General features: G+C 66.2%; 236 protein-coding genes, 1 tRNA gene and 1 pseudogene. 118 read left to right on the top strand and 120 right to left on the bottom strand.

The features are described from left to right. From ACODTW_RS08180 to ACODTW_RS08165, 4 genes are all read right to left on the bottom strand, one after another. Positions 1–9,925: MBG domain-containing protein (locus tag ACODTW_RS08180; protein WP_488945476.1), on the bottom strand; the 9,925-nt coding region annotated here is incomplete at its 3' end. 16 nt (positions 9,926–9,941) lie between these two features. Then, the gene (locus ACODTW_RS08175) at positions 9,942–11,585 is read right to left on the bottom strand and encodes a ShlB/FhaC/HecB family hemolysin secretion/activation protein (RefSeq protein ID WP_488945475.1); all 1,644 of its coding nucleotides are present in this window, start codon (positions 11,583–11,585) and stop codon (positions 9,942–9,944) included. Positions 11,586–12,225: 640 nt separating this feature from the next. Continuing rightward, positions 12,226–12,723 carry an arsenate reductase ArsC gene (locus ACODTW_RS08170; RefSeq protein WP_488945474.1) on the bottom strand — a complete coding sequence of 166 codons (498 nt, stop codon included), beginning with the start codon at positions 12,721–12,723 and terminating at the stop codon, positions 12,226–12,228. 204 nt (positions 12,724–12,927) lie between these two features. Then, positions 12,928–15,189, bottom strand: coding sequence for a helicase-related protein (locus ACODTW_RS08165; protein WP_488945473.1), 2,262 nt, complete (start codon positions 15,187–15,189; stop codon positions 12,928–12,930). Between the two features lie 244 nt (positions 15,190–15,433). Between ACODTW_RS08165 and ACODTW_RS08160 the strand changes: the two genes are divergently transcribed. Genes ACODTW_RS08160 through ACODTW_RS08150 form a run of 3 tightly spaced genes read left to right on the top strand, consistent with a single transcriptional unit; the run spans position 15,434 to position 16,682 of the window. Next, a complete protein-coding gene (locus tag ACODTW_RS08160; protein ID WP_488945472.1) occupies positions 15,434–15,688 on the top strand; it encodes a DUF2442 domain-containing protein in 255 nt (84 codons plus the stop codon). 46 nt (positions 15,689–15,734) lie between these two features. Next, positions 15,735–16,058: an addiction module antidote protein gene (locus ACODTW_RS08155; protein WP_488945471.1), complete on the top strand. Its 324-nt coding sequence runs from the start codon at positions 15,735–15,737 to the stop codon at positions 16,056–16,058. Next, positions 16,059–16,682: a hydrolase gene (locus ACODTW_RS08150; RefSeq protein ID WP_488945470.1), complete on the top strand. Its 624-nt coding sequence runs from the start codon at positions 16,059–16,061 to the stop codon at positions 16,680–16,682. A gap of 383 nt (positions 16,683–17,065) precedes the next feature. On the opposite strand, the gene ACODTW_RS08145 is transcribed toward ACODTW_RS08150, so the two are convergent. After that, a complete protein-coding gene (locus ACODTW_RS08145) occupies positions 17,066–19,285 on the bottom strand; it encodes a TonB-dependent receptor (RefSeq protein ID WP_488945469.1) in 2,220 nt (739 codons plus the stop codon). Positions 19,286–19,785: 500 nt separating this feature from the next. Between ACODTW_RS08145 and ACODTW_RS08140 the strand changes: the two genes are divergently transcribed. After that, on the top strand, positions 19,786–21,084 hold the full coding sequence (locus tag ACODTW_RS08140; protein ID WP_488945468.1) for a cation:proton antiporter: 1,299 nt from the start codon (positions 19,786–19,788) through the stop codon (positions 21,082–21,084). Positions 21,085–21,160: 76 nt separating this feature from the next. Here ACODTW_RS08140 and ACODTW_RS08135 read toward each other — a convergent pair whose 3' ends face one another. From ACODTW_RS08135 to puuE, 4 genes are all read right to left on the bottom strand, one after another. After that, the gene (locus ACODTW_RS08135) at positions 21,161–21,583 is read right to left on the bottom strand and encodes a hypothetical protein (RefSeq protein ID WP_488945467.1); all 423 of its coding nucleotides are present in this window, start codon (positions 21,581–21,583) and stop codon (positions 21,161–21,163) included. Continuing rightward, a complete protein-coding gene (vapB, locus tag ACODTW_RS08130) occupies positions 21,574–21,783 on the bottom strand; it encodes a type II toxin-antitoxin system VapB family antitoxin (RefSeq protein WP_488945466.1) in 210 nt (69 codons plus the stop codon). Before vapB ends, ACODTW_RS08135 begins: the two co-directional genes overlap by 10 nt. A 34-nt stretch (positions 21,784–21,817) precedes the next feature. Continuing rightward, entirely contained in the window at positions 21,818–22,330 is a 513-nt protein-coding gene (locus ACODTW_RS08125; RefSeq protein ID WP_488945465.1) for a CcdC protein domain-containing protein, read from the bottom strand. An 86-nt stretch (positions 22,331–22,416) separates the two neighbouring features. Beyond that, positions 22,417–23,343, bottom strand: coding sequence for an allantoinase PuuE (gene puuE, locus ACODTW_RS08120; protein ID WP_488945464.1), 927 nt, complete (start codon positions 23,341–23,343; stop codon positions 22,417–22,419). Between the two features lie 107 nt (positions 23,344–23,450). Here puuE and uraD point away from each other — a divergent pair, with 107 nt between their 5' ends. The 6 genes from uraD to galE all read left to right on the top strand — a co-directional run bounded on the left by uraD (position 23,451) and on the right by galE (position 27,796). Further along, on the top strand, positions 23,451–23,990 hold the full coding sequence (uraD, locus tag ACODTW_RS08115) for a 2-oxo-4-hydroxy-4-carboxy-5-ureidoimidazoline decarboxylase (protein WP_488945463.1): 540 nt from the start codon (positions 23,451–23,453) through the stop codon (positions 23,988–23,990). Then, positions 23,987–25,411, top strand: coding sequence for an NAD(P)-binding domain-containing protein (locus tag ACODTW_RS08110; protein WP_488945462.1), 1,425 nt, complete (start codon positions 23,987–23,989; stop codon positions 25,409–25,411). Before uraD ends, ACODTW_RS08110 begins: the two co-directional genes overlap by 4 nt. Continuing rightward, a complete protein-coding gene (uraH, locus tag ACODTW_RS08105; RefSeq protein WP_488945461.1) occupies positions 25,399–25,752 on the top strand; it encodes a hydroxyisourate hydrolase in 354 nt (117 codons plus the stop codon). Before ACODTW_RS08110 ends, uraH begins: the two co-directional genes overlap by 13 nt. A 57-nt stretch (positions 25,753–25,809) precedes the next feature. Continuing rightward, positions 25,810–26,217 carry a type II toxin-antitoxin system Phd/YefM family antitoxin gene (locus ACODTW_RS08100; protein ID WP_488945460.1) on the top strand — a complete coding sequence of 136 codons (408 nt, stop codon included), beginning with the start codon at positions 25,810–25,812 and terminating at the stop codon, positions 26,215–26,217. After that, positions 26,214–26,663, top strand: a complete 450-nt coding sequence (locus ACODTW_RS08095; protein WP_488945459.1) for a type II toxin-antitoxin system VapC family toxin — start codon at positions 26,214–26,216, stop codon at positions 26,661–26,663. Before ACODTW_RS08100 ends, ACODTW_RS08095 begins: the two co-directional genes overlap by 4 nt. Before the next feature lie 137 nt (positions 26,664–26,800). Beyond that, positions 26,801–27,796, top strand: coding sequence for a UDP-glucose 4-epimerase GalE (galE, locus tag ACODTW_RS08090; RefSeq protein ID WP_488945458.1), 996 nt, complete (start codon positions 26,801–26,803; stop codon positions 27,794–27,796). Positions 27,797–27,805: 9 nt separating this feature from the next. Here galE and ACODTW_RS08085 read toward each other — a convergent pair whose 3' ends face one another. Continuing rightward, positions 27,806–29,839, bottom strand: a complete 2,034-nt coding sequence (locus tag ACODTW_RS08085; RefSeq protein ID WP_488945457.1) for a methyl-accepting chemotaxis protein — start codon at positions 29,837–29,839, stop codon at positions 27,806–27,808. Positions 29,840–30,227: 388 nt separating this feature from the next. On the opposite strand from ACODTW_RS08085, the gene ACODTW_RS08080 reads away from it, so the two are divergent. Both ACODTW_RS08080 and ACODTW_RS08075 read left to right on the top strand, forming a co-directional pair. Beyond that, positions 30,228–31,580 carry an MFS transporter gene (locus tag ACODTW_RS08080; protein ID WP_488945456.1) on the top strand — a complete coding sequence of 451 codons (1,353 nt, stop codon included), beginning with the start codon at positions 30,228–30,230 and terminating at the stop codon, positions 31,578–31,580. Between the two features lie 131 nt (positions 31,581–31,711). Further along, positions 31,712–33,388, top strand: coding sequence for a methyl-accepting chemotaxis protein (locus tag ACODTW_RS08075; protein ID WP_488945455.1), 1,677 nt, complete (start codon positions 31,712–31,714; stop codon positions 33,386–33,388). A gap of 134 nt (positions 33,389–33,522) precedes the next feature. Here the strand turns inward: ACODTW_RS08075 and ACODTW_RS08070 are convergent, their stop codons facing one another. Then, a complete protein-coding gene (locus ACODTW_RS08070) occupies positions 33,523–35,745 on the bottom strand; it encodes a S9 family peptidase (RefSeq protein WP_488945454.1) in 2,223 nt (740 codons plus the stop codon). 181 nt (positions 35,746–35,926) lie between these two features. On the opposite strand from ACODTW_RS08070, the gene ACODTW_RS08065 reads away from it, so the two are divergent. The 6 genes from ACODTW_RS08065 to cheB all read left to right on the top strand — a co-directional run bounded on the left by ACODTW_RS08065 (position 35,927) and on the right by cheB (position 43,629). Continuing rightward, entirely contained in the window at positions 35,927–36,430 is a 504-nt protein-coding gene (locus ACODTW_RS08065; protein WP_488945453.1) for a chemotaxis protein CheW, read from the top strand. Beyond that, positions 36,427–37,887 carry a CheR family methyltransferase gene (locus tag ACODTW_RS08060; protein WP_488945452.1) on the top strand — a complete coding sequence of 487 codons (1,461 nt, stop codon included), beginning with the start codon at positions 36,427–36,429 and terminating at the stop codon, positions 37,885–37,887. The genes ACODTW_RS08065 and ACODTW_RS08060 overlap by 4 nt, the downstream gene beginning before the upstream one ends. Next, entirely contained in the window at positions 37,884–38,528 is a 645-nt protein-coding gene (locus ACODTW_RS08055) for a chemotaxis protein CheW (RefSeq protein ID WP_488945451.1), read from the top strand. The genes ACODTW_RS08060 and ACODTW_RS08055 overlap by 4 nt, the downstream gene beginning before the upstream one ends. 2 nt (positions 38,529–38,530) lie before the next feature. Further along, on the top strand, positions 38,531–40,141 hold the full coding sequence (locus ACODTW_RS08050; RefSeq protein ID WP_488945450.1) for a methyl-accepting chemotaxis protein: 1,611 nt from the start codon (positions 38,531–38,533) through the stop codon (positions 40,139–40,141). Positions 40,142–40,313: 172 nt separating this feature from the next. Next, positions 40,314–42,572 carry a hybrid sensor histidine kinase/response regulator gene (locus ACODTW_RS08045; RefSeq protein WP_488945449.1) on the top strand — a complete coding sequence of 753 codons (2,259 nt, stop codon included), beginning with the start codon at positions 40,314–40,316 and terminating at the stop codon, positions 42,570–42,572. Positions 42,573–42,585: 13 nt separating this feature from the next. After that, complete coding sequence (gene cheB / locus ACODTW_RS08040) at positions 42,586–43,629, top strand: chemotaxis-specific protein-glutamate methyltransferase CheB (RefSeq protein ID WP_488945448.1); 1,044 nt, start codon at positions 42,586–42,588, stop codon at positions 43,627–43,629. On the opposite strand, the gene ACODTW_RS08035 is transcribed toward cheB, so the two are convergent. Together ACODTW_RS08035 and ACODTW_RS08030 are read right to left on the bottom strand one after the other, a co-directional pair. Further along, positions 43,626–46,529, bottom strand: coding sequence for a response regulator (locus tag ACODTW_RS08035; protein WP_488945447.1), 2,904 nt, complete (start codon positions 46,527–46,529; stop codon positions 43,626–43,628). The genes cheB and ACODTW_RS08035 overlap by 4 nt on opposite strands. Positions 46,530–46,922: 393 nt before the next feature. Then, a complete protein-coding gene (locus ACODTW_RS08030) occupies positions 46,923–48,551 on the bottom strand; it encodes a carboxylesterase/lipase family protein (protein ID WP_488945446.1) in 1,629 nt (542 codons plus the stop codon). A 135-nt stretch (positions 48,552–48,686) separates the two neighbouring features. Between ACODTW_RS08030 and ACODTW_RS08025 the strand changes: the two genes are divergently transcribed. From ACODTW_RS08025 to ACODTW_RS08015, 3 genes are all read left to right on the top strand, one after another. Beyond that, positions 48,687–49,337, top strand: coding sequence for a TMEM175 family protein (locus ACODTW_RS08025; RefSeq protein ID WP_488945445.1), 651 nt, complete (start codon positions 48,687–48,689; stop codon positions 49,335–49,337). Positions 49,338–49,483: 146 nt separating this feature from the next. After that, positions 49,484–50,521 carry a LacI family DNA-binding transcriptional regulator gene (locus tag ACODTW_RS08020; protein WP_488945444.1) on the top strand — a complete coding sequence of 346 codons (1,038 nt, stop codon included), beginning with the start codon at positions 49,484–49,486 and terminating at the stop codon, positions 50,519–50,521. A 712-nt stretch (positions 50,522–51,233) separates the two neighbouring features. Next, positions 51,234–52,574 (top strand): replication initiation protein, encoded by a 1,341-nt coding sequence (locus tag ACODTW_RS08015; RefSeq protein ID WP_488945443.1) that lies wholly within the window; start codon positions 51,234–51,236, stop codon positions 52,572–52,574. Positions 52,575–52,639: 65 nt separating this feature from the next. Here ACODTW_RS08015 and ACODTW_RS08010 read toward each other — a convergent pair whose 3' ends face one another. The 4 genes from ACODTW_RS08010 to ACODTW_RS07995 all read right to left on the bottom strand — a co-directional run bounded on the left by ACODTW_RS08010 (position 52,640) and on the right by ACODTW_RS07995 (position 55,359). Beyond that, entirely contained in the window at positions 52,640–52,894 is a 255-nt protein-coding gene (locus ACODTW_RS08010; RefSeq protein WP_488945442.1) for a hypothetical protein, read from the bottom strand. Positions 52,895–53,064: 170 nt separating this feature from the next. After that, the gene (locus ACODTW_RS08005) at positions 53,065–53,457 is read right to left on the bottom strand and encodes a VOC family protein (protein ID WP_488945441.1); all 393 of its coding nucleotides are present in this window, start codon (positions 53,455–53,457) and stop codon (positions 53,065–53,067) included. Between the two features lie 17 nt (positions 53,458–53,474). Further along, a complete protein-coding gene (locus ACODTW_RS08000; protein WP_488945440.1) occupies positions 53,475–54,416 on the bottom strand; it encodes a ParB/RepB/Spo0J family partition protein in 942 nt (313 codons plus the stop codon). After that, positions 54,409–55,359, bottom strand: a complete 951-nt coding sequence (locus ACODTW_RS07995) for an AAA family ATPase (RefSeq protein WP_488945439.1) — start codon at positions 55,357–55,359, stop codon at positions 54,409–54,411. The genes ACODTW_RS08000 and ACODTW_RS07995 overlap by 8 nt, the downstream gene beginning before the upstream one ends. 407 nt (positions 55,360–55,766) lie before the next feature. Here ACODTW_RS07995 and rocD point away from each other — a divergent pair, with 407 nt between their 5' ends. From rocD to ACODTW_RS07975, 4 genes are all read left to right on the top strand, one after another. Then, positions 55,767–56,990, top strand: coding sequence for an ornithine--oxo-acid transaminase (gene rocD, locus ACODTW_RS07990; protein WP_488945438.1), 1,224 nt, complete (start codon positions 55,767–55,769; stop codon positions 56,988–56,990). A 39-nt stretch (positions 56,991–57,029) separates the two neighbouring features. Then, positions 57,030–57,944, top strand: a complete 915-nt coding sequence (locus ACODTW_RS07985; RefSeq protein WP_488945437.1) for an arginase — start codon at positions 57,030–57,032, stop codon at positions 57,942–57,944. Positions 57,945–58,103: 159 nt separating this feature from the next. Continuing rightward, positions 58,104–58,583, top strand: a complete 480-nt coding sequence (locus tag ACODTW_RS07980) for an Lrp/AsnC family transcriptional regulator (protein ID WP_488945436.1) — start codon at positions 58,104–58,106, stop codon at positions 58,581–58,583. A gap of 251 nt (positions 58,584–58,834) precedes the next feature. Then, on the top strand, positions 58,835–59,521 hold the full coding sequence (locus ACODTW_RS07975; RefSeq protein WP_488945435.1) for a TorF family putative porin: 687 nt from the start codon (positions 58,835–58,837) through the stop codon (positions 59,519–59,521). Positions 59,522–59,636: 115 nt separating this feature from the next. Here the strand turns inward: ACODTW_RS07975 and ACODTW_RS07970 are convergent, their stop codons facing one another. Further along, on the bottom strand, positions 59,637–60,968 hold the full coding sequence (locus ACODTW_RS07970; protein ID WP_488945434.1) for an META domain-containing protein: 1,332 nt from the start codon (positions 60,966–60,968) through the stop codon (positions 59,637–59,639). Positions 60,969–61,649: 681 nt separating this feature from the next. Here ACODTW_RS07970 and ACODTW_RS07965 point away from each other — a divergent pair. The 4 genes from ACODTW_RS07965 (at position 61,650) to rfaE1 (ending at position 70,447) form a co-directional block, all read left to right on the top strand. After that, positions 61,650–64,442, top strand: a complete 2,793-nt coding sequence (locus ACODTW_RS07965; RefSeq protein ID WP_488945433.1) for a TonB-dependent receptor — start codon at positions 61,650–61,652, stop codon at positions 64,440–64,442. Positions 64,443–64,855: 413 nt separating this feature from the next. Continuing rightward, positions 64,856–66,361, top strand: coding sequence for a tryptophan halogenase family protein (locus ACODTW_RS07960; protein ID WP_488945432.1), 1,506 nt, complete (start codon positions 64,856–64,858; stop codon positions 66,359–66,361). Between the two features lie 368 nt (positions 66,362–66,729). Continuing rightward, positions 66,730–68,550, top strand: coding sequence for an alpha-amylase family glycosyl hydrolase (locus tag ACODTW_RS07955; protein ID WP_488945431.1), 1,821 nt, complete (start codon positions 66,730–66,732; stop codon positions 68,548–68,550). A 442-nt stretch (positions 68,551–68,992) separates the two neighbouring features. Beyond that, entirely contained in the window at positions 68,993–70,447 is a 1,455-nt protein-coding gene (rfaE1, locus tag ACODTW_RS07950; protein WP_488945430.1) for a D-glycero-beta-D-manno-heptose-7-phosphate kinase, read from the top strand. A 6-nt stretch (positions 70,448–70,453) separates the two neighbouring features. On the opposite strand, the gene ACODTW_RS07945 is transcribed toward rfaE1, so the two are convergent. The 3 genes from ACODTW_RS07945 to ACODTW_RS07935 all read right to left on the bottom strand — a co-directional run bounded on the left by ACODTW_RS07945 (position 70,454) and on the right by ACODTW_RS07935 (position 73,212). Next, positions 70,454–71,830: an aminotransferase-like domain-containing protein gene (locus ACODTW_RS07945; protein WP_488945429.1), complete on the bottom strand. Its 1,377-nt coding sequence runs from the start codon at positions 71,828–71,830 to the stop codon at positions 70,454–70,456. Beyond that, positions 71,827–72,228, bottom strand: coding sequence for a DUF983 domain-containing protein (locus ACODTW_RS07940; RefSeq protein ID WP_488945428.1), 402 nt, complete (start codon positions 72,226–72,228; stop codon positions 71,827–71,829). The genes ACODTW_RS07945 and ACODTW_RS07940 overlap by 4 nt, the downstream gene beginning before the upstream one ends. A gap of 102 nt (positions 72,229–72,330) precedes the next feature. Next, positions 72,331–73,212, bottom strand: a complete 882-nt coding sequence (locus ACODTW_RS07935; protein ID WP_488945427.1) for a LysR family transcriptional regulator — start codon at positions 73,210–73,212, stop codon at positions 72,331–72,333. A gap of 116 nt (positions 73,213–73,328) precedes the next feature. Between ACODTW_RS07935 and ACODTW_RS07930 the strand changes: the two genes are divergently transcribed. Continuing rightward, positions 73,329–74,477, top strand: a complete 1,149-nt coding sequence (locus ACODTW_RS07930) for a TDT family transporter (protein ID WP_488945426.1) — start codon at positions 73,329–73,331, stop codon at positions 74,475–74,477. A 376-nt stretch (positions 74,478–74,853) separates the two neighbouring features. Continuing rightward, positions 74,854–76,905, top strand: coding sequence for a methyl-accepting chemotaxis protein (locus ACODTW_RS07925; RefSeq protein ID WP_488945425.1), 2,052 nt, complete (start codon positions 74,854–74,856; stop codon positions 76,903–76,905). A 63-nt stretch (positions 76,906–76,968) separates the two neighbouring features. Here the strand turns inward: ACODTW_RS07925 and ACODTW_RS07920 are convergent, their stop codons facing one another. The 3 genes from ACODTW_RS07920 to ACODTW_RS07910 are packed head-to-tail and all read right to left on the bottom strand — an operon-like array spanning position 76,969 to position 79,576. Further along, a complete protein-coding gene (locus ACODTW_RS07920) occupies positions 76,969–77,499 on the bottom strand; it encodes a HutD/Ves family protein (RefSeq protein WP_488945424.1) in 531 nt (176 codons plus the stop codon). Then, the gene (hutC, locus tag ACODTW_RS07915; RefSeq protein WP_488945423.1) at positions 77,499–78,224 is read right to left on the bottom strand and encodes a histidine utilization transcriptional repressor HutC; all 726 of its coding nucleotides are present in this window, start codon (positions 78,222–78,224) and stop codon (positions 77,499–77,501) included. Before hutC ends, ACODTW_RS07920 begins: the two co-directional genes overlap by 1 nt. Next, positions 78,221–79,576 (bottom strand): formimidoylglutamate deiminase, encoded by a 1,356-nt coding sequence (locus ACODTW_RS07910; protein ID WP_488945422.1) that lies wholly within the window; start codon positions 79,574–79,576, stop codon positions 78,221–78,223. Before ACODTW_RS07910 ends, hutC begins: the two co-directional genes overlap by 4 nt. A 316-nt stretch (positions 79,577–79,892) precedes the next feature. Here ACODTW_RS07910 and hutI point away from each other — a divergent pair, with 316 nt between their 5' ends. From hutI to hutU, 4 genes are all read left to right on the top strand, one after another. Then, positions 79,893–81,110 carry an imidazolonepropionase gene (hutI, locus tag ACODTW_RS07905; protein ID WP_488945421.1) on the top strand — a complete coding sequence of 406 codons (1,218 nt, stop codon included), beginning with the start codon at positions 79,893–79,895 and terminating at the stop codon, positions 81,108–81,110. Then, positions 81,098–82,642: a histidine ammonia-lyase gene (gene hutH, locus ACODTW_RS07900; protein ID WP_488945420.1), complete on the top strand. Its 1,545-nt coding sequence runs from the start codon at positions 81,098–81,100 to the stop codon at positions 82,640–82,642. The genes hutI and hutH overlap by 13 nt, the downstream gene beginning before the upstream one ends. Before the next feature lie 63 nt (positions 82,643–82,705). Then, positions 82,706–83,545 carry an N-formylglutamate deformylase gene (gene hutG, locus ACODTW_RS07895; protein WP_488945419.1) on the top strand — a complete coding sequence of 280 codons (840 nt, stop codon included), beginning with the start codon at positions 82,706–82,708 and terminating at the stop codon, positions 83,543–83,545. Next, positions 83,542–85,206: a urocanate hydratase gene (gene hutU / locus ACODTW_RS07890; RefSeq protein ID WP_488945418.1), complete on the top strand. Its 1,665-nt coding sequence runs from the start codon at positions 83,542–83,544 to the stop codon at positions 85,204–85,206. Before hutG ends, hutU begins: the two co-directional genes overlap by 4 nt. A 50-nt stretch (positions 85,207–85,256) precedes the next feature. On the opposite strand, the gene ACODTW_RS07885 is transcribed toward hutU, so the two are convergent. The 4 genes from ACODTW_RS07885 to pgmB form a co-directional block, all read right to left on the bottom strand. After that, on the bottom strand, positions 85,257–86,474 hold the full coding sequence (locus ACODTW_RS07885) for an MFS transporter (RefSeq protein ID WP_488945417.1): 1,218 nt from the start codon (positions 86,472–86,474) through the stop codon (positions 85,257–85,259). 267 nt (positions 86,475–86,741) lie between these two features. Beyond that, a complete protein-coding gene (locus ACODTW_RS07880; protein ID WP_488945416.1) occupies positions 86,742–88,748 on the bottom strand; it encodes a hypothetical protein in 2,007 nt (668 codons plus the stop codon). Positions 88,749–88,947: 199 nt separating this feature from the next. Next, entirely contained in the window at positions 88,948–91,401 is a 2,454-nt protein-coding gene (locus tag ACODTW_RS07875; protein ID WP_488945415.1) for a TonB-dependent receptor, read from the bottom strand. Between the two features lie 95 nt (positions 91,402–91,496). Continuing rightward, positions 91,497–94,502: a beta-phosphoglucomutase gene (gene pgmB, locus ACODTW_RS07870; protein WP_488945414.1), complete on the bottom strand. Its 3,006-nt coding sequence runs from the start codon at positions 94,500–94,502 to the stop codon at positions 91,497–91,499. A 224-nt stretch (positions 94,503–94,726) separates the two neighbouring features. On the opposite strand from pgmB, the gene ACODTW_RS07865 reads away from it, so the two are divergent. The 3 genes from ACODTW_RS07865 (at position 94,727) to ACODTW_RS07855 (ending at position 99,676) form a co-directional block, all read left to right on the top strand. After that, positions 94,727–95,764: a substrate-binding domain-containing protein gene (locus ACODTW_RS07865; RefSeq protein ID WP_488945413.1), complete on the top strand. Its 1,038-nt coding sequence runs from the start codon at positions 94,727–94,729 to the stop codon at positions 95,762–95,764. Positions 95,765–95,926: 162 nt separating this feature from the next. Continuing rightward, positions 95,927–96,736 carry a response regulator gene (locus ACODTW_RS07860; protein WP_488945412.1) on the top strand — a complete coding sequence of 270 codons (810 nt, stop codon included), beginning with the start codon at positions 95,927–95,929 and terminating at the stop codon, positions 96,734–96,736. Positions 96,737–96,763: 27 nt separating this feature from the next. Further along, positions 96,764–99,676, top strand: coding sequence for a beta strand repeat-containing protein (locus ACODTW_RS07855; RefSeq protein WP_488945411.1), 2,913 nt, complete (start codon positions 96,764–96,766; stop codon positions 99,674–99,676). A 68-nt stretch (positions 99,677–99,744) separates the two neighbouring features. Here the strand turns inward: ACODTW_RS07855 and ACODTW_RS07850 are convergent, their stop codons facing one another. After that, positions 99,745–100,941 (bottom strand): GGDEF domain-containing protein, encoded by a 1,197-nt coding sequence (locus ACODTW_RS07850; RefSeq protein ID WP_488945410.1) that lies wholly within the window; start codon positions 100,939–100,941, stop codon positions 99,745–99,747. Positions 100,942–101,062: 121 nt separating this feature from the next. Next, on the bottom strand, positions 101,063–101,803 hold the full coding sequence (locus ACODTW_RS07845) for a cyclic nucleotide-binding domain-containing protein (RefSeq protein ID WP_488945409.1): 741 nt from the start codon (positions 101,801–101,803) through the stop codon (positions 101,063–101,065). Between the two features lie 252 nt (positions 101,804–102,055). Here ACODTW_RS07845 and ACODTW_RS07840 point away from each other — a divergent pair, with 252 nt between their 5' ends. From ACODTW_RS07840 to ACODTW_RS07810, 7 genes are all read left to right on the top strand, one after another. After that, positions 102,056–102,913 (top strand): MBL fold metallo-hydrolase, encoded by an 858-nt coding sequence (locus tag ACODTW_RS07840; RefSeq protein WP_488945408.1) that lies wholly within the window; start codon positions 102,056–102,058, stop codon positions 102,911–102,913. A 186-nt stretch (positions 102,914–103,099) separates the two neighbouring features. Further along, positions 103,100–104,785, top strand: coding sequence for a ShlB/FhaC/HecB family hemolysin secretion/activation protein (locus ACODTW_RS07835; RefSeq protein WP_488945407.1), 1,686 nt, complete (start codon positions 103,100–103,102; stop codon positions 104,783–104,785). 7 nt (positions 104,786–104,792) lie between these two features. Continuing rightward, on the top strand, positions 104,793–114,317 hold the full coding sequence (locus tag ACODTW_RS07830) for an MBG domain-containing protein (protein WP_488945406.1): 9,525 nt from the start codon (positions 104,793–104,795) through the stop codon (positions 114,315–114,317). Then, the gene (locus tag ACODTW_RS07825) at positions 114,317–117,328 is read left to right on the top strand and encodes a CHAT domain-containing tetratricopeptide repeat protein (RefSeq protein ID WP_488945405.1); all 3,012 of its coding nucleotides are present in this window, start codon (positions 114,317–114,319) and stop codon (positions 117,326–117,328) included. Before ACODTW_RS07830 ends, ACODTW_RS07825 begins: the two co-directional genes overlap by 1 nt. Positions 117,329–117,332: 4 nt before the next feature. After that, the gene (locus ACODTW_RS07820; protein WP_488945404.1) at positions 117,333–118,019 is read left to right on the top strand and encodes a hypothetical protein; all 687 of its coding nucleotides are present in this window, start codon (positions 117,333–117,335) and stop codon (positions 118,017–118,019) included. 10 nt (positions 118,020–118,029) lie between these two features. Then, entirely contained in the window at positions 118,030–119,973 is a 1,944-nt protein-coding gene (locus ACODTW_RS07815; RefSeq protein WP_488945403.1) for a CHASE2 domain-containing protein, read from the top strand. A gap of 159 nt (positions 119,974–120,132) precedes the next feature. Beyond that, entirely contained in the window at positions 120,133–120,594 is a 462-nt protein-coding gene (locus ACODTW_RS07810) for a Crp/Fnr family transcriptional regulator (RefSeq protein ID WP_488945402.1), read from the top strand. A gap of 11 nt (positions 120,595–120,605) precedes the next feature. Here ACODTW_RS07810 and ACODTW_RS07805 read toward each other — a convergent pair whose 3' ends face one another. The 3 genes from ACODTW_RS07805 to ACODTW_RS07795 form a co-directional block, all read right to left on the bottom strand. Further along, positions 120,606–121,634: a LacI family DNA-binding transcriptional regulator gene (locus ACODTW_RS07805; protein WP_488945401.1), complete on the bottom strand. Its 1,029-nt coding sequence runs from the start codon at positions 121,632–121,634 to the stop codon at positions 120,606–120,608. 136 nt (positions 121,635–121,770) lie between these two features. Then, on the bottom strand, positions 121,771–125,664 hold the full coding sequence (locus tag ACODTW_RS07800) for a S8 family serine peptidase (protein ID WP_488945400.1): 3,894 nt from the start codon (positions 125,662–125,664) through the stop codon (positions 121,771–121,773). A gap of 92 nt (positions 125,665–125,756) precedes the next feature. Next, complete coding sequence (locus tag ACODTW_RS07795; protein ID WP_488945399.1) at positions 125,757–128,909, bottom strand: S8 family peptidase; 3,153 nt, start codon at positions 128,907–128,909, stop codon at positions 125,757–125,759. 148 nt (positions 128,910–129,057) lie between these two features. On the opposite strand from ACODTW_RS07795, the gene ACODTW_RS07790 reads away from it, so the two are divergent. Then, the gene (locus tag ACODTW_RS07790) at positions 129,058–129,930 is read left to right on the top strand and encodes an alpha/beta hydrolase family protein (RefSeq protein WP_488945398.1); all 873 of its coding nucleotides are present in this window, start codon (positions 129,058–129,060) and stop codon (positions 129,928–129,930) included. A 157-nt stretch (positions 129,931–130,087) separates the two neighbouring features. On the opposite strand, the gene ACODTW_RS07785 is transcribed toward ACODTW_RS07790, so the two are convergent. Next, on the bottom strand, positions 130,088–130,852 hold the full coding sequence (locus ACODTW_RS07785) for a 4'-phosphopantetheinyl transferase family protein (protein WP_488945397.1): 765 nt from the start codon (positions 130,850–130,852) through the stop codon (positions 130,088–130,090). A gap of 299 nt (positions 130,853–131,151) precedes the next feature. Here ACODTW_RS07785 and ACODTW_RS07780 point away from each other — a divergent pair, with 299 nt between their 5' ends. The 21 genes from ACODTW_RS07780 (at position 131,152) to ACODTW_RS07680 (ending at position 150,536) form a co-directional block, all read left to right on the top strand. Beyond that, positions 131,152–133,623 carry a M1 family metallopeptidase gene (locus tag ACODTW_RS07780; protein ID WP_488945396.1) on the top strand — a complete coding sequence of 824 codons (2,472 nt, stop codon included), beginning with the start codon at positions 131,152–131,154 and terminating at the stop codon, positions 133,621–133,623. Next, positions 133,620–134,150 (top strand): DUF6702 family protein, encoded by a 531-nt coding sequence (locus ACODTW_RS07775; RefSeq protein WP_488945395.1) that lies wholly within the window; start codon positions 133,620–133,622, stop codon positions 134,148–134,150. Before ACODTW_RS07780 ends, ACODTW_RS07775 begins: the two co-directional genes overlap by 4 nt. A gap of 24 nt (positions 134,151–134,174) precedes the next feature. After that, the gene (locus ACODTW_RS07770) at positions 134,175–134,774 is read left to right on the top strand and encodes a hypothetical protein (RefSeq protein ID WP_488945394.1); all 600 of its coding nucleotides are present in this window, start codon (positions 134,175–134,177) and stop codon (positions 134,772–134,774) included. Positions 134,775–134,887: 113 nt separating this feature from the next. Next, on the top strand, positions 134,888–135,625 hold the full coding sequence (locus ACODTW_RS07765) for a polysaccharide deacetylase family protein (RefSeq protein ID WP_488945393.1): 738 nt from the start codon (positions 134,888–134,890) through the stop codon (positions 135,623–135,625). Positions 135,626–135,985: 360 nt separating this feature from the next. Continuing rightward, positions 135,986–137,467: a cytochrome-c oxidase, cbb3-type subunit I gene (gene ccoN / locus ACODTW_RS07760; RefSeq protein WP_488945392.1), complete on the top strand. Its 1,482-nt coding sequence runs from the start codon at positions 135,986–135,988 to the stop codon at positions 137,465–137,467. 14 nt (positions 137,468–137,481) lie between these two features. Continuing rightward, positions 137,482–138,210 carry a cytochrome-c oxidase, cbb3-type subunit II gene (ccoO, locus tag ACODTW_RS07755; RefSeq protein ID WP_488945391.1) on the top strand — a complete coding sequence of 243 codons (729 nt, stop codon included), beginning with the start codon at positions 137,482–137,484 and terminating at the stop codon, positions 138,208–138,210. A gap of 12 nt (positions 138,211–138,222) precedes the next feature. Beyond that, the gene (locus tag ACODTW_RS07750) at positions 138,223–138,390 is read left to right on the top strand and encodes a cbb3-type cytochrome oxidase subunit 3 (RefSeq protein ID WP_488945390.1); all 168 of its coding nucleotides are present in this window, start codon (positions 138,223–138,225) and stop codon (positions 138,388–138,390) included. Positions 138,391–138,396: 6 nt separating this feature from the next. After that, entirely contained in the window at positions 138,397–139,266 is an 870-nt protein-coding gene (ccoP, locus tag ACODTW_RS07745; RefSeq protein ID WP_488945389.1) for a cytochrome-c oxidase, cbb3-type subunit III, read from the top strand. Beyond that, entirely contained in the window at positions 139,166–139,795 is a 630-nt protein-coding gene (locus tag ACODTW_RS07740) for a putative toxin-antitoxin system toxin component, PIN family (RefSeq protein ID WP_488945388.1), read from the top strand. Before ccoP ends, ACODTW_RS07740 begins: the two co-directional genes overlap by 101 nt. Next, positions 139,792–140,043 carry a toxin-antitoxin system HicB family antitoxin gene (locus tag ACODTW_RS07735; RefSeq protein WP_488945387.1) on the top strand — a complete coding sequence of 84 codons (252 nt, stop codon included), beginning with the start codon at positions 139,792–139,794 and terminating at the stop codon, positions 140,041–140,043. Before ACODTW_RS07740 ends, ACODTW_RS07735 begins: the two co-directional genes overlap by 4 nt. Next, entirely contained in the window at positions 140,040–140,315 is a 276-nt protein-coding gene (locus ACODTW_RS07730) for an Imm27 family immunity protein (RefSeq protein WP_488945386.1), read from the top strand. The genes ACODTW_RS07735 and ACODTW_RS07730 overlap by 4 nt, the downstream gene beginning before the upstream one ends. Positions 140,316–140,558: 243 nt before the next feature. Beyond that, on the top strand, positions 140,559–142,106 hold the full coding sequence (ccoG, locus tag ACODTW_RS07725; RefSeq protein WP_488945385.1) for a cytochrome c oxidase accessory protein CcoG: 1,548 nt from the start codon (positions 140,559–140,561) through the stop codon (positions 142,104–142,106). Continuing rightward, the gene (locus tag ACODTW_RS07720) at positions 142,107–142,586 is read left to right on the top strand and encodes a FixH family protein (RefSeq protein WP_488945384.1); all 480 of its coding nucleotides are present in this window, start codon (positions 142,107–142,109) and stop codon (positions 142,584–142,586) included. Beyond that, entirely contained in the window at positions 142,583–144,964 is a 2,382-nt protein-coding gene (locus ACODTW_RS07715; RefSeq protein ID WP_488945383.1) for a heavy metal translocating P-type ATPase, read from the top strand. The genes ACODTW_RS07720 and ACODTW_RS07715 overlap by 4 nt, the downstream gene beginning before the upstream one ends. After that, positions 144,961–145,152 carry a cbb3-type cytochrome oxidase assembly protein CcoS gene (ccoS, locus tag ACODTW_RS07710; protein WP_488945382.1) on the top strand — a complete coding sequence of 64 codons (192 nt, stop codon included), beginning with the start codon at positions 144,961–144,963 and terminating at the stop codon, positions 145,150–145,152. The genes ACODTW_RS07715 and ccoS overlap by 4 nt, the downstream gene beginning before the upstream one ends. After that, entirely contained in the window at positions 145,145–145,342 is a 198-nt protein-coding gene (locus ACODTW_RS07705) for a hypothetical protein (RefSeq protein WP_488945381.1), read from the top strand. The genes ccoS and ACODTW_RS07705 overlap by 8 nt, the downstream gene beginning before the upstream one ends. A gap of 175 nt (positions 145,343–145,517) precedes the next feature. Further along, positions 145,518–146,165, top strand: coding sequence for a helix-turn-helix domain-containing protein (locus ACODTW_RS07700; RefSeq protein ID WP_488945380.1), 648 nt, complete (start codon positions 145,518–145,520; stop codon positions 146,163–146,165). 124 nt (positions 146,166–146,289) lie between these two features. Next, the gene (locus ACODTW_RS07695; RefSeq protein WP_488945379.1) at positions 146,290–147,111 is read left to right on the top strand and encodes a ParB/RepB/Spo0J family partition protein; all 822 of its coding nucleotides are present in this window, start codon (positions 146,290–146,292) and stop codon (positions 147,109–147,111) included. A gap of 65 nt (positions 147,112–147,176) precedes the next feature. Continuing rightward, positions 147,177–147,725, top strand: a complete 549-nt coding sequence (locus tag ACODTW_RS07690; protein WP_488945378.1) for a GAF domain-containing protein — start codon at positions 147,177–147,179, stop codon at positions 147,723–147,725. Between the two features lie 217 nt (positions 147,726–147,942). Continuing rightward, positions 147,943–149,658, top strand: coding sequence for an MFS transporter (locus ACODTW_RS07685; RefSeq protein ID WP_488945377.1), 1,716 nt, complete (start codon positions 147,943–147,945; stop codon positions 149,656–149,658). A 212-nt stretch (positions 149,659–149,870) separates the two neighbouring features. Next, positions 149,871–150,536 (top strand): response regulator, encoded by a 666-nt coding sequence (locus ACODTW_RS07680; protein WP_488945376.1) that lies wholly within the window; start codon positions 149,871–149,873, stop codon positions 150,534–150,536. Positions 150,537–150,583: 47 nt separating this feature from the next. Here ACODTW_RS07680 and ACODTW_RS07675 read toward each other — a convergent pair whose 3' ends face one another. From ACODTW_RS07675 to ACODTW_RS07660, 4 genes are read right to left on the bottom strand one after another with little or no spacing between them, the layout of a single operon-like run. Next, positions 150,584–151,558 carry an ABC transporter permease gene (locus ACODTW_RS07675; RefSeq protein WP_488945375.1) on the bottom strand — a complete coding sequence of 325 codons (975 nt, stop codon included), beginning with the start codon at positions 151,556–151,558 and terminating at the stop codon, positions 150,584–150,586. Positions 151,559–151,562: 4 nt separating this feature from the next. Then, positions 151,563–152,693: an ABC transporter permease gene (locus ACODTW_RS07670; protein WP_488945374.1), complete on the bottom strand. Its 1,131-nt coding sequence runs from the start codon at positions 152,691–152,693 to the stop codon at positions 151,563–151,565. Beyond that, on the bottom strand, positions 152,690–154,267 hold the full coding sequence (locus ACODTW_RS07665; protein WP_488945373.1) for an ABC transporter ATP-binding protein: 1,578 nt from the start codon (positions 154,265–154,267) through the stop codon (positions 152,690–152,692). The genes ACODTW_RS07670 and ACODTW_RS07665 overlap by 4 nt, the downstream gene beginning before the upstream one ends. Positions 154,268–154,307: 40 nt before the next feature. After that, positions 154,308–155,324: a BMP family lipoprotein gene (locus ACODTW_RS07660; protein ID WP_488945372.1), complete on the bottom strand. Its 1,017-nt coding sequence runs from the start codon at positions 155,322–155,324 to the stop codon at positions 154,308–154,310. A 282-nt stretch (positions 155,325–155,606) separates the two neighbouring features. Between ACODTW_RS07660 and ACODTW_RS07655 the strand changes: the two genes are divergently transcribed. After that, on the top strand, positions 155,607–157,679 hold the full coding sequence (locus tag ACODTW_RS07655; protein WP_488945371.1) for a PhoX family protein: 2,073 nt from the start codon (positions 155,607–155,609) through the stop codon (positions 157,677–157,679). Between the two features lie 179 nt (positions 157,680–157,858). Further along, positions 157,859–159,463: an alkaline phosphatase D family protein gene (locus ACODTW_RS07650; RefSeq protein ID WP_488945370.1), complete on the top strand. Its 1,605-nt coding sequence runs from the start codon at positions 157,859–157,861 to the stop codon at positions 159,461–159,463. A gap of 38 nt (positions 159,464–159,501) precedes the next feature. On the opposite strand, the gene ACODTW_RS07645 is transcribed toward ACODTW_RS07650, so the two are convergent. Further along, positions 159,502–160,629 carry a cache domain-containing protein gene (locus tag ACODTW_RS07645; protein WP_488945478.1) on the bottom strand — a complete coding sequence of 376 codons (1,128 nt, stop codon included), beginning with the start codon at positions 160,627–160,629 and terminating at the stop codon, positions 159,502–159,504. A 384-nt stretch (positions 160,630–161,013) separates the two neighbouring features. On the opposite strand from ACODTW_RS07645, the gene ACODTW_RS07640 reads away from it, so the two are divergent. The 4 genes from ACODTW_RS07640 (at position 161,014) to ACODTW_RS07625 (ending at position 167,277) form a co-directional block, all read left to right on the top strand. Beyond that, positions 161,014–161,418 (top strand): hypothetical protein, encoded by a 405-nt coding sequence (locus ACODTW_RS07640; protein ID WP_488945369.1) that lies wholly within the window; start codon positions 161,014–161,016, stop codon positions 161,416–161,418. Positions 161,419–161,537: 119 nt separating this feature from the next. Beyond that, entirely contained in the window at positions 161,538–164,105 is a 2,568-nt protein-coding gene (locus ACODTW_RS07635) for a tetratricopeptide repeat protein (protein ID WP_488945368.1), read from the top strand. Between the two features lie 178 nt (positions 164,106–164,283). Continuing rightward, a complete protein-coding gene (locus ACODTW_RS07630; protein ID WP_488945367.1) occupies positions 164,284–166,308 on the top strand; it encodes a methyl-accepting chemotaxis protein in 2,025 nt (674 codons plus the stop codon). 24 nt (positions 166,309–166,332) lie between these two features. Then, the gene (locus tag ACODTW_RS07625; RefSeq protein ID WP_488945366.1) at positions 166,333–167,277 is read left to right on the top strand and encodes a LysR family transcriptional regulator; all 945 of its coding nucleotides are present in this window, start codon (positions 166,333–166,335) and stop codon (positions 167,275–167,277) included. Here the strand turns inward: ACODTW_RS07625 and ACODTW_RS07620 are convergent. From ACODTW_RS07620 to ACODTW_RS07580, 9 genes are all read right to left on the bottom strand, one after another. Beyond that, positions 167,240–167,728 (bottom strand): HPP family protein, encoded by a 489-nt coding sequence (locus tag ACODTW_RS07620; protein ID WP_488945365.1) that lies wholly within the window; start codon positions 167,726–167,728, stop codon positions 167,240–167,242. The genes ACODTW_RS07625 and ACODTW_RS07620 overlap by 38 nt on opposite strands. Before the next feature lie 164 nt (positions 167,729–167,892). Then, on the bottom strand, positions 167,893–168,531 hold the full coding sequence (locus ACODTW_RS07615) for a CIS tube protein (protein ID WP_488945364.1): 639 nt from the start codon (positions 168,529–168,531) through the stop codon (positions 167,893–167,895). Further along, entirely contained in the window at positions 168,528–169,769 is a 1,242-nt protein-coding gene (locus ACODTW_RS07610; protein ID WP_488945363.1) for an eCIS core domain-containing protein, read from the bottom strand. Before ACODTW_RS07610 ends, ACODTW_RS07615 begins: the two co-directional genes overlap by 4 nt. A gap of 257 nt (positions 169,770–170,026) precedes the next feature. Continuing rightward, positions 170,027–172,003 carry an ATP-binding protein gene (locus ACODTW_RS07605; protein ID WP_488945362.1) on the bottom strand — a complete coding sequence of 659 codons (1,977 nt, stop codon included), beginning with the start codon at positions 172,001–172,003 and terminating at the stop codon, positions 170,027–170,029. A gap of 9 nt (positions 172,004–172,012) precedes the next feature. Then, complete coding sequence (locus ACODTW_RS07600) at positions 172,013–172,981, bottom strand: Pvc16 family protein (protein WP_488945361.1); 969 nt, start codon at positions 172,979–172,981, stop codon at positions 172,013–172,015. Continuing rightward, positions 172,981–173,331: a hypothetical protein gene (locus tag ACODTW_RS07595; RefSeq protein WP_488945360.1), complete on the bottom strand. Its 351-nt coding sequence runs from the start codon at positions 173,329–173,331 to the stop codon at positions 172,981–172,983. The genes ACODTW_RS07600 and ACODTW_RS07595 overlap by 1 nt, the downstream gene beginning before the upstream one ends. Continuing rightward, positions 173,328–174,059 carry a hypothetical protein gene (locus ACODTW_RS07590; protein ID WP_488945359.1) on the bottom strand — a complete coding sequence of 244 codons (732 nt, stop codon included), beginning with the start codon at positions 174,057–174,059 and terminating at the stop codon, positions 173,328–173,330. Before ACODTW_RS07590 ends, ACODTW_RS07595 begins: the two co-directional genes overlap by 4 nt. Before the next feature lie 63 nt (positions 174,060–174,122). After that, a complete protein-coding gene (locus ACODTW_RS07585; RefSeq protein WP_488945358.1) occupies positions 174,123–174,671 on the bottom strand; it encodes a phage tail protein in 549 nt (182 codons plus the stop codon). A gap of 17 nt (positions 174,672–174,688) precedes the next feature. Then, positions 174,689–177,190, bottom strand: a complete 2,502-nt coding sequence (locus ACODTW_RS07580) for a phage tail sheath family protein (RefSeq protein WP_488945357.1) — start codon at positions 177,188–177,190, stop codon at positions 174,689–174,691. A 285-nt stretch (positions 177,191–177,475) separates the two neighbouring features. On the opposite strand from ACODTW_RS07580, the gene ACODTW_RS07575 reads away from it, so the two are divergent. Genes ACODTW_RS07575 through ACODTW_RS07535 form a run of 9 tightly spaced genes read left to right on the top strand, consistent with a single transcriptional unit; the run spans position 177,476 to position 193,453 of the window. Further along, positions 177,476–177,763: a hypothetical protein gene (locus tag ACODTW_RS07575; RefSeq protein WP_488945356.1), complete on the top strand. Its 288-nt coding sequence runs from the start codon at positions 177,476–177,478 to the stop codon at positions 177,761–177,763. A 15-nt stretch (positions 177,764–177,778) separates the two neighbouring features. After that, a complete protein-coding gene (locus ACODTW_RS07570; protein WP_488945355.1) occupies positions 177,779–179,041 on the top strand; it encodes a hypothetical protein in 1,263 nt (420 codons plus the stop codon). Then, positions 179,041–179,940, top strand: a complete 900-nt coding sequence (locus tag ACODTW_RS07565; protein ID WP_488945354.1) for a phage baseplate assembly protein V — start codon at positions 179,041–179,043, stop codon at positions 179,938–179,940. The genes ACODTW_RS07570 and ACODTW_RS07565 overlap by 1 nt, the downstream gene beginning before the upstream one ends. 19 nt (positions 179,941–179,959) lie before the next feature. After that, the gene (locus ACODTW_RS07560) at positions 179,960–180,307 is read left to right on the top strand and encodes a GPW/gp25 family protein (RefSeq protein WP_488945353.1); all 348 of its coding nucleotides are present in this window, start codon (positions 179,960–179,962) and stop codon (positions 180,305–180,307) included. 9 nt (positions 180,308–180,316) lie between these two features. Next, a complete protein-coding gene (locus ACODTW_RS07555) occupies positions 180,317–182,638 on the top strand; it encodes a baseplate J/gp47 family protein (protein WP_488945352.1) in 2,322 nt (773 codons plus the stop codon). Then, the gene (locus ACODTW_RS07550; protein ID WP_488945351.1) at positions 182,635–187,875 is read left to right on the top strand and encodes a hypothetical protein; all 5,241 of its coding nucleotides are present in this window, start codon (positions 182,635–182,637) and stop codon (positions 187,873–187,875) included. The genes ACODTW_RS07555 and ACODTW_RS07550 overlap by 4 nt, the downstream gene beginning before the upstream one ends. Further along, on the top strand, positions 187,868–189,736 hold the full coding sequence (locus ACODTW_RS07545) for a hypothetical protein (protein WP_488945350.1): 1,869 nt from the start codon (positions 187,868–187,870) through the stop codon (positions 189,734–189,736). Before ACODTW_RS07550 ends, ACODTW_RS07545 begins: the two co-directional genes overlap by 8 nt. A 31-nt stretch (positions 189,737–189,767) precedes the next feature. Next, the gene (locus ACODTW_RS07540; RefSeq protein ID WP_488945349.1) at positions 189,768–193,190 is read left to right on the top strand and encodes a DUF6519 domain-containing protein; all 3,423 of its coding nucleotides are present in this window, start codon (positions 189,768–189,770) and stop codon (positions 193,188–193,190) included. Then, positions 193,187–193,453: a hypothetical protein gene (locus ACODTW_RS07535; protein ID WP_488945348.1), complete on the top strand. Its 267-nt coding sequence runs from the start codon at positions 193,187–193,189 to the stop codon at positions 193,451–193,453. Before ACODTW_RS07540 ends, ACODTW_RS07535 begins: the two co-directional genes overlap by 4 nt. A 65-nt stretch (positions 193,454–193,518) precedes the next feature. Here ACODTW_RS07535 and pyk read toward each other — a convergent pair whose 3' ends face one another. The 4 genes from pyk to ACODTW_RS07515 form a co-directional block, all read right to left on the bottom strand. Continuing rightward, positions 193,519–194,931 (bottom strand): pyruvate kinase, encoded by a 1,413-nt coding sequence (gene pyk, locus ACODTW_RS07530; RefSeq protein ID WP_488945347.1) that lies wholly within the window; start codon positions 194,929–194,931, stop codon positions 193,519–193,521. Positions 194,932–195,344: 413 nt separating this feature from the next. After that, positions 195,345–196,961 (bottom strand): DEAD/DEAH box helicase, encoded by a 1,617-nt coding sequence (locus ACODTW_RS07525; protein ID WP_488945346.1) that lies wholly within the window; start codon positions 196,959–196,961, stop codon positions 195,345–195,347. A gap of 279 nt (positions 196,962–197,240) precedes the next feature. After that, positions 197,241–200,339, bottom strand: coding sequence for an efflux RND transporter permease subunit (locus ACODTW_RS07520; RefSeq protein ID WP_488945345.1), 3,099 nt, complete (start codon positions 200,337–200,339; stop codon positions 197,241–197,243). Continuing rightward, positions 200,336–201,424, bottom strand: a complete 1,089-nt coding sequence (locus ACODTW_RS07515) for an efflux RND transporter periplasmic adaptor subunit (protein ID WP_488945344.1) — start codon at positions 201,422–201,424, stop codon at positions 200,336–200,338. The genes ACODTW_RS07520 and ACODTW_RS07515 overlap by 4 nt, the downstream gene beginning before the upstream one ends. A gap of 202 nt (positions 201,425–201,626) precedes the next feature. On the opposite strand from ACODTW_RS07515, the gene ACODTW_RS07510 reads away from it, so the two are divergent. Continuing rightward, the gene (locus ACODTW_RS07510) at positions 201,627–202,202 is read left to right on the top strand and encodes a TetR/AcrR family transcriptional regulator (protein WP_488945343.1); all 576 of its coding nucleotides are present in this window, start codon (positions 201,627–201,629) and stop codon (positions 202,200–202,202) included. A 6-nt stretch (positions 202,203–202,208) separates the two neighbouring features. Here ACODTW_RS07510 and ACODTW_RS07505 read toward each other — a convergent pair whose 3' ends face one another. Both ACODTW_RS07505 and ACODTW_RS07500 read right to left on the bottom strand, forming a co-directional pair. Beyond that, positions 202,209–202,412, bottom strand: a complete 204-nt coding sequence (locus ACODTW_RS07505) for a hypothetical protein (protein WP_488945342.1) — start codon at positions 202,410–202,412, stop codon at positions 202,209–202,211. Between the two features lie 40 nt (positions 202,413–202,452). Beyond that, a complete protein-coding gene (locus ACODTW_RS07500) occupies positions 202,453–203,316 on the bottom strand; it encodes a metallophosphoesterase family protein (protein WP_488945341.1) in 864 nt (287 codons plus the stop codon). 130 nt (positions 203,317–203,446) lie between these two features. Here ACODTW_RS07500 and ACODTW_RS07495 point away from each other — a divergent pair, with 130 nt between their 5' ends. Continuing rightward, a complete protein-coding gene (locus ACODTW_RS07495) occupies positions 203,447–206,731 on the top strand; it encodes a ligand-binding sensor domain-containing diguanylate cyclase (RefSeq protein WP_488945340.1) in 3,285 nt (1,094 codons plus the stop codon). Between the two features lie 24 nt (positions 206,732–206,755). On the opposite strand, the gene ACODTW_RS07490 is transcribed toward ACODTW_RS07495, so the two are convergent. After that, the gene (locus ACODTW_RS07490) at positions 206,756–208,180 is read right to left on the bottom strand and encodes a class I SAM-dependent methyltransferase (protein WP_488945339.1); all 1,425 of its coding nucleotides are present in this window, start codon (positions 208,178–208,180) and stop codon (positions 206,756–206,758) included. A gap of 224 nt (positions 208,181–208,404) precedes the next feature. Between ACODTW_RS07490 and ACODTW_RS07485 the strand changes: the two genes are divergently transcribed. Beyond that, positions 208,405–209,787: a DUF2142 domain-containing protein gene (locus tag ACODTW_RS07485; RefSeq protein WP_488945338.1), complete on the top strand. Its 1,383-nt coding sequence runs from the start codon at positions 208,405–208,407 to the stop codon at positions 209,785–209,787. Positions 209,788–209,836: 49 nt separating this feature from the next. Here ACODTW_RS07485 and ACODTW_RS07480 read toward each other — a convergent pair whose 3' ends face one another. The 3 genes from ACODTW_RS07480 to ACODTW_RS07470 form a co-directional block, all read right to left on the bottom strand. After that, the gene (locus tag ACODTW_RS07480) at positions 209,837–212,239 is read right to left on the bottom strand and encodes a glycoside hydrolase family 3 N-terminal domain-containing protein (RefSeq protein ID WP_488945337.1); all 2,403 of its coding nucleotides are present in this window, start codon (positions 212,237–212,239) and stop codon (positions 209,837–209,839) included. 268 nt (positions 212,240–212,507) lie between these two features. After that, positions 212,508–214,457, bottom strand: coding sequence for a sialate O-acetylesterase (locus tag ACODTW_RS07475; RefSeq protein ID WP_488945336.1), 1,950 nt, complete (start codon positions 214,455–214,457; stop codon positions 212,508–212,510). Continuing rightward, positions 214,454–216,601, bottom strand: a complete 2,148-nt coding sequence (locus tag ACODTW_RS07470; protein WP_488945335.1) for an alpha-glucuronidase family glycosyl hydrolase — start codon at positions 216,599–216,601, stop codon at positions 214,454–214,456. Before ACODTW_RS07470 ends, ACODTW_RS07475 begins: the two co-directional genes overlap by 4 nt. Positions 216,602–216,841: 240 nt before the next feature. On the opposite strand from ACODTW_RS07470, the gene ACODTW_RS07465 reads away from it, so the two are divergent. From ACODTW_RS07465 to ACODTW_RS07445, 5 genes are all read left to right on the top strand, one after another. Next, on the top strand, positions 216,842–217,573 hold the full coding sequence (locus tag ACODTW_RS07465) for a GntR family transcriptional regulator (RefSeq protein ID WP_488945334.1): 732 nt from the start codon (positions 216,842–216,844) through the stop codon (positions 217,571–217,573). A 26-nt stretch (positions 217,574–217,599) separates the two neighbouring features. Continuing rightward, a complete protein-coding gene (gene manD / locus ACODTW_RS07460) occupies positions 217,600–218,808 on the top strand; it encodes a D-mannonate dehydratase ManD (RefSeq protein WP_488945333.1) in 1,209 nt (402 codons plus the stop codon). Between the two features lie 117 nt (positions 218,809–218,925). Beyond that, entirely contained in the window at positions 218,926–220,182 is a 1,257-nt protein-coding gene (locus ACODTW_RS07455) for an MFS transporter (RefSeq protein ID WP_488945332.1), read from the top strand. Positions 220,183–220,339: 157 nt separating this feature from the next. Beyond that, positions 220,340–223,441: a TonB-dependent receptor gene (locus tag ACODTW_RS07450; RefSeq protein WP_488945331.1), complete on the top strand. Its 3,102-nt coding sequence runs from the start codon at positions 220,340–220,342 to the stop codon at positions 223,439–223,441. Positions 223,442–223,639: 198 nt separating this feature from the next. Further along, on the top strand, positions 223,640–224,785 hold the full coding sequence (locus tag ACODTW_RS07445) for an endo-1,4-beta-xylanase (protein WP_488945330.1): 1,146 nt from the start codon (positions 223,640–223,642) through the stop codon (positions 224,783–224,785). A 48-nt stretch (positions 224,786–224,833) separates the two neighbouring features. On the opposite strand, the gene ACODTW_RS07440 is transcribed toward ACODTW_RS07445, so the two are convergent. Next, positions 224,834–225,412, bottom strand: a complete 579-nt coding sequence (locus tag ACODTW_RS07440) for a TetR/AcrR family transcriptional regulator (protein WP_488945329.1) — start codon at positions 225,410–225,412, stop codon at positions 224,834–224,836. Between the two features lie 129 nt (positions 225,413–225,541). On the opposite strand from ACODTW_RS07440, the gene ACODTW_RS07435 reads away from it, so the two are divergent. After that, positions 225,542–225,958, top strand: a complete 417-nt coding sequence (locus ACODTW_RS07435; RefSeq protein ID WP_488945328.1) for a hypothetical protein — start codon at positions 225,542–225,544, stop codon at positions 225,956–225,958. Positions 225,959–226,007: 49 nt separating this feature from the next. Here the strand turns inward: ACODTW_RS07435 and ACODTW_RS07430 are convergent, their stop codons facing one another. From ACODTW_RS07430 to ACODTW_RS07385, 10 genes are all read right to left on the bottom strand, one after another. Continuing rightward, the gene (locus ACODTW_RS07430; protein ID WP_488945327.1) at positions 226,008–227,843 is read right to left on the bottom strand and encodes a glycoside hydrolase family 9 protein; all 1,836 of its coding nucleotides are present in this window, start codon (positions 227,841–227,843) and stop codon (positions 226,008–226,010) included. Positions 227,844–227,847: 4 nt separating this feature from the next. Further along, positions 227,848–229,548: a glycoside hydrolase family 43 protein gene (locus ACODTW_RS07425; RefSeq protein WP_488945326.1), complete on the bottom strand. Its 1,701-nt coding sequence runs from the start codon at positions 229,546–229,548 to the stop codon at positions 227,848–227,850. Positions 229,549–229,591: 43 nt separating this feature from the next. After that, entirely contained in the window at positions 229,592–231,247 is a 1,656-nt protein-coding gene (locus ACODTW_RS07420) for a glycoside hydrolase family 43 protein (protein ID WP_488945325.1), read from the bottom strand. Positions 231,248–231,452: 205 nt separating this feature from the next. Beyond that, positions 231,453–233,099: a M28 family metallopeptidase gene (locus ACODTW_RS07415; RefSeq protein ID WP_488945324.1), complete on the bottom strand. Its 1,647-nt coding sequence runs from the start codon at positions 233,097–233,099 to the stop codon at positions 231,453–231,455. A gap of 91 nt (positions 233,100–233,190) precedes the next feature. Continuing rightward, a complete protein-coding gene (locus tag ACODTW_RS07410) occupies positions 233,191–233,613 on the bottom strand; it encodes a type II toxin-antitoxin system VapC family toxin (protein ID WP_488945323.1) in 423 nt (140 codons plus the stop codon). A 2-nt stretch (positions 233,614–233,615) separates the two neighbouring features. Then, positions 233,616–233,858: a type II toxin-antitoxin system Phd/YefM family antitoxin gene (locus ACODTW_RS07405; protein WP_488945322.1), complete on the bottom strand. Its 243-nt coding sequence runs from the start codon at positions 233,856–233,858 to the stop codon at positions 233,616–233,618. A 66-nt stretch (positions 233,859–233,924) separates the two neighbouring features. Further along, complete coding sequence (locus ACODTW_RS07400; RefSeq protein ID WP_488945321.1) at positions 233,925–235,430, bottom strand: tryptophan halogenase family protein; 1,506 nt, start codon at positions 235,428–235,430, stop codon at positions 233,925–233,927. After that, positions 235,427–236,944 (bottom strand): tryptophan halogenase family protein, encoded by a 1,518-nt coding sequence (locus ACODTW_RS07395; protein ID WP_488945320.1) that lies wholly within the window; start codon positions 236,942–236,944, stop codon positions 235,427–235,429. The genes ACODTW_RS07400 and ACODTW_RS07395 overlap by 4 nt, the downstream gene beginning before the upstream one ends. After that, positions 236,941–238,374, bottom strand: a complete 1,434-nt coding sequence (locus tag ACODTW_RS07390; RefSeq protein ID WP_488945319.1) for a tryptophan 7-halogenase — start codon at positions 238,372–238,374, stop codon at positions 236,941–236,943. The genes ACODTW_RS07395 and ACODTW_RS07390 overlap by 4 nt, the downstream gene beginning before the upstream one ends. Beyond that, positions 238,371–239,906, bottom strand: coding sequence for a tryptophan halogenase family protein (locus ACODTW_RS07385; protein ID WP_488945318.1), 1,536 nt, complete (start codon positions 239,904–239,906; stop codon positions 238,371–238,373). Before ACODTW_RS07385 ends, ACODTW_RS07390 begins: the two co-directional genes overlap by 4 nt. Before the next feature lie 219 nt (positions 239,907–240,125). On the opposite strand from ACODTW_RS07385, the gene ACODTW_RS07380 reads away from it, so the two are divergent. From ACODTW_RS07380 to ACODTW_RS07365, 4 genes are all read left to right on the top strand, one after another. Further along, positions 240,126–243,500, top strand: coding sequence for a TonB-dependent receptor (locus ACODTW_RS07380; protein WP_488945317.1), 3,375 nt, complete (start codon positions 240,126–240,128; stop codon positions 243,498–243,500). 179 nt (positions 243,501–243,679) lie between these two features. Next, positions 243,680–245,959, top strand: a complete 2,280-nt coding sequence (locus ACODTW_RS07375; protein ID WP_488945316.1) for a TonB-dependent receptor — start codon at positions 243,680–243,682, stop codon at positions 245,957–245,959. Next, positions 245,956–246,540 (top strand): hypothetical protein, encoded by a 585-nt coding sequence (locus ACODTW_RS07370; RefSeq protein WP_488945315.1) that lies wholly within the window; start codon positions 245,956–245,958, stop codon positions 246,538–246,540. Before ACODTW_RS07375 ends, ACODTW_RS07370 begins: the two co-directional genes overlap by 4 nt. Further along, on the top strand, positions 246,537–248,042 hold the full coding sequence (locus tag ACODTW_RS07365; RefSeq protein WP_488945314.1) for a PepSY-associated TM helix domain-containing protein: 1,506 nt from the start codon (positions 246,537–246,539) through the stop codon (positions 248,040–248,042). Before ACODTW_RS07370 ends, ACODTW_RS07365 begins: the two co-directional genes overlap by 4 nt. A gap of 3 nt (positions 248,043–248,045) precedes the next feature. Here ACODTW_RS07365 and ACODTW_RS07360 read toward each other — a convergent pair whose 3' ends face one another. The 7 genes from ACODTW_RS07360 to ACODTW_RS07330 all read right to left on the bottom strand — a co-directional run bounded on the left by ACODTW_RS07360 (position 248,046) and on the right by ACODTW_RS07330 (position 255,452). Then, positions 248,046–249,215, bottom strand: a complete 1,170-nt coding sequence (locus ACODTW_RS07360; RefSeq protein WP_488945313.1) for a M20 aminoacylase family protein — start codon at positions 249,213–249,215, stop codon at positions 248,046–248,048. A 223-nt stretch (positions 249,216–249,438) separates the two neighbouring features. Continuing rightward, positions 249,439–249,936 (bottom strand): Lrp/AsnC family transcriptional regulator, encoded by a 498-nt coding sequence (locus ACODTW_RS07355; RefSeq protein WP_488945312.1) that lies wholly within the window; start codon positions 249,934–249,936, stop codon positions 249,439–249,441. A gap of 61 nt (positions 249,937–249,997) precedes the next feature. Next, on the bottom strand, positions 249,998–251,386 hold the full coding sequence (locus ACODTW_RS07350; protein ID WP_488945311.1) for an aspartate aminotransferase family protein: 1,389 nt from the start codon (positions 251,384–251,386) through the stop codon (positions 249,998–250,000). A gap of 337 nt (positions 251,387–251,723) precedes the next feature. Then, complete coding sequence (locus tag ACODTW_RS07345; RefSeq protein WP_488945310.1) at positions 251,724–252,869, bottom strand: ABC transporter permease; 1,146 nt, start codon at positions 252,867–252,869, stop codon at positions 251,724–251,726. Further along, complete coding sequence (locus tag ACODTW_RS07340) at positions 252,866–253,825, bottom strand: ABC transporter ATP-binding protein (RefSeq protein WP_488945309.1); 960 nt, start codon at positions 253,823–253,825, stop codon at positions 252,866–252,868. Before ACODTW_RS07340 ends, ACODTW_RS07345 begins: the two co-directional genes overlap by 4 nt. Then, positions 253,822–254,781: an HlyD family secretion protein gene (locus ACODTW_RS07335; protein WP_488945308.1), complete on the bottom strand. Its 960-nt coding sequence runs from the start codon at positions 254,779–254,781 to the stop codon at positions 253,822–253,824. Before ACODTW_RS07335 ends, ACODTW_RS07340 begins: the two co-directional genes overlap by 4 nt. Continuing rightward, the gene (locus tag ACODTW_RS07330) at positions 254,778–255,452 is read right to left on the bottom strand and encodes a TetR/AcrR family transcriptional regulator (RefSeq protein ID WP_488945307.1); all 675 of its coding nucleotides are present in this window, start codon (positions 255,450–255,452) and stop codon (positions 254,778–254,780) included. The genes ACODTW_RS07335 and ACODTW_RS07330 overlap by 4 nt, the downstream gene beginning before the upstream one ends. Before the next feature lie 326 nt (positions 255,453–255,778). Between ACODTW_RS07330 and ACODTW_RS07325 the strand changes: the two genes are divergently transcribed. From ACODTW_RS07325 to ACODTW_RS07315, 3 genes are read left to right on the top strand one after another with little or no spacing between them, the layout of a single operon-like run. Beyond that, positions 255,779–257,140, top strand: coding sequence for a protoglobin domain-containing protein (locus ACODTW_RS07325; RefSeq protein ID WP_488945306.1), 1,362 nt, complete (start codon positions 255,779–255,781; stop codon positions 257,138–257,140). A 7-nt stretch (positions 257,141–257,147) separates the two neighbouring features. Beyond that, a complete protein-coding gene (locus ACODTW_RS07320) occupies positions 257,148–258,119 on the top strand; it encodes an ABC transporter substrate-binding protein (RefSeq protein ID WP_488945305.1) in 972 nt (323 codons plus the stop codon). A gap of 10 nt (positions 258,120–258,129) precedes the next feature. Next, positions 258,130–260,571, top strand: coding sequence for a putative bifunctional diguanylate cyclase/phosphodiesterase (locus tag ACODTW_RS07315; protein WP_488945304.1), 2,442 nt, complete (start codon positions 258,130–258,132; stop codon positions 260,569–260,571). A gap of 12 nt (positions 260,572–260,583) precedes the next feature. Here the strand turns inward: ACODTW_RS07315 and ACODTW_RS07310 are convergent, their stop codons facing one another. From ACODTW_RS07310 to cysG, 14 genes are all read right to left on the bottom strand, one after another. After that, a complete protein-coding gene (locus ACODTW_RS07310; protein WP_488945303.1) occupies positions 260,584–261,636 on the bottom strand; it encodes a LacI family DNA-binding transcriptional regulator in 1,053 nt (350 codons plus the stop codon). 91 nt (positions 261,637–261,727) lie between these two features. Beyond that, complete coding sequence (locus ACODTW_RS07305) at positions 261,728–263,137, bottom strand: sugar porter family MFS transporter (protein WP_488945302.1); 1,410 nt, start codon at positions 263,135–263,137, stop codon at positions 261,728–261,730. A gap of 208 nt (positions 263,138–263,345) precedes the next feature. Then, on the bottom strand, positions 263,346–265,130 hold the full coding sequence (locus ACODTW_RS07300) for an IlvD/Edd family dehydratase (protein ID WP_488945301.1): 1,785 nt from the start codon (positions 265,128–265,130) through the stop codon (positions 263,346–263,348). Beyond that, complete coding sequence (locus tag ACODTW_RS07295) at positions 265,127–266,008, bottom strand: SMP-30/gluconolactonase/LRE family protein (protein ID WP_488945300.1); 882 nt, start codon at positions 266,006–266,008, stop codon at positions 265,127–265,129. The genes ACODTW_RS07300 and ACODTW_RS07295 overlap by 4 nt, the downstream gene beginning before the upstream one ends. After that, positions 266,005–266,766, bottom strand: a complete 762-nt coding sequence (xylB, locus tag ACODTW_RS07290; protein ID WP_488945299.1) for a D-xylose 1-dehydrogenase — start codon at positions 266,764–266,766, stop codon at positions 266,005–266,007. Before xylB ends, ACODTW_RS07295 begins: the two co-directional genes overlap by 4 nt. A gap of 50 nt (positions 266,767–266,816) precedes the next feature. After that, the gene (locus ACODTW_RS07285; protein WP_488945298.1) at positions 266,817–267,992 is read right to left on the bottom strand and encodes a fumarylacetoacetate hydrolase family protein; all 1,176 of its coding nucleotides are present in this window, start codon (positions 267,990–267,992) and stop codon (positions 266,817–266,819) included. Positions 267,993–268,267: 275 nt separating this feature from the next. After that, positions 268,268–270,214, bottom strand: coding sequence for a sialate O-acetylesterase (locus tag ACODTW_RS07280; RefSeq protein WP_488945297.1), 1,947 nt, complete (start codon positions 270,212–270,214; stop codon positions 268,268–268,270). A gap of 224 nt (positions 270,215–270,438) precedes the next feature. Continuing rightward, positions 270,439–272,361 (bottom strand): adenylyl-sulfate kinase, encoded by a 1,923-nt coding sequence (gene cysC, locus ACODTW_RS07275; RefSeq protein WP_488945296.1) that lies wholly within the window; start codon positions 272,359–272,361, stop codon positions 270,439–270,441. Between the two features lie 20 nt (positions 272,362–272,381). Beyond that, on the bottom strand, positions 272,382–273,197 hold the full coding sequence (gene cysD, locus ACODTW_RS07270) for a sulfate adenylyltransferase subunit CysD (protein WP_488945295.1): 816 nt from the start codon (positions 273,195–273,197) through the stop codon (positions 272,382–272,384). Then, entirely contained in the window at positions 273,197–273,922 is a 726-nt protein-coding gene (locus ACODTW_RS07265) for a phosphoadenylyl-sulfate reductase (protein WP_488945294.1), read from the bottom strand. The genes cysD and ACODTW_RS07265 overlap by 1 nt, the downstream gene beginning before the upstream one ends. Beyond that, positions 273,919–274,428 (bottom strand): DUF934 domain-containing protein, encoded by a 510-nt coding sequence (locus ACODTW_RS07260; RefSeq protein WP_488945293.1) that lies wholly within the window; start codon positions 274,426–274,428, stop codon positions 273,919–273,921. The genes ACODTW_RS07265 and ACODTW_RS07260 overlap by 4 nt, the downstream gene beginning before the upstream one ends. Beyond that, positions 274,415–276,133 carry a nitrite/sulfite reductase gene (locus ACODTW_RS07255; protein ID WP_488945292.1) on the bottom strand — a complete coding sequence of 573 codons (1,719 nt, stop codon included), beginning with the start codon at positions 276,131–276,133 and terminating at the stop codon, positions 274,415–274,417. The genes ACODTW_RS07260 and ACODTW_RS07255 overlap by 14 nt, the downstream gene beginning before the upstream one ends. Positions 276,134–276,175: 42 nt before the next feature. Then, the gene (locus tag ACODTW_RS07250; RefSeq protein WP_488945291.1) at positions 276,176–276,499 is read right to left on the bottom strand and encodes a DUF2849 domain-containing protein; all 324 of its coding nucleotides are present in this window, start codon (positions 276,497–276,499) and stop codon (positions 276,176–276,178) included. 17 nt (positions 276,500–276,516) lie between these two features. Next, on the bottom strand, positions 276,517–277,923 hold the full coding sequence (cysG, locus tag ACODTW_RS07245) for a siroheme synthase CysG (protein ID WP_488945290.1): 1,407 nt from the start codon (positions 277,921–277,923) through the stop codon (positions 276,517–276,519). A 335-nt stretch (positions 277,924–278,258) separates the two neighbouring features. Here cysG and ACODTW_RS07240 point away from each other — a divergent pair, with 335 nt between their 5' ends. Further along, positions 278,259–279,032, top strand: coding sequence for a ferredoxin--NADP reductase (locus tag ACODTW_RS07240; protein WP_488945289.1), 774 nt, complete (start codon positions 278,259–278,261; stop codon positions 279,030–279,032). Positions 279,033–279,279: 247 nt separating this feature from the next. Here ACODTW_RS07240 and ACODTW_RS07235 read toward each other — a convergent pair whose 3' ends face one another. The 6 genes from ACODTW_RS07235 to ACODTW_RS07210 all read right to left on the bottom strand — a co-directional run bounded on the left by ACODTW_RS07235 (position 279,280) and on the right by ACODTW_RS07210 (position 286,102). Continuing rightward, a complete protein-coding gene (locus ACODTW_RS07235) occupies positions 279,280–280,218 on the bottom strand; it encodes a 2-hydroxyacid dehydrogenase (protein WP_488945288.1) in 939 nt (312 codons plus the stop codon). Positions 280,219–280,227: 9 nt separating this feature from the next. Continuing rightward, entirely contained in the window at positions 280,228–281,517 is a 1,290-nt protein-coding gene (locus ACODTW_RS07230) for a class I SAM-dependent methyltransferase (protein ID WP_488945287.1), read from the bottom strand. Positions 281,518–281,575: 58 nt separating this feature from the next. Beyond that, positions 281,576–282,631: an MBL fold metallo-hydrolase gene (locus ACODTW_RS07225; RefSeq protein ID WP_488945286.1), complete on the bottom strand. Its 1,056-nt coding sequence runs from the start codon at positions 282,629–282,631 to the stop codon at positions 281,576–281,578. A 29-nt stretch (positions 282,632–282,660) separates the two neighbouring features. Continuing rightward, a complete protein-coding gene (locus ACODTW_RS07220) occupies positions 282,661–283,476 on the bottom strand; it encodes a hypothetical protein (RefSeq protein ID WP_488945285.1) in 816 nt (271 codons plus the stop codon). Positions 283,477–283,578: 102 nt separating this feature from the next. After that, positions 283,579–284,622, bottom strand: a complete 1,044-nt coding sequence (locus ACODTW_RS07215) for an alpha/beta hydrolase (protein WP_488945284.1) — start codon at positions 284,620–284,622, stop codon at positions 283,579–283,581. A 223-nt stretch (positions 284,623–284,845) separates the two neighbouring features. Beyond that, positions 284,846–286,102, bottom strand: a complete 1,257-nt coding sequence (locus ACODTW_RS07210) for a porin family protein (protein ID WP_488945283.1) — start codon at positions 286,100–286,102, stop codon at positions 284,846–284,848. A 515-nt stretch (positions 286,103–286,617) separates the two neighbouring features. Between ACODTW_RS07210 and ACODTW_RS07205 the strand changes: the two genes are divergently transcribed. Next, positions 286,618–287,409 (top strand): class II aldolase/adducin family protein, encoded by a 792-nt coding sequence (locus tag ACODTW_RS07205; protein ID WP_488945282.1) that lies wholly within the window; start codon positions 286,618–286,620, stop codon positions 287,407–287,409. Positions 287,410–287,508: 99 nt separating this feature from the next. Here the strand turns inward: ACODTW_RS07205 and ACODTW_RS07200 are convergent, their stop codons facing one another. The 4 genes from ACODTW_RS07200 to ACODTW_RS07185 all read right to left on the bottom strand — a co-directional run bounded on the left by ACODTW_RS07200 (position 287,509) and on the right by ACODTW_RS07185 (position 290,678). Beyond that, positions 287,509–287,877, bottom strand: a complete 369-nt coding sequence (locus tag ACODTW_RS07200) for a hotdog family protein (RefSeq protein ID WP_488945281.1) — start codon at positions 287,875–287,877, stop codon at positions 287,509–287,511. Then, the gene (locus ACODTW_RS07195; RefSeq protein ID WP_488945280.1) at positions 287,874–288,266 is read right to left on the bottom strand and encodes a MaoC/PaaZ C-terminal domain-containing protein; all 393 of its coding nucleotides are present in this window, start codon (positions 288,264–288,266) and stop codon (positions 287,874–287,876) included. The genes ACODTW_RS07200 and ACODTW_RS07195 overlap by 4 nt, the downstream gene beginning before the upstream one ends. Before the next feature lie 313 nt (positions 288,267–288,579). After that, the gene (locus tag ACODTW_RS07190; RefSeq protein WP_488945279.1) at positions 288,580–290,064 is read right to left on the bottom strand and encodes an acyl-CoA synthetase; all 1,485 of its coding nucleotides are present in this window, start codon (positions 290,062–290,064) and stop codon (positions 288,580–288,582) included. Next, on the bottom strand, positions 290,061–290,678 hold the full coding sequence (locus tag ACODTW_RS07185) for a TetR/AcrR family transcriptional regulator (protein ID WP_488945278.1): 618 nt from the start codon (positions 290,676–290,678) through the stop codon (positions 290,061–290,063). Before ACODTW_RS07185 ends, ACODTW_RS07190 begins: the two co-directional genes overlap by 4 nt. 187 nt (positions 290,679–290,865) lie before the next feature. Here ACODTW_RS07185 and ACODTW_RS07180 point away from each other — a divergent pair, with 187 nt between their 5' ends. From ACODTW_RS07180 to ACODTW_RS07170, 3 genes are all read left to right on the top strand, one after another. Continuing rightward, the gene (locus ACODTW_RS07180; RefSeq protein WP_488945277.1) at positions 290,866–291,720 is read left to right on the top strand and encodes an alpha/beta fold hydrolase; all 855 of its coding nucleotides are present in this window, start codon (positions 290,866–290,868) and stop codon (positions 291,718–291,720) included. 44 nt (positions 291,721–291,764) lie between these two features. Next, a complete protein-coding gene (locus tag ACODTW_RS07175) occupies positions 291,765–293,984 on the top strand; it encodes a TonB-dependent receptor (RefSeq protein WP_488945276.1) in 2,220 nt (739 codons plus the stop codon). 147 nt (positions 293,985–294,131) lie between these two features. Beyond that, complete coding sequence (locus ACODTW_RS07170; protein ID WP_488945275.1) at positions 294,132–295,406, top strand: spinster family MFS transporter; 1,275 nt, start codon at positions 294,132–294,134, stop codon at positions 295,404–295,406. On the opposite strand, the gene ACODTW_RS07165 is transcribed toward ACODTW_RS07170, so the two are convergent. From ACODTW_RS07165 to ACODTW_RS07155, 3 genes are read right to left on the bottom strand one after another with little or no spacing between them, the layout of a single operon-like run. Next, positions 295,403–296,035: a glutathione S-transferase family protein gene (locus tag ACODTW_RS07165; protein ID WP_488945274.1), complete on the bottom strand. Its 633-nt coding sequence runs from the start codon at positions 296,033–296,035 to the stop codon at positions 295,403–295,405. The two genes, ACODTW_RS07170 and ACODTW_RS07165, sit on opposite strands and share 4 nt — an antisense overlap. A 20-nt stretch (positions 296,036–296,055) precedes the next feature. Further along, a complete protein-coding gene (locus ACODTW_RS07160; protein ID WP_488945273.1) occupies positions 296,056–296,949 on the bottom strand; it encodes a pirin family protein in 894 nt (297 codons plus the stop codon). Positions 296,950–296,952: 3 nt separating this feature from the next. Continuing rightward, positions 296,953–297,366 (bottom strand): acyl-CoA thioesterase, encoded by a 414-nt coding sequence (locus ACODTW_RS07155; protein ID WP_488945272.1) that lies wholly within the window; start codon positions 297,364–297,366, stop codon positions 296,953–296,955. A gap of 180 nt (positions 297,367–297,546) precedes the next feature. On the opposite strand from ACODTW_RS07155, the gene cysE reads away from it, so the two are divergent. Continuing rightward, entirely contained in the window at positions 297,547–298,386 is an 840-nt protein-coding gene (gene cysE / locus ACODTW_RS07150) for a serine O-acetyltransferase (protein ID WP_488945271.1), read from the top strand. 12 nt (positions 298,387–298,398) lie between these two features. Here cysE and ACODTW_RS07145 read toward each other — a convergent pair whose 3' ends face one another. The 4 genes from ACODTW_RS07145 to ACODTW_RS07130 all read right to left on the bottom strand — a co-directional run bounded on the left by ACODTW_RS07145 (position 298,399) and on the right by ACODTW_RS07130 (position 301,269). Beyond that, entirely contained in the window at positions 298,399–299,094 is a 696-nt protein-coding gene (locus tag ACODTW_RS07145) for an energy transducer TonB family protein (RefSeq protein WP_488945270.1), read from the bottom strand. Further along, the gene (gene exbD, locus ACODTW_RS07140; RefSeq protein ID WP_488945269.1) at positions 299,091–299,531 is read right to left on the bottom strand and encodes a TonB system transport protein ExbD; all 441 of its coding nucleotides are present in this window, start codon (positions 299,529–299,531) and stop codon (positions 299,091–299,093) included. Before exbD ends, ACODTW_RS07145 begins: the two co-directional genes overlap by 4 nt. A 6-nt stretch (positions 299,532–299,537) precedes the next feature. After that, entirely contained in the window at positions 299,538–300,311 is a 774-nt protein-coding gene (exbB, locus tag ACODTW_RS07135; RefSeq protein WP_488945268.1) for a tonB-system energizer ExbB, read from the bottom strand. Positions 300,312–300,453: 142 nt separating this feature from the next. Next, positions 300,454–301,269: an enoyl-CoA hydratase/isomerase family protein gene (locus ACODTW_RS07130; protein ID WP_488945267.1), complete on the bottom strand. Its 816-nt coding sequence runs from the start codon at positions 301,267–301,269 to the stop codon at positions 300,454–300,456. Positions 301,270–301,498: 229 nt separating this feature from the next. Here ACODTW_RS07130 and ACODTW_RS07125 point away from each other — a divergent pair, with 229 nt between their 5' ends. Then, positions 301,499–302,875: an L-serine ammonia-lyase gene (locus tag ACODTW_RS07125; RefSeq protein WP_488945266.1), complete on the top strand. Its 1,377-nt coding sequence runs from the start codon at positions 301,499–301,501 to the stop codon at positions 302,873–302,875. A gap of 9 nt (positions 302,876–302,884) precedes the next feature. On the opposite strand, the gene ACODTW_RS07120 is transcribed toward ACODTW_RS07125, so the two are convergent. After that, positions 302,885–304,072: an FAD-dependent oxidoreductase gene (locus ACODTW_RS07120; protein ID WP_488945265.1), complete on the bottom strand. Its 1,188-nt coding sequence runs from the start codon at positions 304,070–304,072 to the stop codon at positions 302,885–302,887. 145 nt (positions 304,073–304,217) lie between these two features. Between ACODTW_RS07120 and ACODTW_RS07115 the strand changes: the two genes are divergently transcribed. Both ACODTW_RS07115 and ACODTW_RS07110 read left to right on the top strand, forming a co-directional pair. Continuing rightward, positions 304,218–304,634 (top strand): hypothetical protein, encoded by a 417-nt coding sequence (locus ACODTW_RS07115; RefSeq protein ID WP_488945264.1) that lies wholly within the window; start codon positions 304,218–304,220, stop codon positions 304,632–304,634. Positions 304,635–304,770: 136 nt separating this feature from the next. Beyond that, entirely contained in the window at positions 304,771–306,270 is a 1,500-nt protein-coding gene (locus tag ACODTW_RS07110) for an MFS transporter (RefSeq protein WP_488945263.1), read from the top strand. Here ACODTW_RS07110 and radC read toward each other — a convergent pair whose 3' ends face one another. From radC to ACODTW_RS07095, 3 genes are all read right to left on the bottom strand, one after another. Further along, positions 306,271–307,116 (bottom strand): RadC family protein, encoded by an 846-nt coding sequence (gene radC / locus ACODTW_RS07105; protein ID WP_488945262.1) that lies wholly within the window; start codon positions 307,114–307,116, stop codon positions 306,271–306,273. A 99-nt stretch (positions 307,117–307,215) separates the two neighbouring features. Beyond that, entirely contained in the window at positions 307,216–308,034 is an 819-nt protein-coding gene (gene map, locus ACODTW_RS07100; RefSeq protein ID WP_488945261.1) for a type I methionyl aminopeptidase, read from the bottom strand. A 112-nt stretch (positions 308,035–308,146) separates the two neighbouring features. Beyond that, on the bottom strand, positions 308,147–308,668 hold the full coding sequence (locus ACODTW_RS07095) for a GNAT family N-acetyltransferase (RefSeq protein WP_488945260.1): 522 nt from the start codon (positions 308,666–308,668) through the stop codon (positions 308,147–308,149). 154 nt (positions 308,669–308,822) lie between these two features. Between ACODTW_RS07095 and ACODTW_RS07090 the strand changes: the two genes are divergently transcribed. Continuing rightward, positions 308,823–309,515: a tRNA-uridine aminocarboxypropyltransferase gene (locus ACODTW_RS07090; protein ID WP_488945259.1), complete on the top strand. Its 693-nt coding sequence runs from the start codon at positions 308,823–308,825 to the stop codon at positions 309,513–309,515. 67 nt (positions 309,516–309,582) lie between these two features. Here ACODTW_RS07090 and ACODTW_RS07085 read toward each other — a convergent pair whose 3' ends face one another. After that, positions 309,583–309,807 carry a hypothetical protein gene (locus tag ACODTW_RS07085; RefSeq protein WP_488945258.1) on the bottom strand — a complete coding sequence of 75 codons (225 nt, stop codon included), beginning with the start codon at positions 309,805–309,807 and terminating at the stop codon, positions 309,583–309,585. Positions 309,808–309,964: 157 nt separating this feature from the next. Between ACODTW_RS07085 and ACODTW_RS07080 the strand changes: the two genes are divergently transcribed. From ACODTW_RS07080 to ACODTW_RS07040, 9 genes are all read left to right on the top strand, one after another. Next, positions 309,965–310,795: a hypothetical protein gene (locus ACODTW_RS07080; protein ID WP_488945257.1), complete on the top strand. Its 831-nt coding sequence runs from the start codon at positions 309,965–309,967 to the stop codon at positions 310,793–310,795. Positions 310,796–310,895: 100 nt separating this feature from the next. Further along, positions 310,896–310,981, top strand: a tRNA-Leu gene (locus tag ACODTW_RS07075). A gap of 262 nt (positions 310,982–311,243) precedes the next feature. Beyond that, positions 311,244–312,176 (top strand): DUF4238 domain-containing protein, encoded by a 933-nt coding sequence (locus tag ACODTW_RS07070; protein WP_488945256.1) that lies wholly within the window; start codon positions 311,244–311,246, stop codon positions 312,174–312,176. A 274-nt stretch (positions 312,177–312,450) separates the two neighbouring features. Continuing rightward, a complete protein-coding gene (locus ACODTW_RS07065; RefSeq protein ID WP_488945255.1) occupies positions 312,451–312,567 on the top strand; it encodes a potassium-transporting ATPase subunit F in 117 nt (38 codons plus the stop codon). A gap of 46 nt (positions 312,568–312,613) precedes the next feature. Continuing rightward, complete coding sequence (gene kdpA / locus ACODTW_RS07060) at positions 312,614–314,305, top strand: potassium-transporting ATPase subunit KdpA (protein WP_488945477.1); 1,692 nt, start codon at positions 312,614–312,616, stop codon at positions 314,303–314,305. 17 nt (positions 314,306–314,322) lie between these two features. Then, positions 314,323–316,413 (top strand): potassium-transporting ATPase subunit KdpB, encoded by a 2,091-nt coding sequence (gene kdpB / locus ACODTW_RS07055; RefSeq protein ID WP_488945254.1) that lies wholly within the window; start codon positions 314,323–314,325, stop codon positions 316,411–316,413. 13 nt (positions 316,414–316,426) lie between these two features. After that, positions 316,427–316,993, top strand: a complete 567-nt coding sequence (gene kdpC / locus ACODTW_RS07050) for a potassium-transporting ATPase subunit KdpC (RefSeq protein WP_488945253.1) — start codon at positions 316,427–316,429, stop codon at positions 316,991–316,993. A 100-nt stretch (positions 316,994–317,093) separates the two neighbouring features. Next, the gene (locus ACODTW_RS07045) at positions 317,094–319,814 is read left to right on the top strand and encodes a DUF4118 domain-containing protein (protein ID WP_488945252.1); all 2,721 of its coding nucleotides are present in this window, start codon (positions 317,094–317,096) and stop codon (positions 319,812–319,814) included. Positions 319,815–319,819: 5 nt separating this feature from the next. Further along, entirely contained in the window at positions 319,820–320,521 is a 702-nt protein-coding gene (locus ACODTW_RS07040) for a response regulator (protein ID WP_488945251.1), read from the top strand. Between the two features lie 16 nt (positions 320,522–320,537). On the opposite strand, the gene ACODTW_RS07035 is transcribed toward ACODTW_RS07040, so the two are convergent. Genes ACODTW_RS07035 through ACODTW_RS07020 form a run of 4 tightly spaced genes read right to left on the bottom strand, consistent with a single transcriptional unit; the run spans position 320,538 to position 323,812 of the window. Next, entirely contained in the window at positions 320,538–321,899 is a 1,362-nt protein-coding gene (locus ACODTW_RS07035; protein WP_488945250.1) for a CAP domain-containing protein, read from the bottom strand. A 4-nt stretch (positions 321,900–321,903) separates the two neighbouring features. Then, positions 321,904–323,052, bottom strand: a complete 1,149-nt coding sequence (locus ACODTW_RS07030) for a hypothetical protein (RefSeq protein WP_488945249.1) — start codon at positions 323,050–323,052, stop codon at positions 321,904–321,906. Further along, on the bottom strand, positions 323,049–323,435 hold the full coding sequence (locus tag ACODTW_RS07025; protein WP_488945248.1) for a helix-turn-helix domain-containing protein: 387 nt from the start codon (positions 323,433–323,435) through the stop codon (positions 323,049–323,051). Before ACODTW_RS07025 ends, ACODTW_RS07030 begins: the two co-directional genes overlap by 4 nt. Positions 323,436–323,449: 14 nt before the next feature. Then, a complete protein-coding gene (locus ACODTW_RS07020) occupies positions 323,450–323,812 on the bottom strand; it encodes a helix-turn-helix domain-containing protein (RefSeq protein WP_488945247.1) in 363 nt (120 codons plus the stop codon). A gap of 283 nt (positions 323,813–324,095) precedes the next feature. Here ACODTW_RS07020 and ACODTW_RS07015 point away from each other — a divergent pair, with 283 nt between their 5' ends. Then, positions 324,096–325,412 (top strand): hypothetical protein, encoded by a 1,317-nt coding sequence (locus tag ACODTW_RS07015; protein WP_488945246.1) that lies wholly within the window; start codon positions 324,096–324,098, stop codon positions 325,410–325,412. Positions 325,413–325,436: 24 nt separating this feature from the next. Here ACODTW_RS07015 and ACODTW_RS07010 read toward each other — a convergent pair whose 3' ends face one another. The 4 genes and pseudogenes from ACODTW_RS07010 to ACODTW_RS06995 all read right to left on the bottom strand — a co-directional run. Further along, positions 325,437–326,315, bottom strand: coding sequence for a Wzz/FepE/Etk N-terminal domain-containing protein (locus ACODTW_RS07010; protein ID WP_488945245.1), 879 nt, complete (start codon positions 326,313–326,315; stop codon positions 325,437–325,439). A gap of 81 nt (positions 326,316–326,396) precedes the next feature. Next, positions 326,397–327,512 (bottom strand): glycosyltransferase family 4 protein, encoded by a 1,116-nt coding sequence (locus ACODTW_RS07005; RefSeq protein ID WP_488945244.1) that lies wholly within the window; start codon positions 327,510–327,512, stop codon positions 326,397–326,399. A 3-nt stretch (positions 327,513–327,515) separates the two neighbouring features. After that, a complete protein-coding gene (gene rfbD / locus ACODTW_RS07000; RefSeq protein ID WP_488945243.1) occupies positions 327,516–328,394 on the bottom strand; it encodes a dTDP-4-dehydrorhamnose reductase in 879 nt (292 codons plus the stop codon). 4 nt (positions 328,395–328,398) lie between these two features. Then, positions 328,399–328,649, bottom strand: a pseudogene (locus ACODTW_RS06995) (glucose-1-phosphate thymidylyltransferase RfbA); the annotation flags it as partial.

Raw genomic sequence — 328,649 nt, 5'->3', positions numbered from 1 at the left:
CGGCCGGGTTCACCGTCAGGGTGCCCTCGGCATAGGTGATCGAATAGTTCGACAGGCCCGTGCCCGAAGCACCCGACGCACTGATCGTGTAGCTGCCCACCGTTGCCGCCGTGCCGGTACCACCGCTGGGCGTCAGGGTCACACCGCTGATCACATCGCCATTGACCAGACCCGCACTGGTGTAGCCCGTCAGGCTGATGCTGGTGCCATAGGTCTTGGTCGCCCCCGCCGCACCGATGGTCAGGGCGGCCGGGTTCACCGTCAGCGTGCCATTGGCATAGGTGATGGAATAGTTCGACAGGCCGGTCCCTGTGGCCGCACTGCCGCTGATCGTGTAGCTGCCGACCGACGCCGCCGTACCGCCACCGCTGCTGGACAGGCTGACGGCGCTGATGCTGTCGCTGTTCAGCAGCCCGCTGCTGGTGAAGCCGGTCAGGCTGGCGCTGGTGCCATAGGTCTTGGTGGCGCCGCTGGCCGTGATGGTCAGGGCGGCCGGGTTCACCGTCAGCGTGCCGTCGGCATAGGTAATCGAATAGTTCGACAGGCCGCCGCCCGATGCGTCCGCCGCGGTGATGGTATAGCTGCCGGCCGCTGCTGCCGTGCCCGCGCCCGTGCTGGACAGCTGCACCGACACGATGGTGTCGCCCAGGATCAGTCCGTCACTGCTGTAGCTGGCCAGGGTGGCGACGTCGCCATAGGTCTTGGTGGCGCCCGACGCCGTGATGGTCAGCGCCTTGGGGTTCACCGTCAGGGTGCCGTCGGCATAGGTGATGGAATAGTTCGACAGGCCCGTACCCGAGGCGCCCGAGGCGCTGATCGTGTAGCTGCCGGCGAAGGAGGCGGTGCCCGTGCCGCTGCTGGCCAGCGTCACGCCGCTGATCACGTCGCCATTGACCAGACCCGCACTGGTATAGCCGGTCAGACTCAGGCTGTTACCATAGGTCTTGGTGGCACCACTGGCCGTGATGGTCAGGGCGGCAGGGTTCACCGTCAGGGTGCCATCGGCATAGGTGATGGAATAGTTCGACAGGCCCGTGCCCGAGGCGCCGGCGGCACTGATCGTGTAGCTGCCGACCGTCGCGGCCGTACCGCTGCCCGTGGAGGACAGGGTCACGCCGCTGATCACGTCGCCATTGACCAGACCCAGGCTGGTGAAGCCCGTCAGGCTGGCGCTGGTGCCATAGGTCTTGGTGGCACCGCTGGCCGTGATGGTCAGGGCGCGCGGGTTCACCGTCAGCGTGCCGTCGGCATAGGTGATGGAATAGTTCGACAGGCCCGTACCATCGGCGCCCGATGCGCTGACCGTATAGCTGCCGGCCGACGCCGCCGTGCCCGTGCCCGTGCTGGTCAGGGTCAGGCTGTCGATGCTGTCGCTGTTGACCAGCCCGCTGCTGGAGAAGGCGTAGAGGCTGACACTGTCGCCATAGGTCTTGGTGACGCCCGAGGCGGTGATGGTCAGGCCCGCCTGGCCCACCGTCATCGTGCCCTGGACATAGCTGATCGAATAGTTGGTCAGGCCCGTGCCTGCGGCATCGGTAGCGACAATGGCATAGGTGCCGGTCCCGGCCGTCACCGTTGACCCGCCGCTGGACAGGGTCACGCTGTCGATCGCGTCGCCATTGACCAGGCCGCTGCTGGTGAAGCCCGTCAGCGTCGGGCTGGTGCCATAGGTCTTGCTGACGCCGGACGCGGTGACGGTCAGCGCCTTGGGGTCCACCACCAGATTGCCGCTGACATAGTCGACCGAATAGTTGGACAGGCCCGTGCCCGTCGCGCCGGAGACGCTGATCGTATAGGTCCCGGCCGCCGCCGCCGTGCCCGTGCCACCTGTGGGCGTCAGGGTGACCCCGTCCAGGATGTCGCCATTGACCAGACCCGTGCTGGTATAGGCCGACACGGTGGTGGCATTGCCATAGGTCTTGGTGACGTTGGTCGCATTGATGGTCAGCGTCGCCGGGCTTACCACCAGCGTGCCGTCGACATAGCTGATCGAATAGTTCGACAGGGTGGAGCCGGTGGCCCCCGACGCGACGATCGTATAGCTGCCGACACTGTCGGCCGTCCCCGTCCCGCCGCTGGGCGTCAGCGTGACGCCGGTGAGGCTCTCACCGTTGACCAGACCGGAACTGGTATAGCCGGTGATGCTGATGCTGTTGCCATAGGTCTTGGTGACACCGCTGGCCGTGATGGTCAGCGCCGCCGGCGTCACCACCAGGCTGCCCATGACATAGGTGATGGAATAGTTGGACAGGCCCGTGCCCGAAGCGCCCGACGCCGAGATCGTATAGGTCCCGGCCGACGAGGTCAGCACCGTGCCCGTACTGAACAGCGTCAGGCTGTCGATGCTGTCCCCCGTCACCAGGCCCGAGGTCGTATAGCCGGTCAGCACCGCGCCGGCCCCGTACGATACCGTCGTGTTGCTGGCCGTGATGGTCAGGGCGGCGGGGACGATGGTAGCCCCGCCCGAATAGGCAAACTGGTATAGCGATCCGTCGCTGAAGGAAGCCCCGCTGCCATTCAGGCTATAGGCTGAACCACTGCTGGAAACTGACCAGACGATACCGGTCAGGTTGCCGGACTGGTCCCGGCCCAGATGGTCAGAGGCGGAAATCACGGTGCCGCTGACCGTGCCGCCATAGGTGCCGGTGCCCGTCCCCACCACATTGACATAGGGCAGGGCCTTCAGCATCGGATAGGGGCTGCCCGCCACCCAGGTGCTGGTGCTGAAAACGGACTGGGCCATGGGGCCATTGGTGGTCCATTCAGCGGTCGTAAGGCCCAGGACGGTGCCGGCCGTCGAACCGCCGGAGATGGCGACGGTCAAACCGGATTTCGTAGTGTCCCAGAAGCTGTCGATGACGGTCCCGGTGGCGGCACTGCCCACCAGCCCGTTCACATTCGACGCGCCGGACGCATCAATGCTGTTGGCCGCATAGGAGGCGGAAATCAAACCGCCATTATTCAAATAGCCGACAAGACCGCCAAACGTGTTGGAACTGGAGCCAACCGTCAGATTGAGGGTGCTGTAGGCGTTGGCAAGGCTGCCGCCGCTGAAAAAGCCCACCAGGCCGCCGCTGCGGATCGACGTGGCGCCGACACTGATCGTGCCCGTGCTGTAGACACCCGTCATGGTGCCGTCGACGTTCCAGCCGACGACCCCACCCCAATAGGCAGCCCTGTCAGCATCCGTCAGGCTCACGCTGGCGCCGCTATTGTAAATCGTGCCGGTATTGTACCCCACCAGACCGGCGACAGCGGTGGTGCTGGCGGCGGCATTGACGCTGCCGCTGGCAAAGACGCTGCTGACCAGCCCCTGGTTCGCGCCCGCGATCAGGCCCACCTGCGACAGGCCCGACGCGGTCGATATGCCAGCATTGCTGAGGGTCAGATTGAACACCGCCCCCCCGGAACCGATCAGGGAGATCAATCCCAGCGAATGGGAGGTGGCATTGCTGATGGTCATGCCGGAAATGACATGCCCCACCCCGTTCAGCGTTCCGCTGAACTCGGTCGGCGCCGTGTTGCTGCCAGCCGTGTTGAAGCCGATCGGCACCCAGCCCTTTGACGACCACAGACCACCCGTCTGGGTCAATTCACTCAGCGTGATGTCATTGACGATCCGGTAATCCGCCGTGGGGTCCAGGCCGATCAGTTGCAGTTGATGGTCATTGCTGATGGTCGTGGAATATTCCATCCGCAGGAATGGCCGCGTATAGCCATTCACCATGTACCAGCTATTGTTCAGGTCGAACCCGCTATAGGTGGCGCTGGCATAGGCGGCGGTGCCGCTGACATCGGTGGTGGTGGCGGCACCGCTGCCGATGGCGACGGTCTGGCCGCTACTGCTGCTGTCCCAATAGGCCGACAGGATGCTGCCGCTGGCATGCTGGCCCACCAGCCCGCCGACGGACGTTCCGCCCGTCCCGACCGTGACCGGACCGCTGGCATGGACCCCGGAAATCCCACCCGTATTATAGCCGACCAGCCCGCCGATGGCGTGGCTGGCGCTGTTGCCCACCGTGACGGCGACGGTGGAATAGGCGTTGGTGATGCTGCCGCTGTTGATGCCGATCAGGCCGCCGACACTTTCCCAGCCATCGCCGACGGTCAGGACGCCCGTCGCATAGACATTGCTGACGGTGCCGGCATTGATGCCGGCCAGGACACCGATGGCGGTGCCGCTGCTGCCCATGTTGGTGACGGTGGCGTTATGGACGCCGAGCTTCTGCACCAGGGCACCGCTGGCAATCTGCGCGAACAGACCGCCGCCGGAATTGCTCAGCGTGTCGATGCGCGAGAACAGGCCGTTGATGGCATAGCCCTGGCCATTGAACGTGCCGGTGAAGGCGCTGCTGACCGAAGCGGAGGTGACGCCGATGGGCACGAAGCCGCTGCTGGTCTTCCAGAGGCCGGACGCGCTGGACAGTTCCGCCATATTGATGTTGCCGCCCAGCACATAGGTGCCGGCAACATTCAGCGTCACCAGCTGCAACTGGTGGGCATTGGTGATGGTGGTGCTGAATTCGGAACGCAGGAAAGGACGGGTGAAGCCTTCCAGCAGGTACCAGTCATTGCTGAAATCAAAACCGCTATAGGTGGCGGTGCTGAAGGCATTCGCCGTGCTGAAACTGGCGACATTGGTGGTGTTGCCGGAGTCGCTGCCAACACCGACCGTCAGCCCTGTGGTCGTCTGGTCCCAGTAGACCGTGTCGATTCCCCCGCCATTGAGGCCCGCCAGCGCCCCGACATTGGTGGAGCCGGCACCGGTCACCACGCTGCCCGTGGCATAACCATTTTCCAGCGAAACGCCGTTGGAGCCGATCAGGGCCCCGACAGCACTGGCACTCACCCCCACCGATACAAGGCCCAGCGCATAGACCTTGCTGGCCCAGCCATCATTGTACCCGATCAGCCCGCCGACCTGCTGGGCATTGCCCCCGGCCAGGACCGAGGCATTGGCGTAGGAACTGCTGACCGTGCCCGCATTGGTGCCGACCAGGCCGCCCACACAGATGGCCGAAATGCCGACGCTGACCGTGCCGGTGGCATAGGAGCTGTCGACCGTCCCGGAATTGTTGTAACCGATCAGGCCGCCGATCAGCTGGGAATTGCTACCTATCAACAGGGAGGCACCGGCATTGCTGCCGCTGACATTGCCGACATTTTCGCCGATCAGGCCGCCGACATATTGTGAACTGACGCCACCCAGGATGCTGCCCGTGGCGCTGCTGCCGCGCACGATGCCGGCACTCAGATTCTGGCCCAGCAACAGGCCGGCCTTACTGAGCGCGCTGCTGCTGCTGATGGTGCCATCGGCCGATACGGCGCTGACCGTGCCCTGGTTCACCCCGGCCAGCAGGCCCAGATTGCTGCCGCTGCCGGTGACCGTGGCGCCGGTCAGGGTCAGGCTGGACACCGAACCGGTGCTGCCGATGGAACTGAACAGGCCGATATTGCTGCTGGTGCCGCCCAGGATGGTCAGCCCGTCGATCGTATAGCCCTGGCCGTTCAAGGTGCCGGTGAAGGCGGTGGGGCTGGTATTGGAACCGGCGGCGTTGAAACCGATGGGGACGAAGCCGATGGCCGGGTTCCACAGGCCCGACGCACTGGTCAATCCGGCCATGGTGATGTTGGCACCCAGCACATAGCTGCCGGACGGGTTGACGGCGATGGCCTGCAACTGGTGGGCATTGATGATGGTGGCGCTGTTTTCCGCCCGCAGGAACGGCCGCGTATAGCCTTCGATCTGATACCAGGTACTGGTGAAGTCGAGGCCGCTATAGCTGGCGGACGCATAGGCCGCCGTGCCGCTGATGCTGGCGGCGGAAATGCTGCCGCCCGTGCTGGTACCGTACCCCAGCGTCACGCCCGAAACGCTGCTGTCCCAATAGGTGGCGCTCACGGTGCCGGACAGCATCCGGCCGATGGCACCACCGGTTGAGACGGTCGACGGTGCGGTGATGGCGACGCTGGCCCAGGCCTGGACAAGGGTGGAGGGGAAGCTGCCGCTGACAGTGTGGTTTCCCACCAGCCCGCCGACACCGTTGGTGCTGGCGGTCCCCACGGTGGGAATGATGATGGCGCCAATGGCATAGACGCCGGAAACATAACCGCCATTGCTGCGCCCGACCAGACCGCCGATATCGGTGGAAACCGACCCCACGGAAATGGTGCCGGAGGCATAGCTGCCCAGGACCGACGACATGGTGAGGTTGAAGGCTTCTATCGACCCGACAAAACCACCGACATAGGTGGACGTCCGGCCCATCGTGATATTGCCGGTCGCATAGCTGTTGCTCATGACGCCGTTCTGCGCCAGCCCGACCAGACCGCCGATATAAATGCCGGCCGTGCCGACAGCCGTGCTGTTACCGATGGAGAGATTGCCGGTGGAATAGCTTTCAACGACGCGGGCCGACGTCGCCCCGCTGGTCGGCTGTGCCAGCAGCCCGACCAGGCCCCCGATATACTGGTTGTTGGTGTTAGCGGCGCTGACATTGCCGGTCGCGTAGCTTTTGGTAATCAGGCCCGTGCTATATCCTGCCAGCCCGCCGATACGCTGGTTGGCAGAGCCCAGCGAAATGTTTCCGGTGGCATAGGTGTTACTGATGGTACCCGAGTTATTGAGGCCGACCAGACCGCCGACATATTGCACACCGCTGCCTGAGCCATTGATATTGCCGGTGGCATAGGAACTCTCCAGGATCAACCCGATCGCATCACCGACCAGACCGCCGACACGCATGCTCTGGTTACCGACACTGATGGCGCCGGTGGCATAGCTGTTGGCGATGGAGGAGGTGCCCGTCACAAAACCCGCCAGACCGCCAAGCGCCGTCACCTGGGTTCCGGCCACAACGGAGATACCGGTGCCGCTGTTCAGGATGGTGCCGCCCACAAGGCCGCCGACCAGGCCGCCGATGGTGCTCACCCGCGTGCTGACGATCGTCCCGCTGGCATAGACATTGGAAATCAGGCCGGAGGATTTGCCCGCAATCAGGCCCCAGCTGTTGGTGACCGTGCCCGGAAAGCCGGTGAGGAGGCGGCCATTGCTCACTGTCACGTTGGCCACAGACCCGGCGGTGCCGATGCTGGCGAACAGGCCGACATTGTTATAACCGACGGGGTTCAGGCTCAGACTGCTGATCGTATAGCCCTGACCATCGAAGGAACCGGCGAAGACGGACGGGCTGTTATTGACGGAAACGGTGGTGAAGCCGATGGGCGTGAAGCCGGCGGTCGACCAGAGGCCCCCCTGCGCCGTCGAACCGCTCATGTCGATATTGGCCGACAGGAAATAGTTTCCCGTCAGGTCCAGGCCGATCAACTGCAACTGATGGCCATTGATGATGGTGCTGGATTTCTCGCTGCGCAGGATGGGCCGGGTGCGCCCGTCGATCAGATACCATTCGCCGCTGAAATCGAACCCGGCATAGGTGGCAGAGAGGGTGGTGTTGGCCCCGATCGCGGTCGATGTCTGGGCATTGGTGTCGCTGCCGAAGGCCACCGACAGGCCCGATGTCGCCGTATCGAAGAAGCTGGCCAGGACGCTGCCGTTATTGACCCCGATCAGACCGCCGATATTGGTGCTGGCCGCCCCCGTCACGATGGTGCCGGTGGAATAGACCTCGGTGATCGACCCGCTGTTGCGCCCGGCCAGACCGCCGATCATGTCGCTGCTGGTGCCGACCGTCACAGGGCTCAGACTATAGGCAGCGTCAACCGACCCGGACAGGAGACCGGCCAGACCGCCGATGCGCAGCGCACCGGCACCGACAGAGACGGTGCCGGCGGCATAGCTCTGGCTGATGGTGCCGGCGGCACTGCCGACCAGCCCGCCCACATTGGTGGCATTGTCGCCGACCCGGACATTGCCGTCAGCATAGGCGCCACTGATGGTGCCGCCGAACTGGACACCAACCAGCCCGCCGACCCCGCTGTTCGACGCGCCGGCCGACACGCTGACGCTGGCATAGGATGTGACGATGGTGCTCTGATTCTGCCCGATCAGGCCGCCGACATTGCTGCTGGAAACACCGGCGGTGACCGTGCCCGACGCGCCGACATTGCGGACAGTACCGGCATTCTGGCCCGCCAGCAGGCCCATGTTGCTGCCCGTGCCGCCGAACAGCAGGCCACCCGACAGCGTCAGGTTCTGCACCAGCCCGCCGCTGTCGATGCTGCTCAACAGGCCCAGGTTGGATGTGGTGGCCGTCCCCTGGCTGATGGACAGGCCGCTGATCTTGTGCCCCAGACCTTCCAACGTGCCGGCAAAGGCGGTGGGGGCGGTATTGTCGCCCGTGGCGTTGAAACCAAGCGGCGTCCAGGCACTGGTCAGGGTGATATTGCGGGCAACCGCGTAGGCACCGCTGCTGCTGATGCTGGCAAGCTGCGCGGCAGACGTCACCAGCGTATAGCCGGTGCCGTTGACGTTCAGGCCCGTGGTCAGATCGACCGCGGCATTGGCCCGGAACGTGCCCGTGGTGCCGCCATTGTTGGTGATGACCGACAGGCTGCTGCCCGACAGGGCAGTATTGATGGTGACGCCGCTATAGGCATCCAGCGTCAGGCTGTTGGCCGATGTCCAGGTGATGCCGGCATTGACGAAGATATCGCCATTGCCGCTGGCACTGGTGGTACCGCCGGCCGTGACGCCTGTGTAACCGACGCTGCCGCTGGTGGTCTGCAGCGTGACATTGCCCGACGCCAGCCCCGTCTGCACAGCCGTGGCCAGCGAGGAATTGACGGTCAGGTCATAGGGGTCCAGCAGCCAGTTGCCGCCCTTGCCCCTGGCGGCGCCGATATCGACATGCAGGGCGCCGATGGACAATTGCCCGCCCGACGTCTCGACAAAGCCGCCATCGCCCCAAAGGCTACCACCGCGTGACAGGATCACGCCATGATAGGTGCTTTCTTTGCTGTTGGCCGTGACCGATCCGCCCTTGTCACTGTCCTTGGCCGATACGTCGATGCGGCTGTCGGCATCCATGGTCAGCGACGTCGTGTCGGCATGGCCGATCACGACCGTGCCGCCGCCCGTGGCCCCCGTGGCGCTCAGCAGCGCGCCTTGCAGGGTGATGGGGCCGCTGCCATCCAGGACCAGCGTGCCGCCCTTGTCGGTCAGGCTGTCGGCCTCGATCACGCCGGTGGCCTTGATGACCCCGGCATTGACCTTGTTCAGGGCCTGGGCCGTCAGATAGACGGCACCGCCGCCCGTCTGGATGATGCCGCCCGCCGCGATTTCCGCGCGCAGCAGCGACGGATCCACTTTCAACGGTGCGCCCCCGTCGGGCGTCAGCGTCACCGCCTCCCCCGCCGCCAGCACAACGGAACCGACCTGGGCGCGGATCAGGCCCTGGTTGGTGATCTGGGAGGCCAGCAGCGCCACCGACCCGCTGCGGGCATTGATGCTGCCGGCATTGACGATGGCGGCATCCGACGTGCCGCGCGTGAAGGACAGATTGCCCTTCTCAAAATCCTCGTTGGCGATGTCCAGCGTGCTGGCCACCAGACCGCCTACATCCAGCGTGGCCCCGCCGCCGAACACCACCCCGTTGGGATTGACCAGGATGACGGTGCCATTGGCGCGCATCGCGCCATCAATCAGTGACCGGTCACTCCCAACGACGCGGTTCAGCGTCATGGACCCGGCATTGGGCTGTTCGAACGACACATAGGCGCCGGAACCGATATTGAACCGGTCCCAATTGATGATGGCCTTGTCCGTCGACTGGGTCACGGTCATGACCGTGCCGGCGGTGGCGATGCTGGCCGCACCCGCCTGCACCTGTCCGCCCGTGGGCAGGGTTCCCGGCGCCTGCTGTCCCCAGGCGGCCCCCGTCAGGGTCTGGACAACGGAAATGACCGCCGTGCAGCCCAGCAGGCGGGCGCGGAGGGTGGCTTTGCGGGTGCGGTGCGTCGACACTGGATTTCCGTTCCTGCTAAACCATCACAACCAACTGTGCCCAGGCACGCGTTTCCGCCCGCCGACCGGACACCATGTCCATGCCGGCATCCGGGCCAATACGCCGGGCGACGACCGTCTTCACCTGTACATTGTCGAACGGGCTCCAGGTGGCGCTGGCCCCCGCCCCCTGCTGGAAATAGGTGTTGTGCGGTGACCCCGCCCCTTCCCAGCCCGTCCATGGCTTCTTGTGCTGTTCGACCAGACCGCCATCCCAGAAGGCGGAGACGCGCAGCCTGTCCAGCACCTGATGCCCCAGTTCCAGGTTCAGCATGACGCCCTGGTCACCGCTGCCGGCATTGACCGGATATGCGCGCGTGCCCGTCAGGCCGCCCAGGGAGAACTGCTCGCCGCTGTTCAGGTTCTTGCTGGCCAACTGGCCCGACAGGGTGGCCGTCAGGTCGCCATTCTTCCACAGCGCCTGCCGGCGGGCCGCCGTCAGCGTGATCTTGCCGTACTTGCCCTGACTGCGGGCGCTGGCCTTGTCCAGCGCCTTGTTGCTGGCATTGCGCGACAGGTCGACATAGCCGACCTTCAGCGCAGCGCTGAACATGAAGGCGCCGCCGCCCTGCCAGCTGTCGCGCATGCTGCGATGGGCGGCGAAGGTGGCACCGGCCAGCCGGTTGGTGGCCGTGGTCAGGCCCGCCACCTTGTCATTGGTCCATTTATGCTCCAGCCCGAAGGACAGGCTGACCGGATCGGAAGAGGTGCGCAGCGCCAGCCAGCGCATGTTCAGCGCCGCCGTCTGGGCCGTGCCCGACGGTTCGCTGACATTGACCTTCTTGGGGATGTCATAGGTCAGCCCCGCCCCCATGCCCTCCAGCCACAGATCACCATCCAGCACGGGCATGCCGGCCGATACCTGGCCATAGCGCGATGATTTCGTGGCCTGACCCGTCAGCGATGCCTGCTCGCCGATCCCCGTGGCGTTGGTCATGGTCAGCATGGCCAGGCCACGCACGCGCCCGATCTCGGCCGCGGAATTATTGTCGACCATGGCCGTGGCGCTGACCAGCGGCGGCTCCCGCAGCTTCAGGATGACGTCGGTCGTCCCCTCCTCCTCGCCCGCATCCAGCACGCCCAGCGCCTGCACACCGGGGATGATGCCCAGGTTGGACACGCCTGTGGCGACCGCACTGGGATGCAGCGGCTCGCCGGGGCGGTTCTGGGCATGGATGAAATCGGCGGCGCGGTCGGGGTCCAGGCGCGTCTTGCTGGACGGGTCCAGCCGCACCTTGCCCATGCGGGCTTCCAGCACCTGGATGGTGACGATCCCGCCTTCCAGCGTCTGCCGGGGCAGCACGGCGCGGGCCAGCAGATCGCGCTTGGCATAATAGCGGGTGATGCGGGCCGCCGCTTCCTTCAGATCGCCCAGCGTGCAGTCGCGGCCGACATAATCCGCCAGCTGCGCCTTCAACTCCGCCTCCGGGATCAGGGTGGCCACAATGTGGAAACCCTGAACACGAACCGTATCCCCTTCCTTCAGAAACTCCCCTTCCGCCGATGGCGGCAACAGGTCCGGAACAGACGGGGTCGGCGGCGGCGGGCGCGGGATATTGCGCTCCACATCGCGCATGATCTGGCCCGCATCCTGGGCCAGCGCCAGGGCAGCGCTCCCCATAGAGAAAGCCGCGGCACAGGTCAGAGCAAGCCAGAAATTCCGCACCGCCATCACCCGCATTATCTATGGGTCCCTATCGGGAAAAAATAGAGGGCCCATGAATATGTCAAGCCCCCCAACTACAACTAAACGATACTAAACACAGGATTTCAGCGCAAGTGCATGCTTGTTTTATCACGCAACGAAAAGTTCTGGACTTTGCGGTGTGCGCATGGCGGCCGACAGCGGCCGCGCACGCCTACGGGCTACCGTTTGAGGAGTGCCCCCAATTGGCTAACAACCCGTTAACGGGCCTCCCGCAGACCGCCCCCTTTGCCCCGGCTCGGGCGGCCGATGCCGCTGCGGTCGGCCCCGGCTGATGGTCTCCCTGACGGTGCGGGTCGGCCTGATGTCGGGCAGCGGACCGGGCTGGGGCGCGGCGCGGCCGGCCCCTTTTCATTTCCTAATGGATAAATCACGGAAACTCCGCCCGTGAAGGCGACGGCCCCGCGGAGGATGCGGGGGGGGGGCGGGCGGCGTCGGTCGCGCAAGATGTCGGGAGCCATGCGCGAAGGCGCGCCTGTCCGGCCGGAACAGGGCCCGGCTGATCACCGCCGGCCTGATCGGCAAGCGGGCTGGCAGAACCGTGCGGAAGGGTGACCTATCCGGCCATGGCGATGTCGGAGACATCCGACGCCGACAGCCGGACCAGACGATGGTCGGGCAGGGCGCAGAGCAGCTTCACCCGCCGCTCCACCATGCCGAACACCAGGTTCAGCAGGGCGCGGCGTTCCGTCTCCGACCCTTCCAGGGCCAGCGGATCGGGGAAACGCCAGGTGAAGACCAGCGGATTGCCCGTCCAGGCCGGCTGCGGCTTGGCAGCCGATTCCTCGCAGACATGGATGACGAAATCCAGGTCCGGCGCATCGGGGCCCGTGAACAGGTCCCAATGTTTGGGGCGCAGATTTTCGGTATCGATGCTGACCTTCTTCAGAAGGTCGATGGTGATCGGGTCCGGCATCTCGCGCGGCTCAGGTCCGGCGGAGAAGGTGTCGAACCGCCCGGCCCCCCATTTGCGCAGCAGGCCTTCGGCCATCAGGCTGCGGGACGCGTTGCGACGGCAGATGAACAGCACGTTGAACGGACGATCCGGCGACATGGGTACGGCCCCGTAGCGGCGGTGGAAACCGCGCCGGACTATCCGCATGCATGGCGACTCTATCGTCTCAGTTTGATGTCAGCCATATGACAATGACATCGGTCGCAGCAATGGCCTTACGCCCCCTCAAATACCGGGCGCCGCCATCCGGCGGCTCGGGCTCACGCGCACATGGGTGCGCAGGCCGGCAGTCGCCGGCCTTAATCACCCCCGCCGCGGGCCATAGCGTTTCTTGGGCGCACCGCGGAAGCCCTGGGGCGGTTTGGGCTTGCCGCCACCGCCCCCACCCGGACGCCCGCCGCCGCCGGGCTTGCCCAGACGCTGGCGCCGCGCCGTGCTGGCCAGCAGTTCCGACAGCCGCCCCGCCACCTCGCCCCGCCGGACCTCCACGGCCTTGCGATCGGGGAACAGGCGGGCGAACTTGCGGCTGGCCCAATAGTAAAGGTCGCAAGACCGCGACAATTCCTCCAGCCCGTAATCATCCAGCCTTTCCATGCGCAGCGGCACGACCAGGCCCAGCGGCACCGGCTCGTCCTTCTCCACGGCGCGCAGCATCTGGTGGAAGAAGCGGGCATCCACCTCCTTCTCCAGATCGCACGGCATGAACAGCAGGCTCAGCTTGTCCTCGAACTTCACCGACCGTTCGTCCAGCGCCTGGGCCAGCCGGCGCAAGGATGACAGGTCGGACACGCGATAGGGGCTGCCCGTGGTCTTGGCGGCGGCAAAGCAATCGACCAGCAGCATCATGCTGTCCGTGCCGATGCGCGATGCCAGCCGCGCCACCATGGCCCGCGTGGGCCGCACCGTCAGGGCCGTACGCGGGCCGAAGGCGATGTCGGGCCGGGTCCACAGGGTGCGCAGCTGCTGCGGCGTGCCCTTGCCGACCACGCCGAATTCGCCCACCTCGTGATGGCCGAAGCGGCCGGCGCGGCCGGCAATCTGCTTCACCTCCGCCGGGGCCAGCTCGCGCTGTTCCACCCCGTCATATTTCTCCAGGGTGGTGAACAGCACGCGGCGGATGGGCAGGTTCAGGCCCATGCCGATGGCGTCGGTGGCCACCACCACGTCGGCCTCACCCGTGGTGAAGCGCTCCGCCTCCCTACGGCGCACCTCCGGCGCCAGCGCGCCATAGATGACGGCCGCCGTCAGGCCGCGCGCCTGCACGATGTCGCGCACCATATGCACATTGCGCCGGGAAAAGGCGATCAGCGCGTCGCCACGCTGCACATCCTCATATTCCAGGCGGGTTTCCAGCATGTGCAGCGGCGATTTGCGCTCCAGCCGCACCACCTCCAGCGGCTCATTCAGATGCGCCGCCACCCGCTCGATCAGCGGTAGCGCCTCGGGTGCCCCCAGCAGATAGACGGTGCGCGCCGGCACGCCCATCAGGGCCGCCGTCCAGGCCCAGCCGCGATCCTTGTCGGCCAGCATCTGCACCTCGTCGATGACGGCCACATCCACCACCAGTTCGGGGTCCAGCATTTCGATGGTCGATGCCGTGTGCCGGGCGCCGGGCACGCGGATCTCCTCCTCCCCCGTCAGCAGGGTGGTGGCCGTGCCCTCCCGGTTCAGCCGGTCCATGACCTCCAGCGCCAACAGGCGCAGCGGCGCCAGATAGATGCCCTGCTCGGCCTCATGCAGGGCCTTCATGGCGCGGTGGGTCTTGCCGGAATTGGTGGGGCCGACAATGGCCACCAGCTTGCGCCCCATGGATCGCGCCGTGGGGAACAGCCGTTCAAACTTGGCGAAGTCGAATTCGGTATTCACGAAGCTGCGGCCGCGCGCCACGGCGCGTTCGCGCAGCCAGGTGTCGGCCGTCTCTTCCCAGCGGCGCAGGATGTCGTTGGGCTGGTGGTTGTTGCGGCACAGGCGGAACAGGCGCTGGCCCAGATTCTCGAAGGTCCAGCTATCGTCGGCCTCGCCCACCATCTCCCGCAGCTGCCACAGCCGGCCGGCCACGTCCGACAGGGCCTGGTCCAGCATCTGGCGCAGCTGCGGGTCCTCGATCAGCTGCGCGCGCAGGGTCGCGTCATCCAGCCCCGTCAGCTCGTCAATATCATAGGACCGGCTGACCTCCAGCCGGATGGGGCCGGGCAGGTCGGGGAAGGTCAGTTCATCATGGGTGCGGGCGCGCACCCGGCTCTTGGCCTCAGCCGCCAGCAGCTCGACGGCCGTACCCTCCAGCGCGCGCCGGCCCTGCTGCAACAGCTCCATGCGCCGGACCATGCGGGCGACCAGCCCTTCGATCTCCAGCACCACGGCGTCGCGCCGTTCCTCCAGCACGACCAGATCGCGCTTGCCCTGCGGCAGCGGCAGGCCCAGTGGCACCATGCCATAGGCCGCCGCCTGTTCGATCCGGTCCAGGCCCAGACGGCCGATGCTGGTGATTTCCGGATGATGGCGGGCGACGGCGAAGACAAGATCCGGTTCCATCGGCGTGGACGGTTCCGGGGGCAGGGTATCCATGGGGATCGGTACTCGAACGGATGATGTTGCAGCCGCACAATATGCGCCGGAACCGGCCTTTTGCCCAGGGGGGTGCCGGGCATGGCTTGGTTGTGGGCGGGGAACGCGGGCGCGGTATCGTGACAAGGCATCAAAATTGATGGCATTGTTGTTCTCAGGATCGACGTTGGAGAGCGAGATGCCGGTCATCTTCCGGTGGGAGGGCGCGTCACCGAGAACAGGGCCTTGATCGAAAGGGCATGGCATGAGCATTTCCGCTGAAAGGGTCCGCTTCGACGAATTTACAATGTGGGTCGACCTGGCCGACGGGCGGACGATCGGCGTGCCTCTGGCTTGGTTCCCGCGCCTGCTGCACGCCACCCCCGATCAACGGGCGGCCGTGATGATCAGCCCCAGTGGCCGGGGCCTGCATTGGGATGAACTGGACGAGGATATTTCCGTCCCCGGCCTGCTGGCCGGTCGTGGCGACCTTACCACCACCCACAGCAGCGCCGCCTGAACGACCAAGCCAAGGAACTGGCCAAGCAGTTGAAGGAGGCACCGCTTTGACGCAGGAACTGACAACCATGCCCTGGGACCCGGCGGACCACCTGCAGGATGTCGGCGCCATTGCCGCCTACCTGAATGCAGCGCTGGAAGATGGTGACCCCGCCTTGGTGTCGGCAGCCCTGGGCGACGTCGCCCGCGCCAGCGGCATGAGCGAACTGGCGCGCGCCCTAGGCGTCTCCCGGGCCAGCCTGTACAAGACCCTGTCGGCCGACGGCCGTCCACAGTTCGGCACCATCGTCCGTCTGATGGAGGCCCTGGGCATGCGGCTCAGCGTGGTACCGGTCGAAAAGTCCCCCAACCCCCATTCCAGCGCCGCCTGAATGACCAAGCCGACCGCCGTTCCCAACCATCTGGATGCGCCCCGCACCAACCTGCTGATGCGCTCGGGCCGCTGGGTGAACCTGTATGACCCCGCGCCGGCCGATATCGTGCTGGAGGATTGGGTGACCGGCGCCTCGCGCGTGGCCCGCTGGGGCGGGCAGACGCAGGGGCCCATTGCCTATAACGTCTTGCAGCATTCGGTGCTGCTGGAACAGGTGCTGCTGGGCCTGCTGGCGCCCGATGCCGGGCCGACCCTGCGGCTGGCGGCCCTGATGCACGACCTGCATGAAGGCGGGGGCCTGGGCGATGTCGTCACGCCCTATGGCAAGCTGTTCGCCACGGCCGGGCTGAAAGAGGTGAAGGCGCGGCTGGACCGGGCCCTGTTCCTGGCTGTCGGCCTGCCCTGGCCGTTATCGGTCACGGATACCGACCTGATCAAAAAGGCCGACAAGATCACGGCCATTTCGGAGGCGATCCAGTTGATGGGCTGGCCGGAAAAACTGGCGCGGCGCGACATTGGCGGCGGTTACCGGGGCAAGCTGTGGACCGACCCCATCATCGTGCAGGACGAAGCGACGGCGCGGGCCGCCTGGTGGGAACGCTACCGGCTGGTGGCGCGGTAGAACGCCGAACCCGCAAGCGAGCGTCTGTGCGGGTTACACCGTCACCCATGACGCGGCCCATAGGCGCTAAGTTTGGCGGTTCGTCCCCCGGTTCAGCCCTCTCTTCCCGTCACCCCGGCGAAGGCCGGGGTCCAGCGTGAGGCGCGGTTAGCGCCGATATGAGTCTTATCGCGGCAGACGCCGCTCTGCCCTGGACCCCGGCCTTCGCCGGGGTGACGGTGGAGGGGACTGAACGGAGAACGGACCTCTTATCGTAGCGCCTGTGCGCATGTGCTGGGATGATGCCGGAGAGACCCAAACCGATTCCCTTTCACCCCCCAGATAAAAAAAGGCCCGCGCCGGTCGCACGGCGCGGGCCACATCATCCAGGTCCGAGGACCCGATCAGAACTTGGACGTGATCTCCACACCCCAATAGGGGGCGTCGGTCACGAAACCGGTCAGGTTGTTGAAGTCGATGGCGCCTTCCAGCTCCTTGGCGTTGGTGATGTTGCGGCCCACCAGTGCCACGCCCAGCTTTTCATCGTCCGAAACGTAGCCGACCTTCAGGCCGCCTTCGATCTTGCTGTCGGAATAGAATTCCTTGGACGTGTAGAGGAAGAAATTGACCTTGGAGCGGTAGTTCCAGTCGGTGAAGACATAGACCTCGCCCGACGACACCGGCACGCCATAGCGGGCCGAGGCGGAGAAGATCCACTTGGGCGCGTTGGGGAAGCTGTTGCCATCGATGCTGGCCAGACCGCCCGACATCGGGTCGGTGACGGTGCAGCCGCCGCCGCAGGGAGCGACCTTCAGCCCGGCATCATCGATTTCGGTGTGGTTGTAGGACAGGCCCGTGGTCAGGCGCAGGTTCTCCACCGGCAGCAGCTCCAGCTCGGCCTCGAAGCCGTAACCGATACCATGGTCGGCATTGATCAGGGTGTTGTTGTTGGACGCCCCGCCAACGGCCGTGAACTGCTGGTTGTCGATGTCGGTATAGAAGGCAGTGACGTTCAGACGGGCCTTGCGTTCCCACAGGTCCGACTTGATGCCGGCTTCATAGGACATCAGCGTTTCGGCCTTGGCGACCGACAGCGCGTCCTTGTTGATGTTGGTGCCGAAATAGAACAGCGGGCGCGACTGGATCGACGGTGCGCGATAGCCGCTGGCCACGCGGCCGAACAGGTTGATGTCGTCCGTGGCCTTGAAGGTCAGGCTGGCATCCCAGGTCACCTGGCCGTCGGACAGGTCGGCATTGCCCTTGGTGGAGCCCGGCACGCCCGGCATGGTGCGGGTGACGTGGAAATCCTTGTCCTCGTCATTGTAGCGCACGCCGGCGGTCAGCGTGAACCGGTCGGTCAGGTCATAGGCAGCCTGGCCGAAGACGGCCCAGGTCTTGGTGACCTGATTGCTGTCGGTGAAGATGCCGATGCCGCGCGGGTCGGCGGCATTGCCATAGGAATAGCCGTAGGCCGTCACATCTTCCTTGAAATAGAAGAAGCCCGTCTGCCAGCGCAGCTTTTCCCCGTCACCGTTCGACAGGCGCAGTTCCTGCGTATACTGGGAATGATCGGGCACCTCATCGGCCGTCTCGCTGTCGAACGGCACGAAGCCCGGGCCCTTGCCGGCCACGCCACCATCGATATCGCCGCGCGTATAGACCTCAACCGACTCATAGCCGCTGATGGAGGTCAGGGTGACGCCGTCGAAATCATATTCCATCTTCAGGCTGCCGCCCTTGGAATTGATGTCCAGGTCGTTGGCGCCGTTCTGATAGACGGAATTGCGGGAGAAGGTGGAGGACAGGTCGTTGCTGCCCTTGGTGATGGCATTGGCGACGAAGACGCGGGCGGTGCCGTTCAGGTCGCGGTAATGGGCGTTGGCCAGGGCCGTGAAGGGGCCACGCTCATACAGCAATTGCAGGCGGGCCGCCGCCTCGCTATGGCCGCCCAGCGCGTCCTTCTCACCCGTGTAGCTATTGTCGATATAGTCGTCCTTGCGGTCGTACTTCAGCGACAGGCGGGCGGACAGGATGTCCTCCACCAGGGCGCCACCAACCGCACCCTCGGCATCCAGCGTATTCTTGCTGCCATAGGCGGCAGAGAAATAGCCCTCGGTCTTCTGGGTCGGCTTCTTTGACACGAAGCTGATGGTGCCGGCCGGCGTGTTGCGGCCGAACAGCGTGCCCTGCGGCCCGCGCAGCACTTCAACCCGCTCCAGATCGAAGACGGGGAAGCCGCGCAGCATCGGGTTTTCCTGCACCACCTCGTCATAGACGACGCCCACGGGCTGGGTGGAGGTCAGGTCGAAATCGCTGTTGCCCAGACCGCGGATATAAAAGCGCGGGAAGGTGCGGGAGAAGGTGGATTCCGCATACAGGCTCGGCACCTGGCCGGACAGGGCCAGCAGGTCGACACCGCCGGTCATGACCGCATCCAGCTTATCGGCCGTGATGGTGCCGACCGACACGGGAACCTGCTGCAGGTTCTCCGCGCGCTTGGTCGCGGTGACGATGATCTCGTCCAGCACAGCCTGGGCGCCGGCGGCCGGGACCATGGCGGACAGGGCCAGAAGGCTGGCCGTGCCGGCCAGGAGACGGGTCAAGGATGGATTGCTGATGCGCATTATGGGATGCCCCTTCAGTGCCGATTGCGGCGGTTCGTGCCGCCGATGCCGATTCCTGGTCCGTAGCGCCGCCCCTTCTCTGCCTGCCCGGGGACGGTCACCCGCATTTTTCTGCATAAATGCCCGCCCGGATCACCCCGGACGGGCATGAATTCGTTTGCTGCGGCACAACATGAAATGGCCGGGCCCATGGATCAAGATGGGGGCGGGGTCCGGTATGACAATAACGTGACGGTGATGCACATTAACCACACCAGATAAGTAATAGTTGCAATATTTCAGTTTTGTGACAAACGGCCCCTTTCTGCCGCACTGCGATGAATTTGCTGTGCCCGACATGGCCTGATCTGTACCGCCGGGCAGAAAACCTGCGCCTGCGCTGGGATGTCATCGCTGTCAACTTTCCGCTTCGTTTCCCGAATTCGCGCTGATAAGAAACAAAGCTGCAAAGACGCGCTCAAGCGCCAATAGACAACGTTGTCCGACGGGAGGACACCCCCATGACGCCAGCCCAGCTCAGCGTCGTCTTCTTTCTGCAACTGGCCGTGATCATCGCCGCCTGCCGCGGCGTCGGCTGGCTGGCGAAGCGCTATTTGGGCCAGCCGCAGGTGGTGGGCGAAATGATCGCCGGCGTCATCCTGGGGCCGTCACTGCTGGGTCTGCTGGCACCGGACATCCAGGGGCTGCTGTTCCCGAAGGAATCGAAGGCTGTACTGTTCGTGGGCGCGCAGTTCGGCGTGGGGCTTTACATGTTCCTGGTCGGGCTGGGCTTCCGGACCGATCATTTCAGATCAAATGTCGGCAGCGCCGCCGCCGTCTCCCTGTCGGGCATGGCGGCCCCCTTCCTGCTGGCGGCGATCATCACCCCCTGGCTGATGGGGCATGGCCTGTTCAATGAAAGCCTGACCCTGCCGCAGACCACCTTGTTCATGGGGGCCTGCATCGCCATCACGGCCTTTCCCATGCTGGCCCGCATCATCCATGAACGCGGCCTGTCGGGCACGCCGCTGGGTACCCTGTCGCTGTCGGCGGGCGCCATTGACGATGCCGGGGCCTGGACTGTGCTGGCCATCGTGCTGGCCACTTTCGGCGACGGCCCCATGGTGGCGGTGAAGGCCATCGGCGGCGGGGCGGCCTTTGCCCTGTTCATGCTGACCCTGGGGCCCAAGCTGCTGGCGCCCCTGGGCCGGCGGGCCGAACGGATGGGCCGGGTCGATCATTCGACCCTGGGCATCGTCCTGATCCTGTTCCTGCTGTCGGCCTGGGCCATGGATGCGGCCGGCATCCATGCCGTGTTCGGTGGCTTCCTGCTGGGCTGCATCATCCCGCGCGGTGTGCTGGCCACCGACCTGCGCCGGCAGCTGGAACCGTTTGCCGTGGTGGTGCTGCTGCCCATGTTCTTCACCTATTCGGGCCTGCATACCCAGCTGACGCTCGTCGACAACTGGGGTCTGGTGCTGGTGACACTGGGCATCCTGGCCGCCTCCATCCTGGCCAAGGGCGGGGCCTGCTGGGCCGCCGCCCGCCTGACGGGGCAGGACAATGCCACCGCCATGGGCATCGGCGCCCTGATGAATGCGCGCGGCCTGATGGAGCTGATCATCATCAATATCGGCCTGCAGAAGGGCCTTATCGGCCCGGCCCTGTTCTCCATCCTGGTGCTGATGGCCATCATCACCACCCTGATGGCCTCACCCTTGTTCGAACTGGTCTATGGCCGCAAGGCCCGCGCACGCGGTGAGCTGGGGGAACTGCACGAACAGGACAGCGATTTCGCGGAGTTGCGCGAGGCGCGGTGAGGGAAACGCAAAGGGCGGCCCGCAACGGCCGCCCTTTCAGCCTGGAACATGTTCCAGCCATCCCCACCGACCCGGATCAGATTTTGTCGGCTGGCAACAGCAAGCGCCAGACAAGCGCCGTCGTGCCGCCGGCCGAGGCACCGGCCAGGCTGAGAACAGGAATGTTCTGGATCAGGGTCTGTGACGCCAAACCATAGAACACAGCATAACCCAGGGCCGCGCCAACGGCGGCGTGGATTGAAGGATGCCGTAGTCCGAACCGTCGCAACAACAGCATCACCGGCCCCCCGATCAGCAGGCTGGAAAGACCAACCCAGGCCATGATGACAACGAAAATGGCCGCGATCATAACCCCGATCTGCATCTGACCATCGTCACCGAGCCTATCCGGTTGCAAGGGAAGCAATTGATAGATCGGCTTAAAAGCACCTGTGACGGTGCCGGCGAGGACAGCAATGATGAAACGCTGTGTGGGGGTGAAGCGCCGCCCTATTCCCACGCCGGCTGCTCCCGATCGGGAAAATCGATCCCCGGCTGGTCGAAGAAGTCATCCCAGAGCCGATCCCGCGGCACGATCACCCGGCGATCACCCTCCTTCAGAATCACCACCTCCCGCACATGATCGGGAAAAGCAACATCCTTGGGCAAGTGGACGGCTTGGGTGCGATTGGAAAGGAATAGGGTGGTCATGACGGACATGGGGATTCCCTTCGCAGCAGTCTGGTCGCAATCATCAGGCTCGCAACCTATCGTCACCCCCCACCTGCAGCGCCCGCACCCGGCGCAGCATCAGGATCTGGCGGGCGAAGACCGTGCCCATGGCCAGGGCAAACAGCGCGTCGGAGACGATGCCGAAGCCATGGGCTTCCGGGTCTTCCAGGCCCAGATGCCGGGCCCCCTGCTTCACCAATATCAGGCCGACAATGAACAGCAACCCCGTCACGGTCAGGCGTGACATGGGGTGGCCCGTGTCCGGATCGCGGAACAGGTGGATATGGCGGGCGGCATAGACGCCGCAGGCGGCCCCTGCGGCCAGCGAGACGGCGATGATCAGCCAGCCCAGCCCATCCACATGGGGTCCCGCCATGACATGGCCGAAAATATAGAAGCCGATGGCCAGCACCAGCAGGCCCAGCAGCGCGATCACCACCGGGGTCCGCACCCGCCTGGGCTTCTGCGTACGCCGGGCCAGGATCAAAATGGCAAAGCCAATGGCCAGATAGGGAATGAGGGGCTTCAGATCCATGTCGCGCATCCCTTGTTGGATGACCTGACCTATCCCGCAACATCAGCCGGGCCAAGTGAAAACTGGTTAATCCGGGCTCATTGCCACTACCCACGCCACGGATGCACCGCGCGCCAGTGCCGGGCGATATCGACGCGTCTTGCCACCCAGACGCGGTCATGGGCCAGCACATGGTCCAGGAACCGTTCCAGCCCGCGCACGCGCCCCGGCCTTCCGATCAGCCGCGTGTGCAGGCCCACCGACATCATCTTGGGCGCCGTCTCCCCTTCGGCATAAAGCGCGTCGAAGGCGTCGCGTGCATAGGTGAAGAAATCATCGCCCTGGTTGAAGCCCTGGGCCGTACCGAACTTCATGTCATTCACGTCCAGCGTATAGGGGATGACCAGATGCGGGTCCGTCTGGCCCGCATAAGTCCCCGGCGGCAGCCAATAGGGCAGGTCGTCATTATAGGCGTCAGCGTCATAGAGGAACCCACCCTCCTCCACCACCAGCCGTCGGGTATTGGGGCCCAGGCGGCCCGTGTACCAGCCCAGCGGCCGCTCCCCCGTCAGCGCACGGATGGTGTCGATGGCCCGCTGCATGTGCTCGCGCTCCACCGCTTCGGGCACATTCTGGTAATCGATCCAGCGCCAGCCATGGGACGCGATCTCGTGCCCGGCTTCCACCATGGCGCGGGCGGCGTCGGGATGGCGGGCCAGCGCCATGGCCACGGCGTAACAGGTGACCTTCACCCCATACCGCTCGAACAGCCGCATCAGCCGCCAGAACCCGGCCCGGCTGCCATATTCATAGACGGATTCGACCGACAGGTTGCGCTGGCCCGGCAGGGGCTGCGTGCCCACCACCTCCTGCAGATAGGCCTCCGACGCCGCGTCGCCATGCAGCAGGCAGTTCTCGCCCCCCTCCTCGTAATTCATCACGATCTGCACGGCGATGCGGGCATCCCCCGGCCAGCGCGGATGCGGCGGATGGGCGCCATAACCGATCAGGTCGCGGGGATAGGGTTCAGCCATGCGACGGCTCCTCTCGTACCGGTCCGGCCATGCGATGCGCACAGCCCTGCCCCCGATCATACGCATCGTTTCGCTTGCGCACAAAAAAATCCGTGTCACCATGGGCCATGACCGACGCATCCGCCGCCGCCCCCGTCCGCCCCACCATCGAAACGCTGAACGCCTTGCCGCATGCCAGGTTCATGCACCTGCTGGCCGGGATCTGGGAGGACAGCCCGTGGGTGGCGGAAACGGTGTATGAGGCGCGTCCCTTCGCGGACCTTGTTGCACTGCACAGGGCCATGGTCGATGTGGTCACGGCCGCCGGACCCGACGCCCAATTGTCCTTGCTGCGCGCCCATCCCGATCTGGCGGGCCGGCTGGCGCGCGGCGGCGGGCTGACGGCCAACAGTACCGCCGAACAGGCGGGCCTGGGCCTGGACCGGCTGTCGGAAGCGGAGTTCGACTGGTTCGACCGGCACAACGCCGCCTACCGTGACCGGTTCGGCTTTCCCTTCATCATCGCGGTGAAGGCCCAGACCCGGGACAGCATCAAGGACGCCCTGGAAGCCCGGCTGACCAACGATGTCGGCACGGAAATCAGAACAGCATTGGGAGAAGTCGCCAAGATCGCCAAATTCCGCCTGGAGGGGCTGTTCGGGACATGAGTGAACAGGATTTGAAGGCCCTGGAAGCGCAGGTCGCCCGCGACCTGACCCTGCTGGATTACCCGGCCCGTTCCTGGGTGCCGGCCCGCACGCATGCCGACGGCCCCGTCTTTGACGTGGTCATTGTCGGCGGCGGACAGGCCGGGCTGGCGACCGCCTTCGGCCTGATGCGGGAAAAATTGGGCAATATCCTGGTCATCGACCGCAACAAGGCGGGTCGGGAAGGGCCGTGGGTGACCTTTGCCCGCATGATCACCCTGCGCACGCCCAAGCATCTGACCGGCCCCGACCTGGGCGTGCCCAGCCTGACCCCGCGCGCCTGGTTCGAGGCGAAATATGGCCCCGCCGCCTGGGCCGATCTGGGCAAGCTGCCCAAGGAGACCTGGCAGGATTACCTGAACTGGTATCGAAGCGTGCTGTCCATCCCCGTGCGCAATGAGCATGATCTGCTGGCGGTGGAGCCGGAGGAGGACACGGGCATCCTGCGCCTGACCGTCGACACACCCGACGGGCAGGACCTGATCCTGGCCCGCAAGCTGGTGCTGGCCACGGGCATTGACGGGGCCGGGCGCTGGCATGTGCCCGATTTCATCCGCCAGGTGGTGCCGGAGGATCGCTATGCCCACACCTCCGAATTCATTGATTTCGACGCGCTGAAGGGCAGGCGCATCGGCGTGCTGGGGGCAGGTGCGTCTGCCTTCGACAATGCCGGCACGGCGCTGGAGGCCGGGGTGGCCTCGGTCGATCTCTGCCTGCGCCGGCCCGACATTCCGCGCGTGAACCCCTATCGCTGGATGGAATTTTCCGGGTTCCTGGGTCATTTCGCGTCCATGGGCGATCTGGACCGCTGGCGCTACATGCGCCACATCTTCGACCTGAACCAGCCGCCGCCGCAGGACACGTTCCATCGCTGCGTCCTGCACCCGAACTTCGCCTTCCACACCTCCTGCCCCTGGGAATGGGTGCGGATGGAAGGCGACGAAATCCATGTCGGCACGCCCAAGGGCGTGATGATCTTCGATTTCCTGGTGGTGGGCACGGGCTTCATCGTAGAAGCCGCGTTCCGGCCGGAGGTGGCGCGCTTTGCCAAGGATATCGCCACCTGGGCCGATAGGTTTACCCCGCCTAAGGGGGAAGGCAACCCGCTGCTGATCCGCTATCCCTATCTGGGTGACGCGTTCCAGTTTACCGAACGCGTGCCCGGCTGCGCCCCGCATCTGGCCAACATCCACAATTTCACCTTCGGCGCCACGCTCTCCATGGGCCTGTCCGGCGCCTCGATCAGCGGTATGAAATACGGGGTGCAGCGGCTGGTGCAGGGTCTGATCCGCGACCTGTGGCTGGCCGACAAGGACCATTTCCTGGCCGATCTGCGGGCCTATGACCAACCCGAACTGGTGAGTACGTCATGGCCCGCCTGAGCACCCATGTGCTGGATACCGCCGCCGGCCGCCCGGCCGACGGCCTGTTCATCCAGCTTTTCCTGCTGGTGGGCGATCAGCGCACCCTGATCCGGGACGCCCGCACCAATGCCGATGGCCGCACAGACCGGGCGCTGCTGTCCGGCGACACGATCCCGACCGGCACCTATGAACTGCTGTTCCATGCTGGCGACTATTTCCGCAGCCACGGCACCCCGCTGGCCGACCCGCCCTTCCTGGACCAGATCCCCATCCGCTTCGCCCTGGCCGACACCGACGGCCATTACCACATCCCCCTGCTGCTCAGCCCCTGGAGCTATTCGACCTACCGGGGCAGTTGAGGGGGGATCGATAAAGGCCTATCATCTGGTCAGCTGACCAGATGATAGGGGACGGAAGTGCAGAAGAAGCAACCGCCCGTTTACATGAGTGAACGTCGCCGGGATCACAGCGAAGATCTTGTGCAGGAAACCTTACACCGCAAATACCGGTCGGGATTTGTTCGCCGCGACGCCCACACTGGTGAGGTTTGCCCACCTACCAGCGCCCCCACCGCATGGAAGCTGGAGGACGCCAAGGCGCATTTCAGCGAGGTGGTCCGTCGAGCCCGAACGGAGGGGCCGCAACTGGTCACCAGACGCGGCAAGGATGCCGTCATCGTGATGGCGGTGGAGGAACTTGAGCGGTTGCGAACGCCCATGCCAGCGCGCAAGCCCTTCCTCGATTTCATGGAGAGCCTGCACGAACCCGGCCTGGAACTGGATTTCCCACGCGAACGCGACATGGGGCGCGAGGTCGATCTGTGAGCGGTTGGCTGCTGGACACCAATGTCGTCGCTGCCTTGATCAACCCCAACGGCGCCCCCAGCGTCAAGCGCTGGGCAGCGACCCAGGATGAGGACAAGCTGTATCTCAGCATCCTGACCATCGGCGAGTATGAAAAGGGCATCGCCGCCCTTCCGCCCGATGACCCGCGAGGAAGAGCCTATGCCAACATCCGCGACGGGCTGCTGGACCGGTTCGGCGGGCGTATCCTGCCTGTGACAGATTCAGTGATCCGACGCTGGGGCATCGTAACGGGCACCGTTAAGCGTCAGACAGGCCACCCGCCACCCGTCATCGACACGATGCTGGCGGCAACAGCACTGGAGGGCAGCCTGTGTTTGGTCACCCGCAATCTCCGCGACGTGGCCCGTAGCGGCGCATTGCTGCTCAATCCATGGGACAATTCGAGTCTGTCAGATTTACGTTGAAGTATCCCTAGCCGTCACATGCACCGATCCAGGAGTAGCCACAGGAAAACAAGCGGGTGCGGTACGGCTTATATTGTTCGGCATGGCTCCCCGATGATATCGATGCGGGGAAAGGCTGTTGGACGGTATAGGCGCGGATGAACCCCAGAACGGTCCTGGTCACCGGCGGTGCCGGCTATGTCGGCAGCCATACGGTGGATGCGCTGCTGCGGGCCGGGCATCATGTCACCGTCATCGATGATCTCAGCCTGGGGCACCGCGCGGCTGTCCCCGCGGCGGCGGAGATGATCGTGGGCGATGCCGGCGATGCCGATCTGCTGGCCCGCACCTTTGCCGGCCGATCCTTTGACACGGTCATGCATTTCGCCGCCCGCTCCCTGGTGGGCGAATCCATCCTGCGACCGGACCTTTATCTGGGAAACAATGTCCGCATCGCCGACACCCTGATCCGGGCCACCTTGGCCGCCGGTATCCGGCGTTTCGTCCTGTCCTCCACCGCCAATATCTTCGCCTCGCCCGGCAATGGCGAGTTGCTGGCGGAGGATGCGCCCATCGGCCCCGGCAGCCCCTATGGCGAAGGCAAATATAAGGTGGAACAGTTGCTGGCGGCTGCCGACCGCGACCATGGTCTGCGGTCGGCCTGCCTGCGCTATTTCAACGCCGCCGGCGCCCATCCCGACGGGCATATGGGGGAGGATCACCAGCCCGAAACCCACCTGATCCCCATCGTGCTGGACGTGGCCCTGGGCCGGCGCAGCCATCTGGACATTTACGGCACCGACTATCCCACCCCGGATGGCACCTGCATCCGCGACTATGTGCATGTCAGCGACATTGCCTCGGCGCATCTGCTTGTGCTGGACCGGCTGGATCGGGGGTCGGTGCGCTACAATGTCGGGTCGGGCCGGGGGCATAGCGTGCAGCAGGTGGTCAGCACGGCCGAGAAAACGGTGGGCCGGCCCATCCCCGTGCGTCTGGCCCCGCGCCGCGCCGGCGACCCGCCCATCCTGGTCGCCGATGGCAGCCGGCTGCGCGCCGAAACGGGCTGGCAGCCCGCCCTGTCATCGCTGGAAGACATCATCGCCACGGCCTGGGCCTGGCGGTCGCGCCATCCTGACGGGTTCGACGGCTGAGGGGCGAAATCACGCCGCCGCGGCCCCGCCGAATCGGTCCACCAGCCGGCTGCCCAGATGCAGCTTCTGGCCTTCATCCAGCAGGAAGGCCAGGCCGTTCTGGCCGTGATCCAGCGTCTTGACACGGAAGGGCAGCGCACCGTCCAGCCCCGGCACCGTCAACGTGCCCTGGGTGCCTTCCGGCAGATCCGCCCCTTCCAGCAGGGCGCCGCCGGCGGAGATGTTCAGCAGCCGGCCACGCCCCTGCCCGCCGCCCGCCGTCTCGATCGTCACGTCCAGATCGACCTCCAGCCGCTGCCCGTGGCGGCGGTCCACATCCACGGTGGCCGTGCGCACGACGCGGACCAGGGTGTGGCGCAGGTCGCTGACCGAACCGACGATGCGCATGGCCACCTCGCGCATGGCCGCGGCCTTCTCGCCCGTGCTGTCGGCCTCGTCCGATACGGTGCCGATGCGGCTGGCCACTTCCTGGGCGGCTTCCGCCGTTTCCGTGACATTGCGGGAAATCTCCCGCGTGGCGGCGGCCTGTTCCTCCATGGCGCCGGCAATGCTGGCCGACACCTCGTCCATCGCACGGATGGCCTGGGCGATCTCCTCCACCGCGGTCACGGCCGTGGCCGTCACGGACTGGATCTGCTGGATGCGGGCACTGATCTCCTCCGTCGACCGGGTGGTCTGGGTGGCCAGCGTCTTCACCTCCGACGCCACCACAGCAAAGCCCTTGCCGGCATCGCCGGCGCGTGCCGCCTCGATGGTGGCGTTCAGGGCCAGCAGGTTGGTCTGTTCGGCGATATCGCGGATCAGGCTGGCCACGCCGCCGATCTGTTCCACCACGTCGGACAGGCTGTCGATGGTGGCGCGGGTCCGCTGGCTGCGCTCCACCGCCGCCCCGGACAGGCTGGTGGCATGGGCCACCTGGGCGCTGATCTCGGTGATCGACGCGGTCAGCTGTTCGGTGGCGCCGGCCACGGCCTGGGCATTGGCCAGGGCATGCATGGCCGCACTGGCGACATTGGCGGCACTGTCGCGCACCTGGGTGGCACTGTCGGCCATGGCGGCGGCGGCCCCGTCCATCTGGCGGGTCTCCACGGCAATGCCATCCACGCTGGACCGGCTTTCCACCTCCACCGTCTCGGCCATGGTCCGCAGCGCCTCGCGGCGGCGGCGCTCGGCCTCGGCCTCGCTCTCCTGCTGTTCCTCGCGCAGGCGGGCATTCTCGATGGCGCGGTCGCGCAGGCTGGACACAGCACCCGCCATGTCGGCCAGCTCGTCGCGCCGGCCCTGCATGGGCGGCACCGCCGCCTTCAGATCGCCCCGGCCGATGCGGGTCAGGGCCCCGGTCAGCGCCACCAGCGGCATCACCACATTCTGGCGCAGGGCCAGCAGCACGACCAGGGCGATGGCGACACCGACCCCGGCCAGACCGATGATCAGCCAGGCCAGACGGGCGGCGATGGCATCGGCGGCAGCCAGGTCGGCATCCATCTGCGCCTTGGCCGTGTCGGCCACCTTGCGCACATCGTCGGCCACGGCGTCCAGTTCGGCCGACATGCCGTCATTGACGCCGACAAAGGCGCCCATCAGCATGTTGCCGACCTCCGGCCCGCTATTGACATAGGCTTTCGCGGCAGCCACGCCCTTGCTGTAGAAGGCGGGGAAGAAGCCCTCCACCCGGCCCAGCGCCGCCTCCACCTCCGTCAGCCCCATCGCCTGCGCCAGCTTGCGGGCGGCCGCGGTGTCGCGCAGCAGGTCCGCATGGGCCTTCTCCGCCTCCTCGAACCCGGTATCCAGCCCGTCCAGCCCGCGCGTGGCGGCCATGTCGGTCAGCCACAATTGCACGCGGGTGGCGTCGGCGCGCACATCCTTGATGATGCTGACCAGCGACAGCGCCTGCCCGGCGGCGCGGTCGGCCGTGGCGCGGGCCACGTCGACCTGATGGCGCTGCTGGTTGGCGCCCACCACCATGATGGCGGCGGCCACCAGCAGCAGGGCCAGGATCGCCAGATTGGCCAGCAGGATTTTCATGCTGAGGCTGAGACGCATGGACGGACCTCCCCATCAGGTCGCTATATCGGTCGAGCAGGGTGCGTAACATATGTGCAACTTTCTGGGAAGGAAGTGATACCCATTCCCGATGAGTCCAGCTCATCGGGAATGGGTACGGCGGCGACTGCCACAGCACCGCGCGTGCGGCGTAGCCGAGCCGCCGGATGGCGGCGCTGGCGATTGAAGCCCGGTGATCGGTTGCGATCACCGGGACAGGGTATGACCCGTCACGGGGGCGCATGACACCCGCCCGGCAGGCTCCGGCCGCGCTTCCCGCTCGACCTTGCGGCCCTTGCAGCGTAGGGTCGGTGCCAAGCCCGGTGACAATCCAGGCAAGTGGGGGCCGGGCGAACGGAGCCAGGCAGGCGGGGGAAAAGCGTCGGCGATGCGTGATTTGGGACTCGGCCAGAAGCTCGGCTATGCCGTGGGCGATTTCGGCCTCAATCTCTACTGGCAGTCCATTCTGCTGTTCATCCTGTTCTTCCAGATGGATGTGCTGGGCCTGTCAGCCGTGGATGCGGGGCTCTGCTATCTGATCGCGTCCATCTGGGATGCGGGCATGGATCCGCTGATGGGCATCATCTCCGACCGCACGCGCACAAGGCTGGGGCGCTACCGGCCCTTCATCCTGTTCGGGACGGTGCCGCTGGCGCTGGCCTTCACGCTCTGCTTCACCCCGCCATCCTTCCTGGTGCCGGGATCGGCGGGGATGATGGTCTTTGCCACCCTGTCGCACATGGCGCTGCGCTCGGCCTATGCCGTGGTGGCCATCCCCTATTCCTCGCTGACGGCGGCCATGACGCCCAGCAGCGACGAACGGGCCAGCCTGACGGGCTGGCGCATGCTGCTGGCCTTTGCCGGGTCGACCTCCGTGGCGGCGCTACTGCCGCTGCTGGCCCGCTGGTTCGGGGATTACAGCCCGGCGGCGGCCTGTATCGGGGCGCTGGCCGTGCTGGCGCATCTGATCTGCGGCCTGACGGTGCGCGAACTGCCGGCCCCGGCGGCCCGGCAGACCCCGCATCAGCATCTGTCGGCGGACCTGGGCGGGTTCCTGCGCGGGGTGACGCGCAACGGGCCGCTGCTGCGCCTGATGGCGGCGACGGTGGCCCTGCATCTGTCGCTGGGCCTGTTGTTCCGCAACCTGCCCTATCTGCTGAAATATGACCTGGGCGGCGACACGGACCTGACGGCATCGGCCCTGACGGGCTTTTCCGCCGTGGGTGTGCTGGCCGTGCCCTTCTGGGTCTGGGTGGCGCGGCGCTGGTCCAAGCGCGCGGCCTGGCAGGGCGGCAGCCTGCTGGTCATGGCCGGCGGCGGGGCCGTGGCCCTGACCCCGCCGGGCAGTCTGGTCCCGACCCTGTTCTGGCTGGGGGCGATGTGCTTCGGCCATACGGCGCACGCCGTGGCCAGCTGGTCCATGGTGCCCGACACGGTCGATTACGGCCATTGGCGACAGCGCCGCCGGGACGAGGCCAAGGTCTATGGCCTGTCCTCGCTGATCTTGAAACTGGCGCTGGGCGGGGCGGCCTTCCTGGGCGGGCTGGCGCTGGACGGCGTCGGATTCGTAGCCGGGGAGGTGCAGACACCGGAAACCTTGCAGGGCTTCCGGCAGCTGGCGGGGCTGGCCTGCGTGGTGGGGCTGGGCCTGTCCATGCTGGCCGTGGCGGGCTATCCCCTGTCCGCCCACCGCCATGGCCGCATCCAGCAATTGCTGGGCCGGCGCGCGGCACGACAATAAAAATGTAATAAATCTTTCATAAAAATTGAAACTAAATATCCCTTAGGATAGGGCTTGCGGCCTTCAGAATCAGATAAATTATAATTAATAAAGAATAAACATCTCTGATCATCCCATATAGGGTCCGCCGCATGCCTGTGCTGTACCGTCTTCTGTTACCAGTCACGCTTCTGTCGATCATCTCCCTGTCCATCTTCGGCATCGGTTATGCGGGCCTGCACAAGGTGGAAACCGTGCAGCGGCAGCTGACCCGGCTGGAGATCCTGCTGCATGAAACGGGAGAGATCCGGTCCCTGAGCCGAGCGATCCAGCGCGATACGCTGAACACGCTTCTGGAACCGGCGGCCGACCGGAAGACCTTTGCCGACCGGGCCGGCAAGCGCATGGGCGAGATGAGCACGCGCCTTGACCGCGTGTCGGCCCTGCTGGGCGCGGAGGCGGCAGCCCTGAACATGGACCGCTATGTGGCGACGCAGGAAAAGGTTCTGGCGGCGTTGCGGCCGGTTCTGGACAAGGCGATGCAGAATGAGACGGAGACGGGCCATCGGCTGTTTGCCGACAGCGTGCGTCCGGTCGAACGCGACGCGTCGCGCATCAGCGACGGCTTTATCGAGGCCACGGAAAAGAAGCTGACGGCGGGACGGCAGAATCTGGAAGAGGTCGCGGCCCAGGTGGAGCATCTGCAGATGGCCACGGCCATCATCGGCTGCATCCTGGGGATCGGTCTGGCGATGGGCATCATTCTGCGGTCGGTGACGCGCCCGCTGAACGCCCTGGCCGCCGCCACCGGCGCCATCGCCGACGGCCGGCTGGATACCGCCATCCCCGCCCAGGATCGCCGCGATGAACTGGGTGCTGTCGCCAAGGCGCTGCTGGTCTTCCGGGACCAGGCCCGCGCCAACCGGGAAATGGAGGCGCAGGCGGCCCTGGCCCGTGCCGCTGCGGACGAACAGAAGCGCCTGGCGCTGCGGTCCATGGCCGATACAGTGACGTCGGAGACCAACCGCACCGTCGACAAGATCGCCAACGCCACGGCCGAGATGACGCAATCCATGCGCCAGTTGAGCGAACTGGCGGGGGCCGTGGCCGGCGACAGCACCGCCGTGGCCTCGGCCAGCGCCCAAAGCCTGTCCAATGCCCAGGCCGTGTCGGCCGCGGCGGAGCAATTGTCCACCTCCATCCAGGAAATCAGCGGGTCGGTGCAGCGCGCCGCCGCCACCATGGATCATGCCGTGGCCAGCAGCGGCCATGCGCGCCAGACCATCGAAAGCCTGTCCGACGCCGTGACCCGCATTTCCGCCGTGGCCGGCCTGATCGGGGAAATCGCGCAGCAGACCAATCTTCTGGCCCTGAATGCCACCATCGAGGCGGCGCGCGCCGGGGAGGCCGGCAAGGGCTTTGCCGTGGTCGCCGGCGAGGTGAAGAGCCTGGCCAACCAGACGGCCCGGTCCACGGAGGAGATCAATGCCCAGATCGCGGAAATCCAGGCCGTGACCCAGGCCGCCGTCGATGCCGTGGTCCAGATCGCCACCCATATCGACGAGGTGACGGGCATCACCACCATCATCGCCGCCGCTGTGGAGGAACAGGGTTCCGCCACCCAGGAAATCGCCCGCAACGTGGCGGAGACGACCCGTGCCACGTCCGAAGTGGCGCAGCGCATCGGCAGTGTCAGCGATGGCGCCGGTCAGGTGGATGGCCGCGCCGAGACGGTGCGCCAGGCCATCGACCGCATCTCCGACGATGTCGGCACCCTGCGCACCATCCTGATCCAGATCGTGCAGAACGCCAGCCGACAAACCGCCTGATCAACGGCATTTTCGAGGGTGTGATCACTCTCTGGAGTCTGTCAGGTTGGAACATCCACCACCGTCACCCCGGCGTGCAGGCCGGGGTGACGGTGGTGAGAGCTATCCCGATTCTGTTTAAACCTGACTGCCTCTCAAGGCCGCTTCAGTTCCCGGTCGAAAAACGCCTTGGCCTCCGTGTAATAGTGCCAGGCCAGATCCTGGTCATAGAAGCCGTGGCGTTCACCGGGATAGAACATCATCCCGAACGGCTTGCGCGCATGCTGCAGGGCCGCCGCCATGCGCACGGAATTGTCGACGAAGACATTGTCGTCGGCCATGCCATGGATGATCAGCAGCGGCTTGGACAGCCTGTCGGCCAGTTTCGTGGCATCGGCCCGGTCATAGACGCCTTTGGCGTCGGGCCTGCCGATGAAACGTTCGGTATAGAAGGTGTCATACAGCTTCCAGTCGCTGACGGGTGCTGCGGCCACGCCGGCGGCGAACAGGTCGCCATGGCGCAGCAGGCTCATCAGCGTGTTGTAGCCGCCATAGGAATGGCCATAGATGCCGATCCGGTCGCCTCTGACGAAGGGCAGGGTCTTCAGGTACGCCGCCCCCGCCGCCTGGTCATCCTGTTCCACGGTGCCGAAACCATTATGGATTTCATCCAGGAACTTCTTGCCCCGGCCCGGCGTGCCGCGATTATCCAGCATGAACACGACATAACCGTTCTGGGCCAGCACCTGCAGGAACATCTGCGTGCGGCTGCCCCAGGCCTTGGTCGCCACCTGGCTGGTCGGCCCGCCATAGGTGTAGATGATGGCCGGCGCCGGATGGGCATCATCCACGCCCGGCGGCTTCAGCATGGACCAGTGCAGCAGGGTGCCGTCCGGCCCCTTCAGGGTGCCGAAGCTGCGCGGCACATGGTTGGCCATGAAGGGGGCATAGGGATGGTCGCCCGCCACCTTGTTTTCCAGCAGCCAGGTGATCAGCTTGCCGTCGCGGTCACGCAAGGACAGCTGCGGCGGCTGCGTGGGGCTGGAGAACGTGTCCAGCCAGGTGCCGCCGCCGCTGCCCGCCACGGCCTGATGCCAGCCTTCGCCCTGGCTGATGCGGCGCGGGCGGGTGGCGTCGCGCCCATCCAGACGGGCCGTATAGACCTGCATCTCCGTGGGGCCTTCGCGCTGGGCCGTGAAGGTGACCATCCCGGTCTTCAGATCGACGGCCACCAGCCGGTCGACGGGCCAGTCGCCGCGCGTGATGGCATGCAGCCGCTTGCCGCTGCGCGCATGCAGATAGAGATGGCGATAGCCGCTCTGTTCGGATGACCAGAGGAAGCGGCCATCGGGCAGGAATTCCAGATCGTCATGCAGATCGACCCAGGTGGATTTCCGGTCCGACAGCGCCACGCTGGCCTTGCCCGTGACCGGATCGGCAAACAACAGGTCCAGCACCTTCTGGTCCCGGCTCATGCGCTGCACGGCCAGCCCGCCATCGGGCTTCCAGGTGACGCGCGCCAGATAGATGTCGGGATCGGTGCCCAGATCGATCTTCACGGGCGGCGTCGCCCCTTCGATATCGGTGACCAGCAGCTCGATCCCGACATTGGGCCCGCCGGCAAAGGGATAGCGCTGCGGCACCACCTTCACGCCGTTGCTGCCGTAATCATAGCGGTTGACCAGCGGCACGCCGCGTTCATCGACGCGGGCATAGGCGATGCGGCGCCCGTCGGGCGACCACCAATAGCCGGTATTGCGGTGCATCTCCTCCTGCGCCACGAATTCGGCCATGCCGTTCAGGATACCGTCGCCGCCATCGCTGGTGATGGCGCGTTCGGTGCCCGATGCCAGATCCATGACATACAGGTTGCCGCCGCGCACATAGGCGATGTGGCTGCCGTCGGGGCTGAATTTCGGGTCGGTCTCGGCCCCTTCGGTGCGGGTCAGGCGGCGGACGGGGCCGGCGATCGGCTTCAGCCAGATATCACCCGACTTGGGCACCAGCACGGCCTGCCCCTTGGCGTCCCAGACATATTCGGTGACGCCGGTTTCGGGGATGCGCTGACGTTCGCGCCGGGCGCGCTCCTCCTCGCTTTCCGGGGCGGCGGCGAATTCGGCGCTGTCCAGCAGCATCACGGCCCGGCGCTGGTCCAGATCATAGGCCCAGAGATCGCGCCGCGCACTGTCGGCGGCCGACTTCTCCAGATAGGTGACGCGGGCGCCGTCAGGGGAAAAGGCGATGGCCCGCGGCGCCGATCCGGCCAGCGGCGGGCTGGCGACGATGCGGTCGATGGTCAATTGCTCGGCGCCCGCGGCGGGGGCCAGGCAGAGGGGCAGGAGACAGGCCAGCAGGGCGGCCAGGGGACGGTGGCGCATGGAGTTTCGACCTTCTTGGGGCCCTTGGGCGGGCCGAGGCGTTGGCTATCGATCCTTGTCAGCCCTCAGACCGGCAAAGGCAATGGTCATGCACTATGCAGGTGGACATGATTAAGGGCTGGCTAACGGCCCGTTTTTGCGCGCATTAATAGCTCAGAAACTCACCAGGATCGGGTGTGGCATGGACGCGGGGCAGACCGCGGCGGTGGCATTGGACGGGGCGGCGGCAGACCTGCTGCTGTTCACCCTGGATGAAAAGTCCTTTGCGGTGCGGCTGGGGCTGGTGGAACGGGTGGTGGCCATCGTCGCCCTGTCCCCCCTGCCTGGCGCCCCTTCGGTGGTCGCCGGCATCGTCAATCTGGGCGGGCGGTTCCTGCCCGTGCTGGATGTGCGCGCCCGGCTGGGAATGCCCACCCGCGCGCCGCGGCTGACCGACGGGCTGGTCGTCGTGCATCTGGCCCGCTGCGACGTGGTCCTGTGGGTGGATCATGTCGACGGCACGCTGCGCGTGCCGACCGCGGCCCTGCAGCCGGTGGCCGCCATCGCGGGCACGGGCGGCTGGTTCGACGCCGTGACGGCCCTGCCGGACGGGCCGCTGTTCATCCATGATGCCGAGCGGTTCCTGTCGCTGGACGAAGCGCAGGCCCTGGCGGCAGCCCTGGCGCGGGGGCCGGCGGCATCATGATGCAGGTGATGTCCGATTATCAGCGGCTGGGTGATTTCAGCGCCTTCCTGGCCGATCGCACCGGCCTGTATTATCCGGCCGAACGCTGGCCCGATCTGGAACGCGCGGTGGCGCAGATGGCGGCGGAACTGGGCTTTGCCAGCGCCGATGCCTGCATGCGCCATTTCCTGTCGACCCCTGTCGACCAGCCGCAGATCGAAACGCTGGCCAGCCACCTGACCATCGGCGAAACCTATTTCTTCCGCGAACCCGCCAGTTACGACGCGCTGGCGACGCGCATTCTGCCGGATCTGATCGCCCAGCGCCGCGCCGCCGGCCACCGCATCCTGCGCATCTGGAGTGCGGCCTGCTCGACGGGGGAGGAGGCGTACAGCATGGCCATCCTGCTGGACCGGCTGCTGCCCGATCTGCCGGACTGGACCATCACCTTGCTGGCCACCGACATCAATCCCCGCTCCCTGCGCAAGGCGGTGGAGGGGCGCTATGGCGAATGGTCCTTCCGCGGCGTCGATCCGGAGATCCGGCGCACCTGTTTCATCCCGCGCGACGGGCGGACCTGGGAAGTGGTCCCGCATATCCGCCGCATGGTCAGCTTCGCCTATCACAATCTGGCCGAAGACCAGTATCCGTCGGTGCGCAACAACACCAATGCCATGGACATCATCTTCTGCCGCAATGTGCTGATGTATTTCAGCGCGGATCGGGCGCGGCGGGTGGTGACCGGCCTGCAGCATTGCCTGGTCGATGGCGGCTGGCTGGTGGCGGCCGCCGTGGAGGGGTCGGCGGAGCTGTTCACGCCGCTGGTCAATGCCGGCATGGCCGATGCCACGCTTTACCGCAAATGCCCCATGCCGGTGCCGGCGGTGATTGCCTGGGCCCCGCCGCCCGACGCACCCGCAGCGCCCCTTCCCGCCACCCTGGCCCCCGCAACGGCCCCCACCTTGGCCCCCCCGCCGGACGCGCCGACCGCCGTGGAACAGGCCCGGCGGCTCTATCAGGCGGGGGAGAACGGGCAGGCCATCGCCCTGCTGCGCGCCGATCCGGACACCCTGTCCAACGGGGCGGCGCTGACCCTGCTGGCACGGCTATACGCCAATGACGGGCATCTGGACCTGGCGGAGGAAAGCTGCCGCCAGGCGCTGGCCATCGACCGGCTGGCGCCGGAACGCCATTACCTGCTGGCCCTGATCCAGCAGGAACGCGGCGATGCGCGCGGGGCGGCCGAATCGCTGAAACGCGCGCTCTATGCCGATCCCGATTTCATCCTGGCGCATGTGGCGCTGGCCGGGCTGGCCATGACTGAAGGCCGGCGGGCAGAGGCCAGACGGTGCCACCGCAACGCGCTGGGCTTGCTCAACACCCTTGATCCGTCCGACAAGGTTCCGGAAGGTGACGGGCTGACAGCTGGCCGCCTGATCGAGATCATCCGTGTGGCCGATGCGGAGATGGGGGCATGAGCGGGACAGGGCCGGAGACAACGGCACAGCAGGGGGACGGCATCGACTGGGCCGTCCTGCATGCGCGCGTCCGCGCCGCCATGGAAGGGATGGAAGCCGGGTTCGAGCCGGACGCGGCGGAGGTGGAACGGCGCCTGCGTGAACGCGCCGCCCGGCTGGCGCGGCCCATCGGGGCCGTGGCCGACACCCATGACCTGTCCCTGCTGACCTTCACGCTGGACGGGCAGCCCCTGGCCCTGGACAGCGGCCTGGTGCGGGAGGTCTGCGCCGGTCTGGTGCCCACGCCCGTGCCCAATGTGCCGTCCTGGGTGGCGGGCGTCGTGCATCTGCGGGGCGAGATGCTGGCCGTCATCGATTTCCGCGCCCTGGCCGGCAGCACGCCCGGCGGCGATGCCGGTGACGGCCAGGTGATCGTGCTGCACCGGGACGATCGCGCCCTGGGTCTGGCCGTGGATGTGATCAACGGCCTGAAGCCCGCGGCCCGTGCCGGCCTGGGGGCCGTGCCGGGGACGGTGCATGCTGGCCGGCGCTATTATCTGGGCGTGACGGATGACGGCGCCCTGGTTCTGGATGGAACGGCGTTTTTCGATGAAGGTGGCCTGCCCGGCCTGCAGGTCCGGGCGGTGGGGGCGGAGGGTTGAACATGAAGCTGCGGGTGGGAACGAAGATCTGGGGCAGCCTGGGCCTGCTGCTGCTGGTGGTGCTGGGCGTGGGCTTTGTCTCCCTGTCCACCACAGCCCGCCTGACAGAGGCGGCCAAATGGTCCACACATACCCATCGCGTGCAGAACCGGCTGGCCGATCTGTCCAGCGCCATGCTGGAAGTGGTGGCCGGCCAGCGCGGCTTTGTCATCACGGGCGACGACCGGTTCCTGGAAAATTATGATCAGGCCATCCGGTCCCTGGACGGCATCGTGGCCGACATCCGGCAACTGACCGCCGACAATCCCGAACAGCAGCGCAATCTGGACCGGGTGGAAACGGCCCTGAAGGTCCGCCTGGACGAGGCGCGGCTGCGGGTGGAGACCCGCCGCAAGGAAGGGTTCGAGGCGGCCCAGCGCCAGGTCGTGGGCGACCGCGGCCAGCAGGCGATGGAAGATTTCCGCAATGCCGTGGCCCGCATGGACGAGGTGGAGACCCGCCTGCAGGAGGTGCGTGATCTGGCCATGGAGCAAAGCACCACGCTGGCCAACCTCACCGTTGTCGGCGGGGCGCTGCTGGCCGCTGTCATTGTCGTGCTGTCGGGCCTGTTCCTGTCGACCAATATCGCGGCCCCCCTGCGGGAGATCACGCGCATCGCCGAACGCATGGGCAGGGGCGACCTGACCACCGACATCGCCGCCAGCGACCGCCACGACGAGGTGGGCATCCTGACCAATACGTTCCGCGAAATGACGCGCGGCCTGCGCCAGCTGATCCAGGAACTGTCGGAAGGGGTGAATGTGCTGGGCACGGCCGGCAGCCAGATCGTCAGCACCACGGCCCAGGTGGCGGCATCGGCCGCCGAAACCGCCACGGCGCTGGCCGAAACCAGCTCCACTATGGAAGAGGTGCGCAAGACCTCGCAGCTTTCCACGGAAAAGGCCCGCCATGTCTCGGAAACGGCCCAGGCCACGGCCCAGATTTCCGCCACGGGCAAGCGTGCGGTCGAGCAATCCGTGGCCGGCATCACCCTGGTGCGCGAACAGATCGGCTCCATCGCCGAGGCGGTCATCAAGCTGTCCGAACAGAGCCAGGCCATCGGCACCATCGTGGCATCGGTCAATGATCTGGCCGAACAGTCCAACCTGCTGGCCGTGAATGCCGCCATCGAGGCGGCCAGGGCGGGTGAGCAGGGCAAGGGCTTCGTCGTGGTGGCAGCCGAGGTGAAAAGCCTGGCCGAACAGTCCAAGCAGGCCACATCCCAGGTGCGCGCCATCCTGGGCGATATCCAGAAGGCCACGGCCACGGCCGTGCTGGCTGCCGAACAGGGCAGCAAGGCCGTCGATGCCGGCGTGAAACAGGCACAGGAGGCGGGCCAGGCCATCGAACGGCTGGCGCAGAACATCTCGCTGGCCACCCAGGCCGCCACCCAGATCGTGGCATCCAACCAGCAGCAGCAGGTGGGCATCGATCAGGTGGCCCTGGCCATGGACAGCATCCGTCAGGCCAGCACCCAGAACACGGTCGCCACCAAGCAGGCGGAATCGGCGGCCCATAACCTGAACGCGCTGGGGCACCGTCTGAAGGGCCTGGTCGGCCAGTATCGGGCCTGAGGACCATGCCCTCCGAAGGCCACCGCCCGGCGCCTGAGGGAACAGGGGGCATGTCCAATGGCCCCTGCAGGCCGGCGACCGCCGGCCCGCGCACCCATGTGCGCGCAAGCCAAGGCGGCGGATGCCGCCGCCCGGCGCCTGAGGGAGCACTTATATTCCAAGGGCCCGCATCATGAACAGCAGCCGCCACGAACAGCTTCTGCAACGCCTGCTCGCCATGTTCGTGGTTGAGGCGGAGGAGCATGTCGGCTCGCTGGCCGGCAGCCTGCGGGAGATGGAGGCCGGCGTCACCGACCAGCGCGCCCGCGAGCTGGTGGAAAAGACCTTCCGTGAGGTTCACACGCTGAAGGGCGCCGCCCGCACTGTCAACATGACCCATCTGGTGGCGCTCTGCCACGCCATGGAAAGCCTGCTGGCGCAGGTGAAGCGCGGAGAGCTGGCCCTGGGGCGGTCCGTGGTGGAGGCCCTGTCACGCGGCTTCACGGCGCTCTGCCGCATGGTGCCCAATGCGCAGAACGGCGACAGCCCGCCGCCCGTGCCGGGTCTGGACGCGCTGATCGGTCTGCTGGAAGGGGTGGGGCGCGGCCTGCCCCTGCCCGACCTCTCGCCCCCGCCGGCACCCGAACCCCTCGCCCCTGTGCCGGTGGTGGCACCGCTCCCGCCCGTGCTGCCGGTGCGGGAGCACGCGCCCCCCGCGCCAGCGCCAGCCCCCGCGCCGGTGCGCGCAGCCCCGCGCCAGACGCTGCGCGTCGCCATCGACCGGCTGGATTTCCTGCTGCATCAGGCCGAAGACCTGATCACGGCCAAGCTGTCGGGGGCAGAAAGGGTGGCGGAGATCCGCGCCATCACCGCCGGACTGGCGGAGCGCACGCGCGGCCGCCAGCGGCTGGACGCCGATCAGCATACCGATCATGACGCCCAGACCCTGGCCTGGGTGGGGCAGCGCCTGTCGCGGCTGGCCCTGGCCGCCGATCAGGATGCCCGTGGTCTGGCCAAGGGCGTGGACAGCCTGCTGTCGGGCACCAAGCAGGTGCTGATGCTGCCCGCCGCCACGCTGCTGGAACCCGTGGCCCAGGATATCCGCGAACTGGCCCGCACCCAGGGCAAGGATGTGGCCCTGACCCTGTCGGGCCAGGATCTGGAACTGGACCGGCGGGTGCAGGAGGAATTGCGTCAGGCGCTGCTGCATCTGGCGCGCAACACCATCGATCATGGGGTGGAGCGCCCGTCGGAACGGCTTTCCGCCGGCAAGCCGCCGCGCGCCCAGGTGTCGCTGACCGTCACCCAGCGCGATGGCGGCCGGGCGGAAATCGCCATCGCCGATGACGGGCGCGGCATGGATCTGGCCCGGCTGGTGGAGCAGGCCGTGGACCAGGGCCTGCTGGGCGTGGAGGATGGCCAGCACCTGACGCCGGAGCAGATGATGGCGCTGGCCTTCCAGTCCGGCCTGTCCACCAGCCGCAGCGTGACCGACATTTCCGGCCGCGGCCTGGGACTCGCCATTGTGCAGGAGGTGGTGGAACGGCTGGGCGGCACGGTGTCGGTGGAATCCACGCCGGGACAGGGCACCTGTTTCCGGTTGCTGCTGCCGGTGACGCTGGCCTCCTTCCGGGTGGTGATGACCGATGTCGGCGGGCGCTGCTTTGCCATGCCCACCAACCGCATCGACCGCGTGGGCCGCGTGGCCAGCCGCGACGTGCAGTCTGTGGAAGGGCGGGAGATGCTGCGCCTGGACGGCAAGCCGCTGGCGCTGGTGCGGCTGTCGGACCTGCTGCGCCTGCCGGCCGCCACGCTGCCCGCCGGCGATCACCGCACCTATGTCGTACTGGCCGCCGCCGGCCAGCGTCTGGCCGTGGAGGTAGACCATGTGCAGGGCGAAAGCGAGATCCTGATGAAGCCGCTGGCCTGGCCGCTGACGCAGGTGCCGGGCGTGTCCGGGGCGGTCGCCCTGCCGTCGGGCCGGCTGGGCTTCGTGCTGAATGTGCATGATCTGCTGCGCACGGCCCTGCGACCCGACTTCCAGGCCCGCGCAGCGCGACCGGTCACGATTTCGGCCGGAAATGAGGGCCGGAAATCCATCCTGATCGCCGAAGACAGCATCACGGCCCGCACCTTGTTCAAGCATGTGCTGGAAGCGGCGGGCTTCCGTGTGCGCACCTGCGTGGACGGGCTGGAGGCGTGGAACGTGCTGGCCGGGGAAACCTTCGACCTGGTCGTGTCGGACGTGGAGATGCCGCGTATGAGCGGGTTCGATCTGACCGCCCGCATCCGCCAGGATGCGCGCACGGCCGATATCCCCGTCATCCTGATCACCTCGCTGGAAACGCGGGAGGACAAGGAGCGCGGCGCCGATGTCGGGGCCAGCGCCTATATCGTCAAGAAAAGCTTCGACCAGAGCGATCTTCTCGACATTATCGGCCGGCTGATCTGAGGGGGCTGCGTCTGTGATCAATGTGCTTGTCGCCGAGGACAGCCCCACCATCCGCGCCTTCCTGACCGCCATCCTGGAATGCGAACCCGATATCCGGGTCATCGGTGCCGTCGCCGACGGTTTGGCGGCGGTGGAGGCGGCGCGCCGCCTGCGGCCCGATGTGGTGACCATGGATATCCACATGCCGGGCCTGGACGGGTTCGCCGCCACGCGGGAGATCATGGAGACGGCTCCCGTCCCCATCGTCATCGTCAGCGGCGCCGTGCAGGACGAGATGGCGGCCACCTTCAAGGCGGTCGAAGCCGGCGCTCTGGCCTTTGTGCGCCGGCCCGCCGGCCTGGGCGATGACCGGCATGAAGCCGAGGCGGCGGCCCTGGTCACTTCCGTGCGGCTGATGTCAGAGGTGAAGGTGGTGCGGCGCTGGAAGCGGCCGCCGGCCATCACGGACCGCGTGGCCCCCCCGCCGCCGGCTCCGCCCGCCCTGCCGGGGCCAGGGCCGGCCCTGGTGGCCATCGGCGCCTCCACGGGCGGCCCGCTGGCCCTGCAGGCCATCCTGGCGGCCCTGCCGGCCGATTTTCCCCTGCCCATCCTGGTGGTGCAGCATATTGCCCAGGGCTTCGTGCAGGGCTATGCCGACTGGCTGGGCACCGGCAGCGCCCTGCCCGTGGCCGTGGCCGTGCATGGGCAGCAGCCGCTGCCGGGCCATGTCTATGTGGCGCCGGACGACCGGCACCTGCTGCTGGACGCCCAGGGACGCCTCCGGCTGGAGGCGGGCCCGCCCGAAGCCGGCCTGCGTCCGGCCGTGGGCGCCCTGTTCCGCAGCGTCGCGGACCATGTCGGCCGCCGCGCCGTGGGCGTGCTGCTGTCGGGCATGGGGTCGGACGGGTCGGACGAGCTGTGCCGCCTGCGCACGCTGGGGGCCGTCACCATCGCCCAGGACGCGGCCAGTTCCGTGGTCCATGGCATGCCCGGGGTGGCCATCGATCGCGGCGGTGCCTGCTTCGTCCTGCCCCCGGTGGAGATCGCGGCCAAGCTGACGGCCCTGGTGCGGGCCTAAACTTCCCCCTTCAGCGCCGCTTCCAGCCGGGCCCAGGTCTCCGGCGCCTCGCGCAGCAGCTGCACCGTCAGCAGGTCCAGGCCCGTGCGGTCATCGGCGCGGATGGCCTCTTCGATTGTGCGGCAAAGCGTGACCAGTCGGTGGCAGCCGAAGCCGCCCGACGTGCTGATCAGGTCATGCACCTCCCGACCCAGCATGGCCAGGTCGCCGGCTGCGTGGGCCTGGGCGACCTTCTCCAGCCGCTCATGCGAGCGGGCAAGGAACTGGTTCAGCAGGCCTTCGAACGCATCCACCCCCATCAGCTGCTGAAGCTGTCGACCGGGTTCCATATCCAGCGCCGGCGTCTCCCGTGTCGCCACGGCCATGTCGGCGGCCACAGTGCGTGACCGGTTCACCCAGGATTTGACCTTGACCAGGAATTCCTGATGGTCGACGGGCTTGGAGATGTAATCATCCATGCCGGCGGCACGGTAGGTCTCCTCCACCCCGGCCATGGCATTGGCGGTCATGGCGATGATGGGGATGGCGCCCTTGGCGCCGGGCAGGGCGCGGATGCGGCGGGTGGCTTCCAGCCCGTCCACCACGGGCATCTGCACATCCATCAGCACCAGATCGAAATCGGCATTCTCCAGCGCCTCCACGGCCTCCCCGCCATGGTTGGCGACGGTGACGCTGTGCCCGGCGGCCGTCAGCATGTGCAGGGCCACCTGCTGGTTCACGTAATTATCCTCGGCCAGCAGGATGCGGGCGCCGGCGGTGGGCACCGGGCCGTCGGCGGGCGGGCAGTCCGGCTGGCAGGGCGTGCCATCCTCCGGGGCCACGCCCAGGGCGGTCAGCAGTTCCCGGCGCAGCACGGGCTTTTCTAGGGTGGCATCGATGCCGGGCGGCGGGTTGTTCACCCCCGTCATGGCGCGCAGCATGATCAGCCGGGCCTGCGGCAGCCGGGCGCGCAGCCGCGCCGGCAGGTCCAGATCGGGATTGGCCGCCAGTTCCATGTCCAGCAGCACGAAATCCGGGTGCAGCCGGCCCTGATTCAACAGGGCCAGGGCCGCGTCCGCATCCTCCGCCGTCACGGCCAGGCCGATGCGGCTCAGCTCACGCGCCAGCGGCCCGCGCACCATGTCCTCCGGCGCCATGACCAGGGCCTGGCGACCGCGCAGTGCAGCGGGCGGTGCCACCCCCGTCCCCCCGGCCGCAGCCTTCATATGGGCCGTGAACCAGAAGGTCGATCCGGCCCCGATCGTGCTGTCCACGCCGATGCGCCCGCCCAGCAGGCCGATCGTTTCCCGGCAGATGGCCAGCCCCAGCCCCGTGCCGCCGAAACGGCGGCTGACGGAACTGTCGGCCTGCATGAACTTCTCGAACAGCCGGCCCACGGCATCGGGCGGGATGCCGATGCCGGTATCGATGACCTGCACATGCAGGGTCAGCGCCGCATCGGCCCCTTCATGCACGGCCACCGACACGGTGACGCCGCCCTTGTTGGTGAATTTGATGGCATTGCCGACAAGGTTCAGCACCACCTGGCGCAGGCGCAGCGGGTCGCTGAGGGCGTGGCGATGGGCGGACGGGTCCAGGTCCAGCACCAGCTCGATCCCATGCTCGGCCGCCTTGGGCGCCATCAGCAGCACCGTCTCCTCGAACAGGCCGGCAATGTCGAACTCGATCTCCTCCAGCGTGACCTGGTTGGCCTCCAGCTTGGAGATATCCAGAATGTCGTTCAGCAGGCTCAGCAGCAGCTTGGCCGACGATCCCACCAGTTCGGCCGAATGCCGCTGTTCGGGCGTCAGCGCCGTGGTCAGCAGCAACGCGTTCATGCCGATGATGCCGTTCATCGGCGTGCGCAGCTCATGGCTCATATTGGCCAGGAATTCCGACTTGGCGCGGCTGGCGGCCTCGGCCTGGTCCTTGGCGCGGGTCAGTTCCACCTGGGTCTGGGTCAGGCGCGCATTGGTCTCGGCCAGCTCGCGGTTGGACCGTTCCAGGGCTTCCACCAGCGAGGCGCGGGCGGCGGCGACCCGCATCTCCTCCCGCGCCCGCTCCAGCTCCTGCTCCTTGCGGCGGAACTCCATGGAAATGCGCAGATTTTCCTCATGCAGCAGCTTGCGCCGCAACAGGGCGCGGATGCGCGCCTTGATGATCTCTATGTCATTGGATTTGGTGACGTAATCGTCGGCCCCGGCCTCCAGCCCGCGCATCAGGTCGGCCTTGCTGTCGCTGGCCGTCAGCATGACGATCTGGAACAGCTCCTCCCGCCGCCGCCGCACGGCATCCAGCCGCGCGCACAGCTCGACCCCGTCGATCTCCGGCATGTGCAGGTCGACGATGACACAGTCGAAGCTTTCCCGTTCGGCCCGGTCCAGGGCGTCCAGGCCCGAATCCAGCGCCTCCACCTCATGCCCTTCCTCTTCCAGCAAGGCCCGCAGGAATTCCAGGAAGGTGGGGCTGTCATCGACGATCATCAGACGGCAGCGGCGCAGCGCCTGCGTCGTCACATGGATATCGCCGCGTTCGGGCGGGGCCGCACGGCGCAGCAGCGCGTTGATGCGGGTCAGCAGCACATCGCGGTCGGCCGATTTGGGCACATAGGCGTCGGCGCCGCTCTCGATGCCTTTGAACTCCGCCTCCTGCGTCACCTCGTCGGTCAGCATGATGGCGGGCAGATGGTGGGTGCGGGCGTTCAGCCGCACGCGGCGGATGAACTCATCCCCGCTCATCCGCGGCAGATGGTAATCGACCAGCAGCAGATCGGGCAGGATGCCGTTCAGATGGTCCAGCGCGGCTTCCGCGGTCGGGCAGACATCCGCCGTCCAGCCCTGCGCCGCCAGGATGATCTCCATCTGCAGCGCCTGGGTCGGCGAATCCTCCACGATCAACAGATGTGGCGCGTCAATGCTCATCTGGTCCCTCTGCCCCGCCCGTCGACCACCGGTAAAGCGGTGCCTGACGGGCATTTTTTGTTTTTTAAGGGCTTCCCGGACAGGTTCCTACCATTAATTGCCCATGGCCGCCATCAGCCGTCCTGCCGAGTGCGGATGGTCAGAGGACGTGGGGGCTCGAAGGAGAACCGCCATGGTCCTCTCCACCGTCACCCCGGCGCCGGCCGGAGCCCAGAATGCAGCGCGCCTTGCTTCCCGAACTTGGCGCCCGGTGCCGGCGCGTAGGCGCTACGTTAGGGATTCTCACCTACCCTGCCTTCCCCGCTTGCGCGGGGAAGGCAGGTTCGTGCAACGGCTAACTTAGCGCCCATGGGCGTGACGCCGGGGAGGATGCTTCAACGTAAACTCCCCCCCTCACGTTCCGAACTGCGTGAAGGGCACACGCGCGAAAAGGCGGCGTTCCGCCCCGCGCGGATCATCGGCCAGCCGGCATTGATCATCCAGCAGCAGCGTCTGCCGGCGGTCCAGGCCATAGGGCTCCCAGCGCGGCAGGCCGGCATGGTTGGGGTCGCCATGCCGGGCCAGCGCGATGAAGGCATCCGACAGCCGGTCGGCCAGTGCCTGCGCCGCCGGCCCATCGCCTGACAGGCTGCCGGGCTGGGCGATATTGTCGAAGGCCAGCGGGATGTCCAGCATGTGCGGGGCCCGCCATTTGCCGCCCTCCAGCGGCGAGCGCCAGTCCAGCTGATAGGCCCAGGTGGGGGCGGCCCCCGCCGGCTGCTTCGCCCGCGCCTCCAGCTCCTCCACCGCCCCGCGCCAGGACCGGCCGGCCGTGGTGGCGGCGAAAAACACGTCCGACGGGCTGTAATCGGGGTACAGGCGGCGATATTCGGCAATGACCGTTTCGGGGGCGATATCAACGCGCATGGCCGGGAACAGCTTGTCGGGCAGCGCCTCCCAGGTCAGGTCGAAGGCGGAGGCATCGCCGCCGCCGATCAGGTTGCGCGTCTCGTCATGGGTATTGCCGATGATCATGGGGATCTGGGCCGACTGCGCCGGCGCATCGGGGAAGAAGGGATGGCGCGGCAGGTTGCGGTCATCGACCACGGGCCCGGCATAGACCCCGCCCGATCCGGCAACGGGGTCGGTCGCCTTCAACCCGGCCAGCAATGCCGCCACGGGCAGGCGGGACGCCGCCTCCGCCCCCGCCCGGTCGGCCGTCAGCCCGATCTTCTCCAGCACCGCCCTGGCCCGCGCCGTGGCGTTGCGCGGGCCGCCCGCCGTCACCTGCTGCCCGCTCATGGTCGCGACCTTGTGGAACAGGCCCCGGGCGGCCGGCATGGCCATCAGCGTGGCGATCTTGGCCCCGCCGCCCGACTGGCCGAACAGCATGACATTGCCGGGATCGCCGCCAAAGGCCGCGATATTGTCGCGCACCCAGGTCAGCGCCAGGATCAGGTCCAGCTGGCCCGCATTGCCGCTGTCGGCAAAGCGCGGATCGTCCAGCCCGCCCAGGCGGGCCAGATAGAGATATCCGAACAGGTTCAGCCGGTGGTTCAGGGTCACCACCACCACATCGCCGCGCCGGGCCAGCCGCGCCCCGTCATAAAGCGGGGCGCTGCCCGACCCGCTGGCATAGGCTCCGCCATGGATATAGACCATGACCGGCCGCTTGCCCCCGTTTCCCGCCCCCTCGCCCAGGCCGGGTGTCCAGACATTCAGGAACAGGCAATCTTCGGCCTGGTCCGGCTCCTTGCCCCCTTGCGGGCTGGCAGCACCATAGGCAACGGCCTCGGCAATATCTTTCCAGGGCACGGGCGGCAGCGGCGCCATGAACCGGCGCGGGGCCGTGTCGGCGCCATAGCGGATGCCCTTGAAGGCATGGATGCCCGTCGCCAGCGTCTGCCCGCGCACGCGGCCCGCCAGGGTGCGCACCACCGGCCCCTTGCCCGGCCGCGGAGCCGCCAGCGCCGGCCCCGCCGCCAGCAGCAATCCCGATCCCGTCAACAGCAGCGACCGCCGCGACATCATCCCGGTGCGCATTTCCGTTCCCCGTCTGACCCTTGTTTCTTGCGACCGGAGAGTAATTGATACCGGTGTCAATGCCAAGGCGGATGCATCTTGCCGGTCCGCACCGGATGACGGACAATCCGTTAACCATCAGGCGGGAGGGGCGGGATGTCGGGTGTGAAGGAGGAGCCGGGATCGGGCCGGCTGGACAATTTTGTTGATGCGGCCTTCGCCTTTTCCCTGTCCCTGCTGGTCATTGCTGAGGCGCGCAGCGATTTCGGCTTTGCCGATCTGCTGGCGGCCCTGTGGCGGCTGCCCATCTTTGCCGGCGGCTTCGCGCTGATCGCCACCTTCTGGTGGGCACATGTCTCCTGGCGGCGGGCCGGCGGGCGCAATGATCGGCTGTCGACCCTGCTCAGCCTGGCGCTGGTCTTTGTCGTCATGGTCTATGTCTACCCCACCCGTGTCATGCTGATGACTTTCGCCGCCCTGCTGAAGGGTGAACAGGTCCTGCGGGCGGGGGATGCAGCCCAGCTATTCACCCTCTACGGTGTGGGTTTCTCCCTGATGGCGGGTTTGATCACGGGGCTGATCTGGCACGGGCTGCGCGTCGGCCATCTGGCGGCGGGCCAGGCCAGCCATGCCGTGGTCTGGTGCGTGATGACGGCCAGCGGGCTTCTATCCGTCATCCTGGCCCAGTTCGCGGCCACCCTGCCCTTTGCGCCCTGGACCTATACGGCGCTGCCCCTTGCTATCCCGCTGGCCCTGCGGCTGCAAAAATGGTGGGTTGCGGGGTCCGCCGACACGGCTACTGGCTGACACGGGGGACAGTCCGGACAGGACAGTTCCACCGTCCTTTCATCTGTCTGTTACAGACAACGTTGTCATAATCCGGACCCTGTGTTAAACCTGACAGGGAAGGATGGCCGGCAGAGCCATCGGGCCCAGCGCCAAGGGAGTGAAGCTTGTCCGAGACGCAGCTTTCCAGCGTCGTGCCGATGCCGCGTGCCGCCACGATCTTCGACGTGGCCCGCCGGGCGGGTGTGTCCACCAAGACCGTGTCGCGGGTGCTGAACAATGAAGGGCGGGTGGCGGATGATACGCTGGCGCGCGTGCAGGCGGCTGTGGCGGCGCTGGATTACCGGCCCAACCCCAACGCGCGCAGTCTGGCGGGCCGCCGCTCCTATCTGCTGGGCCTGTTCTATGACAACCCGTCCAGCAACTACATGGCCGATATCAAGGCCGGGGCCATCCGCCGCTGTCAGGAACGCGGATATCACCTGCTGACGGAACCGTGTGATGCTGCCGACCCGCATCTGCCGCGTCTGATGGTGGGTGTGGCGGCGCGCTTCCGGCTGGATGGGCTGATCCTGACCCCGCCGCTGGTGGATCGGGATGATGTGCTGGCCGCCCTGGCGGCCGCCCGCGTGCCCGTGGTGCGCATTGCGCCGCGTACGGCCCCCGACCGCACGGCCCAGGTGCGCATGGATGACGAGGCCGCGGCGCGGCTGGTGGCAGACCATCTGGTAGCCCTTGGCCATCGTCGCCTGGGCATGATCCTGGGCCATCCTGACCATGGTGCGGCCGAGCTGCGCCGTCAGGGCTTCCTGGATGCCGTGGCGGCCCATGGGCTGCATCTGGACCCGCGCCATATGGTTCCGGGCGATTTCAGCTTCCCTGGCGGCTTTGTGGCGGCAGAGGCGCTGCTGGCCCTGCCCGACCGGCCTACGGCGATTTTCGCGGGCAATGACGACATGGCGGTGGCCACGGTGGCGGCGGCCAATAAACATGGGCTGCAGGTGCCGCGCGACCTGTCGGTCATCGGCTTTGACGACAGCCCCATTGCACGGGTGATCTGGCCGCCTTTGACCACCATCCGCCAGCCCACCATGTCCATGGCGGCGGCGGCGGTCGATCTGCTGGTCGGTGACGGTGCGCAGACACGGCATCTGGGGTTTGAACTGGTGGTCCGGCAATCGACGGGGCCGGTGCCGCCGGTTTGATCCGGCGGTGAATGGCCCTTTCCTTCCCCTCTTGCCTCAAATTACCCTCAACCCCCTGTTCGATAGATTCAATCCTTTCAGGATTCACTGTTCAGGGCGTCTTTTTAGCCGTTGGATCAATGGGTTGACCCCCCTTGCTGTGCCATGGGACAAGGCTTTCTGTGCCATGGCTTACGAGTCCTTGTGCCGGATCGACCGGCTTTGTGTGCCGCAAGGCCCGGCTTCATGGGACGGATCGCACGGGGCTGGTCTCAACCCTGTGCCAGATTGCACGGGTGTCCCCAGGCGGTCATTCTATATCAAGCACTTGGCTGTACCAATCGGCGCTTTCTGTGCCGGATTGCACGGGTCCGCGCGGGCCGGCATAGGCCCTGAATCCGCCGTCCGGCATGCTGTGCCGGATTGCACGGGGCCGTTCTTCACGCTATGCCGGATCTCACGGGTGGGGGCAGTCGGCCCGATTCCGGGGTGATTCCAGGCGTTCCGCGGTGGATTCGTCATTCTGTGCCTTATCTCACGGTTGCGTGACCGCATGACACTTGTCACTGTGCCGGAACGCACGGGTGGGAATCGGAGATTTTGGTCCTTTCTGTGCCATCTCGCACGGCCCCGATGATTCCCGCTTGATCCTGTGCCCCCATGATGGTGCTCTGTCACAGTGACACGGCTCACAGGCTCTTTGGCACTTGAACGTGCCTTGTCGGGGGATGGTATGGCGGCCCAGGGAAATGCGGTGAAGGCGGACATGGTCCGGCCGCGGACCAGCGGCAATGTCCTGGACCTGTCGACCGACCCCACCCTGCCCAAGCCCCGCACCCAGATCGAGGTGATGGAGACAGGCAACGGCCTGACCCTGGCGGACCGCAAGCTTTTCAATGTCTTGCTGGCCTATAGCTGGGACAAGCTGGCCGATGCCGACGCGCCCCTGCCGCCGTTCCGTGCCTCCACGGCCGATCTGCGCCGGGCCATCGGCGATGATACGGAAAGCAACAATGTCCGCCTGCGCCAGTCCTTCGACCGGCTGATGCAGACCCTGGTGCGCTTCCCGTACTGGAGCGAGGCCGACCAGCAATTGAAGGAAGGCGGCTCGCCGCTGTTGGCCTTCCGGGCCCTGCCGCGTGGATCGGGCTTTGCGGAATGGGAATTTCCGCCAAAGCTGCGGCCGCTGCTGGCCAAGCCCGGCGCCTGGGCCCGCATCCATCTGGCCATCTGCGCGCAATTCTCCTCCAAATACTCCCTGGCGCTTTATGAGCTGTTGAGTCTTAGGGTCAATTTGCGGGAACCGCGCTGGGATGTGGCGCTGGACGATCTGCGCGACAGTCTGGGCTGTGCCGACAAGATGCCCAATTATGCGCATTTCCAGCGCCGCGTGCTGGACCCGGCGGTCAGCGAGATCAACGAGCTGTCGGGCCTGATGATCTCCTATCAGGAGATCCGGTCCAACGGGCGTGGGCGCAAGGTGGAAAAGCTGCTGTTCGATGTGAAGAAGAAGTCGAACAGCGATCTGGTCGCCACGGCCCGCATGACCGAATTTGCCAAGGCCCCTGTGGGCCGCGCCACCCCCGCCAACAGCAGCCGCGACCAGGACACCCCCGATCTTGAGGATGGCCGCACCGACCGTGAACGCGGTCCCGCCGGCACGCTGGGACTGATCCAGCGCGTGTCCCTGGCCGTGATTGAGGAGCTGGTGGCGCTCTACCCGGATGTGGACATGCAGGCCGCCATCTTCAGCTGGGCCGAATGGGCCATGCGCCAGAAGGAACCGTGCCGCAACCCCTCGGCCGCCTTCCGCGCCTGGCTGGAAAAGCTGCACCCCACCGCGTCGGGCCCGGTCCGCCTGACCCCCGAAGGGTCGGAACCCCCTGCCCTGTCGCCGACGGCCCTGCGCGCCCAGCAATGGCTGACGGGCGAACCCTATGCCGTGCGTGCCAAATGGTTCCGCAAGGCCCAGACCCTGGGCGCGCCGGAAATGCGGGCCGCCACCGCCCCGGAAAACATCGCCCGCTGGGTGTCCCTGGTCGCGGATGAGGTGGTAAAGGGTCTGCGGGGCTAAGGGCTTGTCAGGATTATGTTGGAGGTCCCTTGCAACGCAGGCCAAAAGAAGCTTCCGCGTTTATATCAAGTCTTTGTGACGTTCAGAAATCGGGCAAGATCTGGTCGACCGCTATATTCAGCCAGGCTTCTGGCCCTTTCTTCTACATTTTCACTTTCACGTCCATTTTTGATACCAAGAGGAACGTTGTGGAAAATATGTGCCACAATTCTACATTCATCCAGTGAATTGGATGCTCTTATGTGAACAAGAGCCAGATGTAAGGCTTCGAGAAGTGAAGAATATTTTTTGATATCAATCATATTTGGCTCGTTGTCCATTTTCGGATTCCTATCAATGTCAGTCCGGAAAGCTACAGTGCATTTCCAATGCCTTGTCCTTTTCCCGCCTGCGCGTGAATGATGGCTATATGGCTGGAAGAACGGACGACGCCACAGACGGACTCCCCTGCTGTCAGGGGGCAGCCCATGTCGTCCGATCACGCCCCCCTTCAATCCCCCTCATGACAGCAGACGCACAGCTTGTTGCCGTCGGGATCGCGGACATAGGCCCCGTAATATTTGGTATGGTATTGGGGGCGCAGGCCGGGCGGCCCCTCATCCGTGCCGCCATGGGCCAGCGCCGCTTCATAAAACAGGTCCACAGCCGCCCGTGACGGGGCCAGCAGCGCCGTCATCTGCCCATTGCCTGCCGCGTGCGGCTCTCCGTCAAACGGCGCCCCGATCAGGAACAGCGGCCTTTCCTGCCCGGCCGGCTGCCACCCCGCCCAGGGCCGGCTTTCATCGACAAAGCGTTGCCGCCAGCCCAGCAGCGGCAGCACGGCGCTGTAGAAGGTCAGGGCACGGCCGAAATCATGGGTGCCCATATGCACATGCGACAGCATCGCCCCCTCCCCTGCCCTTACCCGGCCAGCAGCGTCTCCAGCTGCTGGGCATAGCCCGCCAGCCGGGCTTTCAGCGCCTCCAGCTTGGCTCGCTCATCGGCGCGCAGCTTGGCGACACCCTTGTCGGCCACGGCCTCGATCCCGGCCGACAGCCCCTCTTCCAGCTTGGGCAGGCTGGCGATGAACTTCTTTGCTGTGACATTTCTCACGGGTGCCTTGGCTGGGGCCGGCTCGGCGGCGCGTTGCAGGCGGGCGCGGTAATCGCGGGCCTCCCGCGCCGTCAGCCCATCCTTCTTGACCTTGAGCCATAGGCTCAATTGGTCAACTTCCTCCATGCGCGCCAGTTCCAGCAGCACGGCCTTGGGCAGGTCATTGTGTGACGTCACACATTCGCCACGGATGGTCGGGTGCAGCTTCAACAGGGTCAGGGTGGTGTTGACCTCTGTGCGCGACCGGCCCAGCAGGTCGCCCACCGCTTCCTGATTATACTCATGCGTCTCGATCAGGCGGCGGATGCCCTCGGCCTCTTCCACCGGCGACAGGTCGACGCGCTGCAAATTCTCGATCAGGGCGATCTGATCGGTATTGGCATCGGTGGGCAGGATATGGGCCATGATCTTGGTCAGGCCGGCCATGCCCGCCGCCCGCCAGCGCCGCTCACCCGCCACCAGCAGGAAGCGCTTGGGCTCCGTCGGGTGGGCCTGCACCAGGATGGGCGACAGCTGCCCCACCTCGCGCAGGGAGAAGGCCAGCGCCTGCAGCTCCTCCGCGTCGAAATGCCGACGCGGCTGGTGCGGGTTGGGCTCCACATCGGTCAGGCGCAGCAGCACCGTATCGCGCAAACCTTCGGCCGTGCCGAAGATCAGGTCGGCACCCGGCCGTTCCAGGCTTTCGCCGATGGACTTGGCCACGGGCTGCTGGGCGCTGGTCCCGCCCGGCTTGCGCCAGTTCTTAACCATTGACGATCTCCTGCGCCAGGGTGCGGTACACGCCGATCGGGTGGTTCTTGGGCAGCATCTTCAGCGGCACGGCCCCGGCATAGGTCGCCTGGTCGATCTCCGTCGACCTTGCCACGGGCGGGAAGATGCGGGCCTTGTCGCCCAGGCTTTCCTGCAGGTCCGACAGCACCTGCTGCTCCACCGCGAAATTGCGGTTGAACATGGTGGGCAGCACGCCCAGCACCTTCAGGCTGGGATTCTGCCGCCGCTGGATCTTCGATACCGTGTCGAAGATCAGCGGGATGCCGCGCACGTCATAGCGGCTGGCCTTGGTCGGGATCAGCAGATAATCGGCCGCGATCAGGGCGGTGACGGTGATCAGCGCCAGTTCGGGCGGGCAGTCGATGACGATATAATCATATTCGCGCAGCACCTCCGACAGCTTCTCGCGCAGCACATAGCGCCCGTCATCGGGGTCCAGCAGGATCTTGATCTGCGCCTCGGCCAGGGCGATCGTGCAGGGCAGCAGATCATAGCCGTCGCATTTGACGATGGCGTCATGGATGTCGGTCTGCCCGAACAGCACATCCTCCAGCCCGCCCTTGCGGTCCTGCACCTCCAGCGGGTCGATACCGGACCCTTCGGTGGCCGTGGCCTGCTGGTCGGCATCGACGACCAGCACCTTCTTGCTCAGCTCGCCCAGGGCATAGCCCAGGTTCAGGGTCGTGGTGGTCTTGCCCACTCCGCCCTTCTGGTTGGCCACGGCGATGATGCAGGCCGTACGCTGGCTGGCGGCGGCCAGGAATTCCGCCACGCGCACGGGCAGGCGCTCCGCACCGGATTCCCAGCGGCTGATGGTGGCATTGTCATATTTGCGACCCAGCTTGGCATTGACCCAAGCGGCAAAGGCGGCCTGGCTTTCGCCACGGCGTTCACGGAATTGGCGCAGTTCATCGGGGGTCATGGCACCGGTCCATGGGAGGAATTTGAGGCATTGAGAATTGGCTCAAATCCCGGCCGGCGTCAATGGAAAGCTGCGATTTTGCCATGATGCGGGCAATTGCGCGCCGACCGGCATCCTCGCGCACATGCGCCCCCGCAATAAAGTGCCGGACTGCCGCCCATGCGGCCCTGTGTGACGTCACACAGTCGGCGTTACTGTGCCGGATCGCACGCCCCCAAATCCGTCTCGGCCGGCCGCCTGTGTGACGTCACACACCGGCTTCGGCTGCAGCGCTGGCACCCTGGGCCCCGGTCCTGTCGCCGGGCCACCCATGTTCAGCCGTTTCGGCTGTCCCGCCCTGGCATGCTGGTTCCAGCAGCGAACGATGCCGCCGGCACAGGACCGGCACCAAGCGGAGGGAAGCCACCATGGATATGCGAGCCACGATCGGCGCCGATGCCATCGCCGTGGAAAGGCAATGGTGCGCACGCAATTACAAGCCGCTGCCCGTCGTCATCGCCCGCGCCCAGGGCGTGTGGATGTGGGATGCCGATGGTCACCGCTATCTGGACATGATGAGCGCCTATTCCGCCGTCAATGTCGGTCATGCCCATCCGCGCATCCTGCGGGCGCTGAGCGCACAGGCGGCGCGCGTCGCTGTCATCTCGCGTGCCTTCCACAGCGACCAGCTGGGCCCGTTCCTGGCCCGTCTGTGCGCGCTGACCGGGCTGGATGGCGCCTGCCCCATGAATACCGGCGCCGAAGCGGTGGAGACGGCGATCAAGGCCGCCCGCCGCTGGGGCTACAAGGTCAAGGGCATCGAGGAGGGAAGGGCCGAGATTCTGGTGGCGGAGGGCAACTTCCACGGCCGCACCACCACCATTGTCGGCTTCTCGTCGGAGCCTGCCTATCGCGATGGCTTCGGCCCCTTCGCCCCCGGTTTCCGGCTGGTGCCCTATGGCGATGCCGATGCCATGGAAGCGGCCATCACCCCCGATACGGCCGCCATTCTGGTGGAACCGATCCAGGGGGAGGCCGGCATCGTGGTGCCGCCGGTGGGATATCTGCGGCGGCTGCGGCAGATCTGTGACCGCCACAATGTCCTGCTGATCCTGGACGAGATCCAGTCGGGCCTGGGCCGCACCGGCCGCTGGTTCGCGCATCAGCATGAAGGCATCCGCCCCGATGGTCTGTGCCTGGGCAAGGCCCTGGGCGGCGGGGTACTGCCCGTGTCGGCCTTTGTGGCGCGGCGCGATGTCATCGATATGTTCGTGCCGGGCAATCACGGCTCCACCTTCGGCGGCAATCCGCTGGCCGCTGCCGTCGGTCTGGCGGCGCTGGATGTGATCGCCGATGAAGGGCTGGTGGAACGCTCGGCCGAGCTGGGTGCCCACATGATGGCCCGCCTGCGCGGCCTGAACAGCCCGGCCATCACCGCCGTGCGCGGGCAGGGCCTGTGGGTGGGGGTGGAGATCGATCCCGCCATCGCCACGGCCCGGCATGTCTGTGAATTGCTGATGGGGCAGGGGGTCCTGTCGAAGGAGACGCATGACACGGTCATCCGCTTCGCCCCGCCGCTGGTCATCACGCGTGAAGAATTGGACTGGGCCATTGACCGTTTCGCGGCGGTTCTGGTCGGCCTGACCGCCTGATCCAACCCGATGAACGACATACAGAAGAAAGAGAATGCAATGAGCGGCTGGTACGGCTTCATCGGGGTGCCCACGGATGTCGGCAATGTCGCCTGTGGTGCGGCAGAGGGGCCGGCGGCCCTGCGCGCCCATGGCCTGCCGCGCCGCATGGGGCTGGTCGACCGGGGTGATGTGCAGGGCCCCGCCTATGATGGCACCCGCGACGCCACGGGCAGCCGCAGCGTGAAGGAAACGGCCTCCTGGTGTGCCGGCGTGCGCGATGCCGTGGCCGGAATCTTCGCCGATGGCGGCTTCCCCATCATGGCGGGGGGGGACCATGCCATGGCCCTGGGCTCCATCGCTGCGGCGGCGGCCCATGCCCGCGCCGCGCGCCAGCCGCTTTACGTGCTCTGGTTCGATGCGCATCCGGATTTCAACACGCCGGAAACCTCGCCGTCCGGCAACACCCATGGCTATCCGGCGGCGGCGGCCTGCGGCATCGGCCATCCCTCCCTGCTGAAGGTGGGGGCCTTCACGCCGCTGCTGCGGCCCGACCGGCTGGTGCAGTTCGGCATCCGCGACATTGATGCGGGCGAGCGGGCGAACCTGCAGCGCTCCGGCATCGAATTCCACGAAATGGATTATGTGCGCGAACGCGGCCTGGCCGCCCTGGTGGCGCATACGGTCAGCCGTATTCAGGCGGCGGGCGGCGGTCATATCCATGTCAGCTTCGATATCGATGCGCTGGACCCGTCCGTGGCGCCGGGCGTGGGCACGCCCGTTCCGGGTGGCCTGACCCTGCCGGAATGTGTGGCGGCCCTGCGCGTCCTGGGCCAGTCCGGCTTGGTGCAATCACTGGATGTGGTCGAATATGCCGCGACCCAGGATGAAGGTGCCGCCACGGCCGTGGTGGTGGAACAGCTGCTGGCCGGCTTCATGGCCGGACAGGCGCAGGAACGGGCGCTGGTGGCGTAACGCTTCACCCCGATAAGCGACGGTTCCGGTAATGTCGGGGTTCGGCTTTGCCGCACCCCGACCGATGCCGACGGGCCATCAATCACAATCTCATGCCCTTGGTATAAAGCGGCCGGGCCTGCTAGGGTTGAACAATCCCGCCACCATCCAGATCGCCCCATGCGCCGCCGCCTTGATCAGATCGACCTGCGTATCCTGGCCGAACTTCAGGCCGATGGCCGCATCACCAACCAGGCCCTGTCGGAACGGGTGGGGCTGTCGGCGCGGCCCTGCCTGGACCGGGTGCGCCGGCTGGAACGGGAAGGGCTGATCCTGCGCTATCAGGCGGTGCTGGATGTACGCAAGCTGCAAAGCTGTATCACCGTCCTGGCCCAGATCGCCCTGGAACATCACGGCCGCCACGGGCGGCAGCTGTTCGAACGAAGGCTGGCCAATACGCCGGAAGTCATCGAATGTTTCGAGGTCAGCGGTGAATTCGACTATATCGCCAAGCTGATCTGTCCCGACGTCGATGCCTATCAGGAACTGACCCAGGGCTGGATCGATGATACCGAACTGGGCGTCAGCCGGGTGACCAGCAATATCGTCCTGCGCCCTGTGCGCGACCAGGCGCCCGTGCCGCTGTTCGAGCGGGAGTAAGACCAATCTGCCGGATGGCGGCGCCGGCGATTGAGGGGCTGGAAATATTGACCATCGGTCAAGATCTCCAGCCGCTGGTATAATCGCGCCGCCGCCCTTGTATTGATAGTGATTATCAATTCGGTCTATTCTGCCGTTATATCCCAATGAACTGTGTATTCGTGCCAGCGACTTTGGTCATTTACGCCGGTCCTTCCACGGGACACCGCTAAAATGCGGTTCTGGCGTAATAAGAAAAAAGGTTGTGGCGGATGGCACGGTTGCGGGCATTTTCCCTGGCGCTGCTGGCGGCATTGTGGACGGCTCCGGCCTTGGCGGATGTCGAGGCGTCGGTCGGTCTGGTCAGCGATTATGTCAACAAGGGCATTTCCGACTCCGATGGCCACGCCGCCTTTCAGGGCTCCGTCACCTGGATGCATGGCACAGGCTTCTTCCTGGGCCTGGACGGCACCACGGTCGATTACAATGACGGCACCGATGCCGAACTGGCCTTCAGCGGCGGCTATCAGTGGCAATGGGACGACGTGACCCTGGCTGCGGGCATCACCCGCACCCATTATACCGGCGCGCCCAAGGGGGCGGGGCTGGATCTGTGGGAATTCGGCCTGACGGGTCACTGGGACATGGGTGAGACCCAAGGAGAGGCCGAATTCGTCTACAGCCCCGATGATGGCGGGGCAGGGGACGCGCTGTATCAGCGTCTGGCCCTGACGGTGCCGCTGGTCGACCGCGTCTCCATCACCCCGCATATTGCCCATCAATGGTATCAGAGGAAGGATGTGGGCGGCCCCGCCTACTGGCATTACGGTGCCGACCTTTCCTATGACTGGGACCCCGCCACCTTTGGCGTGGCCTTCACCGACACCAGCCTGGACCACGAGGCCGGCTGCCTGTGCGGTGCCCGTGTGTCGGCCTATGTGACGGTGACGTTCCAGTAAGCGGGGCAGAATTTTAGCGCTGGTCGGGTTTACGCTGGAACATCCACCACCATCACTTCGCGAAGTGGGGAGAGGGAGGGTGAGCGAAAGCCCGCTGATCCCACACCCCAGCTTCTCAATGCCCTTCCACCCGCCGCAGCCTGATTTCCGCGTCGCCCGTGCCCGTCAGGACCAGGGCGCCATCCTCCCCGATCGTGTGGCGCTGCACGCCACGCAGTGCCATCAGGAAGGTCTGCTCGGTCTGCATCAGCTCGCGTGGGCAGGCCATCATGGTGCTGGCCCCCGTGCGGCTGGCGATGGTCAGGCCGGTAATATCGGCGCGATAGCGGGCGATATAGCGGTTGCAGCCGGAACTGCCCACGACATCGCCATTGGGCATGAACCGCATGCTCAGTTCGGCTCCTGCCGGCGTTGGCGATCCCGACAGCGCCTCCACCCGCCAGCTTCCCTGCTGCAGAACGCTGGCCGGTGCGCCACCACAGCCTTGCAGAACCTGATCCCCGCGTTCCAGCGTCACCTTGTCGGGCAGCGGCACGGATGTGCGTTCATCCAGGCAGATACCGGGGTTGATGGTCACCCTCAAAGGGTCGTCGCCCAGGCGGGTGACATAGCGATAGCCATCGGCCAGCAATTGCCGCTCGGGCAAGGAAAACCGCGCCACTTCCGACGTTCCTGTGCCAAATCTCACGAGGTCGACATACCCCTCCTCCAGGCGCAGCGTCCAGGCGGGGCCATAGCCGCGCGCCTCATAGACGGGGCCGTCCGCGCCGTTGGTGTCGGTTTCAATGCATTCCGGATCCGCCCGTCCGTCGATGGTCAGGCGGGCGTTGCGGCCCTTGTTCCAGAATTCGATCGACTGCCCGCCGATTGTCCCGGTGAAGCGCGCACCGGAGGCGGCCAGGGCCTGCGGCAGGAAGCCGGTGCCGCCATCATAGTCCAGGTCGACGCCCTCATCGTGGAAGCGGGCGATGACCTGCCGCTCCCCGCACTGGAAGATGCTGCGGTCGGCCGGCACATCGGCAGCGGCGGCCGGCCCCGCCGCCGGGGCCCGCGTCAGCCACAGCGTGCCCAGATTGGCCAGGCTTTCGTCCGGATCGATGATATGGGCGCTCTGGATCGACCAGAGCGGCCGTCCCTGGCCGTCATGGATGATGGCACGCAGGGCATAGCGCACGCCTTGCTTCAGGCGGCCGGCGGCGGCTGTCAGCCGGAAGCGCAGGGGAACCTGCTGCCCGGCCAGATCGATGCGGCTGCGGGCCAGCGTGGGGGCGTCGGGGCCGGCGTCGGCCCCCTGTTCGCTCAAGGTGACCAGAAGGGTGGCGCCCACGGGCAGGGCCACGCGCTCACGGTAGGTCAGTTCGCCGATGATGGTGACCAGTGGCCGCGCGGCCGTCACGTTGTCGGTGCCGGCGCCGATGGCTGGATGGACCAGCAGCAGCCCCGTCATCAGGCAGCCCATAACCCGCCATGCCCGCATGCGTGCTCCTCTGCTCCCGGTACCACCGACGATGTTCCGCCGACGATGTCGCCTCGTCGGGCGGGCCCCGATCATGCCGTCACCCTGGCCCGTCTGCCAGCCGGAAATGCAGCTTCCGGGCGGCGATGTGCGCCCGCCGAAACATTCCGGACATGGCGCCGCTTGGGCTTTGTAACTGAATACGTATGCGTCGCAATGCAATAACCTTCTGCATACGTATTTTCGGCCTCTCTGTTTGGGGGGTTTGAAACTAAATTCGGGGAATGCAGCGAAGCCGACATGTTCCGTAACCGGGCGCCCATGAAGCAAATGGTGTGTTACCCGGAACGGTAAGGGTGCCGACACCTGATCGCGTCCTGTTCCCCGAATAATAAGGGGCGGACGATAAAGAAAAAGGTGCGGGGTTTGTCGCTGCGGGTGAGAGGAAGTCGTCGCGTCCGCTTGTTATGGTTGTTGCGTGTTCGGACAATTCGAAACGGAGCCGGTGCCTTGGATGGTGCCGGGCCATGGGAAACTGTTGCGTTTTGTCCGGGCGAAAGTCGCTCGCGGTTTGAAGTTTCAATCTGCGCCCCGGTCCGGGGTCAACAAAAAACAATGGCGTCGCTGACGCAACGTCGATGGGGAGTGAGAGGAATGTCCAAGGTTCATCCAATGCGTTTCGCGTTGCTGGCGACGGTCGCCGGTGCCGCCATGTTGCATGCCGGCGCCGCTGTCGCCGCTGACGCCGAGGGCAGCATCGTTGCCCAGCGTGGCGAGACCCAGGTGGCCCAGGCAGCCCCCGCCGCGGCAGCCCCTGCCGGTGGCGATGTGCTGGAGGAGATCGTCGTCTCCGGCTTCCGGCAGTCTTTGCAGGCGTCGATCGAGCAGAAGCGCAACGCCACCCAGATCGTGGAAGTGATTACGGCGGAGGATATCGGCAAGCTGCCCGATAACTCCATCGCGGAATCGATCGCCCGCCTGCCCGGTCTGGCCGCACAGCGCGTCGATGGCCGCGCCTCGGTCATCTCCTTGCGCGGTCTGGGCCCTGACTTCACCACCACGCTGCTGAATGGCCGCGAACAGGTGTCGACGGGCAATAACCGCGGCGTGGAATTCGACCAGTATCCGGCCGAAATTTCGTCGGGCGTCGCCGTCTACAAGACCTCGCAGGCCGACGTGATCGGTCAGGGCCTGGCCGGCACAGTCAATCTGAAGACCATCCGTCCGCTGGATTACAAGGACCGCGTGATCGCCGTTTCGGCCCGCACGGAATATGTCACCAACGGCAAGCTGAACAGCGACAGCAAGGAACTCGGCTACCGCTTCTCCGGCACCTATGTCGACAAGTTCGCCAACGATACGCTGGGCCTGTCGGTGGGCGTGTCGCACCTGAATCAGCCCACCCAGATCAAGTTCGCCCGCTACTGGGGTGACGGCAATTATCCGGGCAACGGCTCGGCGACCGAGCCCTACGTCGTCGGCGGTGCGGAAATCCGCGCCAATTCCGAGACGCTGAAGCGTACCGGCGTCGTCGCCACCTTGCAGTACGAGCCGACGGACAATTTCAAGTCCACGGCCGACTTCTACTATTCCAAGTTCAACGACGTGCAGTATCAGCGCGGCGTGGAAATCCCGCTGTTCTGGTCGTCGGCGGCGCTGGCCAGCCCGACCGTGCAGAACGGCCTGGTCACCGCCGGCACCTTCAACAATGTGAAGACCGTCGGCCGCAGCGACCTGCGTGAAACCCATGCCGAGCTGTATTCGGCGGGCTGGAACGGCGAATATACCAAGGATGAATGGACGGTCACGGCTGACTTTGGCTACAGCTCCGCCGACCGCAAGTCGTCGCGCTTCGAGGCCTATTACGGCACCGACCGCGCCGGCTCCGGCGCGCTGGACAGCATGGGCTTCACCTCCAATCCGGGGGATTTCGGCTGGCAGTTCACCCACAAGCTGAACTATGCCGATGCGTCGCTGATGAAGCTGACCGATCCGGGTGGGTGGTCGGGCGGTTCCATCCCCTATGACCAGAACGGCTATCTGAACACGCCGACGGTCAATGACGAGCTGTATTCGGCCCGCCTGGATGTGAAGCGCGAGATCGAGTCCAAGGCGATCAGTGCCTTGACCGTCGGCGGCAACTATTCCGACCGCAGCAAGGATTACAGCCAGCCCGAGTGGTACATCGTCACCACCGAGAACTTCAAGAACAAGGGCAATCAGCGCTCCATCGCCATCCCGTCCAGCTATATCCTGGACCCGACGGATCTCAGCTTTGTCGGCCTGGGCAACACCATGGCCTTCGACCCGCGTGATCTGCTGGCCGATGGCATCTACACGCTGGTCAAGTGCCCGCGCGCCAACTGCACCAACGATCTGGCCTACACGATCGACGAGAAGGTCTGGACCGGCTTTGTCCGTGCGGACCTGGATGCGGAACTGGGTTCGGTTCGCCTGACCGGTAATGTCGGTGCCCAGTATGTGCACACCGACCAGAGCTCGACCGCGCCTGCCATCGCTGGCACTTCGTTCAAGATCTATACGACCGGCATCAAGTACAACAACTTCCTGCCGAGCATGAACCTGATCTTCACGATGCCGAACGAGGATCACAAGATCCGCTTCGCGGCCGCCCGTCAGATGGCGCGCGCCCGTCCGGACCAGCTCTCGGGTCTGTCGACCTACAGCTTCGATCCGAAGCTGGCCCTGAACACCGACATTCAGTTCTCGCCCTGGCATGCCGGCGGTGAAAATAACGGTAACCCGACGCTGAAGCCCTGGCTGGCGAACTCGGTCGACCTGACCTACGAATGGTATTTCGCCAAGGCCGGCAACTTCGCCGTCAACACGTTCTACAAGGACCTGAAGACCTACATCTACAAGGACATCACGGTCATGGACTTCACCGGGTTCGATACCGGTGGCGTCACGCCGAAGCTGTGGCAGGGCTATTCCGAGCGTCCGGTCAATGGCGATGGCGGTTCGATCAAGGGCTTCGAAGTGGCCCTGTCCCTGCCGTTCGACCTGTTCAGCGAGAAGCTGGACGGTTTCGGCGCCACGGGTAATTTCGGCTACACCGACACCTCGATCCAGCCCGACCCGTCGCAGCCGGCCCAGCCGATCCCGGGCTATTCCAAGTACACGGCCCAGGGCACGGTCTATTACGACAAGGACGGTTTCCAGGCCCGTCTGTCGGCCACCTACCGCTCGAAGTTCCTGGCGGAAGTCACCGGTTTCGGCCAGGGCCGCGCGCTGCGCATGGCCAAGGGCGAGACGGTCATGGACGGCCAGATTTCCTACGAGTTCCAGGAAGGTTCCACGCTCCAGGGCATGACCATCATGCTCCAGGGCTACAACCTGACGAACGAGCCCTTCTCCACCTACGGCAAGGGCGACGAGCGTCTGGTCGAGCGCTTCGAGGATTACGGCTCCCGCTATCTGCTGGGCGTCTCCTACAAGTTCTGATGCCTCCTCCCTCTGCCCCCGCCGGTTCGCCGGCGGGGGTTTTTGTTGGGGGAGACCGTCACCGCCATGCCGGGGGCTGTCTTGAGGCGGAATGTGCCTCACGACCGTCATTCCGGCGAAGGCCATGGGCGCTAAGTTAAGCTGTGGGCACGTCGTTTTCCGCCCCCTCCACCGTCACCCCGGCGCAGGCCGGGGTCCAGCGTGAGGCGCGGTTAGCGCCGATATGAGTCTTATCGCGGCAGACGCCGCTCTACGCCTGGACCCCGGCTTTCGCCGGGGTGACGGGAAGAGAGGGCCGCAGCATGGGTGACGGTAGAGAATGCTTCAGCCTAAACCCGGCCGACGGCGAATTCGCCCCTGACCGGCGCAACAATACCCTATTCTTCTCCCCAAGGGCGTAACCGGGGGACCCCATGCAGAAACCCATTCGTACCATCGTGATCGTGGGCGGCGGCACGTCCGGCTGGATGAGTGCGGCAGCACTCGCCCGTGTGCTGGGCAAGACCCACAAGATCCAGCTGATCGAGTCCGAGGAGATCGGCACGGTCGGGGTGGGAGAGGCGACGATCCCGCCGATCGCCACCTTCAATCAGGTGCTGGGCATCGACGAGGATGATTTCCTGCGTCACACCCAGGGCACGATCAAGATGGGGATCGAGTTCCAGAACTGGCTGCGGCCGGGGCATCGCTACATGCATGCTTTCGGGTCCGTGGGCCGGCCACTGGGCCTGACCCATTTCCATCATTTCTGGCTGCGCGCCCATGCGCTGGGCCTGGATGATGACTGGGAACACTATGTGCTGAACACCCAGGCGGCCCGTGCCCTGCGCTTCACGCGGGCCGGCGGGCCCCGGCGCACGCCGCTGGACCCCATCACCCACGCCTTCCATTTCGATGCCAGCCTCTATGCCGCCTATCTGCGCCGCTATGCCACCGATCGCGGCGTCGTGCGTACGGAGGGCAAGATCGCCCGCACCGTGCTGAACGCGCTTAACGGCCATGTCGACGCGGTGGAGATGGAAAATGGCAGCCGCATCGCGGGCGACCTGTTCATCGATTGCTCCGGTTTTCGCGGCCTGTTGATTGAACAGGCGCTGGGCACGGGGTTTGAGGATTGGTCGCACTGGCTGCCCTGCGATCGCGCCTGGGCCGTGCCCTGTGCCAATGGCGGCGAATTCACCCCCTATACCCGCTCCACGGCCCATACGGCCGGCTGGCAATGGCGCATCCCGTTGCAGCACCGCATCGGCAACGGCCATGTCTATGCCAGCCGCTATATGGGCGATGATGAGGCGGCGTCGATCCTGCTGGCCAATCTGGATGGCGAAGCCCAGGCCGACCCGCGCCAGTTGCGTTTCACCGCCGGGCGGCGGAAAAAGATGTGGAACCGCAATGTCGTGGCCATCGGGCTTTCCAGCGGCTTCCTGGAACCGCTGGAAAGCACCTCCATCCATCTGGTGCAGTCGGCCATTTCGCGCCTGCTGATGATGCTGCCCAACGGGTCCATCGACGCGGTGGAGGTGGATGAATTCAACGCCCGCTCCCGCCTGGAATATGAGCGCATCCGCGACTTTATCATCCTGCATTACAAGGCGACGGAGCGCGAAGACAGCCCCTTCTGGCGCGACTGCAAGCATATGTCGATCCCCGACGAGTTGGCCCGCCGCATGGAGTATTTCCGCTCCCACGGCCGCGTGTCGCGCCTTTATGACGAGTTGTTCCTGGAGGTCAGCTGGGTTCAGGTGTTCTTAGGACAAGGCGTCATGCCCCGGTCCTTCCACCCGTCGGCCGAACAGCTGAGCGAGGCGGAACTGAAGGAATTCCTGGGCGAGATCAAGGCGATGATTGCGCATGAGATGGCGGTGCTGCCGACCCATGCCGATTTCATCGCCCGCAACTGCGCGGCCCGGCCGGTGTGACCCGCATGACACTGAGTTTGTCAGATGCAGATTGAGTCACCCTTTTCCCGTCATCCCGGCGCAAGCCGGGACCCAGGGGCCAAGCGCCCGACCTTCCGACAGCTTTGATCGACGCTGCGCTGAGGGTTGATCCTGTGGCTCCTGGGTCCCGGCTTGCGCCGGGATGACGGGAAAGAATGTTTCAACCTGAGCCTGACATCCCCCAAACCCGGCGGCTCCCATCCGCCGGGCTGGACCCGGCCGGAAGCCGGGTCTCTTGCTCCCTCAAGGGAACTGCCCGGCCGGCGGGGCGCCCCGCCGGCCGATTTTTTGGGGGAGGGGCCGCGACCTACGATTGTTCCCCCCCCACTCCCTCCGAAAGGCCCCCCATGCCGCTCCGTCGTTCCCTGACCGCCGCCGCCGCCCTGCTGGCCCTTTGCCTGCCTGCCGCGGCCGCCGATGCCCCCAACCCGGCCCGGCCCTTTGCCGATGATGTGGTCTATTTCGTCGTCACCGACCGCTTCGCCAATGGCGATGCGTCCAATGACAAGGGTGGGCTGAAGGGCGGGGCGGAGCAGACGGGCTTTGACCCTGCCGATATCGGCATGTTCCAGGGCGGGGATTTCCAGGGGCTGACGGCCAAGCTGGATTACATCCAGGGTCTGGGTGCCACCGCCATCTGGGTCACCCCGCCCGTGGTCAATAAGGTGGTCCACAAATATGACAGCGGCCTGTCGGCGGGCTATCACGGCTATTGGGGCCTGGATTTCCTGAATGTCGATGCGCATCTGGGCGGCAACGCCGCCTTCAAGGCATTTGTGGAGGCCGCCCACGCCCGCAAGATCAAGGTGATCCTGGATATCGTCGTCAACCATACGGGCGACGTCATCCAGTATCGCGAATGCGACGGCACCACCATGCGGCGCATGTGCGACTACCGCTCGCGCGGGGATTTCCCCGCCACAAGCCGCGCCGCCGACGGCGCCGCCATCAATGATGGCTTCGCCGGCGACGGTCCCGCCGGCCAGACGCGGCCCAATTACGCCCGTCTGACCGACATCACCTATGCCTATACCCCCTATATCCCCAAGGGGCAGGAAAAGGCCAAGAATCCGGCCTGGATGAACGATCCCCGCCATTACCATAATCGCGGCGACAGCACGTTCCGCGGTGAAAGCAGCACCCTGGGTGATTTCGCCAAGCTGGACGATCTTTATACCGAACAGCCGGCGGTTACCGACGGGCTGATCGAGATCTACAAGCACTGGATCCGCGAATACCGGGTGGACGGGTTCCGCCTGGACACGGCCAAACATGCGAACCCGGAATTCTGGCACCGGTTCGTGCCTGAAATCACCGCCTTCGCCAAGGCAGAGGGCATTCCCGATTTCTTCATCTTCGGGGAGGTGGCGGACGATGCCGTCTCCGACCTGGCCGCCTATACGCGCATCCTGGGCCTGCCCTCGGTGCTGGATTTCGGGCTGGCCAAGGCGGCATCCGACACGCTGGGCGGCGTGCGCGATCTGGACGAATGGGACCGGCTGTTCCGGGGCGACATGCTTTATCCCGGCGGGCCGGGGACGGCACAGACCCTGGCCACCTTCATCTCCAACCATGATCAGGGACGGCTGGCCTTCAAGATCCGCAAGACCAACCCCGCCATGCCGGCGGCAGAGCTGCAGGCCCGGGTGATGCTGGGCCACGCCCTGATGTTCTTCTCCCGCGGCGTGCCCGTCATCTATTACGGCGATGAACAGGGTTTCGTGGGCCTGGGCGATGACAAGGCCTCGCGCCAGCCCATGTTCCCCACCCCGGCCAAACAGTTCAACGAGGAAGAACGGCTGGGCACCGTCGGCCCGCGCACGGGCGACAGTTTCCGCCCCGACCATGCGCTCTACCGCGCCATCGCCGAAATGGCCGCCATCCGCACGGCCCATCCCGGCCTGCGCCAGGGCCGCACGGTGACGCGCGCCTGGCCGGAAAAGGGCCCGGGCCTGCTGGTCTTCTCCCGCATCGATGAGGCGCGGGGGGAAGAATATCTGGTGGCCGTCAATACCGGCACGGCGGTGCAGTCGCTGAAAGTGGCCACCGACGGGCCGGGCACTACCTGGACCGCCCTGCACGGGGCCTGCGCGGCGCAAGGCGGGGCGGGCGGCAGCTACGCCGTCACGGTCCCGGCCCTGGACTATGTGGTCTGCCGGAAGGGGTGACGGGGGGCGATCTGGAAGCACTCTCTACCGTCATTCCGGCAAAGGCCGGGGTCCGGCGTGTGGCACAGTCAGCGCCTGTCAGAATCAGGTCAAATCGCCAATTTTTTTCGTCATCCCGGCGAAAGCCGGGACCCAGGGGCCACAGGATCAACCCTGAACGCAGCGTCGATCAAAGCGGCGGAAAGGTCGGGCTTTTGGCCCCTGGGTCCCGGCTTTCGCCGGGATGACGGGAGATGATGCGTCAAGGTGGTCTAATACTGAGTTGCCTTGATCAGAACCCATGGGTTCTGATCAAGGCCCTCAATCGCCGGCGCCAACATGCCAACGGCTTGGCTTCACGCGGCATGGTCTAAGCGTTCGCAGACGCCCCCCCACGCCCCTTCCAACCGGCCGCGTCCCGCTCTATCCTGCCGGCCGTTCACACAACCTTACCGGCCGCTCCATGACCGACCTGTCCAGCCTGATCGACGCCCTGCCCGGTTCCCGCATCCTGGTGGTGGGGGATGTGATGCTGGATCGGTTCGTCCACGGTCGCGTCGACCGGGTATCGCCGGAAGCGCCCATCCCCGTGCTGCGTGTGCAGCGGGAAAGCGTGATGCCGGGTGGGGCCGGCAATGTCGCGGCCAGTCTGGCAGCATTGGGCGTGTCGGCCGATCTGGTCACCATCATCGGCGATGACGGGCCGGGCCGGGAATTGTCTTCCCTGGTGGCGGACCGGCTGGGCCATGCCGACGGGCTGATCCCCGTCGCCGGCCGGCCGACCACGACCAAGACCCGCTTCATCGCCGCCGCCCAGCAATTGCTGCGCGCCGATGCCGAAACGGACGCTGCCATCCCCGATCAGGCGGCCTCGCTGCTGCTGGCACAGGTGGCGCGGCGCCTGCCCGGTGCCGCCATGCTGATCCTGTCCGATTATGGCAAGGGCGTGCTGACGCCCGACCTGACCCAGGCGCTGATCGCGGCGGCAGGGGCTGCCGGCGTGCGCGTGCTGGTCGATCCCAAGGGCCGGGATTACCGGCGCTATCGCGGGGCGGCCATCATCACCCCCAATGCCCGTGAACTGGCCGAGGCCACGGGCATGGATGTGCGTGACGATGCCGCCGTGGTGTCCGCCGCCCGTGCGCTCTCCGCCGATTGCGGCATCGGGGCCGTGCTGGCCACCCGCAGCGAACAGGGGATGAGTGTGGTGCCCGCGGCCGGCCCCGTCACCCATCTGCGCGCCCAGGCGCGGGAAGTGTTTGACGTGTCGGGGGCCGGCGACACGGTGGTGGCCGTGCTGGCGGCAGCGCTCGCCGCCGGGGCCGATCTGGTCGATGCCGCACACCTGGCCAATATCGCGGCCGGCATCGTGGTGGCCAAGGTGGGCACGGCCATTGTGCGGGCCGATGAACTGCATGCGGCCCTGACCGAAAGCCATCTGGCCGGGGCCACGGGCAAGATCGCCAGTCTGGAACAGGCGGTGGAGCAGGTGGAACGCTGGCGCCGGCAGGGGCTGCGTGTCGGCTTCACCAATGGCTGCTTCGACCTGCTGCATCCCGGCCATATCAGCCTGGTGGCCCAGGCGCGGGCCGAATGCGACCGGCTGGTGCTGGGCCTGAACAATGATGCCAGCATCCGCCGCCTGAAGGGGCCCACCCGGCCTGTGCAGAATGAACAATCCCGCGCCCTGGTCCTGTCGGCGCTGGGCGATATCGATCTGGTCGTGCTGTTCGGGGAGGATACGCCGCTGCGCCTGATCCAGGCACTGCATCCCGACGTGCTGGTCAAGGGGGCCGACTATACGGTCGACAATGTGGTCGGCGCGCGCGAGGTGATCGGCTGGGGCGGCAAGCTCGTGCTGGCAAAGCTGGAAGCCGGCCAGAGCACCACAGGCATCATCGCCCGCATGGGGGCGTGAGGGGACCTACACAATCCCCCCATCGGCCGCCGGACCATAGCGTAGCAAACCCGCCAGCCGTTCCAGGCCCAGGGCCAGGGTGGCGCGGTCGGGGGCCGCCCCCAGGGCGACGCGGGCGTGATGGGCCTTGTCCGCGCCCACGGCGAAGGACAGGCCGGGCACCAGGGCGGCGCCGGCCCGGCGGGCGGCCGCCACGAAACTGAGGTCGGTCCAGGCAGCGGGCAGGGTCAGCCACAGATGATGGCCCTGCGGATGGCCCACCGCGCTGCCCGGCGGCAGGATATGGGCGGCCAGGCGCTGGCGCTCCGTCGCTTCCTCCCGGATGGCGGCCAGGACTTCCCGTGCCGTGCCATCCTGGATCCAGCGCGTGGCCACGGCTACGGACAGGGGCGGGGCCATCTGCGCCGTGGCGCGCAGGGCGCTCTGTACCGGTTCCGGGTTGCTATGGGGTGGCATCACCAGATAGGCCACGCGCAGGCCGGGCGTCAGCCCCTTGGACAGGGTGGCCACATGCCAGACCCGGTGCGGGGCCAGGGCCGCCAGCGGCGGCGGGGCGGGGTCGGCCAGCACGCCATAGGCATCATCCTCGATCACCGTCAGCCCATATTTCTCCACCACCGCCAGCAGCGCCTGCCGGCGCTCCAGCGGCAGGGTCAGGCCCAAGGGATTATGGATGGTGGGGGTCATGTAGAGCAGCTTTGCCCCCGTGGCCGTCACCGTCCGTTCCAGCTCGTCCGGCAGCATGCCGTCCCCGTCGCCGGCCACCCCCACCATGTCCAGTCCGCGGGCCTGCGCGGCCAGCTGGAAGCCGGGATAGACATAGCGGTCGGTCAGCACCGTCCCCCCCGGCATGGAGAGCGGGGACAGCAGCGCGGTCAGCGCCACCTGTGCTCCGCCCGTCACCAGCACGCGCGCCGCCGTCAGCCCCGGCAGCCGGTCGGCCAGCCACAGGGCCCCTGCCGCCCGGTCCGGCTCCCCGCCGCCCGACGGCTGGTAATTCAGCAGGCTGGACAGGTCGGGCCGGCGGGTCAGGGCCGCCATGGCGCGGGCCAGCCGCACGGCGATGCCGGCCTTGGCCGGCTGCGGTGGCAGGTTCATGGACAGATCCAGCTCTACCGGCGTGGGCGGCGGGCGGCCATTCGCATCGGCCACGAAGGTGCCGCGGCCCACCACCGTCTCCACCAGCCCGCGCAGGCGGACCTCCGCATAGGCGCGCGTCACCGTCGTCAGATCAACGCCCATCGCGTCGGCCAGCGCCCGGTGCGGGGGCAGGCGGGTGCCGGGGGGCAGGGCGCCGCAGGATATGTCGGCCTCCATGGCGTCGGCCAGCGCCTTGTAGATGGCCACACCTTGCGGCAGGTCGGGCGGAGTCCAGACGGTCATTGCGGCTCCTGCGGATCGTCGGTTTCCAGCCGCCCCTGTTCGGCCTTGTTCAGATATTGGGCGCAGACCAGCCAGCCCTTCAGCGGCCGCAGCAGCGCCAGGCAGGACAGCACCGACAAGGGCAGGGTGGTGAAGGCATGCACCCAGTAGGGTGCCTGGAAGGCCAGCTCCAGCCAGACCGCGAACCCGGTCAGCGGGAAGCTGACGATGGACATGGTGAAGAAGGCGGGCCCGTCGGCCGGGTCGGCAAAGGACAGGTCCAGCCCGCAATGCGGACAGCTTTTCGCCAGGCGCAGATAGCCGTCGAAGATCTTGCCCTGATGGCAGGACGGGCACAGGCCCCGGCTGCCCAGCCCGAACGGCGTCAGGGCAAGATCGGTTCTGGCATGGTCGGCCATGGTCATCCTCAAGTGTATGGACCATACAATTCAGATTGTATGGCATCGAACCGATCCATACACCCGATCCCGCCGCCTGTCCGTGTGCCGGCTTGTCGCAGGTCAGGCCGGCGGGCTCACCTGGGTGGCGAAGGCGTCGGCCGCCCTGGACCGGTAGCGCTCCCGGTGGCGCAGCAGGAAAAACGGCCGGGGCAGGGGCGGGACGGGCGCTTCCACCAGCCGCCCATGGGCCAGGGCCGCCGCCACCACGCTGCGCGACATCAGGGTTGCCCCCATCCCCTGCTCCACGGCCCCCACCACCGCCTCATTCTCCGGCAGTTCCAGGTCGGGCACCAGCCGGGCCGGGTCCAGCCCGTGGGCGGCGGCCAGGCTGTCAAAGGCCCGGCGCGTGCCCGATCCCGGTTCCCGCAGCACCCAGGCGCTTTCCGTCAGGTCGGTCACGGGCCGGGTCCGGCGGGCCCAGGGATGGTCGGGGGCGACCACCACCAGCATTTCGTCCATCGCCACCCGCTGGGCGCTGACGCCGGGCTGGTCGTCGGCCCATTCGATCAGGCCGATCTCCGCCTTGCCGTCGCGCACCGCCCGGCTGACTTCCGCCGTGTTGCCGACGCCGACGGACAGGCGGATGCCAGGGTATTGGCGGCGAAAGGCGGCCAGTTGCGCCGGCAGCCAATAGGATGCGACGGTCTGGCTGGCCATGATCGACAGATCGCCGCGCATCAGGCCCGACAGGTCGGCCAGCGCCGCCTCCGCCGCCCGTGCCGCCGTCAGAACCTTCTGCGCTTCGGCCAGGAACAGGCGGCCGGTGGGGTTCAGCACGATGGACCGTCCCACCCGGTCGAACAGGTTGACCCCGTGCCGGTTCTCCAGGCTGCTGATGGCAGCACTGACCGCCGATTGCGTCATATGCAGTGTTTCCGCCGCCCGCGTGATGTGTTCCACCGCCGCCACGGCCACGAAAATCCGCAATTGCTCCAGCGTCATGGCGGGTCACCTCTGTGCCAATCATTCGATCTAGTCGAATATTACGACAATAACATATCGTTGGAATCGATTAACGCAAAGTCCTATCCGTTGCCGCAGCCCAAGGAGCGAAGATCATGACGGCACGGATCGGCACCATCGTAGAGCCCCGTTCCCGGACAATTCCGGCATGGCGCGGCATCATCCTGCATTTCACGCCCAACTGGTTCGCGGCGACCATGGGGACGGGCATCCTGTCCGTGGCCCTGGCTCAGTTTCCCGACCGTCCTGGGATGCAGGCCACGGGTCTGCTGCTCTGGCTGGCGAACATGGTCCTGTTCGCGCTGTTCACGCTGCTCTATGCCTTGAAATGGCTGTCCCATCGTCCGCACGCGCGTCGTGTGGCCGATCATGCGGTTCTGTCCATGTTCCTGGGCTGCATCCCCATGGGGCTGGCGACCATCATCAATGGCTGGCTGCTTTATGGCCTGCCGCTGCTGGGCGCCGCCGCCATTGCCATCGCCACCGGCCTGTGGCTGCTGGACGCTGCGCTGGCGGTTCTGGTGGGGCTGGCCGTACCCTTCTGGATGTTCACCCGCCAGGATCACGCCATGCCGCAGATGAGCGCGGTCTGGCTACTGCCCGTCGTGGCGGCGGAGGTGGCGGCGGCCAGCGGGGCCCTGCTGCTGCCCCACCTGCCCGACCCGGGTCTGCGTTTCGCCCTGCTGCTGGCCGATTATGCGTTGTGGTCCCTGTCGGTGCCGCTGGCGCTGGGCATTCTGGTCATCCTGTTCCTGCGGCTGGTGCTGCACAAGCTGCCGCCGGCCGCCATGGCGGCGACCAGCTGGCTGGCCCTGGGCCCGATCGGTACGGGTGCGCTGGTCCTGGCGCTGCTGTCGGTCAATGGTGCGCCCGTCCTGGCCGGACACCGGGCGCTGGCTGCCCTGGCACCGGCCCTGTCCGGGGCCTGCCTGCTGGGGGCGCTTCTGCTGTGGGCCTATGGCCTGTGGTGGCTGGTCATGGCCGTCGCCATCGCGGCGCGATACCGGTGCCAGGGTGTGCCCTTCAACCTGGGCTGGTGGGGCTATATCTTCCCGCTGGGCGTCTATGCGGTGGCGACCCTGAAGCTTGGGCAGATCGTCGACGCAGCCTTTATGACCGATACCGGCTGCTTTCTGATTGCACTGCTGGCCATGCTGTGGGTGCTGGTGGCCGGTCGTACCCTGCGGGGAGCATTGTCCGGGGAGCTGTTCCACGACCCATGCGTGGCGACGCCGGCCCCGTGATAGCGATGCATCAACCCTGTGTGTGCAGCATTGTTCCAGGGAGAGGCCGCGTCGCGTCCGGCGTCCCGCAGGTCCGGCTGGCATAGTTGAAGATTTCAACGGTTCGGGCCAGCTTCAATCGATGACAGTTCTATCGATCCGATGGATTCTTCTGGTCTGGCAGCAGAAAGACCGATCGAGAACTTGCCTTTGCAGAATAATATTTAACTTATTTGCTTCGAATATAGGGCCGTATACTTTATAGTGAAAGCTAACGACCAAAGTAGAGGAAAGAGTTTGTCAAGTTTTGACATAGATCAGTATTTAATTTGTTAGGCTGGTGTTAACGATGACATCCTAGATTTCCCTGAAACAACGAACTTTTGGGGCGCCAGAGATGTCGATCAGCATTCAGAAAAAAGTCGTGGGGATTGTTAGTGTATTGGCCTGTGTTTCCCTGGCGCAGTCAGTGACCCAGGGATACCATGCCTGGGAAAGCATCATCACGGCCAACCACGCCGCGGACAGCAATCAAATCGCCTCCACCATCCTGAATGCGGCCGGCAAGCTGGCGGTGGAACGGGGCAGCACGAATGCGGCACTGGCCGCGGCTCAGACCAGCGCCGACCAGCGGGCCGCTGTGGAGCGTGCGCGCAAGGTTGTGGACGACGCCCTGGGACAGGCGCAGAAGGCAGCAGACCAGGCCGGGCTGGGCGGGGCGGAGGTTCGGACCGTGGCCGAGCGTCTGGCGAAGGCCCGATCCGGGGCGAGTGCCGGCATGGACGGCGCGGCTGGTCGGGACCCGGCCATCTGGTTCGCCAGTGCCACGCAGAATATCGACATGCTGCTGATCCAGGCCCGACAATCCAGTGCCGGGGTGGCCCTGTCGGACGAGTCCCGCCTTCTGGAGGGGCTGTCCGTTGCCACCGGACTGGGGGTGGTCGCCGAACATCTGGGCCGGCAGCGCGGCATGGTGGCCGGGGTGATCGCCAGCGGCAGGGCGCCGACGGCGGCGCAGCTGGCAGCCATCGGCAGTGCCAGCGGCAGCATCGGTGTCAGCCTGTCGGCAGCGGAGGCCCGCGCGCGGACCCTGGCCCCCGCCATGCGTCGGGCTGTTGCCCAGGCCCAGGAGGCGTCACGCACGCTGGCCGGCCAACTGCAATCCGTGCTGGATGCGGCGGCGGCCGGCCAACCCTATCCGCTGGACAGCCAGAGCTGGTTCAAGGCCGCCTCCGTCGCCATTGACGATGTCATCGCCCAGCGCCAGACGGCGGAAGCCGAAACGACCCTGATGGCCCAGACCCTGAAGACCGAGCGGGCCTGGAACCTGGGCGGGTCGCTGCTGGTCGTGCTGGCGGGGCTGTCCCTGCTGTCGCTGGCCGTGCTGGTCGTGTGCCGGCAGGTGCTGCGGCCCTTGAACCAGCTGGGATGGGCCATCGAACGCTTTGCCAGGGAAGATTACAGCGTCGAGGTCCCGCATTGCCGCCGCCAGGATGAACTGGGCACCATGGCGCGGTCGGTCGCGGTGCTGAAAAGTGCCGGTCAGGAGGCTGCAAGGCTGCGTTCGGTGGAGCAGGAGCGCCATCAGGCCCGTGAACGTCATGCCGATATGCTGGATGCCCTGATCCGGCGCTTCGACGAAGCAGCGTCGCTGACCATCCGCGACATGTCGTCGGCCGCCACCGAACTGGAGGCCACGGCAGCGCAGATGTCCGGCATTTCCACCGAAACGCTGCGCCAGTCCCGCGCCGCCACCGGGGCGGCCGACAATGCCAATGACAAGATTCAGTCCGTTGCCGCCGCGGCCGAGGAACTGTCCAGCTCCATCGCTGAAATCCAGCGTCAGGCGGACCGGTCCAGCCAGTCGGCCGGCACGACCATGGCTCAGGCGGCGGATGCCAACCACACTTTGGCGGAGCTTTCCAGTGCGGCGCAGCGCATCGGGGATGTGGTGGTGATGATCCATTCCATTGCGTCGCAGACCAACCTGCTGGCCCTGAACGCCACGATCGAGGCCGCCCGCGCAGGGGAAGCCGGCAAGGGCTTCGCCGTCGTGGCGTCGGAAGTGAAGATGCTGGCTAACCAGACGGCCAAGGCCACCGACGATATCACGCGGCAGATTGCGGAGATGCAGCAGGCCACCGATCGGTCGGTGATTGTCATCGGTCAGGTCGCGGACGCCATCGCCGACCAGAATGCCATTGCCCATGAAATCGCCAGTGCCGTGGATCAGCAATCCGCCGCCACGGCGGAAATCGCCGGCAGCGTCACGGAGGCGGCCGGCAGCTTCGACCATGTTGACAGCGCCATGACCCAGGTGACGGCGGCGGCCGGAGAGGCCGGCGACATGTCCCGGCAGGTGTCGCAGGCGGCGTCAAGCCTGGCCCGCAACGCCACGATGCTGCGTGACGAGATGCTGCGTTTCTTCGAGGATATCAGGGCGGCGTGAGCAGCCTCTCGTGCCGTCGGGACTGTCGCAGCGGACGGCCCCGACGGCACCGCGGCGGCCAGATCAACAGGGCCGGATCGTGATCAGCAGGGCCGGTCCCTGCCCGGTCAGATCGGCCCCGACACCCGCGCCCAGCATCAGGGCATCCCCGCGCGCCATGCCGTCGATCCCGTCACCCGTTGCCAGAAGCAGGCGCAGATCGCCGACAGGGTTCAGCGTCACCGGCGCCATCACCCGTTCAACCTGATGCGTGAACCGGCCCCGGCGTGTCATCACGTTCACGTCATGGATCGGCCCGCCCGTTACCACCGCCGTGACCGGCATCTCCCCATCGAAGGCAAAGGGCGCGCTGTCGGGCGTCAGCACAAGGCCGTTCAGCGCCATGGAGCCACCTGACAGCAGGGTCAGGGTGCGGTTGATACCGGGAAAGGCGGAGAAAGGCCCATCCCCATCCACCCGTGCGATGGACACCCGCCAGTCGAAATCCGACAGACCGGCCCCTTCCGGGAACAGGGCGACCGTTGCCGTTTCGCCACCGCCATTTTTCCACGGCATGGCGACACGGTCGGCTGCACGCAGCAGGCGCCCGCCCATCAGGCACCACCCGCGCCCGTGAACCGGGCCACCAGATCGAAACCGTCACCGGGGAAGACCTGACGCACATGGGTGATGGGCTGGTCCCCGCGCCAGGTGCGGCGTTCCAGCATCAGACAGGCCGTGCCTTCCTCCACGCCCAGCGCACCGGCCAGCCGGCCGGCCGGGGCCGCCGTGATGCGGTGTTCGGCCTCCGTCCAGGGGACATGGGCCAGCAGCCAGGAACCGGGCGCGATGCGGGTGAAATCGGCCTGGGCCGCGTCGGGCACGGATTTCAGGCTGATCAGCCGTTCCTCCACGGCAAAGGGGCGTCCGTCGGCCAGATGCCGGCAGGTCAGGGCCAGCACCTTGGCCCCACGCGGCGGCTGCATGCGGGCGGGATCGACGGATGCTGCCGGCAGCACGTCCCGCGCCAGCAGTTCCAGCCGGTAATCCTGCCCGCGTCCCGTCACTTCCGCCTGGATGTCGGGGATGGCCAATGCTGCCATATGGATCTGCGGCCGGGCGACAAAGGTGCCGGCGCGCTTGCGCCGTTCCAGCAATCCCGCCTCCACCAGCCCCGACAGCGCCTTGTTCACCGTCATGCGGGCGCAGCCATATTGCGCCATCAGCTCATGTTCGAACGGGATGCGGTCGCCGGGGCGCAGGGTTCCGGACAGGATGGCGCCTTCGATATCGGCGCGGATGCGGGCATGCAGGGAGGCGGGGCTGTCGGGCAGGCTCATGACAGGATGGTTCCCAGGGCCAGACGGTAACGCGCGGCGACGGCGTCGCGCACGACATGGCGGCCCCCGCTTACCACGCGGCGCCCCCGCCGCCAAACCCCGTCCACCATCCGTTGTCCGGCAAAGACGAACCCGTCCAGGATGGCGTCCCCGCGCTTGGTGGCCTGACTGGGGTGACCAGCATCCAGGGTGACGAAATCCGCCATTGCACCCGTGACCAGTCCGCCCGCCCGCTGCCCCAGCGCCAGCATCCCGCCTGACAGCGCCCCGTCGAACAGGGTCCGGCCGGTTGACGGTGTGTCCGCGCGGCCCAGCACATTGCGCGCCCGGTGGGCCAGACGCTGGGCATATTCCATGGAGCGCAGTTCTTCCGCCGCGTCGATCAGGACATTGCTGTCCGATCCGATACCGAAGGCGCCGCCGGCCGCCAGATAATCGCGGCCATTGAAAATGCCGTCACCCAGATTGGCTTCCGTGATCGGGCACAGGCCGGCCACGGCCCCGCTGGCCGCTAGCCGTGCCGTTTCCGATGCGTCCATATGGGTGGCATGGACCAGACACCATTGCGCATCCACGGGCGCATGGTCCAGCAGCCAGGCCACAGGCCGCTGCTCCGACCAGGCATGGCAATCGGCCACTTCCTTGATCTGTTCGGCGATATGGATATGAATGGGCCCCCCCTGGGCCAGACCGGGCACCAGGGCCAGACTGTCGGGTGTCACGGCGCGCAGGCTGTGTGGCGCCACGCCCACCACCCCGTCGGGCAGGCCGGCCATGGCCGCGCGGCTGGCTGCCAGCAAACGGGCAAAGCCATCGGGCCGGTTGATGAAGCGTTTCTGGCCGGGGTTTGGCGTCTGCCCGCCAAAGCCGCCGCAATGGTACAGCACCGGCAGCAGGGTCAGGGCGATACCCGTTTCCGCCGCTGCCGCCGCCAGCCGCACGCCCATTTCCGCCGGGTCGGCATAGGCCGCCCCGTCCACGTCATGGTGGATATAGTGGAACTCGCCGACGCGGGTGAAGCCACCTTCCAGCATCTCCACAAAGGCCATGGCGGCAATGGCCTGCATCTCGTCCGGGCCGATGCGGTGGGCGAAGCGGTACATCACCTCCCGCCAGGTCCAGAAGCTGTCCTCCCCCGGCCCCCGCACCTCCGCCAGCCCGGCCATCCCGCGCTGGAAGGCGTGGCTGTGCAGGTTGGGCAGGCCCGGCAGGGCGATGGTGTGGCGTTCATCCGTGGGTTCGGCAGACACGCCGACAGTCACGCCGGCGATGGTTCCATCCGTCACCACAACCCGCACGCCGTCGGCCCAACCGCCCGGCAACAGCGCCTGCTGGAACCAGAACCCCGCCATCCCCATTACCCTTCCAGCTTTCCATTCTGGTCACAGATTAATGTATAGACATAAATTATGTATAGACATAAAAGAGGAGCAGAAGCGCGACAGACGCTGGTTCAACGGTTCAGCGGGGAAGAAGGTTCGGACATGCGGCACAGCTTTTTCGATCAATCGCTTCTTGCCCGCCATCCGGGCGAAATCCGGGAACCGGGAAGTGTCGTGTCGGCATCCCGGCTGGAACCGCTCTACAGCGCTGCCGTCAGATCAGGAACCTGGCCCCTGGGGCCAGGCTTCCGACGCGATGGCATTGTCGACGCCGGAACCAGCCCCCATGCACGCTGACCATCTCTGGACCCATGCGCGGCTGGCCACCATGCGCCCCGACCTGCCGGGTCTGGGGATCATCGATGACGGCATCATCGCCGCCAAGGATGGCCGCATCCTTTATGCCGGCCCCGCCGCCGATGCCGCTGCCTTCACGGCCGCGCTGACCAGCGATCTGCAAGGTCGCTGGGTCACGCCGGGCCTGATCGATTGCCACACGCATCTGATCCATGCCGGCGACCGCGCGCATGAGTTCGAGCTGCGGCTGAAGGGGGCGACCTATGAGGAGATCGCGCGCGCCGGCGGTGGCATCGTCTCCACCATGCGCGCCACCCGCATGGCAACGGAAGAAGCGCTGATCTGCCAGGCCCTGCCGCGGCTGGACGCGCTGCTGGCCGAGGGCGTGACCACGGTGGAGGTCAAGTCCGGCTATGGCCTGACGCTGGCGGACGAGGTGAAGATGCTGCGCGCCGCCCGCGCGCTGTCCGATCAGCGCGCCGTGGGCATCGCCACCACCTTTCTGGGCGCCCACGCCGTACCGCCGGAATATGCCGAGGATCACGACGCCTATATCGATCTGGTCTGCCGGATCATGATCCCCGCCGTGGCACGCGAAGGTCTGGCCGATGCCGTGGACGGGTTCTGCGAAGGTATCGGCTTTTCCCTGGCCCAGGTGCGTCGCGTTTTCCATGCCGCCAAGGCCCACGGTCTGGCCCTGAAACTGCACGCCGAGCAGCTTTCCAACCTGAACGGGGCGGCCCTGGCTGCCCAGTGCGGAGCCCTGTCGGCCGACCATCTGGAACATGTGGACGAACCGGCCGTGCGCGCCATGGCCCAGGCCGGCACCGTCGCTGTCATGCTGCCGGGCGCCTATTACTTCACCCGGGACACGCATCTGCCGCCCATCGACCTGTTCCGCGCCCATGGCGTGCCCATGGCGGTGGCGACGGATTGCAATCCCGGCACGGCGCCGCTGACCTCTCTGCTTTTGTCCATGAACATGGCCGCCACGCTCTACCGGATGAGCGTGGAGGAATGCCTGATCGGCGTGACCCGCCATGCCGCCAGGGCGCTGGGCCGGCAGGCCGATATCGGCACGCTGGAAGCCGGCAAGGCCTGCGACCTGGCCATCTGGGACATCGAGCGGCCCGCCGAACTTGTCTACCGCATGGGGTTCAATCCCCTGCACGCCCGTATCCGCAGGGGGATTCCATGTCCGATTTGAAGAAGATCACGCTGCGTCCCGGTGCCGTCAGCCTTTCCGACTGGCGCGCCATCTATCACGGCGCCGATGTCCGGCTGGACCCTGCCTGCCGCCCGGCCGTGGAGCGCAGTGCCGCCACCATCGCCCGCATCATCGCCAAGGGCGACCCCGTCTATGGCGTGAATACCGGCTTCGGCAAGCTGGCCTCTGTCCGCATCGCCAATGACGATCTGGAAGCGCTTCAGCGCAATATCGTGCTGTCGCATGCGGCCGGCGTGGGCGAGCCCATGCCGCGCAAGGTGCTGCGCCTGATGATGGCGCTGAAGCTGACCAGCCTGGGGGTTGGCGCCTCGGGCGTGAAGCCGGCGACCCTGGACCTGCTGGAAGCGCTGCTGGTCCATGACATCCTGCCATTGGTCCCGGCCCAGGGCTCCGTTGGCGCCTCGGGCGATCTGGCGCCCCTGTCGCACATGGCCCTTGCCCTGATCGGGGAGGGGGAGGTGTTCGCCCGCGGTGTACGTATGCCGGCGGCAGAAGCGCTGGCCGCAGCGGGCCTGTCGCCCCTGATGCTGGGACCCAAGGAAGGGCTGGCCCTGCTGAACGGCACGCAATTTTCGACATCCTATGCCCTGGCGGGCCTGTTCGAGGCTGAACGCCTGCATGGCACGGCCCTGGCCACGGGGGCTCTGGCGACGGAGGCGGCCAAGGGTTCCGACACGCCCTTTGATCCGCGCATCCACATCCTGCGCGGTCACAAGGGCCAGATCGCCGTGGCCGACGCCCTGCGCCGGCTGATGGATGGATCCGCCATCCGCGCGTCGCACCGCGATGATGATATCCGCGTGCAGGACCCCTATTGCCTGCGTTGCCAGCCGCAGGTGATGGGGGCAGCGTTGGACCTGCTGCGGCAGGCGGGGCAGACGCTTTTGACGGAGGCCAACGCCGTCTCCGACAATCCGCTGGTCTTTGCCGAGGATGACAGCGTGCTGTCGGGCGGCAATTTCCACGCCGAACCCGTGGCCTTTGCCGCCGACATGATCGCCATGGCCGTGTGCGAGATCGGGTCCTTGTCCGAACGCCGCGTGGCCATGCTGGTCGATCCCGCCCTGTCCGGGCTGCCCGCCTTCCTGACGCCCAAGCCGGGCCTGAATTCCGGCTTCATGATCCCACAGGTGACGGCGGCAGCCCTGGTGTCGGAGAACAAGCAGCGGGCTTATCCGGCCAGTGTGGACAGCATCCCGACCTCGGCCAACCAGGAAGACCATGTCTCCATGGCCGCCCATGGGGCGCGGCGCCTCTTGTCCATGGTGGAAAATGCCGATGCGGTGCTGGCCATCGAATATCTGGCGGCGGCCCAGGGCTGCGACTTCCACAGCCCCCTGACCAGCAGCGCGGTGCTGGAGGCGCTGCGGGCCAGGTTGCGCGCCGCCGTGCCGACCCTGGCCGACGACCGCTATTTCCATGCGGACATCCAGGCCGCCTTGACGCTGGTCCGCGACGGTGCCCTGCTATCCACGGTGAAGGCATCCGGCATGGATCTGCCGGGTGTCTGAGGGGCTGGCCGCTGTGTCCCGCCGGAAAGGCGGCATCAGCGCCCGAAGCGGAAGGGACCGACCATGACCGACGATCTGGACTGGCTGATCATCCATCGCGGCGATGCGCCGCTGATCCTGTCCATCCCGCATGCTGGCACGGAGATCGATTGGGATGTGGAAGACACGCTGATCGACCCCTGGCTGGCGCGCAAGGATGCCGACTGGTGGGTGGATCAGCTCTATTTCTTCGCCCGCGAGCTGGGTGCGACGGTCGTGCAGACCACCCTGTCCCGCACCATGGTGGATTTGAATCGCCCGCCCGATGGCGCCTCGCTCTATCCCGGCCAGACCACGACGGACCTGTGCCCGATGAGCACGTTCGACGGGGAGCCGCTGTACAAGCCGGGGCAGGAACCCGACGGGATGGAGGTGCTGCGCCGGCGCGAGCGTTTTCACGCCCCCTACCACGCGGCCCTGACGGCGGAGATATTGCGCCTGCGCGGGCTGCACCCGCGGGTCGTGCTTTATGACTGCCATTCCATCCGCTCCTTCGTGCCGCGCCTGTTCGAAGGGGCCCTGCCGCATTTCAATATCGGCACGTTCGAGGGGCGGAGCTGCGCGCCCGACCTGACGAAACTGATCGAACAGGCGTGTGACGTCACACAATTCACCCGCGTCACCAACGGCCGGTTCAAGGGCGGGCACATCACCCGCCATTACGGCCAGCCCGCCAAGGGCGTGCATGCCGTGCAGATGGAACTGGCCTGCCGCGGCTACATCATGGAGCCGGAAGACGATCTGGCCCCCGACAATTGGCCCCCGGCCTTCGATGCCGCTTATGCGGCCCCGATGACCAAGGCCCTGACCCGCATCCTGACGGCCTGCATCGGCTGGGCCACATCCGGAGAGAAGAAGACATGACCCGCCTGGACAATAGCCGCCGCATCAAGGCCCCGCACGGCACCGACCGCACCGCCAAAAGCTGGCTGACAGAGGCGGCGCTGCGCATGCTGATGAACAACCTGGACCCGGACGTGGCCGAACGTCCGGAGGAACTGGTGGTCTATGGCGGCATTGGCCGGGCGGCGCGCGACTGGGCCAGCTTTGACAAGATCGTGGAGACGCTGCGGCGGCTGGAGGATGACCAGACCCTGCTGGTGCAGTCGGGCAAGCCGGTCGGCGTGTTCCGCACCCATGCCGACGCCCCGCGCGTGCTGATCGCCAATTCCAACCTGGTGCCGCACTGGGCCACCTGGGACAAGTTCCACGAGCTGGATGCCAAGGGCCTGATGATGTACGGCCAGATGACGGCCGGCAGCTGGATCTATATCGGCACCCAGGGCATCGTCCAGGGGACGTACGAGACCTTTGTGGAGGTCGGCCGCCGGCATTATGGCGGCAGCCTGGCCGGCCGCTGGATCCTGACCGGCGGTCTGGGCGGCATGGGCGGGGCGCAGCCCCTGGCCGCCGTGATGGCCGGCGCATCGTGCCTGGCCGTGGAATGCCAGCCGTCGCGCATCGATATGCGCCTGCGCACGGGTTATCTGGACCGCGCCACCGACAGCCTGGATGAAGCGCTCGCCATCATCGCGGAAAGCGGTGCTGCGAAGAAGCCCGTCTCCGTCGGCCTGCTGGGCAACGCGGCGGAAGTCTTCCCCGAACTGGTCCGCCGCGGCGTGCGGCCCGATGCCGTCACCGACCAGACATCGGCCCATGACCCGATCAACGGCTATCTGCCGGCCGGATGGACGCTGGACCAATGGTTCAAGGCGCGCGAGGAAGACCCCAAGCGCGTGGAAAAGGCCGCCCGCGCCGGCATGGCGGTACAGGTGCGTGCCATGCTGGATTTCTGGAATGCCGGCGTGCCCACGCTGGATTACGGCAACAATATCCGGCAGATGGCGCTGGAGGAGGGGGTGACCGACGCCTTCGCCTTCCCCGGTTTCGTGCCCGCCTATATCCGCCCGCTGTTCTGCCGCGGCATCGGTCCCTTCCGCTGGGCGGCCCTGTCGGGCGATCCCGACGATATCTACAAGACCGATGCCAAGGTGAAGGAACTGCTGCCCGACAATGTCCATCTGCATAACTGGCTGGACATGGCGCGGGAAAAGATCAAGTTCCAGGGCCTGCCCGCCCGCATCTGCTGGGTCGGCCTGGGCGACCGCCACCGGCTGGCGCTGGCCTTCAATGAGATGGTGGCCAAGGGCGAGCTGAAGGCCCCCGTGGTCATCGGCCGCGACCATCTGGATTCAGGTTCCGTCGCCTCGCCCAACCGGGAGACAGAGGCGATGCTGGATGGGTCGGACGCCGTGTCCGACTGGCCGCTGCTGAACGCGCTGCTGAACACGGCGTCGGGCGCGACCTGGGTGTCGCTGCACCATGGCGGCGGCGTGGGCATGGGCTTTTCCCAGCATAGCGGCGTCGTCATCGTCGCCGACGGCACGGAGGCGGCGGCCCGCCGCCTGGAACGCGTGCTGTGGAACGACCCCGCCACCGGCGTCATGCGCCATGCCGATGCCGGCTACGACATCGCGCGCGACTGCGCCCGGGAAAAGGGGTTGGACCTGCCAGGCATCCTGTGACCTGGAGGGCCCGGTGATCGGCAGCGGTCGCCGGGCCCCGGCCGTCGGCTCTACGCCCCCCGTGCCCGGCGGTTCAGCAGGGTCAGGGTGACGGTGATGGCGGCCATGGGCACCAGGGCCATGTAAAAGGCCGTCTGCCCGCCCAGCCGGTCGAACAAAAGCCCTGTCACGAACGACCCGAAGGTGCCGCCCAGGGCAGAGAAGACCACGATCAGTCCCGTCATGGAGGCGTGGTCATGCTTGGGCAGGGCCGACAGGATGACGGAATTGATGATGGGATAGATCGGCGCCATGAACAGGCCGATCAGGGGCAGCATGAAGGCAGCGGCCGGGGCGGCGAACCAGTCGGCCTCCGCCATGGGTTGCACGCCCGAGGCCAGCGGCAGGGTCAGCAGCACCAGGCCCGCCATGGCGCCCAGGCAGATCGCCAGGAACGGGAACCAGGCCATGCGCGCCAGCACCAGACCGGCCCCCAGCCGGCCCAGCGCGATGCAGGCGGCAAAGATGCTGGTGGCCTGGATCGACATGGCGGGCGGCAGGTGCAGCACTTCGGCATTGAAGGTGGGCAGCCAGGTGCCGATGGCCTGTTCGATCAGCACATAGAGAAAGGCCGAGGCCAGGAAGACCACGGCCAGCGGCGTCGCGGCCAGCCCCGCCATCTGGCGGATGCCGGGTTTGGCGTCGGGCGCCCGGGCCGCCGTCTCGTCCAGCGGGGTCACGGCCCAGAGTGCTGCGGCGGCCAGCGCGATGGCCGACAGGGCCCAATAGACATGCAGCCAGGCCGGATCGGCCGGGTTGTCCGGGGCGACGAACAGGCTGAACAGCCAGTAGCTGCCCAGCACGCCGATCATGAACACGCCTTCGATCAGGTTGGTCAGGCTGGCGTGGCCCTTGTTGTCGCGCGTCAGCAGCCCGATGGAGGAATATGCTGCCACCTTCACATGGGCAAAGCCCACGCCGATGCAGAAGAACATCAGCTTCATGGCCCAGAAGGCGGACAGGAACGGCATGGCAAAGGCCGCCCCCCCTTCCAGCAGCAGGGCCGCGATCATGGCCCGGCGATAGCCGATGCGGGGCAGGAAGCTGGCGACCAGAAAGCTGGTGACGGCGATGGGCAGGTCCTTGTAGGCCTCCAGCCGCCCCGCCTCCAGCTTGGTCACGCCAAAGCTCTGGATCGATTGCAGGATGACCGTGCCCACCGAATTCAGCAGCATGGCGAAGACCACATAGGTCAGCCCCACCGCGACAATCGCCCGTCCGTTCCGCATCGCTGGCCTTTCCTTCCTGTTGTTGTTGTTTGGGGGTGACGGCTGTCGGGTAGGCTAACTTAGTCAATTGCACCTTCCCTGCCTCCCCCGCGAAAGCGGGGGTCCAGGGACCAAGGGCACCGACATGTGGTTCTTGTTGGCCCCTGGATCCCCGCTTTCGCGGGGAAGGCACCTCATTCCAAGGGACTAACTTAGCGCCTGTGGGCCCCGCGTCATGGTTGATGATGGGGATTGTCATTGCCCATTTCCTCTACCCCGCAACCCCGCTCACGGCCCCGGCGGCGTCAGGCCCAGATAGACCGTGCTCCACAATTGCGCGGCGTTGGCTTCCACCTCCACCACGCCGCCCTGGCCCAGGGGGCGGAACTGGTACTGGCCGTCGGTGAAGCGCCAGGACCAGAGTTCGGAGCTGCGCGATTCCGGGCCCACGGCCTGGATCAGTTTCCACAGGTTGCGGCGCGCCCTTTCCAGCCGCGCCCGCGTGGCGGCGGGCAGGTCGCGGCGGGTCAACTGCCGGTCCAGCCCGGCCGCCAGCATCGCCTGCTGCCAGGACCAGATGACGGCGCCGTGATAGGCGCCCTTGCCGAACCGATCGCGGATGGGTTTGTCGGCAAAGGCGGCGTTCGCCACAACGATGCCGACATCCGTGACCAGGCCGGCGGGGAAACGCTTAAAACTGGCGTCCAGCATGCGGTTGAGATCCGCCGCCGGCGGGTCCAGGAACAGCAGGGCGAAGCCGATATCGCTGTGCATGACGGGGATGGGGTGGCCCTGACCATCCAGCGACAGGGCGTCGAAATGCAGCGGCCCGGCGGGCAGGGTGGGGCTGTCCACGCCCATCTCTCCGGCAAAGCGGCGGATGGCGGCGGCGGCCGGGGTGGCCGGGACGGTAACCCCGAACAGGGCCGGCGCCCGGTCTCGCCAGACCCGCGCCATGTCCGCCGCGCGGTCCAGCCCGCCCGTGCCATAGGGGGCCAGCAGGCCGGAGCGGTAGAGCCGGTCCGCGGCGGTGAGTGCGGCCGGCACCAGCACGGCATTGACCGAATAGGCATAGCGACCGTCGGCCAACCCATCCTCGCTGTCGCGCCAGTCGCCGACACGGAACCCGTCGCGCAAGGGCACCAGATGGGCCGGCACGGGATCGCGGGCGAAGGCGGCGGCGCGGTCCAGCACGAAGCCCAGGTTGCGGACCAGCAGCGCGCCATAGGCGGTGCCGTCCGGCGTGCGCCGCATCAGGAATTCCTGCGCCGCCGGCGCGCCCAGATCAGGCGACAGCAGGTACGCGGCCAGGACCGGCGCCAGCATGAAATCATCATCGACCATCTTATAGTCGAGGATGGGGGCGGCGCTGTCCGTCTTGTCTTCTGCCCGGTGGCGCAGGACGGCGAATTCGCCGATATCCTCCTCATGCGCCACCTCCCCGGCCTTGTTCAGCCGTTCCAGCACGGCGCCCAGCCCGGCCTCCAGCGCTGCCGGCTTCAGCACGGGCAGCAGCAGGCGCAGCGACATCAGCGTGTCGCGGCCGAAATAGGTGTTGAAGGTCCAGGACCCGGCCATCAGCTTTTCGCGATAGGACAAGAATTCCAGCACGTTGCGCGCGGTGGCATCGGGCTGGGCATTGTCCTTCAGCAGGTCGGTGGCGCGGATGGGTGTCAGCGGGGCCTCACCGCCCGCCGCATCAAGGCGCAGGCGCAGGGGGCCGCCATCCCGGCTGGCGAGCGTCACGGTGCCGTCGGGGTTGACGCTGGCCGTGCCGTTGAGCGGGGTCAGGGTCAGGGCGAAGCCGGGGGCGCCGTCCAGCCGGTCGCGTTGCCAGCGCAGGCCGGCGCCGTCCGGTACGGGCAGGGTATCGACCAGGGGCTCGCGCTTTCCCGTCAGGGCGAAATCGCGCAGGACGCGGATATTGGACAGGATGGTGGTGGTGATGGTGAAGCGGGGCGCGCCGATCTCCACCAATCCGGAGACACCGTAAAGCGGGCGGCCCCGGCCGTCGCGGATTTCCAGCGGGGCCAGGGGTTCGACCAGATGCAGGGGCACGGCCTTGCCCACTTCGTCCGACCACAGGCCGATGCCGCTGTTGCCGGCCGGCAGGGCGATGATGATGCGCCCGCCGCCCAGCACCAGATGCGCGGAAACCGGACCATCGCGGAAGAACTGGTTCTCCAGATGCCCAACGGGCAGGGCGAAGCGCAACGGGTCCTCCGCCCGCACGGGCCCGGCGGCGAGCAGGGCCAGCAGCGGCAGGGCAAGACCCAGGCGGGAAAGGCGGGGCATGGGGGCTCCTTTGGGGGCGTCAACCCCGTTGCCGTGTCGGGGCAAGGTCAATTTATTGCACTATCTTGCTTTCCCCGCGAAAGCGGGGATCCAGGGGCCCCAAGGAACAGCCGTTGGTGCCCTGGGCCCCTGGACCCCCGCTCATCAAGGGGGAGGCAGCAATAATGAGACGGGGGAAGGTCGCGCCTTCCCCCAGACCTCAGAACTTCGTCGACACCGACATCTTCACTTCGCGCCCGAAGATGGGGCGGCCCATGAAGACGCCGCTGTCGGTGGCGCCACCGATGATGCGGGCATTGCCCTCCGTCAGGCCCAGCTCGTCCGTCAGGTTGGTGCCCGACAGCATCACCGTCACGTCATCGCCGATATCGGCGGAGATGCCGGCATCGATGGTGTTGTAGCTGGGCAGGCGCTGGGCGTTCTCCACATCGGCCCACCGCTTGCCAACATAGTTGTAGCTGGCGAACACACGCAGCTTGCCCCAATCCAGCGGCACGTCATAGGCGGGGGAGAAGCTGAACTGGAATTTCGGCTGACGCTGCACCTGATTGCCGGTATTGGCGCCGAAATCCTTGAACTTGCCCTTCTGGTAATTGCCGCGGAGCGCCAGGGTCAGGTTTTCCACCGGGCTGGCCTGCAATTCGAATTCGATACCATAGGCCTTGGACCCGGCGATGCGGGTGATCTGGGTCTGGCTGCCGTCGGGATTGATGATGAATTGCTGGAAGGGCAGGCCGTCGAAGGTGTTGTGGAAGAAGGTGACATAGGCGGCATAGTCGCGGGTGCGTGTCTTCAGACCAATTTCCTGCTGGTCGATCTGCTGCACCTGATCCTGGCCGTCGCGCAGATTGTCGAATTGCGGGAACTTGAAGCCGCTGTTCAGGCGGCCGAACACCGACAGGTCGGTGGTCAGGTAATAGTTCACGCCCGCCGTCCAGGAGGTTTCCGTCTTGGCGTAATCCAGCGTGCGGAAGCTGCCATTCAGGACCGAGGTCGCGTTGTTGGACAAGGTCAGCGGATTGCCGTCCAGATCCACCGTGGAGACATTCTCCAAGGTGGCATCCACCTTCTGCTTTTCGACGCGGCCGCCAATATCGATGCGCAGATCATCGGTGATGGCCCATTCGTCGGCAATGAAGCCGGCGATGTTCTGGCCGTTATAGCTGGCGTTCACGTCGAAGAAGGAGGTGCCGACAAAGCCGTTGCGCGTCACCTTGGCCCCATTGTTCAGGACCAGATTGATCAGTTTGGCATTGGGCGTGGCCGTCATCAGCACATTGTTGCCCAGGTACCAGACATCCTTGGACGAATAATCGGCGAAATAGGCGCCGATGGTGATGGTGTTGCCGTCAAAGATTTCGCGCGAGAAGCGGACATCGTCGGTGAAGCTTTCCAGATCTTTGTCCACCGACCACAGGCCGGCCGTGATCACCTGCATGTTCATGTCGGTGATGGCGGCCCCGCCATTGGCGAAGCTGGCGGACCCGGCCGTGGCGGCCTTGCCGGCAGCGGCGACGACGGCGGCGTTGCTGTTGGCGGACGAGATGCTGCTGGAAATGAAGCTGCCGAGTGTCTGCGGGTTGGCGCCCGTGAACAGGCCGCGCGTGTCGGCCTGACCCTTCAGATAGTTCAGCTTGTTGGACAGGGTCCAGTCGCCGAAGGTCAGGTCCAGCGTATTGCCGACCACGGCCGTCTTCACGCCGCGCCCATCGGCGAAATCGCGCCGGATGGTGCCGGGCGTGGCGCCGGGGGTGACCTCCAGCACGACATTGCGCAGCTCGTTGCCCAGGAAGGTGCCCGTGCCGGCGTCAAAGCCGGGGAATTCCTTGATGGTCTTGCCGTTGTTGGACGAGAGCAGCGGGATGGCCGTGTAGAAGGCGTTCTTGTCGTTGGTATAGCGGCCGTAGAAAGTGACCTCGCCATTTTCCAGCACCTTGGTCACATTGCCGCTGACCTGCCCGCCGCGATCGGCCGGGAATTCGGTGTCACGGATGCCGTCGGAGGTGCGGTAGAAGCCGCCGACGGAGAACAGCAGATCCTTGTCCAGCTTGCCCTGGTAATAGGTGTCGACGCGGTACAGCCCCTCATCCCCCACGGTCAGCTTCATGCTGCCTTCGGGGTCTTCCTTGCCCTTGCGCTGGATGAAGTTGATGGTGGCGCCGGGCTGGCCGTTGGAGAAGATGGGCGAGGGGCCGCCGCGCAGCACCTCCACCCGCTCCACCGTGTCATCCAGGCGGAACAGGGTGCTGTTTTCCAGGAAGGAAAGGGTGGGCGGCGGGAACAGGGGGGACCCGTCCAGCTGTACCGTGATGAAGGGCGCATCGCCGCCGCCGGGGAACCCGCGCACATCGATATTGGCGCCCGACGTGCCGCTGGAGCTTTCCACCCAGACGCCGGGGACGATCTTCAGCAGGTCGGCGGTGCTGGCGGGCTGCTGTTCCTCGATCTGCTGGGCCGTGGCCGTGGTGATGGAGAAGCTGGCATCCAGCTTCTTCATGCCGTCGGACCGGGCCACACCCGTCACGATGATTTCCTCCAGCAGCTCTCCACCGCTGGCGCCGGCGCCGGTGTCCTGGGCCTGGGCAAGGGCGGGCAGCAGCAAGGCGGCAAGGGCCGCACCGGTCAGCAGCTTCATCTGGAACATGGCTTTCATAGGGACCTCCCGTATGAGCATCGCCTTGGATGCTTCTTGTTGATGGGGCACGGATGGGTTGCCGGCCACCGCTTTTTGGGCAGCGATGGTCCGGGTCAGGGGCGGCGGATGAAGTTTTCCAGCCGGAAATCGCGGATATGGCCGATCACGGCGTCCGCACGGGTCAGGATGGCGGGATCGCCGATGCCAAGGGCCGGCATGCCGGCATCCTTGATGGCGTCGATCCCCGCCATGCTGTCTTCCACTCCCAGGCAGGCCGCGGGGGGGACGCCAAGGGCGGCCGCCACCGACAGGAAGATGTCGGGGGCGGGCTTGGGATTGGGAATGGCACCGGCATCGGCGACATGGTCGAACAGGTCGGCAATGCCCAGCCGTTCCAGCAGGAAGGGCGCGTTGCGGCTGGCCGACGCCAGGCCCAGCTTCAGCCCGGCGGCGCGGGCCGTGACCAGCAGGTCGCGCACCCCATCGAACAGGTCGGCCGGCGTGAAGCGGGCGATCAGGTCCTGGTAATAGCCATTCTTGCGGGTCGCGGCCGCCAGCTTCTCCGCGTCGGTCAGGACCTTGCCGGAACCGGCCAGGATGCGCTCCAGGCTGCCCATGCGGTCGATGCCCTTCAGCGCTTCGTTACGGTGCCGGTCGAAGGGCACGCCCAGTTCATCGGCCAGACGCTGCCAGGCCTGGTAATGGCCTTCCGCCGTGTTGGTCAGCACCCCGTCCAGATCGAAGATCAGGGCCTGGGCGGCGACGGGAAAGGGGCTGTGCGCCAGGGTGACGGGCGTGCCGGCCGCGAGCGTGACAGGGCGGCCCTGGTGATGGATGGTCAGGTCGGGGCCGGACAGCAAATGATAGGTGGTGCCGGCCGCATCCACGGCCACCCGCAACCGCCGGCCCTGCCAGCGGATGCCGAAGCTGTAGCCGGTCCAGCCCGGCGGCAGGGTGGGGGCGAAGCGGGCCACCCCGCCCTGCCAGCGCAGGCCACCGAAGCCCCAGGCAATGCCCAGCCAGCTTCCGGCCATGGCGGCCATATGCACGCCATGGCTGGCATTGCCATGCAGGTCATCCAGGTCGATGCGGGCCGTTTCGGTAAAGTAACGAATGGCCTTTTCCGTATCGCCCAGCTCGGCGGCCAGGATGGCGTGGGTGCTGGGCGACAGGGTGCTGTCGTGGACTGTTACGGATTCGTAATAATCAAGATTGCGCTGTTTCAGGCCGCGGTCGAAGCGGTCGCCAGTCAGCAGCATGGCCAGCACCACATCCGCCTGCTTGCACACCTGATGGCGGTAGATGGCCAGCGGATGGTAATGCAGCAGCAACGGGTATTTGTCGGCCGGCGTGTCGGCGAAGGGCCAGACGGGCTTGGACAGGAAATCATCATCCTGCGGGCTGATGCCCAGATCGGGGTCGGTGGGCAGGTACATGGCATCCGCCGCGCGGCGCCACAAAGCCACCTCCGCGTCGGTCAACCCGATGCGGGTGGACAGCGCCGACAGGGTGTCAGGCGCGGCCACCTTCATGCGGTCGTACAGGCCGGCGGCATGGGCCAGATGGGCGGCCGCCATGCTGTTGGTATAGAAATTATTGTTCACCAGGGCCGTGTATTCGTCCGGCCCCGTCACCTCGTGAATGGTGAAGGCGCCGCCCTTGCGGGGGTTGAAATGCCCGACCTGCGGCCAGATCCGGGCCGTTTCGAACAGCATTTCGGCGGCATGGTCGTAAAGGAAGCCGCTGTCGCCCGTCGCTTCCTCGTAAAGGCGGGCGGCGAAGGCGATGTCGGCATTGATATGGTACTGGGCCGAACCGCTGGGATAATGGGCCGAACATTCATCGCCGGCGATGGTACGCCAGGGGAACAGGGCGCCGGCAGCATGGCCCATGCCGCGCGCATGGGCGCGCGCCCGGTCCAGCCGGCCGATGCGGTATTCCAGCATGCGCCGCGCCAGTTCCGGCGCGGTGAAGGCCAGCACGGGCAGGATGAAGGTTTCCGTGTCCCAGAAATAATGGCCTTCATAGCCTTCGCCGGTCAGGCCCTTGGCGGCGATGCTGGTCGCCCCGTCGCGGCCCGTGGATTGGTACAGGTGGAACAGGTTGAAGCGGATGGCTTGTTGCAGGCCCGCATCGCCATCGATGGTGACATCGGCATCGGCCCAGAACCGGGCCAGATCGGCCGCCTGCTCGGCGGTGATGGCATCCCAGCCGGCGGTGCTGGCGGCGGCCAGGGTGGCACCGGCTTCGGCCAGCAGGCGATCTTCCACCCCCTCGTCATCCCGGTCGGCCCAGGCATAGGCAGCGAACTTCACCAGGGTGACGCTGGCGCCCGGCACCAGATCGGCATGGAAGGGCTGAACCAGACTGTCCAGCGTCAGGAAGGGCGCGTCGCCCGTCAGGCCCGGTCCGGTCCGATGGTCCTGGCGCAGCAGCGCCGTGCGGCGGCTATGGCGTGCCGTCTGCAGCACGGCCAGGGGGGCGCCGTCGCGGCTGACCGGGTGGCTGTCCACCCCGCCGCTGCCCAGCGCCACGCCGATGCGCGGATCATCGCCCTGACCTTCCGCCCGCCGGCCCCAGCGCAGGTCGGACAGCAGCGTGGCGGGGCCCGTATAGTCGATGGAATGCAGGGTCAGGCGCAGGGCCAGCAGGCCCGGCCGCTTGAAGCTGACCAGCCGTTCCGTCCGCAGTTCCACCTGTCCGCCCTTGCCGGTGCGGAAAGGCAGGGAGGTGCGGAAAATGCCCGTCGCCAGGTCCAACTCGCGCCGGAGCGTGGCGGGGTCGCTTGTGATGTCCAGCGTTTCCCCGTCCAGCACCACGCGCACATGCTTGCCATCGGCGACGGGCAGGCGGGTGTCGGTCGACAGGGCGAAACCGGTGAATTTCTCGTGATAATGGATCGGCGCCTGTTCGAAGAAGCCGGCCAGGAAGGCGCCGTCGCTGCTGCTGTCCACGCCGTCGATGCCGCCGCGCACGCCCAGTGCCCCGTTGGCCAGCGCAAACAGGCTTTCGTCACGGGCCGCATTTGCCGGATCGAAACCCGCCACGCGGATGGTCCAGCCATCCCCGGCATCGGCACGTAGCTCCCCTGCGCGGACGTGAGATCCCCTCTCGGCCACGGTATCCCTCCCGGATAAACGCTTGATCCCCGCCATGCCGGCGGTGGTTGGTCCTTAAGCTAACAAAAATGATATCGATGTCAAGATATCGATATCATTTTTCTGGCGACGCCGCTGCCATGGCTGCCGTCAATGGGGGTTATCTGTTGCTAACCCCTTGGAAAGTCGCGGCCAGCGTGCGATTGTCTGGTGGGATATAATTTCGGTTCACGGTTCATTACGCGATGCACAAGCCCGTCAGTGATCAGTCCAGCGTGCCCGACGCGAAGTCCGCCGCCGCTGCGCCGGGCCGGCTGACCATGGCCGATCTGGCCGAACTGGCGCAGGTGTCGAAGATCACCGTTTCGCGTGCCTTGCGGGACAGTCCGACCGTAAAAGCCGATACGCGCGCCCGCATCCAGGCGCTGGCCAAGGAGCATGGCTATAAGCTGAATCTGTCGGCGCGCAGCCTGCGGCTGCAACGATCCAACACAGTGGCCGTGGTGGTGGAGATGAAGCCCAGCGCCGACCGCCCCCTGTCCGAACCGTTCCCCATGGCGCTGATGGGCGGCATCTGCCAGGAACTGACCAGCATCGGCTATGCCGTGGTGCTGACCACCCGCGACGGGGTGGAAGCACCGGCCGTGCAGACGGCTGACGGCATCATCCTGCTGGGCCAGGGCAGCCATGACGAGGCGGCGGCGCAACTGGCCGGCGGCGACGTTCCCCTGGTCGTCTGGGGGGCGGAGGAGGATGGGCACGATTACGTGACCGTCGGGTCCGACAACCGCCAGGGTGGCGTGCTGGCGGCCGAACGGCTCCTGTCCATCGGCCGGCGCCGGGCCCTGTTCCTGGGCGACACCAGCCACGCCGAAATCCAGCAGCGCCATGATGGGTTCCGCCAGACGCTGGAAGCAGGCGGCGGTACCCTGGTGGGCGCCGTGGCCTGCCCCTTCACCATCCAGGCCGGGGCGGCGGCCATTGCCGGCTGGCTGGATGGCGGCGGCGCCGCCTTCGACGCCCTGTTCGCGGCCAGCGACCTGCAGGCCATCGGCGCCCTGCAGGTCTTGCAGGAACGGGGCATGCCGGTGCCGGATGCCGTATCTGTGATCGGCTATGATGACACGCCGCTGGGCGCCTGTCTGACCCCGCCGCTGACATCGGTGCATCAGGATTGGCAGGCCGGCGGTGAATTGCTGGCTTCCAAGATCCTGGCCTTGATCAACGGGCAGGACGCCCAGTCGGTCAGCCTGCCCGCCCGTCTGGTCGTGCGCGGAACTTAGTTTTTGTTCCCACAGGCGCCGGGCTGCGGCCAAATGTCATCTGACCCTTCGTATAAACTAACCCTTCGCATAAATTGGATATGCCTTCCGTGACGGTTAGGTTGGTCGTGGCTGTCAGGCATGTCGCCGGACATGTCGCCGCCTCGCCAGAAGAAGCCGTTCATGCAGACAGTCCGCCGATTCGCCCCTGTCGCCCGCCCTTCCGCCACCCGCCGGGTGCTGGTGGTGGACGACAATGAGATCAACCGCGCCATCGCGCGGGTGTTCCTGGAGGCGGAGGGCTTCCAGGTCCTGGAAGCGGAGAGTGGCCTGTCGGGCGCCCATCTGCAGGCGCAGGACCCCTGCGACATCGTCCTGATGGACATTGTCATGCCCGAGGTGGACGGGATCGCGACCGCCGGCATGATCCGTGCGGCGGAGGCCGCGTCCGGTCGCCCCCGCGTGCCGATTCTGGCGCTGACGGCCAGTGCTGCGACGGGTCTGCTGGACCGTTATGCCGATGTGGGCATGGATGCCTATCTGCCGCGCCCGTTCCAGCGGTCGGACCTGTTGCGGCTGGTCACCTACTGGTCGGCACCGCCATCGGGCAAGGTGGCCGATATGCCGGTCCTGAATGAACATATCCTGGCCGAACTCTCGGCGGCGCTGCCGGCGGACACGTTCCGCGCCCTGGTCGGGGATTTTGTGCGGTTCGGGCTTGAACAGGCGGCCAATCTGGAGAAGGCGGCCGGCGAGGGCCGGTACGAGGAGAGCCTGACCATGATCCATGACCTGGTGGGGACGGCCGGCAATATCGGCCTGCAGGCCCTGTCGGCGCAGGCCCGGGCGCTGCTGCGCCGTCTGCGGGCCGGCGGTGACGAGGTGCAGGGCGCCCTGGCGGAGGCACAGGCGCTGGCCCGTGCCGCCCAACAGGGATGGCATCTGGTTTGCAAGCGCTTTATTGACCGCCCGGAGGTCCGGGCGGCATCATAAGTTCGTTGCCGCCCGGAGTCCGTCCCCATGCCATCGCTGATCAAAGCCATCGACGCCGCACTTACCCAGGCGACCCCCTATGCCGACGAGTTGGAGCTGTTCCGCGATGTGCTGAATGCCGCCGGCCTGATCTGGGCGGGGGAGCGGACCACGGGGGGCAAGACGGACGTCGCCATGATGATCGATGACGTCCGCGACAGCTGGTCGGATTACCGCACCGTGGTGCAGAAGGATCTGGGCACCATGTTCCGGACCTTGAAATCGGGCGACATCCTGAGCTTTGTCTGGAAGGTGGGGGAAGAGACGCAGTCCCATACCGTCATCGTCTATTCCGTCGACAAGGCTGCCGGCATCATCACGGCCCTGGACAATGGCGGTGAAAGCGGCGCGCCGCGGCTTTTCGAATTGCCGACGGTCGATATTATCGGTTCCGTCCAGGTCCAGTCCTTCAACAACAGCGCCTCCGAGCGGCTGTATGGCGATCTGAAGGGCCGGATGGAGAATTACATCGATGGCGGGGACGGCAACGACACGATTGATGGCGGCCTGAGCAACGATACGCTGCTGGGTGGATCGGGCAATGACAGCCTGATCGGCGGCTATGGCGACGACAGCCTGGTCGGCGGTTTCGGCAACGACACCCTGATCGCCACGGCCGGCAATGATGTGCTGGTCGGCGGAACGGGGCTGGACCGGCTGGTGGGCGGCAGCGGCAAGGACCGGTTCGTGTTCGAGAAGGTCGCCGACACACGGCTGTCCACCGCCCTGACCTTCAATAGCATGGACATACTGGTTTCTGCCAATTTCGGCGGCGACGGCACGGCCACGGCCGATACGATCGAACTGCCCTTCACCGTCAACAGCGTCGTCGCCAAGGGCGTGACCAAGGCGGAGGGCATTTCCTTCTATGCCGCCATGAACTTCCTGTTCTCCAAAGGCCAAGCCCTTTATGAGACGCAGAAAGCCGGCCTGTTCAGCTATCAGGGCGAGGTCTATCTGCTCGTTTCCGGCCCCGCGCGCAGCAACAATCTGGGCGCCGATGATTTCATCATCCGGCTGCAAGGAATGTCAGGCCTGCTGGACAGCGGGGATTTTGGCTATTCCTATGTCGAAACGGACCAGGTGACGGGCCGGCGGGTGGTCAAGACCACCACCACGGTCTTCGACATGCAGACCGGCCAGGACGATATGCAGTTCCTGGGCACCACCAATTTCCGCGGCACGGGCAACGCGCTGGACAATTCCATCACCGGCGGGGCCGGCAACGACACGCTGGATGGCGGCGTCGGCGATGACAGTCTGGTCGGCGGGCTTGGCAACGACACCTATGTCATCGACAGCGACAAGGACGTCATCACCGAAAATGCGGGCGAGGGGACCGACAGCGTCAAGACCAGCCTGACCACCTATGTCCTGGCCGATGATCTGGAAAACCTGGAATTCACCACCACCAGCGCGTCCAGCGGCACGGGCAACACCGCCAACAATTCCATCACCGGCGGCACGGGTGACGATACGCTGACGGGACTGGCGGGCAATGACACGCTGGATGGCGGCCTGGGTGCTGACAGTCTGGTGGGTGGGGTCGGCAACGACACCTATATCGTGGACAATGCCAGCGACACGATCGTGGAGGTGGCCGGGGAAGGGACCGATACGGTCAAATCCAAACTGGGCGCCTTCACGCTGGCCAACAACCTGGAAAACCTTACCTTTGTCGGTGTCGGCGATTTCGCGGGCACGGGCAACGCCGTCGATAACTCCATCACGGGCGGGTCAGGCAACGACACACTGGACGGTGCGGCCGGCAATGACACGCTGGATGGCGGGGTTGGTGTCGACAGCCTGATCGGCGGGGCCGGGAACGACACCTATATCATCGCGCAGGGCGCCGACATCATCGTCGAGGCGGCGGGAGAGGGCACCGACACCGTCACCACGACCCTGGCGGCCTATACCCTGTCCAGCAATGTGGAAAATTTGACCTACACGGGCACGGCAGTTTTTGCCGGGACAGGCAGTGCTGACGACAATGCCATCACCGGTGCGGCCGGGGCGGACACGCTGAGCGGTCTGGACGGCAATGACACGCTGGATGGCGGGGCCGGCATTGACAGCCTGGTCGGCGGGCTGGGCAACGATGTCTATATCGTGGACAGCGCGTCGGACAAGGTGGTGGAACTGACGGGGGAGGGGACCGATACGGTCCGCACAGAACTGGCCAGCCTGACCCTGTCTGCCAATGTGGAAAACCTGACCTATACGGGAACAGCCGCCATCGCCGGTACCGGCAATGCGCTGGCCAATTCCATCACCGGCGGAACCGGCGCCGACACGCTGGATGGCGGGGCCGGTGCGGATACCCTGGTGGGCGGAACCGGCGACGACACCTATGTCGTCGATGATGCCGGCGACACGGTGACGGAATTGACCGGCGAAGGCACCGACACCGTCAGTACCTCGTTGGCAACCTTCACGCTGGGCGCCAATGTGGAAAACCTGACCCTTACCGCGACGGCCGGGGCGGCCGGTACCGGCAATGCCGATGCCAATGTCCTGACGGGCGGGGCCGGGGCCGATACGCTGGACGGTGCCGCCGGGGCGGACACGCTGACGGGCGGGGCCGGGGCCGACAATTTCACCGTCGCGGCAACCACCGACAGTGCCCTGGCCGCCCCCGACCAGATCACGGATTTCAGTGCCGCGGAGGGTGACAAGGTCGTCCTGACCGGTATTGATGCCAACACGGCCACGGCCGCCGACGATGCCTTCACCTTTGTCGGCAATGCGGCCTTCACCAATGTCGCCGGCGAACTGCGCTGGGAAGTGGTGGGGACCGCCATCCGCGTCCTGGGCGATGTCGATGGTGATGGTTCGGCCGATTTCGCCGTGCTGCTGGCCGCCACTGCCAGCATCACGGCGGCCGATTTCGTGCTTTGACGGCCGGGTCTCATGCCATCGGTCATAATTCATGACCGATGGTATGGCGGCGACTGCCGGAGCACCGCTCAGTCGCCGGCCTGCCGGGCGTGGCTTTCATGCCCGGGCAGGTCGGCGAATTCCACCCGGTTGCGGCCATTGCGCTTGGCCCGGTAAAGGGCATTGTCGGCCGCCTTCAGCAGGGTTGGCCAGTCTTGCCCGTGCGGTCCGAACCAGGCGACGCCGAAGCTGGCGGCCACCTGCACCGACCCGTTGGGCCCGGGTATGTCCAGGTTGGCGACGGCATGGCGCAGGCGTTCCAGGATGGGCGCCGCGGCCCCGCCATCCAGGCCTGTCAGCACCAGACAGAATTCCTCGCCCCCCAGCCGCGCCACGGCATCGCCGGGACGCAGCATCTGCCCGGCCAGTTGCACCACCCCGATCAGCGTGGCATCGCCAATGGCATGACCGTGGGTGTCGTTCAGATGCTTGAAATGGTCCAGGTCGAAGGTGGCGACCACCAGCCCGTGCCCTTCCCGCGCGGCGCGTGACGTTTCCTGTTCCAGATGAGTCTGCAGGGCACGGCGGTTCATGGCGCCGGTCAACGGGTCCGTCGCGGCCTGGCGAATCAGGCTTTCCTGCAGGCGGCCCACGATCATCCAGGCCAGGCCCAGGGCGTGGCAGGTCAGTACCAGCGTGGCGATGGCGATGGCCGGTCCCATGGTCCAGCCGGTCGCGTCATCGTCGAAACCCGTCATCGCCACATAGATCAGGCGCAGGACGCAGATCAGCGCCCATAACAGGTAAAGGCTGGCCACCGTGCGATAGGCCGTGCGTGCCTGCCCCCGTCCATGGCGCAGAAGCAGCCAGGCCGAAACCGCCGCCGGCCCCAGCTGGGCCCCCAGCATCAGCACCCGGAAGAAGCCCATCTTCACCTGGGCCGTCAGCAGGATGCCCATGGCGAGACAGACCAGGGCAAAAAACAGCGCGGCCCAGCCACCGATCCGCCCTTCCAGTTCCAGGAAGCGGTGATGGCCCAGCATGCCCAGTATGCCGCCAGCGAAGACGCACAGAAAGCCGACAACGCCAAGATAGGGGTTCGGCAGCGATATGACGCCGTACAGCCACAGGAAACCGATGGAACTGGCCGCCTGGCCCAGCAGCCAGTAGCCCAGCCCCCGCAGGTCGCGGTTGGCATGCCGGATGAAGCCCAGCATGACGGCCGTCACGCCCGTGATGATGGCGTTGGACAGGAAGCTGGTGGTCAGGTCGAGAGCGGGCAACATCGTAAGCGGTTCGCCGGGCTGACTTCTGGTCGCCTTCCCTTTGAAGGCGCCTCACCATGATTACACGGGTATTCTTGGCGCGTTAAGCGCGTCCGCTTCATCCAAAAGGTAGGGGTGGGGGCTAAAGGGTGCGTTCGATGCGACTGACATAGGTGTGGATCAACTGCCGGATCAGGGTCGGGGCCGCACGCATCAGCTCCTCGAACCGCTGGCGGTGGATGACCTCGCACACGGTCAGTTCGACCGCTGTCACCCCCGCCGCGCGGTTGGCATCGCGCAGCAACGCCATTTCGCCGAAGACCGACCCCGGCCCGATGCGCCCCAGCGGCAGCATCTGGTCATCGGGCGTCTCCTTCCAGATTTCCACCAGTCCGGTCTGGATCAGATAGGCGCAATGCGCTTCGTCCCCGCGACGGAAGATGATGCGACCCGGTGCGAAAGTGTCGCGGCGCAGCAGCTTGTGGGTGCGTTCGGACACGATGGGTTCATCGGCAAAGATCGGATCGCCCTGTTCCGTGGGAATGCCGTTGACGGCCCGCAGCGTGCGCACCAGTGAATGCAGCACGTACCGCACCAAGGGCGGGCTTTGCCGCAGTTGCCGGATGAACATCTCGCGGGAGACGATGACGCAGCGCACCGGTTCCATGGTGGCGATGCAGGCGGAGCGGGGGGCGTTGTCGATAAGCCCCATCTCTCCCGCGATGTCGCCCGGCCCCAGGACCGCCAGCCGGTGTTTCGCACCGTTGACGGCGCGGAAAACCTCCACACGGCCTGCCGTGATCAGAAAGGCATCGCCGGAACGATCCCCTTCCTTGATCAGTAATCGTCCCGGCGCGACATTGATCTCGTCCAATTCAGCCATCCCTGGCGCTGTGTGCGGATCGGAAGTCTGACAAGTGTCGGCTTCCCATGGAATGCGACATGCTGCATCCCGTGCTATGTCCTGTCCCTTGATAAAGGGGTCGGATTGCCGGATGCAAGCAGTCGCCATGCTGTTGCATGAAATTTCCTGCACGGGTGCCGGTAGCATGCTGTTGCGGTTTTCCAATCATTGACTGAAAGTGCCTTGTCGGGTCAGGGGCTGATCCAGGATATAGGGGCGGGTCCTTGGGCCATGGTGGATGATACTTTCTTTGTGCGGTTCTGGGGCGTCCGGGGCAGCATCGCGACCACCGGGGCCGACACCTTGCGCTATGGCGGCAACACCACCTGCCTGGAAATGCGCTGCGGCCCGCACCTGCTGATCTTCGATGCCGGCACCGGCATCCGGCTGCTGGGCGATGCGCTGGAGGCCGGCGGGGACCCGGTCACGGCCGACCTGTTCTTCACCCACACCCATATCGACCATGTGGTGGGCTTCCCCTTCTTCGGGCCCTTCCATGACAAGCGCAGCCGCATCAGCCTGTGGGAAGGCCATCTGGGCCCGCAGATGACGCTGGGCGGCGTGCTGGGCACGCTGATGGCGGCCCCGCTGTTCCCCGTGCCGCTGCGCGGGCTGGAACGGTGCATGGATTATCGCAAGTTCACGGCCGGGCAGGTGCTGGAACCGCGTCCCGGCCTGACCGTGCGCACCTGCCCGTTGAACCATCCCAACGGGGCCACGGGATACCGCGTCGATTATGCCGGACGCAGCATCTGCTTCATCACCGATACCGAGCATCCGGCCGACGGACGGGACGAGACCATTGCCGATCTGGTGCGCGGGGCGGACGTCATGATCTATGACAGCAGCTACAGCGACGCCGAATATGTGGACCATGTCGGCTGGGGCCATTCCACCTGGGAAGAGGCGCTGCGCCTGGCCGACCATGCCGGGGTCCGTATCCCCGTCATCTTCCACCATTGTCCGGAACGGACCGACGCCGACCTGGATGCCATCGCCGCCGCCGCACACGCCCGCAATCCCCGCGTCCTGGTGGCTCGGGAAGGACAGGTGATTACGCCCGATGGAGAGGAAGGCGTAGTACTTTGAATACTTATTGGTGCAAATTCTGGCCCGTTATCAATGTTCGGGAATGAAGGTCCGAGAGGTTGGACAGCTTTTCCTACATGGCAACTTTATTCGATCCCGATGGCGCGGAATGTTAATGGATAAATTGCTGGCCTGCCTGCGGTCGGGGGCTTACACCGTTTCTGGGTGTGGCGGGAAGACCTGGGGATGGCACGGCTGAAATCGGCATTACTGGGGGCGACGGCGCTGCTGCTGGCGCCCATCGCAGGGGCGCAGGACGCGCCGGTGCGGCTGCCGGGGGCGGCAGAACCTGGGCGTTCCACGGTTCCCGCCCCGCTGGAGGAGATGCGCCGCGCGCCCAAGGCTCAGCTGCAATTTTCCATCCCCGCCCAGCGCAAGGGAACGGCGGCGGCCGGTGCCGCCGACCTGCGCTTCACCCTGACGCGGATCGCCGTTGAAGGGGCGACGGTTTTTCATCCGGAAAATGATTTTGCCGCCGACATCAAGGCGTTGATCGCCCGGCCGGTGACGCTGGCCGATGTCTCTGCCCTGGCCGACCGTATCCAGGCGCGTTATCTGGCGATGGGATTGGGACTGACCCGCGTTTTCGTGCCCGCGCAGGAGATCAAGGACCAGACCATCACCATCCGCGTCATCGAGGGGCATCTGGAAAAGGTGCGCGTCGAAGGCGGGGGCCCGCGCGAACGCGCGCGGGTGGAGGCGCGGCTGGAAGATGCCCTGGCCGCCCGCCCGGCGCGCGTGGACCTGATCGAACGCGGCCTGCTGCTGGTCGATGATCTGCCGGGGGTGACGGTGACGGGCCTGATCCGACCGGGGGACAGTTTTGGGGCGGCCGAACTGCTGGTCGGCTATAGCGAAACGCCCTATGCCCTGGTGGCGGGTGTGGGCAATCGCGGATCGGAATTTGCCGGGCCCTGGTCGGCCTTTGTCGATCTGGCGGCCAATTCGCCCTTTGGCCTGGGCGAGCAGGTGGGCGTGACCCTGTCGGCCACGCCGCAGATTTCCGAGCAAAGGTCGACCAATGGCCGCTGGTTGCAGCCGCTGGCCGGCAGCGGCCTGACCCTGACCACCAATGCCAATTACAGCCGGGGCAAGCCCGGCGCCTCGCTGAAGCCCTTTGCCGTGTCGACCGAATCCTATGGCGTGGGCCAGCGCCTGTCGCTGCCCCTGATCCGGTCGCGGGCGCGCAACCTGACAGTGGAGGCCGGGTGGAACGCGCAGCGCGCCACAGTGTCCCTGCTGGCCCTGCCCTTCAGCCGCGATGACTGGCGCAGTGTCGATGCGCGCGTGACCTACAGCCAGGGGCGGTTCCTGGGTGGTGACCTGATGGCGCAGGCGGGCGTTACCCAGGGGCTGGACATTGCCGGCGCCACGGGGCGGGAGGCGACGACGGCATCCCGCCTGAAGGTCGATCCCTGGTACACCAAGATCACCGGCGAGGTGGCCTATGGGCTGCACCTGCCGGCCGAGATCGGCGCCACCCTGAGCGTGGGCGGGCAGTACACGCCCGACACGCTGGTGGCGGGGGAGGAGTTCGCGCTGGGCGGCAGCCGCTTCGGCCGGGGCTATAATGGCGGCGATCTGGCGGGGCCCAGCGGAGTCGGCGCCGGGCTGGAGCTGCGGCGCGGGTTCAATCCCGGCATTCCGCACCTGGATGGTGTGACGCTTTATGGCTTTGTCGATACCGGCCGGGTCTGGGACAGTGCCGCCGTCAGCACGCATCTGCTGTCGGCCGGCGGCGGGCTGCGGCTGGGCCTGTTCGGCAAGGCCAGCCTGTCGGCCGAACTGGCCCGCACGCTGCGGTCCCTGCCCCTGCCGGGGGCGGAAGGACAGCGCACGCGGCTGTTCGTCGATCTGACAGTCCAGTTCTAGGGAAGGGATGATGGAGACGCAGCGGCGGCAGGCAGGGACGGGGCGACACTGGGCACGGGGCTTCCGTGCCCTGACGCTGGCCAGCGTCTTCACGCTTCCGGCCGCTGCCCAGACGGCGCCGCAGGGCGGCACCGTGGTGGTGGGTGGCGCCAGCATCAGCCAGCAGGCCGGCCAGACCCTGATCAACCAGAGCACGGACCGCGCCCTGATCGACTGGCGCAGCTTCGATATCGGGGCGGGGCAGGCCGTGACGGTGGCGCAGCCGGGGGCGGGGTCGCTGCTGGTCAACCGGGTCACGGGCGGCGGCACCGGCACGCGCATCGACGGGTCGCTGATCGCCAATGGACAGGTCATCGTCATCGACAAGGCCGGCATCGTCATCGGCCGCGGTGCCCGCATCGATGCCGGTGCCTTCCTGGCCACCACTTCCGACCTGGACAATGCTGATTTCGCGGCCGGGCGCCTGGTCTTCGGCACGGCCGGGGCGCCGGGGGCGGCCATCATCAATGAAGGTACCATCCGGGTCAGCGATGCCGGCTATGCCGCCCTGGCCGCCGCCATCGTGGAAAACCGGGGGCTGGTGGAGGCGAAGCTGGGCCGCGTCGTGCTGGCGGGGGCGGAGCGGTTCACGCTGGATCTGGCGGGCGACGGACTGCTGCGGTTTGAGCTGCCGGCAGAGGTGGCGGGACGCGTGGTGAATGCGGGCACGCTGTCAGGCGCGTCGGTGCTGCTGACGGCGCGGGCCGCGCGCGACGGCATGGCCAGCGTGGTCAATGCCGGCGGTCTGATCGAGGCCATTTCCGCACGTCAGGTGGATGGCCGCATCATCATCGGCGGCGATGGGACCGACACGCTGGTCACAGGCGCCGTGACGGCGCAGGGCGGTGACGTTGACATCCTGGGCGACCGGGTGGCGCTGGAAGGTGCCCAAGTTGATGTCAGTGCCGCCGACGGCGGGGGCACGGTGCGCATCGGCGGGGATTATCAGGGCGGGGGCGACCTGACCCGCTCGCAATCCACCCGCATCGATGCCGCCAGCCTCATCCAGGCCGACGCGACGGGGACCGGGGCGGGCGGGCGCATCATCGTCTGGTCCGACGGGCGCACCGATTATGCCGGGTCCATCAGCGCGCGCGGGGCCGGCGGGGGGGAGGGTGGCTTTGCCGAAGTGTCGGGCAAGGGCAGCCTGCGCTTTGCCGGCAAGGCCGACCTGTCGGCGGCGGCCGGGGCCCAGGGCGGCACCCTGCTGCTGGACCCGACCAGCATCACCATCGGCACAACGGCTGATGTGGACGGTGACAGCACCCAGGGCGATGATGTCACGGGGAATATCGGCCAGACCGACTATAGCGGGGCGGCCAGCCTGATCACGGCGTCGGCCATCGCCGACCTGCTGAATGCCGGCACCAGCGTCAGCCTGTCGGCCAGCCAGGACATCACGCTGAGCAGTTCCATCGCCAAGACCGGCGGCTTTGGCGCCAGCCTGACCCTGACCGCCGGGCGGGATATCATCATCGGGGCCGGTGCGGGCGTGACCAGCAGCAGCGGGGCCCTGAATATCACGCTGACCGCCGGCAGCGGCAGCAATGCCGGCCAGGTGGTCAGTGCCGCCACGGGCACGGAAAGCTTCACCAGCAATGGCGGGAATATCAGCTTCACCGGCTATGGCCGCAGCGGCGCCATCAGCGGGGTGGACCTGTCGGGCGCCAGCCTGTCCAGCGGGTCGGGGTCCATCAGCCTGACCGGCACCGGCTATGCCGGCGATGGCAGCAGCGGGGTGCATATCGCCGATGGCAGCATCCTGCAATCGGGTAGCGGGTCCATCACCCTGACCGGGACCAGCGGCGGCGGCAATGTGGGGCGGCATGCCGGCCTGGATTTTGACGGGACCGGGCATAACCAGATCCTGACCAGCTGGGGCAGCGTCAGCCTGACCGGTGCCACGGGCGGATCTTCGACATCCGACTATGCCATCGGCATCCGGGCCGTGAACCTGTCCATCACGGCCAGCAGCAATGGCAGCATCAGCCTGACCGGCACCTCCAGTACGGGCGGCGGCTCCTCCTATGGCATCGAACTGAATGGCGCGACCGGCACCCGGTCCATCAGCAGCAATGGCGGCAGCGTCACCCTTACCGGTACGGGTGGGGGCAGCAGCGGCAGCCTGAATTACGGCGTCATGCTGTATAGCGACCATGCCGTTTCGGCCGGGTCCGGATCGGTGACGGTGAACGCCACGGGCGGGTCGGGCAGCATTTCCATCGCCAATGAACGCGACAGCAACGCCAGCATCGGCGGGGTCAGCCAGTCCGGCACCGTCACCATCAATGCCGACGGCATGGCGCTGGGCGCGCTGACGGTCCGTTCATCGGGGACCGTCGTGCTGGCGCCCAAGACCAGCGGCAAACCCATCGATGTCGGATCGACCACCGACAGTGTCGGCGGCAATCTGGCCCTGTCGCAGACGGAATTGAACCGGGTGACGGCCGGCACGCTGATCATCGGCTCGTCCCTGGCCGGCACGATCAGCGCCAGCAGCGCCTTCAGCCCCACCAATGTGGGCACGCTGCAGCTTTCCAACGCTGCCCTGACGGTCAATGCCGGGCTGGCCGCCCTGGCGCAGGCGCATCTGAACGCCGGCAAGAATGTCACCCTGACCAGCCAGGGCGACATGGCCCTGTCCAGCAGCATCGCCAAGAGTGCCGGCGCCGATGCCACCCTGACCCTGCGGGCCGGGTCCGACCTGAGTTTCAACAGCGGCATCGGCGTGACGGCCAGCACGGGCAAGCTGTCCATGGATTTCACGGCCGGGTATGTCACGTCGGGCACGCTGACCACGACCGGGTCCGGCAGCTTCACCAGCAATGGCGGCGATATCGCACTGAAGGGCCTGTCGGGGGTCAGCCTGTCGGGCAGCAGCGTGACGGCGGGGGCGGGCACCATCATCCTGGCTGGCGCCGATCTTGCCCTGTCGGGCACCTCCATCACCAGCACGGGCCGGGTGCAGCTTCGCCCCTATGCCGCCGGCGGGCAGATGGATATCGGGGCCACGGGGGCGGGGTCGGGCAAGGCCCATGTCTCCCAGGCCGAACTGAACCAGATCAGCGCCGGGGTCCTGCGCCTGGGGTCGCTGGATGGCGGCAACATGGTGATCAGCAACGCGCTGAGCCATGCCAGCGACACCATCGAACTGGCCAGCGCCGGCACGGTGACGCAATCGGCCAATATCAATGTCGACAAGCTGGCCCTGCTGGGCAGTGGCGCCACCTATACCCTGACCCGCAGCGGCAATGCCGTTACCACCCTGGCGGCCGATACGGGCAGCATCGATTTTCATTCCGGATCGTCGCTGGCCGTCGGCACGGTGGCGGGCACCGCGGGTATCCGTTTCACCGGCGATGCCAGCCTTTACGCCCATGACGCCCTGATCACCCTGGGGGCCGCCGCCACCTATGCCGGAAACGGCACGGGCACGCTGACGCTTTCCAGCGATATCGACGTGGCCGTGACGGCCAATGCGGGCGTATCGGGGTCGGGCAAGCTGAACATCGTGCTGGCCGCCGACGGGAACGAGTCAGGGTCGGCCGGCCAGGTGGCGATCAGCGGGGCCAGCCTGTCCAGCAATGGCGGCGACATCACCATCGGCAGCGGCAGCACCCCCGCCACCCGCGCTGCCGTGGGCAAGACCGCCACGGGCATCGGCGTCAATATCACCGGCAGCACGCTGAATGCCGGCACGGGCGGCGACATCCTGGTCAATGGCGAAGGGGCGGACAGCGGCACCAACAGCGCCACCGGCATCGGCATCAATGTTTCCGCCAGCACCCTGCAGGCGGCCGGCAATGGCACCATCACCCTGAACGGCACGGGCGGGGCCGGCAATACACTGACGGCCGGTATCGCCATCGGGGGCGACAGTTCCATCCGCACGGCCAGCGGCGCCATCGCCCTGAATGGTGAACAGGCGACGACGGGAACTGGCCGCTATGGCGTGCTGTTCCGGGCCGACACGACCGGCAGCACCATCTATTCCAGCGGGGCCGCCGCCATCACCATCACTGCCACGGGCACGGCCGGGAAGATCGCCGCCAATAGTTCCATCACCGATTACAGCAAGGCGCTGATCGGCTGTTCGGTGGCCAATAGCTGCTATGGCGGGACCATCACCCTGCGGGCCGACCGGCTGGACCTGACCGATGCCGGGGCCGGGTCGGACAGTGCGCCCAGCATGCGGGTCGGCGGTACGGGTTCCCTGGTCATCCGGCCGAACAGCACGACATCCACCATCGCCGTGGGCGACGGCGCCACGGGCAGCGAACTGCGCCTGACCCAGGCCGATATCGACGCCCTGAATGACGGGCTGTCGTCCATCACCATCGGCCATACGGACGATACGGGCGATGTCAGCGTCGCCGGCGCCGCCTTCAAAAGCAATGTCACCATCCAGGGCGGTACGGGCGATGTCACCGTCAGCGGCGCCCTGACCACCGGCAGCGGGACGGCGGCCGGCACCATCGGGTTGATCAGCAAGGGGCTGCTGACCATCAGTGCCGCCCTGTCCACCCAGAACCAGGACATCACCCTGACCACGGACAAGCTGGCCCTGACCGGCAGCGTGGATGCGGGCACGGCCATTGCCACGGTGACGACGGCCACGGCGGCGCGCGGCATCGACCTGGGCTCCACGGGCGCATCCACCAGCAGCCTCGACATTTCCGATGCGGAGTTGAAGAAGCTGACGGCCGGCACCTTGCGCATCGGGTCGTCCAGTGCCGGCGCCATCAGCATCAGTGCCGCCATCGCGCCCACGGGTACCGATACCCTGCATCTGCGCAGCGGCGCCGGGATCAGCCAGACGGGGGCGATCACTATCGCCAATCTGGCCGTGACGGCGGCGGGGACGGTGGCGCTGGCCGAGGCCAGCAATGCCGTCACCAGCTTTGCCGCTACGGCGACCAACAGCAATGTCAGCTTCCGCGACGATACCGGCTTTGCCATCGGCAGCGTGGACAGTGTGGCGGGCGTGTCTATCGGTACGGGCGCTCTGACCCTGACCAGCACGGGGGCGGTGACGCAGACGGCATCCATCACGGCCGCAGGCCTGGCCCTGCTGGGCACGGGCGGGACCTATACGCTGGCGCATGCATCCAACGCCGTGTCGATCGTGGCCGCCAATACCGGGTCCATCGATGTCGGCCTGTCGGGGGCGGCGACCATCGGCACGGTCGGGTCGACCACGGGGATTGCCGCCACGGGTACGGTCAAACTGTCCACGGGCGGCAACCTGACCCTGGCGTCCGGTGCCGCGGTGTCGGCCAGCGGGGCCGGCGACGCCTTGGTGCTGGCCGCCAGCGGTACCTTTACCAATAATGGCGGGGACAGCGCCCTGTCGGTGGCCGGCGGCGGGCGGTTCCTGGTCTTTTCCACCTCGCCCTTGACCAGCAGCACCGGCGGGATCAGCGCATTGCCGCTGTATAATCGCAGCTTCGCCTTTGATACGCGCAGCTATACGGCCATCAGCAACAGCGGCAGCCGCTTCGTCTATAGCTATGCGCCCACGCTGACCGTGACGCCGGATACGGTGACGCGTACCTATAGCGGGGCGACGCAGACGGGTCTGGCCTATACAATCACCGGACTGGTCACGGGCGATACGCTGGCCAATGCCGTCAGCGGCACCGGCGCCATTACCGGGGCCGGGCGCAATGTCGGGACCTATACGCTGACGGCCGGTGCCGGCACGCTGGCGTCCGATCTGGGCTATGGGTTCAGCTATGGCACCGGCACGCTGACCATCGATGCCAAGGCGCTGACCTATGCCGTGGCCAACAGCAATTCCACCTATGGCACCTTGGCGACCAATGGTGCCGTCACCCTGACCGGGGTGGTGGATGGGGACAGTGTGGCGGGGACGGTCAGCACCTATCGCGGGGAAGACGCGGTGACGCTGGCCGCGCGCACGGGCGTGGGCAGCCTGACCCAGAAGGTCACGGCCCTGACCGGCACGGATGCCGGCAATTACAGTATCGCGGCCACGGGCAACAGCAACGGCACCCTGACCATTGCCACCAAGGCCCTGACCTATGCCGTGGCGGCCGCCAATTCCACCTATGGCACGCTGGCGACGCTGGGCGCCGTGACCCTGACGGGCGTGGTGGAGGGCGACATTGTCACGGCGGCCGCGCAATTGTCGGGCGCCACCTTGGCGGAAAGGCTGGCGGCCGGGACCTATACCCAGGTGGCGGGCAGCCTGAGCGGCACGGATGCCGCCAATTACAGCTTGGCCGGCAACGGCAACAGCACCAGCCTGCTGACCATCGCGCGCAAATCCGTCACCTATGCCCTGACCAACGCGAATTCCACCTATGGCACCCTGGCCGTGCTGCCCACGGCCACGCTGACCGGGGTGCTGAGCGATGATGTGGTGACGGGCACGGTGGTGGTGGATGGCCAGACCCTGAGCGACCGGCTGGCCGCCGGCAGCTATACAACCAAGGTCAGCGCGCTGGCCGGGGCGGCGTCGGCCAATTATGTCATCGCCGACAGCGGCAACCAGAATGCCGGCCTGAGTGTGGCGCGCAAGACCATCACGGGCAGCGTCAACAATGTCAGCAGCATCTATGGCCAGTCGGTCAGCGCCGGGGCGGCCGTGCTGTCCGGCGTGCTGTCGGGCGATCAGGTCACGGGTACCGTTGTGGTGGAAAAGGCCGGGTCGGCCGTGACCCCGGGCCCGACCCTGGATGCCGGCAGCTATGACCAGCGCATCACCGGCATTACCGGCACGGCATCGGCCAATTATGAACTGGGCAGCACCAGCCAGGGCACGCTGACCATCGACAAGGCGGCCCTGACTATTGTCGCCGCCAACCAGACAAGGATCTATGGTACCGCCGACCCGACCCTGACCTATACGACCACGGGGCTGGTCAATGGTGATCAGGTCAGCGGGGGGCTGAGCCGGGCCACGGGCAAGGATGTGGGCACCTATGCCATCAGCCAGGGCGACCTGAGCGCCAGCCAGAATTATACGATCAGCTTTACCGGCGCGACCCTGACCATTAATCCCGCCGCCCTGACCATCACGGCCCTGTCGCAGACCAAGATCTATGGCGATGCCGATCCGACCCTGAGCTATCAGAGCGTCGGGCTGGTGGCGGGCGACAGCCTGACGGGCGCGCTGTCGCGGGCGGGGGGCGAGAATGCCGGCACCTATGCGATCAGCCAGGGCAGCCTGACGGCCGGGGCCAATTACACGATCAGCCTGATCGGGGCCGACCTCACCATCACGCCCGCGCCGCTGACCGTGACGGCCAATGCCATCACCAAGACCTATGGCCAGCAGACACCCGCCCTGACCTATCAGGTGGCGGGGCTGAAGCGCGGCGATGGGGCGGGGTCCGTGCTGTCAGGCGCCCTGTCGGATGGCGGGGTCCGGGATGCAGGCACCTATGCCATCGCCCAGGGCAGCCTTGCCGCCAATGCCAATTACACCCTGACCTATCAGGGCGCGACCCTGACCATCAGCCCCGCCGCCCTGACCGTGACGGCCAGCAGCCTGACCAAGACCTATGGGCAGGACGACCCGGAACTGATCTATCAGGCCGTGGGGCTGGTGGCGGGCGACAGCCTGTCGGGTGCCCTGGTCCGGGCGGCGGGCAAGGATGCCGGCACCTATGCCATCGGCCAGGGCAGCCTGAATGCCGGTCCCAACTATACAATGTCCTTCACGGGCGGCACCCTGACCATCAAACCCGCCGCCCTGACCGTCACGGCCCTGTCGCAGACCAAGACCTATGGCGACAGCGACGCCCCGCTGGCCTATCAGGCGGTGGGGCTGGTGGCGGGTGACAGCCTGTCCGGCGCCCTGGTGCGGGCGGGCGGGGAGAATGTGGGCAGTTACGCCATCGGCCAGGGCAGCCTGACGGCCGGGTCCAATTATGTGCTGTCCTTCACCGGCGGGGCGCTGACCATCAAGCCGGCGGCCTTGTCGGTGACGGCGGCATCGGCCAGCGTCACCTATGGCGATGCGCTGCCGGCGCTGGGCTACAGCGTCAGCGGGTTGAAGCGCGGGGACAATGCGGCAGGCGTGCTGTCGGGCAGCCTGTCGGCCGCGACGGGCAGCAATGTCGGCACCTATGCCATCGGGCAGGGCAGCCTGTCGGCCAATGCCAATTACACCCTGTCCTTTACGGGCGGGACCCTGACCATCAATCCCGCCCTGCTGTCGGTGACGGCGTCGTCGGCCAGCGTCACCTATGGCGATGCGGTGCCGGTGCTGGGCTATAGTGTCAGCGGGTTGAAGCGCGGGGATAGCGAAGCGTCGGTGCTGTCGGGCAGCCTGTCGGCCGCCACGGGCAGCGATGTCGGTGCCTATGCCATTACCCAGGGCAGCCTGAGCGCCAATGCCAATTACACCCTGTCCTTCACCGGCGGCGCTCTGACCATCAACCCCGCCCTGCTGTCGGTCACGGCCGACAATCAGCGCCGCACCTATGGCGACGCGGATGGGGTGCTGACCTACAGCGTCAGCGGGTTGAAGGGGGCGGACAGTGCCACATCCGTGCTGTCGGGGGCGCTGGCCCGCGCGGCGGGCAATGATGCCGGCACCTATGCCATCAACCAGGGCAGCCTGAGCGCCAATGCCAATTACCGTATCCGCTTTACCGGCGGGCAATTGACCATCGATCCGGCCATCCTGTCGGTCATCGCCAATGCCGTCAGCCGCCCCTATGGCGCCGGCGATCCGGCCCTGACCTACAGCGTCAGCGGTTTGAAGGGTGCGGACAGCGCGGCCAGCGTGCTGTCGGGCGGCCTGACGCGGGCGGCGGGCGGCAATGCCGGGCGCTATGCCATCCAGCAGGGGACGCTGACGGCCGTCAGCAATTACAAGATCACCTATACCGGCGCCGATCTGACCATCACGCCCGTGGCTCTGACCGTGGCCGTGGACGGCGCCACGCGCATGGTGGGGGCCGCCAACCCGATCTTCACGGCGCAGTTCACGGGTCTGGTCAATGGCGATACGGCCGACAGCCTGACGGGCCTGCGCATCACCAGCCCGGCCGACGCCAACAGTGCCGCCGGCAGCTATGCCATTATTGCCGACGGGATCAGCAATCCCAATTATGTGGCAACCTATGTGAATGGGGTGCTGAGCGTGACCGGTGGCGGTGTCTTGCCGCCCGTTGTGGCCGAAGCCGCCCCCATCACCACCGTGACCCAGCCCGCCCGCGCGCCCACCGTGCCGACCGTCACCACGACCAGCGTCGCTGCGGCCCCCGCCGCCCCGGTCACAGCCTCGACAGCGCCCGTGACCAGCGCGCCGGCGCCTGCGCTGGATGCAGGGTCCGCAGCCCTGGCCGCCGCCAGCCAGAGCGTGCAGTCGGCCAGCGGGTCGAAGGCCGATGATGACAGTGCGGCGGAGGAGATGATCCCCGGCCTGCTGTCGCAGCAGCGCCGCCTGCCCGGCCAGACGCCAGAGGGCACGCCCGGTCTGGAACAGCAATTCCCCAATCTGGGACGGGTGTGGTGATGGCAAGGACAGGGCTGCCCCTTCTGCTGGTCCTGCTGCTGACCGCCTGTGCCGGCAAGGGGCCATCGGTGCCCGGCCCGTCGGCCGCCGCCGGCCCCATCCCGCTGGGCCGCAATGCCATCGGGGAGGAATGCCGCGCCCTGCCCACCGACAATGCCGATGGCGGCAAGGGCTATGCCGTCTATTGCGGCGCCTGGGAACAGCCCAGCGGCTTCATTGCCGTCACCGACCTTTATGATCCGCTGCCGGAGGGCGGTGAAGCGGCCGCCCGGCAATTGGCCGTGGAGGCGGCGCGCACGGGCTGGGCTGGGTCGCTGGCGCAGAAGGCCAATTGCCAGCCCGCGCAAAGCGTGACCGGGCCGGATGGCGGGAAGGGTCTTTTCACCTCCTGCCAGTTGCGGGAAGGCGGCTGGCCCTATGTTGGCGTCACCCTGGCCAAAGGAAGGCGCATGGTGCAGGGCGACGGCATTCCGGCCGTGGCCGACCTGTTGCTGAATGCGCCTGCCTTGCTGGAGGCGAAACCGGTCACGGGACAGGCGGCGCTTTCCGACATGGGCGCGCTGCTGCGCGCGGCGCTGGGCGATGATGCCCTGCGCTTCGGCCGGGGCGACCTGAACGAGTTCGAGCGGCTGTCGGAAGTGGGCCGCCTGTCCAACAGCGTGGAGGATTATGCCGGTGCCGAGGCCGCCTATCGCCGGGCGCTGGACATCCAGAGCCGGGCGCTGGGGCCCGACAGTCCGGGGGCTGGCGATACGCTGATGGCGCTGGCCCTGGAAGTGTCGAACCAGGGGCGCGGGCCGGAGGCGGACGCCCTGTTCCGCCGGGCCGATACGTTATTGCAGAAAAGCTTCGACAAGGCGGCGCGGGCGCGGCTGTCCTCCTACATGGCGTTCCATGCGGCCAATATCGGCGATGCCCGCCGGGCCCTGTCGCTGGGCCGTGAGGCCAGTGCCGTGCGCCGTGCCATCGTCGATGATCTGGAAGAAGCGGCCGGCGGCGGGGCCAACCGCGCCGTGCTGGGCAGTCTGGCCGCGGCGCGCGGCGACCTGATCCATTCGCTGCTGCTGGAAGCCACCGTGTCGCTGCGCCTGGAACAATATGGGCTGGCGGAAGCGGCCGCGCTGGAGGCCGAACGACTTTATGAGCGTACGCGCGGCCTGCCGCCCTGGTGGCTGGCCCGCATTGTCGGCATCGAAGGGCTGGCCAAGGCTGGCCGGGGCGATGCCGCCGGCGGGGCCGCCCTGATGTCCAAGGCGGTGGGGGCGAACCGGCAATTGTTCGGTGCCGGCTGGCCCGTGGCGTCCAGCATGCTGGAACTGGGCCGCGTCTATGCCCAGGCCGGCATGGATGATCAGGCCATCGCCATCTATCGCGAGGCGCTGGCCATGATCGAGGCGGCGGAAAACGGGCCCAGCCAATTGCCGCTGGACCGTATCGCGCCCTATCTGGACGTGCTGTATCGCCGGTCGCAGGCCGATGAGGGCCAGCGCGCAGCCTTGCAGGCAGAGATGTTCCAGGCGGTGCAGATGGTGCGCGAGGGGGTGGTGGGCCAGACCATCACCCGCGCCGCCACCCGTTTCGCCAGCAGCGACCCCGCCGTCGCCGACCTGATCCGCCGGCAGCAGGATGCCGTGCGCGATCGTGACCGGTTGCGCATTGAAGCGGCGGCTGAAACCGCCAAGGCCGACGCGCAGCGCGACCGGGAGCGGGAAGCGGCGCTGGCCAAACAACTGGCCGAGGCCACGGGACAGGCGCAGGCGCTGGAGCGGCAGCTGCAGGCAGCCTTCCCCAATTATGCCCGCCTGACCCGACCGCGCCCGGTCACGCCGGCCGACCTGTCGGCCCGGCTGGCGGAGGGCGACGCGCTGGTGCAGTTTGCCTTTGCCACGCGCGGGTCCTATGGCTTCATCCTGCGCAAATCGGGACTTGTGGCCTATCCGGTCACGGTCGGACGCGTCGCATTGGCCGAGCAGGTGGCGGAGCTGCGCCGGTCCATCACGCCGCGCGCGGGCGTGCTGCCGCCCTTTGATCTGGGCCTGTCTTATGATCTTTACCGGCGTCTGTTCGGCGGGGCGGGCGAGGCGCTGTCCGGCGTGAAGCATCTGGTGCTGGTGCCTTCAGCGGCGCTGTCCAGCCTGCCGCCGTCGCTACTGGTCACGGATGATCCCGGAACTTCGCGTGATTATGCCAAGGCGTCCTGGCTGGTGCGCGACCTGTCCATATCGGTGGTGCCGTCTGTTCCCGCCTTCCTGTCCCTGTCGGGCGGGGGAGAGCGACCGGCGGCGGCCAAGCCCTTCATCGGCTTTGCGGCCCCGCCCTTCACGGGCCAGGGCAATGCCGGCCTGACGGCACTGGCCGATGAATGCCGCACCGACGGCGTGCTGGACCCCGCGCTGCTGCGCGCCCTGGCGCCGCTGCCGGAAACGGCGGGCGAGATCCGGGAGGTGGGGCAGCGGCTGGGGGCCGCCCCGTCCGACCTGATCACGGGCGCAGGCGTGACGAAGGAGGCCGTGCGCCGGGCGGGGCTGGAACAGTATCGCGTCGTCTATTTCGCTACCCATGGGCTGCTGCCGGGCGAGCTGCGCTGCCAATCCCAGCCGGGCCTGGCCCTGGCCCCGCCCGTGACGAAGCCGGCCAGTGCTGCCGATGATGGCTTGCTGACCGCGTCCGACATCGCGCTGCTGCGCCTGAATGCCGATCTGGTGGTGCTGTCGGCCTGCAATACGGCGGGCGGCGATGCGAAGCTGGGCGGCGAGGCGCTGTCGGGTCTGGCGGAAAGCTTCTTCTTTGCCGGCGCCCGGTCGCTGCTGGTCAGCCATTGGCAGGTGCCGTCGGCCCCCACCGTGCGGCTGATGACGGGCCTGTTCGCCGAGAATGCCGGCGTCGGTGCCGCCGAGGCCCTGGCCCGCGCGCAGCGCCGCTTGTCCACCGACCCTGTTACCGCGCATCCTTTCAATTGGGCCGCCTTCACCCTGGTGGGCGTTTCCCCTTCTTCTGGTAATGGAGCCTGACACCATGACCCGCACCCGTTCCCTGATAGCTGCTGCCGCCCTGCTGTCGCTGAGCACGGCCGCCGCTGCCGCCCCGCTGATCGTGGTGGAGTCCAAGGGCAGCGATCTGGCGGCCGGGGCCAGCATCGATGACAAGGCCAGCATCACCCTGGCCGAGGGCGGCAAGCTGGTGCTGATCGGGGAGGACGGGGCCCAGATCACCCTGCGCGGGCCGTTCAAGGGCACGCCGGCCAGCGCCGGGACGGGGGCCACGCAGCAACTGGCGGGCCTGCTGTCGGCGCGCGGGGCGGATGCGACCAGCCTGGGTGCCGTGCGCGATGCCGGGCCGCTGGCGGCCCTGCCCGAGCCCTGGGTCGTCGACCCGTCCGTGTCGGGGTCGGCCTGCCTGAAGCCGGGCCAGGATGTGGTGCTGTGGCGGGCCGATGCCGCCAAGCCCGCCAGCCTGACCCTGATGCCGGCCGACCGGTCCTGGACCGCCAATACGCAATGGCCGGCCGGTGAAGCGCGGCTGGCCCTGCCGGAGGTGCCGCTGACCGATGGGGCCACGCTGCTGTTTGAAATCAACGGCAATGCCGCCGCCGTCACCTTCCATCTGCTGCCCGACGGCGTGACGGGGACGAAGATGCTGGCCGGGTGGCTGGCCGCCAAGCAGTGTGACCGGCAGGCGCGCGCCGCGCTGGCCAAGGGCTGATCGCGCCATCATGCGCGCCAACCGTCTGCTGATCGTCCTTGCCATCGTGCTTGCCGCCGGGCTGTTGCCCGTGGGGCTGGTGCGGCTTGCGCCGTTTTTGCAGGGGATCGAGAATTGGGTGGCCGATTACCGCATCGCCACCCGCACCCCGGCCCAGCCGCAGCAGCCCGATCTGGTCATCGCCGCGATCAATGAGGAGACGCTGGCGCGTTTCCCCTATCGCTCCCCCGTCGACCGGGCCTTCCTGGCCGGGCTGCTGCGCATGCTGGCGGCCAAGGGGGCCAAGGCCATCCTGCTGGACGTGCTGCTGGACCAGCCGACGGAGCCTGCCAAGGACCAGGAGCTGTATGGCGCCATCCGCGCCCTGAAAATCCCCCTGGTGATCAGCCATGGTGGGGCGGCGGAGGGGCTGACCGAGGGGCAGGTGGCCTTCATCAACGGCTTCGTGCCCGTGGAAAAGCGCGGTTATGCCAATCTGGTGAAGGATAATCTGGACGGTACGGTCCGCTGGATATTCCCCGGCAAGATGGCGCCCGACGGGCAATGGCAGCCGGGCGTGGTGCCGGCGCTGGCCGAACTGCTTGGCTTGATGCCGTCGCGTGAACTGCTGCCCATCGCCTGGCGCGGCCGGCCCGATGCGGATACGCCCCCCTTCCGCCAGTTCCCGGCCCATGCCGTGCCGCTGCTGCCGGCGGGATGGTTCAAGGACAAGATCGTGCTGGTGGGTGCCGACCTGTCGGACCGCGACCGGCACAGCACGCCGTTTCGCACAGCCTTTGCCGGCAATGCCGGGGTCATTCCCGGCATCACCATCCATGCCCATGCAATGTCGCAACTGCTGGAAGGCCGGCAGCCGCCGCGCCAGGGGCTGGACCTGGCCATCGCCGTGGGCCTGCTGGCGGCGGCGCTGGGGCTGATCCTGGGATCGGTGGAGATCGCGCTGGGCCTGCGCCTGGTTCTGGGCCTGGGCGTGATCAGCGGCATCTGGCTGCTGGCCGGGCCGGCCTTCACCGCGGCCAATATCCTGCTGCCGCAGATCGGGCCGTCGCTGTCGGTCATGCTGGGCCTGTGGCTGGCCGATATCTGGCGGGGGCGGCGGGAGCGGGACAAGCGCCGCTTCGTGCAGGCGGCCTTCACCAAATATCTGTCGCCCGTGCTGCTGGACGATCTGATGAAGGACCCGTCCAAGCTCTCCATCGACCCCAAGCGCCGGGAAATGTCCTATGTCTTCACCGATGTGGCGGGCTTCACCACCATTTCCGAAGGCATGGACGCGACGACGCTGGCCGATGTCATGAACCGCTATCTGGACGGGATGGTGAAGGTGGTCTTCGCCCATGGCGGCATGGTGGACAAGTTCATCGGCGATGCCGTCTTCGCCCTGTTCGGCGCGCCCCGCGACATGCCCGACCATGCCGCCCGTGCTGCGGCCTGCGCATTGGAGCTGGACCGGTTTGCGCAAACCTTCCTGGCAGGCGAGTTGGCGGCCGGCCGGCCCTTCGGCATGACCCGCATCGGCGTGCATTCAGGTCCCGCCAGCGTGGGCAATTTCGGGTCGGAGGCGCGGTTTGAATATACGGCCCTGGGCGACGCTGTGAACACGGCCGCCCGGCTGGAAGGTCTGAACAAATATTTCGGCACGCGCGTGGCGATGAGCGGGGCGACGGCCGCCCGCTGTCCCGACATTGCCCGCCGGCCCATCGGGCGTATCGTGCTGAAGGGCAAGACCGAACCGATCGAGGTGTTCCAGCCCCTGTCGGCGGAGGAGGCCGGCAGCAGCCTGATGCGGCGCTATGCGGAGGCCTATGCGATGATGGCAGCGGGCGACCCCGTGGCCCCGGCCCTGTTCGCAGCACTGGCGCAAAGCCATCCCCAGGACGGGCCGACCGCCCTGCACCATGCGCGGCTGTCAAAGGGAGAGGCGGACGATATGGTCGTGATGAGCGACAAGTGATCGCTAACTAAACCTTGCGTCGGGGGCGGGTGGCACGGGATAACATCCGTATGATGATTGGGGTCTGTCGGGTTTGAATCGAAGCGCAGTCGTCTTTCAGGGTTCGGCTTCGCCTCACAATGATTCCATTCGACCCCACAAACTGTAGGGAAACGGGCGATGGCCGAGGGTATCCTTAACCGCAAGTTCATTCCGGCGGGAAAACAGCTTTTCCTGACGGGGGAGCGGGGCGAGCACATGTTCCTGGTGCAGTCCGGCCGCATCCGCCTGTGGCGTGGCGAGTCGGATCATCCGGTTGTGCTGGCCGAGGTGGGGCCCAACTGCCTGTTCGGGGAAATGGCGCTGATTGATGACGGCACGCGGTCAGCCTGCGCGCACGCGGTGGAGGACACGACCCTGATCGTCATTTCCGGCGAGAAGGTGCGCCAGCGCCTGGCCGAGGCCGACCCGTTCGTGGCCAGCATCGTGCGCATCCTGGCCCGCAACCTGCGCGCCGCCAATGACCAGCTTGAGGGGCTGATGAGCCAGATGGTCGCTGTCAGCGCCATCAAGGCGCGCGAGATCGCCCCCAATGATGATGTGGTCGAACTGAGCGGCGACGAAGCCGCGCGAACCCCGTGACTTTTGCCGGGCTATCGCGGCCGGGTTGACTGGCGGACCACCAGACGCGCGGGGATGATGGTCTTTTCCAGCGGCCGGTCATTGATCAGGCGCAGCAGGTTTTCCACCAGCAATTCGCCCGCCGCCACCGTGTCCTGACGCACCGTGGTCAAGGGCGGGTTGGTGTAGCTGGCGGCCTGGATGTCATCGAAGCCCACCACCGATACGTCGCCCGGTACCGACACGCCGCGGTCGCGCAGCGCATGCATGGCGCCGATGGCGACCAGATCGCAGGCGGCGACGATGGCGTCAAACGGCCGGCCGCTGGCCAGCAGGCGCAGGGCGGCGGCATGGCCTTCCTCCTCCGCCGTCAGGCTGTCGAAACGCAGGTCGGGATCGACGGGCAGGCCCGCCGCTGTCAGGGCCTGCACATAACCGCGATGGCGGTCGCGATATTCCGGGCAATTTTCCGATACGTCGCCCAGGAAGGCGATGCGGCGATGGCCTGTGTCGATCAGGTGCGTCACCGCCTCTGCCGTGCCCTGCACATTGTCTGACCCGATGAAATGGCCAGGCTGGCCGGGCAGGACGGGCCCCCAGGTGATGTACTGGATGCCGGCTTCGTCCAGGCCGGCGATCTTGTCCAGATAGGAGGTGTAGTCGCCATAGCCCAGGAAGATGATACCGTCGGCCCGCTTGGACGCGGCATAGTCAGCGTGCCAGTCGTTGCTGGATTGCTGGAAGGAGATCAGCAGGTCATAGCCGCGCTTGGCCGAGGCGCGGGTGATGGAGCCCAGCATGGACAGGAAGAACGGGTTGATCAGCGATTCCGAGGTGCCCGGATCCTCATACAGCAGCAGGGCCAGCGTGTTGGTCCGCTGCGAACGCAGGTTGCGGGCATTCACGTCCACCTTGTAGTTCAGCTGGCGCGCAGCCTGTTCCACCTTCAGGCGCGTATCCTCGCTGACCATGCTGTCCCGGCGCAGGGCGCGGGAGACGGTGGATTGTGAGACACCCGCCAGTTCGGCGATATCAAAGGACGTCGGCCGTTTCGTCCGCATGTTTTTCCGGCTTCCGCCTGGTTGCTCCCCATGGCGGAGGATATAGGCGTGCCGGGTCATATGGCAATCGGCCGATGTTGGGGCTTCCTTAACTCCTGTCCAGGTGTGGCGATTTGGTAGCGGACCTGTCCGCCCGCTACCCGAAATAGTCCCAATCAACCGCCAGCAGCCGTCCCTGGGCCAGCCCCCGTGTCAGGTAATGCATCAAAGGGTCCAGTCCGGAGGCCAGGACATCGGCATTGGCGGCGACATAGGCGGCGGGGTTGAAGAAGGCTGAGGCCACCCGCCCCTCCCACCAGCCATAATTCAGGTAATGGTCGACGGCGGAGATGGCGCCGGCCTTTACCGGTGCCACCAGATCCGCGTTGTGGGAAAGATAGTAATCCACATCGAACAGCAGGTTGGGGGACCGCCCTTCCTGACGGCCATAAAGGTCCCAATGCAGGCGGGCGCTGATGCCGCCCGTGCGCACGGCGGCGGCCACGTCGGGATTGCGGGCCAGATACCCCGCCTCGTCGAACAGGTCCAGGCTGGCCTTGCGTCCTTCAAACCGGCCGAAAATGCGGTAATGCATCTCGCCCGTGACAAAGCCGCCGGCGGCTACCGCGGCGGCGACGTCGGGATTGTCGCGCAGATATGCCGCTTCGTCGAAGCCCTGGAACCCCTGGCCGTTGACCAGCCTGGCCCCCTTGTCCAGGAAGATGAATTCCACATTGGTCAGGCTGTCCGTGCCTTCCGACCTGCCATCGCCCTTGTAATAGGCGATGTCGATGCCGTCGCCGCCATCGATGACGTCATTGCCGGCCCCACCGATCAGGCTGTCATCGCCGATGCCGCCGATCAGCGTGTCATTGCCATTGCCCGACCACAGATAGGTGTCGGCCTTGCCGGCCTTCAGCGTGTCGGCCAGATGGCCCGTGAACAGCTTTTCATAGGCGTTGGGGGCGAAGGTGATGTCGCGTCCGGTGACAAAACCCGTGCCCGCCCCCAGGTCGAAGCGCGAGGCCTCCCCCAAGGCGCTGGCATTGATCGTGTCTGTACCGCCGGCCCCCGGTGCCGCCCAGGCATAGGTGCCGCTGGAGGGGTTGAAGGTCTTGTAGAAGCTGTTGGTCAGGATGATGGTGTCATCCTGGGTCCAGGCATCGCCAAAGACGCGCAGGCTCCAGCCCTTGATCTCTCCAGAAAAGCCGGATTCGTTGTCGGTCGCGATCAGCTGCCAGTTGCCCTTGGCATGTTCGCCCAGCATCGCCACGGTGCCGAAGGTGAAATGCAGATCCTGCTGGGAGGAGCCATAGGCGCCCAGCGGCCCCTTGCCGATCCCGTCCAGCAGGGCCACGCGCGTGCCGCTGGCCGATACCAGCTCCAGCTTCACATCGCCCAGCCATTGATGGCGGAGATCCACCTCCACCTCCACCCGGCCGACCATCAGATCCTGGTCCAGCGTCAGGGTCAGGTCCGGGTTGGCCGGGCCGTAGGTCTGGATGGGGACGCCCGTTTCCAGCGTGCGGCTGGCCGACAGCTGCTGTTCGTTGGCGGCCGTGTGCTGAGCCTGCCAGCTTTCCGCCAGACGGACGGCGCCGGTGGGATCGACGATGCCGAACCCGGTTTCCGGCAGATAGCGCATGCCGGCGCCATTCACGAGGGTGCTGCCGTTGAAGTAGCTCATATATCCCGACGGTTCGATCCGGTCGGCCGTATAGGCCAGGATGGCCTGCACGTCGCGGTAGCCCAGGGTCGGGTTCGCCTCCAGCATCAGGGCGACCACACCCGAGACGATGGGGGCGGCGAAGCTGGTGCCCGAGATGGTGGCTGTGTCCCCGGTCTCATAGCCAAGGCCGCCGGTGCGGTCGGTGGTCAGGACATCGACGCCGGGGGCAGAGACCAGAACCGAGGAGCCGGGGGTGGAGAAGCTGGCCGGATTGTCGAGCTTGTCCACCGCGCCGACGGTGATGATATAGCGGCTGTTCTGGAAATTATGGGCGTTGGTGTTGTCGCCCCACTCCTTGCTGTTGCCGGCGGACTGGACCACCACGGTGCCCAGCCCGTTGCGCCCTTCCGTGGCCAGCCTTTGCAGAGCCTTGCCGGCCGCCTCATAGGCGCCATTGAAATCATCATAGAAGCCGGCATCGGGGGTGGAGCTGAAGCCGCCCAGGCCCCAGCTGTTGTTCAGAACATCGACCCGGCCCAGTGCCAGTTCGAAGCCCCTGGCAATGGCGGAGGCCCCGCCCAACCTGCTGTAGAGCGAGACAAGATCGGCGTTGTAGGCGATGCCCACCATGCCGACATCGTTGCGTTCGGCGGCGATGATTCCGGCCACGGCCGTCCCATGGTCATCCCCGTCGCGCAGCGGGATGCCGCCGGCCTGACCCGTATCGACATTCACCGACAGGTCATAGCGCAGATTGCCGTCCAGGTCGGGATGGCCACGCTGGATGCCCTGGTCGAACACGCCGACCTTCACCCCCTTGCCGGTGAAATTGGTCCAGACCGGTGTCAGCCACAGGCCGTTGCTGGGGGCTACCTGCCACGCCTGCTGATATTGCGGGTCGGTGGGCAGATCGCTGCTGGTCACGCCATCGGCATGTGTGCCGCCGCCGGTCAAGGTGACGGCGGAAACGCGGTAGGTGCCGGTGGCTGCCCCCTGTCCACCCGCCGACAGGTAATAGCGGCCGGTCTGGGTGGCGGTGAAGGCGACATGGGCATTGCCATCGCTGACCGTGCCATCGGCCAGGGCCTGCCCCTGACCGTTCAGCAGCCGCAGCGCCGGCGCTGTCAGCTGGTCGCTGGTATCGGTGCGGGCGGCCAGGTCGAAGCCATAGGCCTGTCCGGCCACCAGATCCACGGCAAACCAGTCCGTGTCGCCATTGCTGTCGATCGTGCCGGTGGCCGAGGCATTGACGGCCAGTTTGCCGGTGGTGTCGGTGCCGGCGCCGAGATCGTCGTCCACGGCCTGATTGACGGTGATCCGGTAATAGCCCAGGTCCTGGAATGTGCCCCCCTCCGCCCGCAGGTAATAGGTGCCGCTGCTGGGCGCAGTGAATTGCAGCCAGGAATCGCCATGTTCCGCGCCGCCGCCGCTGTCATCATCATAGGCCAGTTGCTGACCGGTGGCGTCCAGCAGGCGCAGATAGGTATCCGACAGGGCAAATTGCTGGTCGTTATCCTTGATCCCGTAAAGGCGGAAACTGTAGCGCGCACCGGCCGTCAGATTGACGGCGAAAAGGTCGGCATCGTCCGGCCGGTCGATGGTGCCGGTCCAGCTGCCGCCCAGCGTCAGGGTGCGGGCCGTGGACGGGTTATCCCCGACATCATCGGCCGGGCCCGGTGTTTCCAGCGACGTGACACGGTAGAAGCCCGTATAGCCGTTGCTGGTCAGTTTCAGGAAAATCCGTTCCGCCTTGTCGGCATGGTAGAGCAGGACGGCGTCGCCACCCTGATAGAGGATGTCTCCGATCGGTTTGTCGTCCAGTGACAGGAACTGCACGTTGGGCAGGTGGCCCGGCTGCTCCCCCGTCAGGGTGATGCGATAATTGGTGCCGGGCTTGGTGTCGACGAAGACCCAGTCGATGTCGGTGTCGGAACTGATGGAGGCGGAGGCCCTGAAAAAGCTGTTCAGCGACAGGCCGTAATCCCGACCGAACTGGTCATCCATCTCGCCGGGATTCTGGTCGATGAGGTGCGCGCCCTTGCTGTCGCGCAACGCATACCAGTCGTTGCGCGTGACCCCCTTCAAGGTCACGCCGAAACCAGCTCCGCTCCAGGAGGAATCGGGCAGGGTCAGGACGGTGTTGCCATCACGGTCGGTGGCGAACTCAAGGTAATAATTGGTTCCCTGCGGTGGGGAGAAATCAAAGCGATCCTCTGTCGGGTCAAAGTCCAGGATGACATCATGGCCTTCACCCTTGGCAATGCGAAAGACATCCGCCCCGGCGCCGCCAGACAATGTATCGTTGCCGGCACCACCCTGGATCGTATCGTTGCCGTCGCCACCCGACAGCTTGTCATCGCCCGCCGTACCTTCAACGATCATATCGTTTCTTCTTGTTGCCGCCGCGGATACACTCTTTATGCAAAAACAGACGTGTGTCGGTCAAGTCGGATATCTACCGGTACGTGTGACCTTCAGCCGAAATAATCCCAGTCGACGGGGGCCGCCCGCCCTTCGCGCAGGCCGAAGGCAAGATAGTGCGCCAGGGCCGGCATGCCCGCCGCCGCCACGTCGGGATTGGCGGCCAGATAGGAAGCGGGGTCGAACAGGGCGCTGCCCGCCCGCCCCTCTGCCATGCCAAAGGACAGGAAATGGCTGTAGGCATCGGTGATGCCGGCCGCGACGGCCGCCGCGACATCCGGATTGCGGGCCAGATACCAGGTGCTGTCGAACAGCAGCGATGGCGACCGTCCCTCCGCCTCCCCATGGCTCAGCCAATGGTCGCGGCCGCTGGCATAGGTGCCGGCGGTCACGGCGTCGGCCACGTCGGGGTAGCGGGCCAGATACCACGCCTCGTCATAAAGGCTGGCGGATGCCGGGGCCAGGAACAGGGCGCGGTCGTGGAAGACCAGCACCTCCACCCCCGTCAGCCGGTCGCTGCCATCCGCACCGGTCACGGTGACGGCGTCGCCGGCCAGGGTCAGGGTCACGGCGGTCGACATCGTGTCGAACAGGGCCATGTCGGTGCCGCGTCCGCCCTGGATATGGTCGCTGCCCGGCCCGCCCGACAGGATGTCGTCGCCGGCCCCGCCGATCAGCGTGTCATCGCCGCGCGCGCCGGTCAGGGTGGCGGACGACGCACCCGCCACCAGCCGGTCCGCGGCATCCCCGCCGATGGCACGTTCAATGCCGCCGGGCGTGAAGCCGACGCGCACCCCGGCGATGGTGCCGCCACCCAGGCCCAAGTCCAGATCGACGGCCCCGGTCAGCGCCGCGGCGTTCAGCGTGTCCTGGCCGCCGTCGCGGTCGTCGATCAGGGTGCGGGCCGGGTCTGCGGCGGCAAGGGCCGCGAATTCATCGGTGAAGATGTAGCTGTCATCTTTCGTACCCTTTTCGCCATAGGCCCGCAGCGTCCAGCCGACCAGCGATCCCGTCAGGTTGCCGTCGCGGTCACTGATGGACAGGGTCCAGTCGCCGGCCGCCGCCTCTCCCAGCAATCCCGCCACGCCAAAGGTGAAGCGGACATTGTCCTGGGAGGAGCCGTAATCGGTCAGCCGGCCCAGACCCGGCCGGTCCACCAGCGTCGTCACCGTGCCGGCGGGTGAGGTGAGGGTGACCAGAAGATCGCCGATCCAGGGATGGTCGATGGCCAGGTCTACCTCCACCCGCTCCACCGAGAGATCACCGGACAGGTGCAGGGTACTGTGGATGCCGGCGGGGTCATTGTCGGGAATGGCGATGGGGGTGGCCAGGGTGGCGCTGCCGGTCACGATTGACAGATTGGCTTCCGTACGCTGCCCCTGCCAGCTTTCCGCCAGACGCACGGCGGCGCGGGCATCGACCAGCCCATAGCCCAAACCCTCGCTGTAATGCAGGCCGCCACCATTCCAGTGGTCGGCCCCCGTCCATTGCCAGGTACTGCTGCCGGCATCCGCCTGCCGGGCCGACAGGGCCAGGATCTGCTGCACATCGCGATAGCCCAGATGCGGGTTCGCCTCCAGCATCAGAGCCACCACGCCCGACACGGCGGGCGCGGCCAGGCTGGTGCCGCTGAGGCTGGCCGTTTCACCGTCGCCATAGCCGGCACCATCGCTGCGGTCGGTGGTCAGGATGCCAACGCCCGGGGCGGCCACCAGCACCGACGCGCCACGGGTGCTGAACCCCACCAGCCGGCCGGTGGCATCGGTGGCGGCGACCGTGATGACATGGCGGCTGTTCTGGAAATTATGCAGGTTGGTGTCGTCGCCATAGAAGGCGGTATTGCCCGCCGCCTGCACCACCACCGTGCCCAGCCCATCCCGTCCTTCGGCCGCCAGCCGCGAAAGGGCAGCGCCGGCCTGGGCGAAGGGGGCGCTGTTGAAATTGTCCAGAAAGGCGCGGCTGGGCGTGGACAGGAAGAAATTGCCAAGGCCCCAGCTGTTGTTCAGCACATCGACCGTGCCGATGGCATCCAGGAAGGCGCGCGCCGCCGTTGCCGCGAAATCGACCAGCGAGCCTTCCAACGGATCGTAGAAGGAGACCAGATGGGCGTTGTAGGCCACGCCGACCCCGTCCACGCCGTTGCGTTCCGCGGCGATGACACCAGCCACGGCCGTGCCGTGGTTGTCGGCGGCGGTGACGGGCGCGCCGCCCCTAGCACCCGTGGCGGCCACGCGTGACAGGCTGGTCACAAGATTGCCATCCAGATCGCGCAGATCACCATCCACGCCCTGGTCCAGCAGCCCGACCGTCACCCCCGCCCCCGTATAGTCGGCCCAGACCGGCAGCAGGTTCAGGCCCCAGGTGCCGGACAAATGCCATTGGCGGACGAACAGCGGGTCGGAGGGGATGCCATCCGTGGGACCGGGCGGGTCCACAGGGTTGGGGTCGATGCGCTGGGCGGACAGGCGATAGAGGCCTGTTTCGCTGTCGGTCGCCCCCTGTGCCGACAGATAAAAACGGCCGGTCCGCGTGGCCGTGATGGTCAGCAGGCTGTCCAGCCCCGTACCGCCATCATCATCGCCGCCCAGTGCCGCCCCGTCCGCATCCAGCAGCCGCAGCAGCGGATCGGACAGGGTGCCCCCGCCGCCATCCCGGCCCGACAGGAAGAAACGGTAGCGCATGCCTGCAACCAGATCGACGGCGTACCAGTCGGCATCGCCCGTGATCTCCAGCGTCCCCGACTGCGCCCCGCCGATATCCAGGCTGCCGGCTGTGGCCGGGGTTGCGCCATGGTCATCGTCGGCGGCCCGGACCATGGACAGGCTGTAACTGCCCGTGCGGCCGGCAGCGGCCTGGGCGCTGATATAAAGCCGTTCTGTCAGGGTGGCGGTGAAGGACAGGCGCGCATCCAGGCCGGCGCCGCCATCGTCATCGCTGCGCAGCGTTGTGCCGGCCCCGTCCAGCAGCCGCAGCAGCGGATCGGGCAGGGTACCGCCGCCACCGTCGCGCCCCGACAGGGTGATGACATAGGAACGACCGGCCACGACATCGACGGCATACCAGTCGGCGTCCCCAGTCGGATCGATGCTGCCGGTCAGGGTCTGATCGGCCACCAGCACGGCACCGGTTGTTGCATCGGCCGGTGGGTCGGCAGGGGCGGCAGCAGCCGCCTTTTCCTGTCCCTCACCTGTCGCTGCCCAAGCCATCGCCGACCATTCCCGTTTCATTCGGGGGCAGAGTAGGCGATCGGCCCTTAAGCCTCAATGAAAGTGCCGCCTGATGGGGTGGTACTTGTCAAAAGCACGATCGTTCGTTAAGTTCGATCCACCACTGGCCGATGCGAAGGAACAAGCCATGTCCGCGGGTGAAGCCTCCTCCGTCCACGATCAGAACCGCACCATCCGCTGTCCCGACGGACGCGAACTGGCGGGACGGCTGTTCGTGCCGGTGGACAAGCGGGCGGGTGTGGCCATCGTGCTGCATGGCGCCACGGGCGTGCCGCGCGATTATTATGCCCGCTTCGCGGCCTGGCTGGCCGACCACCGGGCCGCCATCGTGCTGATCTATGACTATCGTGATTGCGGGCATTCCGCGCGCGGCCATGCGCGCCACGCCCGCGCCAGCATGGGCGACTGGGCCGTCATCGATCAGGCGGCGGCCATGGATCTGCTGCTGACGGAATTTCCCGATCTGCCGCTGGAAGTGATCGGCCATTCTCTGGGCGGCATGGGCCTGCCCTTTCATGAGAAGGCCGACCGCGTGCGGCGTCTGACCACGGTCGGTACGGGTCCTGCGCACTGGCGCCGTCACGCCCCGCATTTCATCGGCAAGGCCCTGGCCTTCTGGTACCTGCTGGGCCCCCTGTCGATCTGGGCCCTGGGCTATCTGCCGGGCAAGGTGCTGGGCCAGTCGGAAAACCTGCCGGCCGCAGCCTTCTGGCAATGGCGGCGCTGGTGTACGCGGCCCGACTTCTATCGCGGCGAATGGGGCCGGCATCTGCCGCATCCCGACCTGTCGCGCATGAAGGGCGAGGTACGGCTGCTGGCGGTGGAGGATGACGAGATGATCCCGCCGCCCGTCGTGAAGGACCATGCGGCCTTCTTCCCCGCCGCCCGCGTCAGCCACGAGGTGATCCCCGTTGCCGCAGCGGGCGTGCGCGCCATCGGCCATCTGCGCATCTTCTCCGAACGCTGCAAGACGGCCTGGCCGATCCTGGCCGGGCGCTGATCCCCGCCAGTGCGCGCGGCGTCAGGTTAGAACCCGGCGCAGGTCAGGTCGAGCCGGAGGCGAGCCCTGACATTCAAGAGGCACTGTTGTCGGTCACGGCCCGGGCTTCGCCCTCGACCAGACCTGCAAGGAGCGCTGCCCCCGTCAGGATCTGCCGTCAGACCAGGATGGGCGCGCCATCGGCCAGGGCGGCCAAGCCATCGGCGGTGACGCGCAGATGGCGCAGCGTGCCCGGCGGACCGTTCAGGCTGGCGGCGGCCAGCACATGGCCTTCCACTTCCCACTGCGACAGACGCCAGTCGCCGGCCTGACGCAGCCAATCCTCATGCGCAACCAGGGACGGGGCCTGCTCGTCCGGCGTGACGGTGAAGCCCGTCAGTTCCTGGGACAGGCCGCGGCCCGTGGCCTTGATCACGGATTCTTTCAGGTTCCAGATGCGCAGGAACCGGGCGCGCTGCGCCTCCTCGTCCCCGCCGGCGCTGACATAGGCCACTTCATCGCGGGAGAACCAGCGGTCGGCAATGTCCAGTTCCACCGACCGTGCCGGATTGACCTGTTCGACATCGACCCCGACCTCCCCCTGCGCGGCAACAGCCACGGCCACCATGGACCGGGTGTGCGACAGGTTGAAGGAAGCGCCACCACGCACCAGGGCCGGCTTGCCATAGGGGCCGGCATTGAAGGCCAGGCTGCCGGCCTGACGGCCGGTCCAGGCACCCAGGAACAGCCGCGTCAGCCCGTGGGCGGCGATATAGGCATTACGGTCGGCCTCGAACTGGAAACGCGCAGCGCGCTCCCGCTCGGCCACGTCCAGCGTATGCGCCAGCGGCGCCAGATCCCGCGTGCCCAGCCCGTCCACGGCCAGTGTGACCACGATGACGTCATGGCGCCAATCGCCACGCACGGCAAAACCGTCCCGCATCCGTACCCCCAGCTGGTTGAAGGCCGGGATCATAGGCCGGAAATTACGGATAGGTAAGGAAAGAAGCCCCGACGAAGAAAGGGGGCGGCCCCGCGAATCACGAAGGGCGGGACCCTTGTCTATCGGATTACCCCGGACAGGCGTCACGGAGTGTCGCGCCGTTACGATCCGGTTACAATATTCCCGGTCCATTGCTGCTAAATTGCTTTGACCGTATACGATCCCCCCGCATTATCGGAGCCTTACGCAGCAACGGGCCGCAATGGACGGCGGTCCGGCTGGACCTGATGGGGGCTTTGATGGGTTTGCGGTGGGGACGTGTGGCGTGCCTGGTGGCAGCCGCCGGGATGATGCTGTGGCCGGCCTTGGCATCGGCCGATGCCATTGAACAGACCAAGGGCAATTGGCAGGACAAGTTCCGCCAGCTCGACGTGGACCTGCCCACCCCCAATACCTATCGCACCGCATCGGGCGCGCCCGGCCATCAATATTGGCAGCAGCGCGCCGACTACACTATCGACGTCAAGCTGGATGCGGCGGCCAAGCGCCTGACGGGCAAGCAGACGGTCCGCTATTACAACAACTCCCCCGACACGCTGCGCTATGTCTGGCTGCAACTGGACCAGAATATCTACAAGGACAAGTCGATCGCGGAGCTGACCCGCACCTCCAGTCCCGGCAAGGATGGCGGCGACCAGATCAGCTATGAACAGATCGCCCGCATCCAGGCGATGAAGGACACCAAGTACGGGGTGGAGATCGGGGCCGTCACCGACGAGGGTGGCCGACCGCTGCCCTATACCGTCGTCGATACGATGATGCGCATCGACCTGCCGCGTCCGCTGACCTCTGGCGCGTCCTTCACCTTCAAGGTGGATTGGGCGCACAACATCATCAATCAGGACATTGTCGGCGGTCGCAGCGGGTATGAGCATTTCCGTGACACCAACACCGACCTGTTCTTCATCGCCCAATGGTTCCCGCGCATGGCGGCCTATACCGACTATGCGGGTTGGCAGCACAAGGCTTTCCTGGGCCGCGGCGAATTCACCCTGGAATTCGGCGATTATGATGTCGCCATCACGGTGCCGGCCGACCATGTCGTCTCGGCGTCGGGCGAATTGCAGAATCCGGGTGATGTGCTGACCGGTGCGCAGCGCGACCGCCTGGCCAAGGCGGCCAAGGCCGACCAGCCCATGTTCATCGTGACGCCGGAAGAAGCCCTGGCGAACGAGAAGGAGACGGACAAGGCCACCAAGACCTGGCGCTTTGCCGCCAAGAATGTGCGCGATTTCGCCTTCGCCAGTTCCAACAAGTTCATCTGGGACGCCATGGGCGTCCAGCAGGATGACCCGGCCGGCAAGCCTGTGCTGGCCATGTCCTTCTATCCCAACGAAGCGGACCCGCTCTGGTCGAAATATTCGACCTGGTCGGTAGCCCATACAATCAAAACCTACAGCAAATATTCCTTCACCTACCCCTATCCCACCGCCCAGTCGGTCAACACCTGGGAAAGCGGCGGCATGGAATATCCGATGATCACCTTCAACGGATATCGTCCGGTCACCGACAAGAAGACGGGCAAGAAGACCTATTCGGCGGCGGCCAAATACGGTCTGATCGGCGTCGTCATCCACGAGGTCGGGCATTTCTATTTCCCGATGATCGTGAATTCCGACGAACGTCAATGGAGCTGGATGGATGAAGGGCTGAACACCTTCGTCCAGAACATCGCGCACCTGGAATGGGAGGAGAATTTCGGCGAGCATCGCCGCAATCCCAACCTGCCCGTGGACATCACCAGCTATATGGTGAGCCAGAACCAGGTGCCGATCATGACCCAGTCGGATTCGGTGCTGCAATTCGGGCCCAACGCCTATACCAAGCCGGCCACGGCCCTGACCATCCTGCGTGAAACGGTGATGGGGCGTGACCTGTTCGACCATGCCTTCCGGGAATATTCTCAGCGCTGGAAGTTCAAGCGGCCGACCCCGGCCGATTTCTTCCGCACCATGGAGGATGCGTCGGGCGTGGATCTGGACTGGTTCTGGCGCGGCTGGTTCTATACGACCGATCATGTGGATATCGATCTGGCCAGCGTGCGCGAATACCGCATCTCCACCAGCAATCCGGACATCGAAAAGCCGCTGTCGCGTGACCAGTACCATCGCGACAACCGCGAACCGCTGGCCCAGGTGCATAACCGCGAACAGGCGCTGAAGACCCTGCTGGAGCGGGAGCCGGGCCTGAAGGATTTCTACAACGAGAATGACAAGTTCACGCCCACCAACAAGGACCGCAACAAGTTCAATGAACTGGTTGAGGGGCTGGAACCCGGCGAGCGCGAAGCGCTGGCCCGGGCGGAGAAGGAAGGCGACTGGGTCTATTTCGTCGATTTCGCCAACAAGGGCGGTCTGGTCATGCCGCTGCCGCTTCAGATCACCTACGCTGACGGGACGGAAGAGTTCCTGCTGATCCCGGCGGAGATCTGGCGCTACAACAGCAAGGCCGTGACCAAGATGCTGATCCGGCCCAAACAGGTGGTGGGCATCGAACTGGACCCGCGCCAGGAAATCGCCGACGCCGACCCGTCCAACAATGCCTATCCGCGCAAGATCCGCTCGTCCCGCCTGGAACTGTACAAGTCCAAGGATGATGAGAAGAACCTGATGGCCGACATGCTGGTCGAACTGAAGGCCAAGAAGGATGCGGAAGGCAAGAACGAGCCGGGCAAGGAAGCCCCGCTGGTGCCGGCCGGGGGCAAGCAGTGACGCGCATTTCGCTGGGCCGGCGCCGGGTTCTGGCGCTGGCCGGGGCGGGGTTGGCGATCGGGCTGGCGCCGGCGGCGCTGGCCCACAGGGCCAAATCCATCATGACCCTGGTCAGTTGGAACCAGGCCAAGGGTCTGCTGGAGATCGACCACGCCCTGCATGCCCATGACGCGGAAGTGGCGCTGAACAAGATCGAAGGCGTGTCGATCCCCGACCTGACCCAGGTGCGTGACCAGGCGCAACTGGCGATCTATTGCGAGCCGCGTTTCACCCTGACCCCGCCGGGGGGCAAGCCATTGGCCCTGAAGCTGGTGGGGGCGGAACTGGTGCGGGACTATGTGCATGTCTATCAGGAAGTGCCGCTGACGGCGAAGCCGGCCCGGTTGACGGTGCATAACCAGTTGCTGCGCGATGTGTTCCCCACCCAGGTCAATCAGGTGAATTTCGACATGGCAGGCGGCGACCCCGACCATATCCGCACCGTCACCTTCATCGGCAATGACGGTGATAAGGATGTGGTGTTTTAGGGGGTGTGCAGGCGGTGGTCGGGGATGATGACGACATATTTTCTGCGCGCCGTCCTTTTGCTGACCGTCCTGATCGGGCCCGGGATCGCAGCCGGTCATGCTGCGGACTGCCCGGTTGACGCAGAGCGATTGCTGCACCTGTCGCCCGACGCATTTGATCAGGATATGAACGGGGGATGGCGCACGCTGGCCGACCGTGCTGGATGCGAGAAGGCCGCCGCAGACCTGATCAGGCGCTACATCGCACAGAATTGGGGCCGGATCCCACAAGGTAACCTGCATGAAATGTATTGGCATGCCGGGCAGCTGGAGGCGCTGGCCGGGGATTACCTGCGGGCGGTTCCGCTGCTGATGGCGGGGGTAAGCCCGGACCGGGGCCGGGATATCGGCTTCCATGAATATGCCCTGGGCACCATCGCCTTTCTGAACAGGGATCTGGCGGGCTTGAAGGCGGCGCGGCAGCGACTGTCAGCCTTGCCGCAACCGGCCGCGCTGAAAGCCGAGTTCGGCGATCATTGGCCGCCGAACCTCCGGGTGCTGGATGGGCTGATCCGATGCTTTGGGTCATCCTATGCCGTCGCCTATGGAAATGACTGTCCCCGTGAACAGGTGGCGCCTCCCTGAAACGAGGCAGCGCCACCAAACTCCCCGTCGACGCCGCCTGTGCCACCCGCTAGGATCAATACCGTTAACGCTAACAATTGCCACGCAATGGCGATCTGCGGGAGGGACGGGAAGTGCGTCATCTGACACTGGCGGCCGTGATGTCGGTCCTGTTGCTGGGCACCGTGCCCGCCATGGCCGCCGAATGCGGGCCGGACAAGCTGGGCACGTCGCGCACCATCACCCTGACGCGCCAATCCGGCGCCTATGGCACCATGCAGCATGCGCCGCTGCCGGGGCTGAAGCCGGGCGAAGTGGTGCTGACATTCGATGACGGGCCGGTGGCACAGACGACTCCTGTGGTGCTGAAGGCGCTGGCGGCTGAATGCGTGAAGGCCAGCTTCTTCATGGTCGGCAACAATATCGGGGGCAACCCGGCCCTGGCCCGGCAGGTCATGGATCAGGGCCATTCGGTTGGGCTGCATTCCCTGACCCACGCCCATCCGTCGGCGCAAAGCCCGGCGGAACAGCAGGCCGATCTGAACCAGACCCAGGAAATCTACACCAAGGTCATGGGTGGGTCTGCCGCCGCCTATCGCTTTCCGTTCCTGGAGGAAACGCCGACCCTGATGGCGGCTTTGGCGACGCAAGGCATGACGGTGATGTCGGTCGACCTGGGTATCAATGATTGGGAAGCCGATGACAGCACGGAGAAATTCGCCCGCCTGCTGACCGATGGGCTGGCCGCGAAGGGCGGCGGCATCATTCTGATGCATGACGCCAATCCGAAAACGGCCGACGCCCTGCCCACCCTGCTGCGCCTGCTGAAAGACAAGGGCTATCGCGTCGTGCATGTGGACTGGCGCGGCTGAGGGCACCCGCCTATTCCGGCGCTGTTAAGGGAGAAACATTTCTCCCGCCAAAAGATGCGGCGAAGATATCGAGTCGCCCACGCTTTTGGCGGCTGGTGCCCGAATCCATCTTGTCCAGCGGTCCCAGAATCCCCGTCTCTATCCTTTTGCTGCGATGCGACAATGGTCGAATATCGCCGGGGGAAGCGGGAATTCCTTTGGATTTCCGGTGCTTCCGGCGGCCCCCGTCACGTCGCGGCCCCTTCCGCCTTGATGCATGTCAATGCGCGTTCCCGTTGAACGGCCCATGAAGGCACAGTCGGGGATCGGGCATGGGCTCGGTCCTTTCAAGAAATGTTCCGCTGACACCGGGGGTTTGTCATGGGTGTAGCAATCGCCGACGGGGCGTATGGGGGCTCGGCTCAGACCGTACCCGTCGAGGCGTATCACGAAGACGTCGTGCGCGCCTTCGTCGTCGCCGCCATGTTCTGGGGCATCGCGGCGTTCGCCGCAGGTGTCTTCATCGCTTTCCAGCTGGCCTTTCCGGACCTGAATCTGGGTCTGGAATGGACGACGTTCGGGCGCCTGCGTCCGCTGCACACGTCCGCGGCCATCTTCGCCTTCGGCGGTAACGCGCTGATCGGCTCCTCGCTCTATGTTGTGCAGCGTACCTGCCGCGCCCCGCTGTTCGGCGGTCGCGAATGGGGCTGGTTCATCTTCCTGGGCTACAATCTGTTCATTGTCATGGCCGCCACCGGCTATCTGCTGGGCATCACCCAGGGCAAGGAATATGCAGAGCCCGAATGGTATGTGGACCTGTGGCTGACGATCGTCTGGGTGATCTATCTGATCGTCTATGGCGGTACGATCATCAAGCGCCGCGAGCCGCATATCTATGTGGCCAACTGGTTCTATCTGGCCTTCATCATCACCATTGCCATGCTGCATCTGGTGAACAACGCGGCCGTTCCCGTCAGCTTCACGGGCACCAAGTCCTATGTGGCCTGGGCGGGCGTGCAGGACGCGATGATCCAGTGGTGGTACGGCCACAATGCGGTCGGCTTCTTCCTGACCGCCGGCTTCCTGGGCATGATGTACTACTTCATCCCCAAGGCCGCTGAACGCCCGATCTACAGCTATCGTCTGTCGATCGTGCACTTCTGGGCGCTGATCTTCCTCTATATCTGGGCCGGGCCCCACCACCTGCATTACACGGCGCTGCCCGACTGGACGCAGACGCTGGGCATGGTGTTCTCGGTCGTGCTGTGGATGCCGTCGTGGGGCGGCATGATCAACGGCATCATGACCCTGTCGGGCGCCTGGGACAAGCTGCGCACCAACCCGTCGCTCCGCTTCTCGGTCACGGCTGTCGGCTTCTACGGCATGAGCACGTTTGAAGGCCCGGTCATGTCGGTGAAGGCGGTCAACGGTCTGTCGCACTACACGGACTGGACCATCGGCCATGTGCACTCCGGTGCCCTGGGCTGGGTGGCCTTCATCTGCTTCGGCATGATCTACTACCTGGTGCCGGTGCTGTGGAAGAAGCAGCGCCTCTATTCCACCAAGCTGGTCGAATGGCACTTCTGGACGGCCACCATCGGCATCGTGTTCTACATCACGGCCATGTGGGTCAGCGGCATCATGCAGGGTCTGATGTGGCGCGCCTATGACGAATACGGGTTCCTTCAGTACTCGTTCGTCGAGACGGTGCATGCCATGCATCCCTACTACGTCATCCGTGGCATCGGCGGTCTGCTGTTCCTGACGGGTGCCATCCTGATGGTCATCAACCTGATCCGCACCGTGCGTAGCGCCCCGGCCCTGGAGCCGGTGTCGCAGAGCGCGGCCGTGGCGGCCGAGTAAGGAGGGACGCCACCATGAAGTTCTCTCACGCGATCATCGAAAAGAACGTCCTGCTGATGGCGGTGCTCACCTTGATCACCGTTTCCATCGGTGGTCTGGTGCAGATCGTTCCGCTGTTCACGGTGGAAACGACGATCGAGCGGGTCGAGGGCGTGCGTCCCTACAGCCCGCTGGAGCTGGCCGGCCGCAACATCTATGTCCGCGAAGGCTGCTATCTCTGCCATAGCCAGCAGATCCGCACCTTCAAGGACGAGGTGGAACGTTACGGCCATTACAGCCTGGCGGCTGAGAGCATGTACGACCATCCGTTCCAGTGGGGCTCCAAGCGTACCGGTCCGGACCTGGCCCGCGTCGGCGGCAAGTACTCCAACGACTGGCATATCGCGCATCTGAACAATCCGCGCGCCCTGGTGCCGGAATCGATCATGCCGACCTACCAGTTCCTGAACCGTCCGCTGAAGTTCGACGACATTGCCGATCACCTGAAAACGTTGAAGATCGTCGGCGTTCCCTACACGGAAGACGACATCACCAACGCCGTGAAGGACGTGAAGGTGCAGGCCGGCGCCCTGCCGGACGAGGATACGGCCGCCGTTCTGGCCCGCTATCCGAAGGCCAAGCTGGGCGATTTCGACGGTAAGCCCGAGGAAGTGACGGAGATGGACGCGCTTGTCGCCTATCTCCAGATGCTGGGCACGCTGGTCGATTTCACGAAGATCAATCCCGAAGACCTGAAGCAGTAAGGGGAGGGCGTCATGCACGAACTTCTCCCCCTGCTGAAACAGCTCTGGCTGGTCTGGTTCCTGGTGCTGTTTCTGGGGATCGTCATCTGGGCCTTTCGTCCCGGCGCCCGCCGCCGGTTCGAATCCGATGCCATGATCCCGCTGAACGACGGCGCCGGTCCGGCCGGCAATGAAAGGTGACAGGCCATGCCCACCAAGATCGAAAAGGACGCCACCACGGGCCGGGACACGACGGGCCATGAGTGGGACGGCATCAAGGAACTGAATACACCGCTGCCGAAATGGTGGCTCTATACCTTCTATGCCTGCATCATCTGGGGCGTCATCTACACGGTGATGTTCCCGTCCTGGCCCACGCTCAGCAGCCATTTCGATGGTCTGTCGGGCTGGACCCGGCGCGGTGAGGTGACCGCGGCGCTGGATGCCCAGAAGGCCGGTCAGGCCGCAACCCGCGAGAAGATCGTGGCGATGGACATCGAGAGCATCCGCAAGGACCCGGCCCTGATGGGCTATGTCCAGGCGGCTGGCCGCGTGGCCTTCGCTGACAATTGCGCGGGTTGCCATGGTGCCGGCGGTGCCGGCGCCAAGGGCTTCCCGACGCTGGCCGATGATGACTGGATCTGGGGCGGCAAGCCGGACCAGATCCTGCAGACCATCACCTATGGTATCCGCAACACCAACGAGAACAGCCGTGTCTCCGACATGCCCCGGTTCGGCGCCGATGGTCTTCTGACCAAGGAGCAGATCAGCGACGTGGCGGATTACGTCCTGTCCCTGTCGGGTACGCAGGGCGACGCCGCCGCCACCGAACGTGGCGCCACGGTGTTTGCCGAGAACTGCGCCGCCTGCCATGGCGAAAAGGGCGAAGGCAACCAGGAGCTTGGCGCGCCCCGCCTGTCGGATGGCATCTGGCTCTATGGTGGCGACCGCAAGACGGTGGTCGACACCATCACCTATGCGCGTCGCGGCAACATGCCCGCCTGGATCGAACGTCTCGATCCGGCCACGGTCAAGGTGCTGGCGACGTATGTTCACGCGCTTGGTGGCGGGCAGTAACCCCCCGACTCCCACTGCCCCCACCTTTTCTCACCCGCCCGGAGCGATCCGGGCGGGTGTTTTGTTTTGGCGCGCGCGACATTGCAGGCGATGTTATGGTTTGGTCATGCGGTGTGTTCTGGACACGAATGTGGTGGTAGCAGCGATGCGGTCGCCCTTGGGGGCGTCGGCCCAACTGCTGCGTGCTGTACGGGATGGCCGGGTTCGCATGCTTTGCTCCGTCGCCTTGGCGCTGGAATATGAAGCCATATGCATGGCTTCCGCGCATGTCGAGGCGGCTGGCCTGACGACACGAGAGGCAGTCATCTTTGTTGATGCAGTCTTGGCGATGGCGGAGCCCGTCCAGACGTATTTTCATTGGCGCCCGCAATTGCGGGACCCCGGTGATGAAATGGTGCTGGAAATTGCCGTGAACGGGCGCGCCAGTATCATATCCACATTCAATGAACGGGACTTTGGCATGGTGCCGGCACGGTTCGGCGTAGAAGTGATGGGGCCAGCATCGGTTTTGAAGAGGATAAGGCAATGAAGACGAAACAGAGTACTTTCCCGCTTCGGCTGCCGACATCGATCAAGGCCGAGGTAGAACGTCGTGCCCGTGAGGACGGAATCAGTATCAACCAGTTCATCGCGACGGCCGCCGCCGAGAAACTGTCCGCCATGAACACGGCGGACTTCTTCGCTGAGCGTCGGGGACGGGCGGATTTCGACGCATTCGACCGGATCATGCGCCGGGATGGTGGGCCGCCCCCGGTGGAAGAGGACCGGCTTGAATGAACCCAGAGGATGTCGGTGATGACCAAAAAACAACAAGGGTGCCGTCGTCTTTTGCTGATCTCAGTGACAAGTGGGTCCTACGAGATGGGCGGATAAGCAACGAGGGTGATGCCAAGCTGATTGACACACTTCTGTCCCACGAACTGACGGAAGTGGTGGCCAGCGATAATGGATGGCGAAAGCTCTATCAGCATCGGAGCACTGGTCGCATCTGGGAATTATCCTATCCGCACAGCCAGTTACAAGGGGGGTGGCCCAAGGCGGTTGCGTGAACTTGTTTCCGTCGGCTCTCAGGAAGGCTGACAGTCGTCTTTGCGGTTCGTCTTGATGACACGCAGCCATTGGCCGTCGTCCCTGTCCCCATTGTCCGCACCCCCTGCGACCATTCGCGCTGCGGCGCAACATCCCGGTGCCATTTGATTTATCGCAACGCGCGGGCATAGGGACAGGCATAGGGTACGGTCCGGGTGGCTTGGCCCCCGAACTGTTGGTATTCGTTCCCAAGGGGGGTCCCGATGACCGGGCCGCAGTCGTTGCTGGAAAAGGCCGCCGCCGCCGATGCGGAGCAGGCGGCATTTGCGAAGTCGGAAAAGTCCGGCAAGGGTGGCAAGACGCCGCCGCCGGGCGATAACTCGTCTTCCCTTTACGCTGCGCGCGTCAAGGTTCAGCCCAAGTCTGTGAAGGGTAAGTACCGCACCATCAAATGGGCGGTGCTGATCTTCTGCCTGACCGCCTATTATCTGGCGCCCTGGATTCGCTGGGATCGCGGGCCGGACGCGCCGGGCCAGGCCCTGCTGATCGATATGGGTGCCGCGCGCGCCTATCTGTTCGGCATCGAGATCTGGCCGCAGGAGGTCTATTTCATCACGGGCCTGCTGATGCTGGGCGCCTTCGCTTTGTTCCTGGTCACATCCCTGTTCGGACGCCTGTGGTGCGGTTATGCCTGCCCGCAGACGGTCTGGACCGACCTGTTCATGCTGGTCGAACGCTGGATCGAAGGCGATCGCGGGGCCCGCATGCGCCTGGACAAGGCGCCGATGAGTGTCGAGAAATTCATGAAGCGTGGTGCCAAGCATGTTGTCTGGCTGCTGATCGCGCTGGCCACGGGCGGCGCCTGGGCGCTGTATTTCCAGGATGCGCCGACCTTCGTGGTCGACTTCTTCACGGGCCAGGCCTCCCTGGTCCAGTATTTCTTCGTCGGTCTGTTTACGACCACGACCTATGTCCTGGCCGGCTGGGCGCGCGAGCAGGTCTGCACCTATATGTGCCCGTGGCCGCGTTTCCAGGCGGCCATGCTGGACGACCAGTCCATGGTCGTCACCTATGAGCGCTGGCGCGGCGAAAAGCGTGGGCCGCACAAGGCCGGCACCAGCTGGGAAGGCCGCGGCGACTGCATTGATTGCGGCCAGTGCGTGACGGTCTGCCCCACGGGCATTGATATCCGCGACGGGCTGCAGCTGGAATGCATCGGCTGCGGCCTGTGCATCGACAGCTGCAACGAGATCATGGACAAGGTGGGCCGTCCCCGCAACCTGATCACCTTCGACACCGAGGCCCGCCAGCAGGCCCGTGCCAAGGGCGGCCGCGCCAAGTGGAAGATCGTGCGCCCGCGCACCGTGATCTATGCCGCGCTGCTGGTCATCATTTCCGCGGTCATGCTGACGGCCCTGCTGATGCGCACGACGGTTGAGGTGAATGTGCTGCGTGACCGCGCGCCGCTGTTCGTCACCCTGTCCGATGGCGGCGTGCGCAACGGCTATACGCTGAAGATCCTGAACAAGCGCCGGGAGGAGGTGGACTTCCTTCTGACGCTGAAGGGCCTGCCGGGGGCGCAGCTGCTGGTGCAGGATGTGGGTGCGGCAGAGGGCGGACAGTCCGTCATCCTGCATGCCCGTCCTGACAAGGTTGCCACCTACCGCGTCTTCGTCACGGCCCCGCCTGACAAGAAGCGCGACGAGCGGGTGGAGATCGAGTTTGTGCTGACCAATCCGGTGCGCGGCGAAGGCGACGAGTATGACGCCGTCTTCGTCGGCCCCCACGTCAACGGCCATGGGAGGGACTAAATGACGATGACGGTCGGACAACCGCGCAAAAGCGCCTGGATTCCCTGGGTGTTCGTCGGTGCCATGCTGGTGGTGATCGCCGTGAATGCGATCATGGTGACCTATGCCGTGGACAGCTATTCAGGGCTGGCGGTCGACAAGCCCTATGAGCGGGGTGTGCATTACAACGAGGTGCTGGCCGCGCAGAAGGGGCAGGACGCCCTGGGTTGGCGGGTTTCGCTGACGGCGGAACAGAAGTCGCTGATCCTGCGCCTGCAGGATCGCGATGGACAACCGCTGGACAATGTCGCCATCAATGGCCGGCTGGAACGCCCCATCAGCAACGACGCCCCGCTGCCGCTGGCCTTCATCGGGGCCGGCGACGGACGGTATGTCGCGCAGATTGCCGCCCCCCATCCCGGCCAATGGGATGTGAAGGCGGCGCTGCATCACGGGAGTGACCAGTATCTGCTGGTGCAGCGGGTGTTGGTGCCGAGATGAGCTTCGCCGCCGCCTCCGACATGTCCGGCGAGGCTGGAACGGCCTGTGTCCATTGCGGACAGCCGGTCACAGCCGGCCAGCGCTTCTGCTGCACCGGCTGTGCGGGGGCCTATGCCCTGATCCATGATCTGGGCCTGGATGCCTATTATGCCCGCCGGGATGCTGCGCTGCCGGCCCCCGCCGCGGAGGCGGAGACGCCGCTGGACCTGTCGACGGCGGTCGAGGATCAGGCCGATGGCGGCCATTGCCTGCGTCTGGTGGTCGATGGCGTCACCTGCGGCGCCTGTGTCTGGCTGATCGAAAGCGCGCTGCGCCGCGAACCCGGCGTGACGGCGGCCCGGGTCAACCTGACCACCCGGCGCCTGGTCGTGTCCTGGCAGGGCGAAACGGGCATGGCGGAAAAGCTGGCCGGCATCATCCGCCGCCTGGGTTATCGCCCGGCCGTGGCGGGGACCGTGTCCGCCGACGATCCGCAGAAAAAGTCGGAAAAAGAACTGGTCCGCGCCATGGCTGTGGCCGGGTTCGGCATGATGAACATCATGCTGCTGTCCGTGTCCGTCTGGTCCGGCCATGCAGGCAGCATGGGCGAGGCGACACGCACCATGATGCACTGGCTGTCGGCGCTGATCGCGCTGCCGGTCGTGGCCTATGCCGCACGCCCCTTCTACCGGTCGGCCCTGAACGCCCTGCGCGCCGGCCGCACCAACATGGACGTTCCCATCTCCCTGGGCGTGACGCTGGCGACCAGCGTCAGCCTGTGGGAGACGTACAAGCATGGTGAGCACGCCTATTTCGATGGCGCCGTCATGCTGCTGTTCTTTCTGCTGATCGGGCGGTTCCTGGATGCCCGCGCGCGTGGGCGCGCCCGGTCGGCGGCCGAACATCTGCTGGCCCTGGGCCGGGCCCCCGTCATGGTGCTGAACGCGGCCGGTGCGGCCGAACCCATGGCGCCTGCCGCTGTGCCTGTGGGCGCCACCGTCCTGGTCGCGGCCGGTGAACGCATCGGTATTGACGGCACCGTGGCCGACGGCGTGTCGGATATCGACACCTCCGTGGTGACCGGTGAAAGCCATCCACAGCCGGCCCGGCCCGGCGACAGGGTCTTTGCCGGCATGGTCAACCTGTCGGCCCCGCTGCGTCTGACCGTGACGGCGCGTGGTGAAGGGACCCTGCTGGCCGAGATCGTGCGCCTGATGGAGGCGGCCGAGCAGGGCCGCGCCAGGTTTGTGGCCCTGGCCGACCGTGTGGCCCGCGCCTATACGCCCGTCGTGCACAGCGCTGCCCTGGCCACCTTCCTGGTCTGGGTGCTGTGGGTGGGCATTGCCTGGCAGTCGGCCCTGTTCATTGCGGTCGCCGTCCTGATCATCACCTGCCCCTGCGCCCTGGCGCTGGCCGTGCCGGCCGTGCAGGTGGTGGCGACGGGCCGTCTGATGCGCAGTGGCATCCTGCTGAAATCAGCCACGGCCCTGGAGCGGCTGGCCAAGGTCGATACCATCGTCTTTGACAAGACCGGCACCCTGACCCTGGGCCGCCCCGACCTGCTGCCCGACCCGTCCCGTGATGCCGCCGACCTGGAACTGGCAGCCAGGCTGGCCCGGTCCAGCCGTCATCCGCTGTCGCGCGCCATCGCGCGTGCCGCCGGCACCGGCCCCGTGGCCGACGGTGTGCGGGAAGTGCCGGGCGCCGGCCTGGAATGGCAGGGTCCGGATGGCATGGTCCGTCTGGGCCGCCGTGGCTTTGTCGGGCCCGTGTCTGTGCCCGCCGGCATGGTGGAAGGGCCGGAATTGTGGTTGTCCCGGCCGGGACGGCAGCCGATGCGGTTCATTTTCGCCGATGCGCCGCGCGCCGACGCGGTGGCGGTAACGCAGGAACTGCGCCGCCGCGGTTATCGTCTGGCGCTGCTGTCGGGCGACCGCGAACCGGTCGTCGCCGCCATGGCCCGCCGTCTGGGGATTGAGGACTGGCAGGCCGGCGTGGATCCGGCCGGCAAGGCCGCCGCCCTGACCGATCTGCGGGCCGAGGGACGCCGTGTTCTGATGGTCGGCGACGGGCTGAACGACGCCGCTGCCCTGTCGGCGGCCGATGTCTCCGCCTCGCCCGGGTCGGCCGTGGATGTGGCGCAGACCGCGGCCGACGCCGTGTTCCAGGGTGACCGGCTGGCGCCGCTGGCGGAACTGCTGACGGTGGCGCGCAAGGCCGAACGGCTGGTCGTGCAGAATCTGGTCTTCACGCTGCTTTACAACCTGTGCGCCGTTCCGGTGGCCATGCTGGGCCATGCCACGCCGTTGATCGCGGCCCTGGCCATGTCCAGTTCGTCGCTGGTGGTGCTGGGCAATTCGCTGCGCCTGTCGCGGCGAAACAAGGGGGAAATGCCATGAACAGCCTGCTGTTCCTGATCCCGATCGCATTGGCCCTGGGGCTGGCCGGCCTCGCGGCCTTTCTCTGGTCGGTGCGCAGCGGACAGTACGAGGATCTGGATGGGGCCGGTGCCCGCGTCCTGTTTGATGACGGGCAGCCCTTGCCGCCCGCAAAACCGTCTCAGTCGAAGGAGAGTTTAGATGAATAACGTCATTCTGCGCCTGGTGGGCATCGCCCTGGCTTTCCTGGGTCTGTTCCTGGCTGCAGGGTCCAAGGATGTCGGCATGTTCCTGGGGGGCATGCTGTTCAGCCTGTTTGGTGTTGCCCTGAATTTCTGGCTGATCGCGCAAGCCTATCCGCACCATGGTCAAGGAGATGAAGGACTGGCCGCGCACTGAGCGGCCATGCTTACCGGTTCCCCGGCAGAGATGAAAAGTTTTCGCCGGGGAACCTGAGTAGCTGTTCATTTTTGTATGTCTGTCTGAATTCCGTCTTGCCGAATCTTCTTCTTGCTACCGTTGTTTCAGTGTAAATATTCCCTTAACCAATTCCCAAAGCAACGAACCAGGCGCAATGATCGTTCAAGTGGCCCAGGGTGAAGTTTGCTGGCCGCAGATGCTGCGTGTCTTACGCGGCACGCGTTATTGGACCCGCGCTCAGCTTGCCGCCCAGTTGAAGGTCGCCTCCACGGCTTTGCGCGATTGGGAAGAAGGCGTTTCGACCCCGGATATCGGGGTGCAGAAGCAGGTTCGCGATATTTTGGGCCGTCCGGTCGAAGACGCGCATCTGGCTCTGGTGGTGCGCCAGTCACCCAGTGCGCGTTATCTATTCCGCACCGACCGCGAACCCCAGACGGGCAAGAGCAGCCGCATCCTGGAGCTCAGCGAATCGATCATCAATGAACAGCCATTGGGTCGTGAGGTGTTCCTGTCCCCACGGACGCCGCAGCAGGTCGACCTGACGGCGGGCACCGATGCCATGCTGAACTGCCGGGGCCGCTTCTACGGGGGGGAGATGGTGATGGCGACGGTTCGCACCATCTGGCTGCAATATGTGCAAGGCGGAATGACCGTCCGCCACGCCCTGACGCGCTGGGTCCCCATGCGCCTTCCTGACGGTACGCCGGTCTGTCTTTATGAAAGACGGACGGTGACGCCATCTGCTTACCTGTCCTTGCCGTCCGAGCCGGTCTTCACCTCGCTGGACGAACTGGTGGCATAGGCCGCCGGCGAGGTACCCCGCCGATTCGATTGTGCGGATGTGCGCGTTGACCGCCCGCGGCGATTGAACTAAGCGTCAGAGCCATCCGCAATGACCATCCCCAATGGCCGGGGAAGCCCATCTGATGATGCCCAGCAATTCCCTGAAGCCTGACAGTCGTGGCGCTGTTCCCGCCGTGCCGCGGGTATTGAGCGTGCCTGTGGATGATCTGCGGCCCCGTCCCGATCAGCCGCGCCGTTATTTCGATGTCGATGCCTTGGCAGAACTGGCCGCCAGCATGGCCCGGGTCGGGTTGCTGCACCCGCTGCTGGCACGGGAGACGGACACCGCCGGTATCTATGAGATCGTGTCCGGCGAACGCCGCTGGCGCGCCGCGCGGCGCCTGGGCTGGGCCGAGATGCCGATTCTGCTTACCCAGGGCGATGTCGACGAGATTGCCCTGATCGAGAACCTGCAGCGCCAGGACCTGAATGCGCTGGAGGAGGCGGCTGCCTTGCAGCGGCTGATGGAAAAACACCATTACACGCAGGAAGCCCTGGGCCAGGCGATCGGCCGGACCCAGGGCCAGATCAGTTCAACCCTGCGCCTGCTGACCCTGCATCCAGACATCCTGAAGAACTATCCCGCGTTCGAGCGGCAGGTGTCGCGGTCCATGCTGATCGAACTGGCCACGATCGACGAGGCGGACAAGCAGCTCGCCCTGTGGCAGCGCGCCTGCGAAGGGGCGCTGACCGTGCGTGCCATACGGGCGGAAAAGGCCGGGAGCAGCCCGCCATCGCCGGCCACCGCCGGCCTGTCAACCGACAAGGTGACCGTGGCACTGCGTCAGGTCGACCGCACGGTCACGGCGCTGGAGCAGTTGAAGCTCGGTCCCGCCGGGCTGACCGACGGCCAGCGTGCCCATCTGGCGGCTTTATCGCGGCGCATCAACGCCATGCTTGGCTGACGGCGCGTCTGCAGGGATGATGATTTTCGGGTCCGGGGGGACTTGATGCGGCGACGGACCGGGCCATGTCCAGATTGGGTCCGGTGGCGGAGGAGGGGTGGATGCGGCATGTGCGTTCGGTCCTGGCGGGATTTCGCGGTCTGGCCGAGGATTTGCCGCGGGTTTTCGAGGCCGCATGCCGCGATCTGGTCGAAACGCTGGGTGTCAGCAGCGGCAGCGTCTGGTTCTTCATCGAAGGTGGAAGGGCCATCGAGTGTGCCGCCCTTTACGATGCCCGCGACGCGCGCGTGCTGCGGGGGGCCCGGCTGCGGGAAACGGATTGCCCAGCCTATTTCCATGCCCTGATCCGGGACCGGCGGGTGGTGGCGCCCGATGCCCACAACCATCCCGCGACGTCCGGCATGGACACCTATCTGCGCCAGCGGGATGTGCGATCCCTTCTGGACCATGTCGTCCTGTCGCCGGAAGGGCGCGCCGTTGCCGTGCTGTGCTGTGAACAGGGCGGTGGCATGCGGCAATGGTCGGACGCGGACGAGGCCTATCTTCAACAGCTTGCCATCGCCCTGGGTGTGGCCATTGCGTTGCAGACAGGGACGCGGGGCCAGATTCGCTAACGCGGCCTTTATGCTGCGGCGCACAAATTACATAATGGTTTCAAGCTTCTGGACCTTGGTCGCAACGACCAAGGTCGGGGCTGCGTTAACCTTCATCCTGCCACATCGTTGCATCCTCTAACCGATCCGGGTGCAAGAACAGGCCTGCTTGGCATGGCTTCCAAGAAAAGCCCGGTCGGTTTTCGTCGTTGCTACATGAGCGATTAAGGGAGGGCACATGGCAAACGTGGCAGTGGGCGGTTCGGAACCGGCCCCGATGACCAAAGAGGAGAAGAAGGTCATCTTCGCCTCTTCGCTGGGCACCGTCTTCGAATGGTACGATTTCTATCTTTACGGCTCGCTCGCGTCCGTGATCGCCAAGCAGTTCTTCTCCGGCGTCAATGAGACGGCGGCGATGGTGTTCGCGCTGCTGGCCTTTGCCGCCGGCTTCTTCGTGCGTCCGTTCGGCGCGCTGGTGTTCGGTCGCCTGGGTGACCTGATCGGCCGCAAATACACTTTCCTCGTCACCATTCTGATCATGGGTGCCTCGACCTTCATCGTCGGTATCCTGCCCAACTACGAAACCATCGGCATTACCGCCCCGATCATCCTGATCGGCCTGCGCATGCTGCAGGGTCTGGCGCTGGGTGGTGAATATGGCGGTGCCGCCACCTATGTGGCCGAACATGCCCCGCATGGCCGCCGCGGCAACTACACCTCCTGGATCCAGACGACGGCCACGCTGGGCCTGTTCCTGTCGCTGCTGATCATCCTGGCCTGCCGCACCAACATGTCGCCCGAGGCCTTCGACGCCTGGGGCTGGCGCATTCCCTTCCTGATCTCCATCGTGCTGTTGGGCGTCTCGGTCTGGATCCGTCTGATGCTGAGCGAAAGCCCGGCCTTCAAGAAGATGAAGGACGAGGGCAAGCATTCCAAGGCGCCGCTGACGGATGCGTTCGGCAACTGGAAGAACCTGAAGGTGGTCATCCTGGCCCTGTTCGGTCTGGTCGCCGGTCAGGCCGTGGTCTGGTACACGGGTCAGTTCTATGCCCTGTTCTTCCTGACCTCCACCCTGAAGGTCGATGCCTTTACCGCCAATCTGCTGATCGCCGGTTCGCTGGCGCTGGGCACGCCCTTCTTCGTCGTGTTCGGCACGCTGGCCGACAAGATCGGCCGCAAGCCCATCATCATGGCGGGTCTGGCGCTGGCCATCATCACCTACTTCCCGCTGTTCAAGGGCATCACCCACTTCGCCAATCCCGACCTGGAAGCCGCCGTCGCCACCTCGCCGGTCGTCGTGGTCGCCGACCCCAACGAATGCTCCTTCCAGTTCAACCCGACCAGCACGTCCAAGTTCACCACCTCCTGCGATATCGCCAAGGCGGCGTTGGTGGCCAAGGGCGTGCCCTACAAGAACGAAGCCGCCCCCGCCGGCACCATCGCCCAGATCAAGGTCGGCGAGACGGTCATCGAGAGCTATGACGGCAGCGGCATGGCCACCAAGACCGAAGTTGCCCTGCATGGGCCCTCGCCCTCTGCTGCCCCGGCCGACCCGAAGGCTGCCGGTGCTGCCTTCACCAAGGCTGTCGGTGAGGCCCTGAAGTCCGCCGGCTACCCGGCCAAGGCCGACCCGGCCAAGATCAACCATGTCATGCTGGTTGTCCTGCTGACCATCCTGGTCATCTATGTGACCATGGTGTACGGCCCGATCGCCGCCATGCTGGTGGAATTCTTCCCCACCAAGATCCGCTACACCTCCATGTCGCTGCCCTATCACATCGGCAATGGCTGGTTCGGCGGCTTCCTGCCCACCACCAGCTTCGCCATCGTGGCGGCGACTGGCGACATCTATTCCGGTCTCTGGTACCCGATCATTATCGCGGCCGTGACCCTGGTCCTGGGCCTACTGTTCGTGCCCGAGACCAAGGATGTCGACATCTTCCACCACGACTGATCAATTTTCGGTCAGTTCTGGCGTTATCCCCTCTGAACTCGACTGGCGGGTGGTGAAAACCACCCGCCATATTCGTTTTTGCCAAATGGATGCTTGCGTCGCGGGGCCGATTGCGCATCAATCCTGTCATAAAGTGTGGCGAAGCCACCATGTGCCAGGAAGGTGGTAAATCCACCGTAAACCAGCTAGGTGCAGCCGGGGGGAAAGAGGGAATGGCGATCCGCGTTCTGGTGGCCGACGACCACCCACTTATGCGTGCGGCCCTTTGTCAGTCGGTGACGGGCACGGTGCCCGATCTGACCACGGTTGAGGCGTCCAGCTTCGGTGAGGTCGAGGAGGCATTGCGCCATGATGCCGGCATCGATGCCATTCTGCTGGACCTGCACATGCCGGGCATGAACGGGTTGATCGGTCTGGCCCTGCTGCGCAACGAACATCCGGCCATTCCCGTCATCGTTGTTTCCGCGTCGGAGGATGCGGCCACCATCCACCGTTCCATGGAATATGGCGCGTCGGGTTTCGTGCCCAAATCGGCCCCCATCACCCATATCGGGGAGGCCATCCGCGCCGTGCTGAACGGGGCGGTCTGGCTGCCCACGGGCAGTACCCATGCGCCGTCGGCCCCGGTCGCCGATGCCGACATGGCCGCCCGCGTGGCGGGTCTGACCCCACAGCAGCTGCGCGTGCTGGCCGGCATTGCCGAGGGCAAGCTGAACAAGCAGATCGCGTACGAGATGGGCGTGGTGGAAACCACGGTGAAGGCCCATGTCACGGTGATCCTGCGCCGCCTGGGCGTGGTCAGCCGCACGCAGGCCGCCATTGTGGCGTCCAAACTGGCCCTGGCACCGCTGGCGGAGACGCAGGCGGAAGCGTCGTAAGGCAGCCTTGCCCCGCCGGCGGACCGGCGGGGGTGGGGCCCCGCTTCCTACCGATCCTTCACATAGGGACGGCCGCTGGCCTTGGGCGGGATGGCCTTGCCCACGAAGCCGGCCAGCAGCAGCACCGTCAACAGATAGGGCAGCGCCTCGATCAGCTGTACCGGCACCTCGCCGATGCCGGGCAGGGCGACGCCCTGCAACCGCGTCTGCAAGGCGTCGGCAAAGGCGAACAGCAGGCAGGCCAGCAGGGTGGGCACCGGCTTCCATTTGCCCAGGATCAGCGCAGCCAAGGCCAGATAGCCCTTGCCGGCCGTCATGTTGGTCTGGAACCCCGCACCTTGCGCGGTGGACAGATAGGAACCGGCGATGCCGCACAACAGGCCGGCGATCAACACAGCCTGATAGCGCAGGCGGGTGACGGAGATGCCGGCCGTGTCGACTGCGGCCGGGTTCTCTCCCACCGCGCGCAGGCGCAGACCGAAGCGGGTGCGGTAGGCCACCCAGAAGGTGACGGGCACGCAGGCAAAGGCGAGGTAGACCAGGAGGGAATGGCCGCTGATCAGCTCGTAATAAAGCGGGCCCAGCAGCGGCACGCCGCGCAGGGTTTCGGCCAGCGGCAGGGTCAGTTCATTGAAGCGGGCGGCGGCGGGCAGGTTGGGCGTGCGCCCGCCCATTTCAAACCAGGCATTGCCCAGCACGGAAGTCAGGCCCAGCGCCACGATGTTCAGCGCCACGCCGGACACGACCTGGTTGCCCTTGTGCGTGATACAGGCAAAGCCATGCAGCAGGGCCATGATCAGGGAGGACAGGATGGCAGCCCCCAGACCCAGCCAGGCAGAGCCGGTCATGGCGGCGGCTGTGGCCGAGGCAAAGGCCGCCATCAGCATCTTGCCCTCCAGCCCGATATCGACAACGCCCGCGCGTTCCGAATAGAAGCCGGCCAATGCTGCCAGCAGCAGGGGGGTGGCCAGACGCACGGTGCTGTCCAGCAGCGACAGAAGCGCCATAAAGCTGTCGATCATGGTCTCAGGCCCCCGCCGGCTTGGCCACCGCGTCTGCGGGGCGGCGTGTAAACAGGCGCACCAGCGCCGGGCGGAACATATGTTCCAGGGCCCCGGCGAACAGGATCACCACACCCTGGATCACCACCACCAGCTCCCGGCTGATGGTCGGATAGTCGAAGATCAGCTCCGTCCCGCCCTGATACAGCGCCCCGAACAGGATGGCGGCGGGCAGGATGCCGGCCGGATGGTTACGGCCCATCAGGGCCACGGCAATGCCGGTGAAGCCCAGGCCTGCCGGGAAGTTCAGCAGGATGCGGTGCTGCACGCCATGCAGCTCGTTCACGCCCAGCAATCCTGCCAGCGCACCCGACAGGGCCATGGTGATGACGATGACCTTGCGCGCGTCGATCCCGGCATAGCGGGCCGCATTCTCATTCGCGCCTACGGCACGCAGCGCATAGCCCCAGCGCGTGTGCCAGATGAAGGCCCAGACGACGACGCAGGCGGCCAGCGCCAGGAAGGCGGAGAAGTTCAGCGGCGATGCCAGCATGGGAATGCCGATCCCGGCCAGCATGTCGCTCATCATCGGCAGGAAGGTGCCCTTGGCAAAGGGCGCGCTTTCCGGCGACATCTGGCCCGGCCTGATCAGCACATTGACCATCAGATAGACCATCAGCGACGAGGCCAGGAAATTGAACATGATGGTCGTGATGACGATGTGGCTACCGCGATAGGCCTGCAGCCAGCCGGGGATGGCGGCCCACAGGGCGCCAAAGGCTGCCCCGCCCAGTACGGACAAAGGCAACAGCGCCCACCAGGGCCAGCCCGGCAGCGCCAGACAGACCAGACCCACACCCAGGCCCCCCAGATAGGCCTGCCCCTCCCCACCGATATTGAACAGCCCGCCATGAAAGGCGACGGCCACAGCCAGGGCCGTGAACACCAGCGAGGTGGCGTAATAAAGCGTGTAGCCAAGCCCGTCGCCCGTCAGCAGCGCCCCATAGAGCATGCTGGAAATGGCGCCGATCGGGTCCTCCCCGATGACCAGGATGACCAGGGCAGAGACCAGCAGCGCCAGCACGACATTGACCAGCGGCAGCACCAGCCCCGTCACCCACCAGGGAAGATTGTCGGAACCCGCACCCGCACTCATGCCGTCACCCCTTCGTCACCGGTCACGCCATCGGCGATGCCGGCCATCATCACCCCGATCCGGCCTTCCGTGGCCTCGTCGGCCGAAAGCTCGCCCACGATCCGCCCGCCGCACATCACCAGGATGCGGTCCGACAGAGCCAGGATCTCGTCCAGCTCGGCCGAGACCAGCAGGATGGCCTTGCCCCGGTCGCGCAAGCTGACCAGCTGGCGATGGATGAAGGCGATGGCGCCGATATCCACCCCGCGCGTCGGCTGACCCACCAACAGGATGTCCGGCTCCCGGTCCATCTCGCGCGCCATGACCAGCTTCTGCTGATTGCCGCCGGAGAAGAGCGAACTGCGCAGGTTCGGATCGCGCGGGCGCACATCGAACCGTTCCATCAGCTCGGCCGTGCGTTCGACGACGCGCTTCCAGTTCAGCCGGCCGGCCCGGCCCGCCAGGACCTTATCCTGGTGATAGCCCAGGATGGCGCTTTCATAGGCCGGGAATTCCTTGATGACGGCCAGTTTCAGCCGGTCTTCCGGCACATGGGCCAGACCGCGCCGGCGGGCGTCGGCCGCGTCATAGCCGGCGGTGGGGCCGATTTCCGCCCCCTTGATGGTCAGCGTACCGGCGGAGAAGCCGGACATGCCGGACAGCACTTCCAGCAATTCCGACTGGCCATTGCCGGCCACGCCGGCGATGCCCACGATCTCTCCCGCCCGCACGGTCAGGCTGGCATCGTCCAGCAGCTTGATCCCGCGCCCGTCCACGACATCGACATGCGATGCGGCCAGCAGAACGGGCCCAGGTTTGGCCGGGCCCCGCTCCACCTCCAGTGAGGTCTTGCGGCCCACCATGGCGTCGGCCAGCGCCTGCTGGCTGGTCTCGGCCGTGGTGAATTCGGCGACGACCGCGCCGCGGCGCAGCACCGACACGCGGTCGGTGATGGCCAGGATTTCCTTCAGCTTGTGCGTGATCAGCACCACGGTGCGGCCCTGGCGGCGCAGCCGGTCCAGGATCTGGAACAGCTGCTCCACCTCCGGCGGCGACAACACGGCCGTCGGCTCGTCCAGGATCAGCACTTCGGCCCCGCGATAAAGCGCCTTCAGGATTTCCACGCGCTGCTGCACGCCCACGGGCAGGTCGGCGACCAGGGCGTCCAGCGGCACTTCCAGGCCGAACTGTTCCTCCAGCGCCTTCACCTCCGCCCGCGCCCGCTCCATCGCCGGGCCCAGGACGGGGCCGCCCTCATTGCCCAGCAGCAGGTTTTCCAGCACCGTGAAGGTCTCCACCAGCATGAAATGCTGATGGACCATGCCGATGCCCAGACGGATCGCGTCCTGGGAATTGCGGATATCGACCTGCTGGCCGCGGACCAGGATCTCCCCTTCATCGGCCTGGTAGAAGCCGTAAAGGATGCTCATCAAGGTCGATTTGCCGGCCCCGTTCTCGCCCACCAGCCCATGGATGCTGGACGGCGCAAAGCGCAAGGTGACCTGGCGATTGGCATGGACGGGGCCGAATCGCTTGTCGATGCCGACAAGTTCGACCGCCCAGGCGGGGGAATGGGTTTGGTGGGCGGCCGACATGGTTGCTGCCTGCGTCAGTACGGTCAAATTCGGGAAGGGATCAGTACTTGCAGCCCTTGACGTCGTCATAATTGGCGACGGTGCGGGTCCCGGAATTGATTTCGTCCGTCGCCTTGTCGACGGCCGCCTTCATCTCCGGCGTAATCAAAGCCTTGTTGTTCTCATCATAGGCCCAGCCGACACCCTGTTCCTTCAGGCCCAGGCGCTGATGACCGGCCGTCCAGGTGCCGTCCTTGGTGGTCTTGAACGCTTCATAGGCGGCCACGTCCACGCGCTTGACCATGCTGGTCAGCACGCTGCCGGGGAACAGGTGGTTCTGGTTGCTGTCCACACCGATGGACAGCTTGCCGGCGTCCGATGCCGCCTGCAGTACACCCAGGCCCGTCTGGCCGGCGGCAGCGAAAATCACGTCGGCGCCACGGTCGAACTGGCTTTTCGCCAGTTCGCTGCCACGCGTGGGGTCAGCCCAGGCGGCGGGCGTGCTGCCGGCCATGTTGACGACGATATGGGCATTGGGGCGCACCGACTTCACGCCCTGTTCGTAGCCGCAGGCGAAACGGCGGATCAGGGGGATATCCATGCCACCGATGAAGCCGACGGTGCCCGTCTTGGACGCCAAAGCCGCCAGGACGCCGACCAGGAACGACCCCTCATGCTCGGCAAACTCCACCGACTGCACATTGGGCAGGTCCACGACGCCGTCGATCAGGGTGAAATGGACGTTGGGATATTCCTTGGCCACCTTTTCCACGGCAGGCGCCATGGAAAAGCCGACCGACACGATGATTTCCGCATTGCGCTGGGCCAGCCGGCGCAGGAACTGTTCGCGCTGCGCCTCGTTGGTGATTTCGAACCAGCGGAAATTATAGCCGGTGTCGGCCTTGAACCGTTCGGCCCCGGCATTCGCCGCCTCGTTAAAGGACTTGTCGAAGCGCCCGCCCATGTCGAAGACGATGGCCGGCGCGAAGCCCGTGGTGGTGGAGGCGGGAGCGGCCGATGCGGTCGCAGCAAAACTCAAGGCAAGGACCGCCAGGGCGGCACGACGGGCAAACTTCATCGGCTCCATATCCGAACGGGCAGGGGATCGGCACGGCAAAGACCCGTATCCGGAACAGCAGCCCCCGCAATCATTCCAGCCCGACAAGCTATCCAGTTCGCACGCGCCCGGCAAGGTGACAAAAGCCGCCGCGCCCTCCCCCGTGGCGCTTCGTGGCCGGTCTGTGGCAGATCGACGCCGCGCACATGCCGGGGCGGACTGTCAAATAACTGTAGCATCGGCGGCTTATAAGCAGGCAATGGTCGGTTTCCGGCCGCCTGTATGTTTGGAGACTGCCCCGTCATGACCCGTCCGATCCCCGCCAACTATGCTGAATTTGATGCCTTGCAGGATGTGCCCGCCTCCCCCGATGGCGAGCCGACCTTTGGCGAGGTGGTGCAGCAGCGCCTGGGCCGGCGCGAGATTCTGCGCGGCATGCTGGGCACCAGCGCCATCGCCGCCTTCACGCCCGCCATCCCGGCCCTGGTGATGACCGGCGAGGCCAAGGCGCAGGCAGCACCCGCGGCAAGCAAGGCGGCGGCGGGCGGTCAGGCCGGATTCGGCTTCAATTTCGAGGAACTGGCCCGTGGTGTGGATGGCAACCACCATGTCGCCCCCGGCTATAATGCCGATGTGCTGATCCGCTGGGGTGACCCGCTGTTTGCCGACAGCCCGGAATTTGACCCGCAGAAGCAGACGGCCGACAGCCAGCTGAAGCAGTTCGGCTATAATTGCGACTATACGGCCTTCTACCCGCTGCCGCTGGGGTCGAATAATGCCGATAACGGCCTGCTGTGGGTGAACCATGAATATACCCAGGCCGAGCTGATGTTCCCCGGTCTGGTCCCGGAAGGCCAGGACCGCTACGCGCCCGAGGCCGTGACCAAGGAGATGGTCGAGGTCGAAATGGCCGCCCATTCCGGCACGGTGGTGGAGGTGAAGCGCGGCAAGGACGGCAAATGGTCTTATGTGAAGGGCAGCAAATATAACCGCCGCGTCAATGCCCTGAACACGAAGATGGCCCTGGTCGGCCCCGCCGCCGGCCACGCGCGGCTGAAGACCAAGGATGACCCGGAAGGCCGCACCGTCATCGGCATGGTCAATAACTGCGCCGGGGGCCAGACGCCCTGGGGCACGGTCCTGTCGGGCGAGGAGAATATCGACGGTTACTTCACCGGCAAGATGGACCAGTCCCATCCCGAACAGCGCAATTACGACCGCATGACAGTTCCTTCCACGGTCTATCAGTGGGGCCGCCATTACGAGCGGTTCGACATCAACAAGGAACCCAATGCCGCCAACCGTTATGGCTGGATCGTGGAGATCGATCCCTATGATCCGACCAGCACGCCGCGCAAGCTGACGGCGCTGGGCCGGTTCAAGCATGAAGGGGCCGGCGTCACCGTGAACAAGGATGGCCGCGTCGCCGTCTATATGGGCGACGACCAGCGGTTTGAGCATCTCTATCGCTTCGTTTCCAAGGGCAAGTACAACCCGGCCGACCGCAAGGCCAACATGAAGCTGCTGGAAGAAGGCACGCTGTCCGTCGCCCGCTTCGATGCCGATGGCACGGTCACCTGGCTGCCGCTGGTGCATGGGCAGGGGCCGCTGACCGCTGCCAACGGCTTCAAGGATCAGGGTGATGTGCTGATCTGCGCGCGCATTGCGTCCACGCTGCTGGGGGCCACCCGCATGGACAGGCCGGAGGATGTGGAGGTCAATCCCAAGACCGGTCTGGTCTATGTCATGCTGACCAACAATGACGACCGGCTGCCTAATGACGTCAAGCATCCCGAGCAGTCACGCGTGAATGCCGCCAACCCACGCCCGGCCAACAGCTGGGGCCATATCGTGGAAATGACGCCGCCGGGCGGCGACCATGGCGCCGACAAGTACAAGTGGGAAATCCTGATCAAGGCCGGCAATCCGGCTGATCCGAAGACGGGCGCCAGCTTCAATCCGGCCACCACGGAAAATGGCTGGTTCTCCTGCCCCGACAATTGCGCCTTCGATAGCATGGGACGGCTGTGGGTGGGCACCGACCAGGGCAACAAGTGGCAATGGACCAGCGGGGCTGCCGACGGCATCTGGGCTGTGGAGACGCAGGGACCGATGCGCGGCACGGCACGCCTGTTCTTCCGCGTGCCGCTGGGGGCGGAAATGACCGGTCCCAGCTTCACCCCCGACGATCAGGCCCTGTTCCTGTCGGTGCAGCATCCGGGGTCGGATGCGGTCGACAAGGCCACGAAGTCAGGCAACAAGCAGGGCACCTTCGCCGATCCCGGCACACGCTGGCCCGATTTCAAGGACAATATGCCCCCGCGGCCTTCGGTGGTGGTTGTGACCAAGAAGGGCGGCGGCATCATCGGCGCCTGATGCCGGCGACGGGGCGGCCGCGCTGCGACGCAACAGACGCTTGCAAAGCCGCCCCCGCCAATGTCACAAGCAAGGGTAACGGAACTGGCCAGTCCGGTTCCGCATATCCATTCTTGTCCCATCCGCCTGACGGTACCATTCCGGTGCCGCCCGCAGGGTGTTAGCAACGGGTATTGCTGATGAAGTCTGTGCTGCCGGCCCCCTTCGCGTTCAATCGACGCGCCTTGTTGCGGGGGGCGGGCGCCCTGGCTGTTTCGGCCCTGGGCATCCCCCTGGCGGCACCCCGGCTGGCGTTGGGCCGGCCGACCTTCACCGACTATCCGTTCCAGCTGGGCGTGGCCTCGGGCGATCCGTGGCCCGACGGTTTCGTCATCTGGACGCGGCTGGCGCCCCGGCCGCTGGAACCCGGCTATGGCATGCCCACGGACATCATTCCCGTCGATTGGGAAGTGGGCAAGGACAAGAGCTTCAAGGAAGTGGCCGCCAAGGGGACGGCCATGGCCTATCCGGAACTGGCCCATTCCGTCCATGTGGAAGTGGCGGGGCTGGAGCCCGGCCGCCCCTACTGGTATCGCTTCCGTTGCGGTGACCACCGGTCGCAGCAGGGCCGCGCCGTCACGGCGCCGGCTGCCGGCACGCCCACGCAGAAGCTGCGCTTCGCCGTGGCCGGCTGCCAGAATTACGATCAGGGCCTCTACACCGCCTTCGACTTCCTGTCGCAGGAGGAGGTCGATTTCGTCTACCATTATGGCGACTACATCTATGAAGGCCTGAGCCGGCCCTTCTTCTACAGCCGGCATATTGAGGATGTGGTGCCGTCGCCGCGCCGCATCGACCAGCCGGACCCCTTCTCCGTCGATGATTACCGGCTGCGCTATGCCAAGTACAAGCTGGACACCGACCTGCAGAAGGCCCATGCCGCCGCCCCCTGGATCGCCGCCTGGGACGATCATGAGGTGGTGGACAATTGGGTCAGCGATTTCGACTGGGACAATACCCCGCCGGAGATTTTCCGCCTGCGCCGCGCGGCGGCGGCCCAGGCCTATTACGAACATCTGCCCTTCCGCAAATCGTCCCTGCCGCAGGCCGGCAACATGCAGCTTTTCCGGAAGCTGGGTTTTGGCGACCTGATCGACCTGCATGTGCTGGACACGCGCCAGTACCGCAGTGACCAGCCCTGCCGCGACGGGTTCCGCCCCGCCTGTGACGAGGTGAACGACCCCAAGCTGACCGTGCTGGGCGAGAAGCAGGAAGCCTGGCTGTTCGACAATCTGGTGAACGGCAAGGCCAAATGGAACCTGCTGGCCCAGCAGGTGATGTTCATGCCCTGTGACCGTGAACCGGGCCCGGCCAATATCCGCAACCTGGACAGCTGGGACCCCTACCGCGTGGCGCGCCGCCGCGTGCTGTCGCATCTGCATGACAACAAGATCCGCAACGCCGTCATCCTGACCGGGGATGAGCATCAGCATATTGTCGGCGATGTGCATCTGGACGACCAGAATCCCGACAGCCCCACCGTGACCTCGGAATTCGTCGTTACCTCCATCTCCTCGGGTGGTGATGGCGGGGAGGCACGGCCCAATGCCAAGGGCATGCTGGACGAGAACCCGCACATCAAGCTGATCAACGACCAGCGCGGCTATGGCATCTGCGAGGTGACGCCCAAGCGGTTGCAGATGGAGCTGCGCGTCCTGGATCAGGTGTCGCGGCCGGGCGGCAAACTGTCCACCCGCGTCAAATACGCGATCGATCCGGCCAAGCCCGGTATCCAGAAGGCGTAAAGGCAGGCCCGCCCCGGTTGCGCGGGGCGGGCCTGTCGTCAATGCCGGCTGCTGCCCACACCGTGGCTGGCGTTCCAGGCGGCTTCCACGTCCGGCGTGCGCTGCAGGATCAGGCCATACCAGCCCAGCCCCTTGTAGGTTTCATAACCGGGGGTAAGCGCGAAGGCCACCACCGTGCCGTCATCGGCCTGATAGAAGCCCATGTCCTTGCCATCCGTCCTGATCGGATAACGGCCCATCAGCAGATAACGTTCGTCATTGGCCGCGAGGATGCGGAAATTGCTGTCGACGATCAGGCACTTGGTCCGACCCTCCAACTGCTCCTCCTCCGTCAGGCGGATCGACTTCACCACCGTACCGGCCTGGGGTGCCCAGTCGAAGAAGATGCCCAGAACGCCAAGCGGCTTGCCATTTTCCGCCCCGCCGGCGCGGATGGCAGTGGAATAGATGGCAACCGGCCGGTCGTTCAACAGCGGGTGCGGGGCGACGTCGGCGACGGCGAATTCAGTGCCGTCGCGTGTCGCCATGGCATCCTTGAACCAGCTTTCATCGGCCACGGACTTGCCGCGGACATGATAACGGTCGGGCCGGCCGTTGGCGACGATCCGCCCGGTGGCATCGGCCACCCAGATATCGAGATAGACCGTATAGGATTTCAAAATGACGCCGGAGCGATAGGCGGCGTGGTCGGCCGTATCGGCCGATGGGCGCGTCAGCGCATCGACCATGGCGCTGTCGGTGGCCCACCACCTTACATCGCAGGATCGTTCATACAGGTTGCGATCGATAATATCGATCATGTTGAGCGCAAGATTAGCCAGACGCTGCCCCCGGATGGTGCCGACCAGATCCTGACCCAGCCGATGCAGGCGGTTGGCGCTGCCTACGATTTCGTCCCGCATCAGGCTGGCGGCCTGGTCGATCTCCGACGAGATGTTCTGCACCTCCGCCGCGACAACGCCGAAGCCCGCGCCGTGGACACCGGCCCGCGCCGCCTCGATCTTCGCATTGAGGGCTAATATCTTGGTTCGTCGGGTTATATCGCCGATGGCACTGGTCCGCATCGCGGAGACCTCCGCGACCTCCCGCGCCAGATCGATGATGGTTTCAGGTGAAGCTTCGGTTGCGCCCCCGGTTCGGGCATGAGCGGAATTGTCCGCCAGCATGTCTTTTGGCATGTGAACCATTATGATGCATAAGATTGCGAATATTTGGGCGTGACTGCGGTGTCGCTTGATGCGGCTTTGCACCACAGTGCGGCTTTGCACCGTCTTACTGACTATATAAAGTATCAATTGACTAAAAATTATCCAGAGAAAATATTGATCAAATTATGGGCATGCGACCTCTTGCCATCGTCTTGCGAACCCCTGCAATACCGCGTCATCGGCGTTTGCTGCACAATGAATAGCCATGTTCGCCTATTTGCTGTTCAATAAGGCCTCTGTGATTGGCAAAACCCTCTTTCCTTGGGCCCCATCCTGCGCTACCCCGTTCGCGGGAGGCGGTTTGGGGTTGCCCGCCCTTCGGATATTTGAGGGAGACCGGATATGGCCACCATTTTCGTCGCGCGCAGTGCCGCCCTGAGCCAATGGGGCTCCGATGTCGGGCTGGGCAAGAATCTGTTCAAGGTGGGCGTGTGCGAAGGCGACCCGGCCGAACTGGTGGCCGCGGGCTGGGCGGGGGAGAAGGACTGGACCCTGGTGAAGAAGCAGGCGGACATCGACCTGTCGGAGGAGGAGGCCATCGAACGGCTGGCCAAACGGCAGAAGCGTGTCGACCCGACCTATTACCCCCGCATCAAGGGTGAAGCGGGTCTGTTCAAGGTGGTGGATGGTGACGTGCAGCGCCACATCATCCTGGCCCGCGCCATGGCAGGGGAAAATGAGCGTGCCGCCATCCGGCTGAAGGCCGCCGACTATGGAGCCTATCTGATCAGTAATGCCCTGCGCTGAGGCCGGGCATTTGATTTGATTAACCTTGTGGGCAAACGGTACAAGGGTGGATGAAGGCGGTACGTGGCGGTGCCGGAATATCGGAGGGGAATGTCTTGGCCCAGATGTCGGATGTTGAGATGAAGCTGGTCGCGGAACTGAACGCGATCAAGGAAAAGCATCTGGCCGGGCAAGTCGCGGGAGCTGAGCAAGGGTATCGGCGCCTGCTGGACCGCGCGCCGAATTTCGTCGCAGTCCTGCATCCCTATGGTATCGCGCTTCAACAGCTGGGCCGTCATGCAGAGGCGGTGCAGGCCATCGGTCGCTGGCTTTCGGTGATGCCCGGCGATGCCGACGCCCGGATCAACATGGCCAATTCCCTGAGCGCGCTGGGCCGTATCCCGGAAGCGGTGGAGGCCTGCCGCAAGGCCGCGGAGGCCCGGCCGGGGTCGCCCTTCGCCGCCGCCGCCCTGGCCCAGGCCGACGCCTTGCTGGCGCAGTCGGGCCATGCCGATCAGGCCGCAACACCTCCGCCCCCGCCGGTCAGCCTGGAGGTGAAGTTCGCCCAGGCGAACGAGGCCGCCGCCCAGGGCCGGACCCAGGACGCGATCGCAATCTATGAAGAGATGCTGACGATCAATCCCAATGTGCCAGAGGTTCTGGTCAATCTGGGCAACCAGCTTTACGCCGCCAAGCGGCCGGCCGAATCCATCGGCCATTATGAAAAGGCGCTGAAGCTGCGTCCGGGCATGCGCGAAGCGCTGCTGAACATGGGCAATGCCGTTCACGAACTGGGCGACAACAAACGGGCCCTGCGCTGCTTTGAGCAGGCGCTGGCGGCCGATCCGACCTATCGCGACGCGCTGAACAACCTGGCCAATATCCACCTGACCGTCGGCAACAGCGACAAGGCCCTGCACTATACCCGCCGTCTGCTGAAACTCTATCCTGACCATATGCAGGCACATGGCACGGCCGCCGGCGTCCTGCTGGCGCGGGGCGATCTGAAGGAAGGCTGGGAGCATTATGAATGGCGCTGGCTGAAGCCTGATCTGCCCGTGCCGCTGCGCGATTTCGGATGCCCGGAATGGACCGGTGGCGATATCTCCGACAAGACCATCCTGCTGTCGCACGAGCAGGGGCTGGGCGACAGCATCCAGTTCATCCGATTCGTGCCGGAGGTGGTGAAGCGCGCCAGGCACGTCATCCTGGAAGTGCCGGCCAATCTTCATGCCCTTTATGCCCATATCCCGGACGTGACGCTGGCGACCCATAATGGATTGCTGCCCCCCTTCGACGTCCATCTTCCGCTGATGAGCCTGCCCCATGTGCTGGGCGTCACGCTGGAGAACCTGCCGACCCCCATTCCCTACCTGCAGGCCGACCCCGCGCGGGTGGAATCCTGGCGTGACCGCCTGCCACAAGGGGGATTCCGCATCGGCATCGTCTGGCAGGGCAAGGCGGGTACCTCGGTGGACAAGGGCCGGTCCTATGCGTTGCAGCATCTGGCCCCCGTGGCGCGCATTCCCGGCGTGACGTTGATCAGCCTGCAGAAGGGCTATGGGCTGGACCAGCTGGACAACCTGCCCGACGGCATGAAGGTGGTGACGCTGGGCCCCGACTTTGACGAGGGCGAGGGGGCTTTCCTCGATACTGCTGCCGTCATGGCGCATATGGATCTGATCATCTCCTCCGACACGTCCGTTGCCCATCTGGCGGGCGCGCTGGGTCGGCATGTCTGGGTGCCGCTGAAGCTGTCGCCGGACTGGCGCTGGATGCTGGAACGCGAGGATTGCCCTTGGTATCCGACCATGCGGCTGTTCCGCCAGCGCGAGGTGGGGGACTGGCCGAAGGTGTTCGATCGGATTGCGGGCGAGGTGACGGCCCTGAAGGGGGGCGACCGGTCACGGCTGCTGCCGCCGCCGGCACCGCCCCTTCCACCCGCAACCCCCTATCCGGCGGTGTCGCGTCCGCCGCTTCCCGCCGTGCGCCCGCCCGCCAATGTCACGGCTCGCAGCGTGTCCGTTGTTGTCGAGGAAGGGGTGCTGGAAGCGCCGACACGGTATGGGCGCATGCGCTATCCGGCCGGTGATTCCCCCGTTGGCCGCTGCCTGGACTGGTATGGGGAATGGGCCGAGGCGGAGGTGCAGCTCTGTGCCCGCCTGCTTCGCGACGGTGATGTCGTCGTCGAGGTCGGGGCCGGCGTCGGTGCGCAGACCATGGCCCTGGCGCAGGCCGTGGGGCCGGACGGCCATGTCCATGCCGTCGAACCGGAGGCGGCCGCCAGGCAGCTTCTGGCCTGGAATGTCGATGCCAACAACCTGTCCCAGGTCAGTATCGTCCCCGCCGCCCGTGAAGCCGCATCGGCGGCGGTGAATATCGACAGTCTGGATCTGGACCGGCTGCGTCTGCTGAAGCTGGATCAGCAGGAAGGGGCCGCGGAAATCCTGGCGGGCGCCAAAGCCACCATCGATCGCTGCCGCCCCATCCTGTACCTGAATGGTGACGTTTCGGGGCAGGTGGACAGCCTGGTCACGGTGCTGCGCGGCCTTGACTACCAGCTTTGGTGGCATCGTCCAGTGTTGTTTAATCCGAACAATTTCCGCAGCAACGCAATCAACCTGATCCCCGGCGGTCAGTCGTGCAGACTGCTGTGCATCCCGTCCGAGCGGGACGCCATCGTGGTTGGTCTGGAAGCGGTTAAGTAATCGAAGGTATTTTGCAACCTATCCCTTTGTATAGTTTCTGCTAGCAATCGCTAGGCCGGCGGCACTGGAACTATGCGGTAACCGCATACTTTGAACGCATGCGTATGATGTTACGTTTGGGTCAAGTGGACCTGACGCAGGGGCGCAGGTTCGACCAGACATTGTACGGGTTCCCATCATGCGTTTCGGTGTCAGCCAGAAGATCATGCTTTCCAACCTGCTGGTGCTGTTGCTGCTGGCGGCTGCGACTCTGCTGATGATGCTTGGGGCCGGTCGCCAGCAAAAGCAGATCGCCGCGGCCAACCATGCGGCCGATCTGGCGGCGGTTCAGGCGCTGGATCTGGTGTCGACGACCCGGCTGCTGAACATCAATCTGGTGCAGATTCAGCAGTGGCTGACCGATGTGTCAGCCACCCGGGCGCTGGATGGGCTGGATGACGGCTTCGCGGAGGCGGAGAAAGCCCGCACAGGTGCGCATGAGAACCTGAAGCATGCCCGCGAACTGGCCAAGGCCATCGGGCACCAGAAGCTGGTCGCCGAACTGGACCAGGTGGGGCAGACCATCGAGCCCTTCTATGCCCTGGGCATGAAGATGGCTAATGCCTACGTCAAGGACGGTCCCGCTGCCGGCAACAAGCTGATGGGTGAGCTGGACGGGCAGACGGAAGCCCTGTCCGCGGCGCTGGACGCCGTGGTGGCGGAGGTTGACGGGATCGCCGCCAAGGCCGTTGACAATATGCATGGCGAGCTGGGCAGCGCCGTGACCATCGCCGATGATCTGTCGGACCTGTCGGTTCTGCTGCTGATCGGCGGTGTGCTGGCGTCGGCTGTGATCATGCTGGTGCTGCATCGCCATGTGGTGAAGCCGCTGATCGGCATTACCGACGCGCTGACCCGGATCGGTGATGGTGATCTGGCGGTGCGCCTGCCCGCCGCCGGTGGCCGCCACGACGAGATTGCCGACATGGCCCGCGCGCTTTCCATCCTGCATGAACGCACGGCCGACAATGTCCGCCTGCGGGAGCAGCAGGCCCAGGCCGAGGCAGCGGCCCATGCTGACCGCGTCACCGCCCTGACCGGCATGGCCGACACGGTGGAGACGGAATCGCGCACGTCCGTGGATCTGGTGGCACATGAGGCCGAAACCATGGACGAGACGGCCGCCGCCATGGAACAGTCCGCGGCCCAGGTCAGTGACAATGCCCAGAACGTGGCGGCCGCTGCCGAGCAGGCCTTGGCCAATGCTGAGGCCGTGGCCAGCGCCACAGAGCAGTTGACGGCGTCCATCGGCGAAATCAGCGCCCAGGTGGCCCATGCCATGACCGTCAGCCGACAGGCCGTGGAGGGGGGCGAGCGCACCCGCGAAACCATCGACAGCCTGCGCGATGTGGTCAATCAGATCGGCGACGTGGCCAACCTGATCCGCGACATTGCCGGCCAGACCAACCTGCTGGCGCTCAATGCCACGATCGAGGCGGCGCGGGCGGGCGAGGCCGGCAAGGGCTTTGCCGTCGTCGCGTCGGAGGTGAAGAGCCTGGCCAATCAGACATCCCGCTCCACCGAGGAGATCACGGCCAAGATCAACGAGATCCAGGAAGCCACCCATGCCGCCGTCCAGGCCGTGGAAGGCATCAGCGGGGCCATCAACGCCATGGACCACATCTCCTCCACCATCGCTGCTGCGATGGAGGAACAGTCGGCCGCGACCAAGGAGATCGCCCGCAACGTGCATGAAACGGCCAATGCCAACCGTGAAGTCTCCCGCCGCATCGCGCTCGTCTCCGACGAGGCGCATGGCACGGGGGAGAAGGCACGGATGCTGCGCAGCGTTTCCACGCGCGTGACCGATGGGGTGAATAATCTGCGCCAGACCCTGGTCCGCGTCGTGCGTACGGCCATTTCCGATGTCGATCGCCGTGGCGAGGACCGCTTTGTATTGGGTCAGTCCGCAGAGGTGGAGATCGGCGCCACCCGCAGCAAGGTGACGATCGTGAACCTGTCGGGCGGCGGCGCCCTGCTGGCAATGCCCGGCGCCCGCGCCGGACAGTCGGGACGCCTGCACTGGTCCTCCTTGCCGGGCCCGGTCGCCTTCCATATCGTGTCCGCCCGCGAGGAGGATTGCAGCATCTGCTTCGATCTTGACGGGGCAGCCCGCCGCGATCTGTCCCGGCGTCTGGAGGCAATGAAGCTGCAGGCGGCCTGACCGGCCGGCAGCGACGGGAGTGGCATGGACCGTTTCCATGAGATTACAGTGTTCGTCGCCGTCGCCGATACGGGCGGCTTCGCCAGCGCCGGCCGGCGCCTGCATCTGTCACCGGCCGCGGTCACCCGGGCCGTGGCGGCGCTGGAGGAGCGGCTGGGTGCGCGACTGGTGAACCGTACGACGCGCAGCCTGTCGCTGACCGAGGCAGGGTTGCGCTTTCTGGACAGCGCCCGTCGCATCCTGGCGGAATGGGATGGCGCCGCGCGTGAGGCCGGGGCCGGTGGCTCGGAAGCGCCGACCGGCCATCTGAGCCTGACCGCCACCGTCACCTTTGGCCGGACCTTGCTGGGGCCGGTCGTCAGCAGCTTTCTGGCCACCCACCCGACCGTCACGGCGTCGGTGCTGCTGCTGGACCGTGTTGTCAATCTGGTGGATGAAGGCATTGATCTGGCCATCCGGATCGGCCATCTGCCCGACAGCGGCCTGGTGGCGCAGAAGGTGGGGCCCGTGCGCCGGCTGCTGGTCGCCAGCCCGGACTATCTGGCCCGCCATGGCACGCCGCGGACGCCGGGCGACCTGCGCGATCACCAGATCCTGGCCTTCACCGGCATGATGCCGGGCCGGCAATGGCGGTTTCAGCGCGACGGGCGCGTAGGCACGGTCGATCTGCATCCACGGCTGGAGATCAACGACGCCTTTGTGGCGCTGGAGGCGGCCGAGCGTGGGGAGGGCATCACCGTCGCGCTTTGCTATATGGTGGGCGAGGCGTTCCGCACAGGGCGGCTGGTGCCCGTGCTGATCGATTTCACGCCCGATGCCGTGCCCGTCCATCTGGTCCATGCCCAGGGTCGCATGGCCGCACCCAAGGTTCGCGCCTTCATCGACCATGCCGCCCCCCGGCTGCGGATGGAGCTGGATCGGGTCTGGGATTTCACCACCAATATACTGGATAGGCTCCGGGACGCGTGACCCGGTGCCAGGTCCAGGCGGCCAGGACCAGCAGCACCGTGCCGGCCAGCACCGGCGTGACCAGGAAAAGCCAGCCCTGTCCCGTCATCATCACCAGCAGCGGATCGGCACCGGCCGGCGCGTGGGTGGTGCGGGTCGCCATCATCAGGGCGATGGCCAGCCCGACCCCCAGCGCCATGGCCAGTGGCCCGGTGCCCGCCAGCGCCATGACCGCCAGACCGACAGCGGTGGACAGAACATGCCCGCCGATGACGGCACGTGGCTGGGCCAGCGGGCTGTCCGGCGCGCAGAATAACAGCACGCAACTGGCCCCGAACGGCGCCATCAGCAGGGCCGTGTCTGTCAGGCCCATGATCGCCAGCAGCAGACCGACCGCCAGCACGCCGCCCGCCGCAGCGCGCAGGATCACGGTGGGGGCCGGCCGTGGCGGCGGCCCCTTTCTCACTTCCATCGTCATTTCAGAAAAACCTCGGATGCGGGCGCGGTCGTTGGCGGACCGGACGGTGTTTGGAATGGCCCGATCCTGCGTGATTGCCCCGCCGGGCGGAAGCCATGGTGACCGCAATGAATCATTTCACTGGGCGTAATAATGATGCGGTGCCGTCGGGGCTTCCTTCAGCTGCCCGTGCTGGATGCCGCGGGCGGCGGGAACAGCGACAGGATGTTGGCCAGCCCTTCCTTCGACTGCTGATAGGTCTTGTAGGACTGGTAGGCGGGGGAATTATAGGTCGTGTCGGAATAGCTGAGGACGCGGGCTGACAGCGATACGACCGCGCGCAGCGGGTTCAGGTCATTGTCGAAGGCCTGTTCCACAATGCTGAAGGATTGCAGTGCCACGGGCACCACGCGATTGCCCCCCAGAACCAGCAGAACCGGCGGGACGGCGATGGGGGCAATGGCCATGGTGCCCGTGCTGAGCGCCGCCAGGGACGTGTCGACCTGGGTCATGGGCGGATAGATCAGCGTCTCCATGGCATAGAGCATGGGGTAGAGGCCGCTGTCCTGACCGACCACGGCAGGCAGCAGACCGGCATTGTAGCAATCCAGCTCGATCTCCAGCACGAAGGTTTCGGTCGGGGCACCGGTGAACTGCACCGCTTCGGAATGACCGCCCGGCTGCCCCCCCACGGTAGCCGCCTGCAGGGTGCGGCGCACGGCGGCCGGATTGAACTGGAACGGAATCACGGCGACGGGCGCATAGGTGGTGGGGTCCAGGCGGACGATGCCGCCGGGCGCGCTGGGGCCATTGCTCATGCCGGTGCCCCCTGGGCGCTGCTGGCAGCCGCCGCCTCGGCCTTGTGCTTCTCATGCCGCTCGCGCAGGGCCTCCTTGGCCTGCTCCTCCTCTTGGTGCATCTCCTTGAAACTGCGGTAGGTGGGGGCATTGGCTGTCAGCGGCGACATGGGGGCATCCGGGGTGATGGTGGGGCCGGGATCCGGCTGCGGCAGGTCGGGGATGGGCAGGGGCGGCGGGGAGGACGGGTCCCCCCCGGGCGCCTGCTGCTGCTGTGCCCAGGGCACGGTGGGCGCAGGCGCCATCGGTCCGGCTCGGCCCGCCGCTTCCAGCTGCTTGGCCAGGTCACCCATCTGGGCCATGGCCTGTCGCAGGCCATCATCGGTCTGCGACAGGGCGGGTCCGGCCCCGCCCTGGCCCGCATCCAGGTGGTTGGTCACGAATTTGTGCCGCTTGCGGCTTTTCTCGATCGCATCATCGGGGATCGGTTCCTCTTTCCCGGGCGCCGGCTTTTTCGGCGCTTCGGTCTTCGGCTGCGCCGGTTCCGGCTTTGGCGGTTCCTGTTCCGGCGGCTCAATGATGGCGTTGGCGCGCGGGCGGGTTTCCACCGGCGCCTGATCATGTTCCGCCGCGGCCGGTTCCGGCCGGCTCAGGGGCATCATCTCAATGCCCTCTTCCTCATCCGTCCGGCGTCTGTCCCTTTTCGGTGCCCGCTGCACGGCGGCGCCAGAGGAGGGCGGCGACGGGGCTGCCGTGGCGCTGCCCCCCCAGCCGGGGGCCCCGTCGCCCCGCATCACGCTGGCGGCTGTCTTTACCGCCTGCCGTTCCAGCTCCGGATGGGGGTCGACGGCGACGCCATCGGCCGGGCGCCGCACCTGGCCATGGCGCTGTTGCAGCACATGCGTCAACTCATGGGCAAGCAGCGACCGACCCTCACCGCTGTCCAGGCGCGGTGCCTTGCGCGGCATGAAAATACGCTCACCAGCGGTGAAGGCGGCGGCATCGTAGGCCTCTGCCTCATCCCCGTGATGGATGCGCACCCGGCCGAAGCCGGCACCAAACGCCCGCTCCATCTGCTGTCGCACGGCGGTGGGCAGGGGCGCGCCCCCCGCCGCAGACAGGAGATCACGGGCGGACGGGCGGTGGGGGGGCGTGTCGGCCCGCTGGACAACCGCCCCCGCCGCGGCGTCGTGCTGCACACCGGCCGGCGACTGCGGGCGTTTTGCCGAGGTGTCAGTGACGGCGATCCGTTCACCCATCGCTTTGGCATCTCCCGCACGAGGGGGCGGCGAACCGTCCCCAAAGGTGCGCTTGGTCCTATGACATCTTCGCGCCGATTATGACCAGTGGCAGAGGGGATGTCACGGCAAACCCTTGGCTGGCGCAGAGCCGCAATGGCGAGATCAAGACTGGGCAAAGCGCCATTTTTTCTGCATTCAGCCGACACAGGAAGCAAGGAAAGTGGAGCACCGCGTCTGCCGCCGCCGGGGCGGTTTCCGATCAACTGAAAACCGCCCTATGTGAACAGCCGCACCTCGCTGTCCGACATGGGGCGTCCCTGCTTGGCATATTCGCGGCGCACGGCGGCCAGAAGATGGGCCGGGCGCAGCACCCCGCCATCAGCGGCGGCGGCAAAGGCCGCGTTCAGGGCCACCACCCGGATTTGCCCGCCCGACAGGGCCAGCCGGGCCAGGGCGTGACGATCCACCCCCTGCATGGGCACACGGTCGGGCAGGGCCTGACGCCAGAGCTGTTCGCGCAAGGCCGCATCGGGAAAGGGGAAATCCAGCACGAAGCGCAGGCGGCGCAGGAAGGCCGGGTCCATGTTGTCGCGCAGGTTCGTGGTCAGGATGGCCAGCCCGCGATAGCTTTCCATGCGCTGCAGCAGGTAGCCCACCTCCATGTTGGCGTGGCGGTCGTGGCTGTCCTTCACCTCGCCGCGCTTGCCGAACAGGGCGTCGGCCTCGTCGAACAGCAGCACGCAGCCCCCGGCCTCCGCCCCGTCGAAGATGCGGGCCAGATTCTTCTCCGTCTCGCCGATATATTTGCTGACCACGGCCGACAGATCGACGCGGTAGAGGTCCAGGTTCAGTTCGGTGGCCAGGATTTCCGCCGCCAGGGTCTTGCCGGTGCCGCTGCCGCCGGCGAACAGGGCGGTGATGCCCATGCCGCGTTCGCCGGGCGGGGCCATGCCCCAGGTCTGATGGACCAGGGTCCGGTGCCGGATCTGGGCCGCCAGATCCCGCAGGCCTTCCGACAGGACGGGCGGCACGACCAGACTGTTCCAGCCGGCATCGCCGCCCACGCGTTGGGCCAGCCCGTCCAGGCGGGTGCGCGCCTGTTGCCGGCAGGCGGCCCAGACGGCGGGCAGCCAGTCGTGGGAGGAGCCGCGGCGGTGGCCCTGCTGGTCATCATCGTCATCATCATCGTCAGGACCGGCGGCCAGACTGGCGGCCCCGCGAAGGTTGGCGATATCCAGGTCGAAGGTCTGGGCCAGACGCTGTACCGGGTCGGGATCGGGGCTGACGCCGATGGCATCGGTCAGGGCATCGGCCCACAGCCGTTCCCGCGCGGCGCCGTCGGGCCGTGGCAGTTCCAGGGTCAATCGCGGGCGGCTGCCCGGCAGGCGGGCATCCGATCCCAAGATGGCCAACGGTTCTTCGGTCATGAAGGCGAAGCGGCTGGCGGCCTCCAGCGTCTCCGCAGTCGGTCGGTCGGGCAGTTCCAGCACGCCCACCCCGTCCACCAGCCGCGCCAGCCGCCGCCAGCGGCGGTACAGCGCGCGCAAGGGGCCGGGCTGATGCGGCAGGGCACCGGCATCGATGCGCCAGACCGGCTGGTCCAGTCGTTCCCCGACCAGCGCCAAGGTGGAGATCGCGTCCGCCATGTCGCGGGTCAGCAGATGCACCAGCGGCCGTTCCGCCTCTGCCCCGGTCCAGGCCGTGACGATGCGGTCGGCCACGGCCCTATGGTCGGGCAGGACGGTGGCGGCCTGCTGCAATGGCTTGATGACGCCATCCAGTTCCGGATCGACCAGCATGCCGTCCAGCAGGAAATGCAGCATGGCCTCGTCGACCCCGACCGGGGAGCGGACGAACTCCGTCGCCTTGTCCAGATGGATCAGGTCGTTGTCGCGCAGGCTGGCCGATGGTCCCAGCGCCGACCAGCTGGCGCCATCCAGCACCGACAGGACCAGTCCGACGGTGGGCCGTGTCCATTGCGGGTCACCCTGCGCCGCGGCGCAGGCCGACGCCGTCTCGGCATCGAATTCCACCCCCGCCGCCAGCAGCAGCGCGTCGCGTTCAAACGGTTCCAGGTCGAAGACGTGGACCAGCCTGTCGATGGTGGACAACAGCCGGCTTTCCGGCACGGGCAATGCCCGGCGTGGCGGTTTGCCGGCCGCACGGTCCAGCAGGCCACCCAGCCGCGACAGATGCGCCAGCAGGACCGCGCGGTTGTGGCGCCGCCATTCATCGGGGGAGAAACGCGCCATCGCCCCCCCCTAGGTGACCGGGATGGTCAGGACGGGGCCGTTGAAGCGGCCATCCGTGCCGCGTGTCAGCCGGCTCAGCGCCCCGTCATAGCCGGCGCGGACCAGATAGGTGCCGGCCGGCGTGCCGGTGAACAGGATCTCCGTCGCCCCTTGCGCCTTGCCGGTACCATAAAAGGCGTAGGACCGGCCGCCGGCCAGCGGGTGCAGTTCCAGCGTCACCGCCTGTCCCCATTGCGGGGCGGGGTCCAGGATCACGGCCACCCGCCCCGTCAGGGCCGTGGCGCTGCCCGACCGCTCGATCAGGCGGATGCTTTCCAGGCTGGGAACGGTCGGCGGCGGCGGCGGGGCCGGCGCCACGGGGTTCTGCCGCTGCACCGTCGGGGCGATGGCGGCGGATGGCATGCTGGGTTCCGGCACGTCGTCGGTTTCCAGGAACGCCGCCGTGACGCGGTAGCAGACCGACAGGGCATAGGGCACTTGCGGGAACGTGGACCAGAGGCGCGACAATTCCTCCACCGAGAAGCTGTGCGGCGTCACCTGGGCCTGATGCAGGGGGAAACGTGGGTCGGGCCGCACGCCGAACAGGCTGGCGGCACGGTTGATGTCGTCGGGGGTGAGGATCGGGTGCGCATTCAGCGCCGTCATGGCCGCCCCCAGAAGCTGCTGCGGCTCCATCCGCTCCACATCGTCAGCCCCATGGAAGCTGCAGAGATAGAACAGGTCCAGGGCCAGGGATGGCCGGGCCAGCAACTGTCCGTTGCTTGTGCGCAGCGGCAGGTCCAGGTTGCGGGCATAGGCGTTGGGCACCGTGTGGAACAGGAACAGGTTCACGCGCGGCTGCGGGATGGCATCGGTGCCATCCGGCCGGCCCGTGGTGACCAGCGCACGCGCCAGTGGTCCGTCGATGCGGTTCAATCCATCCTGGACGATCTGCACCAGCGTCCGGGTGATGGAAGCCACCATGGAATAATCGCCCATCAGCGCTCTCCGCGCCGGGACAGGTAATCATCCAGGCCCAAGGCGCCCGCCTGTCCGCGACGGCGGTCCGGTGGGGCGGGGTGGGGTGCCGGCTGGGGCGGGGGGGCGGTTGCGGTTGCGGGGGGGCGGGCGGCATGTCGGGCCGGTGCCGGTTTGGGTGCTGCCGGCGGGGGGGCGGCCAGAGCCGCCAGAGGGGGTGTGCCGTCATCGGGCCTGTCGGCGGCCACCAGCAGCGGCATCAGCGTCCCGCGGCGGGCAAACGGGTCGGCCACGATCATCTGCAAGGGCGGGGTGGCCAGCGCCTGCAGCCCGAAGACCCGGTCGATGCGCTTGTCGAAATAATCGCTCATGCCTTGATCCGCGACAGGTAATAGGCGCGCGCCGCCGGGGACAGGGACAGGATGTCGGCTGCACCCCAGCCATAGGCCGCTGCCAGCTCATGCACCTCGTCCAGCAGCCGGTGCGCCATGCGCGTCAGCTCGCGCCAGAAATAGGCGGTGATGTCGAAGGTCACCAGCCATTGATGCCGGCAGGCCGGGCAGGACAGGGCGAATTCAAGGTCGGCCATGGGATCGGCGGTCGCCAGTGCCTCTGCCAGGGCGGCCAGGGCGTCATCCGGCGGCCGCTCTGCCGGTCCCTCGGCCGACAGGATCACGGCGCTCGCCAGGGCCACACGAGCCTGGACGCGCGTCTGGCCCGGGCGCAGAACCGCCAGATCACGGCTGCAGACGGGCCGCGCCGCCAGCCGCCAGTCCCCGTGCACCACCTCCACCCGGTCGGGCGGTGGCGGCTGACCGGGTGGGGCCAGTTCGTCGGTCGTGGCCGTGAATTCCAGCCGCTCCCCGCAGGCCGGGCATTGCACGCCGATGGGATATTCATCACCCAGAAGTTGGCGGCGCACGTCCAGCAGCAACCGGTCGCGTAGCCCCAGCGGCAGGGCCGCCAGATCGGTCCAGGCCTGTCCAGGCTCGGCATGGGCCAGGATCAGCAACGCCCGGTCGGCGTCGTGACGCCCCTCCCCGGCTTCCCACAGGGTCAGCAGTGCGGCATTGGATAAAAGGCCAGGCGTTCCGGCCATGCGTGGCCCCCCGGCCCCTGGTTGATCGATATCGGTACGGACCAGCCCGTTGCGGCCCGCCGCTTATACCAGTGGGTTCTTCGCCGGCAGCACGAAGCTGGGTTCCGCCACGTCGACGATGGTGTCGTCGCGTTCCCAGCCCTCGTTCTGCAAGGTGATGCTTTCCACGACCAGCGCGTTGCCGACGCCGTCCAGTTCCGACATGCCGTGGAATTCCGACACCCAGCAGCGATGGAGATTATAGGCCAGGACCTTCATCCCCGCCTCGTTATAGACCTCGATCGTGATGTCCTTGCGGAAATCCAGAAGCGAGGTGTTCTGGCCGACGGCGCTGGTGGAATTGGTCCAGTCGAAGACCTTATTGGCCCATTGTTCGAACGTGGTGTCGTAGGAGACACCGCGTTCCAGCGTGATGGGACCATAGCTGGTCTGACCGGGGGCGAGATGGATGGGGGAGGGGTCGCCCCCTTCCCGGTGCTGAATGACCTGGGTGGAGCGGGTGAGACCGCTGACCTTGCTGACGCCCAGCACATAGGTGTTGTCCCACTTCACCTTGAAGCGGAAATTCGCGTATGGCGTCAGGCGTTGCGGGTTCTTGGGGAAAAGCGGCATGGCTATATCCTCTGGGCTCAACCGGCCTGACCGGCGATCTGCTGGACCGTGACGACGACGAATTCGGCCGGGCGGACCGGGCAGAAGCCGATCTGCACATTCACGATGCCGCTGTCGATGTCGACCATGGTGGTGGTCTGGCTGTCGCATCTGACGAAGAAGGCCTGATCGGCGGAGGTGCCGAACAGGGCGCCCTGCTTCCACAGGCTGGCCATGAAGCTGCTGATCTGCAGCCGCAGCGATGACCACAGGCGCTGGTCATTGGGCTCGAACACGGCCCATTTGGTGTTCGTCAGCACCCAATCCATGATGTAGAGCAGCAGGCGGCGTACCGGCACGTAGTTATATTCGTCGCCCAGCGCATCGGCGCCGCGCAGGGTCCGGGCCCCCCAGACCACGGTGCCACCGATGGGGAAGGTGCGCAGGCAGTTGATGCCTTGCGGGTTCAACTCACCATTCTGTGCGTCGGTCATGACATTTTGCAGACCGACGATGCCGTTGATGGCGGCCGTCAGGCCGGCAGGGGCCTTCCAGACGCCCGTCTGGCTGTCGGTCGATGCCCAGATGCCGGCGATATAGCCGCAATTGGGCAGCACGCGCGTGGCGCCATTGGCCAACGGATCGACCGCCACGATGCGCGGGAAATAGACGGCCGAGGACCGCCCCTCCTCCGCCCCGAACGAGCCCAGGTCGTTCAGGCTGATGCCCGGCACATTGCCGGCCTTGAACTTGTCGGCCCATCCTGTCGGCGGGTCGATGATCAGCATGGCGTTGCGCTGCACGCAATATTCCGCCGCCGTCTGATAGATGAACGGATCGGTGTCGCCATCCATGTCATCGGGCGGAATGCACATGATGTTGAAGATCGGCACCTGCTCCATGGCGTAGATGCCGGTCTTCAGCGCCTCATTGCCCAGATAGGTCATGATGTCCAGCGGATCGCTGTCCTGTCCGCCGCTGCCGGTGCCGGCCGCGCCGTCACCGGGGTCGACCACGGTCCCGGCCGGGGCGGGCATCCGGACATAACGCGCCTGCTGTTCCAACACATTGACCAGATAGCGCGAGGCGCCCTTGGGGTTCACCGTGACCGCCGCGAAGCTTTCGGTGGAAACCAGACCCGTCGGGTCCATGTATTCCACGGTCAGATTGAACCAGTCGGCCTGGGTCAGCCCGTATTTGGCCACCGTGGCCGGGCCGATGCCGGCCGTGTCGATGGAAACCTTCAGGCTGTTGCCCCAGGAACCCGGATTGGCGGCGTTCAGGATCAGGCTGGCGCTGTCGGGCCAGTTCTCCTGGATCCAGGCGGCGGCGGCGTCCCAGGCAGCCAGGGCCACATCCTCCGATCCTTCCAGCGGGGCGGCCGGCATGGTCAGTGCCGTCAGCACGGCGGTGGCGGCGCCGGCCACCGCCTTGTCGGCGTCGCTGGCCGTCGGTGCGTTTGCGGCGGTAACCAGCGGATCGACGATTTTCGTCTTCACATCGCTGATGATGGCGGCGATCGCCTTCGTCACATCGGCCGGGCTCGGCGGATTCGACGGGTCGGACTCCAGCGTCACCAGGGCTTCGAACAGGGTGCCGCTTGTGGCCTCCTTGGCGGCGGCGGCGGCACCGTTGTTGTAGCCATGCACCGCATCCACCAGATCGGCGCCGCCCAGGCTGTTCAACTGGGCATCGGTGGTGACGCTGCTGTCCAGGGTCGGCACGCCGGCCTTCAGGGCCTCATCCATGCCCGTGGCCAGCGATCGGACCATGTCACTGACGGTGCCGTTGGCGGCCATGATCTCCTTCAGCTTGACCACGGCGGACCCGGCCGGTCCGCGTGAGAAATCGCTGACAATCCCCTGGGCTGCGGCCAGCATGACGGCAGTTTTGTTGTCCGCCAGGCTCTCGCCCAGCATCGACAGGGCACCGACCATGGTCGACAGCGCCTGATAGACCGGGTTGATGGCATTGATGGCGATGCTGGCGGTGAATTCCGGAATGGCATCGCCGCTCAGCCCGCCAACGGCTTTTGCGACAGCGGCCTGATCGGTCAGTGTCGTCAGGTCCAGCGCGTTCACCTGCCCGATCAGCCGGTTCAGCACCCAGGCGTCATTGCCCATCTTGCCTTGGGCGGCGGTGGTCAGGCTGGCCGCGGCGGCGGCCTGTGCGGCCTTGCTGCTGGTGGCATTGGCGGCCGCGGTCTTGGCGGCGCCCAGCCAGCCCACGACGCTGGTTTCAAGCGCGCTGCGCACGTCGGGGTCTTCCACGTCGGGGTGGAACAGCCGCACGCCATAAGCCTGCGCCCCGCCATTGTTGAAGAAGGCCTGGGCCTGATAGCTGATCGAGCTGTCCTCGAACAGGCCACCGAGCATGCTTTGGAAGTCGCCCCAGCTGTTCAGCAGCACCGGCTGGTTCACCGGCCCCATCAGGGCGCGCCCGACAAAGGCTGTCAGTGCCGTGGGCACAGGTGCGTTGGGCGGTGCCGGCTGCACGATGGATTGAACATAAACACCGGGGTAGGAGACGGTGATCGGCATGACTGACCCCTGGCCGTTGCACTGGATAGCAGCCCCTGTCAGGGCGGGGGCGCCTGATCGGGCATGGAAAGCCCGACGCCTGCGGACAAGGGGTTGGCCGAGGGCGCGTCATCGAGGCGGGAACGGTCCGAAGGCTAGCAGGTCATAAGCCTATGTCAACCTTCTGATTAGCATCATTTTCAACTCAGAGGATTGCGAAGCATATGCGTAGCGGTGTAATCAACAAGACCCGTGGCGGTGTTGTGACCACCGGCGCGTGTAGTATGGTGTGCAAAGGTGAACCGCATGGCCAGCCCCAACAGCCGATACAAGGACACGCCCGTCCTGACGCTGGACCAGCCCGGCGGTCAGGTTGTGCGCTATTACGGCCGGTTTTCCGCCCCGCGGCTGGTCCTGGCACCGGGCGCCACGCTGCAGGTGACGGAAGGGGTGCGGCTGGACCAGATCGCGGCGCGCGTGCTGGGCGATCCGCTGCTGGCCGACCGGCTGCTTTACGCCAACCCGTACCTGGATCCGCTGGATTGCGTGGCCAAACCCGGCCGCCGGTTGTCCATCCCGGCGCCGGGCCGCTGACGGGGAGGGGCGGGCATGGGCTTCGCCGTCACGCTGCTGCTGGGGCCCGGCAACCCGATGCCGGTTTCCCTGATGAACGCGCTGGACAGCGTGGAAGTCACGCAGAGCGACCGTGCGCCCAACGGTTTCCAGCTGACCTTCACCACCCCGCGCACAGCCGCCGACGTTCCCGACTATGCCGTGCTGGCCAGCGGGTCGCTGAAGCCCGGCCAGCGCGTCATCATCCAAGTGACGGCCCCCACGACCAGCCCCGTGCTGATCGATGGGTTCGTCACCCATGTGCAGCTGCAGCCACCCACGGTGACGGAGGAGGCGCGGATCATCGTGACGGGGGAGGACCTGTCCGTTGCAATGGATGTGTATGAATATTCCCTGGAATATCCGCTGTTGCCCGACAGTGCCATCGCCGCCCTGATCCTGGAAAAATGGAGCGGGCTGGGCATCACGCCCAGTGTCGACCTGACCCAGGGCATCGTCACCAACCTGTTCGGCGTGACCCAGCAGGCGGCGACCGACCGGGCCTTCCTGAACCAGTTGGCCGCGCGCAATGCCTGTGTCTTCTGCATCCAGCCGGGCCAGACGCCAGGGCAGAGCACGGCCTATTGGGGGCCGCCGCAGCGCACGGCCACGCCGCAGCCCGTATTGACCGTCGATCCGTCGGCTGGCACGGTGACGCAACTGGTCGCTGAATATGACGGCACCGCCGCCACCCTGGTCTATGGCATGGTCATGGATACGCTGACCGACCTGCCCTTGCCGGTGATGACCGTAGGCAATACCCGGTCCGGCACGCTGGCCGCCGACACGCCACTGACCCCCGTCAGCTTTTCCTTTTCCGTTTCCTCCGTCGCCAATCTGGCATCCCAGGCGCTGTCGTCGGTGGAACAGCTTGTATCCGGCGTGGCCGGCACCCTGTTGGGCGGCGGTGGGGACAGCATCTCCCTGCTGAATTACCGGCTGTTCATGCATCAGGGCATGAATGTGCTGCAGGCCTATAACGCCGCCCAGTCCATCACCGACGCGTCTGCCGACAATGTCTCCACCCTGAAGGGGAGGCTGGACGCCCTGCGCTATGGCGGGCCGCTGGTGGCGCCGGGTGTGGTCGCCCTGGCCGGGGCCGGCACCAGCTTTGACGGGCTGTGGTATGTGCAGAAGACCACCCATTCCATCTCCCGCGGGGCCTATGTCCAGGAATTCGCCCTGACGCGCGACGGCTGGCAGTCCACCCTGACCACGGTGCCCAGCAGCCAGATCGGCTTCAGCGCGGGGGCCACCTGATGCCGGAACAGGGCCCCCGCCGCTTCTATGGCAAATATCGTGGCATCGTCATGGACAATGTCGACCCGATGCTCCTGGGCCGTGTCCTGCCCGATGTGCCGTCGCTGCCCGGCATGTTGCTGAACTGGGCCCTGCCGGCCTTCCCCTATGGCGGGGAACGGGTGGGCTGGTTCGCCATTCCGCCCATCGGCGCCACCATCTGGGTGGAATTCGAGGGTGGGGACCCCACCAGCCCGATCTGGACGGGATGTTTCTGGACCGATCCGCTGCTGGTGCCGATCGATCCGGCCATACCCTCCATCAAGGGCATGGTCACCGAATTCCTGACCATGAAATGGGACGACACGCCGGCCGAAGGCGGCTTCACCCTGCGCCTGATCGAACCGGTGGCCCCGGAATATATCGAGCTGACGGCGGGGGTGGAGGGCATGATCCTGACCATGCCCAACGTGACCATCGCCGTCACGCCGGAAGACATCTCCATCGACATCCCTGAAACCACGATCCAGATCACCGAGGAAGCGATCGTCATCGAGACGCCGGAACTGGAGATCACGGCCAATGTGACGATCGAAGGACCGGTGGAGATCACCGGCAATGTGGAAATCACCGGTGCCGTGGAAATCACGGGCGATGTGGAAATCACCGGCGCCGTCGAAATCACCGGCGATGTGGAGATCACAGGCGCTGTCGAGATCACCGGAGCGGTGGAGATCACGGGGGCGGTGGAAATCACCGGCGATGTCAATATCGTCGGCGCCACACAGGTGGAGGGGGAGGTGAACATCCTGGGCGCCCTGTCGGTGGAGGGTGATGGCAATTTCTTAGGCGCCCTGACGGTGGAGGGGGACGAGGCGGTTCTCGGCGTGATCGAGGGCGTCATCGTGCCGCCCTTCTAAGCCGGAAAGGAAGACAGCCATGCATATCGCCTTTCCCTTCGCTTTCTCCCGGGGCCATCTGCACGGCACCGATCGCCACAACTACATCGTGCAGCTGATCGAGCAGGTCCTGTTCACCGTGAAGGGTGAACGCGTCAACCGCCCGGATTTTGGCTGCGGCATCCAGTATCTGGTCTTCCAGCCGGAAAATACCGAACTGGCGGCGGCTGTGCTGTTCATGGTGCGCGGTGAGCTTCAGCGCAATCTGGAAGGCGTGGTTCAGATCGAGTCGGTGGAGGCGGAGACGCGCGGGCCGGTGCTGCAAGTCACCGTGCGCTATATCGACCCGCAGACGCAGACGCGCCATCTTGCGCGCTATCAGCATTAGGGGGCGGACATGGTTCACAAACCCGTTCCCGCCCTGCCATCCTCCCCCGTGCCCCGCCTGCCCGGTGTTGTTGCCTGGACCGAATGTGTGGCGCTGGGTGGCGGGCGCTGGGCATTGACCCTTTATTTCGATCTGCCGCCCCCGGAGGCGGGGATGGAGATGGAGGCGCCGCCGCTTTCCTGCCTGACGCTGGAACGGGCCGATGGCACCGGCCGGCCGCCCGTCGCGCTGACCGATCTGCGCTGGACCGTGCCGGGCCAGGCGCTGGCCGCGACCCTGGTCCTGTCGGCCACGGGCATGGAACGGTCCATGCTGGACGATCGTCTGCGTCTGCGGGCCGACCTGCCTGCCCTGCTGGGCCCCGTCGGGGCCACCGTCCTGTTCTATCTGCCGCCCGAGTTGGTTCCGGGACCGGAGCTGACGCGCGACATCGACTATCTGGTCAAGGATTACAACGGCTTCCGGTCGATGATGCTGCGCCGCCTGCGCGCCGACCAGCCGGCCTGGACCGACGCCTCTCCGGCCGATCCCGGCGTGATGGTGGTGGAGGCCCTGGCCTATACGGCGGATTACCTGAGCCTGTATCAGGACGCTGTGGGTGTGGAGGCCCATCTGGCAACCGCGCGGCTGCGCCGGTCGCTGGCCCGGCATGCACGGCTGCTGGGCGTGCGCCTGCGGGAGGGGTGCGTGGCGCGCGGCTGGGTGCGGATCCGCGTCAATCGCGGCTTCACGCTGCCGGCCGACACGATCCTGATGGTGGCGCCGGGGCTGGAGCGGGTGGAGGCGCTGGACGGCCATCGCTGGCGCCATGCGCTGGAACGCGGGCATCAGGCTTTCACCACGCTGGGCAATCTGGCGCTGGAGCCGGCGCTGAACCTGCTGTCGCTGGCCGATGTCCGTGGGGTGGCCGTGGCCCGTGGCGCCCGGCATGCGCGCCTGTCCCTGGACACCGCCTCCCTGGCCCTGCTGGAACGCGCGGCTGCCGGCGGTGCTTCTGGGAACTGGACCCTGCCCGGCGCATTGCTGGGGCTGGAAGCGCCGGACGGACAGGCGCATCTGGTGCGGATAACCGGCCTGGAGCGGCTGCGCACCCCCCCGGGCGGCAATGGGATATTGGTGGAACTGGCCTGGCATGCCGAGGATGCCCTGCCCTTCACCCTGCCGGCCATGCAGGATGGGAGGCGCGCCTTTGCCTATGGCAATATCGCGCTGTGCCAGGGCGGGTATTGGGAGGCGGCCAGCCTGCCGCCGGTCCCGGACGAGGGGCCGTACCGGCCGGGACTGCCCTGGACCAGTCTGGTGGCCGCCCCCTGTCTGCCATTGCCGGGTGCGCCGGTGTCCGCCGCATCACTGCTGTCCGCGGATGCCGATACCGCGCGGTTCGGTCTGCGCCTGACCGACGATCTGGGCCGGCCCTGGACCATCGTGCCCGATCTTCTGTGCAGCGGGCCCGACGATCGGCATGTGGTGGCGGAGCGGGAGGAGGATGGCGCCGTCACCCTGCGCTTTGGCGACGGGGTGAACGGGCGGCTGCCGGCGCCCGGCACGCGCTTTGCCGTCCAAGGGCAACTGGCGGCCCAGCCATCCCCCGTCATCCGCCGCGACGGGGTGGGCACGTTGGTGGCGCCGGCCGGGCTGGACGAAGGACGGCTGCGCCAGGATCTGGCCGGGCTGGGCAATCCGGTCCCCATCCGCGCCGCCCTGGCGCCGGAGCCGATGGAGGCGGCGCGCCGTCGGGTCGCCCGCACCCGTCCCTTCCTGTTGACCTGCGCGCAGCCTGACGATTACGTCGCCGCCGCCCTGTCCGTGCCCGGCATCGCGGAGGCGGTGGCGCTGCCGTTGGCGCCACCGGCGGGGCCGGGCGTGACCGTGCATGTACGGGCGGCGGGATCGCTGTGGGTGCCGGGGCCGCTGCTGGACCGGGTGCGCATCTATCTGGAGGAACGGCGGCTGGCCGGCCACCGGCTGGACGTGGTGGGACCGAAGCTGGCCCCGCTGCTGGTCGGGCTGGAGGTGGTGGCGCACAACCGCATGCCGGCGTCGCTGCTGCGTGCCGCCCTTGCTGCTGCCTTCGCCAGCGATGGTGACGGCTTCTTTGCGCCCGACCGGCAGGTGTTCGGCCGGCCGCTCTACGCCAGTGCCCTGGTCGCCCGGGCCATGGCCGTTTCCGGTGTCGCCGGAGCCCGTGTCACCGACCTGCGCCGGCGTGGCGTGCCGCCCGGCGTCGTCCCCGCCGCGCTGATCCCCGCCCCGGGCGAACTGGTGCTGGTGGCCGGGGGCGGAGAGGAAGGCGGCGGCCTGGATATCCGGATCGTGGGGGGCGGGGCATGAGCCGGCATTGGCACGTCACGGGCGCGCGGGCCGGATTGGCCCCCCCCATCGCCCCCACCCCGCCCGGCCAGAACAGGTTGGACTGGCGGCTGGGCCGCTGGGCGCAATTCCGGGCGGAGATGCTGGCCCGGCTGCATACCGTGGAGGTGCCGTCCGCGGATGCGGACCGCGGCACCTGGCAACCCTATGCCGACCTGCCCGCCGATCCGTCGGCCGACTGGGTGTCGGCCCTGGTCGATGCCTGGGCGGAGGTCGGGGACATCCTGTCCTTCTACCAGGAACAGCTGCTGAATGACGGGTTCCTGCGCACGGCGCGCGATCCGGCGTCGCTGGACATGCTGCTGGGCACCGTGGGGGCCCGTCGCGGCGGGGCGGTTGCCACCCCCGGTACCGCCATCCTGGACCCCGGCTGTGCGGCAACGGCCTGGTTCATCCTGACCATGCATGAAGGGCGGGGCCTGCCCACGCGGGCGCTGCTGCCGGCGGGCAGCGCCATCCGGCATGTGGATGTGAAGAGCCAGCGACCCGTCCTGTTCGAAACGGACAATGCCCTGACCGTGCGCAGGGAATGGAACGCGCTGACGGGTTACGTCCCGCCCCCACCGCCGCCACGCCAGCTACCCGCTGCCGTACGCGGCCTGCGGCTGACCGGCACCCAGCCGGGTGTGGCGGCGGCGGCGCACCTGCTGCTGACGGGACAGGGGGCGGACGGCACGCCATTGCGCCTGCTGCGCACGGCCCAGTCCCTGACGGAACTGCGGTCGCTGGGGGTGACGGAACTGGTACTGGCGGCCGATGCGGCGGAACCGGCCGTCGGACAGCCCCGTCTTTATGCGTTCGACCGGCAGGCCGCCATCTTCGGGGCCGACGCGCCGGCGCTGGACAGTCTGCCGCGCCCGCGCCGTCTGGAACAGGGGATCGCGGCCGGGGGGCTGTTCCTGCTGCCGCCCGACAGTGCCGATCTGCCCGATGCGCCCTGGCACGCCGTGAACCAGGACATTCCCACGGGCCAGTTCGCGGCCGTGCAGCCGCTGGACGGTGGCGACGTGCTGCTGTCGACCAGCGATGGGCTGCTGCTGCGGACGCGGCTGGACGCGGCCTGGACGCCCAGCCGGGGCGGACTGACCCAGCGCGGTTTGCAGATGCTGTGTGATGACGGACAGGGCGGGGTTCTGGCGGGCGGGCCGGCCGGGGCCGCCTTCCGCAGCGACGATCCGCGCCGGGGCTGGAACTCCCTGGCCGGGGGCTATGTGCTGGATAATTCGGGCAAGCACCCGGCCCCGGCCCGCGCCGCCCTGCCGGCCGAACAGGTGCGCCGCCTGATGCCGGTCGCCGCCTTTCCCGGTGGGGGCGGAATCATGGCCCTGACCGACAGCGGCCTGTTCCTGCGCCGACAGGCGGGGGCTTGGCTGTGCGTGCGCTTGACCCGGCTGCTGGCCGGCACGGACAAGGACATGCCAACCCGCTTCGCCGATGCCGTGATGGGGGCTACGGGCCATGTCGTGGCCGTCTGCCATGATGGCGGCATTGAACGGCTGGGCGTGAAGGACGCGATCCTGCCGCCCCCGCCTACCGCCGCTGCCGCCCCGGCAACCAAGACGAAGCCCCCGGCCCCGGCCAGGAAGCAGGGGCCGTCGCTGCTGCGCCGGGGCCTGATCTGGCTGGGTCATGTGCTGATGCTGCCGGGGCTGGCGGGGCGGGTGGAACGGCAGGTCGGGCTGGCCGCGCGCGCGCTGTGGCAGACGACCAGACGCGAATGGCAGAAGCTGGAGGCCGCGGATGGCCGCCTGTCGGGTCTGGGGACCCGCAAGCCGCACAGTCTGGTTCCCTTGTCCGACCGCCTGGGGGAGGGGGGCCTGCTGGTCGCGACCGACCAGGGCTGTGTGATGTATGATCAGCTGGACCGGCTGTGGGAAGCGTCGACCGGCCTGCCACGGCGCCCCGGGGACGCCTTGCCGCCCGTGCGTCAGATTATCGGCCTGACGCTGCATGGGGTGCGCCGGGCCGTCGCCCTGATTGACCCCGCGGAGGATGGCACGGGCGGGGGTGTGTTCCTCTATGACCCGGACAGCCGGTCCTGGACCTGCATCCGCAGCGTGACGCCAGCCGACGGGCCAGGCCTGCTGGGCGTATCGGCATCGGGCTGGCTGGCCTTCGCCCAGACGCCGACGCCGGTGGCCGAATGGCCGGGCTTCGCGCTGGGCGGGCCGGCCCCCCCCGACATGGAGGCCGATGGGCAGCCTGTGCTGGACCTGGATGCGCCGGGTCTGGCCCTGGCACCCGGCAGCTGGCTGGTCCTGCGCGATCCCGACAGCGGACATATCGCGGCCATGAATGTCATCCGCGCCTATCCTGTACAGGCCAATGCCTTCGCGCGTAATCGCCGTGTGTGCCGCGTCCTGCTGGAAGTGCCTTCCGGCGTGGATCTGGCCGATTTTCCACGCCGGACCAGTCTGGCCCTGGCCGCCAGCCGCGAACTGCCGCTGGCGGGCGGGGCGCTGATGCCGCCACAGCCCGTGGGTCTGACCGACCGGGTTTCCGTGCAGGGGCTGGTCACGGGGCTGGATGACACCAGCAACAGCCCGGATGCCGTGCCCGTGCGGGAGGTCCCGGGGCCCCGTTCGGCAACGGCAACGCCGCCGGCCGGCCGACAGGTGCTGGCCGCCGTGAAGCCGGTTGTGCTGACGGGGCGGCCGGCACGGGTGGCGCCGCTGCTGCTGGGTGGGGTGCAGAGCATCATTCCCGGTGCGTCCACGCGCCCGGCCCGCGCGCTGGCGGGCCATGACCTGCTGGCCCTGACCGGCACGCAGGCGGCCCTGTGGGCGCTGGATGCGGCCGGCCTGCTGCTGCGGTCGATCGACCAGGGTGTGACCTGGCAGCCCGACGCGGGCGGCGTGCCCGCCGGGCCCGCCCCCGCGACCCTGGCCGGTTATGGGGATGTCCTGTGGCTTGCGGGCAAAGGTGGGGTGGCCTGGCGCCGGGACGGCGATGCCGGCTGGACGCCCGGCCCCGCGCTGCCGCCCGGCTATGCGCCGGCCTGCCTGCTGCCCGACGGGCAGGGCGGGGCGTGGATCGGCGGCCCCACGGGGTTGCTGTCATTGGTCGGGACCACGGGCTGGGCCCGCTGCGGTGGCGGCGACCTGGACCCCGGCGCCTGCGTCACGGCCCTGTCCCTGCTGGCCGATGGTACGCTGGCCGTGGGCACCGATGGTGACGGCGTCCTGCTGCGGGCACCCGGACAGCCGGGATGGCGTGCCGCCAATGACGGGCTGGGATCGAACCGGATCACGGCGCTGTCCGGCCAGGGCGACCGACTGCTGGCGGGCACGGCGGACGCAGGCGCATGGCTGCGGATCGGGGCCGACGGCGCCTGGCAGCCGGTTGCCACCGGATCGACCCGGATCGATGCAGCGCTGCTGACCCCATCCTGGCTGGCCGTCGGCGGGGAGGCGGGACTGACCCTGTGTGCCGGTCCCACGCTGGACCAGCCGATGGCCACCGGCATCGGTCTGCCGGGCGATCTGTCCTGCCTGCTGGCCCCGGCACCGGACCGGCTGCTGACGGCCGGGCGCCTGCGGTGGACGGCGGTACCCGGCGAATATCCGCTTCTGTCGCAGCAGGATCTGTTTGATCTGCCGGCAACGGAGGCGGACCTGCTGGACCAGGGGCTGGTCGGACCCCTGATCCGCCGCCTGTTCAAGGAGGCGCAGGACACCGTGCCGGACGATGCCGTCACCATCCGCGCAGCCGATGGCTGGGCACTGGTGACCGCTGACTGGTGCCGGTTGCTGCTGCCGACGGCGGGGGGGCTGCGCGCCCTGCGTCCCGGACCGGCGCCGGCCGCCATGGCTGGTACCGTGGACGCGCAGGGTCGCTGGTCCCTGGTGCTGAACAGCGCCGATGGCAGCAGCTGTCCGCTGACCGTCTGGCCGGACGAGCTGATCCTGCGCCCGTCGGGGGAGAAGGACGCGGTCCTTGCCTGCGTGCGGCAGGTGGTGGTGGCCGACATGCTGGGCGACGGGGTGGCGACGGTGCTGACCCTGGACAGCGCACCTGGCCTGGTGCTGGACCCCGACAGCGTGCAGCTGAACGCCAATGTCGTGGTGGCCAGCCAGGGCGAGAGCGTGCTGGACGAAGTGCTGGGCAATGGTGATCCCGACCGCGAAAGCCAGCAGTTCCAGCTGCGCCGCATGCCGCTGGTGTTCCTGCCCGGCGGTGGCCCGGATGCACGGCAAAGCACCCTGACCGTCAGCGTGGATGGCCAGCCCTGGCAGGAGGTGGGGGATTTCGCGGCCTGCGGTCCCGCCGACCATTGCTACCGCGTCATTGTTGACAGCGCGGGGCGCGCCACCATCCTGTTCGGCGACGGGCGCCATGGGGCGCGGCCCGGTTTGGGCACCGGCAATATCCGCGCATCCTACCGTGCCGGCATGGGGATGGTGCCCGATCCCGGCCCGCTGAACCGCCAGCCATCGGGCAGCAGTTCCTTCTCCCAGATCATTTCGGGCATGGCCGGATTGGCCAAGGATGTGCGCATGCTGCTGAAAAGCCAGGCCGTGCCGCCGGAGCAGGCATCGACCCTGCGCCTGGAGCTGATCGAACGTGCGATGGCGCCGGCCGGCCGCCTGATCACCCTGAACGACAATGTCCGCCTGATCGCCGACGATCCGGATGTGGCCGGCGCCCTGGCCGCCCCCGGCGTCGGCACCGGGGCGGACGCCCGTCCGTTGATCAGCGTGGCGGCCGCGGCGGGGGTGGAGGCGGGCGGCCTGATCGAGCGGCTGCGGGGTGAATTGCGGGCGGCCCAGCCCGTTGGCGCGCGCATCCCCCGCCTGCTGCCGGCCCGCGACCGGCCCCTGCGCCTGGTGGCCAGCGTCTGGTGGGCGGGGGCGGTGCCGCCCGATGCAGCCGACAGCCTGGCCAGCCGTCTTCTGGGGACTTTCGGGGCCACGGCCCGACCCCTGGGCCGCGACCTGTCGGCGGCGGAAATCCTGGCGGCGCTGCAGGCGGCCAAGGGCGTGGCCGGCGCCGAGATCCTGCTCCTGCACCCCGTGGGCTCACCGCCGGAACTCTGCCCCCTGATCCCCGCCCATGCCGGGGAATGGCCGGCCGAAGGACCGCCGCTGGGGGCGGAACGGGTCTATCTCTCCGATGGGCCGGGGCATCTGCTGCTGCATCTGGCCCCGGCCCGCGGCTTCGCCCCCATGGGCATCGATCCGGTGACCGGCCATGGATAAGGGTTATATCTTTTCCCTGCTGCCGCAGGTCCATCGCGCGCGTGACATCGCGCAGGGCCATCCGCTGGAAGCGCTGTTCACGGCGCTGGAAAGCCAGTCGCTGGCCCTGCATGCCAATATCGGGAGCCTCTATGACAACTGGTTCATCGAGACCTGCCAGCCCTGGCTGATACCCTATCTGGGCGATCTGGTGGCGCTGGACCCTGTGCTGGCCAGTCTGGAGCTGCCAGGATTGCGCACCCTTGTCGCCAATCTGACCGATTACCGCTCGCGGCGGGGCACCCTGGTCTGTCTGGGCCATGCGGCCACAGCCATTTCCGGGTGGAGCTGCATGGCGGTGGATCTGGACAATTTCCGGTCCGGCACCTGGGCGGCCGGCGCACCGCAGGCGGGAACATGGCGTATCCAGGCCCGGGGCGGCGATCCGGCGGCGGGTCTGGTGGCGGCGCGCAGCGTCGATCTGCGCCGTGGTGCGCCCGTGGCCGGCACCGGCATTCCGGGCCTGCCCGGTGGCGTGCCGGGCACAATGGGCCTGCTGGCCTGGCCCCTGCGTCCCGTGCGGCTTTACGGGGTGGAGGCCCGGCCCGTGGCGGAAGTGCCGGGGGCCTTTCACCTCAGTCCGCTGGGCATCGCCACCCCTCTCTATGTGCCGCCCGCCCGGCTGCCCGTGGCAGGTGCTGCCTCCGGCATCGCCGATCTGCCCCTGCCCTTGACGCGGGCCTGGCTGGCGGACTGGCTGGCCGATCCCATCAGCAGCAGCCTGCCGGACCCGCCCGTCGCCCTGCGCCTCTGCTACGGCGACAGCGTTGTGCCTGTGCCGGCAGACCGGCTGGTGCCCGCCGACCTGTCAGTGTGGCCGCCCCTTCCGGCGACGCGGGCCGAGGCTGATATCCAGGTGCTGCTGGACCCGGAACGGGGGCGCCTGCTGGTTGCCGGCGCCGTGCCCGACCGCGTGTTCAGCGACCATGCCCTGGCGATGGGGATGGATGTGGGCGGCGGCGGTTATGGCCGGGCGCAGCGGATGCCGCGTCGGCAGGAAGGCGCCTGGATCGTGCGCGCCGGGGCTGCGGGTTCTGCCGACTTTCCCGATCTGGCAGCCGCCCTTGCCGCCTGGCCCGCGCAGGCCGATGCCGCACGCATCATCATCACCGACAGCGCCATCCATCACCTGCCCAAGGCGGGCGCCGGCTTGCGGCTGGCCGGGCGGTCCCTGACCATTGTGGCGGCCGATGGCTGCCGGCCGTGCCTTTCCGGCGCGTGGCGGGTGGCGGCGGGGCCGCTGCCGGGTGCCCTTACCCTTTCGGGTCTGCTGCTGGACGGGGCGTTGACCCTGGTCGGCCCTGTCGATCTGACCTTGGCTGACTGTACCCTGATGCCGGCGGCAGGCCCGGCCCTGGTCGTGGATGCGAGCCCGGCCCGCCGCCGGCTGACGGCCAGCCATTGCATCCTGGGCCCCCTGGTTCTGCCCGCCCGCGGCGTCACCGGCCTGTTGCGTGAAAGCATCCTGGATGGCCGGGGCGGACCGGCCCTGCGCGGACCCGCGGGCCCCACCGACCGGGGGCCGGCCCTGGCGCTGGACGGTTGCACCGTGCTGGGGCCGCTGCGCAGTGTGCATCCATGCGAGTTGCGGGAATGCCTGGCGCTGGATCGGCCGGACGGCCGATCACCCCTGCGCAGCCGTGTTCTGGGCAACCCCGCCTATGCCATGCCGATCTTCCCTGTGGCGGATGGACGGTCGGCCGTGCTGCACCGGGGCGCCCACAGACATCTGCGGCTGGCCGGGAAGCTGGACGGCATCGGCCGCGTGCTGGAGAATTTCCTGCCGGAGGGACGGTCATGCCAGATCATGCTGATGATATGACCAGGACCGGCCGCCGCCTGGGAAGGATGACATGAAGGGCGATTTCACCAGATTGCCGCCGCCCCCGGGCGACGACCCGACCCTGGCCGGACTGTGGTTGCAGCAGGGACGGCCCCTGCTTGACGCGGATTGGAACGCGCTGGCGGCGTTGCTGCGCGACCTGTCGACGGGTGGCTTGCGGGAGATCATGGGGCCGGCGGCCGGCCCCGCCCGCGATCTGGGCTTTGCCATCCAGCCCATCCCCTGCCTGTCGCTGAACGAGGCGGCGGACGGCGGGCGCCAGGGGCTGCGCCTGGGTCCCGGCCGTTCGCTGCCGTTCGCCCATGAGGTACCAGCCTGGGTCGTGGAGCGGGTGGAGATCGACGCCCTTGACCGTGTGCTGATCCTGGAGGAGCTGGACGAGGCACGGGTGCCGGAGCGGCCCTGGACCCTGCTGCTGCGCCTGCTGCTGCCGGCGGGCGGGCATGGGCCGCTGCTGGAGCGGCCGGGCCTCTGGCGGCTGATGGTGGCAGCCGACGGGACGCTGTCCCTGCTGCTGGGCGACAAAAATCACCGCATGGGGACCATCGGTTTTGATCTTTGGACCGATCTGCTGCTGGTCGACCGCGGGCCCTGGCTGGAAATCTCGCTGAACGGGGCGGCGGCCACGCGTGTGCCGACGCCCGCCAGCCACCATCACGGCAAGGATCGCCACCCGCCTGAACGGGAGCCGGCGCTGCTGGTCGCCCATTCGCGCCCGACGGGCAAGGGGCATGGCGCCACCTTGCCCTGTCGGGTGGCCGCCTTGCATCTCTGGCGATTTGCCGCCGACAGTGCCGCCTTCGCCCGGGCCCGGCGGGCGGGGCATCTGCCGCGCCACCGGCTGGTCGCCGATCTGGATTTCATGACGCTGCTGCCGGATGGCGGGGACCTGTGCCTGAAGGACCGATCCGGTCATGGCAATAACGGCATCGTCCATGGCTCCGCCAGGCCCCCGCGTATCCGCATCGTCGATGTCGATATCGGCGCCGGCCGTTATTACCTGCAGGGCGACAGGCTGCTGAACCCATCGCGGGTGACGGTCGGGGACCAGCCTTACCTGCCGGGTGGGACCCATCTGCCGCGGACGGGGGCCAATCTCTATTATCTGGAGGCCATCCAGCGATCGCTGGATGCCGCACAGCGCCCGTCGATGCTGGACCCGGCCCTGGACGGGATCGACACCGTTGTCCGCGGCCAGCAGGTCTGGCAGGTGAAATGCCTGCATGGTGCCGATGAACAGCGTGTGCTGGACCGCTTCCAGGCCCTGGAGGAGGAGAGGGCCGGCAGCCTGCGACTATGGTGCGACGGGGAGCAGCGCACGCTGGGCGTCAACGGCCTGTACCGGGTGGAAATCCACGATTCCGGCTGGGCGCTTGCCGATCCGCTGCCACCCGCCGCGCGCGAGGCGCTGCGCACGGCCCGCATTGTCCAGGCGTCCGCCCGCCGTGTGGTGCTGCCGGCGGGCATGGCGCCGCCGCCCGTGGGCGCGCCTGTCTGGATCGGGGCGGGGCAGGCCGACGGGACAGGGGGAAGCCTGGCGCGGATCGTGTCGATCCAGACCGATCCGGCGGGCCTGCTGGTGCTGGACCGGCTGCCCGACGGTGTCGGTGATGGCGATGCGATCAGCATCCTGCCGCTGGCAACCTGGAAATTCTCCCGCGAGAATGCGGGACTGGCCCAGACGGTGGAACAGCTGCTGCCCGGTGTCGACGCCGAGGGCGCCCCCATTGCCCTGGTTCGCCGCCGCATCATCGGCCCCGCGCCCAGCCGGCCCGTCGACGGGGACTGGGCCGAGGTGACAGAGGATGCCGACGAACTGCTGGGCCGGCCCGGCCGCCTTTGCCCCGTGCTGGCCGCGGATGAGGGGCTGGATCAGATTCTGCTGGGTGACTGGGTGTCGCGGCCCGGCGACGACGCGGCGGCGGAAGGGCGCATCCTGCGCATCTGGGACGTGCCGCTGCAGCCCGCCGTGGATGATCTGACGCCACCCGACCCGGCCGGTAGCTGGCCGCGGCTGGCGCGGGTGGCCGACCAGACGCTGGACCCCGGTGTCCATATCGCCTTCCAGGCCGGTGGTCGCTATCGCACGGGAGATTACTGGACAGCCCCGCTGCGCGGTGGTCAGGTGGCCGTGGCCGGATGGGAAGCCGGGCAGGCCAAGATCCCCGACGGCCCCATCCGCCACCGGGCGCCCCTGGCGGATGTCTGGCTGGACGCGCAAGGGGTGCGGGTTGCCGACCGGCGCCGCCCGTTTCTGTCCCTGGCCGAGATTTCGGCGCTGTTGGGCGATGGGCGCGACCAGCATTTTCTGAAGGGGCTGGCCGCCTGGGCGGAGGCCTGGCGCGTTGAACCGCCTGACCCGCTGACGGGGCCGGATGAGCAGGCCCGCAACTGGGTGCGCCGCGGGCTGGCAAGGCTGCTGCACGATGATCTGCGCCTGCTGGCCGCCGGTTCCAAGGGGGCCGACGGCTTCTGGCGGTCCGGTGCTTTGGTGACGGCAGAGACATTTTCCGCAGGCCAATGGCATCGGGTGGACAGCGTTGGCGATGATATCCGTGGTCCCGGCCATGCTTTCATGATCGGCCCGCTGCTGGCCTTCGTGGAGGAGATGACTGGGCGGGTGACGGTGGCGGAGCCGGGGCGGCGGCCCTGGTCGGTGGCCGCCCTGGTGGCGCCGGCCCATGGCATGGCCGTCACCGCCGGGCGCGATCTGGTCTTTATCGGCGGCGGCTGGCTGATCAACCATGGGCTGCCGGCGCCTGAGTGGGTGCTGCTGGACCCCGTCACGGGGCGGGAGGTGGCGCGCGGCCGCCTGAAAATCCCCGTCGCCCATGCCACGGCCAGCCTGATCGACGGGCTGGTCCATGTCGTCGGCGGCTATGGTCCCGGCCGCGAACCGCAGCCCTGCGTGCAGCTGGTCGATCTGGCCAGTGGCCGGTGCAGCATCATCGGTGACATGCCCGAACCGGTGATGGAACAGGCGGCGGTCACGCTGGGCGGCATGGTGCTGCTGGCCGGCGGGCGCCATGCCGATGGGCGGGTGCGCAAGGGTGTGGCGCTGATGTCGGCGCGCAGCGCCGGCTGGATTGAGCGGGCGCATCTGCCGCATGGTCTGGCCCGGCCGGCCGCAACCCTGGCACGGGGCGGGGTGGCCCTGGCCGGTGGCATCGACCATGACGGGCGCGACCGGGCCGATATGCTGTGCTACCGCCCCGACAGCGACGACTGGCAGCCCCTGCCGCCCCTGCCGCAGGCGGGCCATGGCTTCGGCCTGACCGTCACGCCCGACGCCTTTGCCGGATTGCAGCCGCGCCTGTTCGCCATGGGCGGGCAGCGGGGACATGACGGCCATACCCACGCGCTGCACGACACGCTATCGCTGGCGCAGACCCAATTGCTGCATGTGCTTGCCAACCGGAGGCCCGAGAAATGACCGCCACCTTCTTCGCCGACGGTATCGGCCGCGTCACCCTGAAGGACGGCACCGTCCGCATCGAATTCGCCACCGTGGAGGGGCAGACGGTCAGCCCGCAGACCACCGTGGTGCTGACCACGAAGGGCTTTGTCGAAGCCTTCGGCACCTTGCAGAAGACGATGAGCAAACTGATCGACCAGGGCACGGTCACGACGGGTGCCGCCCCGGAAAAGACCCGCACCCGGTCCCGCATTCCGCGGGTGCCGGGGACGGCAAATTGACGGGATGACAAAAAAGGCCCCGCCATCGTGGGATGGCAGGGCCTTTTCGCATGCCGGATGGAGCGTCAGATCTTGGCGATGCGCAGGTTGTTGGTGCTGCCGGACTGGCCGAAGGGGATGCCGGCGACGATGACGATGCGTTCGCCCGGCCGGGCGAATTCTTCCTTCACGGCCAGCGCGCGGGCACGGTCGACCATTTCCTCATACGTGCCGACATCGCCGGAATGGATGGCGTGCGCGCCCCAGACCAGGGCCAGACGGCGGGCCACGCCGGCATGCGGGGTGGTGGCCAGCACGGGCACGTCCGGCCGCTTGCGGGCGATGCGGGCCACGGTATTGCCGCTGGCCGTGTAGGCGAAGATGGCGGCGGCGTCGATCGTGTCGGCCAGATCGGCGGCCACGCCGGCCACGGCGTGCGAGGGGGTATGGTCCACCTCCGGCTCCAGCGCCGTGATGATAGGGCGATAGGTGGGGTGCTTTTCCGTGCTGGCGATGATGCGGCTCATCATCGACACGGCTTCCAAGGGGAACGCGCCGGAGGCACTTTCGGCCGACAGCATGACGGCATCGGCACCGTCATAGACGGCCGTGGCCACGTCGGATGCCTCGGCGCGGGTGGGGGTCGGGCTGGCCACCATGCTGTCCAGCATCTGGGTGGCCACGATCACGGGCTTGGCGGCCAGACGCGCGGCGCGGACCAGTTCCTTCTGCCGGCCGGGCACATCCTCATGCGGGATTTCCACGCCCAGATCGCCTCTGGCCACCATGATGGCGTCGGACAGGCGGATGATATCCTCGATCTTCTCCAGCGCCTGCGGCTTCTCAATCTTGGAGATCAGACCAGCCTTGTCGCCGATCAGGGACTTGGCCTCGATCACGTCGGACGGGCGCTGCACGAAGGAGAGCGCCACCCAGTCCACGCCCAGCGACAGGCCAAAGGCCAGATCGGCGCGGTCCTTCTCCGTCAGCGGCGACAGGTCCAGGGCCGTGCCGGGCAGGTTCACGCCCTTGCGGTTGGAGATGACACCGCCGACGATCACCTCGGCATTGATGGTGTCATCGGTGACGCCGCGCACGCGCACCCGCACGCGGCCATCATCGATCAGCAGATCCTGCCCCGGCATGATGGCCTTGAAAATCTCCGGATGGGGCAGGGGGATGTTGTCCTTGGTCCCCGGCTCCTTGCCCAGGACGAACTTCACCTTTTCCCCATTCACCAGCTCTTCCTTGCCGGCGATCAGGGTGCCGATGCGGATCTTCGGGCCCTGCAAGTCCTGCAGGATGCCGATGGGGCGGCCCACATCCTTTTCCAGGGCACGGATGGCGGCGTGAACCTTGGCGTGATCTTCGTGGCTGCCATGGCTGAAATTCAGGCGGAACACGTCGACGCCGGCCATGAACAGCTCCCGCAGCTTCTCCGGCGTGTTGCTGGCCGGGCCGACGGTGGCGACGATCTTGGCATGGCGATGGCGGCGCATGGGCGTTCCTTGATGCTCTGGTGGTCCGGTTATGGGGCCGCGAATGGGCGCGGCCGATCATTGCGGGCAGTATAGCACGGCCCGCGGCGGATTTGATCCCCCCAGTTACAGGATTTCGATAACAGTTTGGTAATTCAGTTACCTTAGGCGCCACCGGTTCGAAGAGAGGCCGCGGACGGCTCCGAATGGTGGGCAGGCAGAGGCAACAGCCATCCCACTTTAGCAGGATGGCCGCGAAAGTCAGCATCAGCGGTCGGAAGGGGGAACGCGGCGCTGGGCGCGATCAGGCCTGCAGGTCGGGGTGAGGCGTATGCCGAACCCCGACCTGCAGATGCTTCAGACTTATCGCTGGACGCTGAACATTTGGTTTTCCGTGTGATCGCTTCAAATGATTCCATTTGAAGCGATCACACTTAGCCGCGGGCGGGACGGCGCAGGAATTCCGGCGTCCAGTCGCCGCCCTGGTCGGCCCCCGTTTCGCGCGCGGGGCGGGCGGGGCGGGAGGGCTTGCCGGCCTGCGGGTTGGCCGGCCGGGCTTCGCCCTGCGGCTTGGTTGCCGCCGGACGGGAATGCTGTTGCGGCTTGCCCGGCTGGGCCGGGCGCTGGCCCTGACCCTGGGGACGCGGACCCTGACCCTGCGGGCGGGCAGCAGCGCCCTGACCCTGGGGCCGGGGGCCCTGGGCGCGTGGCTGCTGCGGACGGGCCGTGGGGGCCGAGCCCTCCGCCGGGGCGGCATCGGTGCGGACCGTGTCACCCTGACGCCGCGGCTGCTGCTGCCCGCGCGGGCCCGGACGGCCCTGCTGCGCACGTTCGCCCGGCTGACCCGGCTTGGCGCGGGCGCGCTTGGGCTGCGGCTGCGGCGGGCGTTCCGGCTTCAGCTGCGGCAGAACGGCGGCGGCGGCCGGGGCCATGCTGTGCAGCGGGATCGACTGGCGCGTCACCTTTTCGATCTGCTTCAGCAGCGGACGGTCGGCGGGCGTGACCAGCGACACGGCCGTGCCGGCGCGGCCGGCGCGACCCGTGCGGCCGATGCGGTGGACATAGGCGTCCGCCACTTCCGGCAGGTCATAATTGAAGACATGGGTGATCAGGTCCACGTCGATACCGCGCGCGGCGATATCGGTGGCGACCAGGGCCCGGGTCTTGCCGGCACGGAAGGCGTCGAGTGCGCGCTCGCGCGCATTTTGCGACTTGTTGGCGTGATAGGCGTCGGCCTGGAGGCCGGCCCCGGCCAGTTGGGCGGCCAGCTTGTTGGCGCCATGCTTGGTGCGGGTGAAGATGATGGCCGTTTCAACAGCAGGGTCGGACAGCAGCTTCACCAGCGTCGGTGCCTTCTGGGCCATGTCCAGATGGATGACCGACTGGTCGATGCGTTCCACCGTCGTGGCGGGCGGCGTCACTTCCACGCGGATATGGTCGTGCAGCAGGCTTTCGGCCAGACCCGACACCTCGTTGGGCATGGTGGCGGAAAAGAACATGGTCTGCCGCCCGGTCTTGGGCAGCTTTGCCACCAGCTTCTTCACGGCCGGCAGGAAGCCCATGTCCAGCATGCGGTCCGCCTCGTCCAGGACGAACAGGCAGACGCTGTCCAGCTTGCACTTGCCCTGATCCATCAGGTCGATCAGGCGGCCCGGCGTGGCGATCAGAATGTCGACGCCGGCAGCCAGCGCCTTGATCTGCGGGTTCAGCGACACGCCGCCATGCACGACGGCGTTGGTGAAGGGCAGCTGCACGCCCAGAAGGTCGAACACGGTGCCGACCTGCAGCGCCAGTTCACGCGTGGGCAGCACGATCAGGGCGCGGGGATGGCCGGGGCGGGCGCGCTTGTCGGCCTTGGTCAGTGCCTGCAGCACGGGCAGGGCGAAAGCCGCCGTCTTGCCGGTACCCGTCTGGGCCAGACCCAGAACATCACGACCGGCCAGGGCCGCGGGCAGCGCCTGCGCCTGGATGGGGGTGGGTGTGACATAGCCCGCCGTCGCCAGCCCGGCCATCAGCGGGGCCACCAAACCGAGAGTAGAGAAATCCTGCATAGGGAAAGTAGATCCTGGAAACCGCCGGAAAGAAGCCCGGCCGCCGGCCCGCGCATCATGCACGGCCGGCCGTCACGCACCGCCGGAACGATGGCGGCCCGACAGGGACGATTGGTTCCAGAATGCAACGTTCCCCCACCATGCCCTGTTCGCGGGTGCGGAACAAGTGGCGATGGCGGGGGGAAGGGTTGCGTGGGGGCGGTTGTGATCTGCGAGTTCCCCCAGGCGCGGGGCCGGCCGTCGCCGTCCATCCGGGGTCAATATCCATCCCCCCTGGTTTCATGCCCCCCAGCCGCCGGGCGTGGTCGGGCCCGTCTCCGTGTCGCGGACGCGGAACCAGGCAGCGTACATGGCGGGCAGGGAATAGAGCGTCAGCAGCGTGGCCACGATCAGGCCGCCCATGATCGAGATGGCCATGGGCCCCCAGAAGCTGCTGCGCGACAACGGGATCATGGCCAGCACGGCCGCCGCCGCCGTCAGGGCGATGGGGCGGGCGCGGCGCACCGTGGCATCGACCACGGCGTCGAAACGGCCATGGCCGGCGGCGATATCCTGTTCGATCTGGTCGACCAGGATGACCGAATTGCGCATGATCATGCCGGCCAGCGCGATCACGCCCAACTGGGCCACGAAGCCGAAGGGCTGATTGAAGATCAGGAGCGCCAGGGTCACGCCGATCAGGCCCAGCGGTGCGGTCAGGAAGACCAGGATCACCCGCTGGAAGCTTTGCAGCTGCACCATCAGCACGGTCAGCATCAGCACCAGCATGGCCGGCATCACGGCCTGGATGGATTTCTGGCCCTTGGCGCTTTCCTCCACGGCCCCACCCACCTCGACGCGATAGCCGGTGGGCAGTTTGGCCTTATAGGGGCCCAGCACCGCCTCAATCTGTGCCACCACGGTGGGGGCCTGGATGCCGGGGCGCAAATCGGCCCGGACCGTGATCGCCAGATCGCGCGACCGGGTCCAGAGGATGCCGTTTTCCACCCCATACTCGATCCGGGCGATCTGCGACAGCGGCAGCGGGCCATTGGCACCCCGCAACTGGATGTCGCGCAGCCGGTCGGCGGCCGTGCGCTCATCGTCCTGGGCGCGCAGCACGACATCGATCAGTTCGGTGCCTTCCCGGTACTGGGTGGCGGTGTAACCGGACAGGACCGTCTGCATGGCCAGCGCCAGATCCTGGCTGCTGATGCCCAGGCGGCGGGCGCGGTCCTGGTCGACGACCAGACGCACCGACTTCACCTTTTCCACCCAGTCCAGATTGACGTCCAGCGTATTCGGATTGGTGCGGATCAGGTCGCGCAGGTCGCCGGCCAGGGCGCGCAGCACCTCTGGATCGCGACCCAGCACGCGGAACTGCACCGGGTAGCCGACGGGCGGGCCGTTTTCCAGCCTGGCCACGCGGGTGCGCATTTCCGGATAACGGGTGTCCAGCATCGGCGGCAAATCATGTGACAGCCGCACCGTATCCTCCAGCGTGCGGGCCACCAGGATGAACTGGGCGAAGTTCGGGCGCTTCAGTTCCTGGTTCAACGGCATGTAGAAGCGCGGTGCGCCATTGCCGACGAAGGCGCTGTAGCTTTCCAGGCCCTTTTCCTGGGCGAAGAAGGCTTCCATCTCCTTCACCCGCGCCGCCGTGACGCTGATCGACGTGCCTTCGGGCAGTTCCATATCGACCACCAGTTCCAGACGCGCGGAATTGGGGAAGAATTGCTGTTGCACGAAGCCGAAGCCGACGACGGACAGGATGAAGGCGCCGACAGTCGCGGCAATGACGATGAAACGGTGCCGCACGGTCCAGACCAGGCTGGCGCGCAGCCGGCGGTACATGGGCTTGTTATAGGCCGCGTTGTGGTTTTCCGACAGGCCATGCTCCTCCGCCCCGTCCTTGGGCGCCGGCAGCAGCTTGAAGCCCAGATAGGGTGTGAAGATCACGGCCACGAACCAGGAGACCAGCAGCGCCGTCGCCACCACCCAGAAGATGGAGCCGGTATATTCACCCGCCGCCGAATGGGCGAAACCCACGGGCACGAAGCCCGCCGCCGTCACCAGCGTGCCCGACAGCATGGGAAAGGCGGTGGAGGTCCAGGCAAAGGCCGCGGCCCGGGCCCGGTCCCAGCCCTGTTCCAGCTTCACCATCATCATTTCCACCGCGATGATGGCGTCATCCACCAGAAGGCCCAGCGCGATGATCAGGGCGCCGATGGAGATCTTGTGCAGATCGATGCCCGCCGCCAGCATGACCCCGAAGGTCACGGCCAGCACCAGCGGCACCGACAGGGCCACGACGATGCCCGTGCGCAGGCCCAGCGACAGGAAGGTGACCAGCAGCACGATGCCCAGTGCTTCTGCCAGGGCATGGGCGAATTCGTCGATGGAGTTGCGCACCGTCGTCGGCTGGTCGGCCACCTGCGCGATGTCGATCCCCTGCGGCAGGGTCTGCTGGATGGCGGCCATTTCCGCCTTCACCGCATCGCCCAGCGTCAGGATGTTGCCGCCCGTGGCCATGGAGATGGCCAGGCCCGTCACGGGCTGGCCATTGTGGCGCATCAGGGTTTCCGGCGGGTCCTGGGCTGCGCGGTAGACCCGGGCGATGTCGCCCAGGCGCATCTGCTTGCCATTGGCCTGGATGGGCAAGGCGCGGACCTGGTCTTCCGTCGTCAGGGCGCCCGTGACCCGCACGCGGATGCGGTCGGTGCCATTGTCGATGATGCCGGTGGGCGTCACGGCATTCTGCGCGGACAGGGTATTGCCGATCTGCTGGACCGTCACACCCAGAGCGGCCAGACGCACCGTGTCGAATTCGACATAGATCTTCTCATCCTGGACGCCCAGCAGCTCCACCTTGCCGATGGAGGGCAGGCGCAGCAGGCGCTGGCGCGCGGCCAGCAGCACCTGCCGCATCTCCACATTGCTGAACCCGTCGCCGGAGAAGGCGTAGATGATGCCGTAGGTATCGCCGAATTCATCATTGAACTGCGGGCCGATGACGCCGGCGGGCAGGGTATGGGCCATGTCGCCCACGCGCTTGCGCACCTGATACCAGGTGTCCTGCACGATCTCCGACCGGGTGTAATCATGCAGATAGACCATGATCACGGCTTCGCCCGGCCGGGAGTAGGTGCGGGTGAAGTCGAAATTGGGCACCTGCTGCAGCGCCTGTTCGATACGGTCGGTGACCTGCTGCTGCATCTCCTGCGCGGTAGCGCCGGGCCATTGCGCCGTCACCAGCATGGTGCGGACGGTGAAATTGGGGTCTTCGGCCCGGCCCAGCGTCTTGAAGGCGAACAGGCCGACCGCCATCGACATGACGATCATGAACAGGACAAGGGCCTGGTGCCGGATGGCCCAGGCCGACAGGTTCAATCCGCTCACGGCAGCCCCCCGTCCCAGACGCGAACGGGCAGGTTGGGGTCCAGCCGGTTGGCACCGGCGGAAACGACCAGCTCGCCTTCCTTGATCCCTGTTTTCAGGATGATGGCGTCGCTGCCATAGGCGGCGACCTCCACCGGGCGCAGTTCCACCCGGTCGCGTGAGGCCGACAGCACCCATACCGCCGGCTTGTCGCCCTGGAAGAACAGGGCGGCGGGGGGGACGGAAATCTGGCCAGCGCCGCCTTCATCGTCAATATAGACGCGGGCCGTGCTGCCCAATGCCGCCACCGTCTCCGCCCCGGCGGGCAGGGCGATGCGGACGCGGAAGGTACGGCTGACACTGTCGGCCGCCGCCCCGATTTCCCGGATCGTGCCCTCCGTCACCCGCGTATCGTCGGCCCACAGATAGGCCTTGGCCTTCATGCCGGGCTTCAGCCGGGCGATATCGGCCTCCGATACCTCGATCTCCACCTCGCGCCCCTGGTCGGTGGCGATGCGCAGGGCCGTCTGTCCGGCGGCCACCACCTGCCCCGCATCGGCCAGGACGGCCGTGACCGTGCCGGCCTGCTCCAGCGTCAGGGTGGCATAGGCGCGCTGGTTGCGGGCCTGCTCCAGCGCGGCCGTGGCTTCGCGTTTCTGCGCGGCGGCCGCGTCGGCGCTGGCCTTCACATTGTCGAACTGCGCCTGGGAGACCGCACCCGAGGCCACCAGCGGCGTGTAGCGCTTCAGATTGGCGGCGGCCTGGATGTCCTGCGCCGTGGCCTGGGCCAGCCGGGCTTCTGCTGCCTTCAGGGCCAGGTCCAGGTCCGCGGGGTCCAGCCGGGCCAGGGCCTGGCCCTTGGTCACGCGATCCCCTACCTCGACCAGCCGGGCCGCGATGCGGCCGCCCGTGCGGAAGGCGGCCTGCACATCCGTGCGGGGGACCACGACACCCGAAAAAGCCTGGAAATGTTCGTTGAGGATCATGGGCTTGGCCACACGCACGGGCCGCGGCTTGGCGGCCTCCGGTTCCTTGGCGCCACAGCCGGCCAGCAGCAGCGGCACAAGTATGGCCAATCCCGGCCCCAGAATAGTTCTGGCAGGCATGCCCCTCGCCATGATCTTAAGTCCCCACATGCAGAGCGAATGGTTTGTTGTGAGGATAATGTAACGTACATTACACTACTTCAAGTGACGACCATCACGCCGGTACCGCATTGTCGAAATGGCAGCTATGACAACGATATCTTTATCAGGAGGGGAGGCCGCTTCCGACCCTTCTCCGCGCATGGAGGCGCGGCGGCAGGCCATGATCGAGGCCGCGGCCGCCCTCTTCTCCGAAATGGGATATGAACGGGCCAGCCTGGGCGCCATCGTCCGCCGGTCGGGCGGATCGCTGTCCACGCTGTACCAGCTTTTCGGCAGCAAGGAGGGGCTGTTCGAGGCGATGGTGACGACCAAGTGCCGCGAGATCATGGAGCCGCTGACGGCCGCCGACCTGTGCGACCGCAATCCGCGCGACACGCTGACCGCCATTGCCCATGTCTTCCTGCGCATCATCCTGACACCGGAGGCCCAAGCCCTGTGGCGCATGGTGATGGGGGAGGGGAAGAAATTCCCCCTGCTGCCGGAGATCTATTTCCGCTGCGGGCCGAACCCGATGCAGGCGGCCATCGGCCGTTACCTGTCCGACCTGCACCAGCGCGGTGTCCTTCACTGTCCCGATCCGGTGGCCTGCGCACAGTCCTTCTGCATGCTGGTCCATGGCGATCTTTACTACCGTGTCGTCACCGGCACGCGTCCGCCGCCGGACGAGGCCGAACTGTCCAGCCATATCAACCAGATGGTGGGCATGTTCCTGCGCATGCTGGCGCCGGAGCGCTGACGGCTGTCAGCGTTTACGGTCGCGCCGCCCCTTGCGCTGCAGCCAGACGAACAGGCTGAACAGCAGGCCGGCCCCGATGAAGGCGGCGGCGATGGCGCCACGGCCGGCCACGGGCAGCGGGGCCAGGGTCTCCGTCGTGCGGAAGGTAAAATAGGCGAGCGTTCCAAGGCCGATCACGGCCCCCAGGAACAGCAGGATGACGGGGCGCATGCTTCAGGGCCTCCTTCCGTCCCTCCTTGGTCGCGTGGATTCAGCGATGCCACAGGCTGGCGGGTCCGGCAAGGGCGTGCGCCGGGGCTGGCAGTATTTGCCGCAGGGCCCGTTCCGGCCCGCGCCCGTGCGGCTGCCATTGTCGTGGATAGCCCAGCGACACTTCCTCGAACCGCACGCCGTCGCGCCAATGGGTGGCCGGGACGTGCAGATGACCATGGATGCAGGCGACGGCATCAAAGCGACGGTGCCAATCCTCGGTCGCACTGGTCCCGCACCAGGGGCTGAAGCGGGGGATGCGGCGCAGGGTCACCAGATCCTGGCGCAGCGGGAAATGGTTGATGAGAACCGTCCCCATCCCGGCCGGCCGTTCGCGGTCGATGCGGGCCGCCGTCTGTGCCACCCGCGCCCGGCACCAGTCCTGACGGGTTTCATGGGGGGCGGGCAGGAGCCGGCGTTCATCGGCGCTGCGCAGCCTTTGTTCCCAGGACCAGGCCAGCACCCCGTCCAGCGGCACATGATCGGGCCGGAAGCTGTAATCATAGAGCAGGAACATCGGCACCAGCAGCAGCGGCCCGCCCAACCCCTGCCAGACCGGATAGGGATCTTCCGGCGTCAGCACGCCATGGTCGCGGGCCACCTCGCACAGGGACTGATACTTCGCCTCCCCCGACAGCGGCCCGTCGGGCCCCGGCACCGTCCAGAGCTCATGGTTGCCGGGCACCCAGATCAGCCGCGCGAAACGGGCAGACAGCAGGCGGAAGGCGAAGGCCAGATCTTCCGCCCCTTCCCCGATATCGCCCGCCAGCACCAGCCAGTCGTCGGGTGCAGCGGGCAGCCGGTCCAGCGCCGCGCGGTTGGCGGCGACGGACAAGTGCAGATCGCTGATCGCCAGCAGGCGCATGTGTGTATTCCAAGTCAAAGCCGCGGAATCATGCCATGTCCAGCCGTCGAACCATGCATGGCGCTGGCCGATGGTGCATTCCCGCCGGAAATGGTACAGTTTGCGACATATTCAGGGCCGGAGGGGCAACTTGGCGTGTCGGCGGCGTCATTGGTGGAGGGTGGAGCCGGGTGATTTCCCGCTACGACTGCTGACGCTGTTGATCGTTTCAATTGTTTCCATCGGTTCCATTCTACAAACCCCCATCGCGTGCGCCCAGCCTGCCCAGCCGCCGGCGGCGCCCGGCCCCAATGAATATTGGGATCGGCTGGCGGAGGTTCTGTTCGAGCGTATCGGGCGGGACAGCGGTTTGCCCAGCGATATTGTCACCGCCATCGCCCAGGACCGCGCCGGCTTCATCTGGGTCGGTACGCCGGTCGGTCTGACCCGGTTCGACGGCTATCGCTTCCGGACCTTCCAGCCGGATTCGCGCGACCCCAGCTCCCTGCCCGACGGCTATATCAATGCGCTGCATGTCGACCGGCGGGGGCGCCTGTGGGTCGGCACCAATAATGGCGGTGTGGCGCGTTTCATTCCGGAAACGGAAAGTTTTGCACGCTATCCGGCGGGGCCGGGCGGTCTGGCCCATCCCACGGCCTACCGGTTCAGCGAGGATGGGCAGGGCGGCATCTGGGTGGGTCTGCGGTCCGGCCTGGCGCGGCTGGACGGCGACACGGGTGCCGCCACCAATTATCGCGCCCAGGATAGCCGTGATGGCGGGCTGCCGGGCGCCGTCGTGCTGGACCTGCTGTTCGACCGTGTCGGCAATCTGTGGGTCGCTACCGATGGCGGGCTGGCCATCCGGCCGGCCGGCAAGTCGGCCTTCCAGATGGCGCATAAGGTGATGAACCTGCCATCCCTGTCGCCCGACGCGGCCATATCCGCCCTTTTCACCGATGCGCGCGGTCGGGTCTGGGTGGGGTCGCGTACCGGCATCCTGGTCGGCATCGATCCGGAGACGGGCGTGGCACGGTCCTTCGATCTGGCGCGCGCTGACGGACGGGTCATCGACCGGCCGCAGATCCGGGCCATCCAGGACCTGGATGCCGGTGGAGACGAGGACCGCGACAGGCTGTGGGTCGCCACCGATCCGGGCGGGTTGATGGAATTGGACGTCACCACGGGCGATGTGCGGCTGATCCGCCATGACTCCGCCATCAATGCCAGCATCAGCGGCGATGCCGTGCGCAGCATGATGCGCGACCGGTCCGGCCTGATCTGGGTGGCCACCTGGGGCAGCGGCCTGAATGTCCATAATCCCGCCAACCAGGGCATTCTGTCCATCTTCGCCTCAGCCTCCCATCGCGACAGCCCGACCGAACCACAGGTGCGCTCCGTTCTGGCTGCATCCAATGGCCTGGTCTATCTGGGGTTTGAAACCCGCGGCATCGACGTCATCGATCCCGTCAGGGGTACGCGCAAGAACCTGGCCCCCGGTATGGGGCCGGGCGGCGGCCTGCCGCGCGCCAGCATCCTGTCGATGGCCGAGGACGAAGCGGGGCATATCTGGATCGGCACGCAACTGGGCCTGGCCCGTTACGATACCGGAACGGACAGGGTGGAGAATGTCGACCTGCCGGCCCCGCTGGCCGGAGCGCCGATCCATGCCATCCTGGTCCGCAAGGGTGAATTGTGGCTGGCGACGGAAGGATTGGCCCGATACAATCCGGCGACCGGGGGGCTGATCCATTTCCACCACGACCCCGACGACGCCACCACCCTGGCCGATGACCGGGTCCGGGTGCTGGCGGAAACACCGGACGGGCGGATCTGGGCCGGCACCCATCGCGGCCTGCACCTGATCGATCCGGAAACGGGCCATGTGCGGCGCGTGCAGAACCGGTCCTGGGACTGGTCATCACTGGCCCATAATTACATCACGGGTCTGGTCTATGACCGGCACGGGCGGCTGTGGGTGGGGACGCTGGGCGGCGGTGTCAGCATCCTGGACAGCGACCTGGCGGACGAACGCTATCGTTTCATCAATATTACCAAGCGAAACGGCCTGCCGGGCGACAGTGTGCAGGCCATGGTTCCGGATGCCGACGGCAAGATCTGGATCAATACGGAGGACGGGCTGGCCCGAATCGATCCGGACACGCGGTCGATCACGCCGGTCGGCTGGGATGATGGCCTGGGTGTGCGCGGCACCTGGGTCGGGTCGGCGGCGCGGCTGGACAATGGGGAATTGCTGTTCGGCGGGCGTGAAGGGTTGACCGTGGTCCGGCCCTGGGCCCTGCAGCGCTGGGAGTTCCAGCCGCCGCTGGTCCTGACCGATATCCGCATCGACAACCAGCCGGTGCCCACGGCGGCCCTGAACCTGACCACCCTGCCCCCACCGGAAGCCGCGGGCACGGCGTCGGGCAAAAGCATGCCGGCCCCGGTGCCGGAAGGGGGCATCGTCCTGCCCGCGGGCACGCGGACCCTGGCGGTCGGCTTCTCCGCGCTGGACTATGCGGGCCCCGCCAGCCTGCGCTACAGCTACAGTCTGGAAGGGTTCGACCGGGGCTGGGCGGAGGTGGATGCGCTGGGCCGCACCGCCACCTATACGAACCTGCCGCCGGGCACCTATTCCCTGCGCCTGCGCGCCACCAACAAGGAGGGCATCTGGGGCAGCGCCACGCGCATCCTGCCTGTCACCGTCCTTCCGGCCTGGTATCAGACCAGCCTGGCCCGCCTGGGCGGTGTTGTCGGCGTCCTGGCCCTGCTGGGGCTGGTGATCCAGGCCCGCACGGCGGCCCTGCGCCGGCAACGCCGCTGGCTGGAAAGTCTGGTGGCGCAGCGCACGCAGGATCTGGTCATGGCCAATGCGGAGCTGGAGCGGCTGGCCAGCTTCGACGCGCTGACCGGCCTTTACAACCGGCGCCGGTTTGAAGAGGCGGCCAATGCCGAAATCGACCGCGCCCGGCGCTATGGCCGTCCGTTCAGCCTGCTGCTGATCGATCTGGATCATTTCAAGCAGGTCAATGACACGCGCGGTCACAATGCTGGCGATGCCGCCCTGCGTCAGGCCGCACGCACGCTGACGGAGGCCGTGCGCACCACCGATCTGGTGGCCCGCTATGGCGGCGAGGAACTGGCCGTGCTGCTGCCGGAAACCGACGCGGAGGAGGCGTGGCGGGTGGCCGAGCGCATCCGTCTGGCTGTCGGCGGCACGCCGGTGACGCACGAAGGCGACATTTTCACCATCACCGCCAGCCTGGGCGGCGCCCAATATTCAATCGAGGATGACGGGCTGGCCCGCCTGATCGGGCGGGCCGATGCTGCCCTCTATCGGGCCAAACAGGGCGGGCGCAACCGTGTCATGTTCACCGATCCCGGCGAAGCCGGGGCAGGCCCGCCGGCGGGCATCCATGCCGGGACGCTGCTGCGATAAGGGTCTTGGCGGCGGGCGCGCCGGTCAGGCCCCGTCGCGGTTGGGATAGAGCAGGGCCCGTTCCTGGCTGTCCCCGGCGGCGACCGGCCAGGCCACGGCATCATCGGGCAGGTCGCGCACCTTGCGTGCCAGGATAAAGGCGTTGCCATAGCCGGGATTGATGGGCATCAGCGCGAAGGGACCGCGCCGGTCCTCCGGATAGATCTCCATCTTGTTGACCATGCCGGCGGCCAGCACCTCGAATCCCGTATCGGGTCCGAACAGCACCTTCAGCCCTTCATCGGAGAAGCGCCAGAAATCATTGGGCTGTTCATGCATCGGGTAGGTCTGCGGGGCGCTGTGAAAGACGATGCCCCCCATGCTCAAGGCCCGGTTGGTGGCCGCCGCCAGCAGCCAGGGATGGCTGAGATGTTCGATGACGGAGAAGGAGAAGACGGCGTCAATGCCACCCCTTCCCACCAGCCGGTCCAGTTGATGGGCATCGCCGACGATGTCGACGCCCGGAGCCGCATGGATGTCGATGCCGATGAATCGGCCCGCATCGGGGAAATGGTGGCGGCGGCCATGGCTGGCATCGCCCACGACGCGGGCCCCGATCTCCGCCACCCGCAGATGGCGGATATTCACCTCGTCCACGAACCGGCAGAGGGTCAGCAGGAAATCATTGATCTTCTTGGTCTGGTCTTCGGTCCAGGACCCGGAAAGGACTCCCGCACGGGGCAGGTCCAGCGCCACCCGCGCCTGACCCGCATCCGTTTCCACCTCCAGCTCCACGGGCTGGCCCGGCCGGCCTTCCAGATAGGCCATGAAACCGGCATCGGCCACATGGTCATGATCGGGATAAAAATTCAGCAGGTCCTCCCGCCGCGTCAGGGCGGGGATGGTGAAACGGTCCTGGCCGATGACAAGGGACGCGCGGTTGACCCTATGTTCGTTGCAATGAACCCAGCCCTGCACAAAGACGCCGTGGCGGTCGCACCAGAAATTGTCGATGCCATAGACGATGCGCAGATGCGGGGCCGCCGCCGCGGACGGTGTCATCACCGGCCGGGTCGGGGCGTCCGGCAGGCGGATGGGCTGGCGGCGATGCAGATCGACAGCCGTGGCCGCCGCCGCCAGGGCGGCGCTGTCCGGCGGCCGTTCCCCCTGATGCACGAACAGATGCAGCAGTTCGCCCGCATCATGGCGGAAGGGCGGGAAGGGCACCGCCAGATGCGCCCTGTCCCCCAGCCCGGTCCAGTCCCGGACCAGCACCTGACGGATATCCCCGCATTCAGGACGTTGCAGGGTGATGATGAGCGGCAGTTCGGCGCGCAGATCCTGGCCGGAAAGGTCCAGGCGCAGAAGCCCGAAATCCGGTGACGGTGCCTGGAACCGTTCCGCGATCACCAGCCCGTCCAGCGGTGACGCCGGGGACGGTGTCGGGATTGTGCGGAAGAGGGCGGCCAATCTGTTGCGGATCACCATGGCACCGGGGATATCATCCTTGCTGGGCGTCCCGCCAGGGGACGGCTCCGGGTCGGCGGCACTATGGTCACCCCAGGGGGCGGCGACAAGAACTATGTGCCACGCCCGAGAGTGGAAAAGGCATGTAGCATTGCCATCCCTGTGCAATTTCCGTAGAAATGACGCCCGTTGGCGGGGCCGTTTCCAGCCATTTCCCCGGAGGGTTCATGTTGCGTCGATGGCTTGCGCCGCTTTACCTGCTGTACGCCCTGCCGCTGGTCCTGTTCATGGCGATCAATGTTCCGGTCTTTCTGAACGCCGACGAGACCAATCATATGATGCGGGCGGAAATGGTGCTGGGCGGCGATGTCATCGGCCGCCGCACGGATCAGGGGCAGTCCGGTGGCGAGATCGACGGCCATATCCTGGATGTGCTGCGCATCTATTGGCCGATGCTGTCGACGCCGGACCTGCGGCTGACCCGGACCATCACGGAACCGGGTGGGCAGGTGCAATGGGGTGGGGTTCGCATCTTCACCCATATTCCCAACACGGCCATCTATCCGCCCACGCTTTACGCCCCGCTGATCGCCGGGTTGGGTCTGGGCAAGGTGCTGGACCTGTCCATTGCCGACAGCTTCATCCTGGCCCGCATGGTGAGCGCGCTGGTGTCGGTGGGGCTGGCGGCGCTGGCCATCCAGATCGCGGCGCGGGGACGGCTGATGTTGTTCGCCACGATGCTGCTGCCCATGAGCATCACGCAGATGGCCGCCTTTTCCCAGGACGGGCTGCTGATTGCGGGCGGGGCGCTGCTGGTGGCGCTGCTGACCCGACCGCTGGCCGAGGAGCGGCCGGCCACCAACGCAGAGTTCCTGGGTATCGCTGCCCTGATCGTGTTGTTGTCATGGTCGCGCCCCACCAATCTTGCCTTCATCCTGCTGCTGTTGCCCCTGGCGCCCCGGCTGACAGGACGGATTTCCGTGGCCACGGTGTTTCCCGCGTCGATGGTCCTGGTGCTGGGCTGGATCGTCTGGATGGCGGCGGCGGTGGCGGTGCAGCAGACCTGGGGCAATGTCGTCCCGTCCGTACCCGGGCAGATCCGCCATCTGATGGCCAATCCGTTGGATTTCTTCCGCGCGCTGGATCAGACGCTGTTCACCGGTTCCGGCTATTGGGGCACGGTGGTGATGATGCTGGGCTGGGTCGGCTGGGGCCAGTTCAACATCACCTTCGAGCACTGGTTCTATGTGGCTATCTTGTGGATGCTGGTCGCCGCTGTCCTGTCGGACCTGCTGGCGGCCGGGCGGCATTCATCCCGCTTCGCCCTGCTGGCTGCGGCCACGATCCTGATCTCTGCCGTCGGGATCTATTTCCTGCAATATCTGTCCTTCTCCGCGGTAGGCGGCATGGAGGTCAGCGGCGTACAAGGACGTTACTTCGTGCCGCTGCTGGCGTCGATCGGGCTGGCCCTGCCGGCCGCAGCCCAATGGTTGCCGCAACCTTGGACCAGGCGCGTGCGGACCCTGCTGACCCTGCCGGTTCTGGTCTTCCCGCTTCTGACCATGATCATCATGCCGCACACGATCATCGCCCGCGCCTATATGCAGTGACGCCATGCTCCCTTGATCGGTCGGGATCAAGGGAGCATGGCGTATGTCATCAGGCCACTGTCAGCGTCGCGCCTTTCAGATCGACGCTGTCGAAACCGGCGCTGATGGTGAAGGTGCCGGGTTCGACCACCCGCTTCATGTCGATATTCCAGATCGAGAGATCATCCGCCGTCAGGGTGAAGCGCACGGTGGTTTCGGCCCCGGCTTCCAGCGTCACGCGCTGGAAGCGCTTCAGTTCCTTGAGGGGCCGCGTCACCGAAGCCTCCTCGTCCCGCAGATAGATCTGCACCACCTGATCGGCCTTGACCGGGCCCTTGTTGCGCAGGGTGACGGCGATGTCGACGCTGTCGCCGGCCTTGATCGTACTACGCGACAGGACGGGCACCTCCAGTTCGAAGCGGGAATAGGTCAGGCCGAAGCCGAAGGGGAACAGAGGCGTCACGTCATCGAACAGATAGCCGCGCCGCGCGCTGGGCTTGGCATTGTAATAGACGGGCAGCTGCCCGACCGAACGCGGAATGGTGATGGGCAGCTTGCCGCCCGGCGAGACCTTGCCGAAGACGACATCGGCGACGCCATTGCCCGTCTCCTGCCCCAGATACCAGCCTTCAATCAGGGCATTGGCCTTTTCCGCCAGCCGGTTCACGGCCAGCGGGCGGCCGTTCAGCAGCAGGACGATGACGGGCTTGCCCAGCTTGAACATCTCCTCAGCCAGTTCGGACTGCCGACCATAGAGGTCCAGCGAGGCGCGGTCACCCAGATGGGTCTTGGCCCAGGCTTCCCGGCTCAACTGCTCATTCTCGCCCAGCACCAGCAGGATGGTGTCGGCCTGCGCGGCCTTGGCCACCGCCTCCTTGATCAGGGCGTCATTCTCCGCGTCGGGGATGGGTTCGACCTTGTCCTCCTCCCACACGCGCTGGCGGGTCAGGCGCACGCCTTCGGCATAATCCACCTTCAGCCCGCGGGCGGCGGCGGTCAGCCCCTCCACCACGGACACGACCTTGCGCGGGACTTCGGAATAGCCGCCGATGGGCGTGTCCCGGGCGTGGGTGCCGACGACCAGCAGCGTACCCTTGGCCGCGGGGTTCAGGGGCAGCACGCCGCCATCATTCTTCAGCAGGACCAGGGAGCGGGATGCGGCTTCACGGGCGAGCGCAACGGCATCGGGCGTGGCGGTCAGCTTGTCCGCGACCTTGGCATCGACATAGGGGTTTTCGAACAGGCCCGCTTCGAACTTCATGCGCAGGATGCGGCGCACGGCCGTGTCGATCCGGTCCATCGAAACCTTGCCCTCCTGCACCAGCCGGGGCAGGGCCGGATAGCCTTCGCCATCGGGCAGTTCCATGTCCACTCCGGCTTCCAGCGCGCGCAGGGCCCCATCTTCCAGATCGCGGACCATGTGGTGGACGGTCTTCAGTTCGCGGATGGCGAAATAGTCGCTGACGATGGAGCCCTGGTAGCCCCATTCCTTGCGCAGCACCGTATCCAGCAGCCATTTGTTGGCGTGGCTGGGCACGCCGTCGATCTCGTTATAAGAGGCCATGACGGCGCGCACAGGCAGCGTCTTTACCGCGCGTTCGAACGGCACCAGGAAATTTTCGCGCAAGGTGCGTTCCGAAATGGGCGCGGGCCCGACATTGGTGCCGCTTTCCGGCTGGCCATGGCCCGTCATGTGCTTCAGCGTGACGAAAACCTTGTCCTTGGCCAGCGGCAGAGTCGTGCCCTGGAAGCCCTTGATGGCGGCCAGACCCATTTCGGAGACCAGCCACGGGTCTTCGCCATAGGTTTCCTCCGTCCGGCCCCAGCGCGGGTCGCGGACGATGTCGACGACAGGGGCCAGCGCCAGTTGCACGCCGCGCAGACGTATTTCGCGCGCCGCCACGGTGAAGATGCGCTCCACCAGGCCCGTGTCCCAGGAACTGGCCAGCGCGATGGATTGCGGGAAGCTGGTGGCGCCACGGGCCACGAAACCGTGCAGCGCTTCCTCATGGAACAGCAGCGGGATGCCCAGACGGGTCTGCTCCACGGCCCATTTCTGGGCGTCGTTGGCATAGGTTGCTGCTTCCAGCCCCTCGCGGTTGATGATGTTGGCCTTGGCCCCGGCGGCGATGGGGGCGCCGTCCTTGTCCACGGCTCCGACGCGGTCGCCGGGGCGGGAAATCTGCCCCAGCCCATGGGGGAACGCCTTGGCCGCCCGCTTGGCATCGAAACCACCGGACGCGTTGTTGACCAGCTTCTTGTCCTGCCAGATGCCGATCATCTGGGCCACCTTCTCCTCCAGCGTCATGCGGGAGAGCAGGTCCTTGATCCGGGCGTCGATGGGCAGGCTTGGGTCGCGGTACGGCTCCTTGCCGCGGGCAAACGCGATGCCGGCGGGCACGGCCGCAGCCGAGGTGAGCGCCAGCAGGCTGGCGCCGAACAGACGGCGGGACAGCTTTTGTGTCGTCGACAAGGTTTCCTCCGGGTTTATACGCTTTTTCGGACCCTCTGCCGGGGTCATGGTAGCGCTATCATTGCGTGGAAAGGATGGGGTGTCAATCGTTCAGCGTCATACTGGTATGGTACGTGATGGGCCGGTTTGGGGGGCAAGTGGGGCTCACGGCCTGCCGCCCGCGCCACACTGCTTTCCCTGTGGAAGCGGGGAGACGCGGACGGAAGGCACAGAAGGTGAGGCAACTGTCGTGGCGCCTGGCAACGACAGCCGCCGACGCGAGAGCCCCTTACTTCACCCGTGCCTCGAACGGACCGGCGGGCATGCGCGCACTGTCATAGAGGTTGCAGATAGGGCCGTCACCCCAGCAATAGCGCACGCGCACGGCGGGGTCATTGCCCACTTGGATGGTCACCGTGTCTCCCGACAGGCTGGCATCAACATGGCGGCAGCTGCCTGGCGCCTCGTCACACAGCTGGAAGCCGACAGGGCGGTTGCTGGCCAGGGCCTGCAGGCTGCCGTCAATATCGGTGAAGCGGACGGAGATGCTGTCGCCCTGGCGGGTGACTGCGGCGGGGACGGGCCCCGAGGGCGGCACCTTCATGCCGAAAAACACCGACTGTGCGGCGCGGGCCAGTCGGCGGCCGATGACCTGCTTGTTGGCCGGATGCACATCGTACCAGTCACCCACGCCGATGCCGACAACCAGCCCCGCATGTTTGTCGTTCAGCACCGCCTGCCGCTGGGCCGCACGCATGTCGGACCAGCCGCTGTCCACCGGGGTGGTGGTCGGATATCCATATTCCGGAAGCTGCACGATCAGGAAGGGCAGGTCGGCCCCGAACTGCGTCCGCCAGGACGCCATCAGCCCGGCCATCAGGCGCGGATAGGCCGCCGCCCGGTCGGTATTGCTTTCCCCCTGGTACCAGAGGGCGCCGCGCAGGGCCATGGGGCCCAGCGGCGCGATCATGGCATTGTAGAGTGTGCCCAGGCCCGACACCGATTCCCAGGGCGCGCGCGGTGGGGAGCCGACACCGGTCGGGGCGGCACGGTATTGCCAGGGCCCCGACAGCGGGATACGCGTGCCGTCGGCCAGGACCAGGGCATAGTCTTCGGCAGGCCCGCGCGGGCCGCCCTCCCCCCACAGATCCAGGATGGTCAGGTTGATGCGGTTCACCCCTTGCTTCAGCGTGCCCGGGGCGATGGCATAGTCGCGGCCGGCGGCGGGTTCATACAGGCTGCCCACCGGCTGGCCGTTGATCCAGGTGACGTCCAGTTCGTCGATCCGGCCCAGGGTGATGCTGCTGACCTTCTGCGCCTGATCGGCGGTCAGGGTCACTTCCGTGCGCAGCCACATGACGCCGTCATAGGGGACCAGCTCCGGCACGCCCCAATGTTCCCAGGTGCCCAGCGCGGCAGGCACGGGCTTGTACCCGTCGCCATCCCTGGCGCCGTCGGTCCAGGGCTGGTCCGTGCCGCCCTTGGCCTTCCACCAGTCTTGCCACTGCTTGGCATAAAGGGCGGTGCCGGCGGCCCGGTCGCGGTCATAGGTGGACAGCATGTCCAGCCCGTTGCCGAAATTGCCGATGGCCCGCAATTCCTTGCCCCCGGTCCATGCCTCTGCCGAGGACCCGCCCCAGGCCGATGCGATCAGGCCGACCGGCACATCCACCACCTGCCGCAGATCGCGGGCGAAGTAGTAGCAGGCGGCCGACATGTCGGACACCGTCTGCGGCGAAACCAGCCGCCAGGAAACGGGCTTGGTCGGCACCGTGCGCGGCGTGTTGGCGAAGTCGCGCTGCACGCCCATGTAGCGGATCAGCGGATGGTTGGCCTGGTTGGTCTGGCTCCAGCTGTCCAGGCCCCGGCTGACCGGGAATTCCATATTGGACTGGCCGGAGCAGAGATAGACATCGCCCACCATCACGTCATTGGCTGTGGCTTCCGCCGCGCCCGCCTTGGCGGTCAGCACGAAGGGCCCGCCCGCCTTCTGCGCCGGCAGGGTGGCCTGCCAGCGGCCTTCCTTGTCCGCCTTGGCCTTGGCGCTGACCGTGCCCAGGGACACGGTCACCGTGTCGCCCGGCCTGGCAAAGCCATAGACGGGCAGGGGCCGGTCACGCTGAAGAACGCCATGATCCTGGAAGACGGGATGCAGCAGGGGTGCGTCGGCGGCAAAGGCCGCCGTGCCGGCCAGAAGGCAGGCCAGCAGGGCAGGGGCGAGGGCACGCTTAAGGGTCATTTGCCGTCTCCGGGGGCGGAAGGAAAGGTCAGCGACTGGTAATAGGACAGGGGATGGGCGGGCGGCGCCTCGCCCGCGGGCAGGGGTAGGCCGTTGACCGATTGCCAATAGGCGACGGAGGCGTCGCGCCACCATTGCGCCTCCTGTCGCTGGATGGCCAGGAAGGCGGCGATCTGGGTGAAGCGCTGCGGGTCGATATAGGGCTGTAAGCCCTTCCAGGTGGCGATCATGCCTTCGACGGCGGTGATACCGCTTCCATAGCGATGCAGCAGTTCGGTCCAGACAGTGCGGCCCGTCGGCAGCTTCTGATCCCAGCGCAGATGATGGAACCAGAGCAGCAGGTCGGTCGGGGTTGTTTCCATCCGGTCGAACCGGTCGGCCAGCGGCCGTGCATACTGGTCCACAGCCCCGCTGCCGCGCCGCGTGCGGTCGAAGCCGATGCCATCCTTGTCGGCGCGGTGGTAATAGACCGAGGTCCAGTCGGCACGCGGGCCGCCTGCCGTCCAGGGCGCGGGGCCATAATGATGACCGCGGCCCATCAGATGATGCAGGCCCAGCGGGGTCATGTAATCCACCACGGCCGGGCGCGACGCCATCATCATGGATGTGACAGGCTCGACAATGGCGGGATCGGCGCCGAAGGTGGCCGCCGCCCATTCGCGCGCGATGGCATCGGCCGACAGGTCATGATCCCAGGCCAGCCTGCCATAGGCATACCAGTTGGCCTGATCGAAGATGGAGCCCGTCCAGTTCCGGTCGCTGCCGATATTGGCCACACCGGCCATGGCCGACAGGGTATGGCGGCTCAGGCTGCCATCGACGATGCGGGCCACCGTGGAGCCCGCCTTGGGCCGGAAAGTGTCGGCGTCCAGCGCTTCTTTATAGAGGGGGACCAGATAGGCCAGATGCGTGGCGAAGCCCAGATATTCCTTGGTGATCTGGAATTCCATCATCAGCTTTGTCTTCGGCATGGCACCGAACAGCGGATGGAAGGGCTCCCGTGGCTGGAAATCCAGGGGGCCGTTCTTCACCTGCACCAGCACATTGTCGCGGAATTTCCCGTCCAGCGGCACAAACTCCGTATAGGCCTGCTTGACCCGGTCGTCGGGCGTTTCATGGCTGTAGACGAAGGCCCGCCACATGACGATGCCGCCATGCGGGGCCAGGGCGTCGGCCAGCATGTTGGCCCCGTCGGCATGGGTGCGGCCATAATCCTGCGGCCCCGGCTGGCCTTCGGAATTGGCCTTGACCAGAAAGCCGCCGAAATCGGGGATCACCTGATAAATCTCATCCGCCTTGGCTTTCCACCAGGCGGCGACGGCGGGGTCCAGCGGATCGGCGCTGGGCAGGCCGCCAATTTCCTTGGGTGCTGAAAAGCGGGCCGTCAGATAGACGCGGATGCCATAGGGCCGGAAGATGCCGGCCAGGGCCGCCACCTTTTCCAGGTAGGGCCGGGTCAGGATGGTGGCGTTGGCATTCACATTGTTCAGCACCGTGCCATTGATGCCGACCGAGGCATTGGCGCGGGCATAGTCGGTATAGCGCGGGTCCTGCCAGTCCGGCAGCGTGTGCCAGTCCCAGAGCGATTGCCCTGCATAGCCGCGTTCGACATAGCGGTCCAGATTGTCCCAGTGGTTCAGGATGCGGCGGTCGATCTTCGGCACTTCCCGGATGGATAGCCCGTCCAGCGCCGCCCCCGTCTGCACCAGCCGCAACAGGTGGTAAGCGCCATAGAGCAGGCCCGCGTCGGTTTCGGCGGCCAGGACCGTGCGGTCCTTCACCCGGCGGATGACATAACCATCGTGGCCCAGTCCCGATACCGGCCCCAGCACGGCCTTGACGGACGCATCCCCCGTCAGCCCGACCAGCAGGGGGGCATCGTCGGCCACCACCGGAGCCCGGCCCAGCAATCCCGTCAGGCCGCGCGTCAGTTCTGTCAGGGCGAGGGCGTCGGGGCGGGTGGTGGTGATTCGGGACAGGGACGCATCGGCGGCCGTCAGGGATGGGCCCGACAGCGGGCGGAACCGCAGCCACAGGTCATAGCCATCCTCGGCCAGGACCGGGGACGCTGACAAGAAGGCGGCCAGCAACATGAACGGCAGGGCCGGCAGCAAGGCCGCCAGCCGCCTGATCAGGGTACGCATGTTTCCTCCCGTTTCGCCCCATGACGGGCGACCGTTCCGGCACGGCGTCAGCCAAGCGGGGTCGTTGCCCCGGCACCGGTTCGTGGCGTGAATATGATAGCGCTATCAAATTTCTGCAACAGCCTGCTTGACTGTACTGGTATGGTAGTATACATGAATGGCAACGGCAACAAGGTTGTTAAGATTGCCGCCGGCCCCAACCGTCAAGGATGGGGCACGGATCAAGGATTTCAGGGAGTGATGCCGGTGGAACGGGACCAGGAACGGCCCGGCTTGCAGCCGATCGACATGGATAGCAGTGAACCGGTGGCGCGCCGCGTCTTCCGGGAATTGCGCCGCGCCATCGTGCGCATGGTGTTCCTGCCGGGTCAGGCCCTGTCGGAACAGGATATTGCCGACCAGTTGGGCGTGTCGCGCCAGCCGGTGCGCGAAGCCTTCATCAAGCTGGCCGATGCCGGGCTGTTGCAGATCAAGCCGCAGCGCGGTTCCTTCATCGTCAAGATCTCCGTCCGCCAGGTGTTCGATGCCCGCTTCGTGCGCGAAGCGGTGGAGGTGGCGGTCGTGGCCCGCGCGGCGGCAGAGGCCGGCGCCCGCCATATCGATGCCTTCCGCGCCAACCTGAAACAGCAGGAACGGGCCATCGCCGACCGGGACCATGGGCGGTTCATGGAACTGGACGAAGGGTTTCACCGTTCCGTGGCCATGTCGGTCGGCTGTGACTATGCCTGGCGCGTGGTGGAAGAGACCAAGGCGCAGATGGACCGGGTGCGTTACCTGTCCATGACCGATGCCACGCCCCTGGCGCGCCTGGTCAGCCAGCATAATGCCATTGTCGACGCCATCGCGGCGCACGACGGACCGGCGGCGCAGGCCGCCATGCAAACCCATCTGCGGGAAATCCTCACCTCCCTGCCGGAGCTGGAGAAGCGGTTCCCCGCCTTGTTCAACCATGATCTGCCCGCCGAACCCTGACAGGGCCGGGCCAAGGGATACCCCCGATGCGCATTACCAACGCCTATTGCATCGTCACCTCGCCGGGACGCAACTTCGTCACGCTGAAGATCGTTACCGACGAAGGGGTGTATGGCATCGGCGACGCCACGCTGAACGGGCGTGAGCTGGCGGTGGAAAGCTATCTGACCGACCATGTCATCCCCTGCCTGATCGGCCGCGACCCGCACCAGATCGAGGATATCTGGCAGTACCTGTACAAGGGCGCCTATTGGCGCCGCGGGCCCGTCACCATGTCGGCCATCGCGGCCGTGGACATGGCGCTCTGGGACATCAAGGCCAAGGCGGCGAACATGCCGCTGTACCAGTTGCTGGGCGGGAAAAGCCGTGACGGGGTCATGGTCTATGCCCATGCCAATGGCCGCGACATCCCCGAGGCGCTGGACCGCGTCGCCTATTACCAGGAGAAGGGGTTCAAGGCCATCCGCGTGCAGACGGGCGTGCCCGGCCTGGACAAGGTCTATGGCGTGCAGAAGGGCGAGGCGTATGAGCCCGCCATCCGTGCCGGCGTGCCAGACGAGACACTGTGGGCCACCGAACCCTATCTGGATTATGTGCCCAAGCTGTTCGGGGCCGTGCGTGACAAGTTCGGCTGGGACCTGCATCTGCTGCATGATGTGCATCACCGTCTGACCCCGATTGAGGCCGGGCGGCTGGGCCGGTCGCTGGAGCCGTTCCGGCTGTTCTGGATGGAAGACCCGACGCCCGCGGAAAATCAGGAGGCGTTCCGCCTGATCCGCCAGCATACGACGACGCCCATCGCCGTGGGTGAGGTGTTCAATTCCATCCATGATTGCCGCGAGCTGATCCAGAACCAGCTGATCGACTATATCCGCGCCACCGTCGTGCATGCCGGCGGCATCACCCATCTGCGCCGCATCGCCATGCTGGCGGAGCTGTATCAGGTGCGCACGGGCTGCCATGGCGCCACCGACCTGTCGCCCGTCTGCATGGGTGCGGCGCTGCATTTCGACAGCTGGGTGCCGAATTTCGGCATCCAGGAATACATGATCCATTCGGCCGAAACCGACGCCGTGTTTCCGCACGCCTACAGCTACAAGGATGGCTGTCTCTATCCGGGCGAAGCGCCGGGCCATGGCGTCGATATCGACGAGGATCTGGCCGCGAAATATCCCTACACGCCCGCCTATCTGCCGGTCGCCCGGCTGAAGGACGGGACCATGTGGAACTGGTGAGATTGACGGGAGCGGCGGTGACGCCGTTCCGGGTTTGTGAATGACCGTCCGTGTTTTCCTGCCGTCGCCCCCGGTGACGGTAAACGCTCTTGCTTTGCCGGAAGGAAAGTGCAGCGCATGTCCACCCCCACCCGCCTTGGCCGACGCTGGATCGTCGTGGCGCTGCTGTTCGCAGCCACGGTGATCAATTATGTCGACCGGCAGATGCTGGGCCTGCTGAAGCCGTCCCTGTCGGTGGAGTTCGGCTGGACGGAGACGGACTACGCGGACATCGTGTTCGTGTTCCAGGCGGCTTACGCCGTCAGTTACCTGCTGTTCGGGCGGTTCATCGATGTCATCGGTGCGCGCTGGGGTTATGCCCTGACCTTCACAGTCTGGAACCTGGCCCATATCGCGCATGCGGCCGCCACGACGCTGGGCCAGTTCATGCTGGCCCGTGCCTTCCTGGGGACAGGCGAGGCGGGAAATTTCCCGGCCGGGCTGAAGGCGGTCGCCGACTGGTTCCCCAAGCGGGAGCGGGCCCTGGCCGTGGGCGTGTTCAATGCCGGGGCCAATGTCGGGGCCATCATCACGCCGCTGATCGTGCCGGTCATCACCTTTGCCTGGGGCTGGCAGGCGGCGTTCGTGGTCACGGGCGTGCTGTCCTTTGGCTGGCTGGCGGCGTGGCTGACCTTCTACCGCACGCCAGACCAGCACAGGTCGGTCACGGCCGAGGAACTGGCCCATATCCGGTCCGACGAAGCCGATCCGGTGACGTCCATGGGCTGGGCCGGTCTGCTGCGTCGGCGGGAGACCTGGGCCTATGCGCTGGCCAAGTTCCTGACCGATCCGGTCTGGTGGCTGTTCCTGTTCTGGCTGCCGGACTTCCTGAACCGCACCTACGGGCTGGACCTGAAAGGGTTCGGGCCGCCGCTGGTGGCGATCTACATCCTGTCGGATGTGGGGTCGGTGGCGGGCGGCTGGCTGTCGTCGCGGCTGATGCGGGGTGGGGTGGGCGTCAATGGCGCGCGCAAGATTGCCATGCTGGCCTGTGCGGCCTGTGTCCTGCCCGTGGTCTTCGCTACGTCTGCCGCGAACCTGTGGATCGCCGTGCTGATCCTGGGGCTGGCCACGGCCGGGCACCAGGGATTTTCCGCCAACCTGCTGACCCTGCCATCCGATCTTTTCCCGCGCGCCGCCGTTGCGTCCGTGGTGGGGATCGGCGGCATGGCCGGCGCCGTGGGCGGGATGCTGATGTCCAAGTTCACGGGCTGGGTGCTGGATACGACCGGCAGCTACACGCCCATCCTGCTGGTGGCGGCCGGCGCCTATCCGCTGGCCCTGTTGCTTTTGCATCTGCTGTCACCGCGTCTGACGCCGGTGGCAGCCAACTGACCGACGGTTCGCCGTTGGATTGACACCGGCGATCCCCTCCCGGCGGGGGAAGGGATCACCCTATCGATGGTAGCGCTAACGAGAGTCGGGAGCGCTGCCTGTTCAGAATGATCAAGCCGAAGCGGCCCGCAGTGGCCGCGCATTGGGAGGGAAGAACATGGAAGAGCAACGCAATCAGTCCATCTTGGATGTGCGTCATGGGGGCCGCAGGACGGCCCGGGCCGCCCTGCTGCTGGCCACCTGCCTGACGGCCGGGGCCGTCCTGCCGGCAGCCGCGCAGTCCGTCACCGGGGGGGGCGAAACCCTGGAAGAGATCGTGGTCACCGGCTTCCGCAGCAGCCTGGCCAATTCCACCAACGACAAGCGCAATGCCACGGGCTTCCAGGACAGCATCTTCGCCGAGGATATCGGCAAGTTCCCCGACACCAACATTGCCGAAAGCTTCAACCGCGTTCCCGGCATCACCATCAACCGTGAAGTGTCGGGCGAAGGGTTGAGCATCGCCATCCGCGGCCTGGGCACCAATTTCACCAAGGTGCTGTTGAACGGCGCGCCCGTCGCCGTCGCATCGACGGGCCGCACGGATGCGCAGAGCACGAACCGCGAGGTCGATCTGGACATGTTCCCCACGGAACTGTTCACGCAGTTGACCGTGTCCAAGAGCCCCAACGCCGACATGCTGGAGGGCGGGGCCGCCGGCACCGTGAACATGCGCAGCGCCCGGCCGTTCGACAAGGAAGGGGCTCGCGTCAGCTACTCCGTCCAGGGCACCAAGAACAGCGAGGCCGATAAGTGGGGTGGCCGCACCTCGGCGCTGGCCAGCAATACCTGGGGCAATTTCGGTGCCCTGATCGGCGTGGCGGCCGTGCGCAACCAGGTCAGCACGCCGGGCTTCGAGACCATCGGTTGGACCAATCCCAACCTGTCGGCAGCCCAGTGCGGCGCCACCACGGGCTGTAACAGCACGGGCGGCGGCAACTGGACCATTCCCGCCACCGTCCCGGCCAATGCCGGCAACGGCCTGACCACGGGTACCGTCATCGACAAGGATTTCCTGCTGGCCAAGAATCCCGGCCTGACGGCGCAGCAGCTGGACAATGCCATCATCCCGCGCCTGGGCCGCCCGGCGGAGATTTTCGGTACCCGCGACCGCATCAACGCCATTGCGTCGTTCGAGCTGCAGGCCAGCGAAGACCTGCATTTCTATCTGGACGGCCTGTATGGCAAGAAGAAGAATGACCTGGAACGCGTGGACATGAACTGGATCGGCCGTAACGGCGCCATGATCCCGTTGAACATGAAGGTCGACCGCACCGATTGCAGCACCGGCTGCGTCGTGACGGAAGCCACCTTCGCCAATGCCCAGTTCTTCCTGGAATATCGTCCCTTCCTGGAACAGACGGAGTTCTACGGCGTCAATCCCGGTTTTGATTATCAGATCACCGACGATCTGAAATTCGACATGCAGGGCAATTACACCAAGTCCACCTTCCACCGTGAATCGCCCACCGTCGGCCCGCTGACCCCGGCCAGCTCCGGTGTCACCGTCACCTATAAGAATGATGGTGGCGTGCCCAGCATCGTCCCCAATATCGACCTGAACGATCCGACCAAGTTCGGCTGGCCCGGCGGCCGCGTGAACATGCAGGATGAACGGCGCGAGACGGAGACCAAGGGGGTGCGCGGCAACCTGACCTGGGGTCAGGACACGCTGAACCTGAAGGTGGGTGCCGCCTATGATGACGTTTCCCGCCGCATCACCGCCTATGACAACAGCCAGGCCTGGCAGAACGCCGTCTGCGGCAACAATCCGTCGGTGTTCGTGCCCAGCCCCAACAGCCAGCCATCCTGCAGCGGCCTGAACCAGCCGGGAGCGGCCCCTACGGGCTACCCGACATATCCCGGCTATGGCACGGGCTATACGGCGGGCCAGACGGGTGGCGTCACCTATGGCGGCTCGCTGATCCCCAATGCCTCCTTCGCCAATTACCTGAAGCCGGGCAAGTTCGGCTTCCTGACGGTCGACTGGGACAAGTTCAAGGCCGACAGCAAGTATGATCAGTTCCATGACGCGGCACCGGAGGCCGGGTCGTCCAACACCGGCGCGTCGGGCGGCTTCATCGGCGAAAAGACCCTGGGTGCCTATGGTGAGGTGAACGGTATCCAGCAGATCGACGGCAATGACCTGCGCTTCAATGTCGGCATGCGCTGGGTCCAGACCGACCAGAAGGTGGGCGGCCGCGTGTCCATCCCCGATCCGCGCAACACCCCGGCCACGGGTGCCGCCCCGGCCGATGGCGGCAAGTACCCGAACGTCGTCAACTATGTCTATATCAAGAACCAGTATGACAACTGGCTGCCCTCGGCCTCGGCCGCCTATAACCTGTCGGACCATGCCGTCGTCCGTGCGGCCTTGTCCAAGACCATGACCCGGCCCGATCCGAACGCGCAGCTGCCGGGGCTGAACTTCTCCACCCCATCGGCCGATATCGGCACCGTCGGCAATTCCGCCCTGGCGCCCTATATCGCCAAGAATATCGATCTGGGTTTTGAATATTATACGGGCAAGGAAGGGTATATCGGCTTCGCCGTCTTCCGTAAGGCCATCACGGGCTTCACGGTGAATGGCACGACGACGGTGCCGTTCGGTGCGCTGGCTGCCTATGGCGTCACCTATGACACGCTGTCGCCGACGCAGCAGGCTGCCATCAATTCCCGCGGCGGGCCCGGTTCAGCCAATGTCATCCTGCAGCAGCAGGTGAACGCCGAAGGCCGTCTGACGGTCAATGGTCTGGAGTTCAACTGGGTGCAGCCGCTGGACTTCCTGCTGGAAGATTACGTGCCGGGCCTGGGCTTCATCGCCAATGCCACCATCGTCGACCAGAAGGGCAAGGGGGCAGCCCCGGCCGTCGCCGTGGGTGTGGCCGACTACACCTACAATGTGACGGCCTATTACGAGCATAACGGCATCTCCGCCCGCCTGTCGCAGACCTTCACCAAGGGCTCGCAGTCCAGCGGCCTGAACCAGAATGGCATCGCAGCCGCCGCCCTGTTCAGCGACGATTACCGGCAGTGGGACTTCTCCTCCAGCCTGGATCTGAACGAGATGCTGGGCCGGCGTGGGCTGCCGCAGCTGACCTTCGATGTCATCAACCTGACCAAGTCGGAACAGCGCAGCTATTTCCAGTACGATAACGCCACCTTCACCAATTACACGCCCGGCCGGACGATCATGATCGGCCTGCGCGGGCGGCTTTAACACCGCGTTCCGGTGATCGGACCCGATCACCGGTTTCCGGCGGCAGCGCCGCCATCCTCCCTCTCAAAGGACCGGTCAGTCTCCCCGCTGACCGGCCCGCCTGGCGACCCGCCCTCCGGTGGGTCGCCTTTTTCTTTTGCACGTCCCGCCCTTGTTGTTATGTTATCGCTAACAAGAAGGATATCAGGGAGAAACCCCATGATTGAGGGTCTGACCCGCCGCCGGCTGCTGTCGGCGGCGCTGGCTGGTGCCGCAGGCGCCGCCTTGCCATCCACCGCCGCCACAACCGTCACCGCCACACCATCGCTGAATGAGCTGGCGCGGCGCACGGGCCGGCGCTTCGGGTCCTGCGTGGGCACAGGGCGCCCCGGCACCCTGACCGGGTCCTTTGCCGATCCGGGCTACCGCGCGCTGCTGCTGGCCGAATGCGGGCTGCTGGTGCCGGAGAACGAGCTGAAATGGGGCGCGGTGCGCCCGTCGGCCGATCTCTACCGGTTCGATGCGGCGGAAAGGCTGATGGCGTTTGCGGCCCAGAACCATCTGGATTTCCGCGGCCACACGTTGCTGTGGCATCACCCCAAATGGATCCCCGCCTGGGTCTCCACCCATGATTTCGGCGGCAATCCGGCGGGCGGCGTGGAAAAGATGATCGCCGACCATGTCGCCATGGTCGCCGGTTCCTACAGGAACGTGATCCGGTCCTGGGACGTGGTGAACGAAGCGGTGGATGCTGATACCGGCGCGCTGCGCGACACGCCCTTCACCCGCTACCTGCCGGCCGAGCGCGTGCTGGACGCGGCCTTTCACAAGGCGCGCGAAGTGCTGCCCGACGGACAGCTTGTCTATAACGACTATATGAGCTGGGAGCCCGGCCATGCCACGCACCGCGACGGGGTGCTGCGCCTGCTGGAAGGTTTCCGCAAACGTGGCACGCCTGTGGATGCGCTGGGCGTGCAGTCGCACCTGCTGGTGCTGGATGGGGGGCCGAAATATGAGGAGGAGGCCTGGCGTCGCTTCATCGACGAGGTGGTGGGCATGGGATATGACCTGCTGATCACCGAATTCGACGTCAATGACAAGGGGCTGGCGATCACCGATTTCGCCCGGCGCGACCGGGCCGTGGCCGATTATGCACGGACCTATCTGGACCTGATGCTGTCCTATCGCCAGACGGGCGATGTGCTGGCCTGGGGCATGGTGGACCGGTTCTCCTGGCTGCAAGGCTTCATGCCGCGGGTCGACAAGCGGCCCAAGCGCTGCTGCCCCTATGATGACGGCTACAGGGCGAAGCCCCTGCGTGACGCCATTGCCGGGGCGCTGGGCGGGGCCGTGGCGCGGGAGTAGGGCGCCGCATTCCGGATGCGGCCGGCATGGCTTCCGATGTGCTGACGGTCAGCTGCTGAGGGCGGCGATCGCCGTGTGACGCGTCGCATCGGCAATGGCCCTGGACAGTTCAGGGTCCTGCATGGCGCGGGCCAAGGTCACGCCGCCCGCCAATGCAGACAGAAAGGCCCAGGCCCGGCCCTGGCGCTTCTCGCCCGTGTCGTCGGGAAGGCCGGCCGCGACCTGCGCGACAACCCCGCGCATTCCGTCCTCATAAGTGCGACGGATGCCATCCTCGGCGCGGGCCACATCGCCGGACAGGCTTTGCATCGCGCAGCTTTCCGCCAGATCACAGGTCCTTTTTGCGGATACATAGAAATCCGCAAACGCGGCCGGCCAGTCGGCGCCAAACCGGTGCTGGTGGTCGATCACGGCCTCCTTCAATTCCGCTATCCCTGCCTCCACCGCTTCTTGAAAGGCGGCCTCCTTCGACGGGAAATGACCATAGAAGGCGCCGCTGGTCACCGCCGCCTCCTTGGCCAGCCCGTCCACGCCGATCCCGCCAAAGCCCCGGCGGCGGAAGCCACGGCCGGCGGCGGCCAGGATGCGGGCCCGCGTCTCTTCCTTGTGTCCAGCCTTGTAACGCATGGGGCGCCTTTATATTGCGATCGTTATTCTATGATTGACAACATAACGACCGCTATTTTATATGAAATAACGATCGTCATTCAATGGCGGCCGGCCAGCCGCCGCGCAATCCCGACAAGGAGAAATCCCATGCCCATCAGCCTGACCCTGACCCAGGGCGTCCTGTCCGACGCCGTCATCCCCGTTGCCATCGCGCGCATCACCGATGCCTTTCTTGCCAGCCATGGCCTGACGGGCAACAAGATCATGACCCCCAACGTCACGGCCCACGTCAACATCATGGCCAAGGGCACCAGCTTTTCCGGCGGCCAGCCGGTCGAAGGCGCGTGGCTGGAAACACGCACGCCGTCCTTTGCCCTGAATGAACCGGCCGTTCAGCGCGACTTCTATGGCAAGGCGACGTCCATCCTGATCGAACTGGCGGAAGGACGCCTGACGCCGGACCGTGTCTGGGCCAATGGCGTCCACACGGTCGACGGCACCTGGAACCTGGACGGAATTCCCAGGACCAATGCGGAACTGGGTGCCGCCCTGGCCGCCGCCTGACCAGTTCTGCTGTGCGATGGCAGGCGCGGGGCTGTGACCCCGCGCCTGCCTACCGTTCGTCCAGATAGGCCGCGACCCAGACCAGGGGGGCGTTCCAGTTGATCGCCACCTCGTTCAGGGTGAACAGGTTCAGGTCATCGCGCCAGCAGGCCTGGGGTGCGCAGTCGCCCAGCAGCTTGCGCGCGTCTTCCCCCGGATTGCCGTTCGGCCCGCCGGACAGGACGCCCGGCGGCGGGGGCGGCAGTTTTGGGTCGAGGCTGGGCGCCCAGAAACGATGATGCGGATGCTGCATCGACCGGGCGCCATAGCCGCTGATATAGGAGAAATCGAGGGGATTGCGGCCCAGCAGGTAGGAGGCGACGTCAATCACCTTGTCCCGGTATTTGCCCTCTCCCGTGAGATCATGGGCATAGGCCAGGACGATGGTCCGGTTCAGCAACCCGCCATTCGAACCCCAGCCGAAGGCGCGGGCCGGCATGGGCTGGCGGTAACCATCGCCGCCTTCCCGAAGATGGTTGTCCGCCGCCCGGGTGATCGATTTCACCAGTCTGGCCCCGTCGCGGTCAGGCAATGCGTCGGGATGCAGTACCAGCGACAGCACGCCCAGGGGGGCCGTCTGTCCCCAGCCGGGGTCGGCCACGGCGTCCCGCTGGAAATGCTGCGACCCGGTCACGACCTTCGCGAACAAGGGCTGGCGCGTGGTCACCAGCAGTTCGGCCGCGGCCCAGAAGAATTCGTCCGACACATCATCGTCGGCATAGCCGCCGCTGCCATTGAAATCCCCGATGGCACGCGCATCCGACACGCGCACGGCGGCGGCCCAGGCCCGAAGTGCGGCCTTCAGGCAGCGATCGGAAAAGGTGGGGTCGATCTTCTGCCAGATGCGGGCCGCCTGCGCTGCCGTGGCGGCCAGGTTCAGCGTCGCGGCCGTGCTGGGCGCATAGAGGAAGCGGCGTTCGGGGTCCAGGTGCGGCGGCATGGGGAAGCCCGTCCAATGCTCGTCCCCCATCTTGTGATGGGCCATGCCGGAGACATCGACGTCGGTGAAGGTCAGCCGGTCGCTGCCCTTCTGCGGGCCCAGCGGCAGGCCCATGCGTGTGCCGTCCGGCACCTGCATGGACAGGAGGAACTCCATCTCCCACCGCGCTTCATCCAGCAGGTCGTTCACGCCATTGCCGGTTTCCGGCAGGATGGCAGTGCCGTCGGGCAGGGCGGGTGGCTTGTGCCGCACCACCTGCCGTTCATAAAGGTTCAGCAGGGTCCAGACGGCGATACCGCCATTGACCACATATTTGCCCTGGTCGCCGGCATCGTACCAGCCGCCCGTGACATCCAGACTGTAGGAACAGCCGGGCCAGACATTGCCGGCCTTGTCCTTGCCGTTGAAGCAGGGGGCCACGTCCTTGGGGTGGCCGGCGGGACGGGCCCAGGCCTCACCCACCAGCCGCGCCTCGATCGGGATGCCGGAGCGGTTATGGTAGAAATAGGCCAATGCGTCGCGCTTCAGGCCCGCATAGGGACCATCGCCGATGCCGAACGGGCGGCTGACGGCGCCGTCGCCCACGGCCCCATCCCCCACGGCCAGGGTGAAGCCGTCGCCCGTGGCCTTGGCGCTGCTGAAATCCAACAGATGCAGGTGCTGGCCCGAGGCGGCATCATCGCCCAGCACCGTCGTGCTGCCTTGGGCCAGGACGGAGCCAGCAGCATCCAGCAGGCGCCAGGGCAGCGGCCGGGTCGCGGCATCGGGCAGCAAGGCCTGTTTGGGGCCATTGGCCAGCAGGCCCGCCTGGTTCAGGCGGATGGGATTGACGGGGGCGTCCTGTGCAATGGCGGCGGTGGACAGGCACAGGCTGGCCGCGACGGCGGCAAGGATCAAGCGGCGCATGGGGTCAGTTCCGCGCGGTATGGGTTTGGGCGAAGGGGCCGAACATGACACCGACAAAGCCGCCGGCCCGTCTGGTGGACAGGATGGTGCCATCCGCCCCGGTCAGCACGGGTTGCCATAGGCCATCCGGAGCGGCGACAGCGAAATCATAGGCGCCGCCACGGGCCGTGATGCGCAGGCGCAAGGTCCCCCGGTCGGGGACGGGCAGGCTGGCCAGCGACTTGCCGTCCGCCGGATCGGTATTGCCGGCACGGGCGGCGACACGGGCCACGCGGGCCTTGCCGTCCTGTTCGATGGTAAAGCGGAACCAGTAATCATCACTCTGGATGGCGGCCAGTCCCGCACGCTCCCCCGGCTGGTCGGGCGTGAAATCCAGTTCGGTGGTCAGGCTGGCATTCATATGCTGCTGTCGGCGCGCCCAGAAAGATGGATGCCCATGGTCCGACAGGCCCACGGGCAGCAGCTTCAGGGTCAGCGCGCCCTTGGCACTGGTCAGATCGTACCAGTCACCCTTGGGATTGCGTGGCGTCATCCAGTGCAGCGGCAGGGAAGGTCCGTCGAATTCATCGCGGATGCTGAAGGGCCCGCTGGTGGGCACGGGCGCCGGTGGCTGCGGTGGCAATCTGGGCCTGGCATGGGTCAGGGCGATGGCCTGTCCCGGCCGGGTCATCCGGGGCCAGCCATCCACCCATTCCACCGGCAGCAGGAAGGTTTCCCGCCCCGTATTGTAGAAATCATCGGCGTAGGGGCGCACGGCCAGGAAGCTGGCCCACCAGTCGCCGTTGGGCAATTGCACGAAATCGGCATGCCCGGCCGAGGTAACGGGATAGGCCCGGTCGGCGGGCAGGTCGCGCTGGGTCAGGATGGGATTGCCGGGCGCGGGCGTGAAGGGCCCCAGGGGCGACGGGCCGCGGAACACGACCTGGGAATGGTTGACGGCCGTCCCGCCCTCCGCCGCGATCAGGTAATAGAAGCCGTCCTTCCTGAAGATATGCGGGCCTTCGATCCAGACCGGCTTCTGCGTGATGTCGACGCCGCCATTCACCAGCAGTTTGCGCGGGCCGATGGTCTTCAGCGCCTTGGCGTCGAACTCCTGCACCCAGATGGCGCGGTGGCCGCTATAGAGCGGTTCACCTTCCGGCGGGCCGTTATTGACGATATAGGCGCGGCCATCATCATCGAAGAAGATGGACGGGTCGATGCCGCCCACCAGATCGGGCAGCCAGACCGGATCGCTCCACGGGCCGCCTGCATCCTTGGCCGTCACCACGAAATTGCCGCCGCAATCCACGCAGGTATTGATGATGTAGAAGGTGCCGTCATGATGGGCGATGGAAGGCGCGAAGACGCCGCGCGACAGGCCCAGATCCTTGAAATCCAGCATGCCGGGTCGGTCGATGGCATTGCCCACCTGCGTCCAGGTCACCAGATCGCGGCTGTGGAAGACGGGGATGCCGGGAAACCAGCTGAAGGTTGAATTGACCAGATAATAATCGTCGCCCACCCGCGTGATCGACGGGTCGGGGTAATAGCCGGTCAGGATGGGGTTGCGATAGTCGCCCGGACCCGGCTTTGTCCCCGCGTCCGCCGGGTCGCTGCCCTGATAGTCGACCCAGTTGAAGCGGGCGCTGTCGGCGGCGGATGCGGCCGGGGCCAGCAGCGCCAATGCCAGGGCCAGCGTCGTGATGGCTTTGCGCCGGTTCATCTTGGTCCTCCCGGTGGTGTTTTTATCGGTTTGGGGCCGGTGCTCAGCCCTTGGGTGCTTCCGCATAGGGGCCGATCAGCACGCCCATGAAGCCGCGCGCCGTGGCCGTGGACAGGATGGTGCCATCAGCGCCGGTCAGCACGGGCAGCCAGTCGCCCCGGGGTGTGGCGGCATGGAAATCATAAAGCCCGCCACGCGCCGTGACGCGCAGGCGCAAGGGGCCGTCGCCGGGGGCGGGGATGGTGGCCAGGATGGTTCCGTCCGTCGGTTCCTTCTCTCCCGCCCGGCGGGCGACGCGAACCACCCGTTTGCCGTCGGCCCGTTCCACGGTCAGGCGGAACCAGTATTCATCATTCTGGATGACGGCCAGACCCGCCCGCTCCCCCGGCTTTTCCGGATTGAAGCTGACCTCTGTCGTGGCGCTGGCCAGCATATGCTGCTGCCGCCGGCCCCACAGCGACGGGTTCTTGTGGTCGCCCAGACCCACGGGGCGCGGGGTGATGGACAGGGCGCCATCCGACAGCCGGTACCAACCGTCATCCAGCCCGCGCGGCGTCATCCAGTAGAGCGGCAGGCGGTCGCCATTGAACTCGTCCCGCACCAGCATCGGCCCCGTGGTGGGGAGGACGGGGGCAGGCTGGGCCGGCAGTTGGGGCCGGGTGGCGATGCGCGGGATCTCCGTGCCCTTGTCCAGGATGCGCGGCCAGCCATCAACCCAGCGCACGGGCAAGAGGAAGGTCTCCCGCCCGGTATTGAACATCTCCCCACCCGCATAGGGGCGCACGGCCAGAAACACAGCCCACCAGTCGCCATTGGGCAATTCCACCAGATCGGCATGGCCCGATGCCTCGATCGGGTCGGGCCGGGTGGGGCTCAAGTCGCGCTGGGTCAGGATGGGATTGACGGGGCCAGGCTCATAGGGGCCGGTCGGTGACTTCGACCGCCAGATCATCTGGGCGTGGCTGGTGCCCGTGCCGCCTTCGGCTGCCGTCAGATAGTAATAGCCATCCTTCTTATAAAGATGCGGACCTTCGACATAGCCGGGCTTGGTCGCAATGTCGGCCCCGCCGCTGACGATCATGTGGCGCTTGCCCAGGGTGGTCAGGGTCTTGGGATCGAACTGCTGAATCCACAGGGCGCGGTGCCCCTCATACAGTTCCTTGTCACCTTCCGGCAGGTCGTTGTTCAGAATCCAGGCCGTGCCGTCATCATCGAAGAACAGCGACGGGTCGATCCCGTCGCGCAGATCCTTCAGCCAGACCGGGTCGGACCAGGGGCCGGCCGGATCCCTGGCCGTGATGACGAAATTGCCGCCGCAATAGAAGCAGGTGTTGGTGATGTAGAACAGGCCGTCATGGTGCCGGATGGTCGGCGCAAACAGCCCGCCCGTCAGGCCACCATTGCCGAATTCCATCAGGCCTGGCCGGGCAATGGCGTTGGATATTTGCGTCCAGTTCACCAGATCGCGGCTGTGGAACACGGGCAGGCCCGGCAGCCAGCCGAAGCTGGAATTGACCAGATAGAAATCATCGCCCACGCGGGTGACGGACGGGTCGGGATAGAAACCGGCGACGACGGGATTGCGGTATTCACCCGCACCCGGCTTCTGCTTCGCTTCCGCCCGGTCGGATGTGCCCTGATACTCAAACCAGTCGAACCGCGCCGCCTCCACCGCCTGGGCCGCGGCCGTCGCGGACAAGAAAATCCCCAGTGCCAGCAACGGCGCCCAACGCCCCTTGGCCATGTTTCCTACCCCGGATATTTCGTTCGATTAACGTTGTTAGCGTTATCATGGCGAGGCGGCGGGTCTGTGTCCAGGGCTTTGACAAGGCTGTCAGGGGGGCAAAAGGAAAGGGCGGCAGGTTGCCCCGCCGCCCTTCGCTTCGCTCAACAGTAAAAAGCGCTTACTTGCGGTCGGCTGCACTGGCGTCGCGAATGGTCCGGAACTCGCTGTCCGCGCTCCAGTTCGGCCAGGACTTGCCGTCGGCCAGATCGCGGCCCAGGGCATAAAGCATGCCCATGTCCAGCCTGGCGCCGTCCAGGTTCCAGTCGGGTGCCCATTCGTCGGCGGGCTGGTGGTACTTTTCCTTGATATAGGCTTCCTGCCAGGCCTTGCCGGCGGCCACGCCGCCATTGACCAGATCGATGCCGCCGCCAAAGGAAATGGCGGGCACGCCCTGCTTGGCAAACGGGAAATGGTCGGACCGGAAGAAGCCACCGGCTTCAACCTTCGGATCGGGGGAATAGACGCGGTCGCGCTTCTTGCCCTCGGCGATCAGCATGTCCAGCAGGTCCAGCTTGGCCTGACCGGAGATGGTGAAATCCTTGGCGGGGCCGGGTCCGACGGAGCCGTCCATATTGATGACGCCCACCGTCTTGCCCAGCGGATAGACCGGGTTGCTGGCATAATAGGTGGAGCCCAGCAGGCCCTTTTCCTCTGCCGTCACCGACAGGAACACGACGGAACGGGCCGGGCGCGGACCGGCCGCATAGGCGCGGGCCAGTTCCAGCAGCGTGGCAGAGCCCGACGCATTGTCCCGCGCGCCGTTGAAGATGCGGTCGCCCTTGGCGTCGGGTGCGCCGACGCCCAGATGATCCCAGTGCGCGGAATAGATCACCGTCTCGTCCGGACGTTCGGTGCCGGGCAGGCGGCCGATGATGTTCTTGGAGATGATGACTTCCGGCTTCACCTGATAATCGGCGCTGAAGCTGGCCTTCAGGGGGACGGGCTTGAAGTCGGGCTTGCGGGCGGCGGCCTTCAGCGCCTCGAAATCCAGGCCCGATTCCTTGAACAGGTCAACGGCCAGGTCGCGCTGGATCCAGCCTTCCACGGCGGTGTGCTGGGCGCGCGGGTCCTTGCGCACGATGTCGAACATCGTGTTGGTGTTGGAATTGGCAACCGTGGCCCAGCCATAGGCGGCGGGCGCGCTCTCATGGATGATCAGGACACCGGCGGCACCCTGGCGGGCACCTTCTTCATACTTGTAGGTCCAGCGGCCGTAATAGGTCATGGCCTTGCCGCCAAAGGGCGCGTCGCCGCCGTCGAAATCGGCGTCATTGATCAGGACGACCAGTATCTTGCCCTTCAGGTCCTGACCCTTGAAATCGTCCCAATTGCGTTCCGGCGCCTTGGTGCCATAGCCGACGAAGACCATCGGCACGTCCTTCAGCGTCACCGACTTGTCACCCGTCAGCGCGGCGCGCACGGCGATGTCCTTGGCCTGGGCCAGCGCCTTCGTCGTGCCGGCGACGTTCATGGACAGGGTCGGTGTGCCGATAATGTCCGACTTCAGCAGCGGTACGTCCTGGGTCCAGCTGCGCTTGTCGTCGGGACCGACGGGACCGCCGGGTTCCAGCCCGGCCTCCGCCATGCGCTTGGCCATGAATTCGACTGTCTTGACTTCACCCGGTGTGGCCGGTCCGCGCCCTTCGAACGCGTCGCTGGACAGGGTGCGGATATCGTCCGACATACGTTGCATATTGAATTGCGGATCGGCAGCGAAGGCGGAGGTCGCGCAGAGAGCGACCGTCGCGAGCAGCAGCTTCTTCATTCGTTGGCACTCCATAGAAAGTATACGGTTCGATAGCAAAGTCTGGCCGATCTTTCCATGCCGTTTCAGCGCGCGTGCTGGGGAGGGATTGTCAAAGGGCGAGGACAGCGATGCCCAATTGTCGGGCGGCTTCCGCTAGCCGCCTGTCGCGGGTGCAGAGCGTGGCGCCAAGGTCGGCGGTGATGGCCAGATGCAGGGCATCACCGGCCTGAAGCCCCATGTCGGCCTGATCACACAGCCTTGCCGCCTGGGCGAAATGCTGACGGCCGACCGTGACGAGCTTCAGGGATTCGTCGACCAAGCGTCGGAAATGAACCAGCACAGCGGCCCGTTCATTCAGACCGATTTGCCCCGTCCTGACCTTCATCGACAGGGCGGCAGAGAATTCTGTCAGCCCCCAATCACTGACCAGCAACCTGTCCACATCCTGCGCAGCCAGCCACCTCTGTGCTTCCGGCGTCGTCGCCTCGGGTGTGAAGGCGGTGACCAGCAGGGACGTGTCGAGATAAAGCACGGTCAGTAGCGGGCATCATCGCGCAGGCGCTGCATGAAGACGTCACTATCTTCGGCCTGGAGGGAAATGCTCTGGGTAAGGTGTTGCAACTGATCCAAGGATATGGGCTTGCGCGGCCTTTCAATCGGGCTCAACCGAGCGACCGGTATGCCATGGCGGGTGATGCACACAGTCTCTCCCTCCGCGACCTGGGTGAGCAGTTCGCTGAGATGGGCTTTAGCGTCGGCCAGTTTGATCGTGTGCATGGGGATATTCCCTGACCGGAAATATGGTCATAATATAGGAAATCCCGCCTGCTCTGGAAAGGGTTCTCACGCCCCGCAATGCTGGCGGATGAACTCCCTGTGGGCGGGCATATAGTCGGCGGAGTTGCCGATGGCCTCGCGGATATGGTCCAGGCGGGCGCGGGTTTCGTCCAGGCTCAGCACATTGGCGACGGGGTCGTAGCCTTGGGGCTGCATCAACTGGCCCAGCATGACGGCGAACCAGCTTGTGTCGTTGAACAGTTCCTCATTCTCCCGGAAACAGCGGCCATGCTCGCGGAAGACCGCCATCTTTTCCGCCAGACGGTCGGGGATGGGCATGGTCCGGCAATAATTCCAGAAGGGGCTGTCGTCGCGTTCCGTCGCCTTGTAATGCAGGATCAGGAAGTCGCGGATTTCGGCATATTCGGTGGCCAGGATGCGGTTATAGCGGGCGATGGTGGCGGGCGCGAAATCCAGGTCCGGGAACATGGCCATCAGCCGCGACAGGCCCGACTGGATCAGCCAGATGGAGGTCGATTCCAGCGGTTCCAGAAAGCCAGACGACAGGCCGATGGCGACCACATTCTTGATCCAGACCTGCCGGCGATGGCCCGTGGTGAAGGGCACGAAACGCGGATCGGCCAGCGGCCTGCCATCCAGATTGGACAGCAGCAGGGATGCGGCCTCGTCGTCGCCCATATAGGCAGAACAGAAGACATGGCCGTTGCCGATGCGGTGCTGCAAGGGGATGCGCCATTGCCAGCCGGCGGGACGCGCCGTGGAGCAGGTATAGGGCGTCATCGCCTCGGTCCCTTCACACGGCACGGCGACGGCGCGGTTGCAGGGCAGCCAGTGCGACCAGTCGACAAAGCCCGCCTGCATCGTGCCTTCGATCAGCAACCCGCGGAAGCCGGAGCAGTCGATGAACAGGTCACCTTGCACCCGCGAACCGTCGGCCAGTTCGACCGACTGCACAAAGCCGGTTTCGGGATGCTGATGCACGCGGGTGATCTTCCCTTCCCGGCGGACCACGCCGCGCGCCTCGGCATAGGTGCGCAGGTAGCGGGCATAAAGGCCGGCGTCGAAATGGAAGGCATAGGCGATTTCCGACAGGGGCGAGCGGCCGGCATTGATGGGGCGCATGAAACGCCCGCGCGCGCCGGCCGTGGCCTGCAGCGACCAATCCTCGATCCGGTCGACCAGGCCCGCCTGTTTCAGCCGCAGCCAATAGGCGTGAAAGGAAACGCCCTCCATATTCACGCCGATATGGCCGAACGGGTGGAAATAGGTGTGGCCCCGGCGGGCCCAGTCCACGAACTGGATGCCCAGCTTGAAGCTGCCCTTGGTGGCCTTCAGGAACTCATCCTCATCAATGCCCAGCATGCGGTTGAAGGTCGCCATCTGCGGGATCGTCGCCTCGCCCACGCCGACAATGCCGATCTCGTCGCTTTCGACCAGGGTGATCTGCGCATAGTCCGGGCCCAGCAGGCGGGCGAAGGTGGCCGCACTCATCCAGCCGGCGGTGCCACCGCCAACGATGGTGATGCGGCGGATGCGACGGTCGCTGCTCATGGGTTCCTCGGGGCGGGGCAGGTGCTTGCGATGAAATCGCCATGAAGGGGCATGGCGTCGGCGGCGCGGGCAAAGACGGTGCGCAGCCGGTCCAGATTGTGCCGGACCAGGGCCGGGTCGATCGTATCGACCAGCGGGTCCCAATGGGCGGGCATGATCCCCTGGCCCAGCAGCACGGCGATCCAGCTATTCTCGCTGAACAGCTCATCCTCGAACCGGAACAGGCGGCCATTGCTGCGGAACAGGTCGATCTTCAGGCGCAGGGTATCGGGGATGTCCATGGCGGCCACCCGGCGCCAGAAGGGCTCGGGCCTTTCATTGGCGACGTAATGCAGGATGATGAAATCCCGCACCTGTTCCATCTGCATCGATGTCAGCCGGTTATAGGCGTCGATATTGGCCGGGTTGAAACCCCGGTCGGGGAAAAGGGCCAGCAGCTTGGCAATGCCGGCCTGGATCAGGTGGATGGACGTGCTTTCCAGCGGTTCCAGAAAGCCCGACGCCAGCCCCAGCGCCACGCAGTTGCGGTTCCAGGCTTGGCGCCGCCGGCCCGTGGTGAAGCGCAGGGGCCGCGGGTCGGCCAGGGCCGGACCTTCCAGGTTGGACAGAAGGATGTCGGCCGCCCGCGCATCGTCCAGATCCTGGCTGCAATAGACCAGGCCATTGCCGGTGCGGTGCTGTAGCGGAATGTGCCATTGCCAGCCGGCCTCGCGCGCGATGGCGCGGGTATAGGGTCTGGGCGGACCGGCATTGGCCGACGGCACGGCCAGCGCCCGGTCACAGGGCAGCCAGTGGGTCCAATCCTCATACCCCGTTGCCAAGGCCCCTTCGATCAGCAGGCCGCGGAAGCCCGAACAGTCGATGAACAGGTCGCCATCGATCCGCCGCCCATCGGTCAGGATGACGGCGTCGATGAATCCGTCCTCTCCCCGCAAGGGAACATGCGCCACCTTGCCTTCCACCCGCGTCACGCCGCGCGCTTCGGCATAGCGGCGCAGATAGGCGGCATAGAGGCCGGCATCGAAATGGAAGGCGTAATTGACCTGCGACAGCACCGATGACGGGTCGGGGGAGGGGCGGGCGAAACGGCCCCGGCGCGCCATGGTGGCGCAGAGATTGTAATCGTCCAGATCCGATGCCAGCCCCTGGCTGCGCAGCTTCAGCCAGAACTGGTGGAACTTCACCGCCTCCATATCGAAGCCGAAATTGCCGAACGGGTGCAGATAGCGGTGGCCGGGCCGGGCCCAGCCGTCGAATTCGATGCCCAGCTTGAAGGTGGCCTGGGTGCGGGCCACGAATTCATTCTCGTCCAGGCCCAACAGGCTGTTGAAGGTGCGGATGGGCGGGATCGTCGCCTCTCCCACGCCGACGGTGCCAATCTCCTCTGACTCCACCAGGGTGAGGCGGGTGGTGCCATTGCCGGACAGGCGCGACAGAGCCGCCGCCGCCATCCAGCCGGCGGTGCCGCCGCCGACAATGACGATCTGGCGGATGGGATCGGGCGCCCGCATCATGTCCCCGCTGCCAACCGCGCCAGGACCTGCGCATGGGTGGGCATGGCGCCCACGGCACGCAGCAGAACCGCACGCAGCCGTTCCAGATGCGTCAGGATGGCCACGTCCGGCAGAGCGGCGGCCAGCGCGTCGCAGCGGTCGGCGCGCACACCCTGCCCGTCGAACAGGTTGATCCAGTCGGCGGCGGTGAAAATATCCCCCTGGACGGCTGGAATCTGTCCCCGGCTGCGGAACCGTTCCAGCCGATGGGACAGGCTGTCGGGCAGGGGCTGCGCGCGGACATGGTCCCAGAAGGACTGCCCCGTCCTTCCACTGCTGTGATGGCGGGCGATGGCGATGTCCCGGGCCGGTTCCAGATCGGCCAGAACCCGCCGCTGATATTCCCCCGCCTCCACCCCCGCACCCGGATCGACCGGATACAGGGCCAGCAGATGGGTCAGGGCCGACAGGGTCAGGGACAGCGACGCCCCTGCCACGGGGTCCAGCAGCCAGCCGGACGCCCCCAGGAAGGTGACATTACCGTGCCACAGCCGGTGGCGATGGCCGCTGGTGAAGGGGGTGCCGTCGCCGCCAATCGACAGTCGGACAGTCCAGGCCCCATCGCGCAGGGGCACCCGTCGGGTCCAGCCGGTGTCGTCGGGCGTGTGCAGCGCATAGGGCGGGGGCGGGCCATCGGCCGCCGCCGGTGTGACCAGGGCGCGGTCGGGGGGGAGCCAGTGCCGCCAGTCAGCCCAGCCATTGTCGCCCGCCGCCAGGACGGCGGCGGGGCCGGAGGCATCAATGAACCAGTCGCCGGCCAGGCGACGGCCATCGGCCAGGGTCAGGGCCAGCACCCGTCCGTCCGCCGCCCGTTCCACCGACCGCAGCGGGGCCGGGGCCAGCCGGGCGCCGGCCGCCTGGGCGACCTGCCGCGCCAAGGCTGCCAGCCTGTCGCGGTGCAGATGCGCGCCATAATCCAGGCTGGACAGGACGGAGCGGGGATCATCGGCCGGCAGGGTGAAGCGGTCGGCCTGTGCCGCCAGGGTGGCCAGGGCATAATCGGTCAGGCGCAGGGTCTGCCCGGCTGCCCGCGCCCGCCAGACCAGATGCTGGAAGCCCACGCACTGCAAGGGGGCGCCGGTGGCGCCATAGGGCTGGAAGGTGGCGCTGTCCTTTCCGGACCAGCCCAGGAAGGCGGTGCCCAGGCTGAAGCTGCCGTCACTGGCCAGTGCCAGCCGCTGGTCCAGACCCAGGGCGGTCAGCGCATCGGCAAAGCCGGGCAGGGCCGGAATGGCGGGGCCGAACGGGTCCAGGCTGTCATCCGGGCCGGGCAGGGGGACCAGCGTCACCGACCCGCCGCGCCCGCCATGGGTGCGGGCAAAGGCCGCGGCCGCCAGACCGCCCGCCAGCCCCTGGCCGACAATGACGATATGGTGCAACGGGCCCGTCATGCCGGCGCCTGCCGGCGATAGCGGGCCAGGGTATCAGCATGGTCCGGCATGGACAGGGCGGCGCGGCGGACCGTATCGGACAGTCCCGCCAGTTGCCGCGCCAGATCCGCCGCCGGCACCAAAGCCGCGCGCGGGTCGATCCGGTCGGGCAGGATGTTCTGTCCCAGATAGACGGCAAGCCAGCTGGGCTCCATGAACAGCCCGTCGCTGTAGGGGGTGACAATGCCGCGTTGCCGAAACAGCTCCATCTTCCAGGCCAGGCTGTCGGGCACCTGGATCGTGCGGCAATGGCGCCAGAAGGGGCTGTCATCACGCTGATTGGCGACGTAATGCAGGATGATGAAATCCCGCACCCGTTCATATTCCAGATCCATCAGCCGGTTGAATTCAGCGGCATCCGCCGGGTCGGGGACGGGACCGGTAGGGAACAGGTCCAGCAGCCGGCCGATGCCCAGCTGGATCAGGTGGATGGAGGTGCTTTCCAGCGGTTCCAGGAACCCCGCCGACAGGCCGATGGCCACGCAATTGCCCACCCATTGCCGCCGCCGTTTGCCCGTGGTGAAGCGCAGGCGCCGGGGCGGGGCCAGCGGCGGATTGTCCAATTGCCGGACCAAGGCCAGTTCCGCCGCGTCATCATCGATGAAACCGCTGCAATAGACATGGCCGTTGCCGGCCCGATGCTGCAACGGGATGCGCCACATCCAGCCGGCATCGCGCGCCGTGGCGCGGGTATAGGGGGCGGGGGGGCCAAGATTGGCGCAGGGCACGGCCACGGCGCGGTCGCAGGGCAGCCAATGGCGCCAATCCAGATATCCGGTTTTCAACGCTTCCTCAATGATCAGGCCCCGGAAGCCCGAACAGTCGATGAAGAGGTCAGCACTGATCCGCTCGCCGCTTTCCAGCTGTACCGCTTCCACCCGGCCATCGCCGTGCAGATGCACAGCATTGATTCTGCCGTCGGTCCGCACCACGCCCCGGGCTTCCGCAACCTGGCGCAGATAGGCGGCGTATAGCCCGGCGTCGAACTGATAGGCGTAGGAGAAGGTGGAGAACAGGCTGTCCGGATCGGCCGCCGGATGGCCGAAGCGCCCGGCGCGGGCCGCCTGGATGGGCAGGGACACGGCGTCCAGCCCGCCGGCCGGCGCCAACCCCTCCCGCAGTGCCCGGATCCAGTGATGGTGGAACGGCACGTCCCCTACCATCTGTCCAAAGGCACCGAACGGGTGGATGTAGGCGTCGCCTTTGCGGCCCCAGTCACGAAATTCGATACCCAGCTTGAACGTGGCCTCCGTGCGCGACATGAAGTCGGCCTCAATCAGGCCCAGGCTGGCATTGAAATGCCGGATATGGGGGATCGTCGCCTCGCCCACGCCGACCGTGCCGATCTCTGTGGATTCAACCAGCCGGATCCGGGTACCGGTGCCCGCCAGCTTGCGGGACAGGGCGGCGGCCGTCATCCATCCGGCGGTGCCGCCACCCACAATCAGCACGCGCAGCGCATCCTTGGGCGTTGATACTGCTGCTATTGTCACTGATTTCCCCCATTTATTCAAATGTTAACGCTCACCATTGCTGGGCGTCAATATGTGTGCGGTGCAAAAGGCGCATTATGCTGCATAGCAACATGATAGTATTTTTCTGTTAGCCCTAACATCTTGCCGCTTGACGTGGTGTGCCCTCCTGATTACCAATTAACCTTGTTCAAAGCGCAAAAAACAAAATGCTAGCGCTAACATCGGGAGGAAATGGGGATGGGTGTTATGGTTCGCCCCCGGGCGGGGGAAGGGCGGAGCCATGGGTTCGTGCAAGGTCTGCGGGGTGGGGTCTCCGTTGCTGCCTTGTGCGCGATAACCACGGTTCTGCCGGTGAAGGCACAGCAGGCGACGGAAGCGAAAAAGCCCGCCGCCCCTGCTGCCGCCACACCAGCGCCGGTTAAGCCGGCCGTAAATGACAGCGCTGTTGCAGCGGTGCCCGCCGCGTTGGACGAGATCATCGTCACCGGCTTCCGCAAGTCGCTGGAAAGCGCGCAGGACATCAAGCGCTATTCGGAAAGCATCGTCGACAGTGTCACGGCCGAGGATATCGGCGCCCTGCCCGACCGGTCGGTGACCGAGGCGTTGCAGCGAATTCCCGGCGTATCGATCAACCGTTTTGCTGCCGGTGTCGATCCCGATCACTTTTCGGTCGAAGGGTCGGGTGTGGTTGTGCGCGGCCTGACCTATGTGCGGTCGGAATTCAATGGCCGCGAGGCATTCAGCGCCAATAACGGCCGTGCGCTGGGCTTTGCCGACGTGCCGTCGGAACTGATGGGCGGCGTGGATGTGTATAAGTCGCCCACGGCCGACCGTATTGAAGGCGGTATCGCCGGTGTCGTCAACCTGCGCACGCGCAAGCCGTTCGACAGCAAGGAATTCACGCTGGCCGCGTCGACGGAGGTGAATTACGGCGATTTCATCAAGAAGGCAACGCCGACCGGGTCTTTGCTGGTCTCTGACCGGTGGGACACGGGTGCCGGTGAATTCGGCCTGCTGGGCAGTGTCGTCGGGTCGCAGCTGAAGTCCCGCGCCGACCGGTTCCAGCTGTCCAGCTTCCGGGTGCGCAACCAATATAGTGACGGCGACGTCGTGCAGAACGGCCCGGACAGCAAGCCCAACGCGATCACCGACCAGGTGCTGTTCCCGCGCGGGGCCGTGATGGGCAGCCAGGAATTCGACCGTCGCCGCTACGGCTATTCCGGTGCCGCGCAGTGGCGCAGCCCCGATAACAGCATGGAGGCCGTCTTTACCTTCCTGCGCTCCGACGCGCGCCAGTCCTGGACCGAACATGCGGTTGAAATCGCCACCGACAATGTGGCGAACAATGGCGACAGCCGCCGCGTGCCGGGTACGACCCTGGCCTTTGACGATAGCGGCATGTTCGAAAGCGGCCTGATCACCGGTCCCAATGGCTGGCGGTCCGACCAGCTGGGCGGTTCGGCGCGGGTGCCGGTCAATGGCCTGCAAAGCAACAATATCCGCCGTGACCATGAAGAAAAGATGGTCACCGACGATTACGGCTTCAATTTCCGCTGGGACGTCACCGAACGCTTTGGCGTGAATGTCGATTACCAGCATGTACGGTCGACGACCAATGTGGTCGATAACGGCCTGTGGGCGTCCACCTATCAGAATGTGTTCATCGACACCAATGGCGGCGGCCTGCCGACGGTCCGTTTCCAGGCGCCGGAGGTCTGCAGCGGTTCCGCCACCAATACGGTCTGTTCCGGGGCCATCGGATCGCAAAACAATCCCAGCTATTACGGTGCCAATCACAGCACCTTTGCCGACCCGTATAACAGCTTCTACCGTTCTGCCATGGACCATATCGAGGAGAGCAACGGCAATTCCGACGCCGTGCGCATCGATGGCGATCTGAAGTTCGAGGACAGCGACTTCTTCACCTCACTTCAGGGCGGTTATCGCTATGCCGACCGCCGGCAGACCTCGCGCTTCTCCACCTATAACTGGGGCGTTCTGTCCGAACAGTGGGGCAATGACGGGCCGGTTTGGCTGGATGATCCCGTCGACGGCACGCCCGGCGGGTCGGGCGGCGCACCGCTGCGCAAATACGAGAATTATCTGTTCAAGGATTTCTTCCGCGGCAAGATCGCCGATCCGTTGATGGGTCAGGGGCGCCTGTTCTATTCGGGCAATACGGCCAAGGATTATGCCGACTATGTCGCCTATGCCACGGCCATCAATCGCGAATGGCAGGCGACGGCGACGGGGGCCGACGGCAAGGTGCGCAATGCCGGCTGGAATTCGCTCTATGACCGTGTCGGCGTATTGTCGGGCACGCCGTTCCTGCCGGGTGAGATCAACCCGATCCAGGAAGAAAACAACGCCGCCTATCTCTTGACCAAGTTCGACAGCGATCTGCAGAATGGCTGGAACATCTCGGGCAATGTCGGCGTGCGCTATACGCACACAAAGCGGCAATCCGACGGGTATCTGGCCTTCCCCACGCCCAGTTCAGCCTTCCCGACCGATGCCGAGTGCGCGGCGGCGCTGGCTGAGATCATCCAGAACGGCACGGGGGCGTTGCCGGCCTTCTGTACCTTCACCCCCGCGGTGCGGCAGCAGGCGCGCAATTACACCAACAATGCCCTGACGCCCAGCAGCGTGAAGACGACTTACGATTACTGGCTGCCGAACCTGAACATCAAGCTGAAGACCAGCGACGAGCTTCAGTTCCGCGCCGCCTATTTCAAGGGGGTGGCGCCGCCATCGACGGGCCTGATCCGCAACTTCTACAATGTCAATCTGCAGACGGTGCAGAATGCCGATGCCAATGGCAATTTCATCCCCGGCTCCTACCGGCTGCAGGGTGAATTCAATGCCGGCAACCCGTACCTGATGCCGACGGAGGCCGACAATTACGACCTGACGGCGGAATGGTATTTCTCCAAGGTCGGGCAGTTGACGGCGTCCATGTTCTATAAGCGGCTGAAGGGCGTGCTGACCAACAGCACGGTGCGGGCTAGCCTGACCAACAATGGCGCCACCTTCGACAGCATCGTCACCACACCGATGAACGCGGAGGAAACCGGCAAGATCAAGGGATTCGAGCTGGCCTATCAGCAGACCTATGATTTCCTGCCCGGTATTCTGGGCGGGTTGGGGTTGCAGGCCAACTACACCTTTGTCCATTCCAAGGGCGTGCCGCAGAGCACCCTGTCGGAAACCGACCCGGATGTGGGGGCGGGCCGCGTGACCACGGTGGACATGACCAAGCTGCCCTTGCAGGGCCTGTCCAAGCACCAGTTCAACATCACGCCCTTCTTTGATTATGGCCCGGTTTCGGCCCGCGTCACTTATTCCTGGCGGTCTGACTTTGTGCTGACGATCCGAGATGTGATCTTCCCCTACGACCCGATCATCAACAAGGCGGGTGGCCAGCTTGACGCGTCGTTCTTCTATACGCTGAACGACCAGTTCAAGGTGGGTGTGCAGGGCGCCAACCTGACCAACGCCACCACCAAGACCAACGCGGTGGTGACGGGGCCGGACGGCAAGAATACCGAGGTGCCGCGCGGCTGGTACGTGAATGACCGCCGCGTCACCGCGGTCATGCGGTTCACCTACTGATCTTTTCGCTCTCTGTCTGTCTCCTCAAGCAACTGGGCGCCATCGGCAGCGATGGCGCCCGATTTTTTGCCGCCATTCCACGCGTCCGCACGGCAGCATATTGCCGTTGTCAATGATATTAAGATTGACTCGCAATTGCGATTGCGTCAGAGAAGTCCCCGCATTCAGGGGGTGACGCTATGATGTTGAAACGACTGCTTCTCTCCGCCAGCGTGCTGGCGCTGTCCACCGGCGCCATTTCGGCCCAGACGGTGACGGACGCCGTGGCGACGGACCAGCTGGAGACGGAGATCATCGTGACGGGGGAAAAGATCTCCCGTTCCTTGCAGGAAACACCGACCTCCGTCGCCGTCACCACGGCCCGCCGGCTGGAGACGGAGAATATCGAGACGCTGTCGCAGGTGTTCCAGCGTACGGCCAATGTGGCGGAAACCTATGGCGGCACGGGCTTCACCATCCGCGGCGTGGCCAGCCGCGGCGTGTCGGGCGGCGGTGATGCGCCGCTGGCCACCGTCTATCTGGACGGGGCGGCCATCCCCGACGGGATCCTGGGGTCCGGTCCCACCGACATGTGGGACATGGCGCAGGTGGAGCTGTTCCGCGGCCCGCAATCGACCCTGCAGGGCCTGAACGCCCTGGCCGGGGCCGTCATCCTGAAGACGCAAGATCCCACCTTCGACTGGGATGCCCGCATCAAGGCTGGTGTCGCCACGGCCAAGACCCGGAGCCTGGCCTTTGCCGGGGGCGGCCCGCTGGTGGGGGATGAACTCGCCTTCCGCGTGTCGGCGGAAAAACGGGCGTCGGACGGCTATGTCTATAATGTCCTGCGTGACCGGCCGGCCAGTGAACTGGACAGCAGCCAGGTTCGGGCCAAGCTGCTGTGGCGGCCGGACGCCCTGCCGGACCTGGAAGCGCGGCTGGGCTTCAGCCATTACAGGCGCACCGACGGCTATATCTTCACCTATGTCGACACGACCATCCCCGATTTCTATGAAGACCGGCAGGCCAATGTCGATGCCGACCAGTATAATGACATCAAGGCCGATATCGGCACGCTGGATCTGAGCTATGCCCTCGCGGACGGGCTGTCGCTCAGTTCCGTGACCAATTACAGCGAGACCGATTACGACCGCGCCTATGACGGCGATTACGGGCCGGAAGCGCGCAGCTATGGCCGGAACACCGGCGACTACAAGACCTTCTCTCAGGAAATGCGCCTTTCCTATGACAGCGAAGGGCTGAAAGGTCTGCTGGGCGCCTTCTACTATAACCGGGATGAGACGACGGGATCGACCAGCCGCACCCTGGTACCGACGCCGGCATCCCAGATCCAGGGGCTGTTGCAAGGCGCAGGGCTGGGGGCCGCCGCGGCGTCCAGCATCGCCAGCCTCTACACCACGGCGCTGCCCAACATCCCCGTCCGCTATAACAACGATAACCCCATGAAGGTGGAGACCATGGCCGTCTTCGGCGATGGGCGTGTGTCGTTGGGGCTGGACGGGCTGTCGCTGCTGGCGGGGTTCCGTTATGACCGCGAACGCAACCGTGTCGCCAATGCCCAGACGGCGATCTTTGACGGCACCCTGCCGACGCCGTCCGCCTATGGCGCCTATGCCCCCCTGATCACGGCCATCAATAACGGGGTGCTGGGTCTGGTGAAGCAGGCGTCGGGGACTGCTGCGGAAACGCGCCGTACCTTCAACGCCTTCCTGCCCAAGTTGGGGGCGGAGATGGAATGGACCGATGATCTGTCTACCAGCTTCATCGCCCAGCGCGGCTATCGCTCCGGCGGCAGCAGCCTGAACACGGCCCGGTCGCAATCCTTCGCCTATGACCCGGAATTCACCTGGAATTATGAATTGTCGATGCGGTCGCAATGGCTGGATGACACGCTGACGGTCAATGCCAATGCCTTTTACGTCGATTGGAAGGACCAGCAGACCAGCGCCAATTTCGGCCTGAACCTCTATGACCGGCACACGGTCAATGCCGGCCAGTCCCATCTTTATGGCGGAGAGCTTGAGATCAGCCATCGCCTATCCAGCGACCTGGACTGGTACGCCTCCATCGGCCATACGCGCACGAAGTTTGATGAGTTCAAGACGACCCTGGGCACGGCCACGGATTATTCGGGCCGCGAATTCCCCTATGCCGCGCACTGGACCCTGGGCGGTGGCGTCAATCTGCGCTTCGGCGACGGGTTCCTGGCCAATGTCAATGCCAGCTATCGCGGCAAGGTCTATGACGATGTGACCAAGGCCAATGACCCGAACAGCCGGCTGGATGCGCGCACCCTGGTCAATGCCCGCCTGGCCTATGAGGTGGGGGAGTGGACCTTTGCCGTCTATGCCAACAACCTGTTTGACGAACATTACCTGCAATATAACCGGTCGGAATTCAGCCGCGCCCTGCTGGGCGATCCGCGTGTCGTCGGCCTGACGGTGGAGACGCGGCTGTGACCGGGCCGTCTTTGTCGGTGGAGGCGGCGCTGATCATGGCGGGCGGCCTGTCGGGGGCCTTCATCCTGCGCCATCTGTGGAAGCAGCGGCCGGCCGGGCGTTTGCCCTATCTGCTGGCCGGCTGGGGCCTGCTGCTGGCCAGCCTGATCTGGCCGGCCTTTGCCATGGGGCCGGCGCGCGGGCCCTTTGTGGCCCTGGCGCTGCTGTCCATTGCCGGGCTGGCCGTGGTTGCCCAGAATTACCAGCGCCGCAAGGCGCGGGCGGGCGGGCGCGGGGGGACAGACGGGCTGGCGCCAGAACCGCTGGACCGGCCGGGCGCGCCCTGGCGCACAACGCTGCGCTGGCTGCTGGCCGGGCCCATCGGCATGGTGGCCGCCCTTGCGCTGGCCATCGCTTTTGCCACCTGGACGCCGGGGGAGACGCAGACGCGTCTGCTGCTGGCGGGGCTGCTGGTCCCCGTCCTGTGGGGCGGGGCCATGGCCTGGACCCTGGCCGATAATCGCATCGGGCGCGCCACGGCCGTCCTGACGGGCACGGCCGTGGTCGGCTTCGCCATCTCCATCCTGAAGGGGTTCACATGACGGACGCGCCCATCGCCAAGCCGGCAACTGTTCCGGCGGGGGGGCGCGCGGGCGCCCTGTGGGGGCGGCCCGGGGTTGTCGCCGCCGTATTGAAGGGGCACAGCGCCCTGGGCCTGGCCTTCGCCGCCCTGCTGTATCTGGTCTGCCTGACCGGGTCGCTGGCCGTTTTTGTCAATGAATTCAAACGCTGGGAAACCAGTGGCGCCCCCCGGCTGGAAGAGGTGACACCCCAGGCCGTGCAGGCGGCGGTGGAGGCTGTTGCGCGTGAGGCGGGGGAGGGGCTGGAGCATATTTTCGTCTATATGCCCGATGATGCCTTTCCCGCCCTGCGCCTGTCGGCCGATGGCAAGGTGGGCCGGACCTGGGTCGCCGACGCCGAGGGGCAGTTGGTGGCCGATGCCGCCACGCCCTGGACGGAATTCCTGATCGGGCTGCATGTCTATCTGCATCTGCCGCGCAGTTGGGGCCTGTTCCTGGTGGGCATGACGGGGGTGGCGCTGCTGTCATCGCTGATTTCCGGGGTGCTGGCCCATCCGCGCATCTTCCGCGATGCCTTCCATCTGCGGCTGGGTGGGTCGCGGCGCTTGCAGGAGGCGGATCTGCATAACCGCATCGGCGTCTGGGCCCTGCCCTTCCATGCCATCATCTCCACCACGGGCGCACTGCTGGGCCTGTCCACCCTGATTGTCGGGGTGCTGGGCATGGCCCTGTTCCAGGGCAATGTCGGCAAGGTCTATGCCCTGTTCCAGGTGCCGGAACCGGCGGAGGACCCGCGCCCGGCGCCCATGCCCGACCTGATCCCCCTGTTCGACCGGGTGGCGGCGGAAAGCGGCGGCACCATCGCCTATATCCGCCTGGAACATCCGCTGGAGGCCGGGGGCTTTATCCGTTTCGACGTCAAGGACGGGTCGCAGCGTCTGGCCGACAAGGACAGTCTGATCTTCACCCGCGATGGCGCCCTGTTCCATCTGAAGCGGGCGGCGGAGAATAATCTGGGCGAAGGCATCCTGGGCGCGCTGGGGCCCGTGCATTTCGGCTGGTTCGGCGGTGGTATCGTGCGCATCGCCTATGGCTTGCTGGGGCTGGGCCTGACCTATCTGTGCATCAATGGCGTCACCATCTGGCTGTCCCGCCGCCGCGACAAGGGGCGCCCCGCCCCCGGTTGGGAACGGGTGTGGACGGCCACCATCTGGGGCCAGCCCGTGGCCCTGGCCGCCGCCGTGCTGCCCAGCCTGCTGCTGCCGGCCCCGCGCATGGGGATGTCGCTGCTGGTCTGGGGATTGGTCACGCTGATCTGTTTGCTGCCGGCGCTGCGCCTGTCGCCGGACCGGATCAGCCGGCTGGGGCGGATGGCGACGGCGGCCCTGCTGCTGGGGCTGCCCCTGCTGCATGTATCCCTGAAGCCGGCGGGTGACGCCATGGCCTGGGTCATCAACGGGGTGCTGCTGCTGACGGGGCTGGCGCTGGCCGCCAGCCTGCGGTGGCGGCGGCGGGCAGGGTGAGCGTCACGCCGCCAACAGGCTTTCCACCAGCCCGGCATGCAGGCGGATGCCGGTGGGCATGATCTCGTCGTTGAAATCATAATGCGGGTGGTGCAGGGGGCTGGTGCCGCAGGCGCTGTGCCCATGGTCGGCACCCTGGCCCAGCCACAGATAGGCCCCCTTGGTCGCCTGCAGCATGAAGGCGAAATCCTCCGACGTGAAGGCGGGGTCCGGCGCCGTGAAGGCGTGCGCGGCGACCTTTGCGGCCACCGCAAGGGCTTCGGCCGCGGCATCGGCATCATTGATGGTGGCCGGGTAATAGCGGTCATAGGTGATGTCCGCCGTCACGCCATGGGCCAGGGCCACCCCTTCCACGATCTGGCGCAGGGCGGCTTCGATCTTGTCCTGGATGGCGGGATCGAAGCTGCGCACCGTGCCGCCCAGGGTGACGGCGGCCGGGATGACATTATGGGCGTGGCCGCCCTGGATGCGCGTCACCGACAGCACGGCCGTCGACATGGGCGGGATGCGGCGGGCGATGATGGTGTTCAACTGTCCCACCATCTCGCTGGCGGCCAGGATGGCGTCGGGCGTGACATGGGGCATGGCGGCATGGCCGCCCTTGCCGTTGACCACGATCTCGAACTTGTCGGCGGCCGCCATGATCGGGCCGGGGCGGGTGGCGACATGGTGGGCGGGCAGGTCCGGCCAGTTATGCAGGGCGAAGACCCGCTGACAGGGAAAGCGGGTGAACAGCCCATCCTTCACCATCTCCCGCGCCCCGCCCAGCCCTTCCTCGGCCGGCTGGAAGATGAAACGGACGGTGCCGTCAAAGCGGCGCGTGCGGGCCAGGTGCCGGGCGGCACCCAGCAGCATGGTGGTATGCCCGTCATGGCCGCAGCCATGGAAGACGCCGGCCTTTGTGCTGGCGTGCGGCAGGCCCGTCTGTTCTTGGATGGGCAGGGCGTCCATGTCGGCGCGCAGGCCGATGGTGCGATCCGACGTCCCGGCGCGCAGGATGCCGACGACGCCCGTGCCGCCAATGCCTTCATGCACCTCCAGCCCCAGATCCCTCAACGCGGCGGCGACCAGCGACGCCGTGCGATGTTCCTGGAACCCCAGTTCGGGATGGGCATGGATGTCGCGGCGAAAGGCGACAAGGGCGGGCAGAAGGTCGGCGATGCTGTCGGGCATGGGGTGGTCCTTGGAGCCCATCTGGTTGAGTTGGAAAAGAAATGGCACTCACGCCGGTCATCCCGGCGAACGCCCGCAGGCGCTAGAGTCTGTCAGGTTTACGCTGAAGCGCTTTCCACCGTGACCCCGGCGAAGGCGCTAAGTTAGTCCCTTGGAATAAGGTGCCTTCCCCGCTTTCGCGGGGGAGGCAGGAAGAAATATAGGCTCTGCGCTCCACGAAAATTCACCCCCCCTGATCCCCGAACAGGGTCTGGATCGGGTAATGGTGCTTGATGAAGGGCGACTTGATGACGACATAGCTGAAATATTTCTCGATCCCGAAATCACCCTCCAGCATCCCTTCGATGATGGTCTGGTAATGGGCGACCCCCTGGGTCACGAATTTCAGCAGATAATCATAGCCACCGCTGACCAGATGGCATTCCACGATCTCGTCGATCTTGCGGATGCGCGTCTCGAACCGGGAAAAGTCGCCGCTGCGATGTTCGGTCAGGGTCACCTGGGTGAAGACGGTCAGGAATTCACCCAGCTTGGCCAGATTGATATGGGCGCCATAGCCCGTGATATAGCCGGCCTTTTCCAGCCGCTTGACCCGCGTCAGGCAGGGGCTGGGCGACAGGCCGACGGCATCGGCCAGTTCCACATTGGTGATGCGGCCGGCCTGTTGAAGCTGCGCCAGGATCTTCAGGTCGATCCGATCCAACTTGGGTCCCGGTATCATGCCTCGAACGCCCTTTCCCCTGATGCCCGACGGGCTTTGGACAAAGACAAGGTCCTGACGGTCAAGCCAGTGCGGCCCGGATGTCCGGCGCTTCCAGCATGTCGTCCAACGTCTTCCGGATGCGCTGGAAAATCAATGCCATTTCGGCTTCGTTACAACAGAGCGCCGGGGCCAGACCGATGATGTTGTCTCCAAACGCGCGGAAGATCACGCCATTGCGGTAGCCCTGCGCGAACAGCCGGTCGGGCAGCTTCAGCGATGCGTCGAAGCGGGTCTTGGTCTGCTTGTTGGTGACCAGTTCGATGGCGCCCAGCAGGCCCCGGCCGCGCACGTCGCCGACCAGCGGGTGATCCTTCAGGGACTCCAGCCCGGTGGCGAAATCGAGCCCTCGCGCCTGACCATTGGCCAGGATGCCGCCTTCGGTATAAAGCCGGATCACCTCCAGCCCGACGGCCGCACTGACCGGATGGCCGGAGTAGGTGAAGCCGTGGCCCACCACCTGGCCCTCGCCCGTGCCGCTGGCGATGCCCTGATAGATCGCTTCCGACATCAGTACGGCGCCCATGGGCACATAGCCGGCGGTCAGGCCCTTGGCCACCGTCATGATGTCGGGTTCCACCCCTTCGGCCTCACAGGCGAACATCGGCCCGGTGCGGCCGAAGCCGGTGATGACCTCGTCCGCGGCGAACAGGATGCCCAGCTCACGGCAGGTCTCCCGCATGGCCTTCAGCCAGCCGGACGGCGGTACGACGACGCCGCCAGAGCCCTGGATCGGTTCGCAGAAGAAGGCGGCGACATGGTCGGGGCCGCCCAGTTCTTCCACCTTGGCCCGCAACTGCGCCACCGACCGGTCGATGACGGCCTGCGGGTCATGGCCCACATCGCTGCGGTACGGGTAAGGCGACGGCAGATGATGCTGCCACGGCCGCGGCACATCGAAATTCCGGTGGAAATTGGCCAAGGCCGTCAGCCCGGCGCCCGTGTTGGAGGAGCCGTGGTAGCCGCGTTCCAGGGCGATGAAGTTCTTCTTGGTCGGCTTGCCCAGGGCGTTCCAATAATGGACGATGTAGCGGATGGCCGAATCCACGGCGTCCGACCCGCCCAGGGTGAAATAGACGCGGGTCAGGCTGGCCGGCGACAGTTCCACCAGCTTTTCCGCCAGCTTCACCGCCGGCTCGCTGCCGAAATGGAAATAGCCGGTGGCATAGGGCAGGCGGCGCATCTGTTCGGCCGCCACTTCCACGATGCTGTCATGGCCGTAGCCGACATTGACGCACCAGAGACCGGCGAAGGCGTCCAGCAATTCGTTGCCGTCGATGTCGGTCACATACATGCCCTTGGCGCTTTGCAGCAGCGTGGCGCCGCGGGCCTCATGCCCGTGGAAGGACGTGACGGGATGGATCAGGTGGTCCCGGTCGATATCCAGGATGGAACGGTTGCGCTTCAGCATCGGTCTGGTGCCCTGTGGCAGGGAAAGGCTGGATGCAAGCCTAGGCCCCGCCGGCCGGGTCAAGACACTGATCTTGCCCCCGGCGGGGGGCGCTGCGGGGGATTTTGCCGGGCGGTGGCGGCATTTTGTGCTGTGGGTGGCGCTATTGAATTCTGTCTGGTTTGGGCTGAAGCATCCTCTCCCGTCATCCCGGCGCAAGCCGGGACCCAGGGGGGCAAGCGCCCGACCTATCGGCGGCTTCGATCAACGTGGCGTCGATGGTTGATCCTGTGGCCCCTGGGTCCCGGCTTTCGCCGGGATGACGGAAAAGGGCGATTTAGCCTGAAACCAACAGACTCTAATCCAGCGTCTGGCGGTAGCGTTTCACGGCCAGCACCGACACGGCCAGCAGGAAGACGGCCAGGGGCCAGAGGTCTGGCCAGATTTCGGCAAAGCCGCTGCCCTTCAGCATCACGCCGCGCACGATGCGCAGGAAATGGGTCAGCGGCAGCACCTCCCCGATGGTCTGGGCCCAGTCGGGCATGCCCCGGAAGGGGAACATGAAACCCGACATCAGGATCGACGGCAGGAAGAAAAAGAAACTCATCTGCATGGCCTGCAACTGATTGCGGGCGAGCGTGGAAAAGAGGAAACCCACGGCCAGATTGGCGATGATGAAGATGATCATGCCTGACGCCAGCGCCAGCGGATTGCCCAGCATGGGCACGCCGAACAGCAGGCGGGCCGCCGTCATGATCACGCCCACCTGTACCCCGCCGACCAGGATGAAGGGCGCCAGCTTGCCCAGCATCACCTCTGTCGGGCGCACGGGCATGGCCAGCAGGTTTTCCATGGTGCCGCGCTCGCGCTCCCGCGTCACGGCCAGGGCCGTCATGATGATCATGGTCATGGTCAGGATGGTCCCCACCAGACCTGGCACGATATTATGCTGCGTCAGCCCCTCCGGATTGTAGCGGCGATGCACCCGCACCTCCACGGGGCCAGGGGAAGGGGCCAGCGGCGACAGCGCCCCCGTCATGGTCTGGGTCAGCACCATGTCGACGATGCGCTGCAAGGCGCCCACGGCATTGCCGGTGGCGGCGGGGTCGGTGGCATCGGCCATGACCAGCAAGGGCGGGCGCTCGCCGCGCATCAAATCGTGGCCGAAGCCGGTGGGGATTTCCACGGCGAACTGCACTTTGCCCTGGTCCAGCAGCAGATCCATCTGCCCCGGCCCATCGGCGATCAGCGTCACCTCGAAATAATTGCTGGTCTGCAGGGCGGAGACGATGGCGCGGCTGAACTCGCTGCTGTCATGGCTCAGCACGGCCGTGGGCAGATGCTTGGGATCGGCATTGATGGCAAAGCCGAACAGCATCAGCTGAATGACGGGAATGCCGACCATCATGGCGAAGGTCAACCGGTCCCGCTTCATCTGGATGAATTCCTTGATGACCAGGGCCGCCAGCCGGGCGAAGGAGAAGCGGGGGGCCAGATCGCTCATTTCCGCCCCTCCCCGTGGCTGAAATTGTCGGGTGCGGCCTGCATCAGGTGGATGAAGGCATCCTCCAGGGTCGGATCGCCGCGCCGCCAGTCCAGCCCGTCCTGTCCCATCCAGGGGCCGACGGCGGCATCCAGGGCCGCCCCGTCTGGTCCGCTGACATGCAGGGTGGCGCCAAACGGCGCGATCATGGTCACGCCCGGCCGGCCCGACAGGGTGCGGGCCAAGGCGGCGATGCGGTCAGGCGGGCCGCTGACATGCCAGGTGGACAAGCCGCTGGTCGCCACCACCTCTGCCACCGTGCCATCGGCCAGCAGCCTGCCATAGGCCAGATAGGCGATGCGGTGGCAGCGCTCCGCCTCATCCATATAGTGGGTGCTGACCAGCACGGTCATGCCCTCCGCCGCCAGGGCGTGGATTTCGTCCCAGAATTCCCGCCGCGCCTTGGGATCGACGCCGGCCGTCGGCTCGTCCAGCAGCAGCAGGGCCGGTTCATGCAGGATGCAGGCGGCCAGCGCCAGCCGCTGTTTCCACCCGCCCGACAGGGTGCCGGCCAGCTGATCCTGGCGATTGACCAGACCCAGCCGTTCCAGCGCGCGCGCCACCCGCGCCCGGCGGTCGGACAGGGCATAGAGCCTTGCCACGAAATCCAGGTTCTCCTTGATGGTCAGGTCCTCATAGAGGCTGAATTTCTGCGTCATGTAGCCGACGCGCTGCTTGATGGCCCAGGCGTCGCGCCGGATGTCGAAGCCCAGGCAGGTGCCTTCGCCGGCATCGGGCACCAGCAACCCGCACAGCATGCGGATGGTCGTGGTCTTGCCCGAGCCGTTGGGGCCCAGGAAGCCATGGATGCGGCCCCGGCCCACGCGCAGGGTAACATTGTCGACGACCGGCTTGCCGCCGAAGCGCTTGGTCAGGCCGCGCACATCGATGGCGATGGCAGGATCGGCGGCATTCATGGCTTTGTCCCCGCGGGGCTGGCCGTCACCGGCTGGCCCGGATGCAGGGCGGCAGGGTCGGGCGTCAACTGGGCCTCCACCCGGTAGACCAGCTTGGCGCGCGTCTCCCGGCTGTAGATGACGGGCGGGGTATATTCGGCCTCTGACGCGATGCGGCTGATGCGGGCGGTCAGGCCGGGCTTGCAGCTGTCGCAGCTGACCGACAGAGTGCCGCCCGGCGCCAGACCGGCACGGCTTGTTTCCGGCACGAACAGCACCAGCTTCACCGCGTTGGGCGGCAGCAGGCTGACCACCACGCCGCCGGCCGGCGCCCATTCGCCTTGCTTGCGTACGATATCATCGACCAGGGCGTCGGCGGGGCTGTTGATGTGGCGCTGTGACAGGCGCCATTCGGCCTGGGCCACGGCGGCGCGGGCGGCCTCAGCCTGCGCCTCGGCTGCGGCGATCTGGTCGGGGCGGGCGGGCAGGCGGGCCGTGGCCAGCTGCGCCTTGGCCTGTTCCACGCGGGCAGCGGCCTGGGCGGCCGTGGATTGCGCCTGTTCCAGCCGGGCCTTTGCGGCGACATTGTCGGCCGCAAGGGATTTCTGCCGTTCCAGGTCCTGGCGCGCCTGGCGCAGGGCGGCGTCGGCCTGACGCAACTGCGCTGTCCAGCTCTCAATCTCCTCCGCCCGCGCACCCAGGCGGCGGTCGGCCAGGGCCGCCTCCGCCTGGGCCAGACCGGCCTTCGCCTCCGCCAGCGCGGCGCGGGCCGCCGTGTCGTCCAGGGTGAACAAGGGCGCACCCGCCTGCACCAGGGTGCCTTCACCGACGGAGACACCCGCCACCCAGCCGCCTTCGGGGGCGGCGATGCGCAGATAGTCGCCTTCCACATAGCCCTGGAAGGTCGTTTCCTCCGCCCCCCGACCGCAGGCGGCAAGCGGCAGAAGCAGCAGCAGGGGCAGGACGCGGCGGATCATCTTGTCTCTCCAGCGCCAGGATTGGCGGCAATCGAACGCAGGAACAGGTCGGCATGGGTGGACAGCAGCCGGCCAACGGGCAGGGGCGTATCCTCGACAGGGGCGAAACTGGCCTGCCAGAGCGCGGAAAGCAGGACTGGGGCCATGAACAGCCGTGCCGTCATTTCCGGGTCTTCCATCGGCCGGAATTCCCCGCTCGCCACCCCGTCGCGCAACAGGCCGGTCAGCAGGGCCAGCCCCCTGCCGATCACTTCCTGCCGATAGAACCGCGCCATCTCGGGAAAGTTTCCAGCCTCGGCGATCACCAGCTTGGGCAGGGCCACGATGCGCGGATTGGTGACGATGGGCGCCAGACTGGCCAGCAGATGGCGCAGCCGGCCCGACGCGGTGCCTCCCGCCGCCCGGCTTGCCGCCTCCAGTGCCGCCACGCGCGGCAGCAGGCTTTCGCGTACCAGCGCTTCGAACACGGCCTGCTTGGAGGGGAAGTAGAGATAGAAGGTGCCCTTGGCCACACCGGCCCGCCGGGCGATATCCTCCATCCGCGTGGCGGCGAAGCCTCTTTCGACGAAGCAATCCAGGGCAGCAGCCAGCAGTTCCGCCGGCCGCGCCTCCTTCCGGCGCGTCCGGGGTGCGGGCGGATCGGTACCGGCCTGGGGTGCTGTGTTGCGCATGATACCGATTCTCTAGATAATGACTATCTGGTCAGTCATTAGGGCGCCGGTTTCATCAATTCGTCAAGTTCGCAGGTGCAATGCAGATGTGGGTGGCAGGGTGAACGTTGATCATTCAATGTTTTTTCCTTCCACCAGACGGACAGTGGAACATCGAGTCGGAAATTGACCAGCCGACATCGGTAACATTGCTTATATCACTAGAAAATTTGAGAAAACCAACCATGAGCATGGCTATTCGTTGCGGTCGTTAAGAACTTATTCGATAGTTTGGGGGATAAGAGGCTTATGTCTTTTGTTGAGGTTGCGGGGGGTTGGGAATTCACATGTCAGGTCAAGTTCAGATTGATCGCGAAGGCCGATTGGCATTTCTAGGTATCGACCGGCGTACACAGGCGACCCTGGCAGCGATACGGCCGCAGATTGCAGAGGCATTGCCGTCGGTTATCGACGCCTTCTATGGGGACCTGAAACGCTGGCCGGACATGATGCGCATGTTCCGCAACGAAGCGAGCATGCGCCATGCGCGTGAACGCCAGCTGCAGCACTGGCTGAACCTGTTCAGCGGCAATTTCGACGACAGCTATTTCGAAAGCGTGCGCGCCATCGGCCGTGTCCACAGTGCCTTGGGGCTGGAGCCCCGCTGGTATCTGGGCGGCTATGCCGTGACCATGACCCGCATCTATGACCTGCTGATCAAGGGGTCCAGCAGCCGCCTTCGTCCCGCCGACGCGGAAGCGCGCCTGTCCGATGCGCTGCGCGCCGTCAATCTGGCCGTCATGCTGGACATGGAACTGGTCATTTCCGTCTATCTGGAGGAGAACGCGGCGCGTCACGCCCGCCATCTGGACGAGATTTCGGGCAATCTGGATGCGCATGTGCGCGGCATGGTGCATGGTGTGGCCTCGGCCGCCACCCAGCTGGACAGCAGCGCCCAGCGCATCCGCAGCGCCGCCCATGACACCTCCGACCGCGCCCAGGGCGCGCATCAGGCGGCGGCGCGGGCGACGGAGAATGTCAGCACGGTTGCGTCCGCATCGGAACAGCTGTCCGCTTCCATCAACGAGATCGCGGCCCAGGTGACCCGGTCGACCAGCGTTGCCCGCGACGCCGTGGTCGAGGCCGGTAATGCCGACAGCACCATCGGTGCCTTGGCGGAGGCTGCCGGCCGCATCAACCAGGTCGTCGACCTGATCAGCGACATCGCCAGCCAGACCAACCTTCTGGCCCTGAATGCCACGATCGAGGCAGCGCGGGCCGGGGAGGCCGGCAAGGGCTTTGCCGTCGTCGCCAGCGAAGTCAAGCAGCTGGCCAACCAGACGGCCCGGGCCACAGAGGATATCGCCCTGCAGGTGACGGAGATGCAGGCGCGCATGGATAAGGCTGTCCACGCCATCGCCACCATCGACCGGACCATCCGGGAAATGGACCAGATCTCCAGCACCATCGCCGCTGCGGTGGAGGAGCAGGGGGCCGCCACGCGGGAAATCGCACGCAACGTGCAACTGGCGGCTATGGCTACCGCTGAAGTTGGTGATAATGTTTCTGGTGTTGCCGGTGCGGCGGAAGCCGTTGGGCAGGTGGCCGGGGAGCTCGGCGATGCTTCGGACGACCTGTCGCGCAAGGCAGAAGAGCTTCGCACCGGCTTCGACACATTCATCGTGGCACTGACGGACGCGGCGAGATAGGCAGGACATGGAACGACAGACCCGAACCGGCTACGGCGTTGCGGCTCTGTTGTTTCTGTCGGGATGCCTGATCTTCCTGGCCGGTGCCATCGGCGTCGTGAAGGCGCCGGAACGTCCCCTGCATATCGGTACCAACCTGTGGATCGGGTACGAACCGTTTCATCTGGCCCGGGCCAATGGCCTGCTGTCGGATGACGTCACGCTGGTCGAGGCGCGATCGTCGCCATCGCTGATGACGGCCCTGGTGGCCGGCACGCTGGACGGCGCGGCCCTGACCCTGGACGAGGTTCTGCGTCTGGAGGCTGCGGGGCAACCCATGGCCATCGTCATGGTTCTGGACGTTTCCAACGGGGCCGACGCCGTGCTGGCGCGCGGTGCTGCGACCGCAAAGACGCCGATCAAGGGGCGGCGCATCGGGGTGGAAATTGACGGTGTCGGTTCCTATGTTCTGCACCGCTTTCTGGCCCTGCGCGGACTGACCAAGCAGGATGTCACCATCGTGCCGGTGGCGGCCACCGACCATGTCGGCGCCTTTGACCGTTTCGACCTGGATTTCCTGGTCACCTACGAGCCGCTGGTTTCCCGCCTGACGGGGGCCGGCGCCGTCCGCGTCTTCGACAGCGGGTCGATGCCGCAGGAGATCATTGATGTGCTGGCCATCCGGCGCGACCGGATTGATGGTCACGGGAAGGCCCTGCGGGCGCTGGCCAAAGCCTGGTATGCGGGTGTGGAATTGCTGCGCGACCCCAACGGCGCCGGCCTGGAGCGGGTTGCCTGGCGCCAGGGATTGCCGGTGGACAGTGTGAAGCATGTTTTGGAGCGGCTGGATTTCCCCGGCGTGGCGCGCGGGCGCGCCATCCTGTCGGGCGGCGGCGCATCGGCGATTGCCAACATGGCCAACTGGTTGCGGGCGGAAGGGGCCATCGGTGAGGTGCCGGACGGCCCCGTCCTGAATCCATCACTGCTGCCGGACGGCTGAGGAGGCGGCGATGCAACCGACGCTTCTGCGGCTCATGCTGTTGCCACCCTTCCTTGGCATCATGGCCATGGCTCTGGTGGCCTGGTATCTGGCCTATCCGGCCATGGTGCAGAGCGTTGTCGAGCGCGAGCGGCAGATATTTGAACAGACCGGGGCGGCCATCGCCCAGGAACTGTCCGATCACGACCAGCGCTCCAGCCTGTCGCAAGTGGAGGTACTTGACCGGGCCGCCCTGCGCGTGGCCGCCGATACGGTCCTGCTGGTGGATGCCGGCAGCATCGTCACCTATACCAACGACATCCTGCGTGAAGGCGGGGCGCTGTCTGAACATCCGGCCGTGCCGGAGCCCATCCGCGTCGCGGTTTCCACGCGATCCTGCGGCCGCGGCCTGGCGCTGGCATTGGGGGAACGGCTGGTGGCCGGCTGCTGGCCGGTCACGCCGGGGGGCAAGCTCTATGCGGGGCAGGCCAACATTGCCGGGCATGTCATTCTGGCCCGCCGCATCGATTGGCTGATGACGCAGGCGCGGGCGGATCTCTGGAACCAGAGCCTGCGGCTGGGTGGCGTGCTGGTCATGGTGGTCGGCCTGCTGATCTTCCTGTCGGTGCGGCTGATCCTGGACCCGGTGGCCCAATTGGGCGCACGGCTGTCGCGCATCGGGATCGATGACCACGCCCTGCACCTGCCGCGCGCCGGGGGCATCCGCGAGATCCGGGAATTCACCGCGGTGCTGCGCACGGCCGTCTTCGCCCTGCGCGGGCGCGAGCGTGAATTGCAGGCCGTGCTGGATACGGCCGTGGATGGTATCGTCACCATCAATCAGGACGGCATCATCCAGCAGGCCAATCACGCCATCGCCCGCCTGTTCGGCTATACGGTCGACCAGATGATCGGCCAGCATATCCGTGTCCTGATGACCGATGCCGACGCCGCCCGCCATGATGAATACGTCAAGACCTATCTGGCCGGGGGCCCGTCGCGCGTGATCGGCCGTGGTCGGGAGGTGGTGGCACGCCGCCGCGACGGCACCACCTTCCTGGCCTGGCTGTCCATCGGCCGCATGGAATTGCCCTCAGGGCTGCATTTCACCGGCATGGTGCGCGACGTCACGCATGAGCGCATGGCGGAATTCGAGCTGCACCGGCTGGCCCACCATGATCCGGACCTGGGTATCTTCAACCGCCGCTCCTGGGAGGTTGAAACAGCCGGTCTGCTGGCCGATTGCGACGGAGAGTCCGGGTTCTGGATCCTGCAGGCCACGGTGCGCAACCTGGATGATCTGGTGGTGACCTTCGGCCCGTCCGTGGAAACCGACGTGATGGGTGCCATCCATCGCCGCATCCAGGCGACGCTGCCGCGATGCGAGATCATGGCCCGCCTTTCCCGCACGGAACTGGCCTACGCCCTGCCGTCACCGGGTGGCGTGCCGGCCTCCGATGCCGGCGTGCTGCTGGCCGTGACCTTTCGCAAGGGCGTCGATCTGGGCGGTGTGATGGTGCTGCCCGATCTGCAATTCGTGATCACCCCGCGGGCGCAGCGCTTCTCCGGGGCTGCCGACCTGCTGCTGGCCCAGAATGCCGGCAGCGCCTGGGCCGCGGAAACGGCCGACCATCGGGCCAGTTCCGTCTTCACCTATGACGATCATGTCGCCAGCAGCATCCGCGACCGTACCGCCATCGCCGCGGAACTGCCGCAGGCCATGGCGCACGGCCTGCTGACGCCCGTCTTTCAACCGCAGATCCGGCTTTCCGATGGGCGTGTGCGCGGGGTGGAAACGCTGGTGCGCTGGCGGGGGGAAGGGGGCCTTACCGGTCCCAGCCCGGCCCAGTTCATTCCCATCGCGGAACGGATCGGGCTGGTGGGGGAGATCGACCGGCTGGTGACGGCCCGCACCATGGAGCTGCTGTCCGCCGGTGCCCTGGGCCTGCCGCGCGACGCCGTCATTTCCATCAACGCGTCGGTCAAGGAACTGGCCGATCCGGACTGGGTCGACCGGCTGATTGAAGTGGTGCGGGCCGCCCAGGTGCAGACGGCCCGGCTGGAGATCGAGGTGACGGAAACCGCCGTCATCGAGAATCTGGACCGCGCGGCCGGTGTGCTGGCGCATCTGCGGTCGATCGGCATCAAGGTGGCCATCGATGATTTCGGCGCCGGATTTGCCTCGCTCTCTTATCTGAAGCACCTGCCGGCCGACCTGATCAAGATCGACCAGAGCTTCATCCGCGATCTGGTGGAAAGCCGGCGCAGCCGTGACATCGTCGCCGCCGTCATCGATCTGGCCCATAAGCTTGGCATGGAAGTGGTGGCCGAAGGCGTGGAAAATGCGGAAACAGCCGCCATCCTGGCCGATGCCGGCTGTGATATCGGCCAGGGTTGGCATTTCGGCCGGCCCATGCCAGCCGAGACCCTGCACAAATTCATGATGGAAAGGGGCGCGGCGGAGAGGCGTTGACCGCCCCCGGGATCAACCCACCGGCACGGTCGATTCGCGCTTCACCAGCTTGTAGGCCAGCAGCTTCTGTTCCGGTCCATCACCGCTGCGACCCGGCTGCCAGCGGCTGCGCATGGCGCTGGCCAGCGAGGCGACGGCGGCCTTGCCCATGGCGGCGATGGGCTGGCGGATGGTGGTCAGCGGCGGCCAGACCGTCGTCGCGATCAGCGTATCGTCGAAGCCCGCCACCGACAGGTCGTTGGGCACGTCCAGATGCAGCCGGTGGGCCACGGAAATGGTGGCGGCGGCCATATCGTCATTGGCGGCAAAGATGGCCGTCGGCCGATTTTTCACGGTCAGCAGCTTCTCCGCCGCCTCCAGTCCCGAGGCATAATCGAACTGGCCCTGTTCGGTCAGGATGTCGCCGGCGGCAATGCCCGCCGCCTCGCACCCGTCCAGGAACCCGTGCAGGCGCATGTCGGATGCCGACTGGTTCTTGTTACCCTTGATGAAGCCCAGGCGGCGATGGCCCAGCGCCACCAGATATTCCGTCATCTGCCGGGCTGCGGCGTAATTGTCGATGCGGATGGTGGGCATGGTCGGGTTGGGCCGGCCCGTGGCCACGGCCACGGCGATGACATTGGCCTGTTCCAGCATGGACAGGATGGGCTTCGACTCGCAGAGCGGTGGCGGCAGGATAAAGGCGTTGATGCCGCTGGCCAGCAGCTTGGTCACCGATGCTGCCGCCTTGGCCGTGCCGGCGCATTTTTCCACCACCAGCTGGTGGCCCTCACGGCTGCTTTCATCCAGCGCGCCCACTAGGAATTCCGACAGGTAGGCGCTGGACGGGTTGGAATAAAGCAGACCGATGCGCAGTACCTCCGACCCCGCCAGCCGGCGGGCGGCGGGGTTGGGGGTGTAGTTCAACTCGCGGATGGCGGCTTCGACCAGGGCACGGGTATTCTCGTTGACCTTGTCATCCTTGTTGATGACGCGGGACACGGTCATGGAGGAAACACCGGCGCGGGCCGCCACCTCGCGAATGGTCACGGCCTGGGTGCCGCGCCGTCTTTGCCGTTCCGCCATTCCCTGCCCGCCCCCGGTCCCGTCTCGACTTAGAAAAACCGCCTCTTTATCCGCCTTTCCAGGCGGCTTGTGCAACCGTTTCCCGCCGCACTCAGCCTTCCATATTCTCCAGCTCCCGGCCCTTCGTCTCATGCACCAGGGCGCGGACGAAGAAGAAGGAGATGGCGGCGCAGACGGCATAGAAACCATAGGCCCCCGTCAGCCCGACCGACCCCAGCATAATGGGGAAGGTCATGGTGATGCCGAAATTGGCCGTCCATTGGGCAAAGCCCGAAACGGCCAGACCGGAGCCGCGGATCTGGTTGGGGAACATTTCGCCCAGCATGACCCACATGACGGGGCCCCAGGAGAAGTTGAACAAAACCGCATAGGCATTGGCGCTGACCAGGGCCACCAGACCGGCTGTATCCGACAAATGCAGCTTCCCATCGACGATGGAGCCGGATGCAAAGCAGACCACCATCAGGCCCAGCGTCACGGCCATGCCGGCCGACCCGATGATCAGCAGCGGCTTGCGCCCCAGCTTGTCGACCAGGGCCATGGAGGCAAGGCAGCCCAGGATGGACAAGGCACCGGACAGGATATTGATGCGCAGCGCATCGGCCTCGCTGAAGCCCACGGCCTGCCACAGCACGGCGCCGTAATAGAACACGACATTGATGCCGACCAGCTGCTGGAACACGGCCAGACCGATGCCCGTCCAGACGATGGGGCGGATCTTGCCCGACGCCTTGTCGATCAGGTCGGACAGTTTGGGCTTGTGGTGGTCCTGGGCCAGGCTGTCGCGGATCTCCACCACCTTGGCGGCACCGGCAGCGGGGCCGAACAGACGGGTCAGCACGGCGCGGGCCTCATCCTCGCGGCCCTTGACCACCAGAAAACGCGGGCTTTCCGGGATGATCAGCAGGGCCAGCAGGAAGGCGGTCGCCGGGATGACCTGCGCCCAGAACATCCAGCGCCAGGCTTCATATCCCATCCAGAAGGGCTCGGTGGACCCGCCGGCATAATGGGCGATCAGGTAATTGCCCAGGAAGGCGCCCGTCAGGCCGGAGATGATCATGATCTGCTGCACTGACGACAGCCGGCCGCGGATGGAAGCGGGTGTGACTTCGGAGATATAGGCCGGCGACAGCACCGACGCGGCACCCACGGCCAGACCGCCGATCAGGCGGGCGATGACGAACACGCTGGAGCTGTGGGCGGCACCGGCGCCGATGGCGCTGATGATGAACAGCAGGGCTGCGATCATCATCACTTTACGCCGGCCGATCATGTCGGCCAGTCGCGCGGCGCTGAAGGCACCGGCAGCACAACCCAGCAGGATGGATGCGACATTGAAGCCGGTATCGATGCTGTCGGAATTGAAGGCCTTTTTCAGGCCGTCGACGGTGCCGTTGATGACGCCGCTGTCATAGCCGAACATGAACCCGCCAATGGTCGCCACCGCCACGATCGCGGCGATGAAGCCCATATTGACCTGTTCCTCCCTGGAACCGCTCATCATTATCTCCTGTCTGTTTCCTGCGCCGCTTGATTAATGCGCTTGGCTTGTCTGGTTGCTGCCTCCCCCGCGAAAGCGGGGGTCCAGGGGGTACAACAGCCCCACAAGCGTATTTTGATATCCCTGAAGCCGTCTTGCCTGTGGCCCCTGGACCCCCGCTTTCGCGGGGGAGGCAGGCAGGAGGGGCGACATCCTTTCTCAATCGACCTCAATGATTATGCCGGGGCGTCTCTTCCGCCACGCCCCGGTATTTCAACGCCATTTCCAGACAGCCGCCGCTGTCCAATTGCCCGACATGGGCGCGGTACAGTTCCTGCCACGGCGTCTTCGACGCCGGGATGGGCGGGGCCGGCTCGCTGCGGCGGCGGGCCAGTTCGTCCTCGGCCACCACCATGTCGCAGGTGCCCTTGTTGAGGTCCAGGCGCAGCGTGTCGCCGGTGCGCAGCAAGGCCAGCCCACCGCCCGCCGCCGATTCCGGACTGGCATTCAGGATGGACGGGCTGTCGGACGTGCCCGACTGCCGCCCGTCGCCGATGGTGGGCAGGCTGGTGATGCCCTTCTTCAGCAGGGCATCCGGCGGCTGCATGTTCACCACCTCGGCCGAACCGGGGAAGCCCAGCGGGCCGGCACCGCGCACGACCAGGATGCAGTTCTCATCAATGTTCAGCGCCGGATCGTTGATCCGCTCGTGATAGTCATCCGGCCCGTCAAAGACGATGGCGCGGCCTTCATAGACCCCTTCGTTCCCCGGTCGCGACAGGTAGCGGCGGCGGAAATCGTCGGAGATGACGCTGGTCTTCATGATGGCGAAGTCGAACAGGTTGCCCTTCAGCACCAGGAAGCCCGCCCGTTCCTTCAATGGCTGGTCGACGGTGAAGATCACCTCGCGGTCATGCGTCTGCCGGCCCTGGATATTCTCGGCCACGCTTTTGCCCGTGACGGTCAGGCAGGACGTGTCGATCTTGCCGGCCGCGGCCAGTTCGCACAGCACGGCGGGCACGCCGCCGGCCCGGTGGAACCGTTCGCCCAGATATTTGCCGGCCGGCTGCATATTGACGATCAGCGGCACGTCATAGCCATAGGCGCGCCAGTCATCATGGCTGATCTCCACACCCGCATGCCGGGCCATGGCCACGATATGCGGCTGGGCATTGGTCGACCCGCCGATGGCCGAGGTGGCGACAATGGCGTTGATGAAGGCCTGGCGCGTCAGAATCTGCGACGGGCGCAGATCCTCATACGCCATGTCGACGATGCGGCGGCCTGTCTCATACGCCATCTGCCCGCGTTCACGGTAAGGCGCGGGGATGGCGGCACAGCCGGGCAGGGACAGACCCAGCACCTCGGCCACGGCATTCATGGTGCTGGCCGTGCCCATTGTGTTGCAATGGCCGGCGGACGGGGCCGACGCGGCGGCCAGATCCAGGAACTGTTCTTCGGTGATCTCCCCCGCGCCCAGGCGGCGACGACCCTTCCAGATCACCGTGCCCGACCCGACCAGTTCCCCTTCGAACCAGCCATCCAGCATGGGCCCGCCCGACAGCACGATGGCGGGGATGTCGACCGTGCTGGCCGCCATGATGCCCGACGGCGTGGTCTTGTCGCAGCCCGTGGTCAGGACCACGGCGTCGATCGGATAGCCGTGCAGGATTTCCACCAGCCCCAGATAGGCCAGATTGCGATCCAAAGCCGCCGTGGGCCGGCGGCAATTCTCGAAAATCGGATGGACCGGAAACTCAAACGGAATGCCGCCGGCATCCCGGATCCCGTCCCGCACGCGCCGCGCCAGATCGACATGGATACGGTTGCAGGGCGACAGGTCGCTGCCCGTCTGGGCGATGCCGATGATGGGCTTGCCCGACCGCAATTCCTGCGGCGTCAGACCGTAATTCATGAAGCGCTCCAGATAGAGCGCGGTCATATCGGCGCGGCCCGGCGCATCGAACCATTCACGCGAACGGAAGCGGCGGGCGGGACGGGGATCGTTGCTCATGCACGCACCTTTGCCGGGGGCAGGCCGGCCACCGGACTTTGGAAAGTGAAAAGACCACCGGCCAGCGGCTGTTCCGCCAGTTCGGCCGCCGACAGGCCCTTGGCCGCCGTCGTCACATAGACGGTGCGCAGGTCCGGCCCGCCGAAGGCCAGCTTGGTGATGTTGCCAACCGGAAAGGAGACGGACCCCAGAAGCGTGCCATCGGGTGCATAGCGGCGGATGGACCAGCCGCAGAACAGGCCCGTCCACACACAGCCTTCCGCATCCACGGCCATGCCGTCGGGATAGCCTTCGCCCTCTCCGATCCGGGCAAAGACGCGGCGGCCCGACAGGCTGCCATCATCCTGGATGTCGGCGGCATAGATGGTCTGGCCCAGCGTGTCGGTATGGTACAGCACCTTGCCATCCGGGCTGGTGGCCGGACCATTGGTGATGGGGATACCGTCCAACACACGCACCGGTTCGCCACCGGTCCAGCGGTAGAAGGCGCCGCTGGCGGCTTCTTCGGCATCATCCATGCTGCCGAACCAGACACGGCCCGTGGCATCGGTGAACCCATCATTCAGGCGATTGCCCGCCCGCTCCGTCTCCACGCCGGTCAGCCTGGTAAAGCTGCCATCGGCCGGATCGAAATGGTGCAGCCCGTGCGGCATGCCCACGATCAACCCGCCGCCCGCGCGCGGCAGGGCAAAGCCCGGCTGGTCAGGGGCGTCCCAACTGTCCTTGGCGCCTGTGGCCGGGTCCAGCCGGTGGATGCGGCGTTTCTTGATGTCCGTGAGCCAGACGACGGACGCCTCGGCATCCCAGCAGGCGCCCTCGCCCAGCGTTGCGCCAAGGTCCCAGGCCAGTTCCGGCTTGATGGAAGAAAGATCGTTCATCGCCACCCCGCATCGACGAAGTAATTGTGCCCCGTGCACAATCGCGCATCGTCGGACGACAGGAATAACACCATGGCGGCGATGTCGCGCGGCTCGACGCGCTGCTTCAGGCATTGCAGGCCCAGCATCCGCGCCTCTTCCTCCGGATTGTGCCACAGGCGCATCTGGCGGGGCGTCTTCACGCCGCCGGGCACGACACAGGTGACGCGGATATTATCCTCGCCCAGGTCGCGGGCCAGCGCGCGGGTCATGCCCTCGATCGCGGCCTTGGCCGTCTGGTACAGCGCGATGTCCGGCAGGGCCAGATGCCAGGAGATGGAGCCCAGATTGATGATGGCGCCACCGCCATTTTCCTTCATCGCCGGCACCACGGCCTGGGCCGCGAAGAACAGGTGGCGCAGGTTGACGGCCATGCGGTTGTCCCAATAGGCGGGCGTCACCTCTTCCACCTTGTGGCGGTCGTCATTGGCGGCATTATTGACCAGGATATCGATACCACCCTCGGCCGCGATGATGCCCTCAATCGTCGCCTTGACCGCGTCCAGATCGGTCAGGTCGCAGCGGGTGAAGGTGGGCGGTACTTCTGCGCCCGCCAGGCTGGCGACCAGTTCCTGGCTGTCGGCTTCCGCCACATCGACGAAATGCACGCGCGCCCCCTGGCGCACGAAACCTTCCACCAGCCCCGCGCCGATGCCGGAGCCGCCACCGGTGATCAGCACCCGCTTTGCGCGCAGGCTGGGGTAAATCGCATGGGTCATCTTGTCTGCCGTCCGATCTGGGCCGTGTCGTCGTGGGGTGGAAAGCGCGATCAGGCGCGCAGCAGGCCGCGCCGGGCCAGATTGCGCATCAGGTCGCTGATACCGAAAGTCCAGGGTGGCGCCTCATGGCTGCCGACCACCTTGTTGGTCAGGGTGCCCAGGCGGGGCGACGCGATGGTGACAATGTCGCCCCGCTTGTGGGTGAAGCCCTTGCCGGGCGCGTCGCGATCATCGATAGGCGCGAACAGCGTACCCATGAACAGCACGAACCCGTCGGGATATTGATGATTGCGGCCGATGGTCTGGCCCACCAGATCCAGCGGGTCGCGGCTGATCAGCGCCATGTTGGATCGGCCGTTCAGGACGAAGCCGTCTTCGCCCGTCACATTCACTGTCACTTCCGCGTTGCGGACATCATCGATGCTGAAGCCCGCGTCGAACAGGCGGATGAAGGGGCCCAGCGCGCAAGACGCGTTATTGTCCTTGGCCTTGGACAGAAGCAGGGCCGACCGTCCCTCGAAATCACGCAGGTTCACGTCATTGCCCAGGGTGGCGCCATGGACACGGCCCTTGCCATCGACGGTGAGCGCCAGCTCCGGCTCCGGATTGTTCCAGTCGCTGTCGGCGCGCACACCGATATAGGCGCCCCAGCCGACGGATGACAGGGTCGGTCCCTTGGTGAACACTTCGGCATCGGGGCCGATGGCCACTTCCAGATATTGCGACCACAGCCCATCGGCAATCAGCGCCTGTTTCAACGCCGCCGCTTCGGTGGAGCCGGGCTTGACCGCCCGCAGGTCGGTGCCGATGCGGGCCGACAGGTCGGCGCGGATCTCATTGGCCTTGGCATAATCGCCGCGCGCCCGTTCCTCGATCACCCTTTCCAGGGCGGAAACGGCGAAGGTGACGCCGGCCGCCTTGATGCAATGCAGGTCGATGGGCGACAGCAGCACGGGCGCGCCGGGCAGCGGCGTCTGCCAGCGGCGGGTGACGCTTATATCGCCCGCATCGCCCAGATCGCGCCCGCCTTGGGGCAGCGTGTCATCCTCCAGACCGTTCAGCAGGTCGGAAACCGTCGGGGCCAGATCGGACAGGTCGAACAGATGGCCGCCGCGGATCAGCACGGGCGTAGGACCGTCGCCGAAATCCACGCGGCCCAGCAGATGGGCCGACCGCCAGTCGGCAGGCAGGAAATCGGTCAGGGCGACGGGGGCGACGGATGACATGTGCAAACTCTCCCAACCCGATCAGGTGGACCTGATAGCGGTAACAAGCTTTGGCGGCGCGTTTGCCCGTAGGTCGGTCAGCCGATCACGGGTTCGGGAGTGTCCAGCACCATGTCGGCGCCGTGGGGCGGCCGGGTGATGGCAAAGGATCCTCCCTGGGAATTCATATGCTCACCCTCTGTTGGGGTGATGGTAGCGCTATCATTGCCGTACCATTCCAGTTTGTCAATGACGGGGTGCAGGCCGGTGCAAAATGCTGCGAGGGATGCGGGACGTCACTTCACCCCCATTTCGAACGGCCCCGCCGGCAGGCCCGACCCGTCATAAAGATTACAGATCGGGCTGTCGGCCCAGCCATAGCGTACACGGGTTGCCGGGCCGTCGCCCACGGACAGGGTGACGCTGTCACCGGACAGGCTGGCATCGACAAAGCGGCAGCTTGCCTGGTCCGGGCCGCACAGTTCGAACCCGATGGGCCGGTGACTGCCATAGGCGACCAGACCGCCATCCATGCCGGTGAAACGGATGACCACGCGGTCGCCCTGCCTTTCCACCGTTGCGGGCACAGGGCCGGACGGTGCCACATCCTGACCCAGCAGAACATGCCGCGCCGTGTGGGCCAGACGCTTGGCCACCACCTGCTTGTTGGCGGGATGGATGTCGGTCCAGTCGCCCAGCCCCATGGCCACCGCCAGCCCGGCATGGGCGTCGGCGGCCACCGCCTGCCGCTGCGCCTCGCGCAGCCCCGCCCAGCCGCTGGGGCCCGGCGTGCCGGTGGGCTTCCCGAATTCGGTAAGCTGCACGATCAGGAAGGGCAGGTCGGCCCCGAACTGCCGGCGCCAGCCCGCCATCATGCCGGCCAGCAGGGACGGGTACTGATCCGGCGCACCCACATTGGCTTCGCCCTGGTACCAGAGCACGGCGCGCAGCGCGTAAGGGCCGATGGGCACGATCATGGCGTTGCGCAGTGTGCCCAACCCGTCGACCGTACCCCAGGGCGCATGCGGCGGCGTTCCCGCCGGTCCCGGCACCACCTTGAATTCCCAGGGTGCCTTCAGCGCAATGCGGGTGCCATCGGCCAGCAGCAGCGCCTGTGCCTCGGCCGACCCGTACAGCCCGCCATCGCCGTAACCGTCCAGGATGGAGAGGACGACCCGATTCTCCCCGGCCTTCAGCGTGCCCGGCGGCAAAGGATAGCGGCGGGGATCGGCCGGGGCGAACAGGCTGCCCACCACCTTGCCATTCATCCAGGTGACGTCGATATCATCGACCGGGCCCAGCAGCAGCGTGGCCGGCTGTTTCGCCTGTTCTTCCGTCAGGGTGACGGCGGTGCGCATCCAGACCAGTCCGTTGAAATCGGCCAGATCCGGGATTCCCCAGCTTTCCCAGGGCTTGAAACTGGCCGGAGCCGTGCGCCAGCCATCGCCCTGGCGCGGCTTGTCCCGCCAGGGCTGGTCCTTGGCGCGGGTCAGCCACCAATTCTGCCATTGCGTGCCGAAGCCCACCAACCCGGCGGCCCGATCGGCGGCATAGCGTTCCAGGACCGCGAATTCCGTGCTGCGGCTGGGGGCCGTGCGCAGGTCCGGCGCGTCCATCCAGGCTTCGACCCCAGACCCACCCCAGGACGAATGGATCAGGCCGACGGGCACATCCACGACCTGCCGCATTTCGCGGCCGAAGAAATAGCAGACGGCGGACATCTCCCCCGCCATCTCCGGGGTCACGGCCTGCCAGGAGACGGGGCGGGCGAAGGCCGGCTGCGGGGTAACGGCGCTGGCACGGTCGATATTCAGATAACGGATCAGCGGATGCTTGGCATTGATGATCTCGCCCTCGCTGGACAAGGCCCGCTTCACCTGCAGTTCCATGTTGGACTGCCCGGAACAGAGATAGACATCGCCGACCAGCAGATCATCGACAATCTGCGCCCGCTCCCCCGCCACGGCGGTGAGGCGCAGGGGTGTGGTGCCGGGATGCTGTGGCGGCAGGGTCGCCTGCCAGTGGCCGTCTTGGCCGGCCACGGTCTGCGTGCTGCTATCACCCAGGGTGATGGTGACCTTCTGCCCCGGATCAGCCTGTCCCCAGACAGGCAGGGGGCGCTCCCGTTGCAGCACGCCATGATCCTGAAACATCGGGTTCAGCAGGGGGGCGTCGGCCGCCAGACAAGGGGTCGCCAACAGGCCCGCCGCGATACCGGTCAGCAGCCGCTTCAAATGCATCATCTTGCCGTCTCCGGACGGTCGAGGCCCTTCCGGCGCTGACGGATATCCCCGTCAACGCAGCCGCTCGCGTTTCCTCCGGATTATTCTGGTTCGCAATTCGGCCGCGGCCATCATGCCGCAGGTGACATGATAGCGCTATCAAAATCATATTTAGCATATAAAAGAGCGTGACAAAAAAGGGGCGCGGGTGGTAAGCCCCGCGCCCCTTCCTGCAACGTGGCCGATCAGATGCCTACCGCATGCCCGTCGGCCTGGCTCAGCGCCAGTTTGCGGCGGATATGGGCGATCAGCAACTCGGTGCCGGTGGGGATGTCCATCTCGGCCGTGTCCAGCACCAGATCGGGCTGGGCCGGTGCCTCGAACGGGGCGGACACGCCCGTGAACTGCTGGATCTTGCCGTCGCGGGCGGCGGCGTACAGGCCCTTGGGGTCACGCGCGGCGCAGGTGGCGACATCGGCCTTCACCCACACCTCGTTGAAGCCCTCGCCCACGATGGCACGCGCCAGATCGCGCATCTCCGCGGTGGGGGAGATCAGGCTGACCAGCACGACCGTGCCGGTTTCCGCCATCAGCTTCGCCACTTCGGCCACGCGGCGCACATTTTCCAGCCGGTCTGCCTGGGCAAAGCCCAGATCCTTGTTCAGGCCCTTGCGCAGATTGTCACCATCCAGCACGGCCACGCGCCAGCCATCATCGAACAGACGACGCTGCGTGCCCATGGACAGGGTGGACTTGCCCGCCCCCGACAGGCCCGTCAACCAGACCACGCCGCCGCGATGGCCGTTGCGCGCTTCGAACGCGTCACGGTCGACGGAGCTGTCAACGGCGGTCACCGGCCCCGCGACCTTGGCATTGGCAGCGCCCAGCACGATGCAGCCGCCGACGATGCGTCCGCCCTTGGCAAGGCCGGCGCGGCCCGTGATGGGCAGGTCGGTCGACAGATCGAAGGCGATGGGCGAGGCCGCACGCAGCACGATCTCCGCGATGCCGCCCTGGCCCAGTTCCGTGCCCTCGCCGTCGGACAGGTTCTCCACATCGACGATGCGTTCGAACTTCTCCACCACGACGGGATGTTCCGACGTGGTCAGGCGCAGGGTGATGCGGCTGCCGGCCGTCAGGCTTTCCGGGTCCAGCCAGAAGGCGCGCACCCGCACGGCCATGCTGATATGCGGCATATGGCCGGCCGGCGCGATGATCTGACCGCGGTTCAGCGCCGCATCCTCGATGAAGGATACGGCGACCGACTGGCCGGCGCGGGCCTCATTCACCGGGCCCTTGCCGGCATCGATGCTGGCGACCGTGGCGGGCTGCCCCGTCGGCGCGATTTCCATCCTGTCGCCGACCTTAAGGCGGCCCGTCTCGATGCGCCCCACGGCCAGACGCGTGTCGCCCTTGCGGTAGACATCCTGGATGGGCAGGCGCAGCACGGATTCGGTGCGGGCAGCGGCCGGGGTCAGCAGGTCCAGCGCTTCCAGCAGGGTCGGGCCGCGGTACCAGGCCATCTTTTCCGACCGGGCGGCGATATTGTCGCCATGGCGGGCCGACAGCGGGATGACGTAAAGCGGCTCGATCCCCAGCTTTTGCAGATAGTCGCTGACGTCACTGGCGACACCCTTCCAGGCGTCCTCGGCATGATCGACCAGGTCCATCTTGTTGACGGCCACGATCACCTTGCGCACGCCCAGCAGCGACAGGAGATAGGCATGGCGGCGGGTCTGCTCGGAAATGCCGCGCTCGGCATCCGTGACCAGCACGGCCGCATCGGCCCCGGCCGCACCCGTCACCATGTTGCGCAGGAATTCGCGGTGGCCCGGCGCGTCGATGATCACATAGGGCCGCTTGGCCGTCCGGAACCAGATGCGGGTGGTGTCCAGCGTGATGCCCTGGTCGCGTTCGATCTGCAGCGCGTCCAGCAGGAACGACCATTCCATATGCAGGCCGCGCTGTTCGGACACTTTCTTCAGTTCGGCCAGACGGCCTTCCGGCAGGCTGTCCGTATCGTGCAGCAGGCGGCCGATCAGGGTCGACTTGCCATGGTCGACATGGCCGACAATGACGATGGGGTAGGGGGCCAGGGGGGCCTTCTTCACCGGCTGGGCGGTGGGAACGGCCGTAACAATCTCGGCCCGCAGGGCGGCATTCGCCATGATTCTAGTACCCGTTCTTCTTAGAGGTAACCCGTGGCGCGGAGCCGTTCGAACGCATCCTCGGCCTCATGGTCCATGGACCGGCCGGCGCGTTCGGGCGTGCGGGTGGTTTCAAGCTCGTCGATGATCTCGTCGATGGTGCTGGCGTGGCTATCGACGGGGAAGGTGATGCCGATCTCGCCCAGGGAGCGGAAGCGCTTGCCATCCTTGGCGAAATAGAGCGGCACCAGAGGGATTTCCTCCCGCTTGATGTAGCGCCACACATCCACCTCGGTCCAGGCCAGCAGCGGGTGCACGCGGGTATGGGTGCCGGGATGGCGTTCGATCGTGTACTGGTCCCAGAATTCCGGCGGCTGGTGGGCCGCCTGCCAAGCGCCATCCAGCCCGCGCGGGCTGAAAATGCGTTCCTTGGCACGGGTGGCCTGTTCATCGCGGCGGATGCCGGTGATCAGCCCGTCGAACTGATACTTCTCCAGTGCTGCGGCCAGACCCAGCGACTTGCGGGCCGCGATGCGCGTGCCGGGCGGCAGGGTCGGGTCCGTCATTTCGATCGGCGGGCATTCATCCTTGATCAGGTTCAGGCCCCATTCCTGGGCGTAACGGTTGCGGAACTCGTAGCTCTCGGGGAATTCCAGACCGGTATCCAGATGCGCCACGGGGAAGGGCAACTCCCCCATGAAGGCCTTGCGGCATAGCCAGATCAGGACGTTGCTGTCCTTGCCGAGCGACCAGAGCAGGCCCAGACGCTTCAGGCGCACACGCGCCTCGCGCAGGATATAGATGCTCTGGGCTTCCAGCTGGTCGAGATGGTCGAGATGTTGATCGGTGCTGCTCATCAGGAGGCTCCCACCAGACTTGTTGATGAGGGAAGCGGCAGGTGGATTCCGCATTCCGTCTTTTCCTGGCCGCGCCAGCGGCCTGCTCTAATGTCTTCGCCGGGGGCGACACGGTCGGTACAGGGCATACAGCCGATGGAGAGGTAACCGTCCTCTTCCAGCGGATGACGCGGCAGGTCATGCCGGTCCAGATAGGCCTCCACCTCCTCGCGGCCCCAGCCGGCCAGCGGGTTGACCTTGATCCGGCCGTCGGCGGCCTCGAACAAGGGCAACTCGATGCGTGTCGTGGCCTGATAGCGCTTGCGGCCCGTGATCCAGGCGGAAAACGGCGTCAGCCCTTCCTCCAGCACGCGGACCTTGCGGAAATCGCAGCAGGCACTGTTGTCGGCGCGCCAGAGGAGGCCGTCCTTGTCATGCGCATCCTCGGCCTCACGCGTCGGCGACAGCTCGCGCACATCGGTCAGGCCCAGCTTTTCAACCAGGGTGCGCTTGTAGCGCAGCGTCTCGCCGAACAGCTTGCGGGTGTTCACGAACAGGATGGGCAGGGAGGTGTCGATCTGCGCCACCATATGCAGCAGCACCGCACTTTCCGTTCCGAAGGAGGAGACGAGCGCCAGCTTGCCAGCGAATTCAGTCTCGATGACGGGGCGCAGCAGGTCCGCCCCTTCCAGGGTGGCATATTGCGCCGTCAGCATGCGGGCGCGGGCCAGCAGTTCCTTGTTCATGCCGGGACCGTGCCTTTTAGGTGGCGGCGCAGCAGCGAGGTGCCTTCCTCCCGCCCTAGTGCGGGCTGGAAGGCGACGGAGATTTCCTTCAGCGCGTGCGCCCAGGCGGGACCGACGCGATCCTCTGGCACCACCACCGTGTCCACGCCCACGCGGGTCAGGAACAGATACTGGTCGGGGATGATGTGGCCGAAGGCGCGGATCTCGCCCTTGTAATCGAACCGCTCACGCAGCTCGCGGGCGGCGGAGAACGCGCGGCCATCGCGGAATTTAGGGAATTCCAGGGCCACCAGCGACAGTGATCCCAGGTCGGACGCGATCTCGGTGGCCAGCTGGTTGGATTTCAGCCGCACGCCGACGGCATCGCGCCGGGCCGTCAGCGCGTCGCGGTCGCTGCGCCAGCGTTCCAGCGACACGATGACGGCGCCTTCGGCCGGCAGCGGCTGGTCGTCGGCAAGGTCGGTCCAGCGGTCGTCGATGGGCAGACCACGATCAAGCACGGGCATAGAGGGCCTCCTTGAACGGGGCATGGCCGGTACGGGCCAGCGTCTGAATGAAAATCTCGCCGGGCTGGCGCAGCTTGACGAAGGTGTTCACCACCACCTCCACCGCATCGACGATGCCGTCATAATCGAAGCCGGGGCCGACAATCTCGCCCAGGGCGGCCTGGGTGCCGGCATGGCCGCCCAGCAGGATCTGGAAGAACTCCTCGCCCTTCTTGTCCACGCCCAGGATGCCGATATGGCCGACATGGTGATGGCCGCAGGCATTGATGCAGCCGCTGATCTTGATCTTCAGTTCACCCAGATCATGCTGCCGGTCCAGATCGGCGAAACGTTCGGCGATGCGCTGGGCCACGGGGATGGCGCGCGTATTGGCCAGCGCGCAATAATCCAGGCCGGGGCAGGCGATGATGTCGGAAATCAGCCCGGCATTGGCGGTGCCCAGCCCCGCCTGGTCCAGCGCCTGCCACAGCGGATACAGGTCATCCTGGCGGACATGGGCCAGCACCAGATTCTGCTCATGGCTGGCCCGCACCTCGCCAAAGCTGTAAAGGTCGGCCAGATCGGCGACGGTTTCCAGCTGGTCGGCCTCGATATCGCCCGGAATGCCGCCGATGGGCTTCAAGGAGATGGTGGCGATGGCGTAGCCCGGCACCTTGTGGGCGTGCAGGTTGCTCTTGGCCCAGCGGGCAAAGGCCTTGTCGGCGGCCTTGGCGGCTTCGAAGCTGGTCGAGACGGAAGGCAGATCGACATGCGGCGGCGCGGCGAAATGGGTTTCGATCGCGTCGACGATACCGGGGTCCAGGTGGAATTTCTGCCGCGGCAGGCGGGCATATTCCTCCTCGATCAGGCCGATGAACTTGTCGGCCCCCATCTCGTTCACGGTGATCTTGATGCGCGCCTTATAGATATTGTCGCGCCGGCCCAGCTGGTTATAGACGCGCAGGACCGCTTCCAGATAGCCGATGATGTCTTCGACGGCCACGAACTCGCGGGCCTTGACCGCCAGATAGGGCGTGCGGCCCTGGCCGCCACCGACATAGACGGTGAAGCCGATGCGGCCCGTGGCCTCATCCCTCTTCGCGATCAGGCCGATATCATGCACCTGCACGGCGGCGCGGTCGTCCGGGCTGCCGGTGATGGCGATCTTGAACTTGCGCGGCAGATAGGTGAATTCCGGGTGCAGCGTCGACCATTGGCGCAGGATCTCCGCATAGACGCGGGGGTCGACCAACTCGTCCGCCGCGGCACCGCTGAACTGGTCGGTGGTGACATTGCGGATGCAATTGCCGCTGGTCTGGATGGCATGCATGTCCACTTCCGCCAGCTCATGCAGGATGGCGGGGACATCTTCCAGCTTGGGCCAGTTGAACTGGATGTTCTGGCGGGTGGTGAAATGGCCATAGCCCTTGTCATAGATCCGCGCGATGCGGGCCAGACGCCGGACCTGCGTGGAAGACAGCATGCCGTAAGGCACGGCCACGCGCAGCATATAGGCGTGAAGCTGGAGATAGAGGCCGTTCATCAGCCGGATGGGCTTGAACTCCTCCTCCGTGATCTCACCCGTCAGGCGGCGTTCGACCTGGGCGCGGAACTGTTCCACCCGCTCGAAGACAAAGGTCTTGTCGAATTCGTCATAGCGATAGACGGCGGCATGCGCGTCGGCCGGCTGATTGCTGCGGGAGGCGGGGCTGTGCGTGTCAGGCATTTGGGGGTCGGGCCTGTGTTTCTTTATCAATTTCGGGCGGGATCAGGCGGCGGACGGGCGCGCCTGCTTGCCCAGGTCGCGGCGGACGGTGGGGCCGATGGCCTTCAGCCGTTCGCGCAGATGGGTGGGGCGGGTGCCGGCCTCTGTCACCTCGACATCCAGCGGATAGACATCGACAACGACCTGTCGCTTCTCTTCCGCCTTGGCGAAGGAAAGGGCTTCGGCGATGGCTTCGGCGCCCTCGAACACGGCGGCGGCGGCGACATCCTCCACCCAGATGTTCCCGGCACCCAGCCACACGGCCTCCCCGTCCAGAAGACGGTTGGCAGTAACGGATTGCAGGGTTCCCTTGGCTTTGACCAGCATCTCTCAGTACTTCCCTGTCAGACGGCTTCGCGCAGGTGATCGGGCACCAGCGCGGTGATCTGGGCTTGGTCGGCCAGACGGACGACATCGCCGATGATGATGATGGCAGGACCTGTCAGCCCATGCGCCGCCGCCAGCGACGCCAGACTGTCCAGCCGGCCGGTGATGAGCTTCTGATCCGGCCGCGTGCCCTTTTCGATAAGCGCGACCGGTGTGTCGGCGGGCATGCCCGCTTCGGTCAGGCGGCGGGCGATGGTGCCGGCGGCCGACAGGCCCATATAGACGACCAGCGTATGGCGTAGGCGGGCCAGCGCCTGCCAGTCCAGGTCCGGCTCTCCGTCCTTGCCATGGCCAGTCACGAAGGTGACGCCATTGGCATGGTCGCGGTGGGTGACGGGGATGGTGGTGGCGGCACCGCAGCCCAGTGCGGCGGTAATGCCGGGCACTATCTCCACCGGGATGTTGGCGTCGCGCAGCACCTGAAGTTCTTCGCCGCCCCGGCCGAACAGAAACGGGTCGCCGCCCTTCAGCCGCACGACGCGATAGCCGGCCTGGGCCTCAGCCACCAGCACCTGGTTGATGGCATCCTGGCTCATCGTGTGGTGGGACTTGGACTTGCCTACATAGATCCGGCGGGCGTCGCGGCGGACATAATCCATGATCCGCTCGTCCACCAGCTTGTCATGCACGACCACGTCGGCATCCTGCAGCACACGCAGTGCCCGCAGGGTCAGCAGGTCCGGATCGCCGGGGCCGGCGCCGACCAGGGCGACGCTGCCCGTCTTCTGCTGTCCATAGGCCGGGTTGTTGACGGCGGCCAGCAGCGCGTCGCGCGCCGTCTGTTCGCGGCCGGCCAGGAAGTCGCGGGCCACTGGACCGTCGATGACGGCTTCCCAGAAGCGGCGGCGGTTCGTCTCCCCCTCCCGCGTCGCCTTCACGGCGGTGCGGAAACTGTCCAGCAGCGTGGCCAGCCGGCCCAGACCGGGTTCCAGCGCCGCTTCCAGCCGCTCGCGCAGCCGGCGCACCAGCACGGGGCTGGCCCCGCCCGACGAAATGGCGATGGCGATGGGCTCACGGTCGATGATGGCCGGCATGATGAAGCTGGACAAGGCCGGCTTGTCGGGGACGTTGACCAGCAGGCCGGCCGCGTTTGCGGCATCGGCCACGGCGCGGTCGATCTCTTCCACATCGGTGGCCGTGAAGATTACCCGATGGCCTGCAACATCATTTTGTGTGAAATCTCGGGAAATAACCCGATCGGCCAGCTTGGCCAATTCCGGCAGCGCATCGGGGGCGATGACGGTCAGGCGGCAACCGGCCTTGGCCACCAGCCGTGCCTTGCGCAGAGCCAGTTCGCCGCCACCAACCACCAGAACCCGCTGCCCTTCCAGGGGCAATGTCACCGGAAATCCACGCAACGCCATTGGTCGCTCCACCCTTACCGCAACTGCGGAATGACGGAGATTTGATCCCGCTTTCACCCAATGTCGAGGTGAAATATTATTTCTCCAATATTCCTAGGTAAAATATAGGGATTAAAACAATTTTGGAAAATTGAGATTTATCAAAGACATGGGTCTGGATGTGAAGTAGACATTAATGCGACACATCGGGGGTGTTCACGGCAGCCATGCGCATGATGCGCGGTCGGCTGTGAAATAGGTTGTTGAACGGCCCTGCCATGTAGATTAGCTGTGCTGCGGTACGGTGCCGCGGTGTCGACTCCCGGTTTCGTGTCCTGTCATGAAGGAAGGTTGGTATGAGCGCGTTCATCGAAGGCAAGGTGCTGTCCGTCCATCACTGGACCGATACGCTGTTCAGCTTCACCTGTACGCGCGACCCGCACTTCCGGTTCGAAAACGGGCATTTCGTCATGATCGGCCTGATGGTTGACGGCAAGCCGCTGACCCGTGCCTATTCCATCGTCAGCCCGAATTACGAGGAAGACCTGGAATTCCTGTCGATCAAGGTGCCGAATGGCCCGCTGACCAGCCGGTTGCAGCATATCCAGGTCGGCGACACCGTCATCTATGGCCGCAAGTCGGTGGGCACGCTGGTGACCAGCAGCCTGGTCCCGGCCAAGAACCTGTACATGTTCTCCACCGGTACGGGCCTGGCCCCGTTCATGAGCATCATCCGCGATCCGGAGGTCTATGCCAAATATGACCGCCTGATCCTGACCCATACCTGCCGCACCGTGGGCGAGCTGGCCTATCACGATTACATCACCAATGAACTGCCGAATAACGAGTTCATCGGCGAGGATGTGAAGGCCAAGCTGACCTACTACCCCACGGTGACGCGCGAGCCGTTCAAGTATCAGGGCCGCATCACCGACCTGATCCGGAACCACAAGCTGTTCGAGGATATCAAGGCCACTCCGCTGGACCCGGCCAATGATGTGGCCATGATCTGCGGCGGCCCGGATGTGCTGGCCGAAACCGTGGAACTGCTGAAGGAACGCGGCTTCGTCGAAGGGGCCGGCCACACGCCCGGCAACTACGTCATCGAAAAGGCGTTTGTGGAGAAGTAAGGAAAGGATGGCGGCGCGCATTGCGAGCGGGGTCGAATCGCCGTTCTTCTGCCAAAGGGCGCTACCTTATCCAATTGCCCCGTTCCTGCCTCCCCCGCGAAAGCGGGGGTCCAGGGGCCAAGGGCACCAACCGTTGTTCTTAATGGCCCCTGGACCCCCGCTTTCGCGGGGGAGGCCGGTTAGTGAAGACGGTTAAGTTAGCTCCTACGGGCTTCCGCAGGGAAGGCGAAGGGCGGATGCGTCGCCCCTAATATCCCCGCCCGCGCTCCACGACATTGTGCAACTCCCCGCCCGCCCTGTGACGGGCGATATTGGCGGCGATGATGCGGCTGGCCGTCTTCGGGTGCGTCAAGGCGGCGGCGTGCGGCAGGATGGTGATGGCGGGATGCGTCCAGAAGGGATGCTCCGCCGGCAACGGCTCCACCCTGAACACATCCAGCGTCGCGCCCGCCAACTGGCCGCTGTCCAGCAGCGGGGTCAGGTCGTCCTCCACCAGATGCCCGCCGCGTGCGGCATTGATGAGATAGGCACCGCGCGGCAGGCGTGACAGGGTATGGCGGTTCAGGATGCCGCGCGTGTCATCGGTGAGCGGCAGCAGGCAGACCAGGATCTCCGTCTGGGCCAGCATCGCGTCCAGCCCGTCCGCGCCGTGGAAGGCGCGCACGCCGGGAAGCTGTTTCTCCGTCCGGCTCCACCCCAGCACATCGAAACCAAATCCGGCCAGGGCCCGCGCCGATGCCGCCCCCAACTCGCCCAGGCCCAGGATGCCGACGCGCCGGTCGGACGCGATGGTCTGGCCCAGGGGGTGCCACAGCCGTTCCCGCTGGAACCGCTCATAGTCCGGCATATGCCGATGGTAATGCAGCACCCGCATCACCACGAATTCCACCATGCCGGTGACCAGGGTGGGATCGACCATGCGCACCAGGGGCAGGTGAGACGGCAGACTGTCATCCAGCAGCACATGTTCCACCCCGGCGCCGAGCGAGAAGATGGCCTTCAGGTTGGGCAGGCCGGCCAGAATGCCCTTGGGCTGTTTCCAGACCATGGCATAGTCGATCGTTGCCGGATCGCCGATATCGGGCCAGACCCGCAGCTCCAGCCCCGGATCGGCAGCGGCAAAAGCGGCCCGCCAGGCGTCGCAGTCGACATGGGCACAAGCGAACAGCAGCACAGGCGGCTTCATGCGGTCCCTCTATTCCAGGCGAATGGCGACCTGCCCCGTGAAGGGGCTGACGCCGATGATGTGGTAGGGCCGGCCCGTGCGGGCGGTGAATTCGGCAAAAGCCTTGAATTCATGCTCGGCCCAGGTGCGGTTGCCGATGAATTCATCGAAGACCAGCACGCTGCCCGGTTGCAGCCTTTCTTCCAGCGCCGTCAGCACGGTGACGGTGGAGGAATAGATGTCGCAATCGACATTGACGAAGCGCACGGGGCCGGGATGGGCCGCCAGAAAGGGGGGCAGGCTGTCCTCGAACCAGCCCTTGTGCAGGCTGACATTGGCCGGCATGGGCGGCAGGCCGGTGCCCGTGCTGCCCAGGCTGAAGGTGCCCGCCAGCTCATTCCCCCAGCCTTCGGGCAGACCTTCGAAACTGTCGAAGCCGTGGCAATGCTGTCCGGCTGCGGCGGCGATATGGCGCAGCGAGGTACCCCGCCGCACGCCGAATTCCAGAACCAGTCCCGGCAGAGGGGCCGCCGCCAGCCCATGGCGCAGGATATCGGCCGACAGGCCGAACAGCCGGCAATCAGGGGCCAGATGCGGGACCAGGGCGCGGGCACCCTCCAGGATCGCGGCCTTGTCGCCCGCATCTGCCACCCCGTCGCCGCCCGTCAGCACATGATACGCGGCCAGGAAGGCGGCATATTTGCGATTGGCCCCCGGACAGGCGGTCGCGCGGTGCAACCGGTCCAAAGCCGCCGCCAGCCTCTGGCGGTGCAGGATGCAGGCATGGCTGGCGAACCAGGCGGCGGCATGGTCGGGGGCATCGGCCAGCAGCTGATCGAAATCCGCCAATGCGCCATCCCCGTCCGACAGATAATGGCGGGACAGGGCGCGGTGATAGAGGATGGACGGGGTCAGGCGGCCTGCCGCTTCCTCCGCATCGACCAGGGTAATGGCATCCTCATACCGCGCATCGCGGCGGAGCGCGTTGGCCAGCGTTTCCGTTATGGTCCCGTCCAGAGGAGCGGCGTCATGCAGGTCGGCCAGGATGGGCACGGCCGCATGCATCTGGCCCAGCCCGTTCAGGGCGCGGGCCAGATCGAAGCGCAGCTTCGGATCATCGGGCGACAGGGCCAGGGCGGTGGTCAGGCAATCATGCGCGGCACGATGATCGTTCAACCCGATCAGGGCGGCCCCCAGCCGGCCTAAACCCAGGGCATCCATGGGCGCGCCATCTGCCGTCAGCACCCGTCGCGCCACGCGAAAGCGACCGGCGGCCAGCAGGGCGTCGGCTTCGGCAAGCAGGTCTGGCGGGGTGGTCATGGGGCGGGCTGTCCGGGGATGGGGTGCGGCCGGTCCTACCACGTTGCCCCCGGCCCCGTCACCCCAGCACGCGATACCAGGCCTTGAAGGCATTGGTGTAGAAACCGGGATTGAACAAGGTCCAGGCCCCCAGCGTACCGGGCAGGGTAAAGGATTGCGCCGCCTGTTCCACGGCCGTGCCCGCCTGGAACGCCTTGCGCGCCGCCGCCTCCACCGCGTCCAGCACGCCCTGGTAGGGGGCAAGATCGGCGGCCGTCGTCAGACTGCCATGGCCCGGCACGATCAGCGCCTTGGGATCGGCCAGCAGGGCCCGTACCGCGACGGACAGTTTCAGCGGGTCGGCATCGACGTAATTAGGGAAGATGCCGTTCCACAGCAGGTCGCCGCCGAAAATGACGCGCGGATCGTCCAGTTCCACGCTCACATCGCTGTCGGTATGGCCCGTGCGCGCCACCAGCCGAACCTTGCGCCCACCCAGGTCCAGCAGGCTGTCGCCTTCCGGCACGATCAGAGTGGGCAGGACGATGGGCGGGGCCTTGGCGAAGGGGCTGCCATCCACCGGCTTGGGCAGGGCGTTGCGTTCGGCCGACAGGGCGCTGGTACGCGCCGTCATCAGCAGTTCCGGCCCGCTCGCCCCCTGCCGGAAGCCGGCCAGCCCGCCGACATGGTCCAGGTGATAATGGGTGGCGACGACATGGGTGGGGCGGCGGCCGGTCAGCGCCAGGGCCTGATCCGACAGCCAGGCGGCCCCTTCCGGCGTCATGAACCCTTCCACCACCAGCACGGCGTCACGGCCCGCGATAATGCCGCCATTGGACAGGGTGGTGCGGTCGCCGCGTCCGCCATCGCGGGCAAAGGGCGTGCTGACCACGGCCCAGACGCCATCGCTGATCTTCTCGATCCGGGCAAACGGCGTGGTGGTGACGGGATCGGCCAGGGTGCGCGACTGCGCCGCCCGTGCGTCGGCCGTGCCCAGCGAGGCCGCCAGCGCCATCCAGGCGCCGCAGCCGAAGGCATGGCCGAAGAAACCCCGCCGGCTGCACCCGCAATCCACCATGATCCGTCCCTCCGCCGCTTTCGCCGCATTGAAACGCCGCCGGGGCCCTGTGCGCAAGGCCCGATCCGGACAGGCTGGGGACGGGATCAGACCTTCAGCGTCAGGTCGATCTCCGCGCCGGCATCCAGTTGATAGGGGCCCCAGGTGGCGCTGCTGCTGGTATTGCCGATGCCGTCCACGGCATCCAGGCGGATGGACCAGAGGCCGGGATTGATGGCAAAGCCGCCGCTGCCGGGGAAGCGCCCCTTTTCCTGCAGGAACCAGGCACGGATGCCCGTCGGGTCCTTGCCCACGCTGCTGCCCGGCACGGTGCCCAGCGAATGCAGGACATTGCCGCTGTCGATGGCCACCACGGTGACGCTGGTGATCGTGCCGTCGGACGATTTCGGCATGGGCACGACAGAGACGAAGGCCTGGGTCGGGGCCGGGGCCGGGTCGTCCTTCAGGTTCAGGTTGGTGCGTACACCCAGCTTCTGCAGGATGCGGTTGATGCCGCCGCTGCCGCCGGCCAGCACCAGGGCGGTGATCAGCTTGGAGATCATGCCCGACGGTGTGCTGATCGCCGGGCCGTTATAGATGTCGACCAGGTTGGCCAGCATGTCGATCTGGAACTGATGCACGATGGCCAGCGCGAACAGGAAGGACACGATGGGCTTCACCGCCTGCCGGTCGAAGGTCTCCCGGAACAGCTTCCAGTCGAAAATGATCGCCAGCGCCTGTTCCAGAATCACGGCGATGACCGCCAGCTTGGTCAGGGCATCGGCGGATGCTGAATAGATCAGGTTCGTGCTGTCGGAAGCGGCGGCCGCCTCGGGTGGGGTTCCCTGGGCCAGGGCTTGCGCCACGGGCAAGGCCACGGCCGCGCCGACTATGATTACCCGCCAAAGCCAGCCCCGCGCCATGAACCCCTCCCCGGTCGAATAACCATATGACCTATACAATAAAAGGGGGAAATTGTCTCGGCTCTTGTCCTGGTTCGCGAAAGGTGTTCAGGCCGGTGCCCGTCAGATGCCGCCCCCATCGCTGAAGGCATAGATGTCGTAGGAGGCGATGGCGCGGCCGATATCGGCGATGGCGCGGTTGGCGGTGGGCAGGCGGCCGCCCATGGTGATGAAGCCATGCACCATGTCGGAATACAGCCGATGCAGCACGGGCACGCCCGCCGCCGCCAGCCGCCCGGCATAGGCCCGGCCCTCATCCAGCAGCGGGTCGAAACCGGCGGTGATGATCACCGTGGGCGGCAGCCCGTCCAGACGTTCGGCGCGCAGCGGCGACACGCGCCAGTCGCCTTCGACTTCCTGTCCGCCCAGGTAGTTGCGGACATAATTGATATAGGCGGTGCGGGTCAGCAGATAGCCATCCGCGCGCCGGAAATGCGAGGGCAGGCCGGCCGTCAGATCGACGGCGGGATAGATCAGCACCTGGGTCTTCAGCACCGGCCCGCCGGCGTCACGCGCCTTCAGCGCCAGCACGGCGGCGATATTGCCGCCGGCACTGTCACCGGCCAAGCCGATGCCCAGCGGATCGATGGCCAGCAGGGGCGCATGGGTGGAAAGCCAGCGCAGGGCCGCCCAGCCATCATCCAGGGCTGCCGGCCAGGGATGTTCGGGCGCCAGCCGGTAATCGACGGCGACGATGGCGTGACCCGTGGCAACGGCCAATTGCCGGCACAATGTGTCGTGGCTGTCCAGGTCGCCCACAGTCCAGCCGCCGCCATGGAAGAACAGCAGGGCGGGCAAGGGTCGGAAGCCGAAGGACGGGCGGTAAAGCCGCAGACGCAGCGGTCCGCCGGGGCCGGTGATGGTTTCTTCGCGCACCGAGGCGATGTCGGGCGGGGTTGGCCCCAGCGCCCGGCGCACCTGGGTGAAGATGCGCCGGGTTTCGGCCAGATCGCCGCCGCCCTGGACGCTGCCGGCGATGATGCGAACGACCTCCGCCACGTCGGGCGACAGGTCGGGGCCGACGGCGAAGGTCGGCTTTTCCGGCACCACGCAAAGCGGCGCCGCGCGGTGCGGGGCGGGGGCGATGGGAAGCACGGTGCCGGTCATGATGGGTCTCCGGAGAACAGGGGAAGGGAACGGGGCGGGACCGGCAATTGGGGGAACCGGCCCCGCCCCGGATCATGCCGGCCGCCATAGATATTGACCGATGGTCAAGATCTATGGCCCTCAGACGCCGGCGCCAACATCCGTTGGCTTGGCTTCCGCGGCACGGGCCGCACGGCGGCGGTCGCCGCCGTGCCACCTTTGTCATCAATGATGACAGGTGGCATCAGAAGCGCACGCGTGCGCCAGTGATCACGCCGTACACGTCCTTGAAGTCGGCCGTGGGCGTATCGTATTGGTGATTGCGGAAGCTGACATAGAAGTCGCTGGCGAAGGCATCGACCGTCTGGACATAGCCCACTGACCAGGCCTTGGCGTCGGCCCCCACGGCGGCGAAATCCTTCTGGGTGAAATAATCCACGACGAAGGCGCTGTTGCCCAGGCTGGTCAGCTTGGCGATGTAGCCCAGCTTGCCATACCAGAAATCGCTGTCGCGCGGCCCCAGGTCGCGGGTGCCGGCGGCCGCCGTGACGTTGAAACCATTGGCGAATTTCACCGACACCGACCCGTTGGTCTGCGTATCGAAGCCGGTACGGCTGTCATTGTCGGCATAGGCGATCGCGGCGGCGATCTCGGTATCGCCGATCTTGCCATTATAGCGGATGGCACCATCGGCAGCCCCGCCTTCGGTCACGCTGGTGGAGGCCACGAAGCCGCCGCCAAAGGTCGGCGTGTCGTAACGGACGCGATCCTCACGGTGCAGCCCGTCGAAATTGTTGAAGGCGTTGTTGACGGTCACGCCCGCCGCACGCGTCGCCTTGTTGCGGAAGGCGATGCCGCCGAAAGTGGCGCCGATATCGCTGTGGCTGACCAGGGTCGAGGTGCCCGACAGGTCCACTTCGGAGGTCTGGTTGCTGGCTGTGTCGCCCTGGCCCACCCACAGGCGGCCGAACGCCTTGTGCTGGACCCAGAATTCCACCTTGCGTTCATTGATGGAGAAGGCACCGCTGTCGGTGCCAAAGCCCGTGCTGCGGGTGGAGGCGGAGGAGGTCTCCAACTCGATATCGGTGCCGGCCGTCCAATTGTCATCCAGCTTGGCCTGCGAAGCCAGGCGCAGGCGCGAGGACGCGGTGGCATTGTCGCCATGGATGGCGTCGCTGTCGAAACCATCATCGGCCACGATCAGGGCGCGACCGATCTGGCCGGACAAGGTCAGTTTCACCTTGTCATTGCCGGACTGCACGATCTGCGGCGCCTTGAAGGCGCTGGCCGCGACCAGCGGCGCATCCTTGGACGCGGGCGGGCCGGCCGGGGTGCTGGGTGCCTTTTCCAGCTTTTCGATACGGGCCAGCAGGTCCTTGACCTGGGCGCGCAGGGCCTCAACTTCGCCGGCCGGGGCCTGCTGCGCCAAGGCGGGCAGGGACAGGGCGGACAGGGCCACGCCGGTCAGCAGGAGGGCGGTCTTCATACGAAACACGCTCATGGAAACTTCCCTTCATCATCTTGCTTGTTTGCCGGCCGGGGGAAGGAGGGGGCTGGAGGACGTCAATGCCCCCTTTGCAATCTTCAGCGGGGACGTGTTTTCCCGCTTCGGCCGCCCGTTCGGCGGCCGGTCCCCGGCCTTGTTCATGGATGGAATGCGGGCCGGACGGCGCAATGCGGGGCCGTCGGCGGTCCTGGCGGATCAGGGTCGACAGAGGCTCATCGGGTGTCTCCTTCAAGTACCGGACACCACGAGGGATCGTGGCGCTTTAGCGTTTGGTGACGCGGCGCAAGCTGCTTCCAGGTCAAATGCCCGCGGATGGATTGAACACCATCGACGGTGATATTGAATTTTATTCCCCACAACGTCAATGGGTTTTTATCAAAAATAATTCACATACTAGACGCGCTAAATATCAATGCGGCTTTTTGCGGCCGCATCCCGCCGGCCGATGCTGCGGGATGCCCGGGATTGCGCTATGCTCCGTCCAAACAAATGTTTGAATGGAGGAAGCGATGGTAACCAGGGACGATGCGACGGCTTTGGCCGGTGGGGCGCGGGCGGGTGGTGCGGTGGCGGCAGATGAGGCGACGATCCGGCGCGATCTGGCGGCGGCCTATCGGCTGACGGCGATGTATGGCTGGGATGATCTGGTCTTCACCCATATCTCCGCCCGGCTACCGGGGCCGGACCATCATTTCCTGATCAATCCCTATGGCATGCTGTTCGAAGAGATCACGGCCAGCAGCCTGGTCCGTATCGATATCCACGGCAACAAGCTGGATGACAGCCCCTGGCCGGTGAACCCGGCCGGCTTCACCATCCATTCCGCCGTGCATGAGGTGCGGGAAGATGCCGGCTGCGTCATGCATCTGCACACGGCCGACGGCACGGCCGTGGCCACGCTGACAGAGGGGCTGCTGCCCCTGAACCAGACGGCGCAGCTGGTGCTGGCCGACCTTGTCTATCATGATTACGAAGGCGTGGCGCTGGATCCTGCCGAAAAGCCACGCCTGCAGCAGGATCTGGGGGCCAAATCCACCATGCTGTTGCGCAACCATGGCACCCTGACGGTCGGCACCACGGTGGCGGAGGCCTTTACCCGCATGTATTTCCTGGAACGGGCCTGCACCATGCAGGTGCGCACCCTGTCCATGGCCGGCCGGCCACTCTATCCCACGGAACCGGCCGTGGTGGACAAGAACATGGTCCTGGGCCGCATGACCGTGGGCCCCGCCGCCAACCACCTGATCTGGCCGGCGCTGCTGCGTAAGCTGGACCGCGAGGCGCCGGGGTACAGGGATTAATCAGGCTTAGGTCGGGGTGAGGCATAAGCCGAACCCCGACAAACCACGGTGCCAAGGAATGTCGGGGTTCGCGCACCGCTCACCCCGACCGACGATGTCCTACCAGCCCTTGTCGGCCACATCTTCCACATAGACCAGGGCCCGGCCCGTGGCCAGCATTGTGCCGTCCGGCCCGTGGCAGGTGGTTTCCAGGTCGACCAGATGCTTGTCAGGGCGGATGCGGGTGATGGCGACCCGGGCCGCCAGCTTCTGTCCCAGCGGGATGGGGGCCAGGAACTGTGTCTGCTGCTTCAGGTAATTGGTGCCCGGCCCCGGCACCTTCACGCCCAGCAGGTAGGAGAACAGGGCCCCCACCAGCGGTTCCGGCACTTCGCCCGCCGGCATGGGCGCACCGCCCAGCGACAGGTAATCGGCCAGATCCTGGTCGGTGAAGGCGCGGGTGATGGTGGCTTCATCGCCGATCTTCATGCCGCGGCCCCTTCTTCCATGTCGAACGTGCCTTCGCAGGTGACGACGCCATCGGCGATGCGCGTGGCGCTGACGGACAGGCGCGTGCGCGGACCGTCCTGGCTGTCCACGCTGGCGGTGAAGCGCATGGGTTCGCCCGTGTAGGTGGGGGCGGGGAAGCGCACGTCCTTGCCCACCTGCCGCGCGCCGGGCCGCACCTGCCCCGCCAGCCCGCGCAGGATGGAGCAGAGATAGAGACCATGCGCCACCGTCCGGCCGAAGCGGGTGCGGGCGGAAAAGTCGGGATCGACATGGATGGGATTGTCATCGCCCGACAGCCGGGCGAACAGATCGAATTCCGCCTGGGTCAGGCTGCGTTCGATGCTGATGCGGTCAAGGGGTGGGGGCATGGTCCTCTCGGGGTGGGGGTAGGGAGGGGAGGGGCAGGCGACTTTTCATGAGCGAGTGCAGCCGCCCGTGCGGTGTTCTTTTTCCCGTCATCCCCGCGAAGTCGCATTGGCGCTAACTTGGACCCTTGGAACAATGTGCCTTCCCCGCGAAAGCGGGGATCCAGGGGTCGCAAGATCCGACGCCTCAGTGCCCTTGGCCCCTGGACCCCCGCTTTCGCGGGGGAGGCAGGGAGGGGGCAATGGGCTAATTTAGCACCTTCGCGGGATGAGGGTGGCAAGACGGCGCAGTCGGGTGAGATTCTATCCTGACACCCTAAAGCCGATGCTTCTGCACCTTGCCTGCCGCCGTGCGTGGGAAGTCGGTGACGGCGACGAAGCTTTTGGGCACCTTGAAAGGGGCCAGCCTTTCGCGGCAGAAGCGGGTCAGTTCGTCGGGCGACGGCATCACCTGTCCGGGGCGCGGCAGGATATGGGCCCGGCCCACTTCCCCCCATTTCTCGTCGGGGATGCCGATCACGGCCGCTTCCAGGATGGCGGGGTGCTGGGACAGCACATTCTCCACCTCCGCCGGATAGACATTCTCTCCGCCGGAAATGAACATCTCCTTGATGCGGCCGACGATGTAGTAATAGCCGTCGGCGTCAGAGCGGGCCAGATCGCCCGATTTCAGCCAGCCATCGGCGGAAAAGGCGGCGGCGGTCGCGTCCGGCCGGTTCCAGTAGCCGGGCGTGATGCCGGGGCCGCCGAACCACAATTCGCCCGCCTCGCCCGGCGGCACATCCTGTCCATCCGGGCCGACGATGCGCACGCCGCACAGGATCTGCGGCTTGCCCACCGACCCGATCTTGTCGGCCACATGGTTGGGATCGACGATGAAGGCCGTGGGCCCCGTTTCCGTCATGCCCATGCCGTTGCAGACGCGCACGCCCTTTTCCAGGAAACGCCGGACCAACGTGTCGGGCAGGGGCGCGCCACCGCAGCCCCAGGAACGCAGGCGGGTCAGGTCCACCTCCCCGAAACGGGGATGCAGTGCCAGCATCTGATAGATGGCGGGCACGCCGAAAATGGCGTCCAGCCGGCCGGCGGCCACCAGATCCATCATCACATCGGCATCAAAGCCCGACATGATCAGCACCCGCCCCCCCACGATCAGCGTCGGCACCGTGTGCAGATTGATGCCGGCCGTATGGAACAGGGGCAGGAAATTCAGCGTCGTGTCGCGTCCCGTCAGGCCGATGGGCTGGGAGATGTTGACGTAATTCACCATGGCCATGGCGAAGGTGTAGATCACGGCCTTGGGCCGGCCCGTCGTGCCGGAGGTGTAGAGCAGATACCAGACCCCGTCGGCCGGCCATTGCCGGCGGCCCGCATGGCGCGGGGCGGCGTCGCGCATTTCCGCATAATCGCCGTCCAGGGCCACCGACACGGCCACGGCATCGTGCAGCTGCACGGCCACGGCCGCGTCTTCGTGCCCGTACAACAGCACCTTGGGCGTGCTGTCTTCCAGCAAGGGCAGGATTTCCGGGGCCGGCATGCGCCAGTTCAGCGGCACCAGGATGGCGCCCAGCTTGGCGCAGGCGAACAGCAGCTCGAAGAACTCGATCCGGTTGCGGCACAGGATGGCGACGCGGTCACCCGCCACCACCCCCAGGGACGACAGCAGGCCGGCGGCCCCGGCGGCGTTGTCGTCCAGCGCCGCATAGGTGACGGTGCGACCCGACGCCACCTCTTCCATGGCGATGTCGCCGCCACCCAGTTGCGCGCGGCGTGCGGTGATGTCGAAGATGCAGGGGATCATGACTTGCCTCCCGGCGACAGGCCGTAGGTGATCAGTTCGGCCGCGGCCGCCGCGATCTCCGATGCCGGCTTGTCATCGCTCCACACGGCATAGCGCAGGCCCAGGAACACGCTCATCCCGATCAAGGCCCAGGCGCGTTCCTCCTCATGCCCCGGCCGGATCTCGCCCTTTTCGGCGGCCTGGGCCAGATTGCGACGGTAGGCGCCAGCGAAGACCTTGTAATAGTTCAGATAGGCATCTTCGGCGACGAACTGCGCCTCCATGACGATGCGGTACAGGTCCTTGTGTTCGCGCACGAATTCAATGAACGCCTCCAGCCCCAGCCGCTCCGCCGTCAGGCGGTCGGTGGTGCCGATGACCCGTTCGGAAATGTGCTGGCGCGTCAGCCGCCCCATATGATCGACCAGCGCCCGGAACACCTGCTCCTTGCTGTCGAAATAGGTATAGAAGGTGCCCAGAGCGGCACCCGCCCGCTGCGTGATCCCGCTGATGGACGCGTCGTGATAGCCGCGTTCCCCGAATTCCGCCGCCGCCGCGTCCAGCAGCTTGCGCAAAGTGCGCTTGCCACGTTCCGTGCGCGGTGCCTTGGACGTTACCGCCTCTTCGCCGCCCATTTATTCCTCCCTGGCTGCAACTTGAATATTGACTCAGGTTTCGATTTGCCGCAAGCATGGGCACGAAGCCGGACGGGAGATCGGGAAACGATCCCCACCAACAAGCCCTACATGACCGGGTCGCACGGTCAAGGGCTGCATACAAACCGGCCGAGCGGGATGGAAACAATCGGGGAGCATGCGGCGCATGCCGTATCTTGTCGCCAACGATCAGGCGAAAATCGCCTATGACGACGATGGTGCCGGGCGCCCGCTGCTGCTGGTCCATGGCTGGGCCACCCATGCCGGTTTCTTCTCCGCCCAGATCAAGGCACTTTCCAGCACATTCCGCGTCATCAGCATCGATCTGCGTGGCCATGGCCGCTCCCGTGCGGCCGGCGGCGCCCTGTCCATTGACCGGCTGGCCCGCGACCTGATTGATCTGGCCGAGCATCTGGACCTGCGTGACATGCTGGTTGTCGGCTGGTCCATGGGCGCCATGGTCCTGTGGCGGGCGCTGCTGGACGGGCTGGCGGCGCGTGCCGCCGGCATGGTGGTGATCGACATGGCCCCGCGTGTCGTCAATGACGGTGACTGGCACCAGGGCCTGCGCGGCAGCCATCCGGGCAAGACCACCCACGCAGCCGCGGCCGCCATGGTCCAGAGCTGGGGGGCCGTCGCCCCGCGCGTGGCCAGCCGCATCTTCGCCGAAGGTCGTAAGGCCGAACAGGTGGATTTGCGGGCCTGGGCCACGTCCCAGGTTCTGGACAGTGATCCGGCCGCCATGGCGGCGCTGTGGATGTCGTTGACCGCCCAGGATTTCCGCGCCGACCTGCCGTCCCTGCCGCTGCCGACCCTGGTCACGCATGGGAAATTATCGCGGCTTTATTCCGACGCCACGGCGGCGGCGCTGGCGGCACTGTTGCCGCAGGCCACCATCGCCGGCTTCGCCCGGTCCGGCCATGCGCCGCACCTGGAAGAACCCGATACGTTCAACCAGACCCTCATCCAGTTTGCCGCCACCCTGCCGCCGGCAGGCAAAGGCGGTCCCCCCAGCGCCTGACGGGGCGAACCAGCAGGCGTTCAATGACAATGAAAGGGAGATCCATGAAGATGTTCGGTAAATCCATATCCGCCATGCTCTGCGCCGGCACGGCCCTGACCAGCCTCGGCGTACTGACGCTGCCCGCCGCCGCGCAGGAGCAGAACCAGGAAGCCGCCCAGCCCGGCGTCCTGGGTGAGATCGTCGTCACGGCCCGCCGCCGCGCGGAAAGCCTGCAGGACGTGCCCGTCTCCATCTCCGCCTTTTCGGCCGAGCAGCTGGAAAATGTCGGCACGCCCGATATCACGGCCCTGACCAAGACGACGCCGAACCTGACCATGCAGGTGGCGCGCGGGTCCAACTCCACCCTGATCGCCTTCATCCGCGGCGTCGGCCAGCAGGACCCGCTGTGGGGCTTCGAACCGGGCGTGGGCCTTTATGTCGACGATGTCTATATCGCCCGCCCGCAGGGTGCCGTGCTGGACATCTTCGATATCGAACGGATCGAAGTGCTGCGCGGGCCGCAGGGCACGCTCTATGGCCGCAACACGATCGGTGGTGCCGTCAAGTACGTCACCAAGAAGATCGACGACGAACCGCACATGAAGGCCAAGCTGCAGGTCGGTTCCTACAAGCAGACCGACCTGATCCTGTCCGGCTCCTCGCCCGTGTCGGAAACGGTGGGCGTGTCGGGTGCCGTTGCGCTCTATCGCCGCGATGGTTACGGCAAGAACCGGACCACCGGCCAGGAACAGTACGACAAGGATGTCAATGCCGGCCGCCTGTCGATCGAATTCAAGCCGAACGAGGATGTGTTCATCCGCGTCGCCGCCGACAAGACGGTCGACAATTCCAATCCTCGCCATGGTCACCGCCTGTATGCGACGGCCACGGTGCCGGTGTTGGACGATGTCTATGACACCCAAGCCGGCCTGACCGGCAAGCAGAAGGTGAAGAACGAAGGCGCGTCGCTGACGGCGGAATATAACGTGTCGGACAGCGTCACCCTGAAATCCATCACCGCCTATCGCGACGGCCGTTCCGATACGGTCATCGATTTCGACAATCTGCCCGCCAAGATCCTGGACGTCCCCGCCTATTACAAGGACGACCAGTTCAGCGAGGAATTGCAGCTTGTCTATGAAGGTGAGCGCTTCAAGGGTGTCGCCGGCCTCTATTACATGGATGCCCATGCCGAAGGTGCGTTCGACACGACCCTGGCTCTGGCCAGCCTGACCGTTCTGACCTCCGGCTCGGTCGACACCAAGAGCTATGCGGCCTTCGCCGACTTCACCTATGAATTGACCGATCAGGTCAAGGCGTCGGTCGGTGCCCGCTACACCTCGGATGACAAGACCGGCACCGTGTATCGTGCCAACTATGCCGGTCTGGTCAGCCCGCTGTTCGGCGGCACGCCGCGCAGCGCCTCGCTGGTGCGCACCAATTACACCAACAGCCGCACCTTCAGCGAGTTCACGCCGCGCGTCAGCCTGACCTATGAGCCCGACCGCGATTTCACCCTGTATGCCTCCTACGGCCGTGGCTTCAAGTCGGGCGGCTTTGACATGCGCGGCGACGCCATCTTCACGCCGGACACCGTCAATGGCTATGATCCGGAACTGGTGGACAGCTACGAAATCGGCTCCAAGTCGCGCTTCTTTGATGGCCGCGCCACCTTGAATCTGGCCGCCTTCTATTCCGACTATAAGGGCCAGCAGGTGACGACGCAGGTGCCGGCCACCAACGGCATCGCCAGCTTCGTCGACAATGTCGGCTCCTCCACCATCAAGGGCCTGGAAGCCGAAGGTGTGGTGGCCATCACCGACAATCTGACGGCCAATTTCTCCGTCGGCTACATCAATGCCAAGTTCAACGAGTTCCTGCGCTACAACCTGACCACCAAGGTCTATGACAATATCGCCAACACCGCCGTGTTCCAGAACACGCCGAAATGGACGTCCAATGTCGGCCTGACCTATACGCACGACATGGGCGACAGCGGCATCATCACCCTGACCGGGTCGGCGGCGCACCGCAGCGACTTCTCCATGTTCGAGTTCGCCAACCCGATCCTGGATCAGAAGGGCTATACGCTCTATGACCTGTCGGGCGTGTGGACGGCGGCCAGCGACAATTGGTCGGTCGGCATCCATGGCAAGAACCTGGGCAACAAGAAGTACCGCGTCGGCGGCTACAACTTCCCCGGTGCGCTCTATGGCGACAGCATCATCGGCTATTACGGCCCGCCGCGCACCGTTACGGCCACTGTCGAATATCGCTTCTGAGAACAGAGGCGGGGGCGGGCTGTCCCGTCCCCGCCAATGTCCCAAGACGATCTTTCGTGTGATATCTCCCTCTACTGGCGCCGCGCCCCGATCGGGGCGCGGCCCCTCTTTCATTTGTTCCTTTGACCCCATGACCGGGAAGGCGTGATGGACCCGCAGGCCGTGCAGACAGCCAGTGCCAAGCGTTACCGCGGCGTCGTGCTGCTGGTGCTGATCCTGGTCTATATCTTCAATTTCATCGACCGGCAGATCCTGGGCATCCTGGCCTCTTCCATCAAAACCGAACTGGGCCTGACCGATCAGGAACTGGGCCTGATGGGCGGGTTGGCCTTTGCGCTGTTTTACACGGCGCTGGGCGTGCCCATCGCCATGCTGGCCGACCGTTTCAACCGCACCTGGATCATCACCATTTCCCTGACCATCTGGTCGGGCTTCACGGCTTTGTGCGGGGCGGCGACGGGGTTCTGGCAGCTGTTCCTCTGCCGCCTGGGTGTGGGTGTGGGGGAGGCAGGCGGCGTCGCCCCGGCCTATTCCCTGATCGCCGATTATTTCCCGCCCAAGGAACGGGGCCGCGCCCTGGCCGTCTACAGTTTCGGTATCCCCATCGGCATGGCGCTGGGCGTGCTGTTCGGCGGCCTGATCGCCAACCAGATCGGCTGGCGCTGGGCCTTCGTCATCTGCGGCCTGACCGGGCTGGCTATGGCGCCGATCCTGAAACTGGTGGTGAAGGAACCCGTGCGCGGCGGCTTCGATGCCGGCCGCAAGGCCCCCGCCGCCGGCCTGGGCACCGTGCTGGGCGTGCTGTTCCAGAAGCCGTCCTTCTGGGTGCTGGCGCTGGGGGCCTCCTGCTCCTCCGTCATGGGCTATGGTCTGGCCTTCTGGCTGCCTTCCTTCCTGGAACGCAGCCATGGGCTGACATTGGTCGACCGCTCGCTGTTCTATGGCGGCATCCTGTTTGCCGGCGGCATTGTCGGCGTCTGGATGGGCGGAGCGCTGGGCGACAAGCTGGGGGCCAAGGATCTGGGCAATTACGCCCGCGTGCCGGCCGTGGCCTTCCTGGTTTCACTGCCCTTCTATGCCGGCGGGCTGGCCGTGTCCGACCTGACCCTGGCCTTTGTGCTGTTCGTGGTGCCGCAGGCGCTGGCCCTGATGTGGCTGGGCCCCACCCTGTCGGCCGTGCAGCATCTGGTGGCGCCCAACATGCGGGCCACGGCGTCGGCCATCTTCCTGTTCGTCAACAACCTGCTGGGCATCGGCTTCGGCACCTGGTTCCTGGGCCGGCTGTCCGATGTGCTGCGCGCCGAATATGGCCAGGAAAGCCTGCGCTATTCCATCCTCTATTGTCTGGGCTTCTACGCCCTGGCCGCCATCCTGTTCTTCCTGGCGTCCAAGCGGCTGGCGCGGGACTGGCACCGGGATTAAGGCACCCCATTGGCCCCGAACTCCCGGAAGCCCGGCCGTTCCAGCAGCCGGGCCCACCAGGCTTCCATGGCCGGCACGTCGGGCCGTTCCAGCGGCGTCATCTTCCAGCGGTTGACGGACAGGCCCAGCACGATATCGGCCAGCGTGAAATCCGGCCCCGCGACATAGGCGCCCGTGCGCGCCAACTGATCGTTCAGGATCAGGGTCAGGCGGTTCCATTCATCAATGCTGGCCGCCACGCTTTCCGCTTCCCCTTGCCGGGGCGCGCGCCGGACCAGCGCGGTGAAGGCGATGCGCCAGGCGCTGTTCAGGTCGGTCGCCTGCCAATCCATCCATTTTTCCACATTCGCGCGGGCCAGGGGCTCAGTCGGTAGCAGGTCCGCCCGCCCGGCCCGGCCGGCCAGATAGCGGCAGATGCTGTTGGATTCCCACAGATAGCCGCCGGGCACGGTGATGACGGGCACCTGCGCATTGGGGTTCAGGGCGCGGAATTCCGGCGTATCCAAGGGCCGGAATCCGGATCCCCAATCCTCCCGCACGAAATCCTGGCCGATCTCACGACAGGTCCACAGCACCTTGCGGACATTGATGGAGCTTTCCTTGCCCAGGATACGGAGAGGTTCAGTCATTTCGGCTCCGTTACGATATTTTATTCCGGTAGCGGAATAAACTCCGTCTCGCCCGGCACCGCGGGGAAGCGGCCATTGCGCCAGTCAGATTTCGCATCCTCGATCCGCTCGCGGGAGGAGGAGACGAAGTTCCAGTAGATATAGCGCGGCCCATCCATCGGCTCTCCGCCCAGCAGCAGCAGCTGGGTCCGGCACAGCGCCTTGACCAGAACCGCGTCGCCTTCGCGCAAGACCAGCAACTGCCCCGCCCCGCCTTCGGCTGTGTGGATGTCACCGGCGATATCCACGCTGCCGTCGAACAGATAGAGGGCGCGTTCGGGGTGGCTCGCCGGGATTTCCAGCCGCGCCCCCTCATCCAACACCAGTTCCAGGTAGATTGTTTCCGACAATGTGCGGACGGGCGAGCTTTCGCCGAACAGATCCCCGGCGATCAGGCGCATCCACACGCCATGGTCGGCGATGATGGGCAGATCGGCTGCCGGATAATGGCTGAAGCCGGGGTCGATCTCCTCGTACCGCTGCGGCAGGGCGATCCAGCTCTGGATGCCGGCCAGATGGTTGCCCTGGGCGCGCAGGCCGGCTTCGGTGCGTTCGGAATGCACGATGCCCTTGCCCGCCGTCATCCAGTTGACGGCACCGGGCCTTATCGCCTGCACGCTGCCCACGCTGTCACGGTGCATGATCTCGCCTTCCGTCAGATAGGTGACGGTGGACAGGCCGATATGGGGGTGCGGGCGCACATCCAGGCCCGTGCCCGCCGGCAGGAAGCCCGGCCCCATCTGATCCCAGAAGATGAAGGGGCCGACCATGCGCCGCTTGGTCGACGGCAGGGCGCGCCGCACCTCGAACCCGCCGACATCATGGCTCTTCGGTACAATGATCAGGTCGATGGGGCTGCCGGGGGCGATGCTCATGGCTTATTCCTCCGTCTCTGCGGGCGGGATGGGGCGAGGACGGCCGTGATCGTCGATGGCGACGAAGGTGAACAGGGCCTCTGTCACCTTGAACCGTTCCTCATCGAACCGCGACCGGCGCCAGGCATCGACATGGATCTTCATGGAGGTGCGGCCGATGCTTTCGATGGTGGCATAGAGGCTGACCTCGTCCCCCACGGCGACGGGCCGGTGGAAGACCATACCATCCACGGCCACGGTGGCGCAGCGGCCGCGGGCGCGCCGGGCGGCGGCATTGCCGGCGGCCAGATCCATCTGCGCCATCAGCCAGCCGCCGAAAATGTCCCCGGCCGGGTTAGTGTCGGCCGGCATGGCGATGGTGCGCACGGCCGGTTCCGTGGGGCAGCCATCATCGGTCCCGCTGCTTTCCGTACCCATGCCTTCCCCTTTCCAGAAATCCTTTTGGAACAGAATGATGCGCTTTAGCATCCGTCCTGTCGATGGCTGGCCGCATGCTTTGGCGGGGCACCCATGTGCTGGCGGGCGGTGCTAAACTCTTGCATGGGCAGGGGCGCATGATCAAATAGCGAACGATATCGAAGCAGCGAGGCCGGCCCCATGTCCGCGCGTCCTTCCTCCGTTCCCCAGGCGCTTGCCAATCTGGACCCGATCTGGGCGGCCCTGCGCACCGATGCGGCCCAGGCCGTGGCAGACGAGCCACTGCTGGCGGCCCTGTTCTATGGTGCCATCCTGAACCAGCCTTCGCTGGAAATGGCCGTCATCCACCGCATCGCCACGCGGCTGGCGCACCAGGACGTGCAAGGCGAACTGCTGGTCCAGGCTTTCACCGACGCGCTGAATGCCGAGCCGGAAATGGGCCAGTCCTTCCGCGCCGATATTGCCGCCGTGCTGGACCGTGACCCCGCCTGCTATCGCCATATCGAGCCGGTGTTGTATTTCAAGGGCTTCCAAGCCCTGGAAACCCACCGCATGGCCCATCGCCTGTGGCATATGGGCCGGCGCGACATGGCGCTGTATCTGCAAAGCCGGTCGTCGGTGGTGTTCGGCGTCGACATCCACCCCAATGCCAAGTTCGGGCGCGGCGTCATGATCGACCATGCCACCGGTGTGGTGGTGGGCGAGACGGCCGTGGTCGGCGACAATGTCTCCATGCTGCATGGCGTTAATCTGGGCGGCAATGGCAAGGAACATGGCGACCGCCATCCCAAGATCGGGTCGGGCGTGCTGCTGGGGGCCAATGCCAAAGTGCTGGGCAATATCACGGTGGGTGATTGCGCTCGCATCGCCGCTGGCTCCGTCGTCCTGCATCCCGTGCCCAAATGCGTGACGGTGGCCGGCGTGCCTGCCAAGATCGTGGGCGAGGCCGGTTGTTCCAACCCGGCCCGCGTCATGGACCATGTCTTTGCCGATTATAAGGATCAGGGCGCTGATATCTGACGGCGGATCAGCCTATTTCAGGCTGAATTCCACCGGCAGGACCAGCTCCATCTGATCCTTGCCCAGTTCCGCTGGGATTTCCGGCAGGGGCTGGGCGCGGTCCAGCAATTCCTCCGCCTCCCGGTCCAGCAGATCGACCCCGCAGCCGCGTTCCAGCCGGCGGGACACGACGCGGCCGTTGCGGTCCAGCGTCAGGCGTACCCAGGCCGTTCCCTGCTGCCGGCGCTGACGCGCGGCCAGGGGATAGCGCTTATGCTTGGCCAGATGCGCCATCAGCCGGCCCTGGAAGGCGGCCATGGCATCGGCCGGGGGGCCGCCGGCGGGGGCGCTGGCGACGGGGGAGGCATCGGCTTCGGGCGCGGCGGCGGCCGATGCCATTTGCGGCACGGGCGGCGTGTCCGGCACGGGCTCCGACTTTACAGGTCGCGGCGGCGGGGGCGGCAGCTTGGCGGCAGCGCGTTCGATCACCGGCGGCGGCTTGGGCGTCGGGGGCTGGGCCACGGGCTTGGGTGCGGGGGCCGGCGGGGGTGGGGCCGGCGGGGCCGGGGGCGCCAGATCCATCAGGATGGGCGGTGGCGGCGGGGGCAGGGGCGCCGGTGGCTCCGGTTTCAACGCCACCATCCCGGCAACGGCCAGATGCGCCCCCAGCGCCACGGTCAGTGCCAGCGGCCAGCGGATGCCACTACCCTGTACCAAAGCCGTGCTCACGGTGCCGACCCCACGGAAGACCCGTCCAGCCCGACCAGGGCCACCTTCAGATAGCCGGCGTCGCGCAGGCTGTTCATCACATCCATCAGGTCACCATAGGGGACCGACTTGTCGGCGCGCAGGAAGATGCGCTGGTCCTTGTCCCCGCCGGTGGCCTGATCCAGGGCCCCGGCCAGCGCCTCGCGCCCGGCCACCGCCACCTCATCAAGGGCCAGCGACAGGTCGGCCTTGACCGACAGGAATAGCGGCTTGGGCGGGCGCTGCGACTGCGGCGCGCTGGCGGCCGGCAGGTCGACGGGCACGTCCACCGTCGCCAGCGGGGCCGCGACCATGAAGATGATCAGCAGCACCAGCATCACATCGATGAAGGGCGTGACATTGATCTCGTGATTTTCGGTCAGATCGTCATCACCGCCCGTGCGCAGCTTGGCCGCCATGGCACCTTACTCCGCCACGCGCAGGCGCGGCTTGGCATTGCCGCGGCGGTCCAGGTCGCGCGACAGCAGGCGCAGGACGGCGGCGGCGGCATCGCCCACCTGGGCGCGATAGCCGCCGATGGCACGCGTCAGGGTGTTATAGACCAGAACGGCCGGGATGGCGGCCACCAGACCGATGGCCGTGGCCAGCAGCGCCTCAGCAATGCCGGGCGCCACCACGGCCAGATTGGTCGTGTGGCTTTCGGCGATGCCGATGAAGCTGTTCATGATGCCCCAGACCGTGCCGAACAGCCCGACAAAGGGGGCCGTGGCGCCGATGGAGGCCAAAACACCCGTGCCCTTGGCCGAATGACGGGCCACCGCCGCTTCGATCCGTTCCAGCCGGCTGGCAGCGCGTTCCTTGATGCCGTCGGCGGGCAGGTCGGTGGATTGCTCCAACTCCTCCTCCACCGCGCGCAACAGGGATGTTGCCGGATCGCGCGGGTCGGTCAGGCGGGCATTGGCATCGGCCAGGCCGCGCGACCCGTCCAGGGCTGTCAGCGACTGCGCCATACGGCGCTTGGCGCTCGACAGTTCCAGAAGCTTGGCGATGAAAATGGTCCAGGTGGCGACCGAAGCGGCGGCCAGACCTGTCATCACAGACTTCACCACCCAATCGGCAGCCATGAACATGCCCCAGGGCGACAGGCTAGCCCCACCCGCCGTCGGCTCCGCCAGGGCCGTTCCGGAAACCAGCATGGCCGCTGCCACGCCCGCCATCAATCGCATGCCCGTCCGCATCGCATCACCTACAGCTGGGAACGAAACTCGTTCGCATTGTCGTACTGTAGATGCGACTAAGTTGCAACTGCGAAGGCGGGGCCGGAAATTGGCGTGGAGCCATGCGTGCCAGGGATGAAGTCCCCGGCACGCACAGACCGTTTCAGCAATTGCCGAAGAAGGGGCGGCGGCGTTCGACGAAGGCGGTGATGCCTTCGGCGAATTCGGCGCTGTCGATGGTGGCCAGGAAGGTTTCCCGTTCAGCCGCCAGCTGCTGCTGAAAATTATGTTCCAGCGACAGATAGAGCAGGCGCTTGGTCCGGCCCGACGCTATGGCCGCGCCACCGGCCAGCTTGCGTGCCACGCAGCGCGTTTCCTCCGCCAGCATCGGCGCCGGGCAGATGCGGTTGACCAGCCCCAGTTCCAGCGCCTCCAGCGCCGTCAGGCGGCGGTCAAGCAGGGCCAGCTCGGCCGCGCGCCGGGCACCCAGCAGGCGGGGCAGGGAATGGGTGGCGCCGGCGTCGGGCGTGGTGCCCAGCGGGCCATAGGCCATCTGGAATACGGCCTTGTCAGAGGCCACGACCAGATCGCAGGCCAGGGTGATGCCGATGGCGGGGCCAGCGGCGGTGCCATGGATGCCGGCGATGACGGGCTTTTCCATGCGGCGCAGGGCCGTCACGGCCTGATGGGTGAAGTCCAGCAGGCGGCTGATATAATCCCGCCGCTCCGCCGCCGGGGCCGACAGCAGCCGGTGGAAGGCATGGATGTCGCCTCCCGACATGAAGCTGGTGCCACGCCCGGAAATCACCAGCACGCGCACCTTGGGGTCGTTCGCGGCCTCTGTCGCGGCCTCTGCGAAGGCGGCGGCCATGTTCAGGTCCAACGCGTTCAGCCGGTTGGGGCGGTTGAAGGTGATTTCCGCCACCCCTTCCGCATTATGCCGCGTATAGAGCAGGCAATCCGTTGTCACACTGGTCATCGGCTTCTCCTCTGTCGGTGGCGGCGCCGTCATGCGGGGCGGCGCGCTTCCAGCTTCACTGTCAAACAATCGACCGTTTGATCTGTTTGGGCAAGCCATCCTGATGCACCGGACCCTGGTGCCAAGGTGTCGCAGCGCATGCTATGGGTTCACGTAACAGAAGGGGCACGACCATCGAAGCCGGCCCCGCCAGCAATCCGGAAACGTCCGCCAGGGATGGCCTGAACAAATGACCGTCAGCGTCTTCGACCTTTTCAAGATCGGGGTTGGCCCCAGCAGTTCACACACGATGGGCCCCATGACCGCCGCCTACCGCTTCGGCGAACGGGTGGCGGCCGCGGGCCTGCTGGACCGCGTCGCCCGCCTCACCGTGGTGCTTTACGCCTCGCTGGCCCTGACGGGCCGGGGCCACGCCACCGACCGTGCCGCCATCATCGGGCTGGCCGGGTTCCAGCCCGCCGATGTCGATCCCGATGCCAGTGACCGGCTGGTCGCCGGGATCGAAGCCGGGGAACCCCTGCTGTTCGCGGGCCGACAGCCTGTGTTATTCCAGCCCGAGCGCGACATTGTCTGGCGGGGCGGGGAAAAGCTGCCCTATCACCCCAATGGCATCCTGTTCACGGCCTATGACGCGGTGGGCGCCGAACTGGCCACCCGCACCTATTATTCCGTGGGCGGCGGGTTCGTGGTGGATGAGGATGAGGCGCGGTCCAACCAGCCGGCCGAAGCCGGCCCCGGCATGCCGCACCAGTACCGTACGGCCGATGAGTTGCTGTCCCTGGCCCAGGCGCGCGGCCAGTCCATCGCAGCCTTGGTCATGGAAAATGAATGCGCGCTCCGGCCGGAAGCTGAGGTGCGCGCCGGGCTGGACCGCATCTGGCAGGCGATGGATGCCTGCATCGAACGCGGCGCCCGCCAGGAAGGCGAATTGCCCGGCGGGCTGCGGGTGAAGCGGCGCGCAGCGAAATTGCAGGCCGAACTGCTGGCCAAGCGGGAGCGCATGCTGATCGATCCCCTGTCGGCGCTGGACTGGATCAACCTGTGGGCGCTGGCCGTGAATGAGGAAAATGCCGCCGGCGGCAAGGTGGTGACCAGCCCCACCAACGGGGCGGCCGGCATCGTGCCGGCCGTGCTGCGCTATTACGACCGGTTCTATAATGGCACTTCCGCCGGGCGGCATGTCTTCCTGCTGACGGCGGCGGCCATCGGCGGGTTGTACAAGCGCAATGCCAGCATCTCCGCCGCCGAGGTGGGGTGTCAGGGAGAGGTCGGCGTGGCCTGTTCCATGGCGGCCGGCGGTCTGGTCGCAGCCCTGGGCGGGACCAACGCCCAGATCGAAAACGCGGCCGAGATCGGCATGGAGCATAATCTGGGCCTGACCTGCGACCCGATCAAAGGTCTGGTGCAGATCCCTTGCATCGAACGCAACGCCATGGGCGCCATTAAGGCCATTGACGCCGCGCGTCTGGCCCTGATGGGCGACGGCACCCACCATGTCTCGCTCGACCGCGTCATCGAAACCATGCGGCGCACCGGGGCCGACATGAGCGAGCGGTACAAGGAGACCTCGCTGGGTGGTCTGGCCGTCAACCTGCCGGAATGCTGAGGCGCACCGTCACGCCATCGCCGGCTTGAACAGGCCGGCGATGGTGTTGACGGCCAGGTCCGCCTCTGCCCGGTCGGGCACAGCCTCTTCGATGCCGAAGCCGTAATATTCGTTGGCCCCAACATACTGGAACACCCAGCCATCGCGGCGCGGCACGAATGAGACGCGGTTATGGAAGATGCCATAGCGCACATCATCATCCGGGATCATGCGCGCCAGCTGACCACGCACGGGCACCAGGGAAATGTCGCCGAACAGGGCCTTGGCGCCGTAGCCGGTGCAATTGACCAGCGTTTTCTGGGGCAGCGACGCCAGATCAGCCGGGCTGTGGAATTCCCGCACCTCGATCCGCCCACCCATGGTCAGGAATTGGTCTAGCAGATATTGGGAATAGGCAGCGATATTGAACATCAGGCCGCTGGTGCAGCGCACTTCCCGCTGCCCGAACGGGTGCGACCCGGCCGGATAGGTCTGGCGCGGGGCCCGCAATTCCGGCGTCATCTCCCGCGTCAGCTTGTCAGCAAAGGCGGGGCGATTCTCATGCTCTTCCGGTTGCGGAACCAGCGTCGGGACATAATAGGTGTCCAGCCATTCGACCGGACGACCGGCCAGGCCCAGCAGGGTCTGATAGCGGTCAAAGGAGGTGCGTGCCATCATGGCCCATTGGGCCTTGAATTCCGGGGTCGCGTGTTGTTCCAGGCAGATGCGGCTGTCGGGCGACCAGACGCCCGTCGCCAGGGACGACCGGGTCTGCGGCGGCAAATCCCTGGCATAGATGGTGACCCTGGCGCCGGCCCGCTGCAGCTGCACGGCGGTGGTCAGCCCCATGGCGCCGCAGCCAATGACGCCAATCTCCCGCGCGCCAGTGCGCATGGCCAGATCGGTGGCGATGGTGGCGGACCCCCAGGACAGCGACCAGCCCGACCCACCATGGCCGTAATGATGCACGACATCCTTGTCGCCCAGCCGTTCCCGCTCGATCCGCGGCCCCTGCGGCCGGAAGGGGCGGGTACAGACGGTGATCTGGGTGATGCGATCGGCACTGATGCGCGGCGGCGTCAGGGACAGCACGGGGCCCGCGACCTTCGACACCGCCTTGTCGGCACGCGGGCCGGTGGCGCACCCGCCCAGCAGGCCCAGGGTAAGGGCAGCACTGCCGCCGGAAAGAAGGGTACGGCGGTGCAAAGGATAGGTCATGGCCAGGTCCGTCTGACAGGGGCGGTGGGGGGAGGATAGGCAGGAAACAGAACAAAATCAAAACTCTGTGCAGGGTTGCCTGTCGATTGTTTCGGTTTAGAATGGGGCGCATTCATGGTTGTGGTCGGGCATGATGGGGGCAGGGATGCGGGCGGTCGGGCGGTTGCGTTGTACGCTGGTGCTGTCCTGCACCATCGCTCTCTTGCTGGCTCCGGCCACGTCAGCGGTGGCGCCCGACACCGGCGCCCTGGCCCGACAATTGACGACCACGTTGGCCGACGCCTTCGACACGGGCAAACGGCTGCAACTTACCCTGACCTGCGAAAAGCCGGCCATGGTGGCCGGGAAAAGCTGTCTTCAGCGCCTGGTGGCTGCCGTGCGCGTGGATAATATCGTTTCCGTCCACGGCATTGAACCGGACGTGCCCTGTCTGAAGGGCCATGAGGCCGGACGGTCTGATCGCTGTGTGCTGGTCACCTATGGCGGCGGCGCCGTGGCCCGGTTCGCGGCAACGGCGGACGGGCAGATCCTGGCGATGGATCTGACGATGCGGGCACCCTGACCTGTCCCTGGCTTCGGCGGGGAAGGCGCATTTGCTGACTACGTATTCAACCCCTCCCCCCGTTGACGGGGCAGGCCACCCCCCGCATGGTCCGCTGCAAAGAAGATAAGCGTTGTTCGGGGGAGGGGTTGAGGGAATGCAGAAGCCCAGGCTGAGTCTTATCCAGATCTGGAACATGTCCATCGGCTTCCTGGGTATTCAGGTGGCGTTCGGCCTGCAGAACGCCAATGCCAGCCGCATCTTCCAGACCCTGGGCGCCAATATCGACGATCTGGCCATCCTGTGGGTGGCGGCCCCCCTGACGGGTCTGCTGGTCCAGCCCGTGATTGGCCATATGTCGGACAAGACCTGGGGCCGGCTGGGGCGGCGGCGGCCCTACTTCCTGGCGGGCGCCATCCTGGTCACCCTGTCGCTGCTGATCATGCCCTCCTCCCCGGCGCTGTGGTTCGCGGCGGCCATGCTGTGGATCCTGGACGCGTCGATCAACGTCACCATGGAGCCGTTCCGCGCCTTTGTCGGCGACCTGCTGCCCGATGAACAGCGGATGACGGGCTTTGCCGCGCAGAGCTTTTTCATCGGCGTCGGTGCCGTGGGTGCTTCGGCCCTGCCCTGGATTCTGTCGCACGGGTTCGGGATGGAGAACACGGCCGCCCCCGGCCATGTACCGCTGACCGTGCATATCGCCTTCTATGTCGGGGCGGCGGCCATTTTCCTGGCCGTGCTGTGGACCGTGCTGTCCACCAGGGAATATTCGCCCGCACAGATGGCCGCGTTCGAGGCGGCACGTCTGGCCCAGCGGGGGACGGAACCGGTGGCGCGCGCCGACCGCGATGCGGGCCGGTTCCAGCGTGACGGGCTGCTGTCGTTGATCCTGGGTGTGGTCATCACGATCCTGGTCGGGGCAGCGGGGCTGGAGAAGGAAGTCTATATCCTGGGTGCCGGCCTGATCGGCTTCGGCCTGGCCCTGCTGGTCCAGGCGGGGCTGAAGCGCGCGGGCAAGGGCCAGAACGGCTTTTCGGAGGTGATGGAGGATCTGTTCGCCATGCCTGCCGTCATGCGCCGGCTGACCGTGGTGCAGTTCTTCAGCTGGTTCGCCCTGTTCGCCATGTGGATCTATACCACCTCGGCCGTCACCGCCTATCATTACGGGTCCAGCGACACGGCCAGCCAGGCTTACAATGACGGGGCCGACTGGGTGGGGCTGCTGTTCGCCGTCTATAATGGCGTGGCCGCCATCGCTGCCTTCCTGCTGCCAATCATCGCCCGGGGTATCGGCCGCCGCGGGGCGCATATGTTCAGCCTGTGCCTGGGTGGGGCGGGGCTGATGTCGTTTCCGCTGATCCACGACCCGTCGCTGCTGTGGCTGCCCATGATCGGCGTCGGTTTTGCCTGGTCGTCGATCCTGTCCTCGCCCTATTCGATCCTGTCGGGCGCCGTGCCGGCGGCGAAGATGGGCGTCTATATGGGCATCTTCAACATCTTCATCGTGGTGCCGCAGGTCCTGGCCGCCAGCATCCTGGGTGCCGTGCTGCGTGCGCTGCTGGGTGGGCAGGCCATCTGGGCCCTGGTGCTGGGCGGCGCGTCGATGCTGGTGGCGGCCCTGGCCATGCTGGCGGTCAAGGACGAGGCGGGGTGATTACATCAGCCCCGCACTCTTGAAGCTGACATATTTCCCGCCCTTGCCGATGATGACATGGTCATGGATGACCAAGCCCAAGGCCGTGGCGGCGGATACGATCTGTTTGGTCATGTCGATATCGGCGCGGCTGGGTGTGGGGTCGCCGCTGGGATGGTTATGGACCAGGATGATGGCTGCCGCCCCCAGTTCCAGCGCCCGGCGCACCACCTCGCGCGGATAGACGGGCGTGTGGTCGATGGTGCCGCGCTGCTGCACCTCGTCCGCGATCAGGGTGTTCTTGCGGTCCAGAAACAGCAGCCGGAACTGTTCCACCGGTTCATGCGCCATGGCGCCGGCACAGTAATCCAGCAGCTTCTGCCAGGAGGACAGGATGGGCTGTCCGATCACCTGCTGGCGCGCCATGCGCAGGCCGATGGCGCCGACGATGCGGATATGGGCCACGGTGGCGTCGGAAAAACCGAAGCGGGCCTTCAGCGCGTCCGGCGTTGCCTGGGTCACGGCCCACAGGCTGCCGAACGCGGTCAGCAGCTCCTTGGCCAACGGCTTCACGTCGCGGCGGGGGATGGCCTGGAACAGCAGCAGTTCCAGCATCTCGTAATCCAGCAGCGCGTCGGGTCCGGACTGGATGAAGCGCTGGCGCAGCCGGTCGCGGTGGCCGTGGTAATGCGGCTTGCCCTCCTCCCCCTCCGCTGTCTCTGCGGCGGGCATGGGGGGTGCCTTCGGGCGGGGCGGCGCATCGCCACCACGGGCCAGAAGGCTGGCCAGCAGGTCATCCTCCCCGCCCGGCGGCGGCACCGACATTTCGTCCAGCCGCTGTGCGCGTCCCGTCCGCTTCCCTGTCATCGCCCCACAGCCATGATGTGCATGACCCCCGCTGCTCACTCGCCTACAAGTGTATCAGCGGAGCGGGAGTGATGCCAGACGGGAAGAGGGGGTGGCTAATTACGCGTAGGGAGGCTTGGTGAAGCCGGCCGGCGACAGGGTGAATATCTCGAATCCATCCTTGGTGACGCCGATCGAATGTTCGAACTGGGCCGACAGGCTCTTGTCTCTGGTCACGGCGGTCCAGCCGTCGGACAGGACCTTCACCTCGTACCGGCCGGCATTGATCATCGGCTCGATGGTGAAGAACATGCCTTCTTCCAGCACGGCGCCCCGGCCCTTCTGGCCGTAATGCAGCACGGATGGCGCGTCGTGGAACACACGGCCCAGCCCGTGGCCGCAGAAATCACGCACGACGGAGAAACGGAAGCTTTCCGCATAGGACTGGATGGCGTAGCCGATGTCGCCCAGCGTGGCGCCCGGCTTTACCACCGAAATGCCGCGCATCATGGCTTCATAGGTCACATCGACCAGACGCCGTGCCTTCAGGGGCACATCGCCGACCATGTACATGCGGCTGGTATCGCCGAACCAGCCATCGACGATGACGGTGACGTCGATATTGGCGATATCGCCATTGACCAGCCGCTTGGGCCCCGGAATGCCGTGACAAACGACATGGTTGATGGAGATGCAGGACGCCTTGGTATAGCCCTTGTAGCCGATGGTGGCCGACTTGCCGCCATTATCCAGGACGAATTGCAGGATCTTGTCGTCCAGTTCCTCCGTCACCGCACCCGGCACCACGAACGGGGTGATATAGTCCAGCGTGGCGGCGGCCAGCCGGCCGGCAACGCGCATGCCTGCGAAATCTTCGGGCTTGTGCAGCTTGATGGTGCGGCTGTCTTCGTATTCGTCGGCGGTATCGGCCTGGGTCATCACGTTCTGGTGCTTTCAACCTGGAAGGGGCCGCATCATTCGGCCCCGGAATGTCTGAAAGGCGAAACTCTACACGATCGGCCCCCCGGCCCGCAAATCCGCCGGCTTGGGGTCAGGCTTGGCGTGGTGGCATGGGGGCCGGGTCCAGCTGCAATTGCAGGAAGGCCAGATCCAGCCAGCGGCCGAACTTCGTGCCCACCTGCGGCATCAGGCCGGTGCGCTGGAAACCCAGCGACAGATGCAGGGCGATGGAGCCTTCATTGCCGGCCTCGATGGCGGCGACCATGACATGTTTGCCGATGGCGCGGGCCCTTTCGATCAGGGCCAGCATCAGGGACCGCCCGATGCCGCCGCCGCGGCGGTCATGCCGGACATAGACGGAATGTTCCACCGTGTATTTATAGCCGTCGAAGGCCCGCCAGTCGCCGAAGGAGGCATAGCCCACGACGTTGCCGCCATCATCCACCGCAACCAGCACGGGATAGCCCAGCCGGCGCCGGTCACCCATCCAGGCGACGCGGTTGGCAGCATCGACTTGGGCGTCGTTCCAGATGGCGGTCGTGTGGACCACGGCATGGTTGTAGATGGCGGCGATGGCGGCGGCGTCCGCGTCACTGGCGTCCCGGATCGTCATGCTTGGTTCCTGTTCCTGCGGGGGCTTTGGTCCATGGTATCCGGGACCGGGGCCCGTCGCCAATAGGGGGGCGCGACCCCGGTCCCGGCCATGGCGGGTTTGCGCCCTTGCCCCCTGCCAAACTTGCGCGGGATCGGCTATGGTCCCCGTCACCATGAATGAAGACGACCTGATCCTTCCCCCGCCGCCGGCCCCGCCACCCCCTTGCACCACCTGCGGCAAGGCCGAAGATCTGTGCCTGTGCGCCGCTTTGGTGCCACAGCGCACGCGCCTGAAGCTGCTGATCCTGATGCATCCGCAGGAACAGGATGTGGAGCTGGGCACGGCTCGGCTGCTGTCCGGCCAGATCGAGGGGGCGGTCGTCAAGATCGGCCTGTCCTGGCCCAGCCTGACCAAGGCGCTGGGCCGGCAGGTGGACCCCAAGCGCTGGGGCGTGCTGTTCATGGGCAGCAAGGAAGAAGTGGCCAAGGTGCCGCGCGGCGGCATCGCCGTGTTCGGGCGCAAGGATGTGTCGCCGGAAAGCGACCTGATCCTGGCCGATCTGGAAGGCATCGTCCTGATCGACGGCACCTGGGCCCAGGCCAAGACGCTGTGGTGGCGCAATGCCTGGCTGCTGAAGCTGCGCCGCATCGTCATCCACCCGGATTTCCGCTCCGCCTACGGCAATGTCCGCAAGGAACCGCGCCGCGAAAGCGTGTCGACGCTGGAGGCCGGGGCCTTCGTCTATGGCAAGCTGGAAGGCGATCCGGGCCTGCAGGACCGGCTGCTGAAGCCGTTCGACGTGCTGCTGGAGAAGTGGCGCAAGCGCCGCCGTCCCCGCCTGCAGGGCACGCCGCCGGCGGTGTGACTTTGCGCCCCCTCAGGCGCCGGGCGCCGCCATGCCAACACGCTCAATAAATCATGGGCGTGTTGGTTCAGAACGGTCCGAACGCCTGATAGAACAGGCTCAGGCCTGCGAAGATTGCCAGCCACAGGGCGATCTTCGCCAGCATGCCGTCGCGCGGCAGGCGGCGGATGGCGGGCCATAGCAGCACCAGCACCGCCAGCCCGGCGATAAGGCGCATGATCTGTGCATCGGTCATGGAACCGATGTGGGGGGCCGGCCGGCGGCTGTCAAGCTGGCAGGCGTTTTGCATCATCCGGCTTGACCCGGTCCTGCCCATGGCATCCAGGACAAGGCGAAAAGCGGGGAAAGCCGCTGGATTCCGGGTCACCACCCCGCCAATGCCCGGCGTACCGACAGGCAAAGCCTGCCGACGACCCGGCAATTCCTGCCCAGTGGCAAGGATGAACGGCATGCAGATCACGAATAATTCCACGACGGTCCTGCCATCGGCCATACTTGGCACCCGCCCGGGTGTGGCGGCAGAGGAAGCGGAAAAGGCGCGCAAGGCCAGGGAGGCCGCCGCCAACGGTGTCACCGGCACCAGTGGTGCCACAACCGGTACTGCCAACGGCGTCACCGGCACGGCGCCCCCCGCCGATGGCTCCCTGGGCAGCCTGGAACTGGTGCTGCCCAGCGAGGAATCAGTGGAGTCCGACCGGGCCATCCTGGGCACCGCGTTGCAGATCACCTTGGGGGCAGCGGGCATCCGCGCCACCCCGCCCATCGATTTCAAGCTGGAGAAGGGGGAGATCGACGTCGATGCCGCCGATCCGCGCCGACAGCAGATCCTGGACATCCTGAAGCAGAATCCGGAACTGTCGGATCAGCTGAAGAAGCTGGTCTCCGACGTGCAGTTCCTGGAACATGGCAAGGCGCAGGAAGGCTGGTACAAGCAGGTCAATGCCGGCATTGACCCCGACAAGGCCAACCAGAACCTGCTGAACGCTGCGGCCCAGATCGACAAGGCCACGGGCGTCACCCTGAAAGGCGACGAATTGACGCTGGAGGCGTCGGGCCTGGGCGCAAAGCTGATGGATGTGGAAAAGGGTGCGGTGTCGGATGATGAGAAAATGTGGAAGGAAACATTGCGCCTGACCGACCGCCGCAAGGACGGCCTGATCCGTGACCCGGCCCAGGTGGAACAGGAACGCAAGCAGGATGAGAAGGATGGTCACGGGCTGGCCGTGAAGGGTGGCGGAAAGCCGGCCCTGAATACCGGCGGCAGCGCTGCCGGTGCCTGAGCGTTAAGTGTCCGCGGTCGGCCCTTGTGCCCGGTCCTGCAACCCAGCATAGGCTTGCATCGACCGGGCGCTATCGGCTAGGGTCCACGCCCAGGTCGATGCCCGCTTGGCGGAATGGTAGACGCCAGAGACTTAAAATCTCTTGTCGGTAACGGCGTGCCGGTTCGAGTCCGGCAGCGGGCACCAAACTGATTTTGTTGGGGTTTTCCGGTTTTGTGGGGATGAGAACAAAACCGGATTTACCAACAGCATCTTACCAACGGGTATCAGCTCAGTTGTTCAAGAGCTAACAGCGTCCTGTTGGCGCAATAAGTGGGATTGGCCATGATCGACGCGATCCTTATTGCGTCTTGAAGAACGGCAATGCCGTCGACTCATTTATGGTTAGAAAGGCCCAGCACGCTGCGGTGACCAGGGCGAGGGTTGCGGCGATTTCCGCTCTCTGGATATGAGGCAGGCACCCATGGGGGAACCGAGGAAGCACCATTTTGCCCCGGCCTTTTCTCTGAAGCCTTGGGCTGATCTAAGCGGCGAAGTGTGCCAGATGCGCAAGATCGCTACCAGGATCGTTCCACGCAAAATCCACCCGAACGCCACTGGTTTCGTGAAGGATCTCTATCGGATTGATGGGGTGGCCGATCAACATGCGCAGCATGTCGAAATGAACTTCTTTCGGCCATTGGACACCGATGCCGATCAGGCGCTGAGAAAGATACTCTCCGGGGACAGACGTCCCTGGCCTGGAGCGATGCGGAGTGCCTGGACTCGCTATATCCTGTCACTAATGTTCCGCATGCCCCGCGCTGTCCAGTCCCTAAAGGCCCATGTGGCTGATATGTGGAAGGAGGGTGTCAAGGCCTTGGAGGCCGACTATGAGAATAGAAGACTGCCAGAGGACCCGCCGACATTCGCCGAGTACATGGCGCTGACCAACCCAGCCGCTCCCCAAATCGGAGCAGCTAACCTTCTAATGCACATCATCGACAACGGCCGGGTGGGCCCGACTATATTCCGGATGCGTTGGTCGTGCATAGCTTTGCCCAAGGCTAACCTGGACCTGCTCTATTCCGACCGCCCCATCTGCCGGCCGCTTGGATTGAACGACCCAAGGGCCTACATCGCCCTCCCGGTCGCCCCACGCTTTCTATTCCTTGCCTCTCATGACGACCGTATGGAGAAGTCGATTTCCTCAATGAGCCATACTGCGGCAGTGAAGGAAGTGAACAAGATGGTCGTCACTCAGGCGAGAGAATTCGTCTGGGCATCAGACGATAGGCAACTGGGGTTCGTGCAAAGGCATATGGCAACCGCTCCTGAGCAGGAGATGATTGCACCCGAACAAAGGGCTAAGATCTTTTCTATAGCGGCTGGGGAGGGTTAGGAACTGGCATTCTGGTGCTATATCTTGGCTCGAAAGTATTTGAATAGCTTTCCAATGGCCCCGGCGCCCTTTGCCTTTCTGCTGCACCCGCCCTCCCGGCCATAAACGTTTTTTTATGCCGGTGCCAGCGCTTCCCCCGCGAACCTTTATGCGCCTTTGCCGTCCCATGGGCCCCTGCCGTGCGGGTTGTCGCGCGGGTGGCAAGAGGGGGCGTTGATGCTCGATCTCATCCTGATTCTGCTGGTGCTGGTGCTGTTTGCGACCGGCATCGCCTATGCCTATGGCTGCGAGGGGCTGTGACGCCATGGTCGATCTGATCCTGGGCCTGGGCACGGCCGTTGGCCTGGCACTCTATCTCCTTCATGTCCTGTGCCGGCCCGAGCGCTATTGAGCGCCGCCGGCCATCGGAGAAACCCGACTTGACCTTGATCGGCTGGATGCAGATCGCGCTGTTCGCCGCGATCATCATCGCCGTCACCCGGCCGCTTGGCGGCTTCATGACGCGCATTTTCAATGGCGAACGAACCCTGATTTCCCCGCTGGTCCGGCCGCTGGAACGCGGCTTTTATCGGCTGGCAGGGGTGGATGAGCGGGCGGAGCAGCATTGGCTGACCTACGCGGTCGCCATGCTCGTTTTCAACCTGGCGGGTACCTTGCTGCTGTACGGGTTGCAACGGGGGCAGGCGCTGCTGCCGCTGAATCCGCAGGGGCTGGCCGGCGTACCACCGGAACTGGCCTTCAACACGGCCGTCAGCTTCGTCACCAACACCAACTGGCAGTCCTATGCCGGCGAAAGCACCATGGGGTATCTGACCCAGATGGCGGGGTTGGCCGTGCAGAACTTCCTGTCGGCGGCGACAGGCATTGCCCTGGCTTTGGCGCTGGTGCGCGGCTTTGCGCGCAAATCGGCACGGACCATCGGCAATTTCTGGGTCGATATGACGCGCGCGACCCTTTACGTGCTGCTGCCGCTCAGCATCATCGCCGCGATCTTCTTCGTCTGGCAGGGCGTGCCGCAGAATTTCGACGCCTATACCATGGCCACCACGGTGGAAGGGGCCCAGCAGACCATTGCCCAAGGTCCGGTCGCCAGCCAGTTGGCCATCAAGATGCTGGGCACCAATGGCGGCGGCTTCTTCAATGCCAATTCGGCCCATCCGTTCGAAAACCCCACGGCGCTGTCCAATCTGCTGCAGATGGTGCTGATCTTTTCCATTGGCGCGGCCCTGACCAATGTCTTCGGCCGGGCCGTGGGCGATGAGCGCCAGGGCTGGGCCATCCTGGCCGCCATGGGCGTGCTGTTCATCGCTGGCGTGGCGCTCACCTACTGGGCGGAAGCCGGGGGCAATCCGCTGTTCGCCGGTTTCCATATCGACCAGATGGCCGGCAACATGGAGGGCAAGGAGGTGCGGTTCGGTGCGGCCCTGTCCGCCCTGTTCGCCGTCATCACCACGGCCGCGTCCTGTGGCGCCGTCAATGCCATGCATGACAGCTTCATGCCGCTGGGCGGCATGGTGCCCATGATCAACATGGCGCTGGGCGAGATCATTGTCGGCGGCGTGGGGGCCGGGCTGTACGGCATGCTGCTGATGGCCATCATCACCCTGTTCGTGGCCGGCCTGATGGTGGGCCGCACGCCCGAATATGTCGGCAAAAAGCTGGAAGCCCGGGAAATCAAGCTGGTCGTGCTGTCCATCCTGGCCATGCCGGCCATGATCTTGATCCTGACCGCGATTGCCGTCGCCATTCCGGCGGGATTGTCGGGCATCCAGGATGCGGGGCCGCACGGCTTCTCGGAAGTCTTCTATGCCTACATGTCGGCCGCGGCCAATAATGGCAGCGCCTTTGCCGGGCTGACCGCCACCAATGGCTGGTACACGGTGACCCTGGGCATCGCCATGTTCGTCGGCCGCTTCTTCATCATCGTGCCGATGCTGGCGGCGGCCGGGTCGCTGGCGGCCAAACGGCTGGTCCCGACTTCGGCCGGCACCTTTCCCACCACGGGCGGCCTGTTTGTCGGGCTGCTGGTGGGCGTGATCCTGATTGTCGGCGGGTTGACCTATTTCCCCGCCCTGTCGCTGGGCCCGGTGGTGGAGCATCTGATGCTGACCGCCGCCGCTGCCCCGTGAGCGACCGGAGAAATTCCATGCGAAACGCAGAAATCATCACGGGCCATGGCAATAAAAGGCTGGCCCGCACCTCCCTGCTGGACCCCGCCATCCTGGGGCCGGCCATCCGCGCCAGCTATGCCAAGCTGCATCCCGGCGTGCTGGTGCGTAATCCCGTCATGTTCCTGGTTGCCATCGTCGCGACACTCAGCAGCGTGCTGCTGCTGCGTGATCTGGCGACGGAGGCGGGGAACATTGGCTTCACGCTGCAGATCGTGCTGTGGTTGTGGTTCACGGTGCTGTTCGCGAACTTCGCCGAGGCGGTGGCAGAGGGGCGCGGCAAGGCCCAGGCGGCCAGCCTGCGCCAGACCCGCACCCAGACCCTGGCCAATCGCCTGATCGGGTCGTCGCTGGCAGAGGGCACGATTTCCGTCCCGGCCGCCGATCTGGCCGTGGGGGATCTGGTCGTGGTCAAGGCCGGTGACCTGATCCCCAGCGATGGGGAGATCATCGAGGGCATCGCCACCGTGGATGAAAGCGCCATCACGGGCGAAAGCGCGCCCGTGATCCGCGAAAGCGGCGGTGACCGGTCGGCCGTGACCGGCGGCACGCGCGTCCTGTCCGACCGGATCATCGTGCGCATCACCGCGGCCCAGGGTTCCACCTTCCTGGATCGGATGATCGCCCTGGTCGAAGGGGCCGAACGGCAGAAGACTCCCAACGAGATCGCGCTGAACCTGCTGCTGGTGGGGCTCAGCCTGATCTTCCTGCTGGCCGTCATCTCCATCCCGGGCTTTGCCGCCTATGCCGGCGGGTCGGTGCCGGTGGTGGTGCTGGTGGCCCTGTTCGTCACCCTGATCCCCACCACCATCGGCGCCCTGCTGTCCGCCATCGGCATTGCCGGCATGGACCGTCTGGTCCGCTTCAACGTGCTGGCCACGTCGGGGCGCGCGGTGGAGGCGGCGGGCGATGTGGACACGTTGCTGCTGGACAAGACGGGCACCATCACGCTGGGTAACCGCCACGCCACCGCCTTCCTGCCCCTGCCCGGCGTGTCGGAGCGGGAACTGGCGGAGGTGGCGCAACTGTCCAGCCTGTCGGATGAAACGCCGGAGGGGCGGTCCATCGTCGTGCTGGCCAAGGACAGGCACGGGCTGCGCCAGCCGGACCTGAGCCCGGCCCGCGCCATCTTCGTGCCCTTTGCCGCGCAGACGCGGATGAGCGGGGTGGATATTGACGGTGTGCCTATCCGCAAGGGGGCCGTGGATGCCGTGCTGCGCCATGTCGCGCAATTGCGCGGCACGGGGACGGTGCGGCTGCCGGAACTGGATGCTATCGCCGATCGTATCGCCAAGGAAGGCGGTACGCCGCTGGCTGTGACGCGCGGCGACCGGGTGCTGGGCGTCGTGCAGTTGAAGGATATCATCAAGGGTGGCATCCGCGACCGTTTTGCCGAACTGCGCCGCATGGGCATCCGCACGGTGATGATTACCGGCGACAACCCCCTGACCGCTGCCGCCATCGCTGCCGAGGCCGGGGTGGATGATTTTCTGGCCCAGGCCACGCCGGAGGACAAGCTGGCCCTGATCCGCAAGGAACAGGCCGATGGGCGACTGGTCGCCATGTGCGGCGACGGCACCAACGATGCCCCGGCGCTGGCCCAGGCCGATGTCGGTGTGGCCATGAATACCGGCACGCAGGCGGCCCGAGAGGCCGGCAACATGGTCGATCTGGACAGCGATCCGACCAAGCTGATCGAGATCGTATCCATCGGCAAACAACTGCTGATGACGCGCGGGGCCCTGACCAGCTTCTCCATCGCCAATGATGTGGCCAAGTATTTCGCCATCATCCCGGCCATGTTCGCGGGTCTTTACCCGGCGCTGGGGGCCTTGAACATCATGGGCCTGTCCACGCCGCAATCGGCGATCCTGTCGGCCATCATCTTCAACGCGCTGATCATCGTCGCCCTGATCCCGCTGGCCTTGAAGGGTGTCACCTACCGCGCGCGGTCGGCGGCCAGCCAATTGTCGCGCAACCTGCTGGTCTATGGCGTGGGCGGGCTGATCGTGCCGTTCATCGGGATCAAGCTGATCGACATGGCCGTCACGGCTGTCGGTCTGGCGTAAGGAGCATATGGAAATGTTGAAGCAGATACGCCCGGCCCTGGTGCTGACGGCCCTGTTCACGCTGCTCTGCGGCTTTGCCTATCCGCTGCTGGTGACGGGGGTGGCCAAGGGGCTGTTCCCGGCGCAGGCAGACGGCAGCCTGATCCGGAGCAGCGACGGCACCATCATCGGGTCCGACCTTATCGGCCAGAATTTCACGGGCGAAGGTTATTTCTGGCTCCGCCCGTCGGCGGCGGGGACGGGATATGACGCCGCCGCGTCCAGCGGGTCCAATCTGGGCCCCACGGCCGCGCCGCTGATCGAACGGGTGAAGAAGGACGCCGAGCGGCTGGGTGCGCAAGAGGGACACGCGGTGCCCGTCGATCTGGTCACGACATCGGGCAGCGGGCTTGACCCCCATATCTCCCCCGCCGCGGCCTATTATCAGGTGGCGCGCGTCGCCGCTGCCCGCGGCATGGACGAAGCCGTGGTGAAGCGTCTGGTCGATGCCCAGGTCGAACCGCCGCTGCTGGGCTTGATCGGGGAGGCGCGGGTGAATGTCCTGCGCCTGAACCTGGCCCTGGATGCGCTGAAACACTGACCCGCCGGCAGTCGCACCGTCGCGGCCGTCGCTTCGCGCCGGCCGCGACGATTGCGTTTTCTCCCGCTATAATCCCCGCTACGCCACCCCAAAGGTGCCCATGCCCCCCAGTGCCGATGATGACCGCCGTCCGTCCCCCGATGCCCTGCTGCAGGCGGCGGCGGCCGAACGGCGGGGCAAGCTGAAGATCTTTCTGGGCGCCGCCCCCGGCGTCGGCAAGACCTATGAGATGCTGCGCACGGCCCATGCCATGAAGGCAGAGGGCGTGGATGTCGTCGTCGGCGTGGTGGAAACCCACGGGCGGGCGGAGACGCTGGCCCTGCTGACGGGGCTGGAGGTGTTTCCACGCAAACCCGTCGCCTATCGCGGTCAGGACCTGCTGGAGATGGACCTGGACGGGTTGCTGGCCCGGCGGCCAAAGGTGGTGTTGGTAGACGAACTGGCCCACACCAACGCACCGGGCAGCCGGCACGCCAAGCGCCATTCTGATGTGGAGGAACTGCGCGACGCCGGCATCGATGTGCTGACCACACTGAATGTGCAGCATATCGAAAGCCTGAACGACATTGTCGCCCGCATCACCCGCATCCGCGTGCGGGAAACCGTGCCCGATCAGGTCATCGACAGTGCCGACGAGGTGGAGGTGGTGGACCTGACCCCGTCCGACCTGATCAAGCGGCTGGGGGAGGGCAAGGTCTATGTCCGCGATCAGGCGCAGCGGGCGCTGAAACATTATTTCTCCCCCGGCAATCTGACGGCACTGCGCGAACTGGCGCTGCGCCGCACGGCCCAGCGTGTCGATGACCAGATGGTCAATTACATGCGCAGCCACGCCATCGCCGGCCCCTGGGCGGCGGGGGAGCGTATCCTGGTCTGCATTTCCGACGATCCGGGCACGGGCGGGCTGGTTCGCTATGCCAAGCGCATGTCGGACCGGTTGAAGGCGCCGTTCACCGCCGTCTATGTGGAGACGGCGCGGCACCAGCGGCTGGACGAGGCCGCGCGCGACCGCATCGCCGAGGCCCTGCGTCTGGCCGAGCAGTTGGGCGCCGATGCGCTGACCCTGCCCGGACAGACTGTGTCGGACGGGGTCATCACCTTTGCCCAGACCAACAACATCACCCAGATCGTCATCGGCAAGTCGCAGCGGTCGCGCTGGTTCGAGCTGCTGCATGGGTCCGTCGTGCATGATCTACTGCGCCGGGCGGAGGGGATTTCCGTCCATGTCATCGCCGGCGAGCAGGCCGACCCCGACGGCAATGCCGCCCGCCGCCCGCCCGCCCGCGCGGCGGGGCGGCCGCGCGGGCAATGGCGGCCCTATCTGATCTCCACCCTGTTCACGGCCCTGGCGCTGGGCACGGGCGTGCTGGTCGACGACTGGCTGGGGGTGCAGAATATCAGCCTGGTCTTCCTGATGGCCGTGCTGGGCAGCGCTGTTCTTTATGGCTTCGTGCCGGCGCTCTACACGGCGTTCCTGGCCGTGGCTGCCTATAATTTCTTCTTCCTGCCGCCGCTCTACACTTTCACCATCCGCGACCCGTCCAATATCTGGGCGCTGGGCTTCTTCATGGCCGTGGCCCTGCTGACCAGCCGGCTGACGGCACGGGTGCGCGAACAGGCCGACATTGCCCGGGCCCGCGCCCGCACCACGGCGCAATTGTCAGCCTTTGCCAGCAAGCTGGCCGGCATCGGCGATCTGGATGATCTGTCCTGGGCCGCCTGCCACCAGATCGCGCTGATGCTGAAGCTGCGCGTCGTGCTGCTGCTGCCGGATGACAGTGGGGAGGGGCTGGCGTTGGCATCCGCCTATCCACCCGACGACCATATATCAGAGGCAGACCGGGCGGCGGCGCTGTGGACCTTCGAACATGGCAAGCCGGCCGGGCGGGGGGCGGCCACGCTGCCGGGGGCGCCGCTGCTGTACCTGCCGCTGCGCACTGATCGATCGACGGTGGCCGTGGCCGGGATCGGCAATGACGATGCGGGTGGTGGCCCGCTGCTGACGCCGGACGACAGGCGCCTGCTGGACGCGCTGCTGGACCAGGTGGCCGTGGCCATCGAGCGGGTGAAGCTGGTCCGCGTCATCGACCAGGCCAAGCTGGAAAGCGAGACGGAGCGGTTGCGCGCGGCCATGCTGACCTCCCTCTCCCATGATCTGCGCACACCGCTGGCCGCCATCATCGGTGCTGTCGGCAGCCTGAAGCGCGGTGGCGGGGACCCCGACACGCGCGAAGCGCTGCTGGATACCGCCCTGGCGGAAAGCGAGCGGATGGGCCGGTTCGTACGCAACCTGCTGGATATGACGCGGCTGGAAGCAGGTGCGCTGGACCTGAAGCGGGAACCGATCGATCTGGCCGATGTCGTGTCCGGTGCCGTCCGCCGGGCGGCACCCATCCTGGCGGGGCATGTCGTGTCGGTTACGCTGGCCAACGACCTGCCCCTGGTACGCGGTGATCATCTGCTGCTGGAACAGGTGCTGTTCAATCTGCTGGACAATGCTGCCAAATATGCCCCGGCGGGCAGCAAGGTTGTGATCCGGGCACAGCGACAGGCGGCGCATGTGCGCCTGTCAGTCATGGACGGGGGCCCCGGCATTGGGCTCGACCTGCGGGAAAAGGTGTTCGACAAGTTCTTTCGGGTGGAAGCGCGCGACCATCGTCAGGCCGGGACCGGTCTGGGACTTGCCATCGCCCGCGGTTTCGTGGAAGCCATGGGGGGCACCATCCGCGCGGGCGACCGCGATGATGGTGCCCAGGGCGCCTGCTTCGACATCACGCTGCCCGTCGATCCGCGTGGCACCCTGCTGACCATGGAAGGCTGAAGGGCATGACCAGACCGCACCGGCTGCTGATCGTCGAGGATGAGGGTGCCATCCGCCGCCTGCTGAAGACCATCGTCACGCCCCAGGGCTGGGAGGTGGTGGAGGCGGTGTCGGGTGCCGACGCCTTGGCACTGGCCCGGCAGGCCCTGCCGGAACTGATCCTGCTGGATCTGGGCCTGCCGGATATGGAGGGGCTGGACCTGATCCCGGCCCTGAAACGGGAACGGCCCGTGCCCATCATCGTCCTGTCGGCCCGCGACAGGGAGCAGGACAAGGTGACGGCCCTGGATCTGGGCGCCGACGATTATGTCACCAAGCCCTTCAGCGAGGGCGAATTGCTGGCCCGCATCCGCACGGCCCAGCGCCATGCCATCCAGCAGGTGGGCGGCCGGCCCGTGGTGCAGGCCGGCGATCTGGAGATTGATCTGGTAACCCGCCAGGTACGCAAGGGCGGGCAACGCCTGCATCTGTCACCGACGGAATTCGACCTGCTGCACCTCTTGGCCCGCCATGCCGGTCGCATCCTGACCCATCGCCAGATCCTGGAACAGGTCTGGGGACCGGCCCAGGCGGACGAGGTGCAGTATCTGCGTGTCTATATCCGGCAGTTGCGCCAGAAGATCGAGGCGGAGCCGAACAATCCAGCCATCATCCTGACCGAACCCGGCATCGGCTACCGGTTCAGCGACACGCAAGCGACGGGATGACGGGTGGCAGCGGCGGTCAACCGACCAGCGACGCGTCGAACGGCAGGCGGCCTTCGATCTGGCCGATCAGACGGTAATGGGTGAACCCGCTGTCGAAGGCACCCGCCGTCACAGCCGCCGCGACATCCGGGTTATGCGACAGATAGTAGGATTCGCTGAAATCGTCCGTCGCCAGGCGGCCTTCATAGCGGCCGAAGGTCAGATAATGGTCGATGGCAGACCCGATCTGACCCGCGGCAATGGCCGAGGCCACGTCGGGGTTCAGCTTCAGATAATCGGCCGTATCGAAATAGGCATTGGGGTTGCGGCCTTCGAACTGCCCGAACAGCAGATAATGGTCAAAGGCGCTTTTGACCGCGCCACTTGCGACGGCCTGGGCGATATCCGGATTCTGAGCCAGATAATAATCGGTGTCGAAGAAGGCGGCGGGGTCGCGTCCTTCGACCTTGCCGAAGGACCAGAAATGGTCGTCCACCGTGGCAAAGGCCCCGGCCGTCACCGCCCCGGCCACATCCAGGTTGGTCCTGGCGTAGTAGCCGGCATCGAAATGCACGCTGGTCAGGTTTTCCCCCCAGCTGCTGCTGTCGATGATCCGGTCGGAGAACTGGATATATTCGACATTGTGGACGTGAATTTCGCCCTCGCTGCCGCCGGTGATGACAGCACCAAGCTGACCGTTCTGCACTGTCGCGGTGATCTTGTAGGTCGCCGCTGTACCCGACAGGGTGACGCGGTCGGTGCCGGTGCCGCCATCGATACTGTCACCATTGGTCAGGGAGACGAAAACATCGTTGCCCCCCAGGCCACTGATATTATCGGCCCAGGCGGTCGACCGGATGGTCTCTCCGGCGGCCGACCCGCTGATGGCGGCGACAGCCGTGGCGTCGGTGTTCTTGGCGTAATTGCCGAAGGTGACATAGACCATGTCACCATCAATGCCGACGCCCATCGTGTCCCAGCTGGACGACAGGATGTTGGCATAGGTGCCGGGATTGGCCACCCAGGTATCCAGCACATTGGTCTGCAGCGATCCCGCCAGCACGGCATCGGCATTTTCCGCAATGGTCTGCGGCAATACCAGCTTCAGCCCGGTTCCCAGCGCCAGCACGCCGTTGACGAAGGACTGCCCGTCGCTCCAATAGTGCAGCGACGGCACCGGGCGCGCCGCCACGGTCACCGCCGACCAGGAGGCATAACCGACATTATTGTCGAAATCCGCCGCATGCTGACCGGCAATGACGGTCATGTCATAGGACGGCTTCAACGCCGTCAGACCGTTGGCGACACGCAGATCATTGATCGCGTGGTAAAGCGCCAGTTCATCCACAGACAGCGTGTTGCTGCCTGCATAAAGTGTGGTTTCTGCTGCTAGACTCATGGTTTCAGCCTCCGGTGACCAGCGTACCGGCACCGCTCAACAGGTGGACTTCCACCGTTGACTGGCCGATGATGGTCAGGTTTGCACCGCCGTTGGCAACCAACGCCCCCAAATCGGTGATGATGGCACTGGAGGTGCCGTCACCATTCGATTTTTCGATCACCAGACTATCGCGCCCAACCTCGAATGCCCCAAGCTTCGCGGTCAGGGTTTGGTCATCCTTGTCGAGGATGACAAGGAACATATCCGCCTTCTTCTCCGTGCCGGAGAAGGAGACATTGTCATTGAAGGCCACCTGCACATGCTCCGACCCCATGTCGAAGGACAGCAGAGTGTCGGTGCCAAGGCCCAGGACCGCGGGGGCGGCCTGCGCCTGCGGACCGGTGGGCAGGACATCGTCGGGATGCACCGCGGCGATCGCCACCGTCGCGGCCGGTGCCGTCGCGGTTGACGCTACGGTGACGACGTCCGCATCCTTGGTCGCGACGATCGTCACATGCACCTGACTGTCGGTCGCGGGGGCCGGGTCCGCCGGAGCGGCCTGATGGCTATCCTTATGCGCCACGGCACCGGCGTCGGCCACGGCTGGCAAATCCAGGGCGGCGCTGTTAGCATCGATAGCGTGATCGCTGGCGCTGACCGCTTCGGTCGGGGGCAGGGGCGATGCCGCCGCCTCGTGCGTGACGGCGTTGGCGATCACATCCGCCGTCAGCACCGCCACGACCGCGCTGACAATGCGCAGGAAGGCATGGGTGCCATCCCGATCATCATCCCCGCCATTTGCGCCCGCCGGGGATGCCCCGTGGGCGTCGACGATGCCCGCCAGACTTAGCAGCGACCCCATGTCGATCTGGGCCAGCGCATCGCGCAGCGTGTCGCCAGACCAGCTGTCGCCATCCAGCACATGCACGACAATGAAGCCATCGATGCGGGCGATATGGATCAGCGCATCGCCGGACGACGCATCCTCAATCGCGAACCAGGGGTCACCTTCGTCCGACATGCCGGAAGAAGCCTCGACCACCAGTCCCTGACGGGCGAACTGGTCCAGGCAACGATAGATGTCGGCGATGTCCTGGCTGGTCCAGGCGCCAGAAGAGGAGCCGCCACCCGAACGGCCAGGGAAACGGAATATTTCCGCCGACGCGCTCATGCCGGCTTTCCTTCTTCGCGGGATTGGCCCTCACGGGCATGGCGCAGGGCGGCGAAGGCATCCGGTTCGAATGCGGCCAGGTAACCGGCTGCGAATTCCGAAGGTTCCATCCCCAGGGCAACAGCCCAGCCCGACAGCACGCCTTCCGGCACACGGCCACGTCCGGCTTCCACCGCGCTGATCAGCGTCGGGGTGGAAAGGCCGATAGCCTGTGCCAGATCGCGGGTGCTGAAACCGTAATTGACGCGACGCTGGCGGATCGCATGCCCCCACGCGGCCCGGCGTTCCCGCAGGGCCGACACACGTTCGCGCAGCATGGCATCACCCGGCTCCTGCCGGAGGGCCTTTATCTGCGCGGTGCGGATGGATACGATCTCTCCCATGGCGCCCGACCGGCTCAGACCACGCGGAACTTCGGCGCGCCGCTGGTCGCGGCGCCCGTGTCGGCCGCCGGTGCATCACCGGCATTGCCGAACAGGATGGCGTGCGTGATCGGGTCGTAGAACTGCATCAGGGTCCGCACGAATTCAGCCGGCTGCATGCGCAGGGCAGAAGCCCAGGCCAGATAGCTGTCCGGGGGGATGCGGCCACGCCCGGCCTCGATCATCGAGACCATCGTGTAATATTCCAGGCCCACAGCCTCCGCCAGCGCACGCTGGGTCAGGCCGACCTCTGTCCGGCGGTTCTTCAGCCAAGCACCGGCCTGTCGGCGCAGCTCCTTGACCTCTTCACCGCCACCATGCTGAGGATGAGAGTACATCCGACACCCCTACGACTCTGTCCAAAGCGAACATAAGCGACTTTATAACAGATTACCACTGTTCTGTGCCGCCGGGGGCCGGCCTGGACGAAAAGCTGATCTGCACATAAGAAAATGCCCGGAATCGGGCAGGAATATGGCCTTTGCCGTACCTCACAAGGATGGTTCGTTGGCGCCATGATTGCGACTCCGCCCGCGACTCCAAGCAGCGGTGCGGCGGCTTGACCCTCCCGTCCCGCTTCACTAACGTGCCGGGCAACGGGGACCTCTGGGGCCGGCGGGGATGCCCGGGGCGGACAAGAACATGATCGACGCCTTCTACAACGCGCTGTTCCTACTCAACATGCTGGTGAATTTCAGCCTGGAGCCGCTGTTCCTGCTGTTTTTCTGCCGGCTGCTGGGCATCGGCTATCTCAATCCCTATTCGATCACGGTCTTCGCCCTGCTGCCGGTCCGCCTGCTCTGGCTTTTTGCGGGGCCGTCGGTGCATTTCGATGCCGGGATATTCGACGGCACGTACCAGTATCTGATCCTGCTGGAAAACCTGCAATTCGCGCTGCGGTCGGGGGTGGCGGGGCTGCTGCTGCTGTTCCTGGTGCGGAACGACGTTCTGGGCGGGTTCGTGGACCGCTTCCATTATCATCCCATGGCGCCGGAGCGGCTGCGCCTGTGCGCCCTGTGGTTCTTCGGCCTGTTCGTGCTGTTTTTCGTGGTGACTGCCAGCTGGAGCTTCGGCCTGCTGAACTGGATCATGAGCCCGCGCACGGGCTATCAGCTGCATCGCACGGGGGCTGGCGCCTTTTATGCCATGGCGGTGTCACTGCTGGCCGTGTCCTATGTCCTGGCCCTGCTGGCGGCCGACAGCCGGCGCGGCATCATCACCACCTGGATGCTGTTCCTGCCCGTCGTGTTCCTGCTGGGATCGAAGGGCTATCTGGTCCTGTACACCATCACCGCCTTCGCCTTCATGCTGATCCATGGGTTCAGGCTGAAGCTGGGCATGGTGCTGCCCATCGGGCTGGTGATGACGGCGGCCGTGCTGTTGAATTTCGGGTCGGCCGACCTTCTCGATATCTTCTTCTATTTCGATTATTATTCGAACAGCGCCTATTTCATCGCGGCCTATCAGAACGGGCTCACGGACCTGTTTTATGGACAGATCGCGTCGACGGAGATCATCGGCGCCATTCCGCGGGCGCTGTGGCCGGACAAGCCCTTCGTTTATGGCTCCACGCTGCTGAACGAGATGTTCTATCCTGGCTTCGCCGAAAAGGGCCATACGCCGGCCTTTGGCGGGCCCATCCTGGCCTATGCGGATTACGGGGTGCCCGGTGTCATCCTGAACGGGCTGACGGACTGGTCCTATCTGGGCAGCGTGCTGCTGGCCTTCCTGCTGCTGAAGCGGCTGCGCGAACGGGGGCCGGATTTCATCCGCACCCACCATTTCTACATCTTCCTGACCTTGCAGATGCTGGCGCCCGGCTACCTGAACTTCTTCCAGTTCCCCTTGAATCTGGGGATCATGGGCTTCGTGGCCCTGAGCATCTATGCCTGCAACACGCTGCCGCCGCTGCGCCTGGTGCGGTTCAGCCGGGCTTGATGAAGGCGGGGGGCCGCCCCCGTATCAGCGGATGCGGCCGCCGCCGTGGCGGTAGGCGTTGAACAGCTGCACCGTCACGACGGCAAAGGCGAAGAGGAAACCCGCCACCAGGGCGCCGGCCAGGATCAGCAGACGGCGCGGAGAGGCCGGCTGTTCACCCGCATGCAGGCTTTCGATGACCCGGTAGGTGAAAGGGGCATCGGTCATGCTGGTCATCAGCTCATGCTCGACTTCCAGCAGATTCTTCACCAGGGCGTCGCGCTGATAGGCGTTGGTGGTCTGCTCCAGCGAGCGCAGCAGCGCCTCGCGCTGGGCCGTCTTCGTTTCCCGCACCTGGGTCCGGATGATGCCGTCGGCGATGGCGAAAATACGTTGCAGAACCTGCTGCGCGAAGGCCGGGTCCTTGTGCAGGAAGGTCACTTCCGTGAAGGTCGTATCCTCCAGCGGCGTGTTGCGCAGCTTGTTGACGGACAGCAGAGCCTTCAGCTTCTCACCCATCAGGCCGGCCGTGATCTTCACGCCGTCGTCCGGTTCCGCGATGCGCGGCCCCATCTCCTTGTCGGCGGCGAGCTGGGCCGCGATGTCATAGGAGCTGAGCGTCTGCAGGAACTGCTTGTGCAGGGTGGAACTGCCACCATCGCCCAGGGCAGCCCCCAGCCCGAAGGGCAGGTTCAGGCTGCTGGCCTTGTTGCTGTTGGAGGAGGAGGTCGAAGGGCCCACTGTGGCCGACGCCTTGTAGAGCGGCGTGGCCAGATAGACATAGCCCACCGCACCTGCCGCCATGACCAGGCAGGCCACCAGGAAGATGGCCCAGCGGCGCAGGAAGAACAGGATGACGTCGCCGATATAGATCACGTCTTCCCCCTTGGGGGCGGCCGTCCGGGCGGCGGTCTGCGCTTCCATGGTCACTTGTTTCCCTCCGGTCCTGTCCGCTGCCGGTGTCAAATCCGCCGCGACCCTACGATCTATGGCCGCCGCTGTCCATCATGCCAGTTGGGCATAGAGTGACGCGGTTTCCCGCGCGCAACGCCGCCAGCTGAATTCGGCCACACGCCGTCGGCCCCTTTCGACCAGGGCGGCGCGGCCGGCATCATCGGCCACCGTGGCCGACAGCATTGATGCCGTGACCTCGATATTCTCGGCGTCATAGGTCAGGGCCGCCCCGCCCGCGACCTCCACCAGGGCCGCGGCTTCCACGGCCAGGGCGACGGGGCAGCCCGCCCCCATTGCCTCAAGCACGGGCAGGCCGAAGCCCTCGCACCGCGACGGATAGACGAACAGCAGGGCATCGCGATAGGCGCGGAACAGGGCCGTGTCGTCACCGCCGGTCCAATGCACATGCTCGCCGATGCCGCATTCGGCGATCAAAGCATGGTCATCGGCACCGAACCCGCCACCCCCGAAGCAGAGCAGCGCCACGCCCTCCGCCGGCAGCCGGCTGGCCGCGTAACCACGCAGCAAATTGGCGAAGTTCTTGTAGCCGCCGCGCCGGCCGACGAACAGCACATAGGGCCGGCCGTCCAGCGTCGCCGGTCCATGGCCGGAGGCGGGGCCCGTCAGGGGCGCGAAGCCGTGATGCACGACATGCACCTTGCCCGTCGGGATGTCCCACAATTCACACAGATCGACGCGCGTCGCCTCCGTCGGCACGATCACCAGATCGGCACGGTCCACGGCCTTGCGCTTCAGCTTGCTGTTGATGGGGAAGGACCGCGCCTCGTCCGGATACATTTCCCAGACCATGTCATGGACGGTGGTCACCAGCGGTCGCCGCCCGCCCATCATGTCGATCAGCGGATAATAGGTGCGGTGGAAAATCCCGCCGGCCGGGGTTCGTGTCGCCGCCCACAATTCATTGCGAAGCCGCCTGAGCTGTGTCGGCAGGCGGCTCTGCGCCGAATAGCGGCCCGTGGCCAGCCCGGCCGTTGTCGGCAATGCCTGCAGGTCGCGCAGATGCAGGTTGCGATGGTCGCCGGCCGCTATATGCACGGGCCAGCCATCCTGATGCAGGGCCAGGGCCAGTTCCGTGAAATAGCGGGAGATGCCGCCCACGACCTGGGAGGTGAAAATGTCGTGGGAGAAGCTGACGGGGGGAAGCAAGGTTCAGCCCGCCTTGATCAGGCTATCGACCGCTTGGGCCAGTCCGACCCGCCAGTCCGGCAGCACTGCACCCGGCAGGGCCAGGTAACGGTCGCAGGCCAGTACGGAATTGGCCGGCCGCTTGGCGGGTGTCGGATAATCGGCGGTGGCGATGGGATGGACGATCGGCACAGGCCGGCCATGGCGGGCGGCGTCGGCAAAGATGGCCTGGGCAAAGCCGTGCCAGGTGGTGGGTTCCGCCCCGCCGAAATGGTAAAGGCCGCTGGCTGTGCCATCGGCCACGAAGGGCGCCATCAGCAGGATGGCATCGGCGATGTCATGGGCGGCAGTCGGGCGCCCGCGCTGATCGGCGACGACGCGCAGTTCCGGCCGATCCGCGCCCAGGCGCAGCATGGTGCGCACAAAATTGGCGCCATAGGGGCTGAACACCCAGGACGTGCGCAGGACGGCGCTGTGGTCAAAGCCCAGCTCCGCCATGGCCTGTTCGCCCGCCAGCTTGGAAGCGCCATAGACGCCCAGCGGACCGGTGGGGTCATCCTCCCGCCAGGGACGGTCGCCGCCGCCGTCGAAGACATAGTCGGTGGAGACATGGATGAAGGGCCGGCCGGCATCCCGGGCGGCCAGCGCGATATTGCGCGTGCCGGTGCCGTTCACGGCAAAGGCGGCCTCGGGCTCGCTCTCCGCCTTGTCGACGGCGGTATAGGCGGCGGCATTCACCACCAGATCGGGCGCCTCTGCCCGCACGGCCGCCGCGACCGCGTCGGCATCGGTGATGGACAGGCTTTCCCGACCCAGGCAGACGACCTCATGCCCGGCGGCGCCGGCCTGGTCGCGCAGCGCCCGGGCCAATTGTCCGTCGCGCCCGAATACCAGCAGCTTCATGGTCTCAATCCCCTGCGGCCGCTTCGCGCAGCACCTTCATCAGGTACTGGCCGTAATCGTTCTTCATCATGGGCTTGGCGAGCTTCTCGACCTGCTCGGCGGTGATCAGGCCTTGGCGATAGGCGATTTCCTCCGGGCAGCAGATCTTCAGTCCCTGGCGCTTTTCCACGGTCTGCACGAAATGCGTGGCCTCGACCAGACTGTCATGGGTGCCGGTATCCAGCCAGGCATAGCCGCGGCCCATGCGCTCCACCG

It is taken from the genome of Niveispirillum sp. FG148 (genome assembly GCF_057809655.1).
Note: the sequence above shows the minus strand (reverse complement) of the source record. Positions and strands in the feature narration are given on the sequence as shown.

Coding starts and splice junctions, on each gene's coding strand:
- ACODTW_RS08175 (WP_488945475.1), bottom strand. CDS start 11,585: ATGGGGAGCGCTGCCCTGGCGCTGGCCCAGGATGCGGGCCAGATCATG.
- ACODTW_RS08170 (WP_488945474.1), bottom strand. CDS start 12,723: ATGTCGCCGGATCGTCCGTTCAACGTGCTGTTCATCTGCCGTCGCAAC.
- ACODTW_RS08165 (WP_488945473.1), bottom strand. CDS start 15,189: ATGGATACCCTGCCCCCGGAACCGTCCACGCCGATGGAACCGGATCTT.
- ACODTW_RS08160 (WP_488945472.1), top strand. CDS start 15,434: ATGAGCATTTCCGCTGAAAGGGTCCGCTTCGACGAATTTACAATGTGG.
- ACODTW_RS08150 (WP_488945470.1), top strand. CDS start 16,059: ATGACCAAGCCGACCGCCGTTCCCAACCATCTGGATGCGCCCCGCACC.
- ACODTW_RS08145 (WP_488945469.1), bottom strand. CDS start 19,285: ATGCGCATCAGCAATCCATCCTTGACCCGTCTCCTGGCCGGCACGGCC.
- ACODTW_RS08140 (WP_488945468.1), top strand. CDS start 19,786: ATGACGCCAGCCCAGCTCAGCGTCGTCTTCTTTCTGCAACTGGCCGTG.
- vapB (WP_488945466.1), bottom strand. CDS start 21,783: ATGTCCGTCATGACCACCCTATTCCTTTCCAATCGCACCCAAGCCGTC.
- ACODTW_RS08125 (WP_488945465.1), bottom strand. CDS start 22,330: ATGGATCTGAAGCCCCTCATTCCCTATCTGGCCATTGGCTTTGCCATT.
- puuE (WP_488945464.1), bottom strand. CDS start 23,343: ATGGCTGAACCCTATCCCCGCGACCTGATCGGTTATGGCGCCCATCCG.
- uraD (WP_488945463.1), top strand. CDS start 23,451: ATGACCGACGCATCCGCCGCCGCCCCCGTCCGCCCCACCATCGAAACG.
- ACODTW_RS08110 (WP_488945462.1), top strand. CDS start 23,987: ATGAGTGAACAGGATTTGAAGGCCCTGGAAGCGCAGGTCGCCCGCGAC.
- uraH (WP_488945461.1), top strand. CDS start 25,399: ATGGCCCGCCTGAGCACCCATGTGCTGGATACCGCCGCCGGCCGCCCG.
- galE (WP_488945458.1), top strand. CDS start 26,801: ATGAACCCCAGAACGGTCCTGGTCACCGGCGGTGCCGGCTATGTCGGC.
- ACODTW_RS08085 (WP_488945457.1), bottom strand. CDS start 29,839: ATGCGTCTCAGCCTCAGCATGAAAATCCTGCTGGCCAATCTGGCGATC.
- ACODTW_RS08080 (WP_488945456.1), top strand. CDS start 30,228: ATGCGTGATTTGGGACTCGGCCAGAAGCTCGGCTATGCCGTGGGCGAT.
- ACODTW_RS08075 (WP_488945455.1), top strand. CDS start 31,712: ATGCCTGTGCTGTACCGTCTTCTGTTACCAGTCACGCTTCTGTCGATC.
- ACODTW_RS08070 (WP_488945454.1), bottom strand. CDS start 35,745: ATGCGCCACCGTCCCCTGGCCGCCCTGCTGGCCTGTCTCCTGCCCCTC.
- ACODTW_RS08065 (WP_488945453.1), top strand. CDS start 35,927: ATGGACGCGGGGCAGACCGCGGCGGTGGCATTGGACGGGGCGGCGGCA.
- ACODTW_RS08060 (WP_488945452.1), top strand. CDS start 36,427: ATGATGCAGGTGATGTCCGATTATCAGCGGCTGGGTGATTTCAGCGCC.
- ACODTW_RS08055 (WP_488945451.1), top strand. CDS start 37,884: ATGAGCGGGACAGGGCCGGAGACAACGGCACAGCAGGGGGACGGCATC.
- ACODTW_RS08050 (WP_488945450.1), top strand. CDS start 38,531: ATGAAGCTGCGGGTGGGAACGAAGATCTGGGGCAGCCTGGGCCTGCTG.
- ACODTW_RS08045 (WP_488945449.1), top strand. CDS start 40,314: ATGAACAGCAGCCGCCACGAACAGCTTCTGCAACGCCTGCTCGCCATG.
- ACODTW_RS08035 (WP_488945447.1), bottom strand. CDS start 46,529: ATGAGCATTGACGCGCCACATCTGTTGATCGTGGAGGATTCGCCGACC.
- ACODTW_RS08030 (WP_488945446.1), bottom strand. CDS start 48,551: ATGCGCACCGGGATGATGTCGCGGCGGTCGCTGCTGTTGACGGGATCG.
- ACODTW_RS08025 (WP_488945445.1), top strand. CDS start 48,687: ATGTCGGGTGTGAAGGAGGAGCCGGGATCGGGCCGGCTGGACAATTTT.
- ACODTW_RS08015 (WP_488945443.1), top strand. CDS start 51,234: ATGGCGGCCCAGGGAAATGCGGTGAAGGCGGACATGGTCCGGCCGCGG.
- ACODTW_RS08010 (WP_488945442.1), bottom strand. CDS start 52,894: ATGGACAACGAGCCAAATATGATTGATATCAAAAAATATTCTTCACTT.
- ACODTW_RS08005 (WP_488945441.1), bottom strand. CDS start 53,457: ATGCTGTCGCATGTGCATATGGGCACCCATGATTTCGGCCGTGCCCTG.
- ACODTW_RS08000 (WP_488945440.1), bottom strand. CDS start 54,416: ATGGTTAAGAACTGGCGCAAGCCGGGCGGGACCAGCGCCCAGCAGCCC.
- ACODTW_RS07995 (WP_488945439.1), bottom strand. CDS start 55,359: ATGACCCCCGATGAACTGCGCCAATTCCGTGAACGCCGTGGCGAAAGC.
- rocD (WP_488945438.1), top strand. CDS start 55,767: ATGGATATGCGAGCCACGATCGGCGCCGATGCCATCGCCGTGGAAAGG.
- ACODTW_RS07985 (WP_488945437.1), top strand. CDS start 57,030: ATGAGCGGCTGGTACGGCTTCATCGGGGTGCCCACGGATGTCGGCAAT.
- ACODTW_RS07980 (WP_488945436.1), top strand. CDS start 58,104: ATGCGCCGCCGCCTTGATCAGATCGACCTGCGTATCCTGGCCGAACTT.
- ACODTW_RS07975 (WP_488945435.1), top strand. CDS start 58,835: ATGGCACGGTTGCGGGCATTTTCCCTGGCGCTGCTGGCGGCATTGTGG.
- ACODTW_RS07970 (WP_488945434.1), bottom strand. CDS start 60,968: ATGACGGGGCTGCTGCTGGTCCATCCAGCCATCGGCGCCGGCACCGAC.
- ACODTW_RS07965 (WP_488945433.1), top strand. CDS start 61,650: ATGCGTTTCGCGTTGCTGGCGACGGTCGCCGGTGCCGCCATGTTGCAT.
- ACODTW_RS07960 (WP_488945432.1), top strand. CDS start 64,856: ATGCAGAAACCCATTCGTACCATCGTGATCGTGGGCGGCGGCACGTCC.
- ACODTW_RS07955 (WP_488945431.1), top strand. CDS start 66,730: ATGCCGCTCCGTCGTTCCCTGACCGCCGCCGCCGCCCTGCTGGCCCTT.
- rfaE1 (WP_488945430.1), top strand. CDS start 68,993: ATGACCGACCTGTCCAGCCTGATCGACGCCCTGCCCGGTTCCCGCATC.
- ACODTW_RS07945 (WP_488945429.1), bottom strand. CDS start 71,830: ATGACCGTCTGGACTCCGCCCGACCTGCCGCAAGGTGTGGCCATCTAC.
- ACODTW_RS07940 (WP_488945428.1), bottom strand. CDS start 72,228: ATGGCCGACCATGCCAGAACCGATCTTGCCCTGACGCCGTTCGGGCTG.
- ACODTW_RS07935 (WP_488945427.1), bottom strand. CDS start 73,212: ATGACGCTGGAGCAATTGCGGATTTTCGTGGCCGTGGCGGCGGTGGAA.
- ACODTW_RS07930 (WP_488945426.1), top strand. CDS start 73,329: ATGACGGCACGGATCGGCACCATCGTAGAGCCCCGTTCCCGGACAATT.
- ACODTW_RS07925 (WP_488945425.1), top strand. CDS start 74,854: ATGTCGATCAGCATTCAGAAAAAAGTCGTGGGGATTGTTAGTGTATTG.
- ACODTW_RS07920 (WP_488945424.1), bottom strand. CDS start 77,499: ATGGGCGGGCGCCTGCTGCGTGCAGCCGACCGTGTCGCCATGCCGTGG.
- hutC (WP_488945423.1), bottom strand. CDS start 78,224: ATGAGCCTGCCCGACAGCCCCGCCTCCCTGCATGCCCGCATCCGCGCC.
- ACODTW_RS07910 (WP_488945422.1), bottom strand. CDS start 79,576: ATGGCGGGGTTCTGGTTCCAGCAGGCGCTGTTGCCGGGCGGTTGGGCC.
- hutI (WP_488945421.1), top strand. CDS start 79,893: ATGCACGCTGACCATCTCTGGACCCATGCGCGGCTGGCCACCATGCGC.
- hutH (WP_488945420.1), top strand. CDS start 81,098: ATGTCCGATTTGAAGAAGATCACGCTGCGTCCCGGTGCCGTCAGCCTT.
- hutG (WP_488945419.1), top strand. CDS start 82,706: ATGACCGACGATCTGGACTGGCTGATCATCCATCGCGGCGATGCGCCG.
- hutU (WP_488945418.1), top strand. CDS start 83,542: ATGACCCGCCTGGACAATAGCCGCCGCATCAAGGCCCCGCACGGCACC.
- ACODTW_RS07885 (WP_488945417.1), bottom strand. CDS start 86,474: ATGCGGAACGGACGGGCGATTGTCGCGGTGGGGCTGACCTATGTGGTC.
- ACODTW_RS07880 (WP_488945416.1), bottom strand. CDS start 88,748: ATGCCCCGCCTTTCCCGCCTGGGTCTTGCCCTGCCGCTGCTGGCCCTG.
- ACODTW_RS07875 (WP_488945415.1), bottom strand. CDS start 91,401: ATGAAAGCCATGTTCCAGATGAAGCTGCTGACCGGTGCGGCCCTTGCC.
- ACODTW_RS07865 (WP_488945413.1), top strand. CDS start 94,727: ATGCACAAGCCCGTCAGTGATCAGTCCAGCGTGCCCGACGCGAAGTCC.
- ACODTW_RS07860 (WP_488945412.1), top strand. CDS start 95,927: ATGCAGACAGTCCGCCGATTCGCCCCTGTCGCCCGCCCTTCCGCCACC.
- ACODTW_RS07855 (WP_488945411.1), top strand. CDS start 96,764: ATGCCATCGCTGATCAAAGCCATCGACGCCGCACTTACCCAGGCGACC.
- ACODTW_RS07850 (WP_488945410.1), bottom strand. CDS start 100,941: ATGTTGCCCGCTCTCGACCTGACCACCAGCTTCCTGTCCAACGCCATC.
- ACODTW_RS07845 (WP_488945409.1), bottom strand. CDS start 101,803: ATGGCTGAATTGGACGAGATCAATGTCGCGCCGGGACGATTACTGATC.
- ACODTW_RS07840 (WP_488945408.1), top strand. CDS start 102,056: ATGGTGGATGATACTTTCTTTGTGCGGTTCTGGGGCGTCCGGGGCAGC.
- ACODTW_RS07835 (WP_488945407.1), top strand. CDS start 103,100: ATGGCACGGCTGAAATCGGCATTACTGGGGGCGACGGCGCTGCTGCTG.
- ACODTW_RS07830 (WP_488945406.1), top strand. CDS start 104,793: ATGATGGAGACGCAGCGGCGGCAGGCAGGGACGGGGCGACACTGGGCA.
- ACODTW_RS07825 (WP_488945405.1), top strand. CDS start 114,317: ATGGCAAGGACAGGGCTGCCCCTTCTGCTGGTCCTGCTGCTGACCGCC.
- ACODTW_RS07820 (WP_488945404.1), top strand. CDS start 117,333: ATGACCCGCACCCGTTCCCTGATAGCTGCTGCCGCCCTGCTGTCGCTG.
- ACODTW_RS07815 (WP_488945403.1), top strand. CDS start 118,030: ATGCGCGCCAACCGTCTGCTGATCGTCCTTGCCATCGTGCTTGCCGCC.
- ACODTW_RS07810 (WP_488945402.1), top strand. CDS start 120,133: ATGGCCGAGGGTATCCTTAACCGCAAGTTCATTCCGGCGGGAAAACAG.
- ACODTW_RS07805 (WP_488945401.1), bottom strand. CDS start 121,634: ATGCGGACGAAACGGCCGACGTCCTTTGATATCGCCGAACTGGCGGGT.
- ACODTW_RS07800 (WP_488945400.1), bottom strand. CDS start 125,664: ATGATCGTTGAAGGTACGGCGGGCGATGACAAGCTGTCGGGTGGCGAC.
- ACODTW_RS07795 (WP_488945399.1), bottom strand. CDS start 128,909: ATGGCTTGGGCAGCGACAGGTGAGGGACAGGAAAAGGCGGCTGCTGCC.
- ACODTW_RS07790 (WP_488945398.1), top strand. CDS start 129,058: ATGTCCGCGGGTGAAGCCTCCTCCGTCCACGATCAGAACCGCACCATC.
- ACODTW_RS07785 (WP_488945397.1), bottom strand. CDS start 130,852: ATGCGGGACGGTTTTGCCGTGCGTGGCGATTGGCGCCATGACGTCATC.
- ACODTW_RS07780 (WP_488945396.1), top strand. CDS start 131,152: ATGGGTTTGCGGTGGGGACGTGTGGCGTGCCTGGTGGCAGCCGCCGGG.
- ACODTW_RS07770 (WP_488945394.1), top strand. CDS start 134,175: ATGATGACGACATATTTTCTGCGCGCCGTCCTTTTGCTGACCGTCCTG.
- ccoN (WP_488945392.1), top strand. CDS start 135,986: ATGGGTGTAGCAATCGCCGACGGGGCGTATGGGGGCTCGGCTCAGACC.
- ccoO (WP_488945391.1), top strand. CDS start 137,482: ATGAAGTTCTCTCACGCGATCATCGAAAAGAACGTCCTGCTGATGGCG.
- ACODTW_RS07750 (WP_488945390.1), top strand. CDS start 138,223: ATGCACGAACTTCTCCCCCTGCTGAAACAGCTCTGGCTGGTCTGGTTC.
- ccoP (WP_488945389.1), top strand. CDS start 138,397: ATGCCCACCAAGATCGAAAAGGACGCCACCACGGGCCGGGACACGACG.
- ACODTW_RS07740 (WP_488945388.1), top strand. CDS start 139,166: ATGCGCGTCGCGGCAACATGCCCGCCTGGATCGAACGTCTCGATCCGG.
- ACODTW_RS07735 (WP_488945387.1), top strand. CDS start 139,792: ATGAAGACGAAACAGAGTACTTTCCCGCTTCGGCTGCCGACATCGATC.
- ACODTW_RS07730 (WP_488945386.1), top strand. CDS start 140,040: ATGAACCCAGAGGATGTCGGTGATGACCAAAAAACAACAAGGGTGCCG.
- ccoG (WP_488945385.1), top strand. CDS start 140,559: ATGACCGGGCCGCAGTCGTTGCTGGAAAAGGCCGCCGCCGCCGATGCG.
- ACODTW_RS07720 (WP_488945384.1), top strand. CDS start 142,107: ATGACGATGACGGTCGGACAACCGCGCAAAAGCGCCTGGATTCCCTGG.
- ACODTW_RS07715 (WP_488945383.1), top strand. CDS start 142,583: ATGAGCTTCGCCGCCGCCTCCGACATGTCCGGCGAGGCTGGAACGGCC.
- ccoS (WP_488945382.1), top strand. CDS start 144,961: ATGAACAGCCTGCTGTTCCTGATCCCGATCGCATTGGCCCTGGGGCTG.
- ACODTW_RS07705 (WP_488945381.1), top strand. CDS start 145,145: ATGAATAACGTCATTCTGCGCCTGGTGGGCATCGCCCTGGCTTTCCTG.
- ACODTW_RS07700 (WP_488945380.1), top strand. CDS start 145,518: ATGATCGTTCAAGTGGCCCAGGGTGAAGTTTGCTGGCCGCAGATGCTG.
- ACODTW_RS07695 (WP_488945379.1), top strand. CDS start 146,290: ATGATGCCCAGCAATTCCCTGAAGCCTGACAGTCGTGGCGCTGTTCCC.
- ACODTW_RS07690 (WP_488945378.1), top strand. CDS start 147,177: ATGTCCAGATTGGGTCCGGTGGCGGAGGAGGGGTGGATGCGGCATGTG.
- ACODTW_RS07685 (WP_488945377.1), top strand. CDS start 147,943: ATGGCAAACGTGGCAGTGGGCGGTTCGGAACCGGCCCCGATGACCAAA.
- ACODTW_RS07680 (WP_488945376.1), top strand. CDS start 149,871: ATGGCGATCCGCGTTCTGGTGGCCGACGACCACCCACTTATGCGTGCG.
- ACODTW_RS07675 (WP_488945375.1), bottom strand. CDS start 151,558: ATGATCGACAGCTTTATGGCGCTTCTGTCGCTGCTGGACAGCACCGTG.
- ACODTW_RS07670 (WP_488945374.1), bottom strand. CDS start 152,693: ATGAGTGCGGGTGCGGGTTCCGACAATCTTCCCTGGTGGGTGACGGGG.
- ACODTW_RS07665 (WP_488945373.1), bottom strand. CDS start 154,267: ATGTCGGCCGCCCACCAAACCCATTCCCCCGCCTGGGCGGTCGAACTT.
- ACODTW_RS07660 (WP_488945372.1), bottom strand. CDS start 155,324: ATGAAGTTTGCCCGTCGTGCCGCCCTGGCGGTCCTTGCCTTGAGTTTT.
- ACODTW_RS07655 (WP_488945371.1), top strand. CDS start 155,607: ATGACCCGTCCGATCCCCGCCAACTATGCTGAATTTGATGCCTTGCAG.
- ACODTW_RS07650 (WP_488945370.1), top strand. CDS start 157,859: ATGAAGTCTGTGCTGCCGGCCCCCTTCGCGTTCAATCGACGCGCCTTG.
- ACODTW_RS07645 (WP_488945478.1), bottom strand. CDS start 160,629: ATGCTGGCGGACAATTCCGCTCATGCCCGAACCGGGGGCGCAACCGAA.
- ACODTW_RS07640 (WP_488945369.1), top strand. CDS start 161,014: ATGGCCACCATTTTCGTCGCGCGCAGTGCCGCCCTGAGCCAATGGGGC.
- ACODTW_RS07635 (WP_488945368.1), top strand. CDS start 161,538: ATGAAGCTGGTCGCGGAACTGAACGCGATCAAGGAAAAGCATCTGGCC.
- ACODTW_RS07630 (WP_488945367.1), top strand. CDS start 164,284: ATGCGTTTCGGTGTCAGCCAGAAGATCATGCTTTCCAACCTGCTGGTG.
- ACODTW_RS07625 (WP_488945366.1), top strand. CDS start 166,333: ATGGACCGTTTCCATGAGATTACAGTGTTCGTCGCCGTCGCCGATACG.
- ACODTW_RS07620 (WP_488945365.1), bottom strand. CDS start 167,728: ATGGAAGTGAGAAAGGGGCCGCCGCCACGGCCGGCCCCCACCGTGATC.
- ACODTW_RS07615 (WP_488945364.1), bottom strand. CDS start 168,531: ATGAGCAATGGCCCCAGCGCGCCCGGCGGCATCGTCCGCCTGGACCCC.
- ACODTW_RS07610 (WP_488945363.1), bottom strand. CDS start 169,769: ATGGGTGAACGGATCGCCGTCACTGACACCTCGGCAAAACGCCCGCAG.
- ACODTW_RS07605 (WP_488945362.1), bottom strand. CDS start 172,003: ATGGCGCGTTTCTCCCCCGATGAATGGCGGCGCCACAACCGCGCGGTC.
- ACODTW_RS07600 (WP_488945361.1), bottom strand. CDS start 172,981: ATGGGCGATTATTCCATGGTGGCTTCCATCACCCGGACGCTGGTGCAG.
- ACODTW_RS07595 (WP_488945360.1), bottom strand. CDS start 173,331: ATGAGCGATTATTTCGACAAGCGCATCGACCGGGTCTTCGGGCTGCAG.
- ACODTW_RS07590 (WP_488945359.1), bottom strand. CDS start 174,059: ATGGCCGGAACGCCTGGCCTTTTATCCAATGCCGCACTGCTGACCCTG.
- ACODTW_RS07585 (WP_488945358.1), bottom strand. CDS start 174,671: ATGCCGCTTTTCCCCAAGAACCCGCAACGCCTGACGCCATACGCGAAT.
- ACODTW_RS07580 (WP_488945357.1), bottom strand. CDS start 177,190: ATGCCGATCACCGTCTCCTACCCCGGTGTTTATGTTCAATCCATCGTG.
- ACODTW_RS07575 (WP_488945356.1), top strand. CDS start 177,476: ATGGCCAGCCCCAACAGCCGATACAAGGACACGCCCGTCCTGACGCTG.
- ACODTW_RS07570 (WP_488945355.1), top strand. CDS start 177,779: ATGGGCTTCGCCGTCACGCTGCTGCTGGGGCCCGGCAACCCGATGCCG.
- ACODTW_RS07565 (WP_488945354.1), top strand. CDS start 179,041: ATGCCGGAACAGGGCCCCCGCCGCTTCTATGGCAAATATCGTGGCATC.
- ACODTW_RS07560 (WP_488945353.1), top strand. CDS start 179,960: ATGCATATCGCCTTTCCCTTCGCTTTCTCCCGGGGCCATCTGCACGGC.
- ACODTW_RS07555 (WP_488945352.1), top strand. CDS start 180,317: ATGGTTCACAAACCCGTTCCCGCCCTGCCATCCTCCCCCGTGCCCCGC.
- ACODTW_RS07550 (WP_488945351.1), top strand. CDS start 182,635: ATGAGCCGGCATTGGCACGTCACGGGCGCGCGGGCCGGATTGGCCCCC.
- ACODTW_RS07545 (WP_488945350.1), top strand. CDS start 187,868: ATGGATAAGGGTTATATCTTTTCCCTGCTGCCGCAGGTCCATCGCGCG.
- ACODTW_RS07540 (WP_488945349.1), top strand. CDS start 189,768: ATGAAGGGCGATTTCACCAGATTGCCGCCGCCCCCGGGCGACGACCCG.
- ACODTW_RS07535 (WP_488945348.1), top strand. CDS start 193,187: ATGACCGCCACCTTCTTCGCCGACGGTATCGGCCGCGTCACCCTGAAG.
- pyk (WP_488945347.1), bottom strand. CDS start 194,931: ATGCGCCGCCATCGCCATGCCAAGATCGTCGCCACCGTCGGCCCGGCC.
- ACODTW_RS07525 (WP_488945346.1), bottom strand. CDS start 196,961: ATGCAGGATTTCTCTACTCTCGGTTTGGTGGCCCCGCTGATGGCCGGG.
- ACODTW_RS07515 (WP_488945344.1), bottom strand. CDS start 201,424: ATGCCTGCCAGAACTATTCTGGGGCCGGGATTGGCCATACTTGTGCCG.
- ACODTW_RS07510 (WP_488945343.1), top strand. CDS start 201,627: ATGATCGAGGCCGCGGCCGCCCTCTTCTCCGAAATGGGATATGAACGG.
- ACODTW_RS07505 (WP_488945342.1), bottom strand. CDS start 202,412: ATGCGCCCCGTCATCCTGCTGTTCCTGGGGGCCGTGATCGGCCTTGGA.
- ACODTW_RS07500 (WP_488945341.1), bottom strand. CDS start 203,316: ATGCGCCTGCTGGCGATCAGCGATCTGCACTTGTCCGTCGCCGCCAAC.
- ACODTW_RS07485 (WP_488945338.1), top strand. CDS start 208,405: ATGTTGCGTCGATGGCTTGCGCCGCTTTACCTGCTGTACGCCCTGCCG.
- ACODTW_RS07475 (WP_488945336.1), bottom strand. CDS start 214,457: ATGACCCTTAAGCGTGCCCTCGCCCCTGCCCTGCTGGCCTGCCTTCTG.
- ACODTW_RS07470 (WP_488945335.1), bottom strand. CDS start 216,601: ATGCGTACCCTGATCAGGCGGCTGGCGGCCTTGCTGCCGGCCCTGCCG.
- ACODTW_RS07465 (WP_488945334.1), top strand. CDS start 216,842: ATGCCGGTGGAACGGGACCAGGAACGGCCCGGCTTGCAGCCGATCGAC.
- manD (WP_488945333.1), top strand. CDS start 217,600: ATGCGCATTACCAACGCCTATTGCATCGTCACCTCGCCGGGACGCAAC.
- ACODTW_RS07455 (WP_488945332.1), top strand. CDS start 218,926: ATGTCCACCCCCACCCGCCTTGGCCGACGCTGGATCGTCGTGGCGCTG.
- ACODTW_RS07450 (WP_488945331.1), top strand. CDS start 220,340: ATGGAAGAGCAACGCAATCAGTCCATCTTGGATGTGCGTCATGGGGGC.
- ACODTW_RS07445 (WP_488945330.1), top strand. CDS start 223,640: ATGATTGAGGGTCTGACCCGCCGCCGGCTGCTGTCGGCGGCGCTGGCT.
- ACODTW_RS07440 (WP_488945329.1), bottom strand. CDS start 225,412: ATGCGTTACAAGGCTGGACACAAGGAAGAGACGCGGGCCCGCATCCTG.
- ACODTW_RS07435 (WP_488945328.1), top strand. CDS start 225,542: ATGCCCATCAGCCTGACCCTGACCCAGGGCGTCCTGTCCGACGCCGTC.
- ACODTW_RS07430 (WP_488945327.1), bottom strand. CDS start 227,843: ATGCGCCGCTTGATCCTTGCCGCCGTCGCGGCCAGCCTGTGCCTGTCC.
- ACODTW_RS07425 (WP_488945326.1), bottom strand. CDS start 229,548: ATGAACCGGCGCAAAGCCATCACGACGCTGGCCCTGGCATTGGCGCTG.
- ACODTW_RS07415 (WP_488945324.1), bottom strand. CDS start 233,099: ATGAAGAAGCTGCTGCTCGCGACGGTCGCTCTCTGCGCGACCTCCGCC.
- ACODTW_RS07405 (WP_488945322.1), bottom strand. CDS start 233,858: ATGCACACGATCAAACTGGCCGACGCTAAAGCCCATCTCAGCGAACTG.
- ACODTW_RS07400 (WP_488945321.1), bottom strand. CDS start 235,430: ATGAGCAGCGACCGTCGCATCCGCCGCATCACCATCGTTGGCGGTGGC.
- ACODTW_RS07395 (WP_488945320.1), bottom strand. CDS start 236,944: ATGATGCGGGCGCCCGATCCCATCCGCCAGATCGTCATTGTCGGCGGC.
- ACODTW_RS07390 (WP_488945319.1), bottom strand. CDS start 238,374: ATGACGGGCCCGTTGCACCATATCGTCATTGTCGGCCAGGGGCTGGCG.
- ACODTW_RS07380 (WP_488945317.1), top strand. CDS start 240,126: ATGGGTGTTATGGTTCGCCCCCGGGCGGGGGAAGGGCGGAGCCATGGG.
- ACODTW_RS07375 (WP_488945316.1), top strand. CDS start 243,680: ATGATGTTGAAACGACTGCTTCTCTCCGCCAGCGTGCTGGCGCTGTCC.
- ACODTW_RS07365 (WP_488945314.1), top strand. CDS start 246,537: ATGACGGACGCGCCCATCGCCAAGCCGGCAACTGTTCCGGCGGGGGGG.
- ACODTW_RS07360 (WP_488945313.1), bottom strand. CDS start 249,215: ATGCCCGACAGCATCGCCGACCTTCTGCCCGCCCTTGTCGCCTTTCGC.
- ACODTW_RS07355 (WP_488945312.1), bottom strand. CDS start 249,936: ATGATACCGGGACCCAAGTTGGATCGGATCGACCTGAAGATCCTGGCG.
- ACODTW_RS07350 (WP_488945311.1), bottom strand. CDS start 251,386: ATGCTGAAGCGCAACCGTTCCATCCTGGATATCGACCGGGACCACCTG.
- ACODTW_RS07345 (WP_488945310.1), bottom strand. CDS start 252,869: ATGAGCGATCTGGCCCCCCGCTTCTCCTTCGCCCGGCTGGCGGCCCTG.
- ACODTW_RS07340 (WP_488945309.1), bottom strand. CDS start 253,825: ATGAATGCCGCCGATCCTGCCATCGCCATCGATGTGCGCGGCCTGACC.
- ACODTW_RS07335 (WP_488945308.1), bottom strand. CDS start 254,781: ATGATCCGCCGCGTCCTGCCCCTGCTGCTGCTTCTGCCGCTTGCCGCC.
- ACODTW_RS07330 (WP_488945307.1), bottom strand. CDS start 255,452: ATGCGCAACACAGCACCCCAGGCCGGTACCGATCCGCCCGCACCCCGG.
- ACODTW_RS07325 (WP_488945306.1), top strand. CDS start 255,779: ATGTCAGGTCAAGTTCAGATTGATCGCGAAGGCCGATTGGCATTTCTA.
- ACODTW_RS07320 (WP_488945305.1), top strand. CDS start 257,148: ATGGAACGACAGACCCGAACCGGCTACGGCGTTGCGGCTCTGTTGTTT.
- ACODTW_RS07315 (WP_488945304.1), top strand. CDS start 258,130: ATGCAACCGACGCTTCTGCGGCTCATGCTGTTGCCACCCTTCCTTGGC.
- ACODTW_RS07310 (WP_488945303.1), bottom strand. CDS start 261,636: ATGGCGGAACGGCAAAGACGGCGCGGCACCCAGGCCGTGACCATTCGC.
- ACODTW_RS07305 (WP_488945302.1), bottom strand. CDS start 263,137: ATGAGCGGTTCCAGGGAGGAACAGGTCAATATGGGCTTCATCGCCGCG.
- ACODTW_RS07300 (WP_488945301.1), bottom strand. CDS start 265,130: ATGAGCAACGATCCCCGTCCCGCCCGCCGCTTCCGTTCGCGTGAATGG.
- ACODTW_RS07295 (WP_488945300.1), bottom strand. CDS start 266,008: ATGAACGATCTTTCTTCCATCAAGCCGGAACTGGCCTGGGACCTTGGC.
- xylB (WP_488945299.1), bottom strand. CDS start 266,766: ATGACCCATGCGATTTACCCCAGCCTGCGCGCAAAGCGGGTGCTGATC.
- ACODTW_RS07285 (WP_488945298.1), bottom strand. CDS start 267,992: ATGTCATCCGTCGCCCCCGTCGCCCTGACCGATTTCCTGCCTGCCGAC.
- ACODTW_RS07280 (WP_488945297.1), bottom strand. CDS start 270,214: ATGATGCATTTGAAGCGGCTGCTGACCGGTATCGCGGCGGGCCTGTTG.
- cysC (WP_488945296.1), bottom strand. CDS start 272,361: ATGGCGAATGCCGCCCTGCGGGCCGAGATTGTTACGGCCGTTCCCACC.
- cysD (WP_488945295.1), bottom strand. CDS start 273,197: ATGAGCAGCACCGATCAACATCTCGACCATCTCGACCAGCTGGAAGCC.
- ACODTW_RS07265 (WP_488945294.1), bottom strand. CDS start 273,922: ATGAACAAGGAACTGCTGGCCCGCGCCCGCATGCTGACGGCGCAATAT.
- ACODTW_RS07260 (WP_488945293.1), bottom strand. CDS start 274,428: ATGCCCGTGCTTGATCGTGGTCTGCCCATCGACGACCGCTGGACCGAC.
- ACODTW_RS07255 (WP_488945292.1), bottom strand. CDS start 276,133: ATGCCTGACACGCACAGCCCCGCCTCCCGCAGCAATCAGCCGGCCGAC.
- ACODTW_RS07250 (WP_488945291.1), bottom strand. CDS start 276,499: ATGCTGGTCAAAGCCAAGGGAACCCTGCAATCCGTTACTGCCAACCGT.
- cysG (WP_488945290.1), bottom strand. CDS start 277,923: ATGGCGTTGCGTGGATTTCCGGTGACATTGCCCCTGGAAGGGCAGCGG.
- ACODTW_RS07240 (WP_488945289.1), top strand. CDS start 278,259: ATGAGCGCGTTCATCGAAGGCAAGGTGCTGTCCGTCCATCACTGGACC.
- ACODTW_RS07235 (WP_488945288.1), bottom strand. CDS start 280,218: ATGAAGCCGCCTGTGCTGCTGTTCGCTTGTGCCCATGTCGACTGCGAC.
- ACODTW_RS07230 (WP_488945287.1), bottom strand. CDS start 281,517: ATGACCACCCCGCCAGACCTGCTTGCCGAAGCCGACGCCCTGCTGGCC.
- ACODTW_RS07220 (WP_488945285.1), bottom strand. CDS start 283,476: ATGGCGCGGGGCTGGCTTTGGCGGGTAATCATAGTCGGCGCGGCCGTG.
- ACODTW_RS07215 (WP_488945284.1), bottom strand. CDS start 284,622: ATGACCGGCACCGTGCTTCCCATCGCCCCCGCCCCGCACCGCGCGGCG.
- ACODTW_RS07210 (WP_488945283.1), bottom strand. CDS start 286,102: ATGAGCGTGTTTCGTATGAAGACCGCCCTCCTGCTGACCGGCGTGGCC.
- ACODTW_RS07205 (WP_488945282.1), top strand. CDS start 286,618: ATGGTAACCAGGGACGATGCGACGGCTTTGGCCGGTGGGGCGCGGGCG.
- ACODTW_RS07200 (WP_488945281.1), bottom strand. CDS start 287,877: ATGAAGATCGGCGATGAAGCCACCATCACCCGCGCCTTCACCGACCAG.
- ACODTW_RS07195 (WP_488945280.1), bottom strand. CDS start 288,266: ATGCCCCCACCCCTTGACCGCATCAGCATCGAACGCAGCCTGACCCAG.
- ACODTW_RS07190 (WP_488945279.1), bottom strand. CDS start 290,064: ATGATCCCCTGCATCTTCGACATCACCGCACGCCGCGCGCAACTGGGT.
- ACODTW_RS07185 (WP_488945278.1), bottom strand. CDS start 290,678: ATGGGCGGCGAAGAGGCGGTAACGTCCAAGGCACCGCGCACGGAACGT.
- ACODTW_RS07180 (WP_488945277.1), top strand. CDS start 290,866: ATGCCGTATCTTGTCGCCAACGATCAGGCGAAAATCGCCTATGACGAC.
- ACODTW_RS07175 (WP_488945276.1), top strand. CDS start 291,765: ATGAAGATGTTCGGTAAATCCATATCCGCCATGCTCTGCGCCGGCACG.
- ACODTW_RS07170 (WP_488945275.1), top strand. CDS start 294,132: ATGGACCCGCAGGCCGTGCAGACAGCCAGTGCCAAGCGTTACCGCGGC.
- ACODTW_RS07165 (WP_488945274.1), bottom strand. CDS start 296,035: ATGACTGAACCTCTCCGTATCCTGGGCAAGGAAAGCTCCATCAATGTC.
- ACODTW_RS07160 (WP_488945273.1), bottom strand. CDS start 296,949: ATGAGCATCGCCCCCGGCAGCCCCATCGACCTGATCATTGTACCGAAG.
- ACODTW_RS07155 (WP_488945272.1), bottom strand. CDS start 297,366: ATGGGTACGGAAAGCAGCGGGACCGATGATGGCTGCCCCACGGAACCG.
- cysE (WP_488945271.1), top strand. CDS start 297,547: ATGTCCGCGCGTCCTTCCTCCGTTCCCCAGGCGCTTGCCAATCTGGAC.
- exbD (WP_488945269.1), bottom strand. CDS start 299,531: ATGGCGGCCAAGCTGCGCACGGGCGGTGATGACGATCTGACCGAAAAT.
- exbB (WP_488945268.1), bottom strand. CDS start 300,311: ATGCGGACGGGCATGCGATTGATGGCGGGCGTGGCAGCGGCCATGCTG.
- ACODTW_RS07130 (WP_488945267.1), bottom strand. CDS start 301,269: ATGACCAGTGTGACAACGGATTGCCTGCTCTATACGCGGCATAATGCG.
- ACODTW_RS07125 (WP_488945266.1), top strand. CDS start 301,499: ATGACCGTCAGCGTCTTCGACCTTTTCAAGATCGGGGTTGGCCCCAGC.
- ACODTW_RS07120 (WP_488945265.1), bottom strand. CDS start 304,072: ATGACCTATCCTTTGCACCGCCGTACCCTTCTTTCCGGCGGCAGTGCT.
- ACODTW_RS07115 (WP_488945264.1), top strand. CDS start 304,218: ATGCGGGCGGTCGGGCGGTTGCGTTGTACGCTGGTGCTGTCCTGCACC.
- ACODTW_RS07110 (WP_488945263.1), top strand. CDS start 304,771: ATGCAGAAGCCCAGGCTGAGTCTTATCCAGATCTGGAACATGTCCATC.
- radC (WP_488945262.1), bottom strand. CDS start 307,116: ATGACAGGGAAGCGGACGGGACGCGCACAGCGGCTGGACGAAATGTCG.
- map (WP_488945261.1), bottom strand. CDS start 308,034: ATGACCCAGGCCGATACCGCCGACGAATACGAAGACAGCCGCACCATC.
- ACODTW_RS07095 (WP_488945260.1), bottom strand. CDS start 308,668: ATGACGATCCGGGACGCCAGTGACGCGGACGCCGCCGCCATCGCCGCC.
- ACODTW_RS07090 (WP_488945259.1), top strand. CDS start 308,823: ATGAATGAAGACGACCTGATCCTTCCCCCGCCGCCGGCCCCGCCACCC.
- ACODTW_RS07085 (WP_488945258.1), bottom strand. CDS start 309,807: ATGATGCAAAACGCCTGCCAGCTTGACAGCCGCCGGCCGGCCCCCCAC.
- ACODTW_RS07080 (WP_488945257.1), top strand. CDS start 309,965: ATGCAGATCACGAATAATTCCACGACGGTCCTGCCATCGGCCATACTT.
- ACODTW_RS07070 (WP_488945256.1), top strand. CDS start 311,244: ATGAGGCAGGCACCCATGGGGGAACCGAGGAAGCACCATTTTGCCCCG.
- ACODTW_RS07065 (WP_488945255.1), top strand. CDS start 312,451: ATGCCTATGGCTGCGAGGGGCTGTGACGCCATGGTCGATCTGATCCTG.
- kdpA (WP_488945477.1), top strand. CDS start 312,614: ATGCAGATCGCGCTGTTCGCCGCGATCATCATCGCCGTCACCCGGCCG.
- kdpB (WP_488945254.1), top strand. CDS start 314,323: ATGCGAAACGCAGAAATCATCACGGGCCATGGCAATAAAAGGCTGGCC.
- kdpC (WP_488945253.1), top strand. CDS start 316,427: ATGTTGAAGCAGATACGCCCGGCCCTGGTGCTGACGGCCCTGTTCACG.
- ACODTW_RS07045 (WP_488945252.1), top strand. CDS start 317,094: ATGCCCCCCAGTGCCGATGATGACCGCCGTCCGTCCCCCGATGCCCTG.
- ACODTW_RS07040 (WP_488945251.1), top strand. CDS start 319,820: ATGACCAGACCGCACCGGCTGCTGATCGTCGAGGATGAGGGTGCCATC.
- ACODTW_RS07035 (WP_488945250.1), bottom strand. CDS start 321,899: ATGAGTCTAGCAGCAGAAACCACACTTTATGCAGGCAGCAACACGCTG.
- ACODTW_RS07030 (WP_488945249.1), bottom strand. CDS start 323,052: ATGAGCGCGTCGGCGGAAATATTCCGTTTCCCTGGCCGTTCGGGTGGC.
- ACODTW_RS07025 (WP_488945248.1), bottom strand. CDS start 323,435: ATGGGAGAGATCGTATCCATCCGCACCGCGCAGATAAAGGCCCTCCGG.
- ACODTW_RS07020 (WP_488945247.1), bottom strand. CDS start 323,812: ATGTACTCTCATCCTCAGCATGGTGGCGGTGAAGAGGTCAAGGAGCTG.
- ACODTW_RS07015 (WP_488945246.1), top strand. CDS start 324,096: ATGCCCGGGGCGGACAAGAACATGATCGACGCCTTCTACAACGCGCTG.
- ACODTW_RS07010 (WP_488945245.1), bottom strand. CDS start 326,315: ATGGAAGCGCAGACCGCCGCCCGGACGGCCGCCCCCAAGGGGGAAGAC.
- rfbD (WP_488945243.1), bottom strand. CDS start 328,394: ATGAAGCTGCTGGTATTCGGGCGCGACGGACAATTGGCCCGGGCGCTG.